Origin of the sequence: Mesorhizobium sp. M2A.F.Ca.ET.043.02.1.1, assembly GCF_003952405.1 — a bacterium.
Taxonomy (GTDB): Bacteria; Pseudomonadota; Alphaproteobacteria; order Rhizobiales; family Rhizobiaceae; genus Mesorhizobium.
In genome coordinates this window covers 335,349-788,855 of the sequence record NZ_CP034445.1, presented here as the reverse complement: position 1 = coordinate 788,855, position 453,507 = coordinate 335,349, and the positions used below count along the sequence as shown (strand labels likewise).

The window sequence follows — 453,507 nt, the reverse complement described above, 5'->3', positions numbered from 1 at the left end:
GTCGACTATGTCTTCCGCAACAACACCGACAAGGATGTCAGCTCCATCGTGGCATTCCCGATGCCCGACATCGAAGGCGATCCCAACGAGATGCCGGCGATCCCGGAGGCGCAGAGCGACAATTTCCTCGGCTTCGAGGTGACGATTGACGGCGTCGACGCGAAGCCTCAGCTTGAGCAACGGGCGTTTGCGCTGGGCATCGACATCACTGCCGACCTCAAGGCCCAGAGCGTGCCGCTCTATCCGTTCGGCGATGCTGCCAAGGCGGCGCTGGCGAAACTGCCCAAGGATGTCACCAAGGACTGGGAAGACCGCGGCATCATCATCGAGGATACGGCCGATGACGGTTCGGGCATGCAGACCGCCTATGTGCCCTTCTGGCAATTGCGCTCGACCTATTGGTGGCGTTCGACCTTCCCGGCCAACAAGGAAGTTCATGTCTCGCATCGCTATAAGCCAAGCGTCGGCGGCACCTCCTCGGTCAGCTTCTTCTCCGATGGCCAGTTCCAGAGCCCGCAATACGAGACTTACAAGACCCGCTACTGCATGGATCAGACGTTCGAGAACGTGGTGCGCAAGGCGGCCAAGGCGAATCCGGACGGTTATCCAAAATATTACGAGAGCCGGATCGCCTACGTCCTCACCACGGGGGGCAACTGGGCCTCCGGCACCATCGGCAATTTCAAGCTGACGATCGACAAGGGCAGCCCCAAAAACCTCGTCTCCTTCTGCGGCGACAATGTCAAAAAGGTCGGACCGACGACATTCGAGATCACCGCGAAAGATTTTATCCCGAGCGCGACATCGACATCCTGCTGCTCGAGCCGTCCGACAATGGCGGGAACGGCGGCTGATGGATATCGCGATCTATGTCGCCATCGCCGAAAACGGCGTGATCGGCCGCGAGGGCGGCCTGCCGTGGCGGCTTTCCACCGATCTCAAGCGCTTCAAGGCCGACACGATGGGCAAGCCGATCATCATGGGCCGCAAGACCTATGAGGGCATCGGCCGGCCGCTGCCCGGCCGGCTCAACATCGTGGTGACGCGCGACAAGGCCTGGCGCGCCGAAGGCATCGAGGTCGCCCATTCGCTGAGTGATGCGATCGCGCTGGCCAAGGTGCGCGGCCGCTGCATGGCGGGAGCGGAGGAGATCTGCGTGGTCGGTGGCGGCGAGATCTATGCCCAGGCCTTGCCGCTGGCGGACCGGCTGCATGTGACGCATGTGCTGGCCAGCGTCGATGGCGACGCGCATTTCTCTCCGATCGACCCGAGCATCTGGCAAATCGTCAGCGCCGAGGATTTCCCCGCCGGCGAGAAAGACAGCCACGCCACGCGTTATACGGTTTACGAGCGCCGACGCGACGATCGTTGACGACGACAAAGGGTCGCTACCGATCCAAATCGCATGGGGACGATGGCCCATCGCGTTGAAAGCGGATCGACGCGTCCCTATAGAAGAACGGTGTTGCAGCGGTCCGCGTCCAACCGGACGCACAAGAGGTTGCCGTAATACTTTGATTTTGGCGCCTGATTCCGTTTCGAAAACCGATATGGGTTTTCTGGGTCTTGCGTTAGGATTGCGCCGCAAGGCCTGAGCGAACCGAAGCGAAAGGACATTCATGCCCTGGAACGACAAGAGCGGCGGCGGCGGCCCATGGGGCGGCGGCGGCAATCAGGGACCCTGGGGGCAGGGACCGAAAGGGCCAAGCGGACCGCAGGGTTCCCCGCCCGATCTAGAGGACATCATCCGCCGTGGCCAGGACAGGCTGCGGCGCGCGCTTCCGGGCGGCGGCGGCGCCAGCCCGGCGGTGCTCGGGCTCATCGCTCTGGCGCTCGTCGTGCTGTGGGCCTTCAAGGCGATCTATACCGTGCAGCCGGACGAGGTCGCCGTCGAGTTGCGCTTCGGCCAGCCGAAGACCGAGCTGTCCCAGCCGGGCCTGCATTTTCACTGGTGGCCGATCGAAACGGTCGAAACCGCCAAGATATCCGAGCAGCTCGTCAGCATCGGCGGCGGCGCGAGCAGCGGCTCCGGGCTGATGCTCTCGGGCGACCAGAACATCGTCAACGTTCAGTTCTCGGTGGCATACCAGGTTTCCGATCCCAAAGCTTACCTGTTCGACGTCTCCGATCCCGACGGTATGCTGGCGCAGGTCGCCGAGAGCGCGATGCGCGAAGTCGTCGGCCGGCGCCCGGCGCAGGATATTTTCCGCGACGATCGCCAGGGCATCGCAACCGCGGTGCGCGAGATCATCCAGGGCACGCTCGACGGCTACAAGACCGGTCTCCAGGTGAACGCGGTCTCGATCGAGGACGCCGCACCGCCGCGCGAGGTCGCCGATGCGTTCGACGAAGTGCAGCGCGCCGAGCAGGACGAGGACAAGTTCGTCGAGCAGGCCAACCAGTATTCCAACCAGAAGCTCGGGCAGGCGCGTGGCCAAGCGGCGCAGATCCGCGAAGACGCGGCCGCCTACAAGAACCGGGTCGTTCAGGAGGCGGAAGGCGAGGCGCAGCGCTTCATCTCCGTCTACAACGAATATGCCAAGGCGCCCGACGTCACGCGCAAGCGCCTTTATCTCGAAACCATGGAGAGGATCCTGAAGGACTCGAACAAGGTCGTCGTCGAGCCGGGCAACGGTCAGGGCGTGCTGCCTTACTTGCCGCTGCCGGCATTGCAGCCGAAAGCGCCGCCGTCGCCCCTGGGCGCCACTACGGGAGGTAACCAGTGATGGCCAACCGTCTTCCCATCATCGCCGTCATCGCGGCTGTCCTCCTGTTCCTGCTCTATTCCTCGGTGTTCGTGGTCAATGCCGGCCAGCAGGCGATCGTGCTGCGGTTCGGCGAGATCATCGACGTCAAGAACGAGCCCGGCATCTACTTCAAGGCGCCGTTCGCCTTCTTCGACGCCGACAGCGTGCAGATGGTCGAGAAGCGCGTGATGCGCTTCGACCTCGACAACATCCGCGTCCAGGTCTCGGGCGGCAAGTTCTACGAGGTCGATGCCTTCATCGCTTACCGGATCTCGGATCCACGCACGTTCCGCGCGGCTGTGTCCGGCCAGGTGGAATTGGCCGAAGCCCGCCTGAGGACGCGCCTCGACGCGGCGCTGCGCCGTGTCTACGGCCTGCGCGACTTTGAGGCAGCTCTTTCGGAAGAGCGCGGCAACATGATGCGCGAGGTGCGCGATCAGCTTCGCCCCGACGCGACCTCGCTCGGCCTCGATATCGAGGATGTGCGCATCCGCCGGACCGACCTGACGGCGGAGGTCTCGCAGCAGACCTATGACCGCATGAAGGCCGAGCGTCTGGCTGAAGCCGAGCGCCTGAGGGCGCGCGGCAACGAGGCGGCGCAGCGCATCAGGGCGCGGGCCGACCGCGAGGTCGTCGAGATCGTCGCCGAGGCGCAGAAGGAATCGGAAATCCTGCGCGGTGAGGGCGAGGCGCAGCGCAGCGCGACCTTCGCGGACGCCTATAAGCGGGATCCCGCCTTCTTCGACTTCTATCGCTCGATGAACGCCTACGGCACGGCGCTGGACAACACGGGAACGACGATGGTGCTCTCGCCCGAGTCCGAGTTCTTCCGCTACTTCCGCGATCCTGGCAGCAAGCCCGGCCCGGCCCCTTCCGCGCCACCGGCCGCGCCTGCGACGGCTCCCGCCGCGCCTGCGACCCAACCCGGCACCGCCCAGTAGCGGGCGGTGCAGGATTTTCTGGCGGCAATCGGCCTGGTCCTGGTGATCGAAGGGCTGGTCTATGGCGGGTTTCCGGCTTTGGCCCGGAAGCTCGCGGCCGAGGTGCTGTCGATGCCGGAAAATGTGCTGCGGATCGGCGGGCTGGTTGCGATCGCCGTCGGTGTCGGCATCGTCTGGCTCGTCCGCGGCTTATGATATTCCTTGGTGCCGTAGCGATTGACGATTTATCTTGCGCCGATAGCTATAGCCGCAAACGTGCCGTATTTCTTGCCAACATGAACCGGACAGGCGCCTTTGCGGATGCGCCTTTCCTTTTCAGAACCACCTGGAGGCCATGATGATATCCGACACCCTGTTGCGCGCGGCGCGGCGTATGGTCTTCGCCGGCGCCACCGCATTCGCGGTCGGCATTGTTGCCGTTCCGTCCTTCGTCACGCCGACGGTCGCCTCCGACGGACCGTCCTCGGTCGCCGATCTCGCCGAGCGCCTGCTCGGCGCGGTGGTCAACATCTCGACCTCGCAGACGGTGAAGGGCACGGAAGGACCGGGCGCGGTGCCGATGCCGCAACTGCCCGAGGGCTCGCCATTCCAGGATTTCTTCGACGATTTTTTCAAGAACCGCGGCGGCGACAAGGGCGGTGGCGGGCAGAAAGTGCAGTCGCTCGGCTCCGGCTTCGTCATCGACGCCGAGCAGGGCATCGTGGTGACCAACAACCATGTCATCGCCGATGCCGACGACATCGAGGTCAACTTCTCCGACGGTATCACGCTGAAGGCGACGCTTGTCGGCACCGACACCAAGACCGACGTCGCGGTGCTGAAGGTCGACCCCAAGGGCCACAAGCTGACGGCGGTGAAATTTGGCGATTCCACCAAGATGCGAGTCGGCGACTGGGTGATGGCGATCGGCAACCCATTCGGCCTGGGCGGCACGGTGACGGTCGGCATCGTCTCGGCGCGCAACCGCGACATCAATTCCGGTCCCTATGACGATTTCATCCAGACCGACGCCGCCATCAACCGCGGCAATTCCGGCGGTCCGCTGTTCAACGCCGCCGGCGAGGTCATTGGCATCAACACGGCGATCATCTCGCCGTCGGGCGGCTCGATCGGCATTGGTTTCTCCATCCCCTCGCAGCTTGCAGCCGGCGTCGTCGACCAGCTGCGCCAGTATGGCGAGACGCGGCGCGGCTGGCTGGGCGTTCGCATCCAGCCGGTGACGGACGACATCGCCGAGAGCCTCGGCATGGCCACCGCCAAGGGAGCGCTGGTCGCCGGCGTCATCAAGGGCGGGCCGGTCGACAATGGCACGGTCCAGGCCGGCGACGTCATCATCAAGTTCGACGGCAAGGATATCCATGAGATGCGCGACCTGCCGCGCGTCGTGGCGGAAAGCCCGGTCGGCAAGGCGGTCGATGTCGTCATCGTGCGCAAGGGCGTCGAGCAGACGGTCAAGGTGACGCTCGGCCGGCTCGAGGATGGCGAGAAACTGGCCAGCGGCGAAAACGGCAGCACCGATCAGGGCAATGGCGACAAGGCAACGCCTCCGGTGTCGACGGCCTCGGTGCTCGGCATGACGGTCGGCGAGCTCAACGACCAGACGCGGCAGAAGTTCAGCATCGCGGCCGACGTGTCCGGCGTGGTCGTCACCGATGTCGCCAAGGATTCGCCCGCGGCGGAGCGCGGCATCCAGCCCGGCGAGGTGATCACCGAGATCGCGCAGGAATCGGTCGGCACGCCGAAGGACGTGATGGACCGGATCGGAGCGCTTAAGGAGCAGGGCCGCAAGAACGCGCTCCTGATGCTGGCGTCGAAGACCGGGGAACTGCGTTTCGTGACGATCCGGATGGATTGAGTCCGGATCGTTCAGCAAGCGATTGATGTTTCAATGAATAGGGCGGCTAGCGAGCCGCCCTTTTTCGTGCCTGCCATGCCTCGCGCGACAGCCTGTACATGACATGACGCTTGAGATGCGGGTGGCTGTCTGGGACGCTGGGGTGATCGAAGTCGGCACCGGGATCGGCTCGCATGCCGAGCCGCTTCATGACGGCGACCGAACGATGGTTGTCCGCGACCGCGAACGATACGATCTCGTCCACGCCAAGCGTTTCGAAACCGAAGGCGAGCCAGGCTCCCGCTGCCTCGGTGACATAGCCCTTGCCCCAGAATTCGGGCGCCAGCCGCCAGCCGATCTCAATCGTGCCGGGCGCCAGCACGTCGATGTCTTCCGTTCCGGACAAGCCGACGAAGCCGACGCATTCGCCGGTCGCGGCAATCTCGGCCGCGGCGAAGCCATATCCATCCTCATCGATCCAGGCGCGGACTTCGTCCATCTTGGCGTCAGCCGCGGCGCGGTCGCGGCGGAACGGGAAGAATTCCATCACGCGCTCATCGGAGTTGATGCGGTGGAAAAGCGCGCGGTCGCGATCCTCCCAGTTGCGCAGGATCAGGCGCTCGATGCGGATCGGCTTCATTCCACAAACTCATCCCGGCGGTAGCCCTGGAGATAGAGCAGCGCGGTCAGGTCGCCATGATCGATGCGAATGCGTGCCTGCTCGGCCACCGCCGGCTTGGCGTGCAGCGCGACGCCGGTGCCGGCAAGACGGATCATGTCGAGATCGTTGGCGCCGTCGCCGACCGCGATGGCATCCTCTGTTGTCAGCGCGAGCCTCGCGGCAATGTCCAGCAGCGCTTCGGCCTTCGCGGCGCGCCCGAGGATGGGCTCGGTCACCATGCCGGCGAATCTGCCGTCTTCCTCGATCAGCCGGTTGGCCCGGTTTTCCTGGAATCCCAGCATGGCGGCGATGCGGCTGGTGAAGACGTCGAAGCCGCCGGAGACCAGCGCAGTCCAGGCGCCGTTGGCACGCATCGTCTGCACCAATGCGCGGCCGCCGGCGGCGAGCGTCAGCCGATTGGCGATGATGCGGTCGACCACCGCCGTGTCCAGGCCTTTCAGCAAGGCGACGCGTTCCCGCAAGGCCGGCTCGAAGGCGATCTCGCCATTCATCGAGCGCGCAGTGATCGCCGCTACATGGTCCTTGACGCCAATCTCGTCGGCAAGCTCGTCGATGCACTCCTGATCGATCATCGTCGAATCCATGTCGGCGAGCAGGATCTTCTTGCGCCTGCCTTCGGCGGGCTGGACGACGACATCGACCGGCTCGGAAGCCAGTGCGGCGCGCAGATTGGCGGTCATTTCGCCGATATCCGGCGTCTGCGGCAGGACGAGGTCGCAGGCGACGTCTTCAGCCAGCCAACGGACAGCGCTTGCGCCGGCAGCCTGCAAGGCCATATTCGCAAGGGAGGCGGGCACGGCGCGGGCTTCTGGACGGGACACTAGAGTGGCGATCAGCGGCATTGAACATTCCGGCAGGCAGGCGGGCGAAGGCCGCGTCAAGAACGCGATCCTGATAGCCGGGCCTACGGCCAGCGGCAAGTCGGCGCTGGCGCTCGATCTTGCCGAACTCAAGGGCGGGGTCATCGTCAACACCGATTCCATGCAGGGCTATTCGGTGCTTGACGCCTTGACCGCGCGACCGACCGCCGCCGAAACGGCACGCGTGCCGCATTTCCTCTATGGCCATGTGCATCCCTCCACGGCCTATTCCACCGGCGCCTGGCTGCGCGACGTGACGAAGCTGATTGACGATGGCGTCCTGTCGGGCCGTCCGGTTGTTTTCGTCGGCGGCACCGGGCTCTATTTCCGCGCGCTGGCTGAAGGCATCTCGGATATGCCGGACATTCCACCGGCGGTGCGTGAGCGCTGGCGCTACGAGCTCAAGGAGCAAGGAGCCGAAAGACTGCATCGCCTGCTGATGCATGAGGATTCAACCATGGCCATGCAACTCAGGCCGACGGACGGTCAGCGGATCGTGCGGGCGCTCGAAGTGCTCGATGCTTCGGGACGTTCCCTCCTGGAGTGGCAGGCGGCGCGCGGCCGTCCGCTGATCGACCGCGACAGCGCTCGTTTCCTGGTGATCGAGCCGGACCGGGCGCAACTGGTCCGGCGCATCGAGGCGCGTTTCGACCAGATGCTCGACAAGGGCGCGCTGGACGAAGTGCGGCAGCTTACGGCGCTTGGGCTCGACCCGGACCTGCCGGCGATGAAGGCGATCGGGGTGCGCGAGCTGCAGGCGGCGATGGCCGGACAGTGCGGCTTTCCCGAGGCGATCGAGCGAGCCAAGATCGCGACTCGGCAGTATGCCAAGCGCCAATCGACCTGGTTCAGGCACCAACTGGGCGCGGAGTGGCGCAGGCTGCGACCGGACGATCAACCGGCAGTTCGCGACTGACAAAAAGGCTTTTTCAATCAGCGCCTTAAAATCCTTTGTTCTAATTCTCTCCAGGGTTGTCCGGGTTAACGGTCCGTAAGGTCCGCTATGGCATAAGCTCAGGGGTTACAGTGGCGCGGGGAGTAGATGCGTTTCCACAAGGCGGAATCCGCTTTTTTCGTCTTTATTTTCGTGATCCTGGCCGCTGGCCTGGTGACCTTCCATGCCTTTGGTCAGTTACAGGACATCGCCTCGGACCTCGATGCCGCATCGCGTGTCGACAAAATCGTCTATCTGAACAAATTGCTTTTCGTCACTGGCGCGCTGCTGGCGACCGCGCTGTTCTTCGGCACTTTCTTCATCTACCCGCTGATCCGCGGCCAGGTGCGGGAAGAGGGCAAGCTCAGGGCCATGACGGTCTCGCTCAGCGCCCGTTCGCAGACGCTCGAGCAGGCGGCGCTCACCGACGGTCTGACCGGCATGCAGAACCGCCGCTATTTCGACGATGCGCTGCGTGAATATCTCCATGAATTCCGTCGTATCGACAGGCCGGTCGGGCTGATGATCCTCGATCTCGATCACTTCAAACAGGTCAACGACACACATGGTCATGATGTCGGCGACGAGGTGCTGCGGGCCGTAGCCACCTGCCTGCGGGGCATGACGCGCTATCACGACGTGGTGGCGCGGCTGGGCGGCGAGGAGTTCGCCGTCGTCACCCCCAACATGGATGTCGAGCTGCTTGCCCGGTTCGCCGAACGCATCCGCAAGGCGATCGCCAACCTGTCGATCCTGTCGGGCAATGTGCGGCTCAAGGTCACGACCAGCGTCGGCCTTGCCGTGTGGGACCATAAGGAGAGCGCGGAGGATTTCTACCGTCGCGCCGACCGTCAGCTCTATGAGGCGAAGAAGCAGGGCCGCAACCGCGTCTGCGCCTAAAATTCCGACATGAATTCATGGGGCCGGTCGACTGACGCGCCTTTCTCGACTTCCGGTGCTCACGGACTGAATGTCCGCTCCGCTCCGGCTTCTCGAAAGCCACGCCATTCGATCCGGCCTGATGAATTCCTGTTCGGAATTTGGCTGTGCTTGCGAGGTTGGTTGTTCAGTCGTTCAACTGCGTATGCCGAAGGTCGAGGGCTTCAGGCCGTAGCGGGTGTCGAAGTCGTCGTCGGGCTGAGGGCGGGGGGCGGCTGTGGCCGGCTTCTTATAGTCCGGGTCGCCGGCCTGCCGGGCCGAGTCGACGGTCTCGGCGAAGGCCATGGCCTGCTGCGGCTTCGGTACGTTGCGGAGCCGCTCGACGATCATGGCCAGGTCGACATCGCTGCCGTCCACGGAGGGCTCGACCTGCTCCCTTTTCGCGGTTCCGGGGATGAACTCCTGCGCCAGCTTCTCGAATTTCAACCGCATGGTGGTCGCGACGCCTTCGCCGAAGGCGATAGCTTCGCGCTGCCCCATCGAGGACAGGAACGCGAGCGTGGAGGCCGAGGAGTCGGCGATCGCCGAGCGGATGATTGCCTGGTCCTGCTCGTTGGCAAGACGCATGGCGAAGAAGGTCGAGCACTGCGACAGGATGGTCGGGTCGAGCTCGCCCGGGCGCTGGGTGACGACACCCAGATAGCAGCCATATTTGCGGCCTTCCTTGGCGATGCGCGACAGCGCATGCCTGGTCGGCGCGAAGCCGAGGCGCGGATCGGCCGGCATGTAGCGGTGCGCTTCCTCGCAAAGCAGGAGCAACCGCAGCCGGCCCTCGCTCCACAAGGCCAGGTCGAAGGCAAGGCGGGCCAGCACCGAGCAGACCGAGTTGACCACTTCCGAAGGCATGCCCGCCATCTCGAAGCAGGTGACCGGGCGGCCGTGGTTGGGGACACGGAAAATATTGCCGATCGTCTCGTGGATCGTGTCCTCGATCAGCCGGGAACTGAACATGAAGCGGTAACGCGGATCGGCGGCCGCCGATTCGATGCGCGTCTTCAGCGACTTCAGGACCGGGCGATCGTTCTTGCTTTCGAGCATGCCCATGCGCTCGTCGATCTGCTTGATGAGATCGGCGATGCGGTAAGGCACCGGCGTATCCGCCGTCAGCGCATCGCTGCCGCGTCTGACATAGCTGCCGGAACTGGGGTTGCGATAGAGGTTCTTGGCCGCCGGGATCAGGTCGCGCAGGACATCCACTTCCTCGGGCACCGTCTCGCGACCGCGAAACAGCACTTCGGCGAATTCCTCCAGCCTGAACATCCAGAATGGCAGGTCAAGCGTCTTGGAATCGACCTTGACGCAATATTCCGGCAGCGAGGCCGCGAACTCGTTGTGCGGGTCGAGGATGAGCACGCGCAGGTCGGGCCGCGCCTCGATCGATTTGCGCAAGAGCAGCGAGACAGCCGTGGACTTGCCGACGCCGGTGGTGCCGACGATGGCGAAATGGCGCGCCAGCGTGTCGTCGATGGCGATGTTGGCATCGATGGATTCATCCTGCGACAGCGTGCCGATGGTGACCGAATGGCGTCCGGCCAGATCGTAGACCGCCTGCAGGTCGCGACTGCGGATACGGTGGGCGATGGCGCCGATATGCGGATAGGCGGTGATGCCGCGGTCGAAGACCGGCTTGGCGCCGGGCTCTGCGCCGTCGCGCACTTCGCCGATCAATTCGATGCTGACCTCGATCGGGTTCTGGCCCTCATTGCTCCAGGCGCGGTCCGATTTGCCGATCTCATAGACAAGGCCGACCGTGCGCGTCGTGCCAAGATTGATGGAGATCATCTTGCCGACCGTCCATTGGCCGGTGACCGTGCCGTCGGCATCCTCGGCGTAGGCGCTGATGGTGGCGCGCGCGCCGTCGCATTGCACGACATTGCCGAGAATGCGTTTGTCGCTTTGCAGGGCGTTGCGGCGCTCCTGCGAAATCGGTTCGCCAACGGAGGCTTCGCGTTCGACAAACATGACTGACCTGGTCCCATTCCCTGGAGCGTCGACCCTATCCAGGCGGGGTTAAATTGAGGTGAGGTCGAATGGTGTAGACGGTGTTAAGCCGGTCGCGACAATTCGATCGAATAGCCTCTTCCCGGATTTTGCAATTCCGATATATTGGACGAATGAACGATATATCGGATGACATCACTGCCACGATCGGCCGGCGGATACATTCCGAACGGACGGTAAGGGGCTGGTCGCTGGCCGAATTGGCCGAGCGCTCGGACGTGTCCAAAGCGATGCTGAGCGCCATCGAACGCGGCACGACCAGTCCGACCGCGGCGCTCCTGGTGCGCATCGCGGCCGCCTTCGGCATGACACTGTCGACGCTGATCGCGCGGGCCGAGCTGCAAGGCGGCGGCGTTTCGCGCAGAGACGAGCAGCCGGTGTGGCAGGATCCGGCAACCGGCTACATCCGGCGGCATCTGTCGCCGGCATCGCAGATGCCGCTGGAATTGATCAGGGTCAGCCTGCCGGCGGGCGCCAAGGTCAGCCTACCGGCAGCCTCCTACGCTTTCATCAAGCAGCAGATATGGCTGATCGACGGAAGGCTGGATTTCACCGAGGGTGATGTGGTGCACCGGCTCGAGCCCGGCGACTGCCTGGCGCTGGGGGCGCCGGCGGATTGCGTCTTTCATGCTCCCGGACCGGCTGCCGCGGAGTATCTCGTGGCGCTGGTCAGGGACTGATCTGAATGCCTAGGGGACCAAACCGCTCGCACAATGGCGGGCCGCCGCTCGACGATTATGAAGGCCCGCCCTGGGGCAACGGCGACGCTTACGTCTTCCTCGCCTGGCGCGCCGCACACGACAAGGCCTGGAAGGCGCCAAGCCAGGCCGTCATGCTGATGCGGCTGGAGAGAGCCGAGCGGCTCGGGCTGACCTATGAGGAATATACGCTCGAGATCCTGGAGCGCGGTCGCCATCTCAGCGCGGACGACGCCGACCGGATCGCCGAAATCCGGCGGGCGCGGCGGCGCAGGCGGAGCAGCCATTTCGAATGACCTTTCCCGATGTCGCATCGCCTTGGAGAACACCAGCATGAACGCACTTGAGATCCGGGTGTTGAGCGACGATGCTGCGACCATTGCGATGCTCGCTGATCTGTTGATCGAGACGGTCGCCGCGGGCGGATCGCTGAGCTTCATGCATCCGTTGTCGGCGGAGGCCGCGCGGGATTTCTGGCGCAAGTCGCTTGCCGCAGCCGCGCGCGGCGAAAGGGCGGTGCTGGGCGCATGGCAGGATGGGGTGCTTGCAGGAACCGTCACGCTGCTGCTCGACTTTCCGCCCAACCAGCCGCACCGCGCCGAGATCGCGAAGCTGATGACCGGACGGGACCACCGCGGCAAAGGCGTCGCGACCCGTCTGATGCGCGCCGCGGAAGAACTGGCGGTCGAGAAAGGCCGCACGCTGCTCGTGCTGGATACGGCAAGCGAGGAGGGCGCGGCGGGGCTTTATGAGAAGCTCGGCTTCACGCTGACCGGCGAGATCCCCGACTTTGCGCTGAAGCCGCATGGCGGGCTGACTGGGACGCTGATCTACTGGAAGCGGATAGGGAAAGATCGATAGCCATCAAGTTGCGACCATGTGGGCCTTCCCGAAGCTCAAGGCGGGATAGATGGAAGCCCGTGGCGGGCTTCCATCTATGGAAAGCGTCCGGCCTCAAGCCTTGTGGTAGACCTGCTGCAGCCCATACACCGGGGTAGGCAACCCGACCTGCCTGGCCTTCAGCTGCAGCGCAAGATACTGCGAATAGTGGCGCGACTGATGCAGGTTGCCGCCGTGGAACCACAGCGCCTCCTGCTGCGTCGGCTTCCACATGTTGCGCTGCTCGCCTTCCCAGGGGCCCGGATCCTTGGTGGTGTTGGACCCGAGCCCCCAGACCTTGCCGACCTTGTCGGCCACCTCCTGCGAGATGAGGTCCGCAGCCCAACCGTTCATCGAGCCGTAGCCGGTGGCATAGATCACAAGGTCGGCCGGCAATTCGGTGCCGTCGACGAATTTGACGCCGGTTTCGGTCAGTTCCTGCACAGCGGCTCCCGGCCCGCTCTTCAGCTTGATCGAGCCGTCGATGACGAGGTCGCAGGCGCCGACATCGATGTAATAGCCGGAACCGCGGCGCAGATATTTCATGAACAGGCCGGAACCGTCATCGCCCCAGTCGAGCATGAAGCCGGCCTTCTCCAGGTCTTCATAGAATTTCGCGTCACGCTCCTTCATCTGCTGGTAGAGCGGAATCTGGAATTCGTGCAGGATGCGGTAGGGCAGGGACGCGAAGATCATATCGGCCTTGCGCGTCGTCATGCCGTTCTCGACCGCCTGCTCGGAGTAGAGCGCGCCAAGCCCGATATCCATCAGCGTGTCCGACTTGACGATGTGGGTGGATGACCGCTGCACCATGGTCACGTCGGCGCCGCCTTCCCACAGCGCCGCGCAGATGTCGTGCGCCGAGTTGTTGGAGCCGATGACCACCACCTTCTTGCCGCGGTATTTGTCCGGGCCGGGATGGGTCGAGGAGTGCTGCTGCTCGCCCTTGAAGATGTCCTGGCCCTTGTATTTCGGCCAGTTCGCCTTGCCCGACATGCCGGTCGCCAGCACCAGCTGCTTGGGCTTGAGCACGATCTCGTTGCCGTCGCGCTCGACGACGACCGTCCATTCCTTCGTCTTCTCGTCGTATTTGGCGGATTTGGCGGTGGTGGAGTTCCAATAGTTCAGCTCCATCACCTTGGTGTACATTTCCAGCCAGTCGCCGATCTTGTCCTTCGGCGCGAAGACCGGCCAGTTCTTCGGGAAGTCGATATAGGGCAGGTGATCGTACCAGACCGGGTCGTGCAGGCAGAGCGACTTGTAGCGCTTGCGCCAGGAGTCTCCGGGACGCTCGTTCTTCTCGATGATGATAGTGGGCACGCCGAGCTGCTTCAGCCGGGCGCCGAGCGCGATACCGCCCTGACCGCCGCCGATGATGACGACATAAGGTTGCTTCGTATGGCCGAGCTCGGCAATCTCGTCGTCGCGCTCCTCGCGCCACGTCTTGCGGTCCTTGCCATGCCCGTGCTTGGCGCCGAGCGGACGACTGAAGCCCGCTTTCTCCTCATGCCCTTTCAGCTCCGCCATTGTGGTGAGCAGGGTCCAGATCAGGTCGCCCTTGAACCGCACAAGGCCAAAACCGCGCGCGACGCTTGCCTCGAAGGTGATCCAGGCGGTGATGACGCCGCTATCCTCGGTCGCTTCCTCGCCCTTGGCCACCGCCCATGCGGTCGGCTTGGTGTTGGCCAGCGTCGCTTGCAGCATGTCGCGAACCTGGTCCTGGCCTTCCATGGTCTTCAGGTTCCAGGTGTAGGTGACGAGGTCGCGCCAGTAGCAGTCGGCCTGGAAACAGTTGACGGCGCTGTCGATGTCGCCGGTTTCCAGCGCCTTGCCGAACTTGTCGAGCAGCGCCTGTGCCTTGGTGGTGGGTGTTCTCTCGAGCATTTGTTCTCCTCCACTTGCTAGAGTGCGTCATGAGCAGCAAGCGGCGTGCCAACCGTGGCGCTCATCTGGTGCTATCAATGGAATCAATCTGTTAGGACGCTCTTGCGGCGCCTTGCCTGTTGCATTTTCTGTTGCATGCGCTGCGGCGCGCCACAGCCCTTGCAACTTTAGTTCGGCGCCTCCAGTCGCAGGCGCTTCATGCGGCGATGGACCGTGGTGCGGTCGACGCCGAGACGCCGCGCGGCTTCGGAAATGTTCCAGCCGGTCGCCGCCAGCACGGCCAGCAGGGCTGCGCGTTCTTCCTCGGGCGAGGGGGCGCGCAACGCGACCAGGCTGGCGGAAGGCGCCGGGGGCGCCGTGCGGGCCGTGGCGAAATCAGGCAGGTCGGAAGGCTGGATCGTCTCGTCGTCGCAAAGCGCCACCGCTAGGTCCACGGCGTTGACGAGCTCGCGGATGTTGCCCGGCCAGCCATGACGGATCAGCGCCAGCCGCGCCGCCGGCGACAGTTTTGCCGCCCGACCGGCAAGGCGCGCGCGCTCGCCGATCAGCCGTTCCAGCAGCCATTCGAAATCGGTGCGCTCGCGCAGCGCCGGCAGTGTCAGCGAGGCGGCGTTCAGCCGGTAGAACAGATCCTCGCGGAAACGGCCCTCGGCAACCAGTCGGCGCAGGTCGTGGTGCGAGGCGGAGATGATCTTGATGTCGACAGGCCGAGGTGCTGTGCCGCCGACCGGGATCAGTTCGCGCTCGGCGATCACCCGCAGCAGGCGCGATTGCAGCGTGTAGGGCATATCGCCGATCTCGTCGAGGAAAAGCGTGCCGCCGTCGGCGCTCTCGATCAGGCCCTTGCGTCCCTTGGCCGTGGCGCCGGTAAAGGCGCCGGCCGCGTGCCCGAACAGCTCGCTCTCGATCAGGTGTTCGGGAATGGCCGCGCAATTGATGGCCACGAACGGGCCGGAACGCCCGGAGCTGTCATGGAGCGCGCGGGCGAGATATTCCTTGCCGGAACCGGTCTCGCCATGGATCAGGATCGGGATGGTGGTGCGCGCCAGCTTGGCGGCCCGCGCCTGCATGGCCGCCATGGCCGGATCGCCGCCGGAAAGCTCGGCGATCGGTTTCGGCAGCGCCTCAACAGGTGTGCGGCGTCCGCTCGACGGCTGCGGCTCGATGGCATGCGCAAACAGCGCGCTGCCGTTGCGGCCGAACACCAGCCGCTCCTCGGTCGGGCGCCCGCGCGTCAAGTTCGGCAAGTCGTCGATATCCATGTCGAGGTAACGCGAGATCGGCTGACCGATCGGCGAGGAGAGCCTCCAGTCGGCGCCGCCGGCCTGCGCCAGAAGCAGCGCTCCGCCGCGCGTGGTGCCGAGGATGCGGCCCGAGGCATCGAGCGCCACCGCTGCCTCCGGATCGACATCGAGGAATTCGGGCGAGCGCGAAAAGCGCAGCACCCATTCCGAATGCATCTGCGCCATCAAATTGGCGAGCTCGATGCGCCGGGCAGACGCCGTCACCAGGTGAAGGGCAAGGTTCTGGCTGACTTTCGGCTGCGGCGAGCGCAGCAGCGATATGTCGAGCACGGCGGTCAGTTCGCCCTTGGTGACGAAAATCGGCGCGGCGGTGCAGGAGAGCGGCGTGTGTGTGGTATCGAAATGGTCGGTCTGGTGAATAGTCATCGCCTCGCCGGTGACGATGCAGGAGCCGACGCCGCAGGTTCCAGTGCGGCTTTCGGACATTCGGAGCCGAGATAGAGACCGGCCGTGCGCAACTGGTCCATGAACAGCGGGTCGCCGAGGAAATCGACGGTGACACCTTTCGCGTCGGCCAGCAGCAGGACGTAGTTCTGGCCGGCCACCTGCTTGAACAATGTGTCCAGCCCGCTGCGGGCAATGGCGATCAGTCTTTCGGACTGCTCGCGATGCTCGCGCAACTGGGTATCGGGCACGATGTAGGCTTCCGTCGGACGTGCCGGGTCGAGCCGATGCGTATCGATGCAGCGCAGCCAGGATTGAACCACGATATCGTCGCGGACCGATCGCGCGCCGGACAGCACCTCTTCGATCTCGCGGATATGCTCCCGTTCGCCAGCCATGCGTCCTCCTCGCAGCCAACGTCACATCATGGTGCATGTCGTGTCCCAAACCGCTCCACCCTTGCGGGCGACATGCATCGGCACATACTGGTGCCTCGGCGGCGGGCGCTCAACTGTACTATGGTAGCGCGAAACAGCGCCGTTTCTCACAGGCGGGTGAATTCGCGCCGGACCCCATTGACGAGCCCGCGTTTTCGCCCTTATTGTCCGCGCCCATGAAAACGGCACTCATTCTCGTAGGCTGGCGCGTGGGCAAGGCGGTGTAACCGCCGGGCGAAAACCTCCCATGCGCACCACACAGGCTCCCTCGGGGGCCTTTTTTATTGCCTCCAATCCAACTAAACGACCAGCAATCGCCAGATGGCGAAACAGTACGGGACCAGACCGATGAGCAACGGACAGAACGAGCGGCGCGAAATGACGGGTGCCGAAATGGTGGTGCAGGCGCTGAAGGACAATGGCGTCAAGCACGTCTTCGGCTATCCGGGCGGCGCGGTCCTTCCGATTTACGATGAAATTTTTCAACAGGACGATGTCGAGCACATCCTGGTCCGGCACGAGCAGGGCGCCGGCCACGCGGCCGAGGGCTATGCGCGCTCGACCGGTAAGGCCGGCGTGCTCCTGGTGACGTCCGGCCCCGGCGCCACCAATGCGGTGACGCCGCTGCAGGACGCGCTGATGGATTCCATCCCGCTGGTCTGTCTCACCGGCCAGGTGCCGACCTCGCTGATCGGCTCCGACGCCTTCCAGGAATGCGACACGGTGGGCATCACGCGGCCCTGCACCAAGCACAACTGGCTGGTGAAGGACGTCAACGATCTAGCCGCCACCATCCATGAAGCCTTCCATGTCGCGACGACAGGCAGGCCCGGCCCGGTCGTGGTCGACATCCCGAAGGACGTGCAGTTCGCCAAGGGCATCTACGTGCCGCCGCAGACGGCGCCGCGCACCAGCTACCAGCCGAAAGTCCAGGGCGACCTGGAAAAGGTGAAGGCTGCCGTCGAGCTGATGGCCGGAGCGAAGAAGCCGATCATCTATTCGGGCGGCGGCGTCATCAATTCCGGCCCGGAGGCCAGCCATCTGCTGCGCGAGCTGGTCGACCTCACCGGCTTCCCGATCACCTCGACGCTGATGGGTCTCGGCGCCTATCCGGCATCGGGCAAGAACTGGGTCGGCATGCTCGGCATGCACGGCACCTACGAAGCCAACATGGCAATGCATGATTGCGACGTGATGATCTGCATCGGCGCGCGCTTCGATGACCGCATCACTGGCCGCCTCAACGCGTTCTCGCCGAACTCGAAGAAGATCCACATCGATATCGATCCGTCCTCGATCAACAAGAACGTCCACACTGACGTGCCGATCATCGGCGATGTCGGCCGTGTGTTAGAGGATCTGGTGCGGCTGTGGCGGGCGACCGCCAAGACAGACAAGAAGGCGCTCTATCCGTGGTGGGAGCAGATCGCGAAATGGCGCGCGCGGGATTCGCTGGCCTACAAGATGAACAGCGACGTCATCATGCCGCAATATGCAATCCAGCGGCTCTATGCGCTGACCAAGGACATGGACACCTACATCACCACCGAGGTCGGCCAGCACCAGATGTGGGCGGCGCAGCATTATCATTTCGACAAGCCGAACCGCTGGATGACGTCGGGCGGCCTGGGCACGATGGGCTATGGCCTGCCGGCGGCGCTCGGCGTGCAGATCGCGCATCCGGATGCGCTGGTTATCGATATCGCGGGCGACGCCTCGGTGCAGATGACCATGCAGGAGATGAGTTCGGCGGTGCAGTATGAGGCGCCGATCAAGATCTTCATCCTCAACAACCAGTATATGGGCATGGTGCGCCAGTGGCAGCAGCTGCTGCATGGCAACCGGCTGTCGCATTCCTACACCGAGGCGATGCCGGACTTCGTCAAGCTGGCGGAGGCCTATGGCGGCCACGGCATTCGTTGCGACAAGCCGGACGAGCTCGACGACGCGATCCGCGAGATGATCTCGGTGAAGAAGCCGGTTCTGTTCGACTGCCGCGTGGCGACCTTGGCCAACTGCTTCCCGATGATCCCTTCGGGCAAGGCGCATAACGAGATGCTTCTGCCCGACGAGGCGACCGACGAGGCGGTGGCCAACGCCATCGACGCCAAGGGCAGGGAACTGGTTTAGAGCATGATGCCGAAAAGTGAGAAGCGGATTTCGGGCAACATCATGCTCCATCCATAACACTAGCCACAAAGGCGGGGCTGTCGCGAGAAAGCCGTGCGCAAACTGAGAATTAGCTCAAAAGTCTGAAATAGAGATTCATGTCATGAACGCACAGCTCCAGCCGACCGGTTCGGCTTATTTCATCGCCAAGGAAACCGAGAAGCCGGAAACCCATACGCTTTCCGTCCTGGTCGACAACGAACCGGGCGTTCTCGCCCGCGTCATCGGCCTTTTCTCGGGCCGCGGCTACAACATCGAAAGCCTTACCGTTTCCGAGACCGAGCACGAGAAGCATCTGTCGCGCATCACCATCGTGACGCGCGGCACGCCGCATGTGATGGAGCAGATCAAGCATCAGCTCGAGCGCATCGTGCCGGTGCACCGGGTGGTGGACCTGACCGTGCGCTCGCATGAGCTGGGACAGGAGCGGCCGCTGGAGCGCGAACTCGCGCTGGTCAAGGTCGCCGGCACGGGCGACGCCCGCGTCGAGGCGCTTCGGCTTGCGGACGCCTTCCGCGCCTCGGTCATCGACGCCAACACCGAGCATTTCATCTTCGAGATCACCGGCAAGGGCTCCAAGCTCGACCAGTTCATCGCCATCATGAAGCCGCTTGGCCTGGTCGAGATCTGCCGCACCGGCGTCGCGGCGATGAACCGCGGCCCGCAGGGGATGTAAGCAAGGCAGACATCGCTCGCACCGCTTCAATCGTTTCTCTGGCCCGGCAGTCGTCCATCTTGGCGGCCTTTCGGATCGGTGGACAGCCCGGTCGGATCCCCTGTTACCCGGCTGCCTAACCATTGTGCACTGCACATTAAATCTTCGTAATGCCGCGTTTTGGCCCTTTTCCGCCAAAGCCGTGTCCTATCTATTCGGCGAAATTCGCGGCGAACGACCGTGGATCGAGCTAGGATGGACCACCGGGATCGGCGTGTCGGGTAGAGGGCTTGTTTGTCGATGCGCGGAAAAATTGCCTTTGCAGTTGTTGCGGTCGCCTGTCTGGCGGCCGCGGGGCTCTATTATTCGCCCACAACGCTGGCCTGGGTCCAGCAGCTGATTTCGGGCAAGCAGGCTGACGCGAGCGACAAGACGGCGAGCGGCGACAAGACGGCCGGCGCCCCGGACAATGCGAAAGGCGACAATGCGAAAGGCGGCGGTCCGCGTTCGGCCTCGATCGTCTCCGCCGTCGCGACCACCGCCGATTTCCCGATCCGGCGCTATGCCATCGGCTTCGTCTCGTCACCGGAGGTGGTCAACATCAATGCCCGTGTTTCCAGCCAGATCGTGTCGATCGCGGTCAAGGACGGGCAGATGGTCAAGGCCGGCGATCTGCTCATTTCGCTCGATGATCGCGCGCTGAAGGCGCAACTCGCCAAGGATCAGGCGACGCTCGCCAAGGACCAGGCGATGCTGGTGAGCGCCCAGGCCGACCTGCAGCGCGCCAAGGACCTTGTCGCCAAGCAGGCCGGCACGCAGCAGACCTACGACCAGGCGCTGGCGGCGCAGAAAGCCGCGGCCGCGACCATCGATGCCGACAAGGCGACGATGGACGCCGATACCGTGCAATTGAGCTACGCGACCATCACGGCGCCGATCTCGGGCCGGCTCGGCGCCGTCAACGTGTCGGTCGGCGATCTCGTCACCACCAGCAATGGCAGCTCAAGCAATTCGACGCCGCTGGTCACCATCACGCAGATGGACCCGCTGCAGGTGAATTTCACGCTGCCGGAAAGCAACCTCGCCCTCTTGCACAAGGCGCTCGCCGACCCGCAGCAAGGCAACGTGACGCTGACCAAGGACGGTGACCCCACGCCCATCGGCAAGGGCACGCTCGACTTCGTCGATTCCGGCGTCGATACCGCTTCCGGCACCATCGCCACGCGGGCGAGCATACCCAACCCGGATCTTTCGCTGTGGCCGGGGCAATATGTGAATGTGGTGCTCGATGCCGGCACGATGCCGCACATGACCTCGGTGCCGACGGTCGCGGTGCAGCCCAGCCAGAAGGGGCCCTTCGTCTATGTCGTCAAGCCGGACAACACCGTGGAGATGCGTCCGGTGCAGGTGGCGCTGACGGAGGGCCAGTACAGCGCCATCAGTGATGGTCTCAAGAGCGGCGAGAAGGTCGTCGTCGAGGGCCAGACACGGTTGAAAGACGGCGCGGCGGTGCACGAAGGCAAGACCGCCGGATCCGGTGACCAGGCCAAGGTCGCGGAGGCAGACAAGGCCGACGGGGCTGCCCAATGATCTCCGAATTCTGCATTCGCAGGCCCGTCGCCACGCTGCTGATGTCGTTCGCCCTCATTCTGGGCGGTATCTTTGCCTATAAGTTCCTGCCGGTGGCGGCTCTGCCGAGCGCCGAGTTTCCGGTGGTCAATGTTTCGGCCAGCCTGCCCGGCGCGTCGCCGGAGACGATGGCGACATCGGTGGCGACGCCGCTGATCAAGCAATTCGCGACGATCGCCGGCATCGATTCGATCTCGACCACCAATTCGCTCGGCCAGACCTCGATCGCCATCCAGTTCGTGCTGAACCGCGACATCGATGCCGCCGCCGCCGACGTGCAGGCGGCGATCGCGCGAACGCAAAGATCGCTGCCGCCGGAAATGACCTCGCCACCGAGCTATCGCAAGGTCAATCCGGCCGACGCGCCGATCCTTCTGATGTCGCTGGTCAGCGACACGGTCCCGCTGACCGATCTCGACGCCTTCGCGGAAAACGTCATCTCGCCTTCGCTGTCGACCATCGACGGCGTGGCCCAGGTGTCGATCTTCGGCCAGCAGAAATACGCGGTGCGCATCCAGATCGATCCGTCCGCACTTGCCGCGCGCGGCATCTCCATCGATCAGCTGCAGGCGGCGATCGCCTCGGCCAACAGCAACACGCCGCTCGGCGTGCTGCAGAACAACAAGCAGCAGTTGACGATCACCGCCAACACGCAGCTGACCAATGCCGCCGGTTTCTCCAACCTCATCATCGCCACGAAGAACGGCCATCCGGTGCGGCTGGGCGAGGTGACCCGCGTCGTCGATTCCGTGCAGACCACGACAACGGCGAGCTGGTATGACGGCACCCGCGCGATCATCATGGCGGTGCAGCGCCAGCCCGATGCCAACACCGTCGACGTCGTCGACAAGGTCAAGGCGATGCTGCCATCCTTCCAGGACCAGATGCCGGCCGTCGCCCAGATCAAGCTGCTCAACGACCGCTCGACCTCGATCCGCCAGGCCGTCGACGACGTTCAGTTCACGCTGCTGTTGACCATCGCGCTCGTGGTGATGGTGATCTTCGTCTTCCTGCGCCGGGTGACGGCGACGATCATCCCGGCGGTGGCGGTGCCGATCTCGCTGATCGCCACACTTGGCGCGATGTTCCTGTTCGGCTTTTCCATCGACAACATCTCGCTGATGGGACTGACTTTGGCCGTCGGCCTCGTCGTCGACGACGCCATCGTCATGCTCGAAAACATCTTCCGCCACATGGAAGAGGACGGGCTGTCGGCCTTCGACGCCTCGCTGAAGGGCGCGCGCGAGATCGGCTTCACCATCATCTCGATCTCGATCTCGCTGGTGGCGGTGTTCATTCCCGTGCTTCTGATGGGCGGCGTCATCGGCCGCATCTTCAACGAATTCGCCGTCGTGGTGACCGTCGCCATCCTGGCCTCGATGTTCGTCTCGCTGACGCTGACGCCGATGCTTTGCTCGCGGCTGCTGTCGGTGACCAAGGCGGATCGCGAGGCGCATGGCGCCGGCAGGCATGACATCGTCACCCGTGCCTATGACTGGCACTTGAGCTTCTGCCTGCGCCACACCTTCCTGATTTTCCTGGTCTTCATCACCACTGCCGCGGCGTCGGTGTGGGTGATCCAGGTTTCGCCGAAGGGCTTCTTCCCGCAGGAGGATATCGGCCAGATATCGGTCACCACCATGGCGCGCCAGGACATCTCGTTCGACGCCATGGCGAAGCTGCAGGGGCAGGTGGCCAGCGTGTTCTCGAAGTCGCCCTATGTCGACCATGTGGCCTGGTCGGCCGGCAGCGGCAACAACGCGCTCAACCAAGGCCAGCTTTTCGTCCAGCTCAAGGGCAAGGACCAGCGCCCCAACATCGACAAGGTGCTCTCGGATCTGAGGCGCCAGCTGGCCGGCGTGGCGGGCATCGAGACCTATATGCAGCCGGTGCAGAACCTGCGGCTCGGCTCGCGGTCGTCCGCCAGCGCCTACCAGCTTGTGGTTCAGGGGCTCGATACCAAGCAGACCGACGTCTGGGCACAAAAGCTCAATGATGCCATGGCCGCGGACCACACGGTGTTCACCGACGTCACCAGCGACCTGCAGAACAACGCCTTGCAGGCATCGCTTGTGATCGACCGCGACAAGGCCGCCCAGCTCGGCATCGACACCGACACGCTGCGCTCCGCGCTTTATGGCGGCTTCGGCACCGACCAGGTCTCGACGATCTTCGGTTCGGCCGACAGCTATGAGGTCATCACCGAGCTCGACCCCAAGATCGAATGGTCGCCGGAACACATGCTGGCCATCCAGATGCGGACGTCGAGCGGCACGCTGGTGCCGCTGGGCGCCTTCGCCCGCGTCGACCGCACGGCCGGCGCCCTGACGATCAACCAGCTCGGACAGCTGCCGGCGGTGACGATCTCCTACAACCTGCCGCAGGGCGTGTCGCTCGGCGACACGGTGACCCGCATCGACCAGCTCAAGGAACAGATCGGCATGCCGACAGCGATCTCGACCAGCTTTGCCGGCACCGCCAAGACCTTCCAGGATTCGCTGGCCAACCAAGGTCTGCTGATCGGCGGTGCGATTCTCACGATCTATATCGTGCTCGGCATGCTCTATGAGAGCTTCATCCATCCGCTCACCATCCTCACCGGCCTGCCGTCGGCGGTGCTGGGCGCGGTAGTGGCCTTGCGCTTCGCCGGCATGGATCTTTCGGTGATCGCGGTGATCGGCATCCTGATGCTGATCGGCATCGTCAAGAAGAACGGCATCATGATGGTCGACGTCGCGCTGGAGCTGAGGCGACAGGGCATGTCGGCGAAGGAGTCCATCCACAAGGCCTGCCTGATGCGTTTCCGGCCGATCATGATGACGACGCTGGCCGCGCTGATGGGTACCTTCCCGATCGCGCTCGGCACCGGCGCCAGCGCTGAATTGCGCCAGCCGCTCGGCATCGCGGTGGTCGGCGGCCTGCTCGCCTCGCAGGCGCTGACGCTGTTCGTCACGCCGGTGATCTACGTCTATTTCGAGAATTTCTCGGGCTGGCTGCTCAGCTTCTCGTCGAAGAAGAGCCAGCCGGCGCTGCATGTAGTGGAAGGCGGCGAGCAACCCTCACTGTTCGACGGCGAGTCGGAACCGAAGAAGGTGGCGGCCGAGTAGGAGCACAATCCCGAAAAGTTGCAGACTTTTCGGACAAGATCATGCCTCAGAAAACAAACCTGGAGCGAAGCCTCAGTTTCGCTCCAGTTCCGCTGGCCCAAGGCGTGGCGCTTGCGGCCAACGGCAGCCGATCCTAGTCTCGGGGCATGACCCACGATCATGACCACGACAACGAGCTCGATCCGTTCGCGGCGCGCGTGCGCGCGCTGGAGACGATCCTGACCCAGAAAGGCCTGATCGATCCGGCGGCCATCGACGTCATCGTCGATACCTACGAGACGAAGATCGGCCCGCGCAATGGCGCGCGGGTGGTGGCGAAGGCCTGGAACGATCCGGCTTATGCCGAATGGCTGAAGCACGACGCCACCGCCGCCATCGAATCGCTTTCCTATACCGGCCGCCAGGGCGAGCACATGCAGGCCTTGTTCAACACCGAGGAGACGCACAACCTCGTCGTCTGCACGCTGTGCTCGTGCTATCCGTGGTCGGTGCTCGGCCTGCCGCCGGTCTGGTACAAGGCGCCGCCTTACCGCTCGCGGGCGGTGATCGATCCGCGCGGCGTGCTCGAGGAATTCGGGCTGACGCTGCCCAAGGACAAAAGAATCCGCGTCTGGGATTCAACCGCCGAGCTTCGTTACTTGGTGGTGCCGATGCGGCCCAAGGGCACGGAAGGCTGGAGCGAGGAGCAACTCGCCGGGCTGGTCAGCCGCGACGCGATGATCGGCACGGCGCTTGCCAAAGAGCCGGAAGGAGAGCCGGCATGAACGGGCCGCAGGATCTCGGCGGACAGATGGGCTTCGGGCCGGTCGCGCCCGAGAAGGACGAGCCTTATTTCCACGCCGCATGGGAAAGGCGGGCGTTGGGCGTGACGCTCACCGCCGGCTCCATGGGTGCCTGGAACATCGATGAAAGCCGGCATGCCCGGGAATCGCTGCATCCCGCCGACTACTATTCGTCGAGCTACTACCAGATCTGGATCAAGGCACTGGAAACGCTGCTGAAGCGCCATGGCTTCGTCACCGAGCGCGACCTTGCCGCCGGCAGAGCGGTCGATGCGGCCTCGACGCCGAAAACGGTGCTCAAGGCAGCGGATGTGCCGGCGGTGCTCGCCAAGGGAGGGCCGTGCGACCGGCCGGTCGCCACGCCGGCGCGGTTCCAAGCGGGCGACCGGGTGCGCACCAAGAATTTCAACCCGACCGAACATACGCGCCTGCCGCGCTACGCGCGCGACAAGAACGGGAGGATCGAGGCCGTTCGGGGCGGCTTCGTCTTTCCGGACAGCAACGCACATGGCAAGGGCGAGAACCCGCAATGGGTCTATACCGTAGTGTTCGACGGGGCCGAAATCTGGGGCGAGGGCGCCGATCCGACGCTCAGCATCTCGATCGATGCCTGGGAGAGCTATCTTGAGCCGGCATGAAGGCGCCTTGCCGGCGGGCTTCGACGAGCCGGTCTTCGCCGAGCCGTGGCAGGCCGAAGCCTTCGCCCTGACCGTTGCGCTGCACGGCAAAGGCCTGTTTTCGTGGAGCGAATGGGCGGAGGCTCTGTCCGCCGAGGTGAAGCAACCTGGCGCGGCGAGCGACGGGCATGATTACTACGAGCACTGGCTGGCGGCGCTGGAGAAGCTGCTGGCGGTCAAGGGCGTTGCCGGCAAGAATGATGTCGATGCGCTCGCCGCCGCCTGGGAACGCGCCGCCCATGCGACGCCGCATGGCAAGCCGATCCTGCTCGAGAATGATCCGGGCGCTAGCCGGTAAACTTTGTTCTCTTTACGTTCCTATTTCCGGCTGATAGCCTGGGCTATCGAAGGTGGCGCTTTGTCGCCGACAACGGTCGGTATTGCGGCCAATCTTGTCTTTCGCTTGCGAATCCGGTCTGTCGCACTGATGGAATTTTCTCCCCAACAGGATGAGGCTCTGAAGGCAGTCGGACGCTGGCTCAAAGATGGCCGGCCGCAGGTCTTTCGGCTGTTCGGCTATGCCGGCACCGGCAAGACGACGCTGGCGCGCTATTTTGCCGAGCATGTCGACGGCCAGGTGCAGTTCGCCGCCTTCACCGGCAAGGCAGCGCAGGTGCTGCGCTCCAAGGGGGCGACCAACGCCCGCACCATCCATTCGCTGATCTATAGACCAAAGGGTGAGGAATCGGTCGAGGACGAGGTGACCGGCAAGACCTCGATGTCGCCGACCTTCTCGCTGAACCGGCAAAGCCCGATTTCGCGCACCAAGCTCGTCGTCATCGACGAATGCTCGATGGTCGACGAGCAGCTCGGCCGCGACCTGCAGAGCTTCGGCACGCCGATCCTGGTGCTGGGCGATCCGGCGCAGCTGCCGCCGATCTCGGGCGGCGGCTTCTTCACCGAACACGAGCCGGATGTGCTCTTGACCGAAATCCACCGCCAGGCCCGCGACAACCCGATCATCCGGCTGGCGCTCGACGTGCGCGAGGGCCGGGAATTCATGCATGGCGACTACGGCACGGCGCAGGTGATCGGCAGGGAAGCGGTCAACCAGGACCTCGTGCTCAAGGCGGACCAGGTGCTGGTCGGCACCAACCGCACGCGCCGGCGCTACAATCAAAGGCTGCGCGAGCTGAAGGGGTTCAACGCCGATTTCCCGCAGGCCGGCGACAAGCTGGTCTGCCTGCGCAACGACCCGGCCAAGGGGCTGCTCAACGGCTCGCTGTGGAAGGTGATGACCTCGTCACGCGAGACGGTGAAGCCCGGCATCAACCTTCTGGTCTCGCCGGAGGAGGACGATCCCGACCGCGGCGTCGCCAAGATCAAGCTGCTCAAGGCGGCGTTCGAGGATCCGGATGCCGAGATCCCCTGGCAGCAGAAGAAGCGCTTCGACGATTTCGACTATGGCTATGCGCTGACCGTGCACAAGGCGCAGGGCTCGCAGTGGAACGACGTGGTGCTGTTCGATGAGAGCTGGGCCTTCAAGGAGACCCGGCAGCGCTGGCTCTATACGGCAATCACCCGCGCCGCCGAGCGGTTGACAATCGTTCGCTGAGATTTTTGGCCATCAGGTCGGCCTCGCGCCAAGCCACTGCCAGGCGGCTTCCTCATCGTCGACATCGAAGCGTCTGACTTCGAAAGGCAGCGTTTTGGGGAACACGCCCGCGACGAGGGAGGCCCAACTCGGCTCGCCGATGACCGCGCAGCGCACGACATGTTCCATCGCGTCGGCCACGCCCTGCCGGAGCGTGTCCTGCTTGATATTGGCCCAGTCGACGCTTTCCTCGTCGGTCAGCCTGATCAGCACGTCGATCCTCGGATGCAGCGCGTAGGCGGCTTCCAGCAAGCCGAACAGGTTCTCCGCATCGGCCGGCGAGACATCGCCGACGACGTCGATGGCGAAAAGCGCGTCGCGGTTGGTCTCGATGCGGCGGATGGCCGGCACGGCTTCAAGGAAATTCACTGCAAATCCTCACCTTAGCCTCCAACTGTCCCCTGGAACACGCGAAACCCCCTATCTGTTCCCGTCAAAGGCGCTATAGATGCCCGCCGATCCACTGGACCCCAGCTCATGCCCGCCAAGCTCTCGGTCAATCTCAACGCCGTCGCCATGCTGCGCAACCGCCGCGACCTGCCGTGGCCGAGCGTCATCGGACTTGGCCGCATTGCCCTTGCCGCCGGCGCGCATGGGTTGACGGTGCATCCCAGGCCCGACGAGCGGCACACAAGGCATTCCGACCTGCCGGAGATCAGGGCGCTGATCGACGACGAATTCCCAACGGCGGAGTTCAACATCGAGGGCTACCCGACCGAGGATTTCCTGGCGCTGGTCGAGAAGAACCAGCCTGAGCAGGTGACGCTGGTGCCGGACGACCCGGCGCAGGCAACCTCCGACCATGGCTGGAACTTCGTCGCCCAGGCGGCGTTCCTCACTCCGATCGTCAAGCGGTTGAAGAAAAGCGGATTCAGGGTGTCGCTGTTTTCCGATGCGGTTCCAGACGGGGTCAATGCGGCGCGCGACACAGGCGCCGACCGCATCGAGCTCTATACCGGGCCCTATGGAGGTTTCCATTCCGATTCGGCAAAAGCGGCCAAAGAGCTGGAAAGACTGGGAAAAACCGCCGACGCCGCATTCAAGGCCGGGCTCGGCGTCAATGCCGGACACGATCTGACCGTCGAGAACCTACCGCCATTGGCCAAACGCATCCCGGCATTGGCCGAAGTATCGATCGGACATGGGTTGACAGCCGATGCGCTGGAGTATGGCATGGCCGGCACGGTCGGGCGGTTCTTGAAGGCCTGCGGATGGTAGGGGACTTTGGGTAGTTTCGGCAGTCTTGGTGTGTCGCGCTCGTCGCGGTTGCCTCGGAGCGTGACGAATTCGGTAAAGTGGGGTTCATGGTGCTAGCCAACGCCAGCGAAACGGAATCCCTCGAACGCTCGGGCCATGCCGAAACCGAGCGGCAGCACAGCACTAAGGTGCTCATGCTTGGCGCGCTGGGCGTCGTCTATGGCGACATCGGCACGAGCCCGATCTACGCCTTTCGCGAGGCGCTGCACGCGTCTTCGAGTTCGGTTGCCCGCAATGACGTACTCGGCGTGCTGTCGCTGATCGTCTGGGCGCTGACGATCATCGTCACGATCAAATATGTCGCCTTCGTGCTCAGGGCCGACAACAAGGGCGAGGGCGGCACGCTGTCGCTGATGGCGTTGGCGCGCAGCGCCTATCCCCCGGGCTCCAGGCTCATCCTGGTGATCGGCCTTTGCGGCGCGGCGCTGTTCTTCGGCGATTCAATCATCACCCCGGCGATCTCGGTGCTGTCGGCGGTCGAGGGCCTGGAAGTCGTCACGCCTGCGCTCGATGCCTTCGTGGTTCCGATCACGCTGGTCATTCTGGCGGTGCTTTTCGCCGTGCAGCGCTTCGGCACGGGCAAGGTGGCGGCGGTGTTCGGGCCCGTGACGGCGACATGGTTCGTGGCGATCGGCGCGGCCGGTGTCTACCATATCGTCGACGATCCGTCGGTTTTCTTGGCGATCAATCCATATTACGCGATCTACTACCTGGCCACGACGCCGACCGGAGCCTTCGTTACCGTCGGCGCGGTCTTCCTGGCGGTGACCGGCGCGGAGGCTCTCTATGTCGACCTCGGCCATTTCGGCCGCAAGCCGATCGTGATGGCCTGGTTCGCAATCGTCTTCCCGTGCCTACTGCTGAATTATTTCGGCCAAGGCGCCTTTGTGCTCTCGCATGGCGGCAAGCCCACCAACCCGTTCTTCCAGATGCTGCCCGAATGGGCGCTGATGCCGATGGTCGGCCTAGCGACAGCGGCCACGGTCATCGCCAGCCAGGCCGTCATTTCCGGCGCCTTCTCGCTGACTAGGCAGGCGGTGCAGCTCAACCTTCTGCCGCGCATCGAAGTGCAGCACACGTCCGAGATGCAGAGCGGCCAGATCTATATGCCGAGGGTCAACCTTCTGGTCGCGCTTGGCGTGATGCTTCTGGTCGTCGGCTTCGGCAGCTCGAGCGCGCTTGCGTCGGCCTACGGCATTTCGGTGACCGGCGAGATGCTGATGACGACTATCCTTTTGTTCGTGGTGATGCGCTGGCTGTGGAAATGGCAGGTTGCGACCGCACTGGCCCTGGTGGTGCTCTTCGGCGTCATCGATCTCGGTTTCTTCTCGGCCAATGTCGTCAAAATCGTCGAGGGCGGCTGGGTCTCGATCACTGTCGCCTCTCTGATGGGGCTGATTATGTGGACCTGGATCCGCGGTAGCCGCTACCTGTTCGACAAGACGCGCCGCAACGAGATCCCGCTCGACTTCCTGGCGGCGAACCTGCTGAAGAAGAAGCCACAGCTGGTCTCAGGCACCGCCGTGTTCCTGACCAGCGATCGGCTCAGCGCGCCGACGGCGCTGATGCACAGCCTGAAACACTACAAGGTGCTGCACGAAAAAACGTCATCCTGTCGGTGGTGACCGCGCCGCAACCGATCGTGCCCGACAGCGAGCGGGTCAAGCTGGAGACGGTCAACGAGCTGTTCATGCGCGTGACGCTGACCTTCGGCTATATGGAGCAGCCCAACATTCCGCGCGCGCTGGCCATCTGCCGCAAGCAGGGCTGGAAGTTCGACATCATGACGACGTCTTCTTCCTGTCGCGGCGCTCGCTGAAGGCTTCACCCAATTCCGGCATGCCGATCTGGCAGGACCGGCTGTTCATCGGCTTGGCCAAGACGGCGGCGGACGCGACGGAGTATTTCCAGATCCCGACCGGACGCGTCGTGGAGATTGGCACGCAGGTCGCCATCTGACAGACTGCGCCGCATCGGTCGGAACAGTGCCGAAGGGAGGCGGGCATGAGCGGCGAGTTGGTGCTTGTGACCGGCGGATCCGGCTTTCTCGGCGCTCATTGCATCGTAGCGCTTCTGAACGCTGGCTACCGCGTGCGCACCACGGTGCGCGGGCCAGGCGCGAAGCCGATGTTCGTGCGATGCTGGAGGTCGGCGGCGCCGAGCCGGGCGACGCGCTTTCCTTCGCCCATGCCGATCTCATGAGCGACAAAGGCTGGTCTGAGGCGGTCGCCGGATGCCGGTACGTCCTTCATGTCGCTTCGCCTTTTCCGCCCGGCGTGCCGAAGCATGAGGACGACCTGATCGTCCCTGCCAGGGAAGGGGCGTTGCGCGTGCTGCGGGCCGCACGCGATGCCGGGGTCGAACGGGTGGTGCTCACCTCGTCCTTTGCCGCTGTCGGTTATGGCCAGTCATCGGTCGTCGGACGTCCGTTCACGGAGGAGAACTGGACCAACCTTTCGGAAAAGGTCGGCGCCTACGTGAAGTCGAAGACGCTCGCCGAGCGGGCGGCGTGGGATTTTATTGCCACCCAAGGCGGCGCACTGGGACTGGCGGTGGTCAATCCGGTCGGCATCTTCGGGCCGGTCCTGGGGCCGGATCATTCGACGTCGACCGATTTCATCAGGCGCCTGATGGATGGCGAGATGCCCGGACTGCCCCGCATGGTCTTCGGCGTGGTCGATGCGCGCGACGTCGCCGACCTGCATCTGCGCGCCATGACCAATCCTGCGGCCAAAGGCGAGCGGTTCCTGGCCATCAGCGGCGATTTCATGACGATGCTGGAGATCGAGCGGACGCTGAAAGCGCGGCTCGGCAATGCGGCGTCGCGGGTTACCACAAGAGAGCTGCCGGACTGGCTTGTCCGGATCGCCGGGCTGTTCGACGGGCAGGCGGCTCAGATCGTGACGGAATTGGGCAAAGCCAGGAACGCGACGAGCGCCAAGGCCATGCGCCTGCTTGGCTGGACGCCGCGATCACGCGAAGACGCGCTTGTCGCGACCGCTGAGAGCCTTCTTGGATTGCTCAAGAAGTCGAAGTGAAGCGCGCCTGAGGGGCCTTCTCAGGCGCGCCTGGCTTCAGCCGAGCAGGGTAGCCTTGTTCGCTTCTAGGAACTGCTTCAGCGTCCGGGGCGTGCGGCCCGAGAGTTTTTCGACGGCATCGGTCACCTCCGCAATGCGTCCGGCGCGGGTGTTGGCGTCGAAGGAGACGATGATGCGGGCGAAATCCTCTGGAACGCCGGCTGCTTTCACCCCTTCGGTAAGCGCCTCGTCCGGCAGTTGGATGACTTCCAGCGGCTTGCCGGTCACCTCGCTTACCAGAGCGGCGATCTCGCCCACCGTATAGGCCTGAGGGCCGGTCAGCGTGTAGATGTGGCTTTCCTTGGAGCCGGATGCGAGGCCGGCGGCAATGGCGGCCGCCATATCGTCGCGCGCGCCATGCGCGATGCGCCCTTCGGCGGCCGATGTGTACCACTTGCCCGACGAAATGGCGTGCGGCAGCGACATGAACAGGTTCTCCTGATACCAGCCGTTGCGGAAGATGGTGTAGGAGATGCCGCTCGCCTTGATCGCCTGCTCGGTGCCGTAGTGATCGCCGGCAAAGAGCACGGGCGAGCCCGGCTCGGGATTGGGCATCGAGGTGTAGAGCAGATGCGAAACGCCTGCCGCCTTGGCCGCGGCCACGGCCGTCTCATGCTGCTTCAGGCGCCGGCCCGTCTTCAGATCGAGGTCGCCGGTCGAGATGATCAGCACCCGGTCGGCGCCAGCGAACGCCTTCTCCAGCGAGGCGACGTCGTTGAAGTCGGCGGCCCTGACGGCGATGCCGCGCGCTGCAAGGTCGGCAAGGTTCTCGGGGTTGCGGGTGGCGGCGATGATGCTCGAGGGCGCAATTTTCTGCGCCTCCAGCAAGTGATTGATGACGGCTCGGCCGAGCTGGCCGGAAGCGCCGGTGACGAGAAGGGTTTCGGTCATGGGGAGGGTCCTGAAAAATAGCGTCGAAGGCGGATCAAGTGGTAGTCTCAAAAAGAGACCAGCACTAAAACAGGAATTGACCTCGGGCCGTAAAGAAGGCAGTTTTTCGGGAGGTAGGCACGGCGAGGGAACCACCATTGCCGGCCTAAGGCGCGTCGCGATCTTTCAGATTTGCTCCACGCGCTCTAGGTTTTGATCTTACGCATGTTCTTAACCCGAAACCCGGTTCCCGCTTTCGGGAGACATGCTTCAGTTTCGATCGGCGGATATCGCAATGGACAGCAAGATCTTCAATCTGAAAGCCAAGCTCGAGGTCTATAAGGCGATGACCAACGGCGGCAATTTCGCCGACTGTCCGGTCCGCGACGTGATCCAGGGCATCAGCGGCAAATGGAGCTCGCTGCTGGTCATGGCGCTGGCAGAGAGGCCCTACCGCTTCGGTGAGCTGCGCCGGCTGGTTCCCGACATTTCGCAGCGCATGCTGACGCAAACGCTCTACGACCTGCAGCGCGACGGCTATGTGCACCGTGAAGTTTTCCCGACCAAGCCGCCGAGCGTCGAATACAGCCTGACCGATCTCGGGCGCTCGATGTTTGCGCCCCTGCAGATGCTGGTCCAGTGGGCCGAGCTCAACCATGACGCCGTGCGCGAGGCACGTGCCGCTTTCGACGCGGCTCAAGCCTGACAGACAGGCGTCAAAGCGCCAGCTTGATTTGACTGCTGTGTTGGGAGATTGTCCGGCCGGCTTGGCTTGGGCGGGCAATGAGCAGATCCTACGACATCGCGATTGCCGGCGCCGGGCCGGCCGGATTGGCCGCGGCGCTCTATCTCAAGCGGGCGGGGCACAAGGTCACCATCTTCGAGCGCTTCGACGCGCCGAAGCCTGTCGGCTCCGGCCTCATCCTGCAGCCGACCGGGCTGACAGTCCTCGCCGATCTCGGCCTGCTCGATGACATTCTTTCGCTCGGCAGCCGTATCGAGCGGCTGCACGGCACCGACGCCCAGACCGGGCGCACGGTGCTCGAAGTCCGCTACGACGCGCGGCGCGGCCGTCGCTTCGGCCTCGCGGTGCATCGGGCGGCGCTGTTCGGCGTGCTCCACCGCGCCGCCTTGCGCGAAGCGATCGCCATCGAGACCAGTGTCGAGGTCGAGACACCGGAGACGGCCGAGCGCGCGACGCTGGTTTGCGCCAACGGCAAGCGGCTCGGGCCGTTCGACCTCATTGTCGACGCCAGCGGCGCGCGCTCGAAATTGCGGCACTATCTCGGCGATGCCGCCATGCCGCGACCGCTCGCCTATGGCGCATTCTGGGCGTCGCTCGGCTGGCGGGGCGGCTTTGACAGAAGCGCGCTGCTGCAGCGCTACGACAAGGCAAGCATCATGGTCGGCGTGCTGCCGATCGGCCGGCCGGAGCCTGGCGCGCAAGAGATGGCGGCCTTCTTCTGGAGCCTCAAGCCGGCCGATGCCGAACGAGTGAAGGCCGACGGGCTCGAAGCATGGAAGGCGAGAGTGATTTCCGTCTGGCCGGAATGCGAGGTTTTCACCAGCCAGATCGACAGTTTCGAGCAGCTCTCGCTCGCCCGTTACGGCCATCACACGATGAGACTGCCGGCAGGCCGGCGGCTTGCGGTTATCGGCGACGCCGCGCATTCGACCAGCCCGCAACTCGGGCAAGGCGCGAACATGGCGCTGCTCGACGCCGCCGCGCTCAGCCATGCGCTTGCGCGGGCGGACAGCCTCGACGACGCGCTGGCGACTTATGCCAGCGCACGCCGTTGGCATGTGCGCGTGTTCCAAGCATTGTCACTGTCGCTGACGCCGTTCTACCAGTCGGACTCCGCAGCCTTGCCCTTTGTCCGCGACCGCATGGTGGCGGCGCTGGCGTGTATCCCGCCGGGGCCGCAATTCCTCGCCGCCATGGTCGCCGGAACGGTCATCGACCCGTTCAGACGGATCGGGCTTGCGGAGTTTCAGTGGCCTGCCGCCTGATGATCCCGGATAGATAGGATCCCTTTGCCTGCAGAAAGGCATGCAACCGCCGCGGATAGTCCGCGCCGACCGCCTCCTTGACCGATTGCCGCCTGCTCAAGGCCGCGCGCCAGGCTTGGACGAGCGGCTTGCCGTCGAGAATGCCGAAATCGCCGATGCGGTCGAAGGTGTCGAAGTAGCGGAAGATCGGCCCGTAAACGGCATCGACCAGCGAGAAGCGCTCGCCGGCGAACCACGGGCCGCTTTGCGTTGCCGGCAGTTCGGCCTCAACACGAGCGAACATCTCGAACAAGCCTCTGCTTTCGTGGAGGAAAGCAGCTTCGTCGGCGGCGGAATAGAAGCGGCCTATGGCATTGAGGATGGCCGAGCCGAATTCGATCCAGGCGCGATGCCTGGCTCGCGCCAGCGGATCGGCAGGGTGCAACGGATTGGCTTCGGTCTCCTCGAGGAATTCGAGGATGACGGCGGATTCGAAAATCACCTCCTCCGAGTGGCCGTGCCGCACGCGGAGCAGAGGCACCTTGCCGAGCGGCGATATGGCTCTGAACCATTCCGGCTTGTCGGCAAGGTCGACATTGACCCGTTTGAGCGGCACGCCTTTCTCGGCGAGCGCAATCGCGGCGCGCTGGACGTAGGGGCAGAGGTGATGGCTGACGAGGGTGAGCCTTTCGGTCATCTCACTCTCCCCAGACATAGTTGAGCGCGCCATCGTCGACGCGGGTCGACAGGAACATCAGGCGCGAGCCTTTCGGCGCCGGTCCTTCGAGACGCTCGCCGCTTTCCATGTCGAATTTCGCGCCGTGCCATTGGCAGACAAGCGTGCCGTCCTTGCAGTCCAGCGGTCCGCCGAAATGCAGGCAGACATTGGCCGCGGCGCGGATGCGTTCGCCGCTGCGCCAGACATGGACCTCGCGACCGAAGAAGGGCGCGAAGGCTGCCGGCCTGCGGGATGTCGGCGATCTTGCAGATTTCATGTTTCATCAGAAAGTTCCTTGTTGATGCAATTGCATCTATATGGATGCAAATGCATCGATCGTCAAGCTTGATGCAGTTGCATCTATCGACTAGGCTGCGCCGATGACGAAGACGTCGCCATCGCCGGAAGCCATTGCAGCCTGGGCGCGCCTCGTGCGGGTCTCGCGCCAACTGGTCGAGAGGACCGAGGACGCGCTGAAGGCAAACGGCCTGCCGCCGCTCGCCTGGTATGACGTGCTGCACGAACTCGCCGAGGCGGGCGAGGGCGGGCTAAGGCCGTTCGAGCTGATCGATCGCGTGCTGCTGGCGCAGTACGGCGTCTCACGACTGCTGGCCCGGCTGGAGGCGGATGGCCTGGTCGAAAAGCTGCCCGTCTCCGACGATGGCCGCGGGCAGACCGTTCGCATCACGGCAAGCGGCCGGGAGATGCGCCGCCGCATCTGGGCGGTCTATGGCGCTTGCATCGCCGATCGAATGGACGGCAGGCTTTCAGCCCAGGACCTGAAGACCTTGGCCAGCCTGCTCGGACGGCTGCGCGATCCGCCGGCCAGCGACTAGCTGGCGAGGCTCGCTGCTCCGCCGGTCATTTTTCGCGGCAGCCCCTTGCATCGGAAACAGGAATGCGCAATAAGCCGAACCGTAACGTACGGTACGCCTCTGGGCTATCGGAAAACCGGGAAAGACCGTGCTGCAGGCAGGCGCCGATATCGACACAAGCGAAACGCTGACGGAGCGCCAGCAGGCTGTTCTGGACGCGGCGCTCCGCCTGCTGGTGGAAGAGGGCGACAACGTCACCATGACCGCGGTGGCGCGGCGGGCCAGCTGTTCCAAGGAAACGCTCTACAAATGGTTCGGCGACCGCGACGGGCTGCTGACGGCGACGGTGCAGTGGCAGGCCTCCAAGGTGCGCGTGGCGCCGGTCGATCGCAAGGGCCTGGACCTCGCGTCGCTGGAGGCAAGCCTCGAACGCTTCGCCTCCGACTGGCTCAAGGTGATCTCCAGCGATACGTCCATCGCGCTCAACCGCGTGGCCGTCGGCCATGCCGGTTCCGGCAAGGATGATCTCGGCGCCATTGTGCTGCAGAATGGCCGCTTCGCGCTGGCCCGGCGGCTGAAGCCGGTGCTTGAAGCCGGCCGGCAGGCCGGACTGCTCGATTTCGAGGACGCCGAGACGGCGTTCCGGACCTTTTTCGGCCTGGTCGGCCGCGACGTGCAGATCCGTCTGCTGCTCGGCGACCGGGTGGAATTGACTGAGGCGACAATCGGCGGCGATGCCCGCCGCGCGACGCAACAGTTTCTCGCTCTCTTCGGAGCAAACAACCGGCCGAAAGGCCTCTAATCTTCAAAAGGGAAGGAAGACCAAAATGCGTGTCTATTACGATCGCGACGCCGATCTCAATCTGATCAAGGGCAAGAAGGTCGCCATCATCGGCTATGGCAGCCAGGGCCGGGCGCATGCGCTCAACCTCAAGGATTCCGGCGTCAAGGAGATCGCCATCGGTCTCAAGGCCGGCTCGGCGACCGCCAAGAAGGTCGAGGCAGACGGCCTCAAGGTGATGAGCGTGGCGGACGCCGCCAAATGGGCCGACCTGATGATGATGGCGACGCCCGACGAATTGCAGGCCGACATCTACAAGAACGAAATCGCGCCGAACATCCGCGACGGCGCCGCGATCGCCTTTGCCCACGGCCTCAACGTGCATTTCGGCCTGATCGAGCCGAAGGCTTCGGTCGACGTCGTCATGATCGCGCCGAAGGGCCCGGGCCACACGGTGCGCGGCGAATACCAGAAGGGCGGCGGCGTGCCGTGCCTGGTCGCCGTCAACCAGGACGCTTCGGGCAACGCGCTCGATCTCGCGCTCTCCTATGCCTGCGGCGTCGGCGGCGGCCGGTCCGGCATCATCGAGACCAACTTCCGCGAGGAATGCGAGACCGACCTGTTCGGCGAGCAGGTTGTGCTGTGCGGCGGTCTGGTCGAGCTGATCCGCGCTGGTTTCGAGACGCTGGTGGAAGCCGGTTACGCGCCGGAAATGGCCTATTTCGAGTGCCTGCACGAAGTGAAGCTGATCGTCGACCTGATCTATGAGGGCGGCATCGCCAACATGAACTACTCGATCTCGAACACCGCCGAATGGGGCGAGTATGTCTCGGGTCCGCGCATCATCACCGCCGACACCAAGGCCGAGATGAAGCGCGTTCTGAAGGACATCCAGACCGGCAAGTTCACCTCGGAGTGGATGCAGGAATATCGGGCTGGCCTGGCGCGCTTCAAAGGCATCCGCCGCAACAACGACAGCCACCAGATCGAGGAAGTCGGCGCCAAGCTGCGCGCGATGATGCCGTGGATCGCCAAGAACAAGCTGGTCGACAAGGCGAAGAACTGAGGCGATCCACGTCTTTTGCCTGCGCGTCCTCGGGCTTTGCCCTGCGGCGCGCGGGTAATCGCGAAGAACAAGCTGGTCGACAAGGCCAAGAACTAATTCGCAATTTCATAGATGCTCGGAGAAGCCGGCGGATCGATCCGCCGGCTTTTTCTTTGCGAGATCGACGGCAGTGCCGCCGCAGCTCAGCCGTAGTGCCAGTGTGGCTTGGGCTCGGTGCCGGTGAACTCGACGCCGATGCGGTCCTCGCGGCGCCAGCGCACCACGGCCCTGTAGCCGATGCCATCGACCGGCACATAGAGCAGGAATTCATCCGGCACGCGTGCGTCGATCGGCACTTTCAACTCCGCGCCGTTCGAATGCATGTTGCGTACCGTGCACGTCACCTCGGAATTGTTGATGCCGGTCAAGATCGCCGCGCCCTTCAGGACGCGTTGGCGGCGTTGGATTCTGAGTTCGTTTTCGGCCATTGCAGGGTACGTTCTGGCGAATTTTTCGCTGCGAATCGGCATGTGAAGCACCGACATGGATGAATAGGCGCCGCTGATGAATTTAGGGTTATCAAGGTCGCGGCACAGGGTTGCGGCATAATAAAACGGCGCCGCGAAGGGCGCCGTTTCTGTGCCAGCAGGCCGCTCAGATATAGGGCGAAATGCACTGCCGGCGCGGGCCGTAGTTGGGCTGGAACGTGTTGTCCCAGGCCCGATAGGACCGGTAGCGGTCGTAGCACCATTGGACATGGGCCCTGGAAAGCCGCTCCGTCCGGTAAATGCGCCGCGGCTGAACATAGCGCGGATAGGGGTCGTAATAGTAAGGATCGTAGTAATTGTTGTAGGCCAAGCTGCCCAAGCCAAGGCCAAGGCCCAGCCCCAGGATCGCGGCGTCGCTGTCACGGAAGTGCCGGCGGTGATGGTGCCGCCAGCGCCAGTCGCCATCGCCATTCCACCTGTCTCGGTCCCAGTTGCGGTCCCAGTTGCGGGAGAAGTGCCGGTTGCCGTCGCGTCTGAAATCGCGGCCGCGCCACTCGCCGCCGCGCCGCCAGCGCCAGTCATACATCTGCGGCGAGTAGTTGTTGCCGCCAGCCCAACTGTCGCGGACGGGGACGATCGTGGGTGCCACCGCGCTGGTGGCGGTCGAGAAATCGGGCTGCAGGATCGGGCCGGCCACCGACGGCGCGGTCACGCCGGCAACGAGCCCCAAGGCCAAAAGCCCGGATCTGAAGGAAGAAAACAGCGGTTTCATTTCACTCTCCAAGGAGTAAAGGCCCCACGCCCAGAGCACCCCGGGAATGGGCTATTGTTGGAACTTTTCGTCTGAACGGAAGATGAACGGAAAGGTTCCATCAACCATGACGAGCATACGCCCGGCTCTTGTTTTCGGCCTCGCTTGCGCGCAAAGGTCACGGCCATGTCGCTCCGCCTCGCCACCTTCAATGTCGAGAACCTGATGAACAGGTTCGATTTCTCGGGCTATCGCAACCAGCTCAATGAAGACCGCACGCTGGCGCTGTTCGACATCCAGAGCGAGGCGGAATACCGGATCCTCGAGCAGGCCCGCGCGATCGCCCAGTCCGACGACACCCGCCAGTTGACGGCGCTCGCCATCGCGGCCACACGCGCGGACATCATCTGCATGCAGGAGGTCGACAATATCGAGGCGCTGAAGGCGTTCGAATATGGCTATCTGTTCAAGATGATCGGGCAGGGCTACCGTCAGAAATACACCACGGCCGGCAACGACTCCCGCGGCATCGATGTCGCGGTGATGATGCGCAACGAGACCATGCAGGGCCAGCCGATCGAATTCGTGCGCATGACGAGCCACGCCTATGTTACGTTCGAGCGGTTCGGCCTCTTCACGCCGGAGCTTGCGGCGCTCGGGCATGTGGCCAGCGATCGCATCTTTCGGCGGGACTGCCTGGAGGTCGACCTCACTGTCGGCGGCGTGCCGCTGACACTCTATCTCGTGCATTTCAAGTCGATGGGCTCGCCGCGCAACGGGCTGGACGGCCGCGAGGCGACAATGCCGCTGCGCATGGCCGAGGCGCAGGCCGTGCGCCGCATCATCGAGGAGCGTTTCGGCAAGGACCATGCCGCCGACAAGCGCTGGGCGATCTGCGGCGATATGAACGATTACCGGCAGCGCGTGAGGATCGAGGGCGACAGCTTCGACGGCTATCGCTTCGAGGTCGTCGATGAGGCCCAGTCCTCGATCAATGTGCTGACCGCCGGCGGCTTCTGCGAGAATGTCGTCGAGCGGCGGCCGGAGATGGACCGCTGGAGCTTCTACCACACGCGCGGCCCGGAGGAGCGGCAACTCTGCCAGCTCGATTACATCCTGCTGTCGAAGGCACTGGCGGCGAAGAACGCGACCGCCGTGCCCGACATCATCCGCAACGGCCAGCCCTGGCGCACCATCTTCCCGGCGGGCCAGGAGGTCGAGCGCTTTCCGCGCGCCGGCTGGGACAGGCCGAAAGCGTCGGACCATTGCCCCGTGGCAATCACATTGGACATGGCGTGACCCTTTGAGTTTCGATCTGCCCCGCAACGTCATCCTGCCGGTCGATGCGGTCGACGTCCGCCTCGATCCCGGGCCGCACCCCTTCGCCGTCAGCAATGCGGAAGCGATTGCTGAGAACTGGCGCCAGGAGATCGCGGCCAAACCGGCGCTGTTCGACGGCACGGTGGTGCTGCTTTCCGAACTGGCATACCGGGACAGCCGCCTCGTCGGCCGCTGCCATGCGGTCAATTATTCGACCTTCATGCTGTGGCGTAAGCGACGCGAGAATTCCGGTGCCGAGCACGCCTATGCGCATGCCATGCTGGTCGCCGGGGACAATGCGCTGGTGGCGATCCGCATGGGCCGGCACACGGTCAATGCCGGCCGCGTCTATTTCGCCGCCGGCTCGTTCGAGCCGGTCGATTTTCGCGACGGGCTGGTCGATATCGACTTCAACATGATACGCGAGGTGGGGGAGGAGACCGGGCTCGATCTTTCAGCGGCCGAGCGTGGACAGCGCTATCACGCGCTATCGACGGCAAGCGGCACGGTGATCTTCCGCCGCTACCGGGTCGCCGAACCGGCCGACGCGCTGGCGCGGCGCATCAGCGCCTTCGTCGCCGCCGAGGCCGATCCGGAGATCGAAGGGCCGGTCATCATCCGGCATGCCGCCGATTTGCCCGACGGGCTGATGGGGCATATGAAGCCGCTGATCGAATGGCATTTCGATGCAGCGACAAGGTTTCCTGACCCGTAGCATCAGTGCCAGCGGGTGCGCTCTATGGAAAGAGCGGTGGCAGCGCGTCGTCACGCGGCGCGCCTTTGCGCGCACCGCCGTCGTCCTTGTAGTAATAGCTGTAACCGTTGATGGCCGGCGCGCCGCCGAGATGCGCATAGAGAATTCTTGAGCCTTCCGGAAAGAAGCCTTTCCTCGTCAGGTCGATCAGCCCCTGCATCGACTTTCCCTCATAGACCGGATCGGTGATCATCGCCTCGGTGCGGGCCGCCAGCCGGATCGCGTCGTTCGTTTCGTTCGATGGAACGCCGTAGGCGGGATGGGCATAGTCGGGGTTGATGACGATTTCGTCCTCGCGGACGGCGCGGCCCAGCCCGACGAGAGCGGCGGTGTCGTCGACGATTCGGCGGACCTGGGCGCGGGTCTGGTCGGGCGTGCCGGAGGCATCGATGCCGATCACCCGGTCGGCGCGATCTTGAGCGGCGAAGCCGACGATCATGCCGGCCTGCGTCGAGCCGGTCACGACGCAGACGATGATGTAGTCGAATTTGAAACCGAGCTCGACTTCCTGTTTCGCCACCTCCTCGGCGAAGCCGACATAGCCCAGACCGCCGAACTTGTGCACCGAGGCGCCGGCAGGAACGGGGTAGGGCTTGCCGCCTGCATCCTTGACTGACTGGATCGCATCCTGCCAGCTCTTGCGGATGCCGATGTCGAAACCATCGTCGACGAGCCGGCTGTCGGCTCCCATCAGGCGCGTCAGCAGGATATTGCCGACCCGGTCGTAGACCGCATCGTAGTGCGGCACCCATTTCTCCTGGATGACCACGCATTTCATACCGATCTTGGCGGCCGTCGCGGCGACCATGCGCGTGTGGTTCGACTGCACGCCGCCGATCGACACCAGCGTGTCGGCGCCCGACGCGATCGCATCGGGCACGATATATTCGAGCTTGCGCAATTTGTTGCCTCCCATGGCCAGCCCGGAATTGCAGTCATCACGCTTTGCATAGACCCGCACCTTGCCGCCAAGCGCCGCGCTGAGACGCGGCAGATGCTCGATCGGCGTCGGGCCGAAGGTCAGTGGATACCGTTGAAATTTTTCGAGAAGTGACATCGACCTGCCTCCCGCAGTGTTCGTTTGGATAGGCAAAGAATAGACGAATTGCGGCGAAAGGTGCTCTCGAAGAGGGCCGCTGCTTTTTGGGCTTCCGCAAAGAAGTGCGCTAAGGTTCATTTAATCGTCCATTGGAACCGATAAAAATGGAAGAATCTTACGATCATATTTTCGACCGCATCGACATCAAAATCCTGCGAGTCCTGCAGGCCGAGGGGCGGCTGACCAATGCCGAGCTGGCAGCGCGCGTGAATGTCAGCGCCGCCACCTGCCATCGGCGCACGCAACGCCTGTTCGAGGAGGGCTACATCACCGGAGTCAGGGCGGAGATCGCGCCCGCCGCGGTCGGGCTCGGCGCGCTGGTCATGGTCGGCGTCGTGCTCGATCGCTCGACACCGGAAAGTTTCGCCGCTTTCGAGGAGGCCGCCCTCAAGCTCAAGGAGGTCCTGGATTGTAATCTCGTGGCCGGCGACTTCGACTATCTGTTGAAGATACGGGTGCGCGACATGGCGGATTTCAACAAGCTGCACGGCCAGAAGCTGATCGCGTTGCCGGGCGTCCGGCAAACCAGGACCTTCTTTGTGATGAAGGAGGTCAAGGAGAACGCGCGGCTGCCGTTTTGACAGGCAGTCCGCGACTCCATTCTCTCGCGGCGCTCAGAGCCGCTCCTTCTGCGGCAATGCCTTGCGGTCATTACGCGCCGCGACGAAGAACAGGATGAAGCAGAGGCCGAGGAGCGCGCCCATCGCCATGCCCGTTGTCTGGCCGACGACTTCCTGGAAATTGGGCGCGACGCGGTCGGGATTGGCCAGACCGAAGCGGGCCAGATACCACCAGATGCCGCCCAGGAACGCCTCGACGACAATTGCCACGAGGATCACACGCGCCTTCCTGCTCATTTCGTCCGTCCCCTTCAAGGTTTCCCAGGAGACCGCTTTATCACCGCAGGATTTGCGGCAACAGAGCCGAGCGATGCCGGGTGCTATTCGTGCCGCAGCGCGTCGATCGGATCGAGGCGGGCGCCGCGCAGCGCCGGGAAAAAGCCGAACACCATGCCGATCAGCGCGGAGAAGCCGACGGCGAGCAGGATGACGGCAGGGCTCGGCGCGAACGGTATCGTCAGGGCCATCGAGGCCATGCCGGCCAGCGACAGCCCGATCAGGATGCCGATGATGCCGCCGAGCAGCGACAGCACCGTCGCCTCGACCAGGAACTGGATGAGGATGTGTTTTTCGTGCGCGCCGATGGCCAGCCTGATGCCGATCTCGCGCGTCCGCTCGGTGACCGAGACCAGCATGATGTTCATGATGCCGATGCCGCCGACCAGGAGGCTGACACCGGCGACGGCGCCCAGCATGCCGGTCATGGTGGTCGTGGCGCTGGTCATGGCGTCGGCGATCTGGGTCATGTCGCGGATGGCGAAGTCGGGATCGCGGTCCGGCGTGATGCGGCGCGTGTCGCGCAAGATGTCCTCGACGCGCGGCTGCAACTCGCTGGTCGGCGTGCGGTCGTCGGCAGCGATGTAGATGTTGTCGACGTCGCGGTTGCCGGCGATGCGCCGCTGATAGGCGTGCAGCGGCATCAGCACGACATTGTCCTGGTCCTGGCCGAAGCCGGTATAGCCCTTGGGCTCGAGTAGGCCGATGATCTTGCAGGAGGTGCGGTTGACGCGGATGATCTCGCCCTCCGGATCGCCGGCGCCGAAGAATTGCTGGCGCACCGTCTCGCCGATCAGGCACACACCGGTGCCGGCGCGCGTTTCGGAATCGCTGAACGGCCGTCCCGACACCAGCTTCCAGTCGCGGGCGTCGAGATAGGCGCTGTCCGTGCCGGTGACTCCCGAGGTCAGGCTTTCAGTGCCGAAGATGACGCGGACCTGTTTTTGCGAGGCGGGCGAGATGGCGCGCGCGCCGCTCAGATGCGCGACGAGCGCGGCGACGTCCTTTTCGGCGAGCGGCCGCACGGCCTGATCGAGGCCGCCGGGTCCGCCTGGCCCCGCCGGCCGGCCGGCACGGACGACGAGAAGATTGCTGCCGAGCTTGGAGATATCGGCCTTGACCTTCTCCGTGGTGCCGGAGCCGATGGTGAGCATGGCGATGACGGCGGCGACGCCGATGACGATGCCAAGCAGCGTCAGGAAAGAGCGCAGCACGTTGCGGCGGATCGAGCGCAGCGAAAGGCGGACGGTCTCCCAGATCATGCCGCTGCCTCCGCTTTCAACGTGTCGGAGGCGACATGGCCGTCGAGGAAACGAATGGTGCGGCCGGCATAATCCGCGACGTCGGCCTCGTGCGTGACCATGACGATGGAGAGCCCGAGCTCGGCATTGAGCCTTGTCAGCAGCTCCATGATCTCATGCGTGCGCGCGGTATCGAGATTGCCGGTCGGTTCGTCGGCAACCAACAGCGTCGGCCTGGTGACGATGGCGCGGGCGATCGCCACGCGCTGCTGCTGGCCGCCCGAAAGCTCGGCCGGGGTGTGGTGCTCGCGCCCGACAAGCCCGACCTCGGCCAGCGCCTGCATGGCGAGGTCCCGGCGCTCGCGCGCTCCAACGCCGCGATAGATCAGCGGCAGCTCGACATTTTCCGCCGCGGTGGTGCGCGGCAACAGATTGTAGCCCTGGAAGACGAAGCCGACATAAAGGTTGCGCAAAAGCGCGCGGCGGTTGCGGTCGAGCCGGCCTGCGTCGATGCCCATGAAGGAGTAGGTTCCAGCCGTCGGCGTGTCGAGGCAGCCGATGATGTTCATCGCCGTCGACTTGCCCGAGCCGGAGGGTCCCATGATGGCGACGAATTCGCCGCGCCGGATGGCGAGATCGACGCCGGCCAGCGCATGCACGCGGGCCTCGCCTTCGCCATAGCTCTTCCAGACCTTGTCGAAGGTGATGAGCAGGGGAGCCGACATGTCGTCAGCTCCGCTGCTGCGCGCCGGTGATGACTTGCGCGCCCTCATCGAGGCCGGAGGTGATCTCGGTCAGCTCACCATCGGTCGAGCCGATCCTGACGTTGACCGGATGCGGCCGGCCGTTCTCCAGCACATAGAGCGTACGCGAGCCGTCGGTCGGCGCCTTGGTCGGCTCGCGCTGCCGATTGGGACGGCCCATGCGGCCGGTGAAGAGATCGCTCAGGCTCCAGCTGCGCGCCTGCTGCTGCATCGGGCGATAGCGGAAGGCCGTCGAGGGAACGGTAAGCACGCCCTTGGCCCGCCTTGTGACGACCGAAACCGTCGCCGTCATGCCGGGCCTGAGCAGAAGCTCGCCATTATTGACCTCGAGCCGCGCGTTGTAGGTGACGACGCCATCAGTGGTGACCGAGGCGTAGGAGATGTCGCGGATCTCGGCGTCGAACGGGCGGTCCGGGAAAGCGTCGACAGTGAAGCGGGCATGCTGGCCGGGTTTGACCTGGCCGATGTCGGCCTCGTCGACCGCCGCCCGCAATTCCATGTTCCTCAGGTCGGCGGCGATGACGAACAGCACCGGCGCCTGCAGCGAGGACGCGACCGTTTGGCCGGGATCGACCGAGCGCGTGAGCACGATGCCGTCGATCGGCGCATAGATGGTGCTTTTCGCCAGGTCTGTCTGCTGCGCCTTGAGGTCGGCCTGGGCGATGGCGAGATTGGCTTCGGCGCTGTCGAGCGCCGCCTTCGACCGGTCGCGCGTCGCGGTTGCCGCTTCGAGCGACTGGTCCGTCGCCATGCCGCGCTTGGTGAGCGCGCTCGCGCGGACCACCGCGTTCTCGTTTTCCTGCAGGGTCACCTTGGCGTCCTCGACGCTTGCTGCTGCCGCCTTGGCGGAGGCGGTGGCGCGCTCGATCTGGACCTCCAGCTTGGCGGTATCGAGTGTCGCCAGCACGCCGCCCTTCTTGACCTGCTGGTTTTCAACCGCGGAGACCGAGCGAACGATGCCGGAAAGCTCGCTGGAGATGTCGACTTGGGTGAGCGGCTGCAGCGTGCCGGTGGCGGATACTTCGACGGTGAGGTCCGCGGTCGCCGCCGGCACGGTGGTGTATTCAATCCTGGGGGGCGCCGCGGCGTACCATTGATAAAGGGCAATGCCGACCGCAGCGACCGCTATCGCCAGCAGGGCGTAAAGCCAGGGACGGCGACGCTTGCGGCTTGCGCCCTTGCGGTCGAGGCCGAGCGCGGCCTCTATGGAAGTACCGGATTCCGCCTTTGGCGGATTGACAACCTGGTCCACCCCGGACCCCTATGCTGGAAATCGATGTCACTGTCCGTGCACAGATCAGGCTTTGAGGTTCGAATTTCAAGTTAAATTTCCCTCATGTTGGGATTGGGGCAGAAATTCGGGGCGAGGCGAAAGGTTTTCTCCATGGCGCGCAATTACTTGCTTTACGATGTGTTTACCACCGAAAGGCTGGCCGGAAATCCGCTTGCGGTGGTGCTCGACAGCGATGGGTTCGACACTGCCGGCATGCAGGCGATCGCGCGCGAGTTCAATCTTTCCGAGACGGTGTTTGTGCTGCCGCCAGACAATCCAAAGCATCGCAAGCGCATCCGCATCTTCACGCCCGACTATGAGATGCCTTTCGCGGGCCATCCGACGGTCGGATCGGCGATCGCGCTGGCCGAACTCGCCGAGGAGGAGGCCGGGATATTCGTCTTGGAGGAGAATATCGGGCCGGTGCGTTGCGCGGTGAGCAAGCATGACGGCTCGACTTTCGCCGAGTTCGACCTGGCGAAACTGCCGGAAGCCTTGGCGCTCAAGGCCGATCCGGAAGCGATCGGCGCCGCGCTCGGCCTTGCCCCGCACGAGATCGGCTTCGAGAATCACCGCGTCGCCTTCTGGTCGGCCGGCGTGCCTTACGTGACCGTTCCCGTTGCCGGATTGGAGGAGGCGGCCAAGATCAGGCTCGACAACCAGGCGTGGTCGGAATTGGCGCCCCGCAAGAGCGAATGGGCTTTCGCCAGTCCATACGTCTATTGCCGAGAGACAGTGCATCATGACAGCGCCTTCCACGTCCGCATGATCGTTCCGGGCACCCCGTCCTACGAAGATCCGGCGACCGGTTCGGCGGCCGCGGCCTTTGCCGGCGCCATCATGCATTTCGACACCCCGACCGACGGCATCTCGCAGCTCTGGATCGAGCAGGGACTGGAGATGGGCCGGCCCTCGCGCATCCGGCTGGAACTCAATGTCGATGGCGGAAAACTGGCCTCCGCGCGCATCGGCGGCCATGCCGTCAAGGTCGCGGAAGGCAAGCTTTTTGTGTGACGGGTGCGGCAATTCGGCGATTTGTCGGGAAATGATCCGGCAGGGCTAGACATCCCCGAAAGCGGCGGCTATATGCGCCGCCGACGCTGGTTTTCCCGGCGGTGTGGGTGTGTAGCTCAGTTGGTAGAGCAGCTGACTCTTAATCAGCGGGTCCACAGTTCGATCCTGTGCACACCCACCAAAATTCCCTTTGATGAGATGGAAGTCCCGCTGGCCAAGTCGATCGGCTGTTCGGGGCTGTTGGCGACTGCTTTTTTGCCTCGCTGACGGGCTGCCCCGGAAGGGCAACCCGCCATTTGATTGCAACCTACTTCTCCGAAACACCCGCCTCGGCAAAACTCGCCATCCTGGCATGGCATTCCAGCGCCGAGCGCACGATGTTGACGGCGAGGCAGGCGCCTGAGCCTTCGCCGAGCCGCATGCCGAGATCGAGCAGCGGCGGCAGGCCGAGCGCTTCGAGCAGGCGGCGGTGGCCGGCTTCCGCCGAGACATGGGCGGCGATGGTATGGGCGAGGCCAGTTGGATGCAGCCTTGCGAGCGGAGCGGCGGCGGCGGTGCACACAAAACCGTCGAGCAGCACCGGCACGTTGTTCTTGCGCGCGGCGAGCGTGGCGCCGAAGATGGCCGCCAGCTCGCGCCCGCCAAGGGCGGCAGCGATCTTCAAAGGGTCGGAGAGCGAATCGGCGTGACGCTTCAGGCCCGCTTCGATCGCCACCACTTTGCGCTTCATGCCGGCATCGTCGACGCCGGTGCCGCGCCCGGTCCATTTCTCCGCGCTGCCGCCGAAAAGGGCGGTCGAGATCGCGGCCGCCGGGGTGGTATTGCCGATGCCCATCTCGCCGAAGCAGACGAGATCGAGGTCACTCGTTACTGCGTCGTAGCCGGCGGAGACGGCGGCGAGGAAGGCCTGCTCGTCCATCGCAGGGACCTGCGTGAAATCGCCGGTCGAATGGTCGAGATCGAGCGGGATGACGTCCAGCTTGGCGCCGGCGATGCGGGCCAGCTGGTTGATGGCCGCACCACCGCCGGCGAAGTTCGCCACCATCTGTACCGTCACTTCCGACGGATAGGCCGAGACGCCTTGCGCGGTGACACCGTGATTGCCGGCAAAGACGAAAACCTTCACATGATCGAGCTTGGGCATGTCGCGGCCCTGCCAGCGGCCGAGCCACGCGGCGATCGTTTCCAGCCTGCCAAGGCTGCCCGGCGGCTTGGTCAGAGTGTCCTGGCGGCGGGCGACGGCTCCGGCGGCGGTGTCGCTGCCAGTCGGAAGATCGAGGCAGGCGGCGCGAAGGTCTTCGAGCGATTTGAACGAGGCTGGTTGGGGGGACATGGGGCAAGGTCTCCGAAACAGAATCAGGAAAGGCAGACGGAAGCGACGAGAAGAACGGCGATCTCGCCAAGCTGCTGCAGCGCGCCGATCGTGTCGCCGGTCTGGCCGCCGATCTGGGCGAGGCAAAGCGCGCGGAAGCCCGCGAAGACCAGGCCGAGCAGGATCAGCGCCGCGATGGCGCCGCCGGGGCCGAGCGCCAGCAGCGCCACGGCGCCGAGCGCAGCGCCGATGGCGGCGGTCTGGCTTGCGACAAAGCCCGCATTCGCCGACAGACCGTCGCTGCGGGCCGGCGGCAGAAGATGCATGAAGGCGCCGAAAAGCCCGCGCGAAGCGGCGTGCGCGGCGAGCAGCGCCAGAAAGATGTGGCCGGGACCGGCGAGTTCGGACAGCGCGCTCCAGCGGACAAGCAGCGACAGCCCAAGCGCGGCCGCGCCATAGGCGCCGATGCGGCTGTCGCGCATGATCTCCAGCTTCCTGTCGCGCGTCCTGCCGCCCCAAAAGCCGTCAGCGATGTCGGAAAGCCCATCCTCATGCAAGCAGCCGGTGGCGAGCATCGTCGCGGCGAGCGTCAACGCAGCGGCCGGGCCGCTGGCAAGACCCAGACTGTAGGCGATGGCGTAGACAAGCGCGCCGATGATCGCTACCGCAAGACCGGCGAAGGGCGCCGCCCAGATCGCGTCGGCCAGGCTGCGGCCGCCGAAATCGCTCGAGGGCAATCTCAGCCGGGTAAAGAAGACGAGGCTGAGGCCGATATCGTCAAGCACTTGCCGGGGTGCGGAAGGGCCGCTCATGCGCTCCTCGCAATAGCATGAAAGAAGGTGCCGCTGACATGGCCGCGCCGGTAGCCGGAAGCGCCGAGCGGGTTGCCCTGGCCGTCGGCAAGGTCGGCCAAGGGCTCGTCATTGCCGGTGGCCGTCATCTGCGCATAGTGGAATTCGTGTCCGCGGATCAGCGTGCCCGCCGGCCCCAACGGGCAGGCGGCGCGCAGGCGCGCCTCGCGGTAGCCAAGATTCATCTTGCGCCTGGCGAAGCTGGTCGAATGGCCAAGCAGGCCGAGCATCCTGTGGCTTGTCCCCTCCGCGTCTTCCAGCCCTTCGCCCAGCACCATGAAGCCGCCGCACTCGCCATGAATCGGCTTCGTCGCCGCAAAGCGCGCCATTCCGGCCTGGAAGTTCGTCGCAGCCGCGAGCTTGCCGGCATGGAGCTCGGGATAGCCGCCGGGCAGCCAGCAGACATCGCAGTCCTCAGCCGGCGATTCGTCGGCAAGCGGCGAGAAAGGCACGATCGCGGCGCCTGTCTTGCGCCAATGCGTGGCGACATGGGGATAGAGGAAGGTGAAGGCGGCGTCCTCCGCCAGCGCGATGCGTTGCCCGGGAGGTTGGAGCGCGTCACCGAAGTCGCCGGCCGCTGGTTCGAGCGGTTTCGCCAACGCCAAGATGGCGTCGATGTCGAGCAACTTTTCGACCATGTCGGCCAGCCGGTCGAGATGCGCCATCAGGTTCTGGTATTCGCCGGCCTGAACGAGGCCGAGATGCCGCTCCGGCAGGTTCAGCGTCGGATCGCGCAGTATGGCGCCGACCACGGGCAGGCCGATCGCCTCGATGGCGTCGCCCGACAGCCGCCGATGGCGTTCGCTGCCTAGCCGGTTGAGCACGACGCCGGCCATGCGCACATCCGGATCGTAAGTGGCAAAACCCTTGGCCACCGCCGCCGCCGTGGTCGACTGTCCGGAGACGTCGAGCACCAGAAGCACCGGCAGGCCGTAGAGCCTGGCGAGATCGGCGGCGGAGCCTGTGCGGCCCTCCGGCGCAGGGATGCCGTCGAACAGGCCCATGGCGCTTTCGAGGATGACATATTCGGCGTCGTCCGCGGCTTGGGCCGCCAGCGCGTTGAGCAGGGCAGGCGACATCGCCCAGCTGTCGAGGTTGACGCCGGTGAGGCCGGTGGCGGCGGTGTGGAAGCCGGGATCGATATAGTCCGGTCCGGATTTCGCGCCGCGCACTTTCAGGCCGCGCCGGGCGAGCGCGCGCAACAGGCCGATGGTGACGCTGGTCTTGCCCGAGCCGGAGCGCGGCGCGCCGATGATGATCGCGCGGGCGGTCACAAATCACCTGCCAGTGCCGCGCGCATCGCGACGATGCCGCCGACCACGATCAGCGCCGGGGAGGCGAGCCCGGCGGCCGCGGCCTCTTCGGCGATGGTGGCGAGCGTGGCGACGACAATGCGCTCCTGCGGCGTGGTTGCTGCGACAATCACGGCGGCTGGGGTCGAGGGCGCGAGGCCGCCGTCGAGCAGCTTTGCCGCGATCACCGGCAAATTGGCCATGCCCATATAGACGACGACCGGCTGTCCGGTGCGGGCGATCGCCACCCAGTCGATGTCGTCATCCGTGCCGGCGGCGTGGCCGGTCGCCAGAATGACGGCCTTGTTGATGCCGCGCATGGTGGCGGGGATGCCTGTGGCGGCCAGCGCGCTGAGACCGGAGGTCAGGCCGGAAAGCACCCGGAACGGGATTTTCTCGCCCGCCAACGCCAAGGCCTCTTCGCCGCCACGGCCGAAAATATAGGGATCGCCGCCCTTGAGCCGCACGACGCGGCGGCCCTCGCGCGCCAGCCGCACGAGAAGGGCGTTGATGTCGTCCTGCTTCATCGAAGGCTGGCCGCCGCGCTTTCCGGCGTAGTAGAGTTCGGCGCCCTGGGCGACCGCCACGATGTCGGGCGAGACCAGCGCGTCATAGACGAGTGCGTCGCATTGCCCGAGCGCCGCCAGCACCTCAAGCGTCAGGCAGCCGGGATCGCCGGGGCCGGCGCCGGCCAGCCAGACATGGCCGGGCTCCAGTTCGCGCGGTTTGAACTTCAGCCGCGCCAGCGCCTGTTCAACCGTAGCCCGTCCGTTCATGTTGGCGCTGCCGTTCACAATCCGTCCCGTCCGCGAAAACGCCGCTGGTAGTGGGCGTCGTAGAGTGAGCTTTCGCCGAAATCCTGCGCTGCGAGCGCGCTGCCGACGAAGATGATCGCCGTGCGCTCCATCGGGTTTTCCGCCAGCTGCGCTTCGATGGTGCCGAGCGTGCCGGTCAGGATGCGCTCGTCCGGCCAGGAAGCGCGGAAGACGACCGCGACCGGACACTCCGCGCCGTAGAGCGGAGTCAAATCCGCGACGACGCGGTCGATGGCGTGGATGGCAAGATGGATGGCAAGCGTGGCGCCGGTGCGGCCAAAACCGGCCAGCGTCTCGCCCGGCGGCATCTTCGAGGCGCGGCCCGAAACGCGCGTCAGCACCAAGCTTTGCGCGAGCTCGGGAATGGTCAGCTCGCGGCGAAGTGCTGCCGCTGCTGCCGCGAAAGAGGGCACGCCTGGGGTCAGCGTGTAGGGGATGCCGTGCTTTTCCAGCCGCCTGATCTGTTCGGCCACCGCGCTCCACACCGAGAGGTCGCCGGAATGCAGGCGCGCGACATCCTGGCCGGCCTTGTGCGCGGCGACATATTCGGCCTCGATCTCGTCGAGCGACATCGGCGCGGTATCGACCAGTCTCGTGCCGGGCGCGCAATGCGCGAGCAGTTCCGGCGCGACGATCGAGCCGGCATGGAGGCAGACCGGGCAACGGGCCAACAGCCGCGCGCCGCGCAGCGTGATGAGATCGGCCGCGCCAGGGCCGGCGCCGATGAAATGGACCGTCATGGCGCGTCTCCGCTGATGGCGATGGCGCAGGTGACCGGGCCAAGCACGGTGCGAGGCCCGAGCAATCTTGCGCCGGCCCCGGCAACGGCGAGAGCGGACGCTTCCGAAACCGACGGCGTGCCGGCGCGGCTCTGCGAGAGATCGCAACGGCTGCGGGTGCGTGACGAGGCCAGCTGCAGGACCCGGTCATCGGCAATGACCACCGGCAGGTTGAGCGCGCGGCCTGCGGCGGAAATCGCCGCCTCATCCTTTTTGAGCGGGGCGGTCGCCAGCGCCGAAAGCGCCGTCATCGCGAGGCCATGCGCTTCAAGCGCGGTCTCGATCGCCGCCAATACTTCTTCGACGCTCACGCCTTTGCGGCTGCCTATGCCCGCGACCATCATGGCTTGATCCAGCTCCACTGCGTGACAGGCATGGCCGGACGCCAGGCCTGCATCGAGCCGACCGGCGCCGCGCGGGAAAGCGCGATCCGGGTAAGGTCGCCGCCGCGCCTGTTGTACTGGTCGAGCAGCAGGGCTTCCATCTCCAGCGTCACCGCGTTAGCGACGAGCCGGCCGCCGGGACGCAGCGCCTTTATTGCCTTCTCCAGCACGCCGTCATCGCTGCCGCCGCCGCCGACGAAGATCGCGTCCGGCGTTTCGAGCTTGGCGAATGCCTTGGGCGCCGATCCTTCGACCACGACAAGGCCGGGCACGCCGCAATGCGTGGCGTTGCGGGCGATGCGGGCGGCGCGTTCGCCGTTGGATTCGATGGCGATTGCGCGCAGCGACGGATGCGCCATCATCCATTCGATGCCGATCGAGCCGGAGCCGGCGCCGATGTCCCACAGCAGCTCGCCGCGCCGCGGCGCCAGCGCTGAAAGCGTGATGGCGCGGATCTCGCGCTTGGTAATCTGGCCGTCATGCTCGAACAGATGGTCGGCGAGGCCGATGGTCAAAGGCAGGATGCGCGCATCCGGCGTCGATGCAATTTCAAGCGCCAGCACGTTGAGCGGGTTGATGTTTTTGAGATCGAAGGCATCGGCGCGGGAGGCGCGTAGCGTTTCGTCGGGACCACCGAGCGCTTCGAGGACCGTCAGCCGCGACGGGCCGAAGCCGAGTTCGTCGAGCAGTCCGGCGATGGCCGCCGGACCGTCTGCGTCCGATGTCAGGGCAAGAAGGCGCGCACCGGGGTGGAGCAGGGGCCGGATCAGGTCGATCGATTGGCCATGCAGTGAGATGGTCTCGACGTCCTGCAGCGCCCAGCCGAGACGGGAGGCGGCCAGCGATAAAGACGACGGCGCCGGGAGAACGAGCATCTCATCCGGCTTTACCCTGCGCGCCAGCGTGACGCCGACGCCGTGAAAGAACGGGTCGCCGGACGCGAGCACGCAGACGTCCTTGCCTGCGAGCGCCAGCACGTCGCGCATTTCGGCATCGAAGGGCGTCGGCCATGAGCGGGTTTCGCCCTTGGCCACGGACGAGACGAGGGCGAGATGCCGCTTGCCGCCGAAGACGAATTCCGCCTGCGCGATGCGCTGCTTGGCCTCGTCGCCGAGACCCGCTACACCGTCCTCGCCGATGCCAACGATGGTGAGCCATTTTTGCGTTGGCTGCTTGTTTTTTGACACGTCGCGCCGCCCCTCATCCGCCTGCCGGCACCTTCTCCCCGTATAGTGACGGGGAGAAGGGAGCTGGCTGCAACGCTGGCGATCCCCTCTCCCCGTCCTTACGGGGAGAGGGTAAGGGTGAGGGGCAGCGCAGGCGCTGCGCATCATGGTGCCCATGAAGAACATTCTGATCCTCGGCGGAACGACGGAAGCCCGGCAACTGGCCGGGAAGCTGGCTCGTCGCGCGGATTTCTCGGTCACGCTGTCGCTCGCCGGCCGCACCGAAAGTCCGGTCGCGCAAGGCGTGCCGGTGCGTGTCGGCGGTTTTGGCGGTGCGGCAGGGCTCGCCGCCTATCTTCGCCAGGAAAAGGTCGATCTGCTGATCGACGCCACGCATCCATACGCCGCCCGGATCTCGGCCAACGCCGCTGAAGCGGCGCGGCAATCCGGCGTGCCGATCCTGGCCTTGCGGCGCCCTGGCTGGGAGCCGGTCGCGGGCGATCACTGGACGCTGGTCGACAGTGCTGCCGAGGCGGCGAGGGCACTCGGCCGGGCGCCGCGCCGCGTTTTCCTGGCGATCGGCCGGCAGGAGGCAGGCGTCTTCGAGGCCGCGCCCCAGCACTGTTACCTGATCCGCAGCGTCGACCCGGTCGAGCCGCAGCTGGCCGTACCCGATGCGCTCTATCTGCTGGCGCGCGGACCGTTTCCGGAAGCGGATGAGCGAGCGCTGCTCGAAAAATACGGGATCGATGCCGTCGTCTCCAAGAACAGCGGCGGCGAGGCGACCTATGGCAAGATCGCCGCCGCGCGGGCGCTCGGCATCGAAGTGGTCATGATCCGTCGGCCGCCTCTGCCTGACGTGCCCTCGGCCGAAACCGTCGATGCGCTGGCGGCCAAAGTCGATCATCTTTTCGCGCCCGTTGCCGAACGCGGCGTGTAGACCAGCGCCGGCTTATCGCCGCGCCTGATGATGCGAGTCTCGGGCGAGCCGATGATGATGCAGGTCGACATGTCGGCTTTTGCCGCATCGGCGTCCGCCAGCAAAAACACCTCGATACGCTCGTCCGGCCGGCCGGCGGCGCGGCCGAAGATCACCGGCGTGGTGCCGGGCAGGATCGCCTTCAGGCACTCGAAGGCTCGGCCGAGCTGCCAGGGGCGGGCCCTGCTGATCGGGTTGTAGAGCGCGATGACGAAGCCGGCTCCGGCAGCCGCCAGCAGGCGTAGCTCGATCAGCTCCCACGGCTTCAGATTGTCGGAAAGCGAGATGGCGCAGAAATCGTGGCCGAGCGGCGCGCCGATGCGGGCCGCGACGGCAAGCATGGCGGTGACGCCGGGAACGACAGCGAGGTCGATGGCGCGCCATTCGTCGGGACCGGCCTCGATCGCCTCGCAAACGGCCGCAGCCATGGCGAAGACGCCGGGGTCGCCGCCGGAAACGACGGCGACGTTATGGCCCTCGGCCGCCTTGGCCAGCGCCTCGTTGGAACGGGCGAGCTCCTCGCGATTGTCGGAGGCGATGGGGGTCTGATCCGGCCGCAGCTCGAGCCGGTCGAGATAGGGCTTGTAGCCATAGAAGAAGGAAGCCTTGGCGACGGCATTGGCAGCCTGTGGCGTGACCTGGTCGGCATTGCCGGGGCCGAGACCGATAACGGTAAGGCGGCCGCTCATGGCTTTGCCCCTGGGCGGGCCGACCAGCCGGCGACCAGCACGATGGCGAAATAGGGCGCCTTGTCGTCGGGCTTCTCCGCGAGTCGCATCGAGACGCTGCCCGGCATAGTGCCGCGCTCGACATAGACGGCCCTCGCCAGCTTGCCGGTCGCCTCCAGCGCGCGCCTGATCTTCGGCAGGTTGCGGCCGACCTTCATGATGACGGCCGCATCGGTATCGGCGAGGCGACGGGTCAGCTCGAACTCGCTCATCGTGCCCGGCAGCACTGTCAGCACGTCGTCGCCCTGAACGATCGGCAGGTCTGTGGCCGACCAGCAGCCGGACATGGCGGTGATGCCGGGGATGACCTCGGTTGGGAAGCGATGCGCCAGGCGAACATGCAGATGCATGTAGGAGCCGTAGAAGAGCGGATCGCCCTCCGACAGCACCGCCACCATCCTGCCGGCGCCGAGATGCTCGGCGACCTGTTCGGCCGACTGCTCGTAGAAATCGGCGATCTGCGCGCGATAGTCGTCGTGATCCTTGTCGATTTCCGTCGTCACCGGATAGAGCAGCGGCAGCTCGACCATGTCGGGCCGGAAACGCGCCTCGACGATCGCGCGCGCATTGCTGTTGTTGCCGCGCTTGGCGAAATAGGCGACGACATCGGCCTCGGCCAGCGCGCGCGCGGCCTTCAGCGTCAGCAGCTCGGGGTCGCCGGGGCCGGTGCCGACGCCGACCAGACGGCCTTTTGCCAAACCTTCTTTAACAGGCGCGTTCACAGGCCTGGCCTCGCCAATGAATTGAGCGCGGCGGCGGTCATGGCGCTGCCGCCCAGCCTGCCGCGCACAATGGCGTAGGGCACGCCGTAGGCGTTTTCGGCCAGCGCATCTTTCGATTCTGCGGCACCGACGAAGCCGACCGGCATGCCGATGATCGCGGCCGGCTTTGGCGCGCCGTCGCGCAGTTTTTCCAAAAGATAGAAGAGCGCGGTCGGCGCATTGCCGATGGCGACGACCGAGCCGGCCATGCGCTCGCCCCAGAGGTCGATCGCCGCCGCTGAGCGGGTGTTGCCGATTTCTCTGGCGATGTCATGCGTGCGCGGGTCGCGCAGCGTGCAGATTACCTCGTTGCCGGCCGGCAGCCGGGCGCGGGTGACGCCATGCGCCACCATCTCTGCATCGCAGAAGATCGGCGCGCCGGCGGCCAGGGCCGCGCGAGCGGCGGTGACGAAATCGTTGGAGAAGACAAAATGGCTGGCGGCTTCGACCTGGCCGCAGGCATGGATCATGCGGATCGCGACATCGGCTTCGGCTTCCGAGAAGCGCGACAGGTCCGCCTCGGCGCGGATGATGGCGAAAGAGCGCTCATAGATCGCGTTGCCGTCGTGGATATAGTCGTAGGCGGCCATTCACTGGTTCCGTCGATAGAGTTCGGCGATGCTGGCGGCGCCAAGCCTTGTGAGGCAAGCGGCGGCGGTCTCGCCCTGGTGTCTTTGCGCCCGCAGCGCGGCAAGGATGCCGACGATGCCGCGGCCGGCGTCATAGCCCGGCCTGTATCCGGCAGGAAGGGCCTTTGCCGTCCCGTTCACGACAAGTCCGGCTCCGTTTTCGTCGCCGACCAAGGTGAGTGTCGCCGCGCCGGGATGCGCGCAGCCCTTGGCACAGCCGGAAATATGGAGGGTTAGCGAGGTGTCGAGGAGTTCGGCGCTTTCTCTTGCGATCGTCTCGGCGATGGCGCGGGTGGCAATGCGGCCGGAGGCGCAGGCCGGCGTGCCTGGGCAGGCGGCAATGTGGGTGCGGGGGTCGGTGGCGGACGTGACGAAGCCGAGGGTGGCGGCGGAGGCGTGCAGCGAGGTGCAGGCGGACGGAGAGAGGCCGAGGACAAGCAGGGCGCGGCCAGGGGCGAGGCGGATTTCGGTGGCGCCGAGGTTAGTGGCTTGTGTTGCCAGGTCGATGAGGTTTTGAGCGGGCATGCTGCCGTAGGGGAGGGCGATGCCGAGGGCGTGGCCTCCCGGAAGACTGAAGGTGTCGATGGGACTTCCCGCCGGCTGGCGTTCCGTCGCCCCCCTCTCTGTCCTGCCGGACATCTCCCCCTCAAGGGGGGAGATTGCCTTGCCACCGCGGCTTTCGCCAATCGCAGACGTGAAGACGTGCGGGTTCGCTGCAGAGAGGGAGCCGTCGGCAAAGCTGCCAATCTCCCCCCCTGAGGGGGAGATGTCCGGCAGGACAGAGAGGGGGGCGACGGAGTGCCAACTTGCGAGCGAATTGAGCTGTCTGTCCGAGAGATCGCGGGTATGCGCCTCACGGCCTTTCTCAGCAACCATCAGGAGTGCCGTCACAGCAATGTCGCGCGCCGCATCAGCATCAACTGTCGACAGAAGCTTCGCAGTCCGACCATCTCCGGCAACCGACACGCTCCAGTGGATGCCCGCATCAGCCCGCACCGCCTCAAGCCTTACATCGGCCCCCACAGCGTCCATCGTAAGCTGTCCTCCGCCATCGACAACCACCGATACCTTCGGCCCCAGCCTTGCCGTCAGCCCAGCTTCTTCGATCGCCGCCCTGAGCCGCTCCGCCAGCGGACGCGGGTCAGCAATCTCCTGCGGATCGATCCCCGCCAGCGGCCCCGTCTCGACGGGCACGCCGCTGCGCACCGCAATACCAAGCGCATCCACCTCAGCCGCCAGCATCCGGGCGCTTTCCGCGCTCAGTCCGCGGATCTGCAGGCTGCCGCGCGCGGTCACTTCCATGATGCCGTTGCCGTGGCGCAGAGCGGATTCGCCTAATCGGATCAGCAAGTTTGGCGCAAGTCCTCCAGTGACTGGATTGAGCCGCACCAAAAGCCCATCGCCAGTCTGCATCGGCGCGCTGAGAGCAGGGCAGGCGCCGCGGCGCGAAAAGGCGTTCATGCCGCCACCTCGTTTGTTTCGGCTTCGGCGATCAAGGCAGCGAGATCGTCGTCGATGGAATTCCTGAGCGGATGCCAGAGGCCTCGCCGCCGGGCAGCGAGAAAGCGCTCGGCGATAACTTTCGCCGCCGCCGGGTTCTCGCGCAGCAGGAAGGCGCGAACGTCCGGATCGCTGACATAGGCGTTGTAGACGGCCTCGATCAGCGCGCCGGAAATGGCATGGGTGGTTTCGGCGAAGCCGACCAGGCGGTCGACTGTTTCGGCGAATTCCGAGGCGCCGCGCGGGCCGTGGCGCATCTGGCCGGCGATGAAGCGCGGGTTGACGGCGCGGGCCCGCACCACGCGCGAAACCGCTTCGCCGACCGAGCGCGGCTTCGGCTTCTGCGGGTCGGTGGTGTCGAGCACAATAACGTCGGCGTTGCGGCCAAGCGCGGCAAGCGCCGCCGAAAAGCCGCCGATGAAGGCGACATCGGCCGAGCCTTCGAGGATATCGCGGCCCGGATCGTCGCCGGTGTGAACGAGCAGGTCGGCCTCGGCGACGCGGCCCTCGAAGGCGCCGGGCGCCGCAATCGCCTCGCCGTCGGCGCCGCCGTAGGCGTGCGAGGTGGCCTCCAGATAGGCCCGGCCGATCTCCTCGCGCACGCCCCATTCGCAGCGCGACAGCAAATCCTCGACGCCGGCGCCATAGGTGCCGGGCGACGTGCCAAAGATGCGCGGGGCGATCTTGCCATGAGCGCGTGTCGCGGCGGCGAGCGGGTTCTCCGTATCGTCCTCGTCGCGGCCGGCGACGGCATTGGCGGCGGCGTCGATAAGCGCGATCTGTGTCGGGAACATGTCGCGGAACAGCCCGGAGATGCGCCAGGTGACGTCTACGCGCGGGCGGCCGAGCGCGCCCGGCGGCAGCACCTCGATGCCGGTGACGCGGCCGGTGGCGGCATCCCATTGCGGCCGGCAGCCCATCAGCGCCAGGCCTTGCGCGATCTCCTCGCCGCCGGTGCGCAGCGAGGCCGAGCCCCAGAGGTCGATGACCAGCGAGCGCGGCCAGTCGCCATGGCTCTGCATGTAGCTGCGCACCACTTCCTCAGCCGCCGCCTGGCCGAGATCATAGGCGGTCGGCGTCGGCATGGTGCGCGGATCGGAGGTGAAGAGGTTGCGGCCGGTGGGGAGCACATCGGAGCGGCCCCGCGCCGGCACACCGGCAGGGCCGGCCTTGATGTGGCGGCCGTCGAGCGCGGCGAGCAGGTTAGTTTTTTCGACCGCCGCGCTTTGCCGGCGCAGCGGATCGGCTTCATCCTCCGGCGCGCGGCCATAGACATGCAGCCCGTCCTTGACGGCGAAATCCTTGAGGTCGCAGAGCCAGGCATCGATGCGGCGCAGCGCTTCGTCGGGTTGATCGGTCTTGGCGATGCCGGCTTCCGAGGCAAGCCCGGTCTTCCGCGCCGTCTCGACGATCAGCTTTGCAAGTCGGTCGCGGCGGCGGCGGTCGAGCCCATCGGCCTGGGCATATTCGTCTACCAGCCGTTCCAGCCTCTGTTGGGCCTCGTCGAGGCCGGCGCCGGTCAAGGGCGGGGGCAGATGGCCCAGCGTGACGGCGGAAATGCGGCGCTTGGCCTGCGCCGCTTCGCCGGGATTGGAGACGATGAAGGCATAGATGACCGGCAGCGAGCCGGTGACGATCTCGGGGAAACAGGTGTCGGAGAGCGCGACCGTCTTGCCCGGCAGCCATTCCAGCGTGCCATGCGCGCCGACATGGACGATGGCGTGGACGCCGAGCGATTTCTGCAGCCAGAGCCCGAAGGCGATCAGCTCGTGGCGGGGAGGCAGGGTTGGGTCGTGGTAGTCAGCGCGGCGGTCGGCCGAGCGACCCCGGTCGGGGGCCAGTGCCACGGTGATGTTGCCGAAGGTGGCGGCGCGGAAACGGAAGTGTTGCGGGGCGGCAGCCTTCAAAGGCAGGCGTTCCGTCGCCCCCTTCTCTGTCCTGCCGGACATCTCCCCCTCAAGGGGGGAGATTATTTTTTGCGCTCGGCTTTCGCCAATTTTCGGCCTAGCAAGGGGAGAGCCGGCGGCGGAGCTGCCAATCTCCCCCCCTGAGGGGGAGATGTCCGGCAGGACAGAGAGGGGGGCCTCGCGCAGCCCTATCTGGTCTTCCGCGTTGCCCCAGGCAGCCCTGACTGCATCACGCGCGCCTTCCGGCAGTTCAGCGGACAAGCGCAGGTAGTCTTTTGAACTTAACCCGTGGCCACCCACCTCCAGCGCATCCAACAACGCCCGCGGCGATTGCGGAATCCCTTCAACCGCATAGCCCTGTTCCTTCAGGTCATGCAGCATCGCAAGCACACTGGAGGGCACATCAAGCCCGACCGCATAGCCGGTCCGCCCTGGCGCGCTCGGATAGTCGGGGATCAGGATCGCCAGCTTGCGCTCGGCCCGCTTGGTCCTCTGCAGGCGGATAAACGCCGCGATCCGCTTGGCGACCTGCGCCACGCGTGCCATTTCCGGCCGGTTGGCAAAGGCGCGAAAGGCCAGTGCCGGATCGGCCTCGATCTCGCCCTTGAAGGAGATGGCGCCGGCCAGGATGCGGCCGTCGAGCTCGGGCAGGACGACATGCATGGCAAGATCGGCGGGCGCCAGGCCACGCTGGTTGTTTTCCCAGACCTCGCGGCGCGTCGTGGCGACGATGACCTGGAAGATCGGCACGCCGGCGCGGTCGAACAGGGTCTCGGCGCCGGGCTCCGCCCCGGATGCGAACGCGGTGGCGGTAATGATGGCGGCGGGGTGCAGCGAGGCGAGGGCGGTTTCGACGAAGGCGAGCGACGCCGGGTCTTTCAGGCTGGAGACGAAGATCGGCACGGGCGTCAGGCCTTGTAGCTTCAACGCCTCCGCGAGAGCGTCGATCGGTGCTACGTCTGCCGCCAGCAGCATCGAGCGGTAGAAGAGGATGGGGACAATCGGGCTGAGCTTACCAGCGTCGAGTTCCGTCGCCCCCCTCTCTGTCCTGCCGGACATCTCCCCCTCAAGGGGGGAGATTGAGCTGTCGTCGTTGGTTTCGCCAATCGCAGACGTTGCAGATGGCTCTTTTGACGCCCTTGAAGAAAACGCGCCAGGGTCGACGACGGCTGATCTCCCCCCTTGAGGGGGAGATGTCCGGCAGGACAGAGAGGGGAGCGAAGGATCGCCGACCTCTGAAAAGTCCGGCTTCTCAACGACACCAACTCCCGGCTGATAAAACCCAGCCTTCGGCACGCCGACCGGCTCGGCAACCGCCGCATCCGCTCCCGCAAGCCGCGCCAGCCTCCGCACCAGTGCGCTCATATTGGCCGGCCCGCCTTCGCGGAAATAGCCGAGCAGGGCGTCCAGCTCCGCACGCGGCAGGGTCGAGCCTTGGATCAGGCGCTGGTCCTCGTCATGACTTTCGCCGGGCAGTAGCGCGAGCTTGATGCCGCGCTCGCGCGCCACCGCGGCGAGCTGGTCGCAACCATAGCGCCACCAGTCATAGCCGCCGAGGATGCGGACGAGGACGACCCTGGCGTGGCGGGCGACACTGTCGATCCAGAGATCGACCGACATCGGGTGGCGAAGATCGCGAAGAGCCGCCAGCCGCATCGAGGGCAGCCGCGCGGCATCGGCCTTCCAAGCAGCGGCCAGGCCGGCGAGGTCGCTGTCGGTGAAGGACAGCGCCACGACATCCGCAGGCGTCTGCCTGAGGTCGATCGGCTCGGCGAGATCGTCGAGCGAAGCGGATGTTGTGGCGAGGATATGCATCGCAGTCCGGATTTCCCTCAGCCGGCGAGGATACGCTCGATCGCCGGGCGGTTCAGCCCCTTGAGGCCGATGACGACAAGCCGCGAGCGGCGTTCGTCTTCGGCTGTCCAAGCGCGGTCGTAATAATGGTTGACGCGCGGGCCGACGGCCTGGAGCAGAAGCCGCATCGGCTTGCCGCCGACCTCGACGAAGCCTTTGACGCGCAACACATTTTCCTGCTCTGCGGCAAGGGCGACGCGCTTTGCCAACTCGTCCGGATTGGCAATCGACGGGATGTCGATGACGAAGGAATCGAAATCGTCATGCTCGTGGTCGAGCTCGTCGTCGTGATGGGTCTTGCGGTTCTCAATGTCGTCCTCGACGGCGAGGCCGAGGCCGAGCAGTACCGAAGGATCGACCTTGCCCTGCGCGGTCGGCACGATTTTCACGGCGCGCGCCACATGCTCGCCGATGACGGCGTTGGCGCGCTCAGAGCCCGCCGCATCCATCAGGTCGCTCTTCGACAGGATGATCAGGTCGGCGCAGGCAATCTGGTCCTCGAACACCTCCTCGACCGGGTCGTCATGGTCGAGCGAGTCGTCGGCGGCGCGCTGCGCCTGCAGCGCATCCATGTCGGAGGCAACTCGGCCGTCGGCCAGCGCCGGGCCGTCGACCACGGCAACGACGCCGTCAACCGTCACGCGGCTCTTCACCGTCGGCCACTGAAAAGCCTGCACAAGCGGCTTCGGCAGAGCGAGGCCGGAGGTCTCGATCAGGATGTGGTCGACCTTCGGCGTGCGAGACAGGATCTGGTCGAGCGCCGGCACGAAGTCGTCGGCGACGGTGCAGCAGATGCAGCCATTGGCGAGCTCGACGATGTTTTCCTCCGGGCAGGTGTCGACGCCGCAGCCCTTCAGGATCTCGCCGTCGATGCCGACATCGCCGAACTCGTTGACGATGATTGCCAGCCGCTTGCCCTTGGCGTTCTCGAGCAGGTTGCGGATCAGCGTCGTCTTGCCGGCGCCGAGGAAGCCGGTGACGACGGTGCAGGGCACGCGGAAAACGGAAGCGTTCATGGTCAGTCCTTCAGCATGTCGAGGGGAGGGATGCGGGCAACCAGGCCGCGTTTGAGGGAATCAGGCCGGCCGCGCCAGGGGATCAGGCCGTCGGTCGAAGTGGCGAAGAGCTTTGCGCCGGCGACGAGGTCGGCGCCGCTGGTCGTTTCCAGATCGCCGAAGACGTAGCTCCAGCAGCCGTCGCGCAACAGCGCGGCGCTCAGCCGACGCTTGCAGTTGCCAAGGCATTCGACGGTGCGGATGCGGATGTTCTCGCCCGATACGGCGCGGCGCGTGTCTTCGGCCAGCAGCGCGCCGGCGCGCGGATGCGCGTCCGAGCCGGTCTCGTCGCGGCAGGATGAGCAGACGATGACGGTCACGCCGTCTGACGCGTCGGGCTCGGACGAAATGTCCGCGATGTTTGCCGGGAAACTGCCGTTGCGATCCAAAACCAGGCTCCTTGCCCGGAAAACCCGCCGGGCATTCGGATACTTAAAGTCTCAGACGGCAGGTCTCCTGGCTCGCGGGTCGTCGCCTCAGATGCCGCCTTCCCGGGAACATCCCAGTGGTTTTCGGCCGGGGCTCGTCGCTCACAGTTGCGGGGACAGCCGCGGATTTGGGCTTTTGGCCCGCACCGCATTCCCTCTTGGCTCCTCCCTTTGCCGGGAGAAGACCGTCTGGGTCAGGATTTAGGCTTACGGCTAGGCGCCTGTCAACGCGCGGCTACGACACTGCGATGTCGGCCAGCGCCGGTCCGAGGTCGCCGGCCGGCGTCACTTCGATCGCCTCAAGGCCGAGCCAGCCCTGCATCTGCTTCAGCTCCTCGAAGAGTTGGGCTGCCGTCTCGGGTGGCGCGCCGGCCTCGGCATAGGCGGCGTGGACGCGCAAGATGCTCGCAGGCCGGTCGGCCCTCAGGTCGACGCGGGCGACGATGCGGTCGCCGAGCAGGAAGGGCAGCACGTAGTAGCCGTATTGGCGCTTTTCGGCCGGCGTGTAGATCTCGATGCGGTAGCGGAAATTGAAGAGCTTTTCGGTGCGCGTGCGTTCGAAAACCACGGGATCGAAGGGGGCGAGCAGGGCGCGCGCCTCGATCCTGCGCGGGATTCGGGCGTCGGGGTGAAGATAGGCGGGCTTATCCCAGCCCTCGACCTTCACCGGCAGCAATTCACCGGCTTCGACCAGTTCCTCGATGCGGTCCTTCGTATCCCCGGGGGCCAGGCGAAAATAGTCGCGCAGGTCGCCATAGCTGGCGATGCCGTGGGCGCGGGCCGAGATACGCAGCAATTCGCGATGCGCGTCCTCGACCGAGGGCACCGGCAGGTCGAGCACGGCCTGCGGCAAAACGCGCTCGGGCAGGTCGTAATAGCGCTCGAAACCGCGCCGGTAGGCGGTGGTGATGCGCCCGGCCCAGAACAGCCATTCGAAGGCGTGCTTGGCCTCGCTCCAGCCCCACCAGCCGCCATTGCCCTTGTGGCCCTCGATGTCGGAGGCGGCGATCGGCCCGCGATCGGCGACCTCTCTATAGATCTCGTCGATCATTTCCTTGCGCTCACGGCCCCATTTGGCCAGGCCGAGATACATCTCCTCGCCCTGCTCGGCGCGCTGCATGCGCCAGCGCAGCAAGGGGTAGGTCTCGACAGGCAGGAACGACGCCTCATGCGCCCAATATTCAAAGACCGCGCGCTTGCGGGTGACCGCGGCGTTGTCGAGCAGCGCAAGCGGGTAGGGGCCGAGGCGGGAATAGAGCGGCATATAATGAGCGCGCACCACGGCGCTGACGGAATCGATCTGCAACAGGCCGGTTCGCGAAAGCACGCGCGCAAGGTGCCGGCGATCCGGAACCCCTGCGGGACGAGGGTCGTTGAACCCCTGTGATCCAAGCGCAATGCGCCTGGCCATGGCGAGCGAGATCTTCTCCTTCATCAAGCTGTCCTTGCCCCGATCGTCCGTTGGTTTTTAGCCGGTGATTCCGGCCATGCTAGCAGGCAAATGGCGGGAGATATGTCAGGAGAGAAAAGTGGAGTAAAAAGCGAAGGAAATCAAACAGGAGCGGATCGGACCAGTTTCTTCCGATATGGCGTCCAGGGCCGCGATTTGAACAAGGTTTGACTTGCGTCACCGAAACCGCTGCGCTAACCCTCGCCGCGTTGCAGCATGGGCTCCCTTAAAACGGTTCAGCGGTTAAACTGTCACGCTTCCGCATTAGAGTTCGTTGCTGTAATCAAAGTGAACTACCCCGCCGAAGGAAAGCCGCCGCATGAGCGCACTCCTGAGTTCATATCTGCCTATCGTGCTGTTCATCGCCGTGGCGATGATCGTGGGTCTGGCGCTCATCATTGCCCCCTTCCTGGTGGCCTATCGCAATCCCGATCCGGAAAAGCTTTCCGCCTATGAATGCGGGTTCAACTCGTTCGACGACGCCCGCATGAAGTTCGACATCCGCTTCTACCTGGTGTCGATCCTGTTCATCATCTTCGATCTCGAGGTCGCCTTCCTGTTCCCATGGGCGGTGTCCTTCTCGAAGCTCGGCATGCTCGGCTTCTGGTCGATGATGGTGTTTCTGGCGGTGCTGACCATCGGCTTTGCCTATGAATGGAAAAAAGGAGCGCTGGAATGGGATTGAACGACAGTTCAGGCACCCTCGTCGCGCCGAAGCCCAAGGGCATCATCGACCCCAACACCGGCAGGCCGGTGGGGGAGGACGATCCCTTCTTCCTCGAAATCAACAATGAGCTGGCCGACAAGGGCTTCCTTGTCACCTCGACCGAAGCGCTGATCACCTGGGCGCGCAGCGGCTCGCTGATGTTCATGACCTTCGGCCTCGCCTGCTGCGCGGTCGAGATGATCCACACCTCGATGCCGCGCTATGACTCGGAGCGTTTCGGCGTCGCGCCGCGCGCGTCTCCCCGCCAGTCCGACATCATGATCGTCGCCGGCACGCTGACCAACAAGATGGCGCCGGCACTGCGCAAGGTCTACGACCAGATGCCGGAGCCGCGCTACGTCATCTCGATGGGCTCCTGCGCCAATGGCGGCGGCTACTACCACTATTCCTATTCGGTGGTGCGCGGCTGCGACCGCGTCGTGCCGGTCGACATCTATGTGCCCGGCTGCCCGCCGAGCGCGGAAGCGCTGCTCTACGGCATTCTCCTTCTGCAGAAGAAGATCCGCCGCACCGGCACGATCGAACGGTGAGCCGATGACCCTGGCGTTGAACGAACTCTCCACCTATCTCGGCGAGAAGCTCTCCGGCCGCATCGGCGAAGCCGTGCTTGCCTATGGCGAGCTGACCATTTCGGTCGAGCCGGGCAATCTGATCGAGGTCGCGACCTTCCTGCGCGACGATGTGCGCTGCCAGTTCATCTCGATCATCGACATTTGCGGCGCCGACTATCCGTCGCGCGCCAAGCGTTTCGATGTCGTCTATCACCTTTTGTCGCCGAAGCAGAATGTGCGCATCCGCCTTAAGGTCCAGGCCGACGAGGAAACGCTGGTGCCGTCGCTGACCGCTGTCTATCCCGGCGCCGATTGGTACGAGCGCGAGACTTACGATCTGTACGGCGTGCTGTTCAGCGGCCATCCGGATCTGCGCCGCATCCTCACCGACTACGGCTTCGAGGGGCATCCGCTGCGCAAGGATTTCCCGCTGACCGGCTTCGTCGAGGTTCGCTACGACGACGAGGCCAAGCGGGTCATCTACGAGCCGGTGGAATTGAAGCAGGAATTCAGGAACTTCGACTTCTTGAGCCCGTGGGAAGGGACGGATTACGTCCTGCCCGGGGATGAGAAGGCGAAGGCAAATTGAGGCGCCACAATGGCTGAAACCTCCGTCCGCAACTTCAACATCAATTTCGGTCCGCAGCATCCTGCGGCGCATGGCGTTTTGCGCTTGGTGCTGGAGCTCGACGGCGAGGTGGTTGACCGCGTCGATCCGCATATCGGCCTGCTGCACCGCGGCACCGAGAAGCTGATCGAGGCCAAGACCTATCTCCAGGCCGTGCCCTATCTCGACCGGCTCGATTATTGCGCGCCGATGAACCAGGAGCATGCCTTCGCGCTAGCGGCCGAGCGCCTGCTCGGCATCGAGGTGCCGAAGCGCGGTCAGCTGATCCGCGTGCTCTATTCCGAGATGGGCCGAATCATGTCGCACATCCTCAATGTGACGACGCAGGCGATGGATGTCGGCGCGCTGACGCCGCCGCTGTGGGGCTTCGTCGAGCGCGAAAAGCTGATGGTGTTCTACGAGCGCGCCTCGGGTTCGCGAATGCATGCAGCCTATTTCCGGCCGGGCGGCGTGCATCAGGACCTGCCGCAGAAGCTGGTCGAGGACATCGGCAAGTGGATCGACCCCTTCCTGAAGTCGATCGACGACCTCGATGCGCTTTTGACCGGCAACCGTATCTTCAAGCAGCGCAATGTCGATATCGGCACGGTGTCGCTGGCCGACGCGTGGGCCTGGGGCTTTTCGGGCGTGATGGTGCGCGGCTCGGGCGCCGCCTGGGACCTGCGCAAATCGCAGCCTTATGAATGCTATTCCGAGATGGATTTCGACATCCCGGTCGGCAAGAACGGCGACTGCTACGACCGTTATCTCGTGCGCATGGAAGAGATGCGCCAGTCGGCCAAGATCATGCGCCAGTGCGTCGATCTGCTGCTCGGCAAGGAAAGCGCAGGCCCGGTGTCGAACCTCGACGGCAAGGTCGTGCCGCCGAAGCGCGCCGCAATGAAGCGCTCGATGGAAGCGCTGATCCACCACTTCAAGCTCTATACCGAGGGCTATCGCGTGCCGGCCGGCGAGGTCTATGCGGCCGTCGAGGCGCCCAAGGGCGAATTCGGTGTCTATCTGGTCTCCGACGGCACCAACAAGCCCTATCGCTGCAAGCTGCGCGCGCCCGGTTTCGCCCATCTGCAAGCCATGGATTTCCTGTGCCGCGGCCACATGCTGGCCGACGTCACCGCCGTGCTTGGCTCCCTCGACATCGTGTTTGGTGAGGTCGATCGCTAAAATGTCAGTTCGTCGTCTCGCAGATGCCAGCGTCCAGCCAGCCACCTTCGCCTTCAACGAGGCGAATGCGGCGGCAGCGCAGCAGTGGATCGCCAAATACCCGAAGGGGCGCGAACAGTCGGCCATTATCCCGCTGCTGATGATCGCGCAGGAGCAGGAAGGCTGGGTCACCAAGGCGGCGATCGAGACGATTTCGGACATGCTCGGCATGCCGCGCATCCGTGGTCTCGAGGTCGCGACCTTCTACACGCAGTACCAGCTCAATCCGGTCGGCACGCGCGCGCATATCCAGGTCTGCGGCACCACGCCCTGCATGCTGCGCGGCTCGGAAGCGCTGATGGATGTGTGCCGCTCGAAGATCCATCACGACCAGTTCCACACCAACGACAAGGGCACGCTGTCGTGGGAGGAGGTCGAATGCCTCGGCGCCTGCGTCAACGCGCCGATGGTCATGATCTTCAAGGACACTTTCGAGGACCTGACGCCTGAGCGGCTGGCCGAGATCATCGATCTTTACGACGCGGGCAAGGGCGCCGAGGTCAAGCCGGGGCCGCAGAACGGCCGCCATGGCTCCGAGCCGGCCGATGGTTTGAAGACGCTTACCAGCGAAAAGGCGATCCTGAAGTCGACGCGTGACAAGGAAGCCAAGGCGGCCGCGAAGGCTGCCAAGGACGCCGCCGCCGCGGCGCCGGCTGCTGCCCCTGCCGCCGTCGTCTCGCAAGCGGTGCCTGCCGCAGCCCCGGCACCTGCTGCTCCGGCAGCCTCGGGCCCGGTTGCGCCGTCCAAATCCGGCAAGCCGAAGACCGATGCGCCCGAGACCAGCCCGGCCTTAGCGACGCCGTCGCCGGTCAAGGTTGCTCCGGCCACCGAGAAGGCGGCCAGTGTCAGGGCGCCGCGCCATTCGGCCGCCAATGCCAATCAGGCTTCTCCGGAAGTCGAGGCCGTTTCCAAACCGCGCAGCGGGCCCAAGAACAAGGCAGAGCCGGCGGCCGCTTTCAAGGCGCCGGAAACCAAGCAGCCGGTCGCCAAGACGGAAAAGCCTTCGCTGGATGACAAGAACCGGCCGGCCGGCATCGAGCGTCCGGCGACGGTCGACGATCTCAAGCTGATCTCCGGCGTCGGGCCGAAGATCGAAGCGATCCTGCATTCGCTGGGCATCTACACCTTCGCTCAGGTCGCGGCCTGGAAGAGGGCCGAGCGCGAATGGGTCGACGGCTATCTCGATTTCCGCGGCCGCATCGAGCGCGACGACTGGGTGAAGCAGGCCAAGGCGCTCGCCAAGGGCGGCGTCGCCGAATACATCCGCGTCTTCGGCAAGAAGCCGGTCTGAGGGACGACAAATGCTTCAGGACAAAGACCGCATCTTCACCAACATCTACGGCCTCTTCGACAAGTCGCTGGCCGGCGCGCAGTCGCGCGGCATCTGGGACGATACGCCCGGTCTCATCGCCAAGGGCCGCGACTGGATCGTCAATGAGATGAAGGCTAGCGGGTTGCGCGGCCGCGGCGGCGCCGGCTTCCCGACCGGACTGAAGTGGTCGTTCATGCCCAAGCAGAGCGACGGCCGTCCGAGCTATCTGGTCATCAATGCAGACGAATCCGAACCCGGCACCTGCAAGGACCGCGACATCCTGCGCAACGATCCGCACACACTGGTCGAGGGCGCGCTGGTTGCCGGCTTCGCCATGGGCGCAGTCGCGGCCTACATCTATGTGCGCGGCGAGTTCATCCGCGAGCGCGAGGCGCTCCAGCGCGCCATCGACGAGGCTTACGCGGCCAAGCTGATCGGCAAGAACAACACGTCCGGCTACGACTTCGACGTCTATATGCATCACGGCGCCGGCGCCTATATCTGCGGCGAGGAGACGGCGCTGCTCGAAAGCCTAGAAGGCAAGAAGGGCCAGCCGCGGCTGAAGCCGCCATTCCCGGCCAATGTCGGCCTCTATGGCTGCCCAACCACCGTCAACAATGTCGAATCGATCGCGGTGGCGCCGACCATCCTGCGCCGGGGCGCGGCCTGGTTCTCGTCCTTTGGCCGGCCGAACAATGCCGGCACCAAGCTGTTCTGCGTCTCCGGCCACGTCAACAACCCGTGCACCTTCGAAGAAGCGATGTCGATCCCGTTCCGGGAGCTGATCGAGACGCATTGCGGCGGCATCCGCGGCGGCTGGGACAATCTGATGGCAGTCATCCCGGGCGGCGCTTCCGTGCCGCTGGTGCCGGCCGAGCAGATCATGGACGCGCCGATGGACTTCGATGCGCTGCGCGACCTGAAATCCGGCCTCGGCACGGCTGCCGTCATCGTCATGGACAAGTCGACGGATATCGTGAAGGCGATCGCCAGGCTGTCCTACTTCTACAAGCATGAGAGCTGCGGCCAGTGCACGCCGTGCCGCGAAGGCACCGGCTGGATGTGGCGGGTGATGGAGCGGCTGGTGCGCGGCGAAGCGCAGAAGCGCGAGATCGACATGCTGCTCGACGTCACCAAGCAGGTCGAAGGCCACACGATCTGCGCGCTGGGCGACGCGGCGGCCTGGCCGATCCAGGGCCTGATGCGGCATTTCCGCGGCGAGGTGGAACGCCGCATCGACGAGTTTTCGCGCAACGCGCACCGGGTCGAGCCGGTGATGGTGGCGGCGGAATAATACTTCGAAATACGGGCGCAAGCCCGAGACGGAAAGCAGGGGCGGGGCATACGAAGAAACGACCAGGAGAACTCTATGGCGCCGTATTCGATACCCTATCCGTTCATGCCTGATTTGGACCAGCTCGAGAAGATGAACCAGGACCTGACCAAGATGATGCCGAAGGAGATGGCCAGCGCCGTCAACCTTCTGGCGCATCCGGTCGCGGGCGCGGCGGCGATGTCGGCGCTTGGCATCGGTTTTGCCAACCATGCCGTCGGCATGTGGATGGGCGCCTTCACCGGCGCGCTGGAAGCTTCGCAGCGCATGTTCCAGCCTTTCCTCGACGATCTCGAGGCGCAGAGCGAAGCGGTCGCCAATGCGTCCAAGGCGCGCAAGGCGACCGAGACGCTGATCGCCGAGGCGCAGACCTTTGCCAGGGACGTGACCGATATCGCGGTGAACGCGACCGAGAAGGCTCTCGACACGACCGGGGCCGATATTGTCGCCCAGCCGGCAGCGGCCGCATTGATGCCCGAGGATTTCAGGCAGCCGAAGGCCGTCGACAAGCCGGCGAAGCCGTCGGACCTGAAGGCGATTTCGGGTATCGGACCGAAACTGGAGAAGGTGCTCAACGGTCTCGGTATCTGGACCTATGAGCAGATCGCGGCCTGGACGTCGCAAGAGATCGCCTGGGTGGAAGATTATCTGTCGCTTGCCGGCCGCATCGGCCGCGACGACTGGACTGCGCAGGCGGCGGCGCTCGCCGCGAAGTGATTTGAAAAGCCGGGCGCGGTGCAAACCGCGCCCGGAAGATAGATTGCGGACATCCGCGAGGGTTTGAGGCGAATGGCAAAGCTAAAGGTCGACGGGAAAGAGATCACGGTACCCGACCATTACACGCTGCTGCAGGCGGCCGAGGACGCCGGCGCGGAAGTGCCGCGCTTCTGCTTCCATGAGCGGCTGTCGATCGCCGGCAATTGCCGCATGTGCCTGATCGAGGTGAAGGGCGGCCCGCCCAAGCCGCAGGCGTCTTGCGCCATGGGCGTGCGCGACCTGCGCCCCGGCCCGAATGGCGAGCCGCCGGAAATCTTCACCAACACGCCGATGGTCAAGAAGGCCCGTGAAGGCGTGATGGAGTTCCTGCTGATCAACCATCCGCTCGATTGCCCGATCTGCGACCAGGGCGGCGAGTGCGACCTGCAGGACCAGGCGATGGCGTTCGGCGTCGATTCCTCGCGCTATCACGAGAACAAGCGCGCGGTCGAAGACAAGTATATTGGCCCGCTGGTCAAGACCGTGATGAACCGCTGCATCCACTGCACGCGCTGCGTCCGCTTCACCACCGAAGTCGCCGGCATCTCCGAGCTCGGCCTGATCGGCCGCGGCGAGGATGCCGAGATCACCACCTATCTCGAACAGGCGATGACGTCGGAGCTGCAGGGCAATGTCATCGATCTGTGCCCGGTCGGCGCGCTGACCTCCAAGCCATTCGCCTTCCAGGCGCGGCCGTGGGAATTGACCAAGACCGAATCGATCGACGTCATGGATGCAGTCGGCTCGGCGATCCGCGTCGATTCCAGAGGTCGTGAAGTGATGCGCATCCTGCCGCGCGTCAACGAGGCGGTGAACGAGGAGTGGATCTCCGACAAGACCCGCTTCATCTGGGACGGCCTGCGCACGCAGCGCCTCGACCGCCCCTATGTGCGCAAGAACGGCAAGCTCGCTCCGGCAAGCTGGGCAGAAGCCTTCGCGGCGATCAAGGACGAGGTGTCGAAGACCGCGCCCGAGCGCATCGGCGCCATTGCCGGCGATCTCGCGGCGGTCGAGGAAATCTACGCGCTGAAGCTTCTGATGAGCGCGCTCGGATCGAGGAACATCGACTGCCGCCAGGATGGCGCCGCGCTCGATCCGTCGCTCGGCCGCGCCAGCTACATCTTCAACCCGACTATCGAAGGCATCGAGCAGGCCGATGCGGTGCTGATCATCGGCGCCAATCCGCGCTTCGAGGCTTCGGTGCTCAATGCCCGCATCCGCAAGCGCTGGCGCGTCGGCAACCTGCCGGTTGGCGTGATCGGCGAGATCGGCGACACACGCTACGACTATGAACTGATCGGCGCCGGCCCGGAATCGCTGAAGGATCTCGCTGACGGCAACGGCAAATTCTTCGAGGTGCTGAGCAAGGCCACGCATCCGCTGATCATCGTCGGCCAGGGCGCGCTGGCGCGCACGGATGGCGCGGCGGTGCTCGGCCAGGCGGCAAAGCTCGCCACCGCCGTCAACGCGGTCACGGCCGAATGGAACGGTTTTGCGGTGCTGCACAGCGCCGCTGCGCGCGTCGGCGGCCTCGATGTCGGCTTTGTGCCGGGGGAGGGCGGCAAGAACGTCGCCGGCATGCTGGGCGACACCGACGTGCTCTTCCTGCTCGGCGCCGACGAAATCGACATGGCCAAGACGGGCGGCGCCTTCGTCGTCTATATCGGCACGCATGGCGATGCAGGCGCGCATCGCGCCAACGTCATCCTGCCGGCCGCCGCCTACACCGAAAAGTCCGGCACCTATGTGAACACGGAAGGCCGTGTGCAGCAGACCAATCGCGCCGGTTTCGCTCCGGGCGAGGCGCGCGAGGACTGGGCGATTCTCAGGGCGCTGTCGGATGTGCTCGGCAAGAAGCTGCCCTTCGATTCGCTGGCGCAGCTGCGCGCCAAGCTCTATGGCGAATTCCCGCATCTCGCCCGCATCGATCAGGTGCGGGCCGGCAGCGGCGACGATATTGCCAAGGTGGCGAAGCTCGGCGGCCGTTTGAACAAGGGCACCTTCACCTCGTCGGTGAAGGACTTCTACCTGACCAACCCGATCGCGCGGGCGTCGGCCGTGATGGCTGAATGCTCGGCGCTGGCCAAGAGCGGCTTCAAGCAGGCGGCGGAATAAGCATGGACACTTTCCTCTCGATTTACGTGCTGCCGGCGCTGCTGATCCTTCTGAAGTCGGTCGTGCTGATCGTCGTGCTTTTGATCGGCGTCGCCTACCTGCTCTATGCCGACCGCAAGATATGGGCGGCGGTGCAATTGCGTCGCGGCCCGAACGTCGTCGGTCCGTGGGGTACGCTGCAGGCCTTCGCCGACCTTTTGAAATTCGTCTTCAAGGAGCCGGTGATCCCGTCGGGCGCCAACAAAGGCGTGTTCCTTCTGGCGCCGCTGGTGTCGGCGGTACTGGCGATCTCGGCCTGGGCGGTCATTCCGGTCAATGACGGCTGGGCGATCGCCAACATCAATGTCGGCATCCTCTATGTCTTCGCCATCTCCTCGCTCGAGGTCTATGGCGTGATCATGGGCGGTTGGGCGTCCAACTCGAAATACCCGTTCCTCGGCGCGCTGCGCTCGGCCGCGCAGATGGTGTCCTACGAAGTCTCGATCGGCTTCGTCATCGTCACCGTGCTGCTCTGCGTCGGCTCGCTCAACCTCTCCGACATCGTCATGTCGCAGCAGGATGGGCTCGGCACCAAGCTCGGCTTGCCCAATACCTTCCTCGACTGGCATTGGCTGTCGCTGCTGCCGATGTTTGTGGTGTTCTTCATCTCGGCGCTCGCCGAGACCAACCGCCCGCCTTTCGACCTTGTGGAGGCGGAATCGGAACTCGTCGCCGGCCACATGGTTGAATATTCGTCGACGCCGTTCCTGCTCTTCTTCCTCGGCGAGTATGTCGCCGTCGTCCTGATGTGCGCACTGGCGACCATCCTGTTCCTCGGCGGCTGGCTGCCGCCGTTCAATTTCGCGCCCTTCACCTGGATACCGGGTGTGATCTGGTTCGTGCTGAAGATCTGCCTGACGTTCTTCATGTTCTCGATGGTGAAGGCTTTCGTGCCGCGCTACCGCTACGACCAGCTGATGCGGCTGGGCTGGAAAGTCTTCCTGCCGATCTCGCTGTTCATGGTCGTCGCCACCGCGGCCTTCCTCAAGATCACGGGGTTTGCGTGATGTCCGCTCTGGCCCAGGCCGCAAAATCGCTGCTGCTGAAGGATTTCGTCAGCGCCTTCTTCCTGTCGATGCGCCAGTTCTTCGCGCCGAAGGAGACGATCAACTATCCGCATGAGAAGGGGCCGACCAGCCCGCGCTTCCGCGGCGAACATGCGTTGCGCCGTTATCCGAACGGCGAGGAACGCTGCATTGCCTGCAAGCTGTGCGAGGCGATCTGCCCGGCGCAGGCGATCACCATCGAGGCCGGCCCGCGCCGCAATGACGGCACGCGCCGCACCGTGCGCTACGATATCGACATGGTGAAGTGCATCTATTGCGGCTTCTGCCAGGAGGCCTGCCCGGTCGACGCCATCGTCGAGGGGCCGAATTTCGAATTCGCGACCGAGACGCGCGAGGAGCTTTACTACAACAAGGAAAAGCTGCTCGCGAACGGCGATCGCTGGGAGCGGGAGTTGGCGCGCAACATCGCGCTGGACTCGCCGTATAGGTGATTAGCGTGCTTCTGCCCGTTCACGGGGAGAAGATGCCGGCAGGCAGATGAGGGGCGGCGCCAGCTTCTGGAAACTTGGCGTTACCCCTCATCCGGCCCTTCGGGCCACCTTCTCCCCGTAAACAGGGAGAAGGAACAAGAAAGTGGACGGCGCAACGTCGTCCGTCTAAGGAACACGCGGTTTCGAACCGGAGGCGGGTCGGAGTCGAAATTTGGAACCCGGGGGAACCCATGCTGAGTGGACTAGAGGCGGCCTTTTTCTACCTCTTCGCCTTTATCGCCGTGGCGTCGGCCTTCATGGTCATTTCGTCGCGCAACCCCGTGCATTCGGTGCTCTTCCTGATCCTCACCTTCTTCAACGCAGCCGGCCTGTTCATGCTGACCGGCGCCGAGTTCCTGGCGATGATCCTGCTCGTCGTCTATGTCGGCGCGGTGATGGTGCTGTTCCTGTTCGTCGTCATGATGCTCGACGTCGACTTCGCCGAGATGAAGCAGGGCGCCCTGCAATATGCGCCGATCGGCGCGCTGGTCGGGCTGATCCTGGCGGCGGAGTTGATCATCGTGCTCGGCGGCTACACATTCGCGCCGCAGCTGGCCTCGACGGTCGCCAAGGCGACGCCGGATCTCGCCACGCGCTCCAACACGGCGGCGCTCGGCGACATCCTCTACACGGACTACCTCTATTATTTCCAGATTTCCGGCCTGGTGCTGCTGGTCGCCATGATCGGCGCCATCGTGCTGACGCTGCGCCACAAGCCGGGCGTCAAGCGGCAGTCGATCGCCGCGCAGGTCGGTCGCACGCCGGCGACAGGCATGGAAATCCGCAAGGTCAAAACGGGCGAGGGCATCTGAGATGGTCGTCGGCATTGCACATTACCTGACCGTATCGGCGATCCTGTTCACGCTCGGCGTGTTCGGCATCTTCCTGAACCGCCGCAACATCATCGTCATCTTGATGTCGGTCGAGCTCATCCTGCTCGCGGTCAACATCAATTTCGTCGCGTTCTCGGCGGCGCTGCATGACCTCGTCGGACAGGTGTTCGCCCTGTTCGTGCTGACGGTCGCGGCCGCTGAAGCCGCGATCGGTCTTGCCATTCTTGTCGTCTTCTTCCGCAACCGCGGCTCGATCGCGGTCGAAGACGTGAGCGCGATGAAGGGTTGACGGGAACCATCATGTATCAGGCTATCGTCTTCCTTCCGCTGCTCGGCTTCCTGATTGTGGGCCTGTTCGGCAATTCGCTCGGCGCCAAGGCTTCCGAATACATCACCTCCGGCTTCCTGGTGATCGCGGCTATCCTGTCCTGGATCGCCTTCTTCACCGTCGGCTTCGGCCATGGCGAGGTGTTCACCGTGCCGGTGCTGCGCTGGATCCAGTCAGGCGGCATCGACGCCTCCTGGGCGCTCAGGATCGACACGCTGACAGTGGTGATGCTGGTCGTCGTCAACACGGTGTCGGCGCTGGTTCACATCTATTCGATCGGCTACATGCACCACGATCCGAACCGGCCGCGCTTCTTCGCCTATCTGTCGCTGTTCACCTTCGCGATGCTGATGCTGGTGACCGCCGACAACCTCATCCAGATGTTCTTCGGCTGGGAAGGCGTCGGTCTCGCTTCCTACCTGCTGATCGGCTTCTGGTACAAGAAGCCGTCGGCCAACGCCGCCGCAATCAAGGCCTTTGTCGTCAACCGTGTCGGCGACTTCGGCTTCGCGCTCGGCATCTTCGGCGTGTTCGTGCTGTTCGGCTCGGTCAATCTGAGCACCGTGTTTGCCAATGCGGCGTCATTCCTGCCGGCCGAAGGCGCGCCTGCCGGCGCCGCCGTGCTGACTTTCCTCGGCCATGCGCTCGACAAGCAGACGGCTCTGACCGTGGTCTGCCTGCTGCTCTTCATGGGCGCCATGGGCAAGTCGGCGCAGGTGCCGCTGCACACCTGGCTGCCGGACGCCATGGAAGGCCCGACGCCGGTCTCGGCGCTCATCCATGCCGCGACCATGGTGACCGCCGGCGTGTTCATGCTGGCCAGGCTGTCGCCGCTGTTCGAGCTGTCGCACTCGGCGCTGACCGTCGTCACCTTCATCGGCGCCTTCACCGCCTTCTTCGCGGCGACCGTCGGCCTCGTCCAGAACGACATCAAGCGCGTCATCGCCTATTCGACCTGCTCGCAGCTCGGCTATATGTTCGTGGCGCTCGGCGTCGGCGCCTATGGCGCGGCGATCTTCCATCTGTTCACGCACGCCTTCTTCAAGGCACTGCTGTTCCTCGGCTCCGGCTCGGTCATCCATGCGGTGTCCGACGAGCAGGACATGCGCAAGATGGGCGGGCTGCGCAAGCTGATCCCGACCACCTACTGGATGATGATTGTCGGCACGCTGGCGCTGACCGGCGTCGGCATCCCGGCAACGGTGATCGGCACCGCCGGTTTCTTCTCCAAGGACGCAATCATCGCGACCTCCTTCGCCAGCCACAATGCGGTCGCCGGCTTTGCCTTCATCCTGCTGGTGGTCGCCGCCTGCTTCACCAGCTTCTATTCGTGGCGCCTGATCTTCATGACCTTCCACGGCGAGCCGCGCGCCAGCCACGAGGTCATGCATCATGTCCATGAATCGCCGCCGGTGATGCTGGTGCCGCTCTATGTTCTGGCGGCCGGCGCGCTGTTCGCGGGCATCATCTTCCACGGCGCCTTCATCGGCGAGGGCTATGCCGAATTCTGGAAGGCGTCGCTGTTCACGCTGCCGGACAACCACATCCTGCACGAGATCCACGAACTGCCGCTCTGGGTGGAACTGGCGCCGTTCGTCGCCATGGTGATCGGCCTGCTGGTTGCCTGGAAATTCTATATCCGCTCGCCGGAACTGCCCCGCAGCGTCGCCGCCAACCATCGCCTGCTCTACGCCTTCCTGCTCAACAAGTGGTATTTCGACGAGCTCTACGACTTCCTGTTCGTGCAGCCGGCCAAGCGCCTCGGCAGGTTCCTGTGGAAGACCGGTGACGGCACGATCATCGACGGGCTCGGCCCCGACGGCGTCTCGGCGCGTGTCGTCGACGTCACCAACCGCGTCGTCAAGCTGCAGACCGGCTATCTTTACCATTATGCCTTCGCCATGCTGATCGGCGTGGCCGCTCTCGTCACCTGGATGATGCTCTGATGACTGACTGGCCAATCCTCTCGCTGGTCACCTTCCTGCCGCTGGTTGGTGTTCTGCTCATCCTGTTCATCAGCGACGACAGTGAAAACGCGCGCCGCAACATCCGCGCCATCGCCTTCATCACGACGGCGTTCACCTTCGTCGTCTCGCTGTTCATCTGGACGGGCTTTGACAATTCGCAGGCTGGCTTCCAGTTCGTCGAGAAGCACGCCTGGCTGGATTCGGGCATTTCCTACCACATGGGGGTCGACGGCATCTCGATGCTGTTCGTCATCCTGACGACGTTCCTGATGCCGCTTTCCATCCTCGCCTCCTGGGAAGCGATCGAGAAGCGGGTCAAGGCCTATATGATCGCCTTCCTGATCCTCGAGACGCTGATGATCGGCGTATTCTGCGCGCTCGACATCGTGTTGTTCTACGTCTTCTTCGAAGCCGGCCTGATCCCGATGTTCATCATCATCGGCGTGTGGGGCGGCAAGCGGCGCGTCTATGCCTCGTTCAAGTTCTTCCTCTACACACTCGCCGGTTCGGTGCTGATGTTGCTCGCCATCATGGCGATGTTCTTCCAGTCGGGCACCACGGACATCCCGACACTGCTGACGCATCAGTTCCCGGCCAACATGCAGACCTGGCTGTGGCTGGCCTTCTTCGCGTCCTTCGCGGTGAAGATGCCGATGTGGCCGGTACACACCTGGCTGCCCGATGCCCACGTCGAGGCGCCGACGGCGGGCTCGGTCATCCTGGCGGCCATCCTCTTGAAGATGGGCGGGTACGGCTTCCTGCGCTTCTCGCTGCCGATGTTCCCGGAAGCGTCGGCGATGTTCGCGCCTCTGGTGTTCACGCTCTCCGTCGTCGCCATCATCTACACCTCGCTGGTGGCGCTGATGCAGGAGGACATGAAGAAGCTGATCGCCTATTCGTCGGTCGCCCATATGGGCTTCGTGACCATGGGCATCTTCGCCATGAACCAGGAAGGCGTGCAGGGCGCAATCTTCCAGATGCTCAGCCACGGCCTCGTGTCGGGCGCGCTGTTCCTGTGCGTCGGCGTCATCTACGACCGCATGCATACGCGCGAGATCGACGCCTATGGCGGCCTCGTCAACAACATGCCGAAATACGCCACCGTCTTCATGATCTTTACCATGGCCAATGTCGGCCTGCCGGGCACCAGCGGCTTCATCGGCGAGTTCCTGACCATGCTCGGTGTGTTCAAGGTCAACACCTGGGTGGCGTTCTTCGCCGCGACCGGCGTCTTCCTGTCGGCGGCTTACGCGCTTTGGCTGTATCGACGCGTGATCTTCGGCGCGCTGACCAAGGACAGCCTGAAGAACCTGCTCGATCTTTCGCCGCGCGAGAAGGCGATCATCTACCCGCTGGTGGTGCTGGTCATCTTCTTCGGCGTTTATCCGGCGCCGGTGTTCGACGCGACGGCCCAATCGGTCAAGGCGCTCGTCACCAACGTCACCGCATCCATCAATTCCGCGCAGACCGCGGCGGCGAACTGACCGGGGAATAGACCATGACGCCGGACCTTCTCTCCAGCCTTTCACTCTCGACGCCGGAACTGATCCTCGCTGTCGGCGCGCTGGTGCTCCTGATGATCGGAGCCTATTCGCGCTCCAACAACACCATGACCGTGACCGGCCTGGCCGTCCTTGTGCTGGTGGTGGCCGGACTCTGGCTCGCCTTCTCCGGCGGGCAAGGCGCTGCCTATGGCGGCGCCTTCGTGCAGGATGCCTTCGGCGCCTTCATGAAGATGCTGGCACTGATCGGATCGGCGGTTTCGCTGGTGATGTCGATGCGCTTTGCGCGCCAGGAGCATTTCGACAAGTTCGAGTTCCCGGTGCTTATCCTGCTCTGCACGCTCGGCATGCTTCTGATGATCTCGGCCAACGGCATGATCGGGCTTTATCTCGGGCTCGAGCTGCAATCGCTGGCGATCTATGTGCTGGCGGCGATCAACCGCGACAATTTGCGCTCGACCGAGGCGGGCCTGAAATATTTCGTCCTCGGCGCGCTGTCCTCGGGCATGCTGCTCTACGGCATCAGCCTCGTCTACGGTTACACCGGCAACACCGGCTTCCAGGAGATCGCGACGGCCCTTGGCAGCGGCGAGCGCCAGCTCGGCCTCGTCTTCGGCCTGGTGTTCGTGCTCGCCGGCCTCGCCTTCAAGATCTCGGCCGTGCCGTTCCACATGTGGACGCCGGACGTCTATGAAGGCGCGCCGACCCCGATCACCGCTTTCCTGGCGGCGGCTCCGAAGATGGCGGCGATGGCGCTGATCGTGCGTGTCACCATGGGCGCCTTCAAGCCGATCGCTTCGGACTGGCAGCAGATCGTCGTCTTCATCTCGATCGCCTCGATGGCGCTCGGCGCCTTCGCGGCCATCGGCCAGACCAACATCAAGCGCCTGATGGCCTATTCCTCGATCGGCCATATGGGCTACGCGCTGGTCGGCCTTGCCGCCAACAGCCAGGCCGGCGTGCGCGGCGTCGCCATCTACATGCTGATCTATCTGGTGATGACGCTCGGCACCTTCGCCTTCATCCTCGCCATGCGGCGCAAGGAGGGCAATGTCGAGCAGATCAGCGACCTTTCCGGTCTCGCCTCGACCAACCCGGTCATGGCCACCATCCTCACCATCCTGATGTTCTCGCTGGCCGGCATTCCGCCGCTCGCGGGCTTCTGGGGGAAATGGTATGTGTTCCTCGCCGCCATCAACGCGCATCTTTACGCCCTGGCAATCATCGGCGTTCTGGCCTCGGTGGTGGGCGCCTACTATTACCTGCGCATCATCAAGATCATGTGGTTCGACGAGCCTGTCGGCGGCTTCGTTCCGATGGCCAGCGAGCTGCGCCTTGTGCTCGGCGTCAGCGGCGCCTTCGTGCTGTTCTACGTGCTGATCGGCGGGCCGATCGGCAGCTACGCCGAAGCCGCCGCGAAGACCTTCTTCTGACGGGATGGCGTTTCGGCTGGCTCCAACCGCGGCGTCGGAGGGGTTCCGGCTCGAGGCGCATGACAGCGTCGGCTCCACCAACGCGCTGGCGCTGGAGCACGCGCGCGCCGGCGATTCCGGCAAGCTCTGGGTCGTGTCGAAGAAGCAGGTGAGCGGCCGCGGCCGGCGCGGGCGCGCCTGGGCGACCCCGGAAGGCAATCTTGCGGCGACACTGCTCCTAGTTCCGGGCGGCGAGCTGCGGCTGGCAGCGACGCTTGGCTTCGTCGCGGGGCTGGCGCTGGCCGACGCGCTCGACGCCGTCGTGCCGAAAGGCCGGATCGCCGTCGCCTTGGATGGCGCGAGCCAGGGGCGCAACCGCTTCGAGCTGAAATGGCCGAACGACGTGCTGGCCTCGGGCGCCAAGCTTGCCGGCATCCTGCTGGAATCGGCGATGCTCGAGGGCGGCCGTTTCGCGGTCGCCATCGGCATCGGCGTCAATGTCGCGGCTTATCCCGAGGACTTGCCTTATCCAGCGACCTCGCTCAGCGCGCTCGGCGCCGATTGCGATGCCGAAATGCTGTTCCTGGCGCTTTCCGATGCCTGGAGCGAGAATGCCAGGCTCTGGGACGACGGGCGCGGGCTCGATGCCATCAGAAAACGCTGGCTTGCCCGCGCGGCGGGGCTTGGCGGCGAGGTTGCTGTCAGAATTGACGGCAATGTGGTGCGCGGCGTCTTCGAAACCATTGACGAGGACTGCCGTTTCGTGATCCGCGACGATGAAGGATCGGTTTTGACGATCGCGGCGGGCGACGTGCATTTCGGCGCTGTCGCCTCGGCCCGGGTATAGTTTTATTTTGCGCCGTTCCGGACGAAGTCATTGACTACGGTTTTCCCGGAATTGCTCCAACGGCTTGGCCTGACGGCCAGGAAGGAAAGAATTCATGGCGAATAGAGAAAACGCCGAGCTCGTTTTCGCGCCGTTGGGCGGCGTCGGCGAGATCGGCATGAATTTCGCCCTTTATGGTTATGGGCCCGCTGATGCGCGCGAATGGATCGTCGTCGATGTCGGCGTCACCTTTCCCGATAGCGCGCATCCCGGCGTCGATCTCATCCTGCCCGATACGCGCTTCATCGAGGAGAACATCGACGGCCTGCGCGGCATCGTCATCACCCACGCGCATGAGGACCATTACGGCGCGCTGCTCGATATCTGGCCGAGGCTCAAGGCGCCGGTCTGGATGACGCCGTTCACCGCAGGCCTGCTCGAAGCCAAGCGGCAGGGCGAGCAGAACGCGCCGAAGATTCCAGCGTCCATCTACCGGGCCGGCGAGAAATTCACCATCGGACCGTTCGAGATCGAGGCCATTCCGGTGGCGCACTCGATTCCCGAGCCGATGTCGCTGGCGATCACCACGCCGGCCGGCACCGTCATCCATACCGGCGACTGGAAGATCGACCCGGAGCCGACGATCGGGCCGAAGACCGACGAGGCGCGGTTCCGCGCCTATGGCGACAAGGGCGTGCTGGCGCTGATCTGCGATTCCACCAACGCGCTGAGGGAAGGGGAGTCGCCGTCGGAAGTGGCGGTGGGCGAGGGCCTAAAGGGCGTCATCGAGAAGGCCAAGGGCCGCGTCGCGGTCACCACTTTCTCCTCCAATGTCGGGCGCATCGTCTCGATAGCGCGCGCGGCGCGCGATGCCGGCCGGCAGTGCCTGGTGCTCGGCCGCTCGCTGAAGCGCGTCATCGACGTGGCGGGCGAGCTCGGCTACATGGATGGCCTGCCGGAGTTCATCGCCGAGGAAGACTATGGCTATATCCCGCGCGAGAACCTGGTGATCATCTGCACCGGCAGCCAGGGCGAGCCGCTCGCCGCGCTGGCAAAGCTGTCGCGCGACGAGATGAAGTCGGTGGCGCTGACGGCCGGCGACACGGTGGTGTTCTCCTCGCGTACCATTCCCGGCAACGAGAGGGCGATCCTGGAAATCAAGAACCGGCTGATCGACCTCGGCATGAAAATTATCGAGGATGGCGACGCGCTGGTGCATGTGTCGGGCCATCCGCGCCGCAGCGAATTGCGCAAGATGTATGAATGGGTGCGGCCGCAGATCGGCGTTCCCGTGCATGGCGAGGCGGCGCATCTGGTGGCGCAAGGCTCGTTGATGTCGATGTCGGGCATCGGCCAGGTGGCGCAAGTGCGTGACGGCGACATGCTCAGACTCTGGCCCGGCCCGGCGACGATCATCGACCAGCTGCCGTTCGGCCGGCTGTACAAGGACGGGTTCTTGATCGGCACCGACCAGGCCATGGGCATACGCGACCGCCGCAGGCTCTCCTTCGCCGGTCATGTCGCGGTCAATGTCGTGCTCGACGACAAATACGAGCTCGCCGGCGACCCCGACCTGGTGGCGATCGGCGTGGCCGAGGCGGATGCCAGCGGCGAAACGCTGGAAGACCTGATGCTCGATGCGGCAATCGGCGCGGTGGACTCCATTCCGCGCCAGCGTCGAAAAGACGTCGACCTGGTGCAGGAAGCGGTGCGCCGCGCCGTGCGCGCCGCCGCCAACGAAGCCTGGGGCAAGAAGCCGCTGGTGACGGTGTTCGTCACGCGGTGACGAACAAGGGAATAGGGGAGTAGGGCAGTAAGGCAGTAAGGCAGTAAGGCAGTAACGGAGGAACGAGTACTCGCTTTCTTCAATCTTGTTTTCCCTACTCCCTTACTGCCCTACTCCCTTACTCCCCTAAAAGCGGAGCGCTTTATGCTTGGACGCCTGAACCATGTCGCGCTTGCCGTGCCGGATCTGGCTGCGGCGATGGCTGCCTATCGCGATATGCTGGGCGCGCGATTGAGCGCGCCGCAGGCGCTGCCGGAGCATGGCGTGACGGTGGTGTTCGTCGATGTCGGCAACACGAAGATCGAGTTGCTGGAGCCGCTGGGCGATGCCTCGCCGATCGCGGCGTTTCTCGAGAAGAACCCTTCGGGCGGCATGCATCACGTCTGCTATGAGGTCGACGATATCCTGGCTGCCCGCGACCATTTGAAAGCGAGCGGCGCACGGGTGCTCGGCGACGGCCACCCGAAGATCGGCGCGCATGGCAAGCCGGTGCTGTTCCTGCATCCGAAGGATTTCTTCGGCACGCTCGTCGAACTGGAGCAGGCATGAACTGGGTCCTGTTCGCGGCGCTGTTCTTCGTCACCTGGTGGCTGGCGCTGTTCATCGTTCTGCCGTTCAGCCTGCGCACGCAGGACGACGACAGAGATGTCACGCTTGGCACGGTTTCCAGCGCGCCGCGCGGGCCGCATATGCGGCGCGCCTTCCTGCGCGCGACGGTCGTGACGGTGGTCGTGATGGGTATTCTCTACGGGCTGACGATGGGGCTAGGATTCAGCTTCGACGACCTCATGCGGATCATGCCGGACTTTAGTCCGAATACCCATCACTGACGCTGAGAACACGGTCTCCGCAAGTATTGCGAAGCATGCGCGCGCAGGGGTTGAGATCGGAAGCCGGCTTCCGATTTTCGCGAGCGCGGGATGGTCTACCTGTTTGGCAGAGGGCTGGGCTAAGCAGATGATTGCACAAAAAAAATGCAAGGCACGAGGCCTTGCAATTTAAACGCGTCCGATCCGTTTCCGGTGTCCGGCGGCAGCGAGTTACCGCGCCTAGATCGCATCCTCCCAAGACTTTGACCGCGTAGGAGAGCAGATTTTTTTCCGCCCTCTCGGTTATCGGCGCACACTAGACCAAGGCAGGTGAAAATGTCACGAAGAATTTTGCCCGGAAACGGGCAATATCGTGCTGCACTGCACAATAGTGCGGCAAGGCTTGCTTGTGAATCGATCAAAAAGCCATTTGCGGCACTTTGCGGTCAAAATCGCCTTTTTGGTAAGGTGCAGAAGGCCCCATACTTTGGGGCACTCGGGTTTCCATTCGGCCATGAAATGGCTATGAAGCCCGGGCAAGCAGCCTCGGTTGCGCCGATTCCCCCGCGCCGCCATTTTCATTCACGGACCAGTCCATGCGTTTGTCGCGCTACTTCCTGCCCATTCTCAAAGAAAATCCCCGCGAGGCCGAGATCGTCTCGCACCGGCTGATGCTGCGCGCGGGCATGATCCGCCAGCAGGGGCAGGGCAGTTTTTCGTGGCTGCCATTGGGCAAGCGCGTGCTGGACAAAGTTTGCCAGATCATCCGCGAGGAGCAGAACCGCGCTGGCGCGCTGGAAATCCTGATGCCGACCATCCAGTCGGCGGATCTTTGGCGCGAAAGCGGCCGTTACAACGACTACGGCAAGGAGATGCTGCGCATCAAGGATCGGCAGGATCGCGACATGCTCTACGGTCCGACCAACGAAGAGATGGTCACCGAGATTTTCCGCGCTTACGTCAAGTCCTACAAGGACCTGCCGCTCAATCTCTACCACATCCAGTGGAAGTTCCGCGACGAGGTGCGCCCGCGCTTCGGCGTCATGCGCAGCAGAGAGTTCCTGATGAAGGACGCCTATTCCTTCGACCTCGATTTCGAGGGCGCCAGGGCCGCCTACAACCGCATGTTCGTCTCCTATCTCAGGACGTTCACGCGCATGGGCCTGCAGGCCATCCCGATGCGCGCCGATACCGGCCCGATCGGCGGCGACCTCAGCCACGAGTTCATCATCCTGGCCGAGACCGGCGAGAGCCAGGTGTTCTGCGACCGCGCTTATCTGTCGCTCGACGTGCCGGGCGCGAACACCAAGTTCTCCGACGATGCCGAGATCGGCGGCATCGTGACGAAATGGACGACGCCTTACGCGGCCACCGACGAAATGCATGACGAAGCTGCCTGGGAGAAGGTCGCCGAAGGCGACCGGCTTTCGGCGCGCGGCATCGAGGTCGGCCATATCTTCCATTTCGGCGAGAAATACTCCAAGCCGATGAACGCCAAGGTGACCGGCCCCGACGGCAAGGACCATTATGCGTCCGGCGGTTCCTACGGCATCGGCCCGTCGCGCCTGGTCGCGGCGATCATCGAGGCGAGCCATGACGAGAACGGCATCATCTGGCCGGAAGCGGTGGCGCCTTTCGACATCGGCCTGATCAACATGAAGGTCGGCGACGCCGAATGCGACCGCGTCTGCGACGAGCTCTATGCGGCGCTGACCTCGGCCGGCAAGGACGTGCTCTATGACGACACCGACCAGCGGCCGGGCGGCAAGTTCGCCACCGCCGACCTGATCGGCCTGCCGTGGCAGGTGATCGTCGGCCCACGCGGCGTGGCGGCGGGCGAGGTCGAGATCAAGAACCGCAAGTCGGGCGAGCGCGAGACGCTGCCGATCGCCGAGGCCAAGAAGCGCCTGGGTATCGCCGCATGAGCGAGGCGGCGACAGCGGCCAGGTCAGGAGCGGGCGCCTTTTCCGGCTTCGAGCGCATGGTGGCGTGGCGCTATCTGCGCTCGCGGCGCAAGGAGACGGTGATCTCCGTTATCGCCTCGATCTCCTTCCTCGGCATCATGCTCGGCGTCGCGACGCTGATCGTCGTCATGGCGGTGATGAACGGTTTCCGCGCCGAGCTGCTCACGCGCATTCTCGGCGTCAACGGCCATCTCATCGTGCAGCCGCTCGATTCGCCGCTGGAGGACTACGCCCAGGTTGCGAGCCGCATCAACGGCGTCTCAGGCGTCAAATACGCGATCCCGCTGATCGACGGCCAGGTGCTGGCGCAAGGCAATGTCGGCGGCGGCACGGGCGCCCTGGTGCGCGGCATCCGGGGCGAGGACCTCGGCAAGATCTCGATCGTTTCCAGCAACATCAAGCAGGGCACGCTCGACGGTTTCGACACCGGCGAGGGCGTAGCGATCGGCAAGCGCATGGCGGAAAGCCTCGGGCTGGTGCTCGGCGATACTATCACGCTGATCTCGCCGGACGGAGACGTGACGCCGCTCGGCACGACGCCGCGCATGAAGGGCTACAAGGTGGCCGCGATCTTCGAGGTCGGCATGTCGGAATATGACAGCTCGATCGTCTACATGCCGTTTTCGGAAGCGCAGCTCTATTTCAACATGGACGGGCGCGCGCAGACCATCGAGATCTATGTCGACAATCCCGACAATGTCGATGCGCTGAAGCCGCTGGTCGAGCAGGCGGCGCAGCGGCCGGTCGATCTCGTCGACTGGCGCCAGCGCAACGAGACCTTCTTCTCGGCGCTGCAGGTCGAGCGCAACGTCATGTTCATGATTCTCACGCTGATCGTGCTGGTGGCGGCGCTCAACATCATTTCGGGCCTCATCATGCTGGTGAAGGACAAGGGCCACGACATCGCCATCCTGCGCACCATGGGCGCCTCGCGCGGCGCGATCCTGCGCATCTTCCTGATGACCGGGGCGGCGATCGGCGTCACCGGCACGCTCGCCGGCGTGCTGCTCGGCGTCGTCATCTGCATCAACATCGAATCGATCCGCCAGTTCTTCTCGTGGATGACCGGCAGGATCCTGTTCAACCCCGAGCTCTATTTTCTCAGCCAGCTGCCGGCGAAGATGGACCCGCGCGAGACGACCTATGTCGTCATCATGGCGCTGGGCCTGTCCTTCATTGCGACGGTGTTTCCGGCCTGGCGGGCCGCCCGGCTCGATCCTGTCGAAGCCTTGAGGTACGAGTGATGGCCGAAGCCATTATCGAGCTGAAGGGCGTCGAGCGGCATTATGTCCAGGGGCCGCGCAAGCTCACCATTCTGAACGGCGCCGACTTTTCGCTCAGGCGCGGCGAGATGGTGGCGCTGGTGGCGCCATCGGGTTCCGGCAAGTCGACCTTGCTGCATACGGCGGGGCTGCTGGAGCGGCCCGATGCGGGCGACGTGATCCTCGCCGGCCGCGCCTGTGGCCGGCTCTCCGACGAAGAGCGAACCGCGATCCGCCGCAACGATATCGGCTTCGTCTACCAGTTCCATCATCTGCTGCCGGAATTCTCGGCGCTCGAAAACATCATGATGCCCCAGCTGATCAAGGGGCTTCCTCCCAAGGAGGCGTCGGAGCGGGCGGCACAGCTTCTGGACTACATGCAGATCGGCAAGCGCGCGCAGCACCGGCCGGCCGAGCTTTCCGGCGGCGAGCAGCAGCGTGTCGCCATTGCCCGCGCGGTCGCCAATGCGCCGCTGGTGCTCCTGGCCGACGAGCCGACCGGCAATCTCGATCCGACGACCGCCTCCTATGTCTTGGACGCGCTGGAAGCGCTGGTCCGGCAATCGGGGCTGGCGGCGCTGATCGTCACCCACAACCACGAGCTGGCCTCGCGCATGGACCGGCGGGTGACGCTGGCCCAAGGCAAGGTGGTGCCCCTGTAGGCCAAGCCGGTATTCGGATGAGGCTGGCCTGCGGACGGCAGTTTCCTGCGCTTCCGGTGCTCACGTACTTTAAGTACGCTCCGCTCCGGTTCTCGGAACCTACCATCCTCGACTCAGCCTGATCCGAATCTCGGTTTGGCCTGGCTCCGCGCAACGAACCTCATCGCTCGTCAACCTTTCCTTAACCCTGCCCAAACGGACCGGCTGAATTCGCTCCGCCGGGCTATCGACGGTCGTTGACATTCGAACAAAATTAGAACAAATTACGAACATACTAACAACGGAGAGAGTTATGTCTGATCTGGTTCAGGATGTCGTCTCGCTGGTTTGCATGAGCACCTTTCTCGTTTCCATGGCGATCTGGATCGGCGCCATGTGATCAGGCGGCCTTGCCGCCGCTGTTTCGGGCGGGCGAGGGCTCGCCTTGCGGGATGGGCAAGAACCCGCCTGGGACGGGCAAGAGCCCGGCCATTGTTGTTAAGTCTTTCTTGGCCGCGCCGGCGTAGGCTGCCCTCTCCAGACAGGAGCCCAAGACAGGGGAGCCAAGTGTCGGTCTTCGTCACGGTCACCCTCGTGGCCGGCAATCTCGGACTGATCTTCCTTTTGATGACCGTGCCGCTCGGGTCGCGCACGGTGACGGTTAGCCGCGTGATCAAGGCCGACCGCGAGCGCCTCTGGCAGGCGTTGTGGCCGTTCGGCGGCGACGCCGGGTGGTCCGGGGAAATCCTCTCCGCCGAGCCGCTGGACAGCGAGGGAACGGCGCTGATCAGATTGTCCTGGGATGGCCGGGACGGGCGGCCGATCGAACGCAAGTCGCGGTTCGAGGATGTCGGCGAGGGCAGCCGCTTCTCGATGACGGTCATCGAGGACACGGCGCTCGACCCGTCCTTCTGGGCGAATTATCGCGAGACCGTCGCGCTTTTGCCCGAGGGCGATGCGACGCGGGTGACGTTTACCCAGACCGACCGCTATCGCGGCGTTGCCTTCCTGGTCTTTCGCTTCTTCGCCATGCGCCGTGAGATACGCAAGCTGGATGTCTGGGCGGCAACCGGCACTTATCGCAAGGGCGGCTGGTTCGAGCATCCGCTGAGCCAGATCGGTTTCGCCGTGCTCTCGGCCCTGATCCTGTGGCCGTTCTTCGGCCTCAATATCGGCGGGCTGGCGCTGGCCGCGATCCTGACCTCAGTGGTCGCCCTGCACGAGCTCGGTCATATGGCCGCCTTCCGCCTGACGGGACATCGCCGGGCGCGCATGATCTTCATCCCGCTGCTTGGCGGCATTGCCATCGGCGGCAGGCCCTATGACAGCCGCTTCGAGGTTGCTTTCGTGGCGCTGATGGGCGCCGGCTTCTCCGCTTTCCTGGTGCCGGTGCTGATCGCCGCCAGCGGCTTCGCCAACGGCGAAGGCCATCGCCTGGCCGCCATGCTCCTGGCCACGCTCGCCGGCTGCGCGTCGCTGTTCAATATCGCCAATCTGGTGCCGGTGTGGAAATTCGACGGCGGTCAGGTGCTGCGCCAGATCTGCCCCGGCCCGGCAGCGCTCGCGCTGGCGTCCTTCCTGCTCTTGTCCGCGCTTCTCGCGCTCGGCTGGCGGGCCGGTTTCTCACCGAGCTTCCTGCTGATCGCCGGCGCGGTGTTCTCGATCCTCAGCCTCATCACCATGGGCAGCGGCGTCAAGCCGCGTCACGAGCTGAAGCCGATCAAGACCTTTGACCGATTGGCCATGGCCGGCGCTTTGCTCGCCGTCTTTGCCATCCATGGCTACGGTATGCTGTGGGCCTCCGCGCAGTTGATGTAGGGTGTGTCGATATTCAGGTGAGGCCGGCCTGCAAATGTCGGCTTCTTGCGCTTCCGGTACTATAAGTACGCTCCGCTCCGGTTCTCGGAACCGCCTTGTTTGGTCGCTTCGCGCCCGTCTTCGACTCCGACTCGGCCTGACCTGAATCTCAACACACCCCTAGGCGGAGCGGCTTAGCCAGCCTTCCGAGCCGGCTCCGCAGTCGGAACGGCGGCAGGTCCGAACACATCCTCGAAAGCGGCTTTCATCGCAAGGTCGAGGTCGGCCATGGTGACGGGAAGGCCGAGGTCGACGAGGCTGGTCACGCCATGATCCGAGACGCCGCAGGGCACGATGCCGCTGAAATGGCCGAGATCCGGCTCGACATTGATGGCGATGCCGTGGAAGCTCACCCAGCGGCGCAGCCGGATGCCTATCGCCGCGATCTTGTCCTCGGCCGGCGAGCCGTCCGGCAGGGCAGGGCGATCCGGCCGCACCACCCAGACGCCGACGCGATCCTCGCGCCGCTCGCCGCGCACGTTGAAGGCGGCAAGTGTTTCGATGATCCATCGTTCGAGCGCCGCGACGAAGGCGCGCACATCCTCGCGCCGGCGCTTGAGGTCGAGCATGACATAGGCCACGCGCTGTCCCGGACCGTGATAGGTGTATTCGCCGCCGCGGCCCGCGGCAAAGACCGGAAAGCGGTCGGGATCGATCAGGTCTTCGCCACGCGCGCTGGTTCCGGCGGTGTAGAGCGGCGGATGCTCGACCAGCCAGACCATTTCTCCGGCAGCGCCGCTGCGGATCGCCTCGGCGCGCGCCTCCATGAAGGCCAGCGCGTTTGGATAGGAGGTCAGGCCTGGTTCGATCACCCATTCCACCGGCGCCGAACCGGGCAGGGGCAGGAACGACGTGGCGATCTGGCTGCGTTCTGTCATGGAACTTTCTCGATGTTCCTCTCATATGGCGGCAATCGGCCAAAACGTCCAGTTTCACCGGTGTGAAGCCGGGCCGTAGAGGGTTGTGCAAATGAGCGACGAATATTCCGCTCAGCGCACTTGTTTCGCCGGAAACGATTTGCTACAGGCCCCGGGCCGGACGGTTCCGGCTCCTACCACGTGCGGTCGTGGCGGAATTGGTAGACGCGCAGCGTTGAGGTCGCTGTGGGGCAACCCGTGGAAGTTCGAGTCTTCTCGACCGCACCAAACCTTCTCCAAAGGCCTTGGAATTAGCGCTACCCTGCGACTGTTGTCGTTGCTGCCTGCGGTGCTCGTTTGCCAAACGAAAAGCGGCGGCGGGTCATGAAGACCGCGCCACCGCCTGGTATTCCTAGCCGGTTCAAAAGCTCGGGCTGGATCACGCCGCCTTCTTCGTCCGCGCCAGCGTGTCCGCCACCACTTCGCCGAAGGAGGCGGGGGTCGGCACGATGACGACGCCGGCTTCCTTGAGGATCTCGACCTTTTCCTGGGCCGATTCGCCGAACGCCGAGATGATCGCGCCGGCATGGCCCATGCGGCGGCCTTTCGGGGCGGAGAGCCCGGCGATGTAGGCGATCAGGGGTTTGCGCATGTTGTCGCGCGCCCAGATCGCGGCTTCGGCTTCCTGCGGGCCGCCGATCTCGCCGATCATCACCACGGCGTCGGTGTCGTCGTCGCGCTCGAAGAGCTGCAGAATGTCCTTGAAGGACGAGCCGTTGATGGGATCGCCGCCGATGCCGACGCTGGTCGACACACCTATGCCCAGCGCCTTCATCTGCGATGCGGCTTCATAGCCCAGCGTGCCGGAGCGGCCGACAATGCCGACGCGTCCCGGCAGATAGATGCTGCCCGGCATGATGCCCATTAGCGCCTGTCCGGGCGTGATGACGCCGGCGCAGTTCGGGCCGACGAGGCGCATGCGGTCCTCGAAGCGGTAGCGGCGCATGTAGCGCTTGACCTGCATCATGTCCTGCGAGGGGATGCCGTCGGTGATGCAGACGCAGAGCTTTATCCCGGCATCCGCCGCTTCCATGATCGAATCGGCGGCGAAGGGCGGCGGCACGAAGACGATGCTCGCCTCGGCGCGGGTCTCGCGCACCGCGCCCTTGACGGTGTTGAAGACCGGCAGGCCGAGATGCATCTGGCCGCCCTTGCCGGGGGTGACGCCGCCGACCAGCTTGGTGCCGTAGCGCTTCATGTCTTCCGCATGGAAGCTGCCGATCTTGCCGGTGAAGCCTTGCACGATGACGCGGGTGCTGCGGTTGAGCAGGATTGCCATTTTCTCGACCTCCCTCAGGCTGCTTTCTTGTTCTTGGTGGCTTCGCGCCAGGCGGCGACGGCCTTTTCGGCGGCCTCGGCCAGCGTGTCGGCGACGATCACCGCCTCGCCGGAGTCGGCCAGGATCTTGCGCCCTTCCTCGACCTTGGTGCCGGAAAGGCGCACCACCAACGGCACGTCGACGCCGACCTCGCGGATCGCCTTGATGACGCCTTCGGCCACCCAGTCGCAGCGGTTGATGCCGGCAAAGATGTTGACCAGGATGGTCTCGACTTGTTTGTCGCCGAGCACGGCGCGGAAGGATTTTGCCACGCGCTCCGGCGAGGCGCCGCCGCCGATGTCGAGGAAGTTGGCCGGCTCGCCGCCGGCGATCTTGATCATGTCCATCGTCGCCATGGCGAGGCCAGCGCCGTTGATGATGCAGCCGATATTGCCGTCCAGACCGACATAGGAGAGGCCGCGGTCGCTGGCGAAGGTCTCGCGCGGGTCTTCCTGGCTTTTGTCGCGCAGCTCGGAGATTTCCGGGCGGCGGAACAGCGCGTTCTCGTCGAACGACATCTTCGCGTCGAGCGCGACCAGGCTGCCGTCGCGCGTGACCACCAGCGGATTGATCTCCAGCATCGAGGCGTCGTAGTCGCGGAACACCTGGTAGCAGCCGAGGATGGTTTCCGTCGCCTTGCCGATCAGGCCGCTTTCGAGCCCGAGGCCGAAGGCGATCTCGCGCGCCTGAAAACCCTGCATGCCGACACCGGGATCGACGGTGGCGCGGATGATGGAATCCGGCTGCTTTTCGGAGATGTCCTCGATCTCCATGCCACCGGCTGCCGACGCCACGATCATGACGCGCTCTTCCTTCCGGTCGAGCACAAAGCCGAGATAGAGCTCCTGCGCGATGTCGACGGCTTCCTCCAGATAGAGGCGCGAGATCAGCTTGCCGCGCGGGCCGGTCTGCTGCGTCACCAGCTTGCGTCCGAGCATGGCTTCGGCGGCGTTGGAGATCTCCTCGTCATTCGAGCAGAGTTTTATCCCGCCGGCTTTGCCGCGCGCGCCGGAATGAACCTGCGCCTTCAGCACCCATTTCGAGCCGCCGATCTCGCGCGCGCGGTAGGTCGCCTGCTCGGGGCTGTAGGCGAGGCCGCCGCGCGGCACATGCACGCCGTGGCGGGCAAGCAGTTCCTTGGCCTGGTATTCGTGGATGTCCATCTTGTCCTCCCAGTTTTTTTACTGCGCGGCGTGAACCTGGCCGGCGCGCTCGATCGCTTCGTTGACCACCAGCACATTGCGCGCCATGCGTTCCGACGCGGCGTCGATCATCTTGCCGTCGAGCGCGGCTGCGCCCTTGCCCAGCGCCTCCGCTTCCTTCAGCACCTCGAGGATGCGGCGGGCGCGGGTGACCTCTTTCTCCGGCGGCGAAAATACGTCGTTGGCGAGAGCGATCTGCGAGGGATGGATCGCCCATTTGCCTTCGATGCCGAGGGCCGCGGCGCGCCTGGCGGCCGCCTTGTAGCCTTCAGGATCGGAGAAATCGCCGAACGGCCCGTCGATGGCGCGCAAGCCATAGGCGCGGCAGGCGACCGTCATGCGCGACAGCGCGAAATGCCATTGGTCGCCGGGATAGTCAGGGTTCAACCCGCCGATGTTGACTGTGCGCGCCTTGTTGCTCGCGGCATAGTCGGCGACGCCGAAATGCATCGCTTCGAGACGTCCGGGCGTGGCGGCGATCGCCTCGACATTGGCCATGCCGAGCGCGGTCTCGATCAGTGCTTCGAGGCCGACGCGGGTCTTAAAGCCCTTGGCCATCTCGATCTGGTTGACCATGGCCTCGACCATATAGAGGTCTGCGGGAACGCCGACCTTCGGCACCAGGATGGTGTCCAGCCGGTCGCCGGCCTGTTCCATGACGTCGACGACGTCGCGGTACATGTAATGGGTGTCGAGGCCGTTGATGCGCACCGAGACGGTCTTGCCTTTGGCGCGCCAGTCGATGTCGTTCAGCGCCTGGATGATGTTCTTACGGGCGCGCTCCTTGTCGGGCGGCGCCACCGCGTCCTCGATGTCGAGGAAGACGAAGTCGGCGGCGCTGTTCGCGGCCTTGTCGATCATCTCCGTGCTGGAGCCTGGAACGGCCAGCTCGCTGCGCTGGAGCCTGAGTTTCTTCAGGTGGTGGATGGTGTGGCTCATGGTGCGCCCCTTATGCCGCCTTGGCGACCGGCATTTCGGCCGTGCGGCGGAAGTGCTCGATCGCCGCCGCCACGCCTGAGCCCGGCGCCAGGCGCACGCCGCAATCGAGCAGCGCCATTTCGGCCGCCGACAGCGAGGCCAGCACCATCACTTCGTTCAGCCAGCCGAGATGGCCGATGCGGAAGACCTTGCCGGCAACCTTGTTGAGGCCGCCGCCAAGCGATGTCTGGTATGCGCTGTAGGCGCGCTTGACGACGTTGGCGCTGTCGATGCCTTCCGGAACCAGGATGGCGCTGACCGTGTCGGAGTGCCATTGCGGCGCCTTGGCGCAAAGCTTCAGGCCCCAGGCGTCGACCGCCTTGCGCACGCCTTCGGCGAGCCGATGGTGGCGGGCGAAGATGTTCTCCAGCCCCTCCTCGGCGATGAGGTCGAGCGAAGCGCGCAGGCCGCGCAGCAGCTGCGTCGCCGGCGTGTAGGGGAAATAGCCCGCGTCGTTGGTGCGGATCATGTCCTCGAAGGAGAAGTAGCAGTGCCGGTGCGTCGCGACCCGCGAAGCGGCAAGCGCCTTCTGGCTGACCGACAGGAAGCCGAGGCCGGCGGGCAGCATGAAGCCCTTCTGCGAACCGCTGACGGCGCAATCGACGCCCCATTCCTCCTGGCGAAAATCGATCGAGCCGATCGAGGACACGCCGTCGACGAAAAGGAGTGCTGGGTGGTTCGTGGCATCGAGCGCGGCGCGGCAGCCGGCGACGTCGCTGGTGACGCCGGTCGCGGTCTCGTTCTGAGTGCAGAAGACGGCCTTGATGCGGTGCGCCTTGTCGGCCTTCAGCCGCTCCGCATAGAGGTCGAGCGGAACGCCGGTGCCCCACTCGCAATCGATGACATCGACGTCGAAGCCGAGCCGCTCGGCCATGTCGACCCACAGATGCGAGAACTGGCCGAAGCGCGACATCAGCACCTTGTCACCGGGGCTGAGCACGTTGGTCATCGCCGCTTCCCAGGCGCCAGTGCCGGAGGACGGATAGATGAAGACGCGGCCGGTCTCGTTCTTGAAGACTCGTCTGATGTCCTCGAACAGCGGCAGCGTCAGGTTGGGGAAGGAGGCGGCGCGCATATCCTCCATCGGCAGGTTCATGGCCTGCCGGACCTGCTCCGGAATGTTGGTGGGCCCCGGGATGAAAAGATGCGTGAACCCAGCCATGCGAAATTCCTCCGATCGTTTTTGATTGTGGAGGAAGTTTCGTCCTGGCGAGGCTCGCCAACAACACCTTGCTGGGTAAGTTGTTGGCCCTTGCGGGTGGGATGGACCTACCCGTCTGGCCTACCCGATCGGCCTACCCGGCAGGCGATTTGGACGTGCGTTGTTTCTCGCTGGAATAGAGCGCGACGGCCATGGCGCGATTGCGCACGTCCAGCTTGTCGTAGAGATTCTTCAGGTGGTACTTCACCGTGTTCTCGGAAATCCCTGTACGCGTGGCGATCTGCAAATTGGTCCAGCCGTCGGACAGCACCGCCAGCAGTTCCCGCTCGCGCACGGTGAGCCGGGACAAGGGCGTGTCGTTGACCTTGTTGATGTCGATATAGGGAATGCAGATGCGGCCATGCGCGACCGCCAGGATCGTCTCGAAGATCACCGGCGGCTCGTCGAACTGGAAGCAATAGCCTTGAGCGCCGAGGCGCACGCATTGCTTCAGGATGCCGATGTCGTGGTCGTTGGAAAAGATCGTGATGCGCACGCCAAGCTCGCGGCTCTGAACTTCCGTCAGCACGTCGGCGCCGTCCATGTCGGCGAGCTTCCAGCCGACGACGGCGACATCGAACTGTGTGGCAGTGGCCATATCCAGGAATTGCGCGCCGCTGTGCACAACACCGAGCAGATCGAAGCGGCCGTCGCATTCCAGCATTTCGCGCAGCGCCGAAACGACGAAAGGATTGCGTTCGGCGACGACCACGCGAACGCGCTGCCCGCCAGCTGTTTCTTCCGTTTTCCGCGACGCGAGGTTCAAGGCCTGCCGCTCACCTTTTCGATTCCACCCATTCGTCGGCCTCTTCGCACCGTGCCATGACAATTCTGCCTCAACGGGGAAGGGGTGCTCTTTCCCCAGCGACATGCGCTGTCGCGTCGGCTGGAGGGATTGTCACAGCCGCGACGCGGGCGCCGCGCGCTGCTTCCGAGAGGTTGCGAGGCAAAGGCGACCGTCACATTTCCTTGGCTATTCCGCGCGCTAGAGCGACATCTTTCGAAGACGAATCCTGCCACCGCGCTATCTGCAGCACAGGGTTTGGATTTCCCGAAAAGCGGTTTCCACTTTTCGGGATCATGCACTAGACCTCATTTCGGGATTCCTCGATGCGGGAGGCGCTGGTGGAAGGCCAGAACAGACAGACGACCGATGTCGCGCCCGCCGAGGAGCATCACGCCGACATCTATGGCGAGGACGGTGCCGTGCGCGCCTCCTTCCTTGCCCAGATCGGCGCAGCGATCGCCGACCGCGACACGATCACCCTCAAGCGCGAAGTCGACGACCTGCACCAGTCGGAACTCGGCGATGTGCTGGAGGCGCTTCATCCCGAACAGCGCCGGGCGCTGGTCGAATTGCTCGGTTCCGACTTCGACTTCTCCGCGCTGACCGAGGTCGACGAGGCGATCCGCCTCGACATCGTCGACAATTTGCCCAACGCGCAGATCGCGCAGGCGGTGCAGGAGCTCGATTCCGACGACGCCGTCTACATTCTCGAGGACCTCGAGAAGGAAGACCAGGACGAGATCCTGTCGCAGCTGCCCTTCACCGAGCGCATCAGGCTGCGGCGCGCGCTCGACTATCCGGAAGAAACCGCCGGCCGGCGCATGCAGACCGAGTTCGTCGCCGTGCCGCCGTCCTGGACGATCGGCCAGACCATCGACTACATGCGCGAGGACAAGAACCTTCCCGAGCGCTTCAGCCAGATCTTCGTCATCGATCCGAGCTTCAAGCTGCTCGGCGCCATCGACCTCGATCAGATCCTGCGCACCAAACGCGCGGTCAAGGTCGAGGAGGTCATGCATGAGACGCTGCATGCGATCCCGGCCACGATGGACCAGGAAGAGGCGGCCCGCGAGTTCGAGCAGTATAATTTGCTCTCCGCCGCCGTGGTCGACGAGAACGGGCGGCTGGTCGGCGTGCTGACCATCGACGACGTGGTCGACGTCATCCAGGAGGAGGCGGAGGAGGACCTTCTGCGCATGGGCGGCGTCGGCGACGAAGAATTGTCCGACACCGTGCTCGCCACCTCGCGCTCGCGCGTGCCCTGGCTGCTGGTCAATCTGCTGACCGCCTTCCTCGCCGCGTCGGTGATCGGCCTGTTCGACCGCACGATCGAGCATATCGTGGCGCTTGCCGTGCTAATGCCGATCGTCGCCGGCATGGGCGGCAATGCCGGCTCGCAGACCATGACCGTCACCGTGCGGGCGCTGGCGACCAGGGACCTCGATATCTACAATGCCGCGCGCATCATTCGCCGCGAGCTCGGCGTCGGTTTCATCAACGGCGTGGTGTTCGCGGTGCTGATCGGCATGGTCGCCGGATTCTGGTTCCGCGACCCCAATCTGGGCGGCATCATCGCGGCGGCGATGATCATCAACATGTTCGCCGCGGCACTTGCGGGCATCCTGATCCCGCTGGTGCTTGATCGTTTCAAGATCGATCCGGCGGTTGCCTCGGCCGTCTTCGTCACCACCGTCACCGACTGTGTCGGCTTCTTCGCCTTTCTGGGGTTGGCGACGTGGTGGTTTAGAGTGCCCTAGGACAGTCGATATTCAGGTGAGGCCGGCCTGCAAATGGCGGTCTCTTGCGCTTCCGGTGCTCACGTACTTCAAGTACGCTCCGCTCCATTTTCGACTCGGCCTGACCTGAATCTCGACAGTCCTTTGGCGAAAGTCGCTTCAATTGACTTTTACGTAAATGCCGTGCGAGGCTGCCGCGGGGTCAGGTGCCGATTCCGGCGCTGCATGGGTATCACAGTAGGGAAGGGCGACGCTGAACGTGGCGATGCCTTGGCTTGGGAGTGGGAATGCGGGAATATTACACGATCACCGAGCTGACACGGGAGTTCGACGTGTCGACGCGGACGTTGCGTTTTTACGAGGACGAAGGGCTGGTGCAGCCGGTGAGACGCGGCCGCACGCGGCTATTCCGGCCGTCCGACCGGCATCTCATCCGTCAGATCATGCGGGGAAAAAGGCTCGGCTTCTCGATCAACGAGATCCGCGAGATCATCCAGATGTACAAGGAGCCGCCCGGCGAGGTCGGCCAGCTAAAGCTGATGATCCGGCGTATCGAGGAAAAGCGCGAGGATCTGCGCCAGAAGCGGCGCGACCTGGAAGAGACGTTGGCCGAGCTCGACCAGGCCGAGGAATCCTGCGTGGAGCGGCTGGCTGAACTGGGTGTGAATACGTAGGCATGGCTGCCGATGGCGGTTGGCTGGGCCTTCTGAATTCGTCATCCTAGGGCGGAGCAAGGAGCGAAGCGACGCGCGCAGACCCTAGGATCCATGCCGTGACGCTAAGGCGTGCAACGATTGCAGAATTCTGCGCCGTTGCGCTCTATGACGGAGGTCACGGCGATGGATCCTCGGGTCAAGCCCGAGGATGACGACGTCCCGAACGCTCAGGCTAATCGCCAGGCCACTCAACCTCAAATCCAGCGCCGGACCCGCTTGGCATAGTCCCGATATTTCTTGCCGAACTTCGCCGCCAGGATCTTTTCCTCCTTCTCGATCGCCAGCTTCTGCGTCGCGAAGGCGGCGAGGAAGGCGAAGATCAGGAACCAGGCGATGCCGGTGATGAAGGCGACGCCGATCAAGAGCAGCGTGTTGGCGAGATACATCGGGTTGCGGGTAATGCCGAAAGGACCCGACGTCACCAGGTGGTCGGGCTCGGCATTGGGGTCGAGCGTCGTCCTGGCCTTGAACATGGCGCGGATGGCCGTGATCCAGAGCATGGCGACGCCGAACAGTGCCACCCAGCCGACGCCGAACAGGAGATCGCCAAAAATGTCGCCGATCCAGGGCAGCGGATAGAGCATGCCGAGGACGACGCTCGCTGCGATCGCCACGACATAGATTATCGGCGGCCAGGGAATGATCCCGTGTCTGGGCTTTGCGATGCCCGTCATTGCTGCCCTCCCTGCATCTGGTCCTCGGTCGCGGCGGTGCAGGTTTCCGCAAGATCGGACAGGTGCGATTTCCAGACGCTGGACTGGTCGTTGGCGTAGAGCTTGTCGAGAGACCCTTCGCCCTTCAGCGTGTCCAGCATGCAGCCACAATAGCTCGTACAGAACTTGCTGTCGCGCTGCTGTTCGCACTGCGCCTGGCAAGCCGGCAGGAAACCGGCCTCCTTGTCCTGGGGGGCGGCGGGCATGACTTGCGAGAACAGCCAGACCGAGCCGAACAGAAGCGGCTGATGGATGAGGTAGAAGGCGAGGCTGTGGCGTCCGATGAAGGTCAGCGGGTTCGACCAGCGGCCCGGTATCCATGTCCCCAGCCGGGCAAGCAGGCCTGTGACGGAAGCCAGCTCGACCGCGGCGATGCCGGCAAGCACTGCGCCGAACCAGGGAAAGAGCGGCACATAGTCGTTGGAACGCGGGTTTGTGGCGGAGAGGCCGACCCACCACAGCGCCGGATGATCGAAGAATTCCGACCGCAGATAGTAGGGAGCTGCGATGACAGCGGCAGCGACGATTGCCGTCAGCAGCCAGGGCAGCCTGAGAAAGGCGAGGCCGAGCAGGCTTGCGAGCGCGATCTCGTGCAGGATGCCGAAGAAGATGAAACCGTCCGGCGTGACGAAATAAGTGACTGCCGAAATGGCGATCGCCGCCACGGCGACCATGGCGAAGCGCTTCCAGAAGCCTGGCCAGCGGATCTGGCGGCCATGGGCGAGGAAGAGACTGACGCCGACCAGGAACAGGAAGGTCGAGGCGATGCAGCGCGCATAGAATTTCCACCAGCCGAATGCGGTCAAAGCGGGCGCGGTATAGCCGAAATTCTCAAGATCCCAGGTGAAGTGGTAGCTCGCCATCGCGATCAGCGCGACGCCGCGCAGGATGTCGAAGGCGGCGATACGGCCCTGCTTGGTCGCGTCCTGAACGGGTTCGCTGGTCGTTTGAAGGCTCATCGTCAGGCAATCCGATTCAGTCGTGCCAAACGACTATCACGGTTCAAGCCGACGACAGAAGCAGGCGCCACCAATGCGTTTCATGGCAGCCATGAAATTTCGCTTTAGGCCAGCGGCGGAAAGCCTTTGGCAGGCTTCGCTTTTCGGCCTCCGGGGGTCGGTTTCCTGCTACTGGTCGGCTGCTGGTCCGGCCAGATTTGGGGAGCGATTCACGTCCCGGAGGGCCGATGTCCACCCATGTGCGCCATCCGATCTGGCTTCCGGCCCTGCGGCCGGCGGATGCGCGCACCTTCGCCTCGCTCTATGCGATGGAATCCTTCGCCCGCGCCACGATCTCCAGCGTGATCCCGATCCAAGCCTACGAGATCCTGCACAATGAGCGGATCGTCTCGATCCTCTACACCATCGTGTCGCTGATGGGCCTTTCGGTGACGCTGTTCATGCCGATGCTGATCCGCCGCTTCGCGCGGCGATGGGTCTACACGGCCGGCTGCGTGCTGCTGTCGATCGGCTCCGCCTTCTTCGTCACCCACACGCTGCCCGGACAGCTCGCCGGCATGCTCTGCCGCGTCATGGGGGCGAGCGCGCTGTCGATCACGCTCAACCTCTACATCATGGACCACATCCGCAAGACCGACTTCATGCAGGCGGAATCGCTGCGCATGGCCTGGTCGATGTTTGCCTGGACTGGCGGGCCGACGCTCGGCATCTTCCTTTACACGCATTTCGGCATCTATGCCGCGCATGGCGCGGTCGTGGTCTTTGCCTTCGCGCTGCTTTGCCTGTTCTGGTTCTACCGGTTGAGCGACAACCAGTCGATCCGGCCCGGCAAGTCGCGTCCCGGCAATCCGCTCGCCAATATCGGCCGCTTCGTGAAGCAGCCGAGGCTCTGGCTTGCATGGCTGATCGCCTTCGGCCGCTCCTGCTTCTGGACGACGTTCTTCGTCTACGGCCCGCTGTTCATGGTGATCACCGGCGAGGGCAAGCTTGCCGGGGGCCTGCTGGTTTCAGCCGGCAATGCGCTTCTGTTCATGGCGATCTTCTGGGGCAGGGCCGGCAGGCGTTTCGGCGGGCGCCGGGTCATGACCTTCGCCTATTTCGCCATGGCGGCCATGCTGTTCGCGGCAGGCGGTATCGGCGAGGCCGCTCCGCTGCTCACGGCCGCGCTGCTGCTCTTCGGCGCGCTCTTCACCATCGCCCTCGACGCGCTCGGCTCAACCGCCTTCATGCGCTCGGTTCGTTCGTACGAGAAGGCGCAGATGGCGGCGGTCTACCGCACCTATCTCGATTTCTCCGAGCTGACGCCGCCGCTCGTCTATTCGGTGGTGCTCACCTTCTTCGGCCTGGGATCGGTGTTCGTCACGCTCGGCATCCTGGCGGCCTTCTGCGGCTTCGTCACCTGGCGCTATCTGCCAAAGGCGTTTTGAACGCCGCGTGACAGCCGCGTACCCAGTTGTGGAAGCGGTGCAGCTCGTATTCTTCCGGCATCAGCACGCCGACTTCGTGGCGTATCGAGCGCAGGCCTTTCTGGTTGACCTCGCAGATCGCGGCGTCTTCCTCCAGCACCTGCGTGCCGAAGGCGACGATGTTGTCGATATCGGTCTTTCCCAGCGCTTCCGGCGCGAACAGCCATTCCGCGGTGAGCTCGGTCTGCTCTGGGCCGAGCGGGGCGAGCCGCACGGTGCGCATGTAGTCGACATGTGCGACGATGAACATCGAGGGCAATGAGGTCGCATAGATCTGGCCCGCGGCGCGTTCGGCCGGGGTCAGGCTCGGGAAGACCGGGCCATGGACGTGGCCGTCGCGCGACCAGGTTTCGGCGCCGGCGCGCAGGCGGCCGGAAAATTCCGGATCGTCATCGTCGGCGTGGCGCGCCCATTCGGGATCGTCATGCCTTGCCATCAGGCCGCGGCCGTAGATCGGCACCAGCCGCGACAGATCCTTGTGCACGCCCGGGCAGTGCAGGCACTCGTTGAAGTTCTCCCAGAAGATCTTCCAGTTGCAATTCATCACCTTGGTGAGCCGGTGGCCGGTGATGAGCGTTTCCAGCGGCCAATTGGAAAGATCGCCGGAGGCGCGATCGAACGAGCTTTCCGCCGAGCCTTCGGGCTCCTTGGCGAGGTTGATGAAGACGAAGCCGCGCCAGAGCGAGAGCGCCACGCGATAGAGCGGATAGTCGGCCTTGTCGAAGCCCTCGGGCAGCGATTTCGACGGCACGCGCACGAGATCGCCGCGCAGCGAATAGGACCATGCGTGGTAGGGGCAGGTCAGCAGCCTGGCCTTCAGCCGCCCGGCGCTGTCCTGGCAAAGCTGCGAGCCGCGATGCCGGCAGGTGTTGTGGAAGGCGCGCAAGGCCCCGGTCTCGTCGCGCAGAACTAAGATTTCCTGGCTGCCGATGCGGACCGTTCGGAAGGCAAGCGGCTCGGCGAGATCGGCCTCTCGGCAGACCATCAGCCAGTTTCGGTACCAGATGGCGTCCAGATCGCACCGGTAGGCGTCGGCATCCCAATAGGCCGCCGACGGCAAGGTCGGCTGGAGGCTGGTCAGGCCGTTGTAAGGATCGCGTTCGCTCGGATTGGGCTGCATCGGCTTCTCCGGTGACGACAGCCGACACCCGGGCAAAGCTGTTGTCAATTGCCGGCCCTCGCGGATTGTAGCGCCGGCGCAGGAACCTTAAGGTCGCGCGCATGCTGCCAAGAACCATGTCGCTTACCGAGGAACTGGTCGCCCGCTGCTTTCGCGTTGTCGAGGACAGCGGGCCCGATCCTGACGCCGAGCATCTGGATGACGCGGACTATGACGCTATGGTGCGCATGCTGGAGGCTCAGCTTCCCGAGAACGAACCGCTCTGGCTGTTTGGCTACGGCTCGCTGATCTGGAAGCCCGAGATCGAGCATGTCGAGGAGCGGGTCGCTCTGCTGCGCGGCTGGCACAGGTCCTTCTGCATGAAGATGACGCGTTGGCGCGGCACCAAGGAAAGCCCGGGCCTGATGATGGCGCTGGACCGTGGCGGACAATGCAAGGGCGTCGCCTTTCGGCTCGGCGATGGCGACCGGCGCGAGCAACTCGACAGGCTGCTGCGGCGAGAGGTGACGCTGAAGCCGACCAGCTATCATCCGCGCTTGATCAATATGATGAGCGATGCCGGTCCGTTGCGGGCGCTGGCCTTCGTTATCAACCGGCAGGGTACTACCTATGCCGGCCCGCTCACCGAGGAGGATGTTGTCGAGAGGCTCGCGACGTCCTGCGGCCACTGGGGCTCGGGCGCCGACTATCTTTACAACACCGTGAGGAATCTCGAGCTGCGCGGTATCCACGACGCTCATTTGTGGCGGCTGCAGCAGCTGGTCGCGGCGCGGATCGCCGCCTCTTAGCGCCGAGACGCTTGCCGCAATCGCGCCGGGACACGGCGGAAATTGGTTTGCCGGTGGTTGTGCTTCTGCCTAAAGTCGCGCCCCGTCAGCCGTTGGCTGCCGCAAGATTTCATCTAAGGACCAAGACAGCGAATGACCGGCGCGACAGCCGCGAGCGGCAACAAAGCTTCCGATCGCAAATTAACTTTGGTCTTGGGCGGTGCGCGCTCGGGCAAGAGTTCGCATGCCGAGAGCCTCACGATCGCCCATCCGTCGCCCTGGGCCTACATCGCCACGGCGCAGGCCTATGACGACGAGATGCGTGAGCGCATCGCGCTGCATCGGTCGCGGCGTGGCGAGGGCTGGGTCACCGTCGATGCGCCGCTCGACCTGGTGGGCGCGATCGAAGCCTTGCCGGATCACCAGTCGGTTCTGATCGATTGCCTGACTTTGTGGCTCACCAATCACATGCTGGCCGAACATGATGTCGAGGCCGAATGCCGGCAGCTGGCGGATGTGCTGTCGCGGCCGCGCGGGCCATGGTTCGTGGTTTCCAACGAAGTCGGGCTCGGCATCGTGCCCGACAATGCACTGGCACGCCGTTTCCGCGATGCTGCCGGACGGCTCAACCAGCAGGTCGCGGCGGTGGCCGACAATGTGCTGATGATGGTGGCGGGGCTGCCGCTCAAGGTGAAATGACATGGTCGAAGACAAGATGATTAACGAGGGGGACGCCGAGCGCCATCGCGCCAAGATGGCCAAGCGCAAGGCGGTGCAGGATGCCGAGGTTGCCGGCAAGACGATCGAGAAAGGACTGCTGATCGTCAACACCGGGCCGGGCAAGGGCAAGACCACTGCCGCCTTCGGCCTGGCGCTGAGGATGCTGGGTTACGGCAAGCGCGTCGGCGTCGTCCAGTTCATCAAGGGCAAGTGGCACACCGGCGAGAAGGACGCCTTCGCGGCCTTTGGCGACCGCGTCGTCTGGCATGCGATGGGCGAGGGGTTCACCTGGGAGACGCAGGATTTGAAGCGCGACATCGCCGCCGCCGAAGCCGCCTGGGCCAAGGCGCTCGAACTCATGGCCGACCCGTCGATCAGCCTCGTGGTGCTCGACGAGCTCAACATCGCGCTACGCTACGATTATCTCGACCTGGAAAAGGTGGTCGTGGCCCTGAAGGCGCGTCGGGGCGATCTGCATGTCATCGTCACCGGCCGCAACGCCAAGCCGCTGCTCGTCGAGGCGGCCGATCTCGTCACCGAAATGGGGCTGACCAAGCACCATTTCTCGGCGGGCGTCAAAGCGCAGCAGGGGATCGAGTTCTAAGGTGTGCTGGCGCCTTGGCCGCTGATCGAAATGCTCAGGTAGATCACGATCGCCGACAGCACCGCGAACAGGCCAAGCAGCAGCCAGTCCGCCATGCGATAGAGCTTCAGCGCCTGGCGGATATCGGTGCTTTCGGCCTCGCGACGGCCGCCTTCGCCCATGCAGGCGTCCTCGACGACCTCGCCGCCATAGCTGCGCGGACCGGCGAGTGACAGCCCCAGCGCGCCGGCCATCGCCGCCTCCGGCCAGCCGGCATTGGGCGAGCGGTGTTTCCTGGCATCGCGCCGCATGACCTGCCAGGCGCTACGGGGATCCGCGCCCGGGACAAGGAAGGCCGCCAGCACGATGAGCAGGCCGGTCAGCCGCGATGCAGGCAGGTTGATCAGATCGTCGAAGCGGGCGGCCGCACGGCCAAAGGCTTCGTGTTTCGGCGTGCGGTGGCCGATCATCGAATCAGCGGTGTTGGCGGCCTTGTAAGCAGCGCCGCCAGCGAGACCACCGACGCCGGTCCAGAAGGCGGGCGCGACGATGCCGTCGGAGAAATTCTCGGCCAGGCTTTCGATCGCCGCGCGGGCGACACCCGCCTTGTCCAACTTTTCAGGGTCGCGGCCGACAATGCGCGAAACGGCGATGCGGCCAAGAGTCAGGCCGCCGGTCTCCAGCGCATCCGCGACCTCCTCGACATGCTCGGCGAGGCTTTTCTGCGACAGCAGCGCGGAACCGAGAACGGCTGCAATGACCAGACCCGTCGGGAAGATCAGCCAGAGCAGGACATGCAGCGCAAGCCCGATAAGGCCAGGCACCAGCAAGATAATGAGCAACGCCCGCACACCCCGGCGGCGACGGATTTCGTCGGAATCTGTGGCGCGGTTGAGCCGGCGATCGAGAAAGGATATCAGCCTGCCGATCCAGGTGACCGGATGGCCGATGGCGTTGAACAGCCAGTCCGGATAGCCGAGGACCCGTTCGACGGCGAGTGACAGGAAAGCGATCAGGACAGACATGAAGCTTCTAAGCGGTGCGATCGCGGCGGTTGATCATGGTGGCAGCCTTGGCCGAGCAAGCGCGCTTTTTCCTCATGCGCCACAACCTTTCGTGGACCTCTCGACAGGTATCAACCCGCACTCCTATCCGCTTTTCGAATTGCCCGCCACCGCCCAGACCCGATTGCCGGAGGCAGCACAACTGCGCGAATTGGCCGAAATTGCGGCTGCGGCCTATGGCGCGCCATCGGCGGCGCATGTGGTGGCGGCGCCCGGCACGCAGATTCTGCTGCCCCGTGTGGCTTCGCTGCTGCGGCCCGGCAAGGCGCTGGTGCTCGGCCCGACCTATGCCGAACACGTCCGCGCCGCGGCTATTGCCGGCCATGCGGTCGCGGAAGTCAGCGATTTCGACGCGCTGGCCGAGGCGGACCTCGCTGTGCTGGTCAACCCCAACAATCCGGACGGGCGGGTGATCGAAAAGGCCCGGCTGCTGGAGCTTGCCGCGCGTCTTCACGCCAAGGGTGGGCTGCTCGTCGTCGACGAGGCCTTCATGGATGTCGGCCCGGTCGAGCATAGCCTGGCCGGCAATGCCGGGGAGGGCGGCATTGTCGTGCTGCGCTCGTTCGGCAAGTTCTTCGGCCTGGCGGGTGTTCGGCTCGGCTTCGCGCTGACGGATGCGCTGACGGCCAAGCGGTTGGATGCGCAACTGGGGCCTTGGGCCGTGGCCGGTCCGGCGCTCGAATATGGCATCCGCGCGCTGTCGGATGCGAAATGGCAGGCCACCATGCGGCAACGCCTGGCAGAGGAAGCCGAGCGGCTCGACGTGCTGCTTGGCCGCTTCGATATTCCAGTCGCCGGCGGCACCAGCCTGTTCCGCTATTTGTCGTTTGCCCAGGCCCCGAGCCTTTTCTCGGCACTCGGCGAGCAGGGCGTGCTGGTCCGCCATTTCGCCGAGCGTCCCGGGGTCCTGCGCATCGGTCTGCCGGGCAGTGAACCAGAATGGCAGCGCCTTGAAAGCGCGCTTGCCGCCTGGGCCGCACGGCGTAAGGATGCGCCGAAGGAGTCCGGACAATGATCCATGTCTGTTCGCTGTCGAAGGTCGACGAGACCGTGGCAAGGACCGGCGCGCAGCGCTTGCTGTCACTGCTTGCCGCGGGCACGGAAGTGGCGCGCCCGGCTTCGATCCTGGCGGAAAACCATCTGCATCTCGTCATGCACGACATCGCCGTGGCGCAGGAAGGCATGACGATGCCGGGCGAGGAGCATGTGCGGGCCTTGCTGGATTTCGCCTATCGCTGGGATCGGGCAAAGCCGCTGGTCGTGCATTGCTATGCCGGCGTCAGCCGCTCGACCGCCTCGGCTTATATCATCGCGGCGGCTCTGGCGCCGCAGCGTGACGAGAGGGAACTCGCGAAGACGCTGCGCTTCCTGTCGCCGACAGCGACGCCCAATCCACGGCTAATCGCGGTTGCCGACATGCTGCTTCAGCGCGATGGCCGCATGATCGCGGCGATCGAGGCGATCGGACGCGGTGCCGATGCTTTCGAAGGGATACCCTTCGAGCTCGCTATCGAGGGTAGAAGAGCGCCCCGCTAGGACAGCCATTCTGAAAGCTTTGCCTTACGGACGTCTTTCACCAGATTGATGAACCCGTCTGCCTGATGCTCGGCGGTGAGCCGACCCTTCTCGGCGGTGGCGATCGAGGCATCGCCGACCACGCCGTTGGGGTTGAGGTCGCTGGCGATCCAGGCGAAGGCGTGCGTTCCGGTGTGGCGCAGCAGGGCGAATTCCTGTTCGGCGCGGGCGACATAGGAGACGAAATTGTCGGCCTTGCTCATGTCGACGAGGTCGGGCCGGAAATGCAGCATCAGCGAGGTCTCGACATCGCCGCCATGGATGCCGTGACGGTCTTCGAGCTCGGTAAACATGCCGGCCGGGCGGCCGAAGCGCTGCCAACTCGTCTTCACCGACAGCATCTTGGCGCGCACACGCAATTCGCGCGAGATGATGCCCATGATCTCTTCATTGCCGCCATGCGAATTGACGATGATCAGCTTTCTGACCCCGGCGCGGGCGACCGACAGGCCAAGCTCGGTCCAGGCGTCGACCAAAGTGGTGGCGGGCAGAGTGAGCGTTCCCGGCGCATGCAGGTGCTCGTTCGACTTGCCGACCGCCTGCACCGGCAGGATGCGGATGTCGAGATCGTCGGGCAGCCGCGCGATTACCGTCTCCAGCATGCCGACCATGATCGAGGTGTCGGTCGAGACCGGAAGGTGAGGGCCATGCTGCTCGATCGCCGCCACCGCCAGCACGGCAATCGTCGCCTCGGCGTCGATCGAGGCGTATTCGGTCGTCCGGTAATCGCCCCACCACACACGTCTTTTGGCCACTTTAGTCTCCGATTGCTCTCCGTCCGCACCGGTCGGTGTAATGCGCTTATTGGCTACGGGCAACGCTATCCTGCCGCCAAAACCTCGACCTCGACCTTGAATTCCGGGCGGGCGAAGCCGGAGACGATCATCAGCGTAGAGGCCGGCGCCGGATCGGAAAAGAGCCGGTTGCGGACATCCATATAGGGCTGCAGATGGGCACGATCGGTGACGAAGGCGTTGATGCGCACGGTGTCGTTCAAGGTCAGCCCGGCTTCGCTCAAGATTGCAGCGATGTTCTTGAAGCAGAGCTCAGCCTGCGCGCCGGCGTCCTCGGGAACATGGTCGTCAGCCCCGATGCCCAACTGACCGGAGCATAGCACCAGCCGTTTTCCGGCAGGTATTGCAACGCCGTGGCTGTAGCGGGCGAAGGGCGGCTTGATGGCCTTGGGGGCGAGGTATTTCAGCATGGCATTCTCCTGTGCGCCCGCAGACTAAGGCTCGATTCATGAAACCTTCAAGATGCGGTGCATGCCTCCCGGGCGATTATGGACAGGCGTCCAAAAAATAGGCACGATGCCTCGCGTACGGCATGACCCGTCCGGTCTCGGCAATGACTGTCGCGCAAGCAGGCGGCCCAGGCGGTGGCATGTGTCTTGCTTCTTGAATCCATGGTGTCGAGCTCAGCGCGTTGCGCGCCCGGGCCAAGAGAGGGTGAGTTTATGATCGGAAATGGGAAGATCCTGGCGGGCTCGATCGCCTTGCTGGTGGCGGGCACGCTGGCTGCTGCCGCGAACGAGAAGGTAACGTTCGGCACCAACTGGCTGGCCGAGCCGGAGCATGGCGGCTACTATCAGGCCGTTGCCGACGGCACCTACGCCGCCTGCGGCCTCGATGTCACCATCATGCAGGGCGGCCCGCAGGTCAGTGGTCGGCCGATGCTGCTTGCCGGCAAGATCGATTTCTACATGGGCGGCAATCTGCTGTCGGCCTTCGACGCTGTGCAGCAGGGCATCCCGATGCGCGTCGTCGCCGCCGATTTCCAGAAAGACCCACAGGTCATCATGTCCCAGCCGGGGCAGGGGCTGGACAAGTGGGAAGACCTCAAAAACGCCGACCAGTACATCCTCGGCGACGAGGGCGCGCAGACCTTCTTCCAGTGGATGGTGACCGAGCTCGGTTTCGATGCAGCGAAGCGCGTGCCCTACACCTTCAACCCGGCGCCCTTCATCGCCAACAAGAAGTCGATCCAGCAGGGCTATGTCACGTCCGAGCCCTTTGCGGTGCAGAAGGCGGGCGGCTTCGTGCCGAACCAGTTCCTGCTCGCCGATTATGGCTGGGAAACCTATGCTACCACGGTCGAGGTGATGCAGGACACGATCGACAAGCGGCCGGAGGTCGTGCAGTGCTTCGTCGATGGCTCGGCCAAGGGTTGGTACAACTATCTCTACGGCGACAACAAAGCCGCCAACGACATGATCAAGAAGGACAATCCGGACATGACGGATGAGCAGATCGCCTTCTCGATCGAGCAGCTGAAGAAGTTCGGCGTCGTCGATTCGGGCGATTCGGAAAAGCTCGGCATCGGCGCCATGACCGACGCGCGCATCCAGAGTTTTTACGACAAGATGGTCAAGGCCAAGGTCGCGCAGCCGGGCATCGACATCAAGAAGGCCTATACGCTGGCTTTCATCAACAAGGGCGTTGGGCTGGAGCTGAAGAAGTAAGGCGGCCTGCCTGAGATGATCCAGGAGAAAGTGGCTGAGACGCCGGCGGCATCGGGTGAGGTCCCGATGCTGCTTTCGTTGCGCAATGTCGGCAAGGTCTTTTCCAATGGCGTGACGGCCCTGAGCAAGGTGGATCTCGCGATCCGCGAAGGCGATTTCCTGAGCCTGCTCGGCCCGTCCGGCTGCGGCAAGTCGACCGCGCTCAGGCTGATCGCAGGCCTATCGACGCCGACCTCCGGCCAGCTCGACTGGCGCGGCTCGATCGACCGCTCGAACATCGGCTTCGTCTTCCAGGAGCCGACGCTGCTGCCTTGGGCGAGCGTCTTTGACAATGTCTGGCTGCCGCTGCGGCTCAAGGGCGTGTTGCGGGCCAAGGCTGCGCCGGCGGTGATGGAGATGTTGGCGCGGGTCCATCTCACCGGTTTCGAAAATGCCGTGCCGCGCGAGCTTTCCGGCGGCATGAAGATGCGGGTGTCGATCGCGCGGGCCATGGTGACCAAGCCACGCATCCTTCTGATGGACGAACCGTTCGCGGCACTGGACGAGATCACCCGCTTCAAGCTCAACAACGATCTTCTGGAGCTGTGGCAGGACGAGCGCTTCACCGTCGTCTTCGTCACCCACAGCGTCTTCGAAAGCGTGTTCCTGTCCAGCCGCGTCGTTGTCATGGCGGCGCGGCCAGGCCGCATTTTCGGTGAGCTCCCCATCAGCGCGCCCTATCCGCGCGACGAGGTGTTCCGGACCTCACCCGACTATGCCGCGCTTTGCCGGCAGGCCTCGGACGTGCTGGTCGACGCCATCAACTCAACCGCCGGACCGCACCATGACGGCCATTGAAGATACTGCATTGAAGCTCGACCCTGAGGAGGCGCGCCGCGCCCGCCAGGAGCGTCTTGAGCGCATTGGCAAATGGGTGCTGCCGCTGGCGATCATGGTGCTGGCGATCTGGCTGTGGGATCGCATCTGCGTCTGGAACGACATCCCGCAATACATCCTGCCGCGGCCAGGCGTGGTGCTGCAGACGCTGCATAGCGACGCCGGCCTGTTGTTTTCCTCGTTGCTGGTGACGCTCCGGATCACTTTCCTCAGCCTTTTGCTCGCCGTCATCGGCGGCGTCGGGCTGGCGGTGCTGTTCGCACAGTCGAAATGGGTGGAGATGTCGTTCTTCCCCTTCGCCATCGTGCTGCAGGTGACGCCGATCGTCGCCATCTTCCCGCTGATCAACATCTATGTGAACAACCAGACCGTCAAACTGCTGCTCTGCGCCTGGATCGTCGCCTTCTTCCCGATCCTCTCCAACACAACGCTCGGGCTGAACTCGGTCGACCGAAATTTACGCGACCTGTTCAAGCTCAATGGCGCGACGCGCTGGCAGCAATTGCGCTATTTGCGCCTGCCGGCGGCGATGCCCTATTTCCTCGGCGGGCTGAAGATTGCCGGCGGCCTGTCGCTGATCGGCGCCGTGGTCGCCGAATTCGTCGCCGGCGCGCAGGGGCAGTCGTCGGGGCTTGCCTCGCGCATCATCGAGGCTGGCTACCGGCTCAACGCGCCGCGCCTGTTCGCGGCGCTGATCCTGATCTCGCTGACCGGCATCCTGATCTTCCTGGTGCTGTCGCTGGTGTCGCATCTGATCCTGCGCCGCTGGCACGAGAGCGCGCTCAAGCAGGAGCATTAGGGTGGTTGGCGCCGCAGAGGAAATCACGAAGAGGGCCAGATCTTGATACCTGCCTCTGGTTCTTACCAGCTTGCCAATGCCCGCGTTCACCGTTCGCTGACGCCCGGGCTTACAGCACCGTTCGACGCGGACGGTTTTGCCCTGGCCGATCTGGTGGTCGCGGATGGCAAGATCGCGAGCATTGTCGCCCAAGCCAAGTCGAAGGCAGCAGACAACGCAATCGACCTTGCCGGTCGCATCGTGCTGCCGTGTTTCGTCGATTGCCACACTCATATCGACAAGGGCCATATCTGGCCGCGAAAGCCCAATCCCGACGGCACCTTCATGGGCGCGCTCAACGCTACAGGCGCCGACCGGACCGCGCGCTGGAGCGCCGGGGACGTCGCGCGGCGCATGGATTTCTCGCTGCGCTCGGCCTACGCGCATGGCACCAAGGCGGTGCGCACGCATCTCGACAGCGTGCCGCCGCAGGAGGAAATCTCCTGGCCGGTTTTCGAGACGATGCGCGAAAAATGGCGCGGGCGGATCGACCTGCAGGCCGCCTGCCTGCTCGGCATCGAAGGCGTGCGCGACAAGGTCTGGTTCGAGCGGCTGGCCAAGCGCGTCGCCGCGGCCAAGGGCGTGCTCGGCGTCGTCACCTATATGGTGCCGGACCTCGAAGAACTGCTCGACCAGGTTTTCGCTGAAGCCATCAAGCACGGGCTCGACCTCGATTTCCATGCCGACGAGACCGACGATGTCGCGGCGATCTCGCTGAAGAAGATCGCCGAGGCGTCGCTTTGGAACGGTTTCGAGGGCAACATCCTGGTCGGCCATTGCTGCTCGCTGGCGCGGCAGTCGGACCTCGAGGTTCTTGATACGCTGGATAAGGTGGCGAAGGCGCGGATCGCCGTGGTGTCGCTGCCGATGTGCAACCTCTATCTGCAAGACCGCCGCAACAACCAAACGACACCGCGCTGGCGCGGGGTGACGCTGCTGCACGAGATGAAGGCGCGCGGCATCAAGGTTGCGGTCGCGTCCGACAACACGCGCGATCCGTTCTACGCCTATGGCGATCTCGACATGCTGGAAGTCTACCGCATGGCGACGCGCATCCTGCATTTCGACCATCCGGTCGGCGACTGGCCGAAGGCGGTGGCGGCGACGCCGGCGGAGGTAATGCGGCTCGATGACGCTGGGATGCTTGCCGTCGGCGGCAGCGCCGATTTCATCGTCTTCAAGGGACGGAGCTGGACCGAATTGCTGTCGCGGCCCGAATCGGATCGCATCGTGGTGCGCGACGGCAGGGCGATCGAACGCCAGCTGCCCGATTATGCCGAACTCGACGAATTGATGGTGTGATGATGGATATCGCAGCGCTGAAGCGCGATCTCGACGGGATCAAGATCGACGACCATCCGGCGATCGTCCAGCAGAAGAGCCGCGACTTCTACTGGTACAGCCCGGTGCTGAAGGCACAGCTCGATCATGTCAAAGGCGATCTCATCGTCACGCCGAAGAATGAGGACGAGGTGATCCGCGTGCTCGCAGCATGTCACCGGCACGGTGTCCCGGTGACGCCGCGCGGCAGCGGCACCGGCAATTATGGGCAAGCGATGCCGCTGTCGGGCGGCGTGGTGCTCAACCTCGCCGAGATGAACGCGATCAAGACGATCGCGCCGGGACGCGTGGTGACCGGGCCTGGCGCCGTTCTGGCCGAGATCGACAAGGCGACGCGGGCGCATTCCAGCCAGGAACTGCGCATGTCGCCCTCGACCTACAACACCGCCTCGATCGGCGGCTTTATCGCCGGCGGCTCAGGCGGCATCGGCTCGATCCGCTGGGGCGGGTTGCGCGACCTCGGCAATGTCATCCGACTGCGAACGGTGACCATGGAAGCCGAGCCGCGCGTCATGGAGCTCACCGGCGAAGAGGTGCTCAAGGTCATGCATGCCTATGGTACCAACGGTATCATCACCGAGGTCGAGATGCCGCTGACGGCTTCCTACGACTGGATCGACGTCATTGTCGGCTTCGACGATTTCATGGAGGCGGCCGGCTTCGGCAACGACCTCGCCGTGCAGGACGGGATATTGGCGAAGCTGATCACGCCGATCGCCGCGCCCATTCCTTACGACTATTTCAAGCGGCACCAGAAATTCTTCCGGCGCGAGCAGAGCATCGTGGTGTGCATGATCGCGCCGCACGCGATGGACGCTTTTGTCGCCTTTGTCCGCAGCACCAGGGGCGAGATCGTGTTTCGGGCCGACCAGGAGGCCGATCTCAAAGGATTGCCGCCGGCCTATGAATTGACCTGGAACCACACGACGCTACGGGCGATCCGGGTCGATCCGACGATCACCTACCTGCAGGCGCGCTATCCGTCGCCAGATCATCTCGCCCATGTCAAGGCGATGGTCGAGCGCTTCGGCGACGAGGTGCCGGCGCATCTGGAGTTCATCCGCTTCGACGGCGCGATTGGCGCGGCCGGCCTGCCGCTGGTGCGCTACACCACGGAAGAGCGGCTCAACGAGATCATCCGCGTCCACGAGGACAATGGCTGCTGGATCTTCAACCCGCACCGCTACACGCTGGAAGAGGGCGGCATGAAGCGTACGGATGATGTGCAGCTTGCCTTCAAGCGCGAGACCGATCCGCAAGGACTGCTCAATCCCGGCAAGATGATCGCCTGGGAAAACCCCGCCTACGACTACCGCTCGGGCAAGCCCTTCCTGTTCAAGGGCCTGCAAGAGGCGGGCTGATGAACATCCTCGTGCTCTACGCCCATCCGGTGGAGACCAGCTTCAATGCCGGCCTGCACCGGACGATCGTCGAGCGGCTCGCGGCGGCTGGCCACGTGGTCGACGATTGCGATCTCTATGCGGAGGATTTCGATCCGCGGCTGACGCGGACTGAGCGGCTTGGCTATCACGACCAGCGCAGTCCTGCAGACGCAGTCGCCGGCTACATCGAAAGATTGCAAAATGCCGAGGCGCTGGTGCTGTCCTTCCCGGTCTGGAATTACGGCTATCCGGCGATCCTGAAAGGTTTTTTCGACCGCGTCTTCCTGCCAGGCGTGTCGTTCAAGCTGGTCGATGGCAAGGTACGGCCGACGCTGCACAACATCCGCAAGCTCGCCGCCGTGACCACCTATGGCGGCAGCCGCTTTCGCGCCATGCTGATGGGCGACCCGCCGCGCAAGATCGTCAAGCGCATGCTGCGGGCCACGATTCTGCCCGGCGCTCCAGTCTCCTATCTCGCGCATTATTCGATGAACCTTTCGACCGACGAGACGCGCAACGCGTTCATGGCAAAGGTCGCGGCCAGCATGGATCAATTCTGATGCGCGTGCTGGTGGTCTATTGCCATCCGGTTCCCGAAAGCTACTGCGCGGCGATCCGCGACACCGCCGTCGAGGTGCTGAAGACGAAGGGTTGGGACGTGCGGCTGCTCGACCTCTATGCCGAGAATTTCGATCCGGTGATGAGCTGCGAGGAGCGACGCTTCTACAATGACCGGGCGCCGGAAGATCCGGCGCTCAAGCCGCACTTCGATCTTCTTATGTGGGCAGAAGCGATCCTCTTCATCTATCCGACCTGGTGGTATGGCCTGCCGGCGATGCTGAAGGGCTGGTTCGACCGTGTCTGGGCGACGGACATCGCCTTCAAGCTGCCGGCCGGCAAGGGGCGGATCACGTCGCTGATGCGGCATGTCACCAAGGTCGGCGTCATCACCACCTGCGGCGCGCCGACCTGGTGGAGCGTCGTCGTCGGCCAGCCCGGCCGCAAGACGATCCTGCGCGGCATGCGGGCGCTCTGCGCCACGCGCTGCAAGACGTTCTTCCTGGCGCATTATCTGATGGATTCGTCGACGCCGAAGAGCCGGGCGGCGTTTCTGGGGAAGGTGAGGGCGAGGCTGGAGAGGTTTTGAGCGATTAGCGTCCTTCTCCCCGTTCTACGGGGAGAAGATGCCGGCAGGCAGATGAGGGGCGGCGCGAACTTAAAAAGGCGTGGCGCTGCCCCTCATCCTCCCTTCGGGCACCTTCTCCCCGTAGAACTGTACAGACTGGGGAGATGGTGGACAGGCGTTCGGAGACATCGTGGACACTTCCCGATCCTTGGATCGGGAGGGATGGAATGCCGTTTTACGAGGTGTCCATGATGGATCGGAAGCGAGAGTTCGTGGAGTTTGCCTCGCGAGAGTGGGCGAATGTGCGTGAACTTTGTCGACGGTTCGGGATCAGTCCGACGACCGGCTATAAGTGGCTCGAGCGATACCGGTCGGAAGGGCCGGCTGGATTGGTCGAACGATCGCGTCGCCCGCACTTGAGCCCGCAACGCACCGCTTCGGCAATTGAGGCAAGGGTGTTGCAGGTACGCGACGAGAGCAACGACGTCTGGGGCGGTCGCAAGATCAGACAGGCGATGAAGAGACATGGCGAACTCGACATCCCGGCGGCGAGCACGATCACCGCGATCCTGCGTCGTCATGATCGGCTGACGGAGGCGACAGCAGCGCAACATCCGGGACCATGGCAGCGCTTCGAGCGGGAGGCTCCCAACGAGCTGTGGCAGATGGACTTCAAGGGTCACTTCGCCATCCATGGCGGGCGCTGCCATCCGCTCACCACGCTCGACGATCACTCGCGCTTCAACCTGGTGCTGTCCGCCTGCGGCGACGAGCAGGGCCGGACGGTACGCCGGGAGCTGGAGATTACCTTTCGCCGCTATGGCTTGCCGCTGGCGATGCTGATGGACGGCGGCTCGCCGTGGAGCGATTCCGGCGGTGAGCCTTACACCGGCTTCAGCGTCTGGCTGTTGCGGCTCGGCATCCGCGTGCTGCACGGTCGGCCGCGCCATCCGCAGACCCAAGGCAAGGAAGAACGCTTCCATCGCACACTCAAGGCCGAGGTGATCAACGGGCGAAGCTTCGGCGATCTCGCCGAGTGCCAGCGAGCCTTCGATCGGTGGCGCCCGCGCTATAACTACGAACGACCACACGAAGCACTCGACATGGCCACGCCGGCCGAGCGCTACCGGCCGAGCCCGCGCAGCTTTCCCGACGTCCTGCCCGCGATCGAGTACGCACCGGGCGACCAGGTTCGCAAGGTCGACAGTGATGGCTTCATCAGCTTCAGGAACCGACCCTGGCGACTCGGCAAGGCATTCCGCGGCGAGCTGGTGGCGCTTCGCCCGACCGTCGAGGATGGTGTCTTCAGCGTGCACTACTGCTCGCATCGAATTGCCACCCTGAACCTACGTCAGGGCGCAAGCGAGACCTGTGGACTTGTGGACAACGCTGAGCGTTGCCCACAGGGTCCACAGGCCGAACAACAAAAACAACCCAGCAGTTCGTGATGAACAAAAGCGTCCACGATGTCCCCGAACACCCGTTCACCTTGTCTCCAGCACAAACAAGAACGGGGAGAAGGAAAGACTGCGCTACATCTTCACCCGTTCCGCCTTCGGATCATACATCGGCTTCAGCGATGCCTCCGCCGCGAAGCGTTCTCCTGCGATCTCCACCTCGTAGGAAGAACCCAGCACGTCCGCCTCGCTCTCACCCTCACAGGGCACATAGCCGAGCCCGATCGCGCCGCCGAGGTGGTGTCCGTAATTGCCTGAGGTGATCGGGCCAACAATCCGGCCGTCGCGCAGAATGGCCTCGTTGTGGAACAGAAGGGGCTGAGGATCCTTCAGGCGGAACTGCACCAGCCGCCGCGACAGGCCGGCTTCCTTCTTCCGGAGCACCGCATCGCGGCCGATGAAGCCGGCTTTGCTGGTCTTCACCGCGAAGCCCAGGCCCGCCTCCAGCACATTCTCCTCGTCGGTGATGTCGTGGCCGAAATGGCGGAAGGCTTTTTCGATGCGGCAGGAATCGAGCGTGTGCAAGCCGCAGAGCTTCAGGCCGACATCGGCGCCGGCCTCGGCGATCGCCTCGAAGACATGGGCGGCTTGCTCGGTCGAGACATAGAGCTCCCAGCCGAGTTCACCGACATAGGTGACGCGGTGGGCGCGGGCCAGCCCCATGCCGATCTCGATCTCCTGGAAGGTGCCGAACGGATTGACCTCGTTGGAGAAATCGTTCGGGCTGACTTTCTGGATCAGTTTTCGCGCCTCCGGCCCCATCACGCAGATCACGGCTTCGGCGGCGGTCACGTCGGTGATGACGACGAACTCGTCGGCGACATGCTTTCTCAGCCAGGCAAGGTCGCGCTGCAGCGTGGCGCCCGCCACGACCAGGAAATAGGCCGTTTCCGACAGCCGCGTCACGGTGAGGTCGCTCTCGATACCACCCTTGGCGTTGAGCATCTGGGTGTAGACGATCCTGCCTGGTGCCACGTCCATGTCGTTGGCGCAGAGCCTTTGCAGGAAGGCGCAGGCATCGCGGCCCTCCACACGGATCTTGCCGAAGGAGGTCATGTCGAACAGGCCGACGCCGTTGCGCACGGCGAGATGCTCCTCACGCTGGTTGTCGAACCAGTTCTGCCGCTTCCAGGAATAGCGGTACTCGCGCTCCTGGCCTTCGCGGGCGAACCAGTTGGCGCGCTCCCAGCCGGCGACTTCGCCGAAGACCGCGCCGCGCGCCTTGAGATGCTCGTGCAAGGGCGAGCGGCGCACGCCGCGCGACGTCGCCATCTGGCGGTAGGGGAAATGGTCGGCATAGAGCAGGCCGAGTGTTTCGGACACCCGCTCCTTGAGATAGCGGCGGTTCTTCTGGAAGGGCTGGGCGCGGCGGATGTCGACCTCCCAGAGGTCGAAGGGCGCCTCGCCGTCGTTGATCCACTGCGCCAGCGCCATGCCGGCGCCCCCGGACGACACGATGCCGATCGAATTATAGCCGGTCGCCATCCAGTAGCCGGCGAGTTCCGGCGCTTCGCCCAGGTAATAGCGGTCGTCGGGCGTGAAACTCTCGGGACCATTGAAGAAGGTGTGGATGCCGGCGGTGCCCAGCATTGGCATGCGGTTGACGCCCATTTCGAGGATCGGCTCGAAATGGTCCATGTCCTCGGGCAACTGGTCGAAGCAGAAATCCTCGCGGATGCCGTCCATGCCCCAGGGTTTTGCGACCGGCTCGAAGGCGCCGAGCATCATCTTGCCGGCGTCCTCCTTGTAGTAGGCGCATTCATCCGGCACGCGCAGCACCGGCAGGCGAGAGAGGCCCGGGATCGGCTCGGTGACGAGATAAAAATGCTCGCAGGCATGCAGCGGGATGGTGACGCCGTTCTGCGCGCCCAGTTCGCGCGCCCACATGCCGGCGCAGTTGACGACAACGTCGGCTTCGATCGTGCCTTGTTCTTCGCCTTGTGCCCAGGACACGCCGGTGACGCGGCCGGCCTTGGTGTGGACCTTGGTGACCTTCACATTCTCGACTACGGTGGCGCCGCGCTGGCGCGCCCCCTTGGCCAGGGCCATGGCGATGTTGGCGGGGTCGCATTGGCCGTCGAGCGGCAGATGCACGGCGCCGACCACATCCGAGACATTGAGATGCGGATACATCTCCTTGACCTCGCGCGGCGAGATCTCGCGCACGTCGACGTCGAAGGCGCGGGCGAGCGATGCCTGCCGATAAATCTCGTGCTTGCGCTCTTCGGTCAGCGCGACGGTGATCGAGCCGACCTGGCGCATGCCGGTGCCGACATCGGTCTCTGCCTCCAGCTTGACGTAGAGGTCGGCTGAGTATTTCGCGAGCCGCGTCATGTTCTGCGAGGCGCGCAGCTGGCCGATCAGGCCGGCCGCATGCCAAGTGGTGCCCGAGGTGAGCTGCTTGCGCTCCAGGAGCACGATGTCGGTCCAGCCGAGCTTCGCCAGGTGATAGGCGACCGAGCAGCCGGAGACGCCGCCGCCGATGATGACGGCGCGGGCTTTTGTCGGAACAGTCTTGGTCATGCGGCCTCGCGGCGGTAGTTGGAAGCGAAGCGGCGCAGGCGAAGCGCTGCTTCCTTGAGGATGGGCTCGGGCTGGCAGAGGCTGATGCGGATGTGCCCGGCGGCGGCCTCGCCGAAGCTCGATCCGGGCATGACGCCGACCTTCTCCTTGTCGAGCAGGCCCCAGGCGAATTTCTCGTCGTCGGGCTCGATGGCGGAGATATCGAGCATGACATACATGCCGCCTTCCGAGCCGTGCACGGTGACGTCGTTCATGCCGCGTATGGCATCCAGCATCAAGGCGCGGCGCGCGGCGTAGCGTTCGGCGATCTCTTTCACGCCATAGTGGTTCTCGAGCGCTTCGGCGCAGGCGATCGAGATGAAGGCCGGCAGGCCGTAGGTCGTCACGAGGTTGAGGTCGGTCAGCAGCCGGATCATCTCCGTCGGGCCGGTCAGCCAGCCCATGCGCCATCCCGTCATGCCGTGGCTTTTCGACATCGAGTTGATGACCAGCGTGCGCTCGGCCATGCCGGGCAGCGAACGCGGCGAGATATGCTCGCCGCCGCCGAGCGTCCAGTAGACCTCGTCCGACAGCAGCCAGAGATCATGCTCGCGGCAGATGGCGGCCAACTCCTCCAGCCGCTCGCGCGAATAGACAGCGCCGGTCGGGTTGTTCGGCGTGTTGATCAGGATGGCGCGGGTGTTGGGCCTCCGCGCGGCGCGGATCATGTCCGCACGGGGCTGGAACCCGTCCGCCGCCGGTGTCTCGACCACGGTGAAGGTCGCGCCGGCGGCGCTGAAGGTGTTGGGGTAAGTGGCGTAGTAGGGCGCCACGACGATGGCGTGGTCGCCAGGATCGAGCACGGTCTGCACCGCGGCGTAGAGCGCAGCCTGGCCGCCTTGCGTGGCGATGATTTCGTCCGGTTCCGTCTCGATGCCGGTGCAGGCGGTGGATGCCGCCGCCATCGCCTTGCGCAGGCGCGGCAGGCCGGGCAGCGGCGTATAATGATGGTTGCTGCCGCGCACGGCTTTGACGCAGGCTTCGATCGTTTCCAATGGCGTGTCGAAGTCGTGGTCGCCGACCGACAGCATGATGATGTCCTCACCGGCCTGCTGGCGCGCCCAGGCGGCCGAATGGACCTCCCAGCCGTCCTTGCCCGAAGGAACGATAGCGGTAATGCGCTTCGATGGTGTTGGCATCAGGCTCTCAGCCTCTCGTTCTTCGGATCCCACAGAGGCTCGTCCTTCTGGACGACAGCTTTGAAGCGATCGCCAAAAATCTCGACCTCGACCGCAGTGCCCGGCTCGGTCAGATCGGTGCGCAGCATGCCGAGCGCGATCGACTTGCCGACGCGGTGGCCCCAGCCGCCCGAGGTCGTCTCGCCGACGATCCTGCCGTCATGCCAGAGCGTCGACATATAGGGCGCGTCGCAGTCGCCGGGGTTCTCGACGACCAGCGTGACGAAGCGCTTCTTCACGCCTTGCTGTTTCTCATTGAGCAAGGCCGCCTTGCCGCGGAAATCGGGCTTGTCCCATTTGACGAAGCGCTCCAGCCCGCCCTGCAGGATCGAATAGTCGGTCGAAAGATCGCCCTTCCAGGTGCGGTAGCCTTTTTCGAGCCGCAGCGAATCCAGCGCATACATGCCGAACGGCTTCAGGCCATGTTTTTGGCCGGCGGCCCAGACGGCATCGAAGACAGCGAGCGTATCGGCGACCTTGCTGTGGATCTCCCAGCCGAGCTCGCCGGCGAAGGAGACGCGCACCAGCTTCGCCCAGCGCCCGGCAATCGTCGTTTCCTGATGCGTGAGCCAGGGCTGCGAGAGATCGGCGTCGCAAAGCTCCGCCAGGATTTTGCGCGAATTCGGGCCGGCGAGGATCTGGGTCGAGTATTCCTCGGTACGGTCGGTCAGGGTGAAAGCCGCATCGGCAGGCATGCGCGACTTCAGCCATTCGAAGTCGTGCCATTGCGCCACCGCGGCAGTGATCAGCGTCATCAGGTCTTCGCGGTGACGCACCACCGACATCTCCGTGACGATGCGGCCCTTGTCATCCGAGAAATAGACGAGGCCGATGCGGCCGGGCTTCGGCACGAGGCCGGTCACTTGAAGCGCCAGCCATTCGGCGGCGCCCGGACCTTCGAGGTTGAAACGTGAGAAGCCGGGCAGATCGAGGATGCCTGCAGCGTCGCGCACGGCGAGGCATTCCTCGCGCACGGCGCGCTGCCACGGCCCGTCACGGCGGAAGGTCAGCGTCGCTTCCTCGGAGGTGTCGTCGCCGGGCCTCGCATACCAGGTGGCGCGTTCCCAGCCATTATAGGCGTCGAACTGGCCGCCCAGCGCCTTGACGCGCTCATGCAGCGGCGAAAGCTTGCGGTTGCGCCCCTCCGGCCAGGCATGGCGCGGGAACTGGATGGCGTATTCGTTGCCGTAGATCTCCATCCCCTTGGCGGCGCAATAATCGAGTGCCGAGGCGAAGCTGGTGAAGCGGCGCGGGTCGCAAGACCACATGTCCCATTCGGTCTGGCCCCCCGTGACCCATTCGGCCAGCACCTTGCCGGCGCCGCCGCCTTGCGCGATGCCGAAGGTGAAGACGCAGGCCTCGAAGGCGTTGGGCACGCCGGGCATCGGTCCGATCAAGGGATTGCCGTCCGGTGCATAAGGGATCGGCCCGTTGATCACCTTGGAAAGGCCGGCGGTGCCGAGGATCGGCACGCGGGCGACGGCGTCGGCGAGATAATGCTCGAGACGGTCGAGATCGTCGGGGAAAAGCTGGAAGGAAAAATCCTCCGGCATCGGATCGTTGTGGGTCGCCCAATGTGCGCGGCAATTGCGCTCATAGGGGCCGAGATTCATGCCGCTCTTTTCCTGGCGCAGGTAATAGGAGGTATCGACGTCGCGCAGCAGCGGCAGCTTGTGGCCCTGCTCCTTCGTCCAGGCGGCGAGTTCGGGGATTTCCTCGAACAATATGTACTGATGGCTCATCACCATCATCGGCACGTCGCGGCCGAACATCTTTCCAACCTCGGCGGCGCGGTAGCCGGCGGCGTTGATGCCGATCTCGCAGCGGATTTCGCCTTGCGGTGTTTCGACCACCCATTCGCCGTTCTCGCGGCGCACGCCGCTGACCGGGCAGAAGCGGATGATTTTCGCGCCCATGTCGCGCGCGCCCTTGGCCAGCGCCTGAGTCAGCTGCGCCGGGTCGATGTCGCCGTCGCTCGGATCGTAGAGCGCCCCCTTCAACTCATGAGTCTCGATGAAAGGGTAGCGGCGCTTGATCTCGTCCAGTCCGACGACGTCGATGTCCATGCCCTGGTAGCGGCCCATGCCCTTGGCGCGCTGGAATTCCTGCATGCGCTCCTTCGTATGGGCGAGCCGGAGCGACCCAGTGACATGGTAGTTCATCGGATAGTCGACCGCTTCGGCGAGCCCCCGGTAAAGTTCGGTGGAATAGCGCTGCATGTTCATCAGCGACCAGGACGAGGAGAAGGTCGGCACGTTGCCGGCGGCGTGCCAGGTCGAGCCCGAGGTCAACTCGTTCTTTTCCAGAAGCACGCAATCGGTCCACCCCGCCTTGCACAGATGATAAAGCGATGAGCAGCCGACGACACCGCCTCCGATGATCACCACGCGTGCCGTGGTCGGCAAACCGGCCATGTTTTTCTCCCCAAGTTCAAAGCGCGACATGTCGCGCTTTGCTTCCTTTGATGCATGCCGTTGCCCCAAAACCGCTGGACACTTTTGGGCGGCATGCAATGTTCAATATACCGGCGGTGAAACCACCCAGATCACCACGGCCGGCTCGGTGCCCGGATTGCGCCAGCGATATGGCTTGCCCTCGAAGCGAAACGAGTCGCCTTCGCCAAGCCGATGCCAGACGCCCGCGATCTCGATGTCGAACAGTCCGGAGACGATGTATCCGGCCTCCTCGGTCGGCCGAAGTGCTGCGGCCTTCATCTCGGCGCCGGGCGCGAACACCGAGCGCACCACCTCGAAACTACCGCCGAGATCGGGCGACAGAAGCTCCTCCACCAGACCCGTTTCGCTTGTGCCAAGCACGCGGCGGCGACCGGCGCGCACGATCACCCCACGTTCTTCCTCAGCGGGCACGTCATGACTGAAGAACAGGCTGATCGGCACATCGAAGAGATCGGCGAAGGCCCGCAAGTCGCCGACCGAAGGCACCGAGAGGCCGCGCTCGACCTGGCTGACCCAACCCACCGAACGGCCCAACTTGAGCGCAATTTCACTGAGCGTGAGGCCGCGCGCTTTGCGGAGCGCGCGGATGTCGCCGGCCAGCAGCCGGTCGCCATTGTCCTGCTCAGATCTGGCTGTGGTCGAGCTCAAAAGCTTCTCGTGAAAAAATCTGGATAAATTTCATGAGAGAATAAAATCATGAAAAAATCAAGGAGATTTTCATAGGCCACAAGATTTGCTTGCGCGTTTTCGGCGGTTGATGCAAAGGCTCGCACACGAGCGGCGAGTGGGGCGCCCGGTCGGAGACCAGTCTTAGTTCATAGTCTGCGGATGGTCGTCAAGGGAACCGGGTTGCGGGTTTCTGGCCATGCCGAAAGGGACGACCCATGCTTGAGAAGAACATCCGGATCGCGTCGGATGCGGAGATCGTCGATGAGGCGATCACGTCGCGCCGGTCGGTGCGCGCTTTCCTGCCCGATATGGTCGACGACGATTCGATCCGCGCGATCCTCGCGGTCGCCGCGCGCGCGCCGTCGGGCACCAACATGCAGCCCTGGCGCGTCTATGTGACCAAGGGCGAGGTCAAGCAGCGCATCAGCGACGCGATTCTCAACTCCGGCATCCGCGCCGAAAAGGCCGAGTGGGACGAGTATCGTTATTATCCCGACCAGTTCTTCGAGCCCTATCTGACACGCCGCCGCGCCAACGGCTTTGGGCTTTACGGCGCGCTGGGCATCGGCCGGCGCGAGGTCGACAAGATGCGGGCGCAGCACGACCGCAACTTCATCTTCTTCGATGCTCCCGTCGGCATGATCTTCACGATCGACCGGAGACTGAACCAGGGCTCGTGGATCGACTACGGCATGTTCCTGCAGAACATCATGGTCGCTGCACGGGGCAGGGGGCTGCATACCTGCCCGCAGGCGGCCTTCGCTCCCTACCATCGGCAGATCAGGCCGGTGCTCAACATTCCCGACGAAGAGATCGTCGTCTGCGGCATGGCGCTCGGCTATGAGGACACCTCCAAGCCCGAAAACGAGTTCCGCACCGACCGCGCTCCGCTCGAGGACTGGGTGACCTTCGCGGAATAAGCCGCGCGCCGAATATCTCGGCCAGCTAATCGGTACTCATATGCGCGCCGTGGCCGCTGACATGAGCGCCGTCACGCGGCGTCAGCCGCAGGTAAGCCGACAGCGCGCAAAGCGTGATCAGCCCTTCGACGACGAACAGGATGCGATAGTCGTCGACACTGGCCTTGCCGCCGCCGGCAAGCAGCGACAGCAGTGCGGCCGCAAGGCCGACGCTGATCGCCACCGCAAGCTGCCACAGGATGTAATAGAGCGCGCTGAAGCGGGCGAGTTGCTCCGGCGCGATATCCGAATAGGAAAGATTGCCGGTCGAGGCCCATTGCACCGAGCGGAAGACGCCGAAAACAAAAATGTAGGCCAGCACGATCCAGGCCGGCAGGCTCTCCTGCATCAGGGCAAAGCCTGCGACCAGCAAGGCGACGATCGGGGTGTTGGTGACCAGCACGCGCCTGAAGCCGAACCGGTTCAGAAGGCGCGGCATGAAGAAGCGCATGATCAGGGATCCGATCGCGGCGACGAAGGTCAGCGAGCCGGCCTGCACGGCGCTCATGCCGAAGCCGAGCTGGAACATCAGCGGCAGCAGGAAGACCACGGAGCTGAGGCCGATCGTGTCGAGGCTGCCGCCGGTAAGGAAGGAGATGCGGAAGGTGCGGATGCGCAGCAGGTTGAGGTCGAGCAGCGGGTTGCGGGCGCGCAGGCAGTAGAAAGCGGCAACCGCCAGGATGGTGATCGCCAGGCCGAGCTCGATGCCGATCAGGCTGCTCGCGGCATCCTTCGCGGCAAGTGAGTCCATGCCGAAGATCAGAAGGCCCATACCGCTGCCGACGAGGAGGAAGCCCGGAAAATCGAACGGCGTGCGCACCGGCTTGGTCGTTGACGGAAACAGCGAGGCGGCCAACAGCGCCGCGGTCAGCGCGATCGGGATGTTGATGTAGAAGATCCAGCGCCACGAGACATAGGTGGTCAGCGCGCCGCCGACCAGCGGGCCGACCAGCGGCCCGGACTGGCCGGCGAGCGAGATATACATGTTGATCTTGAGCGTACGGTCGCGCGGGAAGCTCGACAGGATCACGACCTGGCCGAGCGTGCCCATCAGCGCGCCGCCGCAGCCCTGCAAGGCACGCGAGCCGACCAGCATCCAGATGTTTTCCGAAAGGCCGCACAGCGCCGAGGCGCTGGCGAAGACGAGCAGGGCGAAGCAATAGACGTTGCGCAGGCCGAAGCGGTCGGCCAGCCAGCCGCCGAGCGGCATGCTGACGATGAGGCTGGCGACATAGACGGTGATCAAAAGGCCAAGCTGGCTTGGCGGGCGGTCGAGGCTCTCGCCGATGCCGGGCAGCGCCGTGACCACGACATTCTGGTCGAGGCTGGTCATGAACACGCCGCAAGCGACGGTTGCCGGCAACAACATCGACGGACCCTCCGCCGGAGCAAAGCGGGTCGTGGCCGTCGCCGAAGTCTCAACAGTCATGGAAGGGTGTGGTCGAACTGGTTGCCTGAGCGGGCGTCTGCCTTGGCAAACGCTCGTGATTCCTTAGCTATCGCGCCTGCTGGCCCAACGCTCAAGCAGCAGTTGTAGCCGTTTGTAGTGCCAGATAGCGGCTGGACCAAAGGTGTGTTGATATTCAGGTGAGGCCGGCCTGCAAATGGCGGCTTCCTGCGCTTCCGGTGCTCACGTACTTTAGTACGCTCCGCTCCGGTTCTCGGAATCCGCCACTTTCGGCACGGCCTCACCTGAATCTCAACACACCTTGGATGCTCTACTGCACCTCATAGCCGACCTCTTCGCTGGCGTGGCACAAGGCCTTCCAGAACGACCGCGCGAAGGAGCGGAAGACGTAGATGTCGAACTGGTCGGCGCCTGTGCGCTGGATCTGGGCGAAGATGTCGTGATGGTTGGTCGAGCGGCCGGCGCCGAGCGGGAAGGCCGGCAAGGCGAAGTCGATGGCAAAAAACTTCGCCATCACCCATTCGGCCCTCGGGCCGGCGATGCGGATCGCGGTGCGGCCATGGGACAGGTCGGTGAGCGTGCCGATGGCCGGCGTGATGACGCCAGCGAAGGCCGCGGCCAGTCCTTCGGCTTCGTCGACCACGGTAAATTTCCCCGGCGCGAAGCCGAAAACGGCGCGGGCGCCGCTGCTTGTGCCGCCGCCAGCGCCGTCAGGCAGAGTGAGACCGGTGACCTTGCGGATAATCTCGATCAGTCGCTTCTCTTCGCCCGGCCAGGCGGCAAGCTGCAGGATCGAGCCCGGCCGCGTCTCGGACAGGATGACATCAACGCCATGTTCGAAATTGCCGTGCGAGCCGGGATGATAGTCCGGCTCGAGCGGCGACTGGCGCTCGGGCAATTGCTGCTCAGCCATGCATGCGGCTCCCGTCCGGGTCGTAGAAATGGTTGGAGGCGATCTCGACCGGCCCGAACCGGTTGCGCAGCGGATCCGAGACGAAGGCGCGGGTCCCGTGCCGCGCCTTGCCGCCCTTGACCAGGGCCAGCGCGATATATTTGCCCAGCGCCGGTGAGTAACAGCAGGCGGTGATGTGGCCGAGCGAATCGTGCGGATTGGCTTCGTCCAGTTCCTCGACGATATGTCCGCCGCCGTTGAGGGCTCGGTTGTCGAGGGCGATCAGCCCGACCAGCTCGAGCCGGTCGGGGGCAATCAGGCCTTCGCGGTCCATCATGGCCGAGCCGATGAAGGGCTTCTTCTTCGACAGCATCCAGTCGAGATGGAGGTCGCGCGCGGTGGTGCGGCCGTCGATCTCGGCGCCGGTGACATGGCCCTTCTCGATGCGCATCGTGCCCAGCGCCTCGAGCCCGTAGGTGACAAGGCCAAAAGGCTTGCCGGCCTCGATCAAGGCTTCCCAGACGAGGGTGCCGTAACCGGCGCCGGAATAGACCTCGAATGCCATTTCGCCGGAAAAGGAAAGCCGGCAGATCATCACCGGCACGCCGGCGATCCGGCCATGGACGATGCCCATGAAGGGCAGGGTGGCATTGTCGACGGCAGTGCCGGTGACGCAAGCGGCAAGGATGGCGCGCGCGTTCGGGCCGCCGATCGCAGCCCCCGCCCATTCGTCGGTGACCGAGGTTACGGTGACCTTCAGCTCCGGCCAGATGACGTCGAGGAAATATTCCAGATGCTGCATCACCTTGCCGGCATTGGCGGTGGTGGTCGTCATCAGGAAATCCTGCTCGCCGAGCCGCCAGGTGGTACCGTCGTCGAAGGCAAGACCGTCCTCGCGCAGCATCAGGCCGTAGCGCGCCTTGCCGACTGCCAAAGTGGAAAACATGTTGGTGTAGATGCGGTCGAGGAACTCTGCCGCGTCCGGCCCCTGCACCGCGATCTTGCCCAGCGTCGAGACGTCGACGATGCCGGCGCTGTCGCGCGTGGCTCTTGCTTCCCGCACATAGGCCTGCTCGACCGTCTCGCCGGGGAGGCCATAGATCATCGGGCGGTACCAGAGGCCGGCCGAATACATCCTTGCGCCATTGGCGATGTGCCAGTCATGCATCGGGGTTAGCCGCTCGGGTTTGAGGTCGCCGAAGCGCTCTGCCGCCAGCGAGCCGATTGACAACGCCGTGTAAGGCGGGCGGAAGCGGGTCGTGCCGACTTCGGGGATAGGCTTGCCGAGAGCCTCGGCCATGATGGCGAGACCCGGCACGTTGGAGTTCTTGCCCTGGTCGGTCGCCATGCCGAGCGTGGTGTAGCGCTTCAGATGCTCGACCGAGACGAAGCCTTCGCGATGCGCCAGCCGCACGTCCTCGGCGATGACGTCGTGCTGGAAGTCGACAAAGCTCTTGCCCTTGGCCCTGATCTCGAAGACCGGAGCCGGATCGGGATCGCCCGGAGCCGCCTCGACGACGGGCAGGGGACCGGATGAAGCCGTACCGCCGGCCGCCTGGAGACCGGCGGCGCGACCTTCCGCGATTGCCTCCGCTGTCGAAAAACTGCCGGTGAAGGCGCCGGCGCCGATCCAGCGCTGCGTCGGCTTCGGCGGCAGGAAAGCTTGCCTGGCAGGGTCCCACTCGGGTTTCGCGCCGGCCTGGCTGGCGAGGTGGATGGTCGGCGACCAGCCGCCCGACATCAGAAGGCTCTCGGCGTGGATGCTGCGCTCGTCGCCGCTGAGCGAACCGCTCATGGCGTCGAAGCGCTGCACCTTGAGGCCGGTGAGCGCCTTCCTGCCCTCGGTCGCGACCACGGCGTGACCGGCAAGCAGCTCGGCTTCCGCATCGCTCGCCAGCCGGCGCATCTCGTTCGAGACATCGCTGCGGACATCGATGATGGCGACGACCGCGGCGCCAGCCTTCTTCAGGGCGACGGCCGAGCGGTAGGCGCTGTCGTTGTTGGTGAAGAGCGCGATGCGCTGTCCCGGCAGCACACCATACTCATTGGCGTAACGTTCGGCCGCATGCGCCAGTATGACGCCGGGGCGGTCGTTGCCAGGGAACACCAGCGGCCGTTCGAACGAGCCGGTGGCGAGAACCACCGTGCCTGCGCGGATCGCCCAGTAGCGCTGGCGCGGCTCACCCTTGGCGGCGACTTCCTTGTGGTCGGTCACCCGTTCAAGCGCGGCCAGCGTGTTGCCGTCGTAATAGCCCCACACCGTCGTGCGCGGCAAAAGGCGCACATTGTCGTTGCCTGCAAGCTGCGCAGCCATACGCTGGGCCCAGTCGGCGGCGGGCATGCCGTCGATGGTTTCGCCCGACCAGTTGGCGGAGCCACCGAAATGGGCTTCGAGATCGGCGAGGATGACGCGGGCGCCCTGGTCGGCGGCAGCCTTCGCCGCCATCAGGCCGGCCGGACCGGAGCCGACGACCAGCACGTCGCAGAAAGCGTTCATGCGTTCGTAGCGCGCCGGGTCGGGGGCGGTGCCGGCCTTGCCGAGACCGGCGGCGCGGCGGATGAAATGCTCGCAGAACATCCAGAAGCGCGTGCCCTTCAGCGGACCGATCACCGGCCCCATGAAAGTCTTGTAGTAGAAGCCGGCAGACAGGATCCTGCCGCCGAGCTGGTTGATGGCGCCGATGTCCCAGGCGAGCGAAGGCGTGCGGTTCTGGCTGACGGCGACGAGCCCGTCATAGATCTCGACCATGGTGGCCGGGATATTGGGCTCGCGCACTTCGCCGCGCAGCACCGTCACCAGCGCATTGGGCTCCTCGACGCCAGCGGAAAGCAGGCCGCGCGGGCGATGGTATTTGAACGAACGGCCGAACAGCGTCACGCCGCTGGCGAGCAGCGCCGAGGCCAGCGTGTCGCCGGCATGGCCGGTGTAAGGCGCTCCGTCGAAGGTGAAGCGGATGGTGCGCAGCCTGTCGATGCGGCCGCCGGTCTCGGTGCGGCGAGGGCTCACGAACGGCCCTCCGCCCTGTTGTCGGCAGATTTGTGGCCGCCACGCGCGAAGGCGGTGCTCAGGATCTCATGCGTGATGGTGTTGCGCACGACCCTCAGATGCGCGCGGCAGCCGCCGGAATGCTGCCAGATCTCATTGTGGTCGCCGGCCGGATTGAGCCGGTCGTAGACATAGGCGTTCCAGGCGTCGAGATCTTGCGAGGCCGGCTGCGGCCGCTGACGGTTGCCGTCGCCCTGATAGGTGAATTCGATGACATCGCGCGGCCCGCAATAGGGACAGGTGATCAGCATTTTCTTGTATCTTCTTGTTCAACCATGATCTTTTCCAAAAACCGGTTCCCTTTTTTTGGGATCATGGTTCCCTAGTGCAGCCGCGGGTTCGCGCCCTGGCCTTTGTCGTCGATGATCAAGCCGCGATAGAAGCGGTCGAGCGTGAAGGGCGCGTTGAACTCGTGCGGCTCGTCCTTGGCGATGGTATAGGCAAAGCACCAGCCCGAGGCGGGCGTCGCCTTGAAGCCGCCGTAGCACCAGCCGCAATTGAGATACATGCCCGGCAACGGGCCGGTGGTGATGATCGGCGAGCCGTCCATCGTCATGTCGCACAGCCCGCCCCAGGAACGCAGCATGCGCACCCGGGCGAGACCCGGGAACAGCGCCAGCATCTCGCTCATCACCTCATCGACGATCGGCAGGCTGCCGCGCTGGGCGTAGCTGTTGTAGCCGTCGAGGTCGCCGCCATAGACGAGGCCGCCCTTGTCGGACTGCGAAATGTAGAAGTGGCCCATGCCGAACGTGAGAACGGTATCGATGACCGGCTTCAGCGATTCCGAGACGAAGGCCTGCAGCACATGGCTTTCGATCGGCATGTGCGAAATGCCGGCAAGCTGCATGACGTGACCGGTGCTGCCGGCAACGGCAAGTGCGACCTTCTTGGCGCGGATTTCGCCACGCGTCGTCGAAACGCCGGTGACGCGGCCGCCGTCGCGCAGGAAGCCGGTGACCTCGCAATTCTCGATGACGTCGACGCCGCGGCGGTCGGCGCCGCGCGCATAGCCCCAGGCGACCGCGTCGTGCCGGGCCGTGCCGGCCCGCGGCTGCATCAGCCCGCCAAGCACCGGGAAGCGCGCCGAACCGGAGACATCCAGCGCCGGCACGAGTCGCTTGATCTGCTCGACATTCATCAGTTCGGCGTCGACGCCGAGATGGCGCATGGCGTTGCCGCGCCTTGCATAATCGTCGAGCTGGGCAGGGGTGTGCGCAAGGTTAAGGCAGCCGCGCTGCGAGAACATGACGTTGTAGTTGAGGTCGTGCGAGAGGTTCTCCCACAGCTTCATCGAATGCTCGTAGAAGCGGGTGTTCTGGGGCAAGAGGTAGTTCGAGCGCACGGCGGTGGTGTTGCGGCCGACATTGCCCGAGCCCAGCCAGCCTTTTTCCAGCACGGCGACGTTGGTGATGCCGTGTTCCTTGGCAAGGTAATAGGCGGTCGAAAGACCGTGGCCGCCACCGCCGATGACGATCACATCGTAGGAAGCCTTGGGGTCAGGCTTGCGCCAGGCGGGCTTCCAATCCTTGTTGCCGGCCAGCGCATTCTTGAGCAGCGAAAAGGCTGAATACTCCGCCATTCTTCCTATCGTCCTTATGATGCGAGGCGGCAGACTATAGAGCAGGCGGGAAGCGCAAAGCCAAGATTGCGCCATCGCTTTTCGACAGGCCGACTCCGCTCGACGCGACCGGGACGGCTTGCCGCTCGATAGACCGGTCTTTATCAAGGGCGGAATTTCGAGGATTTTTCGGCCGCGAGTCGCCACAACGCCATGTTTTTCCGCCTGTTGCGCCTGATCTTGGTCGTCATCGTCGCTGTCTTAGGGCAGCCGGTATTCGACGCGTCGGCGCAGGCGATCGGCCACGGCTCGGCGCAACTCATCGCCGACCAGACCAAGGTCATCCAGGATCTGACGGCCAAGACGGACGGGCTGGAGAAGAGACTGGACGACCCCGACCAGGACGATGCGGGGCTGGTCGATATCCGCCTGCAGCTCGAGGATATTTCGCGGGCGGCGCTGACCAGCGCGCTGGCATTCCGCCAGCGCCTCAACGATATCAACGCCCGCGTCGAAGTGCTTGGGCCGCCTCCGGCACAGGGGCAGCCGCCCGAGCCGGCGATCGTCAGCAACGAGCGCAGCGCGCTTGTCTCGGAGAAGGCCGAGATCAACGCGGTCGTCGCCAGCGCGCAGAATCTGTCGGTCCGCGTCAACGGGCTGGTCGACAAGATCTCAGTGATGCGCAGCGAGCTTTTCCGCAGCGTCATCACCAAACATTATGATCTGAACGACGCGCTGAGCCCGCAGGCCTTTTCCGACGCGCATGACCAGATCTCGGGTCTTTACAAGGCGGTGTCGTCCTGGCTGAGCTTCGCCCTCAAATTCAAGTTCCAGGCGATCCTTGCCGCGACCCTGATGGCGCTGGCGCTGGCGGCCGTGCTCTTGATCGGCGGCAGGCGCTTGTTCGGCCGCATATTCGAGGCCGACCCAACCGTCGAGGAGCCGTCCTATCTCAGCCGGCTGTCGGTCGCCTTCTGGTCGACGCTGCTGCCGACCCTGGCGCTCGGCGTCTTCTTCGCCTCGGCCGTGTTCTTCTTCAACTATTACAATGTGCTGCGCGGCGACATCGGCACGTTTCTCAATGCCCTGCTGACGGTGATCGGCATGGTTTTCTGCGTCAACCGGCTGACCAACGCTGCGCTTGAGCCACGGCTGCCCAACTGGCGCCTGATCCCGGTCGCGACGGGGCCGGCGCGCTGGCTCGTCGGGCTGACGACCGCGATGGCCCTGGTGCTCGGCTTGAATTACTTCCTGTCGGTCGTCAACGAGAAGATGGGCTCGCCGCTTTCGCTGACGATCGCCAGGAGCTTTATCGCAACCATCATCATCGGCGTCATCCTGATCCTGATGGGATGGTTGAAGCCTTTCAAGGCGCAGGACGGCTCATGGCGTCCCTGGCCGGCCTGGCTTCGTTTCCTTGCCGTCGGGCTCGGCCTGTTCACCATTGCCGCGGCATTGCTCGGCTATATCGGCCTGTCGCTTTTCGTCGCGTTCCAGGTCGTGGTGACCGGGACCGTCCTGGTGACGGCCTATATCGGTTTCCTCTCGGCGCGCGCGATCGGCGAGGAGGGCGGCTTCGCCGACACTTCGGTCGGGCGCTGGCTTTCGGAAAATTCAAGCTACGAGGATACCGCGCTCGACCAGCTGGGGCTGGTGGTCAGCATCGCCATCAACCTGATGATCGTCGTGGTGTTCCTGCCGCTGATCCTGTTGATGTGGGGATTCCAGCCCGGCGATATCGAGGCCTGGGCCTATAAGCTGGCGACCGGCGTCTCGATCGGGTCGGTGACCATCTCTTTCCTAGGCATCCTCAGCGGCATCGTCGTCTTCGCCATCGGCTATTTCCTGACGCGCTGGTTCCAGGGCTGGCTGGACGGCTCGGTGATGGCGCGCGGCAAGGTCGATGCCGGCGTGCGCAACTCGATCCGCCTCGGCGTCGGCTATGCCGGCGTGGCGATTGCCGGCCTGGTCGGCATCTCGGCGGCCGGCATCGATCTCTCCAACCTGGCGCTGGTCGCCGGCGCCCTTTCGCTCGGCATCGGCTTCGGCCTGCAGAACGTCGTCTCGAATTTCGTTTCCGGCCTCATCCTGCTTGCCGAACGGCCGTTCAAGGTCGGCGACTGGATCGTCGCCGGCGATGTCAGCGGCACGGTGCGCAAGATCAGCGTGCGCGCCACCGAGATCGAGACCTTCCAGCGGCAGTCGGTGATCCTGCCCAATTCGAACCTCATCAACAACGCGGTCGGCAACTGGACGCATCGCAACAAGCTGGGGCGGGTCGAAATCAAGGTCGGCGTCGCCTACGGCAGCGACGTGAGGCGCGTCCATGCCATCCTGCTGGATATTGCCCGCGCCCATCCGATGGTGCTGAAGAATCCGGAGCCGTTCGTCCTCTTCGCCAATTTCGGGGCTGCCGCGCTCGAGTTCGAAATTCGCGTCTTCGTTGCCGACATCATGAACAGCAGCGTCGTGCAGAACGATATTCGTTTCGCCATCTTCGATATCTTCGAGGACGAGCGGATCGAAATCCCGTCGACGCCGCGCGCCGTGGTCGAGACGAACAAGCACGAAGCCTGGCCGATCGACGACGACAAGATCGAAGCCGAATTCGCCGAGCGCCAGAGGCTGGAGGAGGAAGCCGCGGCCGAACGGGAACGGCTTGCCAAGATGAAGCGGAAGGGCCGCAAGCCCGACCCGGGCTGAGGTGCATCGACATTCGGGTGAGGCCGGCCTGGAAATGGCGGCTTCCTGCGCGCCCCTCTTGGACGCCGATGCCCGAAGGTCGACGCATCTTCGGTGCAGCCGAAACCGATTGTGGCATGAATGCGGCATTCAGTTGCGGTTCAGGTAACATCTCATATAAGCTTCGATGCAAAGGGCGAGAATGCCTTGCAAATTTTGAACAGAGGCGGTGTGTGAAACACCGGAATTGCAATGTGGAAGTCTGTCGTTGCCGCCATTGCTTTGCTGGCCTTGGGCGGTTCGGCTTTCGCCGCCAGCGCGATCAACAGGGACGCTCAGACGCGGACCCTGGTCGTGACCGAAGGCGGCGCCAAGAGCGAGCTGACGCTCGGTGCCGGCGAGACGGTGGAGTTCTGCTCGAACGGCTGCTTCGTCACCCTGCCCAATGGTGACCTCGAAGCCCTGACCGGTTCGGAGACGGTCGAAATTTCGGGCGGGACCGCCCGCATCAAGTAACGCGCAACGGATTGGCGCGGTAAGATTGGCAAAGGCCGGACCGATGTCCGGCCTTTTATCGTTTCCGGTAGCCGACGCTTAACGATGACGGCCGAAAAACCGGCATGACCATTCCCTGCAACCGCACGTTTTAACGTTCGCTGCGTCATCCCCGGCTATATCTGCCCCCGTGGACGCCGGTACACGGCGCGGGTTGAATTGGCGCGTGGCCCTTCCGGGATTTGGAGTCGGGATCCTGCGCTCTATCGGGGCAGGACAATGGACGCGAGGTCGGACAGGAACGCAATTCCGCTTGCGGTCGATCTCGACGGGACGTTGATTGCAATGGACCTTCTGTGGGAAGGCCTGTTCATCCTCCTCAAGAAGAACCCGCTCTATTTCTTTCTGCTGCCGCTCTGGCTGACCGGCGGTCCGGCGCGGCTTAAGCAGGAAATATCCCTGCGCGTCGACATCGACCCGGCCTCGCTGCCTTACCGTCAGGAATTGATCGACCGTTTGCGCGCCGAGCATCGGGAGGGCCGCGTGATCGTGCTGGCGACGGGAACGCCGCGCAAATTCGCCGAGGCAATCGCGGCGCATCTCGGCATTTTCGACCGCGTGCTGGCGACCGACGGCCCGCATAACATGACCTCGGGCCGCAAGTGCTCCGCTCTGGTCGCCGCCTATGGCGATGCGGGCTTCGATTATGCCGGCAACAGCCGCCACGACCTCAAGGTCTTCGATGCCGCGCGCAACGCGCTGGTGGTGGCGCCCGATCGCAGCGCCCGGCGCTGGCAGGCGGCGCATCAGGCCGAGGCGATGCCGGCGCCGAAGCCGACGCTGAGAACCTATATCAAGATGCTGCGCATGCATCAGTGGCTGAAGAACGCGCTGATCGCCGTGCCCATGGTGCTGTCGCACGAATATTTCAATCCCAATATGATCTGGGAATGCCTGCTGGCGTTCGTGTCCTTCAGCGCCGTGGCGTCCGCCATCTACATCCTCAACGATTTCTTCGATCTAGCGCTCGACCGCAAGCATCCGACCAAGCGCAACCGGCCTTTCGCCAGCGGCGCATTGTCCATTCCGTTCGGCATGGGCGCGATCGCGGTGCTGCTTGCGATCGGCATCGCAGCCGGCCTGTTCCTGCCGGTCGAATTCCTTGGCGTGCTTGCCGGCTATCTGGTCGTCACCACCGCCTATTCGCTGTCGTTCAAGCGCATGCTTCTGGTCGACGTGCTGACGCTTGCCGGCCTCTACACGATCCGCGTGCTGGCGGGCGCGGCCGCCACCGGCGTGGACGTTTCCTTCTGGCTGCTTGCCTTCTCGATCTTCTTCTTCCTGTCGCTGGCGCTGGTGAAGCGCTTCGTCGAATTGCGCACCACGGCCATCCCTCCGGGCGAGCGCATCGCCGGCCGCGGCTATCGCACCGAGGATCAGGAGATCGTCGCCCAGGCCGGCATGGCGTCGGCCTTCTCCTCGGCGCTGGTGCTCGCGCTCTATATGGACAGCCCGGCGGTGCGCGAGCTTTACCCGCATCCCTGGCTGATATGGCCGCTGGCGCCGATCGTGCTCTACCTCACGATGCGCGTCTGGATCCTGGCCCGGCGCGACGAAATGCATGACGACCCGGTGGTCTTCATCATTCGTGACTGGCGCAGCCAGATCGTCGTCGCGATCGGCGCGGTCTTCCTCGTCGCCGGAGGCTGGTGATGGGGCATGAGCGCTTCGGCAGCTTCGGACTGGCGACCCCACCGGCGCGCAAGGCGATGGCGGCGGATGAGGCGATCGCCTTGCTGAAGCGCGGCGAGGCGAGAGCCGGATCGCTGCTCGGCTATGGCAATGGCCGCTCCTATGGCGACAGTTGCCAGAATGATGCCGGCATGGTGGTCGACATGCGGCCGCTCAACCGCATCCATTCCTTCAATGCCGAGACCGGCGTGCTGGAAGCCGATGCAGGCACGCTGCTTTGCGACATCATCGCCTATGCCGCGCCCTACGGCTTCTTTCCAGCCGTGGTTCCGGGCACGCAGTTCGTGACGCTGGGCGGCGCGATCGCTAACGACGTGCACGGCAAGAACCACCATCGGCGCGGCACCTTTGGCTGCCATGTCGAGACCCTGACGCTGCTTCGGTCCGACGGCCGGACCTATCGCTGCTCGCCGACCGATAATGTCCGCCTGTTCGGGGCGACGATCGGCGGCATGGGCCTGACCGGGCTGATCCTGTCGGCATCGATCAAGCTTCTGCGCGTGCCGTCGCTCGACATCATGGAGAAGGCGACGCGGTTTCGCCATCTCGGCGAATTCTTCGATCTCGCCGAGGCGGCGGACCAGGCTAACGAATATGCCGTCGCGTGGATCGACCAGCTCGCGGGCGGCCATGGGCTCGGGCGCGGCCTTTTGTTAACCGGCAATCATGCCGAACACGGCTCCCACGCCGCCGCGAATGCCGGCACCCGGCTTTCCGTGCCGGTGCGGCCGCCGTTCAACGTGCTGAACCGGCCCTTCCTCACGGCCTTCAACGCGGCCTACCGCTGGAAAAAGGGCAAGTCCGCGGTCCCACGCCAAGCGGGCTATCAGGGCTTCTTCTTTCCGCTCGACGGCGTCCGCGACTGGAACCGGCTCTACGGGCCGCGCGGGCTTTTCCAGCACCAGAGCGTGGTGCCGGAGGAGAAGGCCCGCCGCATCGTGCCCGCGCTGCTCGAGGCGGCGCGACGGGCGGGGCAGGGATCGTTCCTGACGGTGCTCAAGCGCTTCGGCGATGTCCGCTCGCCGGCGCTGCTGTCGTTCCCGCGGCCGGGCTACACGCTGACGCTCGATTTCCCCAACCGGGGTGAAAGGACGTTGCGGCTGCTTGCCCAGCTCGACCGCATCACGGTTGAGGCGGGCGGGGCGGTGAACCCCTACAAGGATGCCCGGATGGGGCCTGAGACATTCGCCGCATCGTTCCCGCATTGGCGACGGATGGAGGCGCTTCGCGACCCGGCTTTCCTATCAAGCTTCTGGGCGCGTACCGCCAAGAGACTGGAGATCGGACAAGGAAGAGCTGAGGCCGCGGAATAGGTAAAAGTCGAATAGATCATGGTAAACAAAGTGTTACGCCATGGTTTACTTAAAACACTGGTGTGGGTTCACGAAATATTGGCAGGTTTGTAATAGGACCGCCCAAGGGGGCGGGGTGGCAACAATGAAATACATAGTCTTCATTCTCTTCACGGTCATGACCAATGCCGCAGCGCAGCTGATGCTGAAGCAGGGCATGATGTCGATGGGGCCGATCTCCTTCGAAGGTGTCAATCCGCTCGTCAGGCTGCTGCAGATCGTGTTCAGCCCATGGGTGTTCCTCGGTCTGTGCACCTTCGTCATCTCGATGGCGTCGCATCTCTATGTGCTGTCCAAGGTCGAGCTCAGCTTCGCCTATCCGTTCCTCAGCCTCGCCTATGTCGCCGTGGCGATCTTTGCCTATTTCGTCTTCCGCGAGGACCTCAATGGCTGGCGCATCGCCGGAATCGCCTGCATCTGCGTCGGCACGATCCTGATCGCCCAGAGTGGCAGAGAAATGGGTGGCCACGGGCATGAGGAGCAGACCGCTTCCATCGCCTCCGACAAAATCCAGACAAGCGAGATCGTTCGATGAGACATGTGATTTTCGGCGGCGACGGTTTCGTCGGCCGTCACCTTGCGCCCAAGCTCGTCGCCGATGGCGAGACTGTCGTCGTCGCCGACATCGTGAAGAGCGACCTGCCGCATTACCGTTCGATGCGCTTCATCACCTGCGATGTGACCGATCCGGCCCCGGTCGCGGCGGTCGGGCTCAAGGCGGACGATATGGTCTACAATCTGTCGGCCAAGATGCTGTCGCCGATCCAGGTGCGCGCCAAGCGGCATGATTTCTTCTTTCCAGTGAACTTCCACGGCACCGAGAACATCATCCAGGCGATGGACAAGGCCGGCGCCTCGAAGCTCGTCCACTACACGACCGACATGATCTACGGCCACACGGTGGTGCTGCCGATGACCGAGGACCATCCGGTCGCGCCGCTCGGCGAATATGGCCTGTCAAAGCTCAAGACCGAGGAACTCGCCGCCGAATGGCGCAAGCGCGGCATGTCGATCTCGCTGTTCAGGCCGCGCCTGATCATCGGCCCTGGACGCCTCGGCATCCTTGAAAAACTGTTCAAGCTGATCGACTGGAATCTGCCCGTGCCGATGATCGGCTCGGGCAGGAACCCTTATCAGTTCATCTCGGTGTTCGACTGCGCAGAGGCCGCCCGCGCCGCCTGGAAGGCCGGCGTGCCGAACGAGGCCTATAATCTCGGCTCGCTCAACCCGCCGCCGGTCAGGAAACTGCTCGGCGATCTCATCCGCCATGCCGGCTCGAAGTCGATCCTGCTGCCGACGCCCGGCTGGGCGGTCAAGCGCACGCTCGACCTGCTCGATTTGCTGAACATGCCGATCATGGATCCTGAGCAGTATCTGATCGCCGACGAGGAATGCGTGCTCGACGTGTCCAAGGCCGAGCGCCAGCTCGGCTGGGTGCCGCAATATCGCGACGAGGACATGCTGATCGCCGCCTACAGCGAATACCGCGCCAAGAAGGACGGCCACGCCGTCGCCACGAAACATGTGCCTGCCGAATAGAGCGCGAAGGGAGATTTTTCAGATGACCGTCATGGCCAAGCCGGAACAGACAGGCACGCGAACGCTGGTTGAAGCGCCGGCGCTGTCGCCCGCTTCCATCGCCAAGCCAGACTTGATCAGCGTCGAGCAGGCCAAGGCGCTGGATGTCGCCCGCATCACCGATCTGTTCAAGGCGCATCTCAATCCCGGACAGCTGCATTTCATGAAGCTGCTCGGCTTCCACAAGGTCAAGATCGAGCGCGCCGAGGGTATGTTCTATATCGACCAGAACGGCCGCAAGATCCTCGACTTCTTCGGCGGCTTCGGCTCGCTGGCCTTCGGCCACAACCATCCGCGCATTCTGGAAGCCCGCAAAAAGTTCCAGGAGGAGAAGCGCCAGGAGATCGCCATCGCCTTCATGTCGCAATATGCTGCGGCACTTGCGCACAACATCGCCAAATGCTCGCCGGGCGACCTCGACATGGTGTTCTTGGGCTCCTCCGGCTCTGAAGCCATGGAAGCGGCGGTTAAGCTTGCCGAGCGCGCCGCCGGCCCGAAGCGGCCGAAAATCGTCTATGCGGAAAATTCCTTCCACGGCAAGACCAAGGGCGTGCTGGCGATCACCGACGGCCAACTCTACCGCGCCGACTTCAAGGTCGCGGACAATGTCGTGCGTGTGCCCTTCGCCGACATCGACGCCGTCGAGCGGCTGTTCAAGAGCGATCCCCAGATCGGCGTCATCGTGCTCGAAACCATCCAGGGCGGCGGCGGCATCATCCAGGCGGAGGCGCAATACTGGCAGAAGCTACGCGCGCTGTGCGACCAGTATGGCGTGCTTTGGGTCGCCGACGAGGTGCAATGCGGCTACGGCCGCTCGGGCCGCTTCTATGCCTTCGAGCATTACGGCGTGGTGCCGGACGTGACGGCGCTGGCGAAATCGCTCGGCGCCGGCAAGGCGGCGGTCGGCGCCATGATCGCCAGGCGCGATGTCTATATGAAAGCCTATGGCACGCCGAAGACGGCGATGATTCACGCCATGGCGACCTTCGGCGGCATGGGCGAGGCCTGCGTCACCGCGATCGAGGGCATCAATGTCCTCTATGACGAGGGGCTGATCGACAACGCCGCCTCGACCGGCGAGTACCTCATCCAGCGGCTGCAGGCGCTTAAGGAAAAATATCCGAGGATCATCAAGGACGTGCGCGGCAAGGGTTTTATGATCGGGCTCGAGTTCCACGATTGCTCGCAGACCCTGCCTATGGTGCTCAGACCGGTGGTGAGCGTGCTCGACGACAAGTTGAAAGGCTCGCTGTCCGGCTTCGTCGGCTCGCTTTTGCTGCGCGACTATGACGTGCTGGTCGCCTTCACCGAATATAACCGCAACGTCATCCGGCTCGAGCCGCCGCTGATCTGCCAGCCCGAGCATGTCGACCGCTTCGTCGACGCCTTCGATAGTCTTCTGTCGCGCGGCATCGTGGCGATCGTGAAGGATTTCGTGAAAAGCCAGGTCGGCAAATAAGAGGCCGCCGAGCATGCTGACTAGGCCGTCCGCGCCCACCAATCCGCTGGAACGGTTGACCGGCGCCGGTCTGGCGTGGGGCGAGGGGGCTTACGCGAAATGGGCCGCGTCGATTGGGGCAATTGCGTTTTCGCTCTACATCCTGCTCACCGCGGCGACCGCCTGGTTCATGCCCGACACCAATTGGGACATGCTGCCCTATCTGGCGATCGCCGAGGAAGACGCCTATCCCGATCCACAGGCGCTGCATGATTATGCCTACAGCACGGTCAAGGCAGGCGTTTCGGCCGGCGACTACAAGACGTTGACCGACGATGGCGGTGGCTTTCGCCGCCACATGACGGAGAGCGCCGCCGACTTTCATTCGCTGCTCGGCATGTACCGGATCAAGTTCCTTTATGCGGAAATCCTGTCCAGCCTCAGCCATGTCGTCTCGCCGGTCGAGGCGATGCGGCTGGTGCAGGTGTTTTCCGTGCTGCTGTTCGGCGCCATCACGCTCGCCTGGCTGCGCGCGGGAGGCGCGCTGGCGCTGGCGCCGATCGTCGGCGCGATTCTGATCATGGCCGATTTCGGCGACGCGGCGAGCGCCTCGACGCCCGATCTCCTATGCTCGGCGCTGTTCCTCGGCGGCGCCTTTGCCTATGTGCGCAAGCGGGAGGCGGCGACGGCGGTTCTCCTTTTCCTCGCTTTCATGGCCAGGCCCGACAACATCGTTTTCCTCGCCATTTTCACGGTGCTGCTCATCGCGTTCCGCGAGCGGGGGTGGGGCGCGCTGGCCGGTTTCGCGGCATCCTTCATCGCCTATTTCGCCATCTCGCATTGGGCGCAGCATCCCGGCTGGTGGCCGCATCTTTGGTTCTCCACCATCGAGCAGCATTACAACATGGACGGCTTCGAGCCGCCATTTTCCATTGCTGCCTATCTGAAGGCCTTCGCCGCCTCGGTAGTCCGCGCCGTCACCCTCAACAGTTGGGTTGGCGTGTCGGTGCTGGCATTGGCCGGATGGTATGGGCTCGACCGCGCCGGCTTCCGTCTCGACCGACGCGCCGGCATCCTGCTGGCGGCGCTCGTATTGGGCGTGTTGGCGAAGTTCACCGTCTTTCCGATCCACGACACCCGCATCTATTTCCCCAATCTCCTGCCGCCCTTCCTGCTGCTCGCCGCGCCCTTGATGGCGCTGTGGGCGACGAGCCAGGGCGGGCGCCGCGCGGCGCTGCAGGTCACTCCCGGAGACAAGTCATGAGCTCGCTTTCCAGCCTCGCGCGCACCTTGCTGTCGCTTAGCCTTCCAGTCGGCCTGCTCGATCGCGGCCCGGCTTTGCACGGCACGAAATTCCTCGCCAAAGCTGCCCTAAAGGCCCGTTTCGGCGGCGACGGCCGGCCGTTCCAGATGGTCAATGTTGGCGCCTGCGACGGCGCGCTGTTCGACGACGTGACGCCCTGGCTGCATCGCATTCCCGGGGCGCGCGCCATGCTGGTCGAGCCAATCCCATATAACCAGAAGCGCCTGCGCCCCAATTACCCGGATGCCAGCCGCTTCATCATCGAGCCGGTGGCTGTCACGAAAACCCAGGGCACGATCACCGTCCACACCTTCGATGCCGCAGCGCTCGAGGCCGGCACGCTGCCGATCGAGTTCATAGGCTGCTCGTCGGTCACCGACACCAATCTGATGTCGGGCAAGAACGCCTGGGGCGAGGCGGACGCCAACTTCAACAAGTTCGCGCCGCATCTGAAGGACATCGAGGTGCCGTCCGAGACCTTGCAGACGCTGCTCGACCGCAACGGCATCACCCATATCGACGCCTTCCTGGTCGACTGCGAGGGCGCCGACTGGATGGTGTTCGAGCAGCTCGATCTCCAGCGCTACCGCCCTGGCATGATCAAGATCGAGGTCGGCGCGCTGCCGGCCACCGAGATCGGCCAGGTCGTGGTCAAGCTCAAGACCGCCGGCTACCAAGTCGGCTTCCAGGCCGAGGACATCTGGGCCTTCGCCTGAGCGGAATTCCATTCCGAGCCGAGTCCGCACGCGGGGTCGCGGCGTACCTGCGACGTGTCGCAAACAGGCGGTAGCTCAATCCGCGTCCTCTGCATATTGTGCGCCATTCGAAAGGGCGCAGGCGCGCCCGTTTTATGCTTCTGGAGTCGCGGGCAATGGCAGAGTTTCCGAAAAAGGCGAAGGTCGTCATCGTCGGTCTGGGCGGTATCGTCGGCGCGTCCGTCGCGCATCATCTGATCGAGCGCGGCTGGGACGATATCGTCGGCATCGACAAGTCGGGCATCCCGACCGATATCGGCTCGACGGCGCATGCCTCGGACTTCTGCTACACGACCAGCCATGATTTCCTGTCCTGCTGGACGACGCTCTATTCCATCGATTTCTACGAGAAGATGGGGCATTACGCGCGCGTCGGCGGCCTCGAGGTTGCCCGCGTCGGCGACGATGCCCGCATGGACGAGATCAAGCGCAAGATCGCCTCCGCCAAGGCGTTCGGCACCCGTGCGCGGCTGATCGAGCCGGCCGAGATCAAGGAAAAATTCCCGCTGATCGAGGAGCATCTGGTGCAGGGCGGCCTGTGGGACCCGGATGCCGGCCTCGTTATCCCGCGCTCGCAGACCGTCGCCGGCAAGCTGGTCGATCAGGGCGTCGCGTCCGGCAAGCTGCAGGCCTTCGCCAACACCTCGGCCAAGGAGCTGATCGTCGAGAACGGCCGCATCAAGGGCGTGGTGACCGAGCGTGGCACGATCGAGGCCGACTATGTCGTGGTCTGCACCGGCATCTGGGGCCGGCTTACCGCCGCTCTGGTCGGCGAAGACCTGCCGGTCATGCCGATCGACCATCCGCTGACCTTCTTCGGCCCTTACAACGAGTTCGCCGGCACCGGCAAGGAGATCGGCTGGCCGCTGCTGCGCGACCAGGGCAACTCGGCCTATATGCGCGACACCGGCGATCCGAAGACCGCCGAGGGCGGGCAGATCGAATGGGGTTATTACGAGGAGACCAATCCGCGCCTGTGCCACCCGCGCGACCTGCTCGAAAAGCATGAGGCGCGGCTGTCGCCGTCGCAGCGCGACCTCGACATGGAGCAGATCATGGCGCCGCTGGAGCGCGCCATGGAACTGACGCCGATCCTCGGCGAATTGGGTTACAATGAAGGCCATTCCTTCAACGGCTTGCTGCAGGTGACCACCGATGGTGGCCCGTCCATGGGCGAAAGCCAGAAGGTGAGGGGCCTGTGGTACGCCGTCGCCATCTGGGTCAAGGACGGCCCCGGCATGGGCAAGCTGATCGCCGACTGGATGACCGACGGCCGCACCGCGATCGACCATCACCAGATCGACTATTCGCGCTTCTACCCGCACCAGACGCAGGAACAGTTCATCTGGGATCGCTGCACCGAGACGGCGATGAAGGTCTACAATCCAGCGGTGCATCCGCGCGAGCCCTTCTCCAAGGGCCGCAACATCCGCCGCTCGCCTTTCTGGGAGCGCGAGAAGGAACTCGGCGGCTATTTCATGGAGCTGGGCGGCTGGGAGCGCGCGCACGGCTACGCCGCCAACGAGCATCTCCTGGAGAAATACGGCAACCGCGTGCCGGTGCGCGAGAACGAATGGGACAACCGCCATTTCTGGCGCGTCTCCAATGCCGAGCATCTGGCGATGAGCGAGGATTGCGGCATCGTCAACCTGTCGCATTTCTCGATGTATGACGTCGAAGGGCCCGACCATGTCGCGCTGCTGGAATGGCTGTGCGCGGCCAAGATCGGCGGCGACAACAATATCGGCAAGGGCATCTACACCCACTTCCTCGACGAGGAAGGCATGGTGCGCGCAGACTTCACCGTCATCCGCATGGCCGATCGCTGCCGCGTGATCGACGGCGCCGATGCCGGTCCGCGCGACTTCCGCTACATGCAACGCACCGCGCAGGACAAAGGTTTCGACGTCACCGTCACCGACGTGACGGAAAAATACGTCACCATCGGTATCTGGGGGCCGAATGCCCGCACGACCTTGCAGAAGGTGGTCGAGGATCCGAATGGCCTGACGCCGGAGAATTTCCCCTTCGCGGCGATCAAGCCGATCCGGATCGGCGGCAAGGATGTGACCGCCTTCCGCATCTCCTATGTCGGCGAGCAGGGCTGGGAGTTGCATATGCGCTACGAGGACGGGCTCGCCGTCTGGGACGCGCTGCGCTCTACCGGCGTCATGCCGTTCGGCGTCGAGACCTACGCCAACACGCGCCGCATGGAAAAAAGCCTACGCCTCCAGAACGCCGATCTGCTGACCGAATACAATCTGCTCGAGGCCGACCTTGCCCGTCCGAAGGTCAAGGACAACGACTTCTGCGGCAAAGCCAAGCATCTGGAGTATCGCGCCCGTGAGCATCAGCCGGCTATGCTGTGCACGCTGGTGATGACCGAGAACACCGATTCCAAGGGCGTGGCCCGCTACCCGGTCGGCACCATGCCTGTGCAGGATCCCGCGAGCGGCGAGACGCTGGTCGACGAGCTCGGCCGCCGCTCCTTCACCACTTCGGTCGCCTATGGCCCGACGATCGGCAAGAACATCGCGCTTGCCTATCTGCCCTGGGCGTACTGCCAGGAAGGCTGCAAGCTGCAGGTCGAGTATTTTGGCGAGACCTATCCGGTCGAGGTGGCGGGAGTCGGTTACAAGCCGCTCTACGACCCGGAGAACCTCAAGCCGAGGAGCTGATGGTCGCGGACCAAGAAAGATGCAAAGCCCGGCTCCGGTCGGGCTTTTGCTTTTGTGCGGGCCGTGATTCTCGGGTAGCGTTGCTCCGGGCGGAGTAAGCAGGTTTGCAACGGTTCGGTTGGGACAGGAAGAACGACGCATTCGTCTTCGTGATGAAGGGGAACATTCCCGTTCATGTCAGCTGGACCTTTGCCATTCCAGCCGTCCTGCCGTTCGTACATGAATGGTCGAGGCATCCCAGGCTCGCCCTGATCCATACGGCCATATTCGCCGCGCTCCTGTTCCTGTCGGTGTTTCTGCATGAACTTGCCCATGTCTGGGCAGCGCGACGGCGCGGCATCGGCACCCAACGGATAGACCTGTACCTGTTCGGCGGATTTGCCTGGTTCAAGCCCGGCGCGGCTTCGCCCTATGGCTGGGCATGGATCGCGTTTGCCGGGCCGTTGGTGAACATCGTCCTGGTGGCGGGCTTTGCCGCTGCCTATTACCTTCTTGCCCGGCCCTTGTTGCCTGTCGATCCGGACGGTCATTTCAGTTCGCCGCCGCCGAGACTGGACACGCTTCTTGAGTGGACGCTTTGGCTTGGCGCATTGGTGAATGCGGCCTTGGCCATTCTCAACCTCCTTCCGGCCATTCCGCTTGATGGCGGGGCGATCGCCAGGCATCTGCTTGCGCCGCGTTTCGGCGCGGATGCCGCCGTGCGGATCGTCGGCTTCTGCGGCGTCGTGCTTTCGATCCTGCGTTTCGCGGTCATTGTCCCTGCGGCCCTGGCCGGAATTCTGTTGTGGTTTCCGCCTTCCTTCAGGCCGAACTGGCGGGCGTTTCGCGCCGCCGGCAATAAGAAGCCCGTTCCGCAGCATCCGGCTTGATGTGCAGGGGGGCAGCGGCTTATGTGGCCTGATCAGAAGCCTGCGAAAGCCTACGCCCCATGCGCATCCTGTCCGACGCCTTCATTCCCGAGCTTCCCAATCACTATCACGGCAAGGTGCGCGAAAATTACGACCTGCCGGACGGACGCCGCATCATCATCGCCACCGATCGTTTGAGCGCGTTTGACATCATCCTGGCCTCGATCCCGTTCAAGGGCGAAGTGCTCACCCAGACGGCGCGCTACTGGTTCGAGGAAACCGCCGACATCTGTCCCAACCACGTGCTGGAATATCCCGACCCCAACGTCGTCGTCGGCACGCGGCTCGACATGCTGCCGGTCGAGATGGTCGTGCGTGGCTATCTGGCAGGCACGACCAGCACCTCTATCCTGACCAAGTATCGGAAAGGCGAAAGGAGCTTCTACGGCCACAGCTTTCCCGATGGGCTGCGCGACAATGAAAAGCTGCCGCAGGCGATCATCACGCCGACCAGCAAGGCCGCCCATGGCGGCCATGACGAGCCGCTGTCGGAGGCCGAGATTATTGACCAGGGGCTGCTCACGCAGGCGCAGTGGGATACGGTCTCGCGCTATGCGTTGCAGCTTTTCGCTCGCGGCCAGCAGCGCGCCGCCGAACGCGGCCTGATTCTCGCTGACACCAAATATGAATTCGGCACCGCGCCGGACGGCACCATCGTGCTGGCGGACGAAATCCATACGCCTGACAGCAGTCGCTATTGGATCGCTGCGAGTTATGACGAGGCGTTCGCAAGCGGCGGGCGCCCGCAGAGCTTCGACAAGGATTTCGTCCGCTCCTGGGTGTCAGCGCGGTGCGATCCCTACAAGGACCCGATCCCGCCAATTCCGGACGAGATCATCAACCAGGCCTCGGCGGTCTATATCCAGGCCTATGAAGCGATAACCGGCGCAAAATTCGTGCCCGACCTTTCCGGCGATACGGTGCTGGAGCGTATCCGTTCGAACATCGCGCGGTATTTCTAAAAGGCCCGGGCCGGCGGGATCCGATGCCCCGGATTCGCGGCTTTTGCGCGCGGCGATTTTCGCTTAACCTTCCGCCATGTCCGCTTATGCCCGCGCAAGGCATATCGTCTCAGGCAGCGCCGCCCTGGCGCTGGCGCTTTGGCTGACTCCTGCCGCGTCTCCCGCCGAGCCGGTCGATGTCGAGCTGGTGCTGGCGGTCGATGTCTCGCTTTCCATGTCACCGGCTGAGCTGGAGATCCAGCGTCATGGCTACGCGGCGGCGCTGATGCATGACAACGTGCTGAAGGCTATCGCCGACGGCGCCTATGGCAAGATCGCCGTCACCTATGTCGAATGGGCGGGCACGACCTGGCAGCGAGTCGTCGTGCCGTGGACCGTGATCGCCAACCGCGCCGACGCCGAGAGGTTCGTCGCGAAGCTCGAAGCCAACCCGCCGGACAGCGCCCGGCGCACCTCGATTTCCGGGGCGCTGAGCTTCGGCAGCGATCTGTTCGCAGAGAGCGGATTCCAGGGGACCAAGCGTGTCATCGATGTTTCCGGCGATGGGCCGAACAACCAGGGCGCGCCGGTCGATCTCACCCGCGACGAGGTGGTCAGGCAAGGCATCACCATCAACGGCCTGCCGCTGATGACGCGCGGCGGTTTCAGCGGCGCCTTCGACGTCGATAATCTGGACCGCTATTACAGCGACTGCGTCATCGGCGGACCGGGCGCCTTCATGATCCCGGTCAATGACTGGACGCAGTTTCCCGAAGCGATCCGCCGCAAGCTGGTGCTGGAGCTCGCCGGTTCGGCTTCACCGCAACGGGCGGCCGAAGGGGCCGCGCATCCGCCGGTCGTGCTCGCCGATAACAGGCCGGCCGCCGACTGCCAAGCCGGCGAAAAGATGTGGCGCAACCGCGGCTGGGGCATGCCGTGAGGGGAGGAGGAGCAGGCAACCGTTCAGGATGACGTTTCGTTGAAACGCCGCTTCATTGACAAGCCTTTTGGCGTCTGTGAGACAATTCGCGCTCACCACAAAAAGGGAACCACAATGAACAGGACCACCATTTTCGCGGCAACGCTGACGGCGGCCGCCATGCTTGGCGCGCCCGCGATGGCTGCCACCTCGCTCACCATCGGCATCAGCGGCTGGACCGGCTTCGCGCCGCTGACTCTGGCCAAGCAGGCCGGGCTTTTCGAAAAGCACGGGCTCGACGTCACGCTCAAGAAAGTGCCGCAGGCGAGCCGGCCGCTGGCCATCGCCAGCGGCGACCTGCAATGCGCGGCGACCACGGTCGAAACCTGGATGGTGTGGAACGCCAGCGGCGTCACCACCAAGCAGATCTTCCAGCTCGACAAGTCCTATGGCGCCGACGGCATCGTCGTGCGCAACGACATCAAGTCCGTCGCCGACCTCAAGGGCAAGAATGTCGCCTCGTCCGCGCCTGGAACCTCGCCCTATTTCCTGCTCGCCTGGGTGCTCAACAAGAACGGCATGTCGACCAAGGACGTCACCGTCGTCAATCTGGAGCCGGATGCGGCGGCGCAGGCCTTCCTGGCCGGCCAGAACGATGCCGCCGTCACCTATGAGCCGTTCATTTCAGCGGTCCGCGACAAGGCCGACCAGGGCCATATCCTGGCGACCACGCTCGACTACCCGATGGTGCTGGACACCGTCGGTTGCACGCCGGACTTCCTCAAGGCCAATCCCGATGCCGCCAAGGCGCTCGCCGACAGCTATTTCGACGCGCTCGACCTGATCAAGAAGGATCCGCAGAAATCCTACGAGATCATGGGCGCCGACGTGAAGCAGTCGGCCAAGGAATTCGAGGATTCGGCCAAGTACCTGAAATGGGCCGACAAGGCGGAGAATAAGCAGTTCTTCACCAAGGAGTTCCAGGATTTTTCCAAGACCGCGGCCGATCTTTTGCTGCAGATGGGGCTGATCAAGGAAGTCCCGGATGTGACGACGCTTGCCGACACCAGCGCGGTGGCCAACTGATCGCGCATCACCCTATCGGCGGCGCAAGGCCGCCGCTCCCTTCTCGCTAAAGCGCGTCGCGATCCTTCAGATACGCTCCTCGCGCTTTAGCTCTTTCATTTTGCGCATGTCTTTACCCGAACCGGTTTCCACTTTCGGGAGCCATGCTTTAAGGACAGGGCCTGAATGCTGCGTCCCTTGCACCCCGTTGCGCCGGGCACGCGAAGCGCGCTCGGCATCGCCTTTTTCGTGCTGTTCGTGGCCTTCTGGGCGTGGATCACGCTCGGCGGCCATGTGAACCGGATCTTCCTTGCCGATCCTCTGTCGATGCTCAAGGACGGCTGGCGGCTGCTCGTCGAAGACCGGTTCTGGCTCGACATATTGATCACCATCTGGCGCGTCTTCGGCGGCTTCGTGCTGGCCTCGATCGTCGCGGTGCCGATCGGCATCGCGATGGGCGCCTGGAAGCCTGTCGAAGCCTTCCTCGAGCCGTTCGTGTCCTTTGCCCGCTACCTGCCGGCATCCGCCTTTATCCCGCTGCTCATCCTGTGGGCCGGCATCGGAGAATTCGAGAAGCTCCTGGTGATCTTCGTCGGCTCTGTGTTCCAGATCATCCTGATAGTCGCGGTCAAGGTCGGCAGTACGAGGCGAGACCTGGTCGAGGCCGCCTATACGCTGGGGGCGACCGACAACGGCATCGTCAAGCGCGTGATCATGCCGGCCAATGCGCCGGAGATCGCCGAAACGCTGCGCCTGGTGCTTGGCTGGGCCTGGACCTATGTGATCGTCGCCGAGCTGATCGGCTCGTCGTCGGGCATCGGCTACATGATCATCAACAGCCAGTCGCGGCTGGCGACGGGGCAGATCATCTTCGGCATCATTGTCATAGGGCTGATCGGGCTTCTGTCCGATTTCGCCTTCAAGGCGCTCAACCGCTGGCTCTTTCCATGGAGCCTGGCATGAGCAAGCTGCTGATCGAAGGCGTCTCGCGGACCTTTGCCGGGGTAGGGGGCGGGCAGCCGGTGCGGGCGCTGCAGCCGGTCGACCTCGCGGTCGCGGCGAATGACTTCATCACCATCCTTGGGCCATCCGGCTGCGGCAAGTCGACCTTGCTCAGGATCGTCGCCGGACTGGAGGCGCCGAGCACGGGCCGCGTGCTGCTCGACGGCAAGGCGGTCACAAGGCCGGGACCAGACCGCGGCATGGTGTTCCAATCCTACACGCTGTTTCCCTGGCTGACGGTCGCCGAAAACATCGGTTTCGGCCTGCACGAGCAAGGCCGGCCCGAGCGCGAGCGCAACGAGATCGTCGCCTCCTATATCGATCTCGTCGGCCTGAAAGGCTTCGAGAGCCACTGGCCGAAACAGCTTTCGGGCGGCATGCAACAGCGCACGGCAATTGCGCGGGCGCTGGCCAACGATCCCGAAATCCTGCTGCTCGACGAGCCGTTCGGTGCGCTCGACAACCAGACGCGCGGGTTGATGCAGGAATTGCTGCTCGGCATCTGGGAGCGGCGCAAGAAGACGGTGCTGTTCGTCACCCATGACATCGAAGAGGCGATCTTCATGGCGTCGCGGGTGATCGTGATGAGCGCCCGGCCCGGCCGCATCAAGTCGGACGTGCCAGTCGACCTGCCGCATCCGCGCCACTACACGCTGAAGACCAGCCCGGAATTCTCGGCGCTCAAGGCGCAGCTCACCGAAGACATCCGTATCGAGGCGATGCGGACGGCGCAGGTGTAGTCAGTTCGACACATACTGGATCGGGTCGGGAAAAATGCTTGGCTCGTTCAAGAGACGTTTTAGCCGTGGAAGATCACGGACGGGAGCTTCCAGAGTCGCCATGAACGCAGCCCATTTCTCCGCGTCGAGACCGAAGCTGCGCCGGTCGGCCAGATTGTCGAATTGAGTCGCTCTCGTGGTCATGTGACACCTGATCAAGCCGCCAGCAATTGCTTGCGGTCGACGCGCTCCTGCTGCGGCGAGCGGGCATAGAGTTCGCGGTAGCATTTGGAGAAATGCGAGGCGGAAACGAAGCCGCATGCGACTGCCACTTCGACCACCGGCAGCGACGACTGGATGAGCAGATGCCTGGCGCGGTCGAGCCGGATCTCCAGATAGTAGCGGGCGGGCGACCGGCCCATCTCGGTGCGGAACAGGCGCTCGATCTGCCGGCGCGACAGATCGACATGGTCGGCGATCTCGATCAGCGACAGCGGTTCGGAGAGGTTCGCCTCCATCAACTCGATGATGGTGAGCACCTTGGAATTTTGAACGCCGAGGCGGGCACGCAGCGGCAGGCGCTGGCGATCGGTCGGGCTGCGCACGCGGTCGGTCAGCACCTGCTCGCAGACGCGGTTGACCAGGCTCTCGTCGAAATCATCGCCGATCAGCTTCAGCATCATGTCGAGCGCGGCGGTGCCGCCGGCGCAGGTGTAGACATTCTGGTCGATTTCGAAGAGGTCGGCGAAGACATTGGCTTTGGGGAAGGCCTCGGAGAAGCCCGGAAGGTTTTCCCAATGGATGGCGCAGCGTTTGTTGGACAGCAGGCCCGCGGCGGCCAGGATATGCGCGCCTGTGCACAGGCCGCCCACCGCAACGCCGCGATTATACTCCTCGCGCAGCCAGGCGAAGGCCGATTTGTTGTGATAGCGCTCGACATTGATGCCGCTGCAGACGATCGCCATGTTCGGCCGGTCCGGCCCGGCCATCTTCCTGCGCTCCTCCTCCAGCGACGTGTTAACGGCGCATTCGACGCCGTTCGAGGCGCGAACCGGTTTGCCGTCGATGCTCGCCAGGCGCCAGCTATAGGCCTCGTAGCCGAGCATCCGGTTGGCCGAGCGAAGCGGATCGAGCGCCGTCGCGAAGGCGATCATGGTGAAGTCGGGAACGAGGAAGAATACAAACGATCTCTTGATCGGGTGCTTTACGGCATTCACGGTGAAACCTCACGCAGCCATGACGCGAACAGGATGTCGCGAACAGCATAGCGACAACAGGAAAAACCATTCCTGTCAATCGGGTAGGCGGCTAAGTGAAGATTAAATTTGCGACACGAGTCGCAAATGGGCAATAGGTGCAACCGCAGGGCGTCGCTGCACCGACGACAAGTGGCAATACCGAAATGAAAACGCCGCCACGGCAAGCCGGGCGGCGTTTGAATTCAGCTAATCGGTACTGGATTGTCTCAGGCAACGAAGCCGAGACGAGCAGCGGCCACGGCGCCGGTCTGGCCGGGCATGGTCTTGGCGAGACGCTGACGCTCCAGAGCGGTCGTCAAGTTCATTTCGCGGCGGGCAAACAGGCGGGCAAAGAGCTTCATCATCATCTCCATTTGGTTGCTCAGACGGGTCGCCTTCGCTTGATGGAGTGGGGCAGCTCGTTTTTGCTGGCGCCGATATAGGCTCGCTTCGGCAAAAACTAAATCGCAAAAACGAAGCGCTTGATATGAAAAGCGACACGATATGCGACATTTTTGGGCAATGTGCCCATAATTTCCTATTGTTTACAGTGCTTTACCTGGCCTGTTAACCCGCTATGCGGGTGGTTCATATGCGTCATGCAGCGGCGGCATGGCTGGAAAAGTCGTTTGAATGCAAACAAAAAGGCCTAAAAAACAAAAGGCCTGCCGAGCTGACGCGGCAGGCCTTCAGATCTTTATACACACGTGATTACTTCGCTCCGGCCCAGCTTCCGACACCGTGGCGCAAGCCGGTCTTTACGTCGGCTGCTTCCGGCCAGCCGATATCCTTCTGCAGTTCGATCGGCAGCGCATGGATGGCGCGTTCGGTCTGATAGCGGGCGCGGGCCGCGCTGAAATCGGTCGCAAGCCGACCGATGGACGACAGGATAGACATTTCTTTCTCCTCTATGCGGGCAGGGAGGCGCCCGTCACTGCGTTAAGTCAGGTCTGTTTCAGCTTCATTTCATGTCGATTGCAGGACTGTGTCAGGGTCGTTTCATGGCTGCTTTTGGCAGCATCCTGCATCGATCGAGTTGACTATGCGCCCGGACTGATGTTCAATCAAACGAAATGGAATGATGGATTGCATCAGAAAAATTGAAGGTCGGCTCCCATGAACGCCCCGCTCAATCACCCTTTGCCGCTGCTTGACCTCGATGTGCTGCGCACTTTCGTGGCGATCGCCGAGACCGGCTCCTTCACCACCGCCGCCAACGCGGTGTTCCGAACGCCGTCGGCCGTCTCCATGCAGATCAAGAAGCTGGAGGATATTCTCGGCCGTTCCGTGTTCGCGCGCGATGCGCGTTCGGTGACGCTGACGACGGATGGCGAGATGCTGCTCGGCTATGCCCGCCGGCTTTTGTCGATCAACCGCGAGGTGGTGTCGAAGTTCATCATCCCCGACATTGTCGGCGTGGTGCGGCTTGGCTCCCCGGACGACTATGGCGAGCGCGTGCTGCCGCATGTGCTGAAGCGCTTCGCGCAGTCGCATCCTTCGATCGCCGTCGACGTCACCATCGACCAGAGCATCAATCTGCGCCGGCGCATGGATGACCGCGCGCTCGACATCACGCTGCTCACCAATTCCTACAAGACCAGCGCCGTCGGCGCGGAGGTCCTGCTGACCGAGCCGATCGTGTGGGCAGGCGCCAAGGGCGGCTGCGCGCATCTGCGCGAACCTTTGCCGGTGTCGCTGTGGGAGGAGGGCTGCGCCTGGCGGGCCGGCGCGCTCGAAGCGCTCGGACGCGAGGGCCGCAACTACCGCATCGCTTATATGAGCGCCCACACGGCCGGCCAGCGCGCCGCAATCATGGCCGACCTTGCGGTGGCGCCGCTGCCGAAATCCTTCCTTGGCGACGAGATGGTCTCGCTGGGCGCCAAGGACGGCATGCCCGAGATCGGCACCTACAATCTCGCCATGGTGGTGGCGCCCGACGCCAGCGCGCCGGTGAAGGCTGTCGCCGACCATATCCGCGCGACGTTCGAACTGTTTCGCGAGACCGGCAAGTTCTGACGAACGTGATCGACCGACTTTCGGTGCTCAGCGACCTCGTTGCGTTCGCAAAGCCGATTGAGCGGCTGACCGACATGATTGACGAGCTTGGCTGGTCGGATACGCCGATCGTTGTCCTTAGCGCCGATCACATAGCGAGGACGCTCCGTCGCTTTCTCACGGGGGAGCTAGCCGCGTCCGACGTGGAGGAATGGGCAAATCTGATCGAACTCAGAGACGATATCGGCTACCAGCCCGATCGAAGCGATGAAATCGCCGATGCGATCTTCGTACTCGCAAATCCGGTCATCAACGGAACTCTTGATAGGCCCTGGGCCGACGAGTTGACCGTCTCCCTTTCGGCTTGACTGCGGGCTTCATCCCTCAGGAACGATACGATGCTGTCGCGCGCGCGGCGCGCTTCTGGCATCTCGATCAGCGGCCAGACGTGGAACATGCCCTCCTCGTAGACCACGTCCACCTCCACGCCGGCAGCCCGCGCCCGTTCGGCGAAGATGAGATTGTCTGGTGTCAGCATGTCGCGTGAGCCGGTCAGCAGCAGCGTTTTCGGCAGCAGGGACAAGTCGCCGTAAAGCGGGCTGATGTGCCAGTCTTTGCGGTCGAAACCGGCGCTGTAGAGGCGCACTGCTTCCAGCCCACCCGGAATGCCCAGCCAAGGATCCTGGCGCTCGGCCTCGAAGACTTCAGGATTTGCAAGCGAAACGTCGAGGCCGGGCGAGATCAGCACATGGCGCGACGGCGAGGGCAGGCCGTCCTCGGTCGCCATCATGGTTAGCACGACGGCCATGTTGCCGCCGGCGGAATCGCCCATGAAGACGATGTCTTCGGCCTCGGTGCCTTCGAGCATGCGCCGGTAGACGTCGCCGACCATGCCGAACATGTCGTGGAAATCGTGCTCGGGCGCGATCGGGTAGATCGGCACGGTGATGCCGAAACCGAGACGCTCGGCCATCTCGGCGATCAGCCCCCAGTGGTAGGAGGTGATCTGAAAAACATAGGCGCCGCCATGCAGGTAAAGTATGCGCCGGCGTTCGCCCGCCTTCGGCGCGATCTCATAGACGGGAAAGCCGTCGATCTCGGTCTCGGTTATGTCCAGCCGCGCCTTGAGCAAGGCCGGCGGATGATGGTCCTCGGTCTTGCGGGCATAGGCAATCCAGCGCTGCAGGTTCTCGGGGCTGGAAAACGCCTTCTTGCGGCTGTGCCGCAGGACGAACGAAACGAGGTGGCTTTTCAAACTGGGCATGCGGATACACGGATCTCGGCAGAGCCGACTAAGAGAATTCCTCCCGCTTTTCGAAGATCGTACCGCAGTTAAAAATGTCAAGGATTCACGCTGGCACATCGGCGTGATCCGGTGGTCTACGCAATTACGGAGGGGCTATGGCGAAGTCGCCGAGCCTGTCGCTGCGTGCTTTCCCTGGAATTGCTCAGCGCCGCTTCGGCAGCAGCGCGGCGCGCAGCATGTTGTCGCCCGCCGCCGGAGCCGCATCGCGGCCCCGGCGCTTGCCGAGCAGCTTGCATTTGTCGGCGAAGGTCATCAGCGCGGCGTGCCCAGGAGCAGCTTGTGCAGTGCTGCCTGAGGATCGCTCGGCGGCGAGGCCGGCCAGCCGATATCCTTCTGGACATGCGCCGGCAGATCGTTGAGCGCGCGGATCGCCTTGTTCCTGGCATGAGCCTGCCTGATGGTGACACCGAAGCGGCTGAGATTTCCGAACATTGACATTTTCTTCTCCCTTGAAGACCAGCGGCGGCCGCGAATGATCCCCGGCCGCTATGCGATGGCCGCTAAATGCGTCACGCCTGTATCGGGTCGATTTCGCGAGAACAGAGCTTCGGTTTCCAGATCGGGCGGATCCGGAAACATTTGCATGCAAATGAAGTTCAAGTGTTGGAGGCGGAAAGAAGCCTACGCACGACCCCGCCGCGCCGCGCGCTCCTCGCGTGAGCGCCGGCGCGGGGTGGCGTCGCCTGCGGCGCCGTCCTCGCTCATTGCCTTGCGCGGCGGCAGCTTCACCGCGGCGGCCAGCTTGGGGAAGGGGTCGACCTTGTTCGGCAGCGCCATGGCGTAGACGAAGTGCTCCTGGAACTTCGGTTCCAGCGCCGTCTCGATCTTCTCGATCCTGCTCACCGTCTCTTCGATCTCGCGACGGTAGCCACGGTTCAAGAGCGCCATGCGCGCTCCGGCGCCGGCGGCGTTGCCGACGGCCGAGACCTTGTCGAGGTCGCAGTCCGGGATCAGGCCAAGGACCATGGCGTATTTCGGATCGATGAAGGAGCCGAAGGCGCCGGCGAAATGGATGCGGTCGACATGATCGGTGTGCTGCTTTTCCATCAACAGCTTGGTGCCGGCATAGAGCGCCGCCTTGGCAAGCTGGATGGCGCGGACGTCGTTCTGGGTGATGGTGATCTTCGGCTCGCCTTCCTTCAGCACATAGGAGAAGGTGCGGCCGTTGGCCACGATGCGCGGCGAGCGCATGCTGAGCGATCCATCGACGACGCCGTCCTCCGAAATGATGCCGGACAGATACATCTCGGCGATCACTTCGATGATGCCGGAGCCGCAAATGCCGGTGACGCCGGTCGCCTGCACGCTTTCGGCGAAGCCCGGCTGATCCGACCACAGTTCCGAGCCGATGACGCGGTAGCGCGGCTCCAATGTGTCGGGATCGATGCGGACGCGCTCGATAGCGCCGGGCGCCGCTCGCTGGCCGCCAGAGATTTCCGCGCCCTCGAAGGCCGGGCCGGTGGGGGACGAGGCCGCCACGACGCGGGTCCGGTTGCCCAGCACGATCTCGGCATTGGTGCCGACGTCGACGATCAGCATCATCTCGTCCTGGCGATGCGGGCCTTCCGACAGCGTGACAGCCGCGGCGTCGGCGCCGACATGGCCGGCAATGCAGGGCAGCATGTAGAGGCGGGCGCCCTGGTTGAGCTTCAAGCCAATGTCGGAGGCCTTGATGCGCACCGCGCCCGAGACGGCGAGCGCGAAGGGCGCGCCGCCGAGCTCGGTCGGATCGATGCCGAGGAACAAATGATGCATGATCGGATTGCCGACGAAGACGGAATCCAGGATGTCCGCGCGCTGGACGTTGCCTTCGGCGCACACCTTGTCGACCAGGCTGGAAATGGCCTCGCGCACGGCGACCGTCATGCCTTCGCGTCCATCCGGGTTCATCATCACATAGGAGACTCGGCTCATCAGATCCTCGCCGAAGCGGATCTGCGGATTGGAGGTGCCGGAGGACGCAGCGACGCGGCCCGACAGCAGCGACACCAGATGCATGGCAATGGTGGTCGAGCCGATGTCGCAGGCAAGGCCGTAGGCCTCGTTCTTCAGGCCCGGCCACAGCGCGATGACGCGAGCGATGTCGCTATCGGCATCCTTGTGGATGGCGGCCGTCGCGGTCCAGTTGCCCTTGCGCAGGATGCCTTGCACCTGCGGCAGAAGGTAGAAGTCGAATTCGAGATTCTTGAGACCCCAGTCTTTCATCAGGGCGATCTTGAGCCGGTCGAGATCGCCGAGCGGCTTGTGCATGTCGGGCTCTTCGATCTCGACATAGCACATGCGGATCGCCGTATCGCGGGCGATCACCCTGGTGTCGGCGTCCTTGCGTATGGTCTGGGCGTTGATGACCGTGTCCTGCGGCACGTCGATGACGAGGTCGCCGAGTATCTGTGCCGAGCAGGAAAGACGGCGCCGCTCGGGCAGGCCGCGCACGCGCTCGTAGCGCTCTTCCTTGGCGCCCTTAGGCGAGATGTGGTCGTTGGACGAGATGATCTTGTGCTTGGCGAAATTGCCTTCCTGCACCTCGATCTGGCAGCGCCCGCAGGTGGCGCGGCCGCCGCACACGCTTTCGACATAGACGCCGAGCTGGCGCGCCGCATCAAGCACCGGCGTGCCGACCGGGAACCGGCCGCGCTTGCCCGACGGCATGAACAGGACGAGCGGATCGGTGATGTTGGGGGGAGGATTCATGCTGGCACGCGTCTCGATGGCAATTGCCGATGCCGTTTAACGGATCGTTCTACTATTGGGCGGAGAGTCCGTTGGTCCAGGGGCCCACCATGTCGGATCTGCTGCTCTCCGCCATCTTCACCGCGTTCACCATGGTGCGCGTGATCAAAGGCTCGTGGCTGCGCAATCCCCAGTACCTCGCCACGGGGATTGTCGGCGCGGTCGTCGGAACCCTGGTGCTGCACGCGTACTGGCCCGCCTATGACGATGATTTCATCGTCGGCGGCGTCACGGGCATTTTCGGATCGTGGGCGGGCATGGCGTTGTTCGACGCCATAGTGGGTATGGCCTGAACGCAAAGCAGAGCTGTCCGAACGCATCCGCGATGCGATCGGACCAGCCTTGTTTCCGGTGCGGCCCACGATTGCGCGCTTACCCCCTGGCCATCCGGGCTTCGCGGCCGCCGCGGCGGCGGCCGCCGGCGGCAGCGCCTTCACCGGGGGCGGTGACCGCGACCGGAGCGGCAACGGCGTGGCCGCCTTCGGCCGGCTTGTAGTCCTTGTAGGTGCGGATCCAGTTGGTGCAGTTCTCGTCGGTGCCGTTCAGCACATTGGCGCCGCGCACGGCTTCCATTTCCTGCGGACGGACCGGGTTCATGATCGCCGAGGTCATGCCGGCCCCGATCACCATCGGGATGAAGGCGGCGTTGATGCCGTGGCGGTGCGGCAGGCCGAAGGAGATGTTGGAGAGGCCGCAGGTGGTGTTGACCTTGAGCTCTTCGCGGAGCCGCCGCAGCAGCGCGAACACCTGGCGTCCGGCATCGCCCAGCGCCCCGATCGGCATCACCAGCGGGTCGACGACGACGTCATGCGAAGGAATGCCGTGGTCGGCGCAGCGCTCGACGATTTTCTTGGCGACGGCGAAGCGGACATCCGGGTCCATCGAGATGCCGGTCTCGTCGTTGGAGATGGCGACGACCGGGACGTTGTATTTCTTGACCAGCGGCAGGATAGCCTCGAGCTTTTCTTCCTCGCCGGTGACGGAGTTCACCAGCGGGCGGCCCTTGGCGACCTTCAGCGCGGCCTCGATCGCTGCGGTGACCGAGGAGTCGATCGACAGCGGCAGATCGACCAGGCCCTGCACGATCTCGAGCGTCTGCACCAGAAGCGCCGGCTCGGTGGCGTTCGGGTCGACGGCGGTGACGCCGGCATTGACGTCGAGCATTGTGGCGCCGCAGGCGGCCTGCTCCAGCGCGTCCTTGATGACGGTCTCGAAGTTGCCGGCCACCATCTCGGCGGCGAGCTTCTTGCGGCCGGTCGGGTTGATGCGTTCGCCGATCACGCAGAAGGGCTGATCGAAGCCGATGACGATTTCTCGGGTCGCCGAGGCGACGATGGTGCGGGTCATGCGATCTCTCCGTCGGGATATAAAGAGTTCTTTATATCGTTATCTGATTTGGTTCAAGTGAATGCGTGCCGGCCGCGCTCTAGACTCTAAGTTGATGTATGTCGTTGCCCCAAAACCGGTTCCACTTTTGGGCGACATACATCAGTGCGCGGTCTTCACCATATCCACCTGAGTTTCGGTAATCTCGTCGTGCAGTATGTGGTCGAGCCGCTCGGCGACTAGCTGGTCATCGCGGCGGATCTCGCGCTTCCAGGGCTGGCGGCCTTTCAGCACGCCGGATTCATCGACGATCTCGGCGACATATTCCTCCTGGCGGTAGGCCATCACATGGATGCCGGCGACGCCCGGGATTTCCTTCACCTCGTTGATGATGTCGATGCAGAGCTGCTTGCCTTCCTTCTTCTGATCCTGCGCGCCTTCCAGCCGCTTGATCACCGCGTCAGGGATATGGATGCCCGGCACGTTGGAGCGGATCCATTTCGCCGTCTTGGCGGAAGCGAGCGGCCCGACGCCGCAGAGCAGGAAGAGCTTTTCGGTGTGGCCGAGATCGCGCGCCTTCTGCATGAAGGCTTTGAACATCGGCACGTCAAAACAGTACTGCGTCTGCGCGAATTGCGCCCCGGCGGCGATCTTCTTGCCGAGATGGATCGGGCGGAAGTCGTAAGGCGGCGCGAAGGGATTGACCGCGCAGCCGAGGAAGACCTGCGGCGGCGTCGTCAGCTTGCGGCCGGACAGGAACTTGCCGTTGTCGCGCATGATGCGGATGGTTTCGAGCAGCGACATGGAATCGAGGTCAAACACAGGCTTGGCGCCGGGCTGGTCGCCGGCCTGTACGCCGTCGCCGGTGAGGCAAAGCATGTTGGCGACGCCCATGGCGGCGCCGCCGAGCACGTCACCCTGGATGGCGATGCGGTTCTTGTCGCGGCAGGCGATCTGCATGATCGGCGCATAGCCCATGCGGGTAAGCAGCGCGCAGATGCCGACCGAGGACATGTGGCAGTTGGCGCCCGAGGCGTCGACTGCGTTGATGGCGTCGACCCAGCCGTCGAAGATCTTGGCGCGGTTGTAGACGTCTTCCGGGTCGGCGCTGTCGGGCGGGTTGAGCTCGGTCGTCACCGCGAACTCGCCACGGCGCAGCACGCGCTCCAGCCGACCGCGCGACGTGTGGCCGGGCAGGGGATCGAGCGGCAGATGGATGCCGGCCGGATTCTCGTCGCGCTGAAGTGCGGTCATGCGGAAGCTCCGGGATTCTGTGCCGTTTCACGCGCCGCGGCCGCCTGCGCGGTCACCCGCAGCCAGGCCGAGGTTTCGCGCAGCGACTGATCGACGGGCTTCTGCACGGTCAGGATCTTGTCGCCATGCACCATATTGCGCGAGCCTTCCCAGGCCTTGACCCAGACGCAAGGCATGTCCGGCTCGACCTCGCAATTGCCGTTGGCGCGCACGCCGCCGCACGGGCCGTTGCGCAGCTGCTTGGGGCAGTTCATAGGACAGGACATGCCGGTGGAGGAAAGCACGCATTGGCCGCACATACGGCAGTCGAACATGAAGCCCTTGACGCGCTTCTCGACGAACTTGACCGGGGCCTCGACGCGGCTGTAGCCGATGCCTTTCCAGAGCGGGTGCAAGAGCAGGAAGGCGTCGGCAAACCGGCTGTAGAACCATTCGAGCAAGCGCGAATGCCTGATCGACCACAGCCGCACGGCGAAGGTGCGCTGGACGCGGCGCTGCGGCGACACATCGGCAGGCTTGTAGTCGGATTTTGGCGCTGCCTTCTTGACCAACGTGGCCTGGGTAACCGCCGGCTGCTTGTCAGACATTTTCTTTCCCGCCAGCCTTGACCAGAGCGACCAGCCGCTCGCGGTCATATTTCGCGTCGAGTTCCTGATAGGCCTTCTCGACCTCGGCCTCGATGTCGTCGCCGACCGGAACCGGGTCGGCCTTGCGCCATTCGGCCAGATAGTCGTCGGTGCCGCCAGCGCCGGTGCGCATGGCGCACATGTCGATCGCCTCGGTGAAGCGCAGCGGCAGCTCGCGCTTGGCGTTCTGCCGGCCCTTCTTGACGATGACCTGGGCGGGAATGTCGCGCCAATAGACGACGATCAGATCGGCCATGAATTCTCAACTCCTCGATATGTCGGAGCATTGCCGCAAGCGCCGTTGGGCCGCTTGTTATGGGACGACGCGCGCCCCTTCAAAAGCGACGCTGGCGATGGCGCAAAGCGAATGCTGGAATCCGTCGCCGGCTGATCACCAGACGCGCTTGGTCAGGCCGGTCCAGAGATAGAACCAGATCGTCGGGTGATACCACTGCTTCGACGGCAGTCCGGGATCGATCGTATCCAGCCTGCCAGCCAGCGCATTGCCGACCGCCTCGACGCATATATCGCGCGAAAACGCTGCCTGGCGCAGCGCGTAGCTGGCGATCGTGTCGCCCGTCTTCGGCTTGCCGCGCGCCTGCTTCAGCACGCCGCCGGTGTCGACGCCGGCATCGACCAGGTGAACGGTGGTGCCGAAGTTCTGCGCGTCGCCGGAGGCCAGCGCCCAGTAGCCGCCATTCATGCCGCGATATTTTGGGGCGATGCCGGCGTGATAGTTGAGCACCGGGCAAGGCATCCTGGCCAACGTGCCCTTCGACAGCAGCCTGCAGCCGGCGAGCAGGACGACGCCCGGTCCTATGCTGGCGATTTCCTTCAGACATTCCGGCCCATTGGCTGAGGGCACGTGGATGATCGCCTGGCCCTGCCGCGGTTCGGTGTCGAGCTTTTCCTCGGCGATCAGCCGCTCGGCGTGGCCGGCAAGGAAGCGCTTGCCGAGCCTGGTCAGCACCATCGTGCCGAGCTGGCCGATGGCCGAGATCCGGCCCTGCCGCCGGGCGCGGCCCATGAGCAGGCGCTTTTTGGATTCAGGGTTCTCGAGGATGACGCTGACAGGACCGACGCGATCAGCAATCGCATTGACGATGGCCCAGATGTGCGGGCCACCTTCGGTGACGACGACGATCGGTCGCGTACTCGATTCCGACGCTGCCATGGCAAGCACCCGCTCCAAAGACCGGGGCGCATGCTATGCGGGGCGAGTTAATCCTTGGTGTGCCGAAGCGTTCGGTCCGCCGCCAGGTTCGCCTCAGCGCTTGAATTCCATGATGTCGAGCTTCGATTCGTAATAGGGCGCGGGGAATTCGATCCGCCACTCGCTGGCGCTGTTGCGGAAGGCGTAGCCGACCTGATCGCTTTCTGGGCCGCTGCCATAGGGCTTGGCCTTGTCGTCATTGACCGAAAACGAGCCGAGATAGATCGAGCGCTTCTCGTTGTCGTCGAAGAAGCGGCCGGTCGTGCGCTGCGAGCCGCTGATCTTGGCAAGCCGCCAGCCGGAACCGTCGTCCGTGACCTTGCACTTGAACCAGCCATAGATGATCAGCGGGCTCAAGCCGCCCGCCTTGATGGTGCGGCATTTCCAGTTGCCGGTGAGATCCTTGTCGGAGAAGGCGACAAGCGGCTTGGCGAGCAGACCATCCAATTGCTTGACCTCCGCCGGATCGCCGGCCTTTGCCTCCTCAAGAGCCGCCTTGCGCGTTTCGCCGTATCTATCCAGCCGGGCCTTGTCGGCGGCTGTGATCAGCTTCTGCACCTCGCCGTTGACATGGGCGGGCAAGGTGAGGGCGATAAGGCCGAGAGCGGCAAAAAGCAGGCGAGGCGTCATCAAATCGTTTCCTCAAATCGATGGCTGGAACAGTTCTTTTCATCACTGGCGCACAACTTACCGGTTCGCGATCGCCTGTCATCCGTGCTTAACAGCGTGGGCTCAAAAATGGCGGTTGATCGATGCGGATATTGCTCACGGGATCGTCCGGATGGCTGGGCAGCACGCTTCTGCCACGGCTCGAAGCGCTCGGCCATGACGTCATCGGCCTCGATCCGGTTACCTCGGCGCGCACGCAGGTCGTCGGCTCGGTCGCGGATCGCGATCTGGTTTTCGGAACTGTCCGCGACAACCGAATCGACGCCATCATTCACAGCGGCGCGCTGCACAAGCCAAACATCGAGCACTTTGAGAACAGCGCCTTCGTCGCGACGAATGTGCAAGGCACGCTCAACCTGCTCGACGCGGCAGTTGCCTACGGCGTCGGGCGTTTCGTCTTCACCTCGACGACATCGCTGATGATCTCGCAGGCGATCCGCGCCGGCTTCCAGGGCGGCGCGCGCAAGGCGGCCTGGCTGACGGAGGAGATGTCGCCGGAGCCGCGCAACATTTATGGCGTGACGAAGCTTTCCGCCGAGCATCTGTGCCGTCTTTATAACCTTCAGCATGGATTGCCGGTCGTGGTGCTGCGCACCGGACGCTTCTTTCCCGAAGCGGACGATATGGCGCATGCGATCGAGCAGTCAGACGCCAACACCAAGGCCAACGAATTGCTGTTTCGCCGGCTGACGGTGGAGGATGCCGCGGAGGCTCATGTCGCGGCGCTGGAGACAGCTCCGCTGCTCGGGTTCGACACGTTTATCATCTCGGCGCCGACTCCGTTCCGGCCGCTGGACTGCGCCGAGCTCATCGCCGACGCGCCATCGGTTGTCGCGCGCTATTTCCCGGATTATCCCGGGCTCTATGCGAGGAAGGGCTGGACGATGTTTTCGTCGATCGACCGCGTCTACGATCCCTCGCGGGCGGGGGAGCGACTCGGCTTCGTCTGCAAGACAAGTTTTGCCGATGTATTGGCGGCGCTCGAAGCGGAGGCGTGAAGCCGTCAGGCGCCGGTTGCCACCCGCGCCAGTTCGCTCGTCAGATCACCATAGCCAGTCCGGCGGCGCTCGTACGCGAGGCCGAGCATAACCGCAGCCTTCTCGGCGACCTTGTCGAGTTCCGGATCGTCGGTCTGGGCAAGATAGATCAGCTTCTCGTAATTGCCGAAATAGTCCTTGATCAGCTCGGGATGCCGGTCGAGGCCGAGCGGCTTGATGAAGAAGGCCTCGAACTGGCGGCAGAGGAAGTCGGTCATGTAGAACGACATCATGTCGCCGTCGGCGACCTTCGCATAGGCCTCCATGCCCTGGTAGAAGGCAAAGCAGTGCGGCCCGGCCATGCGCTCGACGCCGTGCTTCTCGATGACGCGGTCGAGCAGGCCGCCCGTGCCGCAGTCGGCATAGCCGACGAAGATGTGATCGTAGCCTTCCGCCTTGGCCTTCTCGATCGCCTTGTCCATCGCCGGCGCGATGCGGTCCGGATAGAAATGGAACTCAGCCGGCAGGCAGGTCAGCTCGAGATGGTCGAGCTTTAGCTGTTGCTTGACGGCCAAAACTTCGCGCGCAATCATCCCGCAGGCGATGACGAGCAGCCTGTCTGTTTGATTCGGTTCCGTTTTTTGCGTCTTGACCAAGTCGGGCCGGCTTTCGCTGCGGGGCTTAATATCTGTCGAGGGAGACACTGTTCATGAAACTGCTACGCGTCGCGCCGATCGCCATCCTGGCCTGCGCGCTTGCGCTCACCGCTTGCGCCAACACCATCCGGGGCGTCGGCAAGGACGTGAAATCGACGGCGAGGGCGGTCAAGGACACTGTCAACTGATCGGCAGCCTTTTCCATCATCTGGTAACAAAAAAGCCGCGCTGCAAGGCGCGGCTTTTTTTAGGTTCATCCTGATGCCTCGTATCAGGCGGAAGCGCGAACGTTGTGCTTGCGCTTCATGAAGTCCTTGGCCGTCTCGACCGCCACCGCGGCGTCGCGGCAATAGGCGTCGGCGCCGACGGCCTTGCCGAACTCCTCATTGAGCGGCGCGCCGCCGACCAGGACGACATAATCGTCGCGGATGCCCTTTTCCTTCATCGTGTCGATGACGACCTTCATATAGGGCATGGTGGTGGTGAGCAGCGCCGACATGCCGATGATGTCGGGCTGGTGCTGCTCGATGGCGTCGAGATATTTCTCGACCGCGTTGTTGATGCCGAGGTCGATGACGTCGAAGCCGGCGCCTTCCATCATCATGCCGACGAGGTTCTTGCCGATGTCGTGGATGTCGCCCTTGACGGTGCCGATCACCATCTTGCCCTGCTTCGGCGCGCCGGTGGCGGCGAGCAGCGGACGAAGGATAGCCATGCCGGCCTTCATGGCGTTGGCCGAGAGCAGCACTTCCGGCACAAACAGGATACCGTCGCGGAAATCCTCGCCGACGATGCGCATGCCTTCGACCAGCGCCTCGGTCAGCACCTTGTAAGGCGCCCAATTGCGCTCGAGAAGGATATGCGTGCCTTCCTCGATTTCTTCCTTCAGACCGTCATAGAGGTCGTCGTGCATCTGTTGCACAAGCTCCTCATCGGAAAGCTCGGAAAGGATGATCTCGTCGTCGGCCATTTTTCCTCGGGCTCCTTGCTGCTCGGAATGACTGCGGCAGCCTAAAAATCGATGCGCCAATACCTAACCCGCGAGGGCAAGCTAGCCATAGCTGATTTGCGACTTCCCGCAAAAGGAAAGCGACTGAAAAATTGACGCTTTTCTTGTCGATTTTGCGACAGGCGTTGGCGCTGGCTGGCCGTTTCCAATAGGGTGCATGGCTACGATCCAGGCAAGAGGCGGTAGCGACGGGCCGCCCCAGCCAATTCAGGCCAAGTTACAGGAAGAACGATCATGAGCGATAACGCGGCAGTCGAGCAGGAAGCGCCGGGTGGACGACGCGGTCGCGGCGCCAGCGGCGGCGCGGCGGCACGCCGGGCAGCCCGTTCAGGCGGCGGTCCGGGCACCCAGCTCACCTACATCAAGCGCAAGATCAACGTCTATGAGGTCCTCAACGAGGAAGGCCTGGCGCTGATCGAGAAGAACACCGACACGGTGCTGGAAGAGATCGGCATCATCTTTCGCGATGACGCCGAGGCGCTGGCGCTGTGGAAGGAAGCGGGCGCAGACGTCAAGGGCGAGCGTGTGCATTTCCCCAAGGGGCTCTGCCGCTCGCTCTTGAAGACCGCGCCTTCGATCTACACCCAGCATGCGCGCAACCCGGAGCGTTCGGTGCAGATCGGCGGCAATGCGACCGTGTTCGCGCCGGTCTACGGCCCGCCCTTCGTGCGCGACCTCGACGGCAACCGCCGCTACGCGACGATCGAGGATTTCCAGAATTTCGTGAAGCTCGCCTATATGGCGCCGTCGATCCACCATTCGGGCGGCACGGTGTGCGAGCCGGTCGACGTGCCGGTCAACAAGCGCCATCTCGACATGATCTACGCGCATATCCGGTACTCGGACAAGCCGTTCATGGGCTCTGTGACCGCGCCGGAGCGGGCCGAGGACACGGTGGCGATGGCCAAGCTCGTGTTTGGCGACGACTTCGTCGAGAACAACACGGTGCTGACCAGCCTGATCAACGCCAACTCGCCGATGGTCTTCGACGAAACCATGCTCGGCGCGCTGAAAGTCTATTCGCGCCACAATCAGGCCTGCATCGTCACCCCGTTCATCCTGGCCGGCGCGATGAGCCCGGTGACGGTCGCCGGCACGCTGACGCAGGTGTTGGCCGAAGTGCTCGCCGGCGCCTCGTTCACGCAGCTGATCAAGCCCGGCGCGCCGGTGCTGTTCGGCACCTTCGCCTCGTCGATCTCGATGCAGTCGGGCGCGCCGACCTTCGGCACGCCGGAGCCGTCGCTGGTCTCCTACGGCGCGGCGCAACTGGCGCGGCGGCTCGGCCTGCCGTTCCGCACCGGCGGCTCGCTCTGCGCCTCGAAGGTTCCGGATGCGCAAGCGGCCTATGAGAGCGCCAACACGCTCAACTCGACGATCCTTGCCGGCACCAATTTCGTGCTGCATTCGGCGGGCTGGCTCGAGGGCGGTCTCGCCTCCTGCTACGAGAAATTCATGATGGATATCGACCAGCTCGGCATGCAGCAGAAGTTTGCCGAGGGCGTCGACCTGTCGGAAAACGGCCAGGCGATGGACGCCATCCGCCAGGTCGGTCCGGGCAGCCACTATCTCGGCTGCGACCACACCCAGGCGAATTTCCAGACGGCCTTCTACCGCTCCAACATCGCCGACAACAATTCCTACGAGCAGTGGCTGGCCGAGGGCGAGAAGACCGCGCCGCAGCGCGCCAACGAGCTCGCCCGCCGCTGGCTGGAAAGCTACGAAGCGCCGCATCTCGATCCGGCCATCGACGAGGCGCTGAAGGAGTTCATCGCCAAGAAGAAAGGCTCGATGCCCGACGCCTTCACGTGAAAGGAGCCCGATTCAGGCCGGGCTAAAGTGGCCGACATCATCCATAAGGAAGTCTGGCGGAGCGCGTTCTCCGACCCGGACCGGAAGGGATGACTTTTTCCCGCGCTCGGGTCGAGGTGATTGCGGCCGAGCTCGCGGCCAGTGGCCTGATCCTTCGCGGCGGTTTCACCTTCGGCGACGATGAGATGGCGCCAGCCGGACTTTCCGGCTTTCCAGCCAAATCGGTGCTCCTTGTTGGACAGGCGGGCGCGGCGCCATGGCCATATTTCCAACGCTGGCTCGAGGGACAGCCTCGGCCCGTCGCCAACCCGCTCGACAGCTGGTCGCTCGAGGTGATTGGCGCCGTGGCGAAGGAATTCGGCGCGCGTGCCGTTTCGCCTTCAGACCGGCCTTACCTGCCGTTCCAGCAATGGGCGATGCGGGCGGAAGGGCTGAGGCCGTCGCCGCTGGGCATCCTCATGCATCCTCAGTATGGGCTTTGGCACGCCTATCGCGGCGCGTTGCTGTTCGAGGACAAGATTTCTGTTCCCGAACCTCATGCAGCGATTCATCTTTGCGACACATGCGTCGAAAAACCCTGCCTGAAATCCTGTCCGGTGGACGCCTATTCGGTGGATGGCTTTGCGCACCAGGCGTGCCTGGCGCATGTGCGCGGACCGCGAGGCGAGCCCTGCCGGAGCGGCGGCTGCCTCGACCGCAACGCCTGTCCCTATGGCGCTGAGTATCGCTATCCGGCCGATGTCCAGGCCTTCCATATGGCGGCGTTCGCCCGGGTGTAGACATTCTTCCGAACCGCACGGAAACTTGACCGCGATCGAAAGGTTGCGGCTTGCCCTGGCGGGCAGTGCGGATATCTATCGCCTGGCAACCGGCGGAGCGCGCAATGACGAAGCAGGACATCGAGATCAAGACCCAGGACGGCACGGCGAAGGCTCGGCTGTTTCGTCCAGCCGCGCCGGCCAAGGCCGGAATCATCCTCTACATGGATATTTTCGGTCCGCGTCCGGTGCTCGACCAGATGGCGGAGCGCCTCGCTGGGCATGGCTATGCCGTGCTGGTGCCCGATCTCTTCTACCGCTATGCGCCCTATGGCCCGTTCGATCCCAAAACCGCGTTCACCGAGGCAAAGACCAAGGCCCTGCTGTTGATGCTGAGCGGCGGTACGACGCAGGGCATGACCATCCGCGACGGCAGCGCCTTCCTCGACGCGTTCGCGGCCGAGGGCATTTACGGACCGATTGGCGTCGTCGGCTATTGCATGGGCGGCGCGCGGGCGTTGAACGCGGCGGCGAGCTATCCGGACCGGATCGTTGCCGCGGCAAGCTTCCATGGCGGTAATCTGGCCAGCGAAGCGGCCGACAGCCCGCATCGCAAGGCGGCTTCGATCAAGGCGCGCGTCTATGTCGGCGTCGCCGGCGTCGATCATAGCTTCCCGCCCGAGCAGTCGGCGCGGCTGGCGGAGGCGCTCAGGGTGGCAGAGGTCGACCATACGATCGAGAACTATGTCGGCGTCGGCCATGGCTGGTGCGTGCCGGATCATAGCGTCTATGACGAGGCGGGGGCTGAACGCCACTGGAAGCGGCTGACGACGTTTTTCAAAGAGACGCTGGGCTGAGTTTCGGTCTCGGATTGTAGTGCGCGTGGCCTAGCGCGAGCCTTCGAATGTCCGCGCCGCCCCTCATCCGCCCTTCGGGCACCTTCTCCCCGTGGAACGGAGAGAAGGAAAAAGTGGTGCCGCAAAAAAATCTTTTCATCGCCCCAAGGATTGGCCATTAGCCTTCGTCCAACGGGCAAATGACGGCGATGATGCTGGACGACAGCGAAGCCTCCGATGCCGAGTTGATCGGGCGGGCGAGGGGCGGAGACAGGGGGGCTTTCGGCAAACTGGTCGAAAGGCACTATGGCTTCGTCTATCGCGCCGCCTATCGCTGGTGCGGCAGGAAGGCCGACGCCGAGGACATTGCTCAGGATGTCTGCGTGCGGCTCGGCCGCGCGATCCGCGACTATCAGGGCAATGGCGCCTTCACGACATGGCTCTATGCCATGACGCTGAATGCTTCGCGCGACATGATGCGCAAGCGCGCCCGCGATACCGCCAAGGCCGATGCCTATGGCGCCTATGCGTCGATCGCGGGCGAGGTGCCAGCGGACGATCCCGCCGATGCGTTGTGGACGGCGGTGCGGCTGCTGCCGGACAAGCAACGCGATGCGGTGCTGCTCGTCTATGGCGAAGGTCTCAACCACGCGGCGGCGGCGGAGGTGATGGCGATCTCGGAGACGACGGTTTCCTGGCACATCCATGAAGCGAAGAAACGGTTGAAGCTGCTGATGCGTTCAGCCGGGGAAGTGTGACCATGGTCGACGACAACGAACTCGAAAGGCTGCGTGACATCGCTGTGCCGGCGCCGGACGGCGAAGCGAAGGCGCGTGCGATGGCCGCCGCAATGCAGGCGTTCGACCTCGATGAAAAAACTTCGACGGCCCCCCAAGGAACGTCCGCAGGCCTTCGTCTCACGGAGCGAGCACAAAAGCTCTGGAGAGACATCATGCAACGGAAACTCATTGCCACGCCGGCCATCACCGCGCTGGTCGCACTGCCTATCGCCGGATATGCCGCTTTCGAGATGCTGAAGGAACAGCCGCCCTTCATTAACGGCAACGGCAAGGTCACCGAGACGGTGGCCGACAAGCCGGTAGCGCAGAAGCCCGCGCCGATGCAACCGGCGATCAACGAGCCGCTGCCGGCTGCGCCGGCGAAGGAGAAGAAGACCGGCGCGGACGCGGAGACCCGGACCAATTCACAAATGGTGCCGGCAACGCCGCCCAAGCCGGCGACCGAGGTCGACAACCTGCTCAAGCAGGAGGCAACGCCCGAAGCCGAGCCCGCCCTGCAACCCGCGCCAGCCGAGAGTGGCCAACTCGCAACCGGCGGTAAGGACGGGGTCGGGGTAATTGCGGGCTATTCCCCCAAGCGGAGCGCCGACGAGTTGGAGCGAGCCGACAAGGCGCCGGCAGGGGTAGCGGCGGCGATCCCGGCGTCTCCTCCGGCAATGGCCGATTCCAAGCTGATGGTGCAGCCCGCGCCCATGCCGGCTGACCAGATGCAGCCGCAGGAGGAAAACCGCGACCGCATCGAGACTTTCAAGACCAATCCGGTGCATGAAACGGCGCAGGACCCGGTCTCGACCTTCTCGATCGATGTCGACACGGCTTCCTATTCCTTCGTGCGGCGCTCCCTGAAGGAAGGCAGCCTGCCTGATCCGGACACCGTCCGGGTCGAGGAAATGATCAATTACTTCCCCTACGACTGGAAGGGTCCGGATTCGGCCGCGACGCCGTTCAACTCGACAGTCACCGTCATGCCGACGCCGTGGAACGAGCACACCAAGCTCATGCATGTCGCGATCAAGGGTTTCGACGTGAAGCCGGCCGAGCAGCCCAAGGCCAACCTCGTCTTCCTGATCGATGTGTCGGGCTCGATGGACGAGCCGGACAAGCTGCCGCTGCTCAAATCCGCCTTTCGCCTGCTGGTCAGCAAGCTCAAGCCCGACGACACCGTCTCGATCGTCACCTATGCCGGCAATGCCGGCACGGTGCTGATGCCGACCAAGGCGGCGGAAAAGCAGAAAATCCTTGCGGCCATCGATAATCTCGAGCCCGGCGGATCGACGGCCGGTGAGGAAGGCATCCGCGAAGCCTACAAGCTTGCGCAGCAATCCTTCGTCAAGGACGGCGTCAACCGCGTGATGCTCGCCACCGACGGCGACTTCAATGTCGGCCAGACCGATGACGACGATCTCAAGCAAACGATCGAGAAGGAGCGCAAGACCGGCGTCTTCCTCTCGGTGTTCGGTTTCGGGCGCGGCAATCTCAACGACCAGATGATGCAGACCATTGCCCAGAACGGCAACGGCACGGCCGCCTATATCGACACTTTGGCCGAAGCCGAGAAGGTGCTGGTCGAGGATGCCTCCTCGACGCTGTTCACCATCGCCAAGGACGTCAAGATCCAGGTCGAGTTCAATCCGGCCAAGGTCTCCGAATACCGTCTCATCGGTTATGAGACCCGAGCCCTCAACCGCGAGGATTTCAACAATGACCGCGTCGATGCCGGCGATATCGGTTCGGGCCATTCGGTGACGGCGGTCTATGAAATCACGCCGAAAGGGAGCGGCGGCGAGCAGGTCGATCCGCTGCGCTACGGCCAGGCCAAGGTCGACAATGGCGGCGTCGCCAATGCCGACGAATATGCCTTCGTCAAGATCCGCTACAAGCTGCCGAGCGAGAATGTCTCGAAGCTGATCACCACGCCGGTGACCGCCGCCAATGAGGTCTCGTCCTTCGACTCGGCCGGCGCCGACCAGCGCTTCTCGGTGGCCGTCGCGGCCTTCGGGCAGAAGCTGCGCGACGAGGACCAGACGGCGAATTTCGGCTATGACCGCATCGCCGAGATCGCCGACGCCGCGCGCGGCGCCGATCCGTTCGGCTACAGGGCGGAGTTCCTGTCGCTGGTGCGCCTGGCCTCATCGCTGGACGGTAGTAAATAGGGCGTTGCGAATTGAACGACGGCCGGCGGGACTAAGCGCGTCGCGGGTGCGACGCGCTTAGGTTTTTTGATGCATGTCGTTGCCCCAGAACCGCTGCACACTTCTGGGCGACATGCGTTGTCCCGTCGGCCTTTTTGCAATCGTTAAATTGCGCGGCTTTTCCGGAACATCATTGCAATCAGCGTCTGTTTAGTCAGTGCTGATAGATTTGAGGGACCAGCAGTGCATATCACGACAATCGGCAATGCGAACGCGACGGCGGCCAATGCGCCGGTGCGGGGGTCGTCAGCGGCTTCGGCTGATTCGGCGCGAATTCGAAGCGATGTCGATGCCGCCCGCAACACGGCGCTTTCGGCGCTCAACAACGATCGTTTTCGCGTCATGCTGGAACAGATCAGCGATCCGGGCGCGTCGGGCGCGCTGGCGACAATGAATTCCGAGAACGTCGTCGATTTCAACACCGCGCTGTCGCGCTACGCCGAAAACAGCAAATAGACAGGCCCGTCAGGCGCGGCTGCGCCTGCGTTCGCGCCTGCCTTCGCCGCTGTCCCCGGCGCTTGCGGTCTTGTTGCGCATCGGACCGATGCGCTCGACGATCGTCGCGACGGTCGGGCGCTCGGCCTTGGTGTGGCCGTCGAGCGCCTTGCGCATGGCGGCAAGGTGGGCGAAGGAGGTGCCGCAGCAGCCGCCAACGATCTTGGCGCCGGCATCGACCGCCAGCCGCACATAATCGGACATCAACTCCGGCGTGCCTGAATAGTGAATTTCACTGCCGCGGAATTCCGGAATGCCGCAATTGCCCTTGACGATCACGGTCGCCTCCGGCTTCGCCTCGGTCATGTCGAGCAGCGAAGCGAGGATATCGGAAGCGCCGACGCCGCAATTGGCGCCGACACCGAGCGGGGCCTGCGACAGGCCGTCGGCAACGGCGTGGATGTCCTTCGGCAGCAGGCCCATCATGGTGCGGCCGGCGGTGTCGAAGGAACCAGTATAGGTATAGGGCAGGCCGACGCGGATGGCGGCTTCGGCCGCGGCGCGGATCTCGTCGGGCGCCGACATGGTCTCGACCCAGGCGACTTCGGCGCCGCCGGCCTTGAGACCCTCGATCTGCTCGGCGAAGGCATCGACGGCATCGTCATAGGTCAGGGCGCCGAGCGGCACCAGCAACTCGCCGGTCGGGCCGACGGAGCCGGCGACGATCACCTTGCGGCCGGCCTTGTCGGCGACGGAGCGGGCGATCTCAGCGGCGCGCTTGTTCAACTCGTGCACGCGATCCTGCGCATGATGCAGCTTGAGTCGATGGCGGGTGCCGCCGAAGGAGTTGGTCAGGATGATGTCGGCGCCGGCATCGACGAAATTCTGATGCAGGCTGGCAATCGTCTCGGGCGAAGTTTCATTAAGCAACTCGGGCGCTTCGCCGGCCTCGAGACCCATGGCGAACAGATTGGTGCCGGTGGCGCCGTCGGCCAGGAGCACACCCTTTTCGGCAAGCAGGGCGTCAATCGGGTTGGTCGCGGTCATAGCTTTGGCTTTCGTGTTCGAACTCAAATAACGATATAAAGAAGTCTTTATGTCCAGTCAACGCGTTTGCGGCCGAGAAGACCTTAGGCCGGATTGATCTCGACCTCGATTTCGATGCAGGCCTCACCATGGGTTGGATGGTGGCCGACCGGGCAGGCAAGCGCTCAGACCGAGCCTGACGGGAAAGACGTCGCGGCCAGCTTCTGCGCGAAGCTCGCCGCCTCATGCGCATTGATGTCGGCGGCGCGGATCAGATTGTCGAAATGGCTGGTGAGGGTGCGGATCGGCTGGGTCGCGTTCAACACCAGATACATGTCGCCGACATAGATCGCGGCGCGGTAGGGGCCGAAGATCGTGTAGGGGATCGAATAGCGCATGCGTCCGTCATAGAGGAACAGGCGGAAGGTCGGGTAGAGGTCGTCGAGGAGGGCTGCCATGTGCAGCAACTGAGCACGGCGGTCGGCTTCGGGAAAACGATCCCAGACGCCGAGGCCGCGCGCGAAGATCTCCAGCGTGTGGCGCGGCATGCAGACCTCCATGTCGGTCTCCGGCCGCCTTGTATAGTCGATGCGGTATTGCGTTTCGCCGGCCTGCGCCTCGCGGCTCTTGTTGGTGATGCCGGCCTCATATTCGATCAGCGCCTCGGTGCGCAGAAGGTCAGGGATGCCTGCCGGCACGTAGCGGATTTTCGTGCCTGCCGCCTCGGCGTGCCACTTGGCGAGCAGCGTGCGGTCAAAACCGTCCGGCGCCTCCTCGATCTCCAGGCTCTCTCTAATTTCGCCGGTGACCCCCTCGTCCTGGGAGAGGCCCAGCAGCCAGTCGAGCGACACTTTGAACTCGGCCGCTACGTTGAGAAGCGTCTCGGCACGGGGCAGGCGGGTCGAGGCGCCTGACAGGAGCTGCGACAATGCCGAGCGGTCGATGCCGACCGCGGCCGCGAAGGCCGACTGGTTGAGGTCGGATCGTGTCAAGAGCATTTTCAACCGCTCCCGGAAGAGAGTCGACAGATCGCGCTTGTCCATCACGCTGCTCCTGCTTCGGAGAGGAAAAATTTGCGCCCGGAGCGTCTTGAACGTGGCTCAGGCGGAAATGAATCCCCATGTTTGTTTACAATGTATAACATATGCGGCTGAAAATGCGCACTCGCAACAGTTTGTGCGCTTTGTCGCGTTGCGGCAACGATAGGCTCCTGACACAATGCTGTCAGGAATCGAGTTGGTTCCGGCGACTGGAAGGCAGTGGTCGATAGCATGGCAAGCACGAATACCGGCATGAACAAGAGACGCAGCAACGCACCGGCAATCGAATGGCCGACAGTCTGTCTCATTCTCTTCTGCTACGGTGCGTGGTTCGCAATAGGCTTCCTGCTGTGGCCATCTTATCCGCTTTTGGCGCTTGCCATCCTGCCCTTTATCCTGGCTCTGCAATCCTCGCTGATGCATGAGGTGTCGCACGGCCATCCGACCCGCAACGCCAGGATCAATGAAGCCTTCGTCTTTTTGCCGATCGGCATGGTCTGGCCGTTCCGCCGCTTCAAGACCATCCACCTTCGTCATCACGCGGACGAGCGGCTGACCGATCCGCTCGACGATCCGGAGAGCTATTACCAGGCGCTCTGGATGCACGAGGAACTGCCGCCGACAATGAAGCTTCTGCTCAAGATCAACAACACGATGGTCGGCCGCTTCATTCTCGGACCGTTGCTGTCCTCGGTCGGCTTCTTCATCGACGACGCCAAGCAGATCCTTGCCGGCGACAAGGTGATCCGCAAGGCTTGGCTGCTGCATGCCATCGGTCTCGCGGTTGCGGTGCCGATCGTCACGTTTGGCTTCGGCATTCCGCTCTGGCTCTATATCCTGGTGCCGGTGTGGTTCGGCCAATCGCTGATCTCGATCCGCACCTATGCGGAGCACCAGTGGTCGGAGCATCCGGAGGGGCGCACGGTGATCGTCGAGCGTTCGCCGCTCTCCTTCCTGTTCCTGAACAACAATCTGCATTTCATTCATCACAAGAGCCCGACCATTGCCTGGTATAGGTTGCCAAAGTTGTTTCGCGAGCGCCGCGAAGAGTGGCTGCGGATGAACAACGGTTATGCCTATCCGAACTATTTCGCGATGCTCAAGGCCCACGCTTTCAAGGCCAAGGAGCCGGTCGTCCATCCGGTGTTGCGGCGCACGCCGGAGCTGGGCCGCGCCTTCAAGCCGCGCGTCAGGGCACGCAATGTGAGCGGGCTTGGCACGGCGCCGGTTCCAGCCGAGCCGCCGAAAGAGTAATTTCGACTTTCCGCGCCCGCTTTTTTCGTGGCGGAACGCAGGCGCCGAAGGTCGCCTGTCCTTGAAAGCTGTTCGACATGAGCAAGTTCGTTGCGGCCCTGCCGATGTATGACTGGCCCGAAGCGCGGGGCGAGGTCGATGAGCAATGGGCGCGGCTGCGTGACGCCTTCCGGCAAAGGGGCATCGACGCGCCGGAAACGATCGTGCGCCGCAATGGTAATCTGCCGCCGGTGCCCGGGGGGATCCTCGACGCCGCCGGTGAGGTGATCGCGCCGGACCCGGCGACGCTGCTCCCGGACGAGTTCGATTTCCACCAGCTCTGGCTGAGCCCGGCGCTTCTTTTCGGGCAAACCTGCTGGGGGCCGATGGAACTCGGCCTTGCCCGGCATGTGCAGGTGATCGCGCAGCCGAACTACGATGCGTGCGAGGGCGGCCAGGGCGAACTTTATTCCAGCGCGCTGGTGATGGCCGCGGATGGCGGTTCGTCGGTTGCCTCGCCGCAGGACGGCAAGGCCGTCATCCCGCTCGATCTTCTGCGCGGCAAGCGCTTCATCTTCAACAATCCCGATTCGATGTCCGGGCTGATCGCGCTGACGCGCGACCTGGAGGCGATGGGCGAAAGCCTGGATATCTTCGCCTCGCGCGGCGAGAGCGGCGGCCACCGGTCGTCGATCGTCGCCATCGCCGAGGGCAGGGCCGATATCGCGGCGATCGACTGCGAAAGCTGGGCGCTGGCGCAGCGCTTCGAGCCGGCCGCGCGGGGCGTCAAAGTGGTCGGCTGGACAGCGCGGCGCAAGGGCCTGCCCTATATCACGGCGAGGACCGCCCCGGCCTCGCTCGTTGCCGCTATGCGCGAGGGCGTCGCGGCGGTCGAAGGCGGCGCGTCAGAGCAGCCGCTCGTCCAGCTTGTAGGCTGACAGTTTCGCGTTGCCGGTCTCGTTGATCAGGATCTGTTCCTCGATCTTGACGCCTTCGCGCCCGCCAAGCCTGCCGATATAACTTTCGACGCAAAGCACCATGCCGGGCTCAAGCACGCCGTCCGGCGTGTCGGCGGTCCAGTCGCCGGAGTGCGGCAGCGTCGGATATTCGTCCGCCAGGCCGACGCCGTGGTAAAGCACGCCGTAGCGCGTGGGGTAGCAATCGTCCGGCGGCACCGCCGAGCGCTCGACGAGATCGCGGAAGGAGATGCCCGGCCGCAGCAGATCCGTGTTGTGGGCGATCTGATCGGCGGCGATGCGGAACAGATCCCGCTGCTCGTTCGACGGCGGCCTGTCGCCGCAGAGCCAGGTGCGCGAGAGATCGGCGCAGAAGCCATAGGGACCGATCAGGTCGGTGTCGAAGGCGACGAGGTCGCCATTCTTGACGACGCGCGAGGAGCATTCCTGGAACCAGGGATTGGTGCGAGGGCCGGACGACAAAAGCCGCGTCTCGATCCACTCGCCGCCGCGCGCGATGTTGCCGCGATGCAGTTCCGCCCACAATTCGTTCTCGGAAATACCAGGCTTCAATGCTGCTTCCATCTCGCCCATCGCCGCCTCGCAGGCGACGATCGAGCGCCGCATGGCGAGGATCTCGTCCGGCGATTTGATAAGGCGCGCATTCTCCATCACCGCCTCGCCGTTGCCGACGGAAATGCCGCGGCGGGCGAGTTCCTCGACGCCTTCGGGATTGATGTGGTCGACGGCGATGCGGCGATTGCCGCCACCATGCTCGGCAACGAGTTCGGCGATGCCGCCGCCCCAGCGGCGGACCTTCTCGTCGGTCAACTCGCCGCTGTAGAGATACATCCACGATACCGCCGGCCGCACCTCGTCGACGACGCCCGAATGGTCCGACAGGTGCTCGCAGGAGAAATAGTCGAACAGCACCACCGGGCCTTCGGTGGCGACGAAACAGTGGCGCGTCGGGTTGTGCGCGACCCAGAGCTGCATGTTGGTCGAGTCGGTGGCATAACGGATGTTGACCGGGTCGTAGAGCAGGGCGCCGGCATAATCGCGGCGCTTCAGCTCGGCGCGGATGCGCTCGAGCCGGTAGCTCCGCATGGCAACCAGGTTTGGAGCGGCAGCGCCTGCAGCCGCCCATTCGGCCTCGGCTGTCGCGCCATAGCCCAGCACATGCTGGTTGAGCGAGGCCGCCTTCTCGCGCGAGGCCGCGCGCAGCGCATCGATCGATCCGGGTTCGAAGGGCATGATCTTGCGATGGCGGCCGAAGCCAAGCTTGTCCATTCGTCCCCCTACGCACTCACGGCGCGATCTTCTTATGCAGTTTGGTGATCGTGACCTTGCGCGGCGGGAAGCCGAGCGCCTGCGGCACCTTGACAGTGCGGTGGACAGTGTCCATCGCATAGCCGGCTCTCGCCAACTCTTCGAAGACGTCCGAGGACGATTCCCTGTCATCGGCGAGCACAAGCACCGCCGGCTCGCGGATCGACCGGGCGAAGTCCGGTGTCTCGTCATCGAGCGCGATAAGATCGGCGTCGACCAGGCGCAGATTGCCGACCCAGAACCAGCTCGACACCACGGTCTTGACCGGTCCGTCAGCGTTGATCTGCTCGTAAAGCGACCGGTAATCCATACGCACGACGCCGCCGCGGCTGTCGCCGCCGTGCAGATGCATGTACCAGCTCAGCGGCAGCACAAGGACGGCAAGAAGAGCGCCGACGAAGACGATGGTGGCTTGCGTCTTGCGGCCCCTCTGGCCCATGGCGTCGAAGCGCATGGCAAGAGCCGCCGGCAGGAGGATGAAGATGGGCAGCATCCAGCGGTCGCGAAACTGCGTGATGCCGGCCGCCAGCACGACCGTTACCATGACCACAAGGCCAAGGACGATCGCTCGCCATGACAGTTTCTCCGGCCACCGTACCGGCTGCGGCGGTTCCGTCTGTTTTCTTATCGCCAGGCCGTAGGCGACGGCAAAGATCGCCACTGGCAATCCAGCGAAATTGACGATCGCGTTGACCAGCCTGCGGATGCCGAGAAGTGCCGTTTTCGCGATGCTGCCGCCTTCGGCGACGCCTAGGCCTCCCTGGTGCGAGAGCAGATCGTCCAAATGCGTGAGGCTCCAATAAAGCGTCGGCAGGCAGGCAAGGATCGCTACCGTCACGCTGATCAAGAAGCGACGGTCGAAGATCGCCTCACGGGTTTCGCGGACCGACAGAGATGCGAGGAACAGGGCGGCAAGGAAGATGACGATGTTGTATTTCGACAGCATCGCGGCCGCCGTCGCCAGGCCCAAAAACGCATAGGCAACGGCCGATCGCCGCTTTTCCACCTCGACCAGCGCCAGAAGCAGCACCGAGGTGAAACAGAATATGGCGACCGAGTGGGTGAGGGCGTGCTGCATTTCCCAGAAGATCTGAGGAAACAGAAGCAGCCCGAACATGCCGGCGGCAGCGGCGCGGTTCGAGTAGCCGAGGCGGCGTATGGCGGTGAAATAGGCGGCCAGCCCCGCCGCCAGCAAGCCGTATTTGACGATCTTGAGGGCAAGGACGCTGGTTCCGACCAGCGAGGCCGCAAGCATCGCAAGCCAGGTATATAGAGGCGGCTGCGAACTGCCGTAGCCGGCGGCGAGGAACCGCATTTCCATCAGCTGCTCGGAATCGTCGACGCCGACGCCGGTGCCCGCAAAATGGGACAAAAGCGCCATCACCACGATCTGCGTCAGGCAATAGACGAGGACCGACGCGATCGCGGCGCTGAATGGACCGACCCGTTCATCGCAGAGCCAATCGGTCCATTTCTCAAGCTGCCGCAAGGGGATGGTTCTTCTCATGCTGATGCGCCGGTGGCAGGCTTAACCATGCCATGGCGACCGGCGCAATCCAACAGGTCCGAGTGGTCAGCTCCGCATCTTCTCGCCGCTCGGGTCGAAGGGCGGCTCGACATTGATGCGGGCCGGACGCCGGTGGCCGAGGATCTCGATCTCGAACAGGCCGGCGCTTTCGTCCTCGGCGAGAGCGGCAGGGACGTAGCCCTGCGCCATCGATTTTTGGACGTAATGCGCATAGCCGCCTGACGTCACCCAGCCGACGACGCGCCATTCGCCATCAACGATGCCGCGCACGGCGGAGGCGCCTTCGGCAGCCTTGGAGCCGCGGACTTCCTTGCCCGACTCGTCGAAACGCGGCGCGCCGTAGCCATGCGGCTTCTCGACCGTGCCATAGTCCTTGCTGACCTTGGCCCAGATCGGCTCGTCGCCCATCACGTCGGCATCGACGGCATCGACGATGAAGGAGACGCGCCGCAGCTTCGGACCTTCGGCATGCTCCTTGGCCGAGGCCTCGCGGCCGATGAAGTCGTTCTTCTCAAGCTTGATGAAGCGATCCATCGAGCCTTCGAAGGGACCGTAGATCGGGCGAAGCTCGCGGAACCACGTCGGGAAGTTCTTTTCCAGACGCATCGACAGCAACGCGCGCATGCCGAAATCGACGAGGCCGAATTCTTCGCCCGCCTCCTTGATCGCCTTGTAGACAAGGCGCTGATAGGCCGGCGCCATCCAAATCTCGTAGCCGAGGTCACCGGTATAGGTGATGCGGTTGACCATGCAGGGCGCGCCGCCGACCGCCATCTCGCGGAAGTCCATGAAGCGGAAGGCCTTGGTCGAGACGTCGACATCGACCAGCTTCTGCAGCAGATCGCGGGATTTCGGGCCGGCGATGGAGAGACCCACCAGCGTCTGGTCGAAGCGGTGGATGCGCACCGACCCATCCTTCGGCAGATGCTTCTCGAACCAGCGCATATGGTATTTCTGCGCGGCCGACGAGCCCCAGATCATGAAACGATCCTCGCCGGTCTTGGCGATGGTGAAGTCGCCGATCAGCTTGCCGAACTCGTTGACCATCGGGGTCAGCACGATGCGGCCGGTCTTCGGCATGCGGTTCGTCATCAGCCGGTTGAGGAAATCCTCGGCGCCCGGGCCGGACACTTCGTATTTGGCGAAGTTGGCGATCTCGGTGACGCCGACCTTCTCGCGCGTGGCGCGCACTTCCTCGCCGATCGGGCCGAAATCGTTGGAGCGGTGGAAGGACACGATGTCCTTCGGCTCGGTGCCCTTGGGCGCGAACCAGAGCGGGGTTTCCAGGCCCCAGCTATCGCCCATGACGGCGTTGTTGGCGAGCATGGTGTCGTAGAGCGGCGTCGTCTGCGCGGGACGGGCGGCCGGCAGTTCCTCGTTCGGGAAGCGGATCGAGAAGCGGCGCGAATAGTTCTCGCGCACCTTGGCGTTGGTGTAGCGCAGCGTCGCCCATTCGCCGAAGCGGGCGACGTCCATGCCCCAGACGTCGAAGCCCGGATCGCCATGCACCATCCAGTTGGAGAGCGCGAGGCCGACGCCGCCGCCCTGGCTGAAGCCGGCCATGACGGCGCAGGCGCACCAGAAATTGGTCAGGCCCTGCACCGGGCCGACCAGCGGGTTGCCGTCGAGCGCGAACGTGAAGGGACCGTTTATGATCTGCTTGATGCCGGCCTTCTCGATGCCGGGGAAATGCTTGAAGCCGATCTCCAGCGAAGGCGCGATGCGGTCGATGTCGGGCTGCAGAAGCTCGTGGCCGAAATCCCACGGCGTGTTGACCGGCGACCACGGCTTGCAGGCCTTTTCATAGGTGCCGAGCAGGATGCCATTGCGCTCCTGGCGGGTGTAGATCTCGCCCTTGAAGTCGAGCACGCCGATCATCTCGCGGCCGGTCGACTTGTTGAACTCCTCGACCTCCGGCATCGGCTCGGTGAGCAGGTACATATGCTCCATCGCCAGCACCGGCAGCTCCACGCCGACCATGCGGCCGATCTCGCGCGCCCACAGGCCGCCGCAGTTGACGACATGCTCGGCGTGGACCGTGCCCTGCTCGGTGACGACGTTCCAGGTGCCGTCCGGCTGCTGCGTGAGATCAACGACGCGGTTGCGCAGCACGATCTCCGCGCCGAGTTTCTTGGCCGCTTTGGAATAGGCGATGGTGGTCCCGGACGGATCGAGATGACCTTCGACCGGATCCCACATGGCGCCGACGAAGTTCTTCTCGTCCATCAGCGGGAACATGGTCTTGGCTTCCGAGGGCGTGATCAGCTCGGTGTCCATACCGAGATAACGGCCCTTGGCGTGAGCCAACCGCAGGAAGTCCATGCGCTCCGGCGTATCGGCCATCATGACGCCGCCGGTCAGATGCAGCGAGCAGGACTGGCCGGAAACCTCCTCGATCTCCTTGTAGAGCTGGACCGTATAGGCCTGCAACTTGGCGACGTTGGGGTCGCCGTTCAGCGTGTGGAAGCCGCCCGCCGCATGCCAGGACGAGCCGGAAGTCAGCTCCGAACGCTCGATCAGCATGATGTCGGTCCAGCCGGCCTTGGCGAGATGATAAAGCACCGAGCAGCCGACGACGCCGCCGCCGATGACAACCGCTTTTACATGGGATTTCATGAAGATAGGTCCGTTTTATAGAGACTGAATGATTGGTATGGAGGCTAACCGAAGCTCGACGGAGTGGGGTCGACTGTTCATCCTCACACAGAAAATCAGAAATCCGTCGGCGCGCCGCCTTCGGCGCGGCGCTTTTCGACGAAGTCGTTGAGTTCCTCGCGGATCGCCGGATCCATATACGGCTCCTCATAGGAGGCAAGACGCTCCTTCCAGACCTTGTTGGTGCGCTCCATTGCAGTCGGCGAGCCGGCCTCGGTCCAGGTTTCGAAGTTGCGCCAATCGGAGACGATCGGCGAGTAGAAGGCGGTCTTGTAGCGCTCCTGCGTGTGCTGAGTGCCGAAGAAATGGCCGCCGGGCCCGACCGACTGGATGGCGTCGAAGCCGAGCGCATCCTCGGAAAGGTCGAGCGGGGTGAGGAACTCGGCCACCATCTGCAGAAGATCGATGTCGAGGATGGTCTTTTCGTAGGAGCAGCGCAGGCCGCCTTCCAGCCAGCCGGCGCCGTGCATCATCAGATTGCCGCCTCCCTGGATCGCGCCCCAGAGCGAGAACACGCTCTCATAGGCAGCCTGCGCGTCGACCGTGTTGGCGGCGCAAGTGTTGGAGGTGCGGTAGGGGATTTTGTAGCGGCGGGCGAGCTGGCCGCCGACGAGCTGCGCCTTCATATATTCGGGCGTGCCGAAGGCCGGCGCGCCGGACTTCATATCCACGTTGGAGGTGAAGCCACCATAGCCGACCGGCGCGCCTTTCTTGACCATCTGCGCGAAGGCAATGCCGGAAAGCGCCTCGGCGTTCTGCTGCACCAACGCGCCGGCGACGGTGACCGGCGCCATGGCGCCCGACAGCGTGAACGGGGTGACGATCACGGCCTGGCCCATGCTCGCCATCTGGATGATGCCTTCCATCATCGGCACGTCGAGCTTGAGCGGCGAATTGGTGTTGATGATGGTGAAGACCGACGGTTCGGCCATCAGCTGCTCGCGGCTGATGCCGCGGGCGATGCGGGTGATCTCGATGCCGTCGACATTGCGTTCCTTGCCGAGCGAATAGATGTGGAAGACCTTGTCGGTCAGCATGGCGAGGTCGCGGATGCACTCCAGGTGCCGCACCGACGGGTGGATGTCGATCGGCTCGACCGGATAGCCGCCGGTGCAGTTCAGGATGTTGTGCATCTGCGCCAGGCGCAGGAAGTTGCGGTAGTCGGCCTGGTTGCCGGGCCGGCGGCCGCGGTCGAGGTCGGAGCAGTTCGGCGCCGAGGCCATCATCGACAGGATGACGTTGTTGCCGCCGAAGCGCAGATTGTGCGCCGGGTTGCGGGCGTGCAGCGTGAATTCCGACGGGCAATGCGAGACGAGCTCGAGGATCATGTCGCTGTCGAAGCGCACGCGCTCCGAGCCTTCGCGCACATCCGCGCCATGCGCCTTCATGATGCGGCGGGCTTCGTCGTGCAGAACGTCGACGCCGATCTCCTTCAGCACGCGCAGCGAGGCGAGGTGGATCGATTCCAACTCGTCGTCGGAGACGAACTTGGTCGGCGTCAGCGGGTTCTTCAACTGCCGGAAGGCGGGCTGCTCGAAAGCGGCCGACCCGCCGGCGCGCTTGCCCGCGCGGCCGCCACGGCGGGCGCGATCGGTTGCCAGGGCTGGTTCGGCGGGATGGAGGGCAGCGGTCATGAAATGCCTCGTCAGGGTACGTATTTGGCCGGCATAATGGACCGGCGGCCATGCAGCCGGTGAGGAGGCGGCGACCACTAGGGCGAGGGAAGCGACATGACGGGACGGCAACCGGTCGCCTGCCGTTTCGCTGCGTGAAGCCTGTTACATTCCCGTCTTTTACTTGTGCTATACTTGCAGGCCGAGCATCTTGAGGGGGATAGCGATGCCTGACGTCATCAAAGTGCGCGCGGCAACCAACAACGAGGTCGCGTTCCTGGCATGGGATATCGATGGGATGATCCCGGGTTGCCTCGGCTTCGAGATCGTCCGCCTCTATCCCGATAGCGGTGAGGAGCGTTGCCTGGCGGCGTGGGTGCCGTTCAAGGGACAGCGCAATCCAAGATGGATACCGCAGGACACCGGGGTGTGGCCGGTGCAGAAGACGTTCTGGCGCGACCTGACGGTGCGCCGGCGCCGCGACAGTATCGATCTCAGGCCGGAGGGCGAGATGATTGCCTACCGCGTACGCCCCGTCGGCGACATGAAGCCGGGCCTCGAACCGGTGCCGGTGCGTCCCGACCAGGCCGTGGACGGCAAGCCTGCCTATACGGGTGCTCCGCGTCCGCTCGGCTATCTCGGGCAGGGCGCCGTCAGTCCGCCGATTTTCCTGGGGCAAATGTTCGGCAACGCGCGGGTCGCCTTCACCAACGGGGTCTTGTCGACGCAATGGATGTCGCGCGCGCTGGCGGAAGCAGGCATCAAGGTCGGGCAGCGCGACAAGATCAGAGCCGAGCTGCAGAACCCGGCAAGCAAGATACGCGCCTACCTGCATGGCGATGTGCCTGACGTGCTTACCAGCCTGATGAAGCGGGCCAAGAGCGAAGGCGGCACTGTCAGGCTTGCGCTCTACGAGCTCGGCGATGACGAATTGTGCGACGCGATCATCGCCGCCAAGGACGTGGTGGAGGTCATCCTTTCCAATTCGGGCCGGGATGACAAGACCGGGAAATGGGACTTGGGCAACGCGCCGTTCAGGAAGCGCCTGCATGACGCCGGCGTCGTGGTGACCGATCGCCTGTTCAACAACAACCATATCGGCCACAACAAATTCGCCGTCTATCGCGATGCCCAGGGCGATCCGCGGGCGGTGATGACCGGCAGCACCAACTGGACCTCGACCGGTATCTGCGGCCAGTCGAACAACGCCTTCGTCCGCGACGATCCGGCAATGGCCAAGGTGTTCAATGCCTATTGGGAGCGGATGAAGACCGACGTGTTCCCGCCGCCGGCCAGCGAGAGCGCCGCCGGACATGTGGCGCAGACCCAAGGCGTGCCGTTCCGCAAGGACAATCATATGGCGAACCCGCTCGACGGCGCGACGGTAGCGCTGAATGGCATGACGGTGTGGTTCTCGCCGAACGACCCGGAGCGCAACAAGAAGGACATCTCGGTGCGCCCGGTCGACCTCGAGGACGTCTTCGCCCGCATCAAGGCGGCGAAGCGCGCGGTGCTGTTTCTCGTGTTCAATCCTTCGCAGCTCGGCGAGAACTCGATCGTCGACCAAGCGGTGGCGGCGGCGAAAGCCGATCCGAAGCTGATCGTGCAGGGGGGATCAGCGACGAGACGGCGATGCCCAACTACGTCGCGCCTACCAAGGATCCGGTCACCCACAAGTCGAACAAGGACGGCAAGTCGCCCTTCGTGTTCCCGGAAAAGGTCTGGGAGGCGCCGAACGTCTCGATCGTCAGGGCGGCGAACCTGACCGGCGCGACGATCGCCCGCGATTTCCAGGCGGAAGTGCTGACCGTCGGCCACGCCATCGTGCACGACAAGATCGTCATCATCGATCCGATGGAGGACAACGCCACCGTCATCACGGGCAGCCACAACCTCGGCTACAAGGCCTCCTACGAGAATGACGAGAACCTGGTGATCGTGGAGGGCGACAAGACGTTTGCCGCCGCCTACGCGGTGCACATGCTGGATGTCTTCGACCACTACAAGTTCCGCGCCTGGCGCCGGACGATCGGGAAGGGGCCTTCGGACGACGACGGGATTTCCGTCGACGACAAATGGCTGAAGCCCTATGCCGATGGCAAGAAGGGAGCCATCGCCCGCTACTTCCCATAGCAGCCTCCGCCGGCCCCGCCCATTTGAGCGGCCGTTGACGCAAGCGGATTTCGCCGCCGGCCTGGCCGGCCCGGCCGAGGCTCCTGACAGGGCTTGGCTGGAGCAAGCGGTTTTCGCGTGCGAGGGCTTACGGCTGCCCAGGCGAACGGCTAAGGCTGCCAGCCGAGGACAGCCATGAGCGCGGCGGATTCAAAGAGCAGCGAGAGGGTGCAGTGGGCCGCGATCACCGGCGTGATCGCGACCGTGTCGGTGTTCGCCATCGCGCAAGGGCTTTCCTATCCGCTGCTGAGCTTCATCCTGCAGCGGCAAGGCGTTTCGCCGGCGATGATCGGGCTGTCGGCGGCGATGACGCCGATCGGCTTCATCGTTTCCTCGCCGCCAATTCCGGCATTGGCGCGCCGCTTCGGAGCGGGGCGCACCGCGCTCACTTGCGCGGCGCTCTCGGCGCTGATGCTGGCCCTGGTCGGCTGGACGCAGAATGTCTATCTGTGGTTCCCACTGCGCTTCATGATCGGCGTGGTGACCAACCCCCTTTATGTGCTCAGCGAAATCTGGGTGATCGCGCTGGCGCCGCCGTCGCGGCGCGGCCGCGTCATGGGTATCTATTCCACCATCATTTCGGCGGGCTTCGCGACCGGGCCGCTCTGCCTGCTTGCGGTCGGCACCGAGGGCTGGCCGCCTTTCCTGGTTGGCATCGGCGCCTTCCTCTTCTGCGGCGCCTGCCTGGCCGCAGTGGTGCGCCGGCTGCCTAAGGTCGACGAGGCCGAGAACAAGGTTTCGGTGCTGGGCTTCATACCGTTGGCCTGGCTGCTTTTGTCATCGGTCGTCGTCGCGGCCGGTTTCGAGCAGGCGATACTGGCGCTGCTGCCGGTCTATGGAACGCATCACGGCATTCCCGAGGCGCGCATGTCGGCGCTGCTTTCGGTGATGATCGCCGGCAATATCGCCATGCAGGTGCCGCTCGGCCTGCTCGCCGAAAGGCTGACGGCGCGCCTCGTGCGCTTCGGCTGCGTGGCGGTGACCATCCTTGGATGCGTGCTCTTGTCGGCCCTGATCGAGACGCCGCTGATCTGGCTGTGCGTCTTCATCTGGGGCGCCGTGTCCTACGGCATCTACACGATGTCGATCATCGAACTCGGCGAACGGTTTACCGGCTCGGCGCTAGTCGCCGGCAATGCGGCCTTCTCGCTGATGTGGGGTCTCGGCGGCATCATCGTGCCGCCACTCACGGGCGGCGTGATGGATGTCGTCGGCGCCGCCGGCCTTCCGGTCACGCTCGGCGCGATCTGCGCTGCGCTGGCGACGGCGACGGTCGTGCGCCGGCGGGTTTTGTAGTCGATCTTAACACGGCTCTTGAATATCCAAGCAGCGAACGCGATGTAGGCGGGGCGCCTGATGGAGACCTGCATGACCAGCACGATGACCAAAACCCAGCCTGAATTGGCGGCTGACGATCCCTTCCTCTGGCTCGAGGATCGCAACGGCAAGGAAGCGCTGGGCTGGGTTCATCGCCAGAATGCGCTGACGGTGGCCGAATTGCAGAGTGATCCTTCCTATCAGCCGACCTTCGAGACCGCGCTCGACCTCATGACGGCCGAGGACAATATGCCGGTCGGGGCAGCGCTTGCCGGCTACGTCTATAATTTCTGGCAGGACAAGGCCAACGCGCTGGGCCTGTGGCGGCGCACGCCTGTCGCTTCCTACAAGACCGAGAAGCCGGAGTGGGAAACGATCATCGACTTCGACCAGCTATCGGCGAAAGACGGCATAAAGTGGGTGTTCGGCGGGGCGAGCCGGCTCTATCCCGATTTCAACCGCTGCCTGCTCTATATGTCGCCGGACGGCGGCGACGCCAGCGAGATGCGCGAGTTCGACATCGCGACCAAATCCTTCGTCGAGGACGGGTTTCGGGCTCCGGCATCCAAGTCGGGCTTTTCCTGGCTGGACAAGGACACGGTGCTCGTCTCGGCGGCTTTCGAGGAAGAGGACAAGACGCAGTCCGGCTATCCGCGCGTCATCAAGCTTTGGCGGCGCGGCACAAAGCTCGACGACGCGACGCCTATCTTCGAAGGCGAGAAACAGCATCTCGCGGTTGGCGGCGGCGTCGAGTATGACGGCGACAAGCGGCATGTGCTGCTCGGCAAGACGCTCGACTTCTTCACCTCGCACAGTTTCCTGCGGCTGGCTTCTGGCGAGAACCGGCGCATCCCGCTGCCCGACGACGCCACCGACACGGCGATCTTCAAGGGCCAGCTGGTCTTCGGCGTGCGCAGCCCTTGGACGGCGCCCGACGGCACCCAATGCCTGCCCGACGGCCTTTACTCGGTCGATTTCGACCGGTGGATCGACACGGGCGCGTTCGGTCCATTCGAAACCGTGCTCGCGCCGGCGCATCGTGTCTCGATCGCCGGGCTGGCCAGGACGCAGGACCGGCTGTTCATCAACCTGATGGACAATGTGCGCGGCAAGGTCATCGCCTGCGATCGCACTCCCGACGGGTGGTCGCTGAAGCCGGTGGCATTGCCCGACAACGGCAATGTCGGCATCAGCCATGCCGAGCATTTCGGCTCCAGCGTCTCCTTCTCCTTCACCGATTTCCTGACGCCGAGCTCGATCATCTGGTCGGACGACGACGGCGAGACGCTGGAAACCGTGAAATCGCAACCGGCCCGCTTCGATGCCTCGCCCTATGTTTCGGAGCAGTTCGAGGCCCGCTCGAAGGATGGCACGATGATCCCGTATTTCGTGGTGCGGCCCCGCGACCAGAACGGGCCGGTGCCGGCGCTGCTCTATGGCTATGGCGGCTTCGAAGTGCCGCTGCTGCCAGGCTATGCCGGCATTCGCGGCAAGCTCTGGCTGGACAAGGGCAACGCCTATATCCAGGCCAACATCCGCGGCGGCGGCGAGTTCGGTCCGGCCTGGCACCAGGCGGCGCTGAAAGGCAAGCGCCAGAATGCTTTCGACGATTTCGCGGCGGTTGCCGAGGATGTCGTCAAGCGCGGCATCACCACGGCGGCACAGCTCGGCATCCAGGGCGGCTCGAATGGCGGCCTGCTTACCGGCACGTCGTTGACACAGCGGCCCGAACTGTTCGGCGCCGTCATCATCGACGTGCCGCTGCTCGACATGTTGCGCTACACCGAACTGCCGCCCGGCGCCTCGTGGATCGCCGAATATGGCGATCCCTCGAGGCCGGAGGAGGCGGCCTGGCTCGCCACCTATTCGCCCTACCAGCATGTCGCGGCCAATGTCGCCTATCCGCCGGTGCTGTTGATGACCTCAACCGCCGACGACCGCGTCCATCCTGGACACGCGCGCAAGATGGCGGCGCGGCTGCAGGAGGCAGGCCACGGGAGGACGCTGTTCTTCGAGGAGACCGAAGGCGGCCATGGCGGGCGCGGCGACCGCCGGCCGCAGGCGGCGCAAACGGCGATGCGCTACATGTTCCTAAAGCGTGCGCTCGGCGGCGTCGCCTGACTAAGGTGTATTGATATTCAGGTGATGCCAGCCTGCAAATATCGGTTTTCTGCGCTTCCGGTGCTCACGTACTTTAGGTACGCTCCGCTCCGGTTCTCGGAACCGACATTTTCGGCTCGGCCTGACCTGAATCTCAACACACCTTGGCACGACTTGAATTCGAGGCCTCAGGCGGCATAAGCTGGCGCCATGATCCGCTTCAGCACATCTGGCGCCTTCGGGGTCGCGGTGACGCCGTCACCGCGGACCCTTCGCGCCGAGTTGTTGCGGCTGTGCGCCCGCATCGGTTATTCGCCGCCTCGCTTCCTCTGACGAATCCGCCCCGGCCCTTGCCGGATTGATTCAAGAGGAAAGATCAAATCCATGACCTATCAGAATTATTCGCTGAAGCAGCTTCAGCAGATCGACGCCGCGCATCACCTTCATCCCTTCACCGACCACAAGGAGCTGCGCGAGGCAGGCTCGCGCATCATCACCCACGCCAACGGCCCGTTCATCTACGACGCCGACGGCACCGAAATCCTCGACGGCATGGCCGGCCTTTGGTGCGTCAATGTCGGCTATGGCCGCGACGAACTGGCCGAGGCCGCCTACGCGCAGATGAAGGAGCTGCCTTATTACAACTCCTTCTTCAAATGCTCGACGCCGACGCCGGTGCTGTTGTCGAAGAAGCTGGCGGAGCTGGCCCCCAAGCATGTCAGCCAGGTCTTCTATGGCTCGTCCGGTTCGGAGGCCAACGACACGGCGCTCAGGCTCGTGCGCCACTACTGGGCGCTCGAAGGCAAGCCCGAGAAGAACCGCATCATCTCCCGCAAGATGGCTTATCACGGCTCGACCATCGCCGGCACGTCGCTCGGCGGCATGGAGCCGATGCACAAGCAGCTCGGCGGCGCGGTGCCCAACATCGTCCATGTGATGATGCCCTATGCCTATGAGCTGGCGCTGCCCGGCGAAAGCGACCATGATTTCGGCATCCGCGCGGCCAAGGCGGTCGAGGACGCGATCCTCGAAGCCGGCGCCGACAAAGTGGCCGCCTTCATCGGCGAGCCGGTGATGGGTGCCGGCGGGGTAAAAATCCCGCCGATGAGCTACTGGCCGGAAGTCGAGCGCATCTGCCGCAAATACGATGTGCTCTTGATGCTGGACGAAGTGATCACCGGCTATGGCCGCACCGGCGAATGGTTTGCGGCGCAGACCTTCGGCATCGAGCCCGACACCATCACCACCGCCAAGGCGCTGACCTCGGGCTACCAGCCGCTATCGGCGCTGCTGGTCGGCGATCGTGTCGCCAGCACGCTGGTGGAAAAGGGCGGCGAGTTCTATCACGGCTACACCTATTCCGGTCATCCGGTGGCCTGCGCGGTGGCGTTGAAGAACCTCGAGATCATCGAGAAGGAAGGCTTGGTCGAGCGCGTCAAGAACGACACCGGTCCCTATTTCGCGCAGGCGCTGCAGGAGAGGATCGCCGGGCACAGGCTGGTCGGCGAGGTGCGTTCGATCGGCCTGATGGGCGCGATCGAGATCGTCAAGGACAAGGCGACCAAGGAACGCTATCTGCCGTCGGGAAGTGCGGCGGTCGTCGTGCGCGACCACGCGATCGCGAACGGCATGATGCTGCGGGCCACCGGCGACACGATGATTCTCTCGCCGCCGCTGATCTGGACGCGCGACACGATCGACATGGCCTGCGAGCGGATCGCGAAGGCGCTCGATCTCGCGGATACCGATTTGCGAAAGCGCTGAGGGGATATTGTCCGGGCGCTCCCGATGGGCGCCCGGTCCATTCCTGTGCGCGATGCCTCCAAAACGCAAAAACCGCGCCCCAATGGGAACGCGGCTTTGCCAGATACGCATGGCGTTTCGCGACGAGGATACTTGCGAAACTTACGGGCTCCGGTACGCGAGACCTGATCCGGAGCGCCGGGCGGACGCGCTGTCCGCCTCGCAATCCGTTTTAAAGGCACATCGTTACCGGTGGGTTAGCGAGACCTTAAGCAAATCTAAATTTGCCGGCTTCGCGCTGGCAAATATCTCAAATAGCCTTTTAAAGTCAGTATCTTACGGCTTATTGCCGCGCAGGAAATTAATAATGCCGGAAAAATCGATGCCGGCATGCCCCTGCGCGTTGAATAGCGCATAAAGCTGAGTGGCTTCGGCACCGAGCGGGGTTACGGCGCCCGCGCCCTGCGCGGCTTCCTGCGACAGTTTCAGGTCCTTCAGCATGAGCGCTGCGGCAAAGCCGGGCTTGTAGTCGCGATTGGCCGGCGAGGCCGGCACCGGGCCGGGCACAGGGCAGTAGGTGGTCAGCGACCAGCACTGGCCGGAAGAGGTGGATGCGACGTCAAACAGCGCCTGGTGCGACAGGCCGAGCTTTTCGGCCAGCACAAAGGCTTCGGCGACGCCGATCATCGAGATGCCGAGAATCATGTTGTTGCAGATCTTGGCCGCCTGGCCGGCGCCGTCGCCGCCGCAATGAACGATGCGCCCGGCCATCGGCTTCAGGATCGGCTCGGCGGTGGCAAAGGCCTCGTCGGAACCGCCGGCCATGAAGGTGAGGGTGCCGGCCGTGGCGCCGCCGGTGCCACCGGAGACCGGGGCGTCGATCGAGGGCAGGCCCTGCCTGGCGGCAATCGCATGCGCCTTGCGCGCCGATTCGACATCGATGGTCGAGGAATCGATGAACAGCGCGCCTTTCTTTGCCTTGGGCGCAATGTCTTCGTAAACCGACAGCACATGCTTGCCCGCGGGCAACATGGTGATGACGACATCGGCGTCCTTCACTGCGGCGACGGCGTTTGCCATCACCGTCACCCCATGCCCTTTCGCGACCGTAAGGTTTTCGGGCACCAGGTCGAAGCCCAGCACCGCATGGCCAGCTTTGACCAGATTGGCAGCCATCGGATTGCCCATGTTGCCTAGGCCGATGAAGGCGATGGTGCTCATTGTCTCTCTCCCAAAAATCTGCTCAGCGACCAATCAGCGCCCGCGCGATGATGACGCGCATGATCTCGTTGGTGCCTTCGAGGATCTGGTGGACGCGGAGATCCCGCACCAGCTTCTCGATGCCGTAATCGTGCAGATAGCCGTAGCCGCCATGCAGCTGCAGCGCCTCGTTCGCAACGTCGAAGCCGATATCGGTGACGAAGCGCTTGGCCATCGCCGACCATTTGCCGGCATCCGGCGCCTTGCGGTCGAGCTTCGAGGCGGCGGCGTAGAGGAAGATGCGGGAGGCCTGCAGCTCCGTCTCCATGTCGGCCAGCCTGAACTGCAGCGCCTGGAACTGGTTGATCTTGGAGCCGAAGGCCTTGCGCTCGCCCGTATAGGCGAGCGCCTTGTCGAGCGCCGATTGAGCGCCGCCGAGCGAGCAGGCGGCGATGTTCAACCGGCCGCCGTCGAGCCCGGCCATGGCGATGCCGAAGCCGGCGCCTTCCGCTGCGAGCAGGTTTTCCGCCGGCACCTTGCAGTCCTCGAACATGACTTGGCGGGTCGACTGCATGTGCCAGCCCATCTTGTGCTCGTTGGCGCCGAAGGACAGGCCCGGCGCGTCCTTGGGTACGACGAAGGTCGAAATGCCCTTCGGGCCATCGCCGCCGGTGCGCGCCATCACTACATAGAGATCGCTGTCGCCGGCGCCGGAGATGAACTGCTTGGCGCCGTTTAGTATGTAATCGTCACCGCTCTTCACCGCGCGCGTCTTCAGCGCGGCGGCGTCCGAGCCGGAGCCGGGCTCGGTCAGGCAATAGCTCGCCAGCCACTCCATCGAGGTCAGTTTCGGCAGGAAGCGCTGGCGCTGCTCGTCCGAGCCGAAGCGGTCGATCATCGAGGCCGCCATGTTGTGAATGGAAATGAAGGAGGAAAAAGCCGGGTCGGCGTGGGCAAGCGCCTCGAAGATCAGCACCGCGTCCAGCCGCCCAAGCGCCGAGCCGCCGACATCGTCGCGCACATAGATGCCGCCGAGGCCGAGCGGGCCGGTCTCGCGGATCACGTCGGCGGGGAAATGCTTTGCCCTGTCCCAGTCGAGCGCATTGGGCGCAACGCGATCCGCCGCGAAGGCCTGGGCCATCTCCTGGATGGCGCGCTGCTCCTCATTGAGTTCGAATTGGCCAGTGCCCGCATCGACTGCCGCGTCCATGGCGTGCTCCCTGTCGTTTCAGGCCTTCTGGCCTGTCGTTTTTGGCTTTGCGCGCCGTTCAATCTAGACCAATGATGCCGCCGCGCAAACCCGGGCCGTTGAGAACCGGCTGTGCATGGAATGACTAACGGAGCTCTTGCGTGCCGACAATTTTCGATGAGTTGCTGGAGCGATTCCACGCCTATCTAGCCGGCGTCGACCACGATCTGCTCGCGGACGAAGTCGCGCGCATCGGCTGGAATATGCCTGTCCGTCCTCTCGAACCGCGCGCGCTTGCCTGCCTTGGCCATCTCGACCGCATCGCCGCGCTTGCGCCGCCGGATGCCAGGCCGCTGGCGCGGTTCGTCGCCGACCATCGGGATGCATTGCGCTGGGGGCAGACCTATAGCGCCGCCGATTTCGGGCAGGGTTTCGTCGACAATTACGGCTGGCTGGAAGTGTTCGGCACGCGAGGGCATTTCGTCAATGATGCGGCCGCGGCCGGTCTGCTGATCCTCGGGCCGGACATCGTCTATCCCGACCACCACCACATCGCGGAAGAAATCTACATTCCACTGACCGGCGGCACCGAGTGGCGAATGGGCGAGGGGGATTTTCATATTCGCGGCGCCGGCGAGATGATCCACCACGCATCGAATGTCAGCCATGCCATGCGCACCGGCAAGGAACCGCTGATGGCGCTCTATCTCTGGCGCGGCGGGCCGTTGGCGCAGAAGTCGACCATCGGTTCGGGGAGCAGGGGCTGATGGCAAAAGCGATCATGCTGCAGGGCACCGGCTCCGATGTCGGCAAGACCGTGCTAGTAGCGGGGCTTTGCCGGGCCGCGAAGAATCGCGGCCTGAAGGTCCGGCCGTTCAAGCCGCAGAACATGTCGAACAATGCCGCCGTGGCCGACATTCCCGGCGAGGTCGGCGAAGGTGAGATCGGCCGCGGGCAATGGTTGCAGGCGCTGGCCTGCGGGGTGAGGCCGACCGTGCACATGAACCCGGTGCTGCTCAAGCCGCAGAGCGACATCGGCTCGCAAGTGGTGGTGCAGGGCAAGGTCCATGGCGAGGCGCGGGCGCGTGACTACCAGGCGATGAAAGCCAAGCTGATGGACGCGGTGCTCGATTCCTGGGCCAAGGTCGGCGAGGGCGCCGACCTGGTCATTGTCGAGGGCGCGGGCTCGCCAGCCGAGATCAATCTCCGCAGCCGCGACATCGCCAATATGGGTTTTGCGACGCGCGCCAATGTGCCGGTGATCCTGGTCGGCGACATCGATCGTGGCGGCGTCATCGCCTCGGTCGCCGGCACGCATCTCATCCTGCCGGAGGAAGACCGGCGCATGATCGCCGGCTACCTGATCAACAAGTTCCGCGGCGATGTCTCGCTGTTCGACGACGGCATCAAGGGGATCGAAAAGTTCACGGGCTGGCCCTGCTTCGGCGTCGTGCCCTGGCTGAAGGCGGCCGGCCGATTGCCCTCCGAGGATTCCGTGGTGCTCGAGCGCCTCGCGTCCGGCGGGAAGCGGGCGCTGAAGGTGGCCGTGCCGATGCTGGCGCGCATCGCCAATTTCGACGATCTCGATCCGCTGAAGGCCGAGCCGCAGGTCGAGGTGGTGTTCGTGCCGCCGGGCAAGAGGCTGCCGGAGGATGCCGGGCTGGTCGTCATCCCCGGCTCCAAATCGACCATCGGCGATCTCATCAAATTCCGCGAGAATGGCTGGGACCGCGACCTTCTTGCCCACCGCAAGCGCGGCGGCCATGTCGTCGGTATCTGCGGCGGCTATCAGATGCTCGGCCGCATGGTGCGCGATCCCGACGGCATCGAAGGCAGTGTGACCGAGGCCGAGGGCCTCGGCCTGCTCGACATCGAAACGGTGATGGAGCCGGAAAAGACCGTGCGCAATTCAAGCGCCCAGTCGGTGCAGTTCGGCCTGCCACTCGAGGGCTATGAAATCCATCTCGGCCGCACCACCGGCCCGGACACGGCGCGGCCGTCGACGATCCTAAACGGTGTCGAGGACGGCGCGGTCTCCGCCGACGGCAAGGTGATCGGCACCTACTTGCACGGGCTGTTTTCCGCCGACGTCTTTCGCGCCGCCTATCTGGAGAGCCTTGGCGTCAAAGGCGGCGGCATCGACTATCGCGCCGAGGTCGAGAAGGCGCTGGACGAGGTCGCAGTCGAACTGGAACGACATCTCGACTGTGACGCGATCTTTGGCCTGGCGCGATAGGTCCGTTCCACCGCACAGCGGCCGGACCAGCCGCATGTGCCCTGCGCATCGGTGTCGTGGCGGTTAGCCGAGCCATTTATGCGGTCGTCATTCTATGGCGGAGCAAGGAGCGAAGCGACGCGCGCAGACCATAGAATCCATTCCGTGACGTCGAGGCGTTGCAGCCGTGCAGAATTCTGCTCCGCTGCATTCCGCGGCGAAAGTAACGGAATGGATCCTCGGGTCTACGCGTCCGCTTCGGTCCCGCTCCGCCCGTGGATGACGAAGTTGGGATGCTGTCGCTAACCTCAAGCGACGACGCTGGATCCTGGGATGGCGCGCTGGCTCGTCGGACAAGGCGCAAGCTAGGCAGACCGCGTCCTCAAATCAAAAGCGCCCGGCAGGGCCGGGCGCTCCGAGATGCCTGAGATCTGCGAATTTCAAGCGCCGCGCATCAAACAGCCGGCGGCGAGCACGATGTAAGCGATGAGCATGATCCAAACGGACGCAAGCGGAATGAATGCAAGAACGCCAAGAGCGGCAAGAAGGCCGATGACGGCGATGACCAACGAAATAATGAACACGATCTGGGTGGGTGCACTGAGATTCATGTCTGGTCCCTCCAACATGATTCGCAACGCCTGGAGTCTATCAGCAGGCGCTTCATACACCAATGAACTGGCGCAGCGGATTGGCGGGATCGGCTAACAACTTGACCGCTAGGGCCAGGCAGACCACGACGAGCAGCGGCTTGATCAGCCGGGAACCGATGCGGATGGCAAGGCTCGCGCCGACGCGGGCGCCGATGAATTGTGCTGCGCCCATCATCAGGCCGATTTTCCAGTCGATAACGCCGACGGCGGCGAAGACGATGAAGCCGCCGATGTTGGAGGCGAAGTTAAGCAGCTTGGTGTGCGCCGTCGCCTTGAGCACGCCGTAGCCGGCAAGCGTAACGAAGGCGAGCATGTAGAAGGAGCCTGCGCCGGGGCCGAAGACGCCGTCATAGAAGCCGATCAGCGGCGGGATGATCAGCCCGAACAGGAAGGGCGACAGCCGCTCGGCGCGGTCAACGTCGTCCATGTTCGGCTTCAGCGCGAAATAGAGCGCGATGGCGATCAGGAGCAGCGGCAGCAGTGCACGCAGGAAATCGCCGGGCACGACCGTCGCCAAAAGGGCGCCGACCGCGCCGCCGGCAAGCGCCAGCAGCGCCGACGGCAGCTGGCGGCGCAGGTCGACCTGGCCGTTAGCGGCATAGTGGATGGTGGCCGAGCCGGAGCCGAACATGCCTTGCAATTTGTTGGTGCCGAGGGCTGCGACCGGCGAAAAGCCGGCGAGCAGCAGTGCCGGGATGGTGATCAGCCCGCCGCCGCCGGCGATCGAGTCGACGAAGCCGGCCGCAAAGGCGGCGGCAATCAGGATGAGTATGGTCTGCAGGGTAAGATCGATCATCGGGGAGGGATGCCTGGAAGGAAACCGCAGCTTCCACCACGCTCGTCTCGTTTGCGCAAGAGCGATTCCAAGCCAGAGCGGCTCGCCGTTACACGCCGAACCGCTCTGTCAGTCGCTTTGGCGCAATTCCGGACGGAAAACCGCTTCACACTTTTCCTGGAATTGCTCTAACAATCAGGTCGAATCGCAAAGGGGAGCTTGATGGCGATGGCGCTGCTCGACCAGATACGTTCGATCTTCGACGGTGACCCGGGCGTGCGCAAGGTGGCGGACGATCCGGTGCTGTCGGCGGAGCTTTTGATGCTGTTTCGCATGATCCTGGCCGACGGTTCGGTTTCGGAGAGCGAGATGGTCGTCTTCCGCCGCATCTGCAGGGAAGCCTTCGGCATTCCCGAGGCCTCGATCGACAGCGTCATCGAATATCTCAACGATTATGGCTACGAGACCAACGGCTCGCAGGCGATCGCGCTGTTCCGCGACCTCGATGTCGAGCGCCGGAAGCTGCTCGCGCGCCATATGGCCGAGATCGCCAAGGCCGATTCCAAATTGGCGGAGAGTGAGGTGAAGCTGCTGCGCCGCACGCTCGACTTGCTCGATATCAGCCCGGTCGATCTGGTGAAGCCGGAGGAATAGCCGGCCCGGCCGGCTGCTTAGCCCTGTTCCTGCATGCGTCGCGCGATGGCTCGGTGAAGATCGGGCGCCGCCGCGACCAGCGCTCGCGCGGCTTCCGAGCTGGGATGGTCAAGCACGTCGGCAGTCTGGCCGCGCTCGACGATCTTGCCTTCATGCATGACCAGCACCTCGTCCGCCATGGCGCGGGCGACCGTCAGGTCATGGGTGATGAAGAGATAGGCGATGCCGAGCTTCTGATTGAGCTCGGCGAAAAGGTCGAGGATCTGGGCGCGGATCGAGACGTCCAGCGCCGAGACCGGCTCGTCGGCCACCACCAGCTTTGGGCGGGTGATGATGGCGCGGGCGATCGACAGGCGCTGGCGCTGGCCGCCCGAGAATTCATGCGGATATTTGTCCATGTCGCGCGGACCGAGCCCGACTTCGTGCAGCGCATGCGCGACCATCTCGCGCCGCTCGGCCTGCGTCGGCTGCTTTTGCAGAAGATGCAGCGGCTCTGCCACCAGCTTCTCCACCTTCTGGCGCGGGTCGAAGGAGCCGTAGGGATCCTGGAACACGACCTGCATGTCGCGCCGCGCCGGCTTCAGCTCGGCCTCCGCTTTACCCGTGATGGCCTCGCCGCGAAAGCGGATCGTGCCCGCCGTCGGCTTGTCCAAGGCGAGGATCATGCGGGCAAGCGTGGACTTGCCGCAACCGGAGCGGCCGACGAGGGCCACGGATTGCGCGGGCTCGATGGTGAGCGAGACATTGTCGACGGCGCGGATCGGCTGCGCCGGCCGGAACAGGGATTTGCGCCGGCTCGGATAGTCCCGGCCGATGCCTTCGACTTCGAGCAAGGGTTTTGCCGACCCGGCAAGATGCGGCTTCGGCCGCGCCGGCACATGCATGGAAGCCAGTGCCAGCTCGCGCGTATAGGGGTGTTGTTGCTCGGACAGCGTGCGCGCGGTGTCGCCGGCTTCCGTCACCTCGCCATGGCGCAGGATGGTCAGGCGGTCGGCCATCTCGGTGACAACAGCGAGGTCGTGCGAGATGAGCAGCAGGCCCATGCGGTTTTCGCGGACCAGATCGCGCAACAGATCGAGGATCTGCGCCTGCAGCACCACGTCGAGCGCCGTCGTCGGCTCGTCGGCGATCAGTAGCTTAGGCTTCAGCGCGCAGGCGATGGCGATGACAACGCGCTGGCGCTGGCCGCCGGAAAGTTCGTGCGGATAGCGCGACAGCGGGAACTTGGCTTCCGGCAGCCCGACGCGGTCGAGGATCTTTCGCGCGCGGTCCTCGGCTTCGGCGCGGCCCGCCTTGGTGTGCCAGCGAATGCCTTCGGCCACCTGTTTGCCGATCGTCTTGACCGGATTGAGCGCCGTCATCGGCTCCTGGAAGACCATGCCGATATCGTCGCCGCGCAAGGCGCACATCTGGTCTTCGGTGGCGCGGAGGATGTCGATGCCGTCAAAGGTCACGCGACCCTCGGCGCGCGCCAGATGCGGCAGCAACTGCATGACGGTCAGCGCCGTCATCGACTTGCCGGAGCCGGATTCGCCGACAAGGCCGACGACCTCGCCCGGCAAGACTGTCAGCTCGACGCCTTTCAGGATGGGTGTGGCGCCGATCGTCAGCGACAGGTTCTCGATCTCGAGCAGGCTCATCGGCGCCGCCGTGATTTCGGATCGAGGATATCGGCGATGCCGTCGCCGAGCAGGTTCAGCCCAAGCACGGTGATGACGATCGCCATGCCTGGAAAGATCGCCATCCAGGGCGCGGTCACCATGCGCGTCTGTGCGTCGAACAGCATGCGGCCCCAGCTCGGCATGGGCGGCTGCGCGCCGAGGCCGACATAAGAAAGCCCGGCTTCGGCGAGGATGCCCAGCGCGAACTGGATGGTGCCCTGGACCAAAAGCAGCGTCGCGATGTTGGGCAGGATGTGCTCGATGGTGATGCGCGTCATGCCCTTGCCGGCGGCGCGCGCGGCGAGAATGAATTCGCGCGGCCAGATCGCCAGCGCACCGGCGCGGGCGACGCGCGCAAAGACCGGTATGTTGAAGATGCCGATGGCGATGATGGCGTTGACGGCGCCCGGGCCGAAGATCGCGGTGATCATGATCGCCGAGAGCAGCGCCGGGAAGGCGAAGACGAGATCGTTGACGCGCATCAGCGCCTCGTCAACTATCCCGCCGCGCGCGGCGGCGAAAGCGCCTAGCGGCACGCCGATGCCCATGCCGATGCCGACCGCAACCAGCGCCACGGCGATCGAATTGCGGGCGCCGACCATGATCATCGACAGGATGTCGCGGCCGAAATGGTCGGTGCCGAACCCGTGCGCCCAGGAGGGCGGCTGCGTCTTGTCGGCAATGACTAGTTTGGTGACGTCGTAAGGCGTCCAGACGAAGGAGACGAGCGCGACGGCCACGATCAGCAGCGTGATGGCCAGACCGATCAGGAAGGAGCGGTTGCCGAAGGCCTTGGCCAGCACGCCGGCAATGGTTTCCTCGGGCAGGTCGATGCGCATGGTCATTGCCGGCCCCTGAGGCGCGGGTCGACGATGGCGTAGGAGAAATCGACGAGCAGGTTGATCAGGATCACGGCGGCGACCAGAAGCATGACGATGCTCTCGACCACGATCAGGTCGCGCTGGGTGATGGCCTGGAAAATCAGGCGGCCGAGGCCAGGCAGGTAGAAGACATTCTCGATGATGATGGTGCCGGCGAGCAGGAAGGCAAATTGCAGGCCGAGGATGGTGAGCACGGGGATCATGGCGTTGCGGAGCGCATGGCGCCAGAGCACGGCGCGGTAGGGCAGGCCCTTGGCGCGCGCGGTGCGGATATAATCCTCGTTCAGCACCTCGATGAGCGCCGAGCGGGCGACGCGCCCCAGGATCGCCGCCTGCGGCAGCGCCAGGGCCACGGCCGGCAGGATAAGGGATTTCAACGCGGTCCAGACACCGGCGCCCCAACCCGGGAAGCCGCCGGCCGGCACCAGCCGCAGCCAGACGGCAAAGAGATAGATCAGCATCAGCGCGAACCAGAAATTCGGCACGGCGACGCCGAGCTGGGCCGCGCCCATGGCAAGCGTATCACCGGCGCGGCCCTGGCGGCTGGCCGAGAACACGCCGACCGGAATGGCGATGATGGTCGAGAGCGCCAGCGCGATCAGCGCCAGCGGCAGGGAAACGGCGATGCGTTCCCGCACCAGATCGATGACGGGCACCGAATAGGTGTAGGAACGGCCGAAATCGAGGCTGAGCAAGCCGCCCGCCCAGTGCAGGTAGCGCAGCAGCAGCGGCGCGTTCAGCCCCATCTGGTCGCGCAGCATCTCGACCTGGTCGGCGCTGGCATTCAAGCCCAGCATCAGGCGCGCCGGATCGCCCGGCAGGACCTCCATGACCGCGAACACCACGATCGAGGCCAGCACCAGGGTGAGGGCCGAGATGATGAGACGTTTGAGGAGGTAGACGGTCATGGGAAGCGATCGGGCGATCGCGCCGGGCTCAATCCGTCCACTTCACCTGGGTGAGGTCATCCGCCTCGATCGGCCAGTTCGTCCACATGCCCTGCAGCTTGGCGTCCCACACACCGATCTTGGGCAGCTCGAACAGGTAGACGGCGGGCACGTCGTGGGCGAGTATCTTCTGCGCCTCGCCCAGCAGCTCCAGCCTCTTATCCTTGTCGACCGTGGTCCCGAGCGCCTTGATCACATCGTTGAACTTCGGGTTGTCATACTGGAAATAGTAGCCGGGCCGCGAATAGATATCGATGTCGTTGGGCTCGACATGGGAAACGATCGTCAGGTCGTAGTCCTTGTTGGTGAAGACCTGGCTCAGCCACTCCGCCCATTCGACCGGAATGATCTGCAGATCGACCCCGATCTCCTTCAGTTGGGACTGAATCACCTGGCCGCCGTCGCGTGCGTAAGGGACGGGCGGCAGCTTGATCGTGGCCGAAAAGCCGTTCTCCAGCCCCGCTTCCTTCAGATACGCCTTGGCCTTGGCGATGTCGTGCGGGTAGACGCCGGTGAGATCGACATAGCCCGCGTCGCCTGGCGAAAAATGAGAGCCGATCGGCTTTCCAAGACCGTTCGAGGCGGCCGCGATGATGGCATTGCGATCGATCGCCGAGGCGAGCGCCTGCCGCACCGCCAGCTTGTCGAAGGGCGGCTTCTTGTTGTTGATCGACAGGATCGTTTCGCCCTCGGTCGAGCCGATCACCATGCTGAAGCGCGGATCGGACTGGATCTGCCCGAGCGCGTCCTGTGCGGGCATGTTGGCGAAAGCCTGGATGTCGCCCGAGAGCAAGGCGGGGACGGCCGCGGCCGCGTCGGGCACGATTCGGAATGTCGCCTTGTCGAGCGCGGCGGCTGTACCCCAGTAGTCCGGGTTCTTGACGAGCGTGATCTCGGAACCCTTGGCCCAGTGATCGAGCTTGAATGGACCGGTGCCGATCGGCTTGTCCTTATTGCCGTCGGCCGACCCCTTCGCCACGATCACTGCCGCAACTTGGCCCATGTCGTAAAGGAAGCTGCCCTGCGGCCCGTCGAGAGTGACCTTGACGGTCGTCGGATCGACCGCCGTGACATCGGTGATGTGGGCAAAGAGCTGCTTTTGCGGATTGAGCGAATCCTTGGTACGCGCACGATCCAGCGAGAATTTCACGTCGTCGGCGCTGAAGGCCGAGCCATCGTGGAACTTCACGCCGGAATGCAGCTTGAACGTGTAGGCCTTGCCGTCGTCGGAGACTGCCCAGCTCTCGGCGAGAGCGGGCTGAACCTGGCCGTTGTCGTCGATGCGCGTCAACCCTTCAAAGACATTGGCATAGGTGACTTCGCCGATGGCCGCGGCCGCGCCGGCGGTTGGATCGAGATGTGGCGGCTCGAGCACGATGCCGAGCGTGAGGTCGGTGCGCGTGGCAAAGGCCGAGGTGGCGGCGGCAAGCGACAGGGTAGCCGCGGCCAGGATGGTCTTCCACAGTCTCATCGCTGAACTCCCATTGCTCAAACATGCTCAAGCTGGCGGATAGAAGCGTGATTTGGCGCGCGAGTAAATTGCGTTTCGTGCTGCCGGGCGGCGCCAGGCGGAATGTTTTTGCCCATTAGCCGGTCGTGCCGCGCAAGAGCACATTGAGGCCGATCGCCATCACCTTGGCCGATTCCACCATGTCGGCGATGCCCACCCATTCGTCCGGCCTATGCGCGAGGTCGAGAATGCCCGGGCCATAGGCGATGCAGTCGTAGAGGTGGCCGAGGCGCGCGACGTGCTTCTGGTCGTAGGTGCCGGGCGAGATCACATAGTCGGGTTCGCGGTCGAACACCTCCATGATGCCCTTCGCGACGGCCTTCACCACTGGCGCGTCGCGCTCGGTCATCAGCGGCAGCACCTCCATCAGGTCGCGGATCTCATAGTCGAATTTCTTGCGCTCGCGTTTCAGCCGCTCCAGGATGCCGGTGACCTCGCCCTTGACGGTGGCGATATCCTCTTCGAGCAGGAAGCGCCGGTCGATGGTGAGCCGGCACCAATCCGGCACGTTGGGCGAGGGAAGCCCCGGCCGGAAATCCTCGGTCTGGCCGCCATGGATGGAATTGATGTTCATGGTCGAGCGCCGGGCGCCTTCCGGCACCACCGGCATGCGGGTCATCTTGCGGTCGAGCGCCGGGAAGAGTTCCTCCTCGAAAGCCTGCAGGACGGCGCCCATATGGCGCACCGCATTGTCGCCGAGGAACGGCATCGAGCCATGCGCGATCTCGCCCTTGGTCTCGATCTCGGCCCACCAGACGCCGCGATGGCCGAGGCAGATGCGGTCCTTGTTCAAGGGTTCCGGGATGATGACGTGGTCGACCTTCGGCTTGGAGAAATAGCCGAGCCTGGCCAGATGGGCGACGCCGCCGAAACCGCCGGATTCCTCATCCGCCGTGCCCGAGATCTCGATGGCGCCGGGAAAGCCGGGATAGGCTTCCATGAAGGCTTCGACGGCGATGACCGAGGCCGCCAGGCCGCCCTTCATGTCGCAGGCACCGCGGCCATAGACCCTGCCGTCCTTCACCACGCCGGCAAAGGGATCGACGGCCCAGCCGTCGCCGGCCTCGACGACGTCGATATGCGAGTTGAAATGCACGCAGGGGCCGGGCGAGCGGCCGTCGAGGCGGGCGACCACGTTGACGCGCGGATAGCGGTCGCTGTCGCCTGGCGCGCCCTCGGCACGGATGAATTCGGTTTCGAAGCCGAGTTTCTTCAGGCGCTCGCCCAGGAACTCGGCGCATGGCCGGTAGGCCTCGCCCGGCGGATTGACGGTCGGGAAGCGGATCAGGTCCGCGGTCAGCGCAACCAAGTCGTCTGTCCGGTCCTCGACCGCCCCGAGAAGCCGCTCATTCATGCGAAGTCGTTCACTCATTCGGTGGATTGAAGAAGGAACGCAGCACTTTTGCAAGCAACCAGTCGCACATTGCCACACGACGATCGGGGGATGGCCCAACGCTCGCGCTTAAACTTCAGAGGGTGCGTGTCGAGGCGGCAACTATGCCGGGAAAATCGTTCAAATTCATCGGATTGGATTGGCGGATTCGTCAAGGAGTGTGTGGTACTTAACGCATCTGCCGGCAAAAAGATGGAAAAACCGCGTCAATGGCAGGGGCAATCAAAGGGGTTTGATCGCATGAAAAAGTTCGTTCTCATGGCAACCGTGCTGGCAACCGCGTTGTTCGGCATGTCCATCGCAAGCCGGGCAGCCAACCTGGTCGCCAATATCGACGTCTCGTCGCAGACCATGACCGTCAGCAAATACGGCCAGGTGCTCTACCGCTGGAGCGTGTCGACGGCGCGCCCCGGCTATTTCACGCCGCGCGGCAGCTACCGGCCGCAATGGACCGCCCGGATGTGGTATTCGCGCAAGTATGACAACTCGCCGATGCCGTATTCCGTGTTCTTCCACGGCGGCTACGCCATTCACGGCACCGGGGCGGTGAGACATCTCGGGCGCCCGGCGTCGCATGGCTGCGTGCGCCTGCATCCGGCCAACGCCGCGACGTTCTACGCGATGGTCAAGGAAGCCGGCTTCGGCAACACGCGGATCGTCGTGACCAACTAATTGCGATAATGCTGGCCAGTTATTGGTCAGCTGCCGCCTTCGCCTGTCGGCGCTTGCGGCGGCGGCCGCTGATTTCCCAACGCTTGTGGAACCACATCCATTGTCCTGGATCCTCGCGCACCCAGCGCTCGACCACATCGGTGAGCAGCTGGGTGGTGGCGTCGACATCGACGCTGCCCTCTTCGGTGCGCGGGAAGTCCAGCTTGTCCTCGATCTCAAGACGAAAGCGGTTGCCCGGCAGCCTGACGCAGCGGGCGGGGTAGACATCGCAGTCATAGTGGCGGGCAAGCATGCCAAGCATCGGGTTGGTCTGGCATGGACGGCCGAAGAAGGTCGTCTCCACGCCGCCCGAGAATTTCTGATCGACCAACACGCCGATATTGCCGCCCTTTTCCAGGATGGCGGCAAGGGCGAAGGAGGCACCGGCGGCGGAGGGCAGCAGGGCGCCCATCGAGGAGCGGCGCGTCGAATGGATGTAGTCGGCGAGGTAAGGATTGTTCGGCGGGCGAAACAGCGCCGTGATGTTCATGCCGAACGTGGCCGCGGCCACCGGCAGCAGCTCGAAATTGCCGAGATGACCGGTGAAGAGGATGTGCGGCTTCTTCTCGCCGGCGATCGCGACGAAATGCTCTATGCCGCGAACCTCGACCCGGCCCGGTTTCGAAGCGTCCGGGTCGAAGTCGAACAATGCATCGAGGAAGATGTATTCGGCCGCAAGGCGGGCCATGTTGCCCCACATGTCGCGCGCGATGGCCTCGATTTCGGCGTCGCTCTTTTGTGGATAGGCAAGGCGCAGATTGTTGACCGCGACGCGGTGGCGCCCGACCAGCGGACCGACCCGGCGGGCGGCGCGGTCGGCGAAGTTGAGCGCGCTGTCCGGCGGCAACAGGCGCAGCAGCGACAGCAACACCATGGCGAGCCTGGCGACCAGCCAGTGCTCCATCTGGCGCAGCCGCAGGCCGTAGCGGAACATGAAGTCCCGGCGGGCTTTCCTGAGCGCGTTGCCGACCATCCGCCTTTCCTGGAACTGCTTTAGGAAACGCGCAGGATGATCTTGCCGAAGACGTCGCGGCCTTCCATGCGCTTCAGCGCTGCATCGATGTCATCGAAACCCACCTCGGTGTCGATGACGGGGACGACGAGACCGGCGGCCATCTTCTGCATGGCGTTGGCCATGTTCTCCATGCGGCAGCCGAAGGAACCGAGCAGCTTCAGCTGCTGCTGGAAGAGCTGCATCAGATTGACCTGGGTCGACACGCCCGAGGTCGAACCGCAGGTGACGAGACGGCCGCCGCGCTTCAGCGACAGCATCGAGCCGGCGAAGGTGTCGGCGCCGACATGCTCGAAGACGACGTCGACGCCTTTCTTCTTCGTCAGCTTGCGCACGACGCCCTCGAAACGGTCCTCACGGTAGTTGATGACATGGTCGGCGCCGAGCGCCTTCGCCTTGTCGATCTTGTCGTTCGAGCCGACCGTGGTGATGACTGTGCAGCCCATCTTCTTGGCCAACTGGATGGCAGCAGTGCCGATGCCGGAGCCGCCGGCATGGACGAGAATGGTCTCGCCGGGTTCCAGCTTGGCGTTGTCGAACAGCATGTGCTCGACCGTGCCGAAGGTCACGGGCGCGACCGCCGCGCCGATCTCGGTGACGCCGGGAGGAGCGGGTACCAGCAGGCGCGCCGGCAGGTTGATCTTCTCCTGGGCGAAGCCATCCAGATGGAAGCCATGGACGCCGGAAACATGCTCGCAGAGATTGTCACGGCCTTCGCGGCAGGCGCGGCACAGGCCGCAGGTACGCGCGCCGTAGATGGACACCAACTGCCCCGGCAGCAGGTTGGAGACTCCTGGACCGACCGCCTCGACCTCGCCGGAAGCTTCGGCGCCGACGACCAGCGGCAGCTTGCGCTTGGCGAAAGCCATGCCGCGCCAGCCCCAGACGTCGATATGGTTGAGCGCCACCGCCTTGATGCGGAGCGTCACTTCGCCCAGCGAAGGCGGCGGGGGAGGCGGCAGGTCCACCGTTTCGAGACGGCGATCCTCGATAAGTTGCAATGCGCGCATAGGGCCTGTCAGTCGGTTCTAAAGCGCGTTGCGCTTCAGGTTCTTTGTCATGCATGTCGTTGTCGCAAGACCGATTTCACTTCGGCGCGACATGCATTGGCGGAAAAATGTCCGCTTAGACCGGTTCCCGCGCCATGACAAGGCAGGTGTTCTGGCCGCCGAAGCCGAAAGAGTTCGACAAAACCCTGCCGACCTCGGCGTTGCGCTTCTTGTTCGGGACGACGTCGAGGACAATGGCCGGATCGGGATTGTCGTAATTGATGGTCGGCGGGATGACGCTTTCGCGCATGGTCATCAGCGAGAAGGCGGCCTCGACCGCGCCTGCCGCCGACAGCGTGTGGCCGATCATCGACTTGTTCGACGAGACCGGCATCGAGCCGATACGCTCGCCGAACACGGTGGACAGCGACAGATGCTCCATCTTGTCGTTTTCCGGCGTCGAGGTGCCGTGCGCGTTGACATATTCGATCTCGTCCTCGCTCATGCCCGCATCGGCAAGGACGGCGCGCACCGCCGCGATAGCCGGCGACGCATCGGGCTTGGAGCGAGTGCGGTGGAAATCGTCCGCCTTTTCGCCGCAGCCGCGCATGATGCCGAGGATCGTCGCGCCGCGGGCCAGGGCTGCTTCCAGCGATTCCAGCACCAGAGCGCCAGATCCTTCGGCGAGCACGAAGCCATCGCGATCCTTGGAGAAGGGTTTCGACGCCTTTTCCGGGATGTCGTTATGGGTGGAAAGGGCAGAAAGCAGCGAGAAGCGGATCAGCGCCTCGGCCGTCGCCGAGCCGTCGGCGCCGATCGACAGCGCCTTGTCGCATTCGCCGCGCCGAATCGCCTCGACGCCGAGCTGGATGGCGGTGGCGCCTGAAGCGCATGCGGTCGAGAGCGTTATCGGCAGGCCGCGCGTGCCGAAGCGGTCGGCCAGTCGGTCGGCGATCGAGCCGAACTGGGTGGTTTCGAAGATGTCGAGCTCCTTCAACGCGCGGGCGACGCGCAGCAATCTCTCGGAACCGCCATCCTTCTTGTCGGAATTATAGAGCGAGAAACGGTCGGCCCAGTCGAGCTCGACCGGCGGCGAGGCGAGGAACAGCGGGCCGCCGAAATCGCCGGAATCGAGCCGTGCTTCCGACACGGCTTCTTGGGCCGCGGTCTCCGCCAGTTCGTAAGTGAGGTGGCTTGCGCCCTTCGAGCTCGACGGCAGGAAGTCGACCATGCCGGAAATGCGGGTGTTGAGGTGATCGACCGGAAAGCGGGTGATCGGATGGATGCCGGATTTACCGGACGTCAGCGCCGCCCAGTTGTCGGTCTTGCCGACGCCCAGCGACGTCACGACGCCGATGCCGGTGACGGCCACGACCGGCCTGCCCATGTGGTCTTTGAGATTGGCCATGTTTTGTCCTGACAGCCTCGATCGTACCTCAGGCCGCTTTGATCAGCCCCATGCCCTCGAATTGGTGATAGCCGATCGCCGTTGCAAGGACTGCCTTCGGCGCACCGTCAAACGGCTTCTCGGCTGCGGCATCGAAAACGGGGTAACCGGCCTTGCGGTCGATCGCCATGGCCGCGAGCGCCACGGCGAAGGGGAACTGCGCCTCCTTCATATGGCCGGTCAGCGTCGAGAAGCCGCGCACGGCGAGCGCCGGATTGGCGTCGAGCGCCGCTTTCTCCGCGGCGGTGGCTGCATGAGCGCCCGAAGCGCCGGATATCGTCAGCAGTTCGCCGGCGGGGAATTCGGCCTGCTTCAGTAGGGCCACGATCTCGGCATCCAACTCACCCAGGCGGCGTCTGGCGCGGCCGGACACGATGGGGCCGAGCTCGGCGTAGATCCTTCGGCCGCGGCTTTTCGCGTGCTCGCGCTGCTCCAGCACCAGGAAAGCGCCGCCCGAACCGGTGACCACGCCGCCGCCCTCGGAGCCCTGGCGCTGCCAGACCGGCTTCCAGGGGCCGCGATGCAGGTAGCCGGCGAGCTCGTAGCCCAGCAGCATGTCGGAATGCTCCGTCTGGAAGGCGCCGCCGACCAGAACATGGGTCGACTGTCCCGAGCGGATGCGCGCGGCTGCCGTCTCGACGGCCGAGACGCCGGCGCCTTCCTCGCCCATGAAGGTGCGGGAGGAACCGGTGACCTTGTGGACGATCGATATGTTGCCGGCGAGCAGGTTGGAGAGCTGGGCCAGGAACAAAGTCGGCCGCAGTTCCGTCGTCAGCTTCTCGTTGAGCAGCACGTCGCGGTCGTTGCGGTTTTCGGAAGCCGCGAGGATCGCGGCGTCGACGGCCTCGTCGCGCTCGCCGCCACCGGCCGCCACCACCATGTCCATGGTCGTGCAAAGCTCGTCATTGCCCTTGATTCCGGCATCGTCCAGCGCCAGGCCGGCGGCATAGGTGCCGAGGCGCTGCCAGGTTTCCATCTGGCGCTGGTCGCCGCGCTTGGCGATCTGCAGGTTCCAGTCGATCTCAGGCAGGGGATGAATGGTATAGGGGGCGAAACGCTCGGCGTGGAGCACCGGCTGGAACCCAGGCTGCGTAAGCGTTTGCCAATGGGCATCCGGACCCTCTCCCAGCGAGGAGACAAGGCCGATGCCGGTGATGACGACGTCGTGGGAACTCATGGGCGGCTGTTGTGGGTCAGGCGACTTTTTGATTTTGCGCATGATCCTTTCCGAAAATCGATGCCGATTTCGGGGTCATGCGCGGAGCGCGTCAAGTTCGCGCTCGCCGTAGACATCAGGCGCTCTTGGCCGCGACCAGCGCGTCGATCTTGGCGCACAGGTTCTTCATGACGAAATAGTCGTCGGTCGAGGCCTTGCCGTCATTGACCTCCTGCGTCCACTTTTCCAGCGGCACCTTGATGCCGAATTCCTTGTCGATGGCGAAGACGATGTCGAGGAAATCGAGGCTGTCGATGCCGAGGTCGTCGATGGTGTGGCTCTCGGGCGTGATGGTGTCGATATCGATCTCGCTGGTATCGGCAATGATCTTGGCGACTTTCTCGAATGTGGTGGACAAGGGCTCTTCCTTCGGGTTGCGGGCGGAATCTGTCCGCATCTTGCTTTGCGCGCTGTCTAATCGGTTTTTCCCGGCAGGAAAAGGCCTGATGCGCCGGGAGCAGATGGGACGCCGGCTTTGGGAACGCAAGAAGGGCCGCCGTTCGAACCGGCGGCCCTTCCCATCTTACGCTGCGTCAGCTGGGCGACATGCATCAGTCGCGGAGCTTGACCAGATCGTTGAGCAGCCCGCCCGTCCCGTTGTGGACGGTGAGCCGCTCGACCTTGCCGGCGATGGCCTCCAGAGCCTCGAGCTCCTTCAGCCGCAGCATCACCGGGTTCTCGGCCATCACCTTGGCCGTGTTGAGCAGCGAACGCGTGGCGTTCGTCTCCTCGCGGCGGCGGATGACGTTGGCCTCAGCCTGCTTCTCGGCCGAAACCACCTGGTTGAGGATCTCGCGCATGTCGCCCGGCAGGATCACATCCTTGAGAGCGATGTCGCTGACCTCGACGCCGATCGCGGCCATGTCGTCGCGCACCTTGGCCGCCGCGTCCTCGTCGACCGTGACCTTCTTGTCGAGGATCTGGTCGAGCGTGAGCGCGCCAAGCGTCTTGCGGAAGGCGTACTGCAGGGCGCGGTAGAGGGCTTCCGAGAAGTCCTTCACCGTGCTCACTGCCTGGACCGGGTCGACGACCCGGTACTCGGCGGCGATGTTGACGCGGATCGTCACGCGATCCCTGGTCAGGACTTCCTGCCCGGCGACATCGAGCGACTGGCGCTTGATGTCGACGACCTTCACCTGGACCATGCGGCCGACATTCCAGAAGGCATGCACGCCCGCTTCAAGCGTGCGGACGAGCACGCCATCCACGAACAGCAGCCCGACCTGGCCGTCCACGACCGGATGCAGGAACATGTGTTCCGTCTTCCGGGCCTGGCCGAGCCGGCGCATCAGCGCCGGATCGATGGCGAGATCGGCCGCCGTGTCGACGGTCGTAACCTTCCACGGACCGGCATCCGCCCACAGCACCAGCTTGCGGTCCGGCGACAGCACAGAATGCAGCGCGCCGTCGCGCTCGACCACGGCGACCTCCATGCGTCCGGTGCGGACGACGGTGAAGTGACGCGCGGCCACGTCCGGGAGCTTGTCGAACAATGCCTTCTCGTAAGCCGAAACGAATTCCGGGTTCTTCAGGTCGTGCCTGGAGATTTCCAGGTTGCCGCGCCGGTTGGCGAGCCAATGTTCGCCCGGCATCAGGACCGCCTGGATCTCGCCCTTGTAGAGGGCGACGGCACGTTCATTTTCCTTCACGAGGACGCGCTGGCGTCCAAGAGCCTTTTCGAGAATGGTCTTCATTGTCTTACTCCTGTCGGGCATGGCCCCATGCGAGGCGTCACGTCATGCGTCGATCATCCTTTTCGTTTTTCGTTTCACGTCGTCGTACTTCATGTTCCAGGGCACGAATGATCCGGAGACCGGTGGCATCCGCGCGAAGCGGGCCTTCGGGAGCGGATCGCGGGGCGGCGAAGCGGGCGCCGGAAGCCGAAGCTTCCCTTGCCGGCCGCGCCGCGCCTTGATCGTCACCGCGGGCCTGGCCGCGCGCCGGTGGCGCAGGACGTCGCCGCCCGGCGAGGCCGAAGCCCCGCCGTCCGTGAAGTCCTCGCATTCCGGTCCCCGGACCTTTGGATAACACCACCTGAAGGTGTCGGCTTATCAGGCCGTTGGAGAAGGAATCGAACCTTCGACAGTCAGATTACACATCTGATGCTCTAACCAAACTGAGCTATCCGTGGTGCTGATGAAGGGACTCGAACCCTCGACCTCCGGACCCAAATCCGGCGCTCTAACCTCTGAGCTACATCGGCGATCCCAACACCCGAAACGGCGCCGTATACAGAGCGGCAAAGCCGCCTACACGGGCGGAGGCGAAAGCTCCAGCCGTTGCGCTCGCTTCGGTTTTCGTGACCGGGAGCGCGCCTATAGACCCTGCGACGGGTTGTCGCAAGCGGGATTGTCGCGGCAAATTTGCGGCTTCTTCCGGGAGTTGCATTTCGGCAACACTGGCCGGAGCGATGCCTTAGAAAGTCACGCGCCCCAGCACCTTGAGGCCGTCTCCGTCCGGCGCCACCACCACGGCCTCGCCCTCGCGCGGCGCCACGCCGGTGAGCGCCTCGATATCTTCGAGATGCGTGACCAGCACCAGATTGTCCGATCCCGAATAGCCGCGGATCTCCTTCATGATTGCCGCCATCTGGGCGGCTTTCTCAGCCGGATCGGTCTTCAGCAGGTCGAGCGGCGCGAAGGGCTGCGGCTCGGATTCGAAAGCGATGCGGGCAGTATCGAGGCAGCGGCAGTAGCGGCTGGAGAGGACATGGTCGATGGGGGCCGCGCGCGCCGCGAACAGCGCTCCGATGCGGCTTGCCTGCTGCTTGCCGCGCTCCGACAAATTGAGCTGCGTGGCGCAGTTGCCGATGTCGAAATTCGCCGGGTCGGTCGCCCCGGTGACGAAGGCATGTCGAAGCAGCACGACATGGCCTCCGTCGCGCAGCAGCGCCCAGCCGGCATCGGTCGCGTGGGCAAGGCTCGGAACAACCAGGAGAAAAAGCGCCAGAACAAGTCGCAGCATCGGAAGTCCTATGGCGGCCCGGGCGGGCCAAGGCCGTGATTGGCATATAGGGACCGCAAAGCCGTCCGGAACACAAGCAGAGGCGCGCCGGAGATCGGCGTGCTGCGCCGATTGCACAGCGGCCGGGGCTCGCCTATCACGGGAAAAATGTCTCCGCCCGCAAAATGACTCCGCTCACCGAAACCGTCCTCTTCGTCTTCAGCCTCGTGGCGCTTGGCTATCTGGCCGGGCTGACCAGCTATCTGAAGCCGGCGAGCGGGGAGGGCATTTCCGAATTCGCCGTCAATGTGGCGATGCCGCTGCTTCTGTTCCAAACCATGGTCAAGTCGGATTTCCACGGTGTGGCGCCATGGTCGCTGTGGGGCGCCTATTTCGCTGCCGTCGCCATCACCTGGGCCGCGGGCCATCTGGTCACGACGCGGCTGTTTGGTCGGGACGCACGCGCGGGGATCGTCGGCGGCGTGTCCTCGGCCTATTCCAATGTCGTGCTGCTCGGCGCCCCTTTCATCCTGGGCATATTCGGCGCCAGCGGCTTCGAGGTGCTGTCGCTGCTGGTCTCGGTCCACCTGCCGATCATGATGATGGCCTCGATCGTGCTGTTCGAGATGTTCGGGCGCGGCAGCGGCGAGACGGTCCACCCGCTGCGCGTTGTCAAAAGCTTCCTCAGGCGCCTGTTCATCAATCCACTGATCATCGGCATCCTGGCGGGGCTCGCCTGGCGCCTTACCGGCGCTCCGTTGCCAGACCTCGTCGAGCGGCTGGTCGACACGCTTGCCGACACGGCAGGCCCTGTGGCGCTGTTCGCCATGGGGCTTAGCCTGCGCCGCTTCGGCATCTCCGGCAATGTCAGGCCGGCGCTGGCGCTATCGGTGCTGAAGCTGTTCCTGATGCCGGCGCTGGTGCTGGCCTTCGTGTGGCTACTCGGCCTGCCGCCGCTGACCTCCAAGGTCGCGGTCGTCGTTGCGGCGCTGCCGTCGGGCATCAATTCCTACCTGATCGCCGTCCAGTTCAACACCGGCCAGGCGCTGGCCTCGAACCAGATGACGCTTGCCACGGCAAGCGCGGTGCTAACCACGTCGTTCTGGCTGACGGTGGTCGTGCACATCTTCGGATAAGCGTCAGCAAGCGTATGCGCGGCTCGCCTTTGCTGGCCCAACCCCTATATGCCATCTTGTGATTGCTTGCCTGCCTTTCCCTAGGTAAGAGCAATGCGCCGGCGTGCGGCTCTTGAAGCACGCTTCAACGGATATCCAGAAAAACGGCCGATCAGCGCGCCGAACGGAGGCCAGACCATGCTTCAGAAAACCAGCCATTTCATGCGCCAGGCCAATCTCATCAATGGTGAATGGGTGCAGGCCGACAGCGGCCAGACCATCGAGGTCAACAATCCGGCGACGGGCCTGAAGATCGGCACCGTGCCAAAGGCCGGCAAGGCTGAAACCCGCCGCGCCATCGAGGCGGCCGAGGAAGCGTTCAAGAGCTGGCGCAAGACCACCGCGCTCGAGCGCTCGAAGCTGTTACGCAAGCTGCATGACGCGATGATGGACAATCAGGACGTGCTGGCCGAGCTGCTGACCATCGAGCAGGGCAAGTCGCTCGCCGAATCCAAGGGCGAGATCGGCTCGTCCGCGGCCTACATCCTGTGGTTCGCCGAGGAAGGCCGCCGCGTCTATGGCGACATCGTGCCGTCGCCATGGGGCGACCGCCGCATCCTTGTGACCAAGGAGCCGGTCGGCGTCATCGCCGCCATCACGCCATGGAATTTTCCGTCCTCGATGCTCGCCCGCAAGATCGGTCCGGCCTTGGCCGCCGGCTGCACCGCTGTGGTGAAGCCCGCCTCGCAGACGCCTTATTCCGGCCTCGCCTGGGGCGCGCTGGTCGAGGAAGTCGGTTTCCCGAAGGGCGTCGTCAACGTCGTGACCGGCTCAGCCGGCGAGATCGGCGACGAACTCTGCACCAATCCGCTGGTCAAGAAGATCACCTTCACCGGCTCGACCGAGATCGGCAAGCTGCTGATCCAGAAGTCCGCCTCGACGGTCAAGAAGGTGTCGATGGAGCTCGGCGGCAACGCGCCGTTCCTGGTCTTCGACGACGCTGATGTCGACCGCGCGGTGGCCGGCGCCATCACCGCGAAATACCGCAATTCCGGCCAGACCTGCGTGTGCACCAACCGCTTCCTCGTCCAGGCAGGCATCTATGACCAGTTCGTCGAGAAGCTCGCCGCCGCCAGCAACAACCTCAAGGTCGGCTCGGGCCTGGAGGAAGGCGTGCAGCAGGGACCGCTGATCGACGAGAAGGCGGTCGAGAAAGTCGAGGAATTCATCGCTGATGCCACGTCCAAGGGCGGCCAGGTCGTCGCCGGCGGCAAGCGCCATGCGCTTGGCGGCTCGTTCTTCCAGCCGACGGTGATCTCCGGCGCCACGCCGAACATGCGATTCATGAAGGAAGAGATTTTTGGGCCGATCGCGCCCGTGTTCAAGTTCGAGACCGAGGAAGAGGCGGTGGCCTTGGCCAACGACACCGAGTTCGGCCTCGCCGCTTATTTCTACACCGGCAATCTCGGCCGAGCCTTCCGGGTCATGGAAGGTCTGAAATATGGCATGGTCGGTGTCAATGAAGGCCTGATCACCACGCCCGAGGCGCCGTTCGGCGGCGTCAAGGAATCGGGTCTCGGCCGCGAAGGCGGGCATCAGGGCATCGAGGACTATCTCGACACCAAATATGCCTGCTTCGGTGGCCTGGGGCTCTGATATCGACCGGCCGTACTGGATAGGTTTTGAAGAGCCGTCCGTCGTTTCACTGAAACGATGGGCGGCTCTATCTGTTTGGTTCAGCGAAATCCCGGTCGAAAAACAGTCAGACATCTGGAATTGCCTGAGCCTGCCCTTGCCGGATCATCCATAGCCGGCCTAAATCCATTGATCGACAACTTACATTTTCGGGCATGGCGATGAAGGACGGCGAGGTCTTCGGCACGACGCAGGCGGGCGAGGCCGTACGCCGGTTCACGATCCGGGGCGGCGGCTTGACCGCCAACATCATCGGACTGGGCGCGATCGTCCAGGATCTTCGACTGAACGGCCACGACGCGCCGCTGGTGCTGGGCTACGACCGCTTCGAACCCTACGAGACCGACCGCGCCTTTTTCGGGGCGGTCGTCGGCCGCTTCGCCAACCGCATTGGCGGCGGCCGTTTCACCATTGCCGGCCAGCGCTACCAGACCGAGCAGAATTTTCTCGGCAAGCACACGCTGCATGGCGGCTCGGAAGGCTATTTCCACCGGCCATGGACCGTTTCGCTGCACGGCCGCGATTTCGTGACGCTGACACTGCACGATCCGGACGGCGCGATGGGTTTTCCCGGCGCGCTCGACGTCACCTGCACCTACCGGCTGAAGATCCCCGGCACGCTCAGCATGGAACTGACCGCGACTTGCGAGGAGCCGACGCTCTGCAATCTGGCGCAGCACTCCTATTTCAACCTCGACGATGGCGGCGTCGGCGACATCCTCGACCATCGGCTGATGCTCAACGCCAGCGCCTACACGCCCGTCGATGACGAGATGATCCCGACCGGTGTCGTGAAGCCGGTCGACGGCACGCCTTTCGATTTCCGGCAGGCGCGGGCGCTGCGCATGGAAATGGAGGGCGAGCAGCTTCAATACGACCTGAATTACTGCCTCGCCTCCAGCCGCGGGCCGCTGCACCAGGCTGCCTGGGTGCAAGGCGCCAATTCCGGCGTCGAGATGGAAGTCTGGACCACCGAGCCTGGACTGCAGCTCTATAGCGGCCAGTTCGTCGCGCCGGCATCGCCGGGGCTCGACGGCCGCCACTACAAGGCGTTTTCAGGCCTCTGCCTCGAAGCGCAGACCTGGCCGGACGCGCCGAACCGGCCCTATTTCCCGCAGGCGACGCTGTGGCCAGGGCAGATCTATCATCAGGTGACGGAATACCGCTTCCGTTTGCCTTAAGGTTTTTCGGTATTGAAGTAATGTGCGCTAAAGCTTCGACGGCGCTTAACTGTCGAATGCTGCCCTCAACGTCGCGAATGGAGCAAGCGCGCCGCGAACCTGCACGACCGCGGCCGCCACTTTATGCGCGCGGCGCACCGCGTCGGCAGGCGCGTGGCCGGCAAGCCGCGCGGCGAGATAGCCGCCGTTGAAAGAATCGCCGGCGCCCGTGGTGTCGACTGGGGCGGCCACATGCACCGCATCCACGGTTTGCGAAGCGCCGTTCAGCGCGATCAAGGCCGGCTGCTCGCCATTCTTGACCACGACCTCGCCAGTCAGCTTGCCGAGGCGTTCCGCCGTCGCCTGCGGTGTCGGATCCCCGAACAGCATCTGCTCGTCCGGAAAGGTCGGCAGCGCGATGTCGGCCACGGCAAGCGCTTCCAGGATCGCGGCCTGGGCTGCCTCGCGGCTCGGCCACAGACGCGGCCGGTAATTCGGGTCGAAGGCGACGAGCGAGCCGGCGGCCCCGGCCGCAACTATGGCGGTCAGCAAAGTTGTCCGCGCGGCCTCGTCCAGAATTGCCAGGGTGATTCCAGAAAAATAGACAAGCGCCTGGTTTTCAAGGCTTTTCGCGAGCGCCACCGGATCGGAGGCGAGCTGACGCGCTGCCGCGTCGCTTCGCCAGTAGGTAAAGGCGCGCTCGGCTCCGGTGAGCGTGATGGCGTAAAGGCCGGGGCGCGCGCCGGCAATGACCGGACTGTTGCCTATGCCGATGCCGTTCTGGCCGAAGAAGGCGATCTGGTCGCGCGAGAAGGGATCGTCGCCGAAGGCCGAGACATAAGTCGCGGGGTGCTCCGGGCTCAGCGCGTGCAATGCCCACAGCGTGTTGAAGGTGTCGCCGGCAAAGCCCATGCGCCAGCTGTCGCCGGTCTGTCCCGACAATTCGATCATGCATTCGCCGATCGACGCAATACCCTTGGCGGCCATGTGGGTTCTATCCTTCTTAAAGTCTTGTTGCTGTAGCTTTTTGCGGCCGGCAGCGCCATGCTTGGCTGCCGGCGAATTTTGCGCCAGAAACGATTTCCCACAGGCAGGGCGGGACGCGGCGAGCGGCCCGCGACGTTAGCAGCCGAAGAGGAACGGGCTTGGCATCGATATGGCGTTACATCCTTGCGGGGCTCGGCCTGGCCGCGTTGCTGGTCGGCATCGTGGCCGTCGTCTATCAGACGCTGCCGCATTCGGCGTCCGGTCCGGACCTGTCGCGCTCCAAGAAGACGGCGAACGGGCTGTTCGTCGCGAGCTTCGAGCCGGAGCGCGGCGACATCCGGCAGGGCGAGCTGCAATCCTGGCTGCTGACGCTGAAGACCGCCGCCGGCGCGCCGGTGGAGGGGGCGGCCATCACCGTTTCCGGCGGGATGCCGCAGCACAATCACGGCCTGCCGACCAGTCCGCAGGCGACCGATTATCTTGGCGAGGGGCGCTACCGCATCGACGGCGTGAAATTCACGATGAGCGGCTGGTGGCAGCTGCACTTCGGTATCTCGGCGGCGGCGGGTTCCGATTCCGTCGTCTTCAACGTCGTGTTGTGAGCGGGCGATGAGGCGTCTGACGAGCGTTGCATGCCTGCTGGCTTTGGCCGCTCTCGCCTTGCTGGGTGGCTGCGGCGAGCCGCAATTCAGCGACGCTGAAAAGAAGACCATCGCGTCTTTGGCGCTGAACACGCTGCCTTCGCTCAAGGCGGATACCACCAACCAGTATGCGGATGTGCCGGCGGCTGCCGCGCTCGGCTCGACGCTGTTCTTCGATGCCGGCATGAGCCGTGACGGCACGGTGTCATGCTCGACCTGCCACAAGATCGACCGCCAGTTCCAGGACGACCTGCCGCAGGCGGTCGGCGTCGGCCATACCAACCGCCGCACCATGCCGCTGGCGGGCGTGGCGCGCAATCCTTGGTACTTCTGGGACGGCAGGCGCGACAGCCTGTGGGCCCAGGCGCTGACGCCGCTTGAAAACCCGCTGGAGCAGGCCGGCAACCGGGCAGCCTTCGCGCATTACATCAAGAAGCGGTTCGGCGAGCGCTACGAGCGCATTTTTGGGCCGCTGCCGGACCTTTCCACCGTGCCGGCCAATGCCAGTCCGCTCGGCAGCGACGCCGAGAAGGCGGTGTGGAACGCGATGCCCGCCTCTCAGCAGGACGACGTCAACCGCGTCTATGCCAATATCGGCAAGGCGATCGCCGCCTTCGAGCGATCGATCGAGCCCGAGGAGACGCGCTTCGACCGTTTCGCCATCGATCTGGCGACCGGCGCCAAGCCGGAAGGGGACGCGGCTTTCTCGCCGGAAGAAATCCTCGGGCTGAAACTGTTCATCGGCAAGGCCAATTGCGTGACCTGCCACAATGGTCCGCGCCTCACCGACAATGCGTTCCACAACACCGGCGTGCCGCCGGTCGACGGCCTGCCGCCGGACCGCGGGCGCGTCGATGCCGTAGCACAGGTCGAGGCCGACCCGTTCAACTGCCTCGGCAAATTCCGCGACGGCGACGAGAGCGCCTGCCGCGAGCTGCGCTTCATGGTCAAGGACGGTCCGCAAATCACGCACGCCTACAAGACGCCGTCGCTCAGGGGGGCGGCGGATCGCGCGCCCTACATGCATGCCGGCCAGTTCTCGACACTCGATGAAGTGGTGGCGCATTATTCGAAGGCGCCGCCCAGCGTTGAAGGCGTATCGGAAGTGCATCCGCTCGATCTGTCCGATCGCGAGCGCGCGGCGCTGGTGGCGTTCCTCAAGACGCTTTCTGATTAGCGATCCTTGACCGTCTCCATCGCCACGAAGGTCGAGGTCTGGGCGACATGGGGCAGGGCCGAAATGCGCTCGCCGAGCACGCGGCGATAGGCGGCGATGTCGGTGGTGCGGACCTTCAGCAGATAGTCGAAGCTCGAGGCCATCATGTGGCACTGCTCGATCTCGGGCACGCCCTGGACAGCGCGGTTGAAAGCGTCGAGCGCCGCCGAGCGCGTGTCCGACAGCTTTACCTGGACGAAGGCGACATGGCCTTCGCCCATGCGTTCACGATCGATGATGGCGCGGTAGCCTCTGATGTAGCCGTCCTTCTCCAATCGTTTCACGCGCGCCTGCACCGGCGTCTTCGACAGGCCGACCTTCAAAGCCAGTTCGGACATCGAAAGCCTGCCGTCGCGCCCGAGCGCCGACAGGATGTTACGGTCGATGCGGTCCAATTGGTCTTCGGTCACTGGAATCACAGTCGAAACGACGAAAATATCCATTGTACGATAGATCGAATGGACTGCCGTGTCGATTTCTTTGGGCCGACCGGAATCCGCAGCTGTGCTAGCTTGCGCCATTCGGTCCGGCGACCGCCGGAACGTTCGCTCATGCTCGCTTTCATGGACCCGATATGCCGCTCGACGCCATCCGCCAGCAGATCCGCGCCAATTATTTGCCCGACGAAGACGAGGCGGTGAAGCGCCTGTCGGCGACAGCGGGGTTGTCGGCCGAGGAGCGCAAGGCGATCTCGGCGCGCGCGGCCGATCTGGTGCGCGCGGTGCGCGGCTCGACGGACCCCAGGCTGATGGAGGTTTTTCTCTCGGCCTACGGTCTGTCGACCAAGGAAGGGGTGGCGCTGATGTGCCTGGCCGAGGCGCTGCTGCGCGTGCCCGACACCGAGACGATGGACGATCTGATCGCGGACAAGATCGCACCGCATGACTGGTCGGCGCATTCGGGCGGCTCGAGCTCGATCTTCGTCAACGCCTCGACCTGGGCGCTGATGCTCACCGGCCGCGTGCTCGACGAAGGCGAGGGCGGCATCGAAGGCACGCTGCGCGCCATGGTGCGCCGGCTGGGCGAGCCGGTGATCCGCAAGGCGGTCGCTGCGGCGATGCGCGAGATGGGCGAGCAGTTCGTGCTCGGCCGCACCATCGCCGAGGCCGTCAAGCGCGGCCGGCCGATGACGCAGAAGGGCTATCTCTATTCCTTCGACATGCTGGGCGAGGCGGCCCGCACCGAGGCCGACGCGCTGCGCTACCACCGCGCCTATGCGGATGCGATCTCGTCGCTCGATGCCGGGTCGAACGGCCCTGACATCCGCTACAATCACGGCATTTCGGTCAAGCTGTCCGCGCTGCACCCGCGCTACGAGGTGGCGCAGCGCGAGACGATGCTGCCGGTGATGGCCGAACGGCTTCTGTCGCTGGCGCTTGCCGCGCGGCACTCGCGCATGGGTCTCAACATCGACGCCGAGGAGGCGGACCGCCTCGACCTGTCGCTCGACGTCATCGAACGCGTGCTGGCCGAACCGGAACTTGCCGGCTGGGACGGCTTCGGCGTCGTCGTCCAGGCCTATGGCCCGCGCGCGGCTTTCGCCATCGACTGGCTCTATGCGCTGGCGAAGAAATACGACCGCCGGATCATGGTGCGGCTAGTCAAGGGCGCCTATTGGGACACCGAGATCAAGCGGGCGCAGACGCTGGGTCTTACCGGCTATCCGGTCTTCACCCGCAAGGCCAACACCGACGTTTCGTATCTGGCCTGCGCGAAGAAGCTTTTGTCGATGACCGACCGCATCTATCCGCAGTTCGCCACCCATAACGCGCACACGGTCGCTGCGATCCTATCGATGGCGAAGGACCGCGAGAGCTTCGAGTTCCAGCGCCTGCACGGCATGGGCGAGGCGCTGCACGAAACCGTGCGCCAAGCCGAAGGCACGCGCTGCCGCATCTATGCGCCGGTCGGCGCGCATTCGGACCTGCTTGCCTATCTGGTGCGGCGTTTGCTGGAAAACGGCGCCAATTCCTCCTTCGTCCACCAGTTGACCGACGAGGAAGTCGAGCCGGAGGAGATTGCGCGCGACCCGCTCACGGTTGTCGAGATGCACGGCCCCGCCGCCAATCCGGCGATCGCGCGTCCCTCAGCGATCTTCGGCGCCGGGCGCCGCAACTCCAAAGGCTTCGACATCACCGATCCGGTGACGCTTGCGGCTATCGACAAGGCGAGGGCGGAATTTGCCGGAGCGGACCGCTGGCATGCCAAGCCGGTCACGCGCGCCGCCGGCTACGGCAAGCAGCGCCAGATCGTCAATCCGGCCAGGCCCGACGAGATCGTCGGCACCGTGCATGAAGCTGCGGCCAAGCAGGTGGCGACCGCCGTGCGCATTGCCGTCGACGCGCAGCCCGGCTGGGCGAAGCGCCCCGTTGCCGAGCGCGCCGCGATCCTCAACCGCGCTGCCGACCTCTACGAGGCCAATGCGGCCGAGTTCTTCGCTCTCGCCACCCGCGAGGCCGGCAAGTCGCTGGCCGATGGCGTGGCGGAAGTGCGCGAGGCGGTCGACTTCCTGCGCTATTACGCGGCCGAGGCGGCGAATGCCGAGGCAGGCACCGAAGCGCGCGGCGCGATCGTCTGCATCTCGCCGTGGAATTTCCCGCTGGCGATCTTCACCGGCCAGATCGCGGCGGCTTTGGTCACCGGCAATTCGGTCATCGCCAAGTCGGCGGAGCAGACGCCGCTCATCGCCTTCCGCGCCGTCGAGATGCTGCGCGAGGCCGGCGTGCCGGAGGATGTCATCCAGCTTCTGCCGGGCGACGGCCCCACGGTCGGCGCGCCGCTGACCGCCGATCCGCGCATCGCCGGCGTCTGCTTCACCGGCTCGACCGAGGTCGCCAAGCTGATCGAGAAGCAACTGGCCGAGACCGCGGCGCCCGATGCCATGCTGATCGCCGAGACCGGCGGCTTGAATGCGATGATCGTCGATTCCACCGCGCTGCCGGAGCAGGCGGTGCGCGACATCCTCGCGTCGGCCTTCCAGAGCGCCGGCCAGCGCTGCTCGGCGCTGCGCGTGCTCTACGTCCAGAAGGACGTCGAGAAAAAGATGCTGGAGATGCTGAAGGGCGCGATGGAAGCGCTCAACGTCGGCAATCCCTGGGCCATCTCGACCGATGTCGGCCCGGTCATCGACGACGAGGCGCAGGCTTCGATCAGCGACTATTGCAAGAAGAAGGGGCTGGAAGGCCGGCTGATCGCCAGGATCGAAGCTCCGGCCACCGGCCGCTTCGTCGCCCCGCATGTCTTCCGCGTCAAGGGCATCGAGGAGATGGAGCGCGAGGTGTTCGGCCCGGTGCTGCACGTCGCGACTTTCGACGCCGACGAGATCGACCAGGTCATCGCCGCCATCAACCGCAAGGGCTATGGCCTCACCTTCGGCCTGCATACGCGCATCGAGGGCCGGGTCCAGCATTTCGTCGACGGCATCCATGCCGGCAACATCTATGTCAACCGCAACCAGATCGGCGCCGTGGTCGGCTCGCAGCCCTTCGGCGGCGAGGGGCTTTCGGGCACCGGCCCGAAGGCCGGCGGACCGCATTACCTGCGCCGCTTCCGCAAGGGGCCTGAGGCCGGAACCGAGGTTGCCGATGGTCACAAGGTGACCGCGACCGAGCTTGCCGACAATCTGCCCGATCCGACGCTGGGCGGCTGGTCGACGCGGCCGGACCGCGTCGCGATCCTGAGGAAGCATCTGCGCGGCAAGGGCGTGGCGGCGATCGCCGCGGCCGCCAGCCTCGATTTCGGCCAGGTCGACCTGCCTGGACCGACCGGCGAAGCCAACACGCTGTCGCTGGCGCCGCGCGGCCGGGTGCTTTGCCTCGGCCCGGACACCGAGACGCTGCTTGCCCAGACGATCCAGGCGCTCGCCGCCGGCAACGCGGTGCTTGCCGTGGCGCCGGGCGCGCCGGCAGCACTCTCGGCACTGACCGGCAAGGGCCTGCCGCTGGCAGCCATCGACGGCCGGCCGGACCCGGTCGAGGCGCGCTCACTGCGCGTCGATGTCGTCGCCTTCTCCGGCACGCCGGAAGCGGCGCGCATCGTGCGCAAGGTGATCGCCCACCGCGCCGGGCCGATCGTGCCGCTGGTCAGCGAGGTGCTCAACCCGGCCGCCTACGCGCATGAGCGCGCGGTCTGCGTCGACACGACAGCGGCAGGTGGGAACGCCAGCCTGCTTGCCGCCGCCTAGGGCGTATCGATATTCAGGTGAGGCCGGCCTGCAAACGATGGCGTCCTGTGCTTCCGCTGCTCACGTACTTTAAGTACGCTCCGCTCCGGTTCTCGGAAGCCACCTTGTTTGGTCGCCTCGCGCCCGTCTTCGACTCCGACTCGGCCTGACCTGAATCTCAACACGCCCTTACCGGTCAGCAGAGATAGACTAAGCGCCTTCGACGACCGAAAAGCCCTCGAATTGCGGGTGGCCGAGGTAATGAACCTTCGAGCCGCCGGCGTTGCGGTGGGCGGCGCGGAAGTTTTCCGACTTCGTCCAGGCGACGAAATCCTCCTGGCTTGCCCAGACCGTGTGCGAGGCAAACAGCGTGTAGCCTTCGGTCTCGTTGACCGGCCCGCGCAGCAGGTGGAATTCCCTGAAACCCTTCATTTCGGAGAGGCTGGAATCGCGGTTTTTCCAGACGTCCTCGAAGGCTTCCTCAGAGCCGTTCTGGACCTTGAAGCGGTTCATGGCGATGTACATTGGTTTCCTTTCGAATTGCATGAATTGTGGCGTTCAGGATGGCTTCAACCGGGTCTCAAAAGGGACCGATCCGCGCTTTGAACACCCAACTTGATCTTCCCGTCTCGGGTGGAATGGGAGGGAACGGTGCCTGCTTGCGCACCAGAGCCAAAGCGAATTGATCGAGCTCGGCGGAGCCGGAACTTTCGGCGAGCTGCAGGTCGCTTATGCTGCCGTCGGCCGCGACCACGAAAACCACCCTGGCGTTGTTGCGGGCCTTTGCCTGGACCGATTTCGAAACGCGGCGGTTGGCGCGGGCGAGCCTCTTTTGAATTTCGCCGCTGTAGCGGGATTCCAGGGCATTGCCGGCTGCGGCCTTCATCTTACCCTTGCTGGCGATGGTCGGCGCATTGCGTGCGTCGCCATCCGCTGTTTCCGTGCCGCGCGTCTCAACGGGTTGGCCTGATCCTGCCGGTGCGCTCGACGTTGCGGCCGGGGCTGGTGGGTGTTCGGGTTCGGCAGGCGACGCGTCGGCGCTTTGCGGCTCGATCGCAGGCGCCTGTTCGGCGGCCATGGGCACGCTCTGATCGTCTTGGCGCGCTGTGGCGGCCGTCAGGATATCGGGCGTGGAAGCAGGCTCCTGGGCGGCTTCTGCCGGAGGCTGAGGCGTTACAGGTTGGCTGGCCGGTTGCGGCGCTTCAGCCGGCGGAGTGGCCTGGACTGCTTGGCGCTTAACCGGCTGCGGGTCCGCCACCAAGGTTACATCCACCGCGCCGGACATCGCGTCATTGAGGGCGCTGCCCTGGGCGTCGGCGCCTGCCTGGCTGCTGCCCTCGGCCTGGATCGCGTCCAGGGGGTCGAATGTTCCGGCGGGCGCGATGAAAAACGCCGCCGCGGCGGCGACATGGAGCAAGCCGGAGGCGACAATCGCCACCGGCCATTTGCGGTCTTGCGCCGACTGACGTCGCTGCGCGAGCGACTCGGCCGGCGGGATCGCCGGTTCGCTGTCGGCGTCGGGGAGGGGGTCGATGTCCTGCATGGCTCGCGAGGAGACCTGCGGCAAGCGACGCGTCCTTGTCAAATCAAGATCGGTCAAATCAAGATCGGTTACCGCAAGCAGCGCCAGGCCTATGCCGGCCGGCGCTTGTACAAAGGCGTTGCGTGCCGGTTCGAAGCCCACAGCCTGTCAGACCCCGAAAGCGATGGCGGTCCTGGTCGAGGTCTTCAACGCGCGCATGCAGGCCGCGGGGTCGACGCCACTGCCGGCGCATTCGGTCGCGCTGTTGATCAGCACGCGGCTGAGCTTACCGCAGTCGGCGCCGGCAAGGTCGAAGCGGGTGACCTTGGTCTTGCCGGCCGGCAGGTCCTTGAAATCGAGCACGGTGAGGCGGTCGACGACGCCCGCCTCATTGAACAGCGCGATCTCGAAAGCCGCCTTGGACAGGTCGGCGCCGAGCGCGTTGTTGACAACGAAGGTCAGCCGGCAGCCTTTTTCCGAAGGCTGCGCGGCATTGAGCTCGAGGCTGAGAGCCGGAGCTGAGGCAGCGGCCGGCGCGGACTGGGCCCACGCCGGCACCATCGCAAGCGACATCGCGAACGTCGAGGTCAGCAGACGAAAGGATGTCATCAAGCGTTTCATGTCTCGCTCAGCCTCCAAAGCGCATGGTTGCCGCGAGCTTCAGCGTGACGCCGGGTTCGTAAAGGACGGCGGTCGTGCTTCCGTTGAGCGGGTTGGTGTATTTGACGTCGAACAGATTGTCGGCGCGGAAGTCGAGCTTGAGATTGTCCGTCGCCTGGTAGCTGGCGAAGGCATTGACCAGTGTGAAGTCCTTAGCCACCGGATTGCCCTTGGGCTTGCCGTTATACTGCACTTCGCCGCCGACGGTCAGCTTGTCCTCGAGGAAGCGCAAGCCGAGCTGCGCCGTCACCTGCGAGGAGGGGATGGTGGCAAGATCAGCGCGCTCGCCCTCATAGGAGATGGTGTGGCCGTTGATGACCGAGGCCGACAGGCCGGCATAGCCCCAGCCGGCGTCGTAGACGCTTTCCAGCTCGAAGCCGTTGATCTTGGCCTTGGCGAAGTTCTGGTACTGGAAGCAGATCGGAATGCCCGGGCCGAACGGGCAGCCGCTGGTCGGGTCGAAGGGCGAGAGCGTCACGCCGTCGATGTAGTCGTCGACATTGTTGTTGAAATAGGCGGCCTTGAGCCGCAGCGCGTCGCCGCCCTCGATGATGTCGTTCTGCTTGTAGTTGACGCCGAACTCGACGGTCTTGCCGGTCTCGGGCTTCAGGTTCGGGTTGGGCAGGAACGGGAAGCTGACGCCGGCCGGATGGTTGCCGCTGATCAACGTCTCGGTCAGTGAGGGTGAGCGGTAACCTTCCGCATAGGTGCCGTAGAACTGCAGGCCTGCCAGGCCGGCGCTTTCGAAGGGCGAGACGCCGACGGTGATGCGCGGCGAAACCCTGTCGCCGGAGGTCTCGTTCGTATCGTCCTTCAGGCTGTAGTTGTCGTAGCGCAGGCCGCCAGTGACCTCGAGCCATTCCCAGGTCAGCTTGTCCTGGATGTAGGCGCCGGAGACGTTGCGCTTGCCCGACGGTGTATAAAAACTGTCGCCGCCGGCGCTGCCGCCGGTATCGACATCGTCGCCAACCCAGTCGCCGCCATAGGTCAGCTCATGCGCGACGCTCGCCGTCTCGAAGCGCGAGGTGTTCCAGATGTCGATGCCGGTCGTGCCGACATCGAAGGTCGACAGCGAGCCGGGCGGCAGCATCACGGGCAGGCCGGTGGTCGGATCGAAGCGGTTCTGCGCGGTGAGTGTCGTCAGGTCGAGAACTGTCTTGTTGTAGGAAGCGTTGATGTGGAGGTCGAGCCAGCTCTTGGCATCGTCGGTTATGTTGTAGCGGGCGGTAAAGGTGTTCGACTTGAGGTCGACGTCGTTGGCGGGCACGCCGCCGCTGGTCTCGGTCCAGCCATCCTTGGAGCCGACCCAGCCAAGCTTCAATTCGCTGTTTTCGGTCGGGCGTATGGTGGTCTTGAGCAGGCCGCTCAGCACATCGAAACCGGTGCCGGCAACGGTGTCGCCGCCGCCGTTCTTATAGTCGCCATAGTCGCGGTAGACGATGTTGCCGAGAACATCCCAGTTGTCGTTGATCCGGTAGGCGCCGGTGGCGCTGGGGGTCCAGCCCTTGCCGTTGCTCTCGTAGCGTCCGGTCAGCGAGCCGGCCCAGGTCTCTTCCGGCTTGAGGAAATCGGCGGCGTCCTTGGTGTCGAAGAAGACGACGCCGCCGATGGCGCCGGAGCCGTAGGTGTTGGCGACCGGACCGCGGATCACGTCGACCGACTTGATGAGCTCAGGATCGACATAGAAGGTCGACTGCGTGCCGTGGTCCGAGCGCTGGAAATCCTGCCTGGCGCCATCAACGATGACCGCGACGCGGCCGAAATCCTGCAGGCCGCGGATGTTGATGCTGGAAGAGACGCGGCGCGCGTCGGCCTGCACGGCGACGCCGGGCACGCCGAGCAGCATTTCGTTGGGCGTGGTCGCCATGCGGCGGTCGAGCTGCTCCTGGTCGACATGGCTGGCGGAGGCCAGCGACTGGATCGCCGTTTCGCCGGTGCGGCTGATAACGAGGATCTTGTCGAGCAAGGTTCCTTCGGCGGCGGCCTTCTCGTCAGCCTTCTTTTTCTGATCGGCCTGCTGGCTGGTCGCTGGCTGCGTGGCCTGTTGCGCTTTTGCCGCCGATACGCTGAGCGCGATCGCCGCCGCTCCGGCCATTAAGATGGCAATGCCGCTCGCCATCGATCGGAAGCTCGGACCCGCGTTCTCGCCCGCCAGGCCCGTTCGTCCCCAAGTCACCAACCCCATGCCCCAACTCCAGATTTTCAGGCTCGTAGCTGGCTGGCCAATGGCTCGCTCTCATTTTTGATCACGTCCGGCGTCTTAAATGTTGACTCATTTAGTCCGGTAATGCACTGACTAGTAAACATGATTATTCGAGTCAAGAATTGAATCGGCATTTTATGAGGCTGCGGCCACGGTGGCCGTCAGAGGAAAGGGACCGACCCGATGAACACGCACAATCCCAACGATTTCCGCTATCGCGTCCGCCGCCCGGAAGAGACGCAGATGCGTTACGAACGGGTGCCGCTGGCGGTGAGGACGCTCTCCAGCAACACGCTGTTCCAGGGCGAGCATGAGATCGGCATCGAGCATCATGGCGCGCTCTACCGCCTGAAGATCACCCGCCAGGGCAAGCTGATCCTCAACAAGTGACCGCCATCGGCGGGCGATAGACGAACATCAGGCAATACAGGTGGACGACATGGACCAGCGCGTTAAGCCGTCGCCGGAGGAAATCCGGCGGGCGCGAGAAGAAAATCCGAAAATGCGGGAGCGCGATCTCTCGGCGCAATTGGGCATTTCGGAAGCGGAACTGGTCGCGGCGCATTGCGGCATCGGCGCGGTGCGAGTCGAGCCGCGCGTCAACGACCTTCTGACCGGCCTCGAGGCGGTCGGCGAGGTGATGGCGCTGACCCGCAACGAAAGCGCCGTGCACGAGAAGATCGGCGTGTACGACAAGGTCGTGACCGGCAACCACAACGCCATGGTGCTTGGCGAAAACATCGACCTACGCATCTTCCCGAAGGTCTGGGCGCATGGCTTTGCCGTCGAGAAGCGCGAGGGTGACGAAATCCGCCGCAGCCTGCAGTTCTTTGACGCTGCGGGCGAGGCGGTGCACAAGGTGCATCTGAAGCCCGCATCCAGCCTCTATGCCTACCAGAAGCTGGTGGCGAGCCTCGAATCGTCGAACCAGGAGCCGACCGTCGCGATCCTCCCAAGCGCCGCGGAAGGGGAGGGCGAGGCGCAGGGTTCGGTCGCCTCGATCGGCGACCTACGCGACCGCTGGAGCCGGTTGACCGATGTGCATCAGTTCTTCGGCATGCTGAAGACGCTGAAGCTCAGCCGTCGCGAGGCGGTGCGTATGGTGGGGCAGGACTATGCCTGGCTGCTCGACAATGATGCGGTAAGCGCCATGTTCCATCACGCCGCTGCAGGCGGGATGCCGATCATGTGCTTCGTGGGCAACCGCGGCTGCATCCAGATCCATTCCGGCCCGATCAAGTCGGTCAAGCCGATGGGACCATGGATCAATGTGCTCGACGAGACCTTCCATCTGCATCTGAGGACCGACCACATCCACGAAGTCTGGGCGGTGCGCAAGCCGACCAAGGACGGCCATGTCACCTCGCTGGAGGCCTACGATGCCAATGGCAGCATGATCATCCAGTTCTTCGGCAAGCGCCATGAAGGCGAAGGCGAGCGGGAAGACTGGCGTTTCCTGGCCGAGAACCTACCGCGCATTCCCAGCCCCACCGCTGCATAAGGTAGGACCCAATGCGCTTTGTTCTCAGTTTCCGCGCGGCGCTTACGCCGATGCTCGGTGTCCTGCTTGCCCTCGCTATGCAGCCTGCCAAGGCGGAAGAAGGCACGACCGTCTTTTCGGACGCCTCGCGGATCGCCTCCATAGGCGGCTCGATCACCGAGATCCTCTACGCGCTCGGCGAGGAGGGCCGTCTCGTGGCCCGCGATTCGACCAGCACCTATCCCGAGGCGGCGGCGACGCTGCCGGATGTCGGTTACATGCGCGCGCTGTCGCCCGAGGGTGTCCTGTCGGTCAATCCGACCGGAATCCTGGCGCTGCAGGGCAGCGGCCCGAAAGAAGCGGTCGACGTGCTGAAGAAATCGAGCGTGCCTTTCATCGAGGTGCCGGATCACTTCAACCATGAGGGCATCCTCGAAAAGATCCGCATCGTCGGCAAGGCGCTGGGGGTTGAGGCCATGGCCGAGAAGCTCGCCGCTGAGACGGACGCGAAGCTGACGGCCGCCGAAAGGCAGACGGCCTCGATCAAGGACCGCAAGCGCGTGCTGTTCGTGCTGTCGACCCAAGGCGGCAAGATCCTTGCCGCCGGCAGCGACACCGCGGCCGACGGCATCATCAAGCTTGCCGGTGCGGTCAACGCGGTCGAGGGCTTTTCCGGCTACAAGGGGATGACGGACGAGGCGATCGTCAGCGCCAAGCCGGATGTCATCCTGACGATGAAAGGCGGCGGGCCGCCGATCTCGGAAGACGAGCTGTTCGCCAATCCTGCTGTCGCATCGACCCCGGCAGGCACGAACCGCAAGATGATCAGCATGTGGGGCGGCTATTTGCTCGGCTTCGGCCCGCGGACAGCGGAAGCGATCCACGATCTTGCTGTGGCGCTTTATGGCAACCAGGTCACGGACTGAGCGGCGATGGCCGAACAGTCCATAGCAGCTGTGGGCAGGGTGATGGCGGCCGAGGGCGATCGCTCGGCGCGGGCAAGGGTCGCCATCGCGCTCCTGTGCCTGGCGCTGACCCTTTCGGTGTTCCTGTCACTGACGTCGGGCGCTTCGGATGCGTCCGCCGTTCGCGTCATTCGCGACTGGTTCACCGGGGCCGCGCCGGCGGATGCGGCGCTTGCCGCGCGCGACCAGCTGATCGTCTATGACATCCGCATGCCGCGCGTGCTGCTCGGCGTGCTGATCGGCGCCGCGCTCGCCGTCTGCGGCGCGGTGATGCAGGGCCTGTTCCGCAATCCGCTTGCCGATCCCGGTTTGATCGGCGTTTCCGCCGGCTCCAGCCTCGGCGCTGTGGCGATCATCGTGCTCGGCACCACATGGCTTGCGCCCTTCACGCTCGCATTCGGCACGCTTGCGCTGCCGCTCGCGGCGTTCTTCGGCGGGCTCGCGGTGACGTTGCTGCTTTATGCCATCGCCACGCGCCGGGGACGGACCTCGGTCGCCACGATGCTGCTTGCCGGCATCGCCATCAGCGCCCTTGCCATGGCGCTGACAGGCGTCCTCATCTTCATGGCCGACGACCGGCAGCTGCGCGACCTGACCTTCTGGCAGCTCGGCTCGCTGGCCGGCGCGACTTGGCCGAAGATCGGCACCGTCGGGCCGGTGATCATCCTGGCGCTGGCCGCAATGCCATTCCTGTCGCGCGGCCTCAACGCGCTGGCGTTGGGCGAGGCGACCGCAGGCCATCTCGGCATCCCGGTGCAGCGGTTGAAATACATCGCGATAGTCGGGGTGTCGGCGGCGGTCGGCGCTTCGGTCGCGGTCAGCGGCGGCATCGGGTTCATCGGCATCGTCGTGCCGCATGTCCTGCGGTTGGCGATCGGACCGGACAACCGCTATTTGCTGCCGGCCTCGGCGCTGCTCGGCGCATCGCTGCTGCTTATTGCCGACGCGGTCGCCCGCACCATCGTCGCGCCGGCCGAGCTGCCGATCGGGATCGTCACCGCAGTGGCCGGCGCGCCGTTCTTCCTGTGGATCCTGCTGCGCAAGCGCGGCGTCATTGATCTGTGAGCTTGCCATGATCGAAGCGCGCGACATTTCGGTGACGATCGGCGGCAAGCGCATCGTCTCGCATGTCGATTTCGTGGCGCGGCCCGGAGAGGTCTCGGCGATCGTGGGGCCGAACGGGTCCGGCAAGACGACCTTGCTCAAGGCGCTGACCGGCGAGCTCGCCTATACCGGCACCGTCACCCTCAACGGCCGCGATCTGTCGGCCATGAAGCCGGTCGAGGCCGCCACGCTGCGCGCCGTGCTGCCGCAGGCCACGGCGCTGTCCTTCCCGTTCACCGTGCGCGAGATCGTGCGTCTCGGCTTGATCGGCGGACGCTCCGGCGTGCTGCCTGGCGAGGATGCGCGTTTGCCCGAGCGGGCGCTGGCGCGGGTCGATCTCGACGGCTTTGCCGGCCGCTTCTACCAGGAGCTTTCCGGCGGCGAGCAGCAGCGCGTGCAGCTTGCCCGCGTGCTCTGCCAGGTCTGGGCGCCGGTGCTGGAAGGGCGGCCGCGCTATCTCTTCCTCGACGAGCCTGTCTCCAGCCTCGACGTCAAGCACCAGCTCATCATCATGAACATCGCGCGCGATTTCGCCCGGCGCGGCGGCGGCGTGGTGGCGATCCTGCACGACCTCAATCTGACGGCGATGTATGCCGACCGGATTTTCGTGCTCTCTCGTGGCCAGCTGGCGGCAGCCGGTGCACCGGTGGATGTGCTGAACGATGAACTGATCGAACAGGTGTTCGACTGCAGGCTGCAGGTCGGCGCGCTGCCCGAAGGAAGCGTGCCGTTCGTGTTGCCGCAGTCCGCCGCCTAGGCTGCAGGCGCGCGCTGCTCCAGCAGGTCGATGCCCAGCAGGTGGCGCACATTCGGGCGCGCGGCGATCAGGTCGGCGATCGTGTAGCGGGAAAGCACGGCGAAGAAGGCGTTGAGCGCCTCGCGCAGCGCCGAATTCAGGGCGCAGCTGTCGACCAGCGGGCATTCGGCGGCGTCGTTCTCGAAGCACTCGGCCATGGCGAAGCTCTCTTCGGTTACGCGCACGACATCGAACAGGCTGATCTGCTCGGCCGGGCGGCCGAGCCTGACACCGCCATTCCTGCCGCGCACGGTTTCGACGAGGCCGGCCTCGACCAGCGGCTGCAGGATCTTGAACAGGAAGAGTTCCGACACCGAATAGGCGGCGGCGATCTCGGGGATGCGGCTCAGCCTGTCGGTATTTGCGGCGCAATACATCAGGATGCGCATCGCATAATTGGTCTGGCGCGTGAGCCGCATGGTATCCTCGCGAAAATATTAGCTTAAGGCCGAATATGGCCCATAGTTTGGAACAATTCCAGACTGGACTGGCACATAGCTGAATAATCGTGTCAACTTTTTGTGCGGGCCGGGCGGATGGCGGCCCGATTTGCCCTCCTGTGCTTCGGGCGAGCGTTTCGCGGGCGCAGGCATAAAGCGCGTCGCGCTGAAGCGGATTCAGGCGACGCGCTTTAAGTCTTTGTTTTTATGCATGTCGTTTTCCCAAAACCGCTGCGCACTTTTGGGCGACATGCACTAGATAGAGGCGGGTGCAAACAGGAAACGGCCTTTTCATGTCTCAATCAGCTCCGGCTCTCGCGCCGGTTCGATTCGACGCAGACGCGCAGGCAAAGCTCTCGGCGCTGCGGCGGACCAAATTCATCGCCGCGACCGCGCTCGCGCTGTGCATCCTTGTCTTCGCGCTGGCGAAGTCCTTCCAGGCTGCCTATCCGTGGCTCGGCTTCGTCGCGGCCTTCGCCGAGGCGGCGACGATCGGCGGCATCGCCGACTGGTATGCCGTGGTGGCGCTGTTCAGGCGGCCGCTCGGGCTGCCGATCCCGCACACCGCCATCATCCCGGAGAACCAGCACCGCATCGCCGACAATCTCGGCCGCTTCATCGAGGCCAATTTCCTGGCGCCGGAGCCGGTGCGCGAAAAGCTCGCCGAGGTCGACTTCGCCGCCCTGGTCGCCGACTGGCTAGGGGATGCCGAGCGGGCCGCCGGCCTGTCGCGATTCGTCGCGCGGCTGGTGCCGCAGACATTGACCGCGGTGAAGCAATCCGGGCTGCGCGACTTCGTCACCAGCCGCATGCTGGAGCAGATCGAAAAGGTGCCGCTGGCGCCTTTGGCCGCCGACCTTCTGTCGGCGCTGACCGACGACCGCCGCCATCAAAAGCTGTTCGATGAGTTCACGCGGGTGGTCGGACGCTTCCTCAACGACGAGCGGGCGCTGGCGACGATGCGCGAGAAGATCCGCGAGGAATTACCGTCGCTGTTCAACCTGTTTCGCGCCGATGCCTATCTTTTGAAGAAGATCGTCGCTTCGGCGGGCTCGCTGCTGGATGAGGTCAGGGCCGATCCCGATCATCCGATGCGCGCCGAATTCGACCGTTTCGCGCTCGCATTCATCGAGCGGCTCAGGACCTCGAAGCAATATGCAAGGCGCGCCGAGAAGCTGAAGCGCGATTTTCTCGGCCGCCCGGAGGTGAGGGCGCTGGCCGGCGATGCGTGGGCGAGCCTGCGCCTGTTCATCGAGCAGGATGCCAATGCGGAGAAGTCGACGATCCGCGAGCACCTCTCGAACATGTTCGTCGAAGTCGGCCGGCATCTGGCCGACGACGCCAAGATCAGAGCCGACATGAACCAGGGCTTCGTCGTGGCGCTGTCTTCATTCGTGGAAAGCCAGAAGAGCGGCGTGTCGACATTCATCGCCGACCAGGTCAAGCGCTGGGACCTGGCGCAGCTGACGCGGCTGATCGAGACGAATATCGGCAAGGACCTGCAATATATCCGCTTCAATGGCATGATCATCGGCGGGCTTGCCGGCCTGGCGCTCTATACGGCGGAGCGGCTGTTTCTGGTCGATTGACGCGGGCCTAACTGGCACTATTCTCCTGCTGGCACGCCGCAAGGGCAGCAAAACGGGAGGCAGGGCATGGCAAAACAACCGGAATCCGACTCGTTCTTCGACATGTTCAGCAGGTTCGGCCGCGACCTGAAACTGCCGAATGTCGATGTCCAGGCGATCCTCGATCATCATCGCAAGAACCTCGAAGCTCTCGAGAAGTCGGCGAAGGCAAGTGCGGCCGGCGCCTCCTCGGTGCTGGCGAGGCAGCATGAGATGGTGCAGAATGCCATCAACGAGGTTACGCGGATGGCGCAGAACTACCAGGCGCCCGGCAACCCGCAGGACCTGATGAGCAAGCAGGCTGAATTTGCCCGTAAGTCGTTCGAGACGACGCTGAAGAACGCCAGCGAAGTGGCTGACCTTGTACGGAAATCCAGCACCGAATCGGTCGAGATTCTGCGCGACCGGATCAGGGATGCGATGGCGGAAATCCGCGCCGGTTACGAAAAGAAATAGGCTGTCCGGCGGTTTCGAGCCCATCATAGACCGACATGCGGTGCAACCGGCGCAGGCGCTCGAGCGTTCTGGCCTGCCCTAAAAGCATCAACTCTACCGGCGAAAATCGCGGGGCGGCGAATTGACAGAGGCTGCCGCTTCATGGTCGGGAGATAGGCAAAAGTGACGGGAAAGCCGGAATGACCGAACCACGGCGGAGAACGCCGCCGACTTTTGAACAGTTGCGCACAATGTCCGGGCAGGAACTCGGCGTGTCCGATTGGACGACGGTCGACCAGCGACGCATCGACCAGTTCGCCGAGTGCACGGGCGACCATCAGTGGATCCATGTCGATCCCGAGCGGGCAAAGCGGCAGAGCCCGTTCCGCACCACAATCGCGCATGGCTATCTGACCCTGTCGATCATCGGCGCGCTGGCGCTGGAGATGGGCATCGTGCCGGAAAACACGCAAGCCGCCTTCAACTACGGCTTCGACAAGGTGCGCTTCCTGGCGCCGGTCAAGGCCGGGGCGCGCATCAGGCTGCGCACGACGCTGCTTTCCATGGAGGATCGCGGCCCCGGCCAGTATCTTATGAAGGCCGCCAACACCGTAGAGATCGAAGGCGAGCAGAAGCCGGCGCTGACCGCCGAGACGCTGGTGATGATGTATGAGCGCCGCAAGCGGGCAGGCGCTTAGAGGCCGTTTGGAAATTCTACTCCGGCAGCCATCTGGGGGCGTTTCTGCGCTTCCGGTGCTCACGGACGCAGAGTCCGCTCCGCTCCGGTTCTCGAAACCGCACCAATGACTCGCCAGAGCGAATTTCGAAACAGCCTCTCGGCCGTAGTCATCCATGATAGCCAAGGCAGATAGCGCCTAGCGCGACAACGCCACAGGCCGCAATGCGCTTCGGCGTCAGCGTCTCGCCCAGGAAAAGCCGTCCGATCAGCACCGCGAAAACCACGCTCGTCTCGCGGATGGCCGTGATCGGACCGGCCGGCCCGAGCGCGAAGGCCGCAACCACGGCGCCGTAGGCAATCAGGGCGAAAATCCCGCCGCCAAGCGCCTTCAGCGCGTCCGGTGAACGAAAGTCCACCGTGAGCTTGCCGCGGCAGATGATGAAGGTGGCCGGGAGCAGCACGCCGTAGGTCAACAGTACCCAGGCCGTGTAGGCGCCCGAGCTTCCCACCGAGCGGACACCGATGGCATCGACCGTCGCATAGGCCGCGATGATCACGCCGGTCGCCAAGGCATACAGGATTGATTTGGTCGCCGCGCGCCCTTTGCCAAGGGAAAGGCTCATGATGCCGAGCGCGGCGAGGACGACGCCAAGGGTCTGAAGCGTGCTCAGGCGCTCGCCGGCCAGAACGAAACCACCAACCGTCACCAGGAGCGGCACAGAGCCGCGAACGATCGGGTAGACCTGTCCCAATTCACCGTAGCGATAGGCAGCCACGAGAAAGAAGCTGTAGCCGACCTGAAGGCAGGCCGAGAGAACGATATAGGGCCAGGCCGACGACGCCGGCAGGGGATGGAACAGCGCCAGCGGAACGGCGGCGATCGTCGCCGAAAAGCTCATGACCGTGACGGTCCACAGTCTGTCGCTGCCGGTTCGCAGGAAGGCATTCCAGCTGGCGTGCAGGATCGCGGCGAACAGTGCCAGGCCAATGACCGTCGCGCTCATTGCAGTTTCTCGCGCGAAGCGAGGATGGCCATTGCCGCCTTGCGGGCGTCGCGAATGGCGGCGGCTGGCTGCCCCATCCGGGCCATCAGCGTCGCGCCTTCGATCAGCATCAGCAGGGCAGCGGAAACGCTATCGGCGTCGTCGGCGGGCATCATCTCTTCGAGGATCAGCCGCATCCGGCGCTGGAGGCCGTTCTTCTGCCTGGCGGCGGCTTGAAACACCGGGTGCGCCGGATCGCCGAACTCGGCCAGGGCATGCGCGAACAGGCAGCCGTGGAAGTCGGCGCTGTGGAACCAGCGACCGTACCAGTCGAAGATTATGCCGATTTTCCGTTCGGGCGTGGCCGCCTGTTCGGCGAGACGGTCGAGTTGACGCTCGAAGCGCCCCGCACGGTAGGCCAGGACCTCGACCATCAAATCGTCCTTGCTGGGAAAGTGCCGGTACATGGTCATCTTGGCCACGTCGGCTTCGGCGATGATGCGGTCGATGCCGGTGGCGTGAAAGCCCACGCGCTTGAACAGGCCATAGGCGGTTTCAACGATATGCTGGCGCTTGTCGGTTCTGGCCGGTTCGGTCATGATAGCGGCGGTGATGAGACAGGTCTGTCTATCTACGCCTGCGCGACGAGGCCTGTCAATTGCCGGTTGGACCGGAGGCGGGAGGCAAGCGCGACGGGCCTCCGGCTTCGAGCCCGCAAGATCGCTTGGACGACCGAGGGTCGCACCTACGCGGCTTTGCGGCGGGATGCCGCCATCGCGTTATTTAGGGCCCTGAAAATGCGCTGATCTTCGCATTGCGCCACGTTGAAGCGCATGAAGCGGCCGGCGGTGTGCGACAGGCTGAAGGCGTTGCCTGGCGCCAGCACGACATTGTCCGACAGCGCCTTGCACGCGACTTCCGCCGCGTCGATGCCGTCGGGCAAGCGGCACCAGAGGAACATGCCGGCAGGCTGGTCGATCCAAGGCGTGATGCCCATTGTCTTCAGCCTGCCGGCGGTCTCGGCCATGGCGCGCGACAGGCGCGTGCGCAACTGCTCGACATGCTTGCGGTAGCTGCCGTCCTTCAACAGGGTCAGCACCAGTTCGGCCGACAGCCGCGCGCCGCCGAATGTCGTGGCGATCTTGAGATCGGTCAGGCCTTCCATCCAATCGGGTGGCGCCGCGATGAAGCCGCAGCGCACCGAGGCCGACAGCGTCTTGGCGAAGGAGCCGATCTGGACGACGCGCTGCAGCCCGTCGAACGCCGCGAGCCTTGGGGCAGCGCTGTGCTCGAAGTCTGCGAAAATATCGTCCTCGACGATGGTGAGATCCGCCTGGTCGGCGAGCTTGAGCAACCGATGCGCGGCGACCGGCGACAGGATCGCGCCGGTCGGGTTGTGGATGCCGGAATTGGTGATGTAGAGGCGCGGCCGGTGCTCGGCGAGCGCCGCGGCGAAAAGCTCGATATCCGGACCCGAAGGCGTGTAAGGCACGCCGACCACCTTGGCTTGATGGGCGCGCAGCAGGGCGTGGAAGTTGAAGTAGCAGGGGTCGTCGACCAGCACGGCATCGCCGGGCTCGATCAGGAAGCGGCATAGGAGGTCAATCGCCTGGGTGCCGCAGTCGGTCAGCATGATCTGGTCGGGCGAGGCTTCCACGCCATGCTTGGTCATGCGCCTTGCCAGCAATTGGCGCAGCGGCGGCAGGCCGAGCGGCGTGCCATAGTCCGCAAGCACCACGTCGTCGGCGCGGGCGGCGCTGCGCAGCGCCCGGCGCAAGGCAGCCTGCGGCATCCAGGACGCCGGCAGCCAGCCGCAGCCGGGCTTCAGCATCTCCTCGCCGGCTTCGAGCGATTGCCGCGACACCCAGAGGGGGTCGACGGCGCGGTCAAGCCGAGGGCCGATCTTGGCGAGTGACAATGGCGCAAGCTGGCCGGCGGCGTAGAAACCCGAACCCGGGCGCGAACGGATCGTGCCTTCCGCGGCGAGGCGCTCATAGGCTTCGACCACGGTCGACTTCGAAACCTGCATGGATTTGGCCATGGCCCGTATCGACGGCAGGCGGGCTCCGGGCGTCAGCGTGCGCGCCGCGATACGCTGGCGGATCGCCGCCATGACGGTTTCGACGAGGGTGGCGCCGCTGGCATTTGGGCCTGATGTGTCCATCTGTACTTCCCTGCCGACCATTACAGTTTTGTGGAATTGTACTCCATTGTCTCTGGCGACACCATGGCCGGCGCCGGTAGGGAAGCGCAAACGGAGCAGATCATGGAAAAGAGTTTCGACGGCTGGCTCAGCGGCTTTATCGGCGTGCTGATCTTCAGCGGATCGCTGCCGGCGACGCGGCTGGCGGTGATGGATTTCGACCCGACCTTCCTGACGGCGGCACGGGCGGCGATCGCCGGCCTTCTGGGGATCGCGATGCTGCTGCTGTTCCGCGAGAAACGTCCGGAGCGAGGGGATCTGGTCTCGCTGGCCGTCGTCGCGCTGGGTGTCGTGGTCGGCTTCCCGTTGCTGACGGCGCTGGCGTTGAAGCATGTCACCTCGGCGCATTCGATTATCTTTGTCGGCCTGCTGCCGCTGGCGACCGCGATCTTCGGCGTGCTGCGCGGCGGCGACCGTCCGCGCCCGGCCTTCTGGCTGTTCTCGTGCCTGGGCAGCGCCTTGGTCGCCGGCTTTGCCCTGGCGCAAGGCGTGACCGCGTCGCCCGTCGGAGACAGCCTGATGCTCGGCGCCATCATCGTCTGCGGGCTGGGCTACGCCGAAGGGGCCAGGCTGTCGCGCAAGCTCGGCGGCTGGCAGGTGATCTGCTGGGCGCTGGCGCTGTCGCTGCCGGTCATGCTGGCGTTGAGCTTCGCGACGCTGCCGCCATCTTTCTCGGCGATCGGATCGAGCGCCTGGATCGGCCTTGGCTATGTCTCGCTGTTCAGCATGCTGATCGGCTTCGTGTTCTGGTATCGCGGCCTGGCGCAAGGTGGCATCGCCGCGGTCGGGCAGCTGCAATTGTTGCAGCCCTTCTTCGGCCTGGCGCTGGCGGCGAGCCTGCTGCACGAACAGGTCAGCCCGTTGATGGTGGTCGTCACGCTCGGCGTCGTGGCCTGCGTGTTCGGGGCGAAGAAGTTTGCGCGGTAGACGCCTACTAAAACTTCGTGACCACTCCGATGCCGATCCCTTCGAAGCCGCCCATCGCCATCAGGGCCGCGGGCGCTTCCTCCAAGCTGATCCTTTTGCCGACCAGCAATTCGGGCTTCAGCTTGCCGGTGCGGATCATCTCCATCATCGCGGAATAGCGGTAGGCCTGCATGCCGTGGCTGCCGAGGATTTCGAGCTCGAAGGCAATGACCTTGTCCATCGGTACCTGCGGACGGGCATGATCGCCCAGCATCAGACCGACCTGAACGTGGCGACCGCGCCGGCGCAGGTTCGAGATCGAATTGAACGAGGTGGTCGGGTGCCCGAGCGCGTCCATCGACATATGCGCGCCGCCATTGGTGATCTGCTTGACCGCCTTCACCACATTCGGCGTCGTCGAGGCGTTGATGGTCGCCACCGCGCCGATCTTCTTCGCGAATTCGAGCTTCTCGTCCGTGAGGTCGATGGCAATCACATTGGCGCCCATGGCGCTGGCGATCATGATCGCCGACAGGCCGACGCCGCCGCAGCCATGCACGGCCACCCATTCGCCGGGGGTCACCCGGCCCTGGTCGACGATGGCGCGAAACGAGGTGACGAAGCGGCAGCCGAGGCTTGCCGCGGTAGCGTATTCCATCGCGTCGGGCAGGCGCACGAGATTGGTGTCGGCATGCTCGATGCCGACATATTCGGCGAACGAGCCCCAGCCGGTGAAGCCCGGCTGCGTCTGGTGCTCGCAGACCTGATGGTTGCCGGAGGTGCATTCGAAGCAGCGGCCGCAACCGACGGCGAAGGGGACCGTGACGCGGTCGCCGGCCTTCCAGCGGCTGACCTGCTTGCCGGCGGCGACGACGACGCCGGCAAGCTCGTGTCCGGGAACATGCGGCAAGGTGATGCCGTCGTCATGGCCCATCCAACCATGCCAGTCGCTGCGGCAAAGCCCGGTCGCCTCTACTTTGATGACGACGCCGTCCGGGGCGGGCTTTGGATCCGGCACGGTCTGGATGGTCGGCGTCTCACCGAATTTTTCGAAGACAACGGCTTTCATAGGATTGCTTCCATATATCTCAGTTCAATGGCAGGTGGCTGGACGACGATCCGAACTAAGGTGGCAACGGTGGTTGGTCTAGAAGGGGCTGCCGCTTGCGAACCCATTCATCGGCCTCGGCATCCCATGGCCAAACGCCGGAGGTTGTTGGAAAAATTAGCTGCATGATCCGGAAATCCGGCCCGTCGTAGAACCAGATATTCCAACCGAAATATTCGGGATAGTGGTCCGGGTGGACCGCACCGAACTGACAGTCGAAGCCACCTCCCAGGAAACCCGACGCCCGCTCTCCGATGCGGAACCTCTCGCCGCCGCGCACGCGTCTGCAGTACTCATTGACGATGGTCATCGAAAGCTCCGGCTTGAGCCCGATGACGACCAATTCAGGGACGCCAAAATTGTGCTCTATCCCGACCGAGTATGCGAATGGCGGAACCTCGTCCTCCTCCAGCACATAGAGGATATGACACCCGAACTCGTCGATGTCGGCCAGTGCCTTGGCCTCCTCGGCGTCTTTGGCTTCCCTACTCGGCATCGATCTGGTTCTGCGGCGCTGCCTGCTGGAACGCCGGCAGCGCCATGCAGGCGGCGTTGATGCGCGCGATTACCGGGTAGGGCGCCATGTCGACACCGAAGCGGGCATTGTTGGTGACCTGCGCGGCAAGGCAGATATCGGCCATGCCCGGCGTGTCGCCATGGCAGAAGGCGCCGGTCTCGGGCGAGGAGGCGAGAATCTTTTCAAGCGGCTGGAAGCCTTCGTTCACCCAGTGCCGGAACCAGTTGACGACGTCCTCGTCGCCGGCGCCGAACAAGGTGCGCAGCGAGGTCAGCACGCGCAGATTGTTCACCGGGTGGATGTCGCAGGCGATCATCTGCGCCAGCATCCTGACGCGAGCCCGACCCAACGCATCCTTCGGCAGCAGCGGTGGCTCGGGCTCAATCTCGTCGAGATATTCGATGATCGCCAGCGACTGCGTCAAAAGCCGGCCGTTATCCAGCACCAGCGCCGGCACCAGCCCTTGCGGGTTGATCGCGAGATAGGCGGGCTCGAGATGCTCGCCGTGCCGCAGATGATGCGGCACATAGGTATAGTCCAGCCCCTTCATCGCCAGCGCGATCCGCACCCGGTAGGAGGTGGAGGAGCGGTAGTAATTGTGGAGGACGAGGTCGCTCATCGCCTCGGTTGTCCGATGGCCACCTCGACCGTGCCGATGCCGTCGACCCCGCCGGTGATCCTGTCTCCGGCCTGAACCGGACCGACGCCGGCCGGCGTGCCGGTGAAGATCAGGTCGCCCGGCCGAAGCTCGACCGCCTCGCTGCAGATCGAGACGATGTCGGCGATCGGCCAGATAAGCTCGGCAAGATCGCCGTCCTGTTTCACCGCGCCGTTGACGGCAAGCCAGATGCGGCCTTTGTCCGGATGTCCTGATGTCGCGGCCGGAACCAGCGGACCGCAAGGCGCGGACTGGTCGAAGGCCTTCGACCAGTCCCACGGACGTGCCGCTTTCTTCGCCTGATCCTGCAGGTCGCGGCGGGTCAGGTCGACGCCGACGCCGTAGCCCCAGACATGAGCGAGCGCATCGGCGCGCGGAATGCGGAAGCCGGCCTTGCCGATGGCGACGACCAGCTCGATCTCGTGATGCAGATTCGAGGTCAGCGGCGGGTAGGGGATCTCGGCGCCGCTATCGACCACCGCGTCGGCCGGCTTGGTGAAGAAGAAGGGCGGATCGCGCTCGTCATTGCCGAGCTCGCGCGCATGCGCCGCATAGTTGCGACCGACGCAGAAGATGCGGCGCACGGCAAACCGTTCCGTCGAGCCGGCAATAGCGACCGAGGCGGTTGCTGGCGGCGGAAGGACGAATTCTGGCATGGGCTGTCTCTGTGTTGGTATGAATCGTGCGCACCTTCGGCCGATTTCGATGGCCGGGCAAGACTGAGGACGCTCCCGCGCATATCGGCCTGTCGTTTCAATGGCAACGCGCTATACCATTGGGCCCCTGTACCATTGGGCGATATACTATTTGCCAATAATCTGGCCATGGTCACCGGACTATCCTGTACCGGCCGAAACCGAACCGATGCCTGAACCCGTGCAATGAGCTCCGTCAGCGACCGCGCCCGCTTCCTGATCATCGACGATCACCCGCTGTTTCGCGAGGCGCTGCACAGCGCCGTGCAGATGGCCTATCCGGACGTCGACACGGTCGAGGCGCGCTCGATCACGGAGGCGATCGAACTCCTCGCCGACGCCAAGCCGTTCGACCTCGCGCTGCTCGATTTGAGCATGCCCGACGTGCATGGCTTCGAAGGGCTGTTGCAGCTCAGAACCCGCTACCCGCGGCTGCCGGTGGTGATCGTGTCAGGCTATGAGGAGCCGAAGATCATCTCCGAGGCGCTGTCCTACGGCGCGGCCGGCTTCATCCCGAAATCGGCGCGCAAGAGCGACCTCGCCGCCGCCATCCGCTCGGTGATGGATGGCGCTGTCTACGTGCCGGAAAATTACGAAGGCCAGCCGCTCGACCCCGACAGCACCGACCGCGCCGACATGGTGCAGCGCCTGGCCAGGCTGACGCCGCAGCAGCTCAGGGTGCTGCAGATGCTGCGCCAGGGCATGCTCAACAAGCAGATCGCCTACGAGCTGCAGGTGGGCGAGACGACGGTGAAGGCACATGTCTCGGAGATCCTGCGCAAGCTCAATGTGTATAGCAGGACGCAAGCGGTGATCGAGGTGTCGAAGCTCGACAATGCGGAGCTGTTTCGCGACCAGGCGGGGTTTTGAGGGACAAATTCTAAGCTAACAGATGCGCCAGCAGCGCGCGCAACTGTGCCGGTTTCAGCGGCTTGCGCATCAGTTCGATGCCGGCGGACCGCGCAGCCTTGGCGACGAGCTCTGACCCATCGGCGGTGACGATCAGCGCCGGCACTGGACGGCGGAGATAGTCGCGGACTTCGGCGATGGTGGCGGTGCCGAGGTCGCCACCGTCGAGATGCTGGTCGGCGATGATGATGTCGGGCACCCAGTCGGTGTCGCCCAGAAGATCGAGCGCGTCGTCGGTCGAGGTCGCGGCGCGCACCAGGCACTGCCAGCGTTCGAGCAGCGAAGTCATGGCGGAGAGCACGTCGGCGTCGTTCTCGACCAGCAAGACCTTGGTGCCGAAGAGACCATAACCGCGCGGACGGTCCATGTCGGCAATGCCCGTCGCCGGTTCGGCGGCCGCCATGCCGATCGGCACGTCGATGTGGAAGATGGTGCCGCGCCCGACCCTCGAGGAAAAGGTAACGGGGTGGCCAAGCGCAGCCGCCATGCGGCGCACGATGGCGAGGCCCAGCCCCAGCCCGCCGGCCAATCCGCCGTCGGCAAGCGTCGAGGTGCCGCGATGGAACTCCTCGAACACCGCTTCGCGCTGGTCCTCGGCAATGCCGCAGCCGGTGTCGGCGACGTCGATGCGGATGGTGTCGCCGCGATGCCTGGTGCCGACCAGCACGCCGCCGGAGCGGGTGTAGCGCAGCGCGTTGGAGAGGATGTTCTGCAGGATGCGCCTGAGCAGCGTGCGGTCGGAGCGCACCACGACATTGACCGGCCGGAATTTCAGCGACAGGCCTTTTTTCTCAGCCTCGGGCAAGAAATCCGAACGCAGCGAGGAAAACAGCGTCTCCAGGCTGACGTCGCCGATCTCAGGCTGCACCACGCCGGCGTCGAGCTTGGAAATGTCGAGTAGCGTGCGCAGCAGGTCTTCCATCGTCTCCAGCGAGCGCTCGACCTGGCGCACCAGCTTCTTGCCTTCCTCGCTTGTCTGGACCTCGGCCAGCGCCGAGACCGACAGATGCGCGGCGTTGAGCGGCTGCAGCACGTCGTGGCTGGCGGCGGCGAGGAACCTGGTCTTGGAGAGGTTCGCCAGCTCGGCGTTTTCCTTCGCCGCGCTGAGCTCGATGTTCGATTGCTCGAGCCGGCGTAGCGTCGCGTGCAATTCCTCGGTGCGGTTGCGCACCCGGTTTTCCAGCGAGATGGCGGTCTGGAACAGCGAGAAGGCGTTGCCCTGCTGGTCCATCGAGCGCTCGACGCGGCTGACAAGCGCCGCGTTGATCTTCTTCAGCCTGTCGACGTCGTCGATGTCGCGCAGCGGCATGCCGTTCACTCGGCCGCCTGGCGCTCGCCGAATGCGATGCCGGTGAAGGTCTGGTTGAGATGCATCGAGCGGTACTGCTCGCCATAGGTGCCGAACCCGATGACCTTGTTGGTCCGGTAGAGCTCGGAAATGTCGCGGAAGACCTGGCGGTTGCGCGCATCGAGCCGGCGCAGCACGCAGTCGAAGCCCAGGATCATGTCTATCCCGCCGAGCTTGTGCTCGACATCCTCGAAAGCGGTGCGTGTCGATTCCACCATGTTCTTCGGCTGGGCGATGGAAAGCACGATACCGTCGTCGATGGCGCAGAAGAAGGACAGTGAGCCGTCAGGATGCATGCGCTGGATCGATCGGCAATAATATTCGCCGCCGACCTTCACCACGACGGGGTGCGAGGCAAAGCTCAGCGGCGTCAGCGTCTGCGGCAGGATGCCGACGGAGGTTGCGTATTCCTCGGCCGCGTTGGCGGCGTTGAATTCGCGCACTATGCGATGGTCGGGGTCGGACGCCGTCACCACCAGCTTCTCGTCGGTCGGGATGAAATTGTCGGTCTTGAAGACGTGGAAAGGAATTTCGGTCGCAACCAGCACGATGACGGCGCTATCGGAGGCGACCCTGCCATTGGCCATCAGCCTGGTCGTCTCGAATTTGAGGTCGTCGCCGGCCGAGCCGCCGATCAGCGGGACGTCGTCCAGTCCCCAGTGGATGGCCGAGGTCACCGCTTCCTCGGCATAGGACAGCCCGTCGATGAAACAGAGCGCGAAAATCTGCTTCGAGCGGTCGTGGCCGATGCGCTCGCGCAGCAGGCGCCGCAACGCCGCGACCTCGCCGGTGATACTGTCCATGCTGGACGAAGAGAGGTTTTCGACCATGACGGAGACGGTTGAAAACGACGCCGAAGGCAAAAGCAGGGCAAGGATATGCCCTTCCTCCAGTCCCTGGGGCGTGATCTCGCCAGCGGTCGAGCAGCCGGCATAGGCGAGCGACGGCGCGTATGCTTTCAGCGCCTGCGCCAACGCCGCCGCGTCGACCAGGCCTTGAGAGAAGAACAGAAGCGCGAAGCCGGCATCGACGATTGCCGCTTCGGCGGCGATGGCCCGCGCAAAGGCGTTTGGGTCGGGCTCATCCGTGGTGAGCGCCGATAGGCCCGATGCATAGCGTGTGCTCGAACTGGCCAGCTGCCTTCTCCGCAATTCCTCCGACGCGGTTTATGGGTGTCTTTTCTATGCGTGCCAGGCACGCTCCGCGTCGAGGGCATCTTTGCCCTCAATCCCTGATTTGGCAATGGGGCCGGTTGCTGCGCTGCACATAGGTTTTGCCATGATCGAAAGTACAATGGAACCGGCGCTGGCAGCGCTGTTTTGCGCGTTGTACGGTGCGTGAATGGTACTGCCGAGGCACAGTACGGCATCGGCAGGGTGAGGACCAAGGTTAATACCCAGGGAGGTTGCATGTCGGACGTGTCCTTGACTGTGAATGGGAAACGGGTCAGCGGGAGCGCGGAAGACCGAACGCTGCTGGTGCATTTCCTGCGGGAACATCTGGGCCTCACCGGAACGCATGTCGGTTGCGACACATCGCAATGCGGCGCCTGCGTCGTGCATGTCGACGGCCGGGCGGTGAAATCCTGCACAATGCTGGCCGTTCAGGCGTCAGGCTCGACCATCGTCACCATCGAAGGGCTGGCCGACGGCGCTGAGCTGCATCCGGTGCAGGCCGCGTTCAAGGAGCATCACGGCCTGCAATGCGGCTTCTGCACGCCGGGCATGATCATGACGGCGACCGACATGATCGCGCGCCATCCGGAGGGCCTCGACGAGGCGACGGTGCGCGCCGAGCTCGAAGGCAACATCTGCCGCTGCACGGGCTACCACAACATCGTGAAGGCGATCCTCGCCGCATCGGAGACGATGGCGAAGGGCGCCAAGGGCAAGGCGAAGCAGGCAGCTTAGAGTGAATGGTGAATAGTGAATGGTGAATAGTGCCGCTGGCTGGCACGTTCGACCATTCACCATTTTACAATTCACCATTCACCGGAGGAGGAATTTCCGCAATGGGTATCGAAGGCGTCGGCGCCCGCGTGGCGCGCAAGGAAGACAAGAGGTTCATCACCGGCGGCGGCCGCTATGTCGACGACATGGTGGTTCCCGGCATGAAGCATGCCGTGTTCGTGCGCAGCCCGCACGCGCATGCGCAGATCAAGAAGATCGACGTTAAGAAGGCGCAAGCGATGCCAGGCGTCGTCGGCGTGCTCACCGGCAAGGAGCTCAAGGCCGACGGCATCGGCAATCTGATCTGCGGCTGGATGATCCACTCCAAGGACGGCACGCCGATGAAGATGGGCGCCTGGTCGCCGCTTGCGGTCGACAAAGTGCGCTATGTCGGCGACGCGGTCGTCATCGTCGTCGCCGACACCAAGGGCCAGGCGCGCGACGCGGCGGAAGCGGTCGAGATCACCTACAAGGAACTGAAGGCGGTGGTCGAGGCGACCAAGGCCATCCAGCCCGGCGCGCCGCAGGTCCATGCCGAAGCGGAGAACAACCTGATCTTCGACTGGGAGCTCGGCGACAGCAAGGCGACCGACGCGGCGATCAAGTCGGCCGCCCATGTCACGCGCATGAAGATCGTGAACAACCGGCTGGTGCCGAATGCGATGGAGCCGCGCGCGGCCCTCGGCCATTACGACAAGGCGGAGGACCACTATACCTGCTGGACGACGTCGCAGAACCCGCATGTCGCGCGGCTGGTGATGAGCGCCTTCTACAACGTCGCGCCGGAAAACAAGCTGCGAGTCATCGCGCCCGATGTCGGCGGCGGCTTCGGTTCCAAGATCTACATCTATCCGGAAGAGATCGTCTGCCTGTGGGCCTCGAAGAAGACCGGCGTCCCGGTCAAATGGGTGGCCGACCGCACCGAAAGCTTCCTGTCGGACGCGCATGGCCGCGACCATGTCTCGACGGTGGAGATGGCTTTCGACAAGGACAACCGGATCACCGGCCTCAAGGTCGATACGATAGCCAATATCGGCGCTTACATGTCGCTGTTCTCGTCCTGCGTGCCGACCTATCTCTATGCCACGCTCTTGTCGGGCCAGTACAACATCCCCGCGATCCACGCCAATGTGCGCGCCGTCTACACCAATACCGCGCCCGTCGATGCCTATCGCGGAGCAGGGCGGCCAGAGGCCACCTATGTGCTCGAGCGGATGATGGAAACCGCGGCGCGCGAGCTTGGCGTGTCGCCGGCGGAACTCAGGCGCCGGAACTTCATCACGTCCTTCCCGCATCAGACGCCGGTGATCATGGCCTATGACGCCGGCGATTATAACGCATCGCTCGATGCGGCGATGAAGGCCGCCGACTATGCCGGCTTCACCAGGCGCAAGGCGGATGCGGCCAAGCGGGGCAAGCTGCGCGGCATCGGCATGAGCTGCTACATCGAGGCCTGCGGCCTGGCGCCGTCATCGGCGGTCGGCTCGCTCGGCGCCGGCGTCGGCCTCTGGGAATCGGCGGAGGTGCGGGTCAATGCCGTCGGCACGATCGAGGTGCTGACAGGCTCGCACAGCCATGGCCAGGGCCATGAAACGACCTTCGCGCAACTGGTCACCCAGCGCTTCGGCGTGCCGATCGACTCAGTCTCGATCGTGCATGGCGACACCGACAAGGTGCAGATGGGCATGGGCACTTACGGCTCGCGTTCGGGCGCCGTCGGCATGTCGGCCATCGTCAAGGCGCTCGACAAGGTCGAGGCCAAGGCCAAGAAGATCGCCGCGCATCTGCTGGAGGCGGACGAGGGCGACATCGTCATCGAGAATGGCGAGGTCAAGGTCGCTGGCACCGACAAGAGCCTGCCCTGGTTCCAGGTGGCGCTTGCCTCCTACACCGCCCATAATTTGCCGGCGGGCATGGAGCCGGGCTTGAAGGAAACGGCCTTCTACGATCCGTCCAACTTCACCTTCCCGGCCGGCTGCTACATCTGCGAGGTTGAGATCGATCCGGAGACCGGGCTGACCGAAATCATCCAGTTCGTCGCGGCCGACGATTTCGGCAACATCATCAATCCGATGATCGTCGAAGGGCAGGTGCATGGCGGCATCGCGCAAGGCGTCGGCCAGGCGTTGCTGGAGGGCGCACATTACGACGGCAGCGGGCAGCTTCTGACGGCAAGCTACATGGATTACACCATGCCGCGAGCGGACGACCTGCCGTCCTTCAAGGTCTCCACCTCGAACACGCCATGCCCGGGCAATCCGCTCGGCGTCAAGGGCTGTGGCGAGGCCGGCGCCATCGGCTCTCCGCCGGCGGTCATCAACGCCATCACCGATGCGCTGGGCGTCGTCGACATTCCCATGCCGGCATCGCCCGCGACGGTGTGGGCTACCATCCGCGCGACGAAGCACTGAGGAGGAACGAGCATGTATTCGGTCAATTACCATCGCGCTTCTTCCGTCGCTGACGCCGCCAAGCTGCTGAAGAACGGCGACGCCAAGCTGCTCTCCGGCGGCATGACGCTGATCCCGGCCATGAAGACGCGGCTCGCGGCGCCTTCCGACCTTGTCGATGTCTCGCGGCTGAAGGACCTGCAGGGCGTCAAGTTGTCCGGCAAGACGGTCACCATCGGGGCCGCGACGACGCATTACGACGTCTCAACCGACGAGAAGCTAAAGAAGGTGTGCCCGGCGCTTGCGCATATGGCATCGCTGATCGGCGATCCGGCGGTGCGCTACAAAGGCACGATCGGCGGCTCGATCGCCAACAACGACCCGGCGGCCGACTATCCGGCGGCTTTGCTGGCGCTGAGCGCGACGATCATCACCAACAAGCGCGAGATCGCGGCGGACAAATTCTTCAAGGGCCTGTTCGAGACGGCGCTGAAGGAAGGCGAGATCGTCACCGCGGTGAGCTTCACCGCGCCGGCCAAGGCGGCCTACCAGAAGTTCCGCAACCCGGCTTCGCGCTACGCCATCGTCGGCGTGTTCGTGAGCAAGGGCAAGGACGGGGTGAGAGCCGCCGTCACCGGCGCCGGCGAGGACGGCGTCTTCCGCTCGAAGGAGGTCGAGGCCGCCCTGGCGAAGAGCTTCGACGCCGCCGCGCTCGACGACCTCAAAGTGCCGGCGAAAGGGCTGATGAGCGACCTTCATGCCTCCGCCGAGTACCGCGCCAATCTCATCGCGGTGATGGCCAAGCGCGCGGTGGCTGCCGCCAACGCTTGAACAGCCCCGCCGCGGATGAAAGAAGGGGCCACCTCGGCCCTTTTTTCTTGGCCATAACAAAGGCTTGACCGGAAGCACCGGTCAAATCGCAGCTTCGCACTTGCACAAAGTTATCCCGCACTGCGCTGGCGAGTTATTACATCGTCGAGAAACCGGCTCGCGGCTGGCTCAACCGCAACTGGTGAGGTCAGGCCCTGCCGTTCTTTCGGGCGGCGAGGTAGCGGCGAAGCCCGGTTTCTCCGCGCGGCGTCGTCCAGCGATGGTTCCAGGCGAAGGCGGGCCTGAGCAGCGGCGCCAGGAATTTGAGGATCGGCCTCTCGACCGTGACCTGCCAGACCAGATCGACATGCGTGCCGGCCCCTCACGGCGACAGCTCGGCCCGCCACAGCCCGTCGAAATCGTCGAAGGTTTTTACCACCACCAGCCGGCCGGGTATGAGCTCGGCGGCCTCGATGATGAAGTTCAGCTCATAGGGCAGGGCGCCGCGCGCTCGTGCCCTGGCGCGGGCGCCGACGACGCCCTTGCCCTTCTTGTCGAGCGGCTCCACCTCCTTATAGGCATCGCCCCACCAGAGCGGCAGCAACTGGGCGTCCGACAGCACATCCCACACTTCCTGGGGTGTGCCTTCACGGATGTCCCAGCTTTCGTCGAAGCGGAAGACATTGCTCGCCATGATGTCGCGCCCCAGCAGCCGAGCGGTTATATTAGCTTTGGCTTGTTCTTCTGGCCAGCAGCGTTCGAAGCGTGTTCAGGCGGCGATCGGTTTTGCCCAATAGCGCACCGACTTCTTGCCGCCGTGGATTACCGCGTCGCCGACCTCGGCGAAACCGAGCGCGGCGTGGAAGGCATCGGAAGCCGGGTTGGGCGGATCGGCATTGACCTCGCAGGTTACCATCGTGTGGCCGGCGCGCCGGGCCTGCTCGAATAAATCCTCATAAAGGCGGCGGGCGTGGCCGCGGCCGCGCGCCGCCGCGGCGACCACCACTCGGTCGACATAGACGAAGCGCGGATAGCGCTCGCGAAACCAAAGGAAGTTCGGGCTGTCGTAATTTGCGTCCTGGTCGAAGCACAGGATGAAGGCCCCGAGCGCGCCGATGCGGCGGGTGTAGAAAGCCTCACCGAGCAGGAAGGAAAGCCGTTCCGGCTCGAGCCAGGACAGTTCCGCCGCATGCTCGTTGTTGAGCGCGAGGATGGCGGGCTCGTCGGCGGGCGAGACGCGTTCGATCGGCAGCAACTCATGGGTCACCATCTTGGCTGTCAGGCTCTCGCGGCCGCGATCGTCGCCGCCACCTTGTCCTGGTCGGTCACCGTGTTGCGGTATTCGCGGTCGAGGTCGGTGCCGCCCATGCCGACATTGGGATTGCGGTAGCGCATGGCGCTGGGCACGTCCGCAAGCGCTGCAAAATGCATCTCGGTCAGCCCGGTCCGCTTGCGCACCTCGCCGATCGTATCGGGCGCCAGCGCGCCGCAGCCGAGGATGATGATGCGATCGCCCGCCAGACGCACGAGCTCGGCCAGAAGCTCGACGCCTTCGAGCGCGGTATCGCGCTGTCCGCTGGTCAGCACGCGGCCGACCTTGCAGCGGATGAGCGCCTCGAGCGCCTCAGCCGGATCACGCGTCATGTCGAAGGCGCGGTGGCAGGTGACGTTGAGCGGGCCGGCGGCCTCAACCAGCGCGCTCATGCGCGCCTCGTCGATGGCGCCGTCGGCGGTCAGGCAGCCGACGACGACACCGGCAACGCCGAGCTCGCGAAGCGCTTCGACATCGGCCAGCATCGAGCGGTATTCGGCCTCGCTGTAGAGGAAATCGCCACCGCGCGGCCGAACGATGACATGGAAGGGAATGGTCGCGCTTTCGAGCGCGTCGCGCACCGTGCCGAGGCTCGGCGTGATGCCGCCTTCGATCAGGCTGGCGCAGAGCTCGACCCGGTCGGCGCCGGCGGCCTGCGCGGCGAGCAACCCGTCAATGCCTTCGACGCAGATTTCGATCAGGGGTTTTTGCGTGTCCGCCACCAGCTTCCATCCATGCTTTCTAGAAGGTGGGCAGCCCTAGCACCGGTCGCGCCGCCGCGAAAGCCGCAACCATCGGTCCAGCCAGGGAGGGCGCTTGACAATGTATAACTGCAAAGTTATGGATGACTCATAACTGGAAAGTTATTGATTGGTACGGGCCTGCCGGCCGCACGAAACCCGAGGAGACGGATGATGGAAGCAAGATTGAAGAACCCGGTGATGCTCATTCCCGGCGCGCTGCAGGCGCTGCTCGCGCTCGACAAGTCGACCGAGGCCGGCGACGTGCCCTATGTCACGCGCAAGCTCGTTCATCTGCGCGCCAGCCAGATCAATGCTTGCGCCGTCTGCGTCGACATGCACGCGCGCGAGCTGAAGAAGGCAGGCGAGAAGGACGAGCGGATCTTCGCGGTGTCGGCATGGCGCGAGACGCCTTACTTCACAGACGCCGAACGCGCGGCGCTTGCGCTGACGGAAGCCGCTACGCGCCTGGCCGATCGATCCGACGCGGTGCCCGACGACGTCTGGGACGAGGCGGCGCGTCACTTTGACGACAAGGCGCTCGCCGCTTTGGTGATCCAGATCGCGCTGATCAACGCCTTCAACCGCCTGAACGCCACCACGCGGCAGCCCGTCGGCGCCTGGGGCTGAGCAACAACGGGCGACCGCTTCGGAGCGGACGCACGGCCGGCTACTGTTTCAGGATCGTGTTCTTGGCGCCTTGCTCGACCTGGTCGATCACCAGAAGCTTCACCGGATCGGTGCCGATATTGGTGGCCTGGTGCCATTGGCCGATCATCTCGACGATGAAGTCTCCTGATTTGAAGGTGTTGGCAGCGCCGGTCTCGACATTGGTGACCTTGAGCGTTCCCTGCTCGACATAGGCGTAGCGCGGAAAGGGGTGTTTGTGGACCGGGAGCGTTGCGCCCGGCGCGATCTGGTAGGACGAGACCTGCACCTCGACGTTCTTTTGCGGCAGCGCGATCGGCTGGCCCGACGCGGTCGTTGTCTTCGACACCAGCGGTGTCACCACAACGGGCGTGTTCGAACTGTCCAGCGCGTTCGCGCTGGTCGTGAAGAATGCCACCGCCAAAAGCAGTGCCGATGCCGTGATGTTTCGCATGGTCTCCTCCAGTTGCGGCCAGCATCGCGCCGCGATCTTGCGTGCGCAAGCGTGCCGGGGCCGATTATCGGTGGTGGCGAGGCTGCCAGTCGTTGACATGCTATTGGAAAACGCTGGCTCAGGACGCTTCACGTAACCTGCGGGGCATTCGCCATTGCCGAATGATAGCTCGCCCGAGCCACCTGGGACGTGGCTTGAACCTCGGGATGATATTTGTCAGTCGCCCCGTTGCCCGTGCTTGCGCATATCGTCGATCCAGCGAACTCGCTTCTTTTCGTCGGCGAAGGTGAGGCCATACAGGCTCTCACGAATAGGTTTGATTCCCGCGAAGCTCAGCATGCTTCGCTCGAAACCGCGCAATCCGTAGGCGCCAAAGTACCAACGATAGAGCAAGACCGGCATGCCCATGGTGACGACGATGCGAGCCGAACGGCCGGCGAGCAGTTGTTTCGGAAAACCTTCTTTTCCATATTCCATGGCAAAGCCGGGCCTGAAGATATGTTCAAGGAAACCTTTGAACAGTGCCGGCATGGTTCCATGCCAAAGTGGAAACAGAAAAACCCAGTGTTCGGCCCAGCGCATATCGTCCCGCGGTTGCACGAGGGCCGGCGGTAATGCCCCGGTCTCGAATTCCGCTTGTGTACGCATGAGCGAGAACTCGAGCGTTCCCACTTCGACGCGACGAACCTCGTGCCCGGCTGCTTTCGCAGCTTCGGCATAAGCGTCTGCCATCGCATGCAGCAAGCGATGCCCACCGGGGTCTGGATGACCCTGTATGATCGCGATCCGCTTGGTCATTGGTCCCTACCTCACGCATTCAATCCTAGCGCGTTCTCCCAAAACGCCTCTTTGATCTGGCGCAAGTGCCTGAGGAGATCACCCTATCCGCGTCAGCATCGTCGAATGTGAGCTGAGTTCGGCCACTATGTCGCCGAAGGCGGAAGTCCGGTGAAACAAGGGGAATCCGCAAGCCTGCCGAGGGGACGCAGACCGAGGACGAAGCTCGCCTGTCTTAGTTTGTTCATCCGGCCGGGTTACAAGTGGCGCGCTCATCCAACGGAGTATGCCATGCAAACCGATGTGTCGGATCTCGACCAGCTTCAGAGCGCCTACAAGGCCGCGGTGGAGGATTGGATAGCGGCGATCAGGGAGGAAGAGGAACTCGCATCCGTCAACCACTCGATAGCCGAGATCGACAAATGGGAGGCGGCCCACTTCAAGGAGGATGAGGTGCGCGACAGGGTTCTGGAATTGAAGAAGAAATACGAGGACGCTTTGCGCAAGGAACAGTTCGGCTTCTAGAGCAATTCCGGGAAAACTGTGTAGCGGTTTTCCGTCCGGTTTTTGATTTTACGCATGTCTTTATCCCGAAACCGGTTCCCACTTTCGGGAGACATGCTTTAACGTTTCGCCGGTGCCGATTTGGGCGGCCTGAGCAGCAAAGCGAAGGGCACCAGCACCGCTGTGGCTATCGCGCAGTAGAAGAACACATCGACATAGGCGAGAAGCGAAGCCTGGCGGCCGATCTCCTGGCCGATCCAGCCGACGGCCTGCTGCCTGGCCTCGACCAATGGCGAACCCTCGGCGACGAAATGATCCGTCACCTGGCGAAGCGTCTGCTGATAGGTGTCGCTCGATTGCGCGGTGTGGCCGACCAGCACCGACTGGTGGAATTGGGCGTTCTGGGCAATCACCGTGTTGGACAGCGACACGCCCATGCTGCCGCCGATGTTGCGCGCGACGTTGATCAGCGACGATGCCTGGTCAGTCTTCTGCGGCGGCAGGCCGACATAGGCGGCGGTGGAGATCGGGATGAATAGGAACGGCAGGCCGATCATCATATAGACGCGGGCATAGGCGAAGAAACTGAAGCTGGCGTCGGGCGTCAGCGAGGTCGTGTGCCAGAGCGCGACCGCGACCACCGACATGCCCAACATGATGAGATAGCGCGGCTGAACGATGCCGGCGGCAAAGCCCGAGATCGGCATCAGCATGAGCATGGCAATGCCCCCCGGCATCATCGACAGGCCGGAAAGCGTGGCGGTGTAATCGAAGGTCGTCTGCTGCAACTGCGGCAAAAGCTGCGTGGTGCTGAAGAGCACCGCGCCCACCGCCATCATGACCAGGAAGGACATGCCGAACTGCCGGCTGAAAAGCAGGCGGATGTCGACGATCGGATCGCGCCTTGTCCACTCCCACGGGAGCAGCAGCAGGAACGACACGGCCGAGATCACGGCGAAGGTCGTGATGAAGGTCGAGGCGAACCAGTCGTTGCGCTGGCCTTCGTCGAGAAAGACTTCGAGGCAGCCGAGCGCCATCGCGACCAGGATGAAGCCAATCCAGTCGACCCTCAGCCCCTTGCTCAGCCGCTCCCGGCGCTCGCGTTCGAGGATGTCGGGCTCGATCACCAGCCATTGCACGAGCGCCAGCGACATGATGCCGAACGGCACGTTGATGAAAAAGATCCAGTGCCACGAGAAATTGTCGGTCAGCCAGCCGCCGATTGTCGGCCCGACCGTTGGCGCGACGATCACCGCGATGCCGTAGAGCGCAAAGGCCTGAGACCGCTTCTCCGGCGGAAAGGTATCGGCGAGGATCGATTGCTCGCTCGGCGCCATGCCGCCGCCGCCGAGCCCCTGCAGGATGCGGAAGGCGATCAGCGTCGGGAGGTTGGGGGCCAGCCCGCAGAGCAACGAGGCCAGCGTGAAGGTCGCCACGCAGATCATGTAATAGCGCTTGCGGCCGATTATGCTGGTCAGCCAGCCGCTGACCGGAATGATGACGGAGTTGGCGACGAGATAGGTGGTGATCACCCATGTGCTCTCGTCCATGCCGGCGGCCAGGCTGCCGGCGATATTGCGCAGCGCGACGTTGGCGATCGAGGTGTCGAGCACCAGCATGAAGGTCGCGATCGAGACGACGATCGCGATCAGCCAGGGGTTGCGCCCGCCGGCGGCGGATCGGCTTTCGTTGCCCTGGACTATAGCTGCATCGCTCATCTGACCTTGACCGTCGGAACCACCGACATGCCGGGGCCGAGATAGACGCCGGGCCGCTGATCGAACACGATCTTGATCGGCACGCGTTGCACCACCTTGACGAAATTGCCGGTGGCGTTTTCGGCAGGCAGCAGGCTGAACGCCGTGCCGCTACCGGCCTGGACGCTGTCGACACGGCCATGGAAGGTCTTTTCAGGATAGGCGTCGATGGTGATGTCGACGGGCTGGCCCGGCCGCATCAGGTCGAGCTGCGTCTCCTTGAAGTTCGCCTTCACCCAGACGTCGTTGGGCACGAACATCATCAGCACCTGGCCGGGCTGCGCATAGGTGCCTTTCGCCGCAGTGATGCTGGTGGCACGGCCGGCGACGGGCGCCGTGATGGTCGTGCGGGTGAGGGTGGTCTTGGCCTGGTTCTCGGCCGCCTCCGCCTGCCGAAGCTTGGCCTCGGCGCTCTTGCCTTGCGCCTGCAGAACCGCCACCTGACTTTTCGCCGCCTCGGCATTGGCGTTGGCCGCGTCCAGCGCCGCCTGGTCCTGGCGCAAGGTCGAAGCGGCCTGCTGCGCCTGCTGCTGCGTCGCCGTGCCCTTGGCCAGGAGCTCGCGGTTGCGCTGGTCCTCGGACTTGGCGAATTCGAGCGCCGCCTGCGCCTGCGCCACCTGCTTGCCGGCGGCATCGATCTTGGCGTTCTGCGCCTGGGTCTGCGCCTGGACATTGGCGATCTCGGCTCGCGCCGCCGCCACGCCGGCTTCCGCCTGTTTGAGGGAGGCCTGATAATCGCTGTCGTCGATGTGCAGAAGCACCGCGCCGGCCTCGACCGGCTGGTTGTCGGTGACGGCGACATCGGTGATGCGCCCGGCAATTTCCGCGCCGACCGTCACCGTGCGGGCGTCGATGAAGGCGTCGTCGGTCCATTCATACTGCCGCGCGTTGATCCACCAGATGACGACGGCCGCGATCACCAGCAGGATGAGGATGGCGACGATCGCCGCTATATAGGGATGGCGTCTGACGAGGCCGGGCTTGTTGGTGTCGGACGGACTGTCATTCCCCTGCGCGTCTTGTGTGCGCGTATCGTCCCCGCGCTTGTTTTCCACGCGTTTTTCGTCGTCCGGCGGGCGTCGCTCGGCCCGGGGCCGAGCCCGCGTTTTCTCGGCGGGAGCGGTTTCGCGCTCTTTTCTTTCAGTTTTGGCGTCCAAGGCAACGGGTCCCAGATATCGTTGACCCCCTCGCAGCAGGGTCAACGAGCGTTTTCCGCAAAGGTTCCTGTCAGGGGATTTCGCGCCGAGGCCCGCTTGTCAGCCCGCCATCCAGCCGCCGTCCACCATCAGGTTGATGCCGGTGACGTAGCTCGCCATGTCGCTGGCGAGAAACAGCGCCGCGCCCGCCACGTCGTTCGGATGCCCGAGCCGCGGCCAGGGCGTACGGCGGCGCGAATAGTCGAGCGCATCGGGGTCGTTGGCCACGCCCGGCTTGCCGGTGATGATCTTGCCCGGCGCGATGGCGTTGCAGACGATCAGGTCGTCGGCATGGTCGACGGCGATCTGCCGCGTCATCTGCACGATGCCGCCCTTGCTTACCGAATAGGCAAGGTCGCCGGGACAGGCGACCATGCCGTGCTGCGAGGAGATGTTGATGATGCGGCCGCGCACCTCGTTGACCGGCGCCTGGGTGAGCATCTGCGTGACGGCGCGTTTGTTGCAGTAGAAAAAACCCGTCAGATTGACGCCGATGACGCGGTTCCATTGTTCCGGCGTGGTCTCGACCAGGTTGGTGCTGGTGTAGATCGCGGCATTGTTGACCATGACGTCCAGCCGACCGAATTGGGCGACCGTCGCGCCGACAAGCGCGTCGACGGCGCTCCAGTCCGAGATGTCGGTCTTCATGTGGACGGCATTGCCGCCGGCGGAGCGGATCAACTCGACTGTGCTCCCTCCGCCCTCGATCGGCTGCTCCACCGTATCGGCAATTACGACGTTGGCGCCCTCGGCGGCGAATTTGAGCGCGATAGCGCGGCCGATGCCGGAACTCGCCCCGGTGACGATGGCCGTTTTGTTGGCAAGCAGGGCCATGGTGTTCAGCTCTCCCTCGTGACGATCTTGCCTTGCGCCGGACCGACCAGCCGCCCGTCGCGCACGATCTCGCGGCCGCGCAGGAAGACGTTGGTCAGCCGCGCTTTGACGGTCCAGCCGTCGAAAGGCGTATAGCCCGCTCGCGACACCTGATCGGCGTTGGCGATGGTGGTGGATCGGCGCGGATCGAGGATGAGCAGATCGGCGTCGTAGCCGGCGGCAATGCGACCCTTGCGCCGACCGAGGCCGAAGCGCTCGGCCGGGTTGCGGGCGCACATACGCACCAGGTCGGGCAAGGCGATAAGCCCTTCGTCCACCAGCCTCAGCATGGTGGGAAGCAGCGTCTGCAGTCCCGGCATGCCGCCCGGGATGTCAGCGAAAGCCGCATAGGGCGCCGCCTTCTCGGCAGGAGCGTGCGGGGCATGATCGGTGCCGACGACGTCGATCAGCCCGGCACCCAGCGCGGCGCGCAGCGCATCGACATCGTGCGGCGAGCGCAAGGGTGGTGAAGCCTTCAGATTGGGGCCTTGCACCTCGTAATCCTGCGCCGTGAAGAACAGATTCTGTGGCGTGGTCTCGACGCTTGCGTCGGCCATGCCGCGCAGCCGGCTCCAGGTCTCGACGCCGAGTTCGGAGTTGATCTGCCGGACATGGATCTTCGCCTCAGCCGATGCTGCGGCGACAAGCGCCCGGGCGATGCCGTTGGCTTCCGCGAGCGGCGGCCGGCTGTCCAGGAAGGAGGCGATGCTGCCGGAGCGGTCGCGCGCGGAGCTGCCGGCCAGGATCGACTGGTCGCCGGGTGAGATGCCGATCAGCGTATCGGCGCCGGCGAACGCTTTCAGCGCCTCGGCGACGCTGTCGAGGGTGGCAAAGAGGAAGGCATCCGGGACGTCGGCGGTGAAGAGCTCGAACGAGACCGGGGCGAGGTCGAGCAGGCGAGGGACGAGCGACAGATCGCGGCTGAGCACGGCCTGCAGGCCCACATCGGCATGAATGCGACCTTCGGCCATCGCCATCTTGTCAGCGAGTTGCTCAGAGGTGGCCGTCCAAGGCTCGTCGGTCGGCATGTCGAGCACTGTGGTCACGCCACCGAGTGCTGCCGCGTGGGTGCCCGAGGAAAAGTCCTCCTTATGCGTCAGCCCAGGGTCGCGCAGATGCGCGTGCGCATCCACGAGACCGGGCAGCAGGAAACAGCCGGAAGCGTCGATGACGATCCCGGCTTCGGCGGCTTCGCCTGGCGCGACGACTGCCGCGACCTTGCCCGCGGCGATACCGACATCGCAGCGGCTCAATCCCTCGGCGTTGACCACCGTTGCGCTGCGGATCAGCGTCTCGAACAAGTCGTTGCGCTCCCTCATCCGCGCTGTTCGAAGCGGGCATGGTTGGCGTGCCAGAAGCGGGCGATGTCCTCGCGCCGCATGAAGGCGGCGCCGTCGCTTTGCTGGACATGCTCGATGACCTCGCGCAGGCCCGAGGCGCGGTTCGGCTGGCCCGTCCAGCGGGCGTGGATGCCGATGGTCAGCATGCGGCCGCCGGTCTCGTCGGCTTCGGAGAGCATATAGTCGATGGCCGAGCGGCAATCCTCGGCGAAGTCGCGCGGATTGCTGTAGCCGGGCGCCACAAGGTAGCGGCTGTCGTTGAGCGCCTTGGAGTAAGGGACGACCAGGATTTCCGTGTCCCGGTGGTCAAGGAAATAGGGCAGGTCGTCATTGCAGGGATCGGAGTGGTAGAGGAAGCCGCCTTCCTCGACCAGCAGGTCGCGGGTGTTGACGCTGGGCAGCGAGCGGCAGTTCCAACCCAATGGGCGCTTCCCAAGCAGCTTTTCGTAGAGAGCAATCGCCTCGTGCAGATGGCGTTCTTCCTCATCTCGCTCCATCACCGTGTAGTCGATCCAGCGCAGGCCATGGCCCATCAGGTCGTGCCTTCGCGCTTTCATCCACTCGACCAGAGGCGGATTGCGCTCCAGCGCCACGGCGCAGGCGGAAAAGGTGACCGGAATGTCGTAGCGGTCGAACAGCCTGGCGAGGCGCCAGACGCCGGCGCGGCTGCCATATTCGTAATGCGTCTCGGTGCCGAGGTCGCGCACCGGCATGCTGCCGGTGATATTGTATTCGCCCCAATTGTCGTTGCGGCCGTCTTCCAGCCAGTTGTACTCCGACCCTTCCTCGTAATTGAGCACGAGGTTGACGGCGAGCTTGGCACCGCCCGGCCAGGTGACGAAGGGCGGGTGAGGGCCGTAGCCGACAAAGTCGCGCGGCTGCTGCGCTTGCTGCGGATCGGTCGGCATCGGCTGGTCTCCTCTGATCTCGTTGGCTCAATTCTCGTTGGCAGCAATCCAATCCATGTAGGCGTGGAAGGCTTCCTTGCCGGGGCACGGCCGCCATTCCGTGTCGCGCATGATGCGGGCGATGTCATAGGCGCCCCACATGCCGCCTTTCAGCCGCACATCCTGCACGATATTGGCGTCTTCGCCCGGCGTCACCTCGGCCTTCAGTCCCGGCTCGCGCTCCCGTGCCCAGCCAATGATCTCGCCGATGGTCTGGCTGGAGCCGGAGCCGATATTATAGTGGCGGTAGTTGAGGTGCTGAGCATCGATCAGCGCCAGGATCGCGGCGGCAACGTCGGTCGAGGTCACGTAATCGCCGACGGGTTCGAGGCTGTTTGGCCTGATCGTTTCGCCTGCAAGGGCCATATGCGCGACGCGGTTCGGAACATGGCGAAAGTTGCGGCTCTCGGTGGCGCGGTCCATCGGGCCGTAGACGGAAGCAAGCCGCACCGAGACCGCCGAGAGGCCGAACAGGTCGGCATAGCGGTTGGTGACCATCTCGGAGGCGAATTTCGAGATGCCGTAAAGCGTCAGCGGCGCGACATAGCCGTCTTCCGGCAGCGGTTCCCCGCTCCAGTCGGGGCCGTTGTGGCGGTAGACGGAACCGGAGCTGACATAGATGAAGCGCTTCAGGTCGGGATTCGTCCGCGCCCAGTCCAGCATGCGCACGGTGCCCATGAGATTGACATCGACGATGCGGGCCGGGTCCTCGGCCTCCGGCTGGCGTTTTGCTTCCGAGGCGCTGCCGCGCGAGATCGGCGTGATCGTCGCGCCATGCACGATCGCGGTGATGCCTTGCCTGTCGAGCGTCGCTGACCAGGCTTTCGCGTCGAGAATGTCGGCGGAAATCACTGTCAGCCGGTCGCGTACCGGCGCGAAATGCTTTTCGGCCGCGGCGTCGAGGCCGGACCGGTCGAGGATCACGGCGCGGGCTTGTGGATCGCGGTCCAGCCAGGCGCGCGCGACCACGCTCATGACGAAGCCGGTGCCGCCGGTGACGAGCAAGGTCATGGGAACTCCTTTGAAAACACGGGTTCAGCGCGTCGCATAGCCGCCGTCCACGAGCATGTCGGATCCGGTGACGAAGGATGCGTCGGAGGAAAGCAGGAAGGCCGCCGCCGCGGCGATCTCGTCGGGCTCGGCGATGCGGCCGAGCAGATGGGCAGGGCCGAGGCCGACATTGGCGGCTTCGAAATCGGCAAACCGGCGCAGCAGGCGGGTCGTCGCCACGGCACCCGGCGACAGGCTGTTGACGCGGATCTTGTCGGGCGCGTGGTCGACGGCCATCGCCTTGGCGAGATGGATCAGCCCGGCCTTGGCGGCGCAATAGGCGACCGCCCTGGTGGTGGCGACGCGCCCGAATTGCGAGCCGACGAAGACGACCGAGCCGCCGCCGCTGGCCGCGATCAGCGGCACGGCGAACTTGCTCATCAGGAAGGCGCCGGTCAGGCCGACATCGATCTCGTGCCGCCAGGCGCTTTCGTCGAGATCGACGACGGTGGCGCTGGTCGAAGGCGCCGCGGCGTTGTGCACCAGCCCGTCGAGCCGGCCGAATTTTTTCGCGGCGAAGTCGACGGCCGATTTCGCGGAGTCGATGTTCGTTACATCGCACTGGCAAGCGGCGGCGGCAGGCCCGAGCGCGTCAGCGAGTCTTGTTGCCGGCTCCAGATCGTAGTCAGCGCAGATGATCTTCGCGCCTTCGGTGATGCAGCGCCGGGCAATCGCCGCGCCGATGCCGCTGGCAGCGCCGGCGATCAGGATGACGCTGCCTTCGAGGCGGTTCGTTGCTGCATCCGTCATCAGGCGCGCTCCTCGACAGCCTGCATCGCCGTGACCGGCCGGCGCAGGAGATTGTAGCAGGCGGCGAGCGTCACCAGCACGGCGCCGCCGCCGAGCAGCAGGAACATCGCCGGCGCGCCCATATGCTGCATCAGGCCGGCGGAAATGCCGGGCGTCGCGACATTGCCGATCGAATAGAGCAGGAGCAGCGTGCCGGAAGCGCCGACCATGTGCCGGCTGTGCAATTGCGAGGCGCCGAACGCCATCGCCACGGGATATACGGTGAGCGCCGTGCAGCCATAGACGAAGAACAGGACGAAGAGCAGCGGCACCGAAGAGTTGCCGAGCCAAGCGATCGCGGCGCAGAGCGTTACCGATAGGATGCCTTGTACAAGCAATATGATGCGCCGTTCGAACCGGTCCGACAGCCAGCCGACGGGGGTTTGCGCCAACATGCCAGCGATGCTGATGGTTGTGACCAGCCCGACCGTCGTCGCCGCCGACAGGCCGATCTGGGTGCCGTAGATCGGCGTCAGCACGAAGATGTTCATGTTGGTGATGCCGCCCTGGAAGATGGCCACGACCGTCACCGGCGCCAGCCGGAACAGCGCCAGCGGGCCAAGCCGCTTGACCGGTCTCGCTGAACCCGCATGCCCCGGATCGGTTGCAGGCAGCGCCGGCCAACGTCCGCCAACGAATTTGGAGACCAGCGCCAGAAGCACCGTTACGGCCGCGACCGGAAAAAGATGCGGCGATTGCGGGCCGACCAAGCCGACAAGGAACTGCCCGAGCAGCACCGCGATCGCCGTCGTCAGCATGTAGAGCGAGAACAAGGCGCCGCGATTGTGCTGCTCGGCGTAGAGGTTGATCCAGCTTTCGCAGACGACGAAGAGCGACGCCATCGCCATGCCACCGAGCAGGCGGAAACAGATCCAGCTCGGCAGGAAATCGGTGAACACGAAGCCGGACGCCGCCAGCAGCGCCAGCACCAGGATCACCACAAAAGTGCGCTCATGGCCGTATTGCGCGACCGCCGGGCGGGTGACCAGACATCCGACGAGGAAGCCCACGGGATACGCGGTCAGCACGATCTGCACGACCTGAGGAGAAATGCCGGGCTTGCCGAGATGCAGCGACACGGCGGTGGTCAACATGGCGCTGCCGATGCAGGCCAGGCAGACGCCGACCATGATCGGCAGCATTGCGCGGGAGCGCTCTGCATTGTGCCAAAGCCTCATCGCGGATTGAGCGATCGACCTCATGGATGCGGCTGCGGCGGCTCCCCTGGCGTGACCGTTGACCGACGGCAGCCCGAGCAGAAGCTACACTTTGCCGTGGTTGCCACAAACGAAGATTGACGCGGCTATGGCTTAAATTTTTTTGGCCATCGCTGTGAAGGAAAGCGGCATCTCGGCTTTGCTGCGGGCTTTACAGTGGTTTTGCACCCTCCTTACCATAGGCAAAGGCCAGAATCCGAGAAACAGCGGAAGGGAACGATATGACGATCGAACGCCTGGAGAACGGACAGCGCTTCTGCCGGGTGCTGCGCTACAACGGCACCGTCTATGTGGCTGGCCTGACGGCGGATGATCTGTCCGGCGATACCACAAGCCAGACCAAGCAGATTCTCGCCAAGATCGATGCGCTTCTGGCCAAGGCCGGCAGTGACAAGTCGAAGCTCTTGAGCGCGCAGATTTGGCTCCGCGACATTGCCGATTTCGAGTTGATGAATGCCGCCTGGGACGCCTGGATCGACAGGAGCGCCATGCCGGTGCGCGCCACAGTGGAAGCGCGGCTTGCCGGCGACCAATACCGCGTCGAGATCATGGTGACGGCGGCCGTCGGCTGAGCGGACCGGTGAGGGTGCGCCAATGCATGAGCTGGTGATCAAAGGTGGGCGCGTGGCGCTCGACGATGGCTGGGCCGAGTGCGACATCGGCGTTGACGACGGCCGCATCGCCGCGATTGACAAGGGCCTATCCGGCCAGAAGTCGATCGACGCCGGCGGCCGCTGGGTGATGCCCGGCGGTATCGATACGCATTGCCATCTCGACCAGCCCGTCTGGGGCGGCGCCGGCAATGCCGACGATTTCGAGTCGGGCACGATCTCCGCGGCGTTCGGCGGCACCACCTGCATCGTGCCATTCGGCATGCCCGGACAGGACATGACGACGATCGGCGCCATCGACCGCGCGCTGGAGCGCGCGGCGGGACGCGCCGTGATCGACTACGGGCTGCATGCCGTGGTGACCATGGGCACCGGCGCCGATGTCGAGGCGCAGCTTGAGGCGCTTGCCGGGCGCGGCATCGCCTCGGTCAAGCTGTTCATGACCTATCAGGGTTTCGCCGTCGACGACGATTTGTTCTTCAAGGTTCTCGATACGGCGCGGCGGCTGGGCTGGATCGTCATGGTCCATGCCGAGAACGACGCCGCGATCCGCCGCACGCGACAGCGGCTCATCGATCTCGGCCGCACCGATATCCGCTACCATGTCGTCGCCCACAGCGAGACGATGGAGCGCGAGGCGACGCACCGCGCTTTGGCCTTCGCCGAGATGACCGGCGCGCGCATGACCATCGTGCACGTGTCGTCCTGGCAGTCGGCGGAAGAGGTGGCACGGGCGAAGGCGCGTGGTGTCGACGCGATCGCCGAGACCTGTCCGCAATATCTGTTCCTCGGGGCCGCCGATCTCGATCGCCCGGCGGTCGACGCGGCGCGCTTCGTCTTCTCACCGCCGCCGCGCTCGCCGCGCAGCCATGAGCATGCGACTGATCGAGGGCGGCATCGATCTCTGGTCGTCGGACCATTCCCCCTATTACTTCGCCGACAAGATCGGCCGCTCCGAGACGCCAGGCTTCACCACGACGCTGAGCGGCATCCCTGGCATCGAAACACGCTTGCCGCTGCTATTTTCCGAAGGGCTGCTCACCGGCCGGCTGACACTCGAACGCTATCTGGATCTCACCTCGCGCAATGCCGCCTCGATCTACGGTTTCGCCAATCGCAAGGGCCGCATCGCGATCGGGGTCGATGCGGATCTGGCGCTGTGGGATCCAACCATGCGCTGGACGCTCGGGCACGAGGCGTTGCATTCGCGCGTCGATTTCACGCCCTATGAGGGCAGGAGCGTTACCGGCAAGCCGACCACCGTTCTGGTGCGCGGCGTGCCGGTGGTCGCTGACGGCGAATTGCAGGCCGAGCCAGGGTTCGGACGTTTCGTGGCACGCAACGCCGCAGATCCCGAGCTCTCGGGAAAACCAGTCGAGGATTGGACACCATGGCTCGATGCCTGACCATCGCCGTTTGCCAGACCGGACCGATCCAGCGCAGCGCCACGCGCGCCGAGACGGTCGGGCGCCTGGTACATCTGCTTGAAAAGGCCGCTTCCGCCGGCGCCGAGATCGCGGTGTTTCCCGAAATGGCGCTGACCACTTTCTTCCCGCGCTGGCGCATCGACGACCAGGCCGAAATCGACGCTTTCTTCGAAGCCTCGATGCCGGGGCCGGAAACGCAGCGACTCTACGATGCCGCCGCGCGCCTGAAGGTCGGTTTCGCGCTGGGTTATTGCGAGCTGACGCAGGAAGAGGGCCGCACGCGCCATTTCAACACCATGGATCTTGTCGGGCCGGACGGCGCCTTCATCGGCCGCTATCGCAAGATGCACGTGCCGGGATCGAGTGAGCCGGAAGTAGGCACGACCACGCATCTCGAACGGCGTTACTTTGAACCCGGCAATCTCGGCTTTCCGGTCTATGACTATCGCGGCGTTCGCGTCGGCCTCGCCATCTGCAACGACCGCCGCTGGCCCGAAACCTATCGCATGCTGTGCCTCAACGGCGCCGAGGTGGCGTTGCTCGGCTACAACACACCGCTGCTACTCGACGAGGCCCCCGCGCTGGCGCATCTGAGAATGTTCCACAACCATCTGCCGATGCAGGCCGGCGCCTACCAGAACACGCTCTGGGTCGCCGCCGCCGCCAAGGCCGGGCTGGAAGACGGACAGGCGCTGATCGGCGGCTCCTGCATCATCGCGCCGACGGGTGAGATTGCCGCGCAGGCCATGTCGCTCGACGACGAGGTCATCGTGCACCGTGCCGATCTCGACCTCATCGAGACGTGTCGCAAAGTGAACTTCAACTTCGCGCTCTATCGCCGCCCCGACCAGTACAAACGCATCTCGGATCCGGTCTGACATCGAATGGGCCTGATCGAGACCAGTTGCAGCCAGGCGCCGCTTGCGGCCGATCCGCTGACGTTGAGCGAGATTGTCGAGAACGGTCTTTGCATCGGCTGCGGCCTCTGCCGGTCGATGGCCGGGCGCGACGTCGAGATGGTGATGACGCCGGAAGGGCGCGAGCGGCCCGTGGTGTTGCGGGAATTGGATAAGCCGACATTGGCGAAGATCAACGCTGTTTGCCCGGGAACACGCATCGCCGGTCCGCCACCCGCGCAGATAAGCGAGGCTGCGTTGGCGGACACGGTCTGGGGACCCGTCGAACGGCTTGTACTCGGTCGCGCGGCTGACCCTATGGTCCGGTTCGTCGGCTCCGGCGGCGGCACACTGACGGCGCTTGGCCAATTCCTGCTCAGCTCGGGGCGCGTAAAATTCGTGCTGCATGTCGCGGCGTCGCGCCCCATGCCGATGCGCACGGAACGCAAGCTGAGCTTCGACGCCGCTTCGGTGCTCGAAGGCGCCGGCTCCCGCTATGGGCCGGCGGCGACGCTGGTGGATTTCAACGACATCCTCGATCGCGGCGAGCCGTTCGCGCTGATCGCCAAGCCCTGCGACATCACCGCCGTGCGCAACCTGGCGCGGCTCGATCCGCGCGTCGACGAGCATATGCGCTATGCGCTCGCCTTCGTCTGCGGCGGCGCGTCGGACCTGACCAAGTCTGAGCAGGTGCTGCAGCGTTTTGGCCTTCGCGAGGACGAGTTGTCTCTCTTCCGCTACCGGGGGCACGGAAACCCGGGCCTCAACCGGATCGAAACCAAGGATGGCCGCGCCTTCAAGATCAGCTACCGGCAGCTCTGGGAAGACGAGGATAAGTGGATGATCCAGCCGCGCTGCAAGATCTGTCCCGACGCGATCGGGCAGGTGTCGGATATCGCGGTGTCGGATGCCTGGCTGAACGGCGGACCAGCCGTCGAGGATGAACCGCTCAACGGCATCATAGTTCGGACAAAGCGCGGGCTGGAGCTGTTCGACGCGGCCGTCGAGGCTGGCGCGCTGGAGATCAAGCGCGAGAGCAACATTGCCGAGATCAGCGAATTGCAGTCGCATCAGGTGCGCAAGCGGCGCGCCGTCTGGGCGCGGCTGAAGGGCATGGCAATCGCCGGCAAGCCGGTGCCTTTTGTCAGCGACCTCGCATTGCGGGATTGCGCCGCGCAGAATTCGCCTGCCGAGAATCTGGCCGAGGGGCGGGGCGCCCGCGATCGCGCCCGACGCGGCCGTCTGGGCGAGCCGCCTGCCGTGGCGCGCGCAACAGTTTAGGGGGGATCGATGAGCGAGCAGACCGAAGTCATCATCATCGGCGGCGGCATGACCGGGGCCGGCGCCGCGTACGAGATTTCGCGCGACAGGAAGGTCGTGCTGTTCGAGCGGGAGAGCCATTGCGGTTACCACACCACGGGGCGTTCGGCGGCTAGCTTCACCGAGAATTACGGCAACGGCGTCATCCGCCGCATCGTGCTCGCCAGCCGGGCGTTTCTCACCGAGCCGCCTGCCGGCTTCTGCGATTATCCGCTGCTCAGCAAGCGCGGCATGATCACAGTGGCACGCGCCGACCAGCTCGACCTGTTGCGCGAGGATCTGGCGGCCGCGCAGGCGCTGGTGCCCTCGATCGTTGCGATGAGGCCGGATGAGGCGATCGCGCACGTTCCGGTGCTGCGCCGGGATTATCTTGCCGGCGCTTACATCGAACCGCATTCGATGGATATTGACGTCAACGGCTTGCACCAGGGTTTTCTGCGCGGCGCGCGGGCGCGGGGCGCGCGTATCGTCACCAAGGCCGGGGTCAAAGGCATCGGTCGGCAAGGCGGACAATGGCGGGTCGAAACGGAAGCGGGCGCATTCCTTGCGCCGCTGATCGTCAATGCGGCCGGCGCCTGGGGTGACGAGATCGCGGCGATGGCGGGCGTCCGCCCGGTCGGCTTGCAGCCGAAGCGCCGCACCGCTTTCAACATCCCCGCACCTTCAGGTGTCGACATTGCCGACTGGCCGCTGGTCAACGATGTCGGCGCGGAGTTCTATTTCAAGCCGGATGCCGGACAGCTGTTCGTGTCGCCGGCCGATGCCACGCCGTCGGAGCCGATGGACGCCTTTGCCGAAGACATCGATGTGGCGATCGGCGCCGAGCGCCTCGAACGGGCAACGACGATCGAGGTGCAGCGTGTGTCGCGTTCCTGGGCAGGCTTGCGGACCTTCGTCGCCGACGGCTCCCCGGTGGTCGGGCCTGACGACGAGTTTCCGGATTTCGTCTGGCTGGTCGGGCAGGGCGGCTACGGTATCAAGACCTCGCCGGCGCTGTCGCGCGTCTGCGCCAGCCTGATCGCCGGCGGCGGCCTGCCGGACGATGTCGCGAGGCAAGGCGTGTCGCTGGACGATCTCACACCGCACCGTCTGCGCAATGTCACGCCCGAAGCCAGCAAGGTTGCTTCATGAACAGCGCCATCCTGACGGCCGGAGGTCACCTGGCCGGGCGCATCCTGGAGACACTCGCTGAAGCCACGACCGATGCGCCGGGCATCACGCGCATCGCCTACGGACCCGGCGAGCGCTTCGCCCACAACCTCGTGCGTGAGGAGGCGCAGAAGCTCGGCGCGGTTGCGCGCACCGATGCCGCCGGCAATCTCTATTTGACGCTCAGTGGCCGCGATCCGGACCTGCCGGCTTTGGTCGTCGGTTCGCATCTCGACAGTGTGGCGCATGGCGGCAATTTCGACGGCGCCGCCGGCGTTGTGGCGGGCTTGGCGGTGATGGCCGAGTTGGTCGCGAAAGCCGTCCAATTGCCGCGCGATCTCATCGTGCTGGCCACGCGCGCCGAGGAAGCCGTCTGGTTTCCGCTGTCCTATCCGGGCAGCCAGGCGGCTCTTGGCTTGCTCGATCCGGAGGCGCTTGAAGCAAAACGATCCGACAGCGGCCGCACGCTGGCCGAACACATGCGAGAGGAAGGGTTCGACCCCGATGCGGTGCGGCGCGGGGTTCCGGGGATCTATGCCGCGCGGATCGCGGCCTTCGTCGAGGTGCACATCGAGCAGGGACCGCGGCTTGTCGCCGCTGGCGCGCCGGTCGGCATCGTCACCGGGATTGCCGGCGGGTTCCGCTATGTCGACGCCAAATGCCTTGGCGCCTATGCCCATTCCGGCGCCGAGCCGCGCTTCGCCCGGCATGACGCCGTGCTTGGCTTTGCCGATCTGGTCGCCGCGCTTGAGATCGAATGGGATGCGCTGGAGCGCGAAGACCATGAGGCGACAATCACCTTCGGCCGTGTGCAATCCGATCCGACACAGCATGGCGGCAGCCGGGTTCTGGGCGAGCTCGGCTTCACGCTGGATGTGCGCAGCGCCGAAGCGACGGTTCTCGAACGTGTCGAGGCGCGGCTTCGGACTATTCTGGCTGAAGTTAGCGCCAGGCGGGGCGTAGCGTTCGAACTCGGGCAGCGTTTCACTTGGGAGCCGGCGACGATGTCGGCAGATTTGGCCGCCAAGCTGGATCGCGCCGCTACCGAATTGCAGATGCGGGCATCGCATGTGCCGAGCGGGGCGGGACACGACGCGGCGACTTTTGCCGGCGCCGGTATTCCAACCGCCATGGTCTTCGTGCGCAACGAGAACGGCAGCCACAACCCGCATGAAGCGATGGAGATCGCCGACCTCGATGAGGCGATCCGTCTGCTCTTCCGCTTCGTCACAGACTTCGACAATCCCTTGGATCAGCCATGAACCTCGCCAAGACCGCCTTGCTCGTCATCGACCTGCAGAACGAATACCGCCCCGGCGCGGCTTGGCCGGTCGTCGGCTATGACGCGGTGCTCGCCAACACCGCCGCGCTGATCGGAGCCGCCCGTGCGGCGGGCGTGCCCGTCATCCATGCGCAGGCATGGGTGAAGCCGGAGGAACGCGACGGCTATGCGCGGCAGGAAGAGATCCTGACCGAGGAATTCCGCTCCGCGGTGGCGGGCAGCAACGGCGCCGAAATCTGCGCCGAGGTGGCAGCGCTGCCCGGCGACATCGTCATCCACAAGCATTGGCCAAGCGCCTTTCGGCGGACCGATCTTTCGCAGCGGCTCGCCGCCCTTGGCATCGAGACCCTGATCGTCACCGGCGTGCTCACCGACAGCTGCGTGACCGCGAGCGTCTTCGACGCGGTTTACGAGGGGTTTCGCGTCTGGCTGGTCAAGGACGCCTGCGGCAGCATGACGGAGGCCATGCACCGCACCGGCATGCTCGACATGGCGAACCGGCTTTATGGCGGCGGCATTCTTCGCCATCCCGAGGCGCTGAAGGCGCTGGCCGACCACCCCTTCGACGGCTGGCGCTGCACGCGGCCGGTGGAATTTGCCTACACACTGGAAACGGTCGATGGAATTTACGAGGCGCTGTGATCGGCGCCGGAGTTGCATGCGCCTCTGACGATCGGCTTTGAGGCCGAAGGCTTGAGAACCGCGCCAGGCAGCGCTCCAGTGGCTCTCCCTTTTCGCCACACCGATACGCCGTTCACAAAGACATGCTCGATACCGGCGGCGGGCCGGCGCGGTTCCTCGAAGGTGGCGGTGTCGATGATCGTCTCGGGATCGAAGACGACGAGATCGGCGAAGTTGCCTTCGGCCAGCAGGCCGCGTTGCGCGATGCCGAATTCCTTCGCGGGCAGCCCGGTCATGCGGAATACGGCCTCCTCCAGGCTGAACAGGCCGACATCACGCGCGTAGTGCCCGAGCACGCGCGGAAATGTGCCCCACAGGCGCGGATGCGGATGGATGTCGTGCGGCAGGCCGTCCGAGCCGATCATGGTGCGCGGATGCGCGATGATGTTGCGCACATCGTCCTCGTCCAGCTGGAAATAGACGGCGCCGGCCGGCAGCAGACGCTCGCCGGCCTCGCGCTCGGTGCAGTTCCATTCGCGCGCGATGTCGGCGATCTCGCGCCTCGCCATCTCCGGATGCGGGTCGGACCAGGTGATGAGGATCTTCAGCCCGGTGTCGCAGCGCTCCAGGCGCAGCACCGTGGAACTCGCGGCATAGGGATAGACGTCCATGCCGATATCCATCGCCTCGCGCGCCCGGTCGATGCGCTCCAGCGAGGGTCGGCTCTTGCCGAAATTGGCGCGGCCGGTGCACTGGTGGTGCGAGATGAAGAGCTTGCCGCCGGCGTGATCGGCAATGTCGATCGCTTCCTCGATGGCTCCGTCCATCGTCTCGAAATAGTTGCGCGTGTGGGTGACATAGGGACCACCCAGGCCTGCCGCCGTGGCGGCCAGAGCCTTGACCTCGTCGGTCGAGGAGTTGACGGCCGGTGGATAGTCGAGGCCGGTGCTGAGGCCGAACGCGCCTTCGGCCATCGCTTCGGCAACCGCTTCCTGCATCGCCGCCGTTTCGGCTTCGGTGGCCGGACGATCGGTCACCGGCATGCAACGCTGGCGCAAGGTGGTGTGGCCGACAAGCAGGGCGGCGTTGGTGGCGATGCCGCGGCGCTTCAGCTCGGCGACATAGTCGGCAAAACGGTCGAAGCGGAAATTCTCGCGGCCGCCGACCAGCGTGAAGGGCGGCGGTGGGGTCTTGTCGAGCAGCAGCGGCGCCAGGCTGACACCGCAATTGCCGGCAATCACCGTGGTGACGCCCTGGCTGATCTTCGGGTCCATGCCGCGCGGGGCTAGCAGCGCGCCGTCGTCATGGGTGTGCACGTCGATGAAGCCTGGCGCGACCACCTTGCCCTTGGCGTCGATCTCCTCGACGCCCTGCGCATCGTCCAGCCGACCGACCGCCATGATCCTGTCGCCAGTGACGGCAATGTCGGCCTCGAAGGGTTTCGAGCCGTCGCCGGCGATCAGCGTCGCGTGGCGGATGACAAGATCATAAGGCATTGCATAAATTTCCTAAGCTTCCGGATTAGCCGCGATCTCCTCGCGGCGATGCGCGACATAGGCGTCGAGCTCCTCGCGGATCGCGGCGTCCATCACCGGCTCCTCGTAATCGTGCAAGGCCTGCTGCCAGAGCTCGGTCGCCCGCTCCAGCGCGTCCTTGCCGCCGGCTTCCTGCCAGGCGCCGTAATTCTGCCAGTTGGAGAGCATCGGTTGGTAGAAGGCGGTGGTGTAGCGCGACATGGTGTGCTCGGCGCCGAAGAAATGGCCGCCGGCCGGCACCGACTTGATCGCCTCGAAGCCGAGGTCGTCCTCCTGGAACGGCAGCGGCCGCAGAAACTCCATCATGTTCTGCAGGATCTCGACGTCCAGCACGAGCTTTTCGTAGGACGCTGTCAGCCCGCCCTCCAGCCAGCCGGCGGCGTGATAGATCAGATTGGCCCCGCCAAGCACCGCGCCCCAGGTCGCCATTTCAGTTTCGTAGGCCGCCTGCAGGTCGACGACGTTGGAGGCATTCGCGTTGGAGGTGCGGTAGGGCAAATTGTAGCGGCGCGCCAACTGCCCGGCGATGATGTTGGCCTTGGCGTTTTCCGGCGTGCCGAAGGCCGGCGCGCCCGACTTCATGTCGACATTGGAGGTGAAAGCGCCGTACATCACCGGCGTGCCGGGGTTGACGAGCTGCGTCAGCGTCACGCCGAACAGCGCCTCGGCATTCTGCTGGCAGAGCGCGGCGGCAAGCGTCACCGGCGTCATCGCGCCCATCAGCGTGAAGGGGGTGACCGTCACCGGCTGGCCATGCTCGGCCATGGCGATCAGGCCTTCGGCCATCGCGTCGTCGAACAGGCGTGGCGAGTTGATCGAGATGATCGTGGTCACGCCCGGCGAAGCGCGCATCTCCTCGACCGAGATGCCGCGCGCGATCGCCATCATGTTGATGCCGTCCATCGCCCTGGCGCGGCCAATCGCGGTGCAATGGAAGGAGAGGTCGCTCAGCGTCAGATTGGCGTGGTAGGTGTCGAGATGGCGCGAATTGGCCGGCAATTCGATCGGCGCTACCACCTGGTTGCCGATGATGTGGATGGCGTTGAAGTGGTGCGCCAGCCGGATGAAGTTTTGGTAGTCGGGGAGGTTGCCTGGACGCCGGCCGTTGATGCGGTCATGCACATTGGGCGGACCGGCGACCAGTCCGAAAACCAGCGAGTTGCCGCCGAAATGGAGCTGCTTTTCGGGATTGCGGCTGGTCAGCGTGAAGGAGGAGGGAACGTTGCGCAGCGCCTCGGCGACGATGCTCTCGTCGATGCGGATGGTGTTGCTCTCGCGATCGACGGTGGCGCCAGCCTTGGAGAACAGGTCCATCACCTTTTCGCTCATGACGCGGATGCCGAGTTCCGACAGGATGCGCATCGATGTCTTGTGCAACTGCTCCATGCGCTCCTCGTCGAGAAGCTGCATGGGCGGGTAGGGATTTTTCACGCTCTGCCACGGCAGTTGCGCGATGCCGCCGCCGCTGCGTCCGAGCTTCGATCGGCGACCGCCGCCGCGCCTGTCCTGTGACATCGGATTATTTCCTCCCGATCCTCTTTCTTCGCAATTCCGGACGGAAAACCGCTCACACTTTTCCTGGAATTGCTTTCAATAGCCGCGTTCCGGATTGACCACATTCTCCAGCGGCTCACCTTTGCGGTAGCGCGCCAGATTGTCGGCGAACATGTGCAACGACTTGATGTCCCAGCCGTCATAGACCGCCGCGCAATGCGGCGTGATGACGACGTTTTCGTAACCCCAGAGCGGGTGCTCGGCCGGCAGCGGTTCGGTCGCGAAAACGTCGAGCGCCGCGCCCTTGATCCGCTTGTTGTCGAGCGCGCTCAACAACGCGGCCTCCTCGACGACGCCGCCGCGCGAAATGTCGATGAGCACGGCGGACGGCTTCATCGCGGCGAAGGCGGCCTCGCCAAACAGACCGCGCGTGGTCGGCAGCAGAGGCACGCAGCAGACGATGAAATCGGCGCGGCCGATCAGTGCCAGCAGCGCGTCGGGACCATGAACCTCGTCGAGCGAGGGCATTGGTTTCGGCCGTGCGCGGACGCCCAGCGTGCGCATGCCCATCGCCTGGGCGCGGCGCGCGACGGCCTCGCCGGTCTTGCCGAGGCCGATGATGAGGAGGGTCTTGCCCTCGATCGGCTCGACGCGGCCGCCGCCCCATTGGCGGGCCTGCTGCCGGCGTTCGAAACCGCGCAGGTCGAGGGAGAAGGAGAGCATCGCGCCCAACGCATATTCGGCCAGCATGCCTGCGGCGACGCCGGCCGAATTCGTGACCATAACATGCGCCGGATCCCAGCGCCCGAGATGATCGGTGCCGGAGCCGCCGATCGACACCCATTTCACCGTCGGGCTCTCGACGAGAGCTTGGCGCGGATAGCGCGGCGTGCCGTCGAAGCGGATCGAATAGACCACTTCCGCGGCGGTTCGTTCGATCAAAGCGGGAAGGCCGGCATAGGTATCGCAGGCACGGACGTCGAGGTCCGGATGCGTCTCGGCGAGCACGGCTAGTGCGCCCGCCGGCTTGTCGGTGTGCAGGATGATTGTTGGGCGCGCCGACATCGCGAGCTCAATTGCGGCCGATATGGTCGGCGGCGCTGCCGAGGGCGGCAAGCAAAGCTCGGCCGCTTTCCAGTGTCGCATTCTCGTGCGGGGCGCGCAGGTTCAGCCAGCGCCGGTCGCCAGACTTGACCGCAAGTACGGCCTTCATCGCCGGGATCAGTCCGGCATCCTGGATCACCTTCCTGAACGCCTTGATGGCGGCATCCGCCTCGGTGACGTCCTCGCCCTTCCGGGCCGCGTCATAGAGGCGGCGGATGGCGGCGGCGTTCAGATTGACCGTGGCCGAGATGCAGCCAGCAGCGCCGCTCGCCAGACCCTTGGTGAGCTGCGCCTCCGAGCTTGGGAACACCGAGATACCGGGCGCGGCGGCGATGACGGCGGCTGTGTTGTTCCAGTCGCCGGCGCTGTCCTTGTAGGCGACGACGGTGTCCGGAAAGGCCTTGCTTAGCCTGGCCGTCAGAGCGGGGCTGACCGGCACACCCGAATTCTGCGGGATGTGATAGAGGATCACGCGCATCGAAGGCTTCGCCACCTTCTCGATCAGCTCGCTGTAATAGCGCGCCTGACCATTGTCGCCGGCGCCGGTGTAGAAGAAGGATGGCAGCACCATGACCGCGGTGCAGCCGAGGCCGACGGCATGCGCCGAAAGCTCGACCGTTTCCGGCAGCGCGGTGACGCCGGTGCCGGGCATCAGCCGGTCCGGCGCGATGCCGGCCTCGACCAGCCATTCCAGCGCCTGCATGCGCTCGCGCAAGGACACCGACAGCGCTTCGCCCGTCGTGCCGAAGGGCGAGAGGAAATGCGCGCCCTGGCCGAGCACCCATTTAGCGTGGGAGATCCAGAGATCGCGCGCGATGCGGCCGTCGTCTTCGAACGGCGTCAAGATCGGGGCGATGGTTCCTTGCGGGCGGGTCATGAATGTCCTCTATGCTGGTCTGTGTGGCCGGCCACCGATGCCACGGCGCGGGCGAAGTAGGCCGAAGCGGTGACGTCGAAGAGTATGTCGAAACCTGCCGGCGAACGGAACGTCACGGCCTCGATATGGCCGACGCGGGTCTGGGCGATATCATCGGCGCCGAATTTTTGCGATCTCAGGTCCAGCGCGCAAAGACTGCACATCGCTTCGGCGAGGCGGGGGCCGGAAAGCCGCATCCATGCCCACCCTTCCTCGCGCCATGACGAGTAGCCTTTCGGCGCCGGGGCGGCCTGCCAGATGGCTTTAACATCGGCGAGAGTTTCCGCGGCGTCCTCCGCGAGGAGCAGGATGTCCTCGTTGCCGAGCCGAAGGACCCTCGTACCGCGATGCTCGCCGATGCGGTTGACTGCGGGGAGGGGAATGCCGCGCTGGCCGAGCCAGTCGGCGCTGCCGCCGCCTTTCAGGCCGAAGCGCGGCTTGTCTGTAAGATCGCTCAGCGTGACCGCGCCGGAAATCAGCGTCGTGCCGTCGGCCGCGCCGCCGGGCATGAAGGGATGGAGGCGGGTCGCGGTGCCGTCGGCCATCTTAGATCTCCTGCCGCGCATTGGTCGGATCGAAGAAGGCGTGGCCGACGACCGGCACGTGGACCAGCTCGCCATTGCGGCACTTCACCGTCACGCGGCTGCCTTCCGCCTGGTCCTCGACGTGGACATAGGCCAGCGCAATATAATGCCCGAGCGACGGCGAATATCCCACCGAGGTGATCTGGCCGACGGGAGCGCCATTGCGCAGCACCAGGCAGCTTTCGCCAGGGATGTTGCTGGCGCCGGCGGGGAATTGCAGCCCGACCAGCTTGCGCGTCTGCCCGAGCCTTGCGCGCATCTCGATGGAGCGCTTGCCGACGAAGAACGGCTTCTTCTTCGAGACCGCCCAGCCGAAGCCGAGTTCGTCGGGCGTGGTGATCGCATCCGTATCCTGTCCGATCAGGATGTGGCCCTTCTCCAGGCGCAATATGCGCGACGCCTCCAGCCCGTAGGGGCGCAGGCCATGCGGCCGTCCCGCGGCCATCACGGCATCCCAAAGCGCGGGAGCCAGGCTTGAGGGGCAGTGCAGTTCGTAGCTTAGTTCGCCCGTGAAGCCGATGCGCATCACCCGCACCGGAACGCCGGCGACGGTGCCTTCGCGGCCGCTGAGATAGGGGAAGGCGTCGCGGCTGAAATCAATGTCGCTCTGCAGCGCTTCGAGCACTTGGCGCGCCTTGGGTCCGGTGACGTTGAGGCCTGAGAAGGCGCCGGTGAGATTGAGCACGTCGACCTTCAGTCGCCACTCGGCATTCCAGAACAGCATGTCGGCATAGACGCGCGCCACCGCGCCGGTGGTTGCCGTCACATAGAACTGGTCCTGCGCCATCCGGTAGGCGACGCCATCGTCGACCACCGAGCCCATCTCGTTGAGCATCAGGCAGTAGCGCACGCGGCCGACAGGCTGGCTGGCATGCGCCATCGTGTAGAGGCGATCGAGGAACTCGCCGGCGTCCGGCCCGCGGATCTCCAACTTGCCGAGCGTCGAGACGTCGAGCAGGCCGACGCCTTCGCGCACCGCCAGGATTTCTTCGCGGACGGCTTCGTCAGCACTGCTGGAGTCACTGTAATGATAGGGCCGCCACCATGCGCCGACCGGTTTCATCGCGGCGTTGAGTGCGACGTGCCTTGCATGCAGCGCCGTGCGGCGTTCCAGCGCCTCGTGGTGGCCGGCAAGCACGCCGAGCGTTTCCGGCCCCACGGGAGGACGCGCCGTGGTGATGCCGATCTCGCCGACCGTCCGGCCGGTTGCCTCGGCGACGATCCGGGCGGTCGCCAAGGCCGAGTGACGTCCCTGGCTCGGGCCCATGCCGACAGTGGTGAAGCGCTTGACCAGCTCGATCTCGCGATAGCCGTCCTTGGTGGCGTTCTGCAGATCCTTGACCTGCAGATCCTCGTCGAAATCGACGAAGTCGCGTCCCTTGGGATCGGCGACGATCGGTTGCACATAGCGTGGCCGGGCGACTTTTGGGCTGGCCGCCGGAGGCTCATCGGCAACCGCATGGCCGAGTCTCGAGAGCGCGGCCGACGCCGCGCGCCGGCCGCTGGCGATGGCATCCTCGATCTCGTCCGTGCCGGCAACGGCGCCGGCGAGATGGACCGGACCTTCCGGCAGCGTGATCGCCATCGTTTGCGTGGCGGCGTCGTACCCGACCTTGCCGCCGGCCTGACACGGCAACTGCCACGCCGGGGCGCTGCCGATCGAAACCGTCAGCAGGTCGCAGGCGATCCAGCTTCCGCCGACACGGACGCGGGCGAGGTGACGATTTCCGGCCGTGCCTTCCGCCGCCTCGATAGTCGCGCCTTTGCGGATGGCGACGCCCTTGCCGCGGAGATCCGCTTCCAGCGGACTGGTAGCGCCGGCAGATCTCGGATCGACCAGCTCGACGACCGATACGCTGGCGTCCAACAGATCGAGCGCCGTCCGGTAGCCGTCGTCATGGGCGGCCAGCACCACGGCACTGTCGCCAGGCCGCACGCCATAGTGGCGGATCAGGCGCTGCGCGGCTCCGCCGAGCATGACCCCCGGCAGGTCGTTGTTGCGGAAGACGGCCGGCTGCTCGATGGCGCCAGTCGCCAGGATCACCTCCCGGGCGCGTGTCCGATGGAGGCGATCGCCGTGAATCAGCGGCAGCCAATTGTCCTCGTACCAGCCATTGCAGACGGTGCCGGTCAGCAGCTTGAGATTGGGCAGCGCCGCGAGCCGTGACGACAGGCCGGAGAGGACGGCCGGATCGTAGCGGCCATAGCTTAGCGCGCCGCCGATCTCGGGATTCTCCTCGCACAGCACCACATCGGCGCCGGCATCCGCGGCGGCAATGGCGGCGCTCAGTCCCGTCGGGCCGGCGCCGACGACGAGCACGTCGCAATGCAGATGCGTCTTGTCGAAATGCCGGTGCGGAGCCTTGGTGTCGACCACGCCGAGGCCCGCCTTGCGGCGGATCATCGGCTCCCAGAATTTCAGCCAGCTGTCGCGGCCCGGCCCCATGAAGGTACGATAGTAGAAGCCGACCGGCAGGAAGCGGCCGAACCTGTCCATTATGGCGTCGCGATCGCGCTCGAGCGAGCCGTTGATATTCTGGGCGCTAACCCGCAACCCTTCGCTGATCGGCGTCCGCTCAGCGGCGGCGTTCGGCTCGAACGGCAGCTGCACCAGCGCGTTGGCGTCGGCCCCGGTCATCGACAGGATGCCGCGCGGGCGGTGGTATTTGAACGAGCGCGACAGCACCCATTGGCCGGACGCGGCGAGCGCGCTGGCGATGCTGTCGCCTTCATAGCCTTCAAAAGGCTTGCCCTCGAAGCTGAAGCGGATGCGGCGGCTTCGGTCGATCCGGCTTCCGAAGGGGGCGGGCAGCCGGTTCATGCGTGGTCCCGCAGGTCGGAGGCGTCGAAGGTGCGGATGATCTCGTTGCTGACCAGGTCGCGCTCGGCCAGGAAGAAATAGTTGCTCGGCACGTGCCGCCACCATTCGACCACGATGCCCTTGCGGTTTTCGGCCCGGAACAGGTGCCGCGACCAGTCCCTGTCGGCGGTTGCGTTCGGATCGGGTCGCGCGCGCATCGGTCCGAAGGACTGGAACTCGTCGATGTTGCGCGGGCTGTTCATGGGGCAGGTGAGCAGTTTCATGGATCAATGGCTCGCGGCGGTCGCGCCCATTTCATTGAGCAGCCGGAAGGTTTCGAACCGCTCCAATGCAAATGGCTTCAGGATGTCGGGCATGCGGCCCTCAGCGATCGTCTGCGCCATGCGCTTGCCGGCGACGGGAGTCGCCTTGAAGCCCCAGGTGCCCCAGCCGCAGTCAAGCCAGAGATTGGTGAGCGGACTCGCCCCCATGATCGGGCTGTAGTCCGGCGTCATGTCGGTGATGCCGGCCCATTGCCTCAGCAGCCGCACGCCCTGCAGGAAAGGAAAGAGGTGGACGGCGCCTTCGGCGAGGTGCTCCTTCATGTCGAGCGTCGAGCGCGTCGAATAGAGCTGGTAGGGGTCGGAGCCGCCGCCGATGACGACCTCGCCGCGCGAGGATTGCACCAGATAGGTGTGCAGCGAGACCGAGGAGACAAGCGTGTCCAGCCAGGGTTTCAACGGCTGGGTCACCATGGCCTGTAGCGGGTAGCAGCGGATCGGAAGCTCGACGCCGGCCATCAGCGCCACGTCGTAGTTCATGCCGCCGGTGGCGATCAGCACCTGGCCGCAGGCGACGCGGCCTCGGTTCGTCTTGACGGCCTGGACGCGGTCGCCGATGACCTCGAAGCCTTGCACTTCGGTGCGCTGATGGATCTCGACTCCGCGCCGCGATGCCTGGGCGGCATAGCCCCAGGCGACTGCGTCGTGGCGCGCCGTTCCGCCGTCGGCGTGCCAGAGCCCGCCGAGGATTTCGAGCGGGCCGCCATAGTCCATGTTCAGCAGCGGACAGAGCTCCTCGACGCCCTTCTGGTCGACGACCTCGGTGCGCGTGCCCATGTGCTTGCCCATCTCGGCGCGCATATGGAAGCTGCGCATCGTCGCCTCTGTATGCGCAAGCGTCAGCTGGCCGCGCTGCGAGAACATGACGTTGAAGTCGAGCTCTTGCGACAGCCGCTCGAACAGCTCGACGCCCTCCTTGTAGAAGGCGATGCCTTCCGGGGTGATGTAGTTGGAGCGGATGGTGGTGGTGTTGCGCGCCGTGTTGCCGCCGGCGAGGTAGCCCTTCTCCAGGACCGCCACGCTCTTTATGCCGTGATATTTGGCAAGATGATGCGCGCAGGACAGTCCATGTCCGCCGCCGCCGATGATGACGACGTCGTAGGCCGGCTTCAGCTCCGGCGTTGCCGGGATGTCGCCGCTGACCGGATAGTCCCTGCTGAGACCATATTTCAGAAGTCTAAGAGGCATTGCGGGCTCAGCTCGAGGCCTCGGGAGGATCGTAGAGCAGCGCCGAGAGATCGGAGAAGCGGCTGTCGCGGTCGTCGAGCGAAAGCACCGCGTCGCGGATCGCCGCGGCGCGGCCGGATCCGAGCACGGGCGCGGCGAACTCCATATATTTGGCCTCGACGTCCTGCTTCGACATCGGCGCTTCGGGGCCGCCGCGCGCGTGCACGTCGCCAGACATCAGCACGCGTCCATCATTGGTCGTGATGATGACGTCGGCCCAGCGGCCGGCCGGGAAGCGGGCGCTGTGGCGCTCTGTCTCGGTCACGCTGATGCGGGTGAGCATGTCGGCGACAGCCGGATCGGCGAGCCCGGCGCCGGAAATATGCTCGAGCCCGATGCGCCGGTGGATGATGAAGGTCGCGACGGCGAAGCGCAGGCTGTACTGCGCCTTCGAGGTCGTGTCCGGCATGCCGTCGAACAGGGTGGCGGCATAATGGAAGCTGTTGATCTGGACATGGGCGATGTCGGAGGCGCCGAGATTGTGCGCCAGGCAGAGCCCACGCACCGCGTCGATCGCCGCATGCGCCCAGCGGCAGATCGGATAAGGCTTCACATACTGATGCAATGACTGCCAGAACACGCCGAGGTCCTGCCAATGCCTCGCAACCTCCGGCGCCTCGACGGTGATCGCCGGCGCTCCGGTGAAGCCGCGTTCGGCCAGCACCGCCGCCGAAAGGCCGATGAGGGCGCCGGGGCCGGAGCCGTCATGCAGCATGGTCGGCGTGGCGATCTCGCGCATCATCTGGCTGCGCGGGCCATGATACTCGGCAATGCCGAGCGCCTCGCGCAATTGCGCTTCGTCCAGCCGCCGCAGACGCGCCGCGACCGCCGCCACGCCCAAGGCGTTCCAGGCGCCGGAGGTGTGATAGTCGCTCACCGTCGCATGCAGGGCGATGCCGGCCCGGCCGGCGACTTCATAGCCGATGACCAGCGACGCCAGCGCCTCCGGCCCGGTGAGGTCGGGCCTTGCTTCCGCGAGCGCGGCAAGCGCCGGCACGACCGCGACGCCGATATGGCCCTTGGTGGGGCTGTAGCCGTCATGGCCGTCAAGGTTGTCCGTCTGCGTGGCGACTGCGTAGGCCGCGCCGGCAATGCTGGCGCGCCGCCCATCGAACAGCATGCGGGCCGAGTATTGCGGATCGTTGGAACCGTAGAGCAGCACGGCGGCATCGCGGGCGATCCGGCCTGCTTCCATCGGTCCTGCCGCGATGGCGATGCCGAGCGTGTCGAGCAGCAGGTAACGCGCCTGTTCCAGCACCGCTGTGGGGAAGACGCAAGCGGGACGGCGCAGCACGAAATCGGCAAGGCGCGTGAACGTATCGGAACTGACGACAGGCCCCTCACGCCGGTACGACGGCACAGCCACGCGCTTATCTCCCCTGTCTTCTCACAACATCATTAAATTGGGTTCATCGCGCAGGCACGCGATTAGTTTGGCGGCTTTGGCCAAAAATATTGATGCCATGTCGCTTGTCCGCGATTGAACGGCCGGTCGCCCATGCGATAGCTATGGACATTACGCAGCTGGAGACCGGGATGAAGCCGCCACCCCCCTTGAACTATATCCGCTCGTTCGAGAGTTCTGCCCGCCATTTGAGCTTCACCACGGCTGCCAAGGAACTGGGTTATACGCAAGCCGCGGTCAGCACGCATGTGCGCGCGCTCGAACACTATATCGGCCGGCAGCTGTTCATCCGCTATCCGCGCAGCCTGAAGCTGACCGAGATGGGGGAGGCGTTCCTGCCGACCTTGCGCCAGGCGCTCGACCAGATCGACCAGGCGACCGAAGCGATCGTGGCGTCCTCGCGAAACAAAACCGTGGTCGTCTCCTGTCCGATGAGCCTTGCGGAAAACTGGCTGGCGGGCTGCATGGCCGCGTTCCGCAAGAAGCATCCCGAGATCGAGATCGTGCTGCACGGCACGATCTGGGAAGACTTGAGCGAACAGATCGCCGACATCACCATCTCGACGCGGCGCTTCGACGACCGGCCGCCTTCGGCGATCCCGCTCTGGAACGACGAGCTGGTCCTGCTCTGTGCCCCGAGCATGCTCGAGGGCGAGCATGCGCTGAAGACGCCGCAGGACATGCTCAAGGTGGACTGGATCTTCGTGCATGGCCGGCAGGAATACTGGCAGGTGGTGACCGAGGCGCTCGGCGTCGACATGGAGGACCACGACAAGGGCCTGTCGACCAACGCCTCCAACATCGCGCTCGAACTGGCTGCCATGGGCGCCGGCCTAGTCGCCACGCAACGCTCTCTATCTCACGCCTATATGCATCGCGGGCTGCTGGTCGAGCCGTTTCCGGTGCGGCCGCCAAGCCCCTGGAATTACTATCTGACCGAGAGCCAGCTCTCGAAGGGAAACATTGCCCGCACGGTCAGGGAATGGATCCTGTCCAGGGCCAGGGAGGACGCCGCCCGACCTTAGAGTTTGACGCAATTCCGGACGGAAAACCGTTACACACTTTTCCTGGAATTGCTCCAGCACCGGTTTCAGCCTCAAAAAATTGGCGCGCCAATGGCATTGTTTTTTAGGCCTTAACGGCCGGTTTTCTGCGGTTTGTGAAGGGCCGAGCCCTTCCGGGATTTTTGCATCGCCCCTAACATGCGTGCCGCAAGGGGAATGCAACGGGCAAAAAGCCCTGAACCGGAGAACAACGATGACAATGTTCAAGAGCAACGGTGACCGCGTCCCGGCGGTCATCGAAAGCTACGCAGCCGAAGTCAAGAAGGGCGGAATGGACCGCCGCGAATTCCTGGCCATGGCCAGCGTGATGGGCGCTTCCACGGCGCTCGCCTATTCGATGGCGGGGATCGAGCCGGCCAAGGCCGCCGCACCGTTGCCCGGCAAGAAGGGCGGCATCCTGAAGATGCAGATGATCATCAAGGACATGAAGGATCCGCGCGCCTGGGACTGGTCGGAGATCGCCAATGTCATGCGCCAGTGCAACGACTACATGATCCGCTACACCACCGACTTCACCTTCGAGGGCCATCTGGTCGAGAGCTGGGAGGTAAGCGACGACGCCACCGAATACACGCTGCATCTGCGCAAGGGGGTGAAATGGTCGAACGGCGACGACTTCAATGCCGACGACATCGTCTACAACATCGAACGCTGGTGCGATAAGACGGCCGAAGGCAATTCGATGGCCGGCCGCATGAGCTCGCTGATCGATCCCGCCACCAAGAAGGCCGCCGCCGGCGCAATCACCAAGGTCGACGACCATACGGTGAAGCTGAAATGCCGCCAGTCGGACGTCACCATCATCCCCGGCTTTTCCGACTATCCGGCGGTCATCGTCCATCGCGACTTCGACAAGAACGGCGCCGACATGCTGAAGACGCCCGGCACCGGCCCCTATGAGCTGATCTCCTACAAGGTCGGCGAGTCGGCTTCGGTGAGGCGGCGCAAGGACTTCACCTGGTTCGGCGGCGAGCCCTATCTCGACGGCGTCGACTGGGTCGACTATGGATCGGACGCCTCCAACCCCGCCATCGGCAGCGCCTTCGAGGCCGGCGAGATCGACTGCAACTACCAGACGGTCGGCGGGACCGTCGATCTCTATGACAGCATGGGCCTGGTCAAGGAGCAGGTGGTCACCGCCGGCACGATCGTGCTGCGCACCAACGTGACCAACAAGCCTTACGACGACAAGCGGGTCCGCAACGCTATCCAGCTCGCGGTCGACAATGAGACGGTGCTGAAGCTCGGCTATAGCGGTCTCGGCCAGGTCGCCGAAAACCATCACGTCTGCCCAATCCATCCGGAATATTACGAGCTGCCCAAGGTTCCGCGCGACCTGGCCAAGGCCAAGGCGCTGATGGCCGAGGCCGGCCAGACGGACCATGAGTTCGAGCTGATCTCCTACGACGCCGACTATGTGAAGGACCCGGCCGACGTCGTCGCCGCGCAGATGCGCGACGCCGGCTTCAAGGTCAAGCGCACCATCATCCCGGGCTCATCGTTCTGGAACGACTGGACGAAATATCCGTGGTCGACCACCGACTGGGGCATGCGGCCGCTGGGCGTGCAGGTGCTGGCGATCGCCTATCGCAGCGGCGAGGCGTGGAACGAGTCCGGCTATGCCAATCCTGAGTTCGACAAGAAGCTCAACGAGGCGATGGCCGTCGCCGACCCGGCCAAGCGCAAGGAGCTGATGAAGGAGGTGGAGTTCATCCTGCAGGACTCCGGCATTCTGGTTCAGGCGTTCTGGCGGTCGCTCTACCGCCACCATGCCACCTATGTGAAGAACCTCGGCATGCACCAGACCTTCGAGCTGCAACTAGACAAGGTCTGGCTGGACAAGGCCTAGATCGGGCGGATCGATGCAATATTCAGGGGCGCATCCGCGCCCCTGAATTCACCGGCGACTGCGATCGATCAGTCAGCTAAATGAAATCCCAAAGCGCTGCCAAAGAGCGCGAAGCAAGTCGCCGAACAAAGGGAAGAAAGCTCAATTATGCGTACTCATGCACAAGCCGTTGTCATTGGCGGCGGCCTGATCGGCTGCTCGATCCTTTATCATCTCGCCAAGTTCGGCTGGACGGATGTCGTGCTTCTGGAGCGCAGCGAGCTGACCTCCGGTTCGACTTGGCACGCGGCGGCCAACATCCACGGCCTGCATGATTCCACCAACATCAGCCGGCTGCAGCACTACACGATGGCGCTCTACAAGGAGCTGGAGGCCGAGACCGGCCAGGGCTGCGGCATCTTCCAGCCGGGCTCGCTCTATCTCGCCCAGACCGAGGCGCGCGAGCATCAGTTGCGGCTCCAGGAAGCCAAGGCGCGTCGCTACAAGATGAATTTTTACGAGGTCGGCCGCGACGAGGCGGAGCGGCTGCATCCGCTGGTCGATTTCGGCGGCATTCGCTGCATCATGTATGAGCCGGAGGGCGGCAATGTCGATCCGTCCGGCGTGACGGCGGCCTATGCCGCGGGCGCGCGCCAGCGCGGCGCCCAAATCCATCGCTTCACGCCGGTCACGGCGACGGAGGCGCAAGCGGACGGCAGCTGGATCGTGCGCACGCCGAAGGGCGACATCCGCACGCAATGGGTGGTCAACGCCGCCGGCCTGTGGGGCAGGGAGGTCGCCGCCATGGCCGGGCTGCAACTGCCGCTGATCCCGACCGAGCACCAGTATTTCGTCACCGAGACCATTCCCGAAATCGCCTCCATGGGCCGGCGCCTGCCTTCGGTCGCCGACCGCGACGGCGAATATTATCTGCGCCAGGAGGGCCTGGGGCTGCTGATCGGCGCCTATGAGCGCAACATGAAGTTCTGGGCCGAGGAAGGCACGCCGCTGGATTTCGGCCACGAGCTGTTTCCCGACGATCTCGACCGCATCGAAGAAAACATGATGCGCGCCGTCCAGCGTGTCCCCGCCGCCGCCACAGCCGGCGTCAAGAAGGTGATCAATGGCCCGATGATCTGGTCGCCTGACAGCGCGGTGCTGTTCGGGCCGGTGCCGGAGCTCAGCAATTATTTCTGTTGCAACGGCATCATTCCCGGCTTCTCGCAGTCGGGCGGCATGGGCAAGCTCGCCGCCGAATGGCTGATCGAGGGCGAGCCTTCGCTCGACATGTTCGGCTGGGACATGGCGCGGTTCGGTCATTGGGCGGGCAAGTCCTTCACCAAAGCGCGCGTGCAGGACCAGTACAGCCACCGTTTCAAGATCCATTTCCCCAACGAGGAGCGCGCCGCCGGCCGTCCGGTGCGTACCCGGCCGGTTTACGACATGCAGAAGGAGATGGGCGCCGTGTTCGGCCTCAATTTCGGCTGGGAACATCCGTTGTGGTTCGCCGCGGCAGGCGAGCCGCGCGAGGAGACGGTCGGCTTCACGCGCCAGAACTGGTGGGGGCCGGTGGGTCGCGAGGCGCGCATGCTGCGCGAACATGCCGGCATCATCGACATCTCCAATTTCGCCAAATACGAAGTGAAGGGCCCGGGCGCGGAAGCCTGGCTGAATGCGCTCTTCGCCAACCGGATGCCGGCTAAGGTCGGCAACTCCTGCCTCACGCCGCTGATCGGCAAGCGCGGCGGCATCGCCGGCGACTTCACCGTGACCAGACTGGCGGAGGACGAGTTCATGGTGATCGGCTCGGGCATGGCCGAGCGTTTTCATCAGCGCTTCTTCAAATCGGTGCCGCTGCCCGAAGGCACAACCTTCCGCTCGCGCACCGAGGAGCTCGGCGGCTTCAATGTCGCCGGACCGAAATCGCGCGAATTGCTGCAGCGGCTCACCAATGACGACCTGTCGAACGAGGCCTTCCCCTTCATGCGCTCGCGTCAGATCACCGTGGCCGGCGTCGATGTCGTGGCGCTCAGGGTCTCCTTCACCGGCGATCTCGGCTGGGAGCTGCACTGCAAGGCTGCCGACCAGGTCGAGCTCTACAGCGCGCTGCTCAAGGCGGGCGCGGAAGTCGGCGCCGGGCCGGTCGGCTCGCGGGCGCTGATGTCGCTGCGCGTCGAGAAGGGCTACGGCAGCTGGAGCCGCGAGTACTCGCCGGAATACTGGCCGCAGGAGGTCAAGCTCGATCGCCTGATCAAGACGGACAAGGACTTTCTCAATCGCGACGCCTATCTCGCCGTCGCCGAGAAGCCGGCGCGGGACGAGCTCATCATGCTTTCCGTCTCGGCCAAGGATGCCGACGCCACCGGTGGCGAGCCGATCTTCCTGCCGGACGGCACGCCGATCGGCCAGGTGTCGTCGGGAGCCTATGGCTATTTTGTTGAGCAATCGCTGGCGATGGGCTACGTCAAGGCAGGAACCGCCAAGGCCGGCGACAAGGTGACCGTCGCCATACTAGGCAGGCCCCATGATGCGGTGCTGCTCGCGCATCCGCCCTTCGACCCGGAGGGCAAGCGGCTGCGGTCGTAGGGGCAGCCGTCGCCTGAGACCGCCAGGCGGCGATTGCCGCCGGCCGCCTCAGCCGCCGAAGCGGCTCAGCCAATGGCGGGCGATGTCGGAGCGGCGGCAGACCCAGATATCGGGATTGGCGGTGATCTTGTCGAGGAAGCGCTCCAGGCCGATCATGCGGCCGGGACGCGCAGCCAGCCGGCAATGCAGCGACACCGTCATCACGCGCGGTGTCTTCTGGCCTTCTTTCAGCAGCCAGTCGACGCCGTCGCTGACATAGTCGAAGAACTGGCTGCCGGTCTCCAGACCGGAGCCGCGCGAAAAGCGGCTGTCGTTGTTGTCGAAGCTGTGCGGCACGACCAGATGCCGCTTGCCGCCGACATCGACGAAATAGGGCAGGTCGTCATTGTAGTCGTCGCAGTCGAACAGGAAGCCGCCATGCTCGACGACCAGGCTTCTGGTGTTGAGGCTTGGCCGGCCGGTGTACCATCCGAGCGGATCGATGCCGGTGATCTTGCGGACCGCGTCCACCGTCATGGCGATATGCTGGCGCTCTTCCTCTTCGCTGAGGGGCGCGTAGTCGATCCAGCGCCAGCCATGGCAGACGATGTCGCTGCCGAGTGCCGCGATCGCCTTGCCCGCGGCTGGGTTGAGCTCCAGCGCGCGGCCGACGATGTAGAAGGTCGGGATGACGCCCTTGTCCCGGAACAGCGAGATCAGCCGCCACACGCCGACGCGCGAGCCGTATTCATAGAGCGATTCCATGTTGCGGTTGCGCAAGCCGGGAACGGCCGGCGACACGGCAAGGTCGGACAGGATCGCCTCGGAAACACCGTCGCCTTCGCCGATCGAGTATTCCGCGCCTTCCTCGTAGTTGACGACGATGTTGAGCGCCAGTTTCGCGCCGTCCGGCCATTCAGCCTGCGGAGGCCGCTCGCCATAGCCGATGAAGTCGCGGGCGGGCAGATACGGCATGTCTGACGTCACGTCTTGAAATCCCCTCGGATGAAGCCCTTACCAGCATTGCCGGCCGCGCAGGGCGGTCAGGATATGCAGCGTGCGATCCATGACGTCCTGCGGCCCGATCGTGATGCGCAGGCAATCGACCAGGCCGTAGCCGGAGAGGCCGCGCACGATGATGTCGGCGCCGCGCAAAGCATTGTCGGCCGCCGCCGCTGCCGCCGTGTCTCCAAAGCGGACCAGGACGAAATTCGTCCGGCTTTCCGGGACCTCGTAGCCGGCCGCCCGCAAGCCTTGCGCGAAGCGGTCGCGAATGTCCGATGTGCTCGCCACCGTCGCGCGCATATGGGCCTGGTCCTCGACGGCCGCGACGGCCATGGCAAGGCTGACCGTCGAGACCTGGTTTGAGTTCTGCATCTTGCGCACCTCGGCGGCGATCTGGGGTGCGAACAACCCCCAGCCGACGCGCGCGCCGGCCAGCCCGTATGCCTTGGACAGACTGCGCAGGACGACGGTGTCGCCGCGCCCGGCCAGCGCGAAGATTGCCTGCGGATCCTGGTCGTCGAATTCGCCATAGGCCTGGTCGATCATCAGGAGAACGTCGCCGGGAAGCGCCGCGCGCAGGCGCAGCAGCTCGGCGTTTTTAATGCGCGTGCCGGTCGGGTTGCCCGGATTGCAGACGAAGACGATGCGCGCCGCCGGCGTGAGAGCCGCCAGGATGGCGTCGATCGAGACCTCAAAGTCGCGCTCGGCCGCCTTGACATAGGCCGCCCCAACACGCGCGGCCGCCGAGGCGACGAAATTATAGGCGTAGCTGGTGGCGAGCACGTCGGCGCTCGGACCGGCGAAGGCCGCAATGGTGCAGGCGATCAGCTCCATCGAGCCGGCGCCGCACAGGACAAGGTCGCGCTCGACGCCGTAGGTTTTTGCGATGGCCTCGCGCAGCAAGGTCCAGTCTGGGTCTGGATAAAGATGGCTGCGCGCCACGGCATCGCGGCCGGCCTCGATCGCCTTGGGGCTGGGCGGGAAGGCGCTCTCGTTCTGCGCCAATGTCGGCCGGTCATAGCCGCCGAAATTCGCCAGCGCGAAAGCGGACATGGCCTCGATATGGGCGGCGGCTTTCAAGGGCACGGCATAAAGGTCCGGCTATCGGCTTGTCGACAAGGTGTTGCGAAGGAAGGCTAAGGCAGGGCGGCCAAGCGGCAAAGCAAAATTCGCCGGCACAATGGCTATGGGAATTTGGCCCATGCCGGGTTGGTGGCGCCGGTCCTGGCTCCGTTTCCTCAATTAGACGGGCCAGCCAGCTTTGTGCTGCTCAGTGTTTTCGCCAGAGATGGCTACATGTCGTATCGGGGCACCATCTTCGGCGACCGCAGTTCCTGGGCCATTTTTGCCGCCTGGAAGATCGTCATAAGGACGTAGGTCGTTTCACCTTCGGTCGAGTTTATGGCCAAGACCACTCGGCCAATCTCGTCACTCATGGCGCAAGACCAATCCTTGACTGCAATCGCCCGTTTCCCCGCCATGTGCCCCTGCCTTTCCTTCGCGAGGTTATTTGGCGTCGTAAAAACCAGCAATTTGGACTGAATGCCCATTGCGTTGGGCCTAACGTCGTTGGCTAACCAGCAAGCCAGTGCTCCTGAATTTCAGCAGCCCGTGGCTGAATGCAAAAGGAAGGTGCGCTGTCACTGTAATCTTGCAATTGGTTATCGAGATTGTCATCAACTCTGCGCGGCGTTCAGGGTTTAAACGCGTCGCGATTGACGGTGATGGCTGGGGGCTTCCACCCGAAGCCTCCAGGCATATCCAACGCAGCGCTACGGAAACTTCGCTCGACTTCAGCGGTATAGGTGCCGTCGTTCTCGAAACGGTCCCAGAGAATGAAGCCGATAATGAGCGCGATGACGAACAGGGGCCAACGCATCGGACAGTCCCTCAGATGCCCGACCGATATTATCTGCCAGTGGACCCATAAATACAAGCTATTGCTAATATATAGTGACTTGGCGTGACAGCTACCTATGACCGGGAACTAGGACTGGTCGCCAGGTTGCCGGCTGGGCGAATCGCCCAAGTCTGGACTGGGGGCACGAAAATTCCATCGCCGATGCGCCCTCTGCAGGCCGATCCGCTCATCAAAGACGCGATCCATGGTGCCAAGTCTACTCTTCGAGCGGTTCCGGTGTAGATCGGCACCCAGCGAAGTCGAGTTGTATAGATATGCCGCAGATCAGCCGATTTTGGCTGCTCTGAAAAACTCTGAAGATCTTGGAATTGTTGGCTCCCCGGGCCGGATTCGAACCAGCGACCAACCGGTTAACAGAGGGTTTCCAATGCGACTTTCTGGATCAGCGTGCGACACCCTGAATTTCTAAAAATTCTATGGATAACAACTAATTAGCGTTTCATCCTGTCGCGACCTGTCGCAGCCGGTATCGACAAAGCTCGTGGTTTTTTGTAGATTATTCTGTAGATCACTCACGGAACCCGGGTAAACCGGTTGTAGCAAAATTGGTCGCTGGACAGATGCCGAAACTCGAACTCACCGACAAATTCTGCCAGGCCGCCAAGGCCGGTTTCGGCCGAAAAGCCGACTATTTCGATACGACCGTCAAAGGTCTTGTGCTGCGCGTCTCGGCGGGTGGGCAAAAGACTTGGTTCGTGGTTTACGGGCCGCCCGACAAGCGGCAATGGTTGAAGCTCGGCACCTATCCCGAGATACCGCTCGGCACCGACAAGGGTGCTCGCCAGAAGGCCAAGGACACTCGTGCAAGCGTGCAAGAGGGCGGCGACCCTGTGGCCGCCAAGAAGGCGCACGCCGCCTCAATGACCGTCTCTGATTTGGTCGAGAGCTATCTCACCCGCCGGGCATCATCGCGGCGGTCGGTCGATGAGATTGCGCGCCGGCTGCGCAAGAATGTGTCCGGCTATGACGCTGACGGAAAGAAGGTCGAGAAGGCATCATCTGGTTGCATCGGCGAGGTGAAGCTCGCGGACCTGCATCGTCGCGACATCACCAAGGCGATCGACGCGGTGAAGGACCGGGGCGCGGCCGTCGAGGCGAACCGGGTGTTCGAGGATATTCGCGCCATGATCCGATGGGGGCGCGGTCGTGGCGATCTGGACAGCAACTTGACCGAAGGTATGGCGAGGCCGACCGAAACGGTCGAGCGCAACCGCGTGCTGACGGCCGACGAGATCAAGACGATGTGGGCAGCCTTGCCCGAAGCCGACATGCGGGAAAGCACCCGCCGCATTCTGCGCCTGTGCCTGGTTACCGGACAGCGTGTTGGCGAGATCGCCGGCATGGAGCACGGCGAACTGGACTTGACACGCGGCCTTTGGACGATACCAGCCAGGCGCGCGAAGAACGGCCGCGACCATGTTGTCCCGCTGTGCGAAATGGCAATCCGGATCATCGGCGATCAGATCGCAGACGTGAAGGCGCTGTCGGAGCGCAAGGGTAGGGCGGTACCGCATTTCGTTTTTCCTGGACCGGGCGCCCGTGCAGCCGTCACCGGCGCATCTGTCCCGAAGGCAGTGAAGCGAGAAGAGATTACCAAGCGCGGCGTAGCAATGATCATGGGCATTGCACCGTGGACGCCGCATGACCTTCGGCGATCTGCTGCGACGGGCATGGAAGAAATCGGCATTTCGCCGTTCATCGTCGGGCAAGTGTTGAACCACGTTTCGGTGACCAAGAGTACGGTCACGTCGCGGGTATATGCGCGCTACGACTATATGAGCGAGAAACGGGACGCCTTGGAGCTTTGGGCCGATCGGCTTGCCGGCACTATTGCAGGCAAGGGCAACATCGAACCTCTGCGAGCGAAGGCATCAGTTGCATGAACCAGTCTGCGCGGTCGCCGTTCGACCCGAATGCTTCCTGCTGCTCGCCGAAGTCTTCGCGGTTGATCTTGATCCCTCTGACTGCCGCCGCAATCGAATGATTGTCGGCTAATGGACGCGCTTTGCCTTGCCTACCGGGAGCTACTTCACCGATCCTACGTCCTTTCGGAACGCCGTGACAGACGCACGCCGACACCACCGCCATTTTCAGGAATGAACTCGATGCCGGCATTCTCAAGCGTTTTTTGGAGGAGGTATCGCGTTCCTGTTTGAGGAACAGAACGGTCGTTTTCGAAATTGCGAATGGTAACAGCACTCGCGCCGGAGCGGGTGGCGAGGTCCTCTTGCGTCCATTTCAGCAGCGCTCGTGCGGCGCGACATTGAGCAGAATCCATGTCGCAAACTGGTGATAACTCATGAAAATCGCAAGCTTTTTCGAAAACGTTGACAGATGCTTTCTAAAACCAATAATCCTTTTGTTTTCAGAAAACGGCCGCACCGAATGCGCCAACACTCGATGCGGCCTCACCAAAACCCAGCTGTTAGGAGCTCGGATCATGGCTGATTCCAACAATAGCATGAGTACGTTTTTCGTCACCCGGCGGCGCTTGCTAGCGGGTACTGTCACGGCCGCGGCGGCATGGCCCTTCCAGATAAAGTCGCTGGCCGCCCAACTGACGGACGGCAGCAGCGCGGCCGATCCTGCTCTTCGTCTGTGTGGTAACTGGCAAGAGATCCACGAGGAGACACTGGCGCTGTGCCGCGAACAGCAGCGGTTGGAGACACACCTCGCCAGGACGGTCGGCTTTCCCTGCGCCAAGCTGCGGCTTGCCGATGGTACGGGCGTGACGCTCATTCCATCGAAAGCCTGAACGATGCCTACTCGCCTGAAAACGAAGTAGAATGGGGCAGGGCACTTGCGGATTTTGCGGCGCACCAGGCGCGCTGGGACGCTGCTGATGATGAGATCGGCTATTCGAGAACAGACGAACTGATCCGGCAATCGGAAACAGCCGAAAGCGCACTTCTGGATGATCTACCAGAGACAGCGGCCACGTCCATCGAGGGCATTTTGGCCAAGCTCAAGGTCATCTTGCGTGACGGTGAGCACTGGGAACATCCAGACGATTTCCCCTGGCCGCATATCCGATCTGTGCTGGGTGACCTCTCGCGCCACCATAAATATCGATCCGGCGACGCCATGACCGCTGCCTCCTGATAAAGGCCAGCCTTTCGCGCAGGGTTGATCACCCTCATCACAACTTGTCGCCCCGGTTTTGCGGACGCCACGAAGCGGGATTGGCGATCCAGCGGCTGATGTCGGATTCATGCCATCCTGCACCGTGGAAACTAATCTGGATCTGGCGTGGGAACGTGCCTTCGGCGATCTTGCGGTAGATGGTGGACCGGGACAGACCGGTCCGGGAAAGGACGGTTTTCAGGCGAATGATACGGTCTGGTTCGGGCATGGTCGTGCTGCCTCCTGCTGGCTGTTTCTGGCTGCTCCTGATCCAGAAAGGAGAGACAGTTACGGCGCGCAAGAGGGCTTGCGCATCGTCGTAGCCCGACGTAGAGACGGCGGCAAATAGGACGGGTCTAAAGTCCAATGCCGCGGCCTCGGCTAAGGCGTGATTGAGGGCGAGTTCCAGGCCGAAACGAAGGCCTGACACTGAAGAAACCCTGCCAGGAGACAGTCCATGTGCGCCCAGAGTCCAGTTTGCCTGGGGTTCTTGGAAGCTTTTCGAACTTTCTGTGCCTCGCCTCAACCCGAATTGCGGGTGCTTGTGCGGGAGGCATCGAGTGTAACAACTGCTTTTCGACTTACCACAGTCATTGGAGCGCTTTTCCACCCGGAAAGTGACGAAGCTCCGCCATGTAATGGGTCCTCGCGGTCAGCTTCTCCTTTTCAGCCGCATACGAAACGGCCAGGTACGCGCGAAAGCAGGCTTGACGTTGGCTGGTCAAGATAGCGCCGACAGCACACTGAGGAGCGACCCTCATTTCGATCCAGCGTCTATGCCTCACCCCCAGTTGTTTCGCGATGCCAGGACGGCGATGCTCGTGCACCGGGTCCTTCGGCAGCGGTCACGAGGTCGAAGAAGCGCTCGATGAGCTTGCAGCAGCCACGCGTCGGCCGATGAGAGATTTCACAAGGCTGGACGCAGGAGAAACGCTCGGGCTTTAGTCCTCCGGCACGCTCGCCATACTTCAAAGGTGGAAGACGCTTCGCCGTATGGCGATCTCGCTCGCGCAACCGATCTGAGCGACGATAGCCGCCAGTACCGCGTTTCGAGTAGCTGTTTTGCGTTTTGAAGCTTTGACCATTGGCGAGAGGCGTGCCGAGCTTCACCAGCTCGTGCGTCTCCGCCTCCGGATTATGAGGCGGCTCGATGAGGCGAGCGCTCGGCAGATATGGTTCTGAAGGCAGCGGCCGAGGTGATCGAAGCTGTGTCGGTCGAGCCTGACCGGCCGATCAGGATGCCAAGGGCCGACTGGACGCTTGGTCTCTGAGAGCATCAGCCAGTCAGTCATTCGGCCCCCAGGAAATCGGCGCCACCATTCCCTTTCCAGCACGGCTGCCAGCAAGTCACCGGCCGGTGTCCGCGGCGTGCTCGGCGACGAATGCAGTTTCGGGCATCCGCTGGGCGGCCTGGGCGAAGCAGCAAGAGCCGTTTCGATCCAGGTGGCGGCTGTGGTCCTCGTCGATCATGGCCGTGGCCTGCTTCACATGCAGGCGCAGGACGGTGCTCGCCGTCGCCGCGCTGGCGGTCGGTTCGGCCAGCCCAGCCCTGCCTTCATGGGAATCTGCTAAAATCATCTATTGCCACAAGTGCTGCGCTGCCGGCCGCGACGATCGGAACCTGCAGTTCACAAACCAAGCCGTGACGCCAGAGCAGCGAAAACGTTGGACGTCTTGTCCGACGGCCAGCAAGCGCGGGCCTAGCCGGCGGAGGCTCGGAAACAGTACATGGCGCCGGCTTATATAAATATTCGCCTCTGCCGAGAGGATCGGCACGCATTCGTTGGTAGTAGGCCGAAATCGCTGGGCCGCCAGCGAGGCGCACTCGCCGATAAGGCGGCCCGGCGGTTCCGTTGGGTAGCGTTGATGGATGACCGCCGGGCCTAACCGGCGCTGGGTGTCGAGTGGCGCACGCGGCGCCGGCCGAGCGAAACAATACGCCCCGGCCGAAGTAGTACGCACGTACCCATAAAGACGAACCTGGGAGTAGCCCAACTTCGCGGTCTTTCAGCTGTCCGATCCCGGGACCGAATTGCTGGCATCAATCTTGCGTCAGCCGAATTACTGGCACGGCAAGGGATCTTATTAACATGCGATTGTCTGCTCAGCCTGGGCGAAAGCCAGGATCACCGAAATGCATATACTCGGCGCCGCTGCAGATCGAGCATGTGCAGATCGACGAGAACGGCGATGTGACCGTCTCGATTATTGCTGACGACATCTACTCGAAGAATTCCACACAGCGCTATCAGACCACGCTGATCGAAGCCGAAATCAGCCTTCTCTCCCGCGGCGCCAAACGGCGCTTCGAGTATGACGCTTGCCGATAAGCCGCGACTTATGCAAGATTCCAGGCGACGGGCGTGACCGAGATCGAGGTCGAAGCCGTCGGCATGCCAAACGATTGGCAATACCGGCGCTTGGGCAGCATGCGAGGCGAAAGCGGCGTACCGCGGTCCTGGCCGCCGGCTGCGGCATGACGGTTCGCCAGTTCGCCAAGCTGCCCCTGGATAGGCAGCAGGCCGTGCACAAGGCTATCTGACGCTGATGACGGCATCGTCCCCAGGCGGTTCGTGGTGCCGCAGTGCCGGACCGCACCTTTGAGCTCGCGCTCGGATCAGGCGGTCGGGATCGCCGGGCTTCTGACAGTCGCGCACAGGCAAAGCACGCCAGATCGATACCGAAGATTGGTCTCAGTCCGGCAACGTTATCACCTGGCGCCAGGCGATATTCGCAAAAGCTCGCCTAAGCGGAGCGGCAGGTAAGGTGACACATGCAACTCGGCACAGCTGTCTTTCCATCGTTGGAGATATTGGGCGACTGGAATGCCGCTCCGACCAGGCCAGCGATTGAGTGCGCCAACAGCCTCGACGGATTGTGGAACCCGCTCGTATTCCGCTAGAACGGTCAAGGACATCGCTTGTGCGAATGGATTGAGTCCTGGAATTTCGATCTCATTGCGGTGGCCGGCAAACCATGCTGCAGGATCGCCGAGGCCCTGCGAGTCCGCGAGGGCCTCATAGCCTTTGATGATGTTCCGGCGGTATTCGGCAATGGCATCGCCGAAGCCGTTATCGCCAGCGAACGGCGGGTCTTGTTTCCAGCTCTTAGCCAGGCGGCTTAGGCCCCGCAGCGAGAAGGCCTCCACCATTGCTTCCTCCAGCCATTGGCATGGCGACGCAGGCTTGGCATCGGCCTGCCAGCTGTTGGCAAAGACATGGCCGAGCTCATGCCCGAACTGATAGGCAAGCTTTGACCAGTCGCGTTCGCCGATATCGACTATCGTCCATGCCAAGCCGCTGCCGTCGGGGTGCAGCCAGATGGCGGGTGGACCGGTTGTATGCTCCTCGACACGCAGTCGCGTTGGCTGGCGATCGGAGAGAAGGCGCACACCGTCAAAACAGGCTTGCCGCATACGTTCGACGACCTGAACGGCTGCTCCTTCCAGCATGCGTCCCCAGTCGCCGGCGAGCTCGATCGGGGCAGTAGCGAGGGTCGGCCGCGGGCCGGCTTGGCTAGACTGGGAGCGCATGGCCGTCTGGACCGTCCTCCAACCACCCGAATGAGCCAACGATGCCGATGCCAGCGCGCCGGCGACCGATCCGATGAGCGAAGTCAGCAAGTCTCGTCGCCGCAACTTTTGGCCCGGGGCTACGATGTTCATCGAATCTGTATTTGTCCCGCTCGGCGGAAAATGGAAGCCCTCCGGCTTGTTCCGCAGTAATTTGAAGGTTTAGGTTGTAGGCCGGCGTGTCGGCTAGGAGGCGTAAGGTGGGCGAGGCGATATTCTCCAAATCCTACGCTGGAGATGCTCTCTCAAACTGGGAGATTGCCCACGAACTGTCAAAGAGCGTGGATAGCGACGCTCTGGTCGTTTGCGACAGCATCCGCTACGACTGGCATCTTTTACGCCTCCACGACCCGGCTTTTCTATATCGGAAGGTTCGTATGAGGTGCGTTGTCAAATTCCTCCCCACGACAACCACCAGTTTCTATATCCATCACTATGGCGGGCAGGACATTGCTGAAATTGCGTCCGACGGCACGATTGTGAACAGGGGCGTCGGCACCGATCTGTCGGCCAATGCACTTGCGAACGGCGCATTTGAGATCGACGCGACCTTCCTGAGCCGTCACGGGTCACTCTCGATAGGCTGTTCCAAAAACGGCCATGGGGTCTATGCCGGAACCGGGCTTGAGCAGTTTGCGCTGCTGAGTGTTCTTGTTGAAACGTTTGACGCCTACGGCGAGCTGTCCCGAACGCCGGCGGATGAACGGATCACCCTCGTCGATGTCGGCGGTCAGGGAGGGCTGCAACTCAAATGGATGCTGCGGGCCGAGGAAATCACGCCTGTGGTCTTTGAGCCCTTGGCCTCAGAGGCCATGGCAATTCGCCAGACGCTCAGCCGGATACCTGGCGCGCAAGTGGTCGAAAAGGCGCTGGCAAATACATCTGGCCCGCAAAAACTGTTCGTCACCGCTGGATCCTTTTGCTCATCGCTGCGAGAGCCGGATTTCGAGATACTGCAGCACTACCCTGTGGGTCGGGTCTTTGAAGTCGTCGGCACACAACAAGTCGAGTGCGTCCGGTATGACGAATTGTTCCGCGCAGGCGTGGTTCCGACGCCGGATGTCATAAAGATAGATGTCCAAGGCTTCGAGTACGAAGTTCTGCTTGGTTTTGGGCATCTATTGGAATGCTGCCTGGCTATCGAGCTGGAAACCCATGTCGTCCCAATCTATCGAGGGCAGAAGCTGCTCGGTGACATAGTCGACGTTCTTGGCGATTTCGGTTTTGCCTTGCGCCAGCTCACGCAAGTAAATCACTTCGATGGCGACGCAGTCGAGTTCGACGCGATTTTTACCAAGAGGCGCGACAGGATTGCTGCGCTCTCGTCGCCGGCCAAGAGAAAATTTGAGGTCATCGGCCAAACCTTGGGGGTTCCACCGTATCGGTGAAGCCGGCGCAAAACTCTCCTTCGACGGCGATGCCAAACCACTCGATATCTAACCGGCGCGCCTATGTCTTCCGCTAGCCTCTCCCTGGCTTCAAGATGCTCAGCACTCGCTTGTAGCGCTCCAGATTGCCCCCGCTTTGTAAATGGATCGCATCCCCTTCCGACGAATAAGGAAGGGAGCCGGTGGGGTAAAAAGGATCTGTCTCGGTCGGTGAATTCCATATGAAAATGGGAATTCGGCGAGAAGCAAAATAGAGAGACAGGACTATATCGTCGCTATGCCGGCAGTCCATGTCGCTCGAAGTGTTGCGGACATACTCCAGGAAGTCGTCGCCAACGCATGCAGGAGGATAGAGGACCGTGCCGAATCCTTCGAACATCGATACCTGCATTTCCCCGTATTTGAACGTGATGCTGCCGTCTGGATTGAAGTTCCCGCCATGCCGCGCCAGAATGCGATATTCAGTATCGCGGTGTGCTTTGCAGAGCAGCGCAAGCTGATTTTTCGGATAGGCAAAGTCGTCGTCTACCGACCATATGTATGTCTCCTTCTCGTTGCCATGGCGCAGCAGGGTCGGAGCGATCTTTGTGACCGGGCCGTAGTCGTCGGTGCGAAATATCTTCACCCGCTCCATTTCGGCGAGCCATGCCGGCAGGATGTACGGCTCATTAGTACGCACACATACGTATGGGACATTCAACTCGACATGCTCGACAGCAACGGTCTGGCCGAGCACGCTCTCAAGCGCCGGACCAATTCGATCAATTCGCGAGGGAATGGTGGTCATCGAGGCGATTATTCGCATAGCCTTTCCTGTCTTTCCGAACGGACCGCTACGCCGCTGTCTTTGATGCCAGCTGCAGTTTCACTTCTTGTCCGTCGCTAGTCGATCGGAAAATTGCTCGTCGTCCACGATCACCAGCGGCGGCATGCAGATGTAGCCCTGCATCGACCCATATGCGGCGCACATCGCGCAGTCGATGCCGGTATCCTCGATGATTACGTCCGTCCCAGGAAATGGGATGAGGCGGTGTCGCAGCGGCAGGCACTTTTCCAGGAGAATGCGCGCGCCTCTTGGCGTGATCGTGTAGGCTTGCAGCCCAAACGAATGCTCTATCCGGATGAGCGATCTGGGGAATTTGTCGGACTGAAACAGCGCTGTTCTGTTGGTGTAGCGACGATCGTAGAACTCCAGCTTGGCTTTCGAAAGACCAAAGTCCAACCAGAGAAAAGACGGATCGATGATATAGCCCCACTGTATCATGTCCCAACCGGTCGGCGCCCGGGACATGATCTCTGCGGATTCCTCGATAAATCGAAACGATGCTCGGACATCGTCCTCAAAGACCGTTATCGTCCTGTTCTCCGATACCGCACGCTTCCACAGATCGATGTGCGACAAAGCGCATCCCAGCGTCCCCGGGGGGTACCGACAATCACCGGTGATAAGGCCTTCCTCCATGAGCGCGGCCCTGTCCAGGGAGGTGCCGTCAACGGCCGATATGCGAGCCGTATTGTGCATCAGATGCCAATTGTGACTTTGATACCGGTTCCAGCGATCGACGCTGCGGTCAAGGTTGATCAGATGGATCTTCAGCGAGTCCGGCAACTCGGGCCTCGCCAAAAACGGAGCAGGCGCCGAGGCCGTTGCGCCAAGCAATTGCGGCACGTCGCCCGCGTCGCGCAAAAGCTCTCTTGCCCGTTCGATCCCGCCGCTGACATGGTATTCGTGATCGCCGAAAGTAATGTAGCCGTAGACCTGCCGGTTATCGATGTACTGGACGATGCCGGCCCTCCTGGCACTGTCGGCGAATACGACATATTCGTAGCGCGATGTGCCGTCGTCATAGGTCAGTTCGGTCAGCACATCGGCACGTACAAGATAGGTGCAGTGCACGAGCGGCATCTCGATAACGCCGCGTACATGGCGGTTGAGCACCCAGCCATATTGGTCGCAGTGTTGATAATATCCGTTCGCATCGACCTCGGCATGATAGTTCGAATAATATTGGCCTGGCGAGATGGAGCGCAGCAGGGGCGCGACGATCGGCAGGTCCAGCGCAACAAGCTCCCGCAGCGTCGCCGGCCGCACGAAATTGTCGACGTCGACGACGAAATAGAAGTCGCAATTGTGCTCGAGAGTTTTCCGCAGGCTGATGTTGCGGATTCGGCCAAGCACCTTGAAGCGTGTCTCGTTCCATTCGTGCTCGCGAAACTGCTCGACCCGGTCATTGACGTCCGAAGTGTCGAGCTCGACCGCCGCATAAAGGTGGCCGACGCGCTCCAGCCACTCGCGCAGGATCTGCTCGGTCTTGTCGGTGTTGTTGTTGGTGCGGATGTAGAGGACGATCGATTCTCTCGGGTAGTCGAGCGACTCGATGCACGCCAGGTAAAGCGGCAGCGCTGGCTCTTTCTGCTTGGCCAGTATCGCGACCAGGACACGCGGCACGACCTCCAGCCGCGAACGCAACGATCGCTGCGCAATCAGCGCGTGCTGCTCGACCAGGCTTTCCGCGCCAAGTCTTCCTAATACCGGTGGCTCGCGGACCTCGAGCTTCTCGGTCGCGAAACGCGCATTGGCCACCACCCGCTTTAGCATGTCCGGCGGCAATTTGTCGGAGGCAAGCAGCTTCAGGCACGCGTCGAGCGACTCGCGATATGCGCCCGCCCAATACGCGTTGATCGAAAACTCGTCGAGCAGCCCGTAGTCATAGACCCAGGGCTGGACGAAGAGACCGGTCGGCTCCGTGAGGTCCAGGCCGCGACGCGCGAATTCCTGTCCTTGCGCGTTCCGGCCCTGGCTGCGGCAATAGAGGCTTGCCGCGTGCAGCGCCTCTGCGCGTGCCGGCACTGTCTGGGTCGCACGCTCATAGACCGCGACGACCTCTTCGAAGGGCTTGCCGAGCGCGGCCATCAGGTTCCCCGCCTCGAGCAGGCTCACATAGACCTCCTCGTTCCAGAAACCCAGCTCTGCTCGCTTCAGATACTGTTCCAGCGCCTTCTCGCGTTCACCGAAATCGCGATAGCTTTGCGCGAGATAGAAGGTGTAGCGCGATATCAGGAACGGATCGGTCTCGGTTGCGAGCACGTTCTCCAGCACCGCCGCGTCGTCCTGGTATTTTCGTGGGTTTTGGCTGCGCGCTCCCCCACGTCCCGTGGCAATGCGAAATCCCTCGGCGTTCTGCCGTGTGATGGGGCCAGGCGGAGCCTCCAGATATTCGTGCAGCACGCCCTTGAAGGAAAAGGGTAGGCGGTTGCGGCAGATCTGCGGGCGATAGAACGAGATATTTCCATGGGATACTTCGACATCGTAGAGATCGTGTTCCATCCGCGACTTGAACACGGCTGGCTCGAAGTCACGATCCAGGATCAGCGTATCGTCGGCATCGATGATCATTGCATAGTCGACGGTCTGGACTTCGCGCAGCCGCTCGAGAGCGAAGCTGCGATTGTATGCAAATTCCCGCCATGGCTCGTCGATGACGGCTCCCTGGACATTGTTCTGCGCGAGAAAGCCTCGGATGAGGTCTTGCGTGCCATCGGTAGAACCCGTGTCCACGATGAGCACATAATCGACAAGAGGCAGGGCGCTGGCGAGGCATTGCAGGATAACCTTCGCCTCGTTCTTGACGATCATGCACAGACCGATGGTGCTCACGCCGATCCCCCGCCGACGCAACTATAGTTGCACTGCTGTACCATCCAGGACAGCAATCCTTTCAGATGAGGACTCATCCAACCCTCATGCCCCATCCCGCGCCCGTGAAGCCTCAACCATTTGTATGATGGTGCTCAATTTTTAGCGAGCGAAATGGCCGGATTTAAGCCTCGGATTTTCAAAGGGTTCGGGTCCCCGAGCTGTCATTTCGAAGACGCCAGGCGAGACTCTACCAAGCGAACTTCCGTTCATAAAGTGTAAACCAAGCCATTTACAATTTTATAAATTTCGCATTTACTAATATCTAATGCAACTGAGAGTAGCCTCGGATTGGGCGGGAGGACCGCCTGTCCGCGCGTGTCCGCAAAGCTAGGAAAGGATCCGGGAGCAAAGCCACTTCACCCGTGAGGGCGCGGTGCTTGTGGTGGCGAGCGAACGTTCCGCCGATTGGCCTGAAATCTGTGGTCCAGGCCTCGATCTCCCGAGTGATATTCCGTTGCGAGTGGTCGGCTCCTTGCATTTCGTCGTCGAGAAATCGCGGCACGCGTGATGGAGTTGACAGTGGTCCGGTTAGTATCGCCCGCCAAGCGGCGTCGCGTCGACGCGAGTTCCCGCTTCGACATGCCCCAGGCTCATTCGAACCAAGCTGCCCGCGTCGGTCGCTCCGCTTGCCCTCAGGGCATCCCGGCACGGGAGCGCTTTCATGAACTTGGACGACCTTTTGTTCCCGCCACCGTGGTCAGCAGGGACTCGCCGCGGGTGCTCGGCTACTGACTGAAACCCAAAGCTACGAAACGAAAGAACGGCGGCGCGAGCCGCAACGGATCGAGGAGGACGTGATGAGCTATACAGCAGGCTTTGCCGTCATGGATGTCGCTGTTCGGGGTGTCTTGCCCATCGGCGACGATACCGGGAACGTGACATATTTCGTGCTCGACACGACCAAGAGCGCCATCGTCGGTCAGGTCAACCTCCCCAAGACGGTCAAGCGAAGCCTCGCTGTCTCCCTTAACGTCAAGGTTCCGAGCACCGCCGGCTCGTTGGCGATCGGCACGTTTGACGACGGCGGCAATTTCCAGGTCGCCAGCTTCCTGCGCGTGGAAACACCTGTCGTTCCGCGGCCCGGCGGTGCCGTCGGGCCGTCAGCGAGGTGATCGCGTCCAATCTCATTGTTCCCTCTCGCCTGCCAAACCGGTGGGCGGTTTCCCCTTGAATTGAATTCAAAGCCAACAGGAGCCAGTTATGGCCCGTGCCTCTGAAATTCTTTTTGTGGATCCTTCAATCTCCGACCTGCAGACCGTTCTCGGCAATTTGAGGCCTGAAGTCCGGGCTGTCGTGCTCAACAGCGGCCGACCGCCGGCGCAGCAGATCGCCGCCGCCCTCGATGGCCACAAAGGGCTCGACGCAGTCCACATCATCGCTCACGGCGCGCCGGGACGGGTCCAATTCGCCGCAGGGGAGTGGTCCGCCGCCACGTTGAAGGAAAGCGACCAGGATTTCGCCGCCATCGGCAAAGCGCTCGCCGCGGATGGCCAACTGCGGCTATGGAGTTGCTCGGCGGCATTGGGGAATGTCGGCGAAAGGTTCCTCGAGGCATTGGAAGAAGCCGTAGGCGCCGAGGTTTGTGCATCCAGGTCGCTGGTTGGCGCGGCGAATCTGGGTGGGTCTTGGGGACTCCCGCACTATGCGACCTCGCCCTTGCCGCCGATCACTTCAGCTGGCGTAGCAAATTACTCAGGGGTACTTGAATCGGGCGACCTTACACTCGCCGGTTTTACAGATGCTGGCAGCAGTAAAAGTATTAATACATACTATCTTATCGATACAAATAATACAGCAACTATTGCTGACGATACGATCGTCGGCACATTTGTTCTTAATTCCTCCGCTAACGGCGTAGCGCCGAATTTTGCCGTAACCATAACGGTTCCGGATATTACTCATACTTATCTTATCTATGATTCGGGCTTTCGCCAATACGGCACGCTGAGTCCCGTCGCCGACGTTGACCTCAACACCGCGGGTGACCAACCAGGTTACGATTTCGACACCGCTCCCATCAACCAAGTCGGCGCTCCGGGCAACGATGGCAATCACTTCAATGGTGGCCTTTTAACAATCACAAGTTCTGGCTCGGTGGGCGCAACGGGCCCTGCGGGTGCGACGGGCGCTACTGGCGCCACGGGCGCGACCGGAGCAACGGGTGCTACGGGCGCAACCGGGGCAACTGGTGACACGGGTTCGACCGGTTCCACGGGTTCAACTGGCTCGACTGGTTCGACCGGATCCACTGGCTCGACTGGTGCGACCGGCGCAACTGGTGACACGGGCGCAACCGGGGCAACAGGCGATACAGGCGCGACTGGAGCCACCGGTGCGACTGGTTCCACGGGCTCGACAGGCGCGACCGGCGCAACTGGTGCCACGGGCGATACGGGCGCGACTGGAGCCACGGGTGCGACCGGAGCAACAGGCGATACAGGTGCTACAGGGACCACGGGCTCCACGGGCGCGACTGGTTCCACGGGCTCGACAGGCGCGACCGGCGCAACTGGTGCCACGGGCGATACGGGCGCGACTGGAGCCACGGGTGCGACCGGAGCAACAGGCGATACAGGTGCTACAGGGACCACGGGCTCCACGGGCGCGACCGGTGCCACGGGCTCGACAGGCGCGACCGGCGCAACTGGTGCCACGGGCGACACGGGCGCGACTGGAGCCACGGGTGCGACCGGAGCGACCGGAGCAACAGGCGATACGGGTGCTACAGGGGCCACCGGCTCCACGGGCGCAACCGGTGCCACCGGTGCTACGGGTTCGACCGGTGCCACGGGTGAGACCGGTTCAACTGGAGCGACAGGTGCCACTGGCTCGACGGGCGCTACAGGCTCGACCGGAGCAACGGGTGCGACTGGAGCAACGGGTTCGACCGGAGCCACCGGCTCGACGGGCGCTACGGGTTCGACCGGAGCAACGGGTTCGACCGGAGCAACTGGCGCGACCGGAGCGACTGGCTCGACCGGAGCAACGGGTGCGACTGGAGCGACTGGTTCGACCGGAGCCACAGGCGCAACTGGAGCCACCGGCTCGACGGGCGCTACGGGTTCGACCGGAGCAACGGGTTCGACCGGAGCAACTGGCTCGACCGGAGCAACGGGTGCGACTGGAGCGACTGGTTCGACCGGAGCCACAGGCGCAACTGGAGCTACGGGCTCGACTGGAGCCACGGGTGCGACCGGAGCCACAGGTTCGACCGGAGCCACGGGTGCAACCGGAGCTACTGGATCGACCGGAGCCACAGGCGCAACTGGAGCTACGGGCTCGACTGGAGCCACGGGTGCGACCGGAGCCACAGGTTCGACCGGAGCCACGGGTGCAACCGGAGCGACTGGATCGACCGGAGCCACTGGCTCGACGGGCGCTACGGGTTCGACCGGAGCAACGGGTTCGACCGGAGCAACTGGCGCGACCGGAGCGACTGGCTCGACCGGAGCCACGGGTGCGACTGGAGCGACCGGTTCGACCGGAGCCACAGGCGCAACTGGAGCTACGGGCTCGACTGGAGCCACGGGTGCAACCGGAGCGACTGGTTCGACCGGGTCGACTGGCTCGACCGGTGCCACCGGTTCGACCGGAGCCACAGGTGCAACAGGAGCCACCGGAGCGACGGGTTCAACCGGAGCAACGGGCTCGACCGGTGCCACAGGTGCGACTGGAGCCACCGGGGCGACTGGAGCGACGGGGTCGACTGGAGCCACAGGCGCGACCGGAGCCACCGGGGCCACAGGCGCGATTGGAGCCACCGGGGCGACTGGAGCAACGGGTGCGACCGGGGCCACAGGCGCGACTGGAGCCACCGGGGCGACTGGAGCAACGGGTTCGACCGGAGCTACAGGTGCGACCGGAGCCACCGGGGCGACTGGAGCAACGGGTTCGACGGGTGCCACCGGTGCGACCGGAGCCACCGGAGCGACGGGTTCGACCGGAGCAACGGGTGCCACCGGCTCGACCGGTGACACTGGAGCGACTGGCGCGACTGGAGCCACCGGAGCCACAGGCGCAACTGGAGCCACCGGAGCGACGGGTTCGACCGGAGCAACGGGTGCCACTGGCTCGACCGGTGACACTGGAGCGACTGGCGCGACTGGAGCGACCGGTGCGACCGGAGCTACAGGTGGAACGGGAGCCACCGGAGCCACGGGTGCGCCTGGTCCGACTGGCGCAACCGGAAGCCACGGAGGCGGGACCGGCCACACCGAGCATGGCAACAATGGTGGCGGCAATGATCCAGACGGAAGCGACAGCAGCAACCCCGGCAAGGGTCACGACAATGACGGCACCGACAACGACGGCGCGCCTGGCCACAGCGGCGGTGCCAACGTCACGGCCAGCACGCTGGGGCTGACGGACACCAAGCAGTTCCTGCAATCCGGCTCGGACGGCAATGGCGGCTCCGGTTCGTTCAAGGACCTCGTCAGCCAGGCCGTCGGTTCGGCGACGACCGATCTCTTGAACGTTCTCAACACGGTCAAGGGCTTCGGCCAGAACCAGAACAAGCCGTCCGGCGCGACTTCCGACCTGACTTCGGACAAGGGCAAGCAGGGTGCCGGCTACGGCCAGACCGACGATACGCTGAACAAGGCTTTGAAGGATATTCTGAAGCCGAATGGCTGAGTGTTGTTCGAAAACAATGCATGCGGGTCCCGCGGAAACGCAGGGCCCGCATACGCACGTCCGGGACAGGGGCCAAGGGCTCGTCCTCCAAGACTGTTCAGGCTATGATGGAACTTGCCGGAAGCTCTGGCCGAGGCGGTGTGCCGGGAGCGTCCACGAACCCTCGCTTGTGGGTCGCAGGGGGAGTGCATGGTAAGCGTGCCTCGAAACACCGAAGCCCAGCCGGTCCCGATCCGTGCGGACGTGAAAGCGGACAGGGACGGCGGGATTGAGAGCGCGGCGAAGCGGATCCCCGGCGGGCCCCCTGCGTTTGACGGCATCGGGCCGCGCCTCAAGGCAATGCTGCAGGTCGCCCGCTATCACGGCGTCGAGCTTGACCCGAACGAATTCAGGGCGACAAGCGCGGCCTCGGTTCCAAACGCCTCCGATCTCTCGCAATGGGCGCAGAACGCCGGAATGTGGTCGCGCGCGCTCCGCATACGCTGGTCACATCTCTTGCGCTTCGAGCACACTGGTCCGATCGTCCTGCTGTTCAATGATGGCGGAGCCGGTCTCCTCATCGGAGCGAGCGCCGAGCAAAATGTCGTTCTGCTCAGAAGCGTCGATGCGCCCGATGACGCGGACGCCGTGCCGATCGACGAGCTCCGCCTGCTGCAGGTATGGTCGGGCGAGGCGATCCTGTTGCGGGCGGCGCGCTCCTACATTGCGGCGGACGCGCCATTCACCTTCGCCTGGCTGGTCGATCTGGTGCGACTCGAGAGCCGGCCGCTGCGCGACATCGGCATCGCCTCGTTCACGCTGAGCATCCTCACCATTCTGCCGCCCCTCATCGTCATGACGGTGGTCAACAAGGTGCTGCAGTTCAGCAGTGTCTCGACCCTAGTCCTCCTCTCCGCGGTCATCGCCGTCGTCTTCGCCTACGAGACGCTGCTCGGCCATGCGCGACGATTGATCATCAACGTCGTCGGCGCCCGCCTGGACACCAAGCTCAATCTGCATGTCTTCGGCAGGCTGCTGCGTCTGCCGCTCGACTATTTCGAGCGTCACCCGGCGGGTGAGACGATGTACCACCTCGCGCAGATCTATCGCATCCGCGAGTTCCTGACCGGAAAGCTGCTCAGCACGTTCCTGGACCTGATCACGCTCTGCGTCCTGATCCCGGTGATATTCTACATCAACGCGACGCTCGCGTGGATGGTGCTCGCCTGCGCGGTCGTGATCATGGCGATCATCTTCGCCTTCCTTGCGCCATTGCGCCGACGCTACCAGAGCGTGGTCGACGCCGAGACCTGGAAGGCAGCCGCGCTCGGCGAAACCGTCGTCGGCATCAAGACCGTCAAGGCGCTCGGTCTCGAGCCGCAGCGCAAGGCGCTATGGGACGAACGCGTGGCCGACGCAGGCAAGGCGCGTCTCGCCTTCGGGCAACTGGCGAACTGGCCGCAGACCCTGGTCACGCCGATCGAACGTGTCATGGTCCTCGGCACTATGCTGATCGGCGCCTATCTCGCGATGAGCGATGGGTCGGGCTATATGGTCGGCAGCCTGTTCGCCTTCATGATGATCGCACAGCGCGTCGCCCAGCCGCTGGTCGGCCTGGCGCGGCTGGTCGAGGACTATGAGGAGGTGGGCGCGGCAATCGGCGAAACCGCTTCGGTCCTCAACCGCCCCTTGGAAAGCAGTTCCAATTCCGCCGGTTTGCGGCCAAAGCTGGTCGGCGAGATCAAATTCAACGATCTGACCTTCAGCTATATCGGCACCAAGACACCGGCGCTCGACCGTGTCAACTTCGACGTTCCGGCCGGCACGATGTTCGGCATTGTCGGCCGCAGCGGTTCGGGCAAATCGACGATTGCCCGGCTGTTGCAGGGGATCAATCGCGACTACAGCGGCTTCCTCAAGCTCGATGGGGTCGACCTCAAGGAAATCAATCTTCGTCACCTTCGCCAGGGACTGGGCGTCGTCCTCCAGGACAATTTTCTGTTCCGCGGCTCGATCCGGGACAACATCATTGCCGGCCGTCCCGGCCTGACGCTGTCCGACGCCATGCGTGCCGCTCAACTGGCGGGCGCCGCCGAGTTCATCGAACGCATGCCGAACGGCTACGACACCTATATCGAGGAAGGCTCCCCCAACCTCTCCGGCGGCCAGAAGCAGCGGCTGGCAATCGCCCGCGCGCTGATCCATGATCCGACCATCCTGATCCTCGACGAGGCGACGAGCGCGCTCGATCCGGAGAGCGAGGCCGTGGTCAGCTCTAATCTCATGCGAATCGCCAGCGGGCGCACGATGATCATCGTTTCCCATCGGCTCGCCTCGCTGACCGAATGCGACCAGATCCTGGTCATGGACCAGGGCAAGGTGCTCGACGTCGCGCCGCACGCGACACTGCTCGAACGATGCGCACTCTACCGCCAGCTTTGGCTGCAGCAAAACCGACATCTTGACGGTCGGCACGGCCGCTTGGCGGCCGTTCCGCCCAGGCTTGCTTAGATTGGGCCGGCCATGAGCAGCACAACCTATTCAACCCTTCCTGTCCGCCGGCGCCGGCGAGAGGCCGGCGATCCGACGGCGCCTGCCATCCTCGAATTCCAGTGGCCATCGACGGCGGTCGTCAACGCGCCCATTCCACGGGTCGCACGCAGCATCGTCTGGATCATCTCCAGCATGGTCGTCGCCTTGATCGCGCTCGCAGCGCTGATCCCTGTCGACCAGGTTGTCACAACACGGGGGCTGGTAGTCTCGCAATCGCCCAACATCGTCGTCCAGCCCTTGGAGACTGCGATCGTCCGCTCGATCGAGGTGCGCGAGGGGCAGCGTGTGAAGGCGGGCCAGTTGCTGGCGCGCCTCGATGCCACCTTCGCCTCGGCGGACCTTACCGCGCTGGCCACCCAGGTCGCCACGCTCGAAGCCGAAGTGGCGCGCCTGAGGGCGGAAGCCGACGGCAAGCCGTTCAGCTATGATGGACTAGACCCAAGCTGGACATTGCAGGCCTCGATCTTCGATCGGCGCAAGGCGGTCTACGATGCCAAGCTGGAAAGCTTCGACCGGCAGCGTGACGAGTTGAGCTCCGTCATCTCGCGCTCCCAGTCCGATGCAGACGGCTATCGGCAGCGGCTCGCCGTCGCAGCGTCGATCGAAAAGATGCGCCAGCAACTCGAAGAAAGACAGGTTGGGAGCCGTCTCAACACGCTTCTCGCCGAGGACAATTCGGCGGAGATGTCACGATCGCTCGCCAACGCCGTGCAGACGACCGAGGCCGCCAAGCGCCAGCAGGCAGCGGTCGATGCAGAGCGCAACGGCTACATTCAAAGCTGGCGTGCCGACGTCTCGCAGAGCCTGTCGGAAGCCCACTCGCGCATGTCGGATGCCCGCGAGCTTTTCAACAAGGCGAAGCTGCGCAAGCAGTTGGTGGAGTTGAAAAGCGAGGCCGACGCCACGGTTCAATCGGTGGCCAAGGTTTCCGTCGGCGCGGTCCTGCAGTCCGGCGAGCGCTTGATCACGCTGGTTCCCGCCGATGCGGTGCTTGAGGTCGAGACCAACATCGTCGGACGCAGCAGCGGCTTCGTCCATGTCGGCGATCCCGTGGCCATCAAATTCGATACCTTCCCCTATTCGCAATATGGCCTGGCTCACGGCACTGTTCGCACAGTCAGCCCGGATTCATTCTCGGCCAGGGAGCAGGCACGCGATCCAAACAGCTCGCTGGCCATGCTTCCGGCGGATACCGATCAATTCTATCGCACGCAGATCTCGATCGACGATGTCGCCCTCCACAGCCTGCCAGCTGGTTTCGCGATCAGCCCCGGCATGCCTGTCACCGCCGATGTCAAGGTCGGCCGGCGTACCGTGCTGAAATACATGCTTGGCGCCATGCTGCCGATTGGACAGGAAGCGATGCGGGAGCCCTAGGATGGCTATCCTCGACCGCCTGACTGGACGCTTCCGTCCCGCGCTGGCGCTTCGCCGGGCGATCCAGCTTTCCGACAGCGGCAGGCTTGCGGAGGCATTTGCGCTGATGGCTATCGCGGCAGGCGCCGGCATTGTGGAGGCACAATATCGGGTCGGCCGTTGCTACTTGGAGGGCACCGGCGTCCCGCCGAGCCACTCGGAAGGGGCGCGTTGGCTGCGGCGAGCGGCCAATCGCGGCAGTCCCGATGCGCAGGCGCTGCTTGCCGCGCTGTGCATAGCAGGGCTTGCAGGCAAGGAATCAGGTTCCGAAGGCTTGTTCGAACGGGATTCCTCGCGAGAGCCGGACTTCACGGCAGCGCTCGAACTCGCGCGGAAGGCCTCTGAGGCGGGCTCTGCAACAGGGCAGGCACTAATTGGCTACATCCTGAGCAAAGGGCCCAAGGCGATGCGCGATCTCGATGCAGCGCATGGCTGGTACGAGAAGTCCGCGGCGGCCGGCTGTCCTGAAGGATGCCTCGGCTTTGCCCTTTCCTTGGCCCGGCTGCGGCAACCGGAGCAGCGAGCCAGGATTGCCGCCGAGGTCCGGCGCGCCGCGGATGCCGGCCTGCCGACTGCGCTCTATCTGCTTGCCATCCTCAGCGAGCACGGAGTGGGCGTGCCCGTCGATCTGGAAGCGGCTCAGAGACTCTATCGAGAGGCCGCAGAGAATGGGCACGCATCCGCTCAATTCCGGCTCGCGCTAGCCCTGATCGAGGGTAGCCTGGTGGATCAGGATGCCGTCGCTGGGGAAGCCTGGATGCGCCGCGCCGCGCTGACGGGAAATGTCGATGCCGCTTATCGCGTCGGCGAACTCTATGCCGGCAACCCCCAGCGGGACTATGCCGAGGCCGCGACGTGGTACCGGCGGGCCGCGGATGCGGGCCACCAACCGGCCGCCCGGGCCTTGGCATCGCTCTATCTGTCGGGCAATGGCGTGGCTAAGGACGCCGAGGAAGGTGCACGCTTGCTGCGTGCCGCCGCCGCCAGCGGCAATCGTGAATCCCAGGTTGATCTCGCAAACCTGGTTCTTGACGGTGGGGGCGAACCAGATGATGAAATCAGCGTAGCTGGATGGTTCGGGGCAAGTGCGTCATCGGGCGACCTGGTCGCTGCGTTCAATCTCGGTCTCTGCTTCGCCAACGGGCTTGGTGTGCGCAAGGATCAAGAGCGCGCAGCGCATTGGATAGCCCGCGCGGCCGAGGGCGTGGCCGAGGCGCAATACATGTATGCCCGCATGCTCCAGGATGGTCGGGGCATGGCGGCCGACCAGAGGGAGGCCCGCCTCTGGTTTGAGCGGGCGGCCGGGGCAGGCATCGTCGATGCGCAGGTGGCTCTTGCCGAAATGCTCTACAACGGCCGCGGCGGAGAACGCTCTTTGATAGCCGCGGCACATCTCTTCAAGCAAGCCGCCGCCGCAGGCCATGCCGGGGCGATGTTCGCGATCGGCGCATTGTATGAGACCGGGCAGGGCGTGTCGCTCGACTACAAAGCGGCGCAGAAGTGGTTTGCAGCCGCCGCCGAAAGGGGCCACGGACATGCCCAACTCATGCTTGGCCGCTATCTCTCCAGGGGCATTGCCGGCGATCAAGACCCGGCTGCTGCTCGCATTTGGCTCGAACGGGCTGCTGCACGCGGTGTCGAGGAAGCCTCTGATGAGCTCGCGGAGACAGAACGGCGACATAGGTCGCGACCTTTGGCTCCCGGATTAGGTGCCTAGACTAACCGGCCGACACGGGACACAGCTGTAAATAGCCAGAAGGGGCCACTGACGACGTCTTTGCACACGGCGTTCCGGCAGAAGTAGATCATGCTGCTAGAGTCCGCGTGCGATGTTGACCGCTCGCCGGTCCGAAGATCGGCTTCTGTCAGGGTTCTAATGAAAGCAGAGCATCCCTGACGGCCGCAAAGCGGCCGCTAGATAATTCTACATTTCACGATCGACTGGGGTTCTTGGAAGCTTTTCGAACTTTCTGGGTCGAGCACAGCCCGAATTGCGAGTGCTTATCGGCAGTGAGAGCGAGGAGCCGGGGTAGATAGAGAGTCCCGCTTGGCAAGCCGTCCCGAACGTGGGACGGATTCCACAGTGCCCTCGCCAAGTTCGGTGGCAATCCTTGGTGTCTAGAAGCTTGGCATTAAGCAACCATGCTACTCTAGAAGAAGTTGCGCGGCGACGTGGGTCCGACTGACGCGGCGCGTCGATTGTGTTCGCGATGAGCGTCCGCCCCCTCAGGAACACAATTGAAAGGTTCGCCTTCGCCGCCGGCGTGCACGATCTGGTCGTCCGTTTGCCGGAAGGCTATGAGACGCGGATCGGCGAAGCCGGCTCGGCGCTTTCGGCGGGCCAGAGGCAGCGGGTGGCACTGGCCCGCGCGCTCTACGGCGATCCCTTCCTGGTCATCCTCGATGAGTCGAATTCCAATCTCGATGCCGAGGGCGAGGCGGCGCTGACGGAGGCGATCCAGGGCGTGCGCGCCCGCGGCGGCATCGCGGTCGTCGTGGCGCATCGTCCCAGCGCGCTGGCCAGCCTCGATCTGGTGCTGGTCATGGCCAATGGCCGCGTGCAGGCCTTCGGGCCGAAGAACGAGGTTCTGAACAAGGTTACCCGTCCGGGGGCGGCGCCGTTGAAGGTGGTTGCCGGGGCCGAGGAGACCGCATCCTGATGGCCGACGAAGCTGCTCCGGTCGAAAAGGCCATTCGCCGCTATCTGATCGGCGGCGTCGCCGCCTGCATCCTTCTTGTCGGCGGCGGCGGCCTTGCCGCCGTCACCGAACTGTCCGGCGCGGTGATCGCTTCCGGCAGGCTGGTCGTCGATTCCAGTGTCAAGAAGGTGCAGCACCCGACCGGCGGCGTTATCGGCCAGATCCTCGTGCGCGAAGGCGATGCGGTGAAGTCGGGCGACGTCCTGTTGCGCCTCGACGAGAGCGTGACGCGGGCCAATCTGGCGATCGTCACCAAAGGCCTCGACGAATTCGAGGCCAGGAGGCGATTGCGTTTCCTCAATCGCTGACCTCTCGACAGGACGATCCGACCGTCGCCCGCGCCATGGCCGGAGAGCAGTCCCTGTTCGAATTCCGCCGGCAGTCGCGCGCCGGCCAGAAGGCGCAGCTCGAGGAGCGCATCGCCCAACTGGCCGAGGAGAGCTCCGGCTTGAGCGAGCAGCGCGTCGCCAAGAGCCACGAGATCGAGCTGATCGGCACCGAGCTCGAAAGCATCCGCAAGCTCTGGCAGCAGAAGCTGGTGTCGATCGATCGCCTGACCGCGCTCGAACGCGACGCCGTCCGTCTCGACGGCGAGCACGGCCAGCTCACCGCCTCGATCGCTCAGGCGAAGGGCCGCATCGCGGAGACGCGCCTGCAGATCATCCAGGTCGACCAGGATCTGCGCAAGGAGGTCGCGACCGAACTGCGCGACGTCCAGAGCAAGATATCCGAGTTCGTCGAGCGCAAGGTGCCGGCTGAGGATCAATTGAAGCGCATCGACATCCGCAGCCCGCAGGACGGGGTGGTGCATCAGCTTGCGGTCCATACCGTCGGCGGTGTCATCACCCCCGGCGAAGTCGTCATGCTGATCGTGCCGGTGGCGGATGAGCTGACCGTGGAGGCGCGCGTGGCGCCGCAGGATATCGACCAGCTGAAGATAGGCCAGGAAGCGGGACTGAAGTTCTCGGCGTTCAACCAGCGTGTCACGCCGGAGCTGAACGGCAATGTCAAAGAGATATCCGCCGACCTCAGCCTCGACGAGCGCAGCGGCGCGGGCTTCTACACCGTCCGCGTCGGCATTCCGCGCCCGGAGCTGAAAAAGCTCAAAGGTCTGGCGCTGGCGCCCGGCATGCCTGTCGAGGCGTTCTTCTCGACGGGCAACCGCACGATGCTGTCCTATCTGGTCAAGCCGCTGGCGGATCAGATCGACAGGGCGTTCAGAGAAGAGTGACCGTGCCCATATCTCAATAGCCTATTGACCCATTGCGGACGATTGCAACCTGCTGGTTCACAAACCATCCGGGGATACCTGACTGCCGGAACCGCTAGTGCGATGCCTTCAACTTAGGTTGGTCGTGACCGGGTTTCCGGTCAGCAACACTGAGTCACCGACGAACCCGAGATGAATGTGAAACATCCCTTTCACATTGAAGCGGTTTTTGACCGGGTGGGATCCGGCGCTCGCCAATCTTCGGTGCGTCATTGGCCCTTTTGCTCTTCATGCCGTTCCGCAGCGAACGCCTGTTTCCCCTTCGCGGCCCACAGTTCCCGGGCATGCTCGCCCTCATGGCTTTGGAGCTTGGCGGCGATCCAAAGCAGCGCGCCGAAAATGGTGGCGCGATCATCAGGGTCAGATCGACGATGCCGGCCTTGACGACGAGACCGCCGAATTCAATCAGATGTCGGGTGCGTTTGCGGCGGTCGACCTGCCAGGAGCGCTACGCAGGTTGCGCTGAGATGCCGGCACAGCTCGCCGGGGCCTGCTCTCGAAAAACATCACCCCACGCTTGGCCCATGCCTCGCGTTTTGCGGCGTCCTTCGTCTCGGCGATTGCGACCAGGGCGCCGGCCAGTTCGTCGGTGCTGAGTTGATCGGCGCCGGTGGCAATGACCAATTCGCCGAGCTGCTGCACCTTTCGCGTTTTGAGCTCTCGCGCTTTTTCTTCCAGGGCGTGAAGTTCGGCGTCGAAGTCTCGTTGTTTGCGCATGGCTGTCTCCATTGATTGTCGATCCGACAATGATAGGGGAGCGTTCGCCGGAAGGCTTCAGGGTTGCCGAGACAGCCCGGGACGGGCTGGTCCATCCCGAGAATTTTTCGAGGGAGGGCGCGCTTATACGTCGTGCCGACGTGCGCTTTGGCGTGCAAATGATTTGGTCGCGATGGCAATCTTATCATCTTCACGTCAAGGTCATTGGCCGCAAGGCAGGCAGCAGCGCGGTTGCGTCTGCAGCCTACCGCTCGGCGTCTCGGCTGCGCGACCAGCGCATCGAACGCACTCATGACTTCTCGGCCAAGCGTGGCGTCGTCCATTCCGAGGTCCTGCTGCCGGAGAATGCGCCGGAAGCCTGGAGCGACCGCGAACGGCTCTGGAACGACGTCGAGGCGTTCGAGGTGCGCAAGGATACCCAACTGGCCCGCGAGGTGGAATTTGCTCTGCCACGCGAGCTGAGCCTGGCGCAAGGCATCGAATTGGCACGGGACTTCGTGCAGGCCGAGTTTGTCAGCCGGGGCATGGTCGCCGATCTTAACGTGCATTGGGACAGGGCGGAGGACGGAAGCCCTAAACCGCATGCCCATGTCATGCTCACCATGCGCTCAGTCGATGAGAACGGCTTTGGCCCGAAAGTACGCGACTGGAACAGCACTGAAATGGTCGAGCGCTGGCGCGAGCGATGGGCGGGGCTTGCCAATGAGCGCCTTGCCGAACTCGACATCGACGCCCGCATCGATCATCGCAGTCTGGAAGCGCAGGGCATTGCCTTGGAGCCGCAAACCCAGATTGGAGCACCGGCCCAACGCATTGAGGGAAGCGGCCTTGACGCTGTCGACCTTGAAGCCGATCGCGCCGAGCTGCATCGTGAGATCGCGCGCAACAATGGCGCACGCATCATCGCCGACCCTTCCGTGGCGCTGGATGCCATCACGCATCAGCAATCGACCTTTACGCGAAAAGACATCGCCAAGTTTGCGCATCGCCACAGCGACGGAATCGAGCAGTTCAACGATGTAATGGGAGCCATCAGCGCAGCGCCCGACCTAGTCGAACTTGGGAAGGACAGACGCGCAGAAGACCGCTTCACCACACGGCAAATGATCGAAACCGAACAGCGCCTGCATCATGCGGCGGAACGCATGGCTGCAGAGGGACAGCATGCGGTGAGTGAGCCGGTTCGTGCGACGGCTGTGGCGCATGCCAGGCAGCGCGGCCTTATTCTGTCAGGCGAGCAGAGCGATGCGCTGGAGCACATCACGGACGGCCGCGGTCTTGGTGTCGTTGTCGGTTTTGCCGGAACGGGCAAGAGTGCCATGCTGGGTGTTGCGCGCCAGGCATGGGCAGGGGCGGGCTACGAGGTTCGAGGTGCTGCACTCTCCGGCATCGCGGCCGAGAATCTCGAGAGCGGTTCCGGCATCTCTTCTCGCACCATCGCCAGCTTGGAACATGGCTGGGGGCAGGGCCGCGATCTGCTCACAGCTCGTGATGTCCTGGTGATCGACGAGGCAGGCATGGTCGGCACGCGCCAGTTGGAGCGCGTGCTCTCCCATGCCGCGGACGCTGGCGCTAAGGTCGTGCTGGTCGGCGATCCGCAGCAGTTGCAGGCGATCGAGGCCGGCGCCGCGTTCCGCTCACTCCACGAGCGTTATGGCGGCGTCGAGATCGGCCAGGTGCGCCGACAGCGCGAGGACTGGCAGCGTGATGCCACGCGCGATTTGGCAACCGGCAAGATCGGCGCTGCGATCGGCGCCTATGAGGCACAAGGCATGGTGCACCAGGCCGCGTCGCGCGATGAGGCGCGCAGCGATCTTGTCGCGCGCTGGGACCGCGATAGGCAGGCAGAGCCCCGAGCAAGCCGGATCATTCTCACCCACACTAACGACGAAGTGCGCGCGCTCAACCAGGCAGCGCGGGAGCGCATGCGCGCTGCCGCAGCTCTCGGCGATGAGGTTCAGGTGGGTGTAGAACGCGGTGCGAGAAACTTTGCGAGCGGCGACCGGTTCATGTTCCTGCGCAATGAGCGGGGGCTCGGCGTCAAGAACGGCACGCTCGGCGTTATCGAAGAGGTCACCACACAAAGCATGACGGTTCAAACCGACGACGGCAGGTCTGTGAGCTTTGACCTGAAAGACTATGCTCATATCGACCACGGCTATGCCGCGACCATTCACAAGGCCCAGGGCATGACCGTCGACCGCACCCATGTGCTGGCGACGCCAGGCATGGACGTCCATGGCAGCTACGTTGCCCTGACGCGGCATCGCGACGGGATGGACATGCATTACGGCAGCGATGACTTTGCGACCCGCGAACGGCTCCTCCGGACGCTGTCACGCGACCGCGCCAAGGACATGGTATCGGATTACGACCAGATCGACCCGGCGCAGACCTTTGCCGAGCGACGCGGGATCACCTTCCGCCAGCGTGTGGCCGAGATCGTGCGCCGGATCCTTCCGGAGAAGGTCCGCGACAGAATCGGCGGGCTGCTCGACGGGTTGGGCGCGCCTGGAGGAGCGGAGGCCGGTCAGGACCGTGGGCATCAGTCGGGAAGGGAAGACGGTCGAGCGCAAAACGGTGATGCCGCGCCTGGAAGAGAAGCTGCCGCCAGAGGAGCGCTGCGCGAGGCGGATACGCCGGTGGATCCGGAAGCGGCGTTGCGCAGCGCTCGCACGGAGGCGCTTGTGCGCCACGCGCGTGCCCTCGAAGCCGTTATCCGCACCGGAAATGCGGACGGGCAGGGGACGCCTGAGCAGATGCGTGAATTGAGAGATACGCGCGACGCTTTCGGGAGAGTTCGGCCTCATGGCTGGCGCGATGCCGAAGCGGCCTATGTCAAGAACCCTGAGCTGATCCGTGAAGCGGCGGCCGGTCGCGTCAACCGCATAGTGCTTGCTCTTCAGCTTGAAACCGAAATCCGCATTGGACCGGAAGCAGGTCCAATCGGCCGCGCCGACCGTTTCGTGGACCGCTGGCAAAAGCTCCACCGGACAAGCCAGGACCAATACCAGGCCGGTGACATGTCCGGCTACAAGTCAACGCGCTCGGCCATGTCCGCTATGGCCAAGAGCCTCGAGCGCGATCCGCAACTGGAATCACTACTCGCCAATCACAAAAAAGCGCTTGGCATCCAGGTCGAATCCGGCCGGCGGCTGGGTGTGGAACTCGGGTTCAACCACGGCATTGGCAGGGGGCGTGGCATAGGAATCTAAACTTGTTACGAAATCCGCCAGAGCCGCATCGACCTTCGAAGCTTAAACCTCCTCTGATGTTCGCCGCCAGACAGGCCATCAGGGAAGCGCTGACGCCGCAGCGGCGGAAGGGTTGGACGCCATGCCCCTGACGATAGTTTGGAACCGATGGCGCGGTAAACCACGCGCATTGCATCGAGCCCGCCGTTCCCTTGCGACGTCCACCGGGTTGCCGAGCAATGCGTTATTCGGATAGGCATTTGCCACAGCCAGTCGCTGACGATGGTTCGTATGAGGTCCGCTCTCGTGAGCCCCATTTCTTCCGCCACGTTCGACAAGGGCTCCTGTACGCTCGGCTCAAGGACCAGCCCGGCTACGTTTCGGAGCATCAAGGCTGCTCGTCGGAGCATGACCTGAGGGTCCGCCCGGGACACCTCGGCGATTTGATTGGCCGCGCATTCCAAATCGGCGGCGATGTCATAACGGCTCATGTCGGCCTCCAGCTATAGGTAGTGCTCGCCCTCCGCCCGGTGTTCAAAGCAGAGCCAGTGGGGTGCCTGCTTCGGCTGCGCAAACCCCCAGCCGGCATCCTTGGCGCAACCTTCGTGTTCCCAGATATGATGCTGGACGCCGGGCCGAGTGGCATATTCAGGTCTTTGCACTCGGATTTTGTCGCCCATATACAACAGTGAACAAAATGAGAACAAATCTGTCACGCGCCTCTTGACCGGAGCCGCTGCCGTTCCTCATTCCAGGTCATGCCCGAGCAACCCGAGAAGCGGCCTAGAGGTGCCGCATGGACACTGACGCATGCCCATGACGCGGGGCAGGTGGCGGGCATCCGCTGCGCCCGCTGCAGGGTCACGCGCTTCTACAAACCGGCAGGCTTCAGGAGGTGATCGGGAACGTCACGATTGACGAGGTACGCGAGAAGGTGCGGTGCCAAACGTGCAAGAGCAGAGAGTGGATGAGCGCCCAGCTCTTTCATCCGACCGGAGAGCAGGCGCACACCAACGGCACAGGCGGCTCGTGGAAATCAGGTGGGTAAAGCGGGTCATCTGGCGGGACGAGTAGACAAGGTTGCCGCGAATGCGCGCTGTGCGAGGCCGCTCTTTCATCGACCTATGTCTCGGCAACGGAAGCCTATCTTGCGGCCAAATGGGGCATCACGATCTAAAAGTTCAGGCGGCCGATGTCCTCGTCTGCCTTGGGCAAAGGCAGCAGCTTCCGGCGAGGAGTCGGCCGCTTGCGTTCTTCGATAGCTTTCAGGCGGGAGATCGTTTCCAGCCGTTCGCATTCCTTCCCAAGGGCATCCTCGTCCTGAGCAAGCTTGGTGCGCCTGGCTATCTCGCGCCGGAATGGCTTCCCGGATGAAACTTGCGATCGGCTCGTCCAGGGCGAGCAATTTGTCGCTGGTCGCAATTGTGCCTTCAGGCATCTTCGCTGCCAGAAGTTCGGGGAGTTTGCCGCTACGTTTGACCTTGCCACCCTTGTGCATGCCGGGGCGGATTTTCATTGGAAGGGACGGGTCTGCAAAATCTTTTCCAAGCTCCGGACAGGGGAATGGAAATTCTACTGGCAGACAAGCGCCCTCAACTACCCACCAGGTCCTCCTCGGTAAGCGCTCGGTTCTGCCGAATGCCAGGAGCGGTCATATATCCCGCCCGGGTGGGGCGACCTCTCTGGAGTTCGCCATGGGCCGGAATACCCCTTCGTTGAAGACACGCTTGGCAAAAAGCTGAGGGCCGGCACCGGCCTATCCGTCTACTGCCTCACATGCCAGCGCCGCGCCGTTCTCGACGTCACCGCGCTGGCCAGGCGGTTCGGGCCAGACCAGCCATGTTTGCACTGGGACTTGCTCAAGATCATCTTCTGCAGCGAGTGCCGTGGCGCCGGCCGGGAAGACCGCAATCTGCAGTTCACAAACTATGCCGTGACGCCAGAGCAGCGGAAGGGCTGGACGCCTTGCCCGTAACCAGCCCTATGACCTCAGTCCATCTGACGGAGGCCGTAACGCCACACCACTCGGTGAAGCAAATTGCTACTCGACCTTCACGTTGATCATGATGCTGTATGATGCGCCATCGTATGTGTGTACCGACAAGGCGACTTGATCCTGCCCCTTGAACCCCGGGCTCGATCGGTACAGCACCTTTATGCCGTCCACCTTACGGAAATTGCATTTCCATCGAATGTTGCTTTTGGTGAAATGGGGAAATGTCTTTGCATTGAGGATCGAGATCTTCCCATGGCTCGGTCCTGAAACCGCCTTCAGATCGACAGGGCCCGCGTTGGAGCAGTCTGGGTTAACACTAGCGCCGTCATAAACATTGATTTCTTTCCCCGATAGCGCTGTCCTTTCAAGGGTTTTCGTATTTCCCCACGCGGCGGCCTGGCCTGCACCAAGCCCCCAAAAAACAAGCGCAATCCCAAGAGCAGTAACGCGGTAGACCATTTTTGTTGCCCCTTCGTTTGAGGTAGATACCCCCTGGGACGGTTGTAAACGGGCCTTAGCAAAACGCCACGATCCATTTCTTCAGTGGCATCAAATGATTGTTATTTGGTCCTACGGTAATAACCGGATTCTGAGCGAGTCTTTGAAAATCGATCGATGCCCCGGAAGAAACTGGTCGTAACGTGGAGAAGCAGCGGAACGGCTGGAAGCGAGGGCTCCTCCGTCGCCGCTGGTACATCCGCAGTCGGCGACGGAGGTCGGAAGCGGCCCGGCACGCTGACGGGGTAGGCCAGTGAGCGCCGGGCCTAACCGGGGGACTTCGGCTCGCGCAAATATACTCCTCTGCCCAAATAGAAGGCACATATCCATAAGGACGACGAGGGAGTAGCCACAGCCCGTCTCATCTCGGGACCGAATTGCTGGCATCAATTTTGCAACAGCCAAATTGCTGGCAAGGGGGATACTCTTCGCATGCGATTGTCTACTCAGCCTGGGCGGAAGCCCAGGATCACCGAAATGCATATACTCGGCGCCACTCCAGATCGACGATGTTCAGATCGATGAGAACGGCGATGTGACCGTCTCGATTATTGCTGACGACATCTACTCGAAGCAATCGAAACAGCGCTATCAGATCACACTCACCGAAGCCGAGATCGGCATTCTCTTCCGTCGCGCCGAACGGTGCTTGCGAGCCTGATGCTTGCCGATAAGCCCGCCGCATGCACGATCCGCGGGGGCATGCTCGACCGCAACACACAGCGGCCCGACAGGTCCACGCGTTGGGGTGCGTTGGGTTGAACCGCCGGGCCTAGCCGACTCGGGGTGGCGTAGAGGGAGTCGGCCGATGCAGAGGTTACATTAGCAAGACTGCATGAATATCACGGTTGGTTACATTTCACCGATTTGGTAGTGTCGACCCAAGCGCAGGGATGCATGACCATCAACGACGACATAGCTCGGGTCGAACAACACATTCGCGAGATTGAGGCGCGAATAGAGCGCCAGCGCGGGACAATCACTCAGGCGGAGGAAGCTGGCTTGCCGACAGAAGGGCCACGCAATTTCCTATGGTTCCTGAGAGAGACGTTGAGCCTGAGCCGCGATCATCTGGCCCGACTGATCACCGATGAAGCCATGGCTTCCCGCAATTCTGGAAATTCAACCTGAGACACCGCGGCATGCGCGACAGTGATTTGACCGAGCGGCCTGGAAAGGGCTGGACGCCATGGGAACGCGGTCCCGGCCAGGTCAAGATTGAGGCGATCTGGTGGGACGCGAGAGCGCTTCATTTCCCCAAGCTGAATTGTAGCTGCTGGTTTTCAGGATCCGAACTCGTCGGCATCGAGCATTGGGATATCGCGGCGACAAATGGTGCATGCGCAAGCCGCTGGACGATCACCCGCCCTTACCCGAGCTCTACAAGCGCGAGCGGGAGCGGACCAGGAAGCCTGGATCGAATCCGCATTGCTGCCCAGACGCGAATGCTTGCCCAAATTCAGGCCACAGGGAAGCGCCACAGCGCGCCCGACGCCGAGGCGGTGTAGGAGCGTGGCAAAGAGGAAGCGCGCGCTGGCAGATCTCAGAAAGGGTGATTCCTTGGGCTCAAGCCTGCCGACACTCGGTTTGCGACATCCCTGATCAAATGATGGATTGCGGTCGGCCCGTGCTTCGCACATGCTGCCACGAAGAATTCCATCGTCTGTGCGACCTGTTGCATCTCCCGGAAGTTCCGCGACATCAATTCGTCATTCTCGTCAAACGGGTGCAACATCACGTATTCCATGCGCTCAATGGCATCGGGGAATCTGGCGAGGTAGGCATCCAGAAACTCGTCGATCTGTTCGTCGCTGAAGTGCTTACCCATTATCCCCGCAAGCGTGACGCATCATTGATCCCCCGCAAGACTTGCAGAGGCAGCATCTCGCAACTGAAGCGCGCACGCAAGCGAACCTGAGCCGCATGGCCTGCAATGCAATGGAACTGGCCAGCCAAGCCCGCCAGAGGGCGATCGAGGCGAGGGCGGCTTAGAGGGCAGCAGCGCCAAACACCGGACAATCAGGCTGCCATCTTTTCATTCTTTGGCCTGACGCTCATGAAAATGAACAGCTTCGGATTATCCAATGTCCCGTTCATACGATAAACCGAGGCCGATACAGTTCGAGCGTCGAGCCAATACCCGACGGTTTCAGCCTGCAGGCGATTTACATATCCGACGCACCGATCTCCGGCACAGACGTGGATTGCCGCGGGGTCATATTGGTTGTCCGGTTCAGGCACAAGGCTCACCGGCTGATCCGGCGCCAAACCGAGCGTGGTTCCGATTAGGAGATGCCTGGTGCCCGCCACCTCCATTACCATGTCCGCCTTGGCGGTACTTTTGTCTAGCGGATCAACAATGGAAAAACCGTCGCTGGGTAATTTTGCTCCGTGTAAGCAAGCAGTGCGAAGTCGGAAGGATTGGCGTCAGGTGCGAGTCCATACAACTGAAGAAACGCTCCAAAGTCTGGGCGGCTGCGCGGCGGCAACCGTCGCATCAACGTAGGTAACACCTCCGACCTGTGGATGGGTCGCTGCATGCTAAAAGCCGGATACCCTAAGAACCCGAGGCCGATAAGCTTTTCCCTGCCATGCCCATTGAGTGCTCGGAATTCCGAATCCGACGTGACATATCTGAAGCTGCATTCCTGGCCAGATATATCGATCACTCCAACGGCCCAGCGCTGCCGGTTCCCAAGGTGGTCCGGGGCCTGCCATGCGAGCAACAACTGCTTCGGCTCAGCGAGATATTTGATGGAGCGGGTCATCAGTAGCCGATCGCTTCTTCGAGCATTGCTTTCCGCGCCTTGATCAGTGTGTAGACAAAATCGACGCGTGCTGTGCTGAACGGAATGCCGACATCGAACAGCGAACAATCATGGAAAATCTTCGCGATCTACAGCATCTGGAATCGAACCACATTTGCGGCCGCAACGCCAGCCTCTGGGTAATGCTCGAGCAGTTTTTTGCAAAGGGCTATATGGCCGGTCGGCTCATCCGATTGCATATCCCAGCCAAGATGATGGCGCCCTTTCTCGATGTATGTGCGAAGCGCTTTAGCTTCCGAGGCCGTACGCAGGGCATCATCTTTGAGTTCGTACGCCAAGCTGGTGGCGTTATCGAACAGAGGTGCTAGTTGGTAAGTCGGCTGGCCGTTGGGCCGTCGACGGACAAGAAATCCCCAATTTTCCGTACGCCGATCAGTATTGCCTATCAGAGCGTCAAAGATCACTGCCTTTGTCCACCAAGCCAAGAAATCGGATCCGCTTCCGAGCACAAACGGCAAATCCTCGCATTCTCTCGAATGTTGTGCGGTCTGCCGCCCTTGAGGCCGCGGTGAAACCCCGCTAGTACATCTGCTCCGTGCACTAGGCGCGCTGGATGGGGCTCGCCAGGGTAGCCATAAAAGAATTCAACCAGGGCGCCACATTCACCAGTTCGCGAATCCACTGCGAGAAAACAGGGCGGCACTGGGAGAGCAAGCAAGCTCCCGATCTGGTATGCGATGAACTCCGACCACATCTGCCGGGATCGCCATCCGTACGCCGTTTTGAACAGGTATGGGTGTCTGGGGATCAAGAGCGGAGTCGGCGCATCGTCAGGTACGAAGACCATTTGCTTCGGTTTGGTGCCGCCCGGGAAAATCCCGAAGCTCTCGTCGCGCCGCCAACTGGCGATATCGATAGCAGCTGATTGGGGCGGTACAGCCCGAGATGACCAAGCTGTTGGAGTGCGAAGAAGTTCGTTGCTCAAATCGTCGAGAATCCTTTTCCCATTTAGGTGACACGGCGATCAGGAAAGACGCAAGCGGGCTCCCCGAAGGGACGGGCGACCAGTTCTGCACACTAATTCCGTTGCACAGCGGGATTATCGGTGACGCCCGAAATCTGGCCTGTCTTTTCATGGGGCAAGCAGAGCAAGCTTCCAGGCAGCGAAACTGGATGCTTGAAATGCACGGCCACACTCCCGAGCAATGGGCTGCCATGCCGTATGCCGAGCGCATGCCCTGGACAACATCGAGGAGGATCGCCGCCATGGATGACCTCCAACTCACCAAGAAGGCCGAGGCCTATGTCGCGCTGAGCCCTGGCTTGGATGGACAGGGAACGGCCCGAGGACCATGTCCCTCGACCTCGACCTCGACCTCGACCTCGACGGCCGCGGCAGCGCCTATGATGACCGCGAAGCCGATGACAGTGACTATGAGCCCAATGGGGATGAGAAGGATCTGTCCTGGGCCGTCGGCGGGGGAAAGGGCCCATTGGTGCGAGGACGCCGAAGACGGTGGCGACCTTGAGCACAATCTGGGCTGGCGGGAAGCTGGGTCGCTAACGGGCGATCTGGCCTGCTTCGGCAGTGCGGAAGAAGACGAGCCGTCCTTGGGCTGGACGAACCACATCGACCAGCGCTTGAGCATGATCGAGACGGAAACGACTGGCACGTGATGGACGGGGAGGAAGACCCCGACGACGAGGACGAGCGAGAGGACGACAGCTACAGCGGCCTCTGAAATTCTAATCGAGTTGGAATATGGCCCGGCTGCTATGTGGCCGGGCTTTTTTCTTGCCGAAGAAGATTTGGTGCACTCGGCAGGGCTCGAACCTGCATCTGCCCGGGAGGATCCCGCTCTGTCCTGACTTGAGCTACGAGCGCTGTTGTTGGCAGCCTAAAATCGCAGCGCCCGTTCGATCAATTTGGAGGTTGGGGGGACCGGCATCCATTGGAAGTAGGAACACTCTCAGGAAAGAGGACGCTTCGGCTTTCGGGCCTTTCTCTTACCCGGCGATCGCCAGCCCGACCGCTATACCAATTCCGATAGCGAGCCCGGCAACGAGATTGCCGGCCAGGCGCATCCCGAAAGCAGCGGCAAGGGCGCGCAGATTCGACTGTGGTCGGGCCTGCAGCCGGATCAGATCATTAAAAACGTATTCCATGAGAACGACCCCCCTTCGCGTGTAGATCGGCGCCTAGCGAAGTCGAGCTGTGTAGATATGCTGTAGATCAGCCGTTTTTGGGCTGACTTGGAAAACTCTGAAGACCTTGGAATTGTTGGCTCCCCGGGCCGGATTCGAACCAGCGACCAACCGGTTAACAGCCGGTTGCTCTACCACTGAGCTACCGGGGAACGGAGGCTCTGACGTGAGTGGCGCAGCCTATAGCAAACACCTTTCGGCTTTGCAAAGCAGCATTTCGCAATTTTTCTCCAGTTTTTGATGCGGCTATTTGTGCCATCGTTCGGCGCGCCCACATATGAAGGGCTTCACTCCGGCACGGAACAAAGCGGCCGGTCATCGCCTTGACATGGCTTAGGCAGCGGATGGGATTGGTTTGAATGACCGCAGCGGACGATGACAACGCCCCGGCACGGAAGATTTCGATCTTAGGCCGCGAGTTCACCATGCCGCGCTCACGCGGCTGGCGAATCGCCATTGGCATGCTGCTTACCCTTGGCGGGCTTCTGGGCTTTCTGCCGATTCTCGGCTTCTGGATGATTCCGCTCGGTCTCCTGGTTCTGTCCTATGAATTCGCCATGATCCGGCGCCACCGGCGGCGTTTCATCGTCTGGTGGGAACGTCGGCGTCGACCCGACTGAGAGGCAGGGACGGCTGCACCACGGCGATGCCGGAGTCGCGACAACCGATTGGTAATCACCACTTTGGCCGCTCCATGCGAAAGCATCGGGAATGACGCGCCGCCGCTTGACGACCTTTGAGCGTCAACATAATGAGTTCGCTCGGAACGCCGGGAGCATTGCGAGGCCTCGTGGCGGAGTGGTTACGCAGAGGACTGCAAATCCTTGCACCCCGGTTCGATTCCGGGCGAGGCCTCCAGATGCTTGCGGGCTCCAGCGCAATCGCGCCGGAGCGGGGGTTCCGGTTGAAGTTTTAGCCGCGCGTTTGGCGCGGGGAGCGGACTGTTGGGACATGAGCGCTGATTTTTCCGAACGCCGCGTGAAGATGGTCGACGGCCAGGTCCGCACCACCGATGTCACCAGCGCGCCTCTCATCGAAGCGATGCTGAGCGTTCCGCGCGAGGCCTTTGTCGACGCCGGGCAGCGGGATCTGGCCTATATCGACGAAGACATCCGCATTTCGAACGGCGCCAATGGCGGCGGCGCACGCTACCTGATGGAGCCGTCGCCGCTCGCCAAGCTTTTGCAACTGGCCGAGATCGACGCGAGTGATTCGGTGCTCGATGTCGGCTGCGGCAGCGGCTATTCCGCCGCATTGCTGTCCAGGCTTGCCCGGTCCGTGGTGGCGCTGGAAAGCGATCCCGCGCTGGCGGAGACCGCGAAATCCACGCTGTCCAGCCTTGGCTGCGAGAATGTTACCGTGGCCACCGGGCCGCTGCCGCAGGGGCATGCCGCTAAAGCGCCCTACAACGTCATCTTCGTCGGCGGCAGCGTCGAGGAAGTGCCGCCGGCGCTGCTCGACCAGCTTGCGGAAGATGGACGCCTGGTTGTGGTCGAGGGACAAGGCAACTCTGGCGTGGCCCGGCTGTTTTTTAAAGCCGGGGGGGTTGTAACCGGAAGACGGGCCTTTAATGCGGCAATTAAGCCACTACCGGGCTTCGAACGTGCTCACGCGTTTGAATTCTGAGCGTTTTGCCTTGCAGCGAAGGCGCTGTCATGATCGCTTGCGCCTGACAATCGTTGCTGATTTGGTTAACCGGGCGTTTCGGGAGGCCGTCAGCGGGGGAACGATAAACAACGCGGCGCCGGCCGATCCGCAAGGGTAGGCTGACGCGGCGTGGTTCCCATGCAAAACGAATGAGGGAAATAACGTGCCGCCTCTACCTCTACGCAAGAGTGTTTTAGTAGCTATCCTTGTTTCGGCCACGGCGCTTTCGCCGTTGGCCGCCTCCGCCGAGACCATTACGGGCGCTCTCGCCAAAGCCTACCAGTACAATTCGCAGCTCAACGCCGCTCGCGCCGGCGTGCGCGTGACTGACGAGGGCGTTGCCATCGCCAAGTCGGGCTGGCGCCCGACCGTCACTGGTTCGGCCAACATCGACTACACCAACACGCACGGATTTGGCACCAGCAGGAGACTGACGACCGGCAGCTTCGGCGTGCAGATCAACCAGACGCTGTTCGACGGCTTTCAGACCAAGAACAATGTTGCTGCCGCCGAATCGCAGGTGAAGGCTTCCGTGGAAAGCCTGCGCAACACCGAAGAGAACATCCTGTTCAACGCGGCGAGCGCCTATATGGACGTGATTCGCGACCGCCAGGTCGCGGTGCTGACCGAGCAGAACCTGCAGTTCCTGACCGAGCAGGCGCGCGCCGCCCGTTCGCGCTTCGAGGTCGGCGAGGGCACCCGTACCGACGTCGCCCAGGCCGATGCCTCGCGCGCCACGGCCGTGGCTCAGTTGAGCGCCGCCCGCGCGACCGCTCTGGCGAGCGCCGCCACCTACCATCAGATCGTCGGCGACGAGCCGGGCAAGCTGAAGGCGGCCTCGCCGCTGGGCAAGCTGCTGCCGGGCAATCTCGATTCCGCCCTGGCTGTCGCTTCCGCCGAGCATCCGGCCATCCTTGCCACGCAGCATCTCGTCGATGCGGCGGCGTTTTCGGTGAAGTCGTCGGAAGGTGCGCTGCTGCCCCAGCTTTCGGCCTCCGCCGGCATCTCGGACAATTACAGCCACACCTCTCCCGGTTCCTCCAGCAGTCCCAACGGTAGCTCGACGTCCGCCAATATCGGCGCTACTCTGACCATACCGATCTATTCGGGCGGCCGGACCTCGGCAATTGTGCGGCAGAACAAGGAATCGCTCAGCGAGGCGCGCATCCAGGTTGATGTCAGCCGCGACCAGGTGCGCCAGGCCGTGGTCTCGGCCTGGACGCAATATGTCGCAGCGCGCGAAAGCGTGGATGCCAACAGGCAGGTCATCGACGCCGCGCAGCTGGCGCTGAACGGCGTCATCGAGGAGCGCAATGTCGGCCAGCGCACGACGCTCGACGTGTTGAACGCGCAGAACGCCGTCATCACCGCCAAGATCAACCAGGCAAGCTCCGAGCGCGACGTGGTGGTGGCGAGCTACGCCATCCTGTCGGCGATGGGACGGCTGTCGGTCGATCGCTTGGGCCTGGCGGTCACCAAATACAGGCCGGAAGAGCATTACAACGCCGTCAAGGACAAGTGGATCGGATTGCGCACGCCCGACGGACGCTGATTTCCGATCCAAGCTTCGATAAACGCCGCGCGTCCCATGGATGCGCGGCGTTTATCTTTTCCGGATGACTGACCGGGCTGCGCATCGCCTAATCTGTTGAAATCCAAAGAGTCCCCAGATTGGGGATTCTCGGATGGCGATCGGTCGGTTACGCTGTCTCCACTGATTCGAATTCCGGCCCGGGCAGGAACGGAATTGCGTAATGGGTCACAAGGGCGGCGGATGTGACGATGGCGACGGCAAGCAGCGCGCAGCGCGAACCTTCCATGGAAGAGATACTGGCTTCCATCCGAAGGATCATCGAGGACAGCGATACCGGTCGCAAGCAGCCGGCCGAGGCCGGTGACCTGCGCCAGGACCTGGAACCGGCCGCCGTCAACACTCCCTCCGCTGCGATACCCGCTGTCGAGGTCGACGCCTTTCGTTCCGAACTGCATGCCGATGCCAGTCCCCGCAAGCCGGCGACGCTGGCGGAGGTCCAGGCCCAGCTTGCCGCGACCGATCCAGTGCTTGCGCGCGCCGAGGCTCGCCCGGAGCCGGTGAAGGCAGCGCCGGCGACCCCGGCGGAGGCTGGTGTCAGACACGCGGTCGAGCCGAGCGCGCCGGCAGCCGCCAACAGGCCCGCCGCTGCAAATGCGCCGCAGACCGCCGAGACCATTGTCGCCGATTGGCGGCGGGAAATCGCCGCGGCCGGAGGCAGCACCGTTACGGCGAAGCCGGCTGTCCGGGCTCCGGAAGCCGCGCCGCGGGTCGAGATCGACAAGGAAGAACCAGCGGTCGAAGCTGTCGCGCATGCCGGCGCTCCCCAGTCCTCCGCGCCTGAGGCTCAGCCGTCCCGTCCCGCGATCCTTTCCGAGCACACGGGCAGGCAGGTTGCCGCCGCTTTCGGCGAGCTTTCCGATGCCTTTGCCAGCCGTGGCAAGAAGAGCTTCGATGAAATGGCCGAGGAGATGCTGCGGCCGATGCTGCAGGATTGGCTCGACAACAACCTGCCGACGCTGGTCGAAAGGCTGGTGCGCGAAGAGATCGAGCGCGTGGCGCGCGGCGCGCAGTAGCCGCCGCAACACGCAGGCTGAAAAGCGCCGCCTTCGGGCGGTGGCTTGTTCAAGGCTCTTAGGTGAGCGCGCGTAGCTCCCGCTCGGCCGGGATTGTCGCTGGTCGAGGGCAGGCCTATCTGTGGCAGTGATTGCTGCTCTCGCGGTTGACTCGGCCAAGACCTTCCGATTTACACCGGACGCTTGTTACCGACAGTTCGGACCTCCTCCATGCTTGAAAAGACCTACGACGCCAAGACCGTCGAGCCGAAGATCGCCAAAATCTGGGAAGAGGCCGACGCCTTCCGGGCCGGCGCCGGCGCGGAGGAAGGGGCGGAAGCTTTCACCATCGTCATCCCGCCGCCGAACGTCACCGGCTCGCTGCATATGGGCCATGCGCTCAACAACACGCTGCAGGACATTTTGGTGCGCTTCGAGCGCATGCGCGGCAAGAACGTGCTTTGGCAGCCCGGCATGGATCACGCCGGCATCGCCACGCAGATGGTGGTCGAGCGCCAGCTCATGGAAAGGCAGATCCACCGCCGCGATCTGACGCGCGAGCAGTTCATCGAGAAGGTGTGGGAGTGGAAGGCCGAATCCGGCGGCGCGATCTTCAACCAGCTGAAGCGCCTCGGCGCCTCGGCCGACTGGTCGCGCGAACGCTTCACCATGGATGAAGGCCTGTCCAAGGCGGTGCTGGAAGTCTTCGTCACGCTCTACAAGGAAGGCCTCATCTACAAGGACAAGCGCCTTGTGAACTGGGACCCCAAGCTGCTCACCGCCATTTCCGACCTCGAGGTCGAGCAGCACGAGGTCAACGGCAATCTCTGGCACTTCCGTTACCCGATCGAAGGCGAAGCGTTCGACCCGGAGAACCCGAGGACCTTCATCACGGTCGCCACGACGCGCCCCGAGACGATGCTTGGCGACACGGCGGTTGCCGTGCATCCGGGTGACGAGCGCTTCACCGATCTGGTCGGCCGCAACGTCGTGCTGCCGATCGTCGGCCGCAGGATACCGATCGTGGCGGACGAGTATTCCGATCCGGAGAAAGGCTCCGGCGCTGTCAAGATCACACCGGCGCATGATTTCAACGATTTCGAGGTCGGCAAGCGCCACAAGCTGCCGGCGATCAACATCCTGACGGTCGAAGCCGCCATCAAGCTCAAGGACAACGAAGATTTCCTCGCCGGTCTCGAGGTCACGCCGGAGCGCCAGGCCGTATGGGACGAGCTCGACGGGCTCGACCGCTTCGCTGCTCGCAAGAAGGTCGTCGAGCTGATGGAAGCGGGCGGGTTCCTCGACAAGATCGAGCCGCACCGGCACACCGTGCCGCATGGCGACCGCGGCGGCGTGCCGATCGAGCCTTTCCTGACCGACCAATGGTATGTCAACGCCGCCGAGCTCGCCAAGCCGGCGATCGCCTCGGTGCGCGAGGGCCGCACGAACTTCGTGCCGAAGAACTGGGAAAAGACCTATTTCGACTGGATGGAGAACATCCAGCCCTGGTGCATTTCGCGCCAGCTCTGGTGGGGCCACCAGATCCCGGCCTGGTATGGGCCGGACGGGCATGTCTTCGTCGAGAAGACCGAGGAAGAGGCTTTGGCCGCGGCGGTCGAATATTACCTGGCGCTGGAAGGGCCGTGGAAGGCCTGGGTAGAGGACAAGCTCGAGAATTTCCAGCCGGGCGAGATCCTGACCCGCGACGAGGACGTGCTCGACACCTGGTTCTCGTCGGCGCTGTGGCCGTTCTCGACGCTCGGCTGGCCCGACCAGACGCCCGAGCTCAAGACCTATTACCAGACCGACGTGCTGGTGACCGGCTTCGACATCATCTTCTTCTGGGTCGCCCGCATGATGATGATGGGCCTGCACTTCATGGACGAGGAGCCGTTCCACACCGTCTATGTGCATGCGCTGGTGCGCGACAAGAACGGCGCCAAGATGTCGAAGTCGAAGGGCAACGTCATCGATCCGCTCGACCTGATCGAGGAATACGGCGCAGATGCGCTGCGCTTCACGCTGACTGTGATGGCGGCTCAAGGGCGCGACGTGAAGCTCGATCCGGCGCGCATCGCCGGCTACCGCAATTTCGGCACCAAGCTGTGGAACGCGACGCGCTTTGCCGAGATGAACGAGGTTGCGCGCAACGACGATTTCTGGCTGAACGACGCCAAGCTGCCGGTCAATCGCTGGATCCTCACGGAACTCACGCGGGCGGCGCGCGCGGTGACCGAAGGCATTACCAGCTATCGTTTCAACGAGGCGGCGGGCGCTGCCTATCGCTTCGTCTGGAACCTGTTTTGCGACTGGTACCTGGAACTGCTGAAGCCGGTGTTCATGGGCACGGACGAGGCCGCCAAGGCCGAGAGCCGGGCCTGCGTCGCCTTCGTGCTCGACGAAATCTACAAGCTGCTCCATCCAATGATGCCGTTCATGACCGAGGAGCTGTGGGCGCAGACCGCTGGCGAGGGCAAGGAGCGCTCCTCGCTGCTTTGTCATGCCGCCTGGCCGTCGCCCGACTTCGAGGACGAGGAGGCTGCCGCCGACATCAACTGGCTGGTCGACCTCGTCTCGGGCATCCGCTCGGTGCGGTCGGAGATGAACGTGCCGCCGGCAGCGATCGCGCCGCTGATGGTGATCGGCGCCAACTCGCTGACGCAGGAGCGGCTGGAGCGTCACGCCCAGGCGATCAAGCGGCTGGCGCGCGTCGGCGATATCGCGTTGGTCGACGCGCCGCCAAAGGGCTCGGCCCAGATCGTGCTCAACGAGGCGACGATAAGCCTGCCGCTCGGCAGCCTGATCGACCTCCAGGCCGAGGCCGCGCGGCTGCAGAAGGAACTGGCCAAGGTGACCGAGGAGATCGCCCGCCTGCACAAGAAGCTTTCCAACGAAAAATTCGTCGCCAACGCGCCGGAAGAGGTGGTCGAGGCCGAGCGCGAGAAACTCGCCGAATATCGCGAGGCGCAGGAGAAGCTTTCGGTGGCTTTGACAAGGGTTCGCGACGCGGGCTGAGCAGGAAGATTCGGCCTCGCTCCAGAGTCGCTTTCCGGTACGTTAGCTGCCTCGAAAATGGGCGTGTCGCTACGTTAATTTTGACGTAAACGGAAAGTTTGCGCCCCATTGTTGCCATAATGTAACAATGGGAGCCTGTCGGCCTCAAAATCAGCTGTTTTTGCGTTGTTTTGGGTCTTTTCTTCGCATTTTTTCTGCCGTTTGATCGCGGTTGTCGCGATTTGGGGCACCAATTGCGGCGCCTCTCACCATGGCGAAAATGCGTGCTGTCAAGGTGTACATGTACAGCTCTTGAAAACATTGTTGCGTCGTTAACCCGAATTGGTTCTAGCTTGAGCCACTTGTATTTCGGGGAGGGATTTCCATGAATATTCTGCGGCTCAAAGCTCTGGCGGGGGCAGGCTGCTTTTCGATCGCATTGATCGGCGCCGCGATGCATCCCGCGCATGCCGGCGGTCTGGAGCGCGGCGGCTACGACATCGATCTGCTGTTCGATCCGGCGCCTGTCGCAACGGAAGCCGAAGCGACCTATGTGATGCCGGATCGCAAGTACAAGAATGCACTTGGTCCTGGCGGGGCTCCCCTGGGCCCGGGCTTTAGTTCTACGGCAGACGGAGCGGAGCCTTACTGGGTCCCGCGCATCGGCGTCAAAGCCCAGGTCGTCCAGGGTGTCGACTGCATGTTCGACTACTCGCAGCCTTGGGGCGCACATACCGCGCCTGGTAGTAACTGGAATGGCGCGGTTTCGAACATTGAAACTGACATCAAGAGCGACAATTACGCGGCGACCTGCTCGTATAAGTTTGACGCGGGCAAAGGCCAGCTTCGGTTCCTGGGCGGTGTATTCTATCAGAAGGTCTACGGCTTCAAGGAAGGCTTAACAGACATCGGCTTTGGCCCCATGGTCGGGCGTGTCGATCTTGACAGCAGCGGTTGGGGGTGGCGTGCGGGTATTGCGTATGAAATCCCGGACATCGCATTGCGCGCCAGCCTTGTTTACAATTCGCAGGTGAAGCTCGACAACATTTCTGGCACGTTGGACATCGGTGGCGTCGTCTCCACCCCGATCTACGCTCCAACCCAATCCATGCCGGACACGGTCGAGTTCAAGCTGCAGTCGGGCATCGCGCCCGGCTGGCTCGCTTTTGGCTCGGTCAAATGGGTGAATTGGAGCGTTCTGCAGATTGTTCCGATTTGTACCGAACAGTCGAAGGCGCTCGGTGCCGCCTGTAACAGTGGCGTGGCGAACCCGGCTGTCAGACCGACTTCGCTCGACCTCATGTATCGGGACGGCTGGACCGTTTCCGGCGGCATCGGCCACAAGTTCAACGATCAATGGAGTGCCGCTGGCCAGCTTACTTGGGATCGCGGCACCTCGCATGGCTATGGTGTCCAAACCGACACTTGGACGCTCGGCGGCGGCGTTGCCTACACGCCTCGGCCAAACATCGAGTTTCGCTTGGCCGGGGCCATCGGAGTTATGACCAGCGGCCATTCCGGAACGCTTACCGACGAGAATGGTTTTATCGCGGGCGAAGACGCTACCTATGACGTTGGCAACGATCTGGTCACAGCGATTTCGGGTGGCCTCAAGATCAAGTTCTAAGTCTCTGAAAATTCACCGAAAAGGCCGGGCAATGCCCGGCCTTTTTGTTGTGTGACCGACCGTCCAGCCTGAACTCTCGGCCCGATATTCCAGATTCGCTGCCCAGCCGGCGCCTCATACGATTGTGACGTTTCGGCAACAGTTTATGAACAACCCCCGCGCTAAAAGCCTTGCCGAGGGAACTGCCCACTTCCCGCCATAAACCCGGAGCACCCGAGTTATGTCCCGGGATGCGTGCCAGGTTGGCGCGGCGAGGGGACCGGCCGCGGGGTGTGCGGCAAGGACGAGTATGGACGCCAAGGTAATCTCGAAGGCCAAGCTGCCCAGCCGCTACGTGACCGAAGGTCCGGCGCGGGCGCCGCATCGCTCGTATCTTTATGCCATGGGCCTGTCGGCGGCCGAGATCGCGCAGCCTTTGGTCGGCGTCGCGAGCTGCTGGAATGAAGCTGCGCCCTGCAACATCTCGCTGATGCGCCAGGCGCAGGTGGTCAAGAAGGGCGTTGCGGCCGCCAACGGCACGCCGCGCGAATTCTGCACCATCACCGTCACCGACGGCATCGCCATGGGCCACCAGGGCATGAAGTCGTCGCTGGTGTCGCGCGAGGTGATCGCCGATTCGGTCGAGCTCACCATGCGCGGCCATTGCTATGACGCCCTTGTCGGGCTTGCCGGCTGCGACAAGTCGCTGCCCGGCATGATGATGGCGATGGTGCGCCTCAACGTGCCCTCGATCTTCATCTATGGCGGCTCGATCCTGCCCGGCAGCTATCGCGGCCGGCAGATCACCGTGCAGGATGTGTTCGAGGCGGTCGGCCAGCATTCGGTGGGCACGATCAGCGATGCCGAACTGCTTGAGATCGAGCAGGTTGCCTGTCCTTCGGCCGGTTCCTGCGGCGCCCAGTTCACCGCCAACACCATGGCCACCGTCGCCGAGGCGATCGGCCTGGCACTGCCCTATTCTTGCGGCGCGCCGGCGCCCTACGAGATGCGCGACCGCTTCAATTTCGCCTCGGGCGAAAAGGTCATGGAACTGATAGCGAAAAACATCCGGCCGCGCGACATCGTCACGCGCAAGGCGCTGGAAAATGCCGCGACCGTGGTGTCGGCCACCGGCGGCTCGACCAACGCGGCGCTGCATTTGCCGGCAATCGCGCATGAGGCCGGCATCAAGTTCGACCTCTTCGACGTGGCCGCGATCTTCGAGAAGACGCCCTATATCGCCGATCTCAAGCCGGGCGGCAAATATGTCGCCAAGGACATGTTCGAGGCCGGCGGCATTCCGCTCTTGATGAAGACGCTGCTCGATCACGGCTATCTGCACGGCGACTGCATGACGGTCACTGGCCGCACTTTGGCCGAAAATATGGAGCACGTTGCCTGGAATGAGAGCCAGGATGTTGTGCGTCCCGCCAATCGGCCGATCACCAAGACAGGCGGCGTTGTGGGCTTGAAGGGCAACCTTGCCCCCGAAGGTGCGATCGTGAAGGTCGCGGGCATGTCGGAACTGAAATTCTCAGGGCCGGCCCGCTGCTTCGATTCGGAAGAGGAGTGCTTCGAAGCGGTCACGCAGCGCAACTACCGGGAGGGCGAGGTTCTCGTCATCCGCTATGAGGGGCCGCGCGGCGGTCCGGGCATGCGCGAGATGCTGTCGACGACGGCTGCGCTCTACGGCCAGGGCATGGGCGGCAAGGTGGCGCTGATCACCGACGGACGCTTCTCGGGCGCCACGCGCGGCTTCTGCATCGGCCATGTCGGGCCGGAGGCGGCGGTCGGCGGGCCGATCGGGCTGATCAAGGATGGCGACGTGATCTCGATCGACGCCGTGAACGGCACGATCGAAGTGGCCCTGTCGGACGCCGAGCTGGCGGCCCGGGCAAAGAAATGGAAGCCGCGCAAGACCGACTATCAGTCGGGCGCGATATGGAAATATGCGCAAACGGTAGGGCCGGCCCGCGACGGCGCGGTGACTCATCCGGGTGGGGCCAAAGAAACGCACTGCTATGCGGACATCTGAGGTGTTGAGGTCGTCTGTCTTTTCGGCACTGGTCGCGCTTGCGACCTTGGGCGCCGTCGGGCAGGCCATGGCCTTCGACGACAAGGTGTTCGACGACAAGACCGGCGTGAAGCCGCAGTCGAGCCCGTGGGCGGTGTTCCAGTTCGGCTTCTCGGCCTACAAGAGCGGCCACAAGGACCAGGCGGTCGAGGCCTATAAATACGCCGCCGAAAACGGCCAGATCGGCGCCACCTGGAAGCTCGCGCGCATGTATGCCGAAGGTGACGGCGTGACGCGCGACGACTATGCCGCCTTCAAGTTCTTCTCGGAGATTGTCGACCAGGATGTCGAGCCCGGCTCGCCGGAAGAAAGCTACGTTTCGGACGCGCTGGTGGCGCTCGGCGACTATCTGCGCAAGGGCATTCCCGGCACGCCGGTCGAGGAGAACGAAGTCGCGGCGCAGGAATATTATATGCGCGCCGCCGCCAACTACCGCAATCCGAACGCCCAGTTCGAGATCGGCCGGATGTTCCTGAAGGGCGAGGGCGGCGTGAAGGCGAGCGTCAAGCAGGCCGGCCGCTGGCTGCAGCTGGCAGCCGAGAAGGGCCACGCCGGCGCGCAGGCGACGCTCGGGAACCTCCTGTTCCAGAGCGGCAAGATCGTGCGCGGCCTGGCGATGATGACGGCGGCGCTTCAGCGGGCTCCGGCAGCTGATCAGCCCTGGATCCGCAGCATGCAGGAAGAGGCGTTCGCCGCGGCCGGCGAGGCCGATCGCCGGACCGCGATCTCGCTCGCCGACGACATCCTAACCAAGGGCAACAACGGCGATCAGTAAGCGTCGGATGCTCCCCCTTCGAGGGGTGAGGCCCGCGGCGCTCTAGTTTTCAGTCGGCTCCGTCGGCGTCGGGCCGGGCGTCGAGATCGAGGTCGGGTGCGGTTTTGGCGCGTCTCCCGGACATTCATCCTTGATCTTCGTCCAGGATGTGTTGTTGAGGACCATGTCGCAGCGGGCGAGATGGCTTTCGCCGGCAATGGTCAGGCATGCCGTCTGGCCGACATTGAAGGACTTGCCGTTGGCCAAACAGGTCGGCGCCGCCAGCGAGGGCGTCGGGGCGGCAAGCGCCAAGGCAAGGCCGACCGGCCTGAAAAGAAATCGGATCGCCATTCAACCCCCACAGCCACCCGCATCAAAGAGGGGATTTGTGGCGATATCAGGTCCAGGTCTGTTGAGATTCAGGTGATGCTTGCCTGCGAATGGCGGCTTCCTGCGCTTCCGGTGCTCACGTACTTTGAAGTACGCTCCGCTCCGGTTCTCGGAAACCACCTTGTCTGGTCGCTTCGCGCCCGTCTTCGACTCCGGCTCTGCCTGACCTGAATCTCAACAGACCCTGAGCTAAGGACTGGAACTTCTCAGGCCGGCTGCAGGCTGAGCTCGATCGCGACCGGCACGTGATCGGAGGGCTTCTCCCAGGCGCGGACGTGCTTTTCCACCGAGGCCGACGAGAAACGGTTGGCGGCTTCCGGCGACAGCAGCAGGTGGTCGATGCGGATGCCGTTGTTCTTCTGCCAGGCGCCGGCCTGATAATCCCAGAAGGTGTAGACGCCGGCCGAGTCGGTCACCGAGCGCACCGCTTCGGTAAAGCCGAGGTTCTTCAGCCGGCGGAAGGCCTGCCTCGTCTGCGGCTGGAACAGCGCATCGCCCAGCCAGTTTTCCGGGAACCGGGCATCGGCGGGTTCGGGAATGACGTTATAGTCGCCGGCCAGCACCAGCGCTTCCTCAAGCCGCAGCCGTTCTTCCGCCCAGCGCTCCAGCCGTGCCATCCAGGCAAGCTTGTAGGAAAACTTCCGTTCATCCTCGACCGGATTGCCGTTGGGCAGATAAAGCGAGGCGACGCGCAGAGCGCCCTGGTCGGTGGAAAAGACGCCTTCGATGAAGCGGGCATGGTCGTCCGCATCGTCGCCAGGCAGGCCGCGATTGACCTCGTCGAAGGGCAGCCTCGACAGGATGGCGACGCCGTTGAAGCTCTTCTGGCCATTGGTCTCGACATTGTAGCCCAGCGCCTCGATCTCGGCGCGCGGGAACTGCTCGTCCACTGTTTTGATCTCCTGCAGGCAAACGATGTCCGGCGCGCTTTCGGTCAGCCAATGGGTGAGGTTGCCGATGCGGGCGCGAACGCCGTTGATGTTCCAAGTGACGATCTTCATGCAGGCCTCGATGCTGTTCGGACGGAAGGCGTTCGACGAAGCGGATCGTATTGCCTGCGCGGACCTTTAGAAAGGCCGTCCGGCCGCATTCCTGCCAAAGCCAGGGGACAGGCACGCGCTACCCGGCTCGCACCGGTCATAGGCTTGCGAAGTCCGGTCGATCAGATGGAGAAGCTGGTGCCGCAGCCGCAGGAGGCGACCGCGTTCGGGTTCCTGATCTGGAAGGACTGGCCCATCAGGTCGTCGACGAAGTCGATCACCGAGCCGCCCATATAGACCAGCGAAAGGTCGTCGATCAGGATTGTCGCGCCATCCTTCTCGATGGCGACATCGTCGTCGTTGCGATCGCCGACCAAGTCGAATTTATACGAAAAGCCGGAGCAGCCGCCGCCTTCCACGGAGACGCGCAGAGCCGTCTTTCCGGGTTCGCCGGAAACGATCCTGGCGATCCGCTTTGCCGCGGCGTCGGTCATTTCGACCTTCATGGCAGTCTTGGCATCCGCGCCCATCGGCGTCACCTTGCTTTCGGTTTCACATGATAGGTATGAAGCGGGCAGGCCTGAGTCAACTGGTGGGTCAATGGAAGAGCAGCGGGGCAAGGATGCTCTCGGCGACATCGGGTTCGGCTATCGGCCGCGCGCCGTCTATGCGAGCGACCCGGCGCTTTCGCGCGGCCGCCTGTTCCCGGAGGCCGAAAGCCCGACGCGCACGCCGTTCCAGCGCGACCGCGACCGCATCATCCATTCTACGGCTTTCCGCCGCCTGAAGCACAAGACGCAGGTCTTCGTCGCGCATGAGGGCGACCATTACCGGACCCGGCTGACGCATTCGATCGAGGTGGCGCAGATCGCGCGCGCCCTGGCGCGGGCGCTGCGCGGCGACGAGGATCTCGCCGAGGCCGTGGCGCTTGTCCACGATTTCGGCCACACGCCGTTCGGGCATACCGGCGAGGACGCGCTCAACGAGAAGATGGCCGCCTGGGGCGGCTTCGATCACAATGCGCAGTCGCTGCGCGTGGTCACAAGGCTCGAGCGGCGCTACGCCGAATTCGACGGGCTGAACCTCACCTGGGAAACGCTGGAGGGGCTGGTCAAGCACAATGGCCCGTTGACCGATGCGAGCGGGAGGGGGCTCAAGGGTCCGGTGCCGCAGGCGATCCGCGATTATTCGGAGCTGCACGACCTTGAGCTCGACCGCTTCGCCGGCATCGAGGCGCAATGCGCCGCGATCGCCGACGATATCGCCTACAACACCCATGACATAGACGACGGTCTGCGCGCGGGCCTGTTGACGCTGGAGATGCTGGAGGAGGTCGGCTTGCCCGGCTCGATCCTGAAGGGCGTGCGCGCCAAATATCCTCAACTCGACGATGTGCGCACCGGCCACGAGCTGATGCGGCGGCAGATCACCTTGATGGTCGAGGATGTCATCGCATCGACCACCGCCAATATCGAGCGGCTCAAACCGGACAGCGCCGATGCGGTGCGCGCGGCGGGCGAGACCTTGGTGACCTTTTCGGCAGGCATGGCCGCGGCCGAGAAGGAATTGAAGGCTTTCCTCTACAAGCATCTCTACCGGCACCCGGAAGTGATGCGGGTGCGGGCCGACGCCGAACAGATCGTGCGCGAGCTGTTCGACGTCTATTTCGCCGATCCGCGCGCCATGCCCGATGGCTGGCGCGAGGGGCTCGACCGGGCCGAGGATCGCATCAAGGCGCGCAGCGTCGCCGACTTCCTGGCCGGCATGACTGACACCTATGCCTTGAAGGAACATCGGCGTCTGTTTGACCATACGCCCGATTTGAGCTAGGGCGAGCCTCGATTTTGCCGGCCGTTGGGCCGGTCGCCTCTTAAAGCCCAGAGCACTTCCAATGAATATCTTCGCCGATTTCAACGCGCGGATCGTAAAGGCCGTCGAAGCCCTTGACCTGAAGGACAAGGAGGGGGCCGCGCTCGACCTGTCGCGTATCGCGGTCGAGCCGCCGCGCGATGCCAGCCATGGCGACCTCGCAACCAATGCGGCGATGGTGCTGGCCAAGCCCACTGGACAGAACCCGCGCGCGCTTGCCGAGAAACTCGCCGAAGCGCTGCGTGGCGACGCCGATATCGCGTCGGCCGAGATCGCCGGGCCTGGCTTCGTCAATCTCAGGCTCAAGGACGCGTTCTGGCATACGCATCTGACCGCGTTGCTCGGCGAGGGGCGCAATTATGGCCGCTCGACCATCGGCGGCGGCCGCAAGGCCAATGTCGAATATGTCTCGGCCAACCCGACCGGTCCGATGCATGTCGGCCATTGCCGCGGCGCCGTGGTCGGCGACACGCTTGCCAATCTGATGGCCTTCGCCGGCTACGACGTGACCAAGGAATATGTCATCAACGACGCCGGCTCCCAGATCGACGTGCTCGGCCGCTCGGCGTTCCTGCGCTACCGCGAGGCGCTTGGCGAAGCCATCGGCGAGATCCCGCCCGGGCTTTATCCGGGCGACTACCTGATCCCCGTCGGCCAGGCGCTGGCCGAGGAATTCGGCCTCGGCCTGCTGGAGATGCCCGAAGACGAGGCCCTGGCGATCGTCAAGGACCGCACCGTCGATGCGATGATGGCGATGATCCGCGAGGATCTGGCGCTGCTCAACGTGCATCACGACGTGTTCTTCTCCGAGCGCACGCTGCATGCCGACAACGCCAGGAAGATCCGCGCGGCGATCGCCGACCTGACGCTCAAGGGGCATATCTACAAGGGCACGCTCCCCCCGCCGAAGGGGGAGAAACCTGACGACTGGGAGGACCGCGAGCAGACGCTGTTCCGGTCGACCGCGGTCGGCGACGACATGGACCGGGCGCTGGTCAAGTCGGACGGTTCGTTCACCTATTTCGCCGCCGACGTCGCCTATCTCAAGGACAAGGTCGAGCGCGGCTTCGTCGATCTCATCTATGTGCTTGGCGCCGACCATGGCGGCTATGTGAAGCGGCTCGAGGCGCTGGCGCGGGCGGTGGCCGGCGACACGGTCAAGCTCACCGTGTTGCTTTGTCAGCTCGTCAAACTGTTCCGCGACGGCGAGCCGGTCCGGATGTCGAAGCGGTCCGGCGATTTCGTCACCTTGCGCGATGTCGTGGAGGAGGTCGGCCGCGACCCGATCCGCTTCATGATGCTCTACCGCAAGAACGACGCGCCGCTCGATTTCGACTTCGCCAAGGTCACGGAGCAGTCGAAGGACAATCCGGTGTTCTACGTCCAGTACGCGTCGGCGCGCTGCCATTCCGTCTTCAGGCAGGCGAGCGAGCAGCTCGGCGAGGCGAATTTCGACCGCAACCGGCTCGCGGCTTCCGTCGCTGCGCTGGCCGACGAGGGCGAGATCGCGTTGATCCGCAAGCTGGCTGAATATCCAAGATTGATCGAATCCGCGGCGCTTTCCCTGGAGCCGCACCGGCTCGCTTTCTACCTTTATGACCTGGCTTCAGTCTTCCATGCACAGTGGAATCGCGGCCACGACAATCAGGACTTACGTTTTGTTAAGGTTAACGACCGAGAATCAACCTATGCCAGACTAGGGCTGGTGCAGGCTGTTTCGGATGTCTTGACCTCCGGCCTGACGCTGATCGGGGCAGACGCGCCCACGGAAATGCGTTAGGTTTAACTAAAAAACCTGTCACCTTTTGCCCACATTGCGCTGGTAAGGGCCAACCCTGCGCGACGTCCATGGCGTCCGACTTTGTGCGAGTTCGGGAACAATAATGGCAGACAGAACCCCGCTGAAAGTAGCCGACCACAACGATATCGCCGACGATGATCCGTTCGCGGAACTGACCCGGATCATGGGTTTCGACCCGCGCCAGCCGGTAAGACAGCCGGCCCCCGCGGCCGAGAAGGCCATGCCGGCTCCTCACGTTGCGGAGGCTGACGATTTCGACATCGACCTCGAAAAGGAGTTGATGGGCGAGTTCGATTCCGTCGAGGAAAGCGCGCCGGTCGCTCAGCAGGCTGCCATCCACCAGATCAGCCATGAGCCGGCCGTCGAGGCCGCCAGCGCCGCCGTGAACGACGACGAATTGACGGCGTCCTTCGAGCAGGATTTCGTCTTTGACGACGCGGCTGATCACGCCGACTTCGCCGTGGCGCGCGCACCGGAGCCGCAGTTCGCTCCAGAACCGCACTTCGCCGCGGAGCCGGAAGTCGCGCCAGAGGCGCATTTCGCATCTGAGCGTTTCGAGCCGGAGCCGCAGGCCACCCCAGAGCCGGAAGTCGCTTTCGACGATGATTTCGACAACGCCGTCGCCAGTTCGCTCGATATCGCGCCGGTCGAAGATGACCTTTCGATCGATCATGAAATGGCGGCCTCGCTGGACCAGGATTTCCAGCTCGACCATCACGAGCCGGCCGACGCCCGTCAGGATGCCGTCGAAGCCATGCAGGCCGCGAGCGAAGAGGCGTTCGACGCCGATTTCGACAGCGCGGTCCACATGTCGCTTGAAGACGAGCTGTCGTTTGAAAGCCATGAGCCCGAGCAGCATGCGCGGGCCGTCGAGCCGGTCGAAGCTCATGCAGCCGCCCCGCTGATCTCCGAAGATGATTTCGCCGGCCATTTCGATCAGACGCCGGGCGATGACATCAATCTCGGCCAGGATCAGGATTTTCAGGAGCCGGAGCTGTCGCTCGCCGACGAGCCGGCCGCGATGGTCGAGGCGGAGGCCGCCCAATTTGCCGCTGAGCCGGAACCCGCCGCGCCCGAACCTTCCGCCGCGCTGACCCTCGATGACGATTTCGAGCTGAGCTTCCGCGACGCGCTGAATGAAGAGCCGCAAGCTCCGGCCGTCGAGCTCGCCGCCGCCTTGCAGCCGGCAGAGTCGGCTCCGGTCGTGGCTGCTCCAGTCCCACCAGTTGCCGCTGCTCCGGTCCCTCCGGTCGCGGCAGTGGAACCGGCAAAGCCGGCCGCCAGAGAGCGCAGCCTGGAGGACGAGCTCAACGCGCTGCTCGGCGCCATGACCGCTCGGCCGATGCCCACGGTCAAGGAGCCTGCTCCCGCGCCACGGCTGGTTGCGGAATCCGCGAGCCACGCCGGTGGGAACACGGCGGCCGACGATCTCGACTGGGATCTCGACGAGCGCCAGCCGGCGCAGGACCGGCAGGACGCGCAGCCGGCCGACAGCGACCTGGACGACCTGCTCGCCAACGAGCTCGACCGCCAGGATTTTGCAGCCTCGGCCAAGGCCGAGCCCTCCAGCGCCGGACCTTCGGCGGCCGAACAGGACATTGATTTCGACGACGACGCCTTTGGCGCCGCTTTCGCCCGGAGTATCGAGGCCGAGCAGGCGGGGGCCGCCAGCGCGAGGTCTCCGGCAAATTCGTCCGATTGGATGCATCCGACGCCGGTCGAGCAGACAAGGTCTTGGAGCCGTTCGACCCCGACCGCCGCTCCGCCGGTGCAAGCCTCATTTGCGGCACAGCCGGCCCCAGCGGCGCCGGTGCAGGTGGCAGCGCCTTCAGCGCCGCTGCAGATGACCGCGCCTGCTTACCGCAACGAGCCGGCCCCGGATTATTCCGCCCATGCCAAACCGGCGCAGGCCCCGATGGCTGCGCCGCAGCCCCGCCAGCATGACGAGGTCCCGGATGTCGAGACGGTCGATGTGCCGGAGCGCGTGGTCGCGCTCGCCGACGACCTCGACATTCCGGAGCTCAGCTTCGAGGAGGATCAGCCGGCGGCGGCCGCTTATGACGATCTGGACGCGGAATTCGCGAGCCTGCTCACCGACATGAACGCGACGGAGATCGCGTCGGCGCCCGTGCAGAACCGTGGCTATGACGACGAAACCTACAGCGCCGGCTTCAATGGCTATGACCGTCGCGACTTGCGGGCCGAGGCTCCGGCGGCTCCGCCCGCTCAGGCTTCCTTCGCTGCCGCCAACGATTACGACGCCGACGATCTGCCCGGCAGCCGACCGGTCTCACAGGCGGACGAATTCGCTACCGACGAGCTCGATTATGATCCTGAGCTCGAAGAGGCGATGGCGATCCCCGGGCTTGCCGAGCGTAAGGCGGCGCAGCCGCGCCGTCGCGGCATGATGATCGCGGGGCTGGTCGGCGCCGTGGTGGTTCTCGGCGGCCTTGGCGCGCTGGCCTTCTCCTTCGGAGGCAAGGGCGGCAGCGAGGCTCCGGTGATCGTCAAGGCCGACAATTCGCCGATCAAGGTGAAGCCCGAAAATCCGGGCGGCGCGGTGGTGCCGAACCAGGACAACAAGGTTTATGACGCGGTCGCCAAGGGCGGCGGCGCGGCAAAGCCAGCCGAGCCGGTGCAGCAGAAGCTGGTGAACACCACCGAACAGCCCGTGGACCTGGCCTCGAAGGAACCGCCGCCGAGCCGCGTGGTCGATCTTTCGACCACCGACGACGACGCCGCGGCCGGCGCTGATGCCGCCGGCAATACAAGCTCGGCGTTGCCCGGTGTCGAACAAGCCGCTGTGCCCGAAAGCGCCCAGCCTGCCGCACCGGCAAGCGCGCAGCCGGCCGCGCCGGCGCCGAAGTCGGAAGACCGCATCGCGCAGGTGCTGCAGCAGGATGCCGCCAACACCGCCAACAACAACGACGTCGTCGCCGTCGCGCCGCGCAAGGTGAAGACCATGATGGTCAAGCCTGACGGCTCGCTGGTGCCGCGCGAGGATCCGGCTCCGGCCGCGCCGAAGGTCGCGGCGGCCGAGCCGAGCGATCCGGCGCCACAGCATGTCGCGCCGGCCTCCGACGGCCAGCAGACGGGAACGGTGGCTTCAGATACGGGGCAGGCCGATACGGGTCAGGCCGATGCGGTGACCGTCAAGCCGGCGAAGCCCGCGAAGAAGGCTGAAGCCAAGTCGCAGTCGAGCAACACGCCCGCGACGGTGCCGGTGGCGCCGGCGCGCCCGTCCGACCAGCCGGTCGATATCGTCGGCGAGGTCAAGCCGGACCAAGTCGCTTCCATCGATCCGGCGGCGGCAGCCGGCGGCGGCTCGTGGTCGATGCAGATCGCCTCGCAGCCGACGGTGCAAAGCGCGCAGTCGACCTATCAGGATCTGCAGCGCCGCTATGGCAGCGTGCTCTCCGGCCGCACCGCCAACATCGTCAAGGCCGAGGTCGCGGGCAAGGGCACCTTCTACCGTGTCCGCGTTCCAGCCCAGTCGCGCAACGATGCGATCGAGCTCTGCACCAGCTACAAGGCGGCGGGCGGTAACTGCTTCGTATCGCGCTGATCCGTCCCAACACCGAACGCCGGCGCCGCCGCAAGGCCGCGCCGGCTTTTCGTTGTGGACGGTTGTGGGCTTTGGCCGGTCCAAGGGCAGGGGTGATTCCCTTTGCTCGCTCAAAGCCTTAAGCTTCAGTCTATGAGCGAATCAAAATCCATGATCCTCGGCTGCGCCGGGAAATCCCTCACCGAAGACGAAGTCCGCTTCTATCGGAACGAACGTCCCTGGGGTTTCATCCTGTTTGCGCGCAATATCGGCGGGGCGACACAGATCCGCGATCTGGTGGCCGCGATGCGCGACTGCGTCGGCCGCCAGGAGGCTCCCGTCTTCATCGACCAGGAAGGCGGCCGGGTGCAGCGCCTGCGTCCGCCGCTGGCGCCGAACTACCCGGCCGGCGGCGCGCTTGGCGCGCTGTGGCGCGAGGACAAGGAAGCCGGCCGCCGCGCCGCCTGGCTGCTGGCGCGGCTGCACGCCTTCGATCTTTCCCGCCTGGGCATCACGGCCGACTGCCTGCCGGTGCTTGACGTTCCGGTCGAAGGCGCCAGCGATGTCATCGGCGCGCGCGCCTATGGCAAGGAGCCCAATGCTGTGATCGAGCTTGGCCGGGCCTCGGCCGAGGGCTTGGTGTCGGGCGGCGTGCTGCCGGTGATGAAGCACATTCCCGGCCATGGCCGCGCCTTTGCCGACACGCATTTCGCGCTGCCGACCGTCGATACGCCGCTCGAGGAGCTCAGGCGGCATGATTTTGCCCCGTTCAAGGCGTTGAACGCGCTGCCGATGGCGATGACGGCGCATGTCGTCTACAGCGCCATCGACCCCGAAAATCCTGCGACGACGTCCGCCAAGGTCGTCGATCAGGTGATCCGCGGCGAGATCGGCTTCGACGGGCTGCTGATGAGCGATGACACCTCGATGAAGGCACTTTCTGGGGATTTCCCGACAAAGGCGGCGTCGATCCTTGCGGCCGGCTGCGATCTCGTCCTTCACTGCAACGGCGTTTTCGAGGAGATGTCGGGGATCGCCTCGCGCACGACGGGGCTGTCGGGCAAGTCCTTGCAACGCGCGGAGCGGGCGCTGACCTATATAAAGGATCGCGACGTCGCCGACGAAACGGCGATACGCGCGGAATTTGCCACCTATTTCGAAGCGGTGGCCTGAACCGGAAGGGACGAAAGGCAAGTGGCGGAGACATTGGAAGGCAAGGCCGCGAAGGCCGCACCGATGGACCGTCTGTGGGCCGAGAACGACGATTCGCGCTTGACCGGCGACCCATTGCTGGTCGTCGACGTGGCCGGTTTCGAGGGTCCGCTCGATCTTCTCCTGCACCTTGCCCGCAACCAGAAGGTCGATCTGGCACGCATTTCGATCCTGGCTTTGGCCGAGCAGTATCTGGCCTTCATCGAGAAGGTGCGGGCGCTGAGGTTGGAGCTTGCCGCCGACTATCTGGTGATGGCGGCGTGGCTCGCCTTCCTGAAATCGAAGCTCCTGATCCCGAAACAGCCGGGCGAGGAGGGCGAAAGCGGCGAGGAACTGGCGGCGGTGCTGCAATTCCGGCTGAAGCGGCTGGAAGCCATGCGCGACGCCTCGGCGCGGCTGGTCAACCGCAATCGCCTCGGCCGCGACGTCTTCGCGCGCGGCATGCCGGAAATGGTCATCATCGAGAAGCGCAACAGCTTTTCGGCCTCGCTTTACGATCTGCTCACCGCCTACGCGCAGCAGCGCCAGCGGCAGGCCATCAACAATGTGACGATCGCCCGGCGCGCCGTGTGGTCGCTGAAGGATGCGCGCGAGGTGCTGGCGCGGCTGATCGGCGCGGTCGGCGACTGGACGGCGCTCGACAGTTTCCTGATCGAGTATCTGGCGGCGCCGGAAGAGAAGCGCACGGCGATGGCCAGTTCGTTCGCGGCGACCCTCGAAATGGTGCGCGAGGGCAAACTGGAAGTGCGGCAGGACCAGGTGTTCGCGCCGATCTATCTGCGCAGCCGCGCGCAAGGTGCAAAGGCAGTCGAGGTGGTATCATGAGTGAACGCGCCAACGCCTCAGTCATCCCGTTCAGGGTTGAGGATGAGCCGGAAGACGAGATGGCCGAGCAGGGTTCACTCGAAAACCCCGCCGAGCGGCTGCAGCTGTCGGAAGCGGTGCGCATGGCCGAGGCGATCGTTTTCGCCAGCGCCGAGCCGGTCAGCGAAAAGCAGCTTGCCGCGCGCCTGCCTGAAGGCGTCAACATCGCCGCCGCGATGGCCGATCTTCAGCAGATCTATGCCAAGCGCGGCGTCAACCTGGTGCGGGTCGGCGATGCCTGGGCCTTCCGCACCGCAGGCGATCTGGCTTTCCTGATGAGCCGGGACTCCGTTCAGCAACGGAAGCTGTCGCGCGCGGCGCTCGAAGTGCTGGCGATCATCGCCTATCACCAGCCCGTCACGCGCGCCGAAATCGAAGACATCCGAGGCGTGGAGACGTCGAAAGGCACGCTCGACACGCTGCTCGAAACGGAATGGGTCAGGATGCGCGGCCGCCGCCGCACGCCGGGACGGCCGGTGACCTATGGCACCACCGACGCCTTCCTCGATCATTTCGCGCTGGAGGAGATCCGCGATCTGCCCGGTATGGAAGAGCTGAAGGGCGCCGGCCTGCTCTCGACGCGCATGCCGGCCAATTTCTCGATGCCGGTGCCGCCAGCCGATTCCGACGCGCTCGCCGAGGACGAGGATGAGCTGACCGATATCGACCTCGAGGAGCTCGGGCTGCTGACGCCGCGCGTCACGGAAGAGTGACCTAAAGCGCGTCGCGATCTTTCAGGTTCTTTTCAGGTTCGCTCCACGCGCTTTAGGTTTTTGATTTTACGCATGTCTTTATCCCGAAACCGGTTCCCACTTTCGGGAGACATGCTTTTAGGGAACCGGCACAACTGGTCTAATAGCAAGGCCTGCGCGGATTCGTAGCAAGGCGCTCACGTCGAAAGTGCGTGACATCCGCTAGCCATTTTATCAACTTCATTGCAGTTGTGTTTGAATCCCCGAGCGAAAACGCATAGATCATCGCCGAGGGAAAACATTCGAGAGAGATCGTTATGGGTTCGTTTTCGATTTGGCACTGGATGATCGTGCTGGTCATCGTGCTTCTGGTGTTCGGCCGCGGCAAGATCCCCGAGCTGATGGGCGACATGGCCAAGGGCATCAAGAGCTTCAAGAAGGGCATGGCTGACGACGACGTTGACGACAAGCGTACCGTCGAGCACCGCGCCGACGAGACTGTTTCGCCGGGCAAGGAAAAGGTCAGCAAGAGCTGATCCGATTGTTGGTTTGAGCATGCCGTTGTACCAAAACCGCTTCGCATATGCGGGCGGCGTGTTCTCGTCGGAATAGATTGTCATGTTCGAAGTCGGTTGGAGCGAACTGCTGGTGATCGCGGTCGTCATGATCGTGGTCGTCGGGCCCAAGGATTTGCCCAACATGCTGCGCACCTTCGGCCGCACCGCGGCGAAACTGCGCGCCATGGCCGGCGACTTCCAGAAGCAGTTCAACGAGGCGCTGAAGGAAGCCGAGCTCGACGACGTCAAGAGTTCGATCGACAGTCTTCGCAGCCTCAATCCGATGAACGAGGTGCGCAAGCAGCTCAATCCGTTCGAGCAGGCCGCAGCCGATGTGCGGGCCGGCGTCGACACGATGATGAAGCCGAAGCCCGCCGCCGATCCTGCCGCGGCGGCGGCAGACACGCCGCAGCCCGCCGAGCCGCTCAAGAACGGCGCGACGGACATGCCCGGCGTCGGCGCAACCGAGCCCGCCCCGGCCGCTCCGACCTTCCCGGCCATGACGGACGCCTCGGTCACCGCCTCGGTTTCGGATGCGCCTGTGGCGCCCAAACCGGCGAAAAAGACTGCGGTGACTAAGGCCAAGACGGCCGACGCTGTGGCGAAAACGGCAGCGGCATCGAAGGCATCGGCTGCAAAGGCGCTGGCCAAATCCTCGGCGCCGGCCAAAGCCGCAACGGCTGCCGCAAAGGCCGCGCCCAAGGCTGAGGCAAAGCCTGCCGCGGCCAGGAAGCCTGCCTCCAAGAAGACGGCTGACACCAAGAAGACGGCGGGAGCCGCCAAGTGAGCGTATCGGACAAGGAGCGGGAAGAAATCGAGAAATCGTCGGCGCCGCTGATCGAGCATCTCATCGAGTTGCGCCGCCGCCTGATCTGGTCGCTGGGCGGCTTCTTCGTCGCCTTCCTCGTCTGCTTCTTTTTCGCCAAGCGCCTGTTCAACCTGTTGGTCATCCCCTTCAAATGGGCAACGCAATGGGCAGGCCTCGACCCGCACAAGGTCGAGCTGATCTATACCGCGCCGCAGGAGTTCTTCTTCACCCAGGTGAAGCTTGCCATGTTCGGCGGCATGGTGATCGCCTTCCCGCTGATCGCCACGCAGATCTACAAGTTCATCGCGCCGGGCCTCTACAAGAATGAGCGCAGCGCCTTCCTGCCGTTCCTGATCGCGTCGCCGATCTTGTTCCTGATGGGCGCCTCGCTGGTCTATTTCTTCTTCACCCCGATGGTGATGTGGTTCTTCCTGGCCATGCAGCAGGTCGGCACCAACGACCAGGTGCAGATTTCGCTGCTGCCGAAGGTTTCGGAATATCTCAGCCTGATCATGACGCTGATCTTCTCCTTCGGCTTGGTGTTCCAGCTGCCGGTGGTGACCAGCCTTTTGACGCGCGTCGGCCTGTTGTCGTCGCAGGCGCTGGCCGAGAAGCGCAAATGGGCAATCGTCCTTTCCTTCGTGGTCGCAGCGGTGCTGACGCCGCCCGATCCGATGAGCCAGTGCGGCCTCGCCATCCCGACGATCATTCTCTACGAGGTCGCCATCTGGTCATCGCGCGTGATCGAGCGCGCCCAGGCACGGGACCGGCTGGCGCGCGAGCAGGCGAATGCGGACAGCTCTGTCGCGGGCGACAAGACGCCGGACGCGCCGTCCACCTGAGCGGCGGCAAGGCAGGGAAATCGAGGCGGCGCGCCTATCCGCCGTCTTGCATCGATAGCCGATGCGGTTTACGCCCTCGGTCCTTACTTCTGAGGATCGACCATGCTTGATATCAAATGGATTCGCGACAACCCGAAGGCCCTTGTCGAGGCGCTGGTGAAGCGCTCGTGGTCGGCTGACGAGGCGCAGTCCATGGTCGACGATCTGATTGCGAAGGACGAGGCGCGGCGCTCGCATCTCAGCGAATTGCAGGTCAAGCAGGAGCGCCGCAACGCCGCCTCGAAGGAAATCGGCAACGCCATGCGTTCGGGCGATGCAGCGCTTGCCGAGAAGCTCAAGGGCGAAGTCAGCGACATCAAGGCGTTCATCCAGAACGGCGAGGCGCGCGAGCGCGAGCTCGACAAGGCGCTGAACGACGCGCTTGCGGTGCTGCCCAACGTGCCGCTGGAGGACGTGCCGGTCGGCAAGGACGAGCACGACAATGTCGTCAAGCGCATCGTCGGCGAGGTGCCGACGCGGCCGAACTGGATGAAGGAGCATTTCGAGATCGGCGAAGCGCTCGGCATGATGGATTTCGAGCGGGCGGCGAAATTGTCCGGCGCGCGCTTCACCGTGCTGAAAAGCCAATTGGCCCGCATGGAGCGCGCGATCGGCCAGTTCATGCTCGACCTGCACACGACCGAGCACGGCTACGAAGAGGTCATTCCGCCGCTGATGGTGCGCGACGAGGTGCTTTTCGGCACCAACCAGCTGCCGAAATTCGAGGAAGACCTGTTCTTCACGCCGCATGGCGACGGTCGGCTTGGCCTGATCCCCACAGCGGAAGTGCCGCTCACCAACCTCGTGCGCGAGGAGATCACCGCGCATGAAAAGCTGCCTCTGCGCTACACGGCGCTGACGCCGTGCTTCCGCTCGGAAGCGGGCTCGGCCGGCCGCGACACGCGCGGCATGCTGCGCCAGCATCAGTTCTACAAGGTCGAGTTGGTCTCGATCACCGACCAGGAAAGCTCGATCGCCGAGCATGAGCGCATGACGCAATGCGCCGAAGAGGTGCTGAAGCGGCTCGGCCTGCCGTTCCGCACCGTCACGCTCTGCACCGGCGATATGGGTTTCGGCGCGCGCAAGACCTACGACATCGAGGTCTGGCTGCCGGGGCAGAACGCCTATCGCGAAATCTCGTCCTGCTCGGTCTGCGGCGACTTCCAGGCACGGCGCATGGATGCCCGCTACAAGGACAAGGACGGCAGGGGCAACCGCTTCGTTCACACGCTCAATGGTTCGGGTACCGCCGTCGGCCGCGCTCTCATAGCTGTCATCGAAAACTACCAGAATGAGGATGGCAGCGTAACCATTCCTGAAGTGCTGCGGCCTTACATGGGTGGTCTCGCCAAGATCGAAGCGAAGTGACTTGATGCGCATACTGCTGACTAACGATGACGGCATCCACGCCGAAGGGCTGGCGTCGCTCGAACGCATCGCCCGCACGCTGTCGGACGACGTGTGGGTGGTGGCGCCCGAGCAGGACCAGTCCGGTTACGCGCATTCGCTGTCGATTTCGGAGCCGCTTCGGCTGCGCAAAATCGGCGAGAAACATTACGCGGTGCGCGGCACGCCGACCGACTGCGTCATCATGGGTACGAAGAAGATCCTGCCCGGACCGCCGGACCTGATCCTGTCCGGCGTCAATTCCGGCGCCAACATTGCTGATGATGTCACCTATTCCGGCACCGTTGCAGGCGCCATGGAAGGCGCGCTGCTCGGCGTGCGCTCGATCGCGGTCAGCCAGGCTTATTCCTATGTCGGCGAGGATCGCGTGGTTCCTTACGAGACGACCGAGTCGCTGGCGCCGGCGCTGTTGAAGCGACTGGTGGAAACGCCGCTGCCGGACGGCGTGCTGCTCAACGTCAATTTTCCGAACTGCGCTCCCGACGAAGTGGAGGGCACCGTCGTCACCTCGCAGGGCAAGCTGGTGCACAGCCTCTGGGTCGATGAGCGGCGCGACGGACGCGGCCTGCCTTACTACTGGCTGCGCTTCGGCCGCGAGCCGGTCGAAGGCAAGAAGGGCACGGACCTCTACGCGCTGCGCAACCGGCTGGTGTCGGTGACGCCACTGCAGCTCGACCTCACCGCCCATGAACTCCGCGACCAGCTGACCAAGGCGCTGTCATGAACAAGGCATTGGCATGAACGTGGTTTTGGCATGAACACAGGCATCGACGACCGCGAAGGTTTCGCCGCTTTCCTGCTCAGGCTGCGGGGCAGGGGCACGGCGCCCAAGGCACTGGTCGCCGCCTTCGAGGCGACGCCGCGGCGCGGTTTCCTGGCGGCCCAGTTCCATTCGATCGCCTGGTCGGACGGCATGCTGCCGATCGAATGCGGCGAGGCGATCGAGGGCGCCGATTTGCAGGCAGCCGTGATTGCCGCGCTGCACATCGAGCCGGGCAACCGCGTGCTCGAGATCGGCACCGGCTCGGGCTACACGGCAGCGGTCATGTCGCGGCTTGCCGCGCGCGTCATCACCATCGACCGCTACAAGACGCTCACCGAGCAGGCCAAGCAGCGCTTCGAGGCGCTTGCCATCAGCAACGTCATCGTCCGCCAGGCCGACGGTTCCAACGGCCTGCCCAATGAAGGGCCGTTCGACCGCATCGTCGCCTGGGCGGCCTTCGACAGCCTGCCGCGCTTCCTGCTCGACCAATTGTCGAGCGGCGGCATCGTCATCGCGCCAATCGGCCCGGAGGAGGGCGAGCAGGTGCTGGCCAAGCTCACCAAGGTCGGCAGCCGCTTCGAGCGCGAGGACATCGGCATGGTCAGGCTGCAGCCGATCCTGCGCAGCGTCGCCGCGGTGATCTAGGGGCGGGGCCGATATTCAGGTGAGCCCGGCCTGCGAAAGGCGGTCTCCTGCGCTTCCGGTGCTCACGTACTGATAATACGCTCCGCTCCGGTTCTCGGACACCACCATTCTCGACTCGGGCTGACCTGAACCTCCGCCCCGTCCAGCGGCCCGAAATGTTTTAAGAAAATTTTCGTCGGATTCTAAGGGGTTAACCCGGCAGTAACATTAACGCGCTTTAATCAGGGCCAGTTTGTACCGGGTCTGTGCGGGTTAGTGCGATGCAATTCAATCACTTGAAAGCAAACAGACGCAATCTGGCGCGCGGTTGCGCTGTGCTGATGATTGCCGGCGCGGCGGCCGGGTGCAGTTCCCAGTCGATGCGCTTCAACGGTGTCGATGATGTCTTCACGTCATCCACCAACAATCAGCGCGCCATCATCAACAAGCAGAATGTCGACCAGCCCTATCCGGGCGACACGGTCGCGCCTGCGCCGGTCGATGGCACGCACACCCAGTCGGTTAGCCGCTCCAGCCTCGAGCCGGTCACGACCCAGCAATTGCCGCCGCCCTCGGCGCCGGCTACGGCAAAGCCGATGCGTACCGCTACGGCTCCCGCCCTCGCGCCGGCTCCGGCGCTTGCGCCGGCACCGCATCTCGACAGGACGGCCACCGGCACGGTCACGCCGGCAAAACCGTTCAAGACCGCCGAGCCTGACGCGGTCCGCAACGCAAGTGCTGCGCCACATGCGACCGAAATCGTTGTCCGGGACGGCGAGACGCTTTCAGGCCTGGCCGCGCACTACCACGTGCCGGCCGATGCTATAGCCAAGGTCAACGGCATCGATCCGAAGAAGGGCATCCGGTCCGGCCAGAAGATCGTCATCCCCGCTTATGCCTATTCGAGCAAGGCGGAGCCGAAGGTTGCCGAAGGCAAGCCGGCGAACACGCCGAAGCAGCCCGCGCCGGAAAAGGTCGCGGTGCTGCCGCAGCAGCCGAAGGTCAAGGACGGCAAGGCGGCCGCTCAGGTCGATGCGTCGGCTGCGGCCACGGGCTCCAAGAACCCCAAGCCCGCGCCGCAGGTTGCCGAGGCAAAGCCCGCCGGCGCCGGAGGCACCTATACTGTCCAGCAGGGCGACTCGCTGTCGTCGATCGCCAGGAAGACGGGCGTCAGCGTCACGACGCTGAAGCAGGCCAACGGCATGCAGGACGGCTTGCTCAAGATCGGACAGACGCTCAAGGTTCCGGCTGGCGGCACCGTCGTGGCGGCTGCCAAGCCGGCGGCCACCACCAAGCCCGCGGTCGATCCGGTGACGACGGCGACGACGCCGCCGCCGGCGAAGACCACCGAGACGCTCGCCTCCTACACGCCGCCGAAGAAGGATGCCAAGGTCATCCAGCAGGCCGAGGACGACAATGCCGAGGCGCCCGACGCGACCGGCATCGGCAAGATGCGCTGGCCGGTGCGCGGCCGCGTGATCTCCAGCTTCGGCTCCGGCAAGGACGGCGTCGACATCGCGGTGCCGGAAGGAACGCCGATCAAGGCGGCCGAGAACGGCGTCGTCATCTATGCCGGCGACGGTCTCAAGGAGTTCGGCAACACCGTGCTGGTGCGGCACGAGAACGGCCTGGTCACCGTCTACGGCCATGCAAGCTCGATCGAGGTGCAGCGCGGCCAGAAGGTCAAGCGCGGCCAGGAGATCGCGCTGTCCGGCATGAGCGGCACCACCGACTCGCCCAAGCTGCACTTTGAAGTGCGCAAGAACTCGGCGCCGGTCGATCCGTCCGGCTATCTCGAATAGAACAAGAACAATTGCGGGCCGCCTGACCTCCAGTCCGGCCCGCCGTCTTCAGCCCGTTCCGCAAGGAGCGGGCTTTTTCAGTTGTGCGGGATGCAGGCTCAAAGGTGATCACGTAGCGTGTCGGCGATCATCTCCTCGAGGCTGCTGGCCTTAACGCCCAGAAGCGTCTCCGCGTCGGAGGAATCGACCAGCAGGGGGCTCTCGAAGAGATACGTCATCTCGATCAGCTCATGCATGCCCAGCGCTTCCATCTCGGGGATGGAGTAGGAGTGCGTCTCGGCAATATCCCGGCCGAGCATCGCCGCGGTTTTGCGGATGAGCTCGTTGGGGGAGGCGTGTTGGGAGGGGACATGAAACGCCCGTCCCCATTCGCCCGTGTAGCGGGAGGCTGCGACGAGCGTCCTGGCGACGTCCTTGGTGAAGCTCCAGGCATGAGTGGCGTCGAGGTCGCCAATGAAGGCGACAGGCTTGTCCTCGATGATGGAGGGCAGGGCGATCAGCGAGAAGTAGCTGATCGCGCCGTGCCCGAGATAGTCGCTGGAACGTATCTCGATCGCCGGCACGCTGGCACGGGCCGCCCGCTGCCACATGATCGTCCTGGCGGTTCCCTTCTTCGAATTCGGATCAAGCGGCATGTCGGAGCGCAGCGGGCTCTCGCCATTCTTGCCGTAACCGTAGAGGTTTCCAAGCACGATGAGCCTGGCGCCGACTGCTTCGGCCGCGCGCACGGTGCCGTCGAGTATGGGGAAAAAGTCAGTTGGCCAGCGATGATAAGTGGCCATGGCGCACATGAACACTGCGTCGGCGCCTCGGCAGACACGCGACAGCGCCGAGGCGTCGGTGGCGTCGGCTTGTATCGAGCGCACATTGCGCAAAGCGTTCGAGCCGACGCTTCGGCTGGTCAGGATGACATCATGGCCTTCCTCGCCAAGAAGGCGAGCCGTCTCGCGTCCGACCGGGCCCGCGCCGACAACAACATATGAACTCATGGCAACCTCTCTTCCATGTTTTGAAGGAGGGGAGGGAGTACAAGGTTGCGGCGTTGAAAATCGCGCCGGAATTGCCAAATCTTGAACAGGTTTTGCCATGAATCGAGAGAGCATGCTTCCGCAATTCGCTCCGGCCCCATCCGACGTCACGATGCTTTCCCGGCACGTCGAGGCAGGCGTCCATCGGCTGCCTCGGGCGCCGCACCACCGCATCATGGTGCATGCGAGCGCGGCAACGCGCTCCTACTGCAATCAGGCCGGGCGATATTTCGTCAGGCGCGCCGGGGACATCGACCTGGTGCCGGCCGGCGAGGAGGGCGGCTTCGAGGCCGAAAGGCCGTTCGAGACGATGGAGATCGTCCTGCCGCCGGCCTTGATGGAAAGAGTTGCCGCGGAACTTGGCGGAAAGGCGCTGATATCACGGCTCGACACCCGCCATCTGCTGCGTGACCAGCGCATCGAGCATCTCGCTCGAGCGCTGCAGAGCGATCTCGCCGGCGGCGCACCAAGCGGCTCTTTGTTTGCCGACAGCATCGGCGCGGCGCTTGCGGTGAGGCTGCTTGGCCTCGATGGCCCGGACGTGGGTCGAGTGAACCGGTTGTCGGACGCCCAGCTCAAGCGTGTCCTCGACCACATCGAGACTGCTCTTCACGAGCCGCTTTCGATCGATCGCCTGAGCCGGGTCGCCGGCGCGAGCAGCTCGCATCTGCGCACATGGTTCAAGGCGGCGATGGGCGTCACCTTGCATCGCTACGTGTTGCGACGCCGCGTGGAAAGGGCGTGCGTCCTGTTGCGGCGCGGCGATCTCGGCACGAGCGAGGTCGCGGCGTTGACCGGCTTCGCGCACCAGTCGCACCTGGCGCATTGGATGCGCCGCGAGACCGGCCAGACGCCGCGCGATCTGCGGCGGGCGCAGAAGTGACGTCCGCTCCTCAGTCTTTCAGAGGCTTGCCGAGCCGGCCGGCGAGGTCCTGCGTGAACTGCCAGGCGACACGGCCGGAACGGCTGCCGCGCGTCGTTGCCCACTCCAGCGCTTCGGCGCGCAATTGCTCGGGATCGATGGCCAGGTCGTGATAGCGGACATAGCCGTTAATCATGTCGAGATATTCGTCCTGCGAGCATTTGTGGAAGCCGAGCCACAGGCCGAAACGATCGGAAAGCGAGACTTTTTCCTCGACCGCTTCGGAAGGGTTGATGGCGGTCGAGCGCTCATTTTCGATCATGTCGCGCGGCAAGAGATGCCGCCGGTTGGACGTAGCGTAGAAAATGACATTGCCCGGCCGGCCCTCGACGCCGCCTTCCAGCGCCGCCTTCAGCGACTTGTACGAGGTGTCATCGTGGTCGAAGGAGAGGTCGTCGCAAAACAGGATGAACCGGTAAGGCGCCGCCTTCAGAAGGCCCATCAGCTTGGGCAGCGTGTCGATATCCTCGCGGTGGATCTCGATCAGCTTCAGCGGCCGGTCGAGCTTGTCGGAGGCGTTGACGGTGGCATGCACGGCCTTGACCAGGGATGATTTGCCCATGCCGCGCGCGCCCCACAACAGCACATTGTTGGCCGCATAGCCGGAAGCGAAGCGCTCGGTGTTGTCGAGAAGGATATCGCGTACGCGGTCGACGCCGCGGATCAGGCCGATGTCGACTCGGTTTACCTTGCGCACCGGCTCCAGATAGCCGGGATCGGCCTGCCAGACGAAACAGTCGGCGATACCCAGGTCGGTCTCCGGCACCGGCGGCGGGGCGAGACGGGAAACCGCCTCGATCAGGCGATCCAGTTTCTTGTTCAAGGCGTCCAGGCTGTCGGTCATTTTGGGTCTTTTTGTTGAGGTCTTTCAGCGTGTGGGAGCAGCTTCCATGACATCGCTGCAAGAACCAGGTCCAAGCTTTTGTTGGAGCATGATCTTTCGGTGGCCTCGAAGCCGCTTCCGCTGCGACGCTCTAGCACGCCGCAAACGGCTGGAAAAGCAACGGATTGGGCCCGCAGCGCAGTTGCATTGGCAAGTTTACCGACTATATTCCGGCCAAATTTTCGCGGGGCGGCCGCGGCGGAATTTCACCATCCAGGAGTTTCTTGATGTTCGTTACACCGGCATACGCCCAGGGCGTCGGCGCTTCGCCAGACATGTTCATCTCGATTTTGCCGTTTGTCCTGATTTTCGTGATCATGTATTTTCTGATCATCCGGCCGCAGCGCGCGCAGCTGAAGAAGCGCCAGGAAATGCTTTCGGCGGTGCGCCGCGGCGATACGGTGGTGACCGGCGGCGGCTTCGTCGGCAAGGTGACGAAGGTGATCGACGACAATGAGCTGGAGATCGACCTTGGCGGCGGAACCAAGGTGACGGCGCTGCGTTCGACGATCTCGGACGTGCGCGTCAAGGGCGAGCCGGTGGCGAACCAGAACGCCAAGAAGTAAGCGCAATCCCGCGGCGATGGCCGCGGGCAGGGCTCCGACGAACGGCAACATATGGTCTATTTTTCGCGCCTGAAGATCGTTTTGATCGGGCTTGCCCTGGTCTCGATGGTCTTCGGCGCGCCGGCTGTTTTTGCATCGGTGCCGGGCGCACATGTTCTGCTTCACCTCGATACGGACCAGGTAAGAAGCCGCCGGCTGGAAGCAATGCGGGATCAGATCAGGACGCTGCTTCGCGACGCCGAACCGAAGATCCACTATAACGGCCTTGTTGTATCCGGCCTCACGGTTCAGCTGCGCATTAGCGATGCCGCGCAGGTCGAGGCCGCCAAGGCGGCGCTCAGGGCAGTGGTCGATCCCCTTGCCGGCAAGGAAGGTCCGGTCCAGGAGTTTGCGCTCGACGACAGTGAGCCTGGCTTGCTGAAGTTCACCATGACCGATGCCGGCGCGAAGTATCGGACCTCTGCCGCGCTCACACAGTCGATTGAAGTCATCAAAAACCGCCTGAACGAACTTGGCGTGGCCGATGCCACGGTCCAGTTGACGGATGACGGCATACTGGTTCAGGCACCGAGCGTCGCGGATTTGCACGGTCTGGCGCAAACCCTTGCGCGGCAGGGTCGGCTGCGCTTCCAGTTGGTCGATACTTCGATGCCGGTGGACGACGCGGTCAATGGCCAGCCGCCTGCCGGTTCAACCGTGCTTTACACGCCGGACGATCCGCCAGTTCCCTATCTGATCGAAGACCGGGTGCTTGTCTCGGGCGACAGTGTGCTGGACGCGAAAGCGACCCACGACAGTTCGACAGAACAGTTTGTCGTCGCATTCCGGCTCGATTCCAAGGGTACGCAACGTTTCAAGTGGGCGACCACGCGCAATATCGGCAAGCCGTTTGCGGTGATTCTGGACGATCAGGTGATTTCAGCGCCCATCATCCGGGAACCCATTGAGAATGGCACCGCACAGATATCGGGGAATTTCACGGCCGAGAGCGCCAAGGAGTTCGCCGTGTTATTGCGCACCGGCGCGCTGCCGGCGAGATTGACAATCGTCGAGGAAGCGCGATAGGGCCGGCCGTGGTCGGAACGATAACCATAGCTGACAACCTAGCCGATGGCGGAACGCTGCCGCTTGTACGCCTGAACGGATAAGAACGAATGCTTTATTTCTCGCGCCTGAAGATGGTCCTGATCTGGCTCGCCGTGGCCATCACAGTGATCCTCGCCGTGCCCAATCTCTTCCCGGCAAGCACGCTGGCGCAATTGCCGAGTTGGGTGCCGAAGCGGCAGATGACGCTCGGCCTCGATCTTCAGGGCGGTTCGCACATCCTGCTCCAGATGGATCAGAACGACCTGATCAAGGATCAACTGGAGACCACGCGCGACGAGATCAGGACGCTGCTGCGCGACGCCAAGATCCAATACACCGGCCTTGGCGGAACCGGCCGGACCGTTCAGGTGCGCATCAACGATCCAAGCCAGGTCGAAGCCGCCAAGACGGCGCTGAAGCCGATAACCAATCCGGTCGCGGCCGGGCTCTTTAGCGGTGGTTCCGTTCAGTCGATGACCCTGGATGATTCCGAGCCTGGGTTGCTGAAGTTCACCGTCACGGATGCTGGCATCAAGTATCGCACATCAACGGCATTGTCGCAGGCGATCGAAGTGGTGGAGCGGCGTGTCAACGCGCTCGGCACCACGGAACCGATCGTGCAGCGGCAGGGTGACGATCGCATTCTGGTTCAGGTGCCCGGACTGCAAAATCCGCAAAGGCTCAAGGACATCATCGGCCAGACCGCCAAGCTGACCTTCCAGATGGTCGATACGTCGGTGCCGGTCCAGGACGCGATGAAAAATCGACCGCCGCCCGGCGACTCCGTCCTTTACTCGCAGGACGATCCTCCCGTTCCTTATCTGGTTGAAAACCGCGTCATCGTGTCGGGCGAAGACCTGTCGAACGCGACGCCGACCTATAACTCGCAGACCAACGAGCCGGTCGTTTCGTTCACCTTCAATTCCCGCGGGGCGACGCGGTTCGGCCAGGCGACCCAGCAGAATGTCGGCAAACCTTTTGCGATCGTGCTAGACAATCAAGTCATCTCGGCGCCGGTCATCCGTGAACCTATCCTTGGCGGCACGGGGCAGATTTCGGGGAACTTTACGGCCGAGAGCGCCAACGACCTCGCCGTCCTGCTGCGCGCCGGCGCCTTGCCGGCGAAATTGACCATCATCGAAGAGCGCACAGTCGGCCCGGGCCTCGGCCAGGACTCGATCCACGCCGGCAAGGTGGCGGGCGTGATCGGCTCGATCCTCGTCGTTGCCTTCATGTTCGTCGCCTATGGCTTCCTCGGCTTTATCGCCAACGTCGCGCTCGCGGTCCACGTGGCGATGATCGTGGGCGCGCTATCGCTGCTCGGCGCTACGCTGACCTTGCCGGGTATCGCCGGTATCGTGCTCACCATCGGCATGGCGGTGGACTCCAACGTCCTGATCTATGAGCGCATCCGCGAGGAGCGACGAAACGGCCGCTCAGTCATTCAGGCGATCGACACCGGCTTCTCCAAGGCCCTGGCGACCATCGTCGATTCCAACGTCACTTCGCTGATCGCGACCGTCGTGCTGTTTTTCCTCGGCACCGGTCCGGTCAAAGGCTTTGCCGTCACCTATGCGATCGGCATCCTGACCACGGTCTTCACCGCCTTCACCTTCACCCGCATGCTGGTGGCGATCTGGCTGCGCCGCGCTCGTCCGAAGGAATTGCCGCGCGCCCCGGTCACCTTCATTCCGCCAGGCACGAAGATCCCGTTCATGGGGATTCGCCGCTGGACCTTTGCGCTTTCAAGCACGTTGTCCATCCTCTCGGTTGTCGGATTCCTGACCCTCGGCATCAACTACGGCATCGACTTCAGGGGCGGTTCGCTGATCGAGGTGCAATCCAAGCAGGGCGACGCGAATCTTGGCGACATCCGCTCGCGATTGTCGGACCTCAACATCGGTGAAATCCAGGTGCAGCAATTCGGCGCGCCAAACGATGTGTTGATCCGCGTGGGAACGCAGGACGCCGGCGAAAATGCCGAACAGACCGTCATCGACAAGGTGCGGGGCGAGCTGCAGGACCAGTATGATTTCCGTCGCGTCGAAGTCGTGGGACCGACGGTTTCCGGCGAGCTCGCCAAGCAAGGCACGATCGCCATGCTGATCGCGCTGGTCGGCATCCTGCTCTATGTCTGGTTCCGGTTCGAATGGCAGTTCGCGGTCGGAGCCATCGTCGCCACGGTGCACGACGTGGTCATGACGATCGGCTTCTTCGTCCTGACTGGGCTGGAGTTCAACCAGTCGTCGCTGGCTGCGATCCTGACCATCATAGGCTACTCACTGAATGACACCATCGTCGTCTATGACCGCGTCCGCGAGGATCTCAGAAAATACAAGAAGATGCCGCTGCCGCAGCTTTTGAACAACGCCATCAACGAGACGCTGTCGAGAACCACGCTCACCTCGGTGACGACGTCGCTGGCGCTGCTGGCGCTGGTGCTGTTCGGCGGCGAGGTCATCCGCTCCTTCACGCTGGCCATGCTGTTCGGCGTCGTGTTCGGCACTTACTCGTCGATCTTCATCGCCGCGCCGCTGCTGATCCTGTTCCGGTTGCGGCCGCAGGTCGCTGCCGAAGAGGAGAAGAAGCCGGTGAACGGCAAGGCTCTGACGACCTGACGCCATCAGCGCCGGTATGATTTCAGGTCGACTCGACCTGAAATCATACGGCTCTAATCAGAGAGACAGCGCATGATGGCGTCCGAAGACCGCTCAACATTTTTCGGCATCATGCTCTAGATCCATGGCCAAAGGCATCATCATCCGCGAGGCGCATTTCCCCGGCAAGGCGGCGATCGAAGCATATGGCAATGGTGGCTTTCGCTTTGCCGACATGTCGCATCGCGGATCGCTGCTTGTGCTGCCGTCGGGCATCCATGGCTGGGAACCTGCCGATCCGCTGGCGCTGAAAGCCTCGGACTTCGACAAGTTGCTCGCCGAAGCCGACCGCGTGGAGATACTGCTGGTCGGCATGGGCAAGGATTTGCGGCCGCTGCCGGCGGCGCTGCGCGCCGCGCTCAAGGAGGCCGGCATCTCCGCCGACCCGATGTCGACGGGCGCTGCGGTGCGGACCTACAATGTGCTGCTGGCCGAAGACCGCGCCGTGGCCGCCGCGCTGATCGCCGTCGACTGAATGGCCGGCACGCTCGACATCGTCAAGAATGGCGACATCGTCATGGACGCGGTGCGCGCCGCCGACCATGACCGCTATCTGTCGGCGCTCTACGCGCCGGCCGACAAACGCGGCGCGCTGCTTGCGCTCTACGCCTTCAACGCCGAGATCGCCGGCGTGCGCGATCGCATCCACGAGCCGCTGCCGGGCGAGGTCAGGCTGCAATGGTGGCGCGACGTTGTCGCGGCCGATGGGGATGCCGGGACGGGCCACCCGACCGCCGATGCGCTGCGCGCGACGATTGCCGCAAATAAGCTGCCGAAGAGTGCTTTCGAGAACATGCTCGAGGCGCGCATCTTTGATCTCTATGACGACCCGATGCCGTCGCGTACCGATCTCGAGGGCTATTGCGGCGAAACGGCCGCAGCACTTATCCAGCTTGCGGCCATGGTGCTCGATCCGGCGGCGGCGCCGGGCTTTGCCGAACTCGCCGGCCGGGCCGGTTGCGCCCAGGCGATCACCGGCCTGCTGCTTATGCTGCCGCTGCACCGCCGACGCGGCCAATGCTTTGTGCCCGCAGACATCCTCGCGGCAGCCGGTACGACGCCGGAAGAGTTCGTCAAGGGAGAGGGCGGGGCTGCCGCCGAGCGCGCGGTTGTGGCGATGATCGCGCTGGCGCGGGAGCATCTCAACGCCTTCGAGAAAGGAGCGCCGGCGCTTCCCGTTTCGCTGCGGCCGGCCTTTCTGCCGTTGGCGCTGACCCACGCCTATCTCGACAAGATGGAAAAGGCTTCGGCGCTCCGCAGGACGGCAGCGCTCTCCACCTTCGGCCGGCACTGGCTGCTCCTGCGGCATGCGATGCGAGGCTGGATGCCCCTTTGACGTAAACGTCAACCGTGCTAGGGGTTTGTCGCGTGGACCCGCGTCAAAGAAATGCGGGCCGCCGGAGGAGCCGCGTTCCCATGAGCCTGCCAGTCCTGGTCGTCCTCGTCGCATTCGGCATTGCGTTGTCGGTCGCAGCCGTGCATTTCACCGGCGGCACGACAACCGCGACGCTTGCCGGCGCGGCTCAAGCGCTCGCACGCTTTGCCGATGATTTTCCCGACGAAAGGCCGGAAGCCGTGCGGCTGACCGCCGACAATCATGCCGCGTTTCTCGACCTCGGCCCGCAACGCTGCGGCATCGTCCAGAGCATCGGCGATTGTTTTCTGACGCGCATCGTCACGCCGCACGACATTCTGGCGCTGGCGAGGGAAGGGAAAGCGGTGTCGCTGCGGCTGAAGGATTTCACCTGGAAAGGTGGGCGGTTTGCTTTTGCCAACGAAGCCGATGCGCGAGCGGTGGCAGCGACCCTGCAGAACAGCGATCGGATCCGGGAGGCGGCGTGATGGACGAGTATAATTTCCCGCAGGTCACCCAGCTTGCGATCCCCTTCTTCGTCGCAGCGATCCTGATCGAGCTCTGGCTGGTGCGCACCGGCCGCGCCAAGGGATCGTTCGAGACGCGCGACACGCTGACCAGCCTGGTGATGGGCACCGGCAATGTCGTCGCCGGCCTGCTGCTCGGCGTCGTGTCCTACTGGGCGCTGCTGTGGCTCTGGCAGTTCCGTGTCTTCAATCTCGGCCTGTCCATCTGGGTGTTCGTCGCCGCCTTCCTGCTCGATGACTTGCGCTACTATGTCTATCACCGCATCGCGCACCGGGTGCGCTGGGTGTGGGCCGAGCATGTCAATCATCATTCCAGCCAGCATTACAATCTCTCGACGGCCCTGAGGCAGAGCTGGACCGGCCTGTTCACCTTCACCTTCATCCTGCAGGCGCCGCTGGTGCTCGCCGGCTTCCATCCGGCGGTGATCGCCTTCGTCTTCGGCTTCAACCTTGTCTGGCAGTTCTGGATCCACACCGAGACGATCGGCAAGATGTGGGGCTGGTTCGAGTTCATCTTCAACACGCCCTCGCACCATCGCGTCCACCACGCCACCAACCCGCGCTATCTCGACGCCAATTATGCCGGCACGCTGATCATCTGGGACCGCATGTTCGGCACCTTCGTCGAGGAACTGGAGGAAGACCGGCCGCGCTACGGCATCGTCAAGAATATCGGGACCTTCAATCCGCTGAAGGTCGCGTTCCACGAATGGATCGGCATGTTCAAGGATGCGCTGGCGCCGGGGCTGACGCCTGGCGAGCGCGTCAATTATCTCATCCAACCGCCGGGCTGGAGCCATGACGGCTCGCGCGACACGTCGGAAACGCTGAAGGCGGCCTATGTCAGGCGAAATCCTTCCCAAGCAGGCAAGCCGGGATTGCCGCCAGCGCGTGCCGAGCCGGCGGAATAGTCATGGTGAGGAGAGAGCGCTGCCGCTTGCAGCAACTGCCATCGCGGCGGTGTCCGCAAAATTCCTGTCGATGATACGCAGCTTCGGCGACAGCGGCAGAACGAACGGTAACTGGAACCGTCATGGTGCCGAAACGAAGCGTCACGGCGGTCTTTATGTGTAATCCCTGAACCTGATCCTCGAGCGGATTTCCTTTTTCAGAAGAAACCTGAGAAGGTTTCCAATGGTTCTTGGGTATGTATGGCCATAGGCGTATAGTTTTTCGAGGGAACGAGATTTGTTTTCGGCCTCGAATTTCCTTCGCCATTCCATCGATAGCGCGTCGCGCTGAACTTCGTAGAGGTCGTTCGAGATCTGCTCTGCGTCGATCGAGACATCCATCTTGCCGGCGACGTCCATCACATATTCGCGCCATCCCTTCATAATCTGCTCGTAAAAGACCGGAACGTATTGGATGGACCTCAGCGCGAGGTAATTTCTCCAGAACGCCATGCCTTCGCCGATATAGATCATGTTCTCGAGAATCTGTGCGCGATCGTATGCGACCGAACTCTCAGCACTATTCTCGTCGCCGCCGCCACTTGTCCTGGACCATTGCCCTGACTGAGATGCGCGTGTTGCGGATATCGCGGCACCGAGACGGTCCATTCTCTCGAGCAATATTACGAGAATCTCATGGTCGCGAAGGCATCTCTCTATGAAGTCGTATTTTCGCTTGTCGTAAACATCACGCAGATGATGCGGAAATATCTTGACCGAGAAGACGCCATTATCTGTCGAGGATCTATCCATTATTTTCTGATAGTGCTGTTCGGCTGCGAGTGTCTGGGGTGCTTCACTCGTCTCATCCCTCAGCCATTCGCGGGCGTTACCCAATTTCCCGGTGCTGTTCGTCAGCGAGGCCACCCAAGTCGAGCCGCTCCGCGCCTCCGACAAGATTAGCAGACCTTTCATTGCGTTTCCTTCGCGGGACCTTCGCGTGAACTGCCGTCGATGAGCGCTCCCGGGTGTGCGAAGGGGCGGAATTCCGAACTGGTAAGCGAGAACCGGGGGGCGGCGTAGCGCGCGGCGTTCTCCTCGGTCAGCATTCGCGAAGATCGCAGCGGCCGGCTTTCAAGCCAGACCCTTGTCGCGCCAGCGGGAGTGTCAAGCTGGATTTCGCATAAGATTTCCAATGCGGTGCCCGCGCGCGGAAGCTTCGGGCGCACATGAAAGGCGGCAACATGCCCGGCGTCGCTGTTGATCTCGAAGGCGAGACGCCGCCACTTCACCGACGCCGGCAATCGGATGTGCAAGCGCAAGACGCCGGCGCGGTCGGAAGCGGGAAGAGGCAGATCGGCGCGCAGCTCGCCTTGGCCAGCAGGCAAGCCCCTGCTGAATTTCGTCTTCAGGCGCGGTCTCGTTTTCTGCTCGCCGCGTGGTTCGGACTGGGCCAGCTCAAGCGATTTGCGACGCGTCTTTGCAAGCCAACGAAGGGCGGCGCCGGCGGGAGTCTCACTTTGCCTGGGCCTTGCTTGAACGAAAGCCATCCACGCGGCCATCGGCCCGGGAAGAGCCGCCTCGAAGCGTTCCATCGCCTCTGCATCGACCGCATAGCCTGCCCGCACTTTTAGCCAGCCAAGCGCGATCAATGTCGCCACCGCAATGTCGCGGGCGAGAATCTCATTGGAAAACAGCTTCCAATCGAAACCGGGTTCAACGATGAGGCGGGACAGATCGACCAGCCAGTCGCTGTTGGCGTGGGCGTCGAGACTGCCATTTGCGATGGCGATCACCGCCAGGTCTTCCCGGACCGGCAGTCCGCAGGCCACGGAATTGAACTCCACCGATCTGGCCCGCGCCCAGACCCGGTCGTCGTCGGCGAGGCTGCCCTGGCCCGGACGAAAGATGCAGCCATGAAGATCGATGTCGCCGTAGCGGTCCTTGTGAAGATTGACGCTGCGCAGCCGTGCTGCCTGCGTCAGCATGCGCATGGCGCTGGAACCGCTCGACGGCTCCCAGCCCAGTTCAACGAACACGCCCAGGGCATCGCCCAGCCGGTTCCGCGGGACCACGATATCGAGGTCGTGGAACGAGCGTCCACCCCGTCCAACGGGATCAGCGGCACGCGCGGCTCCCTTGATGAGCATCATCGGCACGTCCGCCACAGCCAGCGCCGCGAATGCCGGTTGGCATTCTCTCATCAGAAGCATGGTTCGCGTCCATAGCATCCGTTGAAGCCCGGCAAGCCTCGGCGCATCCGGCAGATCCCTCAAACCAGGCCCAAGCCTGTTCCAGGCGGCGAGAATCAGCCGCTGCTCGCTGAACGTGCAGTCGTTCAGGTCGTGCGTGCCGATCCAGGCGCGCAGTTCCCTTTCGGCCGCCACCGGATCGACGTGCACGGCGGCCAGCAGGAGGCGCTCGTGATCGCCAGCGGGCCAGGCGCGATCAAGAGACGGGTACCAGAGAGGCCAATTCATTGCCCCCCTCTTTCTCCATCATCATCACCCCTCTTGGCCCTGAGCGCCCGGCGTGCGATTTCAAGAAAGTCGGATGCCATGCCGGCCGGTGCGCTGCCGGCGACGGCTACCCTTCTGGACAACGTGCCTGGTCGAATACGACGTCGATGAACCGTCTCGTCCAGCATGGTCATTTTCATGCCCGCGGCGATGGCCCTGCGGTACCAATCTATAAAGTACCCCGTGCGCAAGCTTTCGTCGAACGGGATGCCGAGCCGTTCGACAGCACTTCGCCGAACGGCAAGCGAACTCAGGAGGTAGCCCGGGTAGCGGCCTTTCTTATAGTGGAGAGAGACAAAGGCTTCGGAGGGGTAGTCCGGGCTCTCGAAGGTTTCGCTGTGGCCGAACACTGCATCCAGTGAGGGATCGGAGTCGAGCCTGGCCCGCTGCAGCGCGAGCTTGTCGGGCATCCAGAGGTCGTCGGCATCGAGGAACGCAAGAACCGCGCCCTGGGCGGCCTTTATGCCGACATTGAATGCGGACGGCGCTCCCCCGTTGACCTTCCTGACTATGCGCGGATGCAAAGCGTGGCCCTGAGCGACCTCGACCGTGCGGTCGCTCGAACCGTCATCGACGACGATGACTTCCCGCGGCGAATGGTCATTCTGCTCCGCGATGCTGTCGAGCGTCTCATGAAGCGTGGCGGACGCGTTCCACGCTGGAATGATGACGCTGAAAAACGGCGTTTCCACTCACTCCTCCATCAGATGCTTGAACGGAGGCAACGGCCTTGCGTTGCCGCTCTTGCGCCGACGCATGAGCGACTGCATCAGGGCGCGGTTGAAGTCGCGCTTCTCCTCTGCCGTGTAGGTGCTTGTCATCGACTCTGCATGCCGACGGTAGCACAGGGTCACCGCGTTGAGGATCGTCATCGGAATTTCGGCTTCGCGGATCCGGAGCATGAGGTCGACATCTTCGGAATAAAGGAAGTTCTCGTCGAACATCCCGACCCGGTCGAAAACTGTCCGGCGATAGAGGGTCGCACCCAAATGAACATGGAAAAGTTCATCTGTTATCGCCGCCGGATCGGGTGCGGGGGCATCCGTCATTTGCCGGTTGAAATAGCTGACGAAGCCGGAAACGACATCCATATGAGGCGTTCGGGCAAAGCGTGCGAGATGCAGCGAGAGCTTGTCGGCCGGCCAGAGGTCATCGCAATCCAGGAAGCCGATGAACTCGCCGCCGGCGATCCTCAGGCCGACATTTCGCGCGGGTCCCGGGCCGCGCCGCGGCCCGTCGAGGACGCGGATCGCCGGGAAACGCGAAGCCAGGGTCTCGACGATCTCGCGCGAGCGGTCGGTCGAGCCGTCGTCGACAACCAGGATTTCCTGCACCGGCCACGCTTGGTCGAGTATGGTTTTCAGGGCGTCGGCGATGTATTTCTCGCCGTTTCGCACCGGCATGATGACGCTGATCGTTGGGCTGTCGCTCATGCTCTGAGTTCCCGCACGAACCCTCGCAGCACGGTTGCCGCCTCCATCGGATCGTTGCCGATCAGGAACTCGTGGCATGGAAGCGAGCGCGACAGGCTGGCGGCCTGCTGGAATATCTCGTTATGGCCGGTCCGCAAGATCTTCGACGTGCTTGGCGAGAGCGCACGGATCATATCGAACCGTGAAGCGGAACGGATTGTCGAAGCATCCTCGCCGGTGAGCTTGCAGGAGACAAGAGCTTTCACCGCGATTTGCGGGACCAGCGCATCCGGTATCGTCGTGCTGATCGGGACGAGCGCCTTTTCCCCCGGGCGACGGTCCCGGTTCACTGCTTGCGCGGCAAGCCCGATGAAGAGGATCTCCGCCATCCCGGTGAGTTTCATGGTGTCGAAGAGCGAGTGGCTTCGCCAGTCTGCCCCAGACTGCGACACCAGCACAATATCATCGCCCGTGGTCTGCATCCCCGCGGAAATTGCGGCAGCCGTCAGCGTCGATTTGCCGGAACCTCCCGGACCGGCGAGCATCACGCCCACGCCATCTTCGCCGACAACGGCGGAATGAAGCATCGCGTGCCCCGTGGCCAACGCGCCCCAATGGATGTGGTGGCGCAGCGGAGACCCGTATTCCCAGACCGGCAGCCGGGCAGCGGCTCCCACCCAATAGACGCCGGTGCCGGCGGACAGGTCGTGCAGATGCCAGATTCCGCGGCTCTCGTCGGATACGATTGCGACGCCGGCCTCGCTGTCCCATACGGTCCGGGTGACGGCATCGGCCTCGTCGGCTTCAAAGGGCCATTCGGCGGGCGGAGCCGGAAAGCCGTCGTCCTCATGCGAGACGGCATAGACAGTGATCGAGCGGTCTTCCGCAGTGGCTCCCGTTGTTTGCGCATGACGCAGAACCGGCAGGATGACCGGATCGAGCGCGGTTCCGCATGTGCGCAGCCGCAGCGTCAACCCGCCAAGGCGAAAGCGATGCTCAGCGCCGGATTCGTACCACCGGAAACTCGCGTCGGCAATGACGCGGCGGACGAATGCTGCAGGCGCCGTACGGGGATCGACGGCGGCTCGGACCATTCGGATCAGCTGTCCCCCAGCTCCCGCCGCAGCGGCCATCCACCGCCCGGATCCACGTCATGGATGGGGTCGAGGACAATCAGCTCCTGCAAGTCCGTGTGAATCTCCAGCTCCGGCCTCATGAAGGATGCGCGGCTGGAAATGTCGGGCAGCTTGGGCAATTCGATCGGCGAGGCCGGCAGAAGTATGCCTTCCTCCGCGAGGAGGTCGAGGAAGCCTCGCACCGAGGCAATGTCATCGTCGTCCAAGTCGGGATAACCCGTCCTCAACGCCGTCTCGATCATGGTGGGATCGACAGGCTTACGCAACATCTCCCAGATGAGCTGCGCGCTCCCCTTCATGCCGTAATACTTGCCGGTCGCAAAGTTCACCGCGACGACTTCACCGTCGAAGATCTCGCTCGACAAATTTGTTTCGTCTAAGACGACGCCCAACATCATGCCGCCCTTTGCCCCTAAATGGCGGGGTGATACACCAAGGGGCCGCGTGGGGGAAGTGTTCCTTGGTCAAAGATTTGCAGCGCTTCATTCGAAGCAACCCAACTGAATTCGCAGATTGGCTGAGGAACGCCGTGGCGCACAAGCGGAGTCTTCAATGGAATTCCACACCCGGCCGAGCGGCCGTCGCGCATGGTCGTGAGCCGGCATGAGAGAGCTGAACCGTGAAAAGGACCGCCATTCCCCCGGGAGCGGTGACGGCTTCTGCGTCATGCCGTGGATTAATCTGCATGTCGCGACCGATGGCGCGATCTCGCCTTGCTGCGAGTTCGACGGATCAATAGGCCACGTGCGGAAAGAAGGCCTGAAGGGAGCCTGGAGCAGCGAGGCGCTGCAGCAGATACGACATCGGTTTGCACGGCAGGAACCGGTTGGGCAGTGCTGGAAATGTTTCGACCGTGACGAAAGAGAGGGGGACAGCCTGCGCCAGCAGATGAATCGCCAGTTCAGCGCATGGCACCGGCGGCTTGCGTCCGCGGATGAACCCTTCGCGGCCGCGCCGGCATCGCCGGCGGCGCTCGATGTCAGGTTCTCGAACCTGTGCAATTTCAAGTGCCGAAGCTGCTGGCACGGCGCCAGTTCGAAGTGGTTCACCGATGGCCGCGCCATCGGCGTCACCGCGGGTGACAAAGCCGAGATCAAGAGCTTCGCCTCGGCCACCGAGATGATGGACCAGATGTCGGGCTGGATCGACAATATCGAGTCGATCTACTTCGCTGGCGGCGAACCGCTTTTGATGGAAGAGCACTATCGGTTGCTGGATGCTCTGATCGAGGCAGGACGAACCCATGTCAGCCTGCGCTATAATACGAACATGTCCGTCACGGGCTTGGGCGGAAGATCGATATTCCAGCTGTGGAACGCATTTGAGAATGTCAGTGTCCAAGCAAGTGTCGACGACACTGGTGCCCGCGGTGCCCTTATTCGGCACGGTTTCGACTGGCCGCTATTCGTCGACAACATCATCCGGCTGCGACGGGAATGTCCGGGCGTGGACTTGGAGTTCGGCATAACCGTTTCCGCTTTGAACGTCAGCACTTTGGTCGAGCTTCTGGATGCCTTGCGGCACGAGTGCGAGGCCAGGGCATCCGAGATCCACATGCACTCTCTGCAAGAGCCGAAATTCATGCGCACGCAGGTGCTTCCGCAGAGGCAAAAACGCAAGATCGAGCAAAAGTTGCGTTCCTTCCTGGCGCAGTCGGAACCAGGCGCCGGTGCCGAACAAATGCAACGCTACGTGAATGGCGTCATTGGCTATATGCGGTCAGAGGATCTGGCGTCCGAGCTGCCAAGGCTGGCAAAGCGCATGGACGCTCTTGACCGGCTGAGATCCGAATCGACGTCGAATGTCCTGACGGAAATTGGCCCGATTCTGGTATCGGCGCACGGTTTGTCCGGTACCGCGAGACGCTTCATCTCAGCAGCGCGCCGTGCCGCGGCCAGCTTCTGGCGACGAACGGCGCGTTGATCGGGGCGTTTATTCCGCAGCCTGCGCCTGTGGCGGCAGTCCGAGCCACCCCCTGCAATCGGCCAGCGCTCTCGCCGTGATCGCATGACGTTTGGCGACGGTCTTGTCCTTGCCGCGCAGGCGCTTGCCGTCGGCCTTCGGCGCTTCGACCGGCGGGAAAAGGCCGAAATTGACGTTCATTGGCTGGAAGGAGCGTTTGCCGGGCTCATCATCCGACACGATATGCCCGCCGGTGATGTGGTTCAGCAGCGCGCCGAAGGCGGTGGTCGCCGGCGGCAGCGCGGGCGCGTGGCCGAGCCGCGAGGCGGCGGCGAAGCGGCCGGCGAGCAGGCCGATCGCGGCGCTTTCCACATAGCCTTCGCAGCCGGTGATCTGGCCGGCAAAGCGCAGACCCGGCCGCGATTTCAGCTGCAGCGAGGGATCGAGCAGCGTCGGCGAGTTGATGTAGGTGTTGCGGTGCAGGCCGCCGAGGCGCGCGAACTCAGCATTTTCGAGCCCAGGAATGGTGCGGAAGATGCGCACCTGCTCGGCATGCTTCAGCTTCGTCTGGAAACCGACCATGTTGTAGAGCGTGCCCAGCGCATTGTCCTGACGGAGCTGCATCACCGCATAGGCCTTGACCGAGGGATTGTGGGCGTTGGTCAGGCCCATCGGCTTCATCGGGCCGTAGCGCAGCGTCTCGACGCCGCGTTCGGCCATCACCTCGATCGGCAGGCAGCCGTCGAAATAGGGCGTGCCTTCCCACTCTTTGAACTCGGTTTTCTGGCCCTCCAGCAGCGCCTGGACAAAGGCGAAATACTGGTCCTTGTCCATCGGGCAGTTGATGTAGTCCTTGCCGGTGCCGCCGGGACCGACCTTGTCGTAGCGCGACTGGAACCAGGCGGTGTTCATGTCGATCGTGTCGAAATGCACGATCGGCGCGATGGCATCGAAGAAGGCCAGCGCGTCGGCGCCGGTCGCCTCGGCGATCGACTGTGCCAGCGACGGCGCCGTCAGTGGACCGGTGGCGATGATCGCCTGGTCCCAGTCCGCCGGCGGCAGCCCAGGCACTTCCTCACGTTGGATGGTGATCAGCGGATGCGCTTCGATCTTCGCGGTGACCGCGTCGGAAAACCGGTCGCGGTCGACGGCCAGCGCGCCGCCGGCCGGCACCTGGTTGGCATCGCCGGCGCTCATGATCAGCGAACCGGCCAGCCGCATTTCGGCATGCAGCAGGCCGACCGCGTTGTTTTCGGCGTCGTCGGAGCGGAAGGAGTTCGAGCAGACGAGCTCGGCCAGACCATCGGTCTTATGCGCGTCGGTGCCGCGCACCGGGCGCATCTCGTGCAGCACGACCGGAACGCCGGCCTCGGCGATTTGCCATGCCGCTTCGGAGCCGGCGAGGCCGCCGCCGATGACGTGTACGATGTTTTTGCTCATGAGCGCCGGAATAATCGCTTGGCGGCCCGATTGCAATTGCCGGGCGGCAACGGCGAGAAACTGGCGCCAAAAACAACAACACCCGCCGGGGGAGGAGGTCCGGCGGGTGTCGTTTTGGGGGTCGATCCTCGGGAGGAGGTGAAGATCGACCTAATTCGTCATCGCCGGGGAGGAGGTCGGCTTTGACGAAATCTCTTTCGCCTTTTTTAGAAGGGCGAAACCTTCGAAGACGAACTTCGTTCGCTTGAAGACGAACTACGTTCGCTTCTTGAACAACGCCCGCCGGGGGAGGAGGTCCGGCGGGCGCCGTTTCGGTGGTCAACCCTCGGGAGGAGGTGAAGGTTGACCTCATTCGTCAGGGTCGGGGAGGAGGTCGACCCTGCGAAATTCCTTGCTTAGATCGCCTTGCGGGCGACCATCTTGATCTCGTCGCGGACGATGCCGAGATCATGGAGCTGACGGTTCGAAAGCCGACCCAGCTCGGAAACCGTCTCGCGATAAACGCGCCAGTTACGGTAGCTACGGATCAGGTTCATTGTCTTAACTCTCTTCAATGGTTCGGACCATTTGCGGTCCGAAGCGGATTAGACCGCCTTGCGGGCGACGTAGTGGATGTCGCTGCGGCTGATGCCGAGGTCGGTCAGTTCACGGTTCGACAGGCGGTTCAGCTCGGAAACGGTTTCCCGGTAGCGGCGCCAGTTGCGGTAGTTGCGGATCAGGTTCATGGTAGTTCTCGTTTCGTCTTTAGTTCGGATCATTCCGTTTGTGTACGAACAGAAAATAAGTGGGATCGTATCGATTTAAAAGTGCCGTTGGCGCATGGCAGCAATGCAAATTGTGCAATGCAACATTAACCGCCATTCACGCCTGCGTCACAAAGAAGGCCAATCGAAAAATGCCGCTGCGTCAACGGTTTGGCTGTTCGCTAAGGAAGTGGTCGGGCTTGGGGGAAATGCATGGCGGGCTATGCTAAAAGGGTGAGGGCGGATATCGCGCGCTGGCGGGAGATCGGGCTGATCGATCCCGCCACGGCGGAGGCGCTGGCGTGCGATGTCGCCGCCAATGAGCGCGCGTCTCTGAGCTTCGGCTCCATCCTGGCGATGATGGCGGCGCTTTTGTTCAGCGCCGCGATCCTGATCTTCGTCGCCGCCAATTGGGAGGCCTTCCCGCGTCTCGTTCGCGTGGCGGCTCTGTTTGCGGTCATTCTTGCCGGCTATGTCGGCGGCGCGGTGCTGAAGACGCGTGACCATGCCGCGATCGGCGAGGCGCTGTGGATCGTTGCCGCGGCGGCGTTCGGCGGATCGATCGCGCTGATCGGACAGATGTACCATCTTTCCGGCGACGAGGCGTCGGCGCTGGTGACATGGTGCGTCGGTACGGCACTGGCGGCGGTCGCGCTGCGTTCAAATCCGCTGACCGTGGCGGCGGTCGGCATCGCCGACGCATGGCTGGTCCTCAAGGGATTCGGCTTCTACTGGCGCGCGGAAATTCCGCATCTCTTCATCGTCATGGCGATCGTCCTGTTCGCCATTTCGTTCTGGACGCGCAGCCGGGCCGCGCGCCACCTCCTCATTTTGTCGGTCGTTCTCTATCTGGTTCTGTCGGCGATGGATCACGACACGCTGCCGGTGGCCATGTCGCTGGACATCGTCTCGGTGCTGCTCTTTGCCGCTTCGGTCTTTGCCGGCGATCCGATCGACAGGATCCTCCAGCTCGGCGGCCGGCTGCCCTTGCATGCCTTGCTCGGCTTCCTCACCGGCATGGCGATCATCCAGTTCGAGCTGGCCGATGAAAGCACAAACAACAGCGGGTTTGCCGTCGCTTCGATCGTGGCGCTGGCCAGTATCGTGGCGGCAATCATGCTGGCGGGGCGCGAGAGCAGGGGCTTGCGCTGGCTGGCCTATACCGGCTTCGCCTTCGAACTCGCCATCATCTACAGCGTCACCTTGAGGTCGATGCTGGATACGGCCGGCTTCTTCCTGGCGGCGGCGGTGCTGCTCGGCATGCTGGCGCTGGTCATCATCCGCATCGAAAAGCGCATGAAAGCGCCTGCCGGAACAGGAGCAGCGGCATGACCGGCAAGAAACTGATCATCTCCGCGCTGGTGCTGGCGCTTGTCCAGATCGGCTTTCTCAGCTGGATCATCGCCAGCCGCGCGGCGATCCTGCGCAACGGCAAGGAAGTGCTGTTGAAAGTCCAGCCCGTCGATCCGCGCGATCTCCTGCGCGGCGACTACATCTCTCTCAACAACAACATTTCGCGCATTCCGGTGAAATTGATCGCCAACATTCCGGAAGGCAAGTTCTCCAGCGAGGACACATCGATCGTGGTGCGGCTCAGGAAGGGCGCCGACGGTTATTGGCAGCCGACGACCGCCTGGTTCGGCCAGGCGCCCGCGCCGGCAGGCGAGGGCGAAGCAGACATTGCCGGCCATGTCGTTGAGGGCTGGGGCCTTCGTGATACGGACGCGACGATCGCGCCCGACTATGGGATCGACCGCTTCTATTTGCCGGAAGGCGAGGGCGTGGCGATCCAGGACGACATGCGCGTGCGGCCGTTCGGCATCAAGCTTGCGCTCGCATCCGACGGCACGGCACAGATCAAGGCGCTGATGGACGGCGACAAGGCGCTGTTCCAGGAGCCGCTTTACTGAGATGTGTCAACATTCGACCCACCTTAAGTCACGGTTCCAGCAGTGGCCCTAGCCGGACGGCGTCGGTTCAAGCGCAGCAAGGCCACAAACGCGCCGCAGGAGCAGAGCATCGCGAGGCCGAGCACGGCTTCGCTGCCAAAATGCGCCAACAGTCCGGCCAGCAATGGCGGCGATATGGCGGAAATCAGGTTGAGCGGGAGAGCGATGTTGGATGCGGCCCGCGCGTAGGCCGCCTGGTCGTAGAACACCAGAGGTATCGTTGCCCGCGACACGGCAAGAATGCCGCTGCCCAAGCCATAGAGGAGAATGAAGCCGGCAATCGACCAGTGCGTGCCGTGACCCAGAATGAGAAGCAGCATGGCGAACGGCAGCGCCAATCCGGCGAAAAGCGCGGTGGTCATCCCGTCCCAGCGTCCAGCGCCCAGAAAATCGACGCCCCTGGCGCCGACCTGAAGGATGCCCAGCATCGAGCCGAAGGCGACGGCTTCTCCGGCGGGAAGTCCCTCGGCCTTAAGCAGTTCGATCAGTATGGCGCTGAATCCGAACGTGACGAAGGCATTGAGCGTGATCGCCGAAACGATCAGACGGAAGATGCCTGCCGGCACGGCTGGAGTTTTCCGGGTTGCCGGAACCGTTGACGAGGCTTTCGGCGATGGCGGCCGGCGCGGCAAGCCGAAGGCATAGAGCGGCAGGCAGACCACGATCATGGCCGCCGCGTAGACGAGGTAAGTCATGCGCCAGCCGATCAGCCCGGACAGGAAGGCGGCGGCGGGCCAGAAGATGCTGCTCGACAAGCCGGTCATCAGCATAAGCACGCCAATGGCGCTCTTGGCGCTGCTGCCGGCGACCTCGTTCAGCATGATGTAGGCCGCCGTCGTCAGCATCGCGCACCCAGCCGTGCCAAGGATGACCCATGCGGTAAAATAGAGAACCGGCCCGTGCGCGGCCGCCAGCGCCACGAAGCCCGGAGCGGCAAGGATCGTGCCCATGATCATCACCTTGCGGGCGCCGAAGGCATTGAAAGCCTTTGCCAGCGGCGGCGCCCACAGGCCCATGACCACATAAAATACCGAATTGCCGGCGAACACCGCCGCTATGCTGATTTGAAGGTCGGCGGCTATCTGGCTGCCGACGATAGCCAACAGCCCGACCGATCCCCAGCCCATGAGCTGGGCGATCGCAAGCACGATCAGGGTTCGAACGATAGTCCTGTCCAGAATCGCGATGCGCATGCGGGTGGCCGGTCGACTGCAAACCCGCCTGCTAGCAGAGCCTCAATGTCGGTTTGATGACTGCATAGAGCAGAAGGCCTGGCGTCGGTCCTCCTTCGCCAGGGCTTCGGAGGTCGGCTCTTCGAGCTTTAGGTGGCCTGCCATACGAAGCTCGAAGAGCAAAGGATGGTGCGGATGAAGGGACTCGAACCCCCACGCCTTTCGGCACTGGAACCTAAATCCAGGGCGTCTACCAATTCCGCCACATCCGCTTTTCCCCGGCAATCCCATGTAGCCATCATTCTGTCAATGTCGAGGCTCAGATCATGCTTATCCGGCTAGACGCGAAGATAGTTGAAAATTGGCCTAGCCTGTGACAAAAGGCGTGTCGAATGTGACGGAACGTGAGTTTCCGCTTCTGCAAGATGTGAAAAGTTATAGTAAAAACAGAAACTTATTCGCATCTGGCAAGGCGTAGTTCAGGAGAGTTTGATCCGCACTAGCGGTCAAATCGCCAGGTTCCGTTCCAAAAGCCATTTCCGGCAACATCATACCGGCAGGCTGTAAACGGCTAGGACCGTTTGGCAGTCTCATTGTTGAAAACAAAGGTTCTAGGATGCAGGTCACCGAAACGCTCAACTCCGGTCTCAAGCGCGAGATCAAGATCACCGTGCCGGCCGGTGACATGGAAGCCAAGCTGATGGCGCGGCTGACCGATGCCCGCGACAAGGTGCGCATCAACGGCTTCCGCCCGGGCAAGGTGCCGGTGCAGCATCTGCGCAAGATGTACGGCAAGTCGTTCATGGCCGAGGTCGTCAACGAAATCCTCAACGACTCGACCCGTTCGATCATCACCGGCCGCGGCGAAAAGGCCGCCATGCAGCCCGAAGTGATCATGACGGAGGACGAGAAGGAGGCCGAGAAGATCCTGGCCGGCGGCTCCGACTTCGAATTCAGCCTCAACTACGAGGTCATCCCGGCGATCGAGATCAAGGATTTCTCCGACATCAAGGTGACGCGTCAGGTCTATGACGTGCCGGAATCGGAAGTCGACGATCAGGTGAAGCGCGTTGCCGAATCGGCGCGCAGCTATGAGCCGAAGACCGGCAAGGCCGCCGAGGGCGACCGCGTGACCATCGACTATGTCGGCAAGATCGGCGGCGAGGCTTTCGCCGGCGGCGCCGGCACCGACCAGCCGCTGGTGCTCGGCTCCAAGGAGTTCATCCCGGGCTTCGAGGACCAGCTGATCGGCGCGAAGGCCGGCGACGAGAAGCAGATCACCGTCACGTTCCCGGAGAATTATCAGGCGGCGCATCTGGCCGGCAAGGAAGCCACCTTCGACGTCACCGTCAAGGAAGTGTCGGCGCCCGGCGAACTCGAAGTCAATGACGAGACGGCCAAGAATCTCGGCCTGGAATCGCTCGAGCGCCTGCGCGAGATCGTGCGCGGCCAGCTCGAGAACCAGTTCGGCTCGATGACCCGCCAGAAGGTGAAGCGCCAGCTGCTCGACCAGCTCGACGCATCCTACTCCTTCGAGGCGCCCTCCAAGCTCGTCGAGGCCGAGTTCAACAACATCTGGGCTCAGGTCAACCGCGACCTCGAGGCTGCCGGCCGCACCTTCGCCGACGAAGAGACCACGGAAGAAGAGGCGCGCGCCGAATATATGCGCCTTGCCGAGCGCCGCGTGCGGCTCGGACTGGTGCTCGCCGAGATCGGCGAAAAGGCCGGCGTCACCGTGTCGGACGAGGAACTTCAGCGCGGCCTGTTCGAGCAGGTGCGCCGCTTCCCGGCCAACCAGCAGCAGGAAGCCTTCGAGTTCTACCGCAGCAATCCGGAAGCCATCAACGCGCTGCGCGCGCCGATGTTCGAGGAGAAGGTCGTCGACTATCTGCTCGGCCAGATTTCGGTCAACGACGTCAAGGTCGGCAAGGACGAGCTGATGGCCGACGACGAGGAAGCTGAAACCGCGACCAAGACGAAACCGGCCAAGAAAGCCTCCTCGAAGAAGGCCGAAGCCAAGGCAGAGGCGGGCGAAGCCGCCGGCGATGCGGAAGAGCCGAAGAAGAAGGCTGCGCCGAAGAAGAAGGCCGCCAAGGAAGCCGAATAACCGGTTTCAGCGCCGCAATTTCGAAAGGCCGCCTTCGGGCGGCCTTTTTCATTACGGCCTGTGTCATTGTGGCGGCGCGGCAACACACGCAACTTGTCTTGATGGGCTGCCGCTGGCGATACCAACCGTTGAAGATTATCTGTTTTCGATGGCGTTCGCGGGGTCTAGGCGTTTGTGAGGCTGGGTTCATGGTTAGAGGCTTAGTCGTTGCCGCGACGCTCTTGTTCGTGGCGATCGGCGGGAGCGTCCGCGCCGAGCCGGATGTCCCGGCCCTCTTCTTGGCGGCGGCTGAAGGAGGCGCCCGGACCGAGCCGGATATCGGCAATTGGCGCGTCGACACCGGCAGCGACGCCCAGATAACGGCCTCGCTGCATGCCATCAACAAGCTCATCACAGGGGGCGGAGCGCTGGGCTACAGCCCGGTGCTGACCTTGGCTTGCCGGCGCGATGGCGAACCACGCTGGAGCGAATGGCTACAGCTCAAGGATCCGGTCTCCGCCAGCCGCAAGATCACCATCTCCGTCATTGTCGACGGCGGCAAGACCGATGAAAGCTGGTCGGTCGGCCCGCGCGGCAGAACGCTGGTCAGGGACGGAGACGACGGCATCAAGCGCCTGGTTTCAGCGAGCCGGCTGACGCTGTCATGGCGCTTCGGCCTCCTGTCGGGGCGCGGCGAGGCCGATTTCGAACTTGCAGGTCTCTCCAAAGCGATCGGCCAGATCGCCGCAAGCTGCAAAACCGATCCACCTTGACTCGCGGCCAGAAGCACGTCGCGATCTTTCAGATTCGCTCCATGCGCTTTAGGTCTTTAATTTTACGCCTGTCTTTTCCCGAACCGGATGACCCTTTCAGGAGACATGCCTTAGAACAGGCTTTCCAGTTCGGCGGTCGTCATGGGGCACCCAAACACCTTGCCGATGATATCGAGCATCGCATTGTGCGGGCCTAAGCCTCGGCAAAAGCTCGCCTTTTTCTATCCATTTGCACGATTCTGTGGTATATAGGTGCCGCAATTCCACTGAAGAAACCCGGATCCTCCGCTCTAATGCGTGGCGCACGCAAGCGGGCCGGTGTGGCGCCGATCGTTCCGACGCAAAAACGAGACCATCAGGGAGGAAATGCGATGCGTGCAACAGCGCTTTTCATCGTCTTGTCCGCTACCACCATCTTCGCAAGCCCATCGCAGGCGCAAGACGCCGCCGCGGGCGAGAAGGTCTTCACCAAGTGCAAGGCCTGCCACGTTGCCGACCAGGACCAGAACAGGGTCGGTCCGTCTCTGCACGGGGTCATCGGGCGCGTTGCCGGAACGCACCCCAACTTCACTTATTCCGCGGCCATGATCGCGGCTGGAAAGTCCGGCCTCAAATGGAACGAGTCCACCCTGACGACCTACCTTCACGCCCCCCAGGCGATGGTCAAGGGCACGAAGATGACATTTCCCGGCCTCAAGGATGACAAGGACATAGCCAACGTCATCGCTTACCTGAAGCAGTTCTCCAAATAGGCCACTGTCGTTGGTCGCCCTGCAGCTACGCTGTTGAAATGCCGCGCCCACGCGCCGCTATGCCGGCAGCGCGAAGAATCCTAACAGCAGCAGAACACCTATACCAAGGCCGAGTATGACAAGCGTTCGCGTGTCCATGACGTTCACCTTCGACCGGGCGGGATGACCCGAAAATCGGGATCGATTTTCGAAAAGGATCATAGGCCCATCAAAGCGGCACAGCGCCCTGTGCGCGCCCAAAAAGAGCGCGCGACGCTGCAAGAGATTACGCAATCAGGGGCCAGGTCCGAAAAACGCGATACGGGTCAGCAGCGTATAGTCGGCTTCGAAAACCATCATGGTCACGAAGACCAGCACCAATATCGGCGGCAGGATGATCGCATACATCATCGCCAGCCGCTCCCAGGCCATGTGCATGAAGACGGCGACGATCAATCCCGCCTTGAGCATCATGAAGATCAGGATCAGCGACCATCTGAGATAGCCGTGGATGCCGAAATAGTCGACCAGGTAGGAGCATGTGCTGAGGATGAACAGCCACGCCCAGACCACCAGGTAGAGCTTGATCGGGTGCTCCTGGTGCGTGTCCGTGGTGGCGACAGCCGCCGCATCATGCGCATGGGTGGCGTGCAGCGCGTGTTGTCCGAGACCGTTTGCGGTTGCTTCAGCCATATCTGCCTCACCAAAGATAGAAGAAGGCGAAGATGAACACCCAGACCAGGTCGACGAAATGCCAATATAGGCCCATGATCTCGACATTCTCGTAGCGACCCCGGCGGCTGGTGAAGAAGCCGGGCCGCCCGATGTCGAAATCGCCACGCCAGACTTTTCTCGCCACGATGATCAGGAAGATCACGCCGATCGTGACATGGGTGCCGTGAAAGCCGGTGATCATGAAGAAGCATGAGCCGAACTGCGCGGCCCCCCAGGGATTGCCCCATGGGCGCACCCCCTCGGTGATCAGCTTGGTCCATTCGAAGGCCTGCATGCCGACGAATGTCGCGCCAAGCGCCGCGGTCAAAAGCATCAGGATCGCGGTTTTGCTGCGATCGCGGCGGTAGCCGAAATTGACCGCCATCGCCATGGTGCCGCTGCTCGAGATCAGCACGAAGGTCATGATGGCGATCAGGATCAGCGGGATCTCCGAGCCGCCGATGCGCAGGGCAAAGACCTCGCTTGGATTGGGCCACGGCACGCGCGTGGACATGCGCGCGGTCATGTAGGAGAGCAGGAAGCAGCCGAAGATGAAGGTGTCGCTGAGCAGGAAGATCCACATCATGGCCTTGCCCCAGGACACGTTCTTGAACGCCCGCTGGTCCGAGGCCCAATCGGCGGCAATGCCGCGCCAACCGGCGGGCCTGGGCTCCATCTGGCTGGCATGCGTCATGGTCGTCTCAGCCATAGCCGGTCTCCTAGGTCAGCAGCCGTTGGCAGATGTCGATGAAGGTCGCGGCCCAACCCGCCAGTAGGGCGAAAATGCAGAGCCAGACGAAAAGCAGGAAATGCCAGTACATGCCGCAGAGCTCGACGCTGAGGCGAACCCGCTCCGGCCGCGCTCCATCCCAGGCGCCTATGCTCGTCCTCCCAAGTCCGACCAGACCGCCGAGTATGTGCAGGCCATGCATGCCGGTGATCAGATAGAAGAAGCTGTTGGCCGGGTTGGATGCGAGCAGATAGCCGTCCCCGGTCAGTTGCCGCCATGCCATCAATTGACCGACGAGAAACGCAAGCGTCGTGAACCCCGCCGTGGCAACACCCAGCCGGACGTTGTCGATCTGGCCTTTGCGCGCGGCGACGACGGCACATTGCAGCGCGACGCTGCTTAGCACCAGCAAGCCGGTGTTGAGCCAGAGCAGGCGCGGCAGCGGCAGCGGCTGCCAGTCGGGCAGGCCCATGCGCATGAAATAGGCGCTGGTGAACAGCGAAAACAGGCAGCCGACCACGGCGAGGAAGACGCCGAGGCCGATCTTGGCGGTGGGCAGCGCCGACCGGTCGAAACCGACGAAATCCCCGGCCAGGCCTTGCTCCAGCCAGGGCTTGGCCGTCAGCCGCTGGTGCGAAAGCCACCATCCGGCAAAGCCTGCGATCACCAGCAGAAAGACCACGATGACGCTCATGCCGGCTCCCTCGAGGGCGCGAAGTCGCCCGGCACGTTTTGCGGGATGAAGTCCTCCTTGGCTCCCGGCACGCTGTAGTCATAGGCCCAGCGATAGACTATGGGCAGCTCCTTGCCGAAATTGCCGTGCGCCGGCGGCGTCTCAGGCGTCTGCCATTCCAGTGTCGTCGCCCGCCAGGGGTTGCCGCCGGCCTCGCGGCCATGCCGGATGCTCCAGATCAGGTTGAACAGGAACACCATCTGGGCGAAGCCGACGATGAAGGCCATGATCGAGATGAACGAGTTCAGGTGATGAGCCGATTCCGTCATTATGGTCATGTCGGTGAGCTCGGCGTAACGCCGCGGAACGCCCATCAGGCCGAGATAATGCATAGGGAAGAAGATCAGGTAGGCGCCGAGGAAGGTTACCCAGAAGTGGAACTTGCCGAGCGTTTCGTCGAGCATCCGCGCGGTGACCTTCGGATACCAATGATAGATCGCACCAAAGATGACGAGGATCGGCGCGACACCCATGACCATGTGGAAATGGGCGACGACGAACATCGTGTCCGACAGCGGCACGTCGACGACGACATTGCCGAGGAACAGTCCGGTCAAGCCGCCATTGACGAAGGTGACGATGAAGGCGAGCGCGAAAAGCATCGGTGTGGTCAGATGGATATCGCCGCGCCACAGCGTCAGCACCCAATTATAGACCTTGATCGCCGTCGGCACGGCAATGATCAGGGTCGTGGTCGCGAAGAAGAAACCGAAATAGGGGTTCATGCCGCTGACATACATGTGGTGCGCCCAGACGACGAAGCTCAGGGCGCCGATGGCGATGATCGCCCAAACCATCATGCGGTAGCCGAAGATGTTCTTGCGCGCATGCGTGCTGATCAGGTCGGACACGATGCCGAAGGCCGGCAGGGCCACGATGTAGACCTCCGGGTGGCCGAAGAACCAGAACAGGTGCTGGAACAGGATCGGGCTGCCGCCATTGTGCTGCAGCTGCTCGCCCATCTCGACAATCGCCGGCATAAAGAATGAGGTGCCGAGGGCACGGTCGAGCAGCATCATCACGCAGGCGACAAACAGCGCCGGGAAGGCGAGCAGCGCCATGACGGTGGCGGTGAAGATGCCCCAGACGGTGAGCGGCAGGCGCATCAAGGTCATGCCGCGCGTGCGGCCCTGCAGCACTGTCACAACATAGTTCAGCCCGCCCATGGTGAAGCCGACGATGAACAGGATGAGCGAGGAGAGCATCAGGATGATGCCCCAGTCCTGGCCGCCCGGCGTGCCGGTCATGATCGCCTGCGGCGGGTAGAGCGTCCAGCCGGCGCCGGTCGGTCCGCCCGGCGCAAAGAAGCTCGATACCAGAACGAGCACGGCGAGCAGATAGATCCAGTAGCTCAGCATGTTGACATAGGGAAAGACCATGTCGCGGGCGCCGACCATCAGCGGGATGAGGTAGTTGCCGAAGCCGCCGAGGAAGAGCGCGGTGAGCAGGTAGATCACCATGATCATGCCGTGCATGGTGATGAACTGGTAGTAGGCCTCCGGCGTGATGAAGTCGAACGTGCCGGGAAAGCCGAGCTGCAGGCGCATCAGCCAGGACAGAACCAGCGCCACCAGGCCGATCGCGGTTGCCGTTGCCGAGTACTGGACCGCTATGACCTTCGCATCCTGCGAGAAGACATATTTCGTCCACCAGCTGTGCGGATGGTAGAGTTCGACCTCCCCAACTTCGGCGGGCGGAACGGCATCTGCGGGTGTGACGTCGACCATTGGAGCACCTCCGTGCCCTATTGTGCGGACCTCGAAAGTTTCGAGTTTGCCGCGACGCCCAGATTGGACGCCATTATCTTTCCCGGCGGCTGGTTCGCCGAGCCCGATTGCTGGGGCGCCGATAGTTGCGCGAAGGTCTGCTGCTGGCCGAGCCAGGCCAGATAATCCTGTTCGGTATCGACCACGACCACGCCATGCATAAGCGGGTGCCCTTGGCCGCATAGCTCGGCGCACAGGACCTGGAAGGTACCGGTTCTGGTCGGGGTGAACCAGAAATAGGTCACTGAGCCCGGGATCATGTCCATCTTGGCGCGGAATTCCGGGATATAGAAATCATGCAGCACGTCGATCGAACGCAGCAGCACCTTGACCGGCTTGCCGACCGGCAGATGGAGATCGGCGGCTTGGACCAGGACATCGTCCTGCCCGTTCGGGTCCTTGGGGGCGACGCCCAACGGATTGTCGGCGGTGACATCCCGGGTGTCGGAAGTGCCGAGCTTGCCGTCCTTGCCCGGCAAACGGAAGCTCCACTGCCATTGCTGGGCGACGACCTCGATTGCGGTTGCATCGCCTGGCACCGTGACGAAGCGGCTCCAGACGAACAGGCCGGGAACCAGCAAAGCGGTGACGCCGAGCGCGGTGACGATCATCAGCCACGATTCAAGGCGCTTGTTCTCGGGTTCGTATGCCGCGCGATTGCCTTCCCGATGCCGGAAGCGGAAGACGCAATAAGCCATGAACAGGACGACAGCGGCAAAGACGATGCCGGTGATCCAGAAGCTGATGATGATGGTGTTGTCGATATAGTCCCAGTTCGAGGCAATAGGCGTCCACCACCATGGGCTCAGGAGGTGGAACAACACCGAGCCCACGACGATCAAAACGAGTACAAGCACAACGGCCATGTCCCGTTCCTCCCGGCATTCCAAACGCGCGAAGCGCCCCGAAATGCCAAGCGCATCATGCTCGATTTCCGGTTGAAATTCCAGAGCCGACTATCTGATTGGAAAAATGTTGCTTTTTACGCCCGGTTTTCGAGGCGCAAGGCGGCGGCTGCCAGATGGCCGGAACGCCATGCCAGCGCGATCGCTATTTCTCTGGATCATGCTCCAGCTTGCTCTAGCGGCACCATTTCTCCACGGCAATCGCAATTGCCTTCGTGCAATCAACGAGGTCGCGCACCGAAACGCGCTCATTGGGCTGATGCGCCTGCGCCGGGTCGCCGGGACCAAAATTGACGGTCGGCGTGCTGCCGAGGCCTGTCGGCAGGCCGATGTCGCTATGCGCGCCGAAGCCGCTCAGCGCCGGCGACAGATTGGCGTCCTTCACGGCCTCCTGGAAGACACTCACAAACGGACTGTCGGAGGGGATTTCGGCGCAGTCGGCATCAAGAATCCATTCGACCCGGGCAGGGTGCCGGCGCAGATAAGGGTCCGCCTGGCAGATATTGGCGATATGCTCTTCGATCTCGCGCTTGACGTTGCCGCCCAGCCTGAATTCGTCATGCTCGCTCGGCAGGTACTGCGCGTCGATGATGATCTCGCCGCGACCAGCCATGGAGGAGGGGTGCTCCCCGGCATTGATCTGGGTGACGATGATCTGGTTGGGCAGGTCCATCAGCGGATGGTTCTTCCTGGGGTCGAACATCCAGCGCCGGTTTAGGATATCAATGCCGTCGAGGATCTGCCGGCAGAGCTGAACCGCATCGACCGGGCCGCTCGAATACCAGGCGTTCGGCGTCAACTCCGCATGGCCGCCGATACCGTCGATGATGATCCTGCCCCACAATATGCCGTGGCAGAGCGGCGCGATCTTGTTTGCCGTCGGCTCGGTCATGATGCCGGCATCGGCGCTAAAGCCGCGATCGACCATGGCCAGCGACCCCATGCCGCCGATCTCCTCGTCGACGACGGTGGTGAAGACGATGTCTCCGGAAAGACTGACGCCGAGCCCCTTCAGGATTTCGACTGCCATCAGCATGCAGGCGACGCCGCCCTTCATGTCGACGGTGCCGCGCCCATGCAGGAAACCGTCCTTCAGCACGGGCTGGAACGGATCGGTTGCCCAGTGTCCGGCTGCGCCTGGCGGCACGACGTCGATATGACCGGTCAGCATGATAGAGCGGCCGCCGCCCGTGCCCTTCAGCACGCCGCCCAGATTGGGCCGGCCTTCAAAAGTCCTGCCCTTGTTAGCGCCGGCGCGTCCCTTGTATTTTTCATAGAGCGCCGGGCCGTCCGGGTCCCACAGATCGGTGGTGAAGCCGAGCGCCTCCAGGCGCTTCTGCAGATAGAGCTGGCAGTCGCGCTCGCCCGGGCCGGCCTCTTTCGGATTGGATTTCACGATCGAGGGGAAGGCGACGAGATCGCTCAGCGTCTCGACGATGCGATCGGCCGCTGCCTCGACGCGCGCGGCGATGGTCTGTTCCATGGAAGGCATTAGGATCTCCAACGTTGGGAAAGCCGGTCGGCAAGAAGGACGAACACCAGAAGGGCGCCGACGATCCCCACTTGCCAGACCGTGTTGATGTTCAGTTGCAGCAGGCCGGTCTTGAGCGTGACCAGGAGCAGCACGGCCGCGAACACGCCGCCGACGCCGCCGCGCCCGCCGGTGATGGCGATGCCGCCAAGCATCGCGGCGGTCAGCGATTCCAGCTCGAGGTTCTGGCCGATATTTGGCCTGCCGCTGCCGAGCCAGGCGAGCGAAACCAGGCCGGCGGCGCCGGCGAGCGCGCCGCTCAGGGCGTAGAGGATGAAGCGCACGCGATCGACAGGAATGCCGACCAGCCTGGCCGAGCGTTCGTTGAAGCCCATCGCGTAGATCCAGCGCCCCCAGGCCGTCGCCATCAGCCCAAGGCCGGCCAGCGCGAAGCAGGGGATGGCCAGGGTGAGGAAGGGCACGGGAATGCCGGCGACGACACCGCGCCCCCATACAAGCAGCCATCCTGGCACGCCCGGCTGGGCCGCGCCGCCGGTGACGGCAAGCGCTACGCCGGAATAGACGAAGAAGGTGCCGAGCGTCGCGATGAAGGGCAGCAGCGCCAGGCCGTTCACCAGCAATCCGTTGAGGGCGCCGAGCGCTGCGCCGGCCAGGATGCAGACGGCCGGCAGCAGGACCGGCGGCAAGCCCAGTTTGAGCGACAGCATGGCGATGATGGCGGAGAGCGAAACCGCGCCGCCGACCGATAGGTCTATGCCTGTGCCGCCGGCCAGGATGACCATCCCCTGTCCGAGGCCGACCAGCGCCAGGATGGTCGAGAACTGAAGAATGGTGGTTACGGTGCCGAGATTGAAGACGGAAGGCTTGAGCGCCAGCAGGCCGACAATCACGATCAGCCACAGCGCGCACAGCAAAGCCAGGGTCAGGGCCGGGCCCTGCAGGTTCCGAAGCGTTCTCATGCGCGGGCTCGCTGGAACCGGGTAAGAGGCAGGCGATTGGAGACCGCTTCGAAGCCGAGCACACCGATGATCAGCACGCCGGTGACGACCGGCTGCCAAAGCGAGGGAGCACCGATCAGAAGCAGGCCATTCTGGAGGATTCTGAGCAGGAGCACGCCAAGCACCGTGCCGAGCAGGCTGCAGCGGCCGCCCAATATGCTTGTGCCGCCGAGAATGACCGCGGCGATGGCATCCAGCGCCGAGGTGCTGCCGATCGACATTTCAACGTTGCGGTAGGTTGCGACATAGAAGGTGGCGGCAATGCCGGTCAGGACGCCGCTGATGACAAAGGTCAGGAATCTGACCTTGATCACCGGAATTCCCGAAAGCCGCGCCTTTTCTTCCGAATTGCCGATCGCCAGCAGATGCAAACCATAGGGCGTGCGCCGCAGTGCCAGCCAGACAATCAGATAGGCAACGGCGATCACCAGGGCCGGCACGGGGATGCCGAGCACGGTGGTTGCCAGCAGATCGGTGAGGCTCGAGGGCAGGCCGGAAAGCCATTGCCCGCCAAGCAGCGCAAACACGGCGGTGCGGTAGACACCAAGCAGGCCGAGCGTTCCGACGATGGCCGGAATGCGGCCCAGGACGACGATGGCGGCCGTCACGCAGCCCAGCAGCGCTCCGACGAGCGGGCCCGCGACAAGCGCCACGAACGGGCTGCCATCGGCGCCAAGTATGCGGCCGATGGCGATGGCCGCGAGGCCCATGACGATGCCGATCGAGACATCGATGCCGCCCATGGCGAGCAGCAGGGTCATGCCGAGGCCGATCAGCAGCAGTTCGACGCTGTTGCGCAGCACGGTGACCGCGTTGCCCGGGGTCGCGTAGTGCGGCGATGCGACAGAAAAGATGACGACCGCAAGCAAACAGGCGACAAGCAAAGACCACTCCCGCCCATTCATGGAGAAGACACCGGTTCCAGACTGCCGCACTACGTTCACGTCAGGCTCAGAAGTTGAACTTGTCGACATTGTCCTTGGTGAAGACGGCCGGCGGCCCGAGCAGCAGGATGCCCTTGGCGGCATCATAGGTGGCGGGCTTGTCGAGGCCGGCAATCTTGTTCTCGGCCTCGAAGCTCTTGCCGTCGATAAGCTGCTTGCCGGCCCAGACCGTCAGGTAGCCGAGCTGTTCAGGATCCCACAGCACGGTGAAGCCGAAGGCGCCGCTCTTCAGATAGGAGCGGGCGGTGTTCGGGCTGCAGTAACCGGTCCCGATAACCGAGCCAATCTTGCCGACGGTCTCGATCGCCTGGGCAACGCCCGGGCAGGTCGAGGATGCGACGGCGATGATGGCCTTGATATCGGGATTGGCGGCCATGAGGTCGCCCGAGATCTGCGCGGCGCGCTCGGCCGTGCCGCCGGCGAATTGCGGGGCGAGCAGCTTCAGCTTGGGATATTTGGCGGCGGCTTCCTTCTGCATGAAGCCGATCCAGGCGTTGAGATTGGACGCGGTCGCCTCGCCGGAGACGATGCCGATCGTGGCGTCCTCGCCGACGCGCTTGACCAGCTCGTCGATGATCGTGGTGCCGAGGCCCTCGTCGGTCGCCTGCGCCACATAGACCGCGCGGCCGCTGTCGGGCGCGTCGCTGTCGCTGGTGAACAATTTGATGCCCTTGGCCTTGGCGCTCTCCACCACCGGGGCGATGCTCGAAGCATCGAGAACGGAGACCGAGACCGCTTCGACGCCTTGGTCGATCAGGTTCTGCACGATCTGCAGCTGGTCGACCGGGTTGGTGTCGACCGGGCCGGAATAGACGAAATCGACGCCGAGATCCTTGGCGGCACGGTTGCCCCCCGCCTCCATGGCGTTGAAATAGGGGATGCCGATCAGCTGCGGGACGAAGGCGACCTTATGCTTGTCTGCCGCATGCGCCGCCGTCACGGCGACCAACGACAGGGCGGAGACCGCGAGCACTTTCCTGAGTTGTGAAAGCATTATGTGTGATCCTCTCTGGAATGACGTGCATGTCAGTTTGTTTTTTCGAGCGCCCGCACGTCGGGATGGGCGCCTGTTATGAGCGAAACGACTTCCTCGTGATTGGTCTCCGCGGCCAGGCGTTCGGCCACCTTGCGGCCACGCCGGAACACCACGATCCGGTCGGCAACCTCGAAGACTTCGGAAATGTTGTGGCTGATCAGCACGACGGCGCAGCCGCGGCCGGCAAGGCGCCGAGTCAGCGCCAGCACTTTGCGGGTCTCGGCGACGGCAAGGGCGGCCGTCGGTTCATCCATGATGACCAGCCGGGCGTTGAGATTGAGCGCCCGGCAGATGGCGACGGCTTGGCGCTGGCCGCCCGACAGGCTGCCGACCGGAGCCCCGGGATCGGAGATATGGGCGTCGAGTTCCTGCAGAAGGCCGTCGACGCGCTGGCGCATCTCCGCTCGTTTCAGAAAAGGGATGCCAAAAATGGAGCGTTTCAATTCGCGGCCGAGGAAGACGTTCTCGGCGATCGAAAGGTTCTCCGAAAGCGCCAGTTCCTGGAAGATTGTGGCGATTCCGGACGCCGCGGCATCCTTGGGCGAGACGAACGCGACCGCTTTGCCTTCAATGAGAAGCTCGCCGTCGCTCGGCGGATGAGCGCCAGCCAGGATCTTGATGAAAGTCGACTTGCCAGCGCCGTTGTCGCCGAGCAGCGCCAGCACTTCGCCGGGCCTGATTTCCAGGTCGACATCGGCAAGGGCAGTCAGCGCGCCGAAGCGCTTGGCGATGTTCCTGGCGACGAGAAAAGGTGCCGTCATGACGATCTCTCCGGCATTCGTGGATAGGCTAGGCGGCCTTGCTGACCCAGCGCAGCATATTGGTCCAAAGCCGCGCATAGCCTGGCCATTCGACGAAGCTGTTCGGCAGCCAGTGCGGGCCGATGTCGGACGTCCAGACCAGGGTGCGCCCCTCGCCATGGCGCCCGGTAACCAGCAGCGGATGGCCGCCCTGATCCTGCGGCAGCCGCGCCAGGATCTCGACATCGTCGCGGTCGCGGGCAACGACCTCGTTGGCGCCGAGCAGGATCGGCCATTCGCCCTCGATGCCGGCAAGTATCGGGTGATCCCTGGGGCCGGTGATTTGAGGCCGAAAGCCCTCGGGGATTTCGAGCCGGTCGTCATAGGGAAGGCAGGTCACCGGCAGCGCGTCCTCGACGGCCGTGCGGTGCCAGCGGGCCTTGCCGTCGATGCCCTGGAAGCTGAAATAGCCGCCGATCATGACCAGGCCGCCACCGCCTCGCGTCCAGTCGCGCAGCAGCTTGAGCCGGTTGGGCACGGTCTTGCCGAGCAGCCAGACATCGGGATGCAGCAAAAGCGAGTTGGCGCCGATATCGGAGAGCACGATCGCCTTGTATTGCGACAGGCCCTCCATGGTGAAAGGCAGCTTCTCGACTGCCTCGTGGGCCGGCATGTATTCAAGATCGAACTCGCTGTCCTTCAAGGCGTTGACCAAAGGCGTGGCGCCGAGATGGAAGGTGACGCTGCCGAACTGGTCGAAGCCCTTGTAGTGGGTGGCCGAACTCATCCAGCTCTCGCCGACCAGAAGAACTTTCGTTTTCGCCATGACCCATGTTCTCCCGATATTGCCTGTTGGTCGCCTGCCAGCCGCCTGGGCCGGTAAGCCATTGATCTAGCTGGCCATCACGGCGCTCGCGGCAGCGGTTGCCTTCAGTGTCGCGAAGTCGGCGATGTAGCCTTGCGCGCCTTCGACCGTCGTCGTCAGGCTGGCGCCGACCGCGGCGTAGCGGGCAGCGGTTTCCGGCGACGCGCCATGTAGCCAGAGGCTGAGGAAGATGCCGGCGAAGCTGTCGCCGGCGCCGGTCGCGTCCACCCGGTTGACGGGCAGTGCCGGCACCTCGATCTGCGGTCCGCCGGTCGCCGGAAAGACCACCGCGCCGAACTCGCCCAAGGTGAGCACGACCGTTCCGCGCGGCTTGATGCGCGACAGCATGAGGCGAACCTCTTCGATCATGGTCGCCATGCGCGTGCGAAATCCGTAGATCTCCCTGATCATCACATCATTGATGAAGGTCAGGTCGATCTGCCCGACCATCTGCGCGAAGATTTCAGGCGTGCGCGCGCTCCTGGGCAGGCCGGCAGAATGCAGGCTCACCTTCCAGCCGGCCTGGTGGAAGCGCGCTATGGATGCCGTCATCGTCTCGTAATGGAAGCCTTCGATGTGAAGGCAGGCGGGTCGCTTTTCGGGTTGGATGTGGAGATTGGCGGTGAGGTCGACTTCGCCCAGCTCGAAAGGCTCGCTGATGATGGTGCGGCTGCCGTTGCGCTCGATAATGACGATCGCCTGCGAGAGCCGGTTGTTGGGCGTGCTGCGGATGGGCAAGGCGTGCACGCCCAGCTTGGAAAGCTCGCCCAGCGCCCAGTCGCTCTCCGCATCGTTGCCGACCGCCGTCGCCAGTTCTACGTCAAGCGCGTAGGGCGCCCCGACACCGGCGGCGGCAACCGCGAGATTGGCCGCCGGTCCGCCGAGCGCCTTATCGATATGGCTTGCCGTGATCCGGTCGTCGCGATGCGGCAGCACCTCGACGCGGCAGAGGAAGTCGACGGACACCCGTCCGGCGACCAGGAGCCTGGGCAGATGGTCGAGATTCTTCGGCCGCTGCGGGGCACGGCCGGGCAGGGAGCGCGCAAACGAGCTCGGCCGGTACATCAGGGCGGCGATCGCCTTCTCTATGCGCTCTCGCGTGCCTTCCTTGAGGCCGGCCGTGCCATTGATGAAGTTCGAGACCGTGCCGATGGAAACACCGGCGGCTCGTGCGACATCGGCAATAGTCGGGCGTTTGCGTTGCAAAGGCGTGATCCAATTGAAGCGTTTCAAACGCTAGCAGTGGATATGCGGAGCCTCAACGGAATTATCTTCTAAAGAAGCTGCTGCGCTCTTCCCTGGATAGAAGATTGATCCACGCCGGAGCCGTCGCAGGGATCAGTCTTTGCGCAATTGAACGATTTTCAAATTCAGCCTTTTGCGCGCTGTGCCGCAGGCCGCGCCAGTCATTGGCAGGCGCATGGTCCGATCTGCGGTAGCCGGCCAAGCCCGTGGCAATCTCCGGCAGCCGATCAGATCAGCAGCAGTCCTTTCATCGAGGCGTTGCCCTTGCGGCCGATGATGATGTGGTCGTGCACGGCGATGCCGAGGGGCTTCGCCGTATCGATGATCTGCTTGGTCATCTCGATATCCGCACGCGACGGCGTCGGGTCGCCGGACGGATGATTGTGCACCAGGATGACGGCGCTGGCGGAGAGCTCGAGCGCGCGCTTCACCACCTCGCGCGGATAGACGGGCGTGTGGTCGACGGTGCCGGTCTGCTGCACCTCGTCGGCGATCAGCCCATTCTTCTTGTCGAGGAACAGAATGCGGAACTGCTCGCGGCTTTCGAAGGCCATGGCGGAGCGGCAATAGTCGAGCAGTTGCGTCCAGTTGGACAGCACCTCGCGACCGCGCACCTCGCCACGCGCCATGCGTTGCGCGGTTGCGGCAATGACTTTTAGATCGATTGCGACAGTCGGCCCGATGCCTTTGACTTCCTCGAGCAGCGATGCCGGCGCGCCGAGCACTTCGGCCAGCGAGCCGAAGCGGGCGATCAGCGCCTTGGCGATCGGCTTGGCGTCGACGCGCGGGATCAGCCGGAACAGCAGCAGCTCGAGCAGTTCGTAGTCAGGCAGGGCGTCCGGCCCGCCGGCGGCGAAGCGTTCGCGCAGACGATCGCGATGGCCGTGATAGTGCGGCTTTTCGATCGGTGCGGCCTTGGTGGGCCGCCGGACGGGCAGCTCCGCGAAAAATCCCCGCTCGTCGTCGCTGGTTTCCCCCATGGTCGCCCGCCCTTGGCCGGAAAGGCCCGGCAGAAGGAAACTGTAAGCCGACGGGTCGGACGCAGTCGAGTTTTTTTCGGCGCGAGCGCGAAAATCCCTGCATCGGCCCCGTCATGATGATGGTGTAAGCGTGCTCCACCGGCGATGATTTGGAGTGGCCAGCATCCGAGGTGAGAGGAGGGTGCAACATGGCATCCTCTCTCATGGCCAGTCAAAGTCGGCAACCGGCTTCTGTCCTGCCTTGTCAGAAGCGGTAGGTGACGCCCGTGCCAATCAGCCAGGGGTTGAGCTTGGCCTTGCCAGTCAAGTTCGTGCCGCCGACCGTGACGTCGAATTTCGGCTCCAGAAAGAGCTTCTTGACGTCGAAATTGACGCCCCAATGCTGATCCAGCATGTAATCGAACCCGACCTGCAGAGCGCCGCCGAACGTGTTCTTGACATGGAGGGCGTCAGCGCTGCCGGCATCCTGATTGTAGAAGATCGTGTAGTTCAGGCCGGCGCCGACATAGGGCTTGAAGGCGCCGAAATCGGTAAAGTGGTATTGCAGCGTGAGTGTCGGCGGGAGCACCCAGACCTTGCCGACCTTGCCCAACCCGCTGATCGTCCCCTCGCCGTAGATATTGGCGTAGGTGGTGCCGAGAATGAGTTCGGCGGCGACGTTGTGAAGTAGTAGGAAATGTCCAATTCCGGCGTCACGGTATCCGAATAGGAAAGATCGGAGCCGGGGATTCCGTTGACGTTGCCCTTGTCGTCCGTGATCACGCCCAAGGCGCGCAGGCGAATCTGCCAGGGACCCGATGCTGCTACAGGCGGCTCGTTCTGTGTCACGGATTGTATGTCCGCCGCCGTGGCCTGCTGCATCCCTGCCACGACAAGCGCTGCGGCAACTGCGATCCCCCGCCACTGCCCAACCCAGTTTCTCACCATAATATCTCTCCATGGAATTCCAATGTGGTGCGCTGCAGCAATGACAGCCGTGGAGAGATGCTCGGTTGATCCAGGTCAACGGTCGGATGATTAATTGGAGGCTGCGTTCAATTCGACGTCGCATGTAACAAAAATGCTACATGATGATCACGGCGGGTCCGCTGTCCGGAACGCCTCGAAGGAAGGGCCCTAACCGGGCTATGATGCGGAAGGTCGCCACGGCCGCTCTTTGTCGGGCGCCAGAGGCCTTTCGCGACTCCAAGGAGCCACGGATTCGATTCTCGTCAAGCGAGCGCCTAAAGCGCGTCGCGATCTTTCAGACTCGCTCCATGCGCTTTAGGTTTTTGATTTTACGCATGTCTATATCCCGAAACCGGTTCCCACTTTCGGGAGACATGCTTTAGCCGGGAAGGCCGGCGGTAAGAAAGCTAGGCCGGCAGGCCGGGACGGTCGAGCTTTTTTGGCGACAGCGTGAAGATCTCGCAGCCGGTATCCGTGACGCCGATCGTGTGTTCGTATTGCGCCGACAGCGAACGGTCGCGCGTGACCGCCGTCCAGCCGTCCGACAGGACCTTCACATGCGGGCGGCCGAGATTGATCATCGGCTCGACGGTGAAGATCATGCCGGGCCGCATCTCGACGCCTTCATTGACAGTGCCGTAATGCAGGATGTTCGGCGCGTCGTGGAAAAGCTGGCCGACGCCGTGGCCGCAGAAATCGCGCACCACCGAGCAGCGCTCGGCTTCGGCATAGGTCTGGATCGCGGCGCCGATGGCGCCGGTGCGGGCGCCGGGCTTGATCGCGGCGATGCCGCGCATCAGGCATTCATAGGTTACTTCGAGCAGGCGCTCGGCAGCGCGCTTGATGGTGCCCACCGGATACATGCGCGAGGAATCGCCATGCCAGCCGTCCAGAATATAGGTGACGTCGATGTTGACTATGTCGCCATCCTTCAACGGCTTGTTGTCGGGAATGCCGTGGCAGACGACATGGTTGATCGAGGTGCAGGACGATTTGGTGTAGCCGCGATAATTGAGCGTCGCCGGCAATGCGCCGTGGTCCATGCCGAATTCGAAGACGAAGCGGTCGATCGCTTCCGTCGTCACGCCGGGCTTGACCATCGGCACCAGCTCGTCGAGGCAGCGCGCGGTAAGATCGCAGGCCTTGCGCATGCCGGCAAAACCTTTCTCGCCATAGAGGCGGATCTGGCCGGTGTTTCGAAGGGGGGCCGTGGCGGCGTCGAGATAGGTAACCATTTCTGTCCGTTTGCCGGCGTTGGCTCCGAAGGAAGCCGAGTGCCAGAATCTGCCCCAGATTTGGCACCGGAAGCCGCAAGGTTCAAGGACGAAGTGCGATTGCGCCGTCCATTGCGGCTTTCCTTCTGGCGTTCCATGGGTTAGGGCCGGTTCTGGTATCTGGAGATCGGCTTGACGGCACCTGAACGCGAAAGATCGAAGCTGCTGCCGGTCAGGATCGCTTTTGCCGGCCTGATGGCGCTGCTGATGCTCGCATTGCTGGGCTTCGCCCAGGCCGGAATCTCTGCATCGGCCGTCCCCCTCCAGGGTGGCTCCAGCATCAGCGCCACCCGCCAGGGCGACACGATCGCGCTGCTCAGGACCTCCGGCAAGACGCAGGCGCTTGAGGTTCGGGCTAGCCGGCCGCTGCCCGTAAAGCTTGTCAGCGGCAATCCCGGCGCGCTGGCGCCCGCAGCCGATTTTCTGGTTATCGGCCAGGCGTTGCCACCCGAAATGGGTGTCACGCCCGCGGCGGGAACCGCAACGCCGTCGCGTACGAACCAGCCACGCGCGCCACCCGCCGCATAAGCCCCGGCCGCCGAGCGCGGCATCCAAATCAAAACACGTCTTCGCGTCGCGATCCAGCGACGGCCGCCGGCCGTCCGCCGGTTGCGTGCGCTTCAATACGGATTTTCTTCAATGCAACGCATCAAGACATTCAAGACACTCACCCGCGCGACCGCCGCGGCCTGCTTCCTGGCGGTTCAGGCGGTGATCTGCATCGGCACGGTCTACTGGGCCGTTGCCGCCATCCTTCGCATGGAAGGAACGGCGGCCATCGTGCTCGGCGCCATCTTCGCGCTGCCATCCGCTTATCTGCTGACGGTGGTTACCCGCATGGCCTATGACGCGGAGACCGATCCGGCCAATCAGTAGCGCCGACGATGTGGAACAAGAGCAAGGGCAGGGCGGTGTGGGTAGTGTCGCCCTGTCACCTAGCCTGCGCGGATTGGCCGGGCGCGCCGCCTGACGCATCCGTGAACCGATTGTTGATCGCACTGAGGTCACATTCCTGAGTCAGAAGGCCGCAAAAGCAACTTTTCACATCGAGCGGCGTTGCTGGGCCTGCGCTCGTTCGGGAGACAGGGAATGGACAGACTGCAATTCGAGGTGCCGGTGCGCATCACGCCCGCGCCCGGCCTGCCGGTCGAGGAGATCTACAGTGTCGAGCAGGCGCTCGATTTCCTGCAGGACTGGCCGAAGCGCAGGCAGGGCAAGATCTACGAAGCCGCCTTCAATGCCTGCTTCGGGGCGACGGTCGATGTGGCCAGCACCGAGGAAGCCTGCCGGGCGTTCGCAACCTTCTGCCGCGTCAGCGGATTGCTGGCGAGGGACGCGATGTTTCCCGGCAAGCGCAGAGCAGGGACGCATCGCGAGGCGCGCGCCTGAGTCTCTATTTCGTCCAGGTCTTTCTCTGAAGATCGCGTCGTCGGGCGACATGCATAAGGCGTCGATCGCAGCTGGTTCAGCCGCCGAACGACACGCCTCGGCAGCGCATTCCCACCTGCACACCGCGCACGATCACGCGCGACAGGATTTCCATATCCAGCGGCATTTGCGGACGCCACACGTCGAGCAGAAGAGCGACGCGCGGCTGATCCGAGTTGTTCATGACTTCGTGCTCGAACGTGTCGTCCCAGAGCATGCACTCGCCGTCGGCGATGCGCCTTTCCTCATGGTTGATCATCATGATCGTTGCCGGGTGGCCGTCCGGCTGTTTGGGGATGGCGAGCCCGAGGTGAAAGCGCATGATGCCGCGGAATGGTCCGCGGTGCGGCGGGATATGCTTGCGCGGGGCGAGGAAGGAGACGGCCGCCGACTTGACCTCGGGGCATTCGGTGAGCAGCCGGCTCAGAACCGGCATGCGCGCGAGATTCTCCGGCACCGTCATATCGTAGGCCTTGAGCACGAACATGCGCCAGTCGAGCCCGTCATTGGCAGAGATATCGGCCTGCTCCGGCATGATGTCGTGGAAACGCGGCGCCTTGTTCAGCTTTGCCGCCAGCGCTTCATCGCGGATGTCCTGCCAGGCGGCGGCGAACTTAGCCGCATTGGGAAAATGCGTGCCGGCATCAAGAATGGCCGGCGCATCTATGCGCTTTTCATAGATACGGCGAACCAGATCGGTTCCGAGATCGTAGGCGCCTGTCATCTCATTACCTCAACGAGGCTGTTATATAGTGGGATATTGTTTGCGGGCGTCGCTCACGGAGATTTGTTCGGGCCGGCGGATAGACCGCACGGCTCGCCGGTCATTGCGTCTTTGATGCCAGCCGCGGACCGGTGCGGACATCTATGATTTCGGGTCTGGCCGTGTCGATCGCGCCGTTCCAGCCACCGCCAAGCGCCTTGTTCAAGGCTATGTAATCGGTGGCGATCGAGACGCGGCTTTGCAGGACGGAATCGTCGGCGGAATAGGCTGAGCGTTCGGCATCGAGCACGTCGAGGAGGCTGGTCTCGCCAGCCTTGTAGAGCGTTCTTTCAAGCCGCGCGGCATCGCCGTAGGACTTCGCGGAGGAGGCGAGCTTGCCGTTCCTGATGCGCTCCTGCGACAGCGAAACGGTGGCGTTTTCAACGTCTTCCAGCGCCGTCAGCACGGCGGCCTTGTAGGCGACGAAATACTGGTCGCGCTGGGCCTTGGCGACGTCGACGGCCGCCTGCAATTGGCCGCCATTGAACAATGGCACGCTGAGGGTGGGGCCAAAGGACCAGCCGATGGTGGAGTTCTTGCCGAGATCGCCGAGCTTGAGGGATGTGGTGCTGATGTCGCCGGTCAGGCTGACGCCCGGATAGCGCGCCGCCTCGGCCTGGCCGATCTTGGCGGTGGACTGTGCATACTGCCGCTCGGCCATGCGCACATCCGGATGGGCGAGCAGGATGTCGGCCGGGATGCCGGTCGGGATCGGCAGGCGGGGCGCTGGGATCGGCGTTGCGTGCCTCAAGCGCTCGTTGAGGGCCGCTGGCGGCCGCCCGGTCAGCACGGAAAGGCGATGCACGGCCTCGGCATAGCTGGCCTCCAGGCTCGGAACGCCGGCTTCCGTGCCGCTGGCCTGTCCTTCCGCCTTGGCTACGTCCGCCGCGGTCGCCGAGCCGGCCAAGGCCATTGTGCGGGTGAGCTGGGCGGTTTGCCGCTGCGATGCGGCAGAGCGCCGGGCAAGCGCTATGCGGGCCTGATAGCCGCGTGCCTGGACATAGTTGGAGGCGACATCGCCGACCAAGGTCAGTAGGGTCGAGCGCAGGCTTTCCTCGGAAGCGTCCAAGCCATAGCTGGCGGCCTCGACGCTGCGGCGGTTGGCGCCGAAGAGGTCGAGTTCCCAGCTGGCATCGAAGCCTGCCTGATACTGGTCATAGGTTGTGCCGGTTGCCGTGCCCGAGCTGGTTGCTGTGGCCCTATTGCGGGTGGCCGAGGCCGAACCGTCGGCGGATGGGAGCAACGTGCCTACCGACTGCCGGTAGCTTGCCCGCGCCTCGCGGATCTTGGCCTTGGCGGTGGCGACATCGAGATTGCCGGCGACCGCCTCCGCGACGAGCGCATTCATCTCGGGATCGCGCAGGCGCCGCCACCATTGCGACAGCTGCGCCGGCTTTGCCGGCCTTGCCGCCTTCTGCCCGCTCCAGCTTGCCGGCATCGCCAGCAGTGGCTTCTGGTAATCCGGACCGACAACGCATCCCGAGAGCAGGGCCGCGGCAAACGCGGGCAAAAAGAACTTCTTCGCGGTCGCGAGACCGCGTTCAAAACCTGGCATGGAAAAAACCTCTATTCTTGAGTGGCTGTGGCTGGGGTCCCGCCTGAATTCTCGTTGGCTGCCTTGCCCTTGAAGATGCGGCGCACTGTGACGAAGAGAAGCGGCACCAGGAAGACGCCGATCACGGTCGCCGCGATCATGCCGCCCATAACACCGATGCCGACCGAGTTCTGCGCGCCCGAGCCCGCGCCGCTGGCGATCGCCAGAGGCGTGACGCCGAGGATGAAGGCCAGCGATGTCATCAGGATCGGCCGCAGGCGTTGCCGCGCCGCTTCGAGCGTTGCCTCGACCAGCCCCATGCCGGCAGACTGCCGCTCGATGGCGAACTCGACGATGAGGATGGCGTTCTTGGCCGCCAGGCCGATCGTGGTGAGCAGGCCGACCTTGAAATAGACGTCATTGGTCTGGCCGAAGAGGGTGGCCGCCGCCAGGGCGCCGAAGATGCCGATCGGCACCGACAGCATCACCGCGAACGGGATCGACCAGCTTTCGTAAAGCGCGGCAAGGCACAGGAACACGACCAGCGCCGAAATCGCGTAGAGCGACATCGCCTGATTGCCGGAAAGCCTCTCCTGATGCGACAGACCGGTCCATTCATGCGCATATCCGGCGGGTAGTTGCGCGACCAATTTGTCGATCTCGTCCATCGCCGCGCCGGAGCTTTGGCCTGCGGCCGCGGCGCCCTGGATCTCGACCGCCGCCGAGCCGTTGTAGCGTTCGAGGCGGGGCGAACCGTAGGTCCAGTGGCTGGAGGCGAAGGCCGAGAACGGCACCATGGCGCCGCCGGAGTTGCGGACCTGCCATTTGTCGAGATCTTCCGGCTGCATGCGGAAATCTGCGCCCGACTGCAGATAGACCGGCTTTACTCGTCCGCGATCGATGAAGTCGTTGACATAGTCGCTGCCCCAGGCGGTCGACAGCGTGTTGTTGATGTCGGCGAGGCTGATGCCGAGCGCGCTGGCCTTTTCCTGGTCGATATCGATCGAGAATTGCGGCTGGTCCTCCTGGCCGTTGGGGCGCGTGTTGGCAAGTAGCTTGCTCTTTGCAGCCAGACCCAGAAGCTGGTTGCGCGTCTGGATCAGCGCGTCGTGGCCGGCGCCGTTGACGTCCTGGAGGTAGAAATCGAAGCCGTTGGTGTTGCCGAAACCCTGGATGGCGGGTGGGGCCAGCGCGAAGACCTGGGCATCCCTGATCTTGGAGAAGGCGCCCATGGCGCGGCCGGCGACCGCAGACACGGAAAGAGCCGAGGTCTTGCGCTGGTCGAAATCCTTCATCCGCACGAAGGCGATGCCGACATTCTGCCCGGCGCCGCCGAAGCCGAAGCCGGAAGCCGTGAACACGCCTTCGACCGCGTCCTTCTCTTCATTGAGATAGTGGTTGGTCACCTCGGCCAGCACGCGCTCGGTGCGGTCCTGCGTCGCGCCGACCGGCAGTGAAGCGCTGGTGATCAGAATGCCCTGGTCCTCGTCCGGCAGGAACGAGCTCGGCAGCCGGGCGAACATCCAGCCCATGGCGATGACGATGGCCAGGAACACGGCGAGGAAGCGCCAGGAACGCTTGATGATGCCGTGCGAGCCGTCGCGGTAGGCGATGGTGCCGCGATCGAACATGCGGTTGAACCAGCCGAACGGACCCCGTTGCGTCGCATGGTCCTTGGCCGGGCGCAGGATGGTGGCGCAGAGCGCCGGCGTCAGCACCAGTGCCACCAGCACCGAGAGCACCATTGCCGAGACGATGGTGACGGAGAATTGCCGGTAGATGATGCCGGTGGAGCCGCCGAAGAAGGCCATCGGCACGAAGACTGCCGACAGCACGGTGGCGATGCCGATCAGCGCGCCGGTGATCTCGTTCATCGATTTGCGCGTCGCTTCCTTCGGCGGCAGGCCTTCCTCCTGCATGACGCGCTCGACATTCTCGACCACGACGATGGCGTCGTCGACCAACAGGCCAATGGCGAGAACCATGGCGAACATGGTGAGCGTGTTGATCGAATAGCCGAAGAAGGAGAGCACGCCGAATGTGCCGAACAGCACCACCGGCACGGCGATCGTCGGGATGATGGTGGCGCGCAGGTTCTGCAGGAAAAGCAGCATCACCAAAAAAACCAGCACGATCGCTTCGGCCAGCGTCTTCACCACTTCCTCGATCGACAGCCGCACGAAGGGCGAGGTGTCGTACGGGTAGACGACCTCGACGCCTTGCGGAAAGGTCGAGCTTAGGCGATTGATCGTCGTGCGCACCGCTTCCGCGGTGCTGATCGCATTGGCGCCGGTCGCCAGGCTGACGGCGACGCCGGCGGCCGGCTTGCCGTTATAGTGGGCTTGGGTGGTGTAGCTTTCGGCGCCGATCTCGACCTTGGCGACATCGTTCAGCCGCACCAGCGAGCCGTCGGTATTGCTCTTCAGGATGATGTTGCGAAACTGCTCGGCGGTCTGCAGCCGGCTCTTCGCCGTGACGGTGGCGTTGAGCTGTTGGCCCTTGCGCGCCGGCAACCCGCCGAGCTGGCCGGCCGAGACCTGCGTGTTCTGCGCCTCGACGGCCGCGGCGACATCGCTCGGCATCAGCGAATATTGCGCTAGTTTGTCCGGGTCGAGCCAGATGCGCATGGCATAGCCGGAGCCGAAAAGCTGCGTCGAGCCGACACCTTCGACGCGCTTCAGCGTGTCGTTGATCGTTGAGTCGACATAGTCCGCGAGGTCGGTCGAGTTCATCTTGCCGTCGCTGGAGACGAAGCCGATGACCATCAGGAAGCCGGTCGAGGATTTGGAGACGGTGATGCCGTTGTTCTGGACGACCTGCGGCAGCTGCGACTGCACGAGCTGCAGCTTGTTCTGCGTCTGCACCTGGGCGGTGTCCGCGTTGGCGCCGCTGGTGAAGGTCAGCGTGATCGAGGCCTGTCCGGTCGAGGTCGACGTCGCCGTCATGTAATCGAGGTTGTCGATGCCGGTCATGCCCTGCTCGATGACCTTGGTCACCGAGTTCTCGACGGTCTGGGCATCGGCGCCGGGATAGCTGGCGCTGATGTTGACCGTGGTTGGGGCGATCTGCGGGTATTGCGAGATCGGTAGCGACTGCAGCGCCAAGAGGCCGCCCAGCATGATCACGATGGCGATCACCCAGGCGAAGATCGGCCGGTTGATGAAGAATCCCGACATCGCTTCAGTTCCCGGTTGCGCCAGAGGCCGGCTGCTTGGCGGCACCGGCGGCATTGCCGCCGGCGGCGGTGGCCGAGGCGGAGCTCTGCTCGCGGTCCTTGATCTCGCCGGTCGTTTCGTCGATCGTCACTTCGACCGCTGTCGCGTCGCCGCCGGCGCGCGCCAGCTGCAGGCCCTCGACGATGACGCGGTCGCCGTCGCCGACGCCGGAATCCACCAGCCAATTGTTGCCGACGCTGTTGCGCACGCTGAGCACGCGCTGCTCGACCTTGCCCTGGGCATTGACGACCATGGCCGTCGCCTGGCCCTTGGGGTCGCGGGTGACGCCGCGCTGCGGCACCAGGAAGCTGTTTTGGGCGACGCCTTCCTCGACGATGGCGCGCACATACATGCCAGGCAAGAGCAGCCGGTCGGGATTGGGAAACTGGGCTCTGAGCGCGAAGGTGCCGGTCGACTGGTCGACATTGGCGCCGGCGAACTCCAGCTTGCCGTTCTGCGCGTAGATGGTGCCGTTGTCGAGCTTCAGCTTGACGCTGACATTGGTCCCGCTGAACTTCAGCCGGCCTTCGTTGATCGCCTGTCGCAGATTGAGCAGGTTGGTGCTGGACTGCGTGACGTCGACATTGATCGGATCGAGCGAGCGAATGGTGGTCAGCACCGTTTCCTGGTTGGCCGTGACCAATGCTCCCGGCGTCAATGTCGATTTGTCGATGCGGCCGGCGATCGGCGCGGTGATCGAGGTGCGGTCAAGGCTGATCTTCGCGGTTTCGACGCTGGCCTTGGCCGCTGCGACGTCGGCCTGCGCCTGCGCCAGCGTCGCGGCGGCATCATCGTAATCCTGCTTCGAGACGACGTTCTGCTTCAGCAGCCCGGCATAGCGGTCGAACTTGGCCTGGGCGGTGGGCACGGCGGCTTCAGCCTTCTGCTGCGTCGCGACGGCGCTGTCATAGGCGGCCTGATAGCTCGCCGGGTCGATGAGGTAGAGCGGCTGCCCCGCCACCACCTCCGCGCCTTCCTGGAACAGCCGCTGTCGGATGATGCCGTCGACCTGCGGGCGCACCTCGGCGATGAGCGAGGCGGCCGTTCGTCCCGGCAGCTCGGCGGTGATCGCGACCGATTGCGGATGCAGCGTCACGACGCCGACCTCGGGCCTGCCGGCACCCCCCATGCCGGCCGGCACCTGGCTCTTCTCCTGCGAGCAGGCTGCCAACAGAAGCGTGGCGTACAGGAATCCCGCCCAGGGAGACAGGCGGCGTAGCCTTGCCGGCGATGGAGAACGATCAGGTTGGGTATGCATTGGCTGGATTGTTCCCTGGAGTTGTGGTCCTCGCCCGGCCGTCCGCGCCGGGCTGTTCGACCAACAGCTTGCCGAGGTGACGGGCGAGGAAATGCTGGATGTCGTCCATGAAGGTATAAACGACCGGCACGTAGACGAGGCTGAGTACGGTCGAGGAGATGAGCCCGCCGATCACGGCGATCGCCATCGGCGCACGCGTCTCGGCGTCGGCGCCGATGCCAAGCGCGATCGGCAGCATGCCGGCGCCCATGGCGACCGATGTCATGACGATGGGCCTGGCCCGCTTGCGTGCGGCGTCGAGCAGTGCCTCGAAGCGGCTCATGCCGTGCTCCTTCTCGGCGACCAGGGCATATTCGACAAGCAGGATCGAGTTCTTGGCCGCGATGCCCATCAGCATGAGTATGCCGATCAACGGCGAGATGCCAAGCGCCTTGCCGGTAATGAGCAGGAAGCCCAGCGCGCCGCCGACCGAGAGCGGCAACGCGACCAGGATGGTCACCGGCTGCACGAAGCTGCGGAAGAGCAACACCAGCGTCAGGTACATCAGGATGATGCCCGCGGCGATTGCGGTCGCGAAGCCGGAAAAAAGCTCCTGCATGCGTTGGGCATCGCCGCGCGCCAGTTCATGCACGCTGGCCGGAAGGTTGCGCATCGCGGGCAGGGCGCGGATGGCTTCGGTCGCCTGGCCGAGCGTCAGGCCGGAAAGATCGGCCTCGATCGTGGCGCTGCGGCTTCTGTCGACACGCGTGATGCTGTTTGGGCCGGCGTTGAAGCCGATATCGGCGACTGCGCCAAGCGGAACCACGCCCTTGGCGCCGGTCAGCGGCAGCATGGCGAGCTTTGCCGGATCGTCGATGGCGCCGTCGGGCACGGTGACGATGATCGAGACCTGACGGTCGCCGAGATTGAATTTCGCCAGGCTGGTGTCGGTGTCGCCGATGGTGGCGATCTTGACCGTCGCTGCGATCTCGGTCGGCGTGACGCCAAGCTCGGCCGCCTTGGCGCTGTCGGGGCGTACGATGAGCTCGGGTTTGGTGGTGGCCGCGGTCGACGTCGGATTGATCAGCCCGGGAACCGATTTCATTGCGTCGATCAGTGCATCGCTGGCCTTTTCGAGGGCTTCGCCATCGTCGCCGACCAGCGTGATCGACACCTTGGCGCCGGAGAAGCCGTCGGCGCCGAACTGCATGCGGGCGCCGGGAATGCCGTTTAGCTTCGGCGAGGCCTCGGCCTCGAATTGCTGCTGGCTCATCGTCCGCTCGGCGCGCGGCTTCAGGTTGACCGTGACGGTCGCCGTCCGCACTTCGGCCGAGCTCGAGCTTTGGTTAGGTCCGCCGCCCGAAGACGCAGCCGTGCCAATGGTCGCAAACACGCTGTCAACGGCCGGCTCCTTCTCCAGTCCTCTGGTGATGTCCTGCACCACCGCCGTGGTCTGCTCGATGGTGGAGCCGGGCTGCAGCTCGACCGAGATCATCGAGCGACCGCGGTCGGCCGCCGCCATGAACTCGGTCGGCAGCTGGGTCGCCAGCAGCATCGAACCGGCGAAAAAGGCAATACCGGCCAGCAATGTGATCCAGCGGTAATCGAGCGCCTTGCGCAGCAGCCACAGATAAGTCGGCACCAAGGCAGGCGTATCGTCCTCGTCATGGCCACCGGCGCGCACCAGATAGGCGCCCATCAGCGGGGTAAGCATGCGCGCCATCAAGAGCGAGAACAGCACCGAAACGCAGACGGCGACTGCGAACGAGAAGAAGAACTTGCCGGGAATGCCGGGCATGAAGGCGACGGGCAGGAACACGGCGACGATGGTGGCGGTGGTCGCCACCACGGCGAGGCCGATCTCGTCCGCCGCTTCGATCGCCGCCTGGTAGGCGCTGAGGCCGGTCTGGCGCATATGGCGCACAATGTTCTCGATCTCGACGATGGCGTCATCGACAAGGATGCCGACGACCAGCGACAGCGCCAGCAGGGTGATGTTGTTGAGCGAGATGTCGAAGGCCGCCATCACCGCGAAGGTCGGGATCAGCGACAGCGGCATCGCCACCGCCGACACCAGCGTCGCCCTGATATCGCGCAGGAACAGCCAGACCACGCCGATGGCGAGCAGGGCGCCGAGCCACAAGGCTTCGAAGGCGGCGTCGTAGCTTTCCTGGACGAAGCCTGACGAGGAGGTGACTTCGGTGAATTTTGCCGCCCTGGTCTTGGCGCCCATGTCGGCGATGGCGGCGCGGGCGGCCTTGACCACGTCGATCTCGCTCGAGCCCACCGATCTGTAGACATTGAAGGCGACGACCCGCCGGCCGTCGAGATAGGCCGCCTGGCGCGGCTTTTCCCAGCTGTCGACGACGGTGCCGAGGTCGGACAGCTTGACGTCGCCGGCGCCGCTCAGCGCGATGCGGGTATCGGCCAGCACCTCGACGGTCGTTGCGCTGGCGAGCGTGCGCACCGACTGCTCCTGGCCGCCGATATTGGCGCGGCCGCCGGGCTGGTTGACGTTGTTGGAGGCCAGCGTCTGGCTGACGTCGCCGGCGCTGATGCCGAGAGCGGCGAGCCGGTCGGGGTCGAGCTCGACGCGGATGACGCGGTCGACGCCGCCGGAACGGGTGATCTTGGAGACTCCGTCGACACCGAGCAGGACCTTGGCGACGTCATTGTCGATGTACCAGCTCAGCGCGTCGGGCGACATGGTCGGCGCCTCGACGACGAAGGTCAGCACCGAATTGCCCGTGGCGTTGACCTTCGCCACGACCGGCGTCTGGGCCGCGGCCGGCAGGCTGGATTGCACGCCGGAGACGGCGTTGCGGACATCGTTGGTGGCGGTCTCGGGATCGGTGCCGAGGGTGAATTCGATGGTGGTGACGGACGAGCCCTCGCTGATCGAGGTCGAGACGTCGTCGACGCCTTCGAGGGTCGCGACCGTGTTCTCGATAACGCGCGCGACCTGGACTTCCATTTCGCTCGGAGCCGCGCCCGGCTGCGCCACCGTGACGGTGACGGTCGGCAGGTCGATGTCGGGCATATTGTTGGTGCGCAGCTGCATGAAGCCGTAGACGCCGGCAATGCCGAGCGACAGGAACAGCACGATGGTCGGAACCGGATTGCGGATCGACCACGAGGAGATGGCGTTCATTGTGCGGGCTCCGCCGTGCTTGCGGCGTCGGCAGCCTTCGTCTCGTCGGCGGAGACGCGCACGAGGTTGCCGTCGTTCAGGAAGCCGGCGCCGGCGACGACGACGCGGTCGCTTTCCGACAAGCCGCTTTCGATGGCTACCCGGCCGTTCTGGCGCGTGCCGGTTGCAACGGGATGCGCGCCGACCTTGCCTTGATCGTCGACGACGAACACAGCCGGTTTGCCGTCATGCCAGACCAAAGCCGTTTCGGCGATGGTCAGTTGCCGGGACGACGCCGTCTCGATCGTGACGCGGGCGAACATGCCGGGCTTGAGGCCCGAGCCTTCGCCGACGGTGACATAGACGGTGGCAAGGCGCGTGGTCGAATTGACGGTTTCGGCAATCGAGGAAATGTTGCCGGAAAAGGCGCGGCCGGATGCGTCGACGATGTTCGCCGGCTGACCGGCCGAGATTGCCGCCAGGTCCTTTTCAGGGACAAGCACACCGACCTCCAGCCTGCCGTCACGGACGATCTTCATCAGCTCGGTGCCGGCCTGGACGATGGAGCCTGCCACGGCCGGCTTGCTGGAGACGATGCCGTCGAACGGGGCGCGGATGGTCGTCCTGTCGAGCTGGGCCTGCAGCCGCTGGGCGGCGGCCTCTGCCTGGTCGACACTGGCCTTGCCGGTCTTGACGGCGGTCGCCTTGTCCTCGGCGGTTTCAGCGCTGACGGCGTTGCTGGCGAGCAGCCTGTCGGCGCGCGCGGCGGCCGACAACGCAGAGTCGAGCGTCGCCTGCGCCTGAGCGATGGCTGCCTTCTGCTCGGCGAGCTGGGCCTTGAGGAGCGAGTCATCCAACCTTGCGACGACATCGCCGGCCTTCACATGATCGCCCTCGGCCACCAGGACTTCGGTCAGGCGCAGGCCGCTCTCTTCGGCGCCGATCGTCGCTTCCTGCCATGCAGCCACCGTGCCGGTCGCGCTGACCGACGATGTCACCGTCTGGGCGACCACCTTCTCCACCGAAACGGTGAGCGTCGCTGCCGGCGCAGGCGTCTGCGTCGCCGGCTCGGGCGTGGCGCGGCCATAAGCCTTGAGCGCTGCGACGGCGGCCAGCGCGACCAGCAATGCCAGGAGAAGAAGATGTCTTTTACGCAATTTTGCGGTCATCGTTTTTGACATTGGACGAGGCGATCGGAAGCGACAGCCGATAGCCTGCGAAGTTCAACCGGATCGCATGCTCGATCGACGTGGGCGCCGCGGCTGGCTGCGAAGCCTGCCGGCCGACCCGCAGGCCCGGGGCAACAGACACGATCAGGCGCAGCATCATCAGCGCTTCCCACATGGTGCTCTCCTCGCCTCGCGCATCCAGCGGCGGTGCGGGGCATCTCAAGTTGCAAGAAGAGAACCGGCCGGCCCTTGAACGGGTGGGTCAGAGGGCCGGCCGGCGCAACCGGTCAGAGTTGCTCGCCACTCCGGGGTAGGGGTGGAGGGAGCTGTCCGTGATCAGGCAGACCTCCGGGGCCGGCTGCATCCGGCGGATTGCCCCATGGAACGGGGGGTGGCCATGCGGCCGGTCCGCCGAAGCGAGGATTTCGAGCTGTTCGGGCGTCAGCTTGGCCCGCAGCACAGTGATGGCGTCCTTGAGCTTGGCAGCGGATGCGGCGCGCTTGGTCACCTTGTCGGCCAGATTCTCCTGGGAGGCGAAGGGATCGCGCTTTGCCTGATCCGGCTTGCCACCGGCGGCCTCGTCCGGCCCGCGGCCGGGCGGGGCGAAATCGGGCCGCGGCGGTGGCGCCAGCACCGCCTGCAGCGCGGTGGTATAGTCGCGCCATGCATCGAGCTGCTCGGAGCGGATGCCGATCCGCGTCTCGAGCGCTGCGAGCCGGGCGGCGAGAAATTCGGGAGGCGGACCCATGCGACGCGGGCCGAAGTCTTCCGGGCCTTGACGCATCGCCCAGCGCTGACCGGGCCACGGCTTCATCGGGCCGGGGCCAGCATCGTCTTGCCGGCCGATTGCCGGCGGCTCGTCTGCGGGTGCAGCGCCGGGCTCTGGCTGGGCGGCGAACACCGGATGGACGGCCGCGACCGAGAACAGGCCGAGCGCCAGAAGTCTGCTTCGCATGACGTGATCCTTTCCTGCATGCTTCGGATGCCGGGAGAATAGGAAGCGTCTTTTGCCGCTTTGCTTCGGCGCGTTGCCGAAGGTTTCCAGAAAAAGGAGATTTGTTTCCGAATGTTTCCGGCGGGGTTTTGGAAACGTTCCGTTGCAATTTTCCATGCCGCTTGGCGGCGTCGCTCCCTATAATCAGGAACGAAAAGGCAAGCGGGCCAAGAATGCAGGCACAACCCCACATCCTCGTCGTGGACGACGATCGCGAGATCAGGACGCTGCTCGGGCGCTATCTCGACGGGCAGGGCTTTCGCGTGTCGGTGGCGGCGGACCGGCGCGAATGCGAGCAGAAGCTCGGCTCCGGCCAGTTCGACCTGATCGTGCTCGACGTCATGCTGCCGGACGGCTCCGGTCTCGACATCTGCCGGAGCCTGCGCGATCGCAAGCCGCACATTCCGGTCATCCTGCTGACAGCGCTGAAGGAAGATGTCGACCGTATCATCGGCCTGGAGCTCGGCGCCGACGACTATCTCGGCAAGCCGTTCAACCCGCGCGAGCTTTCGGCCCGCATCCGCGCGGTGCTCAGGCGCTCGGCGCCGGAAGAAGCCGCCCCGCCCAAGGTTCGCGTCTATCATTTCGCCGGTTACAGGCTGGAGCCGGACACGCGAAAGGTGATGGATGCCGATGGCGCCCTGGTCGACCTGACCGGCGCGGAGTTCGATCTGCTGCAGGTCTTTCTCGATCGGCCGGGACGGCTTTTGTCGCGCGACCAACTGCTCGATCTGACGCAAGGGCGCGAGCGCGAGCCGCTCGACCGGTCCGTCGACGTGCTGATGAGCCGGCTGCGGCGGAAATTCGCCGAAGCGGGCGAGGAGGCATTGTTCAAGACCGTGCGCAATGGCGGCTATCAACTGACGGCACGGGTCGAGACGGCGGAGTACCGCGTCCCGACAACGGATGTCGAGCCATGACTTCGCTGCGCCGTCGGCTGATCATCCTTTTGGTCGCGTCGATCCTGGGCGTGGTCGGGCTTGCCACCTTTGTCGCCGTCAAGGTGCTCGGCGGGCCGTCGCCGGAGCTGACGATGGGGCCGCTGGCGCACCAGATCCAGTATATGATGCAATTGGTTCCAGGCCACGTGCCGAGCAGCGGCGATGCGCCGGTGACGATCAGCGATCGTCCGGCGCCCGGTTTCGAGGACCGCAAGCACACGCGGGTGCTGAACGACATGCTGCGCCAGAACGGTCTCGATGTTTCGGCGGTCGTCAGCCGCAGGGCCGGGCAACCCGGGATGATCGCCTCGGTCGCTTTGCCTGACCATCGCTGGATGATCGTCGATGTTCCCGACGTGGGCCCGCCGCGCGATGTCTGGTACGGGTTCGCCGGCTGGATGGCCTTGATCGTGCTCGGCGCCACGCCGGTATCGATCTATTTCACCGGCGTGCTGGTTCGGCCGCTGGAAATGCTGGAAACCGCCGTCAGCAAGATCGGCTCGGATGGCATGCTGGCGACTTTGCCGGAGAAAGGCTCGGCCGAGGTGAGGGCCACCGCCCATGCGCTTAACGAGCTGTCGGCAAGACTGAAGACGGCGATGGAAAGCCGCATGCGCCTAGTCGCGGCGGCCGGCCACGATCTCAGGACGCCGATGACCAGGATGCGGCTCCGCGCCGAATTCCTCGAGGAGGATCGCGAGAAATGGCTGAGCGACCTCGACGAGCTCGACCGTATCGCCGACAGCGCCATCCGCCTCGTGCGCGAGGAGGTCAACCAGGACGCGGTTGAGCCGGTGGCCCTGGACGCGCTGGTTCGCGACATCGAGGTCGAAATGGTCTCGCTCGGCCATGCGGTGACGATCGACCATCTCGACCATGTGTTCGTCAAGGCCGGCGCGCTCGGCTTGCGCCGGGCGCTGCGCAACCTGATCGTCAACGCCGCCACGCATGGCAAGAGCTGCACCATCGCGCTTGCGCGGCGAGGCGGCCAGGCGGTTCTCACCATCGCCGACCGCGGCGCCGGCATTCCGCCGGACCTGTTGAACAAGGCCTTCGAGCCGTTCTTCCGGGTCGATCCGGCGCGCACGCAGTTCATCCCGGGCGCGGGGCTGGGTCTCGCCATCGCCAAGGAGATCATCGAGCGCTATGGCGGCTCGATCACGCTGGAGAACCGGCCGGGGGGAGGGCTGCTGCAGACAGTGGTTTTTGCAACAGCCTGACCTCGGACGTTGTTTGTCCTCGGGCAATTCCAGGGTCTGGCGCGGGGTTTCAACTGCTTTTCAAGGCTTTGCTCGCTGCATCGTGACCACACCGCTGTTGCGAACCGGTGTCGCAAGATGCGAATTTGCCGATTTGCGAGGATGCCACCATGCCCATAGGCAAGATTGCGTTTTGCGCGGCAGCGATGATCGTTGCCGCCACAAACTTCGCCGATGCACGACCCGACACACGCACAATGACCTGCGCGCAGACCCAGGCGCTGATCCAGAGCCGGCATGCGGTGGTACTGACCACGGGGGCGAACACATATGAGCGCTATGTCCGCCAATTCGGCAATGAGTGCGATGCTCCCTATGTGCCGATGGTCGACTATGTTCCGGCCAGTGACGGTCGTTGCATGGTCTATCGGTGCGAAGAGCCGGCGCCGATGGTTCCGGATTGATCTGAGACTTCCGCTTCGTTCTGCTGGGCGCCTGCTTTTTCTGAGCTTCAAGCGACCTGACGACGGCGATGGCCTTCTGTTTTCCGCCACCGAGCGCCCGCCGCCGCTCACTTGACCTTCTTGATCTCCGGGCCTGACGGCTGGTCGGTCGCTCGAGCCGGCGTGCAGTCCTGCCCCTTGCACTCCAAAGCGGGGTCGTTCCTCGGCGGCAGGCAGTTCTGTCCCTCGCAGTGAACGGGCGGCAGCTGTTGCGCCGCGTCGCCGTTCGGCTGAGCGGGCTGATCCTCGGCATGGATGGGCTGCAGCCCGGCCAGGCCGGTCATTGCCGCGCATAAGAGAACTGTCCGAAGCAGGTTCATCCGCGCCTCCATGGCGAGGCAGAACTCTACACCGTCTGATCGCTGCCAACATGCGTCACCCAACAACGCCGTTAATGACGCGTTTCGGCCCGGTGAGCGCGAGGTGCCGGATTCGGCCGTTCAGGGAGGATAAGACTGGTACGCCCAAGGGGAATCGAACCCCTGTTACCGCCGTGAAAGGGCGGTGTCCTAACCGCTAGACGATGGGCGCGCTCAGACGAAGCGGCTTATAATTGCGTTGTCGCCAACCGGCAACCCATCTGCCGCCACATGCGACAACTTTTTTCAAAAGGCTGCAAAAGCCGGCTTTTCGGGGCAGGGCAGGGTTGCGGCCGCATTCGGTCACGCACCTCTGGAGATTGGCTGGGAGGCCAGTCGCGGTCGTCATTCCATGGCGGAGCAAGGAGCGAAGCGACGCGCGCAGACCATAGAATCCATTCCGTGACGCTGACGTATCGCATCGGTGCAGAATCTGCGCCGCTCTACCCTACGGTTGAGGTAACGGCATGGATCCTCGGGTCTGCGCGTCCGCTTCGCTCCTGCCCCGCCCGTGGATGACGAAGTTCAGTAAGCTTCAGCCAATCGCGAACGTCGCTGACGGTTTGTCGAAACAAACGACGGCGTCGGCGGTGATCGGCTCTCAATCGGTCAACCCGGCTATGCGCACTGGGCAAAGCCGAGTATCAGCCGTCCTCGCCGCCGCCGCTGCGGCGACGGCAGCGCCAGTTCCAGTCGCGCTCGGGACCGACGTCGATATGGACGGATTCGGTGTGGCAGTAGGTGCCGACGCCGCCGCGGCCGGGCATCGAGCGGACGTAGCTCGCCAGTTCCCACTTCGAGACGCCGGGCAACTGGATGTCGGCGGCGGCGCAGTACATGTGCAGCGAGTTCTTGGCGCCGTTGGCGCGGCGGTTGCGCGAGGGGTCGCGGTAGCCGGAGGTGACGACCATCTTGCGGCCGAAATGGCCTTCGATCGTCTTCAGCACCCGCACCAGCGACGGTTTCAGACAAGCGACGTCGACGCTTTCGTTCTGCTTCAGAAGGCCGTTGGGCGCGAGTCTTGCCATGCCGGCGGCCGAGGCCACCTGGTAGGAACCGCCGCCGCCCTCATCCTCGTTGAGGTCGACGTCGCTCTCATCGTCAATGCCGGACTTGCGCTTGATCTCGAACAGCGCGGTCTGGCGCACGCCGGGAAGGGCGTCGGCGCCGGTGATGTGATAGCTCGGGTCGTCCAGCGAGGCGAGCTGCACTGGCTTCGCGGCGGGTGTCGCGGAGGCCAGCTCAACGATCGGCTTGGCAGGGGCGGGCGCGGCAGTTGCGGTCTTGGCCTGCGCCGCCGGTTGGTCGCTGGAGCGCGAATTGATCAGCGGCGCGGGCGCGGCCGAGGCCGGCGTGGTGCTGAACAGCGAGGCAAACAGGCTCTTCTTCGGCGCGGCGACCTGCGGCTGCGCCGGCTCGCCCGCGGTCACATAGACGCCGTTGCTCATGGCCTGCGTGGTCGCCTGCGCCTTGGACGCAATGGCGGCGGCATCGCCGGCGGCGACCTGCTGGGCGACGGCTTGTGTCTGTTCCGCCGTCTGCGCCGGCTGAACCAGAGGTTGCGGCGTGTTGCCGGCAATTGCGGCGGCGCCCGTGGGCACGGCGACGTCAGGGAAGGCGGCTTGCGGCCGCGTCTCCGGCACATAGGCGACCTTCTCGGGCAAAGGCGTGTCGCCTTCGCTCATCACGGTCGCTGCCGCATCGGTGGTCGCGGATGCCACTTGGGCCGACGAATCGGCGGTTGTTGCCGTCTTGCCGCCGGACGTCGCGCTCATTTCGGTGGCGGTTGAATTGTAGGCGGGCGAAACGACCGACATCGTCGGGTCGCCGGTCGATGTGCAGGAGGCCAGAAGCACGGAGAAAAGCGCTGCCGCTATGCTGCGACCTTCCCTTCGTGCAAGACGCCAACCTACTGATTTCAAAATAAATTCCCCCTCGGCATCCGGTCGGTCCGTCATCGCCGCGCCACTCCAGCATCGCGCCGCGATAACCCTCCTGTTCCCAACCGGAAACGGGACATGTGTCGAATCTGCAAGCCTCGGAATTAATCTGCGTCGGAAGGTGATTTGAGGCCGTGAAACGATTGACGCCACCATTTCGCCCTGTTTTGGCGGCCCGTCAACTCACCAGACATTACAGTCCGTTACACACGCACCTTGACATAGGTGCCCGGCGCATCTCCCAAGGTTTTCATACGCTTGCCCGGTTTCCGGGCGGGCACGCGTATGTTGTCCTGGTTCTCGATCCAGTGCTGCCAGTGCGTCCACCAGGACCCAGGATGCTCATGCGCCGCGGCGAGCCAGGCGTTGAAATCGCCCACCGGCTTGCCGCCGGTCCAGTACTGATACTTCCTGGCGGCAGGCGGGTTGACGACGCCGGCGATGTGGCCGGAACCCGCCATCACATACTCGACGTCACCGCCGAAGAAGCGCGAGCCCAGGAACACCGAAAGCGCCGGCGCGATGTGGTCTTCCTTCGTGGCAAGGTTGTAGACGGGGATGGTGATGTCGGCCAGCGAGACCGTGCGACCGGCCAGCTCCATCGTGCCGCGCGAGAGATTGTTCTCTAGATAGCAGTTGCGCAAATAGAAGGAGTGGTTGGCCGCCGCCATGCGCGTGGAATCGGAATTCCAGTAGAGCAGGTCGAAGGGCAGGGGCTCCTTGCCGCGCATGTAATTGTTGATGACATAGGGCCAGATCAGGTCGCCCGAGCGCAGCATGTTGAAGGCGGTGGCCATCTTGGTGCCTTCGAGATAGCCCTTCTCGCTCATCGAGCGCTCGACCGCGGCGACCTGGTCCTCGTCGACGAAGACCTTGAGGTCGCCGGCATAGGTAAAGTCGACCTGGGTGGTGAAGAAGGTGGCCGATTTGATGCGATGATCACCTTCCTGCGCCAGCAGCGCGAGAGCCGCGCCAAGCAACGTGCCGCCGACGCAATAGCCGATGGCGTTGACTTCCCTCTCGCCGGTCGCTTTCTCCACGATGTCGAGACCGTATTGCAGGCCTTCGCGGATATAGGCCTCCCAGCCCTTGGCGCCGTGGCGCTCGTCGGGGTTGATCCAGGAGATGACGAAGACGGTGTGGCCCTGCTCGATCGCCCAGCGGATGAAGGATTTCTGCGGGTTGAGGTCGAGGATGTAGAATTTGTTGATCCATGGCGGGCAGATCAGCAGCGGGCGCTTCAGCACCGTTTCGGTCACCGGATCGTACTGGATGATCTCGGCGACATCGCTGCGGCCGATGACCTTGCCGGGCGTGGTGGCGATGTTCTTGCCGATTTCGAAAGGCGTGTAGTCGGCCTGGCGCAGCTTCAGGTCGCCGCGGCCGGCGGCGATGTCCTCGGCCAGCATCTTCATGCCGCGCACCAGGTTCTCGCCATTCGAGGCCACGGTCTCGCGGTACAGCTCCGGATTGGTCAGGATGAAGTTCGACGGCGCGATCGCGTTCGACACCTGCTTGACGTAGAAGCTCGCCTTATGGCGGGTGTGCTCGTCCAGGCCCTCGGCGTGCTCGACCAGCTCGTTCGCCCAGCGCGAGGTGACGAGATAGGCCTGCTTGAGGAAATCGAAGAAGGCGTTGCGGCCCCATTCGGGGTCCTGGAAGCGCTTGTCGCCGCGCTCGGGCTGAACCGCGTCCTGTGGCGCCTCGGCATTGGGATTGACCTTCTGGATGGCGTTCGCCCAGACAGTCATATAGCCGGCGAACAGACGCGTCTGCGCTTCGAGCGCGCGCTGCGGGTCGCCAAGCCAGTACTCCGAGAGCTTGGAGAAGGTCTTGACCATGTCGACGACCGGTTCGGCGACATGATCGCGCACCTCGCCCTTCTCGCGCGGTTCGGTCCAGGCGGACGCCGCCTTGCCGGCCTGTTCGATCATGCGCGCCATGTTCAAGGCGAAGCGCTCGGGATCCTTCACCAGATATTGCTCGATGGCCGAAGGTCCGCCATTTTCCGCTTTGTCCGAATCGTCAGGTTTGGACATGGTCCGCGGGGTTCCTCCCGGAGCGTTTTCTTGACATATTACCATGGGACATCCGACCGGGTCCAATTCGCAGTAACCCGGCTGCCAGGAAAACAATATGACGATTAATGTTGGCGGGACTTTTTTTCTCAGGTTCGGGTCGATCTCCCGCAAGGCGGTACTGGCCGCGCTGGTCGGCGTGCTGCTGCCCGCCGGCGGCTGCACGAGCACCAGCACCAACAATGCAGCGCCGACGGCCGTGACCGAAGGCCCGAAGGACACCGGCTCCTACCCGAACCTCAACATCCCGCCGCAGGTGGCCGCCAAGCAGTTCACCAAGGAGGAGACCGCGGCGAACCTGGCCAGGCTCAAGGCCGAGCAGCAGGCGCAGGCTGCCAAGGGCGGCAGCGTCAAAGCGCCGGCGAATTCCGCGGCGCTGAAGACGCTTGCCAAGACGCATGGCGGCGACACGTTGAAACAGATCGAGGGCAAATGCGACCCGACCCTCGACCCTAACTGCAATTAGGTTTATATCGCGCGCCGAAAGCGCCCCCTTCGATCGTGTCTGGAAATCCAATGGAAGAATTTCACAAGGTCCGCCGGCTTCCGCCTTACGTGTTCGAGCAGGTCAACCGGCTGAAGGCCAGCGCCCGTTCGCGCGGCGCCGACATCATCGACCTTGGCATGGGCAATCCGGACCTGCCGACGCCGAAAGCCATCGTCGACAAATTGTGCGAGGTGGTGCGCGATCCGCGCACGCATCGCTATTCGTCCTCGCGCGGCATTCCGGGTCTGCGCCGCGCCCAAGCCAATTACTATGCCCGCCGCTTCGGCGTGAAGCTCAACCCCGACACCCAGGTGGTGGCCACGCTCGGCTCGAAGGAAGGCTTCGCCAACATGGCGCAGGCGATCACCGCGCCCGGCGACGTCATCCTGTGCCCCAATCCGACCTATCCGATCCACGCCTTCGGCTTCATCATGTCGGGCGGCGTCATCCGCTCGCTGCAGGTCGAGCCCGACGACGGCTTCATCCCGGCGGTCGAGCGCGGTATCCGCCATTCGATCCCGAAGCCGCTGGCGCTGATCCTCAACTATCCGTCGAATCCGACGGCGCTGGTCGCCTCGCTCGACTTCTACAAGGACGTGGTCGCCTTCGCGAAGAAGAACGACATCATCATCCTGTCCGATCTTGCCTATTCCGAGATTTATTTCGACGGCAATCCGCCGCCTTCGGTGCTGCAGGTGCCGGGCGCGATGGATATCTGCGTCGAGTTCACCTCGATGTCGAAGACCTTCTCCATGCCGGGCTGGCGCATGGGATTCGCCGTCGGCAACGAGCGGCTGATCTCGGCGCTGACGCGGGTGAAGTCCTATCTCGACTATGGCGCCTTCACGCCGATCCAGGTGGCGGCCGCGCATGCGCTGAACGGCGACGGCGCCGACATCGAGGAGGTGCGCGAGGTCTACCACAAGCGGCGCGACGTGATGGTCGATTCCTTCGGCCGCGCCGGCTGGACCATTCCCGCGCCCGCGGCCTCGATGTTCGCCTGGGCGCCGATCCCGGAACAGTTCCGCCATCTCGGCTCGCTCGAATTCTCCAAGCTGCTCATCGAGCATGCGGATGTCGCGGTGGCGCCGGGCATCGGCTTCGGCGAGCATGGCGACGACTATGTGCGCGTGGCGCTGGTCGAGAACGAGCACCGGATCCGTCAGGCCGCGCGCAACATCAAGCGCTTCCTGGCATCGACCGCCAAGCAGCCCAACAATGTGGTGCCGCTCGCCGCTCGGCGCTGAGTCTGCCTATCTGGATTTTTGAGGGGCGTCGCCGGACATGGCTGAAGCGTTGCGTGTTGGAATTGCCGGCCTCGGCACGGTTGGCGCCTCGGTGGCGCGCGTGCTGCGCGACAAGGCGGCGGAGCTCACCCGCCAGTGCGGACGCGATATCGTCGTGACGGCCGTTTCGGCCCGCGACCGGAAACGCGATCGCGGCGTCGACCTCAGCGCCGCGACATGGTTCGACGATCCGGTCCAGATGGCCGAAAAGGCCGACATCGACGTCTTTGCCGAGCTGATCGGCGGCGACGAAGGGCCGGCGCGGCTGGCGGTGAAGGCGGCGCTCGAGGCGGGCCGGCATGTCGTGACCGCCAACAAGGCGCTGCTGGCCAAGCATGGCGTGGCGCTTGCCGAGATCGCCGAGAAGAAGGGTGTTCTGCTCAATTACGAGGCGGCGGTGGCCGGCGGCATTCCTGTCATCAAGACGATGCGCGAGGCAATGGCCGGCAATGCGGTGACGCGTGTCTTCGGCATCCTCAACGGCACCTGCAACTACATCCTGACCCGCATGGAAGCCGAGGGCATCTCGTTCGATGCCTGCCTGAAGGACGCGCAGCGGCTGGGCTACGCCGAGGCCGACCCGACCTTCGACATCGAAGGCCACGACACGGCCCACAAGCTGTCGATCCTGACCAGCCTTGCCTTCGGCACGAAGATCGCCGCCAACGACATCTATATGGAAGGCATCTCCAACATCAGCCAGGCAGACATCCGCGCGGCGGCCGATCTCGGCTACCGCATCAAGCTGCTCGGCGTCGCGCAGCGCACCGACAGCGGCATCGAGCAGCGGGTGCACCCGACGATGGTGCCGACGGCGTCCGTCATCGCGCAGGTGCACGGCGTCACCAATGCCGTGGCGATCGAGACCGACATTCTGGGCGAGCTTCTGCTTTCCGGTCCAGGCGCCGGCGGCAACGCCACCGCCTCGGCGGTGATCGGCGATATCGCCGATATCGCCAAGAGCCGGCCCGGATTCCAGCACGCTCCGGTGTTCGGCTGGCCGGCGAAGGAACTGAAGCCTTACAAGAAGGCGCGCATGCGCAGCCATGCCGGCGGCTACTTCATCCGGCTGACCGTGCATGACCGCACCGGCGTCTTCGCGGCCATCGCAAAGCGCATGGCCGACAACGACATCTCGCTGGAATCGATCGTCCAGCAGGCGGCCAGCGCGGAGACCCAGGCGCAGAAAACCGTCATCCTCGTCACCCACGAGACGACGGAAGCGGCGGTGCGCAAGGCGGTCGAAGGCATCACCAAGGACGGCCATCTGACCGACAAACCGCAAGTGATCCGCATCGAGCGGGCGGAATAAGCCAGGTCCGATTCCGCCTTCAATCGATTGATTTTGCTCTCATTTCGAAAAATGACGGGCCAAGTCTTGCCGTTGTCATGGAGCTTTGCCAGAAGAAGTCCGCCTCTGGCGGGAGGCGGAGCAATTCCGGTGCTCAACCGTTCTGGGATTGCTCGACGCTAACAGACAACGAGGAATGCCCATCCATGAACATCGCCCACAACATCGCTGCCGGCCTCGACCGGATCCTCACCATGGAAGTGGTGCGCGTCACCGAGCGGGCCGCCGTCGCGGCCGCCAGGCTGCGCGGGCGCGGGGATGAGAAGGCAGCCGACCAGGTGGCGGTCGATGCGATGCGACAGGAGCTCAATCGCCTCGCCATCAAGGGCACGGTGGTGATCGGCGAGGGCGAGCGCGACGAGGCGCCGATGCTCTATATCGGCGAGGAGGTCGGCACCGGCAAAGGCCCGGCGGTCGACATCGCGCTCGATCCGCTGGAAGGCACCACGATCTGCGCCAAGAACCTGCCCAATGCGCTTGCGGTCATCGCCATCGCGGAAAAGGGCAGCCTGCTGTTCGCGCCCGACGTCTATATGGACAAGATCGCCATCGGCCCCGGCTATCCGGAAGGCCTGATCGACATCGACGCCTCGCCGGCCGAGAACCTCGCCAATCTGGCCAAGGCCAAGGGCGTGGCCGTTTCCGACATCACGGCCTGCATCCTCGACCGGCCGCGTCATGCCAAGCTGATCGACGCCGTGCGCGCCACGGGCGCGGCGATCCGGCTGATCGGCGACGGCGACGTCGCCGGCATCATCCACACCACCGATCCGGACGAGACCGGGATCGACATCTATCTCGGCACGGGCGGCGCGCCGGAAGGCGTGCTGGCGGCGGCGGCGCTTCGCTGCACCGGCGGGCAGATGCAGGGCCGGCTGATCCTCGACACGCCGGAGAAGGTGGCGCGCGCCGAAAAGATGGGCATTTCCGACCCGAAGCGGGTCTATCGCGCCCAGGACATGGCGCGCGGCGACGTGCTGTTCGCGGCGACCGGCGTCACCGACGGCAATCTGCTCGACGGGGTGAAGTTCGGCCGCACCTTCATCACCACTCACACGATCGTGCTGCGCTCGTCCTCGCGCACGGTGCGCGAGATCAAGGCCAGGCACCAGGATCTGGATAAGTTCTGATTTCGCCCACTTGGGCGCCACCGCGGCGTTCCGTGGAAAACCTTCCACACTTATCCCCGGATTGCTCGCTTACGCCGAATTGCTCCCGCCGTCGCATATTGATATCTGCCCAAGATGATGTGCAGACGGCGCGTCGCATGACGGGCGAGAAACGGTTCTTCCTCGATGTCAGGCAGTCGGCGACCGGTGTTTCCTGGCAACACCGGCTGACCGAGCGGCAGGACATGGCTGCCTTGGCGATCGCGCAGGGCCACGGCGTGCCCGACATCGTCGCGCGGGTGCTTGCCGGGCGCGGCGTCAGCGCGGAGCAGGCCGAGCGCTTCCTTGACCCGACCATTCGCGAGCTTCTGCCGAATCCCGCATCGCTGACCGATATGGAAAAAGCGGCGGCGAGGCTCGCCGATGCGGTCGTCGCCGGCGAAAAAGTGGCGATCTTCGGCGACTACGATGTCGACGGCGCCGCCTCGTCGGCGCTCCTGAAACGCTTTCTCACGCATTTTTCGGTGCCGTCGGAAATCTATATCCCGGACCGCATCTTCGAAGGCTACGGGCCCAATCCGGAAGCGATGCGGGAACTGATCTCGCGCGGCGCCAAGCTGATCGTCACCGTCGATTGCGGCACCAACAGCGCGACCTCGATCGAGGCGGCCAGGGAAGCCGGCGCCGACGTGGTGGTGCTCGACCACCACCAGGTCGGCGGCCCGCTGCCGCCCGCTGTGGCCGTGGTCAATCCCAATCGCGAGGACGATTTGTCGGGGCAAGGGCATCTGTGCGCCGCCGGCGTCGTCTTCCTGTGCTTGGTTCAGACGGCAAAGCTGCTGCGCGAAAGGCTGCCGGATGCCGCGCCCGTCGATCTGCTTTCGCTGCTAGACCTCGTGGCGCTGGCGACGGTGTGCGACGTGGTACCGCTCACCGGCGTCAACCGCGCCTTCGTCGTCAAGGGGTTGCAGGTGTTGCGCCAGCAGAAGAATGAGGGGCTGGCGGCGCTGGCGCGGGTCTCGCGCATCGGTGAGCCGATCAACACCTTCCATCTGTCCTTCCTGATCGGCCCGCGCATCAATGCCGGCGGCCGCATCGGCGACGCGGCGCTCGGCAGCCGGCTCTTGGCCACCGACGATCCCGTCGAGGCGGCAAGCATCGCCGAGACGCTCGACCGGCTGAACCAGGAACGGCAGCAGATGGAGCAGGAGATGCTGGCGCAGGCGCGCGCCGAGGCCGATGCCGAGCTTGCCGGCGGCAACGGTCCGGCGGTCATCGTCACCGCCAGCAACAGCTGGCATCCGGGCATCGTCGGGCTGATCGCTTCGCGGCTCAAGGATTATGCGCGCAGGCCGGCCTTTGCCATCGCCTTCAATTCGACCGGCATCGGCACGGGCTCCGGCCGTTCGGTGACCGGCTTCGACCTTGGCCGGCTGGTGCGCGAGGCGGCGGCTGCCGGGCTGATCGTCAAGGGCGGCGGCCATGCGATGGCGGCTGGCATCACCGTCGAGCGTGCCAAGCTCGGCGAGTTGCGCGCCTTCTTCGAAGAACGCGCCGCGGCCGATGTCTTCCGGCTGCAGAATGAGGAAAGCCTGGCGATCGACGGCGCGCTGGCCGCCGAGGGCGCCACGATCGCGCTGCTCGACGCGCTGGAGAAAGCCGGCCCGTTCGGCGCCGGGCACATCGCGCCGGTCTTCGTGTTGCCGCGCCACCGGCTGGCCGACGCGCGCGCGATCGGCACCAATCACATTCGCGTCGACCTGCAGTCGCAAAGCGGCGGCAACATCCAGGCGATCGCCTTCCGCGCCGTCGACACTGCGCTCGGCGAATTCCTGTTCAAGAACAGGGGCAGGACCGTGCATATCGCCGGTTCGCTGTCGGGCAATTACTGGAACGGCAACCGCACGGTGCAGTTTCGCATCAGCGACGCGGCGCTTGCTTAATGACCTACCTTAACACAGACGTTTTGATCGGTTGGTTCGTGTGCGTTGGCAGATCCCATGCCTTGGCGATTGGCCGAGACGCCTATCGCAGTCGTCATCCACGGGCGGCAAGGAGCGCAGCTCCGTCGCGGAGACCCTGGGATCCACGCCGTGACCTGGAAGCGCCGCGGCGGTCCAGAATTCTGCACCGTTGCACACTTCGGTCCAGGTAACGGCATGGATTCCAGGGTCTGCGCGCGTCGCTAGCTCCTTGCTCCGCCCTGGAATGACGAGGTTCAGGAGCCTTCAGCTCATCGCCAACGTTTGCGCTGACTACGGCAACGGACGTTGATAGCCTTGCCCGACAAGCCTCGAATCTTTCCAAATCACTGAAGTAGCGGAATTCAGACCAGAACGGACTGCAGGCGGGTCAATTCGCTGATCTGGGACATCGTCGCCTGGTAGCCGAGGCTGATCGCCTCGTCGGCGCGATGGAATTCCGTCAGGCCGATATGGCTGAGTTTCGGCTGCAGTGACATATCCGGCGGATCGCCGGCCAGCCTGGCGCGCGAAATCCGGTCCTGGATGATGTTGAAGGCCTCGACCATGACGCCGGTGATGCCGAGGCGGCTCTGGTGCGACTGGGGATTGACCTGGCCGGGGCGCGGAGCGTCTTTCTCGACGACCAGTTCGCCGGCGCTGTGCTTGATGACGGCGGCGCGCCCAAAGAGGTCATAATGCAGGTTGACCGCCACGACGAGCGGCTGCTCGTAGGCGCGGCAAACCGAGACCGGCACCGGATTGACCAGCGCGCCGTCGACCAGCATGCGGCCGTTGCAGGCCACCGGCTCGAAGACGCCGGGCAGCGCATAGGAAGCGCGCATGGCGGTGACGAGCGAGCCGCTCGACAGCCAGATCTCATGGCCGGTGCGGATTTCAGAAGCGACGGCGACAAAGGGTTTCGACAGGTCGTCGAAGCGGGCGCCGTCGAGATGCTCACGCAGGCGCTGGTCGAGCTTCATGCCGCCGAACAGGCCGCTGCCGCGCAGATTGAGGTCGAGCAGGCCGAAGATGCGCCGCTTGGTCAGGCTTCTGGCGAACTCCTCCAGCTCGTCGAGCTTGCCGGCAAGATAACAGCCACCGACCAGGGCACCGACCGAGGTGCCGGCGATCATCGACACTTCGATGCCGGCTTCGTCGAGCGCGCGCAGCACGCCGATATGGGCCCAGCCGCGCGCGCAGCCGCCGCCGAGCGCCAGCGAGATGCCGGTCTTCCTGCCGGACTTAGGATCTGGCAAGCCGCCGGACGATGCGGGGCCGTTGGCCTCTCGAAGGTCAGGTTTGCTGCGCAATGACGCCCATTCGAGCATCATGATCTCCCTTGTCCCATATCCCTTCTACCGCAAAGGATATTTGAGAATAGTGAATCTGAGTGGTTTGTGAATATTGAATGGTTCACACCGGCTTCCGATACGTTTCTTCCGCATCGAACAGCGGCCTACTGCCGTCGCCGGCAAGCGTTGCTTTGCCGTCATTCAGCCCCACCGTCCGATAAAAACAAGAACGCCGTCCGGTGTGGCAGGTTGCGTCGTGGCCCAACACTTTCACGCGCAACCATATCGCGTCCTGGTCACAATCCGTGCGCATCTCGACGACCTGCTGGAAGTTGCCCGAGGTCTCGCCCTTCTTCCACAGCGCATTGCGCGAGCGCGACCAGTAGTGTGCAATGCCGGTTTCCAGCGTAAGCGCCAGCGCCTCGGCATTCATATGCGCGACCATCAACAGCATGCCGTCACCGGCGTCGGTGACGACGACGGCGACGAGGCCCGCGGCGTCAAAGCGCGGAGAAAAGACGGAGCCTTCCTCCAGCGCTTTCTTGTCTGACGGAGCTTTCGGGAATTCGACTGCCGACATCGCCGGTCCTTATATGTTTGGCCGGCGACGGTCGATCATCAGCCGCCTGCGCGCACCATGGTGACGAAGCGGACCTGCTCCTCGGGCGTATCCTTGAAGACGCCGGTGAAGGTCGAGGTCAGCGTGGTCGAGCCCTGCTTGCGGATGCCGCGCATGGCCATGCACATGTGCTCGGCCTCGAGCATGACGGCGACGCCGCGCGGGTTGAGCACGTCCTGGATGACGCCGGCGATCTGCGCGGTCATCGCTTCCTGAGTCTGCAGGCGGTGGGCGAAGATGTCGACCACGCGCGCGATCTTCGACAGGCCAACAACCTTGCCGTCCGGCAGATAGCCGACATGCGCCTTGCCGATGATCGGCACCATGTGATGCTCGCAATGCGAATGGAACTTTATGTCCTTGACGATGACGAGGTCGTCATAGCCGGCAACCTCCTCGAAGGTACGGCCAAGCTCGTCGGCCGGGCACATGTCGTAGCCGTTGAACATCTCGCGGAAGGCTTTGGTGACACGCTTCGGCGTATCGACCAGGCCTTCGCGATCCGGATTGTCGCCGGTCCAGCGCAGCAATGTGCGCACGGCGGCCTCGACCTCGGCTTCGCTCGGCCGGTCGGTGACGGGCTTGTCCAAATATTGTGAAGGGGGCATGATTTTCTTGATGACGGCATCCATAAAGGCGTCTCCCGTAGTCCCACTCAAAGGTGGGACGAGTTGAACGGACCATGACCTTTTGGGTGAAAATCGCCCATTTCCATCCCGCAAGCGGCGTGAACAGCGGGGCAACGAAGGCAGCTTCCGGCCGCCTTGTCGATGCCCGACTGCCACCATTATATATGGTTGGAGCGGAGCGAAAGGAAGACGCGAGAGCGGCAAACCCTGTTCGCTGGGCGGCGACGGATTGGAAAAATATGATCGACGACGTCTACAATGCGAAAATTCTCGGCTTCGCCGGAAACATCGGGCGTATCGGCCGGCTCGATCATCCCGACGCGACCGCCAGGGCGCATTCCAAATTGTGCGGCTCGACCGTGACCGTCGACCTCAAGATGGATGGCGACGTGGTCACCGATTTCGCCCATGACGTGAAGGCCTGCGCGCTCGGCCAGGCCTCTTCTTCGATCATGGCCCAGCATGTGGTCGGCGCCAACGCCGGCGAATTGCGCGCCGTGCGCGAAACCATGCTGAGGATGCTGAAGGAAAACGGCGCGCCGCCGGAAGGACGCTTCGCCGACCTCAAATATCTGGAACCGGTGCGCGACTACAAGGCGCGCCACGCCTCCACCATGCTGACCTTCGACGCGGTGGTCGACGCGATCGGCCAGATCGAGAAGAAGCGCGCCGGACAGGCGGCGTGAGGACACGGCTTAGGCCGCTCCCCTGGTTACAGCGAATTCGCTTCGGATCCAGTCGGCGAACGCCTTGGCGGGTTCGGCCAGATCCGACAAGTTCCTGGCCACCAGCCAGTAGGCGCCGGAAGCGACATCGATATCGAACGGCTTGATCAAAGTCCCCGAAGCGAGCTCCTCGCCGACCTGCAGGAGGTCGCCGAGCGCCACGCCATGGCCGAGCAGCGCGGCCTGTTTGGAAAGCGAGACGTCGGTCAGCATCGGGCCGCGCGCGGGGACCGCCTCGGCGGGCACGCCGGCCGCCTGGAACCAGCGCGCCCAGCCCTGGCGGTTTTCCTCGTGCAGCAGCGTGTAATGGCGAAGGTCGATCGGCTTTTCCAGGGGAGGGCCGGCGGCAAGCAGCGCCGGCGACAGGACCGGTGAATCGACGGTCGAGGCCAGGCGCTCGGCCTCGCTGCGCGGCCATGACGTGGCGTGCGCGCTAAAACGCAAGGCAAGCTCGGGCTGGTCGCTGCGGAACTCGATCGGCCGTGGATCGACTTCAAGGGAAACGTCGATATCAGGCCGCAACTGGCGAAAGCGATTGAGCCGTGGCACCAGCCACACGGCGGCGAGCGACGGTTCGACGCTGACGCGCGCGACGGCTTGGGCTGGCGAGGCCGTGAGCTCGGAAAGCACGCGGTCGATATCGTCGAAGCTTCTCACCAATCGGCCGAGCAGCCGATGGCCCGCATCCGTCAGTTCGACACGGCGATGGAGGCGCAGGAATAGCGGTCTTCCCAGAAAGGCCTCGAGCTCGCGTATCTGCCGGCTGATCGCGGCCTGTGAGACATAAAGCTCCTCTGCCGCCCGGCTGAAGCTCAAATGCCGGCCGGCCGTCTCGAAGCTTCTCAATGCCGTCAGCGGCAGGCGGCCCCGCTTCATTCGCATAACCTCAAGTTATCCGAGGCGGAAATTATACTCGTTTGAGGAGGAAGGCCAGCGGCAGTCTAATCCGTGTCAAAGGAGACCTGTCATGAACGAGTTCCTGGCCATTTTCAGCGACGTGGTACGGATAGCGACCTTCCAATGGCATGGTGGAGTCGTGCGCGACGGCCGCCATGACCGCCGCGATCTTCCCCCTCACCATCGCCCATGGACCGGCAGCCATCCCATCCGGCGCTCCAGGCCTTGAGGGCAAAGCATTGCGTTTCAGCGTCGAAGCCCACATCTATCGCGCAGTGAAACAGGCTGCGGAGCGATGGGCGACCATCACGGACATACGCGCCGGCCGATCCAGCGCGGACGCAATTGGCCGGGGCCATGGCGCAAGACGCCCGGGCGCATCCTCGGCACGTCACTCGTGCGCCTTTATCAGCTGACGCTTTCAGGGTTTGTCGGCAACAGCTGCCGGCACCTGCCGACCTGCTCCGAATACGCGCATGAGGCGATCGCCCGCCATGGCCTGTGGGCCGGCGGCTGGATGGGGCTGTTCAGAATCTCACGCTGCGGGCCGTTCGGAACGCATGGCATTGATCGCGTGCCGGAGGTGCTTGCAGCGCGCTATGTCTGGTTCATGCCCTGGCGCTACTGGCGGATCGGCAAAAAGCGCGGCAACCCCGAAATCTGATTGCTTCGCCGTTATGCGAACCGGATTTTAACGGTCCGGTAGGGTTAACGCGAAGCTGCACAAACATTGCCAATTTGAGACAAAATCGAGACAAGTCGCGTCGCTAAGCCGCTCCCGCAATCTCATACCGGAGTGACTTCGCCATGCGCCAGATGGACCGCTATCCTTTCATTTTTGCCATCGTCCTTTTCCTTCTGGCCTGGATGCTCGGCTTGCCGGTGCGGGCGCAATCGGCGCCGCTCAACGACATCCGCTGCACGCTGATCCAGGATGCGCAAAGCGGCGCCACGCTTTACCAGGACGGCGTCTGTGATCAGCGCGTCAGTCCGGCCTCGACGTTCAAGGTGCCCCTGGCGCCGATCGGCTATGACGCAGGCATCTTAAGCGACGTGCACACGCCGAGCTGGGACTACAAGCCGGAATTCAAGGCGGCGAAGCGCGACCAGAAGACCGTCGATCCAACGATCTGGGAACGCGATTCCATCGTCTGGTACTCGCGCGAGATCACGCGGCGGCTCGGCGCCGAAAAATTCGCCGGCTACGTGTCGAAATTCGGCTATGGCAACAAGGACGTCTCGGGCGATGCCGGCAAGGATAACGGACTGACGCAATCCTGGATCAATTCCTCGCTCGAAATATCGCCGGTCGAGCAGACGGCGTTCCTGCGCCAACTGCTCGCCGGCAAGATGCCGGTGTCGGCGAAGGCGCATGAAATGACCAGGGCAATCCTGCCGACCTTCGCGGCAGCAGACTGGACGGTGCAGGGCAAGACCGGCAGCACCAGGCTTGGCCAGGATGGCAGGCGCTCGCTTGGGTGGTTCGTCGGCTGGGCCGAGAAGGGCGGGCGCCGCATCGTCTTTGCAAGGCTGGTTGTCGACACCAAGCGTACCGGCGAGCCGAAGGGGCTTGCGACGCGCGCGGCGCTCCTGAAGGATTTGCCGCAACTGGTGAAGTAGCCTCTCCCAAACGCTGCGGCGGGCGCGCAGGATGTGCCCGCCGGAATTGCCTTTGGTGCTCGGGGCCCTGGCAAAACGGGCGGCAATGTCGCCGTTATCGAGATCCTCGATATCGTCGAAGCCGAGATCGGCGAGCGACTTCGCCAATTCGTCCGGGGCAAAGAAGCTGATCCAGGGCTCGCCGACCGCCGCGACGCGCGCCGCATAGAAGGCAAGCGTCGCCCGGCCCGTCGCGTCGCGATCCTCGGCCGGCTCGCTGTAGTCGAACACGACCTCCGAGCCGGGGAGGCCGGCAATGTAGCCAAGCGTGGCAAAAATCGCTTCGCGCGTCAGGTAGGGCACGAAGCCCAGCCAGATGAAGAAGCCCGGCTCGGTCGTTTTCAGACCAGCAGCCGCCAATTCGCCTGCCAGACTCTGGCGTTCGAAATCGACCGGCACGAAGGCGGCGCCGGCCGGCTCGGCAAGACCGGCCTCGGCAATGCGTTGGCGCTTCCAGGCCTGCGTCGCCGGATGATCGACCTCAAAGACCGCGAGGTCGGGATATGGATTGCGCAGCGCAAAAGTGTCGAGGCCGGCGCCAATGACGACGACTTGGCGGACGCCGCGCCGCACTGCCGCCGACAGCCAATCCTCAGCGAGGCGGTCGCGTGAGGCAACGAACAGGCGCATGCGACGCCCATGCTCGTCTTCCTGCGAGAGTTCCCCGGCGTTCGGCGCGGCCTCGCCCAGAATCGCAAGCGCGTAGGGATCGCGAAACAGCGCCGCCTGCGGTGAGAATTGATGAAGAGCCCGCAAGCGCGCGACGCGCAGGGCGGTTCGGCTGGGGGATGCGTCTTCCATGCCTATATAAAAGCCGCGCCGTGCTCCGTTCACAAGCCCGCGCTTGCGACGTTGCTCGCGACATTTCCTGACGGCCGCTCTTTACGCCGCGCGGCACTGCCTCTAAAACCGCGCCGCCGGCCATCATCCCCTTGATTGGCGCCTCCGGCTAACCCTCTGCATGCCGCAACGCATCCTGCGGCCCGCATTTTCACCACCCGCGCTCGTTTGCGGGACTGGATAGGAGAATCCTGATGCCGAATTCCGTTTCCCTGACATTTCCCGATGGTTCCGTCCGCGACTACGACGCGGCGCTGACCGGCGCGGGCCTTGCCGAGTCGATCTCAAAGTCGCTGGCCAAGAAGGCTGTCGCCTACAGCCTCGACGGCACCGTGCGCGATCTTTCCGATCCGCTCGGCATGTCCGGCAAGGTCGAGATCATCACCCGCGAGGATCCGCGCGCGCTGGAGCTCATCCGACACGATGCGGCGCATGTGCTGGCCGAGGCCGTGCAGGAACTGTGGCCGGGAACGCAGGTGACCATCGGGCCGGTGATCGAGAACGGGTTCTATTACGACTTTGCGCGCAACGAGCCGTTCACGCCGGACGATTTCCCGGTGATCGAGAAGAAGATGCGCGAGATCATCCAGCGCAACAAGCCGTTCACCAAGGAAGTGTGGTCGCGCGAGAAGGCGAAGAAGGTCTTCGCCGAGAAGGGCGAGCGCTACAAGCTCGAGCTGATCGACGCCATCCCTGAGGACCAGGACCTCAAGATCTACGCGCAGGGCGACTGGTTCGACCTCTGTCGCGGTCCGCACATGGCTTCGACCGGGCAGATCGGCAACGCCTTCAAGCTGATGAAGGTGGCAGGCGCGTACTGGCGCGGCGATTCCAACAACCCGATGCTGACGCGCATTTACGGCACCGCCTGGGCCGACCAGGCGCAGCTCGACGCCTACCAGACGCTGCTGGAAGAGGCCGAGAAGCGCGATCACCGCAAGCTCGGCCGCGAGATGGACCTGTTCCATTTCCAGGAAGAGGGGCCGGGCGTCGTCTTCTGGCACGCCAAGGGCTGGAAGATGGTGCAGAACCTGATCAACTACATGCGCCGCCGCCTCGACGAGCACGGCTATCAGGAAGTCAACGCGCCGCAGGTGCTGGACAAGAGCCTGTGGGAAACGTCGGGACACTGGGGCTGGTATCGCGATGCGATGTTCAAGGTGACTGTCGCCGGTGACGACACCGACGACGACCGCGTCTTCGCACTGAAGCCGATGAACTGCCCCGGCCATGTGCAGATCTTCAAGCATGGGTTGAAGTCCTACCGCGAACTGCCCGTAAAGCTTGCGGAGTTCGGCAATGTGCACCGCTACGAACCGTCCGGCGCGCTGCACGGGCTGATGCGCGTGCGCGGCTTCACGCAGGACGACGCGCATATCTTCTGCACGGAGGAGCAGCTCGCGGCCGAATGCCTGCGCATCAACGACCTGATCCTGTCGACCTATGCCGATTTCGGCTTCGACGAGGTCAGCGTGAAGCTGTCGACGCGGCCGGACAAGCGCGTCGGCACCGACGAGGCCTGGGACCATGCCGAGGCGATCATGAGCAATGTGCTGGAGACGATCCGCACGCGCTCCGGCAACCGCATCAAGACCTCGATCAATCCGGGCGAGGGCGCCTTCTACGGGCCGAAATTCGAATATGTGCTGAAGGACGCCATCGGCCGCGAATGGCAATGCGGCACCACGCAGGTCGACTTCAACCTGCCGGAACGCTTCGGCGCCTTCTATATCGGCTCGGATTCGGAAAAGAAGCAGCCGGTGATGGTGCATCGCGCCGTCTGCGGCTCGATGGAGCGGTTCCTCGGCATCCTGATCGAGAACTATTCCGGCCATTTCCCGCTGTGGTTCGCGCCGCTGCAGGTGGTAGTGGCGACGATCACCTCGGATGCGGACGAATACGCCTTGAAAGTCGTCGACCGGTTGAAGGCCGCAGGGCTGCTCGCCGAAGCCGACCTGCGCAACGAGAAGATCAACTACAAGGTGCGCGAGCATTCGCTCGCCAAGGTGCCGGTCATCCTCGTTTGCGGCAAGCGCGAGGCCGAGGAAGAAACCGTCAATCTCCGCCGGCTGGGCTCCCGCGACCAGGAATCGCTGAAGCTCGAGGACGCGGTGAAGGCGCTCGCCGACGAGGCGGTCTCGCCGGATCGCAAGCGTCGCGCGGCGGCCTGACATACCGACACTTTCTAAAATGGCGGTGGCCGGTCCACCGCCATTTTCATATGCCTGTCACGCCAGCCCTGTAACGAGCCGCCATGCTCAAATTGAAACCGCGGGAAAGACGTTTTCCCGAGCTCTCCTATGCCAACCCGCATCAGCCGGTGCTGACGCGCTGGTTCATCCATTCGGTCGAGGGCCTGTCGGGTCGCGACCGCTTCGCCGTGCTTTACGATTTCTGGCGCAGGCAGGTGGTGCCGACCGGCGACCGCGTGTTCAGCCGTATGCTGGAACTGATCGACGTCAAGGTCCGCAACGCCGTGCAATGGCCGCCGGCGGCGCTGCTGGACACGCCGCTGGTGATTGTCGCCAACCATCCCTTCGGCATCGGCGACGGCATTGCCGTGCTTTCGCTGGTCGAGCAGCTCGGCCGGCCTTTCCGGGTCATGATCCACAAGGATCTGCTCAGGATCCGCGAGATGGAGCCCTATTCGCTGCCCATCGATTTTTCCGAAACGAAGGAAGCGCTGAAGAACAACATGGCGGTGCGCCATGAGGCCGTGCGTCTGCTGAAGGAAGGCGTCACCATCGTCGTCTTCCCGGCCGGCGGCGTCGCTACGGCGCCGAAGGGTTTCGGCCGCGCCATCGACCTGCCGTGGAAGATGTTCCCGGCCAAGCTCGTCCAGGACGCCAAGGCCTCGGTTATCCCGATGCATTTCTCCGGCCAGAACGGCCGCCTGTTCCACCTCGTCAGCGGCCCGATGAACATGGCCGAGCGCGACAATCGCGTGGCGAAGTTCATCGGCAAGGCGTCGCTGACGCTGCGCACCTCGTTGCTCATCCGCGAGTTCGCGCGGCTGTCGGGCAAGGCGATCGAGGTGCGCATCGGCGATGTGCTGAGATGGAGCGAACTCGAGCAGCTGCGCGACCGTAAAGTGCTGCTCGACCGGCTCTATCGCGCCGTTTTCGATCTGGCTTCGCCGGTCGCGCCGCGCGGGCGCGTGCCGTTCCTGCCGAAGCGTATGCGCAAGGCGGCCTGACAGCTCAGATGTATCAGTCCGCGCCTTCTTCGGGATCGATGGCCGAGGACTCGTTGGCAACGACCTCGATTTCCTGGTTCTGGCCGGCGACCACCGTGAAATCCTTCTGATAAATGCGGTCGCGGTTCTTGGCGATGATGGTGTACTGGCCTTCGGCCAGCACCATCGAGGCGAAGGCGCCGACGGCTTCCTTGATCGGATCGCCGCTCTCGTTGAGCAGTGACCAGGAGGTGTCGGCGATGGCTTCGCCGCCGGGCTCGCGCACCAGCTTCATCGTCATCTCGGCGGCGCGGTGCTCGACGGTAGCCTCCGTCAGCTTGCCGGCCTCGACGCGGATATCGGAGCGGATCACCGCATTGACCGCGCCATAGGTGGAGACGACGTGGTAGGTGCCGGCGTTCAGCCGCACCACGGTGTTCGGCGCGACGTCGGGGGCGATCAGTGCCCGGTCGCCATTGGCCGCGGGATGGTCTTCATAGATCGAAAAGCGCAGTTTCTTCGACTGGATTGGGGCGCCGCCCGATGTCACCGCGTCGAGCTTGAGGCCGCCGGCGTCGAGCACCAGGCTTTCGTGCCTGGCCGCCTTGCCGACGGTGATGCGCTTGGTGGCGCCGGCGCGTCCATAGGAGGCGTGGACGAGATAGCTGCCGGGGTCGAGCTGGAACACGGCCGTGCCGCCATGAGCTGAGGCCACCATCGGAAGCTTGCCGTCGCTTGACGGCTGCGGCTTGAACACCCGCCAGACAATGCCGCGGGTGATGTCGGCGCTCTTGTCAGTCAGTTGCGCCGAGAGCGTAATGGCGCCGCCATTGCCGAGCGCCAGCGGTGCTCCTGTCTTCGGCGTCGCGTAGCTCGAAATGCCTGGAAGCTTGAGGTCGCCGACATCGTTGGCGTTCTGGGCCAGCGCGAAGGAAACCGGCACCGCGAACAACGCAGCGACGAGTGCGATCACCAAAAGGCGCAGGGTCCCCTCAAACATGCCTTGCGTTGAAGCCCAAGGCGGTGGCAATTTCAAGGCTTAAGAGTTCGAGGCCTTGCGCCGACGGCTCTTTATCCGGCGCAAAACGCCACCGCCCAAGCCGCCCGACATCCCGATGGCGCGCTTCAGCTCAAAATTGAATACTATAGAATGCTGAGGAGACTTGCGCCCATGGCGTCGCCGATCATCGACTTCCTGCTCACCCGCAATTCCGCGCCGATCCCGGACCTCAAGGAGCCGGCGCCGAGCGATGCCGAGATCGCGACGATGATTGCGGCTGCCTCGCGCGTTCCCGACCATGGCCGTCTCGAGCCCTGGCGCTTCATCCTCTACCGCGGCGAGGCGCGTGTCGAGATCGGCAAGAAGCTGGCCGCACTTGCCGAGCAGCGCGAGGGACCGTTGCCGGAGGGCAGGCGCAACCAGGAACTGGCGCGTTTCTCGCGCGCGCCGCTGGTGATCGGCGTCGTGTCGGTGCCGAAGGAGAACCCGAAGATCCCGCAATGGGAGATGTTCCTGTCGGGCGGCATGGCAGCCATGAACCTGATGATCGCGGCCAACGCCCTGGGCTATGGCACCAACATGATCAGCAACTGGTACTCCGATGTGCCGGAGGGCAGGGCGATCCTGGGGTTGTCGCCGCAGGAGCGCGTTATCGGCTTCGTCCATATCGGCTCCTATCATGGGCCGGCGCCGGAGCGGCCGAGGCCCGATCCAGCCAAGCTCTATGACGACTACACCGGTCCCTGGGCGGGGTAAGCGGCCTAAGGACGTCGCGAAGGGGCGTGGGCCAGCCCGCGCTCCTTCGATCCATGCGCGCCGACTGCAGGATTGGAACGGCGCGCTGTCATGACGGCGCGCACATAGCCGGGCTCACCGATCCGGATGCTGCCGTCCGGCAGTCCCAGGATGCGGTCGAGCGCGATCTCGTAGAGCCTGACACGCCTTTCCAGGGCCTCGATCGCGATGTCCATGTCGGCATCGCTGCCGCCGGCGAACGCCTTGGCAACCATGTCGTGCGTGGCCATGCCGAACTGCATGACGATATCGGCAACGCCCTCGGGATCGAAAGTCCGGAATGTTCCGTCTTCGACGCCCTGGCGGATGATCTCCACCAGGATCGGCGAGAAGGACTTGCTCGCCGCCAGGTTGATGCGATGGAACAGCACCAGGTTTTCCGGCCGGAACATTGTCTCGAACAGCGCCCATGCTTCCGCCGCGGTCTCGACCTTGGCCTGGCGCGACTGCGCGAGGAGCGCGTTCAGGCGCCCAAGCGGATCGAGGCCCGGATCGTCGAGGATCTTCTGGACACCGGCCAGCGCCTGCCTGGCGAAACGCTCCGCCAATGCCTCCAGCAGCGTCTCCTTGGAGGCGAAGTAGTGATAGAAGGCGCCCTTCGAGACGCCGGCGGCCGCGATGACGTCGTTGAGGCTCGCTTTGTCGTAGCCATGCGTCAGGAATAGGGCCTGGGCATGATCCAGCAGTTCTTCGCGCCTGATTTCCGGATGCTTGATGATGCGAGGCATGGCGAAACCTTGTGCATGCGGCGGCCGTTCTCGTCCAGAGTGCCGGGTGTGCCTTGAGTTATAGACCGTCGGTCGGTATAATAGACCATCGGTCTGTTTCGGCCAAATAGCGGCGGGCGGCAGGTCATGGAAGGTTGGTCATGATCTCGAGATTGGTTGTCCAGACATTCGTGTGGTTCGGTGTAATGGGCGCGCTGATGTTCGTGTCCGCAGGAACGCTGCACTGGTGGGGAGCCTGGGTGTACATAGTCGTGATGGTCGGACTGAGCCTCACCATGGGCGTGGCGCTCGCCCGGCGCGATCCCGGCCTGATGAACGAACGCCTTCGCCCGCCGATCCAAAAGACCCAGACAGCCGCCGACAAGATAGTGCTGAGCATATTGCTCATCGGCATTTTCGCATGGCTGGCCCTGATGGGGCTCGACTTCCGTTTTGGCTGGTCGGCAGCTCCCGTCTGGGTGCAGGCGATCGGGATGCTGGTCCTGCTCGTCGGCATCTGGATCTGCTATCTCACGATGCTGGAAAACAGCTTCGCGGCGCCGGTCGTTAAGATCCAGGACGAGCGTGGACAGAAGGTGATCACCACCGGTCCATACGGTTATGTCCGCCACCCCATGTATGCGGGCGCCATACTCTATTTCGCCGGCACGGCGCTGGTGCTTGGCTCCTGGTGGGGGCTGGCATTGGTGCCCGTCTTCATCGTCCTGCTCGCCATCCGCACCTTCATCGAGGAAAAGACTTTGCGGACCGGCCTGCGGGGATACGACAATTACGCCGCGCGCGTCCGCTACAAGCTGGTCCCGATGGTCTGGTAATCTCAGGTGCCCGACGCCTTGGCGCGGGCCAGCAAACGCTCCGCCAGCCGCAGATGCGGCCGGTCATACATCTTGCCGTCGATGCCGACGACGCCCGGGTTTCCCGCCGCCGCGAACGCATCGACGATCGCCTGCGACCGCTCGACCGCTCCGGCGGAGGGCGTGAAGGCGGCGTTGATGACCGGCACCTGCGCCGGATGGATCGCCATCTTGCCGGTAAAGCCGTCGCGCTCGGCCTCGCGGCATTCCGTCTCGAAGGCGGCCATGTCGCGGAAATCGGGAAAGACAGTATCGATAGCAGCAACTTCGGCCGCTCCCGCCGCCAGGATGGTCATAGTGCGCGCCAGGCGGAACACGTCGGTATAGCGGCCGTTCTCGTCGCGGGCCGCCCGCGCGCCGATCGCGGCAGACAAGTCCTCCGCGCCCCAGGTCAGGCCGGCGAGCCGCGTGCTTGCCCCGGCATAGCTTGCCGCCGCAAGCACGCCGGACGCGGTTTCGGTGATGATCGGCAGGATTCTTATGGCGCCATCCGGGAGCCCGCTTTCAGCCTCATGCACCCGAAGCTTCGCCGCGAGTTGCTGGACATCCTGCCCGCTGTTCGACTTGGGCAGCATGATGCCGTCGGGCTTCGCAGGGACAAGGGCCGCGAGGTCGCTGTCGGTGAGGCCGGTGGAAAGGTCGTTGACCCGCACATAGACGGCGGGACCTCTCCGGCGCCTTTGGTTCGAGATGAAGCCGGCCGCGACCGCGCGCGCCGCAACCTTGTTCGCGCCGGCGACGGAATCCTCGAGATCGACGATGACGACGTCGGCGCCGGCCTCGAATCCCTTTTCCAGCTTGCGCGCGGAATCGCCGGGCACGAACAGCAGCGAGCGCATCAGACCGCCTTCTTCAGCATCATCGCCTGCCTTGTGCATTTGGCGACAAGAACGTCATTCTGGTTATAGGCGCGATGCTCGAACTCGACGATGCCGCGATCGGGTTTCGACTTGGAATCGCGCACGGAGACGACTGTCGTCTCGACCCGGATGGTGTCGCCGTGGAAGACGGGGTGCGGGAACACCGTTTCCTTCATGCCGAGATTGGCGACCGTTGTGCCGACCGTGATGTCGTTCACCGAAATGCCGATCATCAGGCCCAGCGTGAACAGCGAGTTGACCAACGGCTTGCCCCACTCGGTCTTCGCGGCGAAGTCGAAATCAATGTGCAAAGGCTGCGGGTTGAGCGTCATCACCGAAAACAACATGTTGTCGCTCTCGGTCACAGTTTTCCGCAGCGTGTGGTGGAAGACGTGGCCGACGACAAACTCTTCCAGATAAAGCCCGGCCATGATCGATCTCCCCGCAATTCCATCGCTTGATAGGCGTTGGCTGCGTCTCCATCAAGCCGGTTAAGAAATATGGTGAACCGTTCGTAAACCATTTCCAGCCTACCGTTCACAACGGGGCCGGGGACATTCCGGCAAGGGCGTAGCTGGTCGGCATGGTTGTTTCGCACTTTCTAAAATGGATTGATACGGCAAGGGTTTCCGAGCGTGCCGCCGCCGCGAGCGCGCTGGCGCGAGCCTATATCAATTCCGACCTGCCGTTCGAGGATCGCTGCGCCGCCGAGGCGGCGCTGACGCTGCTTCTGGACGATGCTTCGTCCAAGGTGCGACAGGCGCTTGCCGAGGCGCTGTCGATGAGCCATCACGCGCCGCCGCAGGTGATCAGCGCCCTGGCCGCCGACCAGCCGGAAGTGGCGACGCTGGTGTTGGCGCGTTCGCCGCTGCTTACCGATGCCGATCTCGTCGAGCGCGTCGTCTGCGGCCAGAAGGCGACGCAGGCGCTGATCGCCAACCGCCCGGTGGTCTCGATGTCGCTGGCGGCCGCAATCGCCGAGATCGGCGAACCGGAAGCCTGCGCCGCGCTGGTCGGGAACAGCGGCGCCGAGATTGCTTCGCTGAGTTTCCGCCGCATGGCCGAGCGGCATGGCCACGTGCCGCTGGTGCGCGAGGCGCTGATCGCCGATCGGCGCCTGCCGGCCGACTGCCGCCACATGCTCTTGGTCAAGCTTGGCGAGACCCTGAAAGGATCGCCGCTGGTGCTGGCGATGATGGGCGCGGCGCGCGCCGATCGCGTCATGCGCGATGCCTGCGTGAAGGCCTCGGTGACGCTGATCGAGGGAACGCGCATGGAAGAGCATGCCGCGCTGATCGAGCATCTGAGGCTCCGCGGCGACCTCACCGCCAGCTTCATCATCCGCACCATTGCGCATGGCAAGGTCGACTTCTTCGGCTCGACTTTGGTAGCTTTGGCCCGACAGTCCGAGCAGCGAGTGACGGCGCTTCTCGCCGGCGGGCACGACGTGGCGCTGCAGGCGCTGTTCCGCAGCGCCGGGCTTGCGCCGGCGACGCATGGCATCATCCTGCGCGCGCTGAAAGTCTGGCGCGAGGTCGCCAATGGACGGCGTGTCGCCGGCGTGCAGGAAGTGAGCTGGCTGATGCTGAAGGAACTCGGTGGCCAATCGGCCGAGGGCGATCTTGCCGGGCTGGTCAAGTCGATCCATCTCGACGCGCTGCGCGAAAACGCGCGCGGCCACGCGCTGGCGATTGCAGCTGCCTGACGCCTCAGCCTCGGCCCTTTGCAAAGAAATCCGGATAGTCTTCCATCGCCGCGGCAATGATGCGCAGGGAGGCTGCGATCCGCAGCATTTCGAGCCGATCGCTGCGTTCGCCAATGCTGGCCGCATACTGCCTTGCCACCGCGATGGTCGCGGTCTGCGGCTCGCCCGGCCGCCGGAACAACAATTCGCGCGCCAGGCCGCGCAGAAAATTGCCGATGGATTCGACTGTCTCGCGCGGCAGGGCGGAGTCCAGCTGCGCATGGCGCAGCCGAAGCACCTCCAGTCCGACGGTGACGGCGGCGATGCTGCCGCCGAGAATGGGGTCGCCCCTGCGGCCCGTTCGCTGCACCTGCGGCATCAGCTGGTTGATCCGGTCATAGGCGAGGCTTTCGAAAGCCGAACGCCGAGGTATCCGCTCATGCAGGCAAAGCCGCGCCAGATCCTCGCGCATCGCCTGCGAGATACGCTCCACGGTGACCCAGGGGTCGGCGGGCAGCACGACGATGAAGACGCCGATGGCGATCAGGATGCCGACCAGGATCGAGGCCGAGCCCGCGAAGAACGGCCCGGGATCATAGGTCATCTGCTGATGCGGGCTGAGGAAGGCGAGGAAGTTGATGGCGAAAGCGGTGGCGACGCCGACATGGCGTGGATTGGCCATGCCGAGCGCCGCGGGCACCAGGATCGGCACGACGAAGAGCGTGAACCAGCCGAAGCCGGGCAGCGCCGGCAGCGCGACCTGGCCGACCAGAAAGGCAAAGGGCAACGCGATCAGGGTGCCGGTGAAGAAGCCCCAGGCCGACTGCACGGGATCGGGACGCGTCGCGAACAGGCTGGAGACCACCGCGACGAGGATGACGGTGCCGGCCGCTTCCGACCATTTGGTCGTCAGCCAGAAGACGGCGACGAGCAGCGTCGCGAGCGCGGCGCGCACGGCGTTGCGCCATGCGGCCTGGTAGTCGCGGTGGACGACGAGTGCCGGCTGGCTTCGCTCATTCGATCTCCGGGAGACTGGCGAGCGAAGCGCATCGAGGCCGTCCAGCACCTGTTTCAGCGCTTCGGCAAAATCGCCGGCAATGGTGAGGCGAGTGACGGTGCCCACCTTGTCCTCGGCGGCATTGTTTGTACCGGCATCGTCGGGCAGGGCCGACACCTCCCTGGCCTTGCTCGCGATCGCATCGAGCCGCGCCACCCACGGGCCCGTATCGTCGAGAGCGCCGGGTGTCGCCGCCAGCTCGCCGACAAAGGCTTTCAAGTCGCGTCGCATGGGGATGAGCGCCGCATTCTTCGGCGCGCGGTGGCTGTGCAGCGTGCGCGCCGCCGACAGCGCCCACAGTAGCTGACCGATGGTGCGTCGCACCGGGTGGGCGCGGGGGGCGAAGCTCGGCGCTTCCAGGCGCGCATAGGTGCGCATTTCCGCGAGCGTCTGGGCGTCGGTGATCAGCTTGCGCTGGAGCGCGGCAAGGCTTGCCGGATCGCCGCCGGAAAAGGCGCCGCCGGCATATTCGGCGAGGTCGAGGATGCTGCGCTTCAGCCGCGAGATGATGGCGTCGGCCGCGAGCTTGGGCAGGATCAGCCGGCTGGTGACGCCGGCGCAGACGATCCCAATCACGATCTCCGCGCAGCGCGCGATGGCGAGGTCGACAACGACGATCGGCTGGCCGAGCGCCGGCAGGCTGATGATCATCGCCGTGTAGCCGGCAAGCGCCGCGCCATAGGCCTCCGGGTTGCGCAGCAGCGAGGATACGAGCGTGCAGACGCCGATCCAGAGCGCCAGGAGTGTGACCAGCAGCCAGGGATTGGCGCCGGACAGGGATGTTATGCCGATCGCAGCCAGGCCGCCGGCCAGCGTCCCGAGCAGCCGATAGAAGCCCTTCGCCAGCACCATTCCGGCCACCGGCTGGGCGACGATGAAAACCGTCATCATCGCCCATTGCGGATGGTCCAGCTTCAGCGCGTAGGCAACAAGCAGCGCGATCAGCCCGGCCGAAACCGTGCGCAGGGCAAAGATCCAGTCCGAACGGGTCGGCTGCGTCAGACCGTTTAACGATGTCTCGACAAGCTCTTTCAGACGCGTCCAGGTCACATTCGTCTCCGTACAGGAGTCTTTATGGACCCTTCCGCGATCAGATATCCAGCACGTCGGGCTCGGCGAATTCGGCGCGCTCCTGGATGAAGCGGAAACGCGCTTCAGGCTTGGTGCCCATCAGCGCGTCGACGGCATCCTTGGTGGCCTGCTCGGCGTCGATCACATCGACCCGCAGAAGAGTGCGCTTCTTCGGATCCATCGTGGTCTCCTTGAGCTGCGAGGCCATCATCTCGCCCAGGCCCTTGAAGCGGCCGATCTCGACCTTGCCGCGCCCGGTGAACTCGGTACGCAGCAATTCGTCCTTGTGCGCGTCGTCGCGGGCGTAGCCGACCTTGCCGCCCTGCCGGATCGAATAGAGTGGCGGCACGGCCATGTAGAGATGGCCGCCGCGGATCAGGTTCGGCATCTCCTGATAGAAGAAGGTGATCAACAGCGAGGCGATGTGCGCCCCATCGACGTCGGCGTCGGTCATGATGATCACGCGGTCGTAGCGCAGGTCCTCGTCGCGGTATTTCGAGCGCGTGCCGCAGCCGAGCGCCTGGATGAGGTCGGAAATCTGCTGGTTGGCGGCAAGCTTGTCGTTGCCGGCGCTGGCGACGTTGAGGATCTTGCCGCGCAGCGGCAGCACCGCCTGGCTGGCGCGGTCGCGCGCCTGCTTGGCCGAGCCGCCGGCCGAGTCGCCCTCGACGATGAAGATCTCGGCGCCGGCGGCCGCATTTTGCGTGCAATCGGCGAGCTTGCCCGGAAGGCGCAGCTTGCGCACCGCGCTCTTGCGCGAGACTTCCTTTTCCTGGCGGCGGCGCACACGCTCGTCGGCGCGCGCGATGACCCATTCGAGAAGCTTCGAGGCTTCCTGCGGATTGTCGGCAAGCCAATGGTCGAATGGGTCGCGGATGGCGTTTTCGACGATGCGCATCGCCTCGATGGTCGCCAGCCTGTCCTTGGTCTGGCCGACGAATTCCGGCTCGCGAATGAACACCGACAGCATGCCGGCGGCCGAGATCATCACGTCCTCGGTGGTGATGATAGAGGCGCGCTTATTGCCGATCAGGTCGGCATAGGCGCGCAGTCCGCGCGCCAGCACATTGCGGAAGCCGGCCTCATGCGTGCCGCCTTCGGGAGTTGGAATCGTATTGCAGTAGGAGTTGAGGAACCCGTCGCCGCCGAACCAGGTCACCGCCCATTCCAGCGAACCGTGGCCACCCTGCTTGTCGCTCTTGCCGGCAAAAACCTCGCGTGTGACCTGGAACTCGTCGCCCAGCGTCGCCTTGAGATAGTCCTTCAGGCCGCCGGGGAAATGAAACTCGGCCTTGGCCGGCGTCTGGTCCTTCTCCTTGATCAGCGAAGGATCGCAGGTCCAGCGGATCTCGACGCCGCCGAACAGATAGGCCTTCGAGCGCGCCATGCGATAAAGCCGCGCCGGCTCGAAGGCGGCGCCCTTGCCGAAGATCTGCTCGTCGGGGTGGAAGCGGGTCCTCGTGCCGCGGCGGTTATGAACCTCGCCCAGATGCTCGAGGCCGCTGACCGGGACGCCGCGGGAAAAACGCTGACGGTAGAGCTGACGGCCGCGCGCGACCTCGACCTCGAGATGGTCGGACAGCGCGTTGACGACCGAAACTCCGACGCCGTGCAGGCCGCCAGAGGTCTCATAGACCTTGGAGTCGAACTTGCCGCCCGAATGCAGCGTCGTCATGATGACTTCGAGCGCCGGCTTCTTGAATTTCGGATGCGGGTCGACCGGGATGCCGCGGCCATTGTCGGTGACGGTCAGGAAGCCGTCGGCGGAAAGCTCGACATCGATGAAGGTGGCGTGGCCGGCCACGGCTTCGTCCATCGAATTGTCGATGACCTCGGCGAACAGGTGGTGCATCGCCTTGTCGTCGGTGCCGCCGATATACATGCCCGGACGGCGTCGCACCGGCTCGAGCCCCTCCAGCACCTCGATATCGGCGGCGCTGTAGCTTTCGCTGCCGTCGCGGGCGGCGGTCGAGCGCTTGGCGGCCTGCACCAGGGGATCGGCGGGGCGCGAGGGCGCGCGCACCGGCTGTGCCTGCTTTTCCATCTTGCCGAAGAGGTCGTTGCTGTCGTCCATGCTGGGCCTGGCGTCCGGTAATGCGAATCACGGCTCGATACTGCCACGCTTTTGGCGGGCGAACGAGTTCCTGTTCCGTTCAGGGATCAAACTGTCTCTTATTCCAAAACCATTCGATAACCAAGCCGGCCGAAATAGGGCGATCGGCGGGTCACGGGATTCCTGATTCTTTAACATTAACGCCTAGCGTGAGGCCCAAACCAACAAAAGACCACGGGCGTCAGGGGTTTCGTTGTGCGGGGCAGGGCCATAACCATGATCGGTATCGCAGCCGTCTTCGGCGCGATCTCGATCTTTGCGGCGGATTTTTGGGTCAAGAGCCAGGCAAAGGCTCAGTCCGAGATCAAGGTGGTCACGGTCGAAGCTCCGCAGCAGCCCAAGGTCGAATTCAAGACCATCGTGGTGGCTCAAGCGCCGCTGCGCTATGGAATGGAGCTCGGACGGCCGCAACTGGCCGAGATCCCGTGGCCGCAGGATTCGCTGCCGCAAGGCGCTTTCCCGACGATCGACAAGCTGCTTGCCGACGGCAGCCGCGTGGTGCTGTCCCCGATCGAGGTCAACGAACCGGTGCTGCTCACCAAACTATCGGGACCGAACGGTCGCGCCACGCTGTCCAACATGCTGTCGCCGGGCATGCGGGCCGTCACCATCCGCACTGACGAAATCGCAGGTGTCGGCGGCTTCGTCACGCCGGGAGACCGGGTCGACGTCGTCCTGACGCGCGATGCGGGCGACATCCAGGAAGTATCCAAAAACGCGCAAGGGGCGGCCGGCTCGACGGTCACCTCCGAGATTGTGGTCTCCGACGCCAAGGTGCTTTCGGTCGGGCAGGGCGCTGACGAGCGCAAGACCGAGCCGCAGGTCGCCAATTCCGTCACCATCGAGGTGACCAACGAAGGGGCGCAGAAAGTGGCGCTCGCCCGCACCGTCGGCACTTTGTCGCTGTCGTTGCGGTCCGCGGCTGACGCCAGTGCCAGCAAAAGCGGGCTTACGACGATCTCTTCCTTCGGCGGCTCGGTTGCCGCAAACGCCGAGGCAAGTGCGGCCTCGCTCATCAATGCGGTGACGAAGGACCAGGACGAGCCGAAATTCAGGACGGTGATCGTGACGCGCGGCGAGAAAGTCGAAGAATACAAGGTTCCTTCACGGGAACCGCCGCAGGAACTGCAGCAATAGCCGGTGGGGACCGGCGGGGACGGGACAAGATGTTCGGGTTTGATGCATTTCGGACGACCGGGGGATGGCGTCTTCTCGGCGCGATCGCGCTCGTGGCGGCTATGCTTGGCGCCGCCGCGCCGGCAAGGGCGGGCAATGACGTCGTCTATGTCTCGGCGAACAAGAACGCCTCGATCAAGGTCGCCAAGGGCAAGCCGAAGACGATCATGACGAGCGCCGCCTTCTACCAGATCGTCATCGGCGATCCGGAGATCGCCAACGTCAACCCGCTGACCGACAAGTCCTTCTATGTGCTCGGCAACAATCTCGGCACCACAGGCATCGCCCTGTTCGACCAGAACAAGCAGCTTGTCGGCACCATCGACATCGAGGTGACGCTGGATACTGACCAGTTGGCCAGCACCATCCGCGCCAGCGTGCCCGACGCCAAGATCAAGGTCGGCTCGGCAAACGGCCGCGTCGTGCTGTCGGGCGAGGCCGAGGATGCGGTCGCTGCAGATAAGGCCAGCAAGATAGCGTCGCGCTTTTCCGGCAACGAGGAAGTCATCAACTCGGTGAATATCTCGTCCTCGCAACAGGTGCAGCTCAACGTCCGCTTCGTCGAAATCAACCGCCAGGCCGGGCAGGATCTCGGCGCCAAATACGCGGCCAATTTCGCTTATGGCATCGGCAACCGCAAAGTCGTGCTTAACCCGGACGGGGGAGATGTGCCGGCTGCCGGAACGGGCGAGATCATCGGCAGCCTGCTGTCGAACGGCTTGTCGATCGACATCGCCATCAAGGCGCTGGAGGAACGCGGCCTGGCGCGGCGGCTCGCGGAGCCGAATCTGATTGCCCGCTCTGGCCAGACGGCGAGCTTCCTTGCCGGCGGCGAGTTCCCGATCCCGGTTTCCGAAGACAACGGCAAGATCAGCGTCACCTACAAGAAGTACGGCGTCGGCCTCGATTTCACGCCGACGGTGCTGAAGGACGGGCTCCTGAGCCTCGACATCGCGCCGGAAGTGTCGTCGATCGACCCGTCCGCTTCCATCCAGGTCAGCAGCGGCATTTCCATTCCAGCCTTCATCGTGCGCCGCGCCAGGACGTCGGTCGACCTCAAGAACGGCCAGAGCTTCATGATCGCCGGCCTTCTGCAGTCGCAGAACGACATCACGACATCGCGGGTGCCGGGGATCGGCAAGCTGCCGGTGCTCGGTCCGCTGTTCTCCTCGAAATCCTATCAGCGGCGCGAGACCGATCTGGTCATCATCGTCACGCCGTACCTGGTCAAGCCGGTCGATCCCTCGAAGAAGATGGTCGAGCCGACCGACGGCACCCGGCCGGCAAGCGCCGCCGACTACTTCCTCAACAACACCGAGGAGGTGGACGCCTCGGCGCCGAAGCGTCCGCTGGCGCTGGCCGATGGCAGCGCCGCCCGCTCCGTATCCGGCACGTCCGGCCACTTCCTCGACCTGCCGAAGGACTAAGGCCATGCGCATCGCCCTTTGGACTGTTCTCTTGCTGACTGGCCTCGCCGGCGGCTGCACCAGCGACGACTATGTGCGCACCGAAGGGGTGACGCCGGGGGTCGGCAACGCGCAGGCATCCAACACCGCCATGCAGATGGTCGATCCGTGGAAGTACGGCGTCCAGAACACAAGGCTTCTCGTGCCGGCTCAACGTCCGGGTTCCGAGACTGTCGCCGTTGGCGCGAAGGCCGGTGCTGCGTCGGCGCCGACAACATCATCAACGACATCGAATTGAGCGGCCGACAAAGATGGCATCTGCTACCAAGACCAAGAAGATCCTGCTCGTTTCCACCGACAGGGTGTTCGTGCAGGACACGCGGACGGCTTTTGCGACCTCCGAGGTCATCGAGCTCCTGACGGTGGAAAAGAGCATCAACGAGCTGCGCGGCGAAGCCCTCGAAACCGATTTCGGCACCGTCATCGTCGACATGGACGCGGCCAAGCTCGAGGAGATCGAGTCGCTGCAGCGCGTCATGCGCCGGCTGGAAGGCAGCGTTCCCGTGGTCGTCGTCACCCAGGAATTCAACGCGGCGGCGGTGCGCATCCTCGTGCAGCTCAAGGTCGCCGACTTCCTGGTCAAGCCGATCACCACGGCAGACCTGGTGCGCTCGGTCATCCGGGCGTTGCAGGGGCCGGGGCGGGAAGAGAACACCGAATCGCACATCTACACCTTCATGCCGGCTGCCGGCGGCGTCGGCACCACCACGCTCGCCCTGCAGACGGCCTTCCAACTGCATCATTCGGTGACGCGCGGCGCTTCGACATGCGTGGTCGATCTGAATTTCCAGCAGGGCGCCTGCGCCGAATATCTCGACCTTGAGCCGCGCTTCGACATCACGGAAATCGAGAACCAGCCGGAGCGCCTCGACCGGCAACTGCTCGATGTGATGCTGTCGAAACATGCGAGTGGCCTGTGCGTGCTCGCGGCGCCGACGCGTCCCTCGGACATGCGCTCCTTCAAGACCGATGTGGTCGTTCGCATGCTCGATCTCGTGGCGGCTTACTTCGACAATGTCGTCATCGACATGCCGCGCACCTGGTTCCCCTGGACCGAGACGGTGCTCTTGGGTTCCAACAAGCTCTACATCGTCGCCGAGATGACGGTGCCTTGCCTGCGCCACACGCAGCGCCTCATCCAGGCCGTCTATGAGACCGCCGGCAAGGAAGTGAAGCCCAACGTCATCGTCAACCGCTTCGAGCAGAAGATGTTCGACAGCGGCATCAAGCAGGCCGATGTCCAGGAGATACTCGGCGAGCATTTCGTCGGCGGCATCTCCAACAACTACCGGCTGGTGCGCGAGGCCGTCGATCGCGGCGTGCCGCTGCACGCCATCGACCCCAACGCCAATGTCGTCAACGACCTGAAGAAGATCATCCTGCCGGAGGAGGCCGTCCAGACCACGGTCAAGTCGAAATCGCTGTTCGGCCTCGGCAAAGGCCTGCTGAAGAGGAAGGCCGGATGAACACTCGCTTTTCCAACCTGCAGAACCGCGACACTCGTCCGCAGCGGGCGCCGGAGCCCGCGCCTGTGGCGCACAATGCGGTGATCATCCCGACGACCCGCAAGCCGGCGCCGCCGAAGCCGGAGGCTGCGCCGGCAAAAAGCGCCAACAAGGTGCTCGATGCGCGCGTACGCATCCACCGCATGCTGCTCGAGGAGATCAACCTCGTGGCGCTCGAGCGGCTGCCCAAGGATGAAATGCGACGGCAGGTGCATGAATTCGTCTCGGAAAAGACGCGCGAGGAGCGGATGGCGATCAACATCGCCGAGCTCGATGCGCTGGTCGACGACATCGTCGACGAGATGGTCGGCCTCGGCCCGCTGGAGCCGTTGCTCAAGGACCCTGAGATCAACGATATCCTGATCAATGGCCACCAGAACTGCTTCGTCGAAAAGCGCGGCAAGCTGCAGCAGGTCCACATCCCATTCAAGGATGAGGCGCATCTGCTTCGAATCATTAACAAAATAGTCGCGGCTGTCGGCCGCCGCGTCGATGAATCACAGCCGATGGTCGACGCCCGCATGCTCGATGGCTCGCGCTTCAACGCGGCGATCCGCCCGGTCGGCGTCGACGGTCCGCTGGTGTCGATCCGCAAATTCTCCAAGAACAAGCTCGGCCTGCACAAGCTGGTCGAATTCGGCGCCATCACCCAGAACATGGCAGAAGTGCTGGCGGCGGCGGTGCACGCCCGCAAGACCACGATCATCTCCGGCGGCACCGGCACCGGCAAGACGACGATGCTCAATGCCCTGTCGGCCTTCATCCCGGAAGACGAGCGCCTGATCACCATCGAGGACGCGGCCGAGCTGCAATTGCAGCAGCCGCATGTCGCGCGCATGGAAACGCGCCCGGCCAACATCGAGGGCCATGGCGAACTGAAGCAGCGCGACCTGGTCAAGAACGCGCTGCGCATGCGCCCGGACCGCGTCATCCTCGGCGAGTGCCGCGGCGAGGAAGCCTTCGACATGCTGCAGGCGATGAACACCGGCCATGAAGGCTCGATGGCGACCATCCATGCCAACACGCCGCGCGACGCGATCTCGCGTCTGGAACAGATGCTCGGCATGACCGGCATGCCGATGACGGTGCAGTCGATCCGCAGCCAGATCGCCAGCGCGCTCGACATCATCGTGCAGCTGACGCGCCTTTCCGACGGCAAGCGCAAGGTGACCAGCGTCGCCGAGGTAACCGGCATGGAAGGCGATGTCATCCAGATGCAGGAGATATTCCGCTTCGTGCGCACCGGCATGGAGGCGGACGGCAAGATCCTCGGCCACTTCGAGGCGACCGGCATCCGCCCGCGCTTCCTCGAGGACCTGCGCAACATGGGCATCGAATTCCCGGGCAAGTATTTCGAACCCGGCCGGCCGCAGGACTAGGCCGGTGTTCGAGGGATTCAGCCCGATCTACGTCGTATACGCCGCGGCGGCGCTCACCGGCATCATGATCGCCGAGGGCCTTTACCTGCTCTATGCCGGGCGCAGCGACAAGCGCACGGCAATCAACCGCCGCATGAAGCTCGCCGAGAACAAGATCAGCCAGGAGCAGGTGCTGATCCAACTGCGCAAGGAGCGCGGGATCGACGGCCGCAGTTCCGTCTTTTCCCTCGACCGTTTCCGCGTCCTGCGCACGCAGTCCGGCATGACCACGCCGTTGCCGAAGTTCCTGATGATCACATCGGGGATCGCTTTCGCACTGGCGCTTCTCACGATCTGGAAGGGCTTGCCGCTTCTGTTCGGCCTGATCCTGTTTCTCATACTGCTGCCGGTGCTGCCGGTGATGGCGATGCGCTTCATGCGCAAGCGCCGGCACAAGCGGTTCGGGATACAGTTGCCCGAGGCGCTGGAACTGATCACGCGCGGCTTGAAGGCCGGCCATCCGGTGCCGGTGGCGATCGCCATGGTGGCGCGCGAAATGGCCGACCCGATCGGCACCGAGTTCGGCGTCGTCGCCGACGAGGTGACTTACGGCTCGGACCTGGTGTCGGCGCTGAACAATCTATTCGACCGGGTAGGCCACGAGGACCTGCCGCTGTTCGTCACGGCGGTGTCGATCCAGAGCAGTTCGGGCGGCAATCTGCGCGAGATCCTGGACGGCCTGTCCGCGACGATCCGCGAGCGCGGCAAGCTGCGCCGCAAGGTGCGCGCCATTTCGACCGAAGGGCGCATGTCTGCCTACATCCTGACCGCGGTGCCGGCGCTTCTGTTCACTGCCATCATGGTGCTGATGCCGCAATTCTACCAGGATGTCTGGAACGAGCCGAAGACCTGGTACATGCTGAGTGGGGCGATCTTCTGGCTGCTGCTCGGCAACGCCATCATGTTCAAGATGTCGAATTTCCGGTTCTGAAATGGAAGACGTCATCCGCTTCCTCGCTTCGCTCGCGCCAACGTCGCTGACGCCGGTTGCCGTGCTGCTGCTGGTGCTGGGCGGCGGCGCCGTCGCCTGGCCGCTTGTGCTCGCCAAGGGCGATCGTGGCGAGGTCAAGCGCCGGCTGAAGGTCGAGGTGGTGCAGCCGGCCGAGCAGGCGGAAGCTGCGCCCAAGAAGAGCACCAGCGCCGTGCGCGAGAAAGCGGTGAAACGGGCGCAGGAGTTCTATGCCAAGAGCGACCCGGAAAATGTCGCGCGGCTGCGCATGAAGCTCATCCAGGCCGGCTATATGGAGCCGCGCGCCGTCGGCATGTTCTTCCTGATCCGCTTCGCCACCATGATCGGTGCGGCGTTGGGCGCGTTCCTGATCAACCACTGGGCGGCCAGCGCCGAGTCGACCATGACCAGCCGCTGGACCTTCATCATCCTGTCGGGAGCCGGCGGCTATTTCCTGCCGGGCCTGGTGCTGACGCAGAAGGTTCGGGAGAAGATGCGCGAATACCGCAACGGCTTTCCCGATTTCATGGATCTGATGATCGTCTGCTCCGATGCCGGCATGAGCATGGAGGCCGGCATCGAGCGGGTCTCCAAGGAGCTTGCCAGGACCTATCCCTCGCTCAGCCAGAACCTGATCCTGGTGTCGCTGGAGCTGCGCGCCGGGCGCAGCCTGGACGACGCGCTCAAGGCGCTCGCCGACCGTCTCAGCCTCGACGAGGTGCGCTCCTTCGCGACCCTGCTGCAGCAATCCAAGGAACTCGGCACCAGCCTGTCGGGCTCGCTGCGCGTCTTCTCCGACGAAATGCGGCACAAGCGCATGTCGCTGGCGGAGGAGAAGGCGCATGCCTTGCCGGCCAAGATGTCGGTGCCAGTGACGGTCTGCATCCTGCCGGTGGTGCTGATGATCGCCATTATTCCGATCATTGTGAAGCTGACGGCGCATCACTGAGGTATGCTGATATTCGGGTGAGGCCGGCCTGCGAATAGCGACTTTCTGCGCTTCCGGTGCTCACGTACTTCAAGTACGCTCCGCTCCGGTTCTCGAAAGCCACTATTCTCGACACGGCCTGACCCGAATCTCAGCATACCTCAACCATCGCTGGTCGGCTGGTTAACGCATTCTTGGCGGGCAACCAAAATTTAGCTGCATTTCGGCACCGAAGCTTAATCGCTCTCCTGTAGCGTCTTTTCGTGAAGAACGACCCGGCAAATCGGGCGATGGGGCAGGGGCATGCGTCAGAGACTTCCCAAGGCAGCGGCGGCATTGGCGGCCGTCTTGATGATTACCGGCTGCACGACGAACAACAACGTCGACACGACCAAGACCACGGCGATCCAGCCGGTGGCCAAAGATGTCAGCGCCAATGATCTCGTCGAAGGCAAGGCGCAGTTCCGCGAGGCGAATTTCGGCCTG

General features: G+C 64.0%; 409 protein-coding genes, 9 tRNA genes, 11 pseudogenes and 1 riboswitch (2 of these 430 running past the window's edge). Of the genes and pseudogenes, 225 read left to right on the top strand and 204 right to left on the bottom strand.

The window, feature by feature from the left end:
* From EJ068_RS03745 to EJ068_RS03720, 6 genes and pseudogenes are all read left to right on the top strand, one after another.
* A pseudogene (locus EJ068_RS03745) lies at positions 1-854 on the top strand (DUF4424 domain-containing protein) (it extends 162 nt beyond the left edge of the window).
* Positions 854-1,372 (top strand): dihydrofolate reductase, encoded by a 519-nt coding sequence (locus EJ068_RS03740; RefSeq protein ID WP_127251559.1) that lies wholly within the window; start codon positions 854-856, stop codon positions 1,370-1,372. Before EJ068_RS03745 ends, EJ068_RS03740 begins: the two are co-directional and overlap by 1 nt.
* 247 nt (positions 1,373-1,619) lie before the next feature.
* Positions 1,620-2,726 carry an FtsH protease activity modulator HflK gene (gene hflK / locus EJ068_RS03735; protein WP_127251560.1) on the top strand — a complete coding sequence of 369 codons (1,107 nt, stop codon included), beginning with the start codon at positions 1,620-1,622 and terminating at the stop codon, positions 2,724-2,726.
* Positions 2,726-3,688, top strand: coding sequence for a protease modulator HflC (locus EJ068_RS03730; RefSeq protein ID WP_127251561.1), 963 nt, complete (start codon positions 2,726-2,728; stop codon positions 3,686-3,688). Before hflK ends, EJ068_RS03730 begins: the two co-directional genes overlap by 1 nt.
* A 6-nt stretch (positions 3,689-3,694) precedes the next feature.
* Positions 3,695-3,883 carry a DUF2065 family protein gene (locus EJ068_RS03725; protein ID WP_127251562.1) on the top strand — a complete coding sequence of 63 codons (189 nt, stop codon included), beginning with the start codon at positions 3,695-3,697 and terminating at the stop codon, positions 3,881-3,883.
* A 142-nt stretch (positions 3,884-4,025) separates the two neighbouring features.
* On the top strand, positions 4,026-5,543 hold the full coding sequence (locus EJ068_RS03720) for a DegQ family serine endoprotease (protein WP_127251563.1): 1,518 nt from the start codon (positions 4,026-4,028) through the stop codon (positions 5,541-5,543).
* Positions 5,544-5,589: 46 nt separating this feature from the next.
* Here the strand turns inward: EJ068_RS03720 and EJ068_RS03715 are convergent, their stop codons facing one another.
* Together EJ068_RS03715 and serB are read right to left on the bottom strand one after the other, a co-directional pair.
* Complete coding sequence (locus EJ068_RS03715; protein ID WP_127251564.1) at positions 5,590-6,162, bottom strand: GNAT family N-acetyltransferase; 573 nt, start codon at positions 6,160-6,162, stop codon at positions 5,590-5,592.
* Positions 6,159-7,046 (bottom strand): phosphoserine phosphatase SerB, encoded by an 888-nt coding sequence (gene serB / locus EJ068_RS03710; protein WP_127251565.1) that lies wholly within the window; start codon positions 7,044-7,046, stop codon positions 6,159-6,161. The genes EJ068_RS03715 and serB overlap by 4 nt, the downstream gene beginning before the upstream one ends.
* Here serB and miaA point away from each other — a divergent pair.
* Positions 7,036-7,980: a tRNA (adenosine(37)-N6)-dimethylallyltransferase MiaA gene (miaA, locus tag EJ068_RS03705; protein ID WP_127251575.1), complete on the top strand. Its 945-nt coding sequence runs from the start codon at positions 7,036-7,038 to the stop codon at positions 7,978-7,980. The genes serB and miaA overlap by 11 nt on opposite strands.
* 126 nt (positions 7,981-8,106) lie before the next feature.
* On the top strand, positions 8,107-8,898 hold the full coding sequence (locus tag EJ068_RS03700; RefSeq protein ID WP_126082055.1) for a GGDEF domain-containing protein: 792 nt from the start codon (positions 8,107-8,109) through the stop codon (positions 8,896-8,898).
* A 174-nt stretch (positions 8,899-9,072) separates the two neighbouring features.
* On the opposite strand, the gene EJ068_RS03695 is transcribed toward EJ068_RS03700, so the two are convergent.
* A complete protein-coding gene (locus EJ068_RS03695; RefSeq protein ID WP_127251566.1) occupies positions 9,073-10,899 on the bottom strand; it encodes an ATP-binding protein in 1,827 nt (608 codons plus the stop codon).
* Between the two features lie 152 nt (positions 10,900-11,051).
* Here EJ068_RS03695 and EJ068_RS03690 point away from each other — a divergent pair, with 152 nt between their 5' ends.
* From EJ068_RS03690 to EJ068_RS03680, 3 genes are read left to right on the top strand one after another with little or no spacing between them, the layout of a single operon-like run.
* The gene (locus tag EJ068_RS03690; RefSeq protein ID WP_127251567.1) at positions 11,052-11,618 is read left to right on the top strand and encodes an XRE family transcriptional regulator; all 567 of its coding nucleotides are present in this window, start codon (positions 11,052-11,054) and stop codon (positions 11,616-11,618) included.
* A gap of 5 nt (positions 11,619-11,623) precedes the next feature.
* Entirely contained in the window at positions 11,624-11,932 is a 309-nt protein-coding gene (locus EJ068_RS03685; RefSeq protein ID WP_127251568.1) for a hypothetical protein, read from the top strand.
* A gap of 37 nt (positions 11,933-11,969) precedes the next feature.
* Complete coding sequence (locus tag EJ068_RS03680; protein WP_127251569.1) at positions 11,970-12,497, top strand: GNAT family N-acetyltransferase; 528 nt, start codon at positions 11,970-11,972, stop codon at positions 12,495-12,497.
* A gap of 93 nt (positions 12,498-12,590) precedes the next feature.
* Here the strand turns inward: EJ068_RS03680 and EJ068_RS03675 are convergent, their stop codons facing one another.
* Together EJ068_RS03675 and EJ068_RS03670 are read right to left on the bottom strand one after the other, a co-directional pair.
* Entirely contained in the window at positions 12,591-14,399 is a 1,809-nt protein-coding gene (locus tag EJ068_RS03675; protein ID WP_127251570.1) for an NAD(P)/FAD-dependent oxidoreductase, read from the bottom strand.
* 167 nt (positions 14,400-14,566) lie between these two features.
* A pseudogene (locus tag EJ068_RS03670) lies at positions 14,567-16,485 on the bottom strand (sigma-54-dependent Fis family transcriptional regulator).
* 387 nt (positions 16,486-16,872) lie between these two features.
* On the opposite strand from EJ068_RS03670, the gene EJ068_RS03665 reads away from it, so the two are divergent.
* From EJ068_RS03665 to EJ068_RS03630, 8 genes are all read left to right on the top strand, one after another.
* Positions 16,873-18,654: an acetolactate synthase 3 large subunit gene (locus EJ068_RS03665; RefSeq protein ID WP_127251572.1), complete on the top strand. Its 1,782-nt coding sequence runs from the start codon at positions 16,873-16,875 to the stop codon at positions 18,652-18,654.
* A gap of 142 nt (positions 18,655-18,796) precedes the next feature.
* Complete coding sequence (gene ilvN / locus EJ068_RS03660; RefSeq protein ID WP_042644054.1) at positions 18,797-19,369, top strand: acetolactate synthase small subunit; 573 nt, start codon at positions 18,797-18,799, stop codon at positions 19,367-19,369.
* 279 nt (positions 19,370-19,648) lie between these two features.
* Complete coding sequence (locus EJ068_RS03655; protein WP_127251573.1) at positions 19,649-20,938, top strand: efflux RND transporter periplasmic adaptor subunit; 1,290 nt, start codon at positions 19,649-19,651, stop codon at positions 20,936-20,938.
* A complete protein-coding gene (locus EJ068_RS03650; protein WP_129554475.1) occupies positions 20,935-24,084 on the top strand; it encodes an efflux RND transporter permease subunit in 3,150 nt (1,049 codons plus the stop codon). The genes EJ068_RS03655 and EJ068_RS03650 overlap by 4 nt, the downstream gene beginning before the upstream one ends.
* A gap of 146 nt (positions 24,085-24,230) precedes the next feature.
* Positions 24,231-24,848, top strand: a complete 618-nt coding sequence (gene nthA / locus EJ068_RS03645) for a nitrile hydratase subunit alpha (protein ID WP_127252723.1) — start codon at positions 24,231-24,233, stop codon at positions 24,846-24,848.
* Positions 24,845-25,504 (top strand): nitrile hydratase subunit beta, encoded by a 660-nt coding sequence (gene nthB / locus EJ068_RS03640; RefSeq protein ID WP_129554474.1) that lies wholly within the window; start codon positions 24,845-24,847, stop codon positions 25,502-25,504. Before nthA ends, nthB begins: the two co-directional genes overlap by 4 nt.
* Positions 25,491-25,841 (top strand): nitrile hydratase accessory protein, encoded by a 351-nt coding sequence (locus tag EJ068_RS03635; protein ID WP_127252725.1) that lies wholly within the window; start codon positions 25,491-25,493, stop codon positions 25,839-25,841. The genes nthB and EJ068_RS03635 overlap by 14 nt, the downstream gene beginning before the upstream one ends.
* Positions 25,842-25,970: 129 nt before the next feature.
* Positions 25,971-27,098 carry an ATP-dependent RecD-like DNA helicase gene (locus tag EJ068_RS03630; RefSeq protein WP_127252726.1) on the top strand — a complete coding sequence of 376 codons (1,128 nt, stop codon included), beginning with the start codon at positions 25,971-25,973 and terminating at the stop codon, positions 27,096-27,098.
* Between the two features lie 12 nt (positions 27,099-27,110).
* On the opposite strand, the gene EJ068_RS03625 is transcribed toward EJ068_RS03630, so the two are convergent.
* Entirely contained in the window at positions 27,111-27,506 is a 396-nt protein-coding gene (locus EJ068_RS03625) for an STAS/SEC14 domain-containing protein (RefSeq protein ID WP_126082070.1), read from the bottom strand.
* 108 nt (positions 27,507-27,614) lie between these two features.
* Between EJ068_RS03625 and EJ068_RS03620 the strand changes: the two genes are divergently transcribed.
* The 3 genes and pseudogenes from EJ068_RS03620 (at position 27,615) to EJ068_RS03610 (ending at position 31,432) form a co-directional block, all read left to right on the top strand.
* On the top strand, positions 27,615-28,355 hold the full coding sequence (locus EJ068_RS03620; protein ID WP_127252727.1) for a pyridoxine 5'-phosphate synthase: 741 nt from the start codon (positions 27,615-27,617) through the stop codon (positions 28,353-28,355).
* Positions 28,356-28,441: 86 nt separating this feature from the next.
* A pseudogene (locus EJ068_RS03615) lies at positions 28,442-30,353 on the top strand (potassium transporter Kup).
* A 45-nt stretch (positions 30,354-30,398) separates the two neighbouring features.
* Positions 30,399-31,432 (top strand): annotated as a pseudogene (locus EJ068_RS03610) (aldehyde reductase).
* A 36-nt stretch (positions 31,433-31,468) separates the two neighbouring features.
* Here EJ068_RS03610 and EJ068_RS03605 read toward each other — a convergent pair.
* Entirely contained in the window at positions 31,469-32,362 is an 894-nt protein-coding gene (locus EJ068_RS03605; RefSeq protein WP_127252730.1) for an SDR family oxidoreductase, read from the bottom strand.
* Between the two features lie 274 nt (positions 32,363-32,636).
* Here EJ068_RS03605 and EJ068_RS03600 point away from each other — a divergent pair, with 274 nt between their 5' ends.
* Both EJ068_RS03600 and EJ068_RS03595 read left to right on the top strand, forming a co-directional pair.
* Positions 32,637-33,047, top strand: coding sequence for a helix-turn-helix domain-containing protein (locus EJ068_RS03600; RefSeq protein ID WP_127252731.1), 411 nt, complete (start codon positions 32,637-32,639; stop codon positions 33,045-33,047).
* Positions 33,048-33,124: 77 nt separating this feature from the next.
* Positions 33,125-34,351, top strand: coding sequence for an NAD(P)/FAD-dependent oxidoreductase (locus EJ068_RS03595; RefSeq protein ID WP_127252732.1), 1,227 nt, complete (start codon positions 33,125-33,127; stop codon positions 34,349-34,351).
* Here the strand turns inward: EJ068_RS03595 and EJ068_RS03590 are convergent.
* Positions 34,308-35,027, bottom strand: a complete 720-nt coding sequence (locus EJ068_RS03590) for a glutathione S-transferase family protein (protein WP_189512599.1) — start codon at positions 35,025-35,027, stop codon at positions 34,308-34,310. The genes EJ068_RS03595 and EJ068_RS03590 overlap by 44 nt on opposite strands.
* Position 35,028: 1 nt before the next feature.
* Positions 35,029-35,325 (bottom strand): Rieske (2Fe-2S) protein, encoded by a 297-nt coding sequence (locus EJ068_RS03585; protein ID WP_245463333.1) that lies wholly within the window; start codon positions 35,323-35,325, stop codon positions 35,029-35,031.
* Positions 35,326-35,428: 103 nt separating this feature from the next.
* On the opposite strand from EJ068_RS03585, the gene EJ068_RS03580 reads away from it, so the two are divergent.
* The 3 genes from EJ068_RS03580 to ilvC all read left to right on the top strand — a co-directional run bounded on the left by EJ068_RS03580 (position 35,429) and on the right by ilvC (position 37,710).
* A complete protein-coding gene (locus tag EJ068_RS03580) occupies positions 35,429-35,884 on the top strand; it encodes a MarR family winged helix-turn-helix transcriptional regulator (protein WP_126082080.1) in 456 nt (151 codons plus the stop codon).
* 127 nt (positions 35,885-36,011) lie between these two features.
* On the top strand, positions 36,012-36,665 hold the full coding sequence (locus EJ068_RS03575) for a TetR/AcrR family transcriptional regulator (RefSeq protein ID WP_127253415.1): 654 nt from the start codon (positions 36,012-36,014) through the stop codon (positions 36,663-36,665).
* 25 nt (positions 36,666-36,690) lie between these two features.
* Complete coding sequence (gene ilvC, locus EJ068_RS03570; protein ID WP_042644009.1) at positions 36,691-37,710, top strand: ketol-acid reductoisomerase; 1,020 nt, start codon at positions 36,691-36,693, stop codon at positions 37,708-37,710.
* A 182-nt stretch (positions 37,711-37,892) separates the two neighbouring features.
* On the opposite strand, the gene EJ068_RS03565 is transcribed toward ilvC, so the two are convergent.
* Together EJ068_RS03565 and EJ068_RS03560 are read right to left on the bottom strand one after the other, a co-directional pair.
* Positions 37,893-38,177 carry a PilZ domain-containing protein gene (locus tag EJ068_RS03565; RefSeq protein WP_126060181.1) on the bottom strand — a complete coding sequence of 95 codons (285 nt, stop codon included), beginning with the start codon at positions 38,175-38,177 and terminating at the stop codon, positions 37,893-37,895.
* 166 nt (positions 38,178-38,343) lie between these two features.
* Positions 38,344-38,949, bottom strand: a complete 606-nt coding sequence (locus EJ068_RS03560) for a BA14K family protein (RefSeq protein WP_127253414.1) — start codon at positions 38,947-38,949, stop codon at positions 38,344-38,346.
* Positions 38,950-39,114: 165 nt separating this feature from the next.
* Here EJ068_RS03560 and EJ068_RS03555 point away from each other — a divergent pair, with 165 nt between their 5' ends.
* Together EJ068_RS03555 and EJ068_RS03550 are read left to right on the top strand one after the other, a co-directional pair.
* The gene (locus EJ068_RS03555; RefSeq protein WP_129554473.1) at positions 39,115-40,227 is read left to right on the top strand and encodes an endonuclease/exonuclease/phosphatase family protein; all 1,113 of its coding nucleotides are present in this window, start codon (positions 39,115-39,117) and stop codon (positions 40,225-40,227) included.
* A gap of 4 nt (positions 40,228-40,231) precedes the next feature.
* The gene (locus tag EJ068_RS03550; protein WP_127253412.1) at positions 40,232-40,963 is read left to right on the top strand and encodes a hypothetical protein; all 732 of its coding nucleotides are present in this window, start codon (positions 40,232-40,234) and stop codon (positions 40,961-40,963) included.
* 22 nt (positions 40,964-40,985) lie between these two features.
* Here the strand turns inward: EJ068_RS03550 and EJ068_RS03545 are convergent, their stop codons facing one another.
* A complete protein-coding gene (locus EJ068_RS03545; RefSeq protein WP_127253411.1) occupies positions 40,986-42,059 on the bottom strand; it encodes a 1-aminocyclopropane-1-carboxylate deaminase in 1,074 nt (357 codons plus the stop codon).
* 146 nt (positions 42,060-42,205) lie between these two features.
* Here EJ068_RS03545 and EJ068_RS03540 point away from each other — a divergent pair, with 146 nt between their 5' ends.
* Complete coding sequence (locus EJ068_RS03540; protein ID WP_129554472.1) at positions 42,206-42,682, top strand: Lrp/AsnC ligand binding domain-containing protein; 477 nt, start codon at positions 42,206-42,208, stop codon at positions 42,680-42,682.
* A 33-nt stretch (positions 42,683-42,715) separates the two neighbouring features.
* Here EJ068_RS03540 and EJ068_RS03535 read toward each other — a convergent pair whose 3' ends face one another.
* The 4 genes from EJ068_RS03535 to EJ068_RS03520 all read right to left on the bottom strand — a co-directional run bounded on the left by EJ068_RS03535 (position 42,716) and on the right by EJ068_RS03520 (position 46,254).
* Positions 42,716-42,958 carry a hypothetical protein gene (locus EJ068_RS03535; RefSeq protein WP_127253409.1) on the bottom strand — a complete coding sequence of 81 codons (243 nt, stop codon included), beginning with the start codon at positions 42,956-42,958 and terminating at the stop codon, positions 42,716-42,718.
* A gap of 83 nt (positions 42,959-43,041) precedes the next feature.
* Entirely contained in the window at positions 43,042-44,259 is a 1,218-nt protein-coding gene (locus EJ068_RS03530; protein ID WP_127386275.1) for an ABC transporter permease, read from the bottom strand.
* Positions 44,256-44,963 carry an ABC transporter ATP-binding protein gene (locus EJ068_RS03525; protein WP_127253804.1) on the bottom strand — a complete coding sequence of 236 codons (708 nt, stop codon included), beginning with the start codon at positions 44,961-44,963 and terminating at the stop codon, positions 44,256-44,258. Before EJ068_RS03525 ends, EJ068_RS03530 begins: the two co-directional genes overlap by 4 nt.
* Before the next feature lie 4 nt (positions 44,964-44,967).
* A complete protein-coding gene (locus EJ068_RS03520; protein WP_127253805.1) occupies positions 44,968-46,254 on the bottom strand; it encodes an efflux RND transporter periplasmic adaptor subunit in 1,287 nt (428 codons plus the stop codon).
* A 132-nt stretch (positions 46,255-46,386) separates the two neighbouring features.
* On the opposite strand from EJ068_RS03520, the gene EJ068_RS03515 reads away from it, so the two are divergent.
* Positions 46,387-47,289: a PhzF family phenazine biosynthesis protein gene (locus EJ068_RS03515; RefSeq protein WP_128315405.1), complete on the top strand. Its 903-nt coding sequence runs from the start codon at positions 46,387-46,389 to the stop codon at positions 47,287-47,289.
* Between the two features lie 105 nt (positions 47,290-47,394).
* A tRNA-Lys gene (locus EJ068_RS03510) sits at positions 47,395-47,470 on the top strand.
* A 126-nt stretch (positions 47,471-47,596) separates the two neighbouring features.
* Here the strand turns inward: EJ068_RS03510 and cobT are convergent.
* Genes cobT through cbiE form a run of 7 tightly spaced genes read right to left on the bottom strand, consistent with a single transcriptional unit; the run spans position 47,597 to position 53,908 of the window.
* Positions 47,597-48,622: a nicotinate-nucleotide--dimethylbenzimidazole phosphoribosyltransferase gene (gene cobT / locus EJ068_RS03505; RefSeq protein WP_127253407.1), complete on the bottom strand. Its 1,026-nt coding sequence runs from the start codon at positions 48,620-48,622 to the stop codon at positions 47,597-47,599.
* A gap of 23 nt (positions 48,623-48,645) precedes the next feature.
* Positions 48,646-49,413, bottom strand: a complete 768-nt coding sequence (cobS, locus tag EJ068_RS03500) for an adenosylcobinamide-GDP ribazoletransferase (protein WP_127253406.1) — start codon at positions 49,411-49,413, stop codon at positions 48,646-48,648.
* A complete protein-coding gene (locus tag EJ068_RS03495) occupies positions 49,410-50,726 on the bottom strand; it encodes a cobyrinate a,c-diamide synthase (RefSeq protein WP_127253405.1) in 1,317 nt (438 codons plus the stop codon). The genes cobS and EJ068_RS03495 overlap by 4 nt, the downstream gene beginning before the upstream one ends.
* The gene (gene cobA / locus EJ068_RS03490; protein WP_127253404.1) at positions 50,723-51,520 is read right to left on the bottom strand and encodes a uroporphyrinogen-III C-methyltransferase; all 798 of its coding nucleotides are present in this window, start codon (positions 51,518-51,520) and stop codon (positions 50,723-50,725) included. Before cobA ends, EJ068_RS03495 begins: the two co-directional genes overlap by 4 nt.
* 14 nt (positions 51,521-51,534) lie before the next feature.
* Entirely contained in the window at positions 51,535-52,299 is a 765-nt protein-coding gene (cobM, locus tag EJ068_RS03485) for a precorrin-4 C(11)-methyltransferase (RefSeq protein WP_127253403.1), read from the bottom strand.
* The gene (locus tag EJ068_RS03480) at positions 52,296-52,682 is read right to left on the bottom strand and encodes a cobalamin biosynthesis protein (protein ID WP_127253402.1); all 387 of its coding nucleotides are present in this window, start codon (positions 52,680-52,682) and stop codon (positions 52,296-52,298) included. The genes cobM and EJ068_RS03480 overlap by 4 nt, the downstream gene beginning before the upstream one ends.
* Positions 52,679-53,908, bottom strand: coding sequence for a precorrin-6y C5,15-methyltransferase (decarboxylating) subunit CbiE (cbiE, locus tag EJ068_RS03475; protein ID WP_127253401.1), 1,230 nt, complete (start codon positions 53,906-53,908; stop codon positions 52,679-52,681). Before cbiE ends, EJ068_RS03480 begins: the two co-directional genes overlap by 4 nt.
* Before the next feature lie 154 nt (positions 53,909-54,062).
* Here cbiE and EJ068_RS03470 point away from each other — a divergent pair, with 154 nt between their 5' ends.
* Positions 54,063-54,827: a cobalt-precorrin-6A reductase gene (locus EJ068_RS03470; RefSeq protein WP_127253408.1), complete on the top strand. Its 765-nt coding sequence runs from the start codon at positions 54,063-54,065 to the stop codon at positions 54,825-54,827.
* On the opposite strand, the gene EJ068_RS03465 is transcribed toward EJ068_RS03470, so the two are convergent.
* From EJ068_RS03465 to EJ068_RS03430, 8 genes are all read right to left on the bottom strand, one after another.
* Positions 54,791-55,555, bottom strand: a complete 765-nt coding sequence (locus EJ068_RS03465; RefSeq protein ID WP_127386501.1) for a precorrin-3B C(17)-methyltransferase — start codon at positions 55,553-55,555, stop codon at positions 54,791-54,793. The genes EJ068_RS03470 and EJ068_RS03465 overlap by 37 nt on opposite strands.
* Positions 55,552-56,316 (bottom strand): precorrin-2 C(20)-methyltransferase, encoded by a 765-nt coding sequence (locus EJ068_RS03460; RefSeq protein WP_127386500.1) that lies wholly within the window; start codon positions 56,314-56,316, stop codon positions 55,552-55,554. Before EJ068_RS03460 ends, EJ068_RS03465 begins: the two co-directional genes overlap by 4 nt.
* Entirely contained in the window at positions 56,313-56,945 is a 633-nt protein-coding gene (locus EJ068_RS03455; RefSeq protein WP_127253818.1) for a precorrin-8X methylmutase, read from the bottom strand. The genes EJ068_RS03460 and EJ068_RS03455 overlap by 4 nt, the downstream gene beginning before the upstream one ends.
* Positions 56,946-58,445 carry a precorrin-3B synthase gene (cobG, locus tag EJ068_RS03450; RefSeq protein ID WP_129554471.1) on the bottom strand — a complete coding sequence of 500 codons (1,500 nt, stop codon included), beginning with the start codon at positions 58,443-58,445 and terminating at the stop codon, positions 56,946-56,948.
* A complete protein-coding gene (locus EJ068_RS03445; RefSeq protein ID WP_128298151.1) occupies positions 58,442-62,206 on the bottom strand; it encodes a cobaltochelatase subunit CobN in 3,765 nt (1,254 codons plus the stop codon). The genes cobG and EJ068_RS03445 overlap by 4 nt, the downstream gene beginning before the upstream one ends.
* Before the next feature lie 17 nt (positions 62,207-62,223).
* Positions 62,224-63,261: a cobalamin biosynthesis protein CobW gene (cobW, locus tag EJ068_RS03440; RefSeq protein ID WP_127253900.1), complete on the bottom strand. Its 1,038-nt coding sequence runs from the start codon at positions 63,259-63,261 to the stop codon at positions 62,224-62,226.
* Between the two features lie 2 nt (positions 63,262-63,263).
* Positions 63,264-63,689, bottom strand: a complete 426-nt coding sequence (locus EJ068_RS03435; protein ID WP_127386313.1) for a DUF1636 family protein — start codon at positions 63,687-63,689, stop codon at positions 63,264-63,266.
* A 39-nt stretch (positions 63,690-63,728) separates the two neighbouring features.
* Positions 63,729-63,933, bottom strand: a riboswitch (cobalamin riboswitch).
* Positions 63,934-63,963: 30 nt separating this feature from the next.
* Entirely contained in the window at positions 63,964-65,163 is a 1,200-nt protein-coding gene (locus EJ068_RS03430; protein ID WP_127253208.1) for a winged helix-turn-helix domain-containing protein, read from the bottom strand.
* Between the two features lie 334 nt (positions 65,164-65,497).
* Here EJ068_RS03430 and EJ068_RS03425 point away from each other — a divergent pair, with 334 nt between their 5' ends.
* From EJ068_RS03425 to EJ068_RS03315, 23 genes are all read left to right on the top strand, one after another.
* Entirely contained in the window at positions 65,498-65,863 is a 366-nt protein-coding gene (locus EJ068_RS03425; protein ID WP_042643187.1) for an NADH-quinone oxidoreductase subunit A, read from the top strand.
* Positions 65,854-66,435, top strand: coding sequence for an NADH-quinone oxidoreductase subunit B (locus tag EJ068_RS03420; RefSeq protein ID WP_015317338.1), 582 nt, complete (start codon positions 65,854-65,856; stop codon positions 66,433-66,435). Before EJ068_RS03425 ends, EJ068_RS03420 begins: the two co-directional genes overlap by 10 nt.
* Before the next feature lie 4 nt (positions 66,436-66,439).
* The gene (locus tag EJ068_RS03415) at positions 66,440-67,045 is read left to right on the top strand and encodes an NADH-quinone oxidoreductase subunit C (RefSeq protein ID WP_127253206.1); all 606 of its coding nucleotides are present in this window, start codon (positions 66,440-66,442) and stop codon (positions 67,043-67,045) included.
* A gap of 9 nt (positions 67,046-67,054) precedes the next feature.
* The gene (locus EJ068_RS03410; RefSeq protein ID WP_126060207.1) at positions 67,055-68,245 is read left to right on the top strand and encodes an NADH-quinone oxidoreductase subunit D; all 1,191 of its coding nucleotides are present in this window, start codon (positions 67,055-67,057) and stop codon (positions 68,243-68,245) included.
* 1 nt (position 68,246) lies between these two features.
* A complete protein-coding gene (locus tag EJ068_RS03405; protein WP_127253204.1) occupies positions 68,247-69,575 on the top strand; it encodes an NADH-quinone oxidoreductase subunit E in 1,329 nt (442 codons plus the stop codon).
* 10 nt (positions 69,576-69,585) lie between these two features.
* The gene (gene nuoF, locus EJ068_RS03400; RefSeq protein WP_127253202.1) at positions 69,586-70,890 is read left to right on the top strand and encodes an NADH-quinone oxidoreductase subunit NuoF; all 1,305 of its coding nucleotides are present in this window, start codon (positions 69,586-69,588) and stop codon (positions 70,888-70,890) included.
* 75 nt (positions 70,891-70,965) lie between these two features.
* Positions 70,966-71,646, top strand: coding sequence for an NADH-ubiquinone dehydrogenase (locus EJ068_RS03395; RefSeq protein WP_126082111.1), 681 nt, complete (start codon positions 70,966-70,968; stop codon positions 71,644-71,646).
* A 72-nt stretch (positions 71,647-71,718) separates the two neighbouring features.
* Positions 71,719-73,800 (top strand): NADH-quinone oxidoreductase subunit NuoG, encoded by a 2,082-nt coding sequence (gene nuoG / locus EJ068_RS03390; RefSeq protein ID WP_128298184.1) that lies wholly within the window; start codon positions 71,719-71,721, stop codon positions 73,798-73,800.
* 2 nt (positions 73,801-73,802) lie between these two features.
* Entirely contained in the window at positions 73,803-74,846 is a 1,044-nt protein-coding gene (gene nuoH, locus EJ068_RS03385; protein WP_127251985.1) for an NADH-quinone oxidoreductase subunit NuoH, read from the top strand.
* A complete protein-coding gene (nuoI, locus tag EJ068_RS03380) occupies positions 74,846-75,337 on the top strand; it encodes an NADH-quinone oxidoreductase subunit NuoI (protein WP_042643165.1) in 492 nt (163 codons plus the stop codon). The genes nuoH and nuoI overlap by 1 nt, the downstream gene beginning before the upstream one ends.
* Before the next feature lie 230 nt (positions 75,338-75,567).
* Positions 75,568-76,188: an NADH-quinone oxidoreductase subunit J gene (locus tag EJ068_RS03375; protein ID WP_042643163.1), complete on the top strand. Its 621-nt coding sequence runs from the start codon at positions 75,568-75,570 to the stop codon at positions 76,186-76,188.
* 1 nt (position 76,189) lies between these two features.
* Positions 76,190-76,498 (top strand): NADH-quinone oxidoreductase subunit NuoK, encoded by a 309-nt coding sequence (gene nuoK, locus EJ068_RS03370; protein WP_040982022.1) that lies wholly within the window; start codon positions 76,190-76,192, stop codon positions 76,496-76,498.
* Between the two features lie 11 nt (positions 76,499-76,509).
* A complete protein-coding gene (gene nuoL / locus EJ068_RS03365) occupies positions 76,510-78,483 on the top strand; it encodes an NADH-quinone oxidoreductase subunit L (RefSeq protein WP_127251984.1) in 1,974 nt (657 codons plus the stop codon).
* On the top strand, positions 78,483-79,988 hold the full coding sequence (locus tag EJ068_RS03360) for an NADH-quinone oxidoreductase subunit M (RefSeq protein ID WP_127251983.1): 1,506 nt from the start codon (positions 78,483-78,485) through the stop codon (positions 79,986-79,988). The genes nuoL and EJ068_RS03360 overlap by 1 nt, the downstream gene beginning before the upstream one ends.
* Before the next feature lie 14 nt (positions 79,989-80,002).
* The gene (gene nuoN / locus EJ068_RS03355) at positions 80,003-81,439 is read left to right on the top strand and encodes an NADH-quinone oxidoreductase subunit NuoN (RefSeq protein WP_127251982.1); all 1,437 of its coding nucleotides are present in this window, start codon (positions 80,003-80,005) and stop codon (positions 81,437-81,439) included.
* Positions 81,440-81,443: 4 nt separating this feature from the next.
* Positions 81,444-82,265, top strand: coding sequence for a biotin--[acetyl-CoA-carboxylase] ligase (locus EJ068_RS03350; protein WP_128314910.1), 822 nt, complete (start codon positions 81,444-81,446; stop codon positions 82,263-82,265).
* 94 nt (positions 82,266-82,359) lie between these two features.
* Positions 82,360-84,030, top strand: a complete 1,671-nt coding sequence (locus tag EJ068_RS03345) for a ribonuclease J (protein ID WP_127251980.1) — start codon at positions 82,360-82,362, stop codon at positions 84,028-84,030.
* A 144-nt stretch (positions 84,031-84,174) separates the two neighbouring features.
* Positions 84,175-84,579 carry a methylmalonyl-CoA epimerase gene (gene mce, locus EJ068_RS03340; RefSeq protein WP_127251979.1) on the top strand — a complete coding sequence of 135 codons (405 nt, stop codon included), beginning with the start codon at positions 84,175-84,177 and terminating at the stop codon, positions 84,577-84,579.
* Positions 84,576-84,860, top strand: a complete 285-nt coding sequence (locus EJ068_RS03335) for a DUF1467 family protein (RefSeq protein ID WP_127251978.1) — start codon at positions 84,576-84,578, stop codon at positions 84,858-84,860. The genes mce and EJ068_RS03335 overlap by 4 nt, the downstream gene beginning before the upstream one ends.
* Positions 84,861-85,435: 575 nt before the next feature.
* On the top strand, positions 85,436-86,764 hold the full coding sequence (proS, locus tag EJ068_RS03330; RefSeq protein WP_127251977.1) for a proline--tRNA ligase: 1,329 nt from the start codon (positions 85,436-85,438) through the stop codon (positions 86,762-86,764).
* Positions 86,761-88,047, top strand: a complete 1,287-nt coding sequence (locus EJ068_RS03325) for a lipoprotein-releasing ABC transporter permease subunit (RefSeq protein WP_042643138.1) — start codon at positions 86,761-86,763, stop codon at positions 88,045-88,047. Before proS ends, EJ068_RS03325 begins: the two co-directional genes overlap by 4 nt.
* A complete protein-coding gene (locus EJ068_RS03320) occupies positions 88,044-88,727 on the top strand; it encodes an ABC transporter ATP-binding protein (protein WP_189512595.1) in 684 nt (227 codons plus the stop codon). Before EJ068_RS03325 ends, EJ068_RS03320 begins: the two co-directional genes overlap by 4 nt.
* Before the next feature lie 546 nt (positions 88,728-89,273).
* On the top strand, positions 89,274-90,524 hold the full coding sequence (locus EJ068_RS03315) for an SRPBCC family protein (RefSeq protein WP_127251975.1): 1,251 nt from the start codon (positions 89,274-89,276) through the stop codon (positions 90,522-90,524).
* A gap of 173 nt (positions 90,525-90,697) precedes the next feature.
* Here EJ068_RS03315 and lipB read toward each other — a convergent pair whose 3' ends face one another.
* The gene (lipB, locus tag EJ068_RS03310; RefSeq protein ID WP_127251974.1) at positions 90,698-91,441 is read right to left on the bottom strand and encodes a lipoyl(octanoyl) transferase LipB; all 744 of its coding nucleotides are present in this window, start codon (positions 91,439-91,441) and stop codon (positions 90,698-90,700) included.
* A 182-nt stretch (positions 91,442-91,623) separates the two neighbouring features.
* On the opposite strand from lipB, the gene EJ068_RS03305 reads away from it, so the two are divergent.
* Positions 91,624-91,708: transfer RNA gene (locus EJ068_RS03305), tRNA-Leu, on the top strand.
* A gap of 151 nt (positions 91,709-91,859) precedes the next feature.
* On the opposite strand, the gene sucD is transcribed toward EJ068_RS03305, so the two are convergent.
* The 5 genes from sucD to EJ068_RS03280 all read right to left on the bottom strand — a co-directional run bounded on the left by sucD (position 91,860) and on the right by EJ068_RS03280 (position 96,891).
* Complete coding sequence (gene sucD, locus EJ068_RS03300) at positions 91,860-92,759, bottom strand: succinate--CoA ligase subunit alpha (RefSeq protein WP_127251973.1); 900 nt, start codon at positions 92,757-92,759, stop codon at positions 91,860-91,862.
* A gap of 14 nt (positions 92,760-92,773) precedes the next feature.
* Positions 92,774-93,961: a malate--CoA ligase subunit beta gene (locus EJ068_RS03295; RefSeq protein ID WP_127386206.1), complete on the bottom strand. Its 1,188-nt coding sequence runs from the start codon at positions 93,959-93,961 to the stop codon at positions 92,774-92,776.
* 18 nt (positions 93,962-93,979) lie between these two features.
* Positions 93,980-94,939: a CoA ester lyase gene (locus EJ068_RS03290; RefSeq protein ID WP_127253136.1), complete on the bottom strand. Its 960-nt coding sequence runs from the start codon at positions 94,937-94,939 to the stop codon at positions 93,980-93,982.
* Between the two features lie 10 nt (positions 94,940-94,949).
* The gene (locus EJ068_RS03285) at positions 94,950-96,140 is read right to left on the bottom strand and encodes an aminotransferase class V-fold PLP-dependent enzyme (RefSeq protein WP_127253135.1); all 1,191 of its coding nucleotides are present in this window, start codon (positions 96,138-96,140) and stop codon (positions 94,950-94,952) included.
* Positions 96,141-96,273: 133 nt separating this feature from the next.
* The gene (locus EJ068_RS03280; protein WP_281059012.1) at positions 96,274-96,891 is read right to left on the bottom strand and encodes a response regulator transcription factor; all 618 of its coding nucleotides are present in this window, start codon (positions 96,889-96,891) and stop codon (positions 96,274-96,276) included.
* 398 nt (positions 96,892-97,289) lie between these two features.
* On the opposite strand from EJ068_RS03280, the gene mgtE reads away from it, so the two are divergent.
* Together mgtE and EJ068_RS03270 are read left to right on the top strand one after the other, a co-directional pair.
* On the top strand, positions 97,290-98,723 hold the full coding sequence (mgtE, locus tag EJ068_RS03275) for a magnesium transporter (protein WP_245463332.1): 1,434 nt from the start codon (positions 97,290-97,292) through the stop codon (positions 98,721-98,723).
* Between the two features lie 266 nt (positions 98,724-98,989).
* Entirely contained in the window at positions 98,990-99,376 is a 387-nt protein-coding gene (locus EJ068_RS03270) for a MerR family DNA-binding transcriptional regulator (protein ID WP_095815511.1), read from the top strand.
* Positions 99,377-99,612: 236 nt separating this feature from the next.
* Here the strand turns inward: EJ068_RS03270 and EJ068_RS03265 are convergent, their stop codons facing one another.
* Both EJ068_RS03265 and EJ068_RS03260 read right to left on the bottom strand, forming a co-directional pair.
* Positions 99,613-100,092 carry an isoprenylcysteine carboxylmethyltransferase family protein gene (locus tag EJ068_RS03265; RefSeq protein ID WP_126082130.1) on the bottom strand — a complete coding sequence of 160 codons (480 nt, stop codon included), beginning with the start codon at positions 100,090-100,092 and terminating at the stop codon, positions 99,613-99,615.
* Positions 100,089-101,090 (bottom strand): DUF1624 domain-containing protein, encoded by a 1,002-nt coding sequence (locus tag EJ068_RS03260; protein ID WP_126082131.1) that lies wholly within the window; start codon positions 101,088-101,090, stop codon positions 100,089-100,091. Before EJ068_RS03260 ends, EJ068_RS03265 begins: the two co-directional genes overlap by 4 nt.
* Positions 101,091-101,317: 227 nt before the next feature.
* Between EJ068_RS03260 and EJ068_RS03255 the strand changes: the two genes are divergently transcribed.
* Complete coding sequence (locus tag EJ068_RS03255; protein WP_126082132.1) at positions 101,318-102,517, top strand: MFS transporter; 1,200 nt, start codon at positions 101,318-101,320, stop codon at positions 102,515-102,517.
* On the opposite strand, the gene EJ068_RS03250 is transcribed toward EJ068_RS03255, so the two are convergent.
* Complete coding sequence (locus EJ068_RS03250; protein WP_127253131.1) at positions 102,486-103,676, bottom strand: aromatic ring-hydroxylating dioxygenase subunit alpha; 1,191 nt, start codon at positions 103,674-103,676, stop codon at positions 102,486-102,488. The genes EJ068_RS03255 and EJ068_RS03250 overlap by 32 nt on opposite strands.
* Positions 103,677-103,777: 101 nt before the next feature.
* On the opposite strand from EJ068_RS03250, the gene EJ068_RS03245 reads away from it, so the two are divergent.
* The 3 genes from EJ068_RS03245 to cobO all read left to right on the top strand — a co-directional run bounded on the left by EJ068_RS03245 (position 103,778) and on the right by cobO (position 105,767).
* Positions 103,778-104,464, top strand: a complete 687-nt coding sequence (locus EJ068_RS03245; RefSeq protein ID WP_127386207.1) for a gamma-glutamylcyclotransferase — start codon at positions 103,778-103,780, stop codon at positions 104,462-104,464.
* Positions 104,465-104,596: 132 nt separating this feature from the next.
* Positions 104,597-105,142 carry a bifunctional adenosylcobinamide kinase/adenosylcobinamide-phosphate guanylyltransferase gene (gene cobU, locus EJ068_RS03240; protein WP_127252819.1) on the top strand — a complete coding sequence of 182 codons (546 nt, stop codon included), beginning with the start codon at positions 104,597-104,599 and terminating at the stop codon, positions 105,140-105,142.
* Between the two features lies 1 nt (position 105,143).
* Positions 105,144-105,767 carry a cob(I)yrinic acid a,c-diamide adenosyltransferase gene (gene cobO / locus EJ068_RS03235; protein ID WP_189342580.1) on the top strand — a complete coding sequence of 208 codons (624 nt, stop codon included), beginning with the start codon at positions 105,144-105,146 and terminating at the stop codon, positions 105,765-105,767.
* Here cobO and cbiB read toward each other — a convergent pair.
* Positions 105,764-106,771: an adenosylcobinamide-phosphate synthase CbiB gene (gene cbiB / locus EJ068_RS03230; RefSeq protein WP_128314904.1), complete on the bottom strand. Its 1,008-nt coding sequence runs from the start codon at positions 106,769-106,771 to the stop codon at positions 105,764-105,766. The genes cobO and cbiB overlap by 4 nt on opposite strands.
* Here cbiB and cobD point away from each other — a divergent pair.
* Both cobD and EJ068_RS03220 read left to right on the top strand, forming a co-directional pair.
* Positions 106,770-107,825: a threonine-phosphate decarboxylase CobD gene (cobD, locus tag EJ068_RS03225; RefSeq protein WP_128314903.1), complete on the top strand. Its 1,056-nt coding sequence runs from the start codon at positions 106,770-106,772 to the stop codon at positions 107,823-107,825. The two genes, cbiB and cobD, sit on opposite strands and share 2 nt — an antisense overlap.
* A complete protein-coding gene (locus EJ068_RS03220; RefSeq protein ID WP_127252822.1) occupies positions 107,822-108,346 on the top strand; it encodes a tyrosine phosphatase family protein in 525 nt (174 codons plus the stop codon). Before cobD ends, EJ068_RS03220 begins: the two co-directional genes overlap by 4 nt.
* On the opposite strand, the gene EJ068_RS03215 is transcribed toward EJ068_RS03220, so the two are convergent.
* Together EJ068_RS03215 and EJ068_RS03210 are read right to left on the bottom strand one after the other, a co-directional pair.
* Complete coding sequence (locus EJ068_RS03215) at positions 108,343-109,140, bottom strand: creatininase family protein (RefSeq protein WP_127252823.1); 798 nt, start codon at positions 109,138-109,140, stop codon at positions 108,343-108,345. The genes EJ068_RS03220 and EJ068_RS03215 overlap by 4 nt on opposite strands.
* Before the next feature lie 65 nt (positions 109,141-109,205).
* Entirely contained in the window at positions 109,206-109,589 is a 384-nt protein-coding gene (locus EJ068_RS03210; protein WP_127252824.1) for a RidA family protein, read from the bottom strand.
* Between the two features lie 252 nt (positions 109,590-109,841).
* Here EJ068_RS03210 and EJ068_RS03205 point away from each other — a divergent pair, with 252 nt between their 5' ends.
* The 8 genes from EJ068_RS03205 (at position 109,842) to EJ068_RS03170 (ending at position 117,857) form a co-directional block, all read left to right on the top strand.
* Positions 109,842-110,846: an ABC transporter substrate-binding protein gene (locus EJ068_RS03205; protein ID WP_127252825.1), complete on the top strand. Its 1,005-nt coding sequence runs from the start codon at positions 109,842-109,844 to the stop codon at positions 110,844-110,846.
* A gap of 15 nt (positions 110,847-110,861) precedes the next feature.
* Positions 110,862-111,683, top strand: a complete 822-nt coding sequence (locus EJ068_RS03200; RefSeq protein WP_127252826.1) for an ABC transporter ATP-binding protein — start codon at positions 110,862-110,864, stop codon at positions 111,681-111,683.
* Positions 111,670-112,521 carry an ABC transporter permease gene (locus EJ068_RS03195; RefSeq protein ID WP_127252827.1) on the top strand — a complete coding sequence of 284 codons (852 nt, stop codon included), beginning with the start codon at positions 111,670-111,672 and terminating at the stop codon, positions 112,519-112,521. The genes EJ068_RS03200 and EJ068_RS03195 overlap by 14 nt, the downstream gene beginning before the upstream one ends.
* 42 nt (positions 112,522-112,563) lie before the next feature.
* On the top strand, positions 112,564-113,862 hold the full coding sequence (locus tag EJ068_RS03190) for a cytosine deaminase (RefSeq protein ID WP_127252828.1): 1,299 nt from the start codon (positions 112,564-112,566) through the stop codon (positions 113,860-113,862).
* A gap of 2 nt (positions 113,863-113,864) precedes the next feature.
* The gene (locus EJ068_RS03185) at positions 113,865-115,262 is read left to right on the top strand and encodes an FAD-binding oxidoreductase (RefSeq protein ID WP_126083762.1); all 1,398 of its coding nucleotides are present in this window, start codon (positions 113,865-113,867) and stop codon (positions 115,260-115,262) included.
* Positions 115,262-115,843, top strand: a complete 582-nt coding sequence (locus EJ068_RS03180; protein WP_189342016.1) for an NAD(P)H-dependent oxidoreductase — start codon at positions 115,262-115,264, stop codon at positions 115,841-115,843. Before EJ068_RS03185 ends, EJ068_RS03180 begins: the two co-directional genes overlap by 1 nt.
* Complete coding sequence (locus tag EJ068_RS03175) at positions 115,843-116,430, top strand: NAD(P)H-dependent oxidoreductase (protein ID WP_126082146.1); 588 nt, start codon at positions 115,843-115,845, stop codon at positions 116,428-116,430. The genes EJ068_RS03180 and EJ068_RS03175 overlap by 1 nt, the downstream gene beginning before the upstream one ends.
* A 206-nt stretch (positions 116,431-116,636) precedes the next feature.
* Positions 116,637-117,857 (top strand): IS481 family transposase, encoded by a 1,221-nt coding sequence (locus tag EJ068_RS03170; protein WP_245463269.1) that lies wholly within the window; start codon positions 116,637-116,639, stop codon positions 117,855-117,857.
* 84 nt (positions 117,858-117,941) lie between these two features.
* On the opposite strand, the gene EJ068_RS03165 is transcribed toward EJ068_RS03170, so the two are convergent.
* The 4 genes from EJ068_RS03165 to EJ068_RS03150 all read right to left on the bottom strand — a co-directional run bounded on the left by EJ068_RS03165 (position 117,942) and on the right by EJ068_RS03150 (position 124,710).
* Positions 117,942-120,389 carry an FAD-dependent oxidoreductase gene (locus tag EJ068_RS03165; protein WP_129554469.1) on the bottom strand — a complete coding sequence of 816 codons (2,448 nt, stop codon included), beginning with the start codon at positions 120,387-120,389 and terminating at the stop codon, positions 117,942-117,944.
* The gene (locus EJ068_RS03160; protein WP_127386133.1) at positions 120,386-121,567 is read right to left on the bottom strand and encodes a pyridoxal phosphate-dependent aminotransferase; all 1,182 of its coding nucleotides are present in this window, start codon (positions 121,565-121,567) and stop codon (positions 120,386-120,388) included. Before EJ068_RS03160 ends, EJ068_RS03165 begins: the two co-directional genes overlap by 4 nt.
* Positions 121,567-124,020, bottom strand: coding sequence for an FAD-dependent oxidoreductase (locus tag EJ068_RS03155; RefSeq protein WP_129554468.1), 2,454 nt, complete (start codon positions 124,018-124,020; stop codon positions 121,567-121,569). Before EJ068_RS03155 ends, EJ068_RS03160 begins: the two co-directional genes overlap by 1 nt.
* A 102-nt stretch (positions 124,021-124,122) precedes the next feature.
* On the bottom strand, positions 124,123-124,710 hold the full coding sequence (locus tag EJ068_RS03150; protein ID WP_245463331.1) for an XRE family transcriptional regulator: 588 nt from the start codon (positions 124,708-124,710) through the stop codon (positions 124,123-124,125).
* Between the two features lie 236 nt (positions 124,711-124,946).
* Between EJ068_RS03150 and EJ068_RS03145 the strand changes: the two genes are divergently transcribed.
* On the top strand, positions 124,947-125,651 hold the full coding sequence (locus EJ068_RS03145; RefSeq protein WP_127252798.1) for a nitroreductase: 705 nt from the start codon (positions 124,947-124,949) through the stop codon (positions 125,649-125,651).
* A gap of 25 nt (positions 125,652-125,676) precedes the next feature.
* Here EJ068_RS03145 and EJ068_RS03140 read toward each other — a convergent pair whose 3' ends face one another.
* From EJ068_RS03140 to EJ068_RS03120, 5 genes are all read right to left on the bottom strand, one after another.
* Entirely contained in the window at positions 125,677-127,059 is a 1,383-nt protein-coding gene (locus tag EJ068_RS03140) for an MFS transporter (protein WP_245463330.1), read from the bottom strand.
* A gap of 349 nt (positions 127,060-127,408) precedes the next feature.
* Positions 127,409-127,996, bottom strand: coding sequence for a sarcosine oxidase subunit gamma (locus EJ068_RS03135; RefSeq protein ID WP_127252807.1), 588 nt, complete (start codon positions 127,994-127,996; stop codon positions 127,409-127,411).
* Positions 127,997-128,003: 7 nt separating this feature from the next.
* Positions 128,004-130,997 carry a sarcosine oxidase subunit alpha gene (locus EJ068_RS03130; RefSeq protein WP_129554467.1) on the bottom strand — a complete coding sequence of 998 codons (2,994 nt, stop codon included), beginning with the start codon at positions 130,995-130,997 and terminating at the stop codon, positions 128,004-128,006.
* Positions 130,994-131,287 carry a sarcosine oxidase subunit delta gene (locus EJ068_RS03125; RefSeq protein WP_129554466.1) on the bottom strand — a complete coding sequence of 98 codons (294 nt, stop codon included), beginning with the start codon at positions 131,285-131,287 and terminating at the stop codon, positions 130,994-130,996. Before EJ068_RS03125 ends, EJ068_RS03130 begins: the two co-directional genes overlap by 4 nt.
* A gap of 71 nt (positions 131,288-131,358) precedes the next feature.
* Positions 131,359-132,618, bottom strand: a complete 1,260-nt coding sequence (locus tag EJ068_RS03120) for a sarcosine oxidase subunit beta (protein WP_129554465.1) — start codon at positions 132,616-132,618, stop codon at positions 131,359-131,361.
* Positions 132,619-132,810: 192 nt separating this feature from the next.
* Between EJ068_RS03120 and EJ068_RS03115 the strand changes: the two genes are divergently transcribed.
* The 16 genes from EJ068_RS03115 to EJ068_RS03040 all read left to right on the top strand — a co-directional run bounded on the left by EJ068_RS03115 (position 132,811) and on the right by EJ068_RS03040 (position 152,205).
* On the top strand, positions 132,811-135,300 hold the full coding sequence (locus tag EJ068_RS03115; RefSeq protein ID WP_128315329.1) for a mechanosensitive ion channel family protein: 2,490 nt from the start codon (positions 132,811-132,813) through the stop codon (positions 135,298-135,300).
* 231 nt (positions 135,301-135,531) lie between these two features.
* Positions 135,532-135,795 (top strand): hypothetical protein, encoded by a 264-nt coding sequence (locus tag EJ068_RS03110; RefSeq protein ID WP_042645040.1) that lies wholly within the window; start codon positions 135,532-135,534, stop codon positions 135,793-135,795.
* 258 nt (positions 135,796-136,053) lie between these two features.
* The gene (locus EJ068_RS03105; RefSeq protein ID WP_128315328.1) at positions 136,054-137,487 is read left to right on the top strand and encodes a UbiA family prenyltransferase; all 1,434 of its coding nucleotides are present in this window, start codon (positions 136,054-136,056) and stop codon (positions 137,485-137,487) included.
* Positions 137,487-138,839: an FAD-binding oxidoreductase gene (locus EJ068_RS03100; RefSeq protein WP_129554464.1), complete on the top strand. Its 1,353-nt coding sequence runs from the start codon at positions 137,487-137,489 to the stop codon at positions 138,837-138,839. Before EJ068_RS03105 ends, EJ068_RS03100 begins: the two co-directional genes overlap by 1 nt.
* Positions 138,840-138,963: 124 nt before the next feature.
* Complete coding sequence (locus EJ068_RS03095; RefSeq protein WP_126082158.1) at positions 138,964-139,413, top strand: EamA family transporter; 450 nt, start codon at positions 138,964-138,966, stop codon at positions 139,411-139,413.
* Positions 139,410-140,417 (top strand): NAD(P)-dependent oxidoreductase, encoded by a 1,008-nt coding sequence (locus EJ068_RS03090; protein WP_126082159.1) that lies wholly within the window; start codon positions 139,410-139,412, stop codon positions 140,415-140,417. The genes EJ068_RS03095 and EJ068_RS03090 overlap by 4 nt, the downstream gene beginning before the upstream one ends.
* Before the next feature lie 31 nt (positions 140,418-140,448).
* Complete coding sequence (locus tag EJ068_RS03085) at positions 140,449-141,915, top strand: aspartate aminotransferase family protein (protein ID WP_189342110.1); 1,467 nt, start codon at positions 140,449-140,451, stop codon at positions 141,913-141,915.
* A gap of 13 nt (positions 141,916-141,928) precedes the next feature.
* Positions 141,929-143,158, top strand: a complete 1,230-nt coding sequence (locus EJ068_RS03080; protein WP_127252933.1) for a hypothetical protein — start codon at positions 141,929-141,931, stop codon at positions 143,156-143,158.
* On the top strand, positions 143,155-143,913 hold the full coding sequence (locus EJ068_RS03075; RefSeq protein ID WP_127252934.1) for an FkbM family methyltransferase: 759 nt from the start codon (positions 143,155-143,157) through the stop codon (positions 143,911-143,913). Before EJ068_RS03080 ends, EJ068_RS03075 begins: the two co-directional genes overlap by 4 nt.
* Positions 143,914-144,068: 155 nt before the next feature.
* Positions 144,069-146,630 carry an FAD-dependent oxidoreductase gene (locus EJ068_RS03070; RefSeq protein ID WP_126082163.1) on the top strand — a complete coding sequence of 854 codons (2,562 nt, stop codon included), beginning with the start codon at positions 144,069-144,071 and terminating at the stop codon, positions 146,628-146,630.
* 104 nt (positions 146,631-146,734) lie between these two features.
* Positions 146,735-147,499: a site-2 protease family protein gene (locus EJ068_RS03065; RefSeq protein ID WP_127252935.1), complete on the top strand. Its 765-nt coding sequence runs from the start codon at positions 146,735-146,737 to the stop codon at positions 147,497-147,499.
* 59 nt (positions 147,500-147,558) lie between these two features.
* Positions 147,559-148,500, top strand: coding sequence for a phosphoribosylaminoimidazolesuccinocarboxamide synthase (locus EJ068_RS03060; protein WP_126082165.1), 942 nt, complete (start codon positions 147,559-147,561; stop codon positions 148,498-148,500).
* A gap of 76 nt (positions 148,501-148,576) precedes the next feature.
* Positions 148,577-149,419, top strand: coding sequence for a DUF1194 domain-containing protein (locus tag EJ068_RS03055; RefSeq protein ID WP_126082166.1), 843 nt, complete (start codon positions 148,577-148,579; stop codon positions 149,417-149,419).
* A 114-nt stretch (positions 149,420-149,533) separates the two neighbouring features.
* On the top strand, positions 149,534-150,484 hold the full coding sequence (locus EJ068_RS03050) for an ABC transporter substrate-binding protein (RefSeq protein WP_126082167.1): 951 nt from the start codon (positions 149,534-149,536) through the stop codon (positions 150,482-150,484).
* Positions 150,485-150,652: 168 nt separating this feature from the next.
* Positions 150,653-151,426 carry an ABC transporter permease gene (locus tag EJ068_RS03045; protein ID WP_126083765.1) on the top strand — a complete coding sequence of 258 codons (774 nt, stop codon included), beginning with the start codon at positions 150,653-150,655 and terminating at the stop codon, positions 151,424-151,426.
* Complete coding sequence (locus EJ068_RS03040; RefSeq protein WP_126082168.1) at positions 151,423-152,205, top strand: ABC transporter ATP-binding protein; 783 nt, start codon at positions 151,423-151,425, stop codon at positions 152,203-152,205. Before EJ068_RS03045 ends, EJ068_RS03040 begins: the two co-directional genes overlap by 4 nt.
* Here EJ068_RS03040 and EJ068_RS33600 read toward each other — a convergent pair whose 3' ends face one another.
* From EJ068_RS33600 to EJ068_RS03020, 4 genes are all read right to left on the bottom strand, one after another.
* Complete coding sequence (locus EJ068_RS33600; protein ID WP_281059011.1) at positions 152,206-152,388, bottom strand: DUF1778 domain-containing protein; 183 nt, start codon at positions 152,386-152,388, stop codon at positions 152,206-152,208. It lies immediately after the preceding gene.
* Positions 152,389-152,399: 11 nt separating this feature from the next.
* A complete protein-coding gene (locus EJ068_RS03030; RefSeq protein ID WP_348526999.1) occupies positions 152,400-153,338 on the bottom strand; it encodes a GlxA family transcriptional regulator in 939 nt (312 codons plus the stop codon).
* Between the two features lie 311 nt (positions 153,339-153,649).
* Complete coding sequence (locus EJ068_RS03025; RefSeq protein WP_167509393.1) at positions 153,650-153,796, bottom strand: hypothetical protein; 147 nt, start codon at positions 153,794-153,796, stop codon at positions 153,650-153,652.
* 337 nt (positions 153,797-154,133) lie between these two features.
* Positions 154,134-154,319 carry a hypothetical protein gene (locus EJ068_RS03020; protein ID WP_127252972.1) on the bottom strand — a complete coding sequence of 62 codons (186 nt, stop codon included), beginning with the start codon at positions 154,317-154,319 and terminating at the stop codon, positions 154,134-154,136.
* A 219-nt stretch (positions 154,320-154,538) separates the two neighbouring features.
* Between EJ068_RS03020 and EJ068_RS03015 the strand changes: the two genes are divergently transcribed.
* Positions 154,539-155,438, top strand: coding sequence for a LysR substrate-binding domain-containing protein (locus EJ068_RS03015; RefSeq protein WP_042645025.1), 900 nt, complete (start codon positions 154,539-154,541; stop codon positions 155,436-155,438).
* A 226-nt stretch (positions 155,439-155,664) separates the two neighbouring features.
* Here the strand turns inward: EJ068_RS03015 and EJ068_RS03010 are convergent, their stop codons facing one another.
* The 3 genes from EJ068_RS03010 to EJ068_RS03000 form a co-directional block, all read right to left on the bottom strand.
* Positions 155,665-156,681 carry an alpha/beta hydrolase gene (locus EJ068_RS03010; protein ID WP_127252973.1) on the bottom strand — a complete coding sequence of 339 codons (1,017 nt, stop codon included), beginning with the start codon at positions 156,679-156,681 and terminating at the stop codon, positions 155,665-155,667.
* A gap of 294 nt (positions 156,682-156,975) precedes the next feature.
* Positions 156,976-157,161, bottom strand: coding sequence for a hypothetical protein (locus tag EJ068_RS32495; RefSeq protein ID WP_040982459.1), 186 nt, complete (start codon positions 157,159-157,161; stop codon positions 156,976-156,978).
* 183 nt (positions 157,162-157,344) lie between these two features.
* A complete protein-coding gene (locus tag EJ068_RS03000) occupies positions 157,345-159,414 on the bottom strand; it encodes an ASKHA domain-containing protein (protein WP_127252974.1) in 2,070 nt (689 codons plus the stop codon).
* A gap of 89 nt (positions 159,415-159,503) precedes the next feature.
* Between EJ068_RS03000 and EJ068_RS02995 the strand changes: the two genes are divergently transcribed.
* Positions 159,504-159,746 carry a hypothetical protein gene (locus EJ068_RS02995; RefSeq protein WP_245463329.1) on the top strand — a complete coding sequence of 81 codons (243 nt, stop codon included), beginning with the start codon at positions 159,504-159,506 and terminating at the stop codon, positions 159,744-159,746.
* Between the two features lie 79 nt (positions 159,747-159,825).
* Here EJ068_RS02995 and EJ068_RS02990 read toward each other — a convergent pair whose 3' ends face one another.
* The 6 genes from EJ068_RS02990 to EJ068_RS02965 all read right to left on the bottom strand — a co-directional run bounded on the left by EJ068_RS02990 (position 159,826) and on the right by EJ068_RS02965 (position 164,502).
* On the bottom strand, positions 159,826-160,800 hold the full coding sequence (locus tag EJ068_RS02990; RefSeq protein WP_126082173.1) for a methyltetrahydrofolate cobalamin methyltransferase: 975 nt from the start codon (positions 160,798-160,800) through the stop codon (positions 159,826-159,828).
* Between the two features lie 141 nt (positions 160,801-160,941).
* Entirely contained in the window at positions 160,942-162,033 is a 1,092-nt protein-coding gene (locus EJ068_RS02985) for a methylenetetrahydrofolate reductase (RefSeq protein WP_127251205.1), read from the bottom strand.
* On the bottom strand, positions 162,030-162,620 hold the full coding sequence (locus tag EJ068_RS02980; protein ID WP_127251204.1) for a methylenetetrahydrofolate reductase C-terminal domain-containing protein: 591 nt from the start codon (positions 162,618-162,620) through the stop codon (positions 162,030-162,032). Before EJ068_RS02980 ends, EJ068_RS02985 begins: the two co-directional genes overlap by 4 nt.
* On the bottom strand, positions 162,613-162,915 hold the full coding sequence (locus EJ068_RS02975; RefSeq protein ID WP_041003951.1) for a virulence factor: 303 nt from the start codon (positions 162,913-162,915) through the stop codon (positions 162,613-162,615). The genes EJ068_RS02980 and EJ068_RS02975 overlap by 8 nt, the downstream gene beginning before the upstream one ends.
* 135 nt (positions 162,916-163,050) lie before the next feature.
* A complete protein-coding gene (locus EJ068_RS02970; RefSeq protein WP_127251203.1) occupies positions 163,051-163,833 on the bottom strand; it encodes a formyl transferase in 783 nt (260 codons plus the stop codon).
* A gap of 93 nt (positions 163,834-163,926) precedes the next feature.
* The gene (locus EJ068_RS02965) at positions 163,927-164,502 is read right to left on the bottom strand and encodes a DUF4893 domain-containing protein (RefSeq protein ID WP_127251202.1); all 576 of its coding nucleotides are present in this window, start codon (positions 164,500-164,502) and stop codon (positions 163,927-163,929) included.
* Positions 164,503-164,624: 122 nt separating this feature from the next.
* Between EJ068_RS02965 and EJ068_RS02960 the strand changes: the two genes are divergently transcribed.
* A complete protein-coding gene (locus EJ068_RS02960; RefSeq protein ID WP_127251201.1) occupies positions 164,625-165,539 on the top strand; it encodes an NAD(P)-dependent oxidoreductase in 915 nt (304 codons plus the stop codon).
* A gap of 5 nt (positions 165,540-165,544) precedes the next feature.
* Here EJ068_RS02960 and EJ068_RS02955 read toward each other — a convergent pair whose 3' ends face one another.
* Positions 165,545-166,174 carry a DUF1638 domain-containing protein gene (locus tag EJ068_RS02955; RefSeq protein ID WP_127251200.1) on the bottom strand — a complete coding sequence of 210 codons (630 nt, stop codon included), beginning with the start codon at positions 166,172-166,174 and terminating at the stop codon, positions 165,545-165,547.
* A 53-nt stretch (positions 166,175-166,227) separates the two neighbouring features.
* On the opposite strand from EJ068_RS02955, the gene EJ068_RS02950 reads away from it, so the two are divergent.
* Positions 166,228-166,362: an entericidin A/B family lipoprotein gene (locus EJ068_RS02950; RefSeq protein ID WP_042645015.1), complete on the top strand. Its 135-nt coding sequence runs from the start codon at positions 166,228-166,230 to the stop codon at positions 166,360-166,362.
* An 83-nt stretch (positions 166,363-166,445) separates the two neighbouring features.
* On the opposite strand, the gene EJ068_RS02945 is transcribed toward EJ068_RS02950, so the two are convergent.
* Positions 166,446-167,144 carry a B12-binding domain-containing protein gene (locus tag EJ068_RS02945; RefSeq protein ID WP_126082179.1) on the bottom strand — a complete coding sequence of 233 codons (699 nt, stop codon included), beginning with the start codon at positions 167,142-167,144 and terminating at the stop codon, positions 166,446-166,448.
* A gap of 273 nt (positions 167,145-167,417) precedes the next feature.
* Between EJ068_RS02945 and EJ068_RS02940 the strand changes: the two genes are divergently transcribed.
* From EJ068_RS02940 to EJ068_RS02915, 6 genes are all read left to right on the top strand, one after another.
* Positions 167,418-168,992: a trimethylamine methyltransferase family protein gene (locus tag EJ068_RS02940; protein ID WP_127251199.1), complete on the top strand. Its 1,575-nt coding sequence runs from the start codon at positions 167,418-167,420 to the stop codon at positions 168,990-168,992.
* An 89-nt stretch (positions 168,993-169,081) separates the two neighbouring features.
* Positions 169,082-169,771 (top strand): 4Fe-4S dicluster domain-containing protein, encoded by a 690-nt coding sequence (locus tag EJ068_RS02935; protein WP_127251198.1) that lies wholly within the window; start codon positions 169,082-169,084, stop codon positions 169,769-169,771.
* A gap of 104 nt (positions 169,772-169,875) precedes the next feature.
* On the top strand, positions 169,876-170,607 hold the full coding sequence (locus EJ068_RS02930) for a dienelactone hydrolase family protein (RefSeq protein ID WP_127251197.1): 732 nt from the start codon (positions 169,876-169,878) through the stop codon (positions 170,605-170,607).
* A 179-nt stretch (positions 170,608-170,786) separates the two neighbouring features.
* Positions 170,787-171,344 carry an RNA polymerase sigma factor gene (locus EJ068_RS02925; protein WP_126082183.1) on the top strand — a complete coding sequence of 186 codons (558 nt, stop codon included), beginning with the start codon at positions 170,787-170,789 and terminating at the stop codon, positions 171,342-171,344.
* 2 nt (positions 171,345-171,346) lie between these two features.
* The gene (locus EJ068_RS02920) at positions 171,347-173,539 is read left to right on the top strand and encodes a VWA domain-containing protein (protein ID WP_127251196.1); all 2,193 of its coding nucleotides are present in this window, start codon (positions 171,347-171,349) and stop codon (positions 173,537-173,539) included.
* A 222-nt stretch (positions 173,540-173,761) separates the two neighbouring features.
* The gene (locus EJ068_RS02915) at positions 173,762-174,034 is read left to right on the top strand and encodes a hypothetical protein (RefSeq protein ID WP_245463328.1); all 273 of its coding nucleotides are present in this window, start codon (positions 173,762-173,764) and stop codon (positions 174,032-174,034) included.
* A 9-nt stretch (positions 174,035-174,043) separates the two neighbouring features.
* On the opposite strand, the gene bmt is transcribed toward EJ068_RS02915, so the two are convergent.
* Positions 174,044-175,060 carry a betaine--homocysteine S-methyltransferase gene (bmt, locus tag EJ068_RS02910; RefSeq protein ID WP_126082185.1) on the bottom strand — a complete coding sequence of 339 codons (1,017 nt, stop codon included), beginning with the start codon at positions 175,058-175,060 and terminating at the stop codon, positions 174,044-174,046.
* A 164-nt stretch (positions 175,061-175,224) separates the two neighbouring features.
* A complete protein-coding gene (locus tag EJ068_RS02905; RefSeq protein WP_127251195.1) occupies positions 175,225-176,082 on the bottom strand; it encodes a helix-turn-helix transcriptional regulator in 858 nt (285 codons plus the stop codon).
* Positions 176,083-176,331: 249 nt separating this feature from the next.
* Here EJ068_RS02905 and EJ068_RS02900 point away from each other — a divergent pair, with 249 nt between their 5' ends.
* Together EJ068_RS02900 and EJ068_RS02895 are read left to right on the top strand one after the other, a co-directional pair.
* Positions 176,332-177,333: a fatty acid desaturase gene (locus EJ068_RS02900; RefSeq protein WP_127251194.1), complete on the top strand. Its 1,002-nt coding sequence runs from the start codon at positions 176,332-176,334 to the stop codon at positions 177,331-177,333.
* Between the two features lie 77 nt (positions 177,334-177,410).
* On the top strand, positions 177,411-178,250 hold the full coding sequence (locus tag EJ068_RS02895; RefSeq protein WP_127251193.1) for a PhnD/SsuA/transferrin family substrate-binding protein: 840 nt from the start codon (positions 177,411-177,413) through the stop codon (positions 178,248-178,250).
* On the opposite strand, the gene EJ068_RS02890 is transcribed toward EJ068_RS02895, so the two are convergent.
* From EJ068_RS02890 to EJ068_RS02875, 4 genes are all read right to left on the bottom strand, one after another.
* Positions 178,218-179,558, bottom strand: a complete 1,341-nt coding sequence (locus EJ068_RS02890; protein ID WP_127251192.1) for a Xaa-Pro peptidase family protein — start codon at positions 179,556-179,558, stop codon at positions 178,218-178,220. The genes EJ068_RS02895 and EJ068_RS02890 overlap by 33 nt on opposite strands.
* Positions 179,559-179,574: 16 nt before the next feature.
* Positions 179,575-181,104, bottom strand: coding sequence for a glycosyltransferase family 39 protein (locus EJ068_RS02885; RefSeq protein WP_127251191.1), 1,530 nt, complete (start codon positions 181,102-181,104; stop codon positions 179,575-179,577).
* A gap of 66 nt (positions 181,105-181,170) precedes the next feature.
* Complete coding sequence (locus tag EJ068_RS02880; RefSeq protein ID WP_129554463.1) at positions 181,171-183,741, bottom strand: FAD-dependent oxidoreductase; 2,571 nt, start codon at positions 183,739-183,741, stop codon at positions 181,171-181,173.
* 95 nt (positions 183,742-183,836) lie between these two features.
* Positions 183,837-185,414, bottom strand: coding sequence for a trimethylamine methyltransferase family protein (locus EJ068_RS02875; RefSeq protein ID WP_127386077.1), 1,578 nt, complete (start codon positions 185,412-185,414; stop codon positions 183,837-183,839).
* A 205-nt stretch (positions 185,415-185,619) separates the two neighbouring features.
* Between EJ068_RS02875 and EJ068_RS02870 the strand changes: the two genes are divergently transcribed.
* The 5 genes from EJ068_RS02870 (at position 185,620) to EJ068_RS02850 (ending at position 192,746) form a co-directional block, all read left to right on the top strand.
* A complete protein-coding gene (locus EJ068_RS02870) occupies positions 185,620-187,158 on the top strand; it encodes a phospholipase D-like domain-containing protein (protein WP_245463327.1) in 1,539 nt (512 codons plus the stop codon).
* A gap of 89 nt (positions 187,159-187,247) precedes the next feature.
* Entirely contained in the window at positions 187,248-187,526 is a 279-nt protein-coding gene (locus tag EJ068_RS33075; protein WP_245463514.1) for a hypothetical protein, read from the top strand.
* Positions 187,527-187,700: 174 nt separating this feature from the next.
* Positions 187,701-188,861 carry an MFS transporter gene (locus tag EJ068_RS02865; protein ID WP_127251187.1) on the top strand — a complete coding sequence of 387 codons (1,161 nt, stop codon included), beginning with the start codon at positions 187,701-187,703 and terminating at the stop codon, positions 188,859-188,861.
* Positions 188,862-188,933: 72 nt separating this feature from the next.
* On the top strand, positions 188,934-191,003 hold the full coding sequence (locus tag EJ068_RS02860; RefSeq protein ID WP_127386078.1) for a prolyl oligopeptidase family protein: 2,070 nt from the start codon (positions 188,934-188,936) through the stop codon (positions 191,001-191,003).
* A 363-nt stretch (positions 191,004-191,366) separates the two neighbouring features.
* Positions 191,367-192,746, top strand: a complete 1,380-nt coding sequence (locus tag EJ068_RS02850) for an aspartate aminotransferase family protein (protein WP_127386079.1) — start codon at positions 191,367-191,369, stop codon at positions 192,744-192,746.
* Between the two features lie 315 nt (positions 192,747-193,061).
* On the opposite strand, the gene mmsB is transcribed toward EJ068_RS02850, so the two are convergent.
* Both mmsB and EJ068_RS02835 read right to left on the bottom strand, forming a co-directional pair.
* The gene (gene mmsB, locus EJ068_RS02840; RefSeq protein ID WP_127253613.1) at positions 193,062-193,946 is read right to left on the bottom strand and encodes a 3-hydroxyisobutyrate dehydrogenase; all 885 of its coding nucleotides are present in this window, start codon (positions 193,944-193,946) and stop codon (positions 193,062-193,064) included.
* A 22-nt stretch (positions 193,947-193,968) separates the two neighbouring features.
* The gene (locus EJ068_RS02835; protein WP_126082199.1) at positions 193,969-195,135 is read right to left on the bottom strand and encodes an isobutyryl-CoA dehydrogenase; all 1,167 of its coding nucleotides are present in this window, start codon (positions 195,133-195,135) and stop codon (positions 193,969-193,971) included.
* 140 nt (positions 195,136-195,275) lie between these two features.
* On the opposite strand from EJ068_RS02835, the gene EJ068_RS02830 reads away from it, so the two are divergent.
* On the top strand, positions 195,276-195,881 hold the full coding sequence (locus EJ068_RS02830; RefSeq protein WP_127253612.1) for a dimethylsulfonioproprionate lyase family protein: 606 nt from the start codon (positions 195,276-195,278) through the stop codon (positions 195,879-195,881).
* Positions 195,881-197,350 (top strand): cobyric acid synthase, encoded by a 1,470-nt coding sequence (locus EJ068_RS02825; protein ID WP_127253611.1) that lies wholly within the window; start codon positions 195,881-195,883, stop codon positions 197,348-197,350. Before EJ068_RS02830 ends, EJ068_RS02825 begins: the two co-directional genes overlap by 1 nt.
* A 419-nt stretch (positions 197,351-197,769) precedes the next feature.
* Here EJ068_RS02825 and EJ068_RS02820 read toward each other — a convergent pair whose 3' ends face one another.
* Both EJ068_RS02820 and EJ068_RS02815 read right to left on the bottom strand, forming a co-directional pair.
* Positions 197,770-197,940, bottom strand: coding sequence for a hypothetical protein (locus EJ068_RS02820; protein WP_108702979.1), 171 nt, complete (start codon positions 197,938-197,940; stop codon positions 197,770-197,772).
* A 52-nt stretch (positions 197,941-197,992) separates the two neighbouring features.
* Entirely contained in the window at positions 197,993-198,778 is a 786-nt protein-coding gene (locus tag EJ068_RS02815) for a TSUP family transporter (RefSeq protein ID WP_127386080.1), read from the bottom strand.
* Positions 198,779-198,979: 201 nt separating this feature from the next.
* Here EJ068_RS02815 and EJ068_RS02810 point away from each other — a divergent pair, with 201 nt between their 5' ends.
* Positions 198,980-199,411 (top strand): TerB family tellurite resistance protein, encoded by a 432-nt coding sequence (locus tag EJ068_RS02810; protein ID WP_042644968.1) that lies wholly within the window; start codon positions 198,980-198,982, stop codon positions 199,409-199,411.
* A gap of 17 nt (positions 199,412-199,428) precedes the next feature.
* Here EJ068_RS02810 and EJ068_RS02805 read toward each other — a convergent pair whose 3' ends face one another.
* The 5 genes from EJ068_RS02805 to EJ068_RS02785 form a co-directional block, all read right to left on the bottom strand.
* The gene (locus tag EJ068_RS02805; protein WP_127253226.1) at positions 199,429-201,051 is read right to left on the bottom strand and encodes a dipeptide ABC transporter ATP-binding protein; all 1,623 of its coding nucleotides are present in this window, start codon (positions 201,049-201,051) and stop codon (positions 199,429-199,431) included.
* The gene (locus EJ068_RS02800; RefSeq protein WP_127253228.1) at positions 201,048-201,917 is read right to left on the bottom strand and encodes an ABC transporter permease; all 870 of its coding nucleotides are present in this window, start codon (positions 201,915-201,917) and stop codon (positions 201,048-201,050) included. Before EJ068_RS02800 ends, EJ068_RS02805 begins: the two co-directional genes overlap by 4 nt.
* Positions 201,914-202,861: an ABC transporter permease gene (locus EJ068_RS02795; RefSeq protein ID WP_128315187.1), complete on the bottom strand. Its 948-nt coding sequence runs from the start codon at positions 202,859-202,861 to the stop codon at positions 201,914-201,916. Before EJ068_RS02795 ends, EJ068_RS02800 begins: the two co-directional genes overlap by 4 nt.
* A 28-nt stretch (positions 202,862-202,889) precedes the next feature.
* A complete protein-coding gene (locus EJ068_RS02790; RefSeq protein WP_127253230.1) occupies positions 202,890-204,371 on the bottom strand; it encodes an ABC transporter substrate-binding protein in 1,482 nt (493 codons plus the stop codon).
* 115 nt (positions 204,372-204,486) lie between these two features.
* Complete coding sequence (locus EJ068_RS02785) at positions 204,487-205,764, bottom strand: acetylornithine deacetylase/succinyl-diaminopimelate desuccinylase family protein (protein WP_127253232.1); 1,278 nt, start codon at positions 205,762-205,764, stop codon at positions 204,487-204,489.
* Between the two features lie 279 nt (positions 205,765-206,043).
* On the opposite strand from EJ068_RS02785, the gene EJ068_RS02780 reads away from it, so the two are divergent.
* Complete coding sequence (locus tag EJ068_RS02780) at positions 206,044-206,475, top strand: L,D-transpeptidase (protein WP_127253235.1); 432 nt, start codon at positions 206,044-206,046, stop codon at positions 206,473-206,475.
* A gap of 19 nt (positions 206,476-206,494) precedes the next feature.
* On the opposite strand, the gene EJ068_RS02775 is transcribed toward EJ068_RS02780, so the two are convergent.
* The 6 genes from EJ068_RS02775 to EJ068_RS02750 form a co-directional block, all read right to left on the bottom strand.
* Entirely contained in the window at positions 206,495-207,487 is a 993-nt protein-coding gene (locus EJ068_RS02775; RefSeq protein WP_127253233.1) for a lipid A biosynthesis lauroyl acyltransferase, read from the bottom strand.
* Positions 207,488-207,507: 20 nt separating this feature from the next.
* A complete protein-coding gene (locus tag EJ068_RS02770; RefSeq protein ID WP_129554462.1) occupies positions 207,508-208,536 on the bottom strand; it encodes a zinc-binding dehydrogenase in 1,029 nt (342 codons plus the stop codon).
* Positions 208,537-208,651: 115 nt separating this feature from the next.
* The gene (locus EJ068_RS02765) at positions 208,652-209,923 is read right to left on the bottom strand and encodes a beta-ketoacyl-ACP synthase (RefSeq protein ID WP_127251539.1); all 1,272 of its coding nucleotides are present in this window, start codon (positions 209,921-209,923) and stop codon (positions 208,652-208,654) included.
* Between the two features lie 28 nt (positions 209,924-209,951).
* A complete protein-coding gene (locus EJ068_RS02760) occupies positions 209,952-211,139 on the bottom strand; it encodes a beta-ketoacyl-ACP synthase (RefSeq protein ID WP_127251556.1) in 1,188 nt (395 codons plus the stop codon).
* Positions 211,140-211,254: 115 nt separating this feature from the next.
* Entirely contained in the window at positions 211,255-211,536 is a 282-nt protein-coding gene (locus EJ068_RS02755; protein ID WP_042644943.1) for an acyl carrier protein, read from the bottom strand.
* 193 nt (positions 211,537-211,729) lie between these two features.
* Positions 211,730-212,872 (bottom strand): slipin family protein, encoded by a 1,143-nt coding sequence (locus EJ068_RS02750; protein WP_129554461.1) that lies wholly within the window; start codon positions 212,870-212,872, stop codon positions 211,730-211,732.
* Between EJ068_RS02750 and EJ068_RS02745 the strand changes: the two genes are divergently transcribed.
* Entirely contained in the window at positions 212,862-213,206 is a 345-nt protein-coding gene (locus tag EJ068_RS02745) for a hypothetical protein (protein WP_127251541.1), read from the top strand. The two genes, EJ068_RS02750 and EJ068_RS02745, sit on opposite strands and share 11 nt — an antisense overlap.
* A 31-nt stretch (positions 213,207-213,237) precedes the next feature.
* On the opposite strand, the gene EJ068_RS02740 is transcribed toward EJ068_RS02745, so the two are convergent.
* The 3 genes from EJ068_RS02740 to EJ068_RS02730 form a co-directional block, all read right to left on the bottom strand.
* Positions 213,238-213,305, bottom strand: a tRNA-Thr gene (locus EJ068_RS02740).
* Position 213,306: 1 nt separating this feature from the next.
* A tRNA-OTHER gene (locus EJ068_RS02735) sits at positions 213,307-213,381 on the bottom strand.
* 212 nt (positions 213,382-213,593) lie between these two features.
* Positions 213,594-214,142: a histidine phosphatase family protein gene (locus tag EJ068_RS02730; RefSeq protein ID WP_127251542.1), complete on the bottom strand. Its 549-nt coding sequence runs from the start codon at positions 214,140-214,142 to the stop codon at positions 213,594-213,596.
* 164 nt (positions 214,143-214,306) lie between these two features.
* On the opposite strand from EJ068_RS02730, the gene EJ068_RS02725 reads away from it, so the two are divergent.
* The 3 genes from EJ068_RS02725 to EJ068_RS02715 all read left to right on the top strand — a co-directional run bounded on the left by EJ068_RS02725 (position 214,307) and on the right by EJ068_RS02715 (position 218,112).
* The gene (locus EJ068_RS02725) at positions 214,307-215,257 is read left to right on the top strand and encodes an AEC family transporter (protein ID WP_127251543.1); all 951 of its coding nucleotides are present in this window, start codon (positions 214,307-214,309) and stop codon (positions 215,255-215,257) included.
* 177 nt (positions 215,258-215,434) lie between these two features.
* Positions 215,435-216,892 (top strand): NAD-dependent succinate-semialdehyde dehydrogenase, encoded by a 1,458-nt coding sequence (locus tag EJ068_RS02720; protein ID WP_127251544.1) that lies wholly within the window; start codon positions 215,435-215,437, stop codon positions 216,890-216,892.
* 194 nt (positions 216,893-217,086) lie between these two features.
* Positions 217,087-218,112, top strand: a complete 1,026-nt coding sequence (locus EJ068_RS02715) for an aldose epimerase family protein (protein WP_127251545.1) — start codon at positions 217,087-217,089, stop codon at positions 218,110-218,112.
* A gap of 45 nt (positions 218,113-218,157) precedes the next feature.
* Here the strand turns inward: EJ068_RS02715 and EJ068_RS02710 are convergent, their stop codons facing one another.
* Positions 218,158-219,078 (bottom strand): sugar kinase, encoded by a 921-nt coding sequence (locus EJ068_RS02710; RefSeq protein ID WP_127386315.1) that lies wholly within the window; start codon positions 219,076-219,078, stop codon positions 218,158-218,160.
* A 158-nt stretch (positions 219,079-219,236) separates the two neighbouring features.
* Here EJ068_RS02710 and EJ068_RS02705 point away from each other — a divergent pair, with 158 nt between their 5' ends.
* The gene (locus EJ068_RS02705) at positions 219,237-219,680 is read left to right on the top strand and encodes a FixH family protein (protein ID WP_127251546.1); all 444 of its coding nucleotides are present in this window, start codon (positions 219,237-219,239) and stop codon (positions 219,678-219,680) included.
* Positions 219,681-219,687: 7 nt separating this feature from the next.
* Positions 219,688-220,896 carry a cytochrome c peroxidase gene (locus tag EJ068_RS02700; protein ID WP_127251547.1) on the top strand — a complete coding sequence of 403 codons (1,209 nt, stop codon included), beginning with the start codon at positions 219,688-219,690 and terminating at the stop codon, positions 220,894-220,896.
* On the opposite strand, the gene EJ068_RS02695 is transcribed toward EJ068_RS02700, so the two are convergent.
* A complete protein-coding gene (locus EJ068_RS02695; RefSeq protein WP_126088729.1) occupies positions 220,893-221,345 on the bottom strand; it encodes an Lrp/AsnC ligand binding domain-containing protein in 453 nt (150 codons plus the stop codon). The genes EJ068_RS02700 and EJ068_RS02695 overlap by 4 nt on opposite strands.
* Before the next feature lie 164 nt (positions 221,346-221,509).
* Here EJ068_RS02695 and putA point away from each other — a divergent pair, with 164 nt between their 5' ends.
* Complete coding sequence (gene putA, locus EJ068_RS02690; protein ID WP_127251548.1) at positions 221,510-225,118, top strand: bifunctional proline dehydrogenase/L-glutamate gamma-semialdehyde dehydrogenase PutA; 3,609 nt, start codon at positions 221,510-221,512, stop codon at positions 225,116-225,118.
* 189 nt (positions 225,119-225,307) lie between these two features.
* Here putA and EJ068_RS02685 read toward each other — a convergent pair whose 3' ends face one another.
* The 4 genes from EJ068_RS02685 to EJ068_RS02670 are packed head-to-tail and all read right to left on the bottom strand — an operon-like array spanning position 225,308 to position 229,464.
* A complete protein-coding gene (locus EJ068_RS02685) occupies positions 225,308-225,622 on the bottom strand; it encodes an antibiotic biosynthesis monooxygenase (protein WP_042644923.1) in 315 nt (104 codons plus the stop codon).
* A 55-nt stretch (positions 225,623-225,677) separates the two neighbouring features.
* Positions 225,678-226,781 (bottom strand): energy transducer TonB, encoded by a 1,104-nt coding sequence (locus EJ068_RS02680; RefSeq protein WP_245463326.1) that lies wholly within the window; start codon positions 226,779-226,781, stop codon positions 225,678-225,680.
* Positions 226,782-226,787: 6 nt separating this feature from the next.
* Complete coding sequence (locus EJ068_RS02675; RefSeq protein ID WP_245463325.1) at positions 226,788-227,228, bottom strand: hypothetical protein; 441 nt, start codon at positions 227,226-227,228, stop codon at positions 226,788-226,790.
* Between the two features lie 19 nt (positions 227,229-227,247).
* A complete protein-coding gene (locus EJ068_RS02670; protein ID WP_127251550.1) occupies positions 227,248-229,464 on the bottom strand; it encodes a TonB-dependent hemoglobin/transferrin/lactoferrin family receptor in 2,217 nt (738 codons plus the stop codon).
* Between the two features lie 201 nt (positions 229,465-229,665).
* Between EJ068_RS02670 and hemP the strand changes: the two genes are divergently transcribed.
* Genes hemP through EJ068_RS02645 form a run of 5 tightly spaced genes read left to right on the top strand, consistent with a single transcriptional unit; the run spans position 229,666 to position 233,788 of the window.
* Positions 229,666-229,872 carry a hemin uptake protein HemP gene (hemP, locus tag EJ068_RS02665; RefSeq protein ID WP_042644917.1) on the top strand — a complete coding sequence of 69 codons (207 nt, stop codon included), beginning with the start codon at positions 229,666-229,668 and terminating at the stop codon, positions 229,870-229,872.
* A gap of 49 nt (positions 229,873-229,921) precedes the next feature.
* Positions 229,922-230,983, top strand: coding sequence for a hemin-degrading factor (locus EJ068_RS02660; RefSeq protein ID WP_127251551.1), 1,062 nt, complete (start codon positions 229,922-229,924; stop codon positions 230,981-230,983).
* Between the two features lie 11 nt (positions 230,984-230,994).
* Positions 230,995-231,888, top strand: coding sequence for a hemin ABC transporter substrate-binding protein (locus tag EJ068_RS02655; protein ID WP_127251552.1), 894 nt, complete (start codon positions 230,995-230,997; stop codon positions 231,886-231,888).
* A 6-nt stretch (positions 231,889-231,894) separates the two neighbouring features.
* Positions 231,895-232,992, top strand: coding sequence for an iron ABC transporter permease (locus EJ068_RS02650; protein ID WP_127251553.1), 1,098 nt, complete (start codon positions 231,895-231,897; stop codon positions 232,990-232,992).
* Positions 232,993-232,999: 7 nt separating this feature from the next.
* On the top strand, positions 233,000-233,788 hold the full coding sequence (locus EJ068_RS02645; protein ID WP_127251554.1) for a heme ABC transporter ATP-binding protein: 789 nt from the start codon (positions 233,000-233,002) through the stop codon (positions 233,786-233,788).
* Here EJ068_RS02645 and rirA read toward each other — a convergent pair.
* Positions 233,785-234,246, bottom strand: coding sequence for an iron-responsive transcriptional regulator RirA (rirA, locus tag EJ068_RS02640; RefSeq protein WP_040982432.1), 462 nt, complete (start codon positions 234,244-234,246; stop codon positions 233,785-233,787). The two genes, EJ068_RS02645 and rirA, sit on opposite strands and share 4 nt — an antisense overlap.
* A gap of 314 nt (positions 234,247-234,560) precedes the next feature.
* Between rirA and EJ068_RS02635 the strand changes: the two genes are divergently transcribed.
* The 3 genes from EJ068_RS02635 (at position 234,561) to EJ068_RS02625 (ending at position 237,028) form a co-directional block, all read left to right on the top strand.
* On the top strand, positions 234,561-235,856 hold the full coding sequence (locus EJ068_RS02635; protein WP_127252961.1) for a DUF445 domain-containing protein: 1,296 nt from the start codon (positions 234,561-234,563) through the stop codon (positions 235,854-235,856).
* A 66-nt stretch (positions 235,857-235,922) separates the two neighbouring features.
* On the top strand, positions 235,923-236,351 hold the full coding sequence (gene phaP, locus EJ068_RS02630; RefSeq protein ID WP_126082231.1) for a TIGR01841 family phasin: 429 nt from the start codon (positions 235,923-235,925) through the stop codon (positions 236,349-236,351).
* A 179-nt stretch (positions 236,352-236,530) separates the two neighbouring features.
* Positions 236,531-237,028: a MaoC family dehydratase gene (locus tag EJ068_RS02625; protein WP_095815407.1), complete on the top strand. Its 498-nt coding sequence runs from the start codon at positions 236,531-236,533 to the stop codon at positions 237,026-237,028.
* Between the two features lie 148 nt (positions 237,029-237,176).
* On the opposite strand, the gene EJ068_RS02620 is transcribed toward EJ068_RS02625, so the two are convergent.
* The 3 genes from EJ068_RS02620 to EJ068_RS02610 form a co-directional block, all read right to left on the bottom strand.
* The gene (locus EJ068_RS02620; RefSeq protein ID WP_127252962.1) at positions 237,177-238,013 is read right to left on the bottom strand and encodes a DMT family transporter; all 837 of its coding nucleotides are present in this window, start codon (positions 238,011-238,013) and stop codon (positions 237,177-237,179) included.
* Positions 238,010-238,591 (bottom strand): TetR/AcrR family transcriptional regulator, encoded by a 582-nt coding sequence (locus EJ068_RS02615; protein ID WP_127252963.1) that lies wholly within the window; start codon positions 238,589-238,591, stop codon positions 238,010-238,012. Before EJ068_RS02615 ends, EJ068_RS02620 begins: the two co-directional genes overlap by 4 nt.
* A 146-nt stretch (positions 238,592-238,737) precedes the next feature.
* On the bottom strand, positions 238,738-240,156 hold the full coding sequence (locus tag EJ068_RS02610; RefSeq protein WP_245463324.1) for a PLP-dependent aminotransferase family protein: 1,419 nt from the start codon (positions 240,154-240,156) through the stop codon (positions 238,738-238,740).
* Positions 240,157-240,258: 102 nt separating this feature from the next.
* Between EJ068_RS02610 and EJ068_RS02605 the strand changes: the two genes are divergently transcribed.
* On the top strand, positions 240,259-241,122 hold the full coding sequence (locus EJ068_RS02605) for a DMT family transporter (protein WP_127252965.1): 864 nt from the start codon (positions 240,259-240,261) through the stop codon (positions 241,120-241,122).
* A gap of 7 nt (positions 241,123-241,129) precedes the next feature.
* On the opposite strand, the gene EJ068_RS02600 is transcribed toward EJ068_RS02605, so the two are convergent.
* From EJ068_RS02600 to EJ068_RS02585, 4 genes are read right to left on the bottom strand one after another with little or no spacing between them, the layout of a single operon-like run.
* Positions 241,130-242,170, bottom strand: a complete 1,041-nt coding sequence (locus EJ068_RS02600) for a zinc-dependent alcohol dehydrogenase family protein (protein ID WP_127252966.1) — start codon at positions 242,168-242,170, stop codon at positions 241,130-241,132.
* A 55-nt stretch (positions 242,171-242,225) separates the two neighbouring features.
* Complete coding sequence (locus tag EJ068_RS02595; RefSeq protein ID WP_129554459.1) at positions 242,226-242,705, bottom strand: DUF4262 domain-containing protein; 480 nt, start codon at positions 242,703-242,705, stop codon at positions 242,226-242,228.
* Positions 242,695-243,345 (bottom strand): maleylacetoacetate isomerase, encoded by a 651-nt coding sequence (gene maiA, locus EJ068_RS02590; protein WP_127252968.1) that lies wholly within the window; start codon positions 243,343-243,345, stop codon positions 242,695-242,697. Before maiA ends, EJ068_RS02595 begins: the two co-directional genes overlap by 11 nt.
* The gene (locus tag EJ068_RS02585) at positions 243,342-244,040 is read right to left on the bottom strand and encodes a fumarylacetoacetate hydrolase family protein (protein WP_127252969.1); all 699 of its coding nucleotides are present in this window, start codon (positions 244,038-244,040) and stop codon (positions 243,342-243,344) included. The genes maiA and EJ068_RS02585 overlap by 4 nt, the downstream gene beginning before the upstream one ends.
* Before the next feature lie 225 nt (positions 244,041-244,265).
* On the opposite strand from EJ068_RS02585, the gene EJ068_RS02580 reads away from it, so the two are divergent.
* The gene (locus EJ068_RS02580) at positions 244,266-244,949 is read left to right on the top strand and encodes a response regulator transcription factor (RefSeq protein ID WP_127252970.1); all 684 of its coding nucleotides are present in this window, start codon (positions 244,266-244,268) and stop codon (positions 244,947-244,949) included.
* 10 nt (positions 244,950-244,959) lie between these two features.
* Here the strand turns inward: EJ068_RS02580 and EJ068_RS02575 are convergent, their stop codons facing one another.
* Both EJ068_RS02575 and EJ068_RS02570 read right to left on the bottom strand, forming a co-directional pair.
* Positions 244,960-246,297, bottom strand: a complete 1,338-nt coding sequence (locus tag EJ068_RS02575) for a hybrid sensor histidine kinase/response regulator (protein WP_127386211.1) — start codon at positions 246,295-246,297, stop codon at positions 244,960-244,962.
* A 5-nt stretch (positions 246,298-246,302) separates the two neighbouring features.
* Complete coding sequence (locus EJ068_RS02570; protein ID WP_127250387.1) at positions 246,303-247,487, bottom strand: FIST N-terminal domain-containing protein; 1,185 nt, start codon at positions 247,485-247,487, stop codon at positions 246,303-246,305.
* Positions 247,488-247,745: 258 nt separating this feature from the next.
* On the opposite strand from EJ068_RS02570, the gene EJ068_RS02565 reads away from it, so the two are divergent.
* The 3 genes from EJ068_RS02565 to EJ068_RS02555 all read left to right on the top strand — a co-directional run bounded on the left by EJ068_RS02565 (position 247,746) and on the right by EJ068_RS02555 (position 251,506).
* Entirely contained in the window at positions 247,746-248,246 is a 501-nt protein-coding gene (locus tag EJ068_RS02565; protein WP_042644892.1) for a (2Fe-2S)-binding protein, read from the top strand.
* Between the two features lie 101 nt (positions 248,247-248,347).
* A complete protein-coding gene (locus EJ068_RS02560; RefSeq protein ID WP_127250386.1) occupies positions 248,348-250,696 on the top strand; it encodes a xanthine dehydrogenase family protein molybdopterin-binding subunit in 2,349 nt (782 codons plus the stop codon).
* A gap of 12 nt (positions 250,697-250,708) precedes the next feature.
* Positions 250,709-251,506 (top strand): xanthine dehydrogenase family protein subunit M, encoded by a 798-nt coding sequence (locus tag EJ068_RS02555; RefSeq protein WP_127250385.1) that lies wholly within the window; start codon positions 250,709-250,711, stop codon positions 251,504-251,506.
* Between the two features lie 361 nt (positions 251,507-251,867).
* Here EJ068_RS02555 and EJ068_RS33070 read toward each other — a convergent pair whose 3' ends face one another.
* The 3 genes from EJ068_RS33070 to EJ068_RS02540 form a co-directional block, all read right to left on the bottom strand.
* Positions 251,868-252,179, bottom strand: a complete 312-nt coding sequence (locus EJ068_RS33070) for an SRPBCC family protein (RefSeq protein WP_127252265.1) — start codon at positions 252,177-252,179, stop codon at positions 251,868-251,870.
* A 75-nt stretch (positions 252,180-252,254) separates the two neighbouring features.
* Complete coding sequence (locus tag EJ068_RS02545) at positions 252,255-252,755, bottom strand: GNAT family N-acetyltransferase (protein ID WP_127252266.1); 501 nt, start codon at positions 252,753-252,755, stop codon at positions 252,255-252,257.
* A gap of 8 nt (positions 252,756-252,763) precedes the next feature.
* Positions 252,764-253,522 carry a copper homeostasis protein CutC gene (locus EJ068_RS02540; RefSeq protein WP_127252267.1) on the bottom strand — a complete coding sequence of 253 codons (759 nt, stop codon included), beginning with the start codon at positions 253,520-253,522 and terminating at the stop codon, positions 252,764-252,766.
* A gap of 189 nt (positions 253,523-253,711) precedes the next feature.
* Between EJ068_RS02540 and EJ068_RS02535 the strand changes: the two genes are divergently transcribed.
* Complete coding sequence (locus EJ068_RS02535; protein ID WP_127252268.1) at positions 253,712-254,167, top strand: carboxymuconolactone decarboxylase family protein; 456 nt, start codon at positions 253,712-253,714, stop codon at positions 254,165-254,167.
* Positions 254,168-254,207: 40 nt separating this feature from the next.
* Here the strand turns inward: EJ068_RS02535 and EJ068_RS02530 are convergent, their stop codons facing one another.
* On the bottom strand, positions 254,208-254,639 hold the full coding sequence (locus EJ068_RS02530; protein ID WP_127252269.1) for a cupin domain-containing protein: 432 nt from the start codon (positions 254,637-254,639) through the stop codon (positions 254,208-254,210).
* A 216-nt stretch (positions 254,640-254,855) separates the two neighbouring features.
* Positions 254,856-255,437: an NAD(P)H-dependent oxidoreductase gene (locus EJ068_RS02525; protein WP_126082247.1), complete on the bottom strand. Its 582-nt coding sequence runs from the start codon at positions 255,435-255,437 to the stop codon at positions 254,856-254,858.
* Between the two features lie 270 nt (positions 255,438-255,707).
* Here EJ068_RS02525 and EJ068_RS02520 point away from each other — a divergent pair, with 270 nt between their 5' ends.
* On the top strand, positions 255,708-255,941 hold the full coding sequence (locus EJ068_RS02520) for a hypothetical protein (protein ID WP_127252270.1): 234 nt from the start codon (positions 255,708-255,710) through the stop codon (positions 255,939-255,941).
* 98 nt (positions 255,942-256,039) lie between these two features.
* Here the strand turns inward: EJ068_RS02520 and EJ068_RS02515 are convergent, their stop codons facing one another.
* The 8 genes from EJ068_RS02515 to EJ068_RS02480 form a co-directional block, all read right to left on the bottom strand.
* Positions 256,040-257,638, bottom strand: a complete 1,599-nt coding sequence (locus EJ068_RS02515) for a DHA2 family efflux MFS transporter permease subunit (protein WP_127252271.1) — start codon at positions 257,636-257,638, stop codon at positions 256,040-256,042.
* Positions 257,635-258,732: an HlyD family secretion protein gene (locus tag EJ068_RS02510; protein ID WP_127252272.1), complete on the bottom strand. Its 1,098-nt coding sequence runs from the start codon at positions 258,730-258,732 to the stop codon at positions 257,635-257,637. Before EJ068_RS02510 ends, EJ068_RS02515 begins: the two co-directional genes overlap by 4 nt.
* Before the next feature lie 201 nt (positions 258,733-258,933).
* Positions 258,934-259,707: a glucose 1-dehydrogenase gene (locus EJ068_RS02505; protein WP_127252273.1), complete on the bottom strand. Its 774-nt coding sequence runs from the start codon at positions 259,705-259,707 to the stop codon at positions 258,934-258,936.
* A gap of 5 nt (positions 259,708-259,712) precedes the next feature.
* Complete coding sequence (locus EJ068_RS02500) at positions 259,713-261,065, bottom strand: dihydroorotase family protein (RefSeq protein WP_245463323.1); 1,353 nt, start codon at positions 261,063-261,065, stop codon at positions 259,713-259,715.
* Positions 261,062-261,994 carry an allantoinase PuuE gene (locus EJ068_RS02495; RefSeq protein ID WP_127252274.1) on the bottom strand — a complete coding sequence of 311 codons (933 nt, stop codon included), beginning with the start codon at positions 261,992-261,994 and terminating at the stop codon, positions 261,062-261,064. Before EJ068_RS02495 ends, EJ068_RS02500 begins: the two co-directional genes overlap by 4 nt.
* Positions 261,995-262,021: 27 nt before the next feature.
* Positions 262,022-263,044 carry an NAD(P)-dependent oxidoreductase gene (locus EJ068_RS02490; RefSeq protein ID WP_127252275.1) on the bottom strand — a complete coding sequence of 341 codons (1,023 nt, stop codon included), beginning with the start codon at positions 263,042-263,044 and terminating at the stop codon, positions 262,022-262,024.
* A 24-nt stretch (positions 263,045-263,068) separates the two neighbouring features.
* On the bottom strand, positions 263,069-263,833 hold the full coding sequence (locus tag EJ068_RS02485) for an SDR family oxidoreductase (protein WP_127252276.1): 765 nt from the start codon (positions 263,831-263,833) through the stop codon (positions 263,069-263,071).
* The gene (locus tag EJ068_RS02480; RefSeq protein ID WP_245463322.1) at positions 263,833-265,014 is read right to left on the bottom strand and encodes an MFS transporter; all 1,182 of its coding nucleotides are present in this window, start codon (positions 265,012-265,014) and stop codon (positions 263,833-263,835) included. Before EJ068_RS02480 ends, EJ068_RS02485 begins: the two co-directional genes overlap by 1 nt.
* A gap of 296 nt (positions 265,015-265,310) precedes the next feature.
* On the opposite strand from EJ068_RS02480, the gene EJ068_RS02475 reads away from it, so the two are divergent.
* The 8 genes and pseudogenes from EJ068_RS02475 (at position 265,311) to EJ068_RS02445 (ending at position 272,416) form a co-directional block, all read left to right on the top strand.
* A complete protein-coding gene (locus EJ068_RS02475) occupies positions 265,311-265,661 on the top strand; it encodes a RidA family protein (protein ID WP_042644861.1) in 351 nt (116 codons plus the stop codon).
* Between the two features lie 22 nt (positions 265,662-265,683).
* A pseudogene (locus EJ068_RS33065) lies at positions 265,684-266,343 on the top strand (amidohydrolase family protein); the annotation flags it as partial.
* Between the two features lie 226 nt (positions 266,344-266,569).
* Positions 266,570-267,106 carry an amidohydrolase family protein gene (locus EJ068_RS33060; RefSeq protein WP_348639307.1) on the top strand — a complete coding sequence of 179 codons (537 nt, stop codon included), beginning with the start codon at positions 266,570-266,572 and terminating at the stop codon, positions 267,104-267,106.
* Entirely contained in the window at positions 267,091-268,005 is a 915-nt protein-coding gene (locus EJ068_RS02465; RefSeq protein ID WP_127250239.1) for a nitrilase-related carbon-nitrogen hydrolase, read from the top strand. The genes EJ068_RS33060 and EJ068_RS02465 overlap by 16 nt, the downstream gene beginning before the upstream one ends.
* A 6-nt stretch (positions 268,006-268,011) precedes the next feature.
* Positions 268,012-269,304 carry a Coenzyme F420 hydrogenase/dehydrogenase, beta subunit C-terminal domain gene (locus EJ068_RS02460; RefSeq protein WP_127250238.1) on the top strand — a complete coding sequence of 431 codons (1,293 nt, stop codon included), beginning with the start codon at positions 268,012-268,014 and terminating at the stop codon, positions 269,302-269,304.
* A gap of 9 nt (positions 269,305-269,313) precedes the next feature.
* Positions 269,314-270,474 carry an FAD-binding oxidoreductase gene (locus tag EJ068_RS02455; RefSeq protein ID WP_126082260.1) on the top strand — a complete coding sequence of 387 codons (1,161 nt, stop codon included), beginning with the start codon at positions 269,314-269,316 and terminating at the stop codon, positions 270,472-270,474.
* Complete coding sequence (locus EJ068_RS02450) at positions 270,471-271,754, top strand: Zn-dependent hydrolase (RefSeq protein WP_127250237.1); 1,284 nt, start codon at positions 270,471-270,473, stop codon at positions 271,752-271,754. The genes EJ068_RS02455 and EJ068_RS02450 overlap by 4 nt, the downstream gene beginning before the upstream one ends.
* Positions 271,751-272,416 (top strand): isochorismatase family cysteine hydrolase, encoded by a 666-nt coding sequence (locus EJ068_RS02445; protein ID WP_126082262.1) that lies wholly within the window; start codon positions 271,751-271,753, stop codon positions 272,414-272,416. The genes EJ068_RS02450 and EJ068_RS02445 overlap by 4 nt, the downstream gene beginning before the upstream one ends.
* Here the strand turns inward: EJ068_RS02445 and EJ068_RS02440 are convergent.
* The 9 genes from EJ068_RS02440 to EJ068_RS02400 all read right to left on the bottom strand — a co-directional run bounded on the left by EJ068_RS02440 (position 272,401) and on the right by EJ068_RS02400 (position 283,762).
* Complete coding sequence (locus EJ068_RS02440) at positions 272,401-273,891, bottom strand: D-aminoacylase (RefSeq protein WP_127250236.1); 1,491 nt, start codon at positions 273,889-273,891, stop codon at positions 272,401-272,403. The two genes, EJ068_RS02445 and EJ068_RS02440, sit on opposite strands and share 16 nt — an antisense overlap.
* A gap of 12 nt (positions 273,892-273,903) precedes the next feature.
* Positions 273,904-275,445, bottom strand: coding sequence for a trimethylamine methyltransferase family protein (locus EJ068_RS02435; RefSeq protein ID WP_127250235.1), 1,542 nt, complete (start codon positions 275,443-275,445; stop codon positions 273,904-273,906).
* A gap of 75 nt (positions 275,446-275,520) precedes the next feature.
* Positions 275,521-276,489 carry a D-2-hydroxyacid dehydrogenase gene (locus tag EJ068_RS02430; protein WP_127250234.1) on the bottom strand — a complete coding sequence of 323 codons (969 nt, stop codon included), beginning with the start codon at positions 276,487-276,489 and terminating at the stop codon, positions 275,521-275,523.
* A 7-nt stretch (positions 276,490-276,496) separates the two neighbouring features.
* Entirely contained in the window at positions 276,497-277,405 is a 909-nt protein-coding gene (locus tag EJ068_RS02425) for a dihydrodipicolinate synthase family protein (protein WP_127250233.1), read from the bottom strand.
* On the bottom strand, positions 277,402-277,989 hold the full coding sequence (locus EJ068_RS02420) for a hypothetical protein (protein ID WP_127250232.1): 588 nt from the start codon (positions 277,987-277,989) through the stop codon (positions 277,402-277,404). The genes EJ068_RS02425 and EJ068_RS02420 overlap by 4 nt, the downstream gene beginning before the upstream one ends.
* Position 277,990: 1 nt before the next feature.
* Positions 277,991-280,849 carry a 2Fe-2S iron-sulfur cluster-binding protein gene (locus EJ068_RS33595; RefSeq protein ID WP_127250231.1) on the bottom strand — a complete coding sequence of 953 codons (2,859 nt, stop codon included), beginning with the start codon at positions 280,847-280,849 and terminating at the stop codon, positions 277,991-277,993.
* Complete coding sequence (locus EJ068_RS02410) at positions 280,846-281,112, bottom strand: sarcosine oxidase subunit delta (RefSeq protein ID WP_127250230.1); 267 nt, start codon at positions 281,110-281,112, stop codon at positions 280,846-280,848. The genes EJ068_RS33595 and EJ068_RS02410 overlap by 4 nt, the downstream gene beginning before the upstream one ends.
* Before the next feature lie 3 nt (positions 281,113-281,115).
* Complete coding sequence (locus tag EJ068_RS02405; RefSeq protein WP_126082270.1) at positions 281,116-282,357, bottom strand: FAD-dependent oxidoreductase; 1,242 nt, start codon at positions 282,355-282,357, stop codon at positions 281,116-281,118.
* 7 nt (positions 282,358-282,364) lie between these two features.
* Positions 282,365-283,762 carry an MmgE/PrpD family protein gene (locus EJ068_RS02400; RefSeq protein WP_245463320.1) on the bottom strand — a complete coding sequence of 466 codons (1,398 nt, stop codon included), beginning with the start codon at positions 283,760-283,762 and terminating at the stop codon, positions 282,365-282,367.
* A 170-nt stretch (positions 283,763-283,932) separates the two neighbouring features.
* Here EJ068_RS02400 and EJ068_RS02395 point away from each other — a divergent pair, with 170 nt between their 5' ends.
* From EJ068_RS02395 to EJ068_RS02385, 3 genes are all read left to right on the top strand, one after another.
* Positions 283,933-284,826 (top strand): LysR substrate-binding domain-containing protein, encoded by an 894-nt coding sequence (locus EJ068_RS02395; protein WP_126082271.1) that lies wholly within the window; start codon positions 283,933-283,935, stop codon positions 284,824-284,826.
* A gap of 232 nt (positions 284,827-285,058) precedes the next feature.
* Complete coding sequence (locus tag EJ068_RS02390) at positions 285,059-286,714, top strand: ABC transporter substrate-binding protein (protein ID WP_127250229.1); 1,656 nt, start codon at positions 285,059-285,061, stop codon at positions 286,712-286,714.
* Positions 286,715-286,861: 147 nt separating this feature from the next.
* Positions 286,862-289,279 carry an FAD-dependent oxidoreductase gene (locus EJ068_RS02385; protein WP_127250228.1) on the top strand — a complete coding sequence of 806 codons (2,418 nt, stop codon included), beginning with the start codon at positions 286,862-286,864 and terminating at the stop codon, positions 289,277-289,279.
* A 48-nt stretch (positions 289,280-289,327) separates the two neighbouring features.
* Here the strand turns inward: EJ068_RS02385 and EJ068_RS02380 are convergent, their stop codons facing one another.
* The 4 genes from EJ068_RS02380 to EJ068_RS02365 form a co-directional block, all read right to left on the bottom strand.
* Positions 289,328-290,245, bottom strand: a complete 918-nt coding sequence (locus tag EJ068_RS02380) for an allantoinase PuuE (protein ID WP_245463319.1) — start codon at positions 290,243-290,245, stop codon at positions 289,328-289,330.
* Between the two features lie 27 nt (positions 290,246-290,272).
* Positions 290,273-291,349 (bottom strand): histidinol-phosphate transaminase, encoded by a 1,077-nt coding sequence (locus tag EJ068_RS02375; RefSeq protein WP_245463318.1) that lies wholly within the window; start codon positions 291,347-291,349, stop codon positions 290,273-290,275.
* A 206-nt stretch (positions 291,350-291,555) separates the two neighbouring features.
* Positions 291,556-291,813 (bottom strand): hypothetical protein, encoded by a 258-nt coding sequence (locus EJ068_RS02370; protein WP_189342107.1) that lies wholly within the window; start codon positions 291,811-291,813, stop codon positions 291,556-291,558.
* A gap of 143 nt (positions 291,814-291,956) precedes the next feature.
* Positions 291,957-292,142 carry a hypothetical protein gene (locus EJ068_RS02365; RefSeq protein ID WP_042644823.1) on the bottom strand — a complete coding sequence of 62 codons (186 nt, stop codon included), beginning with the start codon at positions 292,140-292,142 and terminating at the stop codon, positions 291,957-291,959.
* A 602-nt stretch (positions 292,143-292,744) separates the two neighbouring features.
* Between EJ068_RS02365 and EJ068_RS02360 the strand changes: the two genes are divergently transcribed.
* On the top strand, positions 292,745-294,067 hold the full coding sequence (locus EJ068_RS02360) for a site-specific integrase (protein ID WP_127250227.1): 1,323 nt from the start codon (positions 292,745-292,747) through the stop codon (positions 294,065-294,067).
* Between the two features lie 155 nt (positions 294,068-294,222).
* Here the strand turns inward: EJ068_RS02360 and EJ068_RS02355 are convergent, their stop codons facing one another.
* A complete protein-coding gene (locus EJ068_RS02355) occupies positions 294,223-294,462 on the bottom strand; it encodes a helix-turn-helix transcriptional regulator (RefSeq protein ID WP_126102667.1) in 240 nt (79 codons plus the stop codon).
* A gap of 21 nt (positions 294,463-294,483) precedes the next feature.
* Between EJ068_RS02355 and EJ068_RS02350 the strand changes: the two genes are divergently transcribed.
* Positions 294,484-294,939, top strand: a complete 456-nt coding sequence (locus EJ068_RS02350) for a hypothetical protein (RefSeq protein WP_127250226.1) — start codon at positions 294,484-294,486, stop codon at positions 294,937-294,939.
* Positions 294,825-295,286 (top strand): hypothetical protein, encoded by a 462-nt coding sequence (locus EJ068_RS32490; RefSeq protein WP_189342106.1) that lies wholly within the window; start codon positions 294,825-294,827, stop codon positions 295,284-295,286. Before EJ068_RS02350 ends, EJ068_RS32490 begins: the two co-directional genes overlap by 115 nt.
* A gap of 37 nt (positions 295,287-295,323) precedes the next feature.
* On the opposite strand, the gene EJ068_RS02345 is transcribed toward EJ068_RS32490, so the two are convergent.
* The gene (locus EJ068_RS02345; RefSeq protein WP_127250225.1) at positions 295,324-295,536 is read right to left on the bottom strand and encodes an AlpA family phage regulatory protein; all 213 of its coding nucleotides are present in this window, start codon (positions 295,534-295,536) and stop codon (positions 295,324-295,326) included.
* Between the two features lie 1,118 nt (positions 295,537-296,654).
* Positions 296,655-296,885 carry a hypothetical protein gene (locus tag EJ068_RS02340; RefSeq protein WP_127250224.1) on the bottom strand — a complete coding sequence of 77 codons (231 nt, stop codon included), beginning with the start codon at positions 296,883-296,885 and terminating at the stop codon, positions 296,655-296,657.
* Between the two features lie 590 nt (positions 296,886-297,475).
* Between EJ068_RS02340 and EJ068_RS32485 the strand changes: the two genes are divergently transcribed.
* Entirely contained in the window at positions 297,476-297,637 is a 162-nt protein-coding gene (locus tag EJ068_RS32485) for a hypothetical protein (RefSeq protein WP_189342052.1), read from the top strand.
* Between the two features lie 380 nt (positions 297,638-298,017).
* Here EJ068_RS32485 and EJ068_RS02335 read toward each other — a convergent pair whose 3' ends face one another.
* Positions 298,018-298,758, bottom strand: coding sequence for a hypothetical protein (locus EJ068_RS02335; RefSeq protein ID WP_245463317.1), 741 nt, complete (start codon positions 298,756-298,758; stop codon positions 298,018-298,020).
* Positions 298,759-299,078: 320 nt separating this feature from the next.
* Between EJ068_RS02335 and EJ068_RS02330 the strand changes: the two genes are divergently transcribed.
* Positions 299,079-300,266, top strand: a complete 1,188-nt coding sequence (locus EJ068_RS02330) for an FkbM family methyltransferase (RefSeq protein ID WP_128315033.1) — start codon at positions 299,079-299,081, stop codon at positions 300,264-300,266.
* A gap of 73 nt (positions 300,267-300,339) precedes the next feature.
* Here EJ068_RS02330 and EJ068_RS02325 read toward each other — a convergent pair whose 3' ends face one another.
* Both EJ068_RS02325 and EJ068_RS02320 read right to left on the bottom strand, forming a co-directional pair.
* Positions 300,340-301,053, bottom strand: a complete 714-nt coding sequence (locus EJ068_RS02325; RefSeq protein WP_128298010.1) for a hypothetical protein — start codon at positions 301,051-301,053, stop codon at positions 300,340-300,342.
* A gap of 78 nt (positions 301,054-301,131) precedes the next feature.
* The gene (locus EJ068_RS02320; RefSeq protein ID WP_245463316.1) at positions 301,132-303,903 is read right to left on the bottom strand and encodes a glycosyltransferase family 25 protein; all 2,772 of its coding nucleotides are present in this window, start codon (positions 303,901-303,903) and stop codon (positions 301,132-301,134) included.
* A gap of 860 nt (positions 303,904-304,763) precedes the next feature.
* On the opposite strand from EJ068_RS02320, the gene EJ068_RS02315 reads away from it, so the two are divergent.
* The 8 genes and pseudogenes from EJ068_RS02315 to EJ068_RS02280 all read left to right on the top strand — a co-directional run bounded on the left by EJ068_RS02315 (position 304,764) and on the right by EJ068_RS02280 (position 316,476).
* Positions 304,764-305,078: a hypothetical protein gene (locus EJ068_RS02315; protein ID WP_126078796.1), complete on the top strand. Its 315-nt coding sequence runs from the start codon at positions 304,764-304,766 to the stop codon at positions 305,076-305,078.
* Positions 305,079-305,166: 88 nt separating this feature from the next.
* Positions 305,167-305,610: pseudogene (locus EJ068_RS33040) on the top strand (DUF4347 domain-containing protein); the annotation flags it as partial.
* Positions 305,611-308,433: 2,823 nt separating this feature from the next.
* Positions 308,434-308,598 (top strand): hypothetical protein, encoded by a 165-nt coding sequence (locus EJ068_RS33035; protein WP_210214170.1) that lies wholly within the window; start codon positions 308,434-308,436, stop codon positions 308,596-308,598.
* Between the two features lie 189 nt (positions 308,599-308,787).
* Positions 308,788-311,088, top strand: a complete 2,301-nt coding sequence (locus tag EJ068_RS02300) for a peptidase domain-containing ABC transporter (RefSeq protein ID WP_126078795.1) — start codon at positions 308,788-308,790, stop codon at positions 311,086-311,088.
* A gap of 12 nt (positions 311,089-311,100) precedes the next feature.
* Entirely contained in the window at positions 311,101-312,507 is a 1,407-nt protein-coding gene (locus EJ068_RS02295; protein WP_127252066.1) for an HlyD family type I secretion periplasmic adaptor subunit, read from the top strand.
* A gap of 1 nt (position 312,508) precedes the next feature.
* A complete protein-coding gene (locus EJ068_RS02290; RefSeq protein ID WP_127252065.1) occupies positions 312,509-314,263 on the top strand; it encodes an SEL1-like repeat protein in 1,755 nt (584 codons plus the stop codon).
* 538 nt (positions 314,264-314,801) lie between these two features.
* A pseudogene (locus EJ068_RS02285) lies at positions 314,802-315,206 on the top strand (ATP-binding cassette domain-containing protein); the annotation flags it as partial.
* Positions 315,206-316,476: pseudogene (locus EJ068_RS02280) on the top strand (HlyD family type I secretion periplasmic adaptor subunit). The pseudogenes EJ068_RS02285 and EJ068_RS02280, both read left to right, overlap by 1 nt.
* A gap of 248 nt (positions 316,477-316,724) precedes the next feature.
* On the opposite strand, the pseudogene EJ068_RS02275 reads toward EJ068_RS02280, so the two are convergent.
* A pseudogene (locus EJ068_RS02275) lies at positions 316,725-316,924 on the bottom strand (conjugal transfer protein TraD).
* On the bottom strand, positions 316,921-317,232 hold the full coding sequence (locus tag EJ068_RS02270; protein WP_210212033.1) for a conjugal transfer protein TraD: 312 nt from the start codon (positions 317,230-317,232) through the stop codon (positions 316,921-316,923). Before EJ068_RS02270 ends, EJ068_RS02275 begins: the two are co-directional and overlap by 4 nt.
* A gap of 158 nt (positions 317,233-317,390) precedes the next feature.
* On the opposite strand from EJ068_RS02270, the gene traA reads away from it, so the two are divergent.
* Entirely contained in the window at positions 317,391-320,447 is a 3,057-nt protein-coding gene (traA, locus tag EJ068_RS02265) for a Ti-type conjugative transfer relaxase TraA (protein ID WP_127252068.1), read from the top strand.
* Positions 320,448-320,452: 5 nt separating this feature from the next.
* Here the strand turns inward: traA and EJ068_RS02260 are convergent, their stop codons facing one another.
* The 3 genes from EJ068_RS02260 to EJ068_RS02245 form a co-directional block, all read right to left on the bottom strand.
* On the bottom strand, positions 320,453-320,917 hold the full coding sequence (locus tag EJ068_RS02260; RefSeq protein WP_127252063.1) for a hypothetical protein: 465 nt from the start codon (positions 320,915-320,917) through the stop codon (positions 320,453-320,455).
* 1,550 nt (positions 320,918-322,467) lie between these two features.
* On the bottom strand, positions 322,468-322,881 hold the full coding sequence (locus EJ068_RS02250) for a hypothetical protein (protein WP_127252062.1): 414 nt from the start codon (positions 322,879-322,881) through the stop codon (positions 322,468-322,470).
* 508 nt (positions 322,882-323,389) lie between these two features.
* Positions 323,390-323,605, bottom strand: a complete 216-nt coding sequence (locus EJ068_RS02245; RefSeq protein ID WP_127252061.1) for a hypothetical protein — start codon at positions 323,603-323,605, stop codon at positions 323,390-323,392.
* A 212-nt stretch (positions 323,606-323,817) separates the two neighbouring features.
* Here EJ068_RS02245 and EJ068_RS02240 point away from each other — a divergent pair, with 212 nt between their 5' ends.
* Both EJ068_RS02240 and EJ068_RS02235 read left to right on the top strand, forming a co-directional pair.
* Positions 323,818-324,051, top strand: coding sequence for a hypothetical protein (locus EJ068_RS02240; RefSeq protein WP_127252060.1), 234 nt, complete (start codon positions 323,818-323,820; stop codon positions 324,049-324,051).
* Between the two features lie 11 nt (positions 324,052-324,062).
* A complete protein-coding gene (locus tag EJ068_RS02235; RefSeq protein ID WP_127252059.1) occupies positions 324,063-324,428 on the top strand; it encodes a hypothetical protein in 366 nt (121 codons plus the stop codon).
* 35 nt (positions 324,429-324,463) lie between these two features.
* Here the strand turns inward: EJ068_RS02235 and EJ068_RS02230 are convergent, their stop codons facing one another.
* The 3 genes from EJ068_RS02230 to EJ068_RS02220 all read right to left on the bottom strand — a co-directional run bounded on the left by EJ068_RS02230 (position 324,464) and on the right by EJ068_RS02220 (position 326,152).
* A complete protein-coding gene (locus EJ068_RS02230; RefSeq protein WP_127252058.1) occupies positions 324,464-324,748 on the bottom strand; it encodes a hypothetical protein in 285 nt (94 codons plus the stop codon).
* 191 nt (positions 324,749-324,939) lie between these two features.
* Positions 324,940-325,236: an HIRAN domain-containing protein gene (locus EJ068_RS02225; RefSeq protein WP_189342100.1), complete on the bottom strand. Its 297-nt coding sequence runs from the start codon at positions 325,234-325,236 to the stop codon at positions 324,940-324,942.
* A gap of 580 nt (positions 325,237-325,816) precedes the next feature.
* Positions 325,817-326,152 carry a hypothetical protein gene (locus EJ068_RS02220; protein WP_189342099.1) on the bottom strand — a complete coding sequence of 112 codons (336 nt, stop codon included), beginning with the start codon at positions 326,150-326,152 and terminating at the stop codon, positions 325,817-325,819.
* Between the two features lie 481 nt (positions 326,153-326,633).
* Between EJ068_RS02220 and EJ068_RS02215 the strand changes: the two genes are divergently transcribed.
* A complete protein-coding gene (locus tag EJ068_RS02215) occupies positions 326,634-327,365 on the top strand; it encodes a hypothetical protein (RefSeq protein WP_129554457.1) in 732 nt (243 codons plus the stop codon).
* Between the two features lie 133 nt (positions 327,366-327,498).
* On the opposite strand, the gene EJ068_RS02210 is transcribed toward EJ068_RS02215, so the two are convergent.
* The 3 genes from EJ068_RS02210 to EJ068_RS02205 all read right to left on the bottom strand — a co-directional run bounded on the left by EJ068_RS02210 (position 327,499) and on the right by EJ068_RS02205 (position 328,045).
* A tRNA-Gly gene (locus EJ068_RS02210) sits at positions 327,499-327,573 on the bottom strand.
* A 122-nt stretch (positions 327,574-327,695) separates the two neighbouring features.
* Positions 327,696-327,854: a hypothetical protein gene (locus EJ068_RS32470; protein WP_189342097.1), complete on the bottom strand. Its 159-nt coding sequence runs from the start codon at positions 327,852-327,854 to the stop codon at positions 327,696-327,698.
* A gap of 116 nt (positions 327,855-327,970) precedes the next feature.
* Positions 327,971-328,045, bottom strand: a tRNA-Asn gene (locus tag EJ068_RS02205).
* Positions 328,046-328,252: 207 nt separating this feature from the next.
* Between EJ068_RS02205 and EJ068_RS02200 the strand changes: the two genes are divergently transcribed.
* From EJ068_RS02200 to EJ068_RS02160, 9 genes are all read left to right on the top strand, one after another.
* A complete protein-coding gene (locus tag EJ068_RS02200) occupies positions 328,253-328,513 on the top strand; it encodes a hypothetical protein (RefSeq protein WP_126082274.1) in 261 nt (86 codons plus the stop codon).
* Between the two features lie 164 nt (positions 328,514-328,677).
* Positions 328,678-328,751 (top strand) — tRNA-Cys (locus EJ068_RS02195).
* A 93-nt stretch (positions 328,752-328,844) separates the two neighbouring features.
* Entirely contained in the window at positions 328,845-329,519 is a 675-nt protein-coding gene (locus EJ068_RS02190) for a protein-L-isoaspartate O-methyltransferase (protein WP_127252055.1), read from the top strand.
* A gap of 184 nt (positions 329,520-329,703) precedes the next feature.
* Positions 329,704-331,092 (top strand): TolC family outer membrane protein, encoded by a 1,389-nt coding sequence (locus EJ068_RS02185; RefSeq protein WP_127386118.1) that lies wholly within the window; start codon positions 329,704-329,706, stop codon positions 331,090-331,092.
* A 230-nt stretch (positions 331,093-331,322) separates the two neighbouring features.
* Positions 331,323-332,147 (top strand): PopZ family protein, encoded by an 825-nt coding sequence (locus EJ068_RS02180; RefSeq protein ID WP_127252169.1) that lies wholly within the window; start codon positions 331,323-331,325, stop codon positions 332,145-332,147.
* A 210-nt stretch (positions 332,148-332,357) separates the two neighbouring features.
* The gene (locus EJ068_RS02175) at positions 332,358-335,141 is read left to right on the top strand and encodes a valine--tRNA ligase (RefSeq protein WP_127252170.1); all 2,784 of its coding nucleotides are present in this window, start codon (positions 332,358-332,360) and stop codon (positions 335,139-335,141) included.
* A gap of 364 nt (positions 335,142-335,505) precedes the next feature.
* Positions 335,506-336,747, top strand: a complete 1,242-nt coding sequence (locus tag EJ068_RS02170; protein WP_127252171.1) for an OmpP1/FadL family transporter — start codon at positions 335,506-335,508, stop codon at positions 336,745-336,747.
* Positions 336,748-337,036: 289 nt separating this feature from the next.
* Positions 337,037-338,761, top strand: a complete 1,725-nt coding sequence (ilvD, locus tag EJ068_RS02165) for a dihydroxy-acid dehydratase (protein ID WP_126082279.1) — start codon at positions 337,037-337,039, stop codon at positions 338,759-338,761.
* A complete protein-coding gene (locus tag EJ068_RS02160; protein ID WP_126060391.1) occupies positions 338,748-339,575 on the top strand; it encodes a tetratricopeptide repeat protein in 828 nt (275 codons plus the stop codon). Before ilvD ends, EJ068_RS02160 begins: the two co-directional genes overlap by 14 nt.
* A 42-nt stretch (positions 339,576-339,617) precedes the next feature.
* On the opposite strand, the gene EJ068_RS02155 is transcribed toward EJ068_RS02160, so the two are convergent.
* From EJ068_RS02155 to erpA, 3 genes are all read right to left on the bottom strand, one after another.
* Positions 339,618-339,905, bottom strand: coding sequence for a hypothetical protein (locus tag EJ068_RS02155; protein ID WP_127252172.1), 288 nt, complete (start codon positions 339,903-339,905; stop codon positions 339,618-339,620).
* Between the two features lie 245 nt (positions 339,906-340,150).
* The gene (gene xth / locus EJ068_RS02150) at positions 340,151-340,945 is read right to left on the bottom strand and encodes an exodeoxyribonuclease III (RefSeq protein WP_127252173.1); all 795 of its coding nucleotides are present in this window, start codon (positions 340,943-340,945) and stop codon (positions 340,151-340,153) included.
* Positions 340,946-341,106: 161 nt separating this feature from the next.
* Complete coding sequence (erpA, locus tag EJ068_RS02145; RefSeq protein ID WP_042644753.1) at positions 341,107-341,454, bottom strand: iron-sulfur cluster insertion protein ErpA; 348 nt, start codon at positions 341,452-341,454, stop codon at positions 341,107-341,109.
* A gap of 70 nt (positions 341,455-341,524) precedes the next feature.
* On the opposite strand from erpA, the gene EJ068_RS02140 reads away from it, so the two are divergent.
* The 13 genes from EJ068_RS02140 (at position 341,525) to EJ068_RS02080 (ending at position 357,748) form a co-directional block, all read left to right on the top strand.
* Positions 341,525-342,754, top strand: coding sequence for a deoxyguanosinetriphosphate triphosphohydrolase (locus EJ068_RS02140; RefSeq protein WP_127252174.1), 1,230 nt, complete (start codon positions 341,525-341,527; stop codon positions 342,752-342,754).
* A gap of 61 nt (positions 342,755-342,815) precedes the next feature.
* Positions 342,816-344,573 carry an arginine--tRNA ligase gene (argS, locus tag EJ068_RS02135; protein ID WP_127252175.1) on the top strand — a complete coding sequence of 586 codons (1,758 nt, stop codon included), beginning with the start codon at positions 342,816-342,818 and terminating at the stop codon, positions 344,571-344,573.
* Between the two features lie 103 nt (positions 344,574-344,676).
* Positions 344,677-348,159, top strand: a complete 3,483-nt coding sequence (locus EJ068_RS02130; protein WP_127252176.1) for an SPOR domain-containing protein — start codon at positions 344,677-344,679, stop codon at positions 348,157-348,159.
* A 132-nt stretch (positions 348,160-348,291) separates the two neighbouring features.
* The gene (nagZ, locus tag EJ068_RS02125; RefSeq protein WP_128315450.1) at positions 348,292-349,311 is read left to right on the top strand and encodes a beta-N-acetylhexosaminidase; all 1,020 of its coding nucleotides are present in this window, start codon (positions 348,292-348,294) and stop codon (positions 349,309-349,311) included.
* Between the two features lie 63 nt (positions 349,312-349,374).
* Positions 349,375-350,175 (top strand): ScpA family protein, encoded by an 801-nt coding sequence (locus EJ068_RS02120; RefSeq protein WP_127252335.1) that lies wholly within the window; start codon positions 349,375-349,377, stop codon positions 350,173-350,175.
* A complete protein-coding gene (scpB, locus tag EJ068_RS02115; protein WP_127252314.1) occupies positions 350,172-350,927 on the top strand; it encodes an SMC-Scp complex subunit ScpB in 756 nt (251 codons plus the stop codon). Before EJ068_RS02120 ends, scpB begins: the two co-directional genes overlap by 4 nt.
* Positions 350,928-351,223: 296 nt before the next feature.
* Positions 351,224-351,442 (top strand): twin-arginine translocase TatA/TatE family subunit, encoded by a 219-nt coding sequence (locus tag EJ068_RS02110; RefSeq protein ID WP_095815328.1) that lies wholly within the window; start codon positions 351,224-351,226, stop codon positions 351,440-351,442.
* Positions 351,443-351,524: 82 nt separating this feature from the next.
* Complete coding sequence (gene tatB, locus EJ068_RS02105; protein ID WP_127252316.1) at positions 351,525-352,250, top strand: Sec-independent protein translocase protein TatB; 726 nt, start codon at positions 351,525-351,527, stop codon at positions 352,248-352,250.
* The gene (tatC, locus tag EJ068_RS02100; RefSeq protein ID WP_127252318.1) at positions 352,247-353,113 is read left to right on the top strand and encodes a twin-arginine translocase subunit TatC; all 867 of its coding nucleotides are present in this window, start codon (positions 352,247-352,249) and stop codon (positions 353,111-353,113) included. The genes tatB and tatC overlap by 4 nt, the downstream gene beginning before the upstream one ends.
* A 102-nt stretch (positions 353,114-353,215) precedes the next feature.
* A complete protein-coding gene (serS, locus tag EJ068_RS02095; protein ID WP_127252320.1) occupies positions 353,216-354,520 on the top strand; it encodes a serine--tRNA ligase in 1,305 nt (434 codons plus the stop codon).
* A gap of 4 nt (positions 354,521-354,524) precedes the next feature.
* On the top strand, positions 354,525-355,283 hold the full coding sequence (gene surE, locus EJ068_RS02090) for a 5'/3'-nucleotidase SurE (protein WP_126082291.1): 759 nt from the start codon (positions 354,525-354,527) through the stop codon (positions 355,281-355,283).
* Positions 355,284-355,313: 30 nt separating this feature from the next.
* On the top strand, positions 355,314-355,967 hold the full coding sequence (locus EJ068_RS02085) for a protein-L-isoaspartate(D-aspartate) O-methyltransferase (protein WP_127252322.1): 654 nt from the start codon (positions 355,314-355,316) through the stop codon (positions 355,965-355,967).
* A 260-nt stretch (positions 355,968-356,227) separates the two neighbouring features.
* Positions 356,228-357,748 (top strand): peptidoglycan DD-metalloendopeptidase family protein, encoded by a 1,521-nt coding sequence (locus EJ068_RS02080; protein ID WP_127252324.1) that lies wholly within the window; start codon positions 356,228-356,230, stop codon positions 357,746-357,748.
* Positions 357,749-357,846: 98 nt separating this feature from the next.
* Here EJ068_RS02080 and EJ068_RS02075 read toward each other — a convergent pair whose 3' ends face one another.
* Entirely contained in the window at positions 357,847-358,737 is an 891-nt protein-coding gene (locus EJ068_RS02075; protein WP_127252326.1) for an NAD-dependent epimerase/dehydratase family protein, read from the bottom strand.
* Between the two features lie 112 nt (positions 358,738-358,849).
* Between EJ068_RS02075 and EJ068_RS02070 the strand changes: the two genes are divergently transcribed.
* On the top strand, positions 358,850-359,659 hold the full coding sequence (locus EJ068_RS02070) for an AraC family transcriptional regulator (protein WP_127252328.1): 810 nt from the start codon (positions 358,850-358,852) through the stop codon (positions 359,657-359,659).
* Positions 359,660-359,669: 10 nt separating this feature from the next.
* Here EJ068_RS02070 and EJ068_RS02065 read toward each other — a convergent pair whose 3' ends face one another.
* Positions 359,670-360,542 (bottom strand): ATP-binding protein, encoded by an 873-nt coding sequence (locus EJ068_RS02065; protein ID WP_127252330.1) that lies wholly within the window; start codon positions 360,540-360,542, stop codon positions 359,670-359,672.
* 266 nt (positions 360,543-360,808) lie between these two features.
* Here EJ068_RS02065 and yajC point away from each other — a divergent pair, with 266 nt between their 5' ends.
* The 7 genes from yajC to EJ068_RS02030 all read left to right on the top strand — a co-directional run bounded on the left by yajC (position 360,809) and on the right by EJ068_RS02030 (position 367,682).
* On the top strand, positions 360,809-361,147 hold the full coding sequence (yajC, locus tag EJ068_RS02060) for a preprotein translocase subunit YajC (RefSeq protein WP_041004168.1): 339 nt from the start codon (positions 360,809-360,811) through the stop codon (positions 361,145-361,147).
* 51 nt (positions 361,148-361,198) lie between these two features.
* A complete protein-coding gene (locus tag EJ068_RS02055; RefSeq protein WP_127252332.1) occupies positions 361,199-362,212 on the top strand; it encodes a hypothetical protein in 1,014 nt (337 codons plus the stop codon).
* Between the two features lie 89 nt (positions 362,213-362,301).
* Positions 362,302-364,851, top strand: a complete 2,550-nt coding sequence (secDF, locus tag EJ068_RS02050; protein ID WP_127252334.1) for a protein translocase subunit SecDF — start codon at positions 362,302-362,304, stop codon at positions 364,849-364,851.
* Positions 364,852-364,975: 124 nt separating this feature from the next.
* A complete protein-coding gene (locus EJ068_RS02045; protein ID WP_095815316.1) occupies positions 364,976-365,365 on the top strand; it encodes an Mth938-like domain-containing protein in 390 nt (129 codons plus the stop codon).
* Positions 365,366-365,383: 18 nt separating this feature from the next.
* A complete protein-coding gene (locus tag EJ068_RS02040) occupies positions 365,384-366,226 on the top strand; it encodes a phytoene/squalene synthase family protein (RefSeq protein ID WP_189439083.1) in 843 nt (280 codons plus the stop codon).
* An 80-nt stretch (positions 366,227-366,306) separates the two neighbouring features.
* On the top strand, positions 366,307-366,732 hold the full coding sequence (locus tag EJ068_RS02035; protein ID WP_127253825.1) for a hypothetical protein: 426 nt from the start codon (positions 366,307-366,309) through the stop codon (positions 366,730-366,732).
* Positions 366,732-367,682 (top strand): sterol desaturase family protein, encoded by a 951-nt coding sequence (locus EJ068_RS02030; RefSeq protein ID WP_189342093.1) that lies wholly within the window; start codon positions 366,732-366,734, stop codon positions 367,680-367,682. Before EJ068_RS02035 ends, EJ068_RS02030 begins: the two co-directional genes overlap by 1 nt.
* A 153-nt stretch (positions 367,683-367,835) precedes the next feature.
* Here EJ068_RS02030 and EJ068_RS02025 read toward each other — a convergent pair whose 3' ends face one another.
* Genes EJ068_RS02025 through EJ068_RS02000 form a run of 6 tightly spaced genes read right to left on the bottom strand, consistent with a single transcriptional unit; the run spans position 367,836 to position 373,126 of the window.
* The gene (locus EJ068_RS02025) at positions 367,836-368,636 is read right to left on the bottom strand and encodes a Stf0 family sulfotransferase (RefSeq protein WP_128298432.1); all 801 of its coding nucleotides are present in this window, start codon (positions 368,634-368,636) and stop codon (positions 367,836-367,838) included.
* Positions 368,633-370,141: a nucleotidyltransferase family protein gene (locus EJ068_RS02020; protein ID WP_128315136.1), complete on the bottom strand. Its 1,509-nt coding sequence runs from the start codon at positions 370,139-370,141 to the stop codon at positions 368,633-368,635. The genes EJ068_RS02025 and EJ068_RS02020 overlap by 4 nt, the downstream gene beginning before the upstream one ends.
* Positions 370,138-370,872: a glycosyltransferase family A protein gene (locus tag EJ068_RS02015; protein ID WP_126082304.1), complete on the bottom strand. Its 735-nt coding sequence runs from the start codon at positions 370,870-370,872 to the stop codon at positions 370,138-370,140. Before EJ068_RS02015 ends, EJ068_RS02020 begins: the two co-directional genes overlap by 4 nt.
* On the bottom strand, positions 370,873-371,613 hold the full coding sequence (locus EJ068_RS02010; RefSeq protein WP_189342095.1) for a glycosyltransferase: 741 nt from the start codon (positions 371,611-371,613) through the stop codon (positions 370,873-370,875).
* Complete coding sequence (locus EJ068_RS02005) at positions 371,610-372,686, bottom strand: hypothetical protein (RefSeq protein ID WP_127253470.1); 1,077 nt, start codon at positions 372,684-372,686, stop codon at positions 371,610-371,612. Before EJ068_RS02005 ends, EJ068_RS02010 begins: the two co-directional genes overlap by 4 nt.
* A 5-nt stretch (positions 372,687-372,691) precedes the next feature.
* Positions 372,692-373,126 carry a PqqD family protein gene (locus tag EJ068_RS02000; RefSeq protein ID WP_126082307.1) on the bottom strand — a complete coding sequence of 145 codons (435 nt, stop codon included), beginning with the start codon at positions 373,124-373,126 and terminating at the stop codon, positions 372,692-372,694.
* A gap of 205 nt (positions 373,127-373,331) precedes the next feature.
* On the opposite strand from EJ068_RS02000, the gene EJ068_RS01995 reads away from it, so the two are divergent.
* Positions 373,332-374,651 (top strand): twitch domain-containing radical SAM protein, encoded by a 1,320-nt coding sequence (locus EJ068_RS01995; protein WP_127253471.1) that lies wholly within the window; start codon positions 373,332-373,334, stop codon positions 374,649-374,651.
* 9 nt (positions 374,652-374,660) lie between these two features.
* Here EJ068_RS01995 and trmFO read toward each other — a convergent pair whose 3' ends face one another.
* The 3 genes from trmFO to EJ068_RS01980 all read right to left on the bottom strand — a co-directional run bounded on the left by trmFO (position 374,661) and on the right by EJ068_RS01980 (position 376,795).
* On the bottom strand, positions 374,661-376,070 hold the full coding sequence (trmFO, locus tag EJ068_RS01990; protein ID WP_127253472.1) for a methylenetetrahydrofolate--tRNA-(uracil(54)-C(5))-methyltransferase (FADH(2)-oxidizing) TrmFO: 1,410 nt from the start codon (positions 376,068-376,070) through the stop codon (positions 374,661-374,663).
* A gap of 395 nt (positions 376,071-376,465) precedes the next feature.
* Complete coding sequence (locus EJ068_RS01985; protein WP_082056374.1) at positions 376,466-376,606, bottom strand: DUF1127 domain-containing protein; 141 nt, start codon at positions 376,604-376,606, stop codon at positions 376,466-376,468.
* A 48-nt stretch (positions 376,607-376,654) separates the two neighbouring features.
* Positions 376,655-376,795: a DUF1127 domain-containing protein gene (locus EJ068_RS01980; protein ID WP_082056373.1), complete on the bottom strand. Its 141-nt coding sequence runs from the start codon at positions 376,793-376,795 to the stop codon at positions 376,655-376,657.
* Positions 376,796-377,026: 231 nt separating this feature from the next.
* Here EJ068_RS01980 and EJ068_RS01975 point away from each other — a divergent pair, with 231 nt between their 5' ends.
* Together EJ068_RS01975 and EJ068_RS01970 are read left to right on the top strand one after the other, a co-directional pair.
* A complete protein-coding gene (locus EJ068_RS01975; RefSeq protein ID WP_129554456.1) occupies positions 377,027-378,145 on the top strand; it encodes a DUF2157 domain-containing protein in 1,119 nt (372 codons plus the stop codon).
* Positions 378,142-378,723 (top strand): GDYXXLXY domain-containing protein, encoded by a 582-nt coding sequence (locus EJ068_RS01970; protein ID WP_126082311.1) that lies wholly within the window; start codon positions 378,142-378,144, stop codon positions 378,721-378,723. Before EJ068_RS01975 ends, EJ068_RS01970 begins: the two co-directional genes overlap by 4 nt.
* 23 nt (positions 378,724-378,746) lie before the next feature.
* On the opposite strand, the gene EJ068_RS01965 is transcribed toward EJ068_RS01970, so the two are convergent.
* Together EJ068_RS01965 and EJ068_RS01960 are read right to left on the bottom strand one after the other, a co-directional pair.
* Entirely contained in the window at positions 378,747-379,955 is a 1,209-nt protein-coding gene (locus tag EJ068_RS01965) for an MFS transporter (protein WP_129554455.1), read from the bottom strand.
* Positions 379,956-380,121: 166 nt separating this feature from the next.
* Positions 380,122-380,206, bottom strand: a tRNA-Leu gene (locus EJ068_RS01960).
* A 344-nt stretch (positions 380,207-380,550) separates the two neighbouring features.
* Between EJ068_RS01960 and tig the strand changes: the two genes are divergently transcribed.
* The 3 genes from tig (at position 380,551) to EJ068_RS01945 (ending at position 383,545) form a co-directional block, all read left to right on the top strand.
* Complete coding sequence (gene tig / locus EJ068_RS01955; protein ID WP_127385991.1) at positions 380,551-382,041, top strand: trigger factor; 1,491 nt, start codon at positions 380,551-380,553, stop codon at positions 382,039-382,041.
* 188 nt (positions 382,042-382,229) lie between these two features.
* Positions 382,230-382,793, top strand: coding sequence for a hypothetical protein (locus EJ068_RS01950; RefSeq protein WP_189341949.1), 564 nt, complete (start codon positions 382,230-382,232; stop codon positions 382,791-382,793).
* Positions 382,794-383,164: 371 nt separating this feature from the next.
* Positions 383,165-383,545: a cytochrome c family protein gene (locus EJ068_RS01945; RefSeq protein ID WP_127253336.1), complete on the top strand. Its 381-nt coding sequence runs from the start codon at positions 383,165-383,167 to the stop codon at positions 383,543-383,545.
* Positions 383,546-383,818: 273 nt separating this feature from the next.
* Here the strand turns inward: EJ068_RS01945 and EJ068_RS01940 are convergent, their stop codons facing one another.
* The 15 genes and pseudogenes from EJ068_RS01940 to map all read right to left on the bottom strand — a co-directional run bounded on the left by EJ068_RS01940 (position 383,819) and on the right by map (position 398,855).
* Positions 383,819-384,217: a cytochrome C oxidase subunit IV family protein gene (locus tag EJ068_RS01940; protein ID WP_127253332.1), complete on the bottom strand. Its 399-nt coding sequence runs from the start codon at positions 384,215-384,217 to the stop codon at positions 383,819-383,821.
* A gap of 7 nt (positions 384,218-384,224) precedes the next feature.
* Positions 384,225-384,947: a heme-copper oxidase subunit III family protein gene (locus EJ068_RS01935; RefSeq protein WP_127385992.1), complete on the bottom strand. Its 723-nt coding sequence runs from the start codon at positions 384,945-384,947 to the stop codon at positions 384,225-384,227.
* 10 nt (positions 384,948-384,957) lie between these two features.
* The gene (locus EJ068_RS01930; protein ID WP_127253328.1) at positions 384,958-385,662 is read right to left on the bottom strand and encodes a cytochrome c oxidase subunit 3; all 705 of its coding nucleotides are present in this window, start codon (positions 385,660-385,662) and stop codon (positions 384,958-384,960) included.
* On the bottom strand, positions 385,659-387,428 hold the full coding sequence (gene ctaD / locus EJ068_RS01925) for a cytochrome c oxidase subunit I (protein ID WP_127253326.1): 1,770 nt from the start codon (positions 387,426-387,428) through the stop codon (positions 385,659-385,661). Before ctaD ends, EJ068_RS01930 begins: the two co-directional genes overlap by 4 nt.
* 17 nt (positions 387,429-387,445) lie before the next feature.
* Entirely contained in the window at positions 387,446-388,333 is an 888-nt protein-coding gene (locus tag EJ068_RS01920) for a cytochrome c oxidase subunit II (RefSeq protein WP_127253324.1), read from the bottom strand.
* Between the two features lie 214 nt (positions 388,334-388,547).
* On the bottom strand, positions 388,548-389,864 hold the full coding sequence (locus tag EJ068_RS01915; protein ID WP_127253322.1) for an ArgE/DapE family deacylase: 1,317 nt from the start codon (positions 389,862-389,864) through the stop codon (positions 388,548-388,550).
* Positions 389,864-390,823, bottom strand: a complete 960-nt coding sequence (locus EJ068_RS01910; protein WP_127385993.1) for an ABC transporter permease — start codon at positions 390,821-390,823, stop codon at positions 389,864-389,866. The genes EJ068_RS01915 and EJ068_RS01910 overlap by 1 nt, the downstream gene beginning before the upstream one ends.
* Positions 390,820-391,746 carry an ABC transporter permease gene (locus tag EJ068_RS01905; protein ID WP_245463315.1) on the bottom strand — a complete coding sequence of 309 codons (927 nt, stop codon included), beginning with the start codon at positions 391,744-391,746 and terminating at the stop codon, positions 390,820-390,822. Before EJ068_RS01905 ends, EJ068_RS01910 begins: the two co-directional genes overlap by 4 nt.
* Before the next feature lie 67 nt (positions 391,747-391,813).
* Positions 391,814-392,800: an autoinducer 2 ABC transporter substrate-binding protein gene (locus EJ068_RS01900; protein ID WP_127253720.1), complete on the bottom strand. Its 987-nt coding sequence runs from the start codon at positions 392,798-392,800 to the stop codon at positions 391,814-391,816.
* 32 nt (positions 392,801-392,832) lie between these two features.
* Positions 392,833-393,603: an ATP-binding cassette domain-containing protein gene (locus EJ068_RS01895; protein ID WP_127253719.1), complete on the bottom strand. Its 771-nt coding sequence runs from the start codon at positions 393,601-393,603 to the stop codon at positions 392,833-392,835.
* A 28-nt stretch (positions 393,604-393,631) separates the two neighbouring features.
* The gene (locus EJ068_RS01890; protein ID WP_127253718.1) at positions 393,632-394,408 is read right to left on the bottom strand and encodes a glutamine amidotransferase; all 777 of its coding nucleotides are present in this window, start codon (positions 394,406-394,408) and stop codon (positions 393,632-393,634) included.
* Between the two features lie 66 nt (positions 394,409-394,474).
* Positions 394,475-395,653 carry a PfkB family carbohydrate kinase gene (locus EJ068_RS01885; RefSeq protein ID WP_129554454.1) on the bottom strand — a complete coding sequence of 393 codons (1,179 nt, stop codon included), beginning with the start codon at positions 395,651-395,653 and terminating at the stop codon, positions 394,475-394,477.
* Between the two features lie 266 nt (positions 395,654-395,919).
* Positions 395,920-396,672, bottom strand: a complete 753-nt coding sequence (gene radC / locus EJ068_RS01880; protein WP_128314707.1) for a DNA repair protein RadC — start codon at positions 396,670-396,672, stop codon at positions 395,920-395,922.
* 244 nt (positions 396,673-396,916) lie between these two features.
* Positions 396,917-397,599: pseudogene (locus tag EJ068_RS01875) on the bottom strand (OmpW family protein).
* A 428-nt stretch (positions 397,600-398,027) separates the two neighbouring features.
* Complete coding sequence (map, locus tag EJ068_RS01870; RefSeq protein ID WP_127251166.1) at positions 398,028-398,855, bottom strand: type I methionyl aminopeptidase; 828 nt, start codon at positions 398,853-398,855, stop codon at positions 398,028-398,030.
* Positions 398,856-399,026: 171 nt separating this feature from the next.
* On the opposite strand from map, the gene EJ068_RS01865 reads away from it, so the two are divergent.
* The 3 genes from EJ068_RS01865 (at position 399,027) to EJ068_RS01855 (ending at position 400,283) form a co-directional block, all read left to right on the top strand.
* Positions 399,027-399,422: a hypothetical protein gene (locus EJ068_RS01865; protein ID WP_127386263.1), complete on the top strand. Its 396-nt coding sequence runs from the start codon at positions 399,027-399,029 to the stop codon at positions 399,420-399,422.
* Between the two features lie 111 nt (positions 399,423-399,533).
* Positions 399,534-399,770: a hypothetical protein gene (locus EJ068_RS01860; protein ID WP_126082327.1), complete on the top strand. Its 237-nt coding sequence runs from the start codon at positions 399,534-399,536 to the stop codon at positions 399,768-399,770.
* 213 nt (positions 399,771-399,983) lie between these two features.
* Complete coding sequence (locus EJ068_RS01855; RefSeq protein WP_126082328.1) at positions 399,984-400,283, top strand: DUF982 domain-containing protein; 300 nt, start codon at positions 399,984-399,986, stop codon at positions 400,281-400,283.
* Between the two features lie 76 nt (positions 400,284-400,359).
* Here the strand turns inward: EJ068_RS01855 and EJ068_RS01850 are convergent, their stop codons facing one another.
* From EJ068_RS01850 to EJ068_RS01815, 8 genes are all read right to left on the bottom strand, one after another.
* Positions 400,360-401,046, bottom strand: a complete 687-nt coding sequence (locus EJ068_RS01850) for an aspartyl/asparaginyl beta-hydroxylase domain-containing protein (RefSeq protein ID WP_127251164.1) — start codon at positions 401,044-401,046, stop codon at positions 400,360-400,362.
* Between the two features lie 100 nt (positions 401,047-401,146).
* Positions 401,147-402,640 (bottom strand): efflux transporter outer membrane subunit, encoded by a 1,494-nt coding sequence (locus EJ068_RS01845; protein ID WP_127251163.1) that lies wholly within the window; start codon positions 402,638-402,640, stop codon positions 401,147-401,149.
* An 11-nt stretch (positions 402,641-402,651) separates the two neighbouring features.
* The gene (locus EJ068_RS01840) at positions 402,652-405,795 is read right to left on the bottom strand and encodes an efflux RND transporter permease subunit (RefSeq protein ID WP_129554453.1); all 3,144 of its coding nucleotides are present in this window, start codon (positions 405,793-405,795) and stop codon (positions 402,652-402,654) included.
* 4 nt (positions 405,796-405,799) lie between these two features.
* On the bottom strand, positions 405,800-407,092 hold the full coding sequence (locus EJ068_RS01835) for an efflux RND transporter periplasmic adaptor subunit (protein WP_127251161.1): 1,293 nt from the start codon (positions 407,090-407,092) through the stop codon (positions 405,800-405,802).
* Positions 407,076-410,222 (bottom strand): efflux RND transporter permease subunit, encoded by a 3,147-nt coding sequence (locus EJ068_RS01830; RefSeq protein WP_129554452.1) that lies wholly within the window; start codon positions 410,220-410,222, stop codon positions 407,076-407,078. Before EJ068_RS01830 ends, EJ068_RS01835 begins: the two co-directional genes overlap by 17 nt.
* Complete coding sequence (locus tag EJ068_RS01825) at positions 410,219-411,358, bottom strand: efflux RND transporter periplasmic adaptor subunit (protein WP_189342316.1); 1,140 nt, start codon at positions 411,356-411,358, stop codon at positions 410,219-410,221. Before EJ068_RS01825 ends, EJ068_RS01830 begins: the two co-directional genes overlap by 4 nt.
* The gene (locus EJ068_RS01820; RefSeq protein ID WP_127253873.1) at positions 411,351-411,545 is read right to left on the bottom strand and encodes a hypothetical protein; all 195 of its coding nucleotides are present in this window, start codon (positions 411,543-411,545) and stop codon (positions 411,351-411,353) included. Before EJ068_RS01820 ends, EJ068_RS01825 begins: the two co-directional genes overlap by 8 nt.
* A gap of 87 nt (positions 411,546-411,632) precedes the next feature.
* Positions 411,633-412,325: a hypothetical protein gene (locus EJ068_RS01815; RefSeq protein WP_245463314.1), complete on the bottom strand. Its 693-nt coding sequence runs from the start codon at positions 412,323-412,325 to the stop codon at positions 411,633-411,635.
* 212 nt (positions 412,326-412,537) lie between these two features.
* Between EJ068_RS01815 and EJ068_RS01810 the strand changes: the two genes are divergently transcribed.
* The 3 genes from EJ068_RS01810 (at position 412,538) to EJ068_RS01800 (ending at position 414,968) form a co-directional block, all read left to right on the top strand.
* Entirely contained in the window at positions 412,538-413,284 is a 747-nt protein-coding gene (locus EJ068_RS01810; protein WP_127252203.1) for a response regulator, read from the top strand.
* Positions 413,281-414,525: an ATP-binding protein gene (locus EJ068_RS01805; RefSeq protein ID WP_127252202.1), complete on the top strand. Its 1,245-nt coding sequence runs from the start codon at positions 413,281-413,283 to the stop codon at positions 414,523-414,525. Before EJ068_RS01810 ends, EJ068_RS01805 begins: the two co-directional genes overlap by 4 nt.
* Before the next feature lie 149 nt (positions 414,526-414,674).
* The gene (locus tag EJ068_RS01800; RefSeq protein WP_127252201.1) at positions 414,675-414,968 is read left to right on the top strand and encodes a hypothetical protein; all 294 of its coding nucleotides are present in this window, start codon (positions 414,675-414,677) and stop codon (positions 414,966-414,968) included.
* A 107-nt stretch (positions 414,969-415,075) separates the two neighbouring features.
* Here the strand turns inward: EJ068_RS01800 and EJ068_RS01795 are convergent, their stop codons facing one another.
* From EJ068_RS01795 to phaC, 4 genes are all read right to left on the bottom strand, one after another.
* A complete protein-coding gene (locus tag EJ068_RS01795; protein ID WP_129554451.1) occupies positions 415,076-415,327 on the bottom strand; it encodes a hypothetical protein in 252 nt (83 codons plus the stop codon).
* Between the two features lie 136 nt (positions 415,328-415,463).
* Positions 415,464-415,538, bottom strand: a tRNA-Glu gene (locus EJ068_RS01790).
* A 472-nt stretch (positions 415,539-416,010) separates the two neighbouring features.
* The gene (locus tag EJ068_RS01785; protein WP_245463313.1) at positions 416,011-417,183 is read right to left on the bottom strand and encodes a YcbK family protein; all 1,173 of its coding nucleotides are present in this window, start codon (positions 417,181-417,183) and stop codon (positions 416,011-416,013) included.
* A gap of 326 nt (positions 417,184-417,509) precedes the next feature.
* On the bottom strand, positions 417,510-419,345 hold the full coding sequence (gene phaC, locus EJ068_RS01780) for a class I poly(R)-hydroxyalkanoic acid synthase (protein ID WP_127252198.1): 1,836 nt from the start codon (positions 419,343-419,345) through the stop codon (positions 417,510-417,512).
* A 97-nt stretch (positions 419,346-419,442) separates the two neighbouring features.
* On the opposite strand from phaC, the gene EJ068_RS01775 reads away from it, so the two are divergent.
* The 5 genes from EJ068_RS01775 to recJ all read left to right on the top strand — a co-directional run bounded on the left by EJ068_RS01775 (position 419,443) and on the right by recJ (position 425,560).
* On the top strand, positions 419,443-419,850 hold the full coding sequence (locus tag EJ068_RS01775) for a hypothetical protein (RefSeq protein WP_189342718.1): 408 nt from the start codon (positions 419,443-419,445) through the stop codon (positions 419,848-419,850).
* A gap of 50 nt (positions 419,851-419,900) precedes the next feature.
* Positions 419,901-421,118 carry an LL-diaminopimelate aminotransferase gene (locus EJ068_RS01770; protein WP_126060457.1) on the top strand — a complete coding sequence of 406 codons (1,218 nt, stop codon included), beginning with the start codon at positions 419,901-419,903 and terminating at the stop codon, positions 421,116-421,118.
* A 37-nt stretch (positions 421,119-421,155) separates the two neighbouring features.
* Positions 421,156-422,469 carry a homoserine dehydrogenase gene (locus tag EJ068_RS01765; protein WP_127252196.1) on the top strand — a complete coding sequence of 438 codons (1,314 nt, stop codon included), beginning with the start codon at positions 421,156-421,158 and terminating at the stop codon, positions 422,467-422,469.
* 185 nt (positions 422,470-422,654) lie between these two features.
* Positions 422,655-423,638 (top strand): class II fructose-bisphosphatase, encoded by a 984-nt coding sequence (gene glpX / locus EJ068_RS01760; RefSeq protein WP_127252195.1) that lies wholly within the window; start codon positions 422,655-422,657, stop codon positions 423,636-423,638.
* A gap of 137 nt (positions 423,639-423,775) precedes the next feature.
* Positions 423,776-425,560, top strand: a complete 1,785-nt coding sequence (gene recJ, locus EJ068_RS01755) for a single-stranded-DNA-specific exonuclease RecJ (RefSeq protein WP_129554450.1) — start codon at positions 423,776-423,778, stop codon at positions 425,558-425,560.
* Between the two features lie 383 nt (positions 425,561-425,943).
* Here the strand turns inward: recJ and EJ068_RS01750 are convergent, their stop codons facing one another.
* The 3 genes from EJ068_RS01750 to folE form a co-directional block, all read right to left on the bottom strand.
* Complete coding sequence (locus EJ068_RS01750; RefSeq protein WP_126083781.1) at positions 425,944-426,909, bottom strand: patatin family protein; 966 nt, start codon at positions 426,907-426,909, stop codon at positions 425,944-425,946.
* An 85-nt stretch (positions 426,910-426,994) separates the two neighbouring features.
* The gene (hisI, locus tag EJ068_RS01745) at positions 426,995-427,453 is read right to left on the bottom strand and encodes a phosphoribosyl-AMP cyclohydrolase (protein WP_127252193.1); all 459 of its coding nucleotides are present in this window, start codon (positions 427,451-427,453) and stop codon (positions 426,995-426,997) included.
* Positions 427,454-427,491: 38 nt separating this feature from the next.
* Positions 427,492-428,124 carry a GTP cyclohydrolase I FolE gene (folE, locus tag EJ068_RS01740; protein ID WP_040981569.1) on the bottom strand — a complete coding sequence of 211 codons (633 nt, stop codon included), beginning with the start codon at positions 428,122-428,124 and terminating at the stop codon, positions 427,492-427,494.
* Between the two features lie 236 nt (positions 428,125-428,360).
* Between folE and EJ068_RS01735 the strand changes: the two genes are divergently transcribed.
* Positions 428,361-428,807 carry an iron-sulfur cluster assembly scaffold protein gene (locus EJ068_RS01735; RefSeq protein ID WP_042644273.1) on the top strand — a complete coding sequence of 149 codons (447 nt, stop codon included), beginning with the start codon at positions 428,361-428,363 and terminating at the stop codon, positions 428,805-428,807.
* A gap of 9 nt (positions 428,808-428,816) precedes the next feature.
* Here EJ068_RS01735 and EJ068_RS01730 read toward each other — a convergent pair whose 3' ends face one another.
* Positions 428,817-429,722: a LysR substrate-binding domain-containing protein gene (locus EJ068_RS01730; RefSeq protein WP_127252192.1), complete on the bottom strand. Its 906-nt coding sequence runs from the start codon at positions 429,720-429,722 to the stop codon at positions 428,817-428,819.
* A gap of 91 nt (positions 429,723-429,813) precedes the next feature.
* Between EJ068_RS01730 and EJ068_RS32465 the strand changes: the two genes are divergently transcribed.
* The 3 genes from EJ068_RS32465 to blaOXA all read left to right on the top strand — a co-directional run bounded on the left by EJ068_RS32465 (position 429,814) and on the right by blaOXA (position 431,363).
* Positions 429,814-429,972, top strand: a complete 159-nt coding sequence (locus EJ068_RS32465; RefSeq protein ID WP_189342194.1) for a hypothetical protein — start codon at positions 429,814-429,816, stop codon at positions 429,970-429,972.
* Positions 429,973-430,038: 66 nt separating this feature from the next.
* Positions 430,039-430,407, top strand: coding sequence for a membrane protein insertion efficiency factor YidD (gene yidD / locus EJ068_RS01725; RefSeq protein WP_127386065.1), 369 nt, complete (start codon positions 430,039-430,041; stop codon positions 430,405-430,407).
* Between the two features lie 143 nt (positions 430,408-430,550).
* The gene (gene blaOXA, locus EJ068_RS01720; protein WP_127253941.1) at positions 430,551-431,363 is read left to right on the top strand and encodes a class D beta-lactamase; all 813 of its coding nucleotides are present in this window, start codon (positions 430,551-430,553) and stop codon (positions 431,361-431,363) included.
* A 126-nt stretch (positions 431,364-431,489) separates the two neighbouring features.
* Here blaOXA and EJ068_RS01715 read toward each other — a convergent pair.
* A pseudogene (locus EJ068_RS01715) lies at positions 431,490-432,203 on the bottom strand (SAM-dependent methyltransferase); the annotation flags it as partial.
* 233 nt (positions 432,204-432,436) lie between these two features.
* On the opposite strand from EJ068_RS01715, the gene thrS reads away from it, so the two are divergent.
* Together thrS and EJ068_RS01705 are read left to right on the top strand one after the other, a co-directional pair.
* The gene (gene thrS, locus EJ068_RS01710; protein WP_127252160.1) at positions 432,437-434,413 is read left to right on the top strand and encodes a threonine--tRNA ligase; all 1,977 of its coding nucleotides are present in this window, start codon (positions 432,437-432,439) and stop codon (positions 434,411-434,413) included.
* 83 nt (positions 434,414-434,496) lie between these two features.
* Positions 434,497-435,438, top strand: a complete 942-nt coding sequence (locus EJ068_RS01705; protein ID WP_127252159.1) for a GNAT family N-acetyltransferase — start codon at positions 434,497-434,499, stop codon at positions 435,436-435,438.
* Between the two features lie 13 nt (positions 435,439-435,451).
* Here the strand turns inward: EJ068_RS01705 and EJ068_RS01700 are convergent, their stop codons facing one another.
* Positions 435,452-436,417 carry a hypothetical protein gene (locus EJ068_RS01700; RefSeq protein WP_127252158.1) on the bottom strand — a complete coding sequence of 322 codons (966 nt, stop codon included), beginning with the start codon at positions 436,415-436,417 and terminating at the stop codon, positions 435,452-435,454.
* A gap of 171 nt (positions 436,418-436,588) precedes the next feature.
* Between EJ068_RS01700 and EJ068_RS01695 the strand changes: the two genes are divergently transcribed.
* Positions 436,589-437,173: a nitroreductase gene (locus EJ068_RS01695; protein ID WP_127252157.1), complete on the top strand. Its 585-nt coding sequence runs from the start codon at positions 436,589-436,591 to the stop codon at positions 437,171-437,173.
* A 5-nt stretch (positions 437,174-437,178) separates the two neighbouring features.
* Here EJ068_RS01695 and EJ068_RS01690 read toward each other — a convergent pair whose 3' ends face one another.
* Positions 437,179-437,940 carry a TetR/AcrR family transcriptional regulator gene (locus EJ068_RS01690; RefSeq protein WP_127252156.1) on the bottom strand — a complete coding sequence of 254 codons (762 nt, stop codon included), beginning with the start codon at positions 437,938-437,940 and terminating at the stop codon, positions 437,179-437,181.
* A gap of 140 nt (positions 437,941-438,080) precedes the next feature.
* Here EJ068_RS01690 and EJ068_RS01685 point away from each other — a divergent pair, with 140 nt between their 5' ends.
* Positions 438,081-438,755 carry an isoprenylcysteine carboxylmethyltransferase family protein gene (locus EJ068_RS01685; protein ID WP_127252155.1) on the top strand — a complete coding sequence of 225 codons (675 nt, stop codon included), beginning with the start codon at positions 438,081-438,083 and terminating at the stop codon, positions 438,753-438,755.
* Positions 438,756-438,757: 2 nt separating this feature from the next.
* Here EJ068_RS01685 and EJ068_RS01680 read toward each other — a convergent pair whose 3' ends face one another.
* Together EJ068_RS01680 and EJ068_RS01675 are read right to left on the bottom strand one after the other, a co-directional pair.
* The gene (locus EJ068_RS01680) at positions 438,758-439,633 is read right to left on the bottom strand and encodes a CoA ester lyase (RefSeq protein WP_127252154.1); all 876 of its coding nucleotides are present in this window, start codon (positions 439,631-439,633) and stop codon (positions 438,758-438,760) included.
* Positions 439,633-440,085 carry a MaoC family dehydratase gene (locus EJ068_RS01675; protein WP_126082353.1) on the bottom strand — a complete coding sequence of 151 codons (453 nt, stop codon included), beginning with the start codon at positions 440,083-440,085 and terminating at the stop codon, positions 439,633-439,635. The genes EJ068_RS01680 and EJ068_RS01675 overlap by 1 nt, the downstream gene beginning before the upstream one ends.
* Before the next feature lie 152 nt (positions 440,086-440,237).
* On the opposite strand from EJ068_RS01675, the gene EJ068_RS01670 reads away from it, so the two are divergent.
* Positions 440,238-441,359, top strand: a complete 1,122-nt coding sequence (locus tag EJ068_RS01670; protein ID WP_127252153.1) for a DUF2336 domain-containing protein — start codon at positions 440,238-440,240, stop codon at positions 441,357-441,359.
* 4 nt (positions 441,360-441,363) lie between these two features.
* On the opposite strand, the gene EJ068_RS01665 is transcribed toward EJ068_RS01670, so the two are convergent.
* Positions 441,364-443,445 carry an FUSC family protein gene (locus EJ068_RS01665; protein WP_127386066.1) on the bottom strand — a complete coding sequence of 694 codons (2,082 nt, stop codon included), beginning with the start codon at positions 443,443-443,445 and terminating at the stop codon, positions 441,364-441,366.
* Positions 443,446-443,485: 40 nt separating this feature from the next.
* On the bottom strand, positions 443,486-445,540 hold the full coding sequence (gene parE, locus EJ068_RS01660; RefSeq protein WP_127252151.1) for a DNA topoisomerase IV subunit B: 2,055 nt from the start codon (positions 445,538-445,540) through the stop codon (positions 443,486-443,488).
* 255 nt (positions 445,541-445,795) lie between these two features.
* Here parE and cpaB point away from each other — a divergent pair, with 255 nt between their 5' ends.
* The 8 genes from cpaB to EJ068_RS01620 all read left to right on the top strand — a co-directional run.
* Positions 445,796-446,716: a Flp pilus assembly protein CpaB gene (gene cpaB / locus EJ068_RS01655; protein ID WP_127252150.1), complete on the top strand. Its 921-nt coding sequence runs from the start codon at positions 445,796-445,798 to the stop codon at positions 446,714-446,716.
* 101 nt (positions 446,717-446,817) lie between these two features.
* A complete protein-coding gene (locus EJ068_RS01650; protein ID WP_128298503.1) occupies positions 446,818-448,182 on the top strand; it encodes a type II and III secretion system protein family protein in 1,365 nt (454 codons plus the stop codon).
* A 4-nt stretch (positions 448,183-448,186) separates the two neighbouring features.
* Complete coding sequence (locus EJ068_RS01645) at positions 448,187-448,459, top strand: hypothetical protein (RefSeq protein ID WP_126082359.1); 273 nt, start codon at positions 448,187-448,189, stop codon at positions 448,457-448,459.
* 13 nt (positions 448,460-448,472) lie between these two features.
* On the top strand, positions 448,473-449,687 hold the full coding sequence (locus EJ068_RS01640; protein WP_127252148.1) for a response regulator/pilus assembly protein: 1,215 nt from the start codon (positions 448,473-448,475) through the stop codon (positions 449,685-449,687).
* The gene (locus EJ068_RS01635) at positions 449,684-451,105 is read left to right on the top strand and encodes a CpaF family protein (protein WP_127386067.1); all 1,422 of its coding nucleotides are present in this window, start codon (positions 449,684-449,686) and stop codon (positions 451,103-451,105) included. Before EJ068_RS01640 ends, EJ068_RS01635 begins: the two co-directional genes overlap by 4 nt.
* Before the next feature lie 4 nt (positions 451,106-451,109).
* On the top strand, positions 451,110-452,075 hold the full coding sequence (locus tag EJ068_RS01630) for a type II secretion system F family protein (RefSeq protein WP_127252986.1): 966 nt from the start codon (positions 451,110-451,112) through the stop codon (positions 452,073-452,075).
* 1 nt (position 452,076) lies between these two features.
* A complete protein-coding gene (locus EJ068_RS01625) occupies positions 452,077-453,042 on the top strand; it encodes a type II secretion system F family protein (RefSeq protein ID WP_127252985.1) in 966 nt (321 codons plus the stop codon).
* Positions 453,043-453,324: 282 nt separating this feature from the next.
* On the top strand, positions 453,325-453,507 hold the start of the coding sequence (locus EJ068_RS01620; RefSeq protein ID WP_127252984.1) for a hypothetical protein. 291 nt of this gene lie beyond the right edge of the window; 183 of the gene's 474 nt are visible here — the first part of the coding sequence; the start codon lies at positions 453,325-453,327; the stop codon falls past the right edge of the window.

Excerpts from the sequence above, each read along its gene's own strand:
- EJ068_RS03740 (WP_127251559.1), top strand. The coding sequence starts at position 854 with ATGGATATCGCGATCTATGTCGCCATCGCCGAAAACGGCGTGATCGGC.
- hflK (WP_127251560.1), top strand. The coding sequence starts at position 1,620 with ATGCCCTGGAACGACAAGAGCGGCGGCGGCGGCCCATGGGGCGGCGGC.
- EJ068_RS03730 (WP_127251561.1), top strand. The coding sequence starts at position 2,726 with ATGGCCAACCGTCTTCCCATCATCGCCGTCATCGCGGCTGTCCTCCTG.
- EJ068_RS03720 (WP_127251563.1), top strand. The coding sequence starts at position 4,026 with ATGATATCCGACACCCTGTTGCGCGCGGCGCGGCGTATGGTCTTCGCC.
- EJ068_RS03715 (WP_127251564.1), bottom strand. The coding sequence starts at position 6,162 with ATGAAGCCGATCCGCATCGAGCGCCTGATCCTGCGCAACTGGGAGGAT.
- serB (WP_127251565.1), bottom strand. The coding sequence starts at position 7,046 with ATGCCGCTGATCGCCACTCTAGTGTCCCGTCCAGAAGCCCGCGCCGTG.
- EJ068_RS03700 (WP_126082055.1), top strand. The coding sequence starts at position 8,107 with ATGCGTTTCCACAAGGCGGAATCCGCTTTTTTCGTCTTTATTTTCGTG.
- EJ068_RS03695 (WP_127251566.1), bottom strand. The coding sequence starts at position 10,899 with ATGTTTGTCGAACGCGAAGCCTCCGTTGGCGAACCGATTTCGCAGGAG.
- EJ068_RS03690 (WP_127251567.1), top strand. The coding sequence starts at position 11,052 with ATGAACGATATATCGGATGACATCACTGCCACGATCGGCCGGCGGATA.
- EJ068_RS03685 (WP_127251568.1), top strand. The coding sequence starts at position 11,624 with ATGCCTAGGGGACCAAACCGCTCGCACAATGGCGGGCCGCCGCTCGAC.
- EJ068_RS03680 (WP_127251569.1), top strand. The coding sequence starts at position 11,970 with ATGAACGCACTTGAGATCCGGGTGTTGAGCGACGATGCTGCGACCATT.
- EJ068_RS03675 (WP_127251570.1), bottom strand. The coding sequence starts at position 14,399 with ATGCTCGAGAGAACACCCACCACCAAGGCACAGGCGCTGCTCGACAAG.
- EJ068_RS03665 (WP_127251572.1), top strand. The coding sequence starts at position 16,873 with ATGAGCAACGGACAGAACGAGCGGCGCGAAATGACGGGTGCCGAAATG.
- ilvN (WP_042644054.1), top strand. The coding sequence starts at position 18,797 with ATGAACGCACAGCTCCAGCCGACCGGTTCGGCTTATTTCATCGCCAAG.
- EJ068_RS03655 (WP_127251573.1), top strand. The coding sequence starts at position 19,649 with ATGCGCGGAAAAATTGCCTTTGCAGTTGTTGCGGTCGCCTGTCTGGCG.
- EJ068_RS03650 (WP_129554475.1), top strand. The coding sequence starts at position 20,935 with ATGATCTCCGAATTCTGCATTCGCAGGCCCGTCGCCACGCTGCTGATG.
- nthA (WP_127252723.1), top strand. The coding sequence starts at position 24,231 with ATGACCCACGATCATGACCACGACAACGAGCTCGATCCGTTCGCGGCG.
- nthB (WP_129554474.1), top strand. The coding sequence starts at position 24,845 with ATGAACGGGCCGCAGGATCTCGGCGGACAGATGGGCTTCGGGCCGGTC.
- EJ068_RS03630 (WP_127252726.1), top strand. The coding sequence starts at position 25,971 with ATGGAATTTTCTCCCCAACAGGATGAGGCTCTGAAGGCAGTCGGACGC.
- EJ068_RS03620 (WP_127252727.1), top strand. The coding sequence starts at position 27,615 with ATGCCCGCCAAGCTCTCGGTCAATCTCAACGCCGTCGCCATGCTGCGC.
- EJ068_RS03605 (WP_127252730.1), bottom strand. The coding sequence starts at position 32,362 with ATGACCGAAACCCTTCTCGTCACCGGCGCTTCCGGCCAGCTCGGCCGA.
- EJ068_RS03600 (WP_127252731.1), top strand. The coding sequence starts at position 32,637 with ATGGACAGCAAGATCTTCAATCTGAAAGCCAAGCTCGAGGTCTATAAG.
- EJ068_RS03595 (WP_127252732.1), top strand. The coding sequence starts at position 33,125 with ATGAGCAGATCCTACGACATCGCGATTGCCGGCGCCGGGCCGGCCGGA.
- EJ068_RS03590 (WP_189512599.1), bottom strand. The coding sequence starts at position 35,027 with ATGACCGAAAGGCTCACCCTCGTCAGCCATCACCTCTGCCCCTACGTC.
- EJ068_RS03585 (WP_245463333.1), bottom strand. The coding sequence starts at position 35,325 with ATGAAATCTGCAAGATCGCCGACATCCCGCAGGCCGGCAGCCTTCGCG.
- EJ068_RS03580 (WP_126082080.1), top strand. The coding sequence starts at position 35,429 with ATGACGAAGACGTCGCCATCGCCGGAAGCCATTGCAGCCTGGGCGCGC.
- ilvC (WP_042644009.1), top strand. The coding sequence starts at position 36,691 with ATGCGTGTCTATTACGATCGCGACGCCGATCTCAATCTGATCAAGGGC.
- EJ068_RS03565 (WP_126060181.1), bottom strand. The coding sequence starts at position 38,177 with ATGGCCGAAAACGAACTCAGAATCCAACGCCGCCAACGCGTCCTGAAG.
- EJ068_RS03560 (WP_127253414.1), bottom strand. The coding sequence starts at position 38,949 with ATGAAACCGCTGTTTTCTTCCTTCAGATCCGGGCTTTTGGCCTTGGGG.
- EJ068_RS03555 (WP_129554473.1), top strand. The coding sequence starts at position 39,115 with ATGTCGCTCCGCCTCGCCACCTTCAATGTCGAGAACCTGATGAACAGG.
- EJ068_RS03545 (WP_127253411.1), bottom strand. The coding sequence starts at position 42,059 with ATGTCACTTCTCGAAAAATTTCAACGGTATCCACTGACCTTCGGCCCG.
- EJ068_RS03540 (WP_129554472.1), top strand. The coding sequence starts at position 42,206 with ATGGAAGAATCTTACGATCATATTTTCGACCGCATCGACATCAAAATC.
- EJ068_RS03535 (WP_127253409.1), bottom strand. The coding sequence starts at position 42,958 with ATGAGCAGGAAGGCGCGTGTGATCCTCGTGGCAATTGTCGTCGAGGCG.
- EJ068_RS03530 (WP_127386275.1), bottom strand. The coding sequence starts at position 44,259 with ATGATCTGGGAGACCGTCCGCCTTTCGCTGCGCTCGATCCGCCGCAAC.
- EJ068_RS03525 (WP_127253804.1), bottom strand. The coding sequence starts at position 44,963 with ATGTCGGCTCCCCTGCTCATCACCTTCGACAAGGTCTGGAAGAGCTAT.
- EJ068_RS03515 (WP_128315405.1), top strand. The coding sequence starts at position 46,387 with ATGGCGCGCAATTACTTGCTTTACGATGTGTTTACCACCGAAAGGCTG.
- cobT (WP_127253407.1), bottom strand. The coding sequence starts at position 48,622 with ATGTCCCCCCAACCAGCCTCGTTCAAATCGCTCGAAGACCTTCGCGCC.
- cobS (WP_127253406.1), bottom strand. The coding sequence starts at position 49,413 with ATGAGCGGCCCTTCCGCACCCCGGCAAGTGCTTGACGATATCGGCCTC.
- cobA (WP_127253404.1), bottom strand. The coding sequence starts at position 51,520 with ATGAACGGACGGGCTACGGTTGAACAGGCGCTGGCGCGGCTGAAGTTC.
- cobM (WP_127253403.1), bottom strand. The coding sequence starts at position 52,299 with ATGACGGTCCATTTCATCGGCGCCGGCCCTGGCGCGGCCGATCTCATC.
- EJ068_RS03480 (WP_127253402.1), bottom strand. The coding sequence starts at position 52,682 with ATGATGGTCGCGGGCATAGGCAGCCGCAAAGGCGTGAGCGTCGAAGAA.
- EJ068_RS03470 (WP_127253408.1), top strand. The coding sequence starts at position 54,063 with ATGAAGAACATTCTGATCCTCGGCGGAACGACGGAAGCCCGGCAACTG.
- EJ068_RS03465 (WP_127386501.1), bottom strand. The coding sequence starts at position 55,555 with ATGAGCGGCCGCCTTACCGTTATCGGTCTCGGCCCCGGCAATGCCGAC.
- EJ068_RS03455 (WP_127253818.1), bottom strand. The coding sequence starts at position 56,945 with ATGGCCGCCTACGACTATATCCACGACGGCAACGCGATCTATGAGCGC.
- cobG (WP_129554471.1), bottom strand. The coding sequence starts at position 58,445 with ATGAACGCCTTTTCGCGCCGCGGCGCCTGCCCTGCTCTCAGCGCGCCG.
- EJ068_RS03445 (WP_128298151.1), bottom strand. The coding sequence starts at position 62,206 with ATGCATATCCTCGCCACAACATCCGCTTCGCTCGACGATCTCGCCGAG.
- cobW (WP_127253900.1), bottom strand. The coding sequence starts at position 63,261 with ATGAACGCTTCCGTTTTCCGCGTGCCCTGCACCGTCGTCACCGGCTTC.
- EJ068_RS03430 (WP_127253208.1), bottom strand. The coding sequence starts at position 65,163 with ATGAAGGAGAAGATCTCGCTCGCCATGGCCAGGCGCATTGCGCTTGGA.
- EJ068_RS03425 (WP_042643187.1), top strand. The coding sequence starts at position 65,498 with ATGAGCGCACTCCTGAGTTCATATCTGCCTATCGTGCTGTTCATCGCC.
- EJ068_RS03420 (WP_015317338.1), top strand. The coding sequence starts at position 65,854 with ATGGGATTGAACGACAGTTCAGGCACCCTCGTCGCGCCGAAGCCCAAG.
- EJ068_RS03415 (WP_127253206.1), top strand. The coding sequence starts at position 66,440 with ATGACCCTGGCGTTGAACGAACTCTCCACCTATCTCGGCGAGAAGCTC.
- EJ068_RS03410 (WP_126060207.1), top strand. The coding sequence starts at position 67,055 with ATGGCTGAAACCTCCGTCCGCAACTTCAACATCAATTTCGGTCCGCAG.
- EJ068_RS03405 (WP_127253204.1), top strand. The coding sequence starts at position 68,247 with ATGTCAGTTCGTCGTCTCGCAGATGCCAGCGTCCAGCCAGCCACCTTC.
- nuoF (WP_127253202.1), top strand. The coding sequence starts at position 69,586 with ATGCTTCAGGACAAAGACCGCATCTTCACCAACATCTACGGCCTCTTC.
- EJ068_RS03395 (WP_126082111.1), top strand. The coding sequence starts at position 70,966 with ATGGCGCCGTATTCGATACCCTATCCGTTCATGCCTGATTTGGACCAG.
- nuoG (WP_128298184.1), top strand. The coding sequence starts at position 71,719 with ATGGCAAAGCTAAAGGTCGACGGGAAAGAGATCACGGTACCCGACCAT.
- nuoH (WP_127251985.1), top strand. The coding sequence starts at position 73,803 with ATGGACACTTTCCTCTCGATTTACGTGCTGCCGGCGCTGCTGATCCTT.
- nuoI (WP_042643165.1), top strand. The coding sequence starts at position 74,846 with ATGTCCGCTCTGGCCCAGGCCGCAAAATCGCTGCTGCTGAAGGATTTC.
- EJ068_RS03375 (WP_042643163.1), top strand. The coding sequence starts at position 75,568 with ATGCTGAGTGGACTAGAGGCGGCCTTTTTCTACCTCTTCGCCTTTATC.
- nuoK (WP_040982022.1), top strand. The coding sequence starts at position 76,190 with ATGGTCGTCGGCATTGCACATTACCTGACCGTATCGGCGATCCTGTTC.
- nuoL (WP_127251984.1), top strand. The coding sequence starts at position 76,510 with ATGTATCAGGCTATCGTCTTCCTTCCGCTGCTCGGCTTCCTGATTGTG.
- EJ068_RS03360 (WP_127251983.1), top strand. The coding sequence starts at position 78,483 with ATGACTGACTGGCCAATCCTCTCGCTGGTCACCTTCCTGCCGCTGGTT.
- nuoN (WP_127251982.1), top strand. The coding sequence starts at position 80,003 with ATGACGCCGGACCTTCTCTCCAGCCTTTCACTCTCGACGCCGGAACTG.
- EJ068_RS03350 (WP_128314910.1), top strand. The coding sequence starts at position 81,444 with ATGGCGTTTCGGCTGGCTCCAACCGCGGCGTCGGAGGGGTTCCGGCTC.
- EJ068_RS03345 (WP_127251980.1), top strand. The coding sequence starts at position 82,360 with ATGGCGAATAGAGAAAACGCCGAGCTCGTTTTCGCGCCGTTGGGCGGC.
- mce (WP_127251979.1), top strand. The coding sequence starts at position 84,175 with ATGCTTGGACGCCTGAACCATGTCGCGCTTGCCGTGCCGGATCTGGCT.
- EJ068_RS03335 (WP_127251978.1), top strand. The coding sequence starts at position 84,576 with ATGAACTGGGTCCTGTTCGCGGCGCTGTTCTTCGTCACCTGGTGGCTG.
- proS (WP_127251977.1), top strand. The coding sequence starts at position 85,436 with ATGCGTTTGTCGCGCTACTTCCTGCCCATTCTCAAAGAAAATCCCCGC.
- EJ068_RS03325 (WP_042643138.1), top strand. The coding sequence starts at position 86,761 with ATGAGCGAGGCGGCGACAGCGGCCAGGTCAGGAGCGGGCGCCTTTTCC.
- lipB (WP_127251974.1), bottom strand. The coding sequence starts at position 91,441 with ATGACAGAACGCAGCCAGATCGCCACGTCGTTCCTGCCCCTGCCCGGT.
- sucD (WP_127251973.1), bottom strand. The coding sequence starts at position 92,759 with ATGGCAATCCTGCTCAACCGCAGCACCCGCGTCATCGTGCAAGGCTTC.
- EJ068_RS03295 (WP_127386206.1), bottom strand. The coding sequence starts at position 93,961 with ATGGACATCCACGAATACCAGGCCAAGGAACTGCTTGCCCGCCACGGC.
- EJ068_RS03290 (WP_127253136.1), bottom strand. The coding sequence starts at position 94,939 with ATGAGCCACACCATCCACCACCTGAAGAAACTCAGGCTCCAGCGCAGC.
- EJ068_RS03285 (WP_127253135.1), bottom strand. The coding sequence starts at position 96,140 with ATGGCTGGGTTCACGCATCTTTTCATCCCGGGGCCCACCAACATTCCG.
- mgtE (WP_245463332.1), top strand. The coding sequence starts at position 97,290 with ATGCGGGAGGCGCTGGTGGAAGGCCAGAACAGACAGACGACCGATGTC.
- EJ068_RS03270 (WP_095815511.1), top strand. The coding sequence starts at position 98,990 with ATGCGGGAATATTACACGATCACCGAGCTGACACGGGAGTTCGACGTG.
- EJ068_RS03265 (WP_126082130.1), bottom strand. The coding sequence starts at position 100,092 with ATGACGGGCATCGCAAAGCCCAGACACGGGATCATTCCCTGGCCGCCG.
- EJ068_RS03260 (WP_126082131.1), bottom strand. The coding sequence starts at position 101,090 with ATGAGCCTTCAAACGACCAGCGAACCCGTTCAGGACGCGACCAAGCAG.
- EJ068_RS03255 (WP_126082132.1), top strand. The coding sequence starts at position 101,318 with ATGTCCACCCATGTGCGCCATCCGATCTGGCTTCCGGCCCTGCGGCCG.
- EJ068_RS03250 (WP_127253131.1), bottom strand. The coding sequence starts at position 103,676 with ATGCAGCCCAATCCGAGCGAACGCGATCCTTACAACGGCCTGACCAGC.
- EJ068_RS03245 (WP_127386207.1), top strand. The coding sequence starts at position 103,778 with ATGCTGCCAAGAACCATGTCGCTTACCGAGGAACTGGTCGCCCGCTGC.
- cobU (WP_127252819.1), top strand. The coding sequence starts at position 104,597 with ATGACCGGCGCGACAGCCGCGAGCGGCAACAAAGCTTCCGATCGCAAA.
- cobO (WP_189342580.1), top strand. The coding sequence starts at position 105,144 with ATGGTCGAAGACAAGATGATTAACGAGGGGGACGCCGAGCGCCATCGC.
- cobD (WP_128314903.1), top strand. The coding sequence starts at position 106,770 with ATGAAGCTTCTAAGCGGTGCGATCGCGGCGGTTGATCATGGTGGCAGC.
- cbiB (WP_128314904.1), bottom strand. The coding sequence starts at position 106,771 with ATGTCTGTCCTGATCGCTTTCCTGTCACTCGCCGTCGAACGGGTCCTC.
- EJ068_RS03220 (WP_127252822.1), top strand. The coding sequence starts at position 107,822 with ATGATCCATGTCTGTTCGCTGTCGAAGGTCGACGAGACCGTGGCAAGG.
- EJ068_RS03210 (WP_127252824.1), bottom strand. The coding sequence starts at position 109,589 with ATGCTGAAATACCTCGCCCCCAAGGCCATCAAGCCGCCCTTCGCCCGC.
- EJ068_RS03205 (WP_127252825.1), top strand. The coding sequence starts at position 109,842 with ATGATCGGAAATGGGAAGATCCTGGCGGGCTCGATCGCCTTGCTGGTG.
- EJ068_RS03200 (WP_127252826.1), top strand. The coding sequence starts at position 110,862 with ATGATCCAGGAGAAAGTGGCTGAGACGCCGGCGGCATCGGGTGAGGTC.
- EJ068_RS03195 (WP_127252827.1), top strand. The coding sequence starts at position 111,670 with ATGACGGCCATTGAAGATACTGCATTGAAGCTCGACCCTGAGGAGGCG.
- EJ068_RS03185 (WP_126083762.1), top strand. The coding sequence starts at position 113,865 with ATGGATATCGCAGCGCTGAAGCGCGATCTCGACGGGATCAAGATCGAC.
- EJ068_RS03180 (WP_189342016.1), top strand. The coding sequence starts at position 115,262 with ATGAACATCCTCGTGCTCTACGCCCATCCGGTGGAGACCAGCTTCAAT.
- EJ068_RS03175 (WP_126082146.1), top strand. The coding sequence starts at position 115,843 with ATGCGCGTGCTGGTGGTCTATTGCCATCCGGTTCCCGAAAGCTACTGC.
- EJ068_RS03170 (WP_245463269.1), top strand. The coding sequence starts at position 116,637 with ATGCCGTTTTACGAGGTGTCCATGATGGATCGGAAGCGAGAGTTCGTG.
- EJ068_RS03165 (WP_129554469.1), bottom strand. The coding sequence starts at position 120,389 with ATGACCAAGACTGTTCCGACAAAAGCCCGCGCCGTCATCATCGGCGGC.
- EJ068_RS03160 (WP_127386133.1), bottom strand. The coding sequence starts at position 121,567 with ATGCCAACACCATCGAAGCGCATTACCGCTATCGTTCCTTCGGGCAAG.
- EJ068_RS03155 (WP_129554468.1), bottom strand. The coding sequence starts at position 124,020 with ATGGCCGGTTTGCCGACCACGGCACGCGTGGTGATCATCGGAGGCGGT.
- EJ068_RS03145 (WP_127252798.1), top strand. The coding sequence starts at position 124,947 with ATGCTTGAGAAGAACATCCGGATCGCGTCGGATGCGGAGATCGTCGAT.
- EJ068_RS03140 (WP_245463330.1), bottom strand. The coding sequence starts at position 127,059 with ATGTTGTTGCCGGCAACCGTCGCTTGCGGCGTGTTCATGACCAGCCTC.
- EJ068_RS03125 (WP_129554466.1), bottom strand. The coding sequence starts at position 131,287 with ATGCTGATCACCTGTCCCTATTGCGGGCCGCGCGATGTCATCGAATTC.
- EJ068_RS03120 (WP_129554465.1), bottom strand. The coding sequence starts at position 132,618 with ATGGCGGAGTATTCAGCCTTTTCGCTGCTCAAGAATGCGCTGGCCGGC.
- EJ068_RS03115 (WP_128315329.1), top strand. The coding sequence starts at position 132,811 with ATGTTTTTCCGCCTGTTGCGCCTGATCTTGGTCGTCATCGTCGCTGTC.
- EJ068_RS03110 (WP_042645040.1), top strand. The coding sequence starts at position 135,532 with ATGTGGAAGTCTGTCGTTGCCGCCATTGCTTTGCTGGCCTTGGGCGGT.
- EJ068_RS03105 (WP_128315328.1), top strand. The coding sequence starts at position 136,054 with ATGGACGCGAGGTCGGACAGGAACGCAATTCCGCTTGCGGTCGATCTC.
- EJ068_RS03100 (WP_129554464.1), top strand. The coding sequence starts at position 137,487 with ATGGGGCATGAGCGCTTCGGCAGCTTCGGACTGGCGACCCCACCGGCG.
- EJ068_RS03095 (WP_126082158.1), top strand. The coding sequence starts at position 138,964 with ATGAAATACATAGTCTTCATTCTCTTCACGGTCATGACCAATGCCGCA.
- EJ068_RS03090 (WP_126082159.1), top strand. The coding sequence starts at position 139,410 with ATGAGACATGTGATTTTCGGCGGCGACGGTTTCGTCGGCCGTCACCTT.
- EJ068_RS03085 (WP_189342110.1), top strand. The coding sequence starts at position 140,449 with ATGGCCAAGCCGGAACAGACAGGCACGCGAACGCTGGTTGAAGCGCCG.
- EJ068_RS03080 (WP_127252933.1), top strand. The coding sequence starts at position 141,929 with ATGCTGACTAGGCCGTCCGCGCCCACCAATCCGCTGGAACGGTTGACC.
- EJ068_RS03075 (WP_127252934.1), top strand. The coding sequence starts at position 143,155 with ATGAGCTCGCTTTCCAGCCTCGCGCGCACCTTGCTGTCGCTTAGCCTT.
- EJ068_RS03070 (WP_126082163.1), top strand. The coding sequence starts at position 144,069 with ATGGCAGAGTTTCCGAAAAAGGCGAAGGTCGTCATCGTCGGTCTGGGC.
- EJ068_RS03060 (WP_126082165.1), top strand. The coding sequence starts at position 147,559 with ATGCGCATCCTGTCCGACGCCTTCATTCCCGAGCTTCCCAATCACTAT.
- EJ068_RS03055 (WP_126082166.1), top strand. The coding sequence starts at position 148,577 with ATGTCCGCTTATGCCCGCGCAAGGCATATCGTCTCAGGCAGCGCCGCC.
- EJ068_RS03050 (WP_126082167.1), top strand. The coding sequence starts at position 149,534 with ATGAACAGGACCACCATTTTCGCGGCAACGCTGACGGCGGCCGCCATG.
- EJ068_RS03040 (WP_126082168.1), top strand. The coding sequence starts at position 151,423 with ATGAGCAAGCTGCTGATCGAAGGCGTCTCGCGGACCTTTGCCGGGGTA.
- EJ068_RS33600 (WP_281059011.1), bottom strand. The coding sequence starts at position 152,388 with ATGACCACGAGAGCGACTCAATTCGACAATCTGGCCGACCGGCGCAGC.
- EJ068_RS03030 (WP_348526999.1), bottom strand. The coding sequence starts at position 153,338 with ATGATCGCCTTCGCGACGGCGCTCGATCCGCTTCGCTCGGCCAACCGG.
- EJ068_RS03025 (WP_167509393.1), bottom strand. The coding sequence starts at position 153,796 with ATGGAGATGATGATGAAGCTCTTTGCCCGCCTGTTTGCCCGCCGCGAA.
- EJ068_RS03020 (WP_127252972.1), bottom strand. The coding sequence starts at position 154,319 with ATGTCTATCCTGTCGTCCATCGGTCGGCTTGCGACCGATTTCAGCGCG.
- EJ068_RS03015 (WP_042645025.1), top strand. The coding sequence starts at position 154,539 with ATGAACGCCCCGCTCAATCACCCTTTGCCGCTGCTTGACCTCGATGTG.
- EJ068_RS03010 (WP_127252973.1), bottom strand. The coding sequence starts at position 156,681 with ATGCCCAGTTTGAAAAGCCACCTCGTTTCGTTCGTCCTGCGGCACAGC.
- EJ068_RS32495 (WP_040982459.1), bottom strand. The coding sequence starts at position 157,161 with ATGTCAATGTTCGGAAATCTCAGCCGCTTCGGTGTCACCATCAGGCAG.
- EJ068_RS03000 (WP_127252974.1), bottom strand. The coding sequence starts at position 159,414 with ATGAATCCTCCCCCCAACATCACCGATCCGCTCGTCCTGTTCATGCCG.
- EJ068_RS02995 (WP_245463329.1), top strand. The coding sequence starts at position 159,504 with ATGTCGGATCTGCTGCTCTCCGCCATCTTCACCGCGTTCACCATGGTG.
- EJ068_RS02990 (WP_126082173.1), bottom strand. The coding sequence starts at position 160,800 with ATGACCCGCACCATCGTCGCCTCGGCGACCCGAGAAATCGTCATCGGC.
- EJ068_RS02985 (WP_127251205.1), bottom strand. The coding sequence starts at position 162,033 with ATGACCGCACTTCAGCGCGACGAGAATCCGGCCGGCATCCATCTGCCG.
- EJ068_RS02980 (WP_127251204.1), bottom strand. The coding sequence starts at position 162,620 with ATGTCTGACAAGCAGCCGGCGGTTACCCAGGCCACGTTGGTCAAGAAG.
- EJ068_RS02975 (WP_041003951.1), bottom strand. The coding sequence starts at position 162,915 with ATGGCCGATCTGATCGTCGTCTATTGGCGCGACATTCCCGCCCAGGTC.
- EJ068_RS02970 (WP_127251203.1), bottom strand. The coding sequence starts at position 163,833 with ATGGCAGCGTCGGAATCGAGTACGCGACCGATCGTCGTCGTCACCGAA.
- EJ068_RS02965 (WP_127251202.1), bottom strand. The coding sequence starts at position 164,502 with ATGACGCCTCGCCTGCTTTTTGCCGCTCTCGGCCTTATCGCCCTCACC.
- EJ068_RS02960 (WP_127251201.1), top strand. The coding sequence starts at position 164,625 with ATGCGGATATTGCTCACGGGATCGTCCGGATGGCTGGGCAGCACGCTT.
- EJ068_RS02950 (WP_042645015.1), top strand. The coding sequence starts at position 166,228 with ATGAAACTGCTACGCGTCGCGCCGATCGCCATCCTGGCCTGCGCGCTT.
- EJ068_RS02945 (WP_126082179.1), bottom strand. The coding sequence starts at position 167,144 with ATGGCCGACGACGAGATCATCCTTTCCGAGCTTTCCGATGAGGAGCTT.
- EJ068_RS02940 (WP_127251199.1), top strand. The coding sequence starts at position 167,418 with ATGAGCGATAACGCGGCAGTCGAGCAGGAAGCGCCGGGTGGACGACGC.
- EJ068_RS02935 (WP_127251198.1), top strand. The coding sequence starts at position 169,082 with ATGACTTTTTCCCGCGCTCGGGTCGAGGTGATTGCGGCCGAGCTCGCG.
- EJ068_RS02930 (WP_127251197.1), top strand. The coding sequence starts at position 169,876 with ATGACGAAGCAGGACATCGAGATCAAGACCCAGGACGGCACGGCGAAG.
- EJ068_RS02925 (WP_126082183.1), top strand. The coding sequence starts at position 170,787 with ATGACGGCGATGATGCTGGACGACAGCGAAGCCTCCGATGCCGAGTTG.
- EJ068_RS02920 (WP_127251196.1), top strand. The coding sequence starts at position 171,347 with ATGGTCGACGACAACGAACTCGAAAGGCTGCGTGACATCGCTGTGCCG.
- bmt (WP_126082185.1), bottom strand. The coding sequence starts at position 175,060 with ATGACCGCGACCAACCCGATTGACGCCCTGCTTGCCGAAAAGGGTGTG.
- EJ068_RS02905 (WP_127251195.1), bottom strand. The coding sequence starts at position 176,082 with ATGGACAAGCGCGATCTGTCGACTCTCTTCCGGGAGCGGTTGAAAATG.
- EJ068_RS02900 (WP_127251194.1), top strand. The coding sequence starts at position 176,332 with ATGAACAAGAGACGCAGCAACGCACCGGCAATCGAATGGCCGACAGTC.
- EJ068_RS02895 (WP_127251193.1), top strand. The coding sequence starts at position 177,411 with ATGAGCAAGTTCGTTGCGGCCCTGCCGATGTATGACTGGCCCGAAGCG.
- EJ068_RS02890 (WP_127251192.1), bottom strand. The coding sequence starts at position 179,558 with ATGGACAAGCTTGGCTTCGGCCGCCATCGCAAGATCATGCCCTTCGAA.
- EJ068_RS02885 (WP_127251191.1), bottom strand. The coding sequence starts at position 181,104 with ATGAGAAGAACCATCCCCTTGCGGCAGCTTGAGAAATGGACCGATTGG.
- EJ068_RS02880 (WP_129554463.1), bottom strand. The coding sequence starts at position 183,741 with ATGAAATCCCATGTAAAAGCGGTTGTCATCGGCGGCGGCGTCGTCGGC.
- EJ068_RS02875 (WP_127386077.1), bottom strand. The coding sequence starts at position 185,414 with ATGACCGCTGCCCTCCATCCCGCCGAACCAGCCCTGGCAACCGATCGC.
- EJ068_RS02870 (WP_245463327.1), top strand. The coding sequence starts at position 185,620 with ATGCCTGACGTCATCAAAGTGCGCGCGGCAACCAACAACGAGGTCGCG.
- EJ068_RS33075 (WP_245463514.1), top strand. The coding sequence starts at position 187,248 with ATGGAGGACAACGCCACCGTCATCACGGGCAGCCACAACCTCGGCTAC.
- EJ068_RS02865 (WP_127251187.1), top strand. The coding sequence starts at position 187,701 with ATGAGCGCGGCGGATTCAAAGAGCAGCGAGAGGGTGCAGTGGGCCGCG.
- EJ068_RS02860 (WP_127386078.1), top strand. The coding sequence starts at position 188,934 with ATGACCAGCACGATGACCAAAACCCAGCCTGAATTGGCGGCTGACGAT.
- EJ068_RS02850 (WP_127386079.1), top strand. The coding sequence starts at position 191,367 with ATGACCTATCAGAATTATTCGCTGAAGCAGCTTCAGCAGATCGACGCC.
- mmsB (WP_127253613.1), bottom strand. The coding sequence starts at position 193,946 with ATGAGCACCATCGCCTTCATCGGCCTAGGCAACATGGGCAATCCGATG.
- EJ068_RS02835 (WP_126082199.1), bottom strand. The coding sequence starts at position 195,135 with ATGGACGCGGCAGTCGATGCGGGCACTGGCCAATTCGAACTCAATGAG.
- EJ068_RS02825 (WP_127253611.1), top strand. The coding sequence starts at position 195,881 with ATGGCAAAAGCGATCATGCTGCAGGGCACCGGCTCCGATGTCGGCAAG.
- EJ068_RS02820 (WP_108702979.1), bottom strand. The coding sequence starts at position 197,940 with ATGAATCTCAGTGCACCCACCCAGATCGTGTTCATTATTTCGTTGGTC.
- EJ068_RS02815 (WP_127386080.1), bottom strand. The coding sequence starts at position 198,778 with ATGATCGATCTTACCCTGCAGACCATACTCATCCTGATTGCCGCCGCC.
- EJ068_RS02810 (WP_042644968.1), top strand. The coding sequence starts at position 198,980 with ATGGCGATGGCGCTGCTCGACCAGATACGTTCGATCTTCGACGGTGAC.
- EJ068_RS02805 (WP_127253226.1), bottom strand. The coding sequence starts at position 201,051 with ATGAGCCTGCTCGAGATCGAGAACCTGTCGCTGACGATCGGCGCCACA.
- EJ068_RS02800 (WP_127253228.1), bottom strand. The coding sequence starts at position 201,917 with ATGACCATGCGCATCGACCTGCCCGAGGAAACCATTGCCGGCGTGCTG.
- EJ068_RS02795 (WP_128315187.1), bottom strand. The coding sequence starts at position 202,861 with ATGACCGTCTACCTCCTCAAACGTCTCATCATCTCGGCCCTCACCCTG.
- EJ068_RS02790 (WP_127253230.1), bottom strand. The coding sequence starts at position 204,371 with ATGAGACTGTGGAAGACCATCCTGGCCGCGGCTACCCTGTCGCTTGCC.
- EJ068_RS02785 (WP_127253232.1), bottom strand. The coding sequence starts at position 205,764 with ATGAATGAGCGGCTTCTCGGGGCGGTCGAGGACCGGACAGACGACTTG.
- EJ068_RS02780 (WP_127253235.1), top strand. The coding sequence starts at position 206,044 with ATGAAAAAGTTCGTTCTCATGGCAACCGTGCTGGCAACCGCGTTGTTC.
- EJ068_RS02775 (WP_127253233.1), bottom strand. The coding sequence starts at position 207,487 with ATGGTCGGCAACGCGCTCAGGAAAGCCCGCCGGGACTTCATGTTCCGC.
- EJ068_RS02770 (WP_129554462.1), bottom strand. The coding sequence starts at position 208,536 with ATGCGCGCATTGCAACTTATCGAGGATCGCCGTCTCGAAACGGTGGAC.
- EJ068_RS02765 (WP_127251539.1), bottom strand. The coding sequence starts at position 209,923 with ATGGCCAATCTCAAAGACCACATGGGCAGGCCGGTCGTGGCCGTCACC.
- EJ068_RS02760 (WP_127251556.1), bottom strand. The coding sequence starts at position 211,139 with ATGAGTTCCCACGACGTCGTCATCACCGGCATCGGCCTTGTCTCCTCG.
- EJ068_RS02745 (WP_127251541.1), top strand. The coding sequence starts at position 212,862 with ATGGTCTTCATTGTCTTACTCCTGTCGGGCATGGCCCCATGCGAGGCG.
- EJ068_RS02750 (WP_129554461.1), bottom strand. The coding sequence starts at position 212,872 with ATGAAGACCATTCTCGAAAAGGCTCTTGGACGCCAGCGCGTCCTCGTG.
- EJ068_RS02730 (WP_127251542.1), bottom strand. The coding sequence starts at position 214,142 with ATGCTGCGACTTGTTCTGGCGCTTTTTCTCCTGGTTGTTCCGAGCCTT.
- EJ068_RS02725 (WP_127251543.1), top strand. The coding sequence starts at position 214,307 with ATGACTCCGCTCACCGAAACCGTCCTCTTCGTCTTCAGCCTCGTGGCG.
- EJ068_RS02720 (WP_127251544.1), top strand. The coding sequence starts at position 215,435 with ATGCTTCAGAAAACCAGCCATTTCATGCGCCAGGCCAATCTCATCAAT.
- EJ068_RS02715 (WP_127251545.1), top strand. The coding sequence starts at position 217,087 with ATGGCGATGAAGGACGGCGAGGTCTTCGGCACGACGCAGGCGGGCGAG.
- EJ068_RS02710 (WP_127386315.1), bottom strand. The coding sequence starts at position 219,078 with ATGGCCGCCAAGGGTATTGCGTCGATCGGCGAATGCATGATCGAATTG.
- EJ068_RS02700 (WP_127251547.1), top strand. The coding sequence starts at position 219,688 with ATGAGGCGTCTGACGAGCGTTGCATGCCTGCTGGCTTTGGCCGCTCTC.
- putA (WP_127251548.1), top strand. The coding sequence starts at position 221,510 with ATGCCGCTCGACGCCATCCGCCAGCAGATCCGCGCCAATTATTTGCCC.
- EJ068_RS02685 (WP_042644923.1), bottom strand. The coding sequence starts at position 225,622 with ATGTACATCGCCATGAACCGCTTCAAGGTCCAGAACGGCTCTGAGGAA.
- EJ068_RS02675 (WP_245463325.1), bottom strand. The coding sequence starts at position 227,228 with ATGACATCCTTTCGTCTGCTGACCTCGACGTTCGCGATGTCGCTTGCG.
- EJ068_RS02670 (WP_127251550.1), bottom strand. The coding sequence starts at position 229,464 with ATGGGGTTGGTGACTTGGGGACGAACGGGCCTGGCGGGCGAGAACGCG.
- hemP (WP_042644917.1), top strand. The coding sequence starts at position 229,666 with ATGAACACGCACAATCCCAACGATTTCCGCTATCGCGTCCGCCGCCCG.
- EJ068_RS02660 (WP_127251551.1), top strand. The coding sequence starts at position 229,922 with ATGGACCAGCGCGTTAAGCCGTCGCCGGAGGAAATCCGGCGGGCGCGA.
- EJ068_RS02655 (WP_127251552.1), top strand. The coding sequence starts at position 230,995 with ATGCGCTTTGTTCTCAGTTTCCGCGCGGCGCTTACGCCGATGCTCGGT.
- EJ068_RS02650 (WP_127251553.1), top strand. The coding sequence starts at position 231,895 with ATGGCCGAACAGTCCATAGCAGCTGTGGGCAGGGTGATGGCGGCCGAG.
- EJ068_RS02645 (WP_127251554.1), top strand. The coding sequence starts at position 233,000 with ATGATCGAAGCGCGCGACATTTCGGTGACGATCGGCGGCAAGCGCATC.
- rirA (WP_040982432.1), bottom strand. The coding sequence starts at position 234,246 with ATGCGGCTCACGCGCCAGACCAATTATGCGATGCGCATCCTGATGTAT.
- EJ068_RS02635 (WP_127252961.1), top strand. The coding sequence starts at position 234,561 with ATGTCTCAATCAGCTCCGGCTCTCGCGCCGGTTCGATTCGACGCAGAC.
- phaP (WP_126082231.1), top strand. The coding sequence starts at position 235,923 with ATGGCAAAACAACCGGAATCCGACTCGTTCTTCGACATGTTCAGCAGG.
- EJ068_RS02625 (WP_095815407.1), top strand. The coding sequence starts at position 236,531 with ATGACCGAACCACGGCGGAGAACGCCGCCGACTTTTGAACAGTTGCGC.
- EJ068_RS02620 (WP_127252962.1), bottom strand. The coding sequence starts at position 238,013 with ATGAGCGCGACGGTCATTGGCCTGGCACTGTTCGCCGCGATCCTGCAC.
- EJ068_RS02615 (WP_127252963.1), bottom strand. The coding sequence starts at position 238,591 with ATGACCGAACCGGCCAGAACCGACAAGCGCCAGCATATCGTTGAAACC.
- EJ068_RS02610 (WP_245463324.1), bottom strand. The coding sequence starts at position 240,156 with ATGGACACATCAGGCCCAAATGCCAGCGGCGCCACCCTCGTCGAAACC.
- EJ068_RS02605 (WP_127252965.1), top strand. The coding sequence starts at position 240,259 with ATGGAAAAGAGTTTCGACGGCTGGCTCAGCGGCTTTATCGGCGTGCTG.
- EJ068_RS02600 (WP_127252966.1), bottom strand. The coding sequence starts at position 242,170 with ATGAAAGCCGTTGTCTTCGAAAAATTCGGTGAGACGCCGACCATCCAG.
- EJ068_RS02595 (WP_129554459.1), bottom strand. The coding sequence starts at position 242,705 with ATGCCGAGTAGGGAAGCCAAAGACGCCGAGGAGGCCAAGGCACTGGCC.
- maiA (WP_127252968.1), bottom strand. The coding sequence starts at position 243,345 with ATGAGCGACCTCGTCCTCCACAATTACTACCGCTCCTCCACCTCCTAC.
- EJ068_RS02585 (WP_127252969.1), bottom strand. The coding sequence starts at position 244,040 with ATGCCAGAATTCGTCCTTCCGCCGCCAGCAACCGCCTCGGTCGCTATT.
- EJ068_RS02580 (WP_127252970.1), top strand. The coding sequence starts at position 244,266 with ATGAGCTCCGTCAGCGACCGCGCCCGCTTCCTGATCATCGACGATCAC.
- EJ068_RS02575 (WP_127386211.1), bottom strand. The coding sequence starts at position 246,297 with ATGCCGCTGCGCGACATCGACGACGTCGACAGGCTGAAGAAGATCAAC.
- EJ068_RS02565 (WP_042644892.1), top strand. The coding sequence starts at position 247,746 with ATGTCGGACGTGTCCTTGACTGTGAATGGGAAACGGGTCAGCGGGAGC.
- EJ068_RS02560 (WP_127250386.1), top strand. The coding sequence starts at position 248,348 with ATGGGTATCGAAGGCGTCGGCGCCCGCGTGGCGCGCAAGGAAGACAAG.
- EJ068_RS02555 (WP_127250385.1), top strand. The coding sequence starts at position 250,709 with ATGTATTCGGTCAATTACCATCGCGCTTCTTCCGTCGCTGACGCCGCC.
- EJ068_RS33070 (WP_127252265.1), bottom strand. The coding sequence starts at position 252,179 with ATGGCGAGCAATGTCTTCCGCTTCGACGAAAGCTGGGACATCCGTGAA.
- EJ068_RS02545 (WP_127252266.1), bottom strand. The coding sequence starts at position 252,755 with ATGGTGACCCATGAGTTGCTGCCGATCGAACGCGTCTCGCCCGCCGAC.
- EJ068_RS02535 (WP_127252268.1), top strand. The coding sequence starts at position 253,712 with ATGGAAGCAAGATTGAAGAACCCGGTGATGCTCATTCCCGGCGCGCTG.
- EJ068_RS02530 (WP_127252269.1), bottom strand. The coding sequence starts at position 254,639 with ATGCGAAACATCACGGCATCGGCACTGCTTTTGGCGGTGGCATTCTTC.
- EJ068_RS02525 (WP_126082247.1), bottom strand. The coding sequence starts at position 255,437 with ATGACCAAGCGGATCGCGATCATACAGGGTCATCCAGACCCCGGTGGG.
- EJ068_RS02520 (WP_127252270.1), top strand. The coding sequence starts at position 255,708 with ATGCAAACCGATGTGTCGGATCTCGACCAGCTTCAGAGCGCCTACAAG.
- EJ068_RS02515 (WP_127252271.1), bottom strand. The coding sequence starts at position 257,638 with ATGAGCGATGCAGCTATAGTCCAGGGCAACGAAAGCCGATCCGCCGCC.
- EJ068_RS02505 (WP_127252273.1), bottom strand. The coding sequence starts at position 259,707 with ATGGCCCTGCTTGCCAACAAAACGGCCATCGTCACCGGGGCGAGTTCC.
- EJ068_RS02500 (WP_245463323.1), bottom strand. The coding sequence starts at position 261,065 with ATGAGGGAGCGCAACGACTTGTTCGAGACGCTGATCCGCAGCGCAACG.
- EJ068_RS02495 (WP_127252274.1), bottom strand. The coding sequence starts at position 261,994 with ATGCCGACCGATCCGCAGCAAGCGCAGCAGCCGCGCGACTTTGTCGGC.
- EJ068_RS02490 (WP_127252275.1), bottom strand. The coding sequence starts at position 263,044 with ATGACCTTGCTCGTCACCGGCGGCACCGGCTTCGTCATGAGCGTGGTC.
- EJ068_RS02485 (WP_127252276.1), bottom strand. The coding sequence starts at position 263,833 with ATGACGGATGCAGCAACGAACCGCCTCGAAGGCAGCGTCATCCTGATC.
- EJ068_RS02480 (WP_245463322.1), bottom strand. The coding sequence starts at position 265,014 with ATGCTGCCGATCATGGTCGGCGTCTGCCTGGCCTGCATCGGCAGCGCC.
- EJ068_RS02475 (WP_042644861.1), top strand. The coding sequence starts at position 265,311 with ATGACGATCGAACGCCTGGAGAACGGACAGCGCTTCTGCCGGGTGCTG.
- EJ068_RS33060 (WP_348639307.1), top strand. The coding sequence starts at position 266,570 with ATGAGCATGCGACTGATCGAGGGCGGCATCGATCTCTGGTCGTCGGAC.
- EJ068_RS02465 (WP_127250239.1), top strand. The coding sequence starts at position 267,091 with ATGGCTCGATGCCTGACCATCGCCGTTTGCCAGACCGGACCGATCCAG.
- EJ068_RS02460 (WP_127250238.1), top strand. The coding sequence starts at position 268,012 with ATGGGCCTGATCGAGACCAGTTGCAGCCAGGCGCCGCTTGCGGCCGAT.
- EJ068_RS02455 (WP_126082260.1), top strand. The coding sequence starts at position 269,314 with ATGAGCGAGCAGACCGAAGTCATCATCATCGGCGGCGGCATGACCGGG.
- EJ068_RS02450 (WP_127250237.1), top strand. The coding sequence starts at position 270,471 with ATGAACAGCGCCATCCTGACGGCCGGAGGTCACCTGGCCGGGCGCATC.
- EJ068_RS02445 (WP_126082262.1), top strand. The coding sequence starts at position 271,751 with ATGAACCTCGCCAAGACCGCCTTGCTCGTCATCGACCTGCAGAACGAA.
- EJ068_RS02440 (WP_127250236.1), bottom strand. The coding sequence starts at position 273,891 with ATGCCTTATGATCTTGTCATCCGCCACGCGACGCTGATCGCCGGCGAC.
- EJ068_RS02435 (WP_127250235.1), bottom strand. The coding sequence starts at position 275,445 with ATGTCACAGGACAGGCGCGGCGGCGGTCGCCGATCGAAGCTCGGACGC.
- EJ068_RS02430 (WP_127250234.1), bottom strand. The coding sequence starts at position 276,489 with ATGTCGGCGCGCCCAACAATCATCCTGCACACCGACAAGCCGGCGGGC.
- EJ068_RS02425 (WP_127250233.1), bottom strand. The coding sequence starts at position 277,405 with ATGACCCGCCCGCAAGGAACCATCGCCCCGATCTTGACGCCGTTCGAA.
- EJ068_RS02420 (WP_127250232.1), bottom strand. The coding sequence starts at position 277,989 with ATGGCCGACGGCACCGCGACCCGCCTCCATCCCTTCATGCCCGGCGGC.
- EJ068_RS33595 (WP_127250231.1), bottom strand. The coding sequence starts at position 280,849 with ATGAACCGGCTGCCCGCCCCCTTCGGAAGCCGGATCGACCGAAGCCGC.
- EJ068_RS02410 (WP_127250230.1), bottom strand. The coding sequence starts at position 281,112 with ATGAAACTGCTCACCTGCCCCATGAACAGCCCGCGCAACATCGACGAG.
- EJ068_RS02405 (WP_126082270.1), bottom strand. The coding sequence starts at position 282,357 with ATGCCTCTTAGACTTCTGAAATATGGTCTCAGCAGGGACTATCCGGTC.
- EJ068_RS02395 (WP_126082271.1), top strand. The coding sequence starts at position 283,933 with ATGAAGCCGCCACCCCCCTTGAACTATATCCGCTCGTTCGAGAGTTCT.
- EJ068_RS02390 (WP_127250229.1), top strand. The coding sequence starts at position 285,059 with ATGACAATGTTCAAGAGCAACGGTGACCGCGTCCCGGCGGTCATCGAA.
- EJ068_RS02385 (WP_127250228.1), top strand. The coding sequence starts at position 286,862 with ATGCGTACTCATGCACAAGCCGTTGTCATTGGCGGCGGCCTGATCGGC.
- EJ068_RS02370 (WP_189342107.1), bottom strand. The coding sequence starts at position 291,813 with ATGGGCATTCAGTCCAAATTGCTGGTTTTTACGACGCCAAATAACCTC.
- EJ068_RS02365 (WP_042644823.1), bottom strand. The coding sequence starts at position 292,142 with ATGCGTTGGCCCCTGTTCGTCATCGCGCTCATTATCGGCTTCATTCTC.
- EJ068_RS02360 (WP_127250227.1), top strand. The coding sequence starts at position 292,745 with ATGCCGAAACTCGAACTCACCGACAAATTCTGCCAGGCCGCCAAGGCC.
- EJ068_RS02355 (WP_126102667.1), bottom strand. The coding sequence starts at position 294,462 with ATGGATTCTGCTCAATGTCGCGCCGCACGAGCGCTGCTGAAATGGACG.
- EJ068_RS02350 (WP_127250226.1), top strand. The coding sequence starts at position 294,484 with ATGAAAATCGCAAGCTTTTTCGAAAACGTTGACAGATGCTTTCTAAAA.
- EJ068_RS02345 (WP_127250225.1), bottom strand. The coding sequence starts at position 295,536 with ATGCCCGAACCAGACCGTATCATTCGCCTGAAAACCGTCCTTTCCCGG.
- EJ068_RS02340 (WP_127250224.1), bottom strand. The coding sequence starts at position 296,885 with ATGATTTTAGCAGATTCCCATGAAGGCAGGGCTGGGCTGGCCGAACCG.
- EJ068_RS02335 (WP_245463317.1), bottom strand. The coding sequence starts at position 298,758 with ATGCTGGAAGGAGCAGCCGTTCAGGTCGTCGAACGTATGCGGCAAGCC.
- EJ068_RS02325 (WP_128298010.1), bottom strand. The coding sequence starts at position 301,053 with ATGACCACCATTCCCTCGCGAATTGATCGAATTGGTCCGGCGCTTGAG.
- EJ068_RS02320 (WP_245463316.1), bottom strand. The coding sequence starts at position 303,903 with ATGATCGTCAAGAACGAGGCGAAGGTTATCCTGCAATGCCTCGCCAGC.
- EJ068_RS02315 (WP_126078796.1), top strand. The coding sequence starts at position 304,764 with ATGAGCTATACAGCAGGCTTTGCCGTCATGGATGTCGCTGTTCGGGGT.
- EJ068_RS02300 (WP_126078795.1), top strand. The coding sequence starts at position 308,788 with ATGGTAAGCGTGCCTCGAAACACCGAAGCCCAGCCGGTCCCGATCCGT.
- EJ068_RS02295 (WP_127252066.1), top strand. The coding sequence starts at position 311,101 with ATGAGCAGCACAACCTATTCAACCCTTCCTGTCCGCCGGCGCCGGCGA.
- EJ068_RS02290 (WP_127252065.1), top strand. The coding sequence starts at position 312,509 with ATGGCTATCCTCGACCGCCTGACTGGACGCTTCCGTCCCGCGCTGGCG.
- EJ068_RS02270 (WP_210212033.1), bottom strand. The coding sequence starts at position 317,232 with ATGCGCAAACAACGAGACTTCGACGCCGAACTTCACGCCCTGGAAGAA.
- traA (WP_127252068.1), top strand. The coding sequence starts at position 317,391 with ATGATTTGGTCGCGATGGCAATCTTATCATCTTCACGTCAAGGTCATT.
- EJ068_RS02260 (WP_127252063.1), bottom strand. The coding sequence starts at position 320,917 with ATGAGCCGTTATGACATCGCCGCCGATTTGGAATGCGCGGCCAATCAA.
- EJ068_RS02250 (WP_127252062.1), bottom strand. The coding sequence starts at position 322,881 with ATGGTCTACCGCGTTACTGCTCTTGGGATTGCGCTTGTTTTTTGGGGG.
- EJ068_RS02245 (WP_127252061.1), bottom strand. The coding sequence starts at position 323,605 with ATGCGGCGGGCTTATCGGCAAGCATCAGGCTCGCAAGCACCGTTCGGC.
- EJ068_RS02240 (WP_127252060.1), top strand. The coding sequence starts at position 323,818 with ATGACCATCAACGACGACATAGCTCGGGTCGAACAACACATTCGCGAG.
- EJ068_RS02235 (WP_127252059.1), top strand. The coding sequence starts at position 324,063 with ATGCGCGACAGTGATTTGACCGAGCGGCCTGGAAAGGGCTGGACGCCA.
- EJ068_RS02230 (WP_127252058.1), bottom strand. The coding sequence starts at position 324,748 with ATGGGTAAGCACTTCAGCGACGAACAGATCGACGAGTTTCTGGATGCC.
- EJ068_RS02225 (WP_189342100.1), bottom strand. The coding sequence starts at position 325,236 with ATGGAGGTGGCGGGCACCAGGCATCTCCTAATCGGAACCACGCTCGGT.
- EJ068_RS02215 (WP_129554457.1), top strand. The coding sequence starts at position 326,634 with ATGACCAAGCTGTTGGAGTGCGAAGAAGTTCGTTGCTCAAATCGTCGA.
- EJ068_RS32470 (WP_189342097.1), bottom strand. The coding sequence starts at position 327,854 with ATGGAATACGTTTTTAATGATCTGATCCGGCTGCAGGCCCGACCACAG.
- EJ068_RS02200 (WP_126082274.1), top strand. The coding sequence starts at position 328,253 with ATGACCGCAGCGGACGATGACAACGCCCCGGCACGGAAGATTTCGATC.
- EJ068_RS02190 (WP_127252055.1), top strand. The coding sequence starts at position 328,845 with ATGAGCGCTGATTTTTCCGAACGCCGCGTGAAGATGGTCGACGGCCAG.
- EJ068_RS02180 (WP_127252169.1), top strand. The coding sequence starts at position 331,323 with ATGGCGACGGCAAGCAGCGCGCAGCGCGAACCTTCCATGGAAGAGATA.
- EJ068_RS02175 (WP_127252170.1), top strand. The coding sequence starts at position 332,358 with ATGCTTGAAAAGACCTACGACGCCAAGACCGTCGAGCCGAAGATCGCC.
- EJ068_RS02170 (WP_127252171.1), top strand. The coding sequence starts at position 335,506 with ATGAATATTCTGCGGCTCAAAGCTCTGGCGGGGGCAGGCTGCTTTTCG.
- ilvD (WP_126082279.1), top strand. The coding sequence starts at position 337,037 with ATGGACGCCAAGGTAATCTCGAAGGCCAAGCTGCCCAGCCGCTACGTG.
- EJ068_RS02160 (WP_126060391.1), top strand. The coding sequence starts at position 338,748 with ATGCGGACATCTGAGGTGTTGAGGTCGTCTGTCTTTTCGGCACTGGTC.
- EJ068_RS02155 (WP_127252172.1), bottom strand. The coding sequence starts at position 339,905 with ATGGCGATCCGATTTCTTTTCAGGCCGGTCGGCCTTGCCTTGGCGCTT.
- xth (WP_127252173.1), bottom strand. The coding sequence starts at position 340,945 with ATGAAGATCGTCACTTGGAACATCAACGGCGTTCGCGCCCGCATCGGC.
- erpA (WP_042644753.1), bottom strand. The coding sequence starts at position 341,454 with ATGGGCGCGGATGCCAAGACTGCCATGAAGGTCGAAATGACCGACGCC.
- EJ068_RS02140 (WP_127252174.1), top strand. The coding sequence starts at position 341,525 with ATGGAAGAGCAGCGGGGCAAGGATGCTCTCGGCGACATCGGGTTCGGC.
- argS (WP_127252175.1), top strand. The coding sequence starts at position 342,816 with ATGAATATCTTCGCCGATTTCAACGCGCGGATCGTAAAGGCCGTCGAA.
- EJ068_RS02130 (WP_127252176.1), top strand. The coding sequence starts at position 344,677 with ATGGCAGACAGAACCCCGCTGAAAGTAGCCGACCACAACGATATCGCC.
- nagZ (WP_128315450.1), top strand. The coding sequence starts at position 348,292 with ATGAGCGAATCAAAATCCATGATCCTCGGCTGCGCCGGGAAATCCCTC.
- EJ068_RS02120 (WP_127252335.1), top strand. The coding sequence starts at position 349,375 with ATGGACCGTCTGTGGGCCGAGAACGACGATTCGCGCTTGACCGGCGAC.
- scpB (WP_127252314.1), top strand. The coding sequence starts at position 350,172 with ATGAGTGAACGCGCCAACGCCTCAGTCATCCCGTTCAGGGTTGAGGAT.
- EJ068_RS02110 (WP_095815328.1), top strand. The coding sequence starts at position 351,224 with ATGGGTTCGTTTTCGATTTGGCACTGGATGATCGTGCTGGTCATCGTG.
- tatB (WP_127252316.1), top strand. The coding sequence starts at position 351,525 with ATGTTCGAAGTCGGTTGGAGCGAACTGCTGGTGATCGCGGTCGTCATG.
- serS (WP_127252320.1), top strand. The coding sequence starts at position 353,216 with ATGCTTGATATCAAATGGATTCGCGACAACCCGAAGGCCCTTGTCGAG.
- surE (WP_126082291.1), top strand. The coding sequence starts at position 354,525 with ATGCGCATACTGCTGACTAACGATGACGGCATCCACGCCGAAGGGCTG.
- EJ068_RS02085 (WP_127252322.1), top strand. The coding sequence starts at position 355,314 with ATGAACACAGGCATCGACGACCGCGAAGGTTTCGCCGCTTTCCTGCTC.
- EJ068_RS02080 (WP_127252324.1), top strand. The coding sequence starts at position 356,228 with ATGCAATTCAATCACTTGAAAGCAAACAGACGCAATCTGGCGCGCGGT.
- EJ068_RS02075 (WP_127252326.1), bottom strand. The coding sequence starts at position 358,737 with ATGAGTTCATATGTTGTTGTCGGCGCGGGCCCGGTCGGACGCGAGACG.
- EJ068_RS02070 (WP_127252328.1), top strand. The coding sequence starts at position 358,850 with ATGCTTCCGCAATTCGCTCCGGCCCCATCCGACGTCACGATGCTTTCC.
- EJ068_RS02065 (WP_127252330.1), bottom strand. The coding sequence starts at position 360,542 with ATGACCGACAGCCTGGACGCCTTGAACAAGAAACTGGATCGCCTGATC.
- yajC (WP_041004168.1), top strand. The coding sequence starts at position 360,809 with ATGTTCGTTACACCGGCATACGCCCAGGGCGTCGGCGCTTCGCCAGAC.
- EJ068_RS02055 (WP_127252332.1), top strand. The coding sequence starts at position 361,199 with ATGGTCTATTTTTCGCGCCTGAAGATCGTTTTGATCGGGCTTGCCCTG.
- secDF (WP_127252334.1), top strand. The coding sequence starts at position 362,302 with ATGCTTTATTTCTCGCGCCTGAAGATGGTCCTGATCTGGCTCGCCGTG.
- EJ068_RS02045 (WP_095815316.1), top strand. The coding sequence starts at position 364,976 with ATGGCCAAAGGCATCATCATCCGCGAGGCGCATTTCCCCGGCAAGGCG.
- EJ068_RS02035 (WP_127253825.1), top strand. The coding sequence starts at position 366,307 with ATGAGCCTGCCAGTCCTGGTCGTCCTCGTCGCATTCGGCATTGCGTTG.
- EJ068_RS02030 (WP_189342093.1), top strand. The coding sequence starts at position 366,732 with ATGGACGAGTATAATTTCCCGCAGGTCACCCAGCTTGCGATCCCCTTC.
- EJ068_RS02025 (WP_128298432.1), bottom strand. The coding sequence starts at position 368,636 with ATGAAAGGTCTGCTAATCTTGTCGGAGGCGCGGAGCGGCTCGACTTGG.
- EJ068_RS02020 (WP_128315136.1), bottom strand. The coding sequence starts at position 370,141 with ATGAATTGGCCTCTCTGGTACCCGTCTCTTGATCGCGCCTGGCCCGCT.
- EJ068_RS02010 (WP_189342095.1), bottom strand. The coding sequence starts at position 371,613 with ATGAGCGACAGCCCAACGATCAGCGTCATCATGCCGGTGCGAAACGGC.
- EJ068_RS02005 (WP_127253470.1), bottom strand. The coding sequence starts at position 372,686 with ATGGTCCGAGCCGCCGTCGATCCCCGTACGGCGCCTGCAGCATTCGTC.
- EJ068_RS02000 (WP_126082307.1), bottom strand. The coding sequence starts at position 373,126 with ATGATGTTGGGCGTCGTCTTAGACGAAACAAATTTGTCGAGCGAGATC.
- EJ068_RS01995 (WP_127253471.1), top strand. The coding sequence starts at position 373,332 with ATGAGAGAGCTGAACCGTGAAAAGGACCGCCATTCCCCCGGGAGCGGT.
- trmFO (WP_127253472.1), bottom strand. The coding sequence starts at position 376,070 with ATGAGCAAAAACATCGTACACGTCATCGGCGGCGGCCTCGCCGGCTCC.
- EJ068_RS01985 (WP_082056374.1), bottom strand. The coding sequence starts at position 376,606 with ATGAACCTGATCCGTAGCTACCGTAACTGGCGCGTTTATCGCGAGACG.
- EJ068_RS01980 (WP_082056373.1), bottom strand. The coding sequence starts at position 376,795 with ATGAACCTGATCCGCAACTACCGCAACTGGCGCCGCTACCGGGAAACC.
- EJ068_RS01975 (WP_129554456.1), top strand. The coding sequence starts at position 377,027 with ATGGCGGGCTATGCTAAAAGGGTGAGGGCGGATATCGCGCGCTGGCGG.
- EJ068_RS01970 (WP_126082311.1), top strand. The coding sequence starts at position 378,142 with ATGACCGGCAAGAAACTGATCATCTCCGCGCTGGTGCTGGCGCTTGTC.
- EJ068_RS01965 (WP_129554455.1), bottom strand. The coding sequence starts at position 379,955 with ATGCGCATCGCGATTCTGGACAGGACTATCGTTCGAACCCTGATCGTG.
- tig (WP_127385991.1), top strand. The coding sequence starts at position 380,551 with ATGCAGGTCACCGAAACGCTCAACTCCGGTCTCAAGCGCGAGATCAAG.
- EJ068_RS01950 (WP_189341949.1), top strand. The coding sequence starts at position 382,230 with ATGGTTAGAGGCTTAGTCGTTGCCGCGACGCTCTTGTTCGTGGCGATC.
- EJ068_RS01945 (WP_127253336.1), top strand. The coding sequence starts at position 383,165 with ATGCGTGCAACAGCGCTTTTCATCGTCTTGTCCGCTACCACCATCTTC.
- EJ068_RS01940 (WP_127253332.1), bottom strand. The coding sequence starts at position 384,217 with ATGGCTGAAGCAACCGCAAACGGTCTCGGACAACACGCGCTGCACGCC.
- EJ068_RS01935 (WP_127385992.1), bottom strand. The coding sequence starts at position 384,947 with ATGGCTGAGACGACCATGACGCATGCCAGCCAGATGGAGCCCAGGCCC.
- EJ068_RS01930 (WP_127253328.1), bottom strand. The coding sequence starts at position 385,662 with ATGAGCGTCATCGTGGTCTTTCTGCTGGTGATCGCAGGCTTTGCCGGA.
- ctaD (WP_127253326.1), bottom strand. The coding sequence starts at position 387,428 with ATGGTCGACGTCACACCCGCAGATGCCGTTCCGCCCGCCGAAGTTGGG.
- EJ068_RS01920 (WP_127253324.1), bottom strand. The coding sequence starts at position 388,333 with ATGGCCGTTGTGCTTGTACTCGTTTTGATCGTCGTGGGCTCGGTGTTG.
- EJ068_RS01915 (WP_127253322.1), bottom strand. The coding sequence starts at position 389,864 with ATGCCTTCCATGGAACAGACCATCGCCGCGCGCGTCGAGGCAGCGGCC.
- EJ068_RS01910 (WP_127385993.1), bottom strand. The coding sequence starts at position 390,823 with ATGAGAACGCTTCGGAACCTGCAGGGCCCGGCCCTGACCCTGGCTTTG.
- EJ068_RS01900 (WP_127253720.1), bottom strand. The coding sequence starts at position 392,800 with ATGCTTTCACAACTCAGGAAAGTGCTCGCGGTCTCCGCCCTGTCGTTG.
- EJ068_RS01895 (WP_127253719.1), bottom strand. The coding sequence starts at position 393,603 with ATGACGGCACCTTTTCTCGTCGCCAGGAACATCGCCAAGCGCTTCGGC.
- EJ068_RS01890 (WP_127253718.1), bottom strand. The coding sequence starts at position 394,408 with ATGGCGAAAACGAAAGTTCTTCTGGTCGGCGAGAGCTGGATGAGTTCG.
- radC (WP_128314707.1), bottom strand. The coding sequence starts at position 396,672 with ATGGGGGAAACCAGCGACGACGAGCGGGGATTTTTCGCGGAGCTGCCC.
- map (WP_127251166.1), bottom strand. The coding sequence starts at position 398,855 with ATGGTTACCTATCTCGACGCCGCCACGGCCCCCCTTCGAAACACCGGC.
- EJ068_RS01860 (WP_126082327.1), top strand. The coding sequence starts at position 399,534 with ATGCAACGCATCAAGACATTCAAGACACTCACCCGCGCGACCGCCGCG.
- EJ068_RS01855 (WP_126082328.1), top strand. The coding sequence starts at position 399,984 with ATGGACAGACTGCAATTCGAGGTGCCGGTGCGCATCACGCCCGCGCCC.
- EJ068_RS01850 (WP_127251164.1), bottom strand. The coding sequence starts at position 401,046 with ATGACAGGCGCCTACGATCTCGGAACCGATCTGGTTCGCCGTATCTAT.
- EJ068_RS01845 (WP_127251163.1), bottom strand. The coding sequence starts at position 402,640 with ATGCCAGGTTTTGAACGCGGTCTCGCGACCGCGAAGAAGTTCTTTTTG.
- EJ068_RS01840 (WP_129554453.1), bottom strand. The coding sequence starts at position 405,795 with ATGTCGGGATTCTTCATCAACCGGCCGATCTTCGCCTGGGTGATCGCC.
- EJ068_RS01835 (WP_127251161.1), bottom strand. The coding sequence starts at position 407,092 with ATGCATACCCAACCTGATCGTTCTCCATCGCCGGCAAGGCTACGCCGC.
- EJ068_RS01830 (WP_129554452.1), bottom strand. The coding sequence starts at position 410,222 with ATGAACGCCATCTCCTCGTGGTCGATCCGCAATCCGGTTCCGACCATC.
- EJ068_RS01820 (WP_127253873.1), bottom strand. The coding sequence starts at position 411,545 with ATGTGGGAAGCGCTGATGATGCTGCGCCTGATCGTGTCTGTTGCCCCG.
- EJ068_RS01815 (WP_245463314.1), bottom strand. The coding sequence starts at position 412,325 with ATGCGAAGCAGACTTCTGGCGCTCGGCCTGTTCTCGGTCGCGGCCGTC.
- EJ068_RS01810 (WP_127252203.1), top strand. The coding sequence starts at position 412,538 with ATGCAGGCACAACCCCACATCCTCGTCGTGGACGACGATCGCGAGATC.
- EJ068_RS01805 (WP_127252202.1), top strand. The coding sequence starts at position 413,281 with ATGACTTCGCTGCGCCGTCGGCTGATCATCCTTTTGGTCGCGTCGATC.
- EJ068_RS01800 (WP_127252201.1), top strand. The coding sequence starts at position 414,675 with ATGCCCATAGGCAAGATTGCGTTTTGCGCGGCAGCGATGATCGTTGCC.
- EJ068_RS01795 (WP_129554451.1), bottom strand. The coding sequence starts at position 415,327 with ATGAACCTGCTTCGGACAGTTCTCTTATGCGCGGCAATGACCGGCCTG.
- EJ068_RS01785 (WP_245463313.1), bottom strand. The coding sequence starts at position 417,183 with ATGTCGGTCGTTTCGCCCGCCTACAATTCAACCGCCACCGAAATGAGC.
- phaC (WP_127252198.1), bottom strand. The coding sequence starts at position 419,345 with ATGTCCAAACCTGACGATTCGGACAAAGCGGAAAATGGCGGACCTTCG.
- EJ068_RS01775 (WP_189342718.1), top strand. The coding sequence starts at position 419,443 with ATGACGATTAATGTTGGCGGGACTTTTTTTCTCAGGTTCGGGTCGATC.
- EJ068_RS01770 (WP_126060457.1), top strand. The coding sequence starts at position 419,901 with ATGGAAGAATTTCACAAGGTCCGCCGGCTTCCGCCTTACGTGTTCGAG.
- EJ068_RS01765 (WP_127252196.1), top strand. The coding sequence starts at position 421,156 with ATGGCTGAAGCGTTGCGTGTTGGAATTGCCGGCCTCGGCACGGTTGGC.
- glpX (WP_127252195.1), top strand. The coding sequence starts at position 422,655 with ATGAACATCGCCCACAACATCGCTGCCGGCCTCGACCGGATCCTCACC.
- recJ (WP_129554450.1), top strand. The coding sequence starts at position 423,776 with ATGACGGGCGAGAAACGGTTCTTCCTCGATGTCAGGCAGTCGGCGACC.
- EJ068_RS01750 (WP_126083781.1), bottom strand. The coding sequence starts at position 426,909 with ATGCTCGAATGGGCGTCATTGCGCAGCAAACCTGACCTTCGAGAGGCC.
- hisI (WP_127252193.1), bottom strand. The coding sequence starts at position 427,453 with ATGTCGGCAGTCGAATTCCCGAAAGCTCCGTCAGACAAGAAAGCGCTG.
- folE (WP_040981569.1), bottom strand. The coding sequence starts at position 428,124 with ATGGATGCCGTCATCAAGAAAATCATGCCCCCTTCACAATATTTGGAC.
- EJ068_RS01735 (WP_042644273.1), top strand. The coding sequence starts at position 428,361 with ATGATCGACGACGTCTACAATGCGAAAATTCTCGGCTTCGCCGGAAAC.
- EJ068_RS01730 (WP_127252192.1), bottom strand. The coding sequence starts at position 429,722 with ATGAAGCGGGGCCGCCTGCCGCTGACGGCATTGAGAAGCTTCGAGACG.
- EJ068_RS32465 (WP_189342194.1), top strand. The coding sequence starts at position 429,814 with ATGAACGAGTTCCTGGCCATTTTCAGCGACGTGGTACGGATAGCGACC.
- yidD (WP_127386065.1), top strand. The coding sequence starts at position 430,039 with ATGGGCGACCATCACGGACATACGCGCCGGCCGATCCAGCGCGGACGC.
- blaOXA (WP_127253941.1), top strand. The coding sequence starts at position 430,551 with ATGCGCCAGATGGACCGCTATCCTTTCATTTTTGCCATCGTCCTTTTC.
- thrS (WP_127252160.1), top strand. The coding sequence starts at position 432,437 with ATGCCGAATTCCGTTTCCCTGACATTTCCCGATGGTTCCGTCCGCGAC.
- EJ068_RS01705 (WP_127252159.1), top strand. The coding sequence starts at position 434,497 with ATGCTCAAATTGAAACCGCGGGAAAGACGTTTTCCCGAGCTCTCCTAT.
- EJ068_RS01700 (WP_127252158.1), bottom strand. The coding sequence starts at position 436,417 with ATGTTTGAGGGGACCCTGCGCCTTTTGGTGATCGCACTCGTCGCTGCG.
- EJ068_RS01695 (WP_127252157.1), top strand. The coding sequence starts at position 436,589 with ATGGCGTCGCCGATCATCGACTTCCTGCTCACCCGCAATTCCGCGCCG.
- EJ068_RS01690 (WP_127252156.1), bottom strand. The coding sequence starts at position 437,940 with ATGCCTCGCATCATCAAGCATCCGGAAATCAGGCGCGAAGAACTGCTG.
- EJ068_RS01685 (WP_127252155.1), top strand. The coding sequence starts at position 438,081 with ATGATCTCGAGATTGGTTGTCCAGACATTCGTGTGGTTCGGTGTAATG.
- EJ068_RS01680 (WP_127252154.1), bottom strand. The coding sequence starts at position 439,633 with ATGCGCTCGCTGCTGTTCGTGCCCGGCGATTCCGCGCGCAAGCTGGAA.
- EJ068_RS01675 (WP_126082353.1), bottom strand. The coding sequence starts at position 440,085 with ATGGCCGGGCTTTATCTGGAAGAGTTTGTCGTCGGCCACGTCTTCCAC.
- EJ068_RS01670 (WP_127252153.1), top strand. The coding sequence starts at position 440,238 with ATGGTTGTTTCGCACTTTCTAAAATGGATTGATACGGCAAGGGTTTCC.
- parE (WP_127252151.1), bottom strand. The coding sequence starts at position 445,540 with ATGGACGACAGCAACGACCTCTTCGGCAAGATGGAAAAGCAGGCACAG.
- cpaB (WP_127252150.1), top strand. The coding sequence starts at position 445,796 with ATGATCGGTATCGCAGCCGTCTTCGGCGCGATCTCGATCTTTGCGGCG.
- EJ068_RS01650 (WP_128298503.1), top strand. The coding sequence starts at position 446,818 with ATGCTTGGCGCCGCCGCGCCGGCAAGGGCGGGCAATGACGTCGTCTAT.
- EJ068_RS01645 (WP_126082359.1), top strand. The coding sequence starts at position 448,187 with ATGCGCATCGCCCTTTGGACTGTTCTCTTGCTGACTGGCCTCGCCGGC.
- EJ068_RS01640 (WP_127252148.1), top strand. The coding sequence starts at position 448,473 with ATGGCATCTGCTACCAAGACCAAGAAGATCCTGCTCGTTTCCACCGAC.
- EJ068_RS01635 (WP_127386067.1), top strand. The coding sequence starts at position 449,684 with ATGAACACTCGCTTTTCCAACCTGCAGAACCGCGACACTCGTCCGCAG.
- EJ068_RS01625 (WP_127252985.1), top strand. The coding sequence starts at position 452,077 with ATGGAAGACGTCATCCGCTTCCTCGCTTCGCTCGCGCCAACGTCGCTG.